Here is a 342,967-nt window from a genome sequence, read left to right on the forward strand (position 1 = left end):
TTCTGCTATCCGGGCACCGCGCCGAAAGGCGGCGACTATCCGCCGCCGACACGCTGTGCGGAACTGTGGCGACCGCAGTTGCTGGACGCCCTGCCGCAGATGGAACTGACCCTGCTGGTCGGCGGCTATGCCCAGGCGTGGGCGCTGGGCGACAGGGCCAAGCGGACCATGACCGAAACGGTGCGGGCGTGGCGGGAGTATGCGCCGGATCTGCTGGTGTTGCCGCATCCGTCTTGGCGCAATACGGCCTGGCTGAAGAAGAATCCGTGGTTTGAGGCGGAGGTGCTTCCCTATCTGCGGGAACGCGTTCGGCGCATTCTGACTTCTGCAAATCCGGCGGCCGTTCGCTCCAGCGAGAAGGACTTGCCGGTGGTATCGTGAGCGCTGCTTGGGACACATGGCCTTGATCGCCTCCAGACTTATGCCGCTGGCCGCCGCGCTCGTTCTCTCAGCCTGCGCCGCACCCCACATTCAGCCGCCGTTGACGCCGCCCCCGGGCTTTGTCGGCGCCCATGTCGAGGAACGCGCCCTGGTCATGTCGGACGGCGCGCGCCTGCCGTATCTGCATTGGGGGCCAAAGGATGGGGCGCCTTGGGCGGTGATCGTGGCCCTGCATGGGATGAACGATCACGACGCCAGCTTCCGCTTGGCCGGCCCCTGGTGGGCCGAGCAGGGTATCGAGACCTGGTCCTACGACCAGCGTGGCTTCGGCGGGGCGCCGGGGCGGGGCGAATGGGCCGGGCAGCAGCGGATGACGGATGATCTGCGCGAGATCACCGCGATGGCGCGGGCCCGCTATCCCAATGCCGTCATCGCTGTGGTGGGCGAGAGTATGGGAGGGTCGGTGACGGCGGCGGCGTTCGGCTCCGACAATCCGCCGGATGCGGACCGGATCGTGCTGCTGGCGCCCGGCGTATGGGGCTGGTCGACGCAAGGACCGTTGAACAGCACGGCGCTGAACATCGCAGCTCGAGCGCTGGGCGACGTGGCGCTGGAGCCGCCGGAATTCATCACGCGCGACATCCACGCCTCTTCGAATACATTGGAGCTGATCCGCAACGGGCGCGATCCGATGAGCATCCTCGCGACGCGGTTCGACACCGTCTATGGGCTGGTCGATCTGATGGAGGCCTCATCGCGCAGCCTGGGCCGCATTCGGGGCGACGCCATCCTGATGTACGGCGCCCACGACGAGGTGGTGAAGAAGGGGCCGATGAAGGCAGCGCTTGAGCGGGCCGAGCGGGAGGGCGGAACGCTGCGGACCGCCTGGTATCCGAACGGCTGGCATCTGCTGAACCGCGATCTGGACGCCGAGATCGTCTATCGCGACGTGGTCTCGTGGTTGAGAGATCCGACAGCCCCCTTGCCGTCCGGTGCGCCGGCGGTTTTGCCGCAGCTTCAGGCGGGCGGGGCGCGCCCTTAAGCGGGTCTTAACGCGACGTTTACCATCCAGGCGGCATTTTCTGCCTAGCGGGGCGTTCGTGTCTCCCGCGAGTAGGGGGCGGGGACGCGTGGGCGGCTTCACAGCGGCGTTGCAGAAGTTCGGGATCGGCCGTCTGGCTGCGGTCCTCGGCGTCGCCGCAGGCGTGGCCGCCGTGCTGGTCGCCGTCATGCTGCGCATGGGCCAAGCGCCGGACGCCCTGCTTTATTCCAACCTGGATCTGCGCGAGGCCAGCGAGATCAGCGCCGCCCTGGACCAAGCCGGCATCAAATATTCGTCCAAGGGCGACGGTTCGACCATCATGGTCAACCGCGACGAGGTCGGCACGGCGCGGATGCTGGTCGCGGGCAAGGGCTTGGTCACGTCGGGATCGGTTGGTTACGAGCTGTTCGACAGCCAGTCGGTGCTAGGCCAGACCGAGTTCCAGCAGCAGTTGAACGAACAGCGCGCCCTGCAGGGCGAACTGTCGCGCACCATCATGTCCATGCGCGGCATCACGGCCGCCCGCGTCCACATCACCATGCCGCGCCGCGAGATGTTCACCTCGGCCGCCGGCGAGCCGACCGCCGCCGTTCTGGTGGGCCTGGGCGGGCGTGACCTGACCAGCGACCAAGTGCGGGCGATCCGCAACCTGGTGGCCTCGTCCGTGCCGAACCTGAAGCCTGACCGCGTCACCGTCGCGGACCAGACGAACCGCACCCTGGCGGCCGGCAGCGACGACGGAACCTTTACCTCGGCGTCCGCCGCCGAGGCCAAGGGCAATACCGAGAGCCAGCTTCAGGCGCGCATCAAGGACATCGTCGAAGGCGTCGTGGGCGCCGGCGCCGCCCGTGTTCAGGTCACGGCCGACATCGATCAGAGCCGCGCCACGACCCAGGAAGAGAAGTTCGATCCCGACGGTCAGGTCGTCCGCTCGACGACGACCAACGGCTCGCAATCCGCAGACAACAGCGCCCAGCCTGACGGCGGCGTGACCGCGACGAACAACATCCCCGGCGGGGCTGCGCCCGGCGCGACGCCGGCCGGTTCGACCAACTCGGAAAACGCCGAGACGACCAACTACGAAATCTCCAAGACCACCACGACCACGACCAAGGAGCCGGGCGAGGTCAAGAAGCTGGCCGTCGCCGTCGCGGTCGATGGCAAGTGGACGCCCGCCAAGGACGGCAAGGGCGAGCCGACCTATGCGCCCCGCACGGCCGAGGAGATCGCCCAGATCAAGTCGCTGGTCGCCGCCGCCGCCGGCATCGACGAGACACGCGGCGACAAGATCGAAGTGATCAACGTCCGCTTCAACCACGACACGGGCATTGAGGGCGGTCTGGACGGAAAGTCGTCGCTGCTGGACTTCTCCAAGAACGACATCATGCGTTTCGTCGAGCTGGGCATTCTGACGGTCGTCGCCTTGCTGCTGATCTTCTTCGTGCTGCGTCCTCTGCTGAAGACGGCGGCGGGCGGCGGGGCCAATCTGCCGGCGCTGGCGGGCGCCAACGGCGTGCCGGTCACGACCGTGGCGACCACGGTGATCGGCCCGGACGGCCAGCCTCAGCTGGTTCAGCTGCCGGCGCCCAGCGAGATGGAACAGAAGATCGACATCGCCCGCATCGAGGGTCAGGTGAAGGCGTCGTCGGTCAAGAAGGTCGCCGACTTCGTTCAGTCGCATCCCGATGACGCGGCCGGCATCCTGCGGACCTGGGTGGCCGAAGGCTGATGGCGAAGCTGGTCAACAAGAAAGCCTCGATCGACGATCCCAACAAGCTGTCGGGGCCGGAGAAGGCCGCCGTCATCCTGTTGGCGCTGGGCGAAGAGCACACCGCCCTGTGGGAGCGGCTGGACGACGACGAGGTTAAGGAAATCTCCCAGGCCATGGCGACCTTGGGCAACGTCAGCGCCGAGGCCGTCGAGGCCCTGATGATCGAGTTCGTCTCGGGCCTGTCCGGCTCCGGGGCCGTGATGGGCAGCTATGAGCAGACGCAAAAGCTGCTGGCCGCCTTCCTGCCCAAGGATCGTGTCGACGGCCTGATGGAGGAAATCCGGGGTCCGGCCGGCCGCACCATGTGGGACAAGCTGGGCAATGTGAACGAGGCCGTTCTCGCCAACTATCTGAAAAACGAGTACCCCCAGACCGTCGCCGTGATCCTGTCCAAGGTGCGCTCGGACCACGCCGCCCGCGTCCTGACCAGCCTACCGGAAGACTTCGCCCTGGAATGCGTCCAGCGGATGCTGCGCATGGAGCCGGTGCAGCGCGAGATCTTGGACAAGATTGAGGCCACGCTGCGCACCGAGTTCATGTCGAACCTGGCGCGCACCTCCAAGCGCGACAGCCACGAAATGATGGCCGACATCTTCAACAGTTTCGATCGCCAGACCGAGGCCCGCTTCATCGGGGCTCTGGAAGAGCGCAATCGTGAATCGGCCGAACGCATCCGCGCCCTGATGTTCGTCTTCGAGGATCTGTCTAAGCTGGACCCGGGCGGGGTGCAGACCCTGCTGCGCGCCGTGGACAAGGATTCACTGGGTCTTGCGATGAAGGGCGCGTCCGAAGGTCTGCGCGAGATGTTCTTCTCCAACATGTCCGAACGCGCGTCCAAGATCATGCGCGAAGACATGGAGTCGATGGGGCCGGTGCGTCTGAAGGACGTGGACGCCGCTCAGATGGCCATGGTCCAGGTCGCCAAGGATCTGGCCGCCAAGGGCGACATCATGCTGGCCGGTCAGGGCGCCGACGACGAGTTGATCTACTGACATGACCCAGTCCCCTGAAATCCGGCGCCTCTTCGCCTTCGACACTGAGTTTGACGCGGACGGCACGGTCGTGCGCCCTGGCGCCTGGACGCCGGCCAAGCGCTCCTATCTGCCGGCCGAGGTCGAGGCCCTGGTCGCCCAAGGGCGTCTGGAAGCGCGCGAACAGGCCCTTAGCGAGGTCGAGAACATCCGCGCCATGGCCCTGAGCAATATCGCCCAGGCCGTCGCATCGGCCATGCCGACCCTGAAGGCTGTGGCCCAGGCGCACCGGGAACAGGCCGCTGACCTGGCCCTGGCTGCTGCGCGCACCATCGCAGGGGCCGCTCTGGACCGGTTTCCGCATGCGCCGCTGAAAGCCGCTTTGGAACTGTTGGCGCAGGAGATCGACGCCTCGCCGCGCCTGGTCGTTCGCTCCTCGGGCCTGGATGACGAGGCGCGCGGCCTGATTGAGCGGGCGTGCGCCGACAGCGGCTTCACCGGTACGGTCGCCTTCCGCGATGAACCGGGCATGGCCCAGGCCGCCTTCCAGCTGGAATGGGCCGACGGCCGCGCTGATCACGATCCGCAGGGTTCGGCCGACCGCGTCGCTGAGGCCCTGACCGCCGCCTTGGCCGCCGAGGCCGGACACGCCGAAACCCTTCCCGTCGATAGGAGCATGTTCTGATGGCATCCGACGACCTGGCGCTGGAGGAATTCTCTGGCCTTTCGGGCCTGCCGCCCCTGGACGACAGCGGCGAAAAGAGCGCCGCCGACCTGGCGACCGTCTTCGACGTGCCGGTCAACATCTCGGCGGTTCTGGGCAAGTCGCACATGTCGGTGGCCCAGCTGCTGAAGCTGAACAAGGGCTCGGTGCTGGAGCTGGACCGCAAGGTCGGCGAGGCGATCGACATCTTCGTCAACAACCGCCTGATCGCGCGCGGCGAGGTCGTCGTCGTCGACGACCGGCTGGGCGTGACCATGACGGAAATCATCAAGACCGAGGATTCGGGCGCCTGATTGGCGACCGGCTTTAGAGATTAGAGGAGAAGAACGATGCGTCTTCTGGTGGTAGGCAGACTGAGCGGCCAGCTCGCTTCGGCGGTGAAGATGGCCATGGCGCACGGCGCCAAGGTCAATCACGTCGAGCGCGCCGACCAGGCGACCGAACAACTGCGCCGGGGGCAGGGCGCCGACTTGCTGATGGTCGACTATCAGCTGGACATCGCCGCCCTGATCGCCGCCAACGACGCCGAGCGGATCACCATTCCGGTCGTGGCCTTCGGCGTCGACGCCGATGCGCGAGAGGCGGCCGCCGCCATTAAGGCCGGCGCCAAGGAATTCATTCCGCTTCCGCCCGACGCCGAACTGATCGCCGCCGTCCTGTCGGCCGTCGCCGACGACGAAAAGCCGATGATCTCGGCCGACCCGTCGATGAAGGCGGTGCTGCAACTGGCCGACCAGGTCGCGCGCTCGGAAGCCTCGATCCTGATCACCGGCGAAAGCGGCGTCGGCAAGGAGGTGATGGCGCGGTATCTGCACGAGCATTCGCGCCGGTCCGAGCGCCCCTTCATCAGCGTCAACTGCGCCGCTATTCCCGACAATCTGCTGGAATCCGAACTGTTCGGCCACGAGAAGGGCGCCTTCACCGGCGCCGTCGCGCGCCGCATCGGCAAGTTCGAAGAGGCCGACGGCGGCACCCTGCTGCTGGACGAAATCTCCGAGATGGACGCCCGGCTTCAGGCCAAGCTGCTGCGCGCCATCCAGGAGCGCGTCATCGATCGCGTGGGCGGCTCCAAGCCGGTCTCGGTCAACATCCGCATCATCGCGACCTCGAACCGCGATCTGGCCAAGGCCGTGGCGGAAGGCACCTTCCGTGAGGACCTGCTGTATCGCCTGAACGTGGTGAACCTGCGCCTGCCGTCCTTGCGCGAGCGCCCCGGCGACATCGTGGTTCTGGCCGACCATTTCATCAAGAAATACGCCGCCGCCAACGGCGTGCCGGTGCGTCCGATCTCGGCCGCAGCGCGTCAGGCCATTTCGGCCCATCGCTGGCCGGGCAACGTCCGCGAGCTGGAAAACGCCATGCACCGCGCGGTGCTGTTGGCGACCGGGCCCGAGATCGATGTCGACGCCATCCGTCTGCCGGACGGTCAGCCGCTGGGCGGCCTGAGCGCAGGCATGATGGCGGGACAGGCCTATGAGGCGCCGCAAGCCGGAGTGGCTGCGCGTGCCGCCCAGGCAGCCGACGCCGTGACCCGCAGCTTCGTGGGTCAGACTGTGGCGGCGATGGAAAAGACGTTGATCCTGGACACCCTGACCCACTGCCTGGGCAATCGCACCCACGCGGCCAACATCCTGGGCATCTCGATCCGCACCCTGCGCAACAAGCTGAACGAATATGCCGATGAGGGCACGGCCATTCCGGCGCCGATGAGCGGCGTCTCCGCCTCGGGCTACGCGGCCTGAACCCATGGGCGCACCCGTGGAGCGCCGATGCGTCCTGACGGGGCTGGCCGCCTTGAGCGCGGTCGGCTGTTCGCCGCGCGCGGAATCACACCCTGCAGCGCCCGCCCCTCTGTCAGAAGAGATCATTGATCTGTCCGACCTGGAAGCGCGCAATGGCGGCCGTCTGGGCTTCGTCGTTCAGGACGCGGCGACAGGGCGGAAGCTGGTTTGGCGCGGCGACGAACGCTTCGTCTATTGCTCCACCTTCAAGATGTATCTGGCCGCCGCGACCCTGTTGCGGGTGCAGGCCGGGCAGGAGCGACTGGATCGCCGCATCCCCATCGCTGCGGCGGACATGATCAACCACGCTCCGGTGACCGAGCCCGCCGTTGGCGCCAGCCTGACGGTCGAGCAGTTGATGAAGGGCGCGGTGGAGGTCAGCGACAACCCTGCCGCCAATCTGCTGCTGAAGGCCATGGGCGGCCCGTCGGCGATGCAGACCTTCTATCGCGGCATCGGCGACGGCAGCACCCGCTCGGACCGTTTCGAGCCGGAGATGAATCGTCTGGACGGCGATAAGGATACGATCCTTCCCAACCAGTCGGTCGCCAATCTCAAGCGTCTTTTCCTCGATCCGGCCTCGCCTCTGACCGGGGCGTCGCGCGCCCTGTTGCTGCAGTGGATGACCGATACGCCCACGGGTCAGAATCGTCTTAGGGCTGGGACGCCAGCGGATTGGCGGGTGGCGCACAAGACGGGGACAGGGGGCTATGGGCCGACCAATGACATCGGCCTGTTGTATCCGCCGAACGGCCAACCTGTGATCGTCGCCGCCTATTACCACGCCACCCGGGCGACGTCGGACGACGCCAATGCGGCCGTCGTCGCTGTGGCGACGCGTCGCGCGCTGAAGGCGTTGGGCCGTGACTGATACGCCGGTGATGATGAAGGACGGCATGGCGCGTCCGACGGGCCGCGACGTCCTGGGCTGGGTCAATCGCGGCGAAGTGCTGATGGCGGTCGGCGTGATCGGCGTGATCATGCTGCTGATCTTGCCGGTGCCCAAGTTCCTGTTGGATCTGCTGCTGGCCTTTTCGCTGGTGTCCAGCGTGCTGATCCTGATGACCGCCGTGATGATGAAGCGGCCGCTGGATTTCGCCATCTTTCCGACGGTGCTGCTGGTCTCGACCCTGTTTCGTCTCGGTCTGAACCTGGCGTCCACGCGCCTGATCCTGACCCACGGCCAGGAAGGTCACGATGCGGCGGGTCAGGTCATCAACGCCTTCGGTCAGCTGATGATGGGCGGCAACTTCATCATCGGGGTGATCATCTTTGCGATCATTCTGGTGGTGAACTTCGTCGTCATCACCAAGGGCTCGACCCGGATCGCCGAAGTGTCCGCCCGCTTCACCCTGGACTCCATGCCGGGCAAGCAGATGGCCATCGACGCCGATCTGTCGTCGGGCCTGATCACCGAGGACCAGGCCAAGCTGCGCCGCAAGGAGCTGGAGCAGGAATCGACCTTCTTCGGCGCCATGGACGGCGCCTCCAAGTTCGTGCGCGGCGACGCGGTCGCCGGTCTGATCATCACCTTCATCAACGCCATCGGCGGCATACTGATCGGCACGCTGCAACACGGGATGCCGGCGATGGAGGCGGCCAACACCTATGTCCAACTGACGATCGGCGATGGTCTGGTGACGCAGGTGCCGGCCATCATCATCTCGATCGCCGCCGGCTTCCTGGTGTCAAAGGCCGGCGTCGAAGGCACGGCGGACAAGGCCATGGTCACTCAGCTGGCGACCAATCCCGTGTCGCTGGGCGTGGTCTCGGGCGCCGCCGGTCTGATCGGTCTGATCCCTGGTATGCCGCTGATCCCGTTCGCGGCCCTGGCCATCGGCTCGGGCTTCATGGCCTGGCGGCTGGGCCGCAATCGCTTGAAGCCTCAGCCGACAGAGGCGGAAATTGCGGCGGCGGCAGCGGCCGCAAAACCCAAGGAAGACGTCGAAGAGCCGATCGCCAATGTGCTCACCATCGACGAGGTGAAGATCGAACTGGGCTACTCGCTTCTCAGCCTGATCAACGACCTTGAAGGGCGGCGCCTGACCGATCAGATTCGCGCTCTGCGGCGGTCGCTGGCCCAGGAATACGGTTTCGTCATTCCCCAGGTGCGCATCCTCGACAACATGCGCCTGCCGACCCAAGGCTACGCCATCCGCATCAAGGAAATGGAGACGGGCGCGGGCGAAGTGCGGCTGGGCCACCTGATGGCGATGGATCCGGCGGGGCGCCAGGTCGAGCTTCCGGGCGAGCATATGCGCGAACCGGCCTTCGGCCTGCCGGCGACCTGGATCGAGGAAGGTCTGCGCGAGGAGGCGACGTTCCGGGGCTATACGCTGGTCGATCCGTCGACGGTCCTGACGACGCACCTGACCGAGATCCTGAAAGACAACATGGCCGATCTGCTGTCCTATGCGGAGGTGCAGAAGCTGCTGAAGGAACTGGGCGCCGAAGAGAAGAAGCTGGTCGAAGAACTAGTGCCCAGCGTGGTCACCGTCACGACGCTGCAGCGGGTGTTGCAATCGCTTCTGCGTGAGAAGGTGTCGATTCGCGACCTGCCGGCCATTCTGGAAGGCCTTGCCGAGGCTGCGCCGCACAGTTCCAGCGTCACCACCCTGGTCGAACACGTACGTGCGCGCCTGGGCCGCCAACTGTGCTGGCAGAACAAGGACGGCGAGGGCGCCCTGCCCATCGTCACCCTTTCGCCGGAATGGGAAAACGCCTTCGCCGAAAGCCTGATCGGTCAGGGCGAAGACAAGCAGCTGGCGATGGCGCCGTCGCGCCTTCAGGACTTCATCCGCGCCGTGCGCGACACCTTCGAGCGGATCGCCATGACGGGCGAAAACCCGGTGCTGCTCACCGGCCCGATGACGCGGCCCTATGTGCGATCGATCATCGAACGCTTCCGCGGCCAGACCGTCGTGATGAGCCAGAACGAGATCCATCCCAAGGCCCGTCTGCGGACCTTGGGCCAAGTCTGATCCCGCCGACTTGGCAGTTTGACGTTTGACGCGGCGACGCACCCCGCTAAAGCTCCGCCGTCATGAGTCCGAACCCCCGATCCCAATGGTCGCGCCTGCGCGACTTCATGCGTACGCCGTCGTTGGCCCGGTCCATGTCGGCGATGCTGGTCCTGGTGTTCGGGCTGCTGATTCTGGTCAATGCGACGACGTTCGTGATGATCCAGCGCACGGCGTCAGTGAACCGGACCATCGAACACGCCCAGCAGATGCGCCGGGCGGCGCGTACGACCTTGATCGCCATGCTGAACGCCGAGACGGCCCAACGCGGTTTCCTGTTGACCGGGCGCAGCGACTTCCTCGATCCCTATCGCAAGGCGCAGGCGGACATGGCGCCGGCCTTGGCCTTCCTGGACGAGGGGGCGGCGCTCGACCCGACCCTGAAGGCTACCGTCGATCCCATTCATCGCCTCGCCGATCGCAAATGGGCGGAGATGGAGCGCACCGTGTCGCTGGCTCAGCAGGGACGGATCGGTCAGTCGATCCAGTCCGTGCGCTCGGGCGAGGGCAAGCGCTACATGGACGAACTGCGCGCGGCCGTGGACACGTTCGATGCCTTGAAATCCAAGCGGATCGAGGACCGACGGATCGCGTCGGAACGGTCTGGCGTTTTGACGGTGGTCATGAACGCCATCGCGGGGCTTCTGGTCATCGTTCTGGCCCTGCTGTCGGCCTGGCTGGTGCGGCGATACGTGGCCGAGATCCAGTCCGCCCGTGCGACGCTCGACGCCGCCAACGCCAGCCTGGAGGACAAGGTCCGCGAGCGCACCGGCGACCTGATGCGCGCGAACGAGGAGATCCAGCGCTTCGCCTATATCGTCAGCCACGACCTGCGCGCGCCGCTGGTCAACGTGATGGGCTACACCTCCGAACTGGAGCAGGCGGGCAAGATCGTCGACAAGGCGATCTACGAGGCGGAAAAGACGCGCGTGGTCGATCCCGAGATCGTCACAGCCGTCCGCGAGGAAATGCCCGAGGCCATCGGCTTTATCCGCGCCTCGACCGAGAAGATGGACCGGCTGATCAACGCCATCCTGAAGCTGTCGCGCGAAGGTCGCCGCAACCTGCTTCCAGAACCGCTGGACATGACGACGATGGCTCAGAACATCGCCAACAGCGTCCATCACCAGACCGAAGCCTCGGGCGCGCGCATCGATGTGCAGTCGCTGCCTGAAATCGAAAGCGACCGTATTTCGATGGAGCAGATCGTCGGCAATCTGATCGACAACGCCGTCAAATATCTGGATCACGACCGGCCGGGCGAAATCGTCGTGTCGGGCGAGGACGTACCGGGCGGCTGGGTCGTTTACCGGGTCGCCGACAACGGCCGGGGCATCGCCCCACGCGACCACGAGCGGATCTTCGAGCTGTTCCGTCGCTCGGGAAAACAAGACCGTTCCGGCGAAGGTCTGGGGCTGGCGTTCGTCAGAAACAGCGTGCGCCGCCTGGGCGGCACCATCGACGTCGAGTCCGAACTGGGCAAAGGCTCGACTTTCCTGCTGAAATTCCCCAAACGACTGATCCTGTCTGAACCCGGAGGCGCGCTGTGACGCAACCCGTCAAAATCATTATGGTCGAAGACGACCACGGCCACGCCAAACTGATCGAAAAGAACATCCGCCGGGCCAACATCAACAACGAGATCAAGCATTTCGACGACGGCGGATCGGCGCTGGACTATCTGTTCAGCGACGAAATCCTGGCCAACGGTCCGCTCCTGATCCTGCTCGACCTCAATCTGCCGGATATGTCGGGCACGGACATTCTGGAAAAGGTGAAGGGCAACGATCGTCTGAAGCGGGCGCCGGTCGTCGTGTTGACCACAACAGACGACAAGGTCGAGATCCAGCGTTGCTACGATCTGGGCTGCAACGTCTACATCACCAAGCCGGTGGATTATGAATCCTTCGCCGGCGCCATCCGTCAGCTGGGCCTGTTCCTGTCGGTGATTCAGGCGCCGGAGATCTGACGATCAACGCGTCCCAGCCCATTCGCCTGCTCTACATCGACGATGATCGGGGTCTGTCCCGGCTGGTCGAGAAGGAGCTGGGGCGTCACGGCTATGCCGTCACCTGCGCGCCGGACGGCGATGCGGGGTTGGAGCTGTTGCAGCAGCATGACTACGACGTCTGCGCGCTGGACCACTATATGCCGACGCGAGACGGGCTGGACGTCCTGCCGGACATTCTGGCCCTGACGGCGCCGCCGCCCGTCGTCTATGTGACGGGTGCGCAGGATGGTCGGATCGCCGTCGCGGCCCTGCGCGCCGGCGCGGCGGACTATGTGATCAAGGACGTGTCGGAGGACTTCACCTCCCTGTTGCGCTCGGCGCTCGAGGACGCCCTGTCGCGTCGTCGGCTGGAGCGCGAGAACCAACTGGCGCAGGAAGAAATCCGCCGGGCGCGCGATCGGGCCGAGGCCATGCTGCGCGAGGTCAACCACCGCGTCGGCAACTCGCTGCAACTGGTGTCCAGCTTCATGTCGTTGCAGATGCGCCACGTCACCGATCAGGGGGCGAAGGACGCGTTGCGCGAATCGCAGGCGCGGATCGAGGCCGTCGCCCATGTTCACCGCCGCCTCTACACGTCCGGCGACATGAGCCACGTGGCGATGGACGAATATCTGGTCGGGCTGATGGACGAACTGTCCAAGTCCATCGGACCGGACGAAGGATCACCCAAACTGACGCTCGACGCCGAGCCTCTGTCGGTCACCACCGATCAGGCCGTCTCCATCGGCGTCATCGTCACCGAACTGGTGACCAACGCCGTCAAATACGCCTATGCGCCGGGGCAGGGCGGCGAGATACGCATCCATCTGCGTCGCGAAAACGAACATCGCGTGATGCTGACGGTCGAGGACGACGGCCCCGGCATGGGCGACGGCACGCCAAAGGGCACTGGTCTGGGCGCCAAGATCATTTCCGCCATGGCATCGGGTCTGCGGTCGGCGGTCGAGTTCGACGGCACCCACAAGGGTGTGCGCGCCAGGTTGTCGTTCGACCTCTAGGGTCGGTTTTCATCATGTTGCAGTTCGGCGTTCGCAAACCCGCTTCGGATTATCGTCACCGCGCCACCGCGTTCGGCATCGTCGAGCGTGAGGGCCTGATCGCCTGCGTGCGCGTCGAGCGCGAGGCCGGTCCTTATTTCGACCTTCCCGGCGGCGGCGTGGATATGGAAGAAACCGAGGTCCAGGCCCTGATCCGCGAATTCGTCGAGGAAACCGGCCTGACGGTTACGCCGCTGAACCGCATCGCCGAGGCCAGCCAGTATTTCGTGCGGTCCACGCGCGAGCCGGTGAACAACGTCGGCGGCTTCTGGACAGCGACCGTGGCGGCGGAAAATCCCGATGCGAAATGCGAGGACGATCATACGCTGGTGTGGCTGGATCCGACCTTCGCCATCTCGCGCTTGCGTCACGATTCCCACGCCTGGGCTGTCGCCGTCTGGCTCCGCCGCCCAAGCTGAGCTTTACGGAACAGGCCCTCAGCGAAGTCGTTTATTTTTCGAACCGCAACGCCACGTCGCGGCGATGAAAACAGGAGATTTCCATGGCTGATCATGACCGTATCGAAGGCGCCGCCAAAAACATCGGCGGCAAGATCAAGGAAGGCGTCGGCAAGCTGACCGGCGACACCAAGATGCAAGCCGAAGGCAAGGCCGATCAGGTCGAAGGCAAGGTCCAGAACGCCGTTGGCGGCGCCAAGGACAGCCTGCGCGACAAGGCCTAAGCCTTGCTAGAAATGCGCGAAAATGCGAAGCGCCGTCCGGGAAAGCGGGCGGCGCTTTTCTGTGTCGATCAATCCTTGTCGCCCCACAGCGTCAGCGACAGACCCTTCTTGTCCGCTGCATCGACTGGGCGGCACTCGGAGCTGAACCCGCCCTCGACCGGACGCGGACGACAATCCATTTCGCGCAGACTCGAGGGCGCGGCTGCCGTGCGCGACTGCGGGCCGCACTGGACCGCATAGTCCGAGCCCGCGGCGCTGGCCCGGATCATCTGGCAGTCGCCGGCCATGCCGCTCGGGCGCAGAGCCTCGGGCAGGTCGGACCCCATGGCGATGGCGAGTTGTTCGCGCACCTCGGTCTGGCATTCGGCCATGGACTTCTGGCCGCGCACCAGCGGACTGCACCGTGCGCGCTCGAAGCCGAACGGATCGGCAAGGCCCCAGGCAGGTATGTTGTGCTCGGGCGGCGGCGCGGGCGCTTCAACGACCGCCTCCGGCGCGGGCGCATCCCACACGACGGTCGGCGCAGTCTGTTGGAGGATCAACAAGGCGAAGGCGGCGGCGATCATGGCCGGACCCTTCGTGAAGTTTCAGGCGGTCGCCTGAACGTCCCCTACCTTGTCAGGGCGCGCATCGCCTTGTCGAGGCCTTCGAGCGTCAGCGGGAACATCCTCTGCTCCATCACCTCGCGCAACAGGCCGACGGAAGCGGTATAGTCCCAGTACCGCTCCTGGACGGGATTGAGCCAGACCGACTTCTCCCACTGCTGGCACGCCCGCTTCATCCAGACGGCGCCGGCCTCTTCGTTCCAGTGCTCGACGGAGCCGCCGGGCATGGTGATCTCATAGGGGCTCATCGTCGCGTCGCCGACGAAGATGGCGCGCCAATCGCCGGGGTATTTGTGCAGCAGATCCCACGTCGGGATCCGCTCGGTGTGGCGCCGGCGATTGTCCTTCCAGACGCCTTCGTAGAGGCAGTTGTGGAAGTAGAAGAACTCCAGGTTCTTGAACTCGGTCTTGGCAGCCGAGAACAGCTCCTCAACCAGCTTGATGTGACCGTCCATCGAACCGCCGATGTCGAGGAACAGCAGCACCTTGATGGTGTTGCGCCGCTCGGGCCGCATCTGGATGTCCAGCCAGCCCTGGCGCGCCGTGCCGTCGATGGTGCCGTCGATGTCCAGTTCCTCGGCCGCCCCCTCGCGCGCGAAACGGCGCAGGCGGCGCAAGGCCACCTTGATATTGCGCGTGCCCAGTTCGACCGTATCGTCCAGGTTCCTGAACTCGCGCTTCTCCCAGACCTTGACCGCCCGGCCGTGTTTGCCCGGCCCGCCGATGCGCACGCCTTCGGGATTGTAACCGCCGTGGCCGAAGGGGCTGGTGCCGCCCGTGCCGATCCATTTGGAGCCGCCGGAATGGCGTTCGTGCTGTTCCTCAAGCCGCTGCTTTAGCGTCTCCATCAGCTTGTCGAACCCGCCCAGCGCCTCGATCTGGGCCTTCTCCTCGTCGGTCAGATATTTTTCGTTCAGCAGCCGCAGCCAGTCCTCGGGAATGTCGGTGGTCAGGTCCTCGCCCGCCCCTACCGACTCGATCCCTTTGAACACCGTCCCGAACACCTGATCGAACCGGTCATAGTGTTTCTCGTCCTTAACCAGGACGGCGCGCGACAGGTGATAAAAGGCCTCGACCTCGCGCCCCGCCACGTCGCGATCCATGGCCTCCATCAGATGGAGCCATTCCTTCATCGACACCGGAACCTTGGCGTCACGCAGGGCAGTGAAGAAGGGCAGGAGCATGAGAGGGATGTGAACCCGGATCAGCCGCGCCGCAAGATGAACTCGTGGTCGCGCCAGGCGCCGACGGGATAGTCGTATTCTCCCGCCTTCTCGAAACCATAGGCGGCATAGAGGCGCTGGGCCTTGTCGTTGCCGCTCCAGACGCCGATCCACAGCGGTCCGTCCGTGTGGGTTTCCATCCAGTCCAGAGACAGCTTCAGCAGTCGGGTTCCAAGGCCCAGACCTTGCGCCGCCTTCGACACATAGAGCCGGCGCAATTCCATGTGCGACGGTCTGGCCTCGGGGTGGGGGAGGCCATTGGGCCCAGCGTTGGCGAAGGCCAGCAGCTCGCCGTCGCGGTCGGCCACCCACCAGGCGCAGTCGGGCTCCACCAACTTCTTCAGCGTCGGTTCCAGATCGAAATTGGCGTCCAGAAACGCGTTCAGGTCGGCTTTCGGGTAGGGGATGCCGAACCCCTCGACGAAGGTGTCGATAAAGGTCTGGCGCCCCAGGGCGCCCAGCGCGGCGGCGTCTTCGGGGCGGGCATGGCGGATCACGATTTCGGTCATGCGCCGGCTCTAGCGCGCGCCTTGGTGCGCGTCACGGGCGACAAGTCCGAAAGCCCGTCGTATCGTCGCTTCAATGTCTCTGCCGATCTTCACCCATCCGTCCATGCTGTCCCACACGCCTGGCGCGGGCCATCCCGAAAGTCCCGAGCGGCTGAAGGCGGTGCTGGATGCTCTGGATGACGCAGGCCTGGCCCGCGACCGGCGCGCCGCGACCCAGGCCGAGGTTGCGGATCTGGAGCGGGTGCATCCCGCCGCCTATGTCGCACGCCTGCTGGACGCCTCGCCGGTCGCCGGCATGATCCAGCTGGATGCCGACACCGTCCTTTCACCTGGCAGCGTGCCGGCGGCGCGGCTGGCGGCCGGGGCGGCGATCGATGCGGTGCGAGCCGTGGCGCGGGGCGAGATGGATCGCGCCTTCGCCGCCGTGCGTCCGCCGGGCCACCACGCCGAGCCGGACCGCGCGATGGGGTTCTGCCTGTTCTCCTCCGTCGCCGTCGCGGCGCGCGCGGCCCAGGCCGAAGGGATGGCGCGGGTGGCGGTGGTCGATTTCGACGTTCACCACGGCAATGGCACCCAGGCGGCGTTCGAAGACGACGACAGCCTGTTCCTGGCCTCCATCCACCAGATGCCGCTCTATCCCGGTACGGGCGCCGCGTCAGAGACGGGCGTCGGCAATATCGTCAACGCCCCCGTCGCGCCCCATGCGGCGCGCGAGAACTGGCGCGCGACCTTCGCTGGCGGGTTGATGCCGGCGCTGGAATCGTTCCGGCCGGACCTGATCCTGATCTCGGCCGGTTTCGACGCCCACCGGCGCGATCCGCTGGCGCATCAGTCGCTGGAGGCGGAGGATTTCGCCTGGGCGACGCGTGCGATTCTGGAGGTCGCGCGTCGGACCTGTTCGGGCAAGGTTGTGTCGGCGCTTGAGGGCGGTTACGACCTTGAAGGACTAGGCCGCTCTGCGGTCGCCCACGTCGCTGCGCTCGGGGAGGACTGAGGACGCTTAACGCCTTGAAACCAAAGGCCCGTCCGTTTGTCATGTCAGCCCCCGCCCTGTCCCTCGATTCGACCGAACCGTCCGTGTCTCCGCCTGACGCCGCGCCATCCGTTGGCGCGCTTGTCGCTGTCCGTCCTGGCGCCATCATTCTGACGCGTCACGGCGAGCCGGCCCTGTCGCGCAAATGCCTGATCTCGGCGCGCCAGTACGGCGACTGGTGGGCGAAGTATGAGATCGGCGGCCTGCTGGCCGGCCAGACCCCGCCGCCCGAACTCGTTGCGGCCGCCCAAGGGGCCGGGGCCATCTACGCCTCGACCCGTCAGCGCGCCCAGGAAACCGCCGCTGCTGTCGCGGCGGGGCGCGAGGTCATGGCTGATGTCATGTTCATCGAGGCGCCCTTGCCGCCGCCGCCGATTCCGGAATGGATCAAGCTGTCGCCCAAATGGTGGGGCGTGGTGTCGCGTTTCTGGTGGCATGCTTTCGATCATCACGGCGGCCAGGAAACCCGCGCCCAGGCCGAGGCGCGCGCCGATCAGGCGGCGCAAAAGTTGATCGCGCGAGCCGAGAGCGGTCAGGACGTGCTGGTCTTCGCCCATGGCTATTTCAACCATATGGTCGGGCGCGCGCTGAAGGCCGACGGCTGGAAGCTGGTTCAGAACCAGGGCTTCAAATACTGGTCGCAGCGTCGCTACGAGAAACGATAGCCGCTTCTGACGTTGATGCGCCCCGCGCGCGCCTCTAGGGTCCGCGCCATGACCGATACCGCCGCCGCCATCCCCGCCGATCTCAGCTTCGAAGACGCCCTGAAGCGCCTGGAGACCATCGTGTCTCGCCTGGAATCCGGCCAGGCGCCGCTGGAAGAATCGATCGCCCTCTATGAAGAGGGCGCCAAGCTGAAGGCGCATTGCGAGGCGCGGCTGAAGGCGGCTCAACTGCGTGTGGAAAAGATCGTGGTCGGCCCGGACGGTCAGGCCAAGGGCGTCGAGGCGGCGTCGTTCGAATGATCCCTATGTCGTCTTCGAGCCTGGTCTGGAGCCGGTTCTCGTGAACCGGGTCATCGCCGCGAACTCGCCGGAACAGGCGGTGATCGATCGCGTGGCTGAGGTCGCCGATCTGGTCACGGTCGCGCTGGATGAACTGCTGCCGCGCGCCGAGGGACCGGAATCCCGCCTGACCGAAGCGATGCGCTACGCGGCGCTGGGTCCCGGCAAACGCTTGCGGCCGTTCTTCGCGTTGGAGGCCGCACGCCTTTTCGACATCGATGAGCGATCGGTATTGCGCGCCGCCTGCGCGCTGGAATGCGTGCACGCCTACAGCCTGGTTCACGACGACCTGCCGTGCATGGACGACGACGATGTGCGCCGGGGCCGGCCGACCGTTCACCGGGCCTATGACGAGGCGACGGCAGTGCTGGCCGGCGATGCGCTGCAGACGGCCGCCTTTGACATCATCCTGCACGACGACACCCATGAGGATGCGGCCGTGCGCTGTGAACTGGCGGCGCGGCTGTCGCTGGCGTCCGGCGCGCGGGGCATGGCGGGCGGTCAGATGATCGATCTGCTGGGCGTGCGCGATGACCTCGGCGGCGTGGCGCGAATGCAGCGCCTGAAGACCGGCGCCCTGTTCGCCTATGCCTTCGAAATTCCCCTGATCATCGCCGACGCCTCGGCCCAACACCGTCATGCCCTGATCAGCTTCGCCCACGATGTCGGCCTGGCCTATCAGATCGTCGACGACCTGCTGGATGCCGAAGGCTCGGCCGAGGAAATGGGCAAGGCGGCCGGGGGCAAGGACGCGGCTCTCGGCAAGACCAACTTCGTCACCCTGCTGGGTCTGGAGGCGGCGCGGCAAAGGGTCGCGCATCTCGCAAACCAAGCCCGTTCGCATCTGGAGCCGTTCGGCGACGAGGCCGAAATCCTCAGGGCCAGCGTGGACTTTGTGCTAAAGCGCCGGTCCTGATACGAAACGTTGAAACGACCTGCGGGTTGATCGACCAGACTTTCCAAGGTTTTACGGCTGATGCCCGACACCCCGCTACTCGACACCGTCAAGACGCCCGCCGACACGCGGGACTTCGATATCGCCCAGTTGAAACAGCTGGCGCAGGAGGTGCGGGCCGAAACGATCGACGCCGTGTCCGTCACCGGCGGCCATCTCGGCGCGGGGCTGGGCGTGGTCGAACTGACCACGGCGCTGCACCATGTGTTCGAGACGCCCAAGGACATCCTGATCTGGGACGTCGGGCATCAGTGCTATCCGCATAAGATCCTGACCGGGCGGCGCGACCGCATCCGCACCCTGCGCCAGGGCGGCGGCCTGTCGGGCTTCACCAAGCGCAGCGAGAGCGAATACGATCCGTTCGGCGCCGCCCACGCCTCGACCTCGATCAGCGCCGCCCTGGGCTTCGCCGCCGCGCGCGACCAGAAGGGCGAGAAGAATCGCGTCGTGGCCGTCATCGGCGACGGCTCCATGTCAGCCGGCATGGCCTATGAGGCGATGAACAACGCCGCCGAGGCGACCAGCGGCCAACTGATGGTCATCTTGAACGACAACGACATGTCGATCGCGCCGCCGGTTGGCGGGATGAGCGCCTATCTGGCCGGCCTGGTGTCGGGCGGCGCCTATCAGAACGTCCGCCGCTTGGGCAAGACGGTGGCCCAGCACCTGCCGCGCCCCTTCCGCAAGGCGGCCAAGAAGGCCGAGGAATACGCCCGCGGCATGGTCACCGGCGGCACCTTCTTTGAGGAGTTGGGCTTCTATTACGTCGGTCCGATCGACGGCCACGACATGGACAATCTGGTGCCGATCCTGAAGAAGGCGGCCGCCATCGAGGACCGCCCGGTGCTCGTCCACGTCGTGACTCAGAAGGGCAAGGGCTACGCCCCCGCCGAAAGCAGCGCCGACAAGCTCCACGCGGTCGTCAAGTTCGACGTGGTCTCGGGCAAGCAGGCCAAGGCCATCTCCAATGCGCCCAGCTACACCAAGGTGTTCGGAACCGAGCTGATCAAACACGCCAAGGTCGATCCGTCGATTGTGGCGATCACGGCGGCCATGCCGTCGGGCACGGGTCTGGACCTGTTCGGCCAGGCCTTCCCTGAGCGGACCTATGACGTGGGCATCGCCGAACAGCACGCGGTGACCTTCGCGGCCGGTCTCGCGGCGGACGGCATGAAGCCGGTCTGCGCGATCTATTCGACCTTCCTTCAGCGCGGCTACGACCAAGTGGTCCACGACGTGGCGATCCAGTCGCTGCCGGTGCGCTTCGCCATGGACCGGGCGGGCCTGGTCGGGTCGGACGGCGCCACGCACGCCGGATCGTTCGACATCGGCTTCATGGGCGCGCTGCCCGGCATGGTGCTGATGGCCGCCGCCGACGAGGGCGAACTGGCGGCGATGATCTCGACCAGTCTGGCCATCGACGACCGGCCCAGCGCCTTCCGCTATCCGCGCGGCGACGGCGTGGGCGTGGAGATCCCTGATCTGGCCGCCCCGCTGGAGATCGGCAAAGGTCGGATCGTGCGCGAGGGGACCTCGGTCGCCATCCTCAGCCTGGGCACCCGTCTGCAGGAATCGCTGAAGGCGGCGGATATGCTGGCCGCCAAGGGTGTCTCGGCCACCGTCGCCGACGCCCGCTTCGCCAAGCCGCTGGACGCCGATCTGATCCTGCGTCTGGCGCGCGAGCACGAGGCCCTGATCACGGTTGAAGAAGGCGCCATGGGCGGCTTCGGCGCCTTCGTGCTGCAACTGCTGGCCGAAAAGGGCGCGCTGGACGGCGGGCTCAAGATCCGCACCCTGAACCTGCCCGACGTCTTCCAGGACCAGGATGCGCCCATGGCGATGTACGCCCAGGCCGGCCTGAACGCCGAACACATCACCGCCGCCGCGCTTCAGGCCCTCGGCGTTTCCGCGAGCCAAGCCGTCCGCGCGTAAACGCGTCAGGCGCGGTCGCGAATTCGCATCGCGCCGCGTTCGCCGGTCTCGACCTCGAACCGGCCGGTGGCGCGGATCAGGTCTGACAGCTTGGCGTAGCCATAGGTGCGCTGATCGAAGTCGGGATGGGCGTTGCGCAGCCGATTGCCGATGCCGCCCACCGCCACCCAGCCGTCGCCGTCCTCGTCCATGTCGGCGATGATGGCCGCGATCAGTCGCGCCGCTTCGGATGGCTTGCGCTTGGTCGCCGGCGCCTCGGCCACGGGCGACTTGGCCCCGGCGTCGACTGTAACCGGCGCGATCAGGTTCTCGGTATAGATGAAGCGGGTGCAGGCCTGACGGAAGCTTTCGGGCGTCTTCTGCTCGCCGAAACCATAGACATCGACGCCTTCCTCGCGGATGCGCGCCGCCAGTCGGGTGAAGTCAGCGTCCGACGACACCAGGCAGAAACCGTCGAATCGCCCTGAATGCAGCAGGTCCATCGCATCAATGACCAAGGCGATGTCGCCCGAGTTCTTGCCCTTGGTGTTGGCGAAGTTCTGCTGCGGCTGGATGGCGAAACGGGCCAAAACCCGCGTCCAGCCGGCGATCTGCGGGCTGGCGAAGTCGCCATAGATGCGTCGCGCCGAGGCCTCGCCCAAGGTGGCGATTTCGCTGAAGAGCGCCTCTGCGATGCGGGCGGAAGCGTTCTCCGCATCGATCAGGACCGCGAGGCGAGGGGCCTTGTCGTCAGCCATGGCGGATGTCCTTTTCCTGCGCCGCCAATCTGCGGTGCAACGAACCCTACAACTGACCCATCGTATTGTCGTGATCCACGGCCTGTTTCTTCAGCCAGCCGACAAAAGCGGTCGCGCTGGGCGAGGGCGGCCGGTCGCGGGGCTGGACGACGTAGTAGGCGAAGCCGACCGCCTCGGACCCGTCAGGGAAGGGCGCGACCAGTCGCCCTGACGCCAAGTCCGCCTGGGCCAGGGTGCGTTTGGCCAGGGCCACGCCGCGCCCCGATATGGCGGCCTCGATCAACAGACCTGACTGGTTGAAGCGCGAGCCGCGTCGCGGGTCGGGGTGACGGATGCCCCGCGCCTTCAACCACATGGCCCAGTCCGGGCGGCTGGGATCGCCATCGTTGGACATGTCGTGCAACAGGGTGTGTCCGATCAGGTCGGCCGGTTTGCGGATCGGCTTTTCGCCATCCATCAGCGATGGGGCGCAGACAGGCAGAACCGTCTCGGTCATCAGCCGATCAACCGTAAGGCCGGGATAGTCGCCGGGACCGTAGCGCACCGCCAGATCGACCTTGCCCTCGCTCAGGTCCGCCGGCTCCATGTCTGCCGAGATCCACAGTTCGATCTCGGGATGGGCGGTATGGAAGTCGTCCATGCGCGGCATCAGCCATTTGGAAGCGAAGCCGGGCGCTACGCTAATCGACACCTGTTTGCGACGCGGGGGTTCGCGCAACAGGGCCGAGGCGTCCATCAGCCGCTCGAACCCCTCGCGCAGCAGCGGCACGGACGAGCGGCCCAGATCGGTCAGTTGCAGGCCCCGCGCCTCGCGCACGAACAGCGGCCCGCCGACGATGTCTTCCAAGAGGCGGATTTGCTGGCTGACCGCGCCCGGCGTCACTGACAGTTCGTCGGCGGCGCGCGAGAAGTTCAGATGCCGCGCGGCGGCCTCGAAGGCGCGCAGGGCGTTGAGCGGGAGCAGGGGACGGGCCATCGCGGATAGAAATCCTATCAGCGAGACAAAGGCAATCTGGTTTGCGGCTCTGGACGGGGAAGACGAAGGTTCGCGCCCTGCCGTCGTCCCTGTTTCCTCTCCCGACGGCCCAGAAAGCAAGACGATGCGTGTATTTCTCGCCTCCATTCCCCTGGAGGCCGCAAAGATCGTGATCATCGGCGGCGGTGAACCCGCCCTGGCCAAGCTGCGACTGTTTCTGAACACGCCGGCGCAGCTGCTGTGGTTCGCACCGGACGGGGCGCCGCCCCGGATGGAAATCCCGCTGAGCGCGCCGGAGCCGGTGCTGCGTGCGCCAGAGGCTGAAGATCTGGCCGGTGCACGGCTCGTGTTCATGGCGCTGGACGACGCGGATGAACTCGTGCGGCTGGGCCATCTCGCGCGGGCGGCGGGGGCCCAGGTCAATGTGGTGGACAAGCCGCATCTGAGCGATTTCCAGACCCCGGCCCTGATCGATCGCGACGAGGTCGTGATCGGCGTGGCGACCGGCGGATCGGCGCCCATCCTGGCGCGTGACATCCGCACGGCCATCGAGGGCGTACTGCCCGCCGGACTGGCGAATGTGGCGCGGCTGGCGCGCGAGTTGCGCGACACGGTCAAGGCCAGCGTGCCAGACTTCATGGCGCGCCGGCGCTTCTGGGAAAAAGCCTTCCGGGGTCCGGCCGCGACGCTGGCGGCGGAAGGTCGGACGGCCGAGGCGCGGCGCGAGATACTGCGCCTGTTGAACTCGGCTGCACCCGAACAGGGCGTGGTCCATATCGTCGGCGCCGGGCCGGGCGATCCCGAACTGCTGACTCTGAAGGCGCTGCGCGTGTTGCAGGACGCCGACGTCATCATCCACGACCGTCTGGTGCCCGAGGCGGTGCTGGAACGGGCGCGACGCGACGCCAAGCGGCTTTATGTCGGCAAGGCGCGCGGCGAACATTCGGTGCCCCAGGACCAGATCGAGGCCCTGATGATCGAGGAGGCCAAGGCCGGCCACCGCGTCGTGCGGCTAAAGGGCGGCGATCCCTTCGTCTTCGGTCGCGGCGGCGAGGAGCTGGAGGCCATGCGGGCGGCCGGTGTTCCCGTCTTCGTGGTGCCGGGCGTCACGGCGGCCCTGGCCTGCGCGGCCTCGGCGGGGATTCCGCTGACCCATCGCGACCACGCCCAAGCGGTGACGTTCGTGACGGCCCAGGCCAAGCCGGGCGGCGTCGAGGCCGACTGGACGCGGTTGGCGGGCCCCAACCACACCTTGGCCATCTATATGGGCACGGACCGAGCCGAGGAGACGGCTGCGCGCCTGATTGCGGCGGGGCGCTCGCCCTCGACACCCGTCGCCATTGTCGAGAACGGCAGCCGCCCGGACGAGCGGGTTCTGACCGGGCGTCTGGACGGGTTGGGCGCGATGGTGCGCGGCGCGAACCTCGCCGGCCCGGCTCTGTTGTTCGTCGGCGAGACGGCGGCCTTCTCGGCGTCGGTCGAGACGCGGACGGAGGCGGCGGCGTGAAGATCGTGACCGCAAACCGCCTGTCGGACGGTCGCGTCATCTATGCAGGCGTCGAGAACCAGCCGGTCGAGCACATCGACCAGGCTTCGATGCTGGACGAGACGGCGGCCGAGGTCGTGCTGGCTGATGTCGCCGGGCGGCCGGACGTCTTCGTGAATCCCTATCTGTTCGACGTTCAGGACCGCACGCCGTCAGGGCGTGACCGACTCAAGGAGCGCATCCGCTCGGCCGGGCCGACCGTCGGTCACAGCGTCGTCGGAGGCGTGGGCTGATGTATCGCTATGACGAGTTCGACCACGCCTTGGTGCGTGAACGGGTTGAGGAATTCTCAGACCAGGTGGCGCGGCGCGCATCCGGCGCCCTGACCGAGGACGAGTTCAAGCCGCTGCGGCTGATGAACGGCGTCTATCTGCAACTGCACGCCTATATGCTGCGCGTCGCCATTCCCTATGGGGTGATGAGCAGTCGTCAAATGCGTCGGCTGGGCCATATCGCGCGGACCTATGACAAGGGCTACGGTCACTTCACCACCCGCTGCAACATCCAGTACAACTGGCCGGCCCTGACCGACCTGCCGGCGATCCTCAGCGACCTGGCCGATGTCGAGATGCACGCCATCCAGACCAGCGGCAACTGCATCCGCAACACCGCGACAGACGTCTTCGCCGGCGCCGCCGACGACGAGATCGAGGATCCGCGTCCTTGGTGCGAGATCATCCGCCAGTGGTCGACGATCCACCCGGAATTCAGCTTCCTGCCGCGCAAGTTCAAGATCGCGGTTATCGGGGCCGAGAAGGACCGGGCGGCGATCCGCACCCACGATGTCGGCCTGCAGATCGTGAAGGGCGACGATGGTGGAACGGCCTTCCGCGTCTTCGTCGGCGGCGGACAGGGACGTTTGCCCCATATCGGTCAGGAGATCGCCCCGGCGGTCCCGGCGGCGGACCTGCTGGCCTATCTGACCGCCATTCTACGGGCTTGGAACCTGGAGGGTCGGCGTGACAACATCCACAAGGCGCGGATCAAGATCCTGGTCGCCTCGCTGGGCATCGAGGCCTTCCGCGAGGAGGTGGACAAGCATTACGCCACCTTGCGCCGTGAGGATCTGCGCATCCCCGAGGACGAGGCCGCGCGAATTCAGGCCTATTTCGCCTCGCCGCCGTTCGAGGCTCTGTCCAAGGTCAGCGGCCCGTTCGACCGCGCCCTGCTGGCCGATCCGGACTTCGCTCGATTTGCGAGGAACAACGTCCGTCGTCACCGTCAACCGGGTTACGCCTCGGTGGTGGTGTCGTTGAAGCCGGTCGGCGGGGTGCCGGGCGACATCACGGCGGACCAGATGGACGTGGTGGCGGACCTGGCCGAGCGCTATTCGTTCGACGAACTGCGCGCCGCCTATGAGCAGAATCTGGTCCTGCCGCATGTGAAGCTGGACGACGTGCCGACTCTGTGGCGAGCGCTGCGAGAGGCGGGGCTGGCGACGGCCAACGCCGATCTGGCGACCGACGTGATCGCCTGCCCGGGCCTGGACTATTGCAGCCTCGCCAACGCCCGCTCGATCCCGGTGGCCCAGGCCCTGTCGAAGCGGCTGGCGGACATGGACTATCAGGAGAAGCTGGGGCCGGTCCGCATCAATATGAGCGGCTGCATCAACGCCTGCGGCCACCACCACGTCGGCCACATCGGCGTCCTGGGCGTCGATCGCAAAGGCGAGGAATACTATCAGATCACCGTCGGCGGCTCCCCCGACGAACAGGCGGCGCTGGGCGACATTGTCGGCAAGAGCCTGCCGGCTGATGACGTCGCGCCCGCCATTCAGCGGACCCTCGACCGCTATCTGCAAATCCGCACGGACGGCGAGCGGTTCATCGACACGGTGCGCCGCGTCGGACCCGATCCCTTCCGCGACGCCATCTATGAGACGCTCGATGCAACGGCTTGAGGGCATACAGAACGGGCTGCGCCTGTCGGTGACGACCCCGCTGGAGGAGGTCGAGGCCGCCGCCGCAAGCGAAGATACGCTGGTGCTGGAGTTCGACGCCTTCCGCGACGGACGCGGCTTCTCGCTGGCGGCGGTGCTGCGAGAGCGCGGTTACGCCGGGCGGCTGATCGCGGCGGGCAAGGTGCTGCCGGATCAGGCGCGACACCTGCGGCGTTCGGGCTTCGATGCGGTGGAACTGGCCGAGGGCGCGGATGCGGCCGCCTGGGACCGCATGGATCAGGCGTTCAGCGCCGCCTACCAGCCCGCCGTGGATCCCGCACCGACGATCTGGCAGCGGCGGCTCGCGGCGTCCAACGACCGCGATCTGGACGCGCTGGCCGAACGGCTGAACCGCGAGACCGAGGGGCAAGACGCGTCCGAAATCCTGAAGGCGGCGTTGGATCCGGCGCTGGGCCTGCGGGTCGGCGCCATCTCGTCATTCGGCGCCGAGTCCGCCGCCCTTCTGGACATCATCGCCGGCGAGGACAAAACCGTGCCGGTGATCTTTCTGGAGACGGGCCAGCATTTCCTCCAGACCCTGTCCTATCGCACCCAGCTGACCAAGGCGCTGGGCCTGACTGATGTGCGGCTGGTCACGCCGGATGCGGGCGAGAAGGCTGCGCTGGATGCGCGCGATGACCTGTGGAAGACCGACGCCGACGCCTGCTGCGACCTGCGGAAGGTGCGGCCGCTGGCGCGTGCCACAGCGGAGTTCAATGCTCTGATCACCGGGCGGAAACGCTATCAGGCCGCGACGCGGGCAAAGCTGAAGCCGTTCGAGGTGTTGGACGGGGTGCTGCGGATCAATCCCCTGGCGAACTGGGACGCCGACGACGTGGAAGCCTGGCTGGAGGAGAACGATCTGCCGCGCCATCCGCTGGTCGAACAGGGCTACCGATCCATCGGCTGCTGGCCTTGCACCCACGCGGTTCAGGACAGCGAAGATGCGCGCGCCGGACGCTGGTCGGGCATGGACAAGGTCGAGTGCGGCATCCACTTAGGGCAACGCCAGGCCGCCGCCTGATCCGCCCTGTTTCGACCTTCGCCTGAAAGCCCAACTTTGTCCGCTACGTCATCCGTCATCGACCTGATCGGCAATACGCCGTTGGTGCGCCTGAACCGCCTGTCTGACGCGACCGGCTGCGAAATCCTGGGTAAGGCCGAGTTTCTGAATCCCGGCGGCTCGATCAAGGATCGCGCGGCCCTGTCGATCGTGCAGGGCGCGCGGGCGTCGGGCGCGCTGAAACCCGGCGGGACGATCGTCGAGGGCACGGCCGGCAACACCGGAATCGGCCTGGCCCTGGTCGGGGCCGCCTTGGGTCATCCGGTCGTCATCGTCATTCCACGCACCCAGTCGGAAGAGAAGAAGTCCGCCATCCGCTCGCTGGGCGCGCGCCTGGTCGAGGTGGACGCCGCGCCCTTTTCCAGCCCGAACCATTTCGTCCACTATTCCGGGCGTCTGGCCGCCGAACTGAACGACAGCGAAGAGGCCGGCGCCATCTGGGCCAATCAGTTCGACAACACCGCCAACCGCGAGGCCCACTACAACACGACCGGCCCCGAAATCTGGACGCAGACAAACGGTCAGGTCGACGCCTTCGTTTCGGCCGTCGGCTCAGGCGGGACCATCGCCGGCGTCGGCGCCTATCTGCGCGAGCAGAAGCCGGATGTGACCATCGCCCTGGCCGATCCAGCGGGCGCGGCCATGTTCAACTGGTTCACCAAGGGCGAGATGACGGGCGAGGGATCGTCGATCACCGAGGGGATCGGCGTGGCCCGCATCACCGGCAATCTGGAAGGCTTCAGACCCGACTACGCCTATCGGATCGAGGACGCGGAGTTTCTGCCGATCCTGTTCGACCTCGTGAAGCACGAAGGCCTGTCGCTGGGCGGATCGGCGGGGGTGAACATCGCCGGCGCGGTGCGGCTGGCGCGCGAGTTTGGGCCAGGCAAGACCATCGTGACCTGCCTGTGCGATCCCGGCTCGCGCTATGCGTCCAAGCTGTTCAACCCGGAATTCCTGCGGTCGAAAGGTTTGCCGGAGCCGGACTGGGCGTAAGCCCATCGTCTCCTCCCCACTTGTGGGGAGGGGGACCGCAAAGCGGTGGAGGGGCTCTTGAAGTCCCACAAGCGGCCTGTGATGCGGCTAAGAACCCCTCCGTCTCTCCGCTTCGCTCCGAGCCACCTCCCCACGAAGCGGGGAAGAGACGACGCTTCTGCTACTTCGCCTTCTGCTCCGCGATCCAGGCGTCCATCCGCTGGTCCAGCAGCGCCAGCGGCAGCGGGCCCTCGACCAGCAGGGCGTCGTGGAAGGTGCGGACGTTGAACTTCGACCCCAGCTCCCGCTCGGCCCGCGCGCGGATTTCGCGCAGGCGGATTTCGCCGATCTTGTAGGCCGTGGCCTGGCCGGGCCAGCCGATGTAGCGCTGAAGCTCGGTCTCGATGTTGTGGGGCGCAAGGGCCGAGTTGTCGCGGAAACAGGCGCGGGCCTGTTCCTCGGTCCAGCCCATCCAGTGCAGGCCGGTGTCCGCGACAAGTCGGCAGGCGCGCCACATCTCATAGGACAGGCGGCCGAACCGTTCGTAAGGCGTGCGGTAGAAGCCCATCTCCTCGCCCAGATATTCGGCATACAGGCCCCAGCCCTCGGTATAGGCGCTGACATTGGCCTGACGGCGGAAATAGGGTTGGCCGGGCGCCTCCTGTTGCAAGGCGATCTGGAGGTGATGGCCCGGAACGGCCTCATGCAGGGTCAGGGCGGGCAACTCGTACAGCGGACGCTGATCCAGCTTGGACGTGTTGACGATGTAATGGGCCGAAACGCCGTTCTGCATCGAACCGCCGTTGTAGCGGCCGGTGGTGTAGTTTTCCTCGATCTGCGGCGGCACGGGCTGCACGTCGTAGGTCAGGCGGGGCAGGGTGGCGAACAGAGGCGGCAGGCCGCCGTCCGCGCGCTTGGCCATCTCCGACGCCTGCTGCAACAGGGCCTCGCGGCTGGTCGCATAGAACTGAGGATCGGAGCGCAGGAAGTTCAGGAAGCCGGCGAAGTCGCCGGCCCAGCCCGACGCTTTCATTTCCACATCCATGCGGGCGCGGATGCGGGCGACCTCGTCCAGACCGATCTGGTGGATCTGGTCCGGCGTCAGGTCAGTCGTGGTGTGGCCGCGCACCAGATAGGCATAGAGGTCCTTGCCGCCGGGCCGATTGCCGATGCCCGGCTGTACCGGAGCCTTGGGCAGATAGTCGCTCTCGAGGAAGGTTCGCCAAGCTTGGCGTGCGGGAAGGATCGTTTCCGAAACCGCCGCGGTCGCCGCTGCGGTAAGACGAGCCTTATCCGCTTGAGACACGGTGGACGGCAGGGTGGCCAAGGGCTTCAGCAGCGGCTCGGCGTCCGGCTTGATCGCCACATCGTTTCGCGCCAGCGTCAGGGCGCTTTCGGTTACGGACCGAGCCTGGACCAGGCCGGTGTCCAGGCCGCGCCGGGCATTGGCGGTCGTCTGGGCGTAGATTTGGCCGAAGCCCCGGATACGCTTGATGTAGGCCTCGGCCTCCGCGACCGAGTTCAGGCGCGTGCTGCCGCCGACATAGAGCGCCCAGGTTCCAGGGCCGCCTTCGGAGTCGAACGCCAGGCGGCTGGTGTCGTAATCCAGCCCTTCGAGACTGCGGTTGAGCGTATAGAGCAGGAAGGCGTGGTTGATGCCGCCGCCGTGGGAAAGACTTGCCGGGTCGATGGCCGCCAACCGCCGCACGAACCCTTGCAGCGGCGCGCGCTGGGCCAGTTCGAACTCCCGCGACAGGTCAGGCACCCGCCCCATCGCCTCGACATCGCCCTCTCCGCCTGCCGAGATCGGATCGACCGACTTCAGATAGGTCTCGTAGTCAGCGATGACGGCGTTCAGCGCGGCGTCTGCCGGGGCGGTTGCGACGGCAGCGGGCGGCGTCTGCGCGACGGCCGCAACCGGCGAGCCAGCCGCAAGCATGGCTGCAACAGCCAGATAAGAAATCTTCATGACGCCCCTCCTGTCAGGAGGGGCACGCAAGCCGAGCAGCGCCGATGCGTCAACCGCAGACGGTGAAGAACCGCTCGATTTGCACCTTTGCGGCGGGATGGGCGGCGTAGACGTGACGTTCGTCGTCAGCCCAGGCGGCGATCCAGCCCAGACGTCGGAAGCGCTGGAAGACCGGATCCTTGGTCTTGGCCTGCGCCGTTAGCAGTTCGCCGTCATGCACAACGGCTGGTTCAGATGCGGCGCGATAGCGCTCGGTGTCGCCGCCGGATTCCAAATAGATTTCGCGGCCCGGCTTGTCGCTCGAGGCCGTCAGTTCCAGCGCGCTCGACCCCACCTGACAGGCGAGCCGAAGTTTGACTTCGTCGCTATTGGCGACGCCGTAGGCCAGCATGGCCTCCTGCCCATCGGTGTTCAGGAACCAGTCGTAACCGGGCGTGGGCGCGGGCGCTGATGCGGTCGCTGCCGAGCCGGCTGCGGGCATCGGGGCCTGGGTCGCGCAAGCGGCGAGCGCCGACACGGCGATCAAGGCTGATATCAAGCGAAGACGCATGCGTGAGTTCCTCAGCCGGCGCAGCGATCGGCGAAGCGACGCAGCTTGGCCATGTGCGGACGTTCGACGGTGATCGTGTTGGCGTCGTCGCCGACGGCGATTGTCATCCGGCCGTTCGCGACGAAGGCGGAAAAGGCGGGGTGATCGACGGGGATCGCCGTCTCCAGCTTGCCGCCACGCCCGATGCGCGCCTCGCTGGTCGCCGTCGACCCGCCTGAGGTGATACGCGCAAATCCGGCGGACGCATCCTCGCCATAGACCGCGACCGAAACCGCGCCCGAACCCGGTAGGCATTGCAACGTGGCGCGCAGGCTGGCGGTGTCGGGGATGTCGTTGGCCAGCACCATCGGTCCCTCGCCCTCGTACAGGCTCCAGGTCCAGCCTGCGCCGGGCGCAGTCTGTATCGCGGCCGCCATCAGGGCGGAGAGTATCAGCATCATGTGTCAGCCCCCGCCGACGACGCGCAGCGCCGCGTCGTCTTCAATGTCGTCAGACGCGGCTGGAACCGCAAGAGATCAGACGACCACATTCACTCTGAACGCGGTTATCCGTCCGCAGTTCAACCAGCAGGGTTAGCCCGCGTCAGAACGGGCTGAAGCGTTCAGCCAGCGCCTGACCCACGGGCGGGGCCTGGACGCGGCTGACGTCGCCGCGACCGCCGTAGGAGATGCGCGCCTCGGCGATCTGGGTGTGGTTGATGGCGTTGGCCGATGAGATGTCTTCGGGGCGGACGATGCCAGCGACGGTCAGTTCGCGGACCTCGCGGTTGGTGCGCACTTCCTGCCGACCCTGGATCACCAGATTGCCGTTGGCCAGGACGTCGGTGACGACGGCGGCGATGGTCAGCGACACCTTCTCGGCGCGGGTGACCGAACCATTGCCCGACGATTTAAGATCGCCTTCCATGCCGACCATCTTCGACGGATCGAAGCCGCCGGGGAAAGCCCGGCCCAGGCTGCTTTCCAGGCCGAACAGATTGCTGACGCCGGCATTGATCTCGTTGGAGCGCGAGCGCTGGGTCGAGTTCTGCGTCTGGGCGCGATCGTCGATGTCGATCTTGACCGTCAGGATGTCGCCGATGTGGCGCGCGCGCTGGTCGCCGAAGAAGGTGCGGGCGCCCGTGCGCCACAGGCTGTTGGCGCTGGCCGGCGCAGTCTCGCGCGCGGGCAGATAGGCCTGCTGCGCCGGGATCAGAGCGGCGGGATAGCCGATGGGGGCCAGTTCCGGACCGCGCACCGTTTCGGCGACGGTCGAGCAGGCGGCGAGCGGGGCGAAGGCGGCGAGGATCAGGACGGCTTTACGCATGACTTGGATTCCCTAGCGGGCGGCGAACTGTTGGGGATTGGCGCGGGCCATGTCGGCGCCGGGGCCGGCGATGGCTTGGCCGGGACCGGAGGCGACCGCATCGATGACGCGGTTGGAGGTGGTGTTCATGATGGCCACTGGTTCGCCCAGACCGGCGCTGCGCATGGCCTTGCCCATGACGGCCAGGTTCACGCCGCCGACCTGATAGGTGACGCGCACCATATCGTTGCGGGCGATGACCTGCGGCGCGGCGCCGGGACGATAGGCGGCGCGGGCGATAGGTTGGGCAGCCTGGATGGCGTCCGTCGGCGCGGCTTCGGCCACGGTCTGAACCGGTCCGGCCGAACGGCGCACGGCGACGCGGCGCAGGCCGTTGGGATTGCTCCAGTCAAGGCCCGCCTGACGCGCCTGGGCCTGAAGCTGACCGGCGTCCAGCACGACCGAGGGACCGACGCGTTCGGCGACGGCGACATTGGCCGCAGCGCCCGCGCCCTCGAAGATATCGCCCAGGGTGACGCGACCGTCGTCATCCACGGGGTTTGCGCGCAGCACGACCGGATTTGCGAGGGCGGCGCTGGCGAAGGCGCTGACGGCGGCGGCGAGCAGCAGGGAACGGATCATGGTCATGGCCCTAGCCCTTCACTTGCGAGGCGACGGACAGCATCTGGTCGGCGGTGCTGATGACCTTGGAGTTCATCTCATAGGCGCGCTGCGCCACGATCAGGGCGCTGATTTCAGCGACCGCATCGACGTTCGACGCCTCGGTGTAGGACTGCATGATCTGGCCGTAGCCCGCGTCGCCGGGCGTCCCGACGATCGCCGGCCCGGATGCGGCGGTTTCCAGCAACAGGTTGTCGCCGATGGCTTCCAGTCCGGCTTCATTGAAGAAGCTGGCCAGTTCGATCTGCCCGACCGTGGTTGGGGCGGGCTGTCCGGCCTGGGTCACCTGAACCAGACCGGTCTTGGAGATCGATACCTTGGTCGCGTCCTGCGGGATGGTGATCGCCGGCTCCAGCAGATAGCCGTCGTCGGTCACCATCTGGCCTTCTGGATTGACCTGCAGATTGCCGGCGCGGGTGTAGGCCTTTTCGCCAGAAGGCAGGCTGATCTGGAAATAGCCTTTGCCGTCGATAGCCATGTCGTACGGGTTGCCGGTCGCCTGGGGTGTGCCCTGTTCGGTGATCCGATAGACGGCCCCGGCCTTGACGCCTGCGCCGATCTGGATGCCGGTCGGAACGACGGTGCCTGAGGCCGAGGACTGGGCCCCCATGCGTTCGACGTTCTGGTACAGCAGGTCCTGGAACTCGGCGCGCTGCTTCTTGAAGCCCACCGTGTTCATGTTGGCGATGTTGTTGGAGATGACCTCCACGTTCAGCTGCTGGGCGGCCATGCCCGAGGCTGCGGTTCTCAGAGCGCGCATGTTCCGGCTCTCCCTTAAGCGGCCTTGCCGAGGCGCTCGACGGCGCGACGGCTCAGGTCTGTGGTGTTTTCGATCAGCTTGGAAATGCTCTCGTAGGCGCGGCTGATCTCGATGAGATTGGTGATTTCTATCAACGGATTGACGTTGGAGGACTCCAGCGAGCCCTGATGAACCTGGGCATCGGCGGCCTCGATCGGCTGGGCGTTGGACTTGTTTCGGTAGAGGCTGTCGCCGCCCTTTTCGAGCACGCCCAGCGTATCGAAACGCACGACCGACAGCCGGCCGGTGACCTGTCCGTTCTGGGTGATGGTGCCGTCGGCGCCGACGCTGGGCGCGCCAAGCGCGGGGTCCAGCACGATCTCCGCGCCGCCGCCAAGGACGGCCTGACCCTGTTTGATGGTCAGACGCCCTTCCGGGTCCAGGGTGAAGGCGCCGTCGCGGGTGTAGGCCTCGCCGTTGGCGCCATCACGCACGGTGAAGAAGGCGCCCTCGCCGGAAATGGCGAAGTCCAGCGAGCGGCCGGTCTGCTGCATCGAGCCTTGGCCGAAGTCGCGGCCGACCCCATTGTCCAGCACGAAGCTGGCCGACGGGCGGATCGAGTCGTTGCGCGCCCGCTGCCCGATCTCGGTTCCGAGCATCAGCTGCTCGACCTTGAAGCCGGTGGTGTTGGCGTTGGCGACGTTGTTGGCCACGATGTCCAGTTCGCGACGCAGCGTCATCTGGCGTGACAGTCCGATATAGGCGGCGTTTTCCACGAGAGGCGTGCTCCTTCGCCTCAGCCTCTCGCAACGGCCATGCCAACAGGGTTAATTCAGGCGGAATGCGGGTTTGAGCGGATCAGGTCGCTTCCGACCCGGCAAATCCTGCCCATTGTAAACGTCGCGTTAACCAAACCGGACGATCCTCGCCATGAGAGAGTCTCCGGGGCGCGCGCATGTTCAAGTTCGGCAAGAAGAAGGGTGCGCCTGCGGCCGACGCCGACGCCAACCTGCCGGCGGTGACCGAAGGCGAGGTCCCCGAGGGTGACGCCGCCGCGCCTAAGAAAAAGAAAATCCCGCTGCTGTTCATCATCGCGCCGGTCGCCTTGCTGGTGCTGGGCGGCGGAGGTGCGGCCGCTTTCTTCATGCTGAAGCCCAAGCCTGCCGAAGCGCACGGCGCCGAAGCCGAAGCCGGCCACGGAGAAGAGAAGGCCGACAAGAAGGCCGAGGGCAAGGAAGAGAAGAAGGAAGGCGGCGGTCACGGCGGAGGCGGCAAGGAAGGCGAGGCCGATCCTGCGCTGGGCGTCATCGCCGAGGGGCCGGATGGTGTCACCTTCTACACCCTGCCCGACATGGTGATGAACATCCAGTCGCCCGACGGCCGTCCGACCTTCCTGAAGCTGAAGCTGACGCTGGAGATGCAGGACGCTGAGGTGGCGACCCATCTGCAGGGAGAGATGCCGCGTCTGCAAGACATGTTCACCGGCTTCGTGCGCGAACTGCGCCCTGAGGACCTCAGCGGCTCGGCCGGCACCTATCAGCTGCGCGCGGAGATCCTGCGCCGCGTCAATCTGATCGCCGCTCCGGGCAAGGTCGACGCCGTGCTGATCGAAGAAATGCTGGTGCAATAGGCATGACCGACGCGGCGCAACTCGATCCGTTCGGCGGTCTGGGCGATCCTGGCGACGCCCTGTCCGAACGGGTCCTGAACCAGGATGAGATCGACAGCCTGCTGGGCTTCGATCTGGGCGACGACGACGGCTCTGAACGCTCGGGCATCCGGGCCATCATCAACTCCGCGCTCGTCAGCTACGAGCGTCTGCCGATGCTGGAGATCGTGTTCGACCGCTTGGTGCGGTTGATGACGACCAGCCTTCGCAACTTCACCTCCGACAACGTCGAAGTCAGCCTGGACAATATTTCGTCTATCCGGTTCGGCGACTATCTGAACTCAATCCCGCTGCCGGCCATCCTGGCGGTGTTTCGCGCCGAGGAGCTGGACAACTACGGCCTGCTGACGGTCGATTCCAACCTGATCTATTCGATCGTAGATGTGCTTCTGGGCGGTCGTCGCGGCACGGCGGCGCTGCGCATCGAAGGTCGGCCCTACACGACCATCGAGCGGGTGCTGGTGCAGCGGATGGTCGAGGTCGTGCTGAACGACGCCCGCCAGGCGTTCGAGCCCCTGACCCCGGTCCACTTCAACCTGGACCGGCTGGAGACCAACCCGCGCTTCGCCGCCATCGCGCGTCCCGCCAACGCCGCCATCCTGATCAAGCTGCGGATCGACATGGAGGACCGTGGCGGCCGCATCGAACTGCTGCTGCCCTATGCGACGCTGGAGCCGATCCGCAAGATGCTGCTGCAGCAGTTCATGGGTGAGAAGTTCGGCCGCGACAACATCTGGGAAGGCCACTTGGCCACCGAGATCTGGACGACCGAAACCGAAGTCCGCGCGGTCCTGGACGAACAGCAAATGCCTCTGTCCAGCGTGCTGAACCTCAAGGTCGGCGACACGATGATGCTGAACGCCACGCCGGATTCCGAGGTTTCGATCCGCGCCGGCTCCATTCCGCTGACCACCGGCCGCATGGGTCGCAAGGGACAGCACATCGCCATACGCGTCGAAGGGCCGGTCAATCCGGAAGTCGCCGCCCGCCTGGGAGTGAACATCTGATGGCCGGAATGATTATGGACGGCGTGCTGATGGTGCTGCTGATCGCGGCGGTCGGTTACGGCATCAAGCTGGAACGCAAGCTGGCCGCCCTGCGCGCCGGACAGCTGGCCTTCGCTCAGGCCGTCACCGAACTGAACGCCGCCGCCGGCCGCGCCGAAAATGCGCTCGCCACCCTTCGGGCCTCTGGTCAGGAAACGGATCTGCTGCACGACCGGATTATCAAGGCGCGTGAGGTCAAGGCCCAGCTGGAGACCCTGATCGCCCGCGCGCCGGCCATGGCGCCGGCGCGGATCGTCGAGGAAGAACCCGCCCGTCGCGCACCCCCGGCCGCCCTGGCTCCGGCGCCGGCCGCAACCGAAGACGAGGAGCGGGCTGAGCGCATGGCCGCTCTGGCGCAACGCATCCAGGGACTGGCCAGTCCCTCTTCGAACCGTCGCAATGAAGCGGCTGCGCCCGCCGGGCGCGACAATGTCGCCGCCATCGTTCAGGCCCTGACGGCCGGACGCTCCGCTAACCATTCCGCCAAACAAAGCCTCAACGCCGCGCGTCGTAATCTCGACGACGACCTGTTCGCCGCCTGAGTTCGGAACCCCATTTCATGGCCCGCCTTCCCCGCATCCTGCCCCTGATCGCCATCGCCATCGGCGGGGTCGTCGCCGTGCGCGCCGTCGGCGTCGCGCCGGGCCTGTTCGACGGGGCCAGGGCCTGGGCCGAGGAGGCGGTTCCCGCTTCGGCCGGCGCGCCGCCCAAGCCGGCTCTGCCCGGAACCTGTTCCGCCTTGTCTCCCGAACAGCTGGCCCAGCAGGCCGGGATTTCGCCGGCCGAGCTGAAGATCATTCAGTCGTTGTCGCAGCGCCGCGCAGCGCTGGATGCACGGGATCAGGACTTCGCCACCACCCTGCCGCTGATGGTCGCCGCCGAGCAGAAGCTGGACGCCAAGGTCAAGGCGCTGGAAGCCTTGAAGGCCGAGATGAAACAGATGCTCGGCCAGGTCGACGAGCGCGAGAAGGCCGAGATCGATCGTCTGGTTCAGGTCTATTCCGCCATGCGTCCCAAGGAGGCCGCCCCGGTCATGGCCGCGCTGGAGGACCGGGTGCGCCTGCCGGTCGCCGCCGCCATGCGTCCGCGCACCCTGGCCGCCATCATGGCCCAGATGAGCGCGCCGCAAGCCAAGGAACTGACCGAAAAGCTCGCCGCCCGGTTCCAGGCCCAGCAGATGGCCGCTCGCGCCGCCGCCGCCGAAGCCACGCCCCCTCCGGCTGCTACGCCTACCGCTGCTGCGCCAGCCGCCACGACCCCGCCCGCGACACCGACGGCTCAGCCCGCCGCCGCCCCGACGACCCGTCCGACGCCGCGCCCGGCCGCCAACCGTCCCGCTGCGCGACCGGCGGCTCGCCCGGCCGCGACTCCGGCGCGCCGTCCCGCCGCCACGCCTGCGGCGGCTCCCGCCGCGACAGGCCCGCAGGCCTATCAGCCGTCAGCGGCCCCCAACGCCCAGCCCCGGCAAACTGTGCAGTAACCTTAAGTGTAATCTCGACGCTGACGTTTCGTCTCGACAGCGGGCGCTGTCCGACCAATGATCTTCGAACGCTCCGTCAGAGAGCGATGACATCGAGGATCCGCGCCATGATCGGCGAACTGCTTTACGTGGCGCACCGCATGCGCCGGGCCATCATACTCGCCGTTCCGGCGGTCGGAACCGTGATGATGGCCGCCGTCGCCCAGCACTATCACCTGCTGCCGTAAGGTCTTCGAGCCCGCTTTCCGCCCGGTTTCGGATTGGCAGGGCGCGCCAGCGCGTCTATCACCGCGCCTTCCCGAGATCTGAGCCCGACCAACGCCATGTCCGACACGCCCCCCGATCGCCTTTCGGTCGACCCGTCCAGCCCGCATCACGACGCCGAGGTCCTGCAACGCGGCGTCGGCATTCGCTTCAAGGGCGAAGAGAAGACCAATGTCGAGGAATACTGCGTGTCCGAAGGCTGGGTGCGTCTGGCGCTCGGCAACCGCGTGGATCGCAAGGGCAAGGCCCTGACCGTGAAACTGCAGGGTCCGGTCGAACCCTATTTCCAGAACGACTGAACCTACCTAGGGTCCGGCTCTCATCTGAGTCCGGAGCCTGCTTATGTCCATCCGTCTGCTGACCGCCAGCGCCGTCGCCCTGGGTCTTGTCGCGTTTACCCCCGCGGCCCATGCTCAGGATGCGGCGACGGTGCAGCAGGCGATCGTGGTGCGCGACGCCGCGATGCGCTCGAACGTCGCCATGGACTATGTCACCCAGCTGACGACGCGGTTCGGCGCGCGCCCGGCGGGTTCGCGCTCCGAGCAGCAGGCCGCCGCTTGGGCAGCCGACTATCTGCGCGCCAACGGCTTCCAGAACGTCCGCATCGAAGAATTCCCACTGGTCGGCTGGGAGCGGGGCGAAAGCTCGGCCGCCATCGTCGGCGACAACGCCCAGGCCCTGGTCGCTGCGGCTCTGGGCCACTCGCCGGCCACGCCGAGGGGCGGCGTCGAGGCGGAGATCGTGCGCTTCTCGACCTTCGAAGACCTGCAGGCCGCGCCCGAGGCCGCCGTCCGCGGCAAGATCGTCTATGTCGATCTGGGCCAGATGCACCCGATGCAGGACGGCTCGGGCTATGGTCCCCAGACCCGCGTGCGCGGCGCCGGCCCCGGCGTGGCGGCGGCCAAGGGCGCGGCGGCCTTCGTCATGCGCTCGGTCGGCTCTGACGAGGACCGGATGCCGCACACCGGCACCACCCGCTATGTCGACGGCAAGCCGACCATTCCCGCCTTCGCCCTGGCCGCGCCCGACGCCGATCAGGTCAGCCGCCTGGTTGCCCTGGGCCAGCCGGTGCGCATGCGCCTGACCTCGACCGCCCGTACCTATCGCACCACCAGTCAGAATGTGATCGGCGATCTGCCGGGCGCCACGCGCCCCGACGAGATCATCGTGCTGGGCTCCCACATGGATAGCTGGGACCTGGGCACCGGCGCCATCGACGACGGGGCAGGGGGCGCCATCACCGTCGCCGCCGCCAAGGCCATCGCGGACAGCGGCCGCCGCCCGGCCCGCACCCTGCGCGTCATCTTCTACGGTTCGGAAGAAGTGGCCCAGCCGACCGCCCAGACCGGCAACGGCGGCGGCGTCTACGCGCGTGGCCAGGGCGTGGCGCTGGACAAGCACATCATCGCCGGCGAGAGCGATTTCGGCGCCGATCGCGTCTATGCCCTGCGCCTGCCCGCCGGCGCGCAAGGCTCGGACTTCCAGAAGGCCGCGACGCGAGTGCTGTATCCCATCGGCGTCCTGGCGTCGGATCGTGTCGAGACCGAAGGCGGCGTCGACGTCGGACCGATGGGCCCCCTGGGCGTGCCCTTCTTCGGCCTGGCCCAGGACGGAACCCGCTATTTCGATCTGCACCACACCGCCAACGACACGCTCGACAAGATCGACCCGGCGCAGCTGAACCAGAACGTCGCCGCCTGGGCGGGCCTGCTGTGGCTGATCGCCGATTCGGACGTGGACTTTCGGGCAATGAAGCCCGCGACCATGCCGGCGACCCCGACACGCTGACGACTTGGAGACCCGGCCCGGTTCCGTCTATAGGAGCCGAACCGGGCCAGACCGGGCTGCGGGCGTGGCGAAACTGGTAGACGCAGCAGACTTAAAATCTGCCGGACGAAAGTCCTTGCCGGTTCAAGCCCGGCCGCCCGCACCACTACGACTGCCACTCGATCAGAACGGGAAGAAGATCGGGATGGCGACCATGGCGGCGATCCAGGTGATCAGGTTCAAAGGCAGGCCGACGCGGACGAAGTCCATGTAGCTATAGCCGCCCATGTTGAAGACCAGCACATTGGTCTGATAGCCGAATGGGGTGGCGAAGGCGGCCGAGGCCGCCATCATGACGCACACCAAAAAGGGGCGGGGGTCCACGCCGAGACTTTCGGCCAGGGCCACGGCGATGGGGGTAATCAAAACCGCGACAGTGGCGTTGGACAGCAGTTCGGTGGCGAACAGCGTCACGCCGTAAAGTACGATTAAGGCGCCCAGCGGCCCCAGGGGCCGGATCACGCCGATCAGACGATCTGCGCCGGCGGACGCCAGCCCCGTGACCTCAATGGCCGTGCCGACCACGACCATGCCGGCGATCAGCAAAAGGATTTCAGGGCGCAGTCCGGCATAGGCCTCTTCGGGCGTAATGACGCGCAACAGGATCAAGCCGACGGCTCCGGCGAAGGCCGAGGCGGCGATCGGCGCCCACCCCAGCGCCGCCGACAAGATCACCAGGACAAACACGCCAAGCGAGATCGCAGCCGGCCTCAGCCGCAGCGGACGATCGGCGGCGCCATACAGTTCAACGTCGCCAAGATGCGCATCGCCCGATCCATCGACCTGGTTTCGTGATCCGCCCAGGCGCGGCAGGCCGAACGGCAGCAGGCGCTTGCGACGATTGATGGCCTCGGCCTCTGCGCGGCGACGCGCCTCTTCCATTTCCGCCAGGCGCGCGGTTTCCGCCTCATCCCTGGCGACCGATCGACCCAGCTGGCGCGCACCCACGAAATAGAGCCACAGGCCGCCGACGACCGCGATGGCCAGACCCACGGGGGTGATCTCGAACAGGCCGAAGACCGGCTGGCCGGCGTTGCGGGCCATGTCGTTGACGAGCAGGTTGGTCGAGGTGCCGATCAGCGTCAGCAGACCGCCCATGACCGTGACGTGGCTGAGCGGCATCAGAAAGCGTTTGGGCGACAGGCGCAGCGACTGGGCGACGTCGCGGATCACCGGCGCGGCCAAAACCACCACAGGGGTGTTGTTCAGAAAGCCGCCGACCGAACCGCACAGGCCGATGACGATCCAGATGCCCCGGGCGCCGATCCGGGCGGAAAGCTGCGTCGCCTGTCGGATCAACCAGCCCAAGAGGCCGGACAGTTCAATGGCGTAGGCGATGACGAACAGGCCTGCCAAAGCGATGACGGCGGGACTGGCGAAGGCGCCCTGCACCTCGACCGGCCGCACGACGCCCAACAGCAGAAGGACGGCGGCGCCGGTCAAGGCGACGACGTCGGCCCGCATCTTGCCATGGATCAGGACGCCCACGACGGCGACGAGCACGGCGAGGGCGGCGATCTGGTCGAAAGTCATGATGCTGTGCAGACCGTCCCCCATCGTTCGCGTCAACCTTTTCGGGTCAGCGCATCCCCCTCAGCGGTTCGCGTGTTAGAGTGGTTCCATGCTCGAAACGATTGCGTCGCCTCGGTCTTCGATAGTCGCGCTTGCGGCGTCCCTGCTGGCGCTCGCCGGCTGCCAGCGTGAGCCGCAGCCTGCGCCCGCTCCGGACAAAAAATCCGAAACGCCGCCGGTCGTGACGGTCGCGCCAGCGCCGGTCCTGGACCGCGCCGGCCTGCTTGAGGCCATGGACATCGCCGCCTCGGCCTTCGCCGCAGGGCGCGAGGTCGGGGGCGCGTCTCTGGCCGGGCGACGCTTTGTCGTCCGCCAGGCCTTTGGCTGCGGGGCGCCCAACGACGCCGCCGAAGCTGCGGCCGATGGGCAGGCGACAGTCTACTGGGCGAAGGATGGTCAGAGCCTGAAGTTCAGCCTGGCGCCGGCGGATTGGCTACGGTCCGGCCTGATCGGAAACGACGACAGCAGCCTGGAGGCGGCCGAAGGCTTCTGGTTGGCCCGGCCGTGGCTGCGCACCGAGGCCTGCCCGGCGATTGCGCCCGGCGCCTCGCCTTCAAGCCAGGCCTCGCCTCAAACTTCGGGGCTGGCCGCCGTATTCAAGCCGAACGGCGCGCGGACCGGCCGTCGAAACGGCCGTGCCTATGAGTTCACCCTGCGCGGCGAGGATGGCCAGCCGCCTGCGCCATCAGCACAGGGCTATCGTCTCGTGCTGGAAGGCCGGATGACCACCTTCGCCGACGGCCGCGCCATCCACTGTCGTACGGCAGCCCCTGATCAACGGCCGGTCTGCATCGGCGCGGCGCAATTCGATCGCGTCGCCTTCCAAGACGCCGACGGCCAGACGCTCAGCGAATGGCGCGACGGTTAGGGCTAGAACAGGCTGATCGGAAAGCCGATCAACCCTGATGACTGCAGGTGCTCGATGCCTTCCATCACGGGGAGGGCGGCGAGGAAGACCAGGCCGTCGCGCAGGGTGCGGACGAAGAAGGCGGGACGGATGGTCAGTTCCTCGGCGTCGCGCCAGCGGGCGGGATTGGGCAGGAAGCGCGGCGTGCGGGCGCAGTAGGCGGCATAGGGCGCGCCGAAATGTTCGGCCAGCCAGGCCTCTTCGCGACCGACCGTGCGCAGGAAGACCAGAAAGGTCGCCACGGCGAAGATGGCGCCGATCGTCACGCTGCCGGTCTGGGTGCCGACGCCGAAGGCGCCGGTGAAGCTGAAGACATACAACGGGTTGCGCGTGATGGAATAGGGGCCACGATCGACGATCTCGGCCTTCTTGCGTCCGCCGATATAGAGCGAGCACCAGGCGCGGCCGACGATGGCGACGATGATGGCGGCCAGGCCCAAGCCTTCGACGCCCTCATGCCATTCGCCGTCGAGGACGGCGACCGATCGGACGCTGGCGGTCAGGACGATGAGGGCCAACAGCACAAGACCGGCGAACCATTTGCGACGGCGTTGAACGACGTCGAGCGACAGGGCGGGGGGAACAGGGCTCATGATGGATCTGTTCAGTGATGCTGCTGGGCGCGGACGAGCAGGGCGCGGGCCTCGGCCTTGCGACCGCGGTCGGCGACGGCGCGACCGGGACGGGCGGGGGCGTCGATGGCCTTCTGTAGATAGCGGGCGGCGCCGTTCCAATCGTGTTCACGCACCAGCAGATCGCCCATGAAGAAGTTGGCGTCGACGTCGTTGGGCGCCATGGCCAGACCGCGCTGGAGGTAGTCGCGGGCGCGCTGACGGTTGCCGAAGCCGATCGGGGCGCCCGGCACCTGGGCGTAAAGCGAACCGAGGCTGACATAGACCGAGCCGTTCAGCGCGCGCGGATTGATCCGCTCGGCCTGTTCCAGTTCGGTGCGCGCCTCACGCACGAGGCCCAGGGCGCCGATGCCGCCCTTCAATCCCGCTTCCGAAGCGGTGATGATGGCGTCCCAGACCAGAGGTTCGGCGCGGTTGGGGCATTGGGCCACGACGGCGTCGGCCTGGGTGTTCAGTCGCGCCATTTCCGCCATTCGAACGCCTTGCGGGACCTCGAAATTCACATGGTCCCACGACTGCTGGAGACCGCGCGCGCGGTCGTCGCAGGCGTCGGCATCGGCGACGGAGGCGACCGTCAGGGGGGCGGCCATCAGGGCCAGGGCGAACAGGGCGGTCTTCATGGCGTGTCTCTCCTTTTGTTCTGTGGTTCAGCCGGCGAACAGGGCGCGGGCCTTCAGGTCGTTGGACTTCAGGGCCCCGTCGATCAGGCCGGGCGCCAGGGCGTTGAGGCGGACGAACAGGCTTTCGGGGAAGCCGAGATAGACGTCGCGGCGATCTGAGCGGATGGCGGCGACGATGCGGTCGGCGATCGGGTCCGGATCGTCCACGGCCATGCCGGTCAGACGCGCATATTCGTCGACCTTGGCGGAGTTGAACGGCGTAGCCACTGCGCGGGGCGCGACATAGGTGACGCCGACGCCCGTGCCGGCCAGTTCGCGACGCAACGATTGGCTGAGCGCCCGCATCCCGGCCTTGGCGCTGGAATAGCTGGCGAAGTGGGCGAAGTTGATCGAGCCGAAGATCGATCCGACGTTGGCGATCTGGCCGTGCTTGCGAGCCTTCATGCCGGGCAGGACGGCCTGGGCCAGACGCGCCGGCGCGACCAGATTGACCATATAGGTCGCCAGCAGATGCTCGGGCGTCTGCTGCTCCAGCGGGCCGAAATGCTGGATGCCGGCGATATTGATCAGAATGTCCCAGGCGCGGCCGCTGGCCTGTTCGGCGACGCTGTCGAGGCCCTGCGGAGTGGACAGGTCGCCCACCAGGGTGAGATGGCCCGCCACCGGCGCGCGGGCGACGATCGTGACCCGACCGCCCTCGCGCTCGATCCGCTCGACCACGCGACGTCCCAAGGCGCCGGAGCCGCCGGTGATCAGGATGTTGCGATCCTCAAACTGCATCGACCGTCTCCCGCGATGCGATGTGGGGGATGGAGGCGAAGACCCCGCCGAACAGGCCGAACATCACCTTGGCCATGTGGACGATGGCGGCGCGGTCGTCGGCGTCCGACACTCCGTCCAGCAGTTGCTTGAGGAACAGGATGTGATCCTGATCCAGAGCCCCGTGGGAAATCAGATAGGTGAAGGCGGCGGGCGGGAGGCCGAGGCTCTGTTGCACGGCCTCGGCGCCGACGCTGGCCAGCTGAATGCTGGTGCCCTCCAGCACATAGACCATGCCGAAAAAGGCCATCGGATTGATGCGCTGGATGGTGTCATAGGCATAGGCCACCATCAGTTCGGTCGCGACGTTCGGGCCGTGCTGCACGGTCTGATCGGGGTCGCCGCCGGCGGCGCGGATGTCGTTCAGGATCCACTGCTCGTGGCCGGTTTCCTCGGCGATGTAGTCGTCGAGCGCGGCCTTGAAGACGGCGTGGTCATCGTTCAGCCGCGCCCGGGCGGCCTGCATCAGCGGCACGGTGTGGCGGACGTGGTGATAGGCCTGGGCCAAATAGGCGACGTAGGTGTCGCGGCTGATGCGGCCGGCCAGACCATCCGTGATCTGAGGGATGGCGGCGAAGGCGGCCCGCTCGGTTGCGGTCGCGGCGACCAGGGATTCAAAAAACGACATGCGAACTCTCAGGCGGCTTGCGAGGGGGAGGGGGCGTAGGTGCGCAGCAGGGCCTCGCGACGCGGACGACCGTTGGCGGTGACCTGACCGGCGGCGGGATCGAAGGGCGGCACCAGACGCCAGTCGCCGATGCGGGCGTAGTCGGGCAGGCGGGCGTTGGCGCGCGCGACGGCGGCTTCGACCTGAGCCGGTTCGGCGTTGGGCGTCGCCACGATCAGGGCCGATAACGACGCCTGCGCCTCGCCCATCGCCATCGCCTGAAGGATGTGGGGCTCGGCCAGAAGCTCGCTCTCGACCCATTCAGGCGCGACGTTGCGGCCGAAGGCGGTGATCAGGGTGTTGGCCTTGCGGCCTTCGATGCTGAGCCGTCCATCGGCGTCGAAGCGGCCGATGTCGCCTGTGTGCAGACGCTCCGGCGCAGGCGCTTGGCCGACGTAGCCGAGGAAGGGATGGGGCGAGACCAGGATTTCGCCGTCGTCGGCCAGATGGACAGCAAGGTGAGGCAGCGGTCGGCCGACCGTGCCGGGGCGGGCGTCGTCCGGACTGTTGAGCGCCACGACCGAGGCGCATTCGCTGAGGCCATAGCCTTCGACCACGGGCAGGCCGGCCTTGGCGGCGGCCTCCAGCAGGGCCGGGGACACCCGGGCGCCGCCGACCGCGATCATCTCCAGCCGATGATCCAGCCGCATCGCGCCTTGGGCGGCGATCAGGCCGCGCAGCAGTTCCGGAACGAGGATCAAGGTCGTGGCGCCGGTCTGGACGACGGTGGTCAGCAGGCGCACAAAGTCGGGGCGGAAGGCTTCGCCCATCCCGACCTCGGCCAGGCTGGCGGCGTGATAGCGGCCGCCGGCCAGAAGCGTCGCATAGAGGCCGGCGACATTCTCCAGCAGCACCGCCAAGGGCAGCACTGGCAGATGCAGCCCGGCGCGATCCCGGCCCAGGACCTGAACCAGAGAGGCGGCGACCGCCTCCATCTGATCCTGAGACAGGCAGACGCCTTTGGGCGCGCCGGTCGAGCCGGAGGTGTAGGTGATCTTGGCCGTGCCGGGATGCAGATCGCGCACCGGCGGCTCTGTCGGCGTCAGCCGGATCGGCGCGCCGCCCGCCGTCAGTTCGCCCGGAGCGCCCGGCGTGATCAGCAGCCCCGCGCCGGCATCGGCCAGGGCGTGATCGCGTTGAGCAACCGTGAAGAAGGGCGGGATCGGCACGCTCGGCCGCCGGGCGAGGATCAACGCCAGATCCACGACGACCCAAGCCGGCCCATTATCGAGCAGGACGCCGACCGGAGACCGGTCGTCGGCCAGGGCGGTCGCCAGCTGACCGACCTGCGCCAGCAGTTCGGCCGCCGTCAGCGAACCCTCGGCCCACTGGATCACCACATCATCAGGCGTGGAGCTGGCGCGACGCGACAGGGCGTCCAGAACGGCGCTCATGAGCGATCCTCGTAGTGCAGGCGGGTGCGGACGGCCCGTCCGACCGGCGCCGTTTCGGAGAAGTGATCCAGCGGCGCGGTCGCCGCGTCGATCGAGCCGGCCAGCACCACCGGATCGGTCTGATAGTAGGCGCCCCAGCTGCCGCCGCCGTCGTCGAGGCGGCGCGGATCGGCGCGCGCAAGTTGAAGCGCGCCCAGACCGGCCTTGTGGAAGATGCGGCGCAGTTCGTCGGTCGCTGTGGCGACGGCGAACCTCAGACCTTCGGACTGCAGATGATGGGCCATGGCGGCGAACAGGAAGATGGTCGCGCCCTGTCCGCTGGAGGCCAGGCTGCCGATCTCGACCACCTGCGTGCGGTCGATGACGGCGCCGATGGCCCGGCTCAGCACCGTTTCCACGGATCCGTCCAGATATTGCTCCAGATACAGAGGCGCCTCGGCGGCGTGCCGAAAGCCGACGGCGGCGTAGATGACGCCCGCCTCGTCCTGAACGCTCATCAGGGTCGGGAAATGGGCCTGGATCTGGCCGCCATAGGCCTCGGCATAGGCCGCCTCGATGAACTGCTCCACGCGGCGACGTTCGCCTCGGCAGGGGTCGTCGAACCGGATGATGCGCGACGACAGCGTGCGGCGCGCGCGCGGCCGAATCGGATCGGCGTCTTCGGACAGGCGGAGTGGAAACATACGGGCCTCGGGCCAGGGGGACTTCGGGCCAGAGACGACGCGGTGCGGCGCCCCCCACAAAAAAATCTTTCGCCGTCGCAATCGCGGTTGCCGCAGAGGGCGCGGCAACCCACGATGGGGTGGTGAACGCCTCTTCCGGTCCCCCTCAGCACGACCCGAGCCGACCGGCGCGGCAAGCCTTGGCGGACGCGTGGCTGGACAGCCGCCCGGCCCTGGTGCGCTTTCTGACAGCGCGCACGGGATCGTCGGCTGCGGCCGAAGATCTGGCGCAGGATGTCTGGATGCGGCTGCAATCGATGACCGAGGAGGCCGCCGCCGAGGTCCGCCACCCGCAGGCCTTCCTCTATCGGATCGCCGCCAATCTGGCCCTGGACGCGTCCAAGGCGCAGCGTCGTGCCGGCGCGCGCGATCTGGAATGGCGACGCGCTTCCGCTATCGATGATGCGGCCGAAGCCCAGGATGCGCCGTCGGCCGAGGACGCTGTCTGGGCGCGGCTCAAGCTCGAAAAAGTGGTCGCCGCGATTGATCGGATGCCGCCCAAGGCCGCAGAGGCCTTCCGTCTGCACAAGATGGCCGGGCTCAGCCAGGCCGAGGTCGCCGAACGGATGGGCGTCTCGCGCAGCGCGGTCGAAAAATACGTTTCCGCCTCGCTGAAGGAACTGCTGCTGCGAGTCGGTTGGCCATGACGACCGGATTTCGCCATTTTTCATTGAGGATGCGGCGCGACCGCGTCGTCTCTCCCCCAAAGCCCGCTCGGGCCCGGACCGGATCATGACCCAGGACGACGTCATCAAGGACGAGGAGATCGCTGCCCAGGCCGCCGCCTGGGTCGTGCGTCTGCGCGCCGATGACGTGACGATTGCGGACATCGACGCGGCGACGGTATGGCTCGATCAAGACCCGGCCCATCGGCGCGCCTTTGACGAGGCCGAGGGGCTGTGGGCGGCGTCGGGCCACCTGTCCGACCTTCAGCCGGCGCCAGTCATCGACCTGTCGGCGCACCGCGAGCGGCCTAAGGAACTGGGGCGGCGATGGATGGTGGTGGTCCCGGCGATGGCTGCGGCCCTCGCTGCGGCGATCTTCCTGGGTCCGATGCTGCAAACCGCGCCGACCGTGATCTACAGCACCGCGCCCGGCGAAACGCGGTCGGTGACGCTGGACGACGGATCGCGGCTTCAGATCAACGGCGGCTCGACCCTGTCGGTGAAGATGGAGCGGGGACGGCGCCTGGTGCACATGGATCAGGCCGAGGCGACCTTCGACGTCGCGCATGACGCCAGCCGACCCTTCCTGATCGATGTCGGCGAAAGCCAGGTGCGCGTGGTCGGCACGGCCTTCAACATCCGCAGATCCGCCGCTGACACCCAGGTGGCGGTGCTGCGGGGCGTCGTCGAGGTCAGCGACCTAAAACAGCCCGCGCGGCGGGTGCGTCTGACGGTCGGTCAGTCGGTCCAGCGCGACGATGCCGACGACCGGATGACCGTGGCCCCCGTCGATGTCCGCACCGCCGCCGCCTGGACCCAGGGCCGACGGGCCTATGACGATCGGCCGCTGCGAGAGATCGCCGCCGACCTCAGCCGCGCCTTCGCCACGCCGGTGACCGTGGCGCCGAACGCGGCGAACCTGCGCTTCTCCGGCACGCTGGTGCTTGATGACGAAGCGGCTGTGATCGGCCGGCTGGAACGGTTCCTGCCGATCAAGGCCACTCGCGGGCCGCAAGGGGTTCGTCTAGAACGGCGCTGAACCTGCTTCGGACGTCGCCTTTTGGTACGAGCCTTCCTCTGCGCCCTGGTCTTCGTTTGCGGTGTGACCACGCCGTCGATCGGCATGGCCCAAGGGCGTTCCGCGCTTCAGGTGTCGGTTTCGCCGCAGCCGTTGCGGAGCGCCGTTCTCGATTTCGGTCTGCAGGCGGGCGTCAGCATCGACGCCGCCGGAACCGAGCGATGCGGCCCCACGCGCGGCGTGAGGGGCCGATTTTCAGTCGATGCCGCCCTGTCGAGGCTGATGCTGGGCACACACTGCGTTGCGACCCGCGTCGGCGACGGCGCCTACAGGATCGTGCGGGTCGCCGCCTCGCCGCCTGTCGTCGCGCGAACGATCGCAGCGCCGCCCGCGCCCGTCACCCCGACGACGCTAGATGAAGTCGTGGTGACGGCGTCACGCACGGACAATCTGCTGCTGTCGCGCGCCCCCTACGGCCTGTCGTCGCTGGACGGGGTGACGCTGGAACGGGCCGGGGTCAGCGACCTCGACGGCGTCGCTGCCCGCGTCTCCGGCCTGACGGTCACAAACCTGGGGCCGGGACGCGACAAGCTCTTCATTCGCGGCCTGGCGGACGGACCCGTTGCGGGACAGGCGCAAAGCCTGATCGGGCTCTATCTCGACGACGTGCGCCTGACCTATGACGCGCCTGACCCGGCGCTGCGTCTGGCCGACATCGAACGGGTCGAGGTTCTGCGCGGGCCGCAGGGGGCGCTGTACGGCGCCGGCTCGATGGGCGGCGTCGTTCAGATGGTCAGCCGCGCGCCGGACCTGGACGGCGTCTATGGGCGCGTGACGGCGGAGGGGGCTCTGACGGCCGGCGGCGCGCCGGGCGACGCCGTCGAGCTGATGATCAACGCCCCGATCCTTCGCGATCGCTTGGCGGTCCGGATCGTCGGCTATGACGAGACGGTCGGGGGCTACGTCGATGACGAGGCCCTTAGCCTGAGCAATACCGGCGGCATGCATCGGCAGGGGCTGAGGGCGGCGGCGCTGCTGCGTCTGAACCCCGGCTGGACTTTGAAGGCGGGCTTCCTGGCCCAGACCATCGACGTCGACGACAGCCAGTACGCCAACCTGGGCGCCGACGACCCCTATGCGCGTCGTCGCAGCCTGCTGGAGCCCAGCCGCAACGATTTCGACGGCGTCTGGGCCTCGGTGGACGGGGATCTGGGCTGGGCGCGGCTGCGGGCCTCATCCAGCGTTCAGTCGCACGGCCTCGATGCGCGCTACGATGCGACGCCTGCGGCCGGACTGTTCGGGCTTACGGGAACATCGGCGCTGGATCAGACCGACGACCTGTCGGCAGCGGTGCATGAGGTGCGGTTGAACGGCGACTTCGGCGGGCGGCTGAGATGGAGCGCCGGGCTGTTCTTTTCGGAATACACTCACACTCGCACCGTCGCGATCTCGGACGGGCAGGGCGGGCCGGAGGTCTATCGACAGCACAGGCGCGACCATGTGGACGAGGCGGCTCTGTTCGGCGACGCCGCCTATGCGCTCACCGACCGCCTGAAGATCACGGCCGGCGCTCGGCTGTTCCGCATCGGGGTCGAGCATCGCAGCGAAACCGACGGCGATCCGACGGAGGTGTCTGGAGACGACGCTCTGATCGATATCACCCCACGTCTGGTGATCGAATACGATCGCGGTCCCTTCGTCTTCTACGCCTTGGCGACCGAGGGTTATCGCGGGCCGGGCTTCAACGCCGGCGCCGTGCCGGCTGGCGATCAGCAACCCGCGCGGCGTGTGAAGCCGGACGAGATCGTCGCCGGCGAGGCGGGCGCGCGCTTCACCCTGTTCGAAGGGCGCCTGCGCGGGCGAAGCGCGGTCTTCGTCGCCGATTGGCGCAACATCCAGTCGGACCGGTTCGACGCCCGGGGTCTGCCTTTCACCGCCAATCTGGGCGACGGGCGCAATCGCGGCATCGAGGGCGAGGTCGAATGGCGCGAAGGCCCATGGACGCTGGATGCGCACGCCGTCGTCAATGATCCAGAGTTGACCCGACCCGATCCCGGTTTCGCGCTGGGCACCGACACACGCCTGCCGGCGGTCGCCGATTTCAGCGTGCAGGGCGGCGTCGTGCATGAGGCGCATCTGGCGCATGCGACGGTGCGTTCGGAGCTTCGCCTGGGCTATGTCGGCCCGACCGATATCGCCCTGTCGCCGACCTCCGCCGGCGCCTCGGCCGGCTATCTGACCAGTTCGCTGGGCGTCGGCGTGGAGATCGATCGCTGGGCGATCAGGGCGTCGGTGGACAATCTGTTCAACCGCAGCGACGACACCTTCACCTTCGGCAATCCCTTCTACGCCTCGGGCGACATCAGCACCCCGCAACGACCGGTCACCGCCCGCCTGGCCCTGACGGCGCGGTTCTGATCAGGCGGCGATGTGGAACAGGCGGCCCACGCCTGCGGTGATGGCCATGGCGAGCGCGCCCCAGAAGACGACGCGCAGGACCGATCGTCCGATCGGCGCGCCGCCCGCGCGTGCGCCCAGGGCGCCCAGCACAGCCAGGCCCAACAGGGCGGAAGCCGCGACCCAGATCGCCAGCGTGTCCAACGGCGCAACGGCGGCGACGACCAAAGGGAGGGCGGCCCCGGCCGAGAAGGTGATCGCCGAGGTCAGCGCCGCCTGGATCGGCCGCGCGGTGGTGATCTCCGAAATACCCAGCTCGTCGCGCGCATGGGCGCCCAGCGCGTCATGCGCCATCATCTGACGCGCCACCTCGGTCGCCAGATCCGGCGCGACGCCTCGCCCGACATAGATGCCGGCCAGTTCGCGCGTCTCGGCCTCGTGATCGCCGGCCAGTTCGACGGCCTCGCGCGCCAGATCGGCCTTTTCGGTGTCGGACTGCGAACTGACCGAGACATACTCGCCCGCCGCCATCGACATCGCGCCCGCCGCCAATCCGGCGACGCCCGCGATCAGAATGCCGCCATGACCGGTCGCCGCCGCTGCGACGCCAACGACCAGACTGGCCGTCGACACCAGCCCGTCATTAGCCCCCAAAACCGCCGCCCTGAGCCAGCCGATCCGATCGACCCGATGGGTTTCATTGTGGGGCACGCGCCTTCTCCATAGTCGTCGCACCGAGCATGGACCGGGCGTTGGCTTGAAGCTAGGCGCGGCGTTTATATCCCGACAATCCGGGCAACTTCGCGCGCCCCGCGACAGCCGCTATGATGCCGCGATGAGTCGGGCCGCGTCATGATCAAATATATCGGCTCCAAGCGCGCCCTGCTGGGGCATGTGACGGGTGCGGTGGCGGGGGTGCTGCCGCAGGGCGGGCGGGTGTGCGATCTGTTTTCGGGCACGGCGCGGGTCGGGCACGCCCTGAAGAAGCAGGGGTTTCAGGTGTGGTCGAACGACCTGAACGCCTATGCCCATGCTCTGGCGACGACCTATGTCCAGGCGGATCGAGAGCGGTGGGTCGAGCGGGCCGAGGTCGTGCTGGCCGAGCTGCGGACAGTGAAGCCCGAGGCGGGCTGGTTCACCCAGGCCTTCTGTCAGGATGCGCGGTATTTCCACCCGGACAACGGCGCGCGGATCGACGCCATGCGCGACCGGATCGAGGCCATGGGACTGGAACCGGAACTCAAGGCCATCGCCCTGGTCAGCCTGATGGAGGCGGCGGATCGGGTGGATTCCACCGCCGGGGTTCAGATGGCCTATATGAAGCAGTGGGCGCCGAGGGCGCTGAAGACGCTGGAGCTGCGCACGCCGGACCTCGTCCCGGCGGTGGACGGGCCGTGCCGCGCGACGCAGGGCGATGCGGTCGAGATCGCCGAACAGGTCGAGGCGGATCTGGTTTATCTGGATCCGCCCTACAACCAGCATTCCTATCTTGGGAACTACCATTGCTGGGAGAGCCTGGTGCTGTGGGACCGGCCCGAGACCTATGGGGTCGCCAACAAGCGGGTGGACGTGAGGACGCGCAAGAGCGCCTTCAACAGCCGGCCCGGCATCGGCCCGGCGCTGCGGACCGTGATCGAGCGGGTCAAGGCGCCGAACCTGATCGTCAGCTTCAACGACGAGGGGTATCTGAGCCGCGCCGAACTGGTCGAGATGCTTTCGGCGCGGGGTCATGTGCAGGTCCTTGAGGTGGCGCATCCGCGATACGTCGGCGCCCGGATCGGGATCCATAATCCCAAGGGAGAGAAGGTCGGGCAGGTCGGGCGGCTCAAGAATGTCGAGCACCTGTTCGTGGTGACAGAGCGGCCGGTCTCCTTGCCCGTGGCCGCATAGACACCAATAAAAACAACGGAGGGTAGGGCGGAACGCGAATCGCTGCGTGCCGTTGTGGGACTATGCAACCGCACCAGTATACCGCCCCCAAGACTGATCGCCCCGACGACTACCGTGTGCGTGCGGCGGCCGAGCCGCGCTCGTGGGCGCCGCGGACGGCGGATGCGACCTTCACCCACAACGCCGCGCGCTACACGCGGCCGGTCGAAGCTGCTCAACCCATCGAACAGATCGATGTCGAGCCCGAGGTGGCGCCGCCGCCGCGCTGGATGATGGCGATCGCCGGGGCGGCTGTTGCGGCCCTGATGGGCGCGCTGCTGGGCGGCTTCCTGCACATCTGAGACGGCGTCAGGCCTCCTGCAACAGCGCCTTGATCGGGGACCAACTGCGCCGATGGGCGGGGCAGGGGCCCAGGGTTTTCAAGGCGTTCTGGTGGATCGGGGCGTTGTAGCCCTTGTGGCTGGCGAAGCCGTAGCCGGGATATTGGGCATCCAGATCGATCATCAACCGGTCTCGCGCGGTTTTGGCCAGGATCGAGGCCGCCGCGATGGATAGCGACAGTCCATCGCCGCCGACGACCGTCTGGATTTCGCAGGGAAGCTTGAAGCGATAGTTGCCGTCGACCAGGGCGGCGACCGGCCGGACCTGCAAGGCCTCGATGGCGCGGCACATGGCCAGACCAGTGGCGTGCAGGATGTTCAGTTCCTCGATCTCGTCCACCGAGGCGAAGCCGACGCCCCAGGCGACGGCGCGGGCCTTGATCTCGGGCTCCAGGGCGGCGCGGCGCTTTTCGGTCAGGGCCTTGGAATCGTCGATGCCGGGCGGCAGGTCGTCGGGGTTCAGGATCACGGCCGCCGCCGAGACCGGCCCGGCCCAGGGACCACGCCCGGCCTCGTCCACGCCGCACACGTGACCGTTGACGCGCTGGATCAGAACCGTCTCGAGAGCGAGAGTGGGGAAGGCTTTCGAATTTGCGGGGGCTTTAGCCATGGCTCGCCATCGCACGAACCTGGGCGTGACGGAAGCAGGTCGTCTGGTGATCGTTGACCATGCCGACAGCCTGCATGAAGGCATAGACGATGACCGGGCCGCAGAAGTTGAATCCGCGCTTCTTCAGCGCCTTGGCCATGGCGATGGACTGTTCGGTCTGGGTCGGGGCCTGGCGATAGTCGGCGTGGGTCGTCTGGATCGGTTCGCCGCCGACGAAGGACCAGAGCCATTCTGAGAAGTCCTCGCCGTCATCGCGCATCTGAAGCCAGATCTGGGCGCCCTGGATGGCGGCGTTGATCTTGGCGCGCGAGCGAATGATGCGCGCGTCGCCCAGCAGGCGCTGGATGTCGTCCTCGCCATAGCGGGCGACGATCTGGGGGTCGAAGCCGTCGAAGGCGTCGCGGATGCCCTCGCGTTTTCTGAGGATGGTGATCCAGGCGAGGCCGGCCTGAAAGCCGTCGAGGACCAGCTTCTCCCACAGGGCGCGGGGATCGCGCTCGGGCACGCCCCATTCGGCGTCGTGATAGGCGACATAGAGCGGGTCGGTCCCGCACCAGCCGCATCGGCCTTCGGCATGTGAGTCGGTCATGGGGTGATGGTGGCCGGGCGGTCGATTTTGGGGGAAGGCGGGATTTGAGACGCAGGCGGCGGAAAAACACCGTCTAAAGTGTCTAATTGTCTGATCTTGGGGGAGCGGCGAAATTGCACTGCACCCTCCGAAACGCGTGCAAAGTGCAAGAAAGTGCAATTTGGCGGGGCGGCGTTGGACAGTGAAAAACAGTCCAGCGAGTCCAACGAGTCCAAGTTTTCGTCTCCTCCGGTCCTAAACCTGCGCATTATATGGGCGTTTGGAGGAGGGGTCGGTCGATTGACGCTGGTGGCGAGTAAGGCCCTGAAAACTGAAGAAATGTACTGAGCAAATAGGATGGAGACCGTCTCCTCCCCATGAAATGGGGAGGGGGACCGCGAAGCGGTGGAGGGGCTCTTAAAGTCCCACGGGCGCTTGTGATGTGGTGAAGAACCCCTCCGTCACGGCGCTAAGGAGCGCCGCGCCACCTCCCCACGAAGTGGGGAGGAGACGGTCGTCATTTCAGTCCCGCACCAATCCGCCGTCAACGACCAGGTTCTGACCCGTCACGGCGCGGCTCCAGGGGGAGGCGAAGAAGAGGACGGCGTCGGCGAATTCTTGCGGGGTCGTGACGCTGCGCAGCGGGGTCATGCCGGCGATCAGGTCGAAGACGGCCTCGGGCGTGGCGGCGCTGGCGTCGGTGGTGCGCAGGAGACCGCCCGAGACCATGTTGACGGTGATGCCGTCAGGGCCGAGGTCGCCGGCGGCGGTGCGGGTCAGGCTGAGCAGGGCGGCCTTCGCGGCGGTGTAGTCGTGGTAGGGGACGACCGGGTTCTGGAACAGGTTGGTTCCGATGTTGACGACGCGGCCGAACCGGGCCGCGGCCATGCCGGGCGCGGTCGCCTGGATCAGGTTCAGGGCGCCGCGCACGACGGTCGAGAACTGACGATCCATCTCGTCCCAGCCGATGGCGGTCATCTGGGACCGGGCGTCGCCATTGAAGCTGTAGTCTAGGGCGTTGTTGACGACGGTGGTGACGGGAGCGCCGAAGTGGCCTTGCGCGGCCGCGACCATGGCGTCCACCGCGGCGCGGTCGGTCACGTCGGCCTGGAGGGCGAGGGCGCGCTCGCCGATCTCGGCGGCCAGGGCGTTCGCGGCCTCGCCGCTGTTCCTCCAGTTGATGACGACGCGAGCGCCTTCATGGGCGAAGGCGCGGACGCAGGCGGCGCCGACGCCGCGCGCTCCGCCGGTGACAAGGACGATCTGATCGGCGATCTTCATGGGGGACTCACGCGTTGGAGGAGGGGAGAACGTCCTCGCCCATCCAGGCGGGATGACGCAAGCGCACGGGGCGGCCGTCCACGGTCAGGTCGCCGTCGATCCGGTCCACGCGCAGCAGGGCCATGACCGATCCGTCGCGACCGGACAGCACCTCGCCCGCGCGCAGTTCGCCCTTCAGCACCTCGGCGCCAAAGGCGGGGGTAGGGCCGTCGAAGTCCAGCGGCAGCATCCGGTTCTTGATCGTGCCCCGGCGCTTCATGCGCGAGGTCGTCTCCTGGCCGACGAAACAGCCCTTCTGGAAATCGATGCCGTTCAGCAGGTCGAAGTCGGCCTCGATCGGATAGGTCTTGTCTTGGGGCGCGTCGGCGGTGGGGTCGGGCAGGCCGATGGACAGGCGGTGAGCGTGGTAGTCGGCCTCGCTGGCGTCCGGCGTCGCCTCGCCATAGAGCCGGCCGCCGATCAGGGGGGTGCGGGGGTCGGAGATGAAGCCCTCGGCGGCTTGTGGCCAACTGGCGAAGACCGGGCGGTCGTCGGCGGCGACCTGAACCTTGGCGCGGAGTTTGTACATCGACAGGCGCTGGATCAGGGCGTCGCGACGCTCAGTCGCCACATCCAGCAGAACGCCGTCAGCCTGTCCCCAAAGGAACAGGTCGAACAGCAGCCGACCGGGCGGCGACAACAGGGCGCCAAACCGCAGTTCCCCGTCGACCAGCGTCTCCACATCCTGGGTCAGCAGATTGTGCAGGAAGGGTTTCGCCTCCTCGCCCGTTACCGAGATCAGAGCGCGACTGTCGAGACGGGCGATGGGCATGGGGCGAAGATAGGGCTGACGGCGTGGCTTCAGAAGACGCCGCGCCGAATTTAGGCGACAGCGGCCGCCGCGTCTTCAAGGCGGGGATCAAAGGTGCGCCAGTCGCTGGCGCCCCAGGCGGTGACGCGCATGACCAGATCGACGATGTTCATCGGCTTGGCGATGCAGTCGTCCATGCCGGCCTGTTCGTACTGGGTCAGCTGTTCCGGCAGGGTGTTGGCGGTCAGGGCCAGAATGGGGGTGCGGCCTGTCACGCCGGGCAGGGCGCGGATGGCGCGGGTCGCCTCGACGCCGTCCATTACGGGCATCTGGATATCCATCAGGATCACGTCCCAGTCGCCGGTGCGGGCGGCCTCGACGCCCTGTTCTCCGTCGTTGGCGGTGGCGCAGGCGATGCCCTGGGCCGTCAACACCGCCATGACCAGGGCGCGGTTACTGTCGTGATCGTCGACATAGAGGACGCGCAGGGCAGGGGCGTCCTCATTGGCTGGCGGGGCGGGCTCGGCCGGGGTGTCTGAGGGCGATAGGGGAACAACGTTGTCGGCCGACAGGTCGATCATATCGTTGACGACGGACAACAGGCGCTGGCCCGCGCCGTTGATGCGGGCGACCTGATCGGCCTGTTCGTCGGGCAGGCCGGCCTTGGACAACAGATCGGAGAAGCCGATGACCGCGTTCAGCGGCGTGCGCAGTTCGTGCGACATGTCCGTCAGGAACTTCTGCCGGGCCTCGGCCATCGATGTCTTCTGCTCGGCGGCGACGCGGGCCTGTTCGGCCTCGACGCGGTCGGTCACATCGATCTCGTTCAGCAAGACGCCGAGATGGCCCGTGACGGGGTCCGTCACGAGACGAACGTCGAGATGGTGCCAGCGCACGCCTTCTCGCGTGATGATCTCGCAGACGTCGGAAATCGCTGACCCCGACAGGGCGGTCGCCAGCATGGGCTGGGCGCGCTCGGGTTCGGCGAACCGGGCCTCGAAGGGGTGCGCGGTCGATCCGTAGGCGGCGAAGGCCGACGGATTGGAGAAGATCGGGCGGGCCTCGCTGTCGAACAGGGTGATCAGCGTCGAGGTGTGGCGCAACGCCTCCACCGCGCGACGCTCCTCGTTTTCGACCGCAATGGGCGCGGCCTCAAACAGCAGGACCGGCGTGCCGTCCGTCAAGCGATAGGTCGAGATCACCGCCGACACCGTCAGCGGTCGACCGTGGGGATAGAAGGTCCAGTCTTCGGTCAGGATCTCGCCATTGGCCGTCTCGCGCGCCAGACGCTCGGTCCGGGCCAGGACGGCGGGGGAGACATTGGTGAAGTCGCGCGCCAGAAGGGCGTCGAGATTGTCGGAGCCCCAGAGGTCGAGCGCGGCCGCATTGGCGTAGACGCCGCGCAGGGCGACCGGATCGAACATCCAGATCGGTCGTTTCAGCGCGTCCCAGGCCTGCATCGACGGCGTGCCCTTTCCAGCGACGGCGTTACGGATTCTATCGTAGCGCCAAGGGCTTAAGCTTCGGCTAAGCTTTCGGACGATCCTGGGTTGTCACTGCATATCGTGCGACGACGCCGTCCGGCTGGAAATCGTGTTCGGCCAAGGTGTCGAGGGACATCAGGACACGGGTCGTGAAGGCGTCAGTGTCGCCATCCTCGATGGCCGGACGCAGCCAATCGGTGACGACCGCGCGGGCCGGATAGGTTCCGACCGGGCCGGGGATGCTGAGCGCGACCTCAATCCCTTCCGCGACCCAGCCGGCGACGGTCACGAAGAAGTCGGGCGAGGCCAGGAAGTCGGAGCGGCGCAGGACATACAGGGTGATGACCCCATCCTCGACGCCGTCGGGGCGGACGATGACGCCGCTGCGATCCGGTCGCCAGTCGTCCGACAGCTCGACCACGCGCCACAGGCAGAACCAGATGCGGCAGGTGTTCGGCCGGATCTCATGGACCGAACAGCCGGCGCCGTCGACGCAATAGGCGCACAGTTCGCCCGTCGGCTTGGCCAGTTCCGGCAGATCCAGCGGAATGACCCGGCAGCATTCGACGCAACCGCCGCAGGTCCGGCCGGGGAGAAGGGGCAGGCTCACCCGGCTGAACGCTCCAGCCGGGCGATGCGGCGGTCCATGTCGGCGACGACCGCTTCCAGGCGGGCCTTTTCGGAGGCCATGTCGATCGGCGTGCCGTCCTCGTAGGAAATCGTCGCACCCTTGGCGATCAGGTCCAGTCGGTAGATGGCCGTTACGCGCTGGGCCTTGAAGCGTTCAAGGGCGGCGGCGGCTTCTGAATCCGCGGCGGCGTCGGGCGTCTGGCTCATGCGCGTCGCTGTAGCGCATGGGGGCTTCCTGTGGAAACACGCGTTTGGCGCTGAACCGCAGATAGAATCCCTGTATCCGTCGACGGATGATCGGGCGGTTTCCCATCCTGTACATCGCCGAGGCGGACGCCGAGGACGCCGTGCTGTCCTCAGGCGTGCTGGCGCATCTGGTCGAAAGCCTGCCGCACGCGACGTTCACCATCGTCGGATCGGCCGCCAGCGCGCCGCTGTTCGCCGATACGCCGCGCCTGACGAAATTGATCGTGCTGGAGCGCGAAGGCCATTTCGAATGGATCGCCCTGTGGAACCAGGTGCGGGCGACCAAATGGGGTCTGGTCGTGGACATGCGCGGCTCGGACCTGTCGGGCAAGCTGAGGCGGCACAAGCGCGCAGTGCGGGGCAAGGATCAGCCGGGCCTGCATGCGGTCGAGGCGGCGGCGGCGGTGCTGAAGCTGGAGCCGGACGAGATACCGGCGCCGAAACTGTACGTGTCAGACGAGACGCAGGGCCAGGTCGAGGCGCTGATCCCGGCGACGGGCGGAGAGGGGCCGATCCTGGCGGTCGGGCCGGGCGTGGAATGGATGGGCAAGCGCTGGCCGGCCGAACGCTACGCCAAGGTCGCGGCCAAGCTGCTGGCCGACGACGGGCCTCTGGCGGGCGGGCGGCTGATGATCGTGGGCGAGGAGATCGACCGCGAGGCGGCGCACACGATCCGCTACGCCGTGCCGCGCGCGCGGGTGATCGAGCTTCAAGGCAAGCTGACGCGGCTGCAGACGGTGGCGGCCTTGTCGACGTCGGTGCTGTACATCGGGGCGGACTCGATCTGGACCCAGCTGGCCGTGGCCTCGGGCACGCCGGTCGTCGCCGCCTTCGGGCCGTCGGACGAGACCGTGCGCGGACCCTGGAAGGGGGAGACCGTGCGCGGGCCGCGGACCTATGAAGAGTTCAAGAAGCTGGATCCGCGCCTGAACCAGGCGATCCAGCATATGATGGACCTGCCGTGGGAGCGGGTGCTGAAGGCGGCGCAGCGGATGTTGAAGGCGCGGGGTTAGCACCCCTTGCATCCGCTCATCCCCGCGAAAGCGGGGACCCAGATGTTTCGTTCGCAATATTGCCGCGAGAAGCCTTCGGCCATCGACAGCGCGCCCAAAGCGCTGGGTCCCCGCTTTCGCGGGGATGAGCGGAGATATAGTAAGAGCGCATCGCTCATCCCCCAGGAACCGCCCCATGACCCAGACCTATGACCTGATCGTCCGTGGCGGCGAGGTCGCGAACCATGCGGGACGGGGCATGGCGGATGTCGGGGTGATCGACGGCAAGATCGCCTTCATCGGCGACCTGAGCCAGGCCTCGGCGGGCGAGGTCTTCGATGCGACGGGCCTGACCGTCCTGCCCGGCGTGATCGACACCCAGGTCCATTTCCGCGAGCCGGGGCTGGAGTGGAAGGAAGATCTGGAGACCGGGTCGCGCGCGGCGGCCCTGGGCGGGGTCGTCGCCGTGTTCGAAATGCCGAACACCAATCCCAACACCACCGATCCCGACACCATGGCCGACAAGCTGGCGCGGGCGAAGGATCGGATGTGGACGGACCACGCCTTCTACGTCGGCGGCACGCATGAGAACGCGGACTATCTGGGCGAACTGGAGCGTCTGCCCGGCTGCTGCGGGGTCAAGGTCTTCATGGGCGCCTCGACCGGCGACCTGCTGATCGCCGACGACGAGGGGGTGCGCAAGGTCCTGTCGAACGTGCGCCGACGCGCCACCTTCCACTCCGAGGACGAATACCGCCTGGTCGAGCGGCGCGGCCTGGCCCGCACCGGCGATTGGACCAGCCACCCCGAGGTCCGCGACGCCGAAAGCGCCATCCGCTCGACCCGGCGCCTGGTCGGCCTGGCCAAGGAGACGGGCGCGCGCATCCATGTGCTGCACGTCACGACCAGGGACGAGATGGAATATCTGCGCTTCCACAAGGATGTCGCCACCGTCGAGATCACGCCCCAGCATCTGACCCTGGTCGGACCGGAAGCCTATGAGCGGCTGGGCAGCTATGCCCAGATGAACCCGCCGATCCGGTCGCAGGAGCATGTGGACGCGCTGTGGCTGTGGGGCATGCAGCAGGGCGTCGCCGACGTGCTGGGCTCCGACCATGCGCCGCACACCAAGGAAGAAAAGGCCAAACCCTATCCGGCCTCGCCGTCCGGCATGCCGGGGGTGCAGACGCTGGTGCCGCTGATGCTGACCCATGTCGCCAATGGGCGACTGTCGCTGGAGCGGTTCATCGACCTGACCTCGGCGGGCGCGCAGCGGGTGTTCGGTACGGCCAACAAGGGGCGGATGGCCGTCAGCTATGACGCCGACCTGACCATCGTCGATCTGAAGTCTAAGCGGACGATCACCCATGAACAGCAGGCGACGCGCTGCGGCTGGACTCCGTTCGATGGGGTGGAGGCGACAGGCTGGCCGATGGCGACGATCGTGCGCGGTCGGGTGGTGATGCAGGACGGCGAACTGATCGGATCGGCGCACGGGCGGCCGGTGCGGTTCATGGAGACGCTGTGAGGGAAGAGCTCGGCCTGATCGGCTTCGGCGCCTTCGGGCGGCTGACGGCGCGTCATCTGTCTGTCTGGTTCGATATCCTGGCGCATGATCCGGCGGCGAGCGATGGCGAAGGCCTCGCGTCCCTGACCGATCTGGCGACCGCCGCCGCCTGTCCGACGGTGGTGCTGGCCGTGCCGGTCGAGGCGTTGGAGACGACGCTGATCGCCATCGGCCCGCATCTGGCGCCCGACGCCCTGGTCGTCGACGTGGGCTCGGTGAAGGTGAAGCCGGCGCGGGCGATGGATGAACTCCTGCCGCCCGGCTTGCGGATCGTGGGAACCCACCCCCTGTTCGGTCCTCAGAGCGGCAAGGACGGTATCGCGGGCCTGCGCATCGCCGTAAGCGAGGTAAGGGGTGCAAAAGACGCCCGCCGCGTCGCCGCCTTCTGCCGCCGGGCGCTGAGGCTGAAGGTGTTTCAGGTCAGCCCCGAGGACCATGACCGCGAGGCCGCGACGGTCCAGGGTCTGACCCATCTGATCGCCCGCGTCCTGATGGCGATGGAGCCCCTGCCGACGCGCATGACCACCGCCAGTTTCGACCGGCTGATGCAGGCCGTCGACATGGTCCGCCACGACAGCCCCGCCGTCTTCCGCGCCATCGAACGCGACAACCCGTTCGCGGCCGAGGTTCGGGAGCGGTTCTTCGCCCTGGCGGATGCAGCGCGGGGTGGCTCAGAGCATCATCTCCGGCCGTCCGATCAATCACAGAACTAAAGCTGGTTGTGTTCGCCGTTCTCTGTTTGGAAGAATGGGATGATCGACATGAGGTGGCGAACATAGACATATGGCGTCCGGAGGATGCCGATGTCTTTAATCATAGCGCTCATGTTGCAGGCCTCCGTGGCGGCCCCGTCGACTGCGAACTGCACAGGGGCGAGACACGGTGAGGTGTGTACCGAAGAAGGGCGCGCCGCACTGAGGGCCGCATTGGACGTGAAGCCATTGCAGGCTGAGACAGCCGACGGCGTCGAGGTCTATCGCGCCTTCTACCTCGAGGGCGGGGGAGGCTTACCCGCCGTCGCCTTTGTCAGACGTCCCGGTCACAGCCCATCGGTGGAAGTGTCGTCTGGAGCCAACCGCAAGATGACTGCCGATGTACCGCAGGAGGCTTGGCGGCAAATCCAGCAGGCTGGCGACGAGTTGCTCGTTCCCGTGGAGGTCAGAACGCCTGCGCCCATCGATGTCTGTATGGATGGTGGAGCCATCTTCGCCGAGATCGGGCTGCCCTCTCCTGACAATCGATCGCGGGCGAGGATCAAGCAACTGTCGTCAAGCAGCTGTGAGAGCAATGCGATCGTTTCTTTCGCACGACTTGCAGCCAAGCTTGCTGAGCCGCTTTTCCCGGCTTGCGCTGCGATTTCAGGAGAGGTCGCGCCCGACGGCGTGTTCCGACTATCGAATTGTTTTCGATTTAGCGGCGACGAGATGGCGGCGGCTGAGGTCTTCAGTCGCGCGAGGCAGAATTTGCGAATCTTGGACGATGACTCGATTACTCGCAAACGACTGGAGTGGCGGCGAGTTACGGGGGTTGATCCTTGGACCCGTCTTCAGTGGGCAGGGCGCGACATTCCAAGAAACCGCGTCGGCCATGATGAAGGCGGTGCAACCGACTTCTTGATCGCCCGGGAAGGCGAATGTACTGGATTAAGTTTCGAGCCTGGCAGGGTCCATGGGGTCTCGTCGACGGTCGTCGAAGTCGATGGCTTTGCCTCCTGTCGACCTGCTGATCGCCAGGGGCAGAGCGTCTACGCCACCTATCGTCAGGTCTGGCGACGCGCGCCTCACAGCGACTGGCGTGTGATGGAATGGGTGGTCGGACCGTTCGCTCCTGTCACATGACGGTCGGCCAAATCATCGCGTTGAAGGCTTAGACCTAACGAGGGCTGTCTGTTTCTCGAATGAACATCGCCACATCCTGCGCCACGCCCGGCGCTAGCGGCAGCGTCGGATCGGCGTAGGTGGCCAGATTGGCGGTGCGGTCGGCGGGGGCGGTCTTGAGGAGGTGGTTGACGCCGTCCCAGAGTTTCAGCGTGGCCTTGGGGTCGGCGGCGGCGAGGGCCTGGGCGTCCGTGACGCCGATCTGAAGGTCGGTGGTCCCTTGGCCGATGAAGACCGGGCCGTCGTAGGCGGCGAGCAGGGCGGCGGGGTCCAGCGCGAACCAGGAAATCAGATAGGGCTGGACCGACGGGCGGAACAGGGCCGACAGAGCGGGCGGCGTGTCGGCGACGGTGCGGCCGGCCTCCAACTCGCTCAGGACGGCGAAGGCCTGGGGCTTCATCGGCTCGGGCAGACCGGCTTCCAGTTGTTCTCGAATGCTCGCGCCGGCCGGGCGACCCGCACCGGCCAGCAGGATCAGGCCGCAAATCTTGTCGTCTCCGCCCTCGACCGCCTTCAGAGCGACCAAAGCGCCTTCGCTGTGGCCGATCAGCCAGGCGCAATGCTTTCCGGCGCGCGAGGCGGCCTCGGCGGCCCAGGCGCGGGCGTCGGCGGCGTAGTCGTCGAAGCGCAGCTTGGTTTCGTCGAAGCCGGCGGCGGCGCTGGCCGCGACGCCGCGCTTGTCGATGCGGACGGTGGCGATGCCTTGCGCCGCCAGGTTTTCGGCCAGCAGGCGATAGGTCGAGGCCGAGACGCCCATCGGGCTGTTCCCATCCCGATCCGTCGGGCCGGAGCCGGGCAGGATGACGGCGACGGCCGTGGGCGCTTCGGGCGTCAACAGCTTGCCATGCAAGGGCGCAGGCTGGGCGGGCAGGGCGATGTCGGTCGAGACCGGGCCGGCGAGCAGGCTGGCGGCGAGAAGGGCGTGGGTCAGCGTCAGCATTGCAGTCTCCTTCAGAAGGGTTGGCGGTCGGGATCGGCGCGCCAGACGCGCCAGCTTTCGAAGATCGAAAGGCCTGCGACGATGATGACGGCGGCGGTCAGGCCCGTGACGCCGTAGGGCGGGGGCGCAATCGGCGCGGCGATCAGGCCGGCCAGACCGACCAGGCAGAACAGCCGGCCGGCCAGACGGTTCGAGCGGTCCCAGGCCAGGCGGCTTTTGTAGCTCCAGGGGGTGCGGACGCCGATCAGGGGATTGGGCGCGACCCGGCCGAGGAAGGCGCCGACGACCAGCAGGATCAGCGACAGGGCGCCGGTCATGACGGCGGGGCCGCTGTCCACGCTGGCGTGACCCAGGCTGGCCCAGGCGATCATCAGGCCAATGGCGGCGACGATGAACACGGTCAGCCCCTGACCGATCCGCATCGAGCGACGCCGTGAGGCGTCGCCTTGGGCCTCGGCGCGCAGGGCGGCCAGACCCAGGCCGGCGGCGGCGATGAAGCCGATCATGGCCATGCCGCCGGTGAAGGTCGCGAACTCGGCCCGGTCGCCCCAGCGATCGACCTGCCAGTCCGCGTTCCAATGCATCGGCATGGGCGTCGTCGGGCCGTTGACGCCGATGTAGAGGGCGAACGCCGCCTGAACGCCGAAGACGGCGACGGTCAGATAGTCCAGCAGGGACAGACGATCCTTCATCGGCGTGTTTCCTTTGAGGGCTGGGGCAGGGGGGCGGTCGCTTCGCCGGTCCCGACGATGTCCATCAGAAAGGCCATGGCCTCCTCGACCGCCGAGATTTCCAACCGATAGCGGATGGTCTGGCCCTCGCGCTCCGGGCTGACCAGGCCGGCCTCCTTCAGGGCGTTGAGGTGGCCAGTGATGGTGGGCCAACTCATGTCAAAGGCGGCGGCGATATCGCCGGAGGCCAGCGGACCGGCGCGCAGCATGGCGATGATGCGACGACGCACCGGATGCGACAGGGCCTTGAACAGGGTGTTCATAGCGACCTTCCTAATTAGGAAATCAGCTAAATGCAATATGTCGCGGGCGCAGCGGATTGCATTGCGCCCACCGATCGGGCTAGGGACGCGCAACTTGATTTTGAGAATGCGTATCAAAATGCCTTGCCTCCGCCGTGCCTCCATTCTTTTGACCGCAAGCGTCGTTGCGCTGACGCTCGCCTCGCCGGCCCTGGCGCAGCAGGCGACGGCTCCGGCGGAGCTGGGGGAGATCGTCGTGACGGGATCGCAGGTGCGGCTGACGGACCCGGCGGCGGGCGGTCAGGTGGCGCGCGGGGGACGCATCGGTCTGCTGGGCAATCTGGGCGTGATGGACACGCCCTTCTCGACCTCCAACTACACCGAAAAGCTGGTGCGTGATCAGCAGGCGCGCGGCATCGGCGACGTGCTGCAGAACGACCCGACAGTGCGTGTGTCCAAGGGGTTCGGCAACTTCCAGGAGCTGTATGTCGTTCGCGGCTTTCCGGTCTATTCGGACGACATGAGCTACAACGGCCTCTATGGCGTCTTGCCGCGCCAGTTCGTGGCGGCCGAACTGGTCGAGCGGGTCGAGGTGTTTCGCGGCGCCAGCACCTTCCTGAACGGCGCCGCGCCGGGCGGAACGGGGGTCGGCGGCGCCTTCAACCTGACGCCGAAGCGGGCGGGCGACGCCCCCCTGACGCGCCTGACCGGGGGCGTGTCGGGCCGTGACGAGATCTATGCCGCAGCCGACCTGGCTCGCCGTTTCGGCGCCGAAGGCGAATGGGGCGCGCGCTTGAACATCGCCAGCCGTGCGGGCGAAAGCGCCGTCGAGGACGAGACCGGCCAACTGCGGGTCGTCGGCCTTGGACTGGACCGCCGAGGCGATCGCGCCCGGTTTTCGGCCGATCTGGGCTGGCAGGATCACCGTATCGATGCGCCCCGTCCCAGCGTGACGCCGGGAACCGCCATCCCTGACGCGCCCTCGGCCGACAAGAACTTCGCCCAGCGCTGGACCTACACCGACGAGGAGCAGCTGTTCGGCGCCGTGCGCGGCGAGCTCGACCTGACCGACAGCATCAGCGCCTGGGCCGCTTTCGGCGGGCGTCAGGGCGAGGAAGACAACAGCCTGGCCAATCCGCGCGCCGACGCGGCGGGCGCGATCCGCGTCTATCGCTTCGACAATATCCGCGAGGACACGGTCTGGTCGGGCGACATCGGCGTACGCGCCGACCTGACGATCGGCCCGATTGAACATCGTCTAGTCGCCTCGGCCTCGCAGATTCAGTCCAAGTCCAAGAACGCCTGGGCGGCGTCGAGCTTCGCCGGCTATGCGATGGGGACGCTGACCAATCCGCTGCTGTCGCCGGCCCCGGCCATCGGCAGCGTCTCGGGCGATCTGGATGATCCCAACGTCACCGAGCGGGTCAAGAACACCAGTTTCGCCGTCGCCGATGTGCTGTCCTTCCTGGATGGACGGCTGCTGGCGACCGTCGGCGTCCGCTATCAGGAGATCGAAACCCGATCCTATGCCTATGCCGACGGCGCATTCACGTCGGGCTATTCCAGCGACGCGACGACGCCGGCCTTCGCCGTGGTCTACAAGCCCAGCAACACGATTTCACTGTACGCCAACTATGCCGAAGCCCTGGTTCCGGGCACGACCGCGCCCGTCTTGGCCAATGCTGTGGTGGAGGGCTGGGGGAACGCCGCAGTGCCGGTCAACGTCACTAATGGTGGCGATGTGCTCGAGCCCTTCCGCGCTAAGCAGGCCGAGATAGGGGCGAAGTATGACGCAGGATCGTTCGGCGGAACGCTCAGCGTCTTTCGCACAACCCTGCCCAGCGCGCTCGTTTCCATCACGTCCAACGGAAACCCTGCGTCGAATGTTCTGCCGGAAGGCGTCTACACAGACGGCGGCGAGCAGGAAAACAAGGGTGTCGAGCTGACCGTCTATGGCGAACCGGTCGCAGGCTTGCGTCTGATCGGCGGCGCGACATGGCTGGACGCCAAGATCAGTCGTTCGCTGACCGCCGCCAATGCGGGCAAGTCGGCGATCGGCGTGCCGGACTTTCAGGCCAATCTGAACGTCGAATGGGACGTGCCGATGGTCAGCGGCCTGACGGTCGAGGGCCGGGCGGTCCATACCGGCGCCCAGCCGGCCAATGCGACCAATACGCTGGAGCTGGAAAGCTGGACCCGGTTCGACGCCGGGGTGCGCTACGCCTTTGTGGCGGGCGACAAGCCGGTGACGCTGCGGGCGCGGGTCGAGAATGTCGCGGACGAGGATCAGTGGGTCGCGGTCGGCGGCTATCCGGGATCGAACTATCTGACGCTGGGCGCCCCGCGGACCTTGCGTCTGTCGGTCTCGACCGAGTTCTGATCCGCGTCGGCCGATGCACGCCCGGACGATCCGCGCCTGGACCTGGACACACAAGTGGTCGAGCCTGATCTCGACCCTGTTTCTGCTGATGCTGTGCGTCACGGGGCTGCCGCTGGTGTTCAGCCACGAGCTGAACGAGGCGCTGCTGCATGAGCCGTGGGCGCCGAAGAATCCGGACGGCCGACTGCTGACGCTCGACGAGGTGCTGGCCGCCGGTCTGGCCAAACATCCGGGCGAGGTTCCGGCCTTCATGAGCTTCGACGAGGATCGGCCGGTGGTGAACGTCACCAGCCGCGCCCCCGACGCCCCGGCCGGCAAATACAGTTTCGAGCCCATCGACCAGACCAGCGGCGAGGGCGCGCCGCTGGTCGCCGGTCATCCAGTGATGGAGTTCCTGCTTCAACTTCATACCGATATGTTCTTGGGTCTGCCGGGAATGCTGTTTCTAGGCGCGATGGGGCTGTTGCTGGTCGTGGCCGTGGTGTCGGGCGTGGTGCTGTATGCGCCCTTCATGCGTCGGCTGCCGTTCGGGACGGTGCGGGTCAAGAAGGCGGCGCGGACGCGGTGGCTGGACTATCACAATCTGCTGGGCGTGGTGACAGCGGCCTGGGTGCTGGTGGTAGGGCTGACGGGGGTGGTCAACACCCTGGCCACGCCCATCCTGGCCTATTGGAAAGAGACGGCGCTGAAGGAGTTGACGGTCGCCTATGATGCGCCGGCCCCCGCCCAGGGCCGGGCCTCGCTGGATGCGGCGGTGGAGCGGGCCAAGGCGGCGCTGCCGGGCATGAAGCTGCAGTTCGTGGCGTTTCCGGGAACCGACTATTCGACCGACCACCACTATGCCGTCTTCTTCCACGGCGACACGCCGCTGACGACGCATATGACGACGCCAGCCCTGATCGACGCGCGGACGGGCGAACTGGCGGCGGTGGCGCCGATGCCCTGGTATGTGAAAACCCTGTCGCTGTCGCAGCCGCTGCATTTCGGCGACTATGGCGGGCTGGCGCTGAAGATCCTGTGGGCGCTGTTGGACATCGCCACCATAGTGATTTTGGGGTCCGGTCTTTATCTGTGGCTGGGCAAGGGGAGACGGACGGCGTGAGCCGTCGCCGTCATAACCCGAGGGATCTGACCCTGTGGGCCATCTTCCGCGCGCCCATCCTCCTGTTCGCGCTCAGCCTGATTGGGCTGGTGGGCGCGCTGTTGCAGGATGGGGTGTGGGACTGGGCCTTTGCGGCCTTGCTGGCCACGCCGATCCTGGCGACCGGATGGGCCGTCGTCAGATCGAGAAGCTGACGCCGCAGCCGCAGCTAGAGGCGGCGTTCGGGTTCCTGACCACGAACTGGGCGCCGGCCAGTTCATCGACGTAGGCGATCTCGGAGTTCTTAAGGAAGGGAACCGAGACGGGGTCGATCAAGGCGGTCTGGCCGTCGGCCTGGATGCGCAGATCGTCGTCCTCGGCCGTCTCGACCAGTTCGAACCGATACTGGAAGCCCGAGCAGCCGCCGCCGTCCACCGCAACCCGCAGCATCAGCGTCTTGCCCTCGGCCGCCCCCAGCTTGGCCAGGCGCTTGGCGGCGCTGGCGGCCAGGACGATGCCTTCCGGCGCGCGAGTGGCGACGGTGAAGGTGGGTGTGGACGGTTCTGTGGATTGGACGGTGCTCACGGCTGTCTATATGAGGCGGGCACGGCCGTTCGCAAAGGCCCCCCCCCGCATCAAAGCAGCCTCAAAGTTGATGACTTGAGCCACACAGACCTCGCTTCCTACGCCGAGCGCGCCGACCTGACCCAGGGGCGCCGCGTTTTCGAGCCCGCCAGCCGCACGCGCACCGCCTTTGCGCGGGACCGTGACCGCATCATCCATGCGACGGCGTTCCGGCGGCTGAAGGAGAAGACCCAGGTCTTCGTGGCGCATGAGGGCGATCACTACCGCACCCGCCTGACCCATTCGCTGGAGGTGGCGCAGATCGCGCGGTCGCTGGCCCATGCGCTGAGGCTGGACGACGACCTGGCGGAAACCATCGCCCTGGCCCACGACCTGGGCCATCCGCCGTTCGCCCACGCCGGCGAGGACGAGCTGGTGGTGCAGATGCGCGACTATGGCGGGTTCGATCACAACGTCCAGAGCTTCCGCGTCGTGACCGAGCTGGAGAACCGCTATCCGCAGTTCGACGGGCTGAACCTGAGCTGGGAGACGGTCGAGGGCGTCATCAAGCACAACGGCCCGGTGTCGCACCGCCTGGACGAGCCGGCCTGGTCGGTCGTGCGCCCCTATGCGGCGGGCGGCGAGGCGGGGTGGGACCTGCGGCTGGGGACGTTCGCCTCGCTGGAGGCCCAGTGCGCGGCCATCGCCGACGACATCGCCTATAACAATCACGACGTGGACGACGGGGTGCAGGCGGGTCTGATCACCCTGCGCGATCTGGATCAGGTGCCGCTGATCGGGCCGATGTTGGCCGAGGTGCGCCGCGACTGGCCCACGATCGACGACCGGATGCTGCGGATCGAGGCCGTGCGGCGGATGATCGGCGTCATGGTCGAGGACGTGCTGGCCGAGACGGCGCGGCGGTTGGAGGAAGACCGGATCGTCACGACCGAGGACGTGCGGATGGCCAGGCGCACGATGGTGGATTTCTCGCACGCCATGCACGTCGATCTGGCGGTGCTGAGGAAGTTCCTCTTCGAGCGGATGTATCGCCACTACCGGGTCAACCGCACCCGCAGTCAGGCGCGGCGCGTGCTGTCGCAACTGTTCGAGCTGTTCATGGCCGAGCCCGAGGTGATGCCGCCGGAATGGGGAGAGCCGGCGATGACCCCGGACAAGACGCAGCGGGCCCGGGCCGTGTGCGACTACATCGCCGGCATGACCGACCGTTACGCCATAGAAGTGCACCAGAAGCTGTTCAGCCTCGACCTCGCCCTCGATCTGTGATTCGAAAGATGCACGCGGGGGCGTAGAGTGATCGTTCGGCGCGCCGATTCGCGCCGACAGACGGCGGAGCGCGACCATGTCCTTTGAAGACGACAACAAACCCGGCCGGGGCGCCTATACGCCGCCGACCGACGACGACCTGCCGTTCCGCCGCAACAGCTATGACCCGCGCAGCGGCCGCAATGTCGGCTCGGGCGGGGGCAAGGCGCCGCCGGTGACGCTGATCATCAGCGTCGTCGTTTTGATCTTGATTGCAGTCGCCGTTGCCTGGCTTTACGGGCGGTCAGGGCTTCGCGCCTCGACCGACGCGCCGCCGGCCGTGGGTCAGCCGGTCGGCGAGATGAAGACCGCCGCGCCTATCGACGCCCAGCCGATCGACCCGGCCGAGGGCGTGCGCGTCTATCGCGACGAGACCGAAACGACCGATGCGCCGGTGACCTTCACCCCGCCGCCCGAGGCGCCCCAGCCGCGTCCGGCCGCGCCGCCGACCGCCGCACCGACCGGACAGGGCCTGCCGCCCGCCAATACGGCGACGCCGGCCGCGCCTGCGCCGCGTCCGACGACCCCCGCGCCCGCGCCCGTCGCTGCGCCGGCGACCAAGGCTCCGGCCGCGACCGGCGGATCGGCCTCGGTCCAGATCGGCGCCTTCTCCTCGACCGAGATCGCGGACCGTGAATACGCCGCCGTCGCCGGCCGCTTCGGCGCGTACGCCTCGGGCGCTGAAAAGCGGGTGACCGAAGTGACCTCGTCCAGCGGATCGACCCTGTACCGCACGGCCTTCTCGGGCCTGTCGCGCGAACGGGCGGTGGCCTTCTGCAATGCGCTGAAGGCGGCGGGCCGGGACTGCATCGTCCGGTGACGTCCGCCGCCATCTATGGCTGCCTGGGACATCGGCTGACGGAGGCCGAAAAGGCCTTCTTCGCCGAAGTTCGACCCTGGGGCTTCATCCTGTTCCGGCGCAATATCGACACGCCGGAACAGGTGCGGGCCCTGACCGACGAACTGCGGGCTGCCATCGGCGATCCCGAGGCGCCGATCCTGATCGACCAGGAAGGCGGTCGGGTTCAGCGGATGGGGCCGCCGCACTGGCCCAAATATCCGCCGGGCGCCGCCTATCTGAAGGCGACGAACGAGCTGGTTCAGGCGCGTGAGCTGACGCGGCTCGGGGCACGTCTGATGGCGCACGATCTACGCGAGGTCGGCGTGACCGTCGATCTGTTGCCGGTGCTGGACGTGCCGGCGCCCGGCGCCCACGACATCATCGGCGACAGGGCCTATGGCGTCGATCCGGAAACGGTCGCGGTGCTGGGGCGGGCCGCAGCGGAAGGGCTGCTGGCGGGCGGGGTTCTGCCCTGCATCAAACATATTCCGGGGCATGGTCGAGCCTTCGCCGATAGCCACAAAGACCTGCCGACGGTCCATGCCGATTTTGAGACCCTGGACAGCTGGGACTTCGCGCCGTTCAAGGCGATGTCGGACATGCCATTGGCGATGACGGCGCACATCGTTTTCACTGCTTTGGACAAGAAGCGGCCGGCGACCCAGTCGAAGAAGGCCGTAAAAACGATGCGTGAACATCTTGGCTTCTCCGGCCTGATCATGACCGACGACCTGTCGATGCAGGCGCTGAGCGGATCTCTGAGCGAGCGGGCGCATCAGTCGCTGAAGGCTGGGTGCGACGTGGTCCTCCACTGCAATGGCGACATGGCCGAAATGAAGGACGTGGCCGAGGCGACCGGCAAGCTGAAGGGCGGGGCGCGCCGCCGGGCGGAAGCCGCGCTGGCCCGGATTGTGCGGACGCCCGAGCCGCTGGATCCCGTCGCGGGCCACGATCGCTTCTTCAAGGCCATGGGCGGTCGGATGGACGTCGCCAAGGGGCCGGACGTGGGTGAGGCGCAGGCCTAAAGACCTATGACGGAGTCTTTCCAGCCCAATCTGGATTTCAACGCCGAGGAGGTCGAGGAGCGCGAGGCCTTCGTCGTCGATCTGGAGGGCTATGAGGGACCGCTGCACGTCCTGCTGGCCCTGGCGCGAAACCAGAAGGTCGATCTGCTGAAACTGTCGATCACCCAGCTGGCGGAACAGTATCTGGCCTTCGTGCACGAGGCGCGCAGGCGCAACTTCGCCCTGGCGGCGGACTATCTGGTGATGGCGTCGTGGCTGGCTTATCTGAAGTCGCGCCTGCTGCTGCCGCGCACCGACAAGGGCAAGGCCGAAGAGCCGCCGGCTGAGGAAATGGCCGCCGCCCTGGCGTTCCGGCTGCAGAAGCTGGAGGCGATGCGGAAGGCCGTTGAACAGCTGATGGCCCGGCCCCAGCTGAAGCGCGACGTCTTCACACGTGGCGATCCCGAGGCGACGGTAATCGTGCCGTCGGATCGTATCGACGCCAGCCTGTACGAACTGATGAGCGCCTATGTGGTGCAGCGCCGGCGTGAGGAGGCCCGGCGCTACGCCCCCGGCCAGCGGGTCGAGGCCTTTCCATTGGAAGCCGCCCGCGACTGGCTGCGCGAGATCATGCCGAAGCTGGCCGACTGGACGCCGCTGGAACAGGTGGCGCCCCATCGTGAGGACGAGGAGGGGCCCAGCCAGGCCAGCTTTACGGCCTCGACCCTGTCGGCCAGTCTGGAACTGGTGAAGGAGGGGGCAATGGACATCCGGCAGAGCGAGGCGTTCGCGGACCTGTATCTGAAACGGCGTGGACCCGCCCAGCCGCTGGAGCTGGCGCCGTGAGCGACCTGTCGTTCCAGCCCGACGAGGCGGAGATCGAACGGCGGGTCGAAGCCGTGCTGTTCGCCGCCGCCGGGCCGCTGACGGCGGCCGAGATCGCCGCGCGCCTGCCCGAGAACTGCAATGTCGCCCGCGCCATATCGGGTCTGCGCGCCCGCTATGAGGGGCGGGGGGTCGAGCTGGAGTGTGTCGCCGACCGCTGGCGCTTCCGCACCGCGCCGGACCTGGCCTTCATGATGACGCAGGAGCGCGAGGAGCCGCGCCGTCTGTCCAAGGCCGCGCTGGAGACCCTGGCCATCATTGCCTATCACCAGCCCGTCACCCGCGCCGAGATCGAGAGCGTGCGCGGCGTCAGCATCTCCAAGGGCACGCTGGACCTGTTGCTGGAGATGGGGTTCGTGCGGTTGCGCGGACGCAGGCGCACTCCGGGACGGCCCGTCACCTATGCTACCACCGACCGCTTCCTAGAGCATTTCGGCCTGGCAACCCTGTACGATCTGCCGGGCGTGCAGGAGATGAAGGCGGCGGGCCTGTTGGATCTGTCGCTGCCGGTCGGATTCGAGGTGCCGGATCCCAGCCGCGCCTCCGAGGCGGACGACGAGGACGGCACTCTGCCGTTGGACGACGAGGCGCCCGAGTTTGCCCAAGATTTCGTCGGCGAACGCGGCTGAGCTGGATGATGTTCACGACGTCTTAGTCTGCGCACCCTAAGCCAGACCGTATGAGTGGCGTGACATCGAAGACGGGTTGGCGGGCGTGGAGCACGTTCAGGATCGCGTTGATCCTGATGCTGTCGTCCATCATCGGCATGGCTGGGGTTCTGGCGATCGTCAGTCGCGGCATTGACGCCCACCAGGCGCGCAAAGAAGAAGGTCTGGTGCGGCTGCGTCTGACGCGCGCGCTGGAAACCATCGGCGAAAACTTGACCACCGCCTCGGTCTGGGACGAGGCCGTCGATCGGATGACGGCGGGCGATGTAGCCTGGTACGACCGGAACTTCGGCGCCTTCTACGCCGCGCAGCATAAGCATCAGTTTACACTGGGTTATGACGGGACCGGGCGGCTGTTTCGCATCAGCACGCTGGGCCGACCGGCCGAGACGCAGGTCGGCGAGCCATTCGGCCAGGCGGCCCGGCCGCTGATCGACGCGCTCCGGGCCGAGGCCGCCGGCCGCGACCGATCGGTCACGGCGGATGCCGGGGTGCGGCTGAAGGCGGCGTTCGTTCGCGTCGGCGACGACGTCTATGTGCTGGGGGCGTCCACCGTCGTGCGGCATACGGCGGGCGGATCGACGCCGGCGTCCGATCCGGTCGTCGCGTCGTTCAAACCGTTCGCCGGCGAGCTCAATCTCTTGCGAACGCGCTTGGCGCTGGACCGGATCCACTTCCAGCCCGGCGATGCAGAGCCGCCCAAGGGCATGATCGGCGTCGATGTGCGCGATGTCGGCGGCGCCCTGTTGGGTCGTGTCGTCTGGGCGCCGGAGCAGCCCGGCTATCAGATCCTGACCAAGGCCGGGCCGCTGCTGCTGCTGCTCTTCATCGTGCTGCTGATCGGCACGGGGTCGCTGCTGTGGAACACGACGGCCGACGTGCGGCGCCTCAAAGCCTCGGAGGTCGCCCTGTCCGCGGCGCTGGAGCGGGCCGAGGCTGCGAACCGGGCCAAGACGCGGTTCCTGTCCAACGTCAGTCACGAACTGCGCACGCCCCTGAACGGGGTTCTGGGCATGGCCGAGATCATCGGGGCCGATCTGGTGACGCCGCAGCAGCGCGAGCGACTGGAAATCCTGAAGGCGTCGGGACGTCAGCAACTGAGGCTGGTCGAGGAGCTGCTAGACGTGGTGCGGCTGCGCGACGGGGCCGTAGCGCTGGAAACCCGACCGTTCCGGCCCGACAACCTGCTGCAGCGGGTCGCCAACGACTTCCGGGGCGCCGCCGAGGCCAAGGGGCTGAAGATTTCGGTCGAGGCCGCCGAAGGCGAGTGGCTGGGCGACCCGGTCCACGTCGAAAAGCTGATGGCGGCGCTGACGGACAATGCGGTGCGGTTTACACGCACCGGCGGCGTGATGCTGCGCGCCGTTGCGGGCGCGGGCCTGGCCTTGGAGGTCGAGGACACCGGGCCGGGCATGGAGCCGGCGGAAGCGGCGCGCCTGTTCGAGGCTTTCACCCAGGGCGATGAAAGCGCGACGCGCACCGCCGAAGGGCTGGGACTGGGATTGACGGCGGCGCACGGTCTGGCGGCTCTAATGGGCGGCAAGATCGAAATCGTCACAGCGCCCGGCGCCGGCAGCACCTTCCGCGTCGTCTTGCCGTTGAAGGCGGTCGCCTAGGCTGTCAGCAGGCGCGGCAGTTTGAAGGTGACGGTTTCGCGCGCGCCGTCGTCTTCGGTCACCGTGGCGTCGAAGCGCGCCCGGATGGCGTCGACCAGTGCCTCGATCAGCGGCTCGGGGGCCGAGGCGCCGGCGGTGACGCCGACGGTGTTCACGCCGTCGAACCAGGACCAGTCCACCTGGGACGCATCGTCCACCAGATAGGCGGCCGGAGCGCCGGCGCGCATCGCGACCTCGACCAGGCGCACCGAATTGGATGAGTTCTTGGACCCCACGACCAGTACGAGGTCGCAGCCCTCGCCCAGCGCCTTGACGGCGTCCTGGCGATTGGTCGTGGCGTAGCAGATGTCTTCCTTGTGCGGATCGGGCAGTTCGGGAAAGCGGCGCTTCAGCACCTTCAGGATGCCCGCCGTGTCGTCCACCGACAGGGTGGTCTGGGTGGCGTAGGCGAGGGGCGCGTCGCCGGGGCGTTCGAACGATTCGGCGTCGGCCTCGGTCTCGACCAGGGTGATGGCGCCGGGCGGCAACTGGCCCAGGGTGCCGACGACCTCGGGGTGGCCTGCGTGGCCGATCAAGATGATGTGGCGGCCGGCCGCATGATGACGCTCGGCTTCGACGTGGACCTTGGACACCAGGGGGCAGGTCGCGTCCAGAAAGACCAGTTCGCGCGCCCGCGCCGTCGCCGGCACGGACTTCGGCACCCCGTGGGCCGAGAAGACGACCGGCCGGTCGTCGGGGCATTCGTCCAGTTCCTTGACGAAGACGGCACCCATGGCCTTCAGCCGCTCGACCACATGTTTGTTGTGGACGATCTCGTGGCGCACATAGACGGGGGCGCCGAACTTTTCGATCGCGCGCTCGACGATCTGGATCGCGCGATCGACCCCGGCGCAAAAGCCCCTCGGAGTGGCCAACCGCACCGAAAGCGGGCGAAGCGGAGCATTGGGGACGGGAACATGCGCATTCATGGCGGCGAACCTAGTCGTTTGCGGCGCTGACCGCCATCGGAGCCGAAGGGCGGATGCGACGGATTCTGTCGCCCGCAGCAGCGGCGCATCGTCACGGCGGGCGGGCGCGAATGGAAAGCCGATATTCTACAATGCCTTAGGCTATAATCACGACGCCTTGACCTGTAGGCCGCTCACGATTAGTTTCCGCGCCGAATTCAGACCCGTCCGGACGCACCGTCTGGACGCCGAACGCACAGGTCCTATCCCCCATGTCGGAATCGCGCGAAGAGGCGATCAAACGCCTCCAAGACAGCGCATCCGCATTGGAGGCGCGGACCACGGCGGAGAAATCCGCCGAACTGACCGGCCATCAGGTGTCGGGTCAGGCCTACAAGATCATCGCCGAGCTTCTCGGCGGCGTCTTCGTGGGGCTGGCGTTCGGAGCGATCGCAGACTGGGCCCTCGGGACCCGTCCGTGGGGTTTGATCGGCGGGGTCCTTCTGGGCTTCGCCTTGTCGATTTACATGGCGCGTCGCACAGCCAACCGGCTGATGGCGCAGGCCAAGGCGCAAGGGACGACGGCTCCGGCCGAGCCCTACGTCGAGGCCGACGAAGACGGGGAACGATAGGGCTTCATGGCCGATCCGATTCATCAGTTTGCGATTCAGAAGGTCGTCGACCTTGGCGACGTCACCCTGCCTGTGCTGGGGACGGTCGATCTGGCGATCACCAACTCGCACATCGCCATGACGGTCGCCTTCGTGCTGATCGTCGGCTTCCTGGCCGCCGTGACCGCGAACGCCCAGGTCGTGCCCGGCCGGCTGCAAGCCGCCGGCGAGGGCCTGTTCGGCCTGATCGACAATCTGGCCGATTCCATCATCGGTCACGAAGGCCGCAAATATTTCCCGTTCATCTTCACCCTGTTCATCCTGATCCTGGGCATGAACATCCTGGGTCTGTTCCTGACCTTCACGGCGACCTCGCAGCTGGCGATCACCGCCACCTTCGCCCTGATCACCTTCGGTCTGGTGCTGGTCGTCGGCTTCGCAAAGAACGGTCTGGGCTTCTTCAAGCTGTTCTGGCCTATGGGCGCGCCGCTGGCGCTTCGCCCGGTGGTCGGCCTGATCGAGTTCGTGTCCTTCCTGCTTCGCCCGGTCACCCTGGCGCTGCGTCTGTTCGGCAACATGCTGGGCGGCCACGTCGCGCTGAAGATCTTCGCCGGCTTCGTCGTGTCGCTGGGTCTTCTGGGCCTGGGCGGCGGCATCGGTCTGCTGGCCTTCCCGGTCGCGGCCCTGTCGCTGGGCATGGTCGTCGCCCTGACCGCTCTGGAGTTCCTGGTGGCCTTCCTCCAGGCCTTCGTCTTCGCCGTTCTGGCCTGCATCTATCTGAACGATGTGGTCAACCTGGACCACGCCCACTAAAGGGCCGGACCAGTCTCTTCACCCCAACCACCAACGACTTTAATCTAGGAATACAATCATGGACGCTGAAGCCGCGAAGTACATCGGCGCTGGTCTCGCCACCCTGGGCATGATCGGTTCGGCCCTGGGCGTGGGCAACATCTTCGGCAACTTCCTTGCCGGCGCCCTGCGCAACCCGTCGGCCGCCGCCGGCCAAGTCGGCAACCTGTTTGTCGGCGCCGCTCTGGCCGAAGCCCTGGGCATCCTGGCCTTCGTGCTCGGCATTCTGATGATCTTCGGCTGATTTCAGTCGATCACGGCGCGCGGGGTTCGCCCGCGCGCCGCTTCATCTGATCCTGCAGTAGACGGTTCATGGCCAGCACCCACACCATCGACGCGGTCCCGCCTTCGGTCGAAGCGGACCTGCACGCCGAGACGGCGACCCCCGCCGAGCACGGCTCGGGCGGCCTGCCGCAATTCCAGTTCGAGCACTGGGCGGGCCAGATCGGCTATCTGCTGATCCTGTTCGTCATCCTGTATGTTCTGGTTTCCAAGGTCTTCGCGCCACGCCTTCGCAAGGTGATGGACGAACGGGCCGACACCATTTCCACCGCCGTTGCGACCGCGCGTCAGGTTCAGGCCGAAGCCGCCGACCAGGCCGCCCAAGCTCAGGCGGAAGTCGCCAAGGCTCGCGCTGACGCCCGCGCCACGGCCGCCGCCGCTAAGGCGCGCGTGACCGAAGAAGCGAACGCCCGTCAGGCCGCGGAAGAAGCCGTGGTCAACGCGCGCATCGCCGAGGCGGAAGCCTCGATCGGCAAGACGCGCGACGCCGCCATGGCCAATGTCTCCACCATCGCCTCCGACACGACCGCCGCCATGGTCGAACGTCTGACCGGCAAGGCCGCGACCGCCGCCGAGCTGGCCGCCGTCAAGGGAGCCGCCTGATGAACCTGATCTTCGAACACGGCATCTGGAGCTTCGCCAATGCGGAGATCTGGGTCGGCATCGGCCTGATCATCTTCTTCGGCATCCTGGTCGCCGCCGGCGTGCCCAAGATGGCCGGCAAGGCGCTGGACGCCAAGGCCGTCAAGATCCAGGCCGACCTGGACGAGGCCGCGCGCCTGCGCGCCGAGGCCGAAGCCCTGCTGGCCCAGATCCGCAAGGAGAAGGCCGAGGCTGAAGCCCAAGCCGCCGAGATGATGGCTCAGGCCGAAGCCGACGCCCGTCGCCTGGAAGTCGAGACTAAGGCCAAGTTGGAAGAGACCCTGGCCCGTCGCCAGAAGATGGCTGAAACCCGCATCGCCCAAGCCGAAGCCCAGGCCTCGGCCGAGGTGAAGGCCGCCGCCGCCGATCTGGCCGCCAAGTCGGCGGAACAGGTTCTGGCCGCGCGCCTCGCCAGCGGCGCCAAGGATCCGCTGCTGGACAGCGCCATCGCCCAGATCGGCGATCGCCTGAATTGATCAGGGCTGATCCTGAATGAAATAAGGCCTCCGACGTCGCCGTCGGGGGCCTTTTTCTTGAGCGATCAAGCCGTGATCAGTGAGCGTGGGCGCCGCCGATGATGGTCGCGCCCATCCGCTTGTCGCGCGCCACCAGCCGGGCATAGACGTTGCCCAGCACAATGCCGAAGACCGCGTGGGTGATCAGCAGCCAGGCGAAGGTCCCGAACCCCGCGCCGGCCGTGAATGTCCGATAGTTCCCGAACATCACGATGGCCGCCATCATGAGGATCCAGGCGCCGACGGCGAAGACGATGCCCTTGGTCTCGGGCGTGTCCGTCGGCAGGCGGGGACACAGGATGGCGAACAGCGGCCCCAGGATAAAGACGCCGCTGATGACATGGACGACCCAGCCGACGGCCAGATTGCCGGGCATGCCCATCATGCTGGCGATGACCCCCTGGAAGGGATCGAACCAGTTCAGGAACAGATTGGGTATTTCGAGCAGTGAGACGGCCACGGTCGCCGCAACGCCGGCGATCAGACCTTTTTGTACGCGTGACATCATGACCTTAGCGCCTCCCAACGCCTAAGTGGTTCTCTGATAACGCGCAGACAGAATACGCCTGACTTGGGAGAGCGGTGTTCACGATCCTGTGGTTAGCGGTTGCAGCAACGCAACCGCGAAATCAGGCGCAAACTAGCGGAACAGTTTGCGGAAATAGCGCCGAACGCTCTTTCGGCCGCGCGAGAGGCGACGGCTGGACCGCTTGGTCACGATCTTTTCGGCCCGCAGCGCCTGTTGCCAGAAGACCGGTGCGAACTCGGGCTTCTTCCGCATCAGGCGACGGAAGGGATAGACCCATTTCGGCCGCGCATATTGGGCGCGAATGAACTGGCGCTTGGCCCAGAACGAGCTTTTCAGAATCAGCATCAGGCCGACGGCGATGACGGGAATGCCGCCCGGGCCGGGCAGGGGGGCGATCAGAATGCCCAGCAGCACGACGAACAGACCGCCGATCATCAGCGCCCAGCGCTTGACGACCCGCAGCGTCGAGGCTCGCGGCTTGTCTGGGCGGACGAAGGGAACGGGGAGTGAGGTCACGAATACGCCGGATGGGGAGGAGGATCATCATGACAACGGTCGCCACGGACGCGCGATCCCTCGTCGGGAAAGGAAAAGGCGACCGTGACGACCTTGCCACAAGACCCCTTAACGCCCTGCGTCCATGGCGGATGGATGTCCGGCGGGTGAAGCTTTGGTCATGAAGAGACGATCTCTCCGCGCCGTGTCGCGACGGACACGCTCCGCGCCGTCAGCCGTAGGTCACGCCCGTCAGACGCTCTGATTCCGCCCAGAGACCCCTGGCCACATCAGCGTCCTTGGCCTGGCGCTTGATCGCCGCAACGCCGGGCGGGCCTTTCATCTCCTGAAAGCCGGTGGGGCCGTAATAGCCGCCGGGCGTCGGGTCCGGCAGGGTCGCGGCCATCAGGATCGGCAGGGCGCCGTCCGCGGCCGAATGGCTGAGCACCGCCTCCAGCAGCCGGGCGCCGCGCGCGAACAGGCCGGGCTTGCCGGCATGGCCGTTGGCGATCAGGTCGGTGCGGGCGAAGCCGGGGTGGGCCGCCACGCTGATCAGGCCCCAGCCGTTGGCGTCGCTGCGGCGCTGAAGCTCCTGGGCGAACATCAGCATGGCCAGCTTGGACTGCTGATAGACCGGCCAGGGACGGTAGTGGGTCTGATAGTTCAGGTCGTCCAGGCGGATATGGCCGCTGCGGTGGGCGACGCTGGACAGCTGGATCACGCGGGCCCCTCCTCTGTTGGAATGGGCAGCCGTCAGCAGGGGCAGCAGACGGCCGACCAGGGCGAAGTGGGAGAGGTAGTTGGTCCCGAACTGCATCTCGAACCCATCGACGGTCGTCTGGCGCGTCGGCAGGGCCATGACGCCCGCATTGTCGATCAGGATGTCGATGGGGCGTCCCGTCGCCAGATGGCGCTCGGCGAAGGCCCGGACGGAGGCCAGGCTGGCCAGGTCCAGCAGTTCGAACCGAACGGCCGCATCCGGATGACGAGACCGGATCAGCCGTTCGGCCTCGGCCCCCTTGGCGGGATTGCGGGCCGCCAGCACGACCTCGGCGCCTTTGCCGGCCAGCACCAGGGCGGTTTCCAGCCCCAGCCCGCCGGTCGCTCCGGTGATGATGGCCAGTCGGCCGGAAAGGTCGGGGATGTCGTTCGTCGTCCAGGTCATGGCCATGACCTAGCGATGGATCAGCCCCGCGTCAGCCCCTTCCCGCAGGAAGGGGCGACTAAGGGGTCAGGCCGCCTTGTTGGAGCCTTCCGGCGCGGTCCAGCGCAGAACCGGCGAGCGGGCCGCGCGGGTCTCGTCCAGGCGTTTCAGCGGTGCGTGGAAGGGCGCACCCTTGAACCGATCGACGTCGCCGGCCTTGGCCGCTCCGGCCAGGGCGCGCATCGCCTCGATGAAGCGGTCCAGTTCGGCCTTGGACTCGGTCTCCGTCGGCTCGATCAGCATGGCGCCGTGGACGACCAGCGGGAAATACATGGTCATCGGGTGGAAGCCCTCGTCGATCATCGCCTTGGCGAAGTCGAGCGTGGTGATGTCTGTGCCCTTCAGCCATTCGTCGTCAAACAGGGCCTCGTGCATGCAGGGGCCGTCGGGGAAGGCCGCGCTCATCAGGTCCGACAGGCGGGCCTTGATGTAGTTGGCGTTCAGCACCGCATCCTCGGCGACCTGACGCAGGCCGTCGGCGCCGTGCGACATCATGTAGGACAGGGCGCGGGTGTACATGCCCATCTGGCCCTGGAAGGCGCACAGACGGCCGAAGGCTTGCTCGGCCTCGTCCTCCTCGCGCTCGATCAGGCGATAGCCGCCGTCGTCATGCACGACCCAGGGGGCGGGGGCGAAGGGAGCCAGGGCTTCGGACAGGACCACCGGACCCGCGCCCGGCCCGCCGCCGCCGTGGGGCGTCGAGAATGTCTTGTGCAGGTTGATGTGCATCGCATCCACGCCCAGGTCGCCGGGACGAACGCGACCGACGATGGCGTTGAAGTTGGCGCCGTCGCAGTAGAAATAGGCGCCGGCCTCGTGCGTCAGGCGGCTGATCTCCAGGATGTCGCGCTCGAACAGGCCGCAGGTGTTGGGGTTGGTCACCATGATGGCGGCGACGTCGTCACCCAGCTTGGACGCCAGATCGGCGACGTCCACGCGGCCGTCTTCGGTCTGGGCGACTTCGACAACCGAATAGCCGACGAAGGCGGCTGTGGCGGGGTTGGTGCCGTGGGCGCTGGTGGGAACCAGAACCTTACGCCGCTTCTCATGTTGGCCCGAGGCCTCGTGGGCGGCGCGGATGGCCATCAGGCCGCACAGTTCGCCGTGGGCGCCGGCCTTGGGCGACAGAGCGACGGCGGGCATGCCGGTCAGGGTCTTCAGCCAATGGGCCAGGGTGTCCATCAGTTCCAGCGCGCCCTGAACCGTCGATATCGGCTGAAGCGGGTGGATGTCGGAGAAGCCGGGCAGGCGCGCCATCTTCTCGTTCAGGCGCGGGTTGTGCTTCATCGTGCACGATCCCAGCGGATAGATGGCCAGGTCGATGGCGTGGTTCTTCTGGCTCAGGCGCACATAGTGGCGCATGGTTTCCGGCTCGGACAGGCCGGGCAGGCCGATCGGATCCTTGCGGACCAGGTCGCCCAGGTCGGAGCCGTCCGTCTTGGGTTCCGGCAGATCGACGCCGGTCTTGCCCCAGCCGTCGCCCTCGAAGATCAGGGCTTCGTTCTGCAACAGGCCGCGGCCGCCGGTCAGGGTGGCGGGCTTGGTCTGGACCTGGTTCGGGGCGGTCGGACGGCCGACGGTGTTCATGGTGCTCATGGTCAGTATCCCTTACGCGCCGAGGACTTTGGAGAGCGACTTGGCGAGGATCTGGATGTCGGCATCCAGGGTCGTCTCGGTCGCGGCGACCAGCAGGACGTCGTCCATGCCGGCGCCGGGGGCCAGGCGGCTGTAGGGCACGCCGGCCAGGACGTGATGGGCGGCCAACTGATCCACGACCTCGGCCGCGTTCTTGGGCAGGCGCACCGCGAACTCGTTGAAGAAGCGGTCGGTCAGGATTTCGACGCCCGGAATGGCGGCCAGGGCGTCGCGCGTGGCGACGGCCTTTTCGTGGTTCAGCAGGGCCAGCTTGCGCAGACCCGTCTCGCCCAGCAGGCTCATGTGGATGGTGAAGGCCAGGGTGCACAGGCCCGAGTTGGTGCAGATGTTCGACGTCGCCTTGTCGCGGCGGATGTGCTGCTCGCGGGTCGACAGGGTCAGGACGAAGCCGCGCTCGCCGTCGGCGTCCACGGTCTCGCCGGTCAGGCGGCCGGGCATCTGGCGGATCAGCTTCTCGCGCGTGGCGAACAGGCCGACGTAGGGGCCGCCGAAGTTCAGGGCGTTGCCGATCGACTGGCCTTCGGCCGCGACGATGTCGGCGCCCATCTCGCCGGGCGACTTCAGCAGGCCCATCGATACGGCCTCGGTGACCACGACGATCAGCAGGGCGCCGGCGGCGTGGGCGGCCTCGGCGATCTTGCTCACGTCGGTGGCCGTGCCGAAGACGTTGGGGGTCTGGACGACGACGCAGGCGGTGTCGGGACCGATCTGGTCGATCACGGCGTCCTCGGCGTCCACGGCGGCGGGCAGGGCCAGGGTCTCGACGCCGACGGCGTGAACCACAGTCTCGGTCGCCTTGATGTAGTGCGGGTGCACGCCGCCCGAGATCACCGCCTTGTTGCGGCGGGTCACGCGGGTCGCCATCAGCACGCCCTCGGCCATGGCGGTCGAACCGTCGTACAGGCTGGCGTTGGCGACCGGCATCCCGGTCAGGTTCGCGACCTGGGTCTGGAACTCGTACAGATACTGCAGCGTGCCCTGCGCGATTTCCGGCTGGTAGGGGGTGTAGCTGGTCAGGAACTCCGAGCGCTGGATCACGTGATCCACCGTCGCCGGGACGTGGTGCTTGTAGGCCCCTGCGCCGCAGAAGAAGGGCACGGCGCCGGCCGTGGCGTTCTTGGCCGCCATGGCGGACAGGGCGCGCTCGACCTCCAGTTCGCCTGCGACGCGCGGCAGATCGACGGGGCCGTCGAGACGGGCGGCCTGAGGCACGTCCACGAACAGATCATCGATGGATTTCGCGCCGATGGCGGCGAGCATCGCGGTGCGGTCGTCGGGCGTCAGGGGGAGGTAACGCATGGTCGTGTCCTGGGCCATGAAAGGCCGAAGACCCTCTGACTTTTAATCAGAGGGCCCGATGGGGCTTAGAGGGTGGCGAGGAAGGCGTCGTAGGCGGCCTGGTCCATCAGGGCGTCCAGTTGCGAGGCGTCTGAGACCTTGATCTTGGCGAACCATCCGTCGGCCTCGGCGCCCGAGTTGACGGTTTCCGGGGCGGTCGACAGGGCGTCATTCGCCTCGACCACTTCGCCCGAGACGGGGGCGTAGACGTCCGACGCCGCCTTGACGCTCTCGACCACGGCGAAGCTGTCGCCCTTGGAGACGGTCTTGCCGACTTCAGGCACTTCGACGAACACCACGTCGCCCAGGGCGTCGGCGGCGTGTTTGGAGATGCCGACGGTGGCGATGTCGCCGTCCAGGCTGACCCACTCGTGATCCTTGGTGAACTTCATGGTCTGATCTCTCAGGCTTTGGGTTTGCGATAGTAGCGTTGAGCCACGAAGGGCATGGCGACGACTTCGGCGGCGGCGGTCTTGCCGCGCACGATGACCTTCAGCTCCGTGCCCAGGGCGGCATGGGCCGGCGGGACGTAGCCCATGGCGATGTTCTTGCCCAAGGTGGGGGAGGGGCCGCCCGAGGTGACCTTGCCGATCACGGCGCCGTCGGCGTCGGCGATCTCGGCGCCTTCACGGGCCGGCGCGCCTTCCTTGACGATCAGACCAACGCGAACGCGCGAGGGGCCGTCGGCCAGTTCCTGCAGGACCCGGTCGGCGCCGGCGAAGTCCCCGCGTTCCTTGCGTGACTTGGACAGGGCGAAGGTCAGGGCGCCTTCGACCGGCGAGGTGGTCGGGTCGATGTCGTGGCCGTGCAGCGGCAGGCCGGCTTCCAGACGCAAGCTGTCGCGGGCGCCCAAGCCGATCGGCTTGACGCGGGCGTCTTCCAGAATGGTGTTCCAGATGCGCTCGGCCTGGTCTGCCGGGACCGAAATCTCATAGCCGTCCTCGCCGGTGTAGCCCGAGCGAGACACATAGCAATCAGCGCCGAACAGCATCAGGCGGGCGCATTCCATGAAGCCCATTTCGGCCAGGATCGGCTCGTGCGCGGCCATGACCTCGGCGGCTTCCGGCCCCTGGATGGCGATCAGCGCCCGGTCCAGCACCGTCAGCTTGGCGTCGTCTTCTAGATTGGCTTCCCAGAAGGCGAAGTCCTCGTCCTTGTTGCCGGCGTTGACGACGACGAACAGGCCGTCGTGATCCGGCCGTCCGGCCATCAGGTCGTCGATGATCCCGCCGTCCTTGTTGAGCAGCAGCGAATATTTCTGTTTGCCGGCCTTCAGGATCGCATAGTCGCCGGGCACGAAACGCTCGAACTGAGCGGTCGCGTCCTCGCCGGTGATCTTGCACTGGCCCATGTGGGAGACGTCGAACAGACCGGCGTGTTCCCGCGTCCAGCGATGCTCGGCCAGAACGCCTTCATACTGGACCGGCATGTCATAGCCGCCGAAGCCCACCATACGGGCCCCCAGCGCGCGGTGCGCGGCGTTCAGGGGCGTGGTCTTCAGGGTCTGATCGGTCATGGTTCAGGCTTTCACGGTCGCGTGTTGTGGCGGAGCTCCGCCGTCCTCGCGCCCCCGCTGTCCTGAAGCCTGAGAGATTCCGGCGGTCAGACCACCTTGCTCCGTCGGCGCGCCATAAGGCGACTTTCCAGCGTCCGTATGCTGTCGCGGTCCGTTTGCCTGAGCGTTTCCGGGGCGGTTGCGCCTTCGGCGTCGCGGCCTGTCTCCAGACCCCGATCTCTCCCGCGAGAGCGCCCGACCTAAGCCATCGACTCTGACCGCAAGTCAAGCGGCGGCGGAACAAGCCTGCGTGGGGCGGGTTGTCGTCCCGAGCCCCCATTCGAAACCCAGGAAGACGAAAATGTCGATTATAGACAAGCTGTTCGGCGACAACGACAAGCGGCGCGACACGCCTGCCAAGGCCGATGGTCCGATGCAGAAGGTGCTGGACGAACTGGCGACCCTCGGCGGCAAGCCGATCGAGACCCTGTCGCCCGAGGAGGCTCGCCAGCAACCGACCCCGACCGACGCGGTGAAATCGCTGTTGCGCAAGGACGGCAAGGACCCCAGCGACGACATGGGCGTCAAGACCAGCGACATCACCATCCCCGGCGCCGCCGGCCCGATCCAGGCGCGCATCTACAAGCCGCACGACCATTCCGAAGACAAGCTGCATCCGGTCGTCGTCTATTTCCACGGCGGCGGCTTCGTGATCGCGGATCTGGACGTCTATGACGGCGGCCCGCGCGGCGTGTCCAAGATGGCCGATGTGATCGTGGTCTCGGTCCATTATCGCCAAGCCCCGGAACATCATTTCCCCGCCGCCCACGACGACGCCCTGGCCGCTTATCGCTGGGTGCTGGAGAATGCGCAGACCTTCCGCGGAGACCCGCAGAAGGTGGCGGTGATGGGCGAAAGCGCAGGCGGCAACCTGGCCATAGGCGTGTCGATGATGGCGCGCGACGCCGGCCTGGCCGCGCCCAAACATCAGGTGCTGGTCTATCCGGTCGCCGGCGTGGACATGGACAATGAGTCCTACGTCGAGAACGCCGACGCCAAGCCGCTGAACAAGCCGATGATGAAGTGGTTCGTGAAACACATCTTCGCCAACGAGGCCGATGCTCAGGACCCGCGCATCAATATGGTCGAGAAGGCGAACCTGTCGGGCCTGCCCTCGACGACGGTGATCTGCGCCGAGATCGATCCGCTGCGCACCGAGGGCGAGCTGCTGGCCGAGAAGCTGGAGCAGGCGGGCGTCGATGTGCGTCACAAGACCTTCCACGGCTCGACGCACGAGTTCTTCGGCATGGCGGCGGTCGTGCCGGATGCGGCGGCGGCCCAGACCTTCGCCGCCCACGAACTGAAGCGGGCGTTCGGTACGGCGATCCTGCCGATCTGATCGACAACACTGATGGATAAGGAAGCGCCCCGGTTTCGCCGGGGCGTTTTCGTTGTCGCCTCGCCCTGCCGCCTTGCCCTGGGGCCTGTCCCCCGCCAAAACGGCGCAACGCCCAGAACCGGACTGCTCGCATGACCTGCACACGCCTTGACCCCCATATCGCCGCCCTGGATGCGCCCGAGGGGCTGAAGACGGTTCTGACCGTGGTCGCCGCCACCTGCGCGGACATCAGCAAGGTCGTCGCGGGCGGCGCCCTGGCCGGGGCGCTGGGCGCATCGGGACAGATCAATGTGCAGGACGAGGAGCAGAAGAAGCTCGACGTCATGACCAACGACATGCTGACCGAGGCCCTGCTGGCCAGTCCCGCCGTCGCCGGCGTCGCGTCGGAAGAGATGGACGAGGTCCAGCCGGCCTCCAATCCGGCCGGCGACTATCTGGTGCTGTTCGACCCGTTGGACGGCTCGTCCAACATCGACATCAATGCGCCCGTCGGCACCATCGTCTCGGTGCTGAAGTCCGCGACGGCGAAGCCGACCGAGGCCGACTTCCTGCAGCCCGGCCGCAATCAGGTCGCCGCCCTCTATGCCGTTTATGGGCCGCAGACCATGCTGGTGCTGACGACGGGCGCAGGCGTGAAAGGGTTCACCCTGTCGAACGACGGCGACTGGATCCTGACGCACGACGACATCGCCATTTCGCCGGACACCAAGGAGTTCGCCATCAACATGTCGAACCTGCGCCATTGGGCCGAGCCGGTGCAGACCTATGTCGGCGATCTGCTGAAGGGCGAAGAGGGGCCTCGGGCCAAGAACTTCAACATGCGCTGGGTCGCGGCCATGGTCGCGGATGTTCACCGTATCCTGATGCGCGGCGGGGTCTTCCTCTATCCCTGGGACCGGCGCGAGCCGAACAAGCCGGGCAAGCTGCGCCTGATGTACGAAGGCAATCCGATGGCCTTCCTGGTCGAACAAGCCGGCGGCAAGGCGACGACGGACGGACGCCAAGCCATTCTGGACGTGCAGCCCGAGCATCTGCACCAGCGCATCCCCGTCGCGCTCGGTTCGGCCAACGAGATCGACGCCTACGCAGGCGTCTGATGAGCGACGCCCTTCTGGTCATCGATCCGCAGAACGACTTCTGTGAAGGCGGCCGTCTGGCGGTGGCCGGCGGCGCGGGGATCATGCCGCTGATCAACCGGCTGTCGGCCCGGTTCGACCGCGTGATCGTGACCCAGGACTGGCATACGCCGGACCAGGTCTCTTTCGCCTCCAACCACCCCGGCGCCGCGCCCTTCACCGAGATCGAGGTCGCCTACGGTCGCCAGATGCTGTGGCCGGATCATTGTCTTCAGGGCACGCCCGGCGCCGACTTTCATCCCGATGCAGCGCCGACGGTCGACAAGGCCATGGCCGTGATCCGCAAGGGCTATAATCCGGCGGTCGACAGCTATTCCGGGTTTTTCGAGAACGATCACCGCACCCCGACGGGGCTGGCCGGCCTGTTGCGTGAACTGGGCGTGACGCGCGTTTTTCTGTGCGGTCTGGCCTTCGACTACTGCGTCCGTTTCACGGCCCAGGACGCGGTTCGCGAGGGGTTCGAAGCAATGGTGATCGCCGACGCCAGCCGGGCCATCGCGCCGCAAACCGAGGCGGCGGCCCAAGACAGTTTCCGGGCCTTGGGCGTGGCTGAGATCGCGGCCGCGTCCCTGCTGAGCTAGGTGTGCCTCACTCCCAGAAATCCTCGGCCTCGGGGATGCGGGTGAAGGCGATCTTGGCGCCGATATAGTCGGGCAGGCCGGCCTTGGGGCCGATGCTGACGGTATCCTTGCCGTAGCGGCGGTTCAGCGCATCCAGCGCCTGGGAAAGGCGAAGAGACGGAGCCTCGCCATCCTGATCCGGGCCGGCGGCGAACAGGTCGGTCTCGAACGCGTCGCGGGCTTTCAGGCCGTGCACCCCGACCCCGACATAGCTCAGCCGTCCCGCCTCCAGTTCGGGCTCGACCTTGCGCCACAGACTGTCGAGCGCGGCCAGAAGGGCGAAGGTGTCCTGCGTCGGCGCGATGGGACAACTCATCGCCGCCGTTTCCCAGCCGCGTCGACCGCTTCGGGGCGTCGCCTTCGGCCCCATGTCCAGATGCAGGGTCAAGCTGGCGCCGGTCAGGCCCATGCGCCGCAGGCGGGCTCCGCACTTGACCACCAGCCGCCGCGCCACGGCCCGCGCCTTGTCCGGTGTCCGCATGGCTTGGGCCAGGACGTGGCTGTGGCTGATGGAGGCGGGCGGTTTTTCCGGCGTCGGCTCGCTGTCCAGACCATGCAGGCCCCGCCAGATGCGTTCGCCCTCGATGCTGTTCCAGAGCGCGCGGGCCTGTTTTGCGCTCATGTTCCAAAGGCCGGCCGTGTCGGTGACCCCCGCCGCCTGCAACCGGATTTGCATGCGCGAGCCGATGCCCGGATATTTCGACAGCGGCAGGTCCAGCAGGGGGCCGGGCAGCTCGTTGGCGCGCAGCACCGTCAGCCCGGCAGGCTTCTGCATGCCGCAGGCCGTCTTGGCCAGGAACCGCGACGGCGCCAGCCCGACGGACGACCGCAGGCAGTCGCCGACGTTTTGCAGGATGCCCGCCTGAATCCGTCGGGCCAGGGCGACGGCGTTCGCCTCCAGCCGTTCCGGACCCAGCAGTTCACACGAACATTCGTCGATGGAGCCGACCTTCCACACCGGCACATGGCGGTCGATCTCGGCCATGATCTGCTGATGGATTTTGACGTAGAGGTCGGGGCGCGCCTCGGCGACGATCAGGTCAGGGCACAGTTTGCGCGCCTCGGACACCCGCATCCCGGTGTGAACGCCCCAGGCCTTGCTCTCATAGCTGGCGGCGATGGCGCCGGTGTATTCGCTCTCCGCCGGCCGAACGATGACCGGCTTGCCCCGCCAGTCCGGATTCATCTGCTGTTCGACGCTGGCGAAAAAAGCGTTCAGATCGACGAACAGCCAGCGGAGGTTCGCGCTGTCTTCAGCCTGTGCGTCCGCCTGGTCCATGCGCGGAACATAACAGGAACATTTGGCGGCTGGAAGCGATGACCGCTCCCTTTCGTCATTCCGGGCGAAGCGTAGCGAAGACCCGGAACCCAGGGCCGCATTTCCTCTGCACGATGCAGCGCAGGCCGGATGTAAGCCTTCTGGGTTCCGGGTTCGTCCTTCGGACGCCCCGCAATGACGAGAGGAGAGGGATCATCCCTGCGCGTAGGCCTCGACCTCCGCCAAGAACGCCGCCTTCTCCGCCTCGCCCAGGAACGACCCCTCGAAGCTGTTCTTCGCCAATTGCGTCACCTGATCGCGTGTCAGGCCGACGGCCGCCGCCAGTTGGCGATAGTTCTCGTTCACATATCCCCCGAAATAGGATGGGTCGTCCGAGTTCAGGGTGACGTGCAGGCCCCGGCGCAGCATCTCAGGCACGGGATGGTCCTTCAGGTCATCGACCACGCACAGCTTCAGGTTCGACAGAGGGCAGACGGTCAGGGTCATCTGCTCGGCGGCCAGCCGCTGCACCAGCGCCTCGTCCTCCATGGAACGATTGCCGTGGTCCATCCGGTCGATGTTCAGCAGGTCCAGCGCCTCATGGACATAGGCGGGCGGGCCTTCCTCACCCGCGTGGGCGCACAGTTTCAGGCCCAACTCACGCGCCGCAGCGAAGACGCGCTGGAACTTGGACGGCGGATGGCCGACCTCCGACGAATCCAGACCCACGCCGATGAAGTGATGCAGATAGGGTTTGGCCATCTCCAAGGTAGCAAACGCCTCTTCTTCGGTCAGGTGACGCAGGAAGCTGAGGATCAGGCCGCTGCTCACGCCCAGCTCCGCCTTGGCCCGGTCCATGCCCGCGATCAGCCCCTCGACCACCACGCCGAACGGCACGCCCCGGTCGGTGTGGGTCTGGGGATCGAAGAAGATTTCGGCGTGGCGCACATTGTCCGCCGCCGCGCGCTGGAAATAGGCGAAGGCCAGATCCTCGAAATCCTGCCGCGTCAGCAGGACGGCGGCACCCGCATAATAGATGTCCAGGAAGTCCTGCAGGTTCGAGAAATCATAGGCCGCCCTGACCGCCTCGACGCTGTCGTAGGGAATGGACACGCCATTGCGCTGCGCCAGTTCGAACATCAGCTCGGGCTCCAGCGAGCCCTCGATGTGCAGGTGCAGTTCGGCCTTGGGCAGGCCGGCGATATAGGCGTCGAGCGACATGGGCGATCTCCGGGAGGATGTCGCCCCGTCTATACCCTACATCCGCTCAGGCGTGTCGATCCCCAGCAGATTCAACGCGATTTCCAGCTGGCGCAGCGCCGCAGCCGACAGGGCCAGACGCGAGCGTTTGGTCGCTTCGTCCGGCGCGATCAGCACGGGGCAGGCGGCGTAGAATTTCGAGAAGGACTGGGCCACCCGATAGGCGTGTTCGGCGACCAGATGCGGCATCCGCTTGTCGTAGGCGTCCGACACGGCGGTCGAGAAGGCGTCCAGCGTCAGGGCCAGATCGCGCTCCGCCGGTTCGGCGATGACGATGGCGCCGGGCGTCAGTCCCTGTTCGGCGCCCTTGCGCAGCAGGGATTTGATGCGCACCGACTGATACAGAAGATACGGACCGGTCTTGCCCTCGAAGCTCATGAAGCGATCGAGATCAAAGACGTAGCTGGTCGTGCGCGCGTTCGACAGGTCGGCGAACTTCAGTGCCGCGATGGCGACCTTGTGCGCGATGGCCTCGAACTCTTCCGGCGACAGGTCGTCGCCCAGCTTAGCCTCGTGCAGGCGCTCGCGCGCCTTTTCGGTCGCCTGATCGATCAGGTCGCGCAGTTTCAGAACCCCGCCCGCGCGGGTTTTGAAAGGCTTGCCGTCCTGTCCGTTCATCGTGCCGAAGCCGAGATGCTCCAGCGCGCCCTCCTTGGCGTAACCGGCCAGATAGGCGGCGCGGAAGACCTGTTCGAAATGCTCGGCCTGACGTTCGTCGACGACGTAGAGGGCCAGGTCGGGCGACAGGGCCTTCTTGCGGTCCAGGATCGTGGCCAGGTCGGTCGTGCCGTACATGGCCGAACCTTCCGAGCTGATGACCAGCAGGGGCGGGGGCGACGGGGCCTCGATCACCGAGCCGTCGGCCAGCTTTTTCTTGCGCGTCTCGCCGGGCTTGGCGACGTGAACCACCTGGGCGCCGTCGTCCTCGACCAGCAGGCCGGTCTCTTTCAGGTGCGCCAGCATTTCCGGCATCTGCGGATCGGCGTCGCTTTCGCCGTTCCACAGGTCGAAATCGACCGACAGGTCGCCGTATTCGCGCTTCAGCGCCTCGCGGCTGACCGCCACGAAATGCTGCCACAGCGCGCGATAGCCGGGACGTCCGTTCTGGAGTTCCGCCGTCGCCTTGCGGGCGCGGTCGCGGAAGGCCGGATCCTCCTTGGCCTTGCCTGCCGCCTGCGGATAAAGGCGGTCCAGGTCGGCCAGGCTGACGGGGCTTTCGGTCGGGAAGGGGCCGTCACCTTCGGCCATAAAGGCCTCGGCCAGACCCTCGTCGCCGCACGCGACGATCAGCAGGCCCATCTGGAAGCCCCAATCGCCGAAGTGGGCGTCGCCGGTGACGTGGTCGCCGCGGAAGCGGAACAATCGCTTCAGGCTTTCGCCGATGATGGCGCTGCGCAAATGGCCGACGTGCATCGGCTTGGCGACGTTGGGACCGCCGTAGTCGATGACCACCCGGCGCGGTGCGGCCACAGTCGCGGCACCCGCGTGGTCTGCGTCGTTCGCCACCTCAATCGCGCGTTCGGCCAGCAGCGCGTCGGAAAGCTTCAGATTGATGAAGCCAGGTCCCGCCACCTCGACCGAGGCGAAGCGGGCATCGGCGCTTAGGCGCTCGGCGATCTTGCCGGCCAGTTCGCGTGGATTGGCCTTCAGCGCCTTGGCGGCGGCGAGCGCGCCATTGGACTGGAAATCGGCCAGATCGGGGCGGTCCGACGGGGTGACGCGGGCCAGGGCCGGGTCCACGCCTTCGGCGGCGAAGGCGGCGGCGACCGCTTCGCTGAGGACGGTCTTCAGATCAGACATTATTGGCTCGGTGCGGAGGCAGGCGAGGGCGTGGCCGGCGTGGTGCCGGCGTTAACGCGGAAGCGGCTGCCGGAGCGGTTGAACTCGGCCATTTCCGGCGTCACGTCGAAACCGACCAGGATTTCGAAGTTGCTGCCGCTGGTCTCGATGCCGGCGCGCGGAATGACGATGGTGCGCTTTTCGGTGACCGAGGCGGTGCGCTGGCCCTCGAAGTTCACCGGCAGATCGAAATATTCTTTGGACAGGATGGCGTTGTTCCGCTCGGTCACCGCGATCCAGTAGCGATAGGTGCGCTGCTCGCCCGTCGCCTGCGGGCCCCGGCCCAGGTTGAACAGCACGTCCATGTCGACGCGAATCGGATCGGCCTCGCGATATTCGCAGTCCGAAGAGACGCCTTCGATCTCGCCGGTGTAGCCGACGTTGGCCACGGCGGCGCGGCCGCCTTCCAGTTCGACGTAACGGGCGGCGTCGTAGAGGATCTTCACATAGGGACAGGGGCCGGCGTTGGCGCGGCGACGCAGGGGTGCGATGCGCGGCGCGCGCGACGGCGCGGCGTCTTCACCCGAGGCCTGCTGCTGTTGCCCGCCGCGCTCGCGTTGACGCTGGGAGGTCTGGGCCTCGGCGGCGACGGGCAGGACGGAGGCCGCGATGGAGAGGGCGGCCAGGGCGGTGAACACGCGACGCATCAGCTTATTTTTCCGACAGCGAGAGAGGGCGCACGACGATCGGCGGCCGATCATCAACGCTCGCCGCTGATAGCGGCTAAAGCGAGGCGCGGCAAACGCTTGCTGCCCTCAGCGCTCCATCACCAGGCAGGTCGAGGTCGCGGTCGCATAGAGCTTGCCGTCCAGGCCGCGCAGATCGGCCTCCGAGAAGGCCGCGCGGCGACCGGCCTGAACGATCCGGCCCTCGGCACGAACCGGCGTGCCGGCCGTCAGCGCCTTGTGAAAAACCGTCTTCAGTTCCAGCGTCGTATAGGTCTGACCCGGCCGGAGCGTCGAATGGACGACGCAGCCGCAGGCCGAGTCGAGCACCGTCGCGATCCAGCCGCCATGGACCGTGCCCAGCGGATTATAGACGGCGGTGGTGGGGATGGCCTCGAACACCACCCGGCCTTCTTCCACTTCGGTCAGTTCGAAGCCGACGGTGCGGGCGATGGGCGCGATGAAGCCGCCCGTCATGCCCAGACGCAGTTGGTCGATCCCGGACAGGGCGGCGATATCGGCGGTTTCGGTCATGCAAACGGCTCCTGATCAGGTCCGTTTACAATAAGGACGGACGCTGCCGTGGCAAGCGCCCGTCGTATCGGTCCTTACAGGCCCGGCAGTTTGAAGCCGCTGCTGCGACGCGGCTGGATCGTGATGGCCTGCTGGCCGCCGGTCAGAGCCTGAAGGCGGGCGGCCTCGGTCGAGGCGTCGATGGTCTTCTGGCCTTCGGCGGTCTGGCGGACCGTCGGGGCCTGTGTCGAAGCGTCGTCCTTGCGCCAGAACATCAGGCGGTTTGCGAAGCTTTCGTCCTTGTGCGCCAGATCGCCGAACTCGTCATCGACGACATAGCGGGCCAGCGGGTCGGCCTGTTCGCCGCCGGCCTGGGCCACCAGGACCTGTTCGCCCGGCGTGCGGGTGACGGCCTGACGCTGACCCAGAAGGATCTGACGCGCGGCGCTTTCGGGAGCCAGTTCCTGCGGGCGCGGCTGGCCGGGCGCGGGCGGACGCAGGCCGTATTCCGGCGGAATGCTGAGCGGTGCGGTGGAGACGGTGACGAACTCGTCGGGCACCACCTTGGTCAGGCCGATGCCCTGTTTGATGCTTCCGCAGGCCGAGACGGCGAGCGCGGAGGAGGCGACGAGGGTCAGGACGGCGACACTGCGGATACGCATGGTTTCAGGCTCTGGTCGGCTGATGCAGGAAGCGCCGCGATGGCGCAGTCGGCATAGTGAAGACGGGGTGATTACGACTTTTCGTGGGCCGCGCCAACCTCGGAGCCTGATCGGTCGAGGGGGCGATCCCGCCAAGGCCGTGAATCAGGCTCGAAAGCGTCGAAAGCCGTCAGGCTTTCACGGGTTTGTCAGACACCAGACTGTCGATGATCAGCAGCACGACGCCGATGGTAATGGCGCTGTCGGCGACGTTGAACACCCAGGGAAAGACGCCGGTGCCCGAGAAGTCGATAAAATCGACCACATAGCCGAAGCGGATCCGGTCGATCACATTGCCCAGCGCTCCGCCCATGACGAAGCCGATCGCGGTGATCAGCAGGCGACGGTTCGACTGCGTCGCCCACCACGCCAGGCCGGCCGAGACGACGATGGAGAAGATGGCCAGCCCCCAGCGCGCTTCGCCGCCGCCGAACAGGCCGAAGCTGACGCCGGTGTTCTCGACCCAACTAAAGTTCAGGATCGGCGGGAAGACGGGGATGCGACCGACTTCCTGCAGCGACAGGCCGCTGATGATCCAGGCCTTGGTCAGCTGATCCAGGACGATGATCAGGAGGGCGAACACATAGGCGGTGACGGCGAGGCGCGTGATCTTCATGCGGCGCCGTTAGCAGGAAGCGGCGCCGGGGCGAAGCGGAAAACGCGGATCATATCCGCCGCCGTCAGAACAGGCTGCCCTGATCGGCGGCGGACGGCTTCGGCTTGACCGCCGGACGCGGCGGCGACGGGCGGGGTTCGCCGCCGTCGATCGTCGCGGGCTGAACGCCATCGCCGAATACCAGCCGGACCGCCTGACCCGCCTCCAGCGCCTTGGCCGAGGTGATCCAGGCGCCGTCTGAATCTTCCACGCGGGCGAAGCCGGGTTTGGGACGGCCGGGGTCCAGGGTCGTCAGCGCGCGCGACAGCGCCGCCAGGCGATCGTTTTCGCGCTCCAGTCGGCGCGGCATGACCCCGTCCAGCCGCGCCCCGACGGCTTCAAGCCGGGCCTGACGCTGGTCCAGCCGCCGATGCAGCGGTTCGGGCGACAGCCGCGCCGAGACCTGCAACAGCCGCCGTTCGCCGCGCGCCACGCCGGCCTGAAGCGCGGCACCCAGGCGGTCACCCGCGCCGCGCAGCCGATCCTGACCTCGCTCGATCCGCGTGCGCAGCAGGGCCGGGCTCAGCTTGCCGCCGGTCACCGCCAGATGCCGCTCGTGCAGGGCCACATTGCGTTGCAGGCCCGATCCCAGCCGGCTCGACACATGGTCCAGCCTTTGCTGCGCCAGAGCCAGCAGGTCCTCCGGCCGCGCCGGCAGGCCGCGCGCCACGGCCCGCAGGCGCGTGCGTCGATCCTCGATCAGCCGCCCGCCCGCCTGCACCATGCGCCGGTCCATGTCCGCGACGGCGTAGCGCAGGTCCGCCAGCACCGGCGTCGCCATTTCGGCGGCGCCCGTCGGGGTCGGCGCCCGGCGATCCGAGACGAAGTCGATCAGGGTGGTGTCGGTCTCGTGCCCCACGGCCGAGATGATCGGAATGCGCGCCGCCGCCACGGTTCGCGCCAGGCCTTCGTCGTTGAAGCACCACAGGTCCTCGACCGACCCGCCGCCGCGCGCGACGATCAGCAGGTCCGGGCGGGGGATCGGCCCGTCGGCGGTCATCGCATCAAAGCCGCGAATGGCGTTCGACACCTGCCCGCAGGCCGAATCGCCCTGAACGACCACAGGCCAGACCATGACGCGACAGGGCCAGCGTTCGGCAATCCGGTGCAGCACGTCGCGGATCACCGCGCCGGTCGGGCTGGTGATCACGCCAATGGTCGCGGGAAAGGCGGGCAGGGGCTTCTTGCGACCCGGCTCGAACAGCCCTTCCTCACGCAGGCGGATCTTCAGCCGCTCCAACTGGGCCAGCAAGGCGCCGGCGCCGGCCGCCTCCATGCTCTCGATCACGATCTGATAGGACGACCGCGCCGGATAGGAGGTGATCTTGCCGGTGACGATGACCTCAAGCCCGGCCTCGGGCTGGACGCCCAGGCCGCGCACCGACCCCTTCCACACCACGCCGTCGATGGCCGACTTGTCATCCTTCAGCGTCAGATAGATGTGGCCCGAGGCGTGGCGGTTGACCTTGGAGACCTCGCCGCGCAGCCGCACGTGGCCGAACCGGTCTTCCAGCGTGCGCTTCAGCGCGAACGACAGTTCCGAGATCGACAGGGGCGGATTGTTGTCGCGCGGGGCGGGGACCTCGGCCGGGCCTTCGAATACGTAGGAGTCGTCGCTCATGGGACCCACCCTAGCCTGCGTCGATCCGTCCGGGAACGCTGCGCGCGCCCTGTCGTTCGACTTTCATGGCCGCCGACCCGCCCGGAACCGATCCTTCTGACCGCGACCCACATGAGCGCGATCTGTCGCGCCGCGCCGGGGGCGGCGGGGCCATGAGCCCGTGGCTGATCATCGGCTGCATCATTCTGCTGGGGCTGGGCGTCTATGTCGTCTCGGCGCTGCTCTAATGCCCAAGGAGGCCGTATGAACCGCTTCGTCCCGCTCGCCGCCGTTCTTTGCATGACCGGCGGCGTCGTCGCCTGCTCGGATCGCGACGACGATGTGGTCCAGGCCCCTGCGCCGGGCGCGCCGCCCGTGGCCTTGCCGGACCAGCAGGCCGATGCCGCCGCCTCGAACGCCGCCCTGGCCTTCAACATGACCCGCGATCAGCTGGAGGATGCGGACCTGTATTCGCGTGACAACGTCGATCTGGGCGATGTCGAAACCCTGGTGCTGGACGCTTCGGGCGCCCTGACCCATCTGGTGATCGAGCTGAACGGGCCTGGCGACATGAAGGTGCGGGTTCCGGTCGCGGATGTGTCTCCGATCGACCGCAACGGCGACCGGGATCTGGTCACCGATCTGACGCCCGGTCAGCTTCAGGCCCTGCCGGCCTGGACCCCGCCCGTTCGCTGATTGGACGCTGAATGCGGCGTTAAGTCTGACGGGCGCTTGACCGGCCGGCGCCGGCCGGTCATTGCCCGATCTCATGAACATTCTTCTCGTCGGATCGGGCGGCCGCGAACACGCCCTGGCCTGGAAGATCGCCCAGTCTCCGCTGGTCACGCGCCTGGTCGCCGCACCGGGCAACCCTGGCATCGAGAAGCTGTGCGAGCTGCGCGTCGTCAAGGCGGACGACGCCGAAGGCCTGGCCGCCTTGGCCAGAGAGATCAAGGCCGATCTGGTCGTTGTTGGTCCAGAGGTAGCGCTGGCCGCTGGTCTCGCCGACCGTCTCGCCTCGGCCGGCATTCCCTGCTTCGGGCCGACCGCCAAGGCGGCGCAGCTGGAAACCTCGAAGGCCTTTTCGAAGGGCTTCCTTGAACGGCACGAAATCCCCACCGCCGGCTACGGCGTCTATGACACGGTCAAGGACGCCAAGGCGGCGCTGGACGTGTTCCGGCCGCCCTATGTCATCAAGGCCGATGGCCTGGCCGCCGGCAAGGGCGTGGCCATCAGCCCCGACCGCCCCGACGCCGAGGCCGAAATTGAACGGATGCTGGGCGGCCGGTTCGGCGCGGCCGGCGCCCGCGTCGTGATCGAGGAGTTCATGGACGGCGAGGAAGGCTCGCTGTTCGCCCTGTGCGACGGTCGCCGCGCCCTGCTGTTCGGCGGCGCCCAGGACCACAAGCGCGCCTTCGACGGCGACCTTGGCCCCAACACCGGCGGCATGGGCGCCTACTCGCCCGCGCCCGTCTTCACGCCCGAGCTGGTGCAGCAGGCCGACGCGCTGATCGTCCAGCCGACGATCCGTAAGATGGCCGAAGAGGGCGCGCCCTATCGCGGCGTCCTCTACGCCGGCCTGATAGCGACCGAGGACGGCCCCAAGGTGGTCGAGTTCAACGCCCGTTTCGGCGACCCGGAATGCCAGGTGCTGATGATGCGGATGGCGGGCGACATCGTGCCCTATCTGCTGGGCTGCGCGCGCGGCGACGTCTCAGGACTGGCCTCGCCCGCCTTCAAGCCTCAGACGGTGATCTGCGTGGTCATGGCGGCCAAGGGCTATCCCGACAGCCCGCTGGAAGGCTCGATCATCCGCGGCGCCGACCAGGACTTCGGCCCTCATGTCCAGGTCTTCCATGCCGGGACCAAGCGCCGCGACGACGGCTTGCTGGCCGCTTCGGGCGGGCGCGTCCTGAACGTCTGCGCCGAGGGCGACGACATCGCCCAAGCCCGCGAACGCGCCTATGCCGCCATCCGCAAGATCGACTGGCCGGGCGGTTTCAACCGCTCCGACATCGGCTGGCGGGCGCTGGACCGGGGTTGAAGCCGAAATCAGGGAGGAGGCGCTTCGTCCGCATCGCTTGTTGAACGCAATCTCTCGTGGGTGCGCTCTATTGATGCCGCGATTTCTGTCTTTCCCGCTCTACCGTTTTGGCGCGTTCTTTCGGCGTCATACAAGCCTTTTAGATAAGCCACGTCCCAATCGGTCAGGCCTTCAGCTATGTCTGGCGTGTCGAAGACATTAAGCACAGACACGTAAGGTCGCGTATTAGCGTCAGGATCAATCTGAGCAAACGAAATCATGGCTATGTAGTCAGCCAACTGCTGACCGGAGACATTCATTGTTTGATTGACATCGACTACTACAATCGTTCGGAAAATATTGTCCACGATTTGAGACGAAATGCGCGATGCGGAAAAAACGCTGATTGTAGGGGCAAAGTCTTTCACGCTTGTACAAGAGTTGCGACACTCGCCCGGAATACGTACCGCGCGCTGCCCCGTTTCAGAGTCTACGGGCATTGCCTGTTGCCACCATCGGACAGGTTTGTCAGACGACTGAAAGGCACGAAGAGCAGCGCCGCCTCGGTCCATACCGGACCCACCCATTCGAAAAGCTCTCGAGCGCCGCTGCACAAGCTCGGTCGCCAAGGCTGACGGCTGGTCAGTGGCGATCACCAATATATTCGGTTTACATCCCGGCGCGCCAGGCGAAAGACCAATGTCTTCCGCTACTGTCGACACCCTGTCGGCGATGTATTGCGCCGTCTCTCGTTCAAGATTGGCAACGCCTACGCAGACCGCATTATCCCATCGTGCGATGCCGCGACCCGAGTTCGGAGCAGCGACTTCGCCGACGAAGTCATCGATCATCGATCTTAGGCTTCTTCCGACCACGTCGATGTCTTCCAGCCGCGTGGGCTGATCGACCGCACCCGCTGATGGCTCTTGAATGAGCATCAGAGCGGCCAAAGCGGCGACGAGAGACATCGGGGTGCTCCTGTGAGGAGCAAACCCTATGCACCTTTCACGAGGCCGTCAAACCACTTGAGCGAGCGGGCGACGTTGCAGTTTAGGCCGCCGCGAACAGCAGTCGGCCTTCGCCCATGCGCTCGCGCAAGGCCGGCAGGTCGGTATGTGCGACCGAGAAACAGCCGTAGCTGCGGCCCAGCTTGCCTTCGCGCGCCAGGAAGTCGGGATCGGCGTAGTCGGCGCCGTGGATGATGATGGCCCGCTCGCGCGCCTTGTCGTTGGTGTATTCCAGCCCGTCGAGCAGCACGTTCGGCCCCTGCTGCGCGCCCCAGTTGGCGCCGGCCGTCGCATAGGCGCCGATCGAGGACATGTTGGAATCCGGCGTGTTGGAAAAGCGCTGGGCATAGCCGGTGTGGCTGGGGTCCGATCCCCGACCGTGGCAGGTGCGCAGCACCTTCACTTCACCCGCGATCAGGTCGACTTCGTACAGCCGCTCCTCGCCCGAGAACTTCTGGAAATCGACCAGATACATCCGGTCACGCAGCGGCAGGCGGTGATGATGGGTGTCCAGCGCGGTCATGGCGCGCTCCATCAGTTCCTTGCGAACGTGACCGCGGGGATCCAGCGGCGGAGGCGTCAGGGCGGAGGTTTGGACCGTGGGCAGACCGACCTGCGGCATGGCGATCGGAGTTCCGTTCTGAGCCGTCGTCAGCGGCGCCGTAGCGCTCGCGCTGGCGCATCCCGCCAGCATGGCCGATCCACCCAGAATAAGTCCTCGTCTCGATAGCCGCATGCGACGCCCTCGTTGCGGTTGGTCTTGAGGCGTGTTTGTTTCAGTTGGTTACGGGCGAGGCAACCTGAGCCTTGTGGGGCATTTTTGCGGCCGACGCGTCGCGGGGAGAGATCGATGAAGCGTTTTGGAATCGCGCTGGCGGCGCTGATGGCGTCGGCGCTAGGCGCTCACGCGCAGCAAACCCCCGTTGCCACAGGCGTTTCGACCCAACCAAACACAACGTTCGTTGAAGCCGGAAGGTTGCTTGCGGATCCGTCGAACGGCGTTGTGCAACGCGATAAAACTCTCGTGATCAGAGGGAACCAGCTCGTTGAAGTGCGCGACGGCTTCGTCGGCGATGCGTCGCAAGGCAAGGTCGTGGACCTTCGCCAAGCCTTTGTCCTGCCCGGCCTGATCGACAGCCACGTCCATTTGACGAGCCAGCAAAACCCGAACGCACGCCTTGAAGAGGTGACGCTTTCGGATGCGGATCAGGCGATGGTCGGCGTCCGCTACGCGCGTCGCACCCTGATGGCCGGCTTTACGACGGTGGCGGATCTGGGCGCCTCGAACCAAGCCATCTTCGCCCTGCGAAACGCCGTTCGGAACGGCGACGTGCCGGGACCGCGCATCATTGCGGCGGGGTCGTCGGTGTCGATCCACGGCGGGCATGGCGACATCAACGGCTATCGCGAGGACGTCATGCACCTGCTGTCGTCCGAGAGCATCTGCTCGGGACCTGAGGACTGCATGCGGGCCGTGCGCACCCAGGTTCGCGCCGGCGCCGACATCATCAAGATCACGGCCACCGGCGGCGTGCTGTCCAACACCGCCGCCGGCCTGAACCAGCAGTTCAGCGACGACGAACTGGCCGCCATCGTCGGCAGCGCCCACCGCATGGGCCGCCAGGTGACGGCGCACGCCCACGGTGTGGACGGCATCAACGCCTTCCTGCGGGCCGGAGGCGATTCCATCGAACATGGCACCTATCTGGACGATCAGTCGATCCGCCTGTTCAAGTCGAACGGCGCTTGGCTGATCCCGACCCTGCTGGCTGGGGATTTTGTGGCGCGCATCGCCTCGGGACCCGACAACTTCTTCACCCCCGCCCAGACGGCCAAGGCGCTGGAAGCCGGGCCCAAGATGCTGGACATGGCGCGCCGCGCGCACGAGGGCGGGGTCAGGATCGCCTTCGGCACCGACTCGGGCGTTTCGGCCCACGGCGACAACGCCCAGGAGTTCGCGCTTCTGGTCCGCGCCGGCATGAGCCCGCTCGAGGCCATCCAGACCGCCACCGTCGGCGCCGCCGAACACCTGCGCATCGCCAATGAGGCCGGCAAGATCGCCGTCGGCATGCCCGCCGACATCGTCGCCGTCTCGGGCGATCCGCTGACGGACGTGACCGAGTTGGAGCGGATGAAGTTCGTGATGAAGTCCGGCGTCATCTATCGCGCCGATTGAATCCTGGAGGTCAGGAAGGCGGCGAAAGCCGCCACATCCTCGAACCTGGCGACGACCGGCCAGGCCGTGACATGCGCGCGCTGGTCGGGCGTCAGCCTGACCCAGTCCTTTTCCGTGGTCACCAGCCCGGCGTCGAACACCGCCGCCCGATCCGTCAGGAACGCCATGGTCTCGGCGCTATAGGCCGCATGATCAGGGAAGGGGACGAAGTCCGCCAGGTCACAGCCCGCCGCCTTAAGCGACCGTTCGACCTTCCACGGCTTGGCGATGCCGGCGAACCCGACCTGAGGCCCCGACGGCGGCGGCCCCTCTGGCGTCAGGCGCGCGACAAAGACGGGCAGGGCGCCGAACACCGCCAGCAGTTCGGGATCGGCGTCCTCAACATCGGTCGGCAGCATGACCACCACGGCGTCGGCGCGCGCCAGCCCGGCCTTCAACGGCTCGCGCATCGGGCCTGAGGGAAAGACCGATCCGTCCCCGAACGGCCATTCGTCGCCGCGCGTCTCGCCGTCAACGACGATCAGGCTGACGGTTTTTTTCAGGGCCGGGTTCTGATGGCCGTCGTCCAGCACCAAAGCCTGCGCGCCCTCCGCGACGGCGGCCTTGGCGCCCGCGACGCGATCGCGCGCGATCCAGACCGGCGACCCCTGCGCCAGCATCAGCGGCTCGTCCCCGACATCGTCGGCCGTATGGATTTGAGGATCGACCCGAACCGGCCCTTCCAGCCGCCCCCCGTAGCCGCGCGACAAGCCTTGCGCCTCGACGCCCACCGCCCGCAGCAGCCGCAGCGTCTCGCGCGCCACAGGCGTCTTGCCCGATCCGCCCACCGTCAGATTGCCGACCGAGATCACCGCACAGCCGGGATCGAACGGCGCGGTCCGGGCGATCCGACGCGCGGTCACGGCGGCCCAGATCCAGCCCAGCGGTTTCAACGCCGTGCGCGTCATCCGGGCGTGGTTGCTGTCGCGCACATACCACCAGCGCGGCGTGTTCAGCTTCATCGCCGGCCCTGCCTCTGCGGCATCAGCGGCGACAGCAGCGCCCACAGTCGCTCCAGCCCGCCTCCAGCCTCGACCGCCGCGCGGCGTCCGCGTTCGCCCATGGCCCTGGCCGCGTTCAGGTCTTCCAGCAGGGGCTCGATCACGCCGGGTAGGTCGGAGGGCGCCTGAACCAGGGCCAGGCCTCCCGCCTCGACCAGGGCCGCCGTGACCGGCGCCCAGTTGGATGCATCTGGTCCCGTGATCGTCGGCTTGCCCAGCCGCGCCGGCTCCAGCGGATTATGCCCGCCGACCGGCGGCAGGCCGATGGCGGGCGCGAATGAGCCGCCCATGACCACCACGTCGGCGAGGCGCAGGAACAGGCCCATTTCGTTCAGGGTGTCGGCCAGATAGATGTCGGTGTCCGGCCCGATCGTCTCGCCGCGCGAACGCATGGCGAAGGCGTAGCCGTCGCGTTGCAGGGCCTGGGCGATGTGCGCCCCCCGCTCGGGATGGCGTGGCGTCAGGATCAGGCAGACACGCTCGCTCAAATGGTCCAGCGCGCGCACGATGGCGATCTCTTCGCCCTCATGGGTGCTGGCGGCGACGATCACCGGCCGGTCGCCGATGGCGGCGCTTAGACGGCTGAAGGCGGCGGGATCGTGCGGTAGGGCCTCTCCCGACAGTTTCAGGTTCACTAGCCCGTCGATCCGCGCGCCCATGCCCTCCAGCCGTTGGGCCGAAACCGCATCCTGCGGCAGGACCAGATCAAAGGCGCCGGTCAGCGCCCGCGCCGAGGCCGGAAACCGCGCCCAGCCCTCGACCGTCTTCTCGGTGATGCGCGCGCTGACCAGGGCCAGTTTCACCCCTCGCCGTTTCGCCTCAAGCAGCAGGTTCGGCCACAGTTCGCTTTCGACGAAGACCGCAAGGGCTGGCCGCCAATGGTCCAGGAACCGCTCGACCACGCCCGGCGCATCGACCGGCGCATATTGGTGGATCACGCCTGTCGGCAGCCGTTCGGCCAGAATATGCGCCGAGGTCACGGTGCTGGAGGTGACCAGAACGGTCAGGTCGGGACGCGCCTTCGTCAGCCGCTCGACCACGGGCAGCAGCGACAGGCTCTCGCCGACACTGACGCCGTGCAGCCAGACCAGATCGCCCGCGGGGCGCGCGGTGCGGGTGAAGCCCATCCGCTCGTCCACCCGCACCGGGTCTTCCTTGCCCCGCCTGGCGCGCCCATCCAGCAGGCGCGGGGCCAGCGGCTCCAGCGCGCGCGTCGCCAGCCGATAGGCGATCAGCGGCAGCGGCGTCACGGCTGCAGCCTCACGGTTTCAGGCCCGTGATCGCATCGGCTCGCGCCTCGACGGCGTTCAGCCGCGCGGCCCAGTCCTGGCGGACGTGATCCAGGTCGTCGCCGGTCGGATAATCGGCGATGTCCCAGACGATGGCGCCTTTGGCGAAGGGCAGAGGCAGGATCGCGCGGTCCCAGCTGTTCAGCCGGATGGCCGGATTGCACGACATGCCGATGAACAGCGTCGGCGCCTTTGAGATATTGGCCATCATCGGCAGACCCTCGGCCATCTGGCGCGCCGGGCCGCGCGGACCGTCCGGCGTGATGGCCAGGGCGCCGATCTTCAACTGACGCAGGCCCGCCCGCAGCGCCTGCGATCCGCCCTTGTCCCGGTCCGCCTTGTCCTTGTTGGACGACGAACCGCGAATGGCGGGAAAGCCTTGGCGAGCCACGGCCTTGGCGATGAACTGACCGTCCGCCGACAGGGAAATCAACGCCTTGGCCGGCTGCGCGCGGTTCAGCGGCCAGCACGCCGGCGACAGGCCGATACGCGAATGCCAGAAGGCGCACAGCACCCCGCCGCCCTGGGCCCAAACACCCTCGGCCACCGCCTGGTTTTCGTGGGTCCAGCGCATGGTGGCGAAGCAGAACTGCATCCAGTGCGCCAGGATGAAAGACAGGCTGGCCTGGACGGCCGGAATGCGCAGCGGCCTCACGCGACAGTCTCGACCGTGGGCGCGGCGCCGTCCAGCGACTGCTGGCGGGCCAGGCGCGAATAGAGGCCGCCTCTGGCGACCAAGGTGTCGTGCGAGCCTTCCTCGACCACCCGGCCGGCCTCGATCACATAGATGCGGTCGGCGTTTCTGACGGTGGACAGGCGGTGCGCGATCATCAGGGTGGCGCGCCCCTGCATCAGCCGCTCCAGCGCCGCCTGCACCAGGGCCTCGCTCTCGGTGTCCAGGGCGCTGGTCGCCTCGTCCAGCAACAGGATCGGCGCATCCTTGACGAAGGCGCGGGCGATGGCGATCCGCTGGCGCTGGCCGCCCGACAGCCGCAGGCCCGCCTCTCCGGCGCGGGTGTCGTAGCCCTGCGGCAAGGCTGTGATGAAGTCGTGGGCGGCGGCGGACCGCGCGGCGTCCTCGATCTGCGCCTGCGTCGCGCCCGGCCGGCCATAGGCGATGTTGGCGGCGATGGTGTCGTCGAACAGGAAGGGTTCCTGCGTCACCAGGGCGATGTGGTCGCGCAGGTCATGGATGCGAAGCGCCCGCACGTCCGCGCCGTTGATCGTCACCGCCCCGCCGGTCACGTCGTAGAAGCGCGGCAGCAGGCTCAGGATCGTGCTCTTGCCGCCGCCCGACGGCCCGACCAGCGCCACCGTCTCGCCCGGCGCGACCCGCAGGGACACCCCGTCCAGCGTCGGCGCATCGGTCCCGGCGTAGGCGAAGGACACAGTGTCCAGCACGACCTCCACCGGCCCGGCGGCCAGGGGCGCGGCGTCGGCCGCCTCGCGAATTTCAGGCTGGATGTCCAGGGCGCCGAACAGGCGGCGCGCGGCGGTGAAACCCTCGCTCATCACCGTGGCCAGGTTGGTCACCTGACGCAGGGCCTGCCCGGCGGCCAGCAGCATGCCGATGAAGGCGGCGAAACCGCCCACGGTCATGTCGCCCGACTGCGCCCGCCATCCGGCGTAGGCCATGACGGCGGCGACGACGATATAGGCGACCAGATCGCTGGACGGGCCGGCGAAGGCGCGGGCGTTGGCGCCCTTGATGACGTGGCGTTGGCGACGGGCGACCACCTCGGCGACGCGGTCCTGTTCGGCGGCCTCGCGGTTCTCGATCTTGATCAGGCGAACCCCGTCCAGATTCTCCATCAGGGCGGTGGACAGGTTCTCGGTCTCGGCCATGGCGCCGACGGCGGCCTTGCGCGTCTTGCGCCCGAACCGGCGCAGCACCAGCGCCACCAGCGGCACACCCAGCAGCACGACGATCGTCAGCTGCCAGTCGATGAACCCCATGTAGATCAGGACCGCGATCAGGGTCAGCAGGTTCTGGGTATAGTTGACCACGCCCGAGGTGAAGGCCTCGCGCACCATATTGGCGTCGAACAGCACCGACGAGACGAAGCCGCCCGAGTGCTGGCTGCGTAAGCGCGCCAGATCGGCGCGGATCATGGCCCCGAACAGGCGAATCTGGATGTCGCCGACGATGGTGTGGCCCAGCCGGTTAACCAGAGCCGCCTGACCCAGCGCCGCCAGGGTCCGCGCAATGGCGACGGTCAGGATGGCGACCGGGATCCAGACGACGGCTTTGTCCGCCGGAAAGGTCACCAGGCCGAACAGGCTGATCGGCCTGGTCCCGCCAAGGAACAGACCGTTGACGGCCGGCTCCAGCAGCTTCAGCAGCGCCGCCGTCAGCAGACCCGTCGTCGCCGCGCACAAGACCGACAGGATCAGCGATCCCTTGTGCTTGGACAGATAGTCGCGCCAAATCCGCGCCAGCAAGGCGCGCAGCGGCATGGTTTCGGAGGCGGCGACGGTCATCGGCTCTCGGTCGTCCGAGCCGCCGTTCAAGTCAAGGCTTGTCCGGCGAAGGTTCCAGCGCACGGCCCGGCTCGTCGGCGCGGATCAGGGTTTCGCCGGGCGCTTCCTGGATCCTTACGGCGGGCGGAACCGTCGGATTGGACGCGTATCGACGCCCGTCGAACGGCACGGCGACCTCATAGCCTTCGGTGATTCCGCCGCCCGCGACATAGACGCCCAGATCCCGTCGGCCATGGGTCTGTCGCTCCAGCAGCCGGATCGGCGCGCGCGCGACGCTGATCTCGCCGACCGAGCGATATGTCGCGCCGGTGCGGTCCAGCACCAGCAGCCGACATCCGCCCGAGCCGCACCAATTGGGGCCGGTCAGATACACCAGGGTCATCGCCCCGTCCGGTGTGATCGCGGCCGTATAGCGGGTGGTGTCCAGCGCCTTCTTGGCCCGGTCGCGCAGATAGGCGATCAGGGCGGGGTCTTCGGGCGGTGGTGTTTGTGCGGCGGCCGCGCCGGCCCACAGGCTGGCGGCGAAGACAACGGTTGCGGCGAGGGTTCTCATCGGGGTGTTCTCCGGTCTCGACGAACATTCCAACGCATCAGGATCGAGATCGGATGACGCGGCGGCGTCGGATCGCTATCTGGCGGGCATGGCGCGCTTCGACCTCTCGACCGCGATGGGCCGTTTTCGGGCGCATTGGCATTATTTCTGGGCCGACCACGCGTTTCTGCGCGTGGTCTTTTCCAACGCCCACTGGCTGGGCCCGGATCTGGTGCGCACCAACCAGCCGTCGCCGCGCCAGCTGGCCTATTGGAAAAAGAAGGGCGTCAAGACGGTCATCAACCTGCGCGGTGAACGCGACGAGGGCTATTACTGGCTTGAGAAGGACGCTTGCGAGCGGCTGGGCCTGACCCTGATCGACGCGCCGCTGGACTCGCGCGATCCGCCCGAGACGGTGCGGATCCACCGCGCGCGCGAGCTGTTCAGGACGATCCAGTATCCGGTGCTGATCCACTGCAAGTCCGGCGCGGATCGGGCGGGCATGATGGCGGTCTTCTATCGCCACTTCCACCTGGGCGAGCCGATCGCGGTCGCCATGAAGCAGCTCTCCAAGAAATATCTGCATTCCCGCGAAGGGCTGACCGGCGTGCTGGACTATACGCTGGAAAAATACGTCAACGAGATCGAGCCGAAGGGCGTCAGCTTTATCGACTGGGTCGACAGCCCCGACTATGACCCCAAGGCCATCCGCGCCGAGTTCAAAGCCGGCTGGTGGGGCACGCTGCTGACCGACAAGCTGCTGCGGCGGGAGTAGGGGCTTCAGCCCCAGGGGCCGGTTTTCGGCTCGTCGCCGGCCTCGCCGTTTGCGCGGGCCTCGGCGGCCAGTTCGGCGTCGCGACGGGCCTTGCGGTCGGCCTCCCACCGTTTGAACCAGCGGGCGTAGTTGATGTGGCCGCGCAGCGAAAAGCTGAACAGCGCCAGCACGGCCAGCAGGCTGACCAGTTGGAAGATCTGTTGCGGTTCCAGGTTCATCGTCGTCCTCGCCTACAGATCGAAACGTCGGATCGAGGAGCCGGTTCGGCTCCTCGATGTCGCACTCAGTCCTCGGCTCAGGCCACGTCGCCGCGCGGATCGATCAGCTTGTGGGCGTGCAGGATGAAATAGCGCATGTGGGCGTTGTCCACGGTCGCCTGGGCGCGCGCCTTCCAGGCCTTCTTGGCTTCGTCATAGCTGCCGAAGGCGCCGACGAACTCGACCTGCGACAGGTCGCGGAAAGTCGGCTCGCCCAGGTGACGAAGCTCGCCGCCGATCACGATGTGCAGAAGTTGCGGCGAGACGGCGTTCTGATCGGTCATCGGAAATCCTGAAGGCTGGGCCAGAAGGCTTTGGGGGAGGAGGTTTGCGCGCGGCATAGGCCGAGAACGCCCTCGGATCAATGTGGGCCGGGGTTTTTCCGCCCTCGCCTCAGGTCGAAAGCGGCACGTTTTTACAGCGCCGCACGATCATCGGCTGGATGATCGGCGCCGCGCAGACCAGGCTGGCCTGACGCGGATCGGGCCGGTTGAAGGCCCACGGCCGCCCGTGGTGATCGCTGACCCTCGCGCCGGCTTCGGTCGCGATCAGCCAGCCCGCAGCGACGTCCCAATCCCATTTCGGCGTCAGGGCCAGGGCGGCGTCAAAGGCGCCGGCGGCGACCAGCGCCATCCGATAGGCCAGGGCGTTGCGTTTCTCGAACCGCATCGACGGCCAGGGTTCTTCGTCGAAATAGGGCGCTTCGATCAGTCGCGCATCGCCCAGGATCGAGGCGTCCTCCAGCGTATCGACATCCGAGGCGTGGATGGGTTTGCCGTTACGTCGCGCCCCGCCGCCGCGCGTCGCCACATAGGTCTCGTCCACCTCGGGCGCATGGATGACGGCGGCGACGACCTCGCCGTCCTCGACCACGGCGATGGGCACGCACCACCACGGCGTCCGCTTCATATAGGCGACGGTGCCGTCGATGGGATCGACCACGAAGATGCGGCGTTTCGACAGACGCTCGGCCGTGTCCGCCGTCTCTTCCGACAGCCAGCCATAGTCGGGCCGCGCCGACAGCAGCCTGTCCTTCAGCATGGCGTCGACCTTCAGGTCGCCGCTGGTGACGGGCGAACCGCCGACCTTGGCCTCGATCTTCAGCCCCGCCTCACGCTCAGCGATGGCCAGCGCCCCGGCGTCGATGGCCGCCTGGCGGATCAGGTCGAGGTCGGCGTGCAAGTCGATCATTTGCCCGCGATGGCCACCGCATCGAACATCAGGCTGGGCACGTTGAACCCGCCCCGGAACTCCAGATCCGAACCGCGCTGGATGCGTAGATAGAGGTCGGTCAGCTTTCCCGCGACTGTGACCTCGCTGACCGGATAGGCGATCACGCCGTTCTCGAACCAGAAGCCCGACACCCCGGCGGACCAGTCGCCTGTATTGCCGTTCAGCGACGGGCCGAACATCGACGTCACCAACAGGCCGGTGTCGGCATCCGCCATCAGGGCCGCCAGATCCCGCTCGCCCGGCTCCATATGCAGATTGTGGGTCGAGACGCCGGATGGCCCGGCCAAACCCCGCGATGCATGGCCGGTGGTTTCCAGGCCCAGTTGTCGGGCCGATGCGCTGTTCAGCAACCAGGTGGTCAGGACGCCGTCGTTGAACAGGGCGCGCTTCTGAACCGCCACGCCTTCGTCGTCGAACGGGGTCGATCCCATGCCGCGCGGGCGGAACGGATCGTCGATCAAGGTGACGCCCTCGGCGAAGACGCGCTGCCCCATGCGGTCCTTCAGGAACGAGGTGCCGCGCGCGATCGAGGGGCCGGAAATGGCGCCGATGGCCGGCGACACGATCTGGCCCGCCATCCGGTTGTCGAAGATCACGGGCGCGGTGGTCGAGGCGATCTTGCGCGGCCCCACGCGAGCCACGGCGCGCTCGCCGGCGGTGCGGCCGATCAGGTCGGCGCCCGGCAGGTCGGACAGGTGGCGGGTCGAACGGCTCTCGCCGCCGCGCTCCATCGCCCCATCCTTTTCGGCGATGACGCCGACGCCCAGCGAGAAGGCCGAACCCTCATAGGCGCCGTCGAACCCGTGAGAGGTCACCAGTCGCCAGCGGCTGGACGACCAGCCGGCGTGTCCGCCTTCGGATCGCGCCACGCCCGGGACCGCCAGGGCCGCCGCCTCGGCCTCGGCCGAGACCTGTTCCAGAGTTTGGGCGCTGCGTTCGCTGGGATCGAACAGGTCCAGATCGACGAACGGCCGGCGCGCCAGCCGATCTTCGGGCGCGAAACCGGCGTGGGGGTCTTCCGGCGCCAACCGCGCCATGGCCACGGCCCGCTCGACCAGCCGCGCCTGGGTCGCGGGCGAAAGGTCCGAGGCCGAAACGGACGCCTGCCGTTGGCCTACGAACACGCGCAGGCCCAGGTCGCGCGATTCCTCGCGTTCGACGTCTTCCAGCTTGCCGTTACGCACCCCGACCGACAGGGATCGGCGATCAGCGCTGACCGCCTCTGCGGCGTCGGCGCCGGCCTTCAGCGCGGCCTTGACGATGTCGTTGAGAAGATCGGTGGAAACGGGCGCAGCCAGGGTTTCAGTCATGCCCCGATATGGCGGACGCCCCGCTGCACCGCAACCGCGTCAGACGACGGCGAAGGCGATCAGGCCCACAGCCGCCGTCAGCAGCGCCACCCAGGTCAGCAGCATGCCGACGACGCGACCCAGCGACGGCCCGGTCTGCAGCAAAAGGCCCACGGCATGGGCGACACGACCGACGAACAGCGTCGCGCCGACCCCATGGACCATCCAGGCCGGTGCTCCGACGGCGGCCAGCAGCAGCATCGCGATCATGCCCGGCGTCGCATATTCCACCAGATTTCCGAAGGCCCGGCTGGCGGCCATCAGATCCGCGTTTCCGCCGTCGCCGAACGACACCATGTGTTTGCGGCGCCCGCTGACCACGACGCCCGACAGCACCAGCATCATCAGGATCAGCAGGCCGCTCCACAGGGCGGCGGCCTGGACGGCGTACATCAGCGGGGTGGTCATCGATCAGTCCTCGCGCCCGACGGGATAGAGCAGATAGTGGTCGTCATAGAAGGGCGTGCGTTCGTAGAACCAGGCCAGGCGCGCCTGCGGATCGGCGGCGAACGTCGCATCGGCCGCCAGCCTGGCTTCGAACTCGGCCTTCAGCGCGGGGTCCGCCGCCATCATCTTGTCCGCTAGCGGCGCGATGGCGTAGGCCTCGATATATTCGACCCGGCTCATGACCTCTGGGAACATGCCCCAGGCGAAGAAGCTCTCGCTGGATTGCGGCTCCAGCAGCAGCACGACGATGTCGCCCAGCGGCTGATCGGTCGGCACCCGCACCGACCCGACGGGATACGTCCAGTCGCGCTTCTCCACCTCGACCGTCTTCACTGAGGCCTGGACGTGACCCTCGTTGGCCCGCGTCGCCAGCTTGGGTTCGACCAGGCGCAGCATCGACAGGTTGACGGTGCGCGCAGCCTCGACCGTCTCCATTTCGATCCCGTGCGTCTTCAGCCGCTCGATGATGTCGGTGCGATAGCCCGGCACCCAATAGGCGGTCGGTCGCGTCAGGGTCAGCGTCGGCTTGGAGCCATAGAAGGGCATCTCCCACAGATCGGGATCGGGCCGGCCCAGCCAGCGGATTTCCTTCCGACCCGAGGCGGGACTGTCATACGTCTCGTACAGCATGCCCTTGAAGGGCCGGGTGGACGACGGCGTCTCGTCGGCCTCGAAGTTGGCGGGGATCTGCGCCGGGCGCAGCGCCTTGTCCTGCTCGGTCGCGGCCCTCAGACCCGCGCCCTGATCGGCCAGCAGACGCATCGCCTCCTCGATGAAGACATAGGTGCCCAGCACCCGCTGTTCGTGCGGTTTCAGGCTGTGGTTTTCGATCAGGATGGTCGGCACATGGGCGGCCGAGCCCCAGCCGTTGGAAAACCGCTCGCCCAGACCGCCGTCCGACAGGCCCTTCTTGGGTTCATCGTCGTCGATGCCGAACACCAGTTCGCCAGGGATGTGACCCTCGCGTTCCAGCGCGGCGTTCATCGCCGGCTTGAAGATCGAATCCAGCCAGGCCGAGCCGTTCGGCGAGCGGCTGAAGGTCCCGTCCTCGCCGTTGAAGCCGTAGGTGACATCGTACTGGTAATCCATGCCGTCGGTGACGTGGACGTCCACATACAGGTCCGGCCGGTATTTCAGGATCAGGCCCCGCACCGCGCGCATCTCGGGCTGGTCCAGCTTCAGATAGTCGCGGTTCAGGTTCTGGTTGGTCGCCGTATTGCGCCAGCCCTGGATGCGCGGGCCCCGCTGGTTGGGGCGGGAATAGGGGCCGGAACGCTCATGGCCGTCCACGCTCAGGATCGGGATCAGGATCAGGTTGACCCGGTCCAGCAGGGCGTCTTTCCCATAGAAGGCGATGTCGCGCAGCAGCATCATGCCCGCGTCCTTGCCGTCGATCTCGCCGGGGTGGATGCCGGCCTGGATCATCAGGACGGGCTTGGCCGGATCGAAGGCGGCCCCATCCTTGGACGCGATCACCGCATAGATGGGTCGGCCCTCGGGCGAGACGCCGAACTGCTCAATGCGGATCAGATCGCTGGCGGCGTCCAGACGATCAAACCAGGCGCGGGTGTCGACATAGTTGGGGCTGAAGTCATGGCCCGGATCGGCCTCGAACGCCGTGACCCAGGGATCAGACGCATCGCGCAGCAGCGCCTTGGACGCACCGTCCCAGGCGGGGGCGGGCGGCAAGAAGGCCTGATCCCAAGGTGCGGTGTTGGGAAGCGTCTGGGACATGGCGGGGCTCACGCTACAGGCAAGGGCGGCGACCAGCGCCGAAACCAGAAGAGGGGACTGCATGGCCTTTCGTGAGCCGATTGCGCCGCCCTGACAAGGTTTCAACCGCCGCCGCCCAGGACGGGCGCCCAGCCGCCGGCCTTGAGCAACAGCGTCGCCGCGTTGCCCATCTGCCAGAGACTGTACAGCAGCACGACGACCAGGGCGCCGACCGCAACCCGGCGCGATGGCGCAAACGCCGCCGTCGCCGTGCCGATCACGAAGATGGCGACCCCGACCCATAAACGCACCGAGCCGGCGATCTGGGCGAAGCCGGGATTGAGCTGGGCCAGGATGATCACGATCACCGCGACGATCAGATTGGCCGCCAGGATGCAGCTGAACACCAGTCGCCGATGCGACCAGAAATGCGCGTCCAGATCGATCTTTTGGTCGCTGCCCTCGGCCGAAACGCGGGGGAAGGTCACGCTGGCGGCGACGTAGAAGGTCGCGGCGATGGCCAGCGAAATCAGCAGCACGAAGGTGTTGAACGGCGCGCCGCGGAAGATGACCCAGGCCTGGTTCCAGAAGGTGGCGATGTCGATCGTCACGAACAAGGCCAGCATCGGCGTCAGCCAGCCGAACCGGATCCGCTGCTTCTCATGCAGCACCCGCGCGAACCCGCCGACCAGCTCGGCCACCGACAGGCCCAGCAGCAGGCCGTAAAAGCTGAAGAAGAACTCGAATGCGCTCACATCGCCCCCCGGCGTGACCAAAAGCCAAGCTTATTTCCAGATCGGCGTTCCGTCACCCGGCAGGCCGAGACGATCCCACAGGTCGTTGACCCGTTCGACGACCGCCTCGTCCATGCGAATTTCCTCGCCCCATTCGCGCTTGGTCTCGGGCGGCCATTTGTCGGTGGCGTCCAGGCCGATCTTGGAGCCCAGGCCGCTCTCGGGGCTGGCGAAGTCCAGATAGTCGATGGGCGTCGACTCGATCACGGTGATGTCGCGCGCCGGGTCCATCTTGGTCGAGATGGCCCACATGACGTCCTTCCAGTCGCGGGCGTCGATGTCGTCGTCCACGACGATGACCCATTTGGTGTACATGAACTGGCGTAGATAGCTCCAGACGCCCAGCATCACCCGCTTGGCGTGGCCCGGATAGGCCTTCTTCATCGACACCACGGCGATGCGGTAACTGCACCCCTCGGGCGGCAGCCAGAAGTCCGTGATCTCGGGGAACTGCTGGCGCAGCAGGGGAATGAAGACCTCGTTCAGCGCCTCGCCCAGCACGCTCGGTTCGTCCGGCGGCCGCCCTGTGAAGGTGGTCAGATAGATGGGGTCGCGGCGCATGGTGATGGCGCTGACCTTGAAGACCGGGAACTTCTCGACCGAGTTGTAATAGCCGGTGTGGTCGCCGTACGGGCCCTCGTCCTCGAACTCGTCCAGCAGGACGTGGCCCTCCAGCACGATTTCGGCCTGGGCCGGCACCATCAGCGGCACGGTCTTGCACGGGACCAACTCGGCCTTGGCGCCCCGCATCAGGCCCGCGAACTGATATTCCGACAGGGTGTCCGGCACTGGCGTCACCGCCGCCAGGATCGTGCCAGGATCGGCGCCCAGCACCACGGCGCAGGGCAGGGGCTCCTTGGGCCGGGCCTTCTTGTGCCGGGCGTAGTGTTGCGCCCCGCCCCGGTGGGCGAGCCAACGCATGATGGCCTTGTCCTTGCCGAGCACCTGCATCCGGTAAATGCCCAGGTTGAAGTCGTCCTCGCGGTCGTCCGACGGCCCCTTGGTCACGACCAGGCCCCAGGTGATCAGGGGCGCCGGTTCGCCGGGCCAGCACGACTGGACGGGCAGGGCGGTCAGGTCGATCTGATCGCCTTTCAGCACCACCTCCTGCACCGGCGCCTTCTTCACCGTCTTGGGCCGCATCGACAGGACGGTCTGCATCAGCGGCAGCATCTCCATCGCGTCGCCCAGCCCGCGCGGCAGCGTCGGGTTTCTCAGGAAGGCCAGCAGTTCGCCGACCTCGCGCAGTTCGCCCGCCGTGGTTCGGTCCTTGCCCTCCAGCGTCACCCCCATGGCGACCCGTTTCACCGTGCCGAACAGATTGGCCAGGCAGGGGATGGGACTGATCGTGCCGTCCGGCATCACCGATTTTTCGAACAGCACCGCCGGTCCGCCGTTCCTCAGCAGCCGGGTCTGAATCTCGGTCATCTCCAGCACGGTGGAGACGGGTTCGGACACCCGCACCAGCTCGCCCTGAGCTTCCAGCTGGTCGATGAAGTCACGCAGGGATTTGTAGGCCATGCCGCGACGCTTAGGCGGGAGTGGCCCCTCTGTCACGCGTCGCGCGACCGAACAGCCGATCCAGCCCGACGAGGCCGAGCCCGACGATCAGGAAAAACACCAGCAGCACGCCGAAGATCACCACGACCCGGACCAGTCCCAGCTGATCCACATTGACGAACCCATAGGGCCACCAGCGCGTCGCCAGGCCGTGGATCAGCGTCCACCCGCCATAGATCAAGGGAAAGGCCAGCCATTTCGCCGGGTCGATCCAGCGCAAACGGCCCTTTGGCGTGAACCACACCCAGTCCAGCACGAGGGCGGCGGGCATGACGTAGTGCAGCACCAGATTGACCACCAATGACCAGCCTGTCGGGTTCCAGTAGGGATGCAGCAGGAAGTGGTACACCACCCCGACCACAACGATGTACATGGCGACGGCGGCCCTGACGCCTTCGCTGGCGGACCAGCGGGCCAGCCGGGATCCTTCACCCAGCAGCGGCCCGGTAAAGGCCAGGGCGACCAAGATGTTGGTCAGGATGGTGAAGAAGCTGAAGTAGTTGATCGTCCGTTCCAGCACGGTCCAGCCCTGGGCCGGCGCGATCATCAGCAGATACTGAAGCGCCAGCGCGGTCCAGCCCACGACGGCGAACGTCGCACGCCACAGCCTGGGCTGGTCCCGCTTGCGAAACACCGGCGCCTCCCTTGTCGGTCAGGCGGCAGTCTTGTCCCATTCGAACGCCGGGTCCAGCCAGTCGCCCAGTCGCTCGCCCCGGTCCAGCGCATCCATCCGCTGCATCTCTTCGTCCGTCAGGGCGAAGTCGAAGATGTCGAAGTTCTCGCGCGCGCGGCTCTCTTTGGTCGTGCGCGGGATGGCGATAATCCCGTGCTGGATCAGCCAGCGCAGGGTGATCTGGCCGTTGGTCTTGCCATGCGCCTTGGCCAGCTCGCTGATCGTGGCGTCGTCAGCGATTTTGCCCTGCGCCAGCGGCGACCAGGCGGTGATCGACGACCCCAGCTCGGCCGCCGTCGCCACCAGCTGATCGACGCCCAGATAGGGGTGATGTTCGACCTGATCGGTCAGCAGCCGCGCCTTGGATAGGCCCTGCGCCTGGCGGAATTCCTTGGAGGGGAAGTTGGACAGGCCGATCGACTTGGTCAGGCCCTGCTCCTTGGCCACGTTCAGGGCGCCCAGCGTTTCTTCGAACGTCGGCGTCGTCTTGGGCCAGTGCAGCAGCAGCAGGTCGGGCGTCGTGCCCAGGCTGTCGGCCGATTCCCTGGCCTGTTTCAGCAGGGCGTCGTGGGTGAAATGTTCGACCCAGATCTTGGTGGTCAGGAAGATGTTCTCGCGCGCCACGCCGGAGTCCCGGATGCCTTCCCCGACAGCCTTCTCGTTCTTGTAGATCCAGGCCGTATCGATGTGACGGTATCCGATCCGCAGGGCCTCGGCGACCATGCGCCGCGCATCGTCCGGCTCCAGCTGCCAGGTGCCGAAACCGAGCAGGGGGATTTCGATACCGTCGACGGTGATCGTGGGTTGGTCGCCATAGGCCATGGGGCGCTCCTTGGGCTGGGTCCGCTTGAGGGGCGTAGTTAGGCGCCCGACCCCGCTCCGATAAGGTCTGGATGCGCCTTGGACAGCTTTTTCGGCGCGATCCGACGCCATCGTTTCTCAAGCGCCGCCCTAAGCCAGACGGGATCGACGCTGGCGATGCGCGCCAGGACGATGGGATGGTCGCGATAGTGGTCGGTGAAATGAAAGGTCGCCGGGTCCATTTCGATCAGCAGTTCGCGCTCATCCCGATTGTCCAGATGCACCACGATGCTGTCGTCCAGCGCCGGGCGCATCCAGGTGAAGAACTTGCCCGCCACCTTGAACGACGGCTCGCCATAGGACACGCCGTCCTCCACGCCGGGAAACGAGAGCAGAAGGGCGCGGAGGTCGTCGTGGGTCATCGCTCGGTCAACCTCAGGCCACTTCAATAAGCCAGCGCGATCCCGTCCTTGCGCATCTCGGTCGCCGCGCCATAGGTCCAGCGTCCGCCGGGGTTCATCTGTCTCATGACGTTCTGATAGCCGCCGAAGCCGCCGTCGGGTTCGCCCAGCGTCCATCCCATCGCGCGCAGCTGGGCCTTGGTCGTCTCGGGCACGCCGCTTTCCAGATGCAGCACGCCGGTTCCTTCCTGCGGCTGGCCCGTCGGTTCGGACGAGCCATAGTGTTGCCAGCGCGGGGCGTCGCCCGCCGCCTGGGGCTCCAGCCCGTAATCGACCATGTTGATGATGATCTGGGCCTGGCCCTGGGGCTGCATGGCGCCGCCCATGACGCCGAACGCCATCCACGGCTCGCCGTCCTTGACCGCAAAGCCGGGAATGATCGTCTGGAACGGACGCTTGCCGGGCGCATAGATGTTGGGGTGGCCGTCGCTCAGGGCAAACAGCTCGCCCCGGTCCTGGAACATGAAGCCCAGCGGTTCGGAGCCGTTGTCGGGCGCCAAGCCCGAGCCCATGCCGCGATAGTTGGACTGAATCCAGCTGACCATCATCCCGTCCGCGTCGGCGACGCTGAAATAGGTGGTGTCGCCGTGGTGCGGCGCATCGCCCGGCATGACGCGGTCCATGACCCGATCGGGCCGGATCAGTTTGGCCCGCTCGGCCGCATAGGCCTTTGAGTTCAGCCATTCGACCGGCGTTTTGGAGAATCGGTCGTCGGCGAACCAGCGCGCCCGGTCCTCGAACGCCAGCCGCTTGGCCTCGGCCTGAACGTGCAGCGAGGCGGCGGACTGGAAGCCCATGGATTTCAGGTCGAACTGTTCGCAGATGTTCAGGATCTGGTTGGTGCTAAGCCCCTGGGTGTTCGGACCCAGGCCGAACACGTCCACGCCGCGATAGTTGGTTCGGATCGGCTCGACCCATTCGGTATGATGGGCGGCCAGATCGGCGCGGGTCATCCAGCCGCCGATCCGCTTGAAATAGGCCTCGATCTGATCGGCGATGGGACCGTTGTAGAAGGCGTCGCGCCCGCCCTCTGCGATCATCCGCAGAGTCTTGCCCAGATAGGGGTTGGCGAAGATCTCGCCTACCTTCGGCGTCGCGCCGCTGGCGGCCCAGACGCGCTTTCGGTTTTCGTTTTCCTCGATCGGGATCTGGCCCCGATCAAACGAAGCCATGTTGCGTTCCAGATAGTAGGCGATGACCTGGGGCACGGGCACGCCCTGTTCGCACAGTTCGGCGACGGGCAGCAGCACCTCTTTCCACGGCAGTTTCCCATAGCGCTGATGCGCGCTCCACCAGGCGTCCACCGTGCCCGGCACATTGACCGTCACCGCGCCATAGCGGGGCAGATAGCCGTCGATGGCCTTGGATCGCGCGATCTCCAGGCTGAGGCCCCGCGGACTGGCGCCCGATCCATTCAGCCCGACGACCTTCTTCTGTTTCGGGTCCCAGAGCATGCAATAGGCGTCGCCGCCGATGCCGTTGGCCACCGGTTCAAGAAAACCCAGGGCCGCATTGATGGCGATGGCCGCATCGATGGCCGATCCGCCGCGCCGCAAGGTGTCGATGCCGATCAGACTGGCCGCCGGGTGCGCCGTGGCCGCCGCTCCGTTCGCGCCCCAAACGGTCGAGCGCCCCATGAACTTCGGTCCCGAGATCCGGTCGCCTATGCCGACGCCGGCATAGGGGTCGGCCGGGCGAGCCGGCGCTGGGGCCGCCTCGGTCGGCTTGGCAGCGGGAGAAGCCTGCCGGGCCTGGGCTGCGGTCGCCGCCAGCGCGCCGGCGGGCAGGGCGGACAGGAAAGTGCGACGACGCATGGGCGGACTCCTCGAATAACCGATGCGGCATCAAGGGTGCAGTCGATCGATCCGGCAAGCCTTGCGGCAAAGAAAAAGGCCGCGTCCCTTTCGGAACGCGGCCCAAATCCTAGAAGGACGAAGGTCCTATTCGATGTCTTCGTTCAGCAGGCCGACCTTGAAGAAGCCGTTCTCTTGCATCTTGTTCATGACTTCCATGAACTGCGAATATTTCACTTCGGGCTGGGCGCGGACGAAGACGCGCTCTTCCTGGCAGGCGCCGCCGCCCAGGGCGGTGCAGACGTCGGTAGCCAGGTTGTCGATCGAGGTTTGCTTGTCCGACAGGAACAGCTGACCGTTTTCCTGGATGGTGATGTACACCGGCTCCTTCTCTTCGGTCGGATTGGTGGGCGGCTGTGCGGGCGGCAGGTCCAGACGGATCGAGACGGTCGCCATAGGCGCGGCGACCATGAAAATGATCATGAGCACCAGCAGAATGTCGATGAACGGCGTGATGTTGATATCCGCCGTCTGTTCGATCGTGTGCTTGTCCCCACCGGAACCGCCGATCTTCGCAGCCATGCTCGTCTCCGTTACTCGCCGGCTGCGTTCCGCGCCGACATTTCCCTATGGATCGCCCGAAGGCTTGATCGGTTCTTGGCGTCCCGATGCGGGCTTGTAAAGCGGTTCTAAACGATCTGCCGTTCGCGAACGTCAATTATACACGACAGAGGGACGACGGTTCGGCCTTCAGGCCTTGGCCAGCTTCAAAAAACGGTCCGCCAGGGCAGGATCGTCCTTGAAGGCGCCGGTGAAGCGGGTCGTAATGGTCGAAACGTGCCGATGATGCACGCCGCGCGTGGTCATGCACTGATGCTCTGCGTCGACCAGCACCGCCACGCCGCGCGGTTGCAGGTGCGATTCGATGGCGTCGATGATGTCGTTGGTCAGGGTTTCCTGGTTCTGCAGGCGTCGCGCATAGATCTCGACCACCCGCGCCAGCTTGGAGATGCCGACCACCTTCTCGCCGGGCAGATAGGCGACGTAGGCCTTGCCCAGGAACGGGGCCAGGTGGTGCTCGCAGTGGCTCTCGACTTCGATGTCGCGCAGGATGACCATATCGTCATAGCCGGTCACATCCTCGAAGGTGCGGCTCAGCTCCTTGCCCGCATCGGCGTCATAGCCGTCGAACCATTCGCCATAGGCGTCGACCACCCGCTTGGGCGTGTCGATCAGGCCGGGACGGTTCGGATTGTCGCCAGCCCAGGCGATCAGGGTCCGCACGGCCTCCAGCGCCTGTTCGCGCGACGGGCGCGCAACTTCAGCGGACTTGGGGGTATCGTCGCTGACGAGGACGGGCTTGGCGGGGGTGACGCTCATGAACTCGATTTCCGGCCGGGGCGGGCGGGTCGCCCGGTTTACCTTCTACAATCCGTCGGGACTGTATATCAGGCCGCTATATGGGACAGACCGTCCGTCCCGCAAGAAAACCCGCTGAAGACTGATCCATGCCGCTGCACATCCACGACACCCTGCGCCGTGAAAAGCGCCTGTTCGAGCCTCGGAACAAGGATCGTGTGACCCTCTATGTCTGCGGCCCCACGGTGTATGACTACGCCCATATCGGCAATGCGCGCCCGCCGGTGGTGTTCGATGTCCTGGTGCGTCTGCTGCGCCGGACCTATGGCTCGGACCATGTGATCTACGCCCGCAACGTCACCGACGTGGACGACAAGATCAATCAGAAGGCCGCGCGCGAAGGCGTGGCGATCGGAGAGGTCACGGCCCGCTATGAGGCCGCCTACCTCGCCGACATGGGCCTGCTGAATGTCTCGCCGCCCGATATCGCGCCCCACGTCACCGACTACATCCCGGCCATCGTCGATCAGATCCAGGCCATCGTCGACGGCGGCTGCGCCTATGCGGCCGAAGGCCACGTGCTGTTCGATGTCTCGTCCTACAAGGCCTACGGCGCCCTGTCGGGTCGGAACCTGGACGACATGATCGCCGGCGCCCGCGTCGAGGTCGCGCCCTATAAGAAGAACCCGCACGACTTCGTCCTGTGGAAGCCGTCCAAGGCGGACGAGCCGTCCTGGCCGTCGCCGTGGGGCGAGGGGCGCCCCGGCTGGCACATCGAATGCTCGGCCATGATCGAAAAGACCCTGGGCCTGCCCATCGACATTCACGGCGGCGGCATCGACCTGGTCTTCCCCCACCATGAGAACGAGATCGCGCAAGGCGTCTGCGCCCATGGCCACGCCCATGGCGACAACGCCCACGACGAATATGCCCGCTACTGGATGCACAACGGCTTTCTGACCGTGGACGCCGAGAAGATGTCCAAGTCGATCGGCAACGTCCTGCTGCTGCACGACCTGGTCCAAGCCATGCCGGGCGAGGTCGTCCGCTGGGCCCTGCTCAGCGCCCACTACCGCCAGCCGCTGGACTGGAACCAGGGGTTGTTGGATCAGAGCCGCAAGAACCTGGACCGGCTGTATGGCGTCCTGCGCGACGCCGATGCGGCCCTGGGCGACTTCAACGAGGCCACGCTGGACGAGGCTGAGAGGGAGCTGGCCGAGAACGAACTGGATCCTGTGCTGGACACGCTTGAAGACGATCTCAATACGCCGGGCGCGATCGCCCAGCTGTTCGGGCTGGGGAACGCCCTGCGCGAGCTGCTGAACGATGCCGAGGCCGATATCAACGATGTCGCCATGGCCCGCTGGAGCCTGAAAGAAGCGGCCGGTCTGCTCGGCGTCCTGGCGCTGACGCCGGACGCCTGGTTCGAGGGCGGCGATCCCGCGCTGAAGGCCGAGGTCGAGGCCCTGCTGGACCAACGCGCCAGCGCCCGGGCCGCAAAGGACTGGCCCGAGGCCGACCGCATCCGCGACCGCCTGAACGCCCTGAACGTCGTCGTCATGGACGGCCCCGACGGCGCCACCTGGCGCGTGAAGGGGTAAAACCAACGTTTCCTCCCCGCTTGGCGGGGAGGGGGACCGCGAAGCGGTGGAGGGGTTTCCTCTTTCGTCATCCTCCGGCGCGAAGCGACCGAGGGACCCAGCGGCGCGCGTGAGCGCGAACCTGTCGCGGATTCGCTGATTACCGTGGGGCGGCCGCATCGCCTTCGGCGCGGCTGGGTCCCCCGGTCTTCGCCGCGAAGGCGCGGCTTGCCGGAGGATGACGAAAGTAAGAGCTGTCGGCCCCAGCCATCGCAATGCCGCTGGTTCATTCCCTGCGACTTCAAACGCTTGCCGATTTATGTCCCGCTTCTCCCATCCACGGGGTCAAACGGCCGCATAATAGCCCCGTCTCGTCGCATGGAGGGCTCGCCTGGCCTGCGACCTTGCGGCGGCGAGAGCGGATGGAACGGGAGCGGGTCTGAAACGGCCCGCGCCGACATCGACTCATGGAGCGGTGTCGGAGGGTCGAGGGGGATACTCGATCGCACTCGGGATGGTCCTCGCAGGGACCGCCGACCCGTCGCAGGCTTATGGGGTTAGGCGATAAGACCGCCACCGCTCGGCGCCCCGAGCTTGCAGGCCAACCCCCCGCGCGGAGCGTCATACCCTTCGTCGAAACGGTAATCTCTAATCACACTCCGGGCGAAGGCCCGGCGCTCCGCCCAGCCCTCCATCCCCTCCGCCCGTGAAAGGCAGGAGCGTCGAACCATGCCCGAATTTACAGCCTCAGTTCGTCCGGCGGATCAGTTCGTCCGCCAGCGCCGGCGTCAGATAGCCGTCGGCGATCCGGTTGTTGGCGATTTGCCAGCGACGCAGGGCCGCGCGGGTGTTGGTGCCGATCACGCCGTCGACGCCCTGGGTGTCGTAACCCAGCTGCGTCAGGGCGCGCTGCGCCCCGATACGCTGATCGCGCGTCATCGACGGATCGTTGGGCCAGGTCTTTGTCAGCCCCGGCTTGCCCATGATCCCGTCCGCCGTCAGGCCGATGGCCAGGGCGTAGGACACCGAGTTGTTGTAGCGGCGGATCACATAGTGGTTCGGCAGGGCCAGGAAGGCCGGACCGTTCGCCCCCTGGGGCAGCAGGATGGTCGCCTCTTCCAGGGCCTCGGCCCCGTTCGGTGTGCCGCCTTGCGCCAGGCGCACGCCCTTGGCCGCCCAATAGGCCCAGTTGTGCTTCGGGCCTTCCGCCTCGGCATAGTCGAAGCCGGAGGGCAGGGTGACTTCATAGCCCCAGCCCTGACCGCGCTTCCACCCGGCCTGGGCCAGCAGGTTGGCAGCGGACGCCAGGGCGTCGGCGTCGTCGCGCCAGATATCGACCTTGCCGTCGCCGTCCTGGTCCACGCCCAGGCGCAGATAGTTGTCGGGCATGAACTGGGTCTGGCCCATGGCCCCGGCCCAGCTGCCCTTCAGGCCGGCGCGCTCGCGCCGGCCGTCCACGACGATGTCCAGCGCGTCCTTCAGCTGGCCCTCGGCCCAATCGCGTCTGCGACCGTCATAGGCCAGGGTCGCCAGCGAGCGGATCACGTCATAGTCGCCCTGCACCTGACCGAAAGCGCTCTCCTGGGCCCAGACGCCGACCAGGATTTCGCTGGGCACGCCGAATCGTTGAACCACCGACCACGGCACCCGGTCGATGCGCTGTTTGGCCTGGGCGATTCGCACCGGGGTCACTGCATTCTGAACATAGGCGCCGGCGGGTTTGGAGAATTCAGGCTGGTTGCGATCCAGGCGGATCACCGTTGGATCGGGCGTCAGACCCTCCAGTTCCCGGGCGTAGTCCGCGCGGCGGGCGCCGCCCTTGCGCGCCAGAAATCCCTGTTTCCAGCCCTCGAAACCCTGCTGGTCATAGGCGGCCAACGGCGGCGTCTGGGGGGCGGGGGCCGGCGTCGTGACCGGCGCGCCCGCCTGGGGCTGAGGCTGGGGCGTCGGCAGATTCACCTGCGGCTCGGGCAGCATGGGCGCGCATGCCGAGACGCAGCCGATCAGGAGAAGGCGATAGGAAAAGCGCATGAGATTCAAACTAAAGCCCCCGGGGTCAGACACGAAATGACATCCGCGCGAACGGCCATTTCGACGCCCTAAAGCGCGCACCGCGCGAATGCGTTGCCTCGCCGTTCCCCGCTCGGATGTAAGGCGCGCTGTTAACCACCTTTGTATTGGACGCCTTATACGTGTGTGTCGTAATGACGCACCAGCTCTGACGGCCTGATGGCGGAGCGGCGACGCGGCGGGCGTGCAACCCCGTAAACCCTCCGTTCGACTCGGAGGTCAGGCCTCCATAGTTTTTTGTCGTGCTATCGCGCTTTGCGCGACTTGGGCACGAGAGGCCGGTGCGGCCTTCGGGCAGACAGAGACTGGGTTTTCTGCGGTTTCGGCCTTTGGCGGCTTGACCTTCCGAACCCCTCTCTCTATACGACCGCCTCCGCCGCGATCCGACCGGGTCAGCGGCTTTCTTATTGGTTTCTTTCAGGACGTCCGACCATGAAGGTCCGTAGCTCGCTCAAGTCGCTGAAGACCCGCCACCGCGACTGCAAGGTCGTGCGTCGCAAGGGCGTCGTCTTCGTCATCAACAAGACCGACCCGCGCTTCAAGGCGAAGCAGGGCTAAGCAGCGTTCGCTGCGCGCCGCTTCGGCGGCGTGCGCACGGTGGATCGCGCTCAAGCAGCCCGAAGGGCGATAGCGCGCTTGAAAGATGACGATCCACAGGCTGCGGATTTCTGTCCGCGGCCTTTTTCGTGTTCGCGGTTGTCGCGCGCCTGTCCGCATGGTTAGCGTCCGCGCCTGATTTCTGGAGTATTCCCTATGGCTGACGACGCCTCGTTCGACGGTGGTTCCGATGTTCTCACCGCCACGGCTCAGGGCCGCCTTCGCACCATCATCGAGCGCCTGGAACGCCTCGAAGAGGACAAGCAGGCCGTCATGACCGACATGAAAGAGGTCTTCGCCGAGGCCAAGGGCGAGGGCTACGACGTCAAGATCCTGCGCAAGGTCATCCGCATCAGAAAGCAGGACAAGGCCAAGCGTCAGGAAGAGGACGCCATCCTGGACCTCTACCTGTCGGCCCTCGGCGAGATCTGAGGCTGACCCGGCTTGAAGCGCACCCCCTTCAAGCCAGGAGGCGGGCTGTCGCGATCAGGCGGCTTGAAGGGCGATGGCGCCAACAAGAAGCCGATGCCCAGCCCCTTCGAGATGCAGCGCGAGGCGGCTAAACGCGCTGCGTTGAATGCCTTGAAGCGCGCTCGCCGCGCGGCGGACAAGGCGGGCGTTTCCCTGTCCGAATGGGAAGGCGAGTTCATCGATTCTGTCAGCGAGCGCGTGAAGACCCACGGCCGCGCCTTCGCCGACCCCGAAAAGGGTGCCCCGGGGCAAGCCCTGTCGGCGATGCAGGGCCGCAAGCTGAAAGAGATCACCGCCAAGGCCAATGGCGAAGAGCCGAAACGGCGGTGGGGCAGGAAACCAAAAGAGCCATAACCGTTCGTCATCCTCGGGCTTGACCCGAGGATCGGCCTGTCCACAACTCAGCGTTTATGAGCGAGCGCCGCCCTTTCATCGCCACCTATATCCAAGCCAGCCGACCGCACGGTGTCATTTACATCGGCATGACGTCGAATCTCTATGATCGCGGCCATCAGCACCGGACCGGGGCTTTCGAAGGGTTCGCCAGTCGTTACGGGTGCGGAATGTTGGTTTGGTACGAGCAGTTCGAACTGGTCACGAACGCAATCCGGCAGGAGAAGGCGATGAAACGTTGGAATCGCGTCTGGAAGCTGGAGCTGATCGAACGGACGAACCCTGAGTGGGTCGATCTCTACCCAAGTCTATGCGGCTGGGCGCCTGATCCTCGGGTCAAGCCCGAGGATGACGGAGAGGGGAGTGTGGCTGCGTTTCTCAAAAGCTTGGAGTCAGGCGCGTAACCCTCAACCCTCAACCCGCTTCCTTCAGCTGACCTTCCAGCCCCTGTTCCCGGACCTTGCGATACAGGGTCGAACGGCCGATGCCGAGGCGGCGCGCGATCTCGCTCATGTGCCCGGCATAGACCTCGATGGCGTGCTGGATCAGGTCGCGTTCGATGTCCTCGAGCGTGCGCAGATGGCCGCGCTCGTCCAAGATCCGGATCGGCTGATCGACCTGCGCGGCGGCGTTGGTCTGAGCGCCGGCGGCTGTGGCGGCATGAAGAGGCTGGGCGTCGGGCATTGGCGCGGCGACGCCCGAAATCGCGGGGAAATCGTGCGGCTGAAGGAAGGGCGCATCGGCCAGCACGATGGCGCGGAACACTGCATTTTCCAGCTGTCGCACGTTTCCGGGCCAGTCGAACCCTTGCAGCAAAGCTAGGGTCTCGGGCGCGCATCCGGCGATCCGCTTGCCCTCCTCGGCATTGAAGCGGGCGATGAAGTGATCGACCAGGGGCGCGATGTCCTCGCGGCGGTCACGCAGGGATGGGGCCTCGATCGGGAAGACGTTCAGGCGATAGAACAGGTCCTCGCGGAAGGCGCCGTCCTTGACCTGCTGGGCCGGGTCGCGATTGGTCGCCGAGACGATGCGCACGTCGATCTTCACCGGGCGTTTGCCTCCCACGGGATCGATCTCGCCCTCTTGCAGCGCGCGCAGCAGCTTGACCTGCATGTCCAGCGGCAGTTCGCCGATCTCGTCCAGGAACAGGGTGCCGCCGTCCGCCTCGCGGAACTTGCCCAGCGTCTTGTCCACGGCACCGGTGAAGGCGCCCTTCTCGTGACCGAACAGGATGGATTCGATCAGATTGGCGGGCAGGGCCCCGCAGTTGACGGCGACGAAGGGCTTGCCTGCCCGGTCGCTGGCGCCGTGCAGGGCGCGGGCGATGACCTCCTTGCCGACGCCGCTCTCGCCCGTGATCAGGACGGGAATTGAGGATTTGGCGGCCCGGGCGCCCAACGCCTTGACCATGCGCATCGGCGGGCTGTCGCCCACGATATCGTCGAAGCTGGTGCGGCCTTGGACGCGCTTGGTCAGGCGCCCGACCTCGGCGGTGAGGCGCTTCATCTGCATGGCGTTGCGCACGCCGACCAGCAGGCGTTCTGGGCCCACCGGTTTGACGAAGAAGTCCTGGGCGCCGGCCTGCATGGCCTTGACCACCATGTCGATGCCGCCGTTGGCCGTCAGGACGATCACCGGCTCATTGATCCCGGCGCTGCGTAGTTCGGCTAGGCATTCCAGCCCCGACATCTCGGGCATCACCATGTCCAGCAGGATCAGGTCGGCCCCGCCGCCGCGCGTCATCCTGTCGATGGCCTCGCCGCCGCTGGCGGCATGGACCACGGCGTTGCCGTCCCGCTCCAGCACGGCCTGGATCAGCCGGCGCTGGGTCGGATCGTCGTCAACGACCAGGATGGTCTTGGCCATGAAAATCCCTTGTACTGTCGCCCAACCCGTCAAGGATGGATCGTTTCGGGACGATTCCTAGGGCGGCGAGGTGAAAATCGGGTGACACGGCGTGGTGAGCGTCCCGTTAACGTGGCTCCGTCGCGTCGCATCGCACCTCGGGGCTGGCGCGCAATCTCTGGCCGTCGACAACCAGGTCGGGAAGGGCGGCCGGCGCCGTCGCGACGCCCTTCGACAGGCCCTCGTTCATCCGCTCAGCATTGCGCCCGCAGGTGAAGGCGTATCGACCCGTCACGCGCCACTGGCCCTGGCTATCCTGATCGAAGGCGACGATTTCGCGAGCCGTGGCGACCAGCAGATCGGTTCGTGCGTCGCCATTCAGACCCGTCGATCGCACGACGCAGGGCGTTTCCGCATTGCAACTGAACAGTACGTCGACCTGTGCGTCCAACTGATCGACGAAGCTGGCGGGCACGGATTGGCCATCGGCGGCCTTCAGGCGGATGGCGGCCTTGCGCTCTTGCAGTCCTTGCGCCGTATCGCCGGATGGCCACGGGCGTGCCTGGGCGGCGCGGGCGTTTCGCGCGATGCGTGGATCGGTTGAGGCGGCCAGACGTCTCAGCGCCGTCTCGCCGGCCTTGCCGCTCTCAAACCGCAGGAAGTCATAGTCGAATGTGTCAGCGGACACCGTGCCACGCTGCAACCGTGCGACCTGATCCTGAACCGAGAGGCGGGCGGGATCCGCCAGCGGGCTGAACAGCGCCAAGATGACCAGAACCGACAGGACCGCCGCGACGACGTTGGTCCGCTCCAGCGGCTTCATCCAGCCGCTTGGTTTTACGGCCGCCAGCAGATAGCCCGCGCCATAGACCGCGCCGACCAGGTTGCAGGCGACGGCGATGATCCGATCGGGCGTCAGGCCGTGCTGGCCGATCCGCAAGCCCAGGCCCCAGGCGGCCAGAACGATCAGCGGCGCGATCAGGACGGACGCGGCCCGCACGCCGTATCGCAGAACGACCGGCGGCAGATTGTCTGCGCGCCCATCCTGATAGCCCGTGTTGATCAGCACGATCAGGGCGGCGGCGGCCGACAGCACCAGCGCCGTCGCGCTGCGCGTCTCCCACAGGCCGTCCAATCCGGTGAAGGGCAGGGCGAGAAGGAAGCCGCCGACCAGGACCGTGATCACCAGCAGCAGCCAGGACAGCAGCATCAGGGCCACGGTCCGCACGCCCCGGATCAGGCCGTCGCGCACATCGGTCAGCTGGACAGCGATGGCGAAGACCAGGGCTGTGACCGGAATGGCGAACCAGGCGTCGCTCAGCAGGTGCCGCAGAAAGCCGAGGCCGATCATCTTGAACAGTGCCGCGCCCAGATGCAGCAGGATCCAGAAGGCGCCGGTGAACCCCAGCGACAGGGCCAGTTGCACCCCCGCCTTCCAGGCGATGTCGAAATAATCGGGATAATCGACGATCCAGCGTCGTTCGCGGATCGCGGGCACGATCAGGTGGTGGGCGATGAACAGGGCCGCAGCGCTAAAGGCCAGCACGGGGAAACTCAGAAAGGGCGGCTCCTCGTAAGGCTTCAGCACCTGGCGAGCGACATCGTGGGCGCCCAACAGAGCCAGCACGCCGGCTGCGCTGGCCGCCCACAGGATCAGGGCCAGCGCTTTGACCCGACCTACACCGGCGAGAACCACCACCGGCACATAGCCGGCCGCCAGGGCCAGGGCACCGAACACCACCGGCTGGGTTTCGGGCCAGACGCGGCTGTCAGCCGCCAGATACAGCAGATAGAGCGCCAGGCCCTGAACCAGACCCGTCGCCAGCCGAATTGCAAACAGGCCCGAAGCCCCGCCAAGGCCTGTCCGGCCGGTGTCATGCTGCAGGGTTTCGGTCATTCACGCGTCTCCGAAAGGCAGGATTGCACGGGCCGTGACGCCGAGAAAGCGCAAGGGGCGGTTGCGGCCGTCGCCGTGCATCCCCAGAACAGGGGCATGAACGCTCCCTTCAAGACGCCCAACACCGAAGCCCCGCTGTGGGACCTGACCGACCTCTATGCGTCGCGCGACGACGCCAAGGTGGCCGCCGATCTGGAAAAGGCGCGGGACCTGGTCGAGGCGCTGAACGGGCTGAAGGGGCGGCTGGCGGCGGATAAGGACGCGCAGGCGCTGGGTGAGACGCTGGACCGCGCGATCCAGTTTTATGAGCAGGCGTCCGATGTGCTGGGCGCGCTGGGCGCCTACGCCTTTCTGTCCGCCTCGACCGCGCGCGACGATGCGACGGCGCAAGGGTTCGAGGCCGATGTGCGCGAGAAGATCACCGCCATTGCCACCCCGACCGTCTGGCTGACGCTGGAGATCAATCAGATTGACGATGCGGCGCTGGAAGCGGCGCTGATCGCCCATGCGGGCGCGGCGCGCTGGCGGCCTTGGCTGCGGCGGGTGCGGGCGATGAAGCCGCATGAGCTGTCGGCCGAACTGGAGACCTTCATCGCCGAGCGCGGCCCGATCACGGCCCAATGGCCGCGCCTGTTCGATGAGCAGTTGGCCGCCCTGCGTGCAAAGGCGGGCCACGAGGAACTGACGCTGGCCGAGGCGCTGAACCGCCTGTCGGACGCCAAGCCCGCGCGCCGCAAGGCCGCCGCCGAGGGTCTGTCAGAGGCGCTGGCCGCCCGCGCCCCTACCTTGGCCCTGGTGCTGAACACCGTCGCCGCCGACAAGGCGATGGAGGATCGCTGGCGTGGTTTCAAACGTCCCGCCGACAGCCGTCACCTGGGCAACGAGGTGGATGGCGAGGCCGTGGATGCGATGGCCGAGGCCGTCGCCGCCGCCTATCCGCGCCTGTCGCACCGCTATTATGCGCTGAAGGCCAAGGCTATGGGCAAGGCGCGCCTAGACCATTGGGACCGCAACGCGCCTATCGAAACCACGACGCCGCGCGCCTTCACCTGGACCCAGGGGCGCGAGATCGTGTTGGACAGTTTCTCTGACCTGGGCGGCGATTTCGCCGACCGAGCCGGCGGCTTCTTTGATAAGCCGTGGATCGACGGCCGGGCGCGGCCGGGCAAGCAGTCGGGCGCCTATGCCCACCCCGTCACCGCCGACCGCCACCCCTATGTCTTCCTGAACTGGATGGGCGAGCGGCGCGACGTCCTGACCCTGGCGCACGAGCTGGGTCATGGCGTTCACCAGACCCTGGCGGCCGACCAGGGCACGCTTCTGGCCGATACGCCTCTGACCCTGGCAGAGACGGCGTCGATCTTCGCCGAGGGGCTGACCTTCGACCGCCTCCTGGCGACTGCGCCTAAGGCCGAGCAGCGCGGCCTGCTGGCCGGTCGGATCGAGGATGGTCTGAACACCGTCGTGCGCCAGATCGCCTTCCACCGCTTCGAGACCCGTTTCCACGACGAGCGCCTGCAGGGCGAGGTGTCGCAACAGCGGATCAACCAACTGTGGCTTGAGGAAATGGGCGCCTCGCTAGGGCCGTCGGTCAAGCTGAACCCGGGCTATGAACACTGGTGGGCCTATGTCAGCCACTTCGTTCATTCGCCCTTCTATGTTTACGCCTACGCGTTCGGCGACCTGCTGGTGGCGGCGCTGATGGAGGCGCGTCGCAGCGATCCGGCCGGGTTCACGCCCCTTTATCGCGAGCTTCTGGCCGGCGGCGGATCGCGAACCTACGTCGAGGCGTTGAAGCCGTTCGGTCTGGACCCGCGCGACCCGGCTTTCTGGAGCGTCGGCTGTCAGAGGCTGGAGCGGCTGGTCGATCAGTTCGAGGCGCTGGCCTGACCAAGGCATGACTGCGGGCTTGAGCGGGGCGGTCGCCTCGGTGTAAGTCCGCGATAACGACGAGGGGATTCCACAATGGCCGACCTGCACGACACCGCCAACGCACCTGCCGACGCCGATGCGCAAGCCTATCTGCACGGCCATATGGAAGTGCGCGAACAGGTCTCGACCTATCGCCTGTTCCTGAACCTGGCCAAGTGGGGCAGTCTGGCCATCGCCGTGCTGCTGCTGTTCCTGACCCTGTGGTTCCACCCGGGTGGCAGCTTCATGGCCGCCGTGATCGGCGCGGTCGTTCTGGGCGGCGTCGGCTTCGTGGCGCTGAAGTCCAAGCCCGGCGCCGCGCACTGAGCCTTGCATCGGATCGCCTTGCGGCGGTGTGAAATCACGCGCCCTCGCCAAGCTTTGGCATAACCGTGCTTTGACGGCTTGCGCCGGAACGGCCTAACCTTCGTTCAACGAAAAGAACGAGGGGATTCGCTTGGCCGTCGCTATCGCCGTCACCCGTGAACGTCGCGAAGGCGAGACGCGCTGCGCCGTCACGCCCGAGACGGTCAAGAAGCTGATCGCCCTGGGCGCGACCGTCACGGTCGAGGCCGGGACCGGTCTTGGTTCCTCCATTCCCGACGCCGACTATGCCGCCGCGGGTGCCGTTGTGAAGCCGGACACCCGCGCCGTGCTGGACGGCGCGGACATCGTGCTGAAGGTGCGCGGCCCCACGGCCCAGGAAACCAGCGCGCTGAAGCCCGGCGCCATCGTGGTCGCCATGCTGGACGCTTATCGGGACAAGGCGACCGTCGACGCCCTGGCCGGGGCCAACGCCACCGCCTTCGCCATGGAGTTCGTGCCCCGCATCACCCGCGCCCAGGTCATGGACGTCCTGTCGTCCCAGGCGAACCTTGCGGGATACCGCGCGGTGATCGAGGCGGCTTACGCCTATGGCAAGGGCTTCCCGATGATGATGACGGCGGCCGGCACGGTCGCCGCCGCAAAGGTCTTCATCATGGGGGTGGGCGTCGCCGGGCTTCAGGCCATCGCTACCGCGCGTCGCCTGGGCGCCGTCGTCACCGCCACCGACGTCCGCCCCGCGACCAAGGAACAGGTCGAAAGCCTGGGCGCCAAGTTCCTGGCCGTCGAGGATGAGGAGTTCAAGAACGCCCAGACCGCCGGCGGCTACGCCAAGCCCATGTCGGCCGAATATCAGGCCAAACAGGCCGAGCTTACCGCCAGTCATGTGGTCAAGCAGGACATCGTCATCACCACGGCCCTGATCCCCGGCCGCGCCGCGCCGGTGCTGCTGACTGCCGCCCATGTCGCCTCGATGAAGCCCGGCTCGGTCATCATCGATCTGGCGGTCGAGGCAGGCGGCAATGTCGAGGGCTCCAAGCTCAACGAGGTCGTGACCACCGCGAACGGCGTCACCATCGTCGGCTGGTCGAACCTGCCTGGCCGCATCGCCGCCGACGCCAGCGCCCTATACGCCCGCAACCTGACCGCCTTCGTCGGCCTGTTGATCAAGGACGGCGGTCTGGCGGTCGATCTCGAAGACGAGATCCTGAAGGCGGCGGTGGTCACCCATGCCGGCGCCGTGGTGCATGAGGGTCTGAAGGGAACACATTGATGGAACACGTCGATCCCACCGTCTTCCGCCTGGCCATCTTCGTGCTGGCGATCTTCGTCGGCTACTACGTCGTCTGGAGCGTGACGCCGGCCCTGCATACGCCGCTGATGGCCGTGACCAACGCCATTTCCAGCGTCATCATCGTCGGCGGCCTGATCGCGGCGGCGGCCGTGTCCGGTGACGCGACCGGCCCCAGCGCCTGGATCGCCAAGGGGGCCGGCGTCGTCGCCGTCACCCTGGCGAGCGTCAACATCTTCGGCGGCTTCATGGTCACGCGGCGAATGCTGGCCATGTACAAGAAGAAGGAGCGGCCCGTCGCTCCGAAGGGGGCGAAGTGAACGGTTTGCCGATGGACGCGGTCGTGACGGCGATCGGGGCCGTCGCCATAGCTTTAGTGATCGTGTTGGTGATTTTCAGCGGTCGCATGTCGAAAGCCGTGCGATCCACCGTGGAGATGGTCGTCGGCATTCTCTTGTTTCCGACCGTAACCGGGCTTTGGGCCTGGCGGGCGATCGAAGGCGTGAGAGATCGCGATTGGCTCTACGCAGGCCTGATGGCCGTCGCTGCCGCGGTATTTGCTGTAACTGGCTTCTACGCCATTCGACGCCGTACCTTGGCGCCTTTTGCCAAGCGTCCGAAATGACCGACGCTGCGCAGATCGCCATCACCGGGTCCTGGGTCGCGACTGGCATCGGTTTCGGCCTGTGGCTGTACGGCTGGTTCGGGGCCAAGACTCCGATCAAGCGTCAGCGGCTGCACGACTGCGGCATCGCCCTGGTCTTTTCGGCCATTCTGGTTCGCGTGGTGACGCAGGACCGGCCGCTGGGCGTCTTCGAATGGGCCCTGTTCTTCATCGGCCCGCTGTTCATCGCCGCCGCCCTGTGGCGGCTGGCCCGCACGTCTTGAGGGGAGGGGCGTGATGAACGCATCGCTTGCCGCACTGGCCTATCTGGTTTCGGGCGTCCTGTTCATCCTGTCGCTGCGGGGGCTGTCCAGCCCGGAGACCAGCCGTCAGGGCAATACCTTCGGCATGGTCGGCATGGCGCTGGCCATCGGCGTGACCCTGCTGACGCTGGGCGCAACGGGGGCGCTGGATACCGTGACCCTGGCCCTGATCGCGGGCGGCGTCATCGTCGGCGGCGGAGCGGGCGCCCTGATCGCCAAGCGGGTCGCCATGACCGACATGCCGCAGCTGGTCGCGGCCTTCCACAGCCTGGTCGGCATGGCCGCCTGCCTGGTCGCCATCGGCGCCATCTATGCGCCCGAGGCCTTTGGAATCCTGTCCGACGACGGAAACGGCATCAAGACGCTGTCGATCATCGAACTCAGCCTCGGCGTCGCCATCGGGGCCATCACCTTCACCGGTTCGGTCATCGCCTTCGCCAAGCTGAACGGCAACATGAGCGGCGCACCGATCATCCTGCCGGCGCGGCATCTGATTAACGTCGGCCTGGCGCTGGGTCTGGTCTTCCTGATCGGCATCCTGATCGGCACGAACGGCGCGGCGACCTGGGCCTTCTGGGGCGTCTTCCTGATCGCGCTGGTGCTGGGCGCGACCCTGATCATTCCCATCGGCGGGGCCGACATGCCGGTCGTGGTGTCGATGCTGAACTCCTATTCCGGCTGGGCGGCGGCGGCGCTGGGCTTCACGCTGGAGAACATCGCCCTGATCATCACCGGCGCCCTGGTCGGATCGTCGGGCGCGATCCTCAGCTACATCATGTGCAAGGGCATGAACCGCAGCTTCGTCTCGGTGATCCTGGGCGGCTTCGGCGGCGGCGATGCGGCGGCCGGGTCCGGCGGCGCCAAGGAGACGCGCCCGGTCAAACAGGGCTCGGCTGAGGACGCCGCCTTCATCATGAAGAATGCGTCCAAGGTCATCATCGTGCCCGGCTACGGCATGGCGGTGGCGCAGGCCCAGCACGCCCTGCGCGAAATGGCCGACAAGCTGAAGGAGGAGGGGGTCGAGGTGAAATACGCCATCCACCCCGTCGCCGGTCGGATGCCGGGCCATATGAACGTCCTGCTGGCCGAGGCCAACGTTCCCTATGACGAGGTGTTCGAGCTGGAGGACATCAACGCCGAGTTCGCCACCGCCGACGTCGCCTTCGTCATCGGCGCCAATGATGTGACCAATCCTGCGGCTAAAACCGACCCGACCAGCGCCATTTACGGCATGCCGATCCTGGATGTGGAAAAGGCCGGCACGGTGCTGTTCATCAAGCGCGGCATGGGTTCGGGCTACGCCGGGGTCGAGAACGAACTCTTCTTCCGCGACAATACCATGATGCTGTTCGCCGACGCCAAGAAGATGGTCGAAGGGATCGTGAAGGGGCTTTGAGCCATGGCCAGCACGCCCAAGACCAGCCCCACAGACGCCTCTGTCGACGCCTTCTTGTCTGCGATCGACGATCCACGCCGACGGTCTGACGCTCACGCCGTCGCTGCGCTGATGTCGGACATCACCGGTGAACCAGCCGTGCTCTGGGGATCGTCCATCGTCGGGTTCGGCAACGACGGCGGCCCCGAGGGCGGCTGGCCGGTGATCAGCTTCTCCCCGCGAAAAGCCAATCTGGTGCTTTATGTCGCTGGGAATTTCTCTGAACGAGCCGAGCTTATCGCCCGCCTGGGCAAGGTGAAGACCGGCGTGGGCTGCCTCTATGTTTCGCGTTTGGAAGATGTCGATCAGGCGGTTCTGCGCGATCTTTGCGGCCGCGCTGTTCGCGCGGTCAAGGCCGGCTTGCCCTGAAGCCTCTTCAGACCCCTATCGCGCAACCTTGACCGGCGCTATCACGCGTCCGTGAACACGCTGTCCGGACCTCTTCCTGCCGCCCATCGCCGTTTTGAGGCTCTGGATTCCCTGCGGGGTGTGTGCGCCATCCTTGTGGTGATGTTCCACATGCCAGTCGCAAGTCATTGGCGCGACTGGGGTTTCATTCAGCATTCCTATCTGTTCGTCGATTATTTCTTTGTTCTGTCGGGCTTCGTCATCGCTCATGCCTATGCGAACCGACTGAAGTCGGGACGCGACGCCGGGCGGTTCATGGTGCGGCGCTTCGGGCGGATCTGGCCGCTGCATCTGCTGATGCTGGCGGCCTTCATCGGGCTGGAGCTGGCGCGGCTTGTCTTCAATTTCGACAGTGCGCCGCCGTTTACGCGGGATCGGTCGATCGAGGCGATCTTCACCAATCTGGCGCTGATCCAGGCCTGGCATGTGCATCCCTATCTGACCTGGAACGGGCCGTCGTGGACGCTCAGCGCCGAATGGGCCTGCTATCTGATCTTCGCGGGTCTGGTGCTGATTGCGCCCAAGCGTTTCCGCTGGATCGGGTTGGTGCTGGCGATCATCGGCGGCGTGCTGGTGCTCAGCTACGCCCGGCGCTGGATGAACACGACCTATGACTTCGCCGTGCCGCGTGCGGTCTATGGCTTCTTCCTGGGCTGCCTGCTGCAGGGGCTCTGGATCCGCATTTCGCGGCTTAAGGGCGGCGCCGCGACGCTGTTGGAGATCGCGGCCATCGTCGCGGCCTGTGTCTTCATCGGCTACGCTCAGGGGCCGATCACTGTGGCCGTCACCCTGATCTTCGTGGCGCTGATCTGGGTCTTCGCCGGCGAGGAGGGGGCGCTGTCACGCGTGCTGGACCATCCGGCTCTGGTCACCCTGGGGCGCTGGTCGTTCGCCATCTACATGGTCCATATGTTTATCCTGACCGTGATGATGATTGTGGCCAGGAAGCTCGACCTCGTACCGGTGCGACGCATCGACTTCGGCTCTGTCTGGCTGAACGACCTGTTCGCCGTCGCCATGTTCGGCTTCATCGTCGCCGTCGCCGTCGTGGCGCACCGACTGGTCGAGCAGCCGGCCCAGCGCATGATTGACCGCTGGACCAAGCCGAAGGCGGCCTGAGTTCAGGCGGCCATCCGCCATTCCGGGGCCACGTCGCCGGCGCGGCCTTCGTCCCACAGCATGTCCTCGTCCGAATAGCGGCTGCTGGCGGCCGCCGAGATGACGTCGACCACCTGTTCCTCCAGCCGGTCCCAAATCACGGCGAGGTCGGACGACCCATCGGCCTCGCACGGGACGATGATGTAGCGGCTGGCGTTGACGGTCTGGGCGGGTTGGAAATGCGCCATCTGATGATCTCCTGAAGCGGGGGCCTCTTGTCGATGATGTCGTTATGAAGCAGTGTTGCGTCAGAAACGGACGTAGGGATCGGCGAAGGCAGTGAGACACGACAAGGCGGCGATGGTGATCGATCTGGCGCGCCGCATGGCCGCCAGCGCCGAAGGGCTTAGCCTGGACGAGATCGCGCGCGACATGCGCGTCGGCCGCCGCACCGCCGAACGGATGCGCGACGCGGTTCTGATGCTGTTTCCCCAGGTGGACGAGGTCTCGGACCCGCCGTCCAAACGCTGGCGCATCCGGGGCGGCCTGTCGGCCTTCGAACAGGCCCCGACGGCGACCGAAATGCTGGAACTGTCCAAGGCCGCGACCGCCCTGCGTGCCGCCGGCGAACCGGCGCGCGCCATGGCGCTGGAGGGGCTGGAGCGCAAGCTGAAGGCGGCGATGCGTTCGACCACTCTGAACCGGATGGCGCCCGATCTGGAGGCGTTGGTCCGGGCAGAGACCATTGCGGTCCAGGCCGGCCCTCGACCCTCCGCCGACGAGGCGATGCTGACCGCCATCCGCGCGGCGGTGCTGGCGCAGCAGCCGCTGGGCTTCACCTATTCCCGTCCGGGGGCCGAGCCGCGTCGGCGCAGCGTGGCGCCGTGCGGCGTCATGTTCGGCCGGGCCAACTATCTGGTCGCCGCCGACCGCGAGACCGGCCGCATCCAGACCTTCCGCCTGGACCGAATGAGCCACGTCGCCCCGCAGGAGGGGATGGCCGGGCCGCCCGCCGATTTCGACCTCGGCGTCTTCGCCAGCCAGTCCTTCGGTATCTATCAGGACGAGATCGAGGACGTCGTGCTGCGCATTACGCCCGAGGGCGCGGCCGAGGCCAAGAGCTGGCGCTGGCACCCCACCCAATCGTTCGAGGATCAGCCGGACGGCGGCGTGATCGTGCGGTTCCGCGCCTCGGGCATGCGCGAGCTGGCCTGGCATCTGTTCACTTGGGGCGAACAGGTGCAGATCCTGGCGCCGGAGCGGCTGAAGGCCGTGATGGCCGGCGAACTGGCGGCGGCGGGCCGTGCCTTGGAACGGGCCCCAGCCTGACGAAACCGTAAGCTGACGCGGCGCGTTGACGACCGCTAGGCTTCGCGCCGAGCGCCCTTCAGGAGATCGCCCTTGCGCGTCCACGCCTTCGCCTTGTCCGCCATGCTGGCCCTCGCCCTTATGAGCGGCGCCTGCGCCGCCGGGCCCATGACGGCGCCGGCGACCTTTCAAGAGGAAGGCGGACCCCAGGTGACGGTGACCCGTGACGGCGATCACCTCAACATCGACTATCGCTTTGGGCGCGACGTGCCGGTCTGGGCCTTCCAGGATTCTGCGCTGGAACAGGATTCGCGCCAGCCCTGGCGACCGCGCCAATGGACGGTCGAGACGCCCGGCGTCGTCATGGAGCGACGCGGCCATTACGACATCATCCGCAGCGCGGACGGCGGTCCCGTGCCGCGCGAGGTCCGCTTCCGCGTTCGACCGCAGGCGGTGGATCTTGAGGCCGAATATCCGACCCTGCTGTTCTCCAATGGCGCGGTGGCCCTGCCGACGCGACAACTGGATGTCTTCGCTTTGCGGTCGGCCCAGGCGGCTGAACAGGTGCCGGACGACCTGAACCGGATCCGGCTGGATGGCGGTCCCTCGCGCGTGACGTGGCGGGACGAGAACGGACCCGTCCTGTTCAACGGGCGCCGCCGCGACGAACTGACCACGACGGACGAGCGCAGCTATGTCCTGCTGGGTGAGGCGACGGTGACGCCGGGGGATGGCCTGTCGACCGTCATGGACCCCAACCTGCCGCCGTGGATCGGCGAGGAGATCCGGGGCTTTGCGCCGCGTGTCGGTCACTACTACCGCGATCGCCTCGGCGCGCCGGGCTCCGGCGGCGATACGCCCATCGTCATGGTGGCCTGGAACGGGCCGACCGAAAGCATGACCAGCATGGGCGGCAGCGTCCTGCCGGGCCTGATCGTCATGTCGTTCGAGGGGCGGGGCGTGACCTCGCCTCAGCCGGAAATCGTGGAGCGCTCGCGCTGGTTCATCGGCCATGAGGGGGCGCATTTCTGGCTGGGACAGACGGTGCGATACGCCTTCGCCGACGAGGCCTGGATCACCGAGGGCGGGGCCGACCTGATGGCCGTGCGCGCCCTGAAGGCCCTCGACGCAAACTATGACGACCGGGCCGAGCTTCAGTCCGAGGTGGACGACTGCGTCAACCTGGCCCGCCAGCCGGTCGCCCAGGCTGGCGCCCGGGGCGAACACCGCGCCTACTACGCCTGCGGGGCTGTCTTCGCCCTGGCCGCGGAGGGCGCGCAACGCCTGCGGACCGGCGGCGACTGGTTCGACTATCTCAGACCTCTGCTGCGCCAGCCGGATAGTGTGCTCAGCCGCGAGGAATGGCTGACGGCCCTGACTCGGACATCGCGCGACCCGTCGCTGCGCGGCGATGTCGAGCGGCTGCTGGATCAGGGCGCGGCCGATCCGTCCGCCGTCATCGCGCGCCTGTTCCAGCGCACCGGCGTGGCCTTCCGCATGATCGACGGCCGCGTGGTTCTGAGCTGAGTCCGATCTCAGGCGCTGTCGCTGATTGTCGGATTGAACCCGAACCTTGGCCGTGGCGTTGTGGCGGGATGAAAACAGCCTTGATCCCGATGGCGGGTGCGATCGCCCTTCTGGCCGCCTGCGGCGATCACGAGGTCAATCCGCCGAACGAACCGGCGGCGCCCCTGCGCACGCCCGAGGCCATGCAGCCGGTCGAACCGCCGGGCCCGTCGTCTCTGGCCGGGCGGGGGCCGCGCAGTTTCGTGGGCGTTTGGGCGGCGAACCCGCAATGGTGCGCCCGGCCCCAGGGCGAACGCAGCCCGATCATCCTGACGCCGCTGCGCTTCAACGCCTATGGCCGTAACTGCGACATCGCCAGCATCGACGAGACGGGTTCCGGCTATGTCGCAGTGCTGCGATGTGCGGGCCGGCCTCAGACCGAGCGGGTGCACATGGGCACGAGCGGCGACGTGATGAACCTGACCTATGTCGATCAGGACATGAAGACGGTGAAACTGGCGCGCTGCCCCGGTTCGCCGCGCGCGCCCGATCCCGCCAATCCGCTGGAAAAGATGATGAAGAAGGACGGGGCCGAAACCCCGCCGGCCGCGCCGCCTAGTTGAACAGGAAGTTCATCACGTCGCCGTCCTTGACGACATAGGTCTTGCCTTCGGCGCGAAGCTTGCCGGCCTCGCGCGCCTTGGCCTCGCCGCGCAGGGAGACGAAGTCGTCATAGGCGATGGTTTCGGCGCGGATGAAGCCCTTCTCGAAGTCGGTATGGATCACGCCGGCCGCCTGGGGCGCGGTGTCGCCGACATTGATGGTCCAGGCGCGGGCTTCCTTGGGCCCGACCGTGAAATAGGTCTGCAGGCCCAGCAGCTTATAGGCCTCGCGGATCAGACGGTTCAGGCCGGGCTCTTCCAGACCCAGGGTCTCCAGGAACTCCTTCTGTTCCTCGTCGTCCAGCACGGCGATCTCGGACTCGATCTGGGCCGAGATGACGACCGAGTTGGCGTTGTCCTGGGCGGCGCGGGCTGCGACCTTGTCGGACAGGTCGTTGCCCTTGTCGGCCGAGCCTTCCTCGACGTTCGAGACATAGAGGGCGGGAAGCGCCGTCAGCAGTTGCAGCATGTGCCAGGCCTTGATGTCCTCCTTGGACACTTCGGCGGTGCGCGCGGGCTTGCCGGCGTTCAGCTGGGCCAGAGCCAGATCGACCAGCTTCAGCGTCAGGACGGATTCCTTGTCGCCGCCCTTGGCGCGCTTCTCCAGCTGCGGGCGGCGGCGCTCCAGGCTCTCCATGTCGGCCAGCATCAGTTCGGTTTCGATGATCTCAAGATCGGCGATCGGATCGATGCGGTCCTCGACGTGGGTGATGTCGTCATCGACGAAGCAGCGCGCGACGAAGGCCACGGCGTCGCAGTCGCGGATGTTGGCCAGGAACTGATTGCCCAGGCCTTCGCCCTTGGACGCGCCGCGCACCAGGCCGGCGACGTCGACGAACGTGATGCGGGCTGGGATGATCTCTTTCGATCCGGCGATCTCGGCCAGGGCGTTCAGACGCGCCTCGGGCACCGCCACGTCGCCGGTGTTCGGCTCGATGGTGCAGAACGGATAGTTGGCCGCCTGGGCCGCCGCCGTCTTGGTCAGGGCGTTGAACAGGGTGGACTTGCCGACGTTGGGCAGGCCGACGATCGCGACTTTAAGAGCCATGGTATTCCTCGTGAGGCGCGAGCCTTTAGCGGGTTCAGAGCCGTTTGTCAGGCTCGCGCTTCAACTGAGGTCAGTGGGCGGCGTGATCCATGCCGTCCATGGCCGGTTGGCGAACCTGCGCCTGAACCGTGATCGCCGGCGCCGACGCGAACTGGAACGTCAGCGGCACAGTCTCGCCGGCAACCAGAGGCGCGGTCAGGCCGATCAGCATCAGGTGGTTGCCGCCCGGCGCCAAGGCCACGGCCTGACCGGCGGGCAGGGGCAGGCCCGCCGTCAGCTCGGCCATCTTCATCATGCCGTTCTCGGTCTTCATCTCGTGGACCTGAAGCGATGCGGCGCGCGGGGTCGATCCTCCCGTCAGCCTGTCGTCGGTCGTGGCGGTCAGGGTGACATAGCAGCCGCCGGCCTTGGCCCCGTTCGGCGACGGGCGGCACCAGGCGTCGGTCGCGGTCACGGCGGCGGTCTCCGCGGGCGTCTCAGCGGCGGGGGCCTTGGCCGGCTCGGACGGATTGCAGGCCGTCAGCGACAGGGCGGCGGCGGCAAGGGCGAGTTTGATCTTCATGGCGTCAGGTCTTTCACGAGGCGGCGGGACGGCGCCGGATCATCGGACGTAGGGCTCGGTCGAGCAACACGGCCGCGATCAGGCTTAGTCCCGTCAGGGGATAGAGGATGGCGAGGGGCAGGACGATGCCGAGGACAGCGGCGCGCGCTCGCGGTCCCGGCGGGGCGGGCGGCGCGCCCAGGCGCCGGCGCGACAGATTGGGCGGGCGGCGCTTCCACCACATGACCAGGCCGCTGATCGCCAATAGCCACACGCCGATACAGCCCATCAGCATGACGATGCGGTTCGCCTGTCCGAACTGCGTGCCCTGGTGCGTATAGATGCCTAACTCGATGGCCTTGGCGCCGACGCCGAACTGGTCATAGCCAATGTCGCCCAGCAGCCGCCCGGAGGCCGCATCGACATAGAGCGACCGGCTGTCCTGAACCCGCGTCGCCTGGGTCGTCAGCGTATAGGCGGTGGCGTCGGCCTTGGGGATGTTCACCGTATAGGGGCGCGCCAGGCGGGCCTGATCCGCGACCCGCAGAACCTGCGCCAGGCCGCCATGGCCGGCGTGGTCGTGGGTCATCACCACGCCCTCCATGGTCCAGCCGGCCCCGACCGGCGCATCGTGGTGCTGCGCCCTCTGCCAGGCGCCGGCGACGGGTGCGGGCGGCCGCCCCAGCCCTGTCTCCTTGACCGCCCCCATGACCTTGTCGCCCCAGACCGCGGACCACGGCATGCCGGTCACGGCCAGAAACAGCACCACTCCGCCGACATAGAAACCCGTCAGTGCGTGCAGGTCGCGCCAGAACGATCGTCGGCGGCTGTCTGTCGTCTGCGGTGCAAAGGTCGCCACGCCCCGCCCCCGCGGCCACCACAGGTAAAGCCCCGTGGCGAACAGGATGATCGTCCAGCCGGCGACGACCTCGACCAGAATGTTGAACGGCCGCCCCAGCAGGGTCAGGCTGTGCGTCTTCTTGACCTGCTCCATGAACCCGCCGGCCGGAATGACGCCGGTAGCCCGGCCGGTGTGCGGATCGACGAAGACCGTCTTCTGCACCCCATCGGGCCGATCGACCCTGATCCGAATCGCCTGATCGTCACGCGCGGGCATGACCAGATTGGCGACCCGACCGCCCCCTGCGGCCTGGGCGGCCGAAGCCACCCACGCATCCGGCGCCGCCCGCATCTGAACTGCCGGCACGCGGATCATGTCGCGATACAGAAGGCCGTCAATCTCGTCCTTGAATAGATAAAGCCCCCCCGTCAGGGCCAGCAGCATCAGCACCGGCATGACGAAGACGCCGGCATAGAAGTGCCAGCGCCAGACCACGCGATAGGCGCCGGACAGATCGTCCGGCGTCGTCTTGTCGAGATTGCGCGCCATCAGTAGCTCATCCTGACGCCGACATAGGCCGAACGGCCGTCGCCGGGGAAGAAGACGGCCTTGGACACGGTAGCCACCCGGGCGTCCGTGACCGCGCCGAAATTCGACACATAGGCTTCGTCGAACAGGTTGCGGACATCGGCGAACACAGTCAGTCGGCGATTGACGGTCCAGCCCATATTCAGGTTCGCGACGGCGTAGGACGGCGACTTCAAAGTGTTGGCGTAGTCGACCCAGGCATCCTTGATCGACCATTCCACGCTGGGCGCGATGAACCAGCCGGCCGGATCGTCGTACCGAAGCTCTGCGCGATACAGGTGCGGCGGCACGACCGGCAGATGGCCGTCACCATAGACCTTGTCCCCGTCGAAATAGAAGTCGGAGAAGGCGTAGGTCTGGCGCAGCCGCCATTGCGGCGCGATCCGCCAATCCAGCCCTGCCTCGATCCCCTGGTGGATGGTCGGTCCCGCGTTGAAGGTCGCGGCCGGTATGCCCAGGGCGGCGTTTACAGCAAAGTTCAGCAGTTCGTGCTTCAGATCGGCGCGATAGGCGGTCACGTCCCACGTCAGCGGTCCCCGCCGACCCCGCGTGCCGACTTCCCAGGTCACGGCCTCTTGCGGAACGAGGGGCTGATAACCGCCGGCGGTCGGCGACAAGGCCGAGAAGTTGGGCGGCTCGATCGAGCGGGTAACGTTGGCAAAGACCTGGGCGCCGTCCTCGCTCTCCCACAACAGGCCGGCGCGAGGCGCGAACCAGTCGAAGGTCTTGTCGGTGGTCAGGTCAACCGTACCGACGACGCCCGGGACGACATAGCTTTGATAGTCCCGCTCGGCGCGCCCCCAGGTTCCTCCCGCGACCAGCGCCAGACGATCGGTCAGGAACAACCGCCCCTCGCCGAAGACATCCAGCCCCTTGCCGTTCTGGAAGTTGCGGGCGCGTAAACCGTTCTGCTGTCCGCCGACATTGACCCACTGTTTGGCGTCCAGATCACCCTGTCGATACCAGGCGCCATAGAAGGCGTCGGCGCGCATCCCGCCGATCCGGCCCTGCCAATCGAACCGACCAAAGGCGCCGTAGTTGCGGCTCTGCTGGTCGATGACTTGGAAGATGGGATGGTCCAGGTCTTTCCACGTCCCATAGAGGGCCCCCTCGAACACCGTTGCGTCGTCCAGCCTCCAGCGGGTCTGCAAAGTGGTGCGAAGCGAGCGCATATTGCGCTGATAGTTGAGGGCGATATTGGCAGGATTGGCCGCCTCGGGATTTGTCAGGGCGTCGGACGGACTGACGCTACCCGGAATTTCCTGATGGATGTCGCCCCACGAGGCCAACAGGCGAACTTCGCGATCCTGCCCAAAGCTGCGCCCAATGTTGCCCGACAGGTTCAGCGCCTTGCCTTCGCTCTGTTGGCGCCAGCCATCGACGCTCTGACCCGTGACGGCGGCGAAACCGTCCCAGTCGCCGCGAACGCCCGCGACCTCGGCATGGGCGCGCACGGTTCCGTAAGAGCCGCCGTCCAGGCGCAGGTTCAGGTTGGACGAGGCCATGCGCCCCGTCGGCGTAACCAGATTGACCGCCCCGCCTAGCAGGGCTCCGCCGAACCGCAGCGCATTCCCGCCCTTGTAGACCTCGGTGTAGCGGGCGATCAGCGGGTCGATAAGCTGGAAGTCACCGAACCCGTCGGCCTCGTTGAACGGCACGCCGTCCTGAGCCAGCAGAACGCCGCGATTGTGAACCGCATTGCCTATGCCCGATCCGCGAATCGACAGGCGAATGTCGCCGCCCCACTTCTTTTGGGCATAGACGCCGGGCGCATCGCGCAGCACGTCGGCGAGATTGGTCGCATACCGGTCGGCATAGGATTCGGCTGAAATGACAGCGACGGCGCCCGGCGTGCGCGACAGCCGCTGTCGCGCGTCTGCGACGATGGGCGGATCCTCGGCGTTGCGGCGGCCGGTGACGATGACGCTGTCCAGCAAAGCCGGTTCGGGCGTCTGCTGGGCCAGGACGGGGCTCGTCCAACCGGCGTTGGAGAGGGCGGCGAGCAGCAGCGCGCAGGGCGCTGCGGTAGTCTTGAAGGACATGGGATGAACCTGAAATCAGAACGAGACGGCGCGCAGGCGTTGAGGACGGCGCGGGCTTGGGTCTGGTTCAGGCTTGGGGTGGGGCGGTGGACGGCGGACGCGGCGGCGCGCGCGCGGGCGGCGGCGGGCTGACGCTGGCGGCGACATAGACGACACGCTCGACGGTGCGGACCACCGGCGCCGGCTCGGGCGCAGGCGGGCAGGGCAGGGCGGCGGCCAACGGCATGACGCAGGCGGCGCATTTGGCCCCGACGTGCTTGTTGACCGGGCCGTCCATACCGCCGGACTGGATCGTCTGGGGGCCTTCCGCCGAACAGATGACCAGCGGGTGGCCCGGCTGGACCGCCGCCAGGGCCGCGAACGGCAACAGGGTTCCGAGCACGAGCGCAAACACCGCCGCCAGGAAGGCGAGCGATTGCGAGATCGACCAATTGTCGGCCTGGGCGCGGGTCACGTCTGGCCTCTACGGCGTTTTGCGACGGCGCGATAGGCGGGGGTTTGTCCTAAAGCTCGCCGCGCGCGGCCTGGCGGGGGCTGAACTTGGGCGCGGGGGCCAGGCGCATGACCTCGCCCTGATAGCGTTCGTCGTCGCCGGCGATCGCGAAAGGCAGGGCGTCGGCGCAGGCCTGAAGCATGGCGTCCAGCCAGGGCTGTTCCGCCTTGTGGAAGTCGCCCAAAACGTGGGGCATGACCAGTTCCTTCTCGCCCGGATGGCCGATGCCCATGCGCGCACGTCGGAAGTCGGCGCCGAGATGACTGATCAGGGAGCGGATGCCGTTCTGGCCGGCCGCGCCACCGCCGGTCTTCATACGGAACCGCCCAGGGGCCAGGTCGATCTCGTCGTGGAAGACGATGATTTCGCTCGGCTTGATCTTGTAGAATCGCGCCGCCTCGCCGACCGCCCGACCGCTTTCGTTCATATAGGTCTGGGGTTTCATCAGCAGGACCTTGGTCCCATCGACCAGACCCTCGCTGACGATCGACTGGAACTTGGCGCGCTCAGGACCGAACCGCCACCGGCGCGCGATCTCGTCGGCGGCCATGAAGCCGATGTTGTGCCGGTTCTTTTCGTATTTCCCGCCCGGATTGCCGAGCCCCGCGATGATGATCATGGCGTCCTCTTGCCGTTTGCGTCAGGCAAAGAAAAGCCCCGCACGGCGAACCGGGCGGGGCGTGATCTTGTCGAAGCGACGAAGGATCAGTCTTCGGTCTTCTCGGCCGGGGCGGCCTCGGCGTCAGCGGCTTCGTCAGCAGCTTCCGACAGGGCGGCCGACGAGATCTTGACCGTGGCGATCACGAAGTCGCGGTCGGTGATGGTGGCTTCCGCGCCCTTGGGCAGCTTGATGTCCGAGATGCGGATGGTGTCGCCGATTTCGGCCTTAGCCAGATCGACAACCAGTTCTTCCGGGATCTGGTCGGCGCGGACCAGGATCTCGACGGCGTGACGGACGATCTCCAGCGAGCCGCCCTGACGCGAGTAGGGCGCTTCATCGGCGTTCAGGAAGTGCACCGGCACTTCGATCTTGACCGGAGCCTTCTCGTCGACGCGCATCAGGTCGAAGTGAAGGGGGCGGTCCGAAACGGGGTCGAACTGCACGTCCTTGGCGATGACCGGCTGGGTCTCGTCGCCGTACTTCAGGGTCACCAGGTGGCCCAGCAGCTTGCCGGTGTAGAGCGACTTGCGGAAGTCCTTCTCGTTCACCGAAATGGCGACGGGGGCTTGCTCGCCGCCGTAAAGGACGCCCGGCACGAAACCGGCGCGACGCGCAGCGCGAGCGCCGCCGGTGCCGACGCCATCGCGGACGTCCACGTTCAGAATGATCTCGGCCATGTGGCTCGCCTCAACAACAACGGAAACGCCGCGCCAACCCGGGGCTCTCGCGGCGGGGGTGATGAACCCTCGAATTCAAGAGCGCGGGCTATTACACGCATCAGGTCCAAGGCGCAACCGTCAAAGGTTCCGCTTCACGCCGCCTGCGCGCGATCCTTCAGCAGCGACGTCGGCGCCGCGACGATGCCCAGCAGTTCGGCGGCGTTGAACGGCTTGGCCAGGTGGTGGTCGGCCCCGGCCGCGCGTCCGGCGGCGACGTGCTCTGGCATGGCGTTGGCGGTCAGCATGACGATCGGCGTACGATCCAGGCCCATCGTCGCCTCGTGCAGGCGAATCTCCTGCGTCGCGGTCAGCCCGTCCATGATGGGCATCTGCATGTCCATCAGCACCAAGTCGAAAGTGTCGGCCCGGAAACTTTCCAGCGCCTGGGCGCCGTTCTCGGCGATCACGATCTGCGTGGGCGTCTGCGCCAGAATCAGTTCGATGACACGGCGGTTGGTCGGATGGTCGTCGGCGACCAGCACGCGGATCGTCCGCGCCTGCTCCACGACGGCCGGTTGGGCCGGCGCCGGTTCTTTGCGCGACGGGGCCTGGGTCTGTCTCAGCGGCAAAGTCAGGATGAAGGCCGCGCCGCCGCCGGGTTCGCTCTCGCAGCCTAGGTCGCCGCCCATCATCTCGGCCAGCTGACGACAGATGGACAGGCCAAGACCCGAGCCGCCGAACTTGCGGGTGATGCCGCCGTCGGCCTGTTCGAACCGGCTGAACAGGCGCGCCCGCGTCGCGGCGTCGAAGCCGATGCCGCTGTCCTCGACGGTGAAGCGCAGCACGGGCGAGCCCTCGCGGTCCGCGCCACGCTGCACGATCAGGCCGACGAATCCCTTGCTGGTGAACTTGACGGCGTTCGAGATCAGATTGGTCAGCACCTGCTTCAGGCGCACCGCGTCGCCCAGGATCCAGACGTCGTCCTCCAGATCGATATCGACGTGGAAGTCGAGATGCTTCTCACGCGCGTTCTCGGCGTAGAGCTGAGCAGCCTCGCGCACGACCATCGCCAGTTCGAAGGCGTCTTCGGTCAGCTCCAGCTTGCCCGATTCGACGCGCGCCAAATCCAGGATGTCGCTGAGCAGCGTCTGCAGCGTCTTTCCCGACGCCTGCATCAAATCCAGCATCTCACGCTGTTCAGCCGTCAGATCGGTCTTGGCCAGGGCCTGGGACAGGCCGATCACACCGTTCAACGGCGTGCGGATCTCATGGCTCATGTTCGCCAGAAACTGGCTCTTGGCGACATTGGCGGCCTCGGCCGCGTCACGCGCTTCGGACAGGGCCTCGGCGTCGCGCTTCAGATCGGTGATGTCGTTGCAGACCGTGACCGTCCCGCCCTCGGACGTACGGCGGTCCTGAATACGCAGCCATCGCCCGCCGGCGACCTGTTGCTCGCTGTTCGATGATAGCTGACGACGCGCCTGCATGCGCTCGTTCAGCCATTCTTCTTCGCGGCCGGCCGCCTCCTGGTAGCGGCCTTCGTCGATGCCGATCCGCAGGGCCTCTCGGAAGGTCAGGCCGACGACCAGATGCGGCTCAAGCTCGGGGTTCACCTCGGCATAGCGCGCATTCCAAAGCACCAGCCGATCCTTGGAATCATAGAAGCCTAGACCATCGGGCATGGCGTCCACCGCCTCGCGGATACGGCGCAGTGCGGTGGCGCGCGAAATATAGGCCATCATCCCTAGGACGGCGGCGGCCGTGCAGATCATCAGAAGAATGGCGGCCAGCAGCAGCCTCATCGCCTCGCTGGACAGCCCCTGGTCGGCGGTGACGGTCGGGTCCGGCGTCACCGTGATGGCCGCCATGCCGATGAAATGGAGAACGATGACGGTCGCGGACAGTCCCGTCGTCGTCGCCAGCAGGCGCAGCAGGCCGCCTCGACGATAGAAGAAGGCCGTCGCACCGCCGATCGCCAGGGCCGCGATGATGGACAGGGCGACAAGGCCGGGGTCCCAGCTAATGTGCGCCGGCGCCTTGATGGCGGCCATACCGAGGTAATGCATGGCTCCGACGCCGGCGACGGCGATCACGGCGGCCAGCACGCGCCACATGCGGCCCTTGCCCATCAACGTCGAGCTGATCGTCAGGCCGATCATGGCCAGCGCGATCCCCAGGGAGGCGACCGTCAGGAAGGGATTGTAACGCACGGGCACGCCGGCGACGAACCCCTGCATGGCCACGAAATGGGTCGCCCAGATCGACAGGGCCCCGATCATGACGGCCAGCAGGACCGAGCGGCGTCGTCGATCGGGGTCGCGCCGGCCCATCTTCTGCATGACATGGGTCGACACGCCCAGACCGGCCATGCAGATCAGCGCAGCGAACACCGTAATCCGCCAGTCGTGATCGTGCGCAATGCAATGGATGATGCGGTCCACGAGGCCTCCCCTTGGGTGTATGATAGGCGACAATCCTAAAGAAACCGTGCGGCGAAGCTTATGGGCGCCTCAGGCTGTCGGCACGCCGTCACAGAATCCGTGCAAGGATCGGAATCGTTCTTCAGTTCGAGGTCGCCCGGACCCATGCCTTACGAAGTCTCGCCATCGCCTGTCGCGCCGGTCTCCACCTCGCGGCTGTGGACGGTCGGCGCCAGCATCGGCATCGCCATCGTGACCCTGCTGGTGCTGGCGATCCTGCATCCCGAACTCGCGAACTGGCTGGTCGGCGGGGCGGTGATCGTGGCGGCCTCGGCCTGGCTGTTGAACATGAACGAGGCGACCAGGGCTGAGCCGGCGGCCAGTCAAGGCGCTGCGACCGAGCCCGCCATCGACATGGTGACGGGCGATCTTCTCGACCGCGTGTTCGAGGCGCTGGACGATCCGGTGCTGGTGGTCAGCGGCGGCGAGCCGGACGACATCGCCGGGCGACGCATTGTCATGGCGAACGCGGCTGCGCGCGAGCTTCTGCGCATCCAGCGCCAAGGCGCTTTGCTGGTTCAGGTGATCCGTGAACCGGGCGTGCTTGAGGCGGTTGACGAGGCCCTGTTCGGCGGGACGGCGCGAACCACGGATTATGCGACGGGCGGTCAGCGCGACCGACGCTGGCGCGCCTGGACCCGTCCGCTCTCACTCGAAGCGTCAGGCAAGGCCGGGTCGGAGCTGGCCCTGCTGATCCTGCGCGACGAAACGGACTCGCGCCGCATCGAGATGATGCGCGTGGACTTCCTGGCCAACGCCAGCCACGAACTGCGCACGCCCCTGGCCTCGCTCAGCGGTTTCATCGAGACCCTGAAAGGCCACGCACGTGAGGATGTGGTCGCGCGCGACCGCTTCCTGGACATCATGTCGGCCCAGGCGGACCGAATGGGGCGGCTGGTCGCGGATCTGCTGTCGCTGAGCCGGATCGAGCTGAATGAGCATATTCCGCCGTCCGGCCGTGTCGATCTGGACCGCGCCGCCTCTGACGTGGTCGACGCCATCAGCGTTCTGACGCGCGAAAAGGAGATCGCCATCGCCCTAGATCAAGGGGAGGCGAGGGCGTCGATCAGCGGCGATCGCGACGAGATTCTGCAAGTGGTTCAGAACCTGCTCGACAACGCCGTCAAATATTCATCACGCAACGGCACGGTCGAAATCTCGGTCCGTTCGGACCTGTCGTTTGACGAGGCCTGGGCCTCGCGCATGCCTGGCGCCACACGACTGCCGCTGGTCACGCCGGATCGCACAGCAGGCGTCTCCTATGCTGCGGTCACGGTGCGCGATCATGGGCCCGGCATGGCGCGCGAACATCTGCCCCGCCTGACCGAGCGCTTCTATCGGGTCGAGGGTCAAAAGAGCGGCGAGCGGCAGGGGACGGGCCTGGGTCTTGCCATCGTCAAACACATCATCAATCGCCATCAGGGCGGTCTGGTGGTCGAAAGCGCGCCCGGCATGGGCGCGGCCTTCACCGCCTGGTTCCCGCAACCGATCGAGCGACGCTGAGGCCGCGACGGACGGTCGCTGTCACCCAACTGTCATCGACCCGTCGTAATCCGCTGACCATTCGCAGGCAGTAGTCGCGCCGCGTTGGTCCCGATGTTCAGGACCGTCGTCGATTCGCGCACGGCGCTTCGGACTTCTGAATGATCTGGATTTATTTGCTGATCCTCGTCGCCTTGAGTGCGGCCGCCTTCTTGGGCGGACGCACGTTGGCGCGTCGTCGTGCGATCGGCGCAAAGCCCCATTCCCGCCCCGGCCAGCACGGCGCCTATGCCCTGATCTGGGTCGCCGCGCCGGCTCTTCTGGTTCTGATCCTGGCCTCGGTTTTCGCCGCCCCGCTTCAGCGTCAGCTGACCGCTGTCGGCACGCCTGATGCGGTCGCAGCGCTGGAGCCGTTCCGTCGCGACGCCTTCTTCGCCGACGCCCACCGCGTGGGTCGCGGAGAGGCAGCGCTCCAGATCTGGGAACGCCCGCTGGCCGAACAGCTGCCGGTCGAGGCGCGCCACATGGTTCGTATCGAACGCACCCTGTCGTGGGGCGGCGGTGTCGCCGCCATCCTGGCCGCCATCCTGGGCGGCCTGTTCGCCCTGACGCAGATCAAGCCTCAGACGCGCGCTCGCAACCGGGTCGAGGGCTGGATCTACGGCGCCCTGTTCGTCTGCTCGGCCATCGCCGTCCTGACGACCTTGGGCATCATCGCCTCCCTGGCCTTCGACAGCTTTCGCTTCTTCCAGAAGGTGCCGGTTCTCGACTTCCTGTTTGGCACCCAATGGAGCCCGCAGATCGCCATCCGCGCCGATCAGGTCGGGTCCTCGGGCGCCTTCGGGGCCGTGCCGCTGTTCGCCGGCACCCTGCTGATCATGGTCATCGCCATGTGCGTCGCTGCGCCCATCGGCCTGCTGTCGGCTATCTATCTGTCGGAATACGCCGGCCGCACGACCCGCGCGGTGATCAAGCCGCTCCTGGAGATTCTCGCCGGCGTGCCGACCGTCGTTTACGGCTTCTTCGCCGCCCTGACCGTCGGGCCGTTGCTGAGGGTCTTCTTCAACGAGATCGGCCTCTTCCTGATCGGCGGACCGCTGGACGGGCTCGGCCAATACCTGGCTCTGGTTCAGAACCAGATGGCCCTGACGGCGGGCGCGGTGATGGGCATCATGCTGATCCCGTTCGTGTCGTCCCTGTCCGACGACATTCTGAACGCCGTGCCTCAGTCGCTGCGTGACGGCTCGTTCGCCATGGGCGCGACCAAGTCCGAGACGGTGAAGCGGGTTCTTCTGCCCGCCGCGTTGCCGGGCATCGCCGGCGCCCTGCTGCTGGCGGTGTCGCGCGCCATCGGCGAGACCATGATCGTGACCATGGCCGCCGGCCTTGCCGCCAACCTGACCTTCAATCCGCTGGACACCGTCACCACCGTCACCGTGCAGATCGTGACCCTGCTGACCGGCGACCAGGAGTTCAACAGCGCTAAGACCCTGTCCGCCTTCGGCCTGGGCCTGACCCTGTTCCTTGTGACCCTGATGCTGAACATCATCGCCCACCGGATCGTGCAGACCTATCGGGAACAATATGACTGACGCGACCCCCGATCAGATCGACGGCGCGGCCGCCAAAGGACGTCTCGACCGCCTGCGGGCCGGTCTGAAGCGTCGCCACGCCAAGGAAACGCGTTTCAAATGGTATGGCCGCCTGGCCATCGCCGCCGCCATGCTGTTCCTGGCCGTGCTGCTAGTGCGCATCGTCGAGCAGGGCCACACCGCCTTCTATACCCATACCGTCACCGTGCCAGTCTTCATGGACCCGGCGCGCGTGGACCGCGCCTATCCGCAGGGCTCCAACTTCGAGCAACTGGCCGCCGAGCAGCAGCTGGCCCGCATGGGCATTGCGGACGACGCGGCCGGGACCAAAGCCGCGCAGATGAAGCGGTTGTTCTCGTCGGAGCTGAAGTTCGTCGCCGCCGATCTAGTGGCCAAGCGCAGCGAAGTCATCGGCGAGACTGTGCCCCTGGCCGTGCCGCTGTCCGACGACGCCGATCTGTATCTGAAAGGCGAAATCTCCAGGGACACGCCCGAGGATCAGCGCCGCCTGACCGACCAGCAGATCGCCTGGCTGGATCGGATGCAGACCGAAGGCGTGATCGGCTCGCACTTCAACACCGCCCTGTTCACCAACGGCGATTCGACGCAGCCGGAACTGGCGGGCGTCCTGGGCGCCGTGGTCGGTTCGGCCCTGATGCTGATGGTCACGGCCCTGATCGCCATTCCGCTGGGCGTCGGCGCGGCCATCTGGCTGGAAGAGTTCGCGCCCAAGAACAAGCTGACCGACATCATCGAGGTCAACATCAACAACCTCGCGGCCGTGCCGTCGATCGTCTACGGCCTCTTGGGTCTGGCCCTGTTCATCAACTGGATGCATCTGCCGCGCGCCAGTCCCATCGTCGGCGGTCTGGTCCTGGCGCTGATGGCCCTGCCGACCCTGGTCATCGCCACCCGTTCGGCGCTGAAAGCCGTGCCCCCGTCGATTCGCGAGGCCGCCCTGGCCATGGGCGCATCCAAGACCCAAACGGTGTTCAGCCACGTCCTGCCGCTGGCCATGCCTGGCGTCATGACCGGCGCCATCATCTCGATGGCCCACGCCCTGGGCGAGACCGCGCCGCTGCTGCTGATCGGCATGGTCAGCTTCGTGCCGGGCGTGCCGCACGCCATCGACCAGCCTGTCGGCGCGCTGCCCTCGCTGATCTACATCTGGGAGAACGCCTCGGAGCGGGCCTTCCACGAACGCACCGCTGCGGCGATCATCGTCCTGCTGGTCTTCATGATCATCATGAACGCGGCGGCCATTATCCTGAGGCGGCGCTTCGAGCGTCGGTGGTAAGAGAATGAAATTCCGTATTTTCCGCTCCGCCGAGGACCAGACCGGCGCCGGCTCCGTCGATCCGACCGAAGCACCGCGCATGGGCGGTCAGGTCCTGCCCGAAATCGGCCCGTCCAAGAGCGCAGCCGCCGAACCGCGTGTCGAGGAGGCTACGCCCCGGTCGGGCCCCGCCGTGGTCGACAGCCCGCCCGTCGGTCCGATCAAGATCGCCGCACGCGACGTCTCGGTCTTCTATGAGGGCAAACAGGCGCTCTACGACGTCTCGTTGGACATCCCTGACAAGACCGTCACGGCCCTGATCGGCCCGTCGGGCTGCGGCAAGTCCACATTCCTGCGGACCATGAACCGCATGAACGACACTATCGCCGGGGCCAAGGTCACGGGCCGTATCGCCATGGACGGCGAGGACATTAACGACCGCTCCATCGACCCGGTGCTGCTGCGCGCCCGCGTCGGCATGGTGTTCCAGCGTCCGAACCCCTTCCCGAAATCGATCTACGAAAACGTCGCCTACGGACCCAAGATCCACGGCCTGGTGTCGTCCAAGGCCGAGATGGACGAGGTCGTTGAAAAGGCGCTGAAGCGCGCCGGCCTGTGGGAAGAGGTCGCTGACCGCCTGCAATCGTCGGCCATGGGACTTTCGGGCGGTCAGCAGCAGCGTCTGGTCATCGCCCGCGCCATCGCCGTGAACCCCGAAGTCATCCTGATGGACGAGCCTTGTTCGGCGCTGGACCCCATCGCCACGGCGCGGATCGAGGAGCTGATCGACGAACTGCGCGAGCGGTTCTGCATCGTCATCGTCACCCACTCGATGGCCCAGGCCGCGCGCGTGTCGCAGCGCACCGCCTTCTTCCACATGGGCCGTCTGGTCGAGACCGGGGACACGGAAGACATCTTCCAGAATCCGCGCGAACGGCGCACGCTCGACTACATCACGGGACGCTTCGGCTAATCCGATGAACCAGCACACCGTCAAAGCCTATGGCGACGAACTGAACCAGATCACGGCCGAGATCGCCCGCATGGGCGGTTTGGCCGAGGCCCAGGTTGCGGACGCCATCGATTCCGTCGCCCGGCGCGACATCGCCCTGGCCCGCGCCGTGGTCGAACGCGATCTGAAACTGGACGCCCTGCACCGCGACATCGAGAAGAAGGCGATCCGCCTGATCGCCCTGCGCCAGCCGGTCGCCAGCGACCTGCGCCGCACCCTGGGCGCCATGAAGATCGCCACCGATTTGGAGCGCACAGGCGACCTGGCCAAGAACATCGCCAAGCGCGCGCTGATCCTGGCCGAAGCCCAGCCGATGCAGCCCCTGACCCGTTCGATCGAGCGGATGGGACGGCTGGTCTCGACCCGCCTGCGCGATGTGCTGGACGCCTATACGGCCTCGGAACTCGATCGCGCCGTCGCTGTCTGGCAGACCGACGACGAGGTCGACGAGCACTACAACGCCCTGTTCCGCGAACTGCTGACCTACATGATGGGCGATCCGCGCACGATCGGCGCCTGCACCCATCTGCTCTTCATGGCCAAGAACCTGGAGAGGATCGGCGACCACGCGACCAATATCGCCGAGACCGTCCACTACGAGATCACGGGCGAGGACATCGTGGGCGAACGCCCGCGCGCCCAACCCACGGCTGAGGATTCCGATCCGACGCCGAACCTTTCGACGCACTGACCCGAGACCGGAGACCCGACGTGCAGCCCTATATCCTTGTGATGGAAGACGAGGACGCGCTGGCGACCCTTCTTCAGTACAATCTCGAAAAGGAAGGCTACGACGTCGCCGTCGCCGCCGACGGCGAGGAGGGCATGCTCCAGATCGACGAGCGTCTGCCCGATCTGGTGCTGCTGGACTGGATGCTGCCCAAGCTGTCGGGTATCGAGGTCTGCCGCCGCATTCGCGGCAAGGCCGAGACCCGCAACCTGCCGATCATCATGCTGACGGCGCGCGGCGAGGAGAGCGACCGGGTTCGCGGTCTGGACACCGGCGCGGACGACTATCTGACCAAGCCGTTTTCGATGGTCGAGCTGATCGCGCGCATCCGCGCCGTCCTGCGCCGCATCCGTCCGGGTCTGGCCGACGACCGCCTGAACCACGGCGACATCGTCGTGGATCGCGTCTCGCACCGGGTGAAGCGCAACGGCAAGGAGGTCCATCTGGGCCCGACCGAGTTCCGCCTTCTGGACCACTTCATGCAGCACCCCGGACGGGTGTTCAGCCGCGAGCAGCTGCTGGACGCGGTCTGGGGCTCGGACGTCTATGTCGAGGCCCGCACCGTCGACGTGCACGTCGGTCGCCTGCGCAAGGCCCTCGCCATCGCCGATGAAAGCGCCAACCCCATCCGCACGGTCCGCTCGGCGGGCTATTCGCTGGATCTGGAAGGCTGAGATCAAAAAGAGGGCGGCTCTCGGAGCCGCCCTCTTTACATTAGATCTGCTCTGCGACCACGTCGTCGGGATCCAGCGCATAGACCGTGGCGCAGTATTCGCAGGTGACGCGGATCTTGCCGTCGTCTTCCAGCATCTCGGCGCGCTCGGCCGGATCGAACGAGGCCAGGACCGAGGTGATCCGTTCGCGTGAGCAACGGCAGACGGCCGTCAGTTCTCGCGCGCCCTCCAGCCGCACGCCGTCCTCGTGGAACAGGCGGAACAGCAGCGTCTCGGGCGAGATCGTCGGATCGACCAGCTCGTCATCGCCCAGCGTGCCGAACAGGGCTCGCGTGCGGTCCCAAACCTCTTCGGTCGAGCCGCGGGCCTCGTCGCCGGCGATGATCTGGATCATCGCGCCGCCGGCGCGCCATTGCGATCCGGCCTCGGTCTGAACCTGGCCGACGGCCAGACGCACCTTGGTCGGCACCTGTTCCGACTGCTGGAAATAGTGTTCGGCGGCCAGCGACAGGCTCTCGCCCTCGATCGGCGTGATCCCTTGGGTGCGCTCGAAGTCTGGACCGCGATCCAGCGTCATGATGAAGACGCCCTGGCCCAGCAGCGATCGGGCGCCGGGACGTGCGAAGCCCTGCGACGCCTCGGCCACCTCGGCCTCGTCGTAGCGACAATAGCCGCGCAGCGACCCGTCGGTGCCGTAGTCGGCGACGACATAGCGCACGGGGCCGTCGCCCTGAGCCTGGACCAGCAGGCGGCCCTCGAACTTCAGGCTGGAGCCGATCAGGGCGGCCAAAGCGCAAGCTTCGCCCAACAGGGCGGCGACCGGCTCGGGATAGGCGTGGGCGGCCAGGATCTTGTCGATGGTCGCGCCCAGGCGAACCAGGCGACCGCGCACGGGCCAGCCTTCAATCTGGAAGGCGGCGGCCAGATCGTCGGAAACGGGAATGTTGGGCGCGTGATCGGTCACGGCGAGGTCCTTTGGGGCGTCATTTCGGGATCGCGGCTATGTAGGCGCCCGCGGGCGGCTTGATAAGGGGGCTAATCCGCCCGCTCTGGGGAGGGCGACGGAACCGATTTCAGCGCGGATCGCTCTTTTGGCTCAAGCGGAGCCGTCGCTCCGTTCATGACGCCAATAACTGAAGAGGTTCCGCCGATGATCCGCGACATCGATCCGATCGAAGAGATTCGCAAACACCCCGGCATCACCGCCGGCAGCCTCCTCGCGGTCGCGCTCGGCGCCGTCGCCGTCGTCTATCTGACGCAACGCAGCGGCCCCACCCGTTACCAGCGCATCAAGTCGCGTATCGATCCGCGCGGCTGGGTCGATACGTCCGAACTGCGCGACCGTTTCCATGACGCTGTGGACGCCTTCCGCCACCGCGCCGAGGATGTCGGCGAACGCGCCGGCGCGCTTTCGCGCGACGCCCGCCACCGTGCCGCAGACACCGCCTATGACGTGCGCGACCGCGCCGACGACTGGTTCCGTTCGGCCCGCAAGGATGGCAAGAAGGCGCTGAAGAAGCACGGCAAGACGGCGCGCCGTTATGCTGACGACGCCGGTCAATATGCGCGTGACCACGCCCGTGAAGGCGGCGCGTTGCTGGCGGTAGCGACCATCGCCGCAGCCGTCGGCGCAGCGGTTCTCGAAAGCCGTCGTCCCGACAGCCACGTGCGTCGCATCGCCCGCTTCTGACATTTTCGTGCCGTCCGCCCGATAAAAATCGCGGCGGGCGGCAAACTTTTAGCGCATCTGCCCACAGTGAGAAGCATCGCTCGGCTTTGCCGCAGGCGCGAAGGCCGCTAAGACGCCGCCCATGAGCGCGCGCCCGACCCTGATCTTCGACTTCGATTCGACCCTGGTCGATTTCGAGACCCTTGAGGCCTTGGCCGACATCGCCCTGGCGGAAGCGCCGGGCGCATCCGAAGTGCGCGCCCAGATAGCCGCCCTGACAGATCAGGCCATGGCCGGAGAGATCGAATTCGGCGACGCTTTGCGCCGCCGGCTGGCTCTGCTTCCGCTGACCCGCGCCCATGTCGCCGCCCTTGCCCAGAGCGCGTCGGACCACCTGACGGCGTCGGTGCGACGCAACCTGAACTTCTTCCAGCAGAACAAGGGCAAGGTCGTCATCCTCTCCGGCGGCTTCCGCGAGGTGATTGCGCCCGTCGCCGAAGAGCTGGGCGTCTCTGCTGATCGCGTGTTGTGCAATGACCTGATCTATGACGCCGACGACCGCGTGGTGGGCGTGGACGACGCCAACCCCTTGTCGCACGCCAACGGCAAGCCGACCGCCATTCATGGCCTGAACCTGTCCGGTCGCGTCGTCATGGTGGGCGACGGCTGGAACGACGCCGAGGTCAAGATCGCGGGCGCCGCCGACGCTTTCTACGCCTTCACCGAGGTCGTGCGCCGCCCGCCGGTGGTCCAGGTCGCCGACGCCGAGGCCGCGTCGCTCGACGAGGTGCTCCATGCCGAAGGCCTGGTCGGCCGCTGGTCCTTCCCGCGCAGCCGCATGAAGATGTTGCTCCTGGAAAACATACACCCCGCCGCCGTCGAGCGGCTGGAGGAGGCGGGCTATTCCGTCGAGACCCAGAAGGGCGCGCTGGACGAGGACGATCTGATCGCGGCCATCAAGGGCGTCCATGTCCTGGGCATCCGCTCCAAGACCACGGTCAGCCGCCGCGTGCTAGAAGAGGCCGATCGCCTGATGGCCGTTGCGGCCTTCTGCATCGGCACCAACCAGATCGACCTGGACGCGGCCTCGGATCACGGGGTGGCGGTGTTCAACGCCCCCTATTCGAACACTCGCTCGGTGGTCGAACTGGCCATCGGCCTGATGATCGTCCTGATGCGCGACGTGGCGGACAAGTCCTCGGCCATGCACGTCGGCAAGTGGAACAAGTCGGCCACCGGCTCAAAGGAGCTGCGCGGCAAGACCCTGGGCATCGTCGGCTACGGCGCGATCGGCAGCCAGTTGTCGGTCCTGGCCGAAAACCTGGGCATGCGGGTGCTGTTCTATGACCTGTCCGAGCGCCTGGCCTTGGGCAATGCGCGCCGCATGCGCTCGCTGGACGCGCTGCTGGCCGAAAGCGACGTGGTCACCCTGCATGTCGATGGCCGCAAGGAGAATGCCAACATCTTTGGTGCGGCCCAGTTCGGCCGGATGAAGGAAGGCGCGTTGTTCCTGAACCTGGCGCGCGGCCATGTGGTCGATGTCGGCGCGCTATCCCAGGCGATCGGCTCTGGCCGGGTCGCCGGCGCCGCCGTCGATGTCTTCCCCGAAGAACCGCGCACCAACGCCGACCCGTTCGAGAGCCCGCTTCAGGGCCTGCCCAACATGATCCTGACGCCGCACATCGGCGGCTCGACCGAAGAGGCGCAGGAGGCCATCGCCGAGTTCGCGGCCGAGCGCCTGCTGGGCTATCTGAACCGGGGCGACACGACCTTCAGCGTCAACCTGCCCAACGTCCAGCTCTCCGAAGTTTCGGGCGCGCACCGCATTCTGCACATCCACAGAAACCAGCCGGGCGTGCTGGCCGAACTGAACCGCGCCCTGGCGTCGGCGGGCCTGAACATCCTGGGTCAGCACCTGAAAACGGACGAGCGCACGGGCTATGTCATCACCGACGTGGACCGCGACTACGATCCAGAGGCGCTGCGCGAACTCAAGACAGTGCCGGGCACGCTGAAGTTCCGCACGTTGCAGTGATACGTCGCTCGCAAATATCTTCTCAAAGCTGACCTCGCGGCATCTTGCGCTCTGCGCGAACTGGCGCATCCTCACGTCGAACGGCCGCGCAACGACGGCTGCGGGAGGAATTTCATGTCACGCTTCATCACCGGCGGCGCCGTCGCCGCTCTGGCGCTCGCCGCCTGCGCCTTTGCCGGCTCGGCCTCGGCCCAGACCTACAACCGTCTCGTCGTCTTCGGCGACAGCCTCAGCGACAACGGCAACCTGTTTCTGATCTCGGGCGGGACCCAGCCGCCGTCGCCGCCCTATGCGCGCCGCTTCTCGAACGGTCCGACCTTCGTCGAACTGCTGGGCTTCACCGCCGCCAACTTCAACGGTTCGGTCACGGGCAGCATCAACTACGCCTTCGGCGGCTCGCGCACTGACGCCTCGGCGGGCGTGCCGTTCGGCATGCTGAACCAGCTGTCGCGCTACACCGCCGCGGGCGGCCGGTTCAGCTCGACCGACTTGGTCAGCGTCCTGGGCGGCGCCAACGACATCTTCCAGGGCCTACCCGCCGCCGGCGCTTCCGCCAGCCCGGTCGCCGCCATCACCCCGGTCGCAACCACGGCCGCCGCCAACATCAACAGCCTGGTCAACACCGTGGCGGGCGCGGGGGCCGGGACCATCCTGGTCACCAACCTGCCCAAGCTCAGCCTGACGCCTCAGTTCCGCGGCACGACCGCCGCGCCCCTGGCCGACTTCGCCGTCACCACCTTCAACACGGCGCTTCAGACCAATCTGACCGCCACGGCCGCCGGCCGCCCAGGCAGCAACATCATCATGATGGACCTGTTCAAGATCGGTGACACACTGGCCGGCAATCCGGGCCTATTCGGCATCACCAACATCACCCAGCCCTGCTTCAACGGCGTGACGGTCTGCACGAACCCGGACAGCTACTTCTATTTCGACGGCGTCCACCCGACCGCGGCGGGCCATCGGATCATCGCCCAACTGGCGACCGACTACCTCTACTATGGCGACATCGGCGCTCAATCGACCTTGCAGGGCGAGACGGCCTATCGTCACCGCGAGGATGCTTTGGACGCCGCCGGCGAGGCCCTGTCGGGTCGCCAGCCGTGGGAGGCCGGCGTGTCCGTCACAACTTCGGCCCTGATCGACAGCGTCGACACCGACGCGCGCGGCTCGGTCACCAGCTCGTCCAGCGACGGTTGGGGCGCCCGTATCGCGCTTGAGGCCGGCCCCTCGGCCAACTGGCGCTTCGGTCTGGCCGGTACCGCGCGCAACACCGGCGTCGAAAGCCAGGCGCTGCAGTTCAACGTCGAAAGCTTCGGCCTGGACGTCTATGGCGGCTGGCGCTCGGGCGATGTTTTCGTCAACGCCGCCGTCGGCGTGGCGCGCGACAACATCGACGACATCGAACGCACCACCAGCCTGGCGCCGATCGTCCACACCGCCGAAACCCGCGCGCTCAGCAGCGGCGCGCGTCTGCAAGGCGGCATGTGGTTCGACATGGGCGGCGTCGCCCTGTCGCCCCGCGCGGCCCTGGCCTACGTGTCCAGCGACGTGGACGGCTATTACGAACAGGGCGTCGGCGCCCAGTATCAGTACGGCGATCGCACCGTGAAGGCCCTGACCGGCGAGGTCGCCCTGCGCGCCGAGACGGAAATGGGCGGGTTCGGCCTGTTCGCCGAGGGCGGCTACCGCGACGCCCTGGACGACAGCTCCGATCCGGTGCGCGTCGGCCTTTACAACAACCCGGCGCGGGTGCTGTCGCGCGAGATCGACGATCCGTTCGGCGGTCAGTTCCTGGCCTCGGCCGGCGTCGAGGGGTCGGTCGGCCCGGTCAAGGTGACGGTCGGCTATCGCGGCCGCTTCGGCGATCACGCCGACAGCCACATGGGCGGCATTCAGCTGAAACTGCCGCTTTAAGCGGCAGGGGCGGGAAGGGGCCTCAGCGCCCCTTCTTCCTCACCCACATGGCGGCGTCGGCCTCGGTCAGCCAGACCTCGGCGTCGGTATGGCCGTCCCAGGCGCGCACCCCGAACGAGCCGCCCAGTTCAGTCTTCTGGCCGTCCCAGACGAAGCCTTCGGTCTTCAGCGCCTCGGCCAGCTGACGCGCCTTGGCCCGGCCCTCTTCATAGCCCGCGTGCAACATCAGCAGGGCGAACTCGTCGCCGCCCAGCCGGCCGACTGCGTCCGACTCACGCAGATTGGCCAGGAACAACTCCGCCACCGCGACCAGGGCCGCATCGCCGGCCGCATGGCCCAGGCTGTCGTTGACGCTCTTGAACCCGTCCATGTCCAGATACAGCAGCACCGCCGGCACTCCGTGCCGCTGGCAATAGGCCATGGTTCGCTGCATCGCCGTGATGAAGCCGCGCCGGTTCAAAGCGGGGGTCAGCACATCGTGGTCGGCGGCGGCCTCGGCGGCCGCGGCGCGCGTCTTCCACGCTTCCAGCTCGACGCGCAGGCGCGCGATCTCGGCGGTCAGGTCGTGTTCGGCCACGTCGGTCACGGCGCAGGGTTGGCTCCGAAGGCGCGACTCAGTCTGCGTCGCGCGGTCGAACGATGGTAGAGCGTGATCCGCCGACATTGAAGGCCGACATTACGGGCCGACACGGCTGAAATCACGGTGTTGCGGTTGCGGGCGTCACCCGCGTGCTGTAACCGGCGCCTTTCCGCGAGGGGCCTTGCAGACATGGCGACTTCCGAAACCCCGGTGGCGATCATCATGGGCAGCCGGTCCGACTGGCCGACCATGAAGCTGGCCGCCGATCGCCTGGATCAACTGGGCGTCGCCTGGGACGCCAAGGTCGTCAGCGCCCACCGCACGCCCCAACGCCTGGTCGATTTCGCCACGGGCGCCAAGGCCGCCGGATATAAGGTCATCATCGCCGGGGCAGGGGGCGCCGCCCATCTGCCGGGCATGGCCGCCTCCATGACCGAACTGCCGGTGCTGGGCGTGCCGGTCCAGTCCAAGGCGCTGAAGGGCATGGATAGTCTGCTGTCGATCGTTCAGATGCCGGCGGGCGTTCCGGTCGCCACCCTGGCCATAGGCGAGGCGGGCGCCGCCAACGCCGGCATCCTGGCCGCCCAGATCCTGGCCCTGTCGGACGCGGGGCTGGCCGGACGCCTGGCCGCTTTCCGCGCCGCCCAGACCGAATCCGTCGCAGAAACCGTCGAGGACTGAGTGCCTGATCTTCCGCTTCCCCCCGGTTCGACCCTCGGCATCATCGGCGGAGGCCAGCTGGGCCGGATGCTGAGCCAGGCCGCATCGCGCCTGGGCTTCGACGTCGTGATCCTGGACCCCGAGGCCGACAGCCCGGCCGGCCGGGTTTCGGCGCGCCAGATCGTCGCCGCCTATGACGACCCCAAGGCCCTGTCGGCGCTGGGCCGCGCCGCAGACGTCGTCACCTTCGAGTTCGAGAACGTGCCGGCCGAATCCATCGAGCGTCTGGCTGAGGCCGGCGCCCTCGTCGCGCCGGGACCGACTGCGTTACGGGTGTCGCAGGACCGGGTGGACGAAAAGGCCTTCCTGAACGCCGTGGGCGCCCCGACGGTCGCCTTCGCCGTCATCGACACGCTGGACGACCTGGTTGTCGGCCTGACCGAGCTGGGCCTGCCCGCCCTGCTGAAGACCCGCCGCGAAGGCTATGACGGCAAGGGGCAGGTCTGGATTCACGCCATCGAGGATGCGCCCGCCGCCCTGGAAAGCCTGGGCGGTCGTCCGGCCATCCTGGAGGCCAAGGCGACCTTCGTGCGCGAACTGTCGGTCATCGCCGCCCGCGACTGGGACGGCCACATGGCCGTCTATCCGCTGGGCGAGAACCGGCACGAGGGCGGCGTCCTGCGCACCACCCTGGCCCCCGCCGCCGTGGACGAAAAAACGCAAGTTCGAGCCCGCGCCATCGCCGAGGCGATTCTGGACGGGCTGGACTATGTCGGCGTGGTGGGCGTCGAACTGTTCGACCTGGGAGACGACGTCCTGCTGGTCAACGAGATCGCCCCGCGCGTTCACAACACCGGCCACTGGACCCAGGACGGCTGTGTCTGCGACCAGTTCGAACAGCATATCCGCGCCGTCGCCGGCTGGCCGCTCGGCCCTGTGACGGCCCACGCCCGCATCGAAATGACCAATCTGCTGGGCGACGAGGTCGAGGACTGGCGCAAACTGTCGGCCAAGTCCGACGAACGCCTTCACCTCTACGGCAAGGCCGAGGCCCGCCCCGGCCGCAAGATGGCGCATGTGAATCGGGTGCTGAGTGCGATCTGATATTTGAGTTGCGTTGAACGCAACTTGCGTCATGGTCGACCCATGTCGCTGTCGCTCACCGTGTCACTCGCGCTTCTGCTGGTCTCGACCTCTGCTGTTGGAGTGATCAGCGCACTGAATGGCCGCCAATCGTCGCGGGTTGGCGCGCTCGGCGTGTCTTTAGCCGCGGCTGCTCTGGCCTTGATTGTCGCCGGCGTGGACCTCGGTGGGCGCCTGGGAAAAGACGCCGCTGAACGTGACAATCGATCTGCAATCACCAAGAGCGTCGGAATATGAACACCCCGATGGTTCTGTTCCTAATGGCGATGGCAATGGCCCTGATCGGTTCATCGGTCTCTGCCGATGGCCCGCGCGCAGACCAAAGAACTTCAGACGGAGCTGGCCGCTCACGCGTGCTGGCAGGCGCCATACTTGGCGTTGCAGTTCTGATCCTAGGCGTCGGGGTATACCAACTTGGACACCAATCTGGTCGCGATCAGGCGCTGCGCGACAATCGCGCCGAGCTTCGCTCCGCCGAGGTCTAGGCTTTCGCCCCATACCGTATGCGGCTCAGCGCATCGCTGACCTTTCGGAACGGCGCGTCGAAGTCCTTGCCCGCCTTCCACTTCTCGAAGGCCATGACGTTTTCGATCCGGCGGGCGACGAAGGCCTCCGCCGCTTCACGGCCGTCGAACCAGCGCATCGTCAGGGCGGGAATCAGGATGCCCGAGAGGATCGTCCGCTTCGAATAGTGATTCCAGTCGGTCGCCTCGTCCCCGGCCCAGCGCCACAGATGATCCGCGCTCTCCCAGGCCAGTTTCAGCCCCAGATCGGCGTTGACGGGCAGGGCGAGGAAGGCGGCGCAGCGACACGTGGCCTCCAGATCGGCGGCGCCCGCCTCCATCCGCTCGGACACGGCGCGGGCGATTCGCTCGCGAATCTTCAGCGATCTGGCGTCGATTTCACCCAGAGCCGCCAGCGCCCTCGCATCATGGCGGCGCGATAGCAGGGCCGCCAGATCGCGCGCGCCGTTGGGCAGCAGCAATTCCTCGTCGCCCTGTGACAGCCCGCACGCCTCGCAGGCCTCGCGCACCAGACGCGCGTTCCAACCCAGCGCGGGCGCGCGGGCGATGGCGGCGTCCAGCACGGTCTGTTCGGTCCGGTCGGCCCAGTCTGTCGTCTCGGTCATAAGGGCGATCATACGCCGGTCGTCATGGCGTTTCGAGCCTTGAAGAATGGTCGCGACGATCTGGACAGAAGGAGGCGGCTCGTGTATCAGCGCGCCTTCATCCGAGAGCCCGGCTGTCGGAAGACGATTTTATTTTGTTCGCCCGTCTCCCTCACAGGACGCGGCGGGCGGCCAAAGGAGAGTTTAACCTGGTTCAGATTTTCGTTCGCGACAACAACGTCGACCAAGCGCTCAAAGCCCTGAAGAAGAAGATGCAGCGCGAGGGCAGCTTCCGTGAAATGAAGCGCCACGTGCACTTCGAGAAGCCCTCGGAAAAGCGCGCCCGTCAAAAGGCCGAAGCCATCCGTCGCGCCCGCAAGCTGGCGCGCAAGCGCATGCAGCGCGAGGGCCTGCTGCCCGCGCCGAAGCCGCGCGTTCCCGGCGGTCGTTAAGACCCCTGCGAAAGCCGAAAGATTAAAGGCCGCTTCCTCTGGGAAGCGGCCTTTTTCTTTGCGTTTCGTTTCTGCGGAGCGTTGTGGAGGACTCTTGAAGTTCCACAGAAGAAGCGCCGTGCCACCTCCCCATCGCGACGCGACAGGGAGGAGACAACCGTGCCGCCTACGCCCGTCCGGTAATCGCCCGGCCGAAGCTCTTCCAGCTCAGCTTCACGTCTGACAGCGCGCCGGCGCGGAACGCCCGCCCGGCGATCCACACCATGAAGGCGGCGGTCGCGAACATGCCGATCAGCGTCAGAATCACCTCCACCAACGGCGGATCGCTGGGCGCGCGCGCGCTCATCAGGAAGGGGGTGAAGAAGGGGATCCAGGACAGAACCTTGACCACCGGCGCATCCGGACTGGTCAGGGCCATCTGCATCACCAGGATCGGCACGACCAGGATCATCATGATCGGCCCCATCAGGGTCTGGGCGTCGCGCGGCGTCTCGCAGAAGGCGCCGATGGCCGCGAACAGCACCGCATACATCAGGTAGCCGCCGACCATGTAGGCGATGAAATAGAAGATCAGGCCGTCGTGCAGCAGCACCTGTCCGACCGTCGCCGCCGTCTCGGGGGAGGCCGAAATCAGGGTGAAGGCCCCGATCCCGCCCCAGACCCCCATGACCGTCAGGGTCAGCAGCGCCACGCCCAGCACCTTGCCCGTCAGGATTTCGGTCGCCGAGGCCGAGGACAGCAGCACCTCTAGGATCTTGTTCGACTTCTCCTCCATCACGCTGTTCAGCAGGATGGAGGCCCCTGTGATGACCAGCGACCACAGCAGGAAGCCGACGCCCAGGCCGATGAAGGACGGGATTCGGTCACGCATCGACACCTCGCCCCCGCTGGCGGCGCTGGGCGAGAAGGACTTCACCTCCGGTCGGAAGGTCTGAACCTCCTGCGCCACGGCCGGGGCGACCCCGGCGGCGGTCAAAAGCTCGGTGCGTCGGGCATCACGCAGGGCATTTCGGATGAAGCCGGAGACGTCGTTGTCAGTGGCGCGCGCGGTCCAGACCTGGGCGGCGGGCTTGCCATCCGTGCGGCTCAGGAAGACCACGGCGTCGAGGCGCCTGGCGTTCGAGGTCTGCTTGTCCAGCGCCTTGCGGATCGCCTCATCACGGGCCGGGCCGACGGCGTCGGCGATGGCGGGCGGCGTGTCAACCAGACGGATCTTGGGGCCGGTGATGGAGGCGACGGCGCGCCCGGCGCCCGCCTGTCCCTTTTCAGCGGCTTCGCGCAAGCGCTCGTTCTGACGATCCACGTCGGCTTGCAGAGAGGCGCGAACGGCGGCGGCCAGACCTGTCGCATTGGGGCCTTCCTCGATCACCGCCACCGACTTGATCGGCTCGGAGGCCTTGATCAGCGCCGGAATGCCGCCGCCCAGCACGGCGAACAGCGGGAAGGCCAGAAGCGACAGCCAGAAGCCGACGGTCTTGGCGTAGGCGACATATTCGCGTCGCGCGATCAGCAAGGTGCGGTTCATCGGACAGCCTCCACGGATGCGACGGGTTGGTCGGGATGGTCGCCGGTCAGGCCGATGAAGGCGTCGTGCAGCGTCGGCTCCTTCAGCGCGAAGCCGCGCACGTCCAGGCCGTTCAGGAAGGCCGTCTTCAACGTATCCTGGCCCCCGGCGCCGGCCGCCAAGGCGATCTTCAGCCGACGCACGCCATCCACGTCGGACAGGGTCTCGACACCTGCCACGCCGGGCAGGGCGGCGGCGGCGTCCGCGCTGATCGCACCATCCAGATCCAGGAAGCGCGGCGAGGTGGCCTTGGCCTCATCCACCGTCCCCTCGAACGCCTTCTTGCCACGCGCCAGCAGCACGACCTTGTCGCACAGCCGCTCGGCATGCTGCATCACATGGGTGGAGAACAGCACCGTGGCGCCGTTCGCGGCCAGCCCTCGAATCATCGCCTCCAGGCCCTGCTGGTTCATCGGGTCCAGACCGGAGAAGGGCTCGTCCAGGATGACGAACTCGGGCTGGTGCACGACCGAGGCGATCAGCTGCACCTTCTGCGCCATCCCCTTGGACAGCTCCTTCATCTTCTTTTTCTGCGCCTCGCCGAGCCCCTGCTGCTCCAGCAGGGTCTTGGCGCGCTTGCGGCCTTCGGCGACCGGCAGGCCTTTCAGCGCGCCGAAGAAGGCGATGGCCTCGACCGGCGTCATCTTTTTATAGAGGCCGCGTTCCTCGGGCAGGAAACCGATCCGGTCGCGCACCTTGCGCCCGTCGTCGGCGCCCAGGATTTCGATCCGTCCCGACGTCGCCGGCTGCAACCCCAGGATCATTCGCAGGGTCGAGGTCTTGCCCGCCCCGTTCGGTCCCAGAAAGCCGCAGATCGACCCCTTCTCGACCTGAAAACTCAGATCGCGCACGGCGTGAAAATCGCCGTATCGCTTGTTCACCCCATCCAGCGTCAACGCCGCCATGTCGCCTCCCAAATCCCTGTCGTCAGCCTAGAATCCGACGACAGGGGACGCCAGCGACTTCGGCGCAGGGGCGCCTATTTCACCACAGGCAGATCGATGTAGGACGCGTCGTCACCCGCGTGATGGACGGTGTTGTCGGCGACCACGCCCTGGCTCTCGGTCTCGTTCGGTCCGCCTGTGTTCAGGTTGCGCACGAACTTGGGGAAGTTGGAGCTGGTGACTTCGACCCGGATGCGGTGACCGGGCTGGAAGGTGTTGCTGATGGTCAGCGGCGTGGGCTGCACGGTCGCCACCTGGCCCGGCGTCAGGGGCGCGGGACGGTCATAGCCGTTGCGATAGCGCGCCCGCATGATGGTGTCGCCCAGGATATAGGCCGTGCCGTCCGGCGCCACATCCACCAGCTTGACCGCGAAATCGGTGTCGGGCGCAGAGGACGACACCTTCAGCACCGCATCGATGAAGCCGGTGACCTGCATCGGCTCGGTCAGCGCCTCCGACGTATAGACCAGCACGTCGTTGCGCGCTTCGATCGGTCGCTGATCGAAGGCCCCGGCCGTGACCAGCCCACCGTTGCAGCAATCGCCGCCGCCGATGGTCTGGACCGGGTTCATCGGATCATAGCGATAGCGGTCGGCCGGCTCGCCGGCGGGCGGTGCCTGAAGGCTCAGCAGGCCGTCGCCATTCAAGCTGTTGGCCCCGCCGCCTGAGCGCAGATACATCCGCACCGTCTTGACCCCGGCCGGCGGCCACTGCGCGGCCGTGCGCCAGGCGTTTTCGCCCATATTGAAATACTGCACGTGCGGCGTGCTCTCGGGGAAGGCGCGGCGTTCGCCCTTCAGCCAGCGATCGAACCAGGCGTGCACCAGGGCGTCGCTGTCGAAGGTGGCGTCGCCCAGCGGCCGGTCGCCCGACTTGTAGTTCGGCCCCAGGCCGCCGAAGGCGCAGTGGTTGTTGGGGCCGACCACGACATACTGGTTCTCGGCAGCCTCGCGATCCTGGGTCGTGGACCGGGCGTGGTTGAACAGCTCCATGTTCGGCCCGATGGAGACGTCATACCAGCTGTTGAACCAAAGGGACGGCACGCCCCAGCCCATGTCGTCGTGATACAGGCCGCCCTGACGCCAGGCCGGATCGGATGGGGTGCGCGCGATCAGTTCCTCGAACGTGCCGGCCGGCTCGCCCAGGTCCTTCAGCATGTCATTGACCGGCAGATGCCGGATCTGGCTGGGCCAATTCACATCCGGTTTCTTGGCGTCCAGGTCGTTGTAGCGGACGATCCGGGCGCGGGTTTCCTGGTCGATGTCCATCGGGATCTGGGCGCGCTGTGGATTGTCTACGCCGTACAGCCACACGAAGAACAGGTTGCGCGGCACGCCCCCGGTGTACCAGTTGCCCTGTTCCTGGAACCGTCCGACCTTGCCGATGCCGGCGCCCGAGGCCTGGGGCACCATGGCGGCGTGGGCCGGGTGGTTCTGGGCCGCCAGGGCCAACTGCCATTCGGCGGAGGACGAACAGCCCAGCGTGCCGACCTTGCCGTTCGACCAGGGCTGGGCCGCGATCCACGTCAGGGCGTCATAGCCGTCGGTCTGGGGATAGCCCAGGATCTGATAGTCGCCGCCCGAGAAATACCGCCCCCGCTCGTTCTGGATGACGAAGGCATAGCCCTTGCTGACCCAGCTCAGAGCCGAGCGGGTGGTGCGGGCGTTGTAGGCCAACTCGTTATAAGGCGTGCGGACGAAAACGGTCGGCAAGGGGCCGGACGCGTTCTTGGGGCGATAGACATTGGTGGCCAGTCCCACGCCGTCGCGCATCGGCACCATGACCGCCATCTGCACATCCGCCACGCGCGACAACTCGGTCTGTGCGGCGGCGTCGCTGTAGCGCCCATAGTCCTGCGCCGAGGCGGCGATGGGCGTGGCGGCTAAAAGGCCCGCGACGACGGCGGCGACGATCTTGTTCATGTCCATCCCTCCCAGAACGTGAGGGGACACTAGGACGTTTGCGGCGCGCGTCGCAACGCAATGCGCGTCAGGCCTTGGCCTTCACCGTCACTTCGAAATGGCGATCGACCACCTTGGTCGGATTCACCTGCGCGCCGCCGCGACGGACCTCGAAATGCAGGTGCGGCCCAGTGGAATAGCCGGTGGAGCCGACCAGACCGATCCGCTGACCGGGCGCGACCGCATCGCCGTTTGCGACATCGATCCGGCTGAGGTGGCCGTACAGGGTGCTCATGCCGTTGGGGTGGCGCACCTCGATGAAGTTGCCATAGCCCTCGGGGTCGTAGCCCGTGCGGATGACTTCGCCCTCGGCGGCGGTGAAGACGGTCGTGCCTTTCGGCGCGGCGATGTCGACGCCCTTGTGCGCGCGCGCCTTGGCTTCAATGGCGAGTTTGCGCAGGCCGAACGGCGAGTTGATCGCATAGCCGCGCACCGGGGCGGTGAAAGCGATCTGGCGCGTGATCGGACCCGCCTTCTCGACCTCGGCCTTCAGCGGCGGCGAGACCGGCGCGGCGATCTGGGTCGGCGGCGGCAAGGCGGCCTCGCGCGCAGCATTTGGCGCGGCGGCGGCGGCGAAAACGGCCACGGCGGCGAAGGCGGCCGTCTGGCCGGAGTGGATCAACAGGGTCTTGCACCGCGCCATCGGCGCGTTGGATAGCAGGCGTCGCATTCGGCGGCCTCTCCAGCGTCTCTACGCTCTGGAATGAAGGAAGCGGCGCCCCGACAGCGCACGGCGTTCCGTGGGAGGGCGGCTTTTGCCTGCTGGCTTTGGCGACTTTGGGGCTAGGGCAGGGCGGCGGATGGTCGCAGGGCGGAACCTGCCGCCCGGCCGGCCAGATCAGGCGATGATATCGGGCAGGATGCGGTCTTCCAGCTTCACGATCTCGTCCTTCAGCGCCAGCTTCTTGCGCTTCAGCCGGGCGATCATCAGCTGATCGGGAATGGCGGCCTGACCCAGGGCCTCGATCGAGGCGTCAAGGTCGGCGTGTTCCTGGCGCAGATGGTTCACCCGCGCCTGAAGTTCGGCCATTTCCTCGGTGATCGCAGGCGTGTCGTCGTTCATCGTGTCATCTCCACGCCGCTCGTCTCAGGCCGCTTATAGCCACGCTGATCTCAGGCCGGAAGGGCGTCTGCGAGCCGGATCAGGGCCGGGCGCGGTGTCACGTCGGCCCACATCCGGGCGGTGGCTGCCAGGCTGTCGATGATCGGGCGGGCCGGTCCGCTGGGTTCGGGCGCCAGCGCCTCCAGCGCATCCAGCAAATGCCGTTCCGCCTCCAGCTCCAGCGCCTTGATGCGGTTGCGCACGCTCTCGCGCGGGCCGTCGTCGATATCGGGCACCGGCGCTTTCAGTATCCGCCGCACCGAACGCAGCGGGGCGACCACGACGCTGTCCCAGGCCCGGGCGGTGTCGCAGGCGGCCTCGATCGTCTCTTTGTCGGGCTTTCGGCCCGTCGCGGCGACCCAGGCGGACCACAGCAGCACGGGCACGTTCTGGTCGTGGTTGTCCTGCAGCGCCAGACATGCCTCGCCGACCCCCGACGCGCCATAGGCGGCGACCGCCCAGTCCCACAGCCTCATGACTTCAGGCCTTCCCAGCGCCGCACCGCGCCCCAATCCAGGCCGAACAGGTCCAGCGTCCGCCCCACCGACTGATCGACCATCTCCATGATCGAGCTCGGCCTGGCGTAAAGCGCGGGCAGGGGCGGGGCGATGATCGCGCCCATTTCGGCTAAGGACGTCATGGTGCGCAGATGGCCCAGGTGGAACGGCGTTTCGCGCACCATCAGCACCAGCGGTCGCCGCTCTTTCAGCGTCACGTCGGCCGCCCGCGTCAGCAGGGTCGAAGTTACGCCCGTCGCGATCTCGCTCATCGTCTTGATCGAGCAGGGCGCCACGATCATGCCCAGGGTGCGGAACGAGCCGGAGGCGATCGTCGCCCCCACGTCGCCCAGCTTGTGGACCACCGACGCCTTGGTCGTCAGTTCGTCGGGCGACAGATCGGTCTCCTGCGACAATGTGAGCAGGGCGGCCTTGGTCACGACCAGATGGCTTTCGACGCCCAGATCGTTCAGCGCATCCAGCACCCGGGCGCCATAGACGGCGCCGGAAGCCCCTGAAATTCCGACCACCAATCTGGCAGGCGGGTTCCGTATGGCTCCGTTCACATCATCGTCCATTTTGGGGGTCAGCCTCCTTCGGGTCCGGGGCGACGGGCTGTCACTGGAAAGTGATTACACAGCGCGCCAAACCGGGCGCTCACTCTACTGGTCCCTAACCAAAGGAGGCGCAAGCCATGACCATCGAGGCTCGTATTCGCGAACTGGGTAATCGTCATCGCACCCTGGATGAGACCATCCAGAAGGAGCTTACCCGCCCGTCCACGGATCCGTTGCAGGTCAGGGCGCTGAAGCAGAAGAAGCTTCGGCTGAAGGAAGAAATCACCAGTCTGGAGGCACGCGCGACCTAGCGCCGACCTCCTGAAAACGACGACGGCCCCAGAGATCGCTCTCCGGGGCCGTTTTCATTGCGCGAAGGCGGATCAGTCCTTGGTGCCGAACACCGATTCCGCTGTCGGCTCGGCGCCGGGACGTTGGCGGGCTTCCGGCACGAACTCGGGCTCGGCCTCGACCTGTTCGACGGGCTGGATCGTGCCGCCGCCGTTCTTCAGGTCGTCCTTGGCCTTCTTGTCGGCGGCCTTCTTGACGATCTCGTCCAGCGCCAGCTGGCCGACCAGGCCGAGAGTCACCGGGTCGACCGGCTTGATGTTGGCGCTGTTCCAGTGCGTGCGGTTGCGCACACTCTCGATGGTGGACTTGGTCGTGCCCAGCATCTTGGCGATCTGGGCGTCCGTCACCTCGGGGTGGTTACGCACGAACCAGGCGATGGCGTCGGGGCGGTCCTGGCGACGCGACACCGGCGTGTATTTCGGCGCTGGCTTTGCCGACTTCAGCAGTTCGGCGTGGCGGCTGACGATCGCCTTCATGCGATAGTTTTCGTCGCCCTGTGCCTTGTCCAGTTCTTCGCGCGTCAGCTGGCCGCCGGTGACGGGATCGACGCCACGGATGTCGCGCGCCACGTCGCCGTCGGCGATGCCGCGAACTTCCAGCGGGTGCAGGCCGCAGAAGTCGGCGATCTGCTCGAAGCTGAGAGAGGTGTTGTCGACCAGCCAGACCGCAGTGGCCTTGGGCATCAGAATGTCGCTCATGGGGCGTTCGTCCCGGTGTTGTTGAGCCGCCGAATGAGGCTTCGGCTGGCGTTGGATACGACGGCGCCCGGCCTTTCGACCGGGCGCGTATGATGCCGATATAGGCCTATTCGACACAAAAGAAAACGCTGACCGACAATCCCATACAGCAACGGTTCATCCGCCCTGACGCAACCTTCGCGGTAATGAAGCTTTTCAGCTTCGGGAGAGGAGAACCACCATGTCCATTCTGCTTGGCGCGGCTCTGGCCGCAGCGATGGCCTCGGGCCAGGACTATGCACAACAACGCGTCGCCCCGCGCGGCGGCTATACCCAGTCGTGCTCGGAAGCCTATGTGAATCGCGGTCGTCTCTATGCCGATTGCCGCGACATGCGTGGCCGGATGCGCGGCACGTCGATCGAGCTGAACCGCTGCGGCGGCGAGGAGATCAACAACGACAACGGCCTGCTAGTCTGCGGGCGTTTCCGTGGCGACTATGAAGACAGCCAGCCCGGTCGCCCCGGCGGCGGCTGGGGACCCGGCAACGGCGGCCCCGGCTGGGGCGGCGGCAATGGCGGTGGCTGGGGTCGGTCCTCGATCACCGTCTATGAGAACGCCAACTTCCGCGGCGCTTCGCGTGAGTTCACCAGCGAAGACCGCAACCTGGGCCGCACCCCATTCAATGACCGCATCAGCTCGATGCGCGTTGAAGGCCGCTGGGAAGTCTGCACCGACGCCGAGTTCCGGGGACGCTGCCGCATCGTCGAAGGCGACGTCCGCTTCCTGAACGGCGGGTTCAACGACAACATTTCGTCGCTGCGCCCCGTGCGTGGCGGGCGCTACTAGACGCTCAGCACGATCTTACCGATGTGCCCGCCGGCTTCCAGTTCGGCGTGCGCATCGGCAGCCTGCTCCAACGCGAAGACCGCCTGAACCGGCGGTTTGACCTTGCCGGATGCGACCCACGGCCAGGCGGTCGCCTCGACAGCCGCGGTCAGACGCGCCTTTTCGTCCGCCGGGCGGCTGCGTAAGGTCGATCCCGTCAGGGTCAATCGCTTCAGCATGATCCGCTGCAGATCCATCTCGACCTTGGGGCCGGTCAGGGAGGCGATGACCACCCAACGCCCGCCCACATTCAGACTGTTCAGGTTCAGGGCGGCGTAGTCGCGCCCCACCATGTCCAGAACCACATCCGCGCCGCCCGCCTCGCGGATCCGCGCCTCCAGATCATCGGTCTTGGCGTCCAGGCTGATGTCCGCGCCCAGCGCATTGGCGGCTGCGGCCTTGTCCGCCCCGCGCGAGGTGGCGATCACCCGGGTGCCTGCCGCCTTGGCCATCTGGATCGCCGTCACGCCGATGCCGCTGGTCGCCCCGTGGATCAGCAACGTCTCGCCGGCCTTCAACGCGCCGCCCTCGAACACATTGGCGAAGACGGTGAAGACGGTTTCCGGCAGCACGGCCGCCTGCACGTAATCCAGCCCCTCGGGGATCGGCAGGACGTGACGGGCGTCGACCACGGCCAACTCCGCATAGCCGCCGCCGCCCAGCAAAGCGCAGACCCGGTCGCCGACCGTCCAGCGCGTCACGCCCTCTCCGACGGCCTCGATCTCGCCGGCGATCTCAAGCCCCAGAACGTCGGACGCCCCGGGGGGAGGGGGGTAGGCGCCGGTGCGTTGCAGCAGGTCCGGCCGGTTCACACCCGCAGCCCGCACCCGGATCAGCACCTGACCCGGCCCCGCCACGGGATCGGGCCGTTCGGCGATCTTCAGGGCCTCGGCCGGTCCGGAACCGCCTTCGATTTCGATCACGCGCATCGCACTCGCCTTGCATTCGTCCGTATCCGGGCGTTCAGATAGGGACCGTGGACCGCCTTGGCCATGACAGCGCGAAAGGAAGGCGACGATGTTCGAAGATCTTGAACCCCGCCCGCAGCGCGGCGAACCGCTGCGGGCCCTGTCACGCGAAGACCTGGATGTTTACGCCGTCGAGGATTTGCAGGAGCGGATCGCCGCGCTGGAGGCCGAGATCGCGCGCTCGCGCGCCGCGATCGAGACGAAACGCTCCAAGAAAAACGCCGCCGACGCCCTGTTCAACTTCGGTTCGTGATCGCGAATGATCCGCTGGCATGGCATGAGCGTTGCATCTTTCGTGCGAACGGCGCCGCCAGGGGCCGATTGCAGGACGGACCCGACCTTCTCTGATGATCAATGCTCAAATGACCTCCGCTCCGTCCCCCGCTGACCGCAGCCGCACCGTTCGCGATTTCGCCCGGTCCGAGCTGTTCGATCGCACCTTCCGCGAAGGCATGGAACTGGTCGAAGAAACCGCCGCCTATTTGGACGGCGAGGGCCGTCGCGATTCCAAGATGCTGTCGCGCGCCGCCGCCCTGGCCTATGCGGCCGAGAGCATGAAGCTGACCACCCGCCTGATGCAGATCGCCTCCTGGCTCCTGGTCCAGCGCGCCGTGCGCGAAGACGACATGTCGCCGGAAACCGCCTGCGAGCCGCGCTATCGCCTGAACGAGCGCCGCATCGACGCCGAGCCCAGCCACGCCGAGTTGCCGATCGCCCTGATCGAATACCTCGTGCGATCGGAAAAGCTGTTCGACCGCACCCTGTATCTGGATCGCCGCATGTATGCCGACGATCAGGATCAGGCCCCGGAAAACCCGGTGCTCAGCCAGATGGGCATGCTTGAGGCGGCCTTCAGGGGCTGATCGCCCCCTTTACGGCCCGACGTCGTTGGCGTCCGCCCGACCGTCGTCGATGGGCTTGGGCAGATTGACGCCGATGCCCAGCGCCTGCGCCAGCTTGTCGTCGCGGCCATAGACGTCCTCGCGGAACGCCACGCGGCCCTGACCGTCCACGAAGGCGGTCCAGTACAGCAGACGCACCGAGATTTCCCGGCCGGTGGTCACGCGCGTCGTCTCGCGCGTGTCCTGGGCCGTGTCGAACTGGGCCAGCTTCGTCGGATCGGGCGACAGCAACAGGCGCGCGAACTCCACCGCATTCTGCACCCGCACGCAGCCGTGGCTGCGCTGACGCGTGGACAGGTTGAAGGCGGCCTTAGACGGCGTGTCGTGCAGGAAGATGGCGTAGCTGTCGCGCAGCTCGAACTTGACATAGCCCAGGGCCGAGCGCGGACCGGCGCGCTGGATGACCGTGCCGTCCTTCACATACATATCGTTGGCGGCCAGATACCCCGGCCCCTTGGGCAGGATTTCGCGGCGCGCGATGCCGGCCGGCACATACCAGGGCGGATTGGCCACGACCGAGGCGAACGGCTTCTCCAGACTGGGCGTCTGGTTCTCGGCCGAGCCGACCACGACGCGGTTGGAGTGAACCGGCTTGCCGTCCTTCCAATAGACCATAATGGCGGCGGCGGTGTTGACCTCGATCCGCTCGGGCGCGACCTCGCGCTTCAGCCAGCGACGGCGCTCCAGGTTCAGCGCGATCTGACGCGCACGGTCCTCGGCCGAGGCGCCCAGCGAGCGCTGGGTGCCCGCGCCGATCCGCCCGTCTGCGCCCAGGCCATGGCGGTTCTGGAAGCTTTGCACCGCACGTTGCAGTTCGGCGTTGTAAACCAGGCCCTGCGACTTCAGCCGCGCGCCGTCGGCGGCCGACAGGTCGCCCTCGGCCGTCAGGCGGTCGATCAGGGCGGGGATGCGGCGATCGCTATTGCCCGGCTCGATGGTCGCGCCCTGGGTGAAGCGGGGCCAGCCGCCCTGCGCCGCCAGACGGCGATAGCGGACATAGCCGGCCGACAGGTTCTGATAGCCGATGTCGGTGGGCGCCAGGCCGTCGTACCATTGGCCCAGCACATTGCGGGTCAGGGCGTCGCTGAGACCGCGCGGCAGGTCCACGCGGTTCTTCTGCATTTCCCACAGGTCTTCGACCGTCTCGGGCCGCACCTTGCCCTCGGCCAGGACGCGGGCATAGGCCAGCGCCGCCGCCGTGGTCCGCAGGTCCGCGCTCGCCGGATCGGCGGCCAGTCCCACAAAGTCGAAATAGTCAGAGCCCGCCAGACCATGGCGATTGGCGCCGGCCGCGACGGTGTTTAGGGCCCGAACCCGGTCGGCGTTCCACACCGGCCGCCAGCCGTTCATCTCATAGAAGGCGCGCACATCCGCCTGCTGCGTCTCGGGCAGACGCGAAATCTGATCGTTGAAGCTGTTGTAGAAGGCGGTCGCCTCCGGTCCGCGCTGCACGAAGACCTGCTGCGCGCGCGCCGCCGAGCCAAGGGTCATGGCCGCCGTCGCGACGCCCAGACCCAGTTGCCGTCTATTCATAGTCTTCCGCTTCTTCGATCGCTTCGGCCAGCGTGGCCGACGCCCCTGGTACCCGAACGCCCCCACATTATCGGTGTTCCGACCAAACAAAAAGCGCCGGCCTTGCGACCGACGCTCTTGGTGTTCCGATTGCTGCGAGATGTCGCAGCCAGGACGCGCTTACTTCTTGATGAAGCCGGCGAACTTGTTGTTGAAGCGCGAGACGCGACCGCCGCGGTCCATCAGCTGGGCGTTGCCGCCCGTCCAGGCCGGGTGCGTCGACGGATCGATGTCGAGGGCCAGCTTGTCGCCTTCCTTCCCGTAGGTCGAACGGGTCTGGTAGGTGCTGCCGTCGGTCATCACCACGGTGATGAAGTGGTAGTCGGGATGGGTATCCGCCTTCATGGTCGTCGTCCGGTCTCTGCGCGGTGACGATGCCGACCGTCCGTGCGCGTGAAATGAGAAACCCGCCACCAAATCCTTTTTAAGGGAAAGGCCCGGCGGAATGAGGGGCGGCGTTTACACCGGGGGGCGTTCCGGGGCAAGAGGCGGGCGAAATGACCGATCAAGCCGCCGCCTCCGCCCCTTCCGCCAACCGCGCCTCGGGCATGGCGTCGCTGGAAGGACGGCCCAGCGCCGGCGCCCTTCTGGCCGACCAGATGTCCGAAGCGGGCGCCAAGCGCGCCAAGCGCCGCGACATCCGCCCGCTGGCGCGACTGATTCCCTTCGCCATGCGCCACAAGGGTCATGCCCTGATGGCGGTGTTCTGGCTGCTGCTGTCCACCGCCGCCTCGCTGGGCCTGACCGCCCTGGCGCGCGGGGCCATCGACCATGGGTTCGAGGCCGGTGGCGCCAATCTGAACATCTGGTTCCTGCTGCTGGGGGCCAACGCCCTGTTCCTGGGGCTGGCGACCGCCGCCCGCTACTATTTCGTCACCCGCACGGGCGAGCGTGTCATCGCCGATGTGCGGAAGGGCTTGTTCGGCCGCATCCTGACGCTGGACCCGTCCTTCTACGCCCATATGCGCACGGGCGAGGTGCTGTCGCGCCTGACCACGGACATCGCCCTGGTCGAGACGTTGATGACGACGTCGATCTCTTACGCGCTACGCAACTTCCTGACGCTGATCGGCGGCGTGGCCCTGCTGTTCTTCGTCAGCCCCAAACTGACTGGCTTCGTCCTGCTGATCGTGCCCTTCCTGCTGGGGCCGATCTTCATCTTCGGCCGCAAGGTGCGCAAACTGACCGTCGCGTCCCAGGACCGCTTCGCCAACGCCGTCGGCTTCGCCGGCGAAAGCGTGGACGCCATCGAGACGGTCCAGGCCTTCGGCCGTGAACAGAGCGCCATCAGCCGCTTCGGCGCGGCGGTCGAGGACGCCTTCAACGCTTCCTTGACGCGGATGCAGGCCCGCGCCTGGATGACCGCCCTGATCATCGTTGTCATGTTCGGCGGCGTGACCCTGGTGCTGTGGCTGGGCGCCCAGGACGTGGTGAAGGGCGCCATGACGCCCGGCGCCCTGCTTCAGTTCGTTCTGCTGTCCGTTTTCGCCGCAGGCGCCGTTGGCGCGCTCGGCGAAAGCTGGGGCGACGTGCAAAAGGCCGCCGGCGCCATGGAGCGGATCGAGGAGCTGATGCGCGCCGTCGCCGGCATCGCCCCGCCGCCTCAGGCCACCGCCCTGCCGACGCCCCCGCGCGGCGAGGTGTCGATGTCGGCCGTGGGCTTCGCCTATCCGGGCCGCCCGGATCTGCCGGCCTTGAAGGGCTTCAGCCTGACCGTGCGCCCTGGTGAGACGGTCGCCCTGGTCGGCCCGTCTGGCGCCGGCAAGTCCACGGTCTTCCGCCTGCTGCTGCGCTTCTATGATCCGCAGACCGGCATGGTCTCGGTCGACGGCGTCGATGTGCGCCAGGCCGATCCCGTCGCCGTGCGCGACCGCTTCGCCTGGGTGTCTCAGGAAACGCCGCTGTTCTCGGGCTCGGCCTTGGAGAACATCCGCTTCGGCCGCGAGAACACGACTTTGGAAGAGGCCCGCGCCGTCGCCGAAAAGGCCCAGGCGCTCGGCTTCATCGACGCCCTCCCGGAAGGGTTCGACACCCCGCTCGGTGAGCGCGGCAAGAGCCTGTCGGGCGGCCAGCGCCAGCGCTTGGCCATCTCTCGCGCCCTGGTCCGCGACGCCCCCATCCTGCTGCTGGACGAGGCCACCAGCGCCCTCGACGCCGAAAGCGAACGCCTGGTCCAGGTCGCCCTCGATCAGGCCATGCAGGAGCGCACCACACTGGTCATCGCCCACCGCCTCGCCACCGTCCTGCGCGCCGACCGCATCGTCGTCATGGACGACGGCCGCGTGGTCGAAGAGGGCACCCACGAGCAACTCGTCGCCCAGGGCGGCCTCTACGCCCGCCTCGCCGAACTTCAGTTCCGCAACTAGGCCGCCGTGGTCCGCGCCAGGGCCGGGAAGTCGCTGAACAGCGCATCGACCCCTGCTGCGGCGAAGGCTGAGGCATAGCCGGCCATGTCGCCGTGCCCGGCCGGGTCGTCGCCTCTGCGTCGCTCGACCGGCAGGAAGGCGTTCTCGGCCCGCAGGGTCCAGACCACGACCTTGAGGCCCGCCGCATGGGCGTCGGTGACCAGGGTGCTCGGCGCTGTCGTGCGGCCGTCAGCGGCGCGCGGCAGGACCAGGGTCATTTCCGGCGCTACCCAGGCGGCGTAGGCGGCGATGGCCTTTAGCCCCTCGGGCGCGATCATTTGCGTATAGGTCACGTCCGCCCGGTCCGCCGGTCCGCCCTGGGCCGCAATCAGTTGGGCCAGCGGCGCATCGATGCGATGCGCCAACCGCTCCAGCGGCCCGACCTCGAAACACTGGATGATGATCGGGGCGTCGGCGCCCGTCAGACCCAGCCGCTCCAGTTCCGCGACGAAGCCGTCCTCCATCGGCAAGCCGATCCCGGCGAAGTAGGTCGGGTGTTTCAGCTCCGGCGCCACGGCGATTGCCCGCCCGGTCCGCGCCGAGGCCTCGCGCGCGATGGCGACGACTTCATCAAAGGTCAGGATCGGCTCTTGACCGTCATAGGCGGCGCTCCCTGGTCGAAACGCGGGCAACCGCTCCCTGGCCCGCAGGGTCTTCAACTCGGCCAGGGTGAAGTCTTCGGTGAACCAGCCGGTGGTCTCGACCCCGTCGATGGTCTTGGTCGTCCGACGGCTTGCGAACTCGGGCCGGTCGCCCACGTCCGTCGTGCCGCCGATCTCGTTCTCATGCCGATCGACGAAGACGCCATCTCTGGTCAGCACCAGATCCGGCTCGATCACGTCTGCGCCCTGTTCGATCGCCAGCTCATAGGCCGCGCGCGTATGCTCGGGCCGTTCGCCGGACGCGCCGCGATGGGCGATGATCAGGAGATGGGCCAGGGCGGGCGTTCCGGTCAGAAGGACGAGGCCGCACAGGATGAAACGGATCATCCGCCTTGGATAGGGCAGGGGCGCGACAGGCCGATGACCGTCTCCTCCCCACATGTGGGGAGGGGACCGCGAAGCGGTGGAGGGGTTCTTGACGCCCCCGCCGGCCGCTGGCGATCAGGCAAGAGCCCCTTCGTCACGGCGCTGAAGAAGCGCCGCGCCACTTCCCCGCAAGCGGGGAAGAGACAGAAGCGAGCCTCAGGAGCCCTGAAGCACCTTGCGCAAGTGCGGATGCAGTTCGGTGTTCGACGCCAGGATCGACTTGCCCGTCTTGGGATCGCCGTCGTTCTCGATGGTCGTGACGCGGCCGCCGGCCTCGGTGACGAACAGGATGCCCGCCGCCACGTCCCAAGGCTTCAGATTGCGCTCATAATAGGCGTCGTAGCGGCCTGCGGCGACCCAGGCGAAGTCCAGGGCGGCCGAGCCCAGGCGGCGTATGCCGGCGACCCGTTGGCCCACAGCGTGCAGATCCTTGATCGACTGGGCGTGACCCGACTTGCCGATGAAGGGCAGTCCGGTGGCGATCAGGCTTTCGGACAGATCGCGACGGCCGGCGACGCGGATGCGCTGGTCGTTAAGATAGCAGCCCTTGCCCTTTTCGGCCCAGAACAGCTCGTTCATGACGGGGTTGTAGGTCACGCCGGCGACGATCTCGCTCGACCCGTCCGGCGCGCGGCGCTCCAGCCCTACCGTGATGGCGAAGTGAGGCATGGCGTGCATGAAGTTGGTGGTGCCGTCGATCGGATCGACGATCCAGGTGTGGGACTTGTCCGTCCCCTCGATCATGCCGCGTTCCTCGCCCAGGAAGCCGTAGCCAGGGCGAGCCTTCATCAGCAGTTCGTAGAGCGTGTCTTCGGCCTTCAGGTCGGCGGCCGTGACGAAATCGCCGGGGCCCTTCCTCGACACCTGAAGCTGGGAGACTTCGCCGAAGTCGCGCAGCATCGGGCGGGCGGTCTTGCGCACCGCATCGGTCATGACTTGGAGCAGGGCGGAGGCGAGGGCCATCGGGGAATCTCCTGGTCCGAAAGTCCTTCAAAGCCGCAGCCGGACAGTCGGAGAAGTTCAGAAAGGAACGGCCCCGCGAGGGGCCGCTTTAGCGTGGTGGTCTGTTAGTCCGCGCGGCGGACGTATTCGCCGCTGGTCGTGTCGACGACGATACGCTCGCCGGCCGACATATAGGGCGGGATCATGATGCGCACACCGTTGGACGCCAGCGCGGGCTTGTAGGACGACGAGGCGGTCTGGCCCTTCACGGTCGGCTCGGTCTCGGCGACTTCCAGCACGACCTGATCGGGCAGTTCCAGGCCGATCGGACGCTCTTCGTGCATCTCGATGACGACCTTCATGCCTTCTTGCAGATAGGGGATGCGCTCTTCGCCGACCCAGTCCTTTTGCAGTTCGATCTGCTCGTAGGTGGTGTCGTCCATGAAGACCAGGCTGTCGCCGTTGTCGAACAGATAGGAGAAGTCCTTCTGTTCCAGCGTCACGCGCTCGACCTTGTCTTCCGACCGGAAGCGTTCGTTCAGCTTGTTGCCGGTCTCCAGGTTCTTGGCCTCGACGTTGGCAAAGGCGCCGCCCTTGCCGGGCTTAACGTGGCTGGCCTTGGTGACGACCCACAGGCCGCCATTGTGCTGCAGGACCATGCCGGGCTTGATGGTGTTGCCGTTGATCTTCATGGGGTCACATCGGAAATGGAGTTGCGCCCTCGCACCGTTCGGGGCGAGGCGAATAGGGCGCGATCCCTAGAGGAAGCCCCGATAAAGGGCAAGGCGACGCAACCTAATGCAGGGTGCGTCCGCCCGAGGCGTCGTCGGCCTTGCGGTGCAGGAAGTTTCCGAACCGCACGCCTGATCCTAGCGGCGCCGCCATCTTGCCGGCCCCTTCGTCCAGCTTGCGCGCCTCGTGGGCGAAGGCGGCGGCCAGACCGGCCGACGACATGGCGGCGACCACCTGACGCGCCATTGAGGACGGGCGCAGGCCAAGCCAGACGGCGTTCACCGTCTGGGCCGCGACCCATAGGCCCATGGCGCGGGTCCGTTCCTTTTGCGGAGGCGCATTCCAGACGCGCACGGCCGACAGGGTCGTCGCCGAGAACACGGCCGGCAGGATCAGGCTGAAGGCCCCCTTGGGCTTTTCGGTGATCGGCAGGTCCTTGTCGCGCACCTGTTTCAGGTTGCGACGGGGCTTCAACGCGCCCGAGGCGATGGTGTGGGCCAACAGGGCGAAGCCGACGGTCAGGGCGATCCCGGCGACCACATGGCCGGCGCTGCGGCCCTCGCTGTTCAGCAAGTCCATGGCGGCGTCGCGCACGTCGTCGATGGCGTCGTCGATATCGGTCATGGTCCGCTCCAGCTTGGCCCTGACAGGCTAATGGCCGGAGCGGATTGGAGTTCCGTCAGAAGGCAGAGCTTAGTTGCCGGTTGCCGCGCCGTCGGTGACGATCTCTTTCATCGCCGATTGCAGATAGTTCTGCGCGCCCATCAGCTCGATCAGCTTGTGCTGGTTTTCCAGGAAGTCGATGTGCTCTTCGGTGTCGGCCAGGATCTTCATCAGCAGGTCACGGCTGACGTAATCGCGGGTTTCCTCGCACTGGGTCACGGCGGCGGCGGTCGTCGCGCGGCTGTCCAGTTCCAGTTGCAGATCGGCGCCCAGGCATTCGATCGGATCTTCGCCGACCTTCAGCTTGTGCAGGTCTTGCAGGTTGGGCAGGCCATCCAGGAAGAGGATGCGTTTGATCAACATGTCGGCGTGTTTCATCTCGCCGATCGATTCTTCGTAGATCACGTTGCCCAGGTGCGCGAGGCCCCAGCTTTCGAACATGCGGGCATGCAGGAAATATTGATTTACGGCCGTCAGCTCGTTGGTCAGCACTGCGTTCAGCGTGCGCAGGATTGCGGGGTCGCCCTTCATGGCCATGGTCCTTGGTCTCGCCACGGCGCTATCGCCGTCTGTCGAGCGCAGCCATAACACAGTAAAACGGGCTTTGTTTATTTGCGAGGTTTTATCACTGCATTGAGAGTGCGAGTGACTGTCGGCCGCAGGCGAAGCAAACTATTCGGCTGCGAGTGCGAACGCTTCGCGGCTTTCCTGAATCATCTGACGCATCTCGCAGACGCATTTGGCGCACTGGGCCTGGCACTGGTTGCGCGCAAAGATGTCACGCGGACGGCAGGCACCGGCCTCGATGGCCTGGGCGACATCACGCTGGCGAAGACCGTTACAGTTGCAGACGTACACGAGGCGCCACACGTTTTACTGACTGAGAATGGTTCGCTATAGCAGTCCTTAAGGCGATTGCAAGTCGTTCGCACGGTTTCGCCCGGCCTTGGGCCGTTGACGGATCGTCGCGGGGGCAGGCAATGACGGACATGGCCCGAACACCCACCGTCCCCGAGCGTCCGCCCTGCCGGCTGTATCTGATCACGCCGCCCGCGATCGCCGACCTGAACGCCTTTGCGCAAACCCTCGATCAGGCCTTGGCCGCCGGCGACGTCGCGGCCTTGCAGATCCGGCTGAAGCCCGCCGACGACGCCGCTATCCGCACGGCGGTCGAGGTGTTGGCTCCTATTGCGCGGCGTCATGATGTCGCGATCCTGCTGAACGACCGGCCCGATCTGGCGCGGAACACCGGCTGCGACGGCGTTCACATCGGTCAGGAAGACAGCTCGCTGGCCGAGGCGCGCCGTATCATGGGGCCTGACGCCATGATCGGCGTCACTTGCCACGACGACCGCGATCTGGCCTGGGACGCCGCAGAGGGTGGCGCCGACTACGTCGCCTTCGGCGCCTTCTATCCCACCGATACAAAGGAAACGGTGCATCGCCCGCCGTTGGACATCCTGACGGTGTGGCAAGAGACGGTCGAGACGCCCTGCGTCGCCATTGGCGGGATCACGGTCGATAACGCAGCAGAGCTTGCCCAAGCCGGCGCTGACTTCGTGGCGGTCAGCGGCGGGGTCTGGAACCATCCCGACGGCGCAGCCGAGGCCGTCAGGCGTTTCAATGAAAAAATGCGGGCCTGACTTCAGGGGATATTAGGAACCGTGTCGTCCTATTCCGACCTCTGATTGGTCGGAACCTGTCCATGATCCTGAGCCGCGCGCTCAATATCGACGCCCCCCACAGCGCCCCCGTCAAGGGCGTGATGGCGGCTGGCCATCGGCCCGGCCCCGTCGGCGCCGAAGGTCCGGACGGCCCCAATCCCCTTATTCCGGTGTTGACGGGCGTCGTCGTCGCCATCCTGGTCGCTCTGGCCATCGCCTATGCCCGTTCGGCCGGACTGGTGGCGGGCCTGTGGGGCGCCAGCGGCGTCGCCGTCGCCGTCTGGCTGCGCACCAGCCGCGGCCGCACCAGCGACCTCACCTTCGCCGGCGTCCTGACCGTCAGCATCCTGATTGGCGAGATCATCGCCGGCAATAAACCGCCGCTGGCGCTGGCCTTCACGATCGCCAACATGATCGAGATCGTCGGGGCTGTCCTGCTGGCCCGCCGGTTCTCTCCTACGCTCAACCTTTCCAGCCTGAACGGCGCGGTCAGCTTCCTGTTCTTCGCGGCTGTCCTGGCGCCGATCCCCGCCGCCCTGTGCAGCACCCTGATCCTGTCGCTGATGGGCCAGGCCGACATCGTTTGGCAGGGGTTCCAGACCTGGTGGCTGGGTCATGCCCTGGGCATCGCTGTACTGGGTTCGCTTGGCATGTCGCTGACGCCTGCGATGTTCGCGCGTCTGCTGAAACCCAGGAAACTGGCCGAGGCCGTCGTTCTGATCGGCCTTGTCCCCGTCTTCTACTTTGTCGCCTTCACGGGCGACGTGCCGATGGGCTTCGTGCTGCTGCCGCTTCTGCTGGCCATCGCGGTACGGCTCGGCGTCGCGGGCGCCGCCTTCACCCTGGTCGTTATGAGCGTGCTGCTGGTCGGCAGCGCCATGATTGGAAACGGCCCCTATGCTCAGGGCGACCTGACCCATCAGGTTCTGATGGCCCAGATGCTCGTGTTGATCGGCTATATGCCCGTCCTGCTGGTGGCCTCGCTGCTGGAAGAGCGCGATCTTCTGGCGGAGCGCGCGCGCGTCGGTCGCGAACGCGCCGAAAAGGCCTCGGAGGCCAAGTCCCGCCTGCTCGCCAACGTCGCCCACGAGATCAAGAGCCCGGTCGCCGGCATCATCGGCATTGGCGACCTGTGGCGGCAGGGCCATCTGGGGCCGGTCTCGGCCCAGCAGGCCGAGATGTCCGACATGCTGGTCAAGACCGCGCGTCAGGTCGAAACCCTGGCCCACGATCTGCTGGATGTGGCCCGCGCCGAATCCGGAGCCGTCCGGGTCGATCTGCGGCCGACCGACATTCCGGGTCTGCTGGAAGACGTGCGTCGCACCTGTCTGCTGTGGCCCGACGCCGACCGGGTCGCCGTCGAGGTGGTGTGCGAGGGCGATGGCTTGATCGCGGTCGCGGACTCTCAGCGTCTGGCCCAGATCATCACCAACCTGACCAGCAATGCGCTGAAATACGGCGGGTCCGGCGGTCGTGTCGTCCTGCGTGCGCTTCGTCAGGACGACTGCGTCCGCATCGAGGTCAGCGATTTCGGCCCCGGCCTGTCGCTTCAGAAGCAGGCGCAGCTGTTCGAGCCCTTCAACCGCCTGGGCCTTGAGCGTTCGACGGTCGAGGGGCACGGCGTCGGCCTGGCCCTGGCCAAGCGATTGGTCGAGTTGCAGGGTGGTTCGATCGGCGTGATCTCGGCGCCGGGCGAGGGCGCCACCTTCTGGGTCGCGCTGCCCAAGGCGTGAGGTCGCGCTTGCGGTCGCGCCCCGGCCGCGCGATGGTCGGCCCATGCCCATGATCGCCCTTGCCGCCGCCCTCGTGATTTCCGGACAGGCGACGACGCCTCCGCCGCAGCGCGCCGGTTCCAACCTGACGCGGGACCTGAACAGCGCCCCGCCTTCCGCGACCCCGCCCGCCGCCTCCACCGCAGCTCCGCCCCAGGCCCCTACCCAGGCCCCGGCCCGGGCGACGAGCCAGGCCTTGCCTCCAATCGGCCAGACCCCCGCGGCATCGCCGCGTCCGGCGCCCGCCGCGTCATCCGCAACGCGCACGACCCAGGCCCAGCCGCCCATCGGCCAAAGCCCGGCGGCCACGACGCGCCCGCAAACGCCAGCCCCGACCACAGCGGCGCCTCAGGCGACCACGCCTCAACCGACAACGACCGCGCCTGCCGCAACCCCGCCGGCCGCCGCACCCGCCCCGGCGGCCTTAAACGCCGCCGCCATCGCCGCTCTGCCGTTCAGCATCCAGCTGCCTACCGGCCTGACCGTCACCCCGGCGCGCGCCGGCGCGAACGCCAACATCTATCGCGTCCAGCGCGGCGACCAGACCCTGCTGATGATCTACGCCGGTCCGTCGTCGCAGTTTCCGATCTATGACGGCGAGACGGTCCGCGCCGGCGGCCGCGCCTCGGTCGTCGTGACCGAAGGCAGCCGCCGTCTGGCGATGGAGCACCTGTTCCAGCGCGCCACGGACCCCAAGGAGATCCACGTCTGGATCGCCAGCGTCGAGGGTGCGGACCGGGACCTGGCCGAACGGATCGGCCAGTCCATCGACGTCAAATAGGGTTCAGCCCTCGGACCAGACGGCCATTTCGGTGCCGGCCGGATCGGCGAAGTGGAAGCGGCGACCGCCGGGGAAACTGTAGGTCGGTTTCAAGATCCGGCCGCCGGCCGCCTCGACCTTGGCCAGCATGGCTTCCAGGTCATGGGCGTACAGGATGGGCAGGGGGATCTTGGTCTGATCCGCCTGATCGGCGTCGAACCCGCCGTCCAGACCCTGATCGAAGGCGGCATAGGTCGGGCCGTAATCCACGAAGGTCCAGCCGAACGCCTGGCTGTAGAATTCCTTGGTCGCGGGCAGGTTGGCGGCGGGCAGTTCGAGGTAGTCCAGCTTTCCGTCTTCACGCACGGTTGATCTCCTGAAAATGGGCGCCACCGGTCCCTTGTCTTGCACGCGCCCTCGACATGCGCAAACCTGCAAACGGTTCGCAGTTGCAGGAATCGAGCGATGATCGTGATGACGACAGGCCTGTCGGCCCTGATGGCCTTGATGCGGTGCGAGGCGCGTCCGATCCAGTCGCCGCAGAGGCTCGACACCGATCGCGCGGACCCGCGCCCGGCCCGACCAAGACCCTGATCAGCCGACCTGGGCGCGGTGCCTCAGATAGGCGTCGGCCAGCACGCAGGCGGCCATCGCCTCGACCACCGGCACGGCGCGCAGGGCGACGCACGGGTCGTGACGACCCTTGGTGCGCAGGTCCGTCTCTTCGCCGTCGCGCGTGATCGTCTGGCGCAGGGTCAGGATGGAGGAGGTCGGCTTGAACGCCACCCGCGCCGTCACCGGCTGGCCCGTCGAAATGCCGCCCAGCACGCCGCCCGCCTTGTTCGACAGGAAGACCGGCTGCTTGTTCAGGTCCAGGCGCATCTCGTCGGCGTTCTGTTCCCCGGTCAGTTCGGCGGCCTCGAAGCCAGCGCCGATCTCGACCCCCTTGGCCGCATTGATCGACATCAGGGCCGCCGCCAGCTCACCGTCCAGCTTGCCGTACAGGGGCGCGCCCCAGCCCGCGGGAACGCCCGTCACCACCAGCGCGACGACCGCCCCGACCGACGATCCCGCCTTGCGGATGCCGTCCAGATAGGCCTCCCACTCGCTCACGACCTCGGCCGAGGCGGCGAACAGCGGATTGGTGTGGACGGCGTCGAAATCGATCTGGTCCGGTGCGACTCGGTGCGAGCCGATCTGGACCACGCCGGCGCGGATCCTGATCCCGTCGCCCAGCACCTTGCGCGCCACGGCCCCGGCCGCCACGCGGCTGGCCGTCTCGCGCGCCGAGGATCGACCGCCGCCCCGGTGGTCGCGCACCCCGTATTTGGCCTGATAGGCATAGTCGGCGTGCCCCGGCCGATAGGCGCGGGCGATCTCGCCATAGTCCTTTGACCGCTGGTCCTCGTTCTCGATCAGGATCGAGATCGGCGTGCCCGTCGTCACCGGTCCGTCGCCGTCGTCGAACACGCCCGACAGGATGCGCGCCGTGTCGCTTTCCTTGCGCTGGGTCACGAAACGGCTGCGGCCCGGCTTTCTCTGGTCCAGCCAGGGCTGAAGGTCCGCCTCGGTCAGCGGGATCATCGGCGGGCATCCGTCAACGACGCAGCCGATCGCCGGCCCGTGGCTCTCGCCCCAGGTGGTCACGCGAAACAGATGGCCGAAGGTATTGTGCGACATGGCCCCGACTTAGGCCGCCAGACGCTCCTGCGTCCAGACCCGCGTGAACCGCACCAGCAGGTCCTCGGCCGCCGAGGGAACATCGGACGACGGCTCCAGTGTCACGAACAGATGCCCGGCCGGCCGCGATCCGCGCGCAGGCAGGCCCAGGTCCTTCAGCCGCACCCGCACCGGCGCGGCCATGTCGGCGGTGATCCAGGCCGAGCGCGTGCCGACAGGGGTCTCGATCTCGACCCGCCCGCCGTCGGCCATCAGGCGGCGCTCGACGGCCCAGGTCATGAACAGGTCGTCGCCGACGACCGACAGCCCGTCCTCGGGTCGGATCAACACCGACAGATAGAGATCGCTCCCGTCCGCCGCCCCGCGTCTCAGCCGCAGATGATCGCCGCTGCGCAGGCCCTTGGGCGCCGTGACCCGCACGGTGCGCGCGCCCAGCCGCACCTCGACCTGACCCCCGGCCAGGGCCTGCATCGGCGACAGCACCAGAACCGGCGCCGGCGCGGGTCGCGCGGCGGGCGCCGACAGGGCGGGGCGAGGGGGCTGATGCGCCTGGATCAGCCGATAGGCCGCGATCACGCGCCGGAACCGCTCGGCGTCGCCGCCCGCCTGATCCGGCCGCGCCGCCTTCACCGCCGTGCGGAACGCGGCCTTCAGCGTCGACGCATCGACATCGCCGCGCACATCCGTTTCCAGGCCCAGGATCGACAAGGCCTCTCGGACGCCGGACACATCTGAAATCGAAACAGGTGCGCTCATGCCGTCACCGTTCGCGCATCAGGGTCAATGGGCGGTTAACCCTGACGGCGATACGCCCGTTTTTGACCTCGATCATTCCCAGCCGCGCCTGCACCGACTACATCATTCGCATGACCGCATCCGTGATCCCGCCCAGCCCGTCGCGTGAGGAATACGCCCGCGACTATGCCGCCGCCCTGGCCGCCAATGGTGACGAGACCATCTTCGACCGGCCCGAACCCATCGGCCTGTTCGTCGAATGGCTGGCGGACGCGAGGGCGCACGAGCCGAATGATCCCAACGCCATGACCCTGTCGACCATCGACGCCGACGGCCTGCCCGATGCGCGGATCGTCCTGCTGAAGGACGTCGATGCGCGGGGCTTCACCTTCTATTCGAACAGCGAGAGCGCCAAGGGCGTCGAACTGGCCGGTTGCGCGGCCGCCGCTTTGACCTTCCACTGGAAATCCCTGCGCCGCCAGGTGCGGGTGCGCGGCGCGGTCGAGCCGGTCACGCCGGCCGAGGCCGACGCCTATTTCGCCAGCCGCGCGCGCGAAAGCCGCATCGGCGCCTGGGCCTCGGACCAGTCCCGCCCCCTGTCGGATCGCACCGTGCTGGAAGAGGCCGTGGGTCGTGAAACCGCGCGCTTCGATGGTCAGGAGGTGCCGCGCCCATCCCACTGGACCGGCTGGCGCGTCGTGCCGCGCTCGGTCGAGTTCTGGCGCGATCGCCCGTTCCGCCTGCACGACCGACTGCGGTTCGACCGCGACGGCGAGGCCTGGCGCTCGGGCCGCCTCTGGCCCTGACCCGCGATCAGTCGCGGAACAGCAGCGACCCGTCGCCGTAGGAATAGAAGCGATAGCCGTCGGCGACCGCATGGGCATAGGCCGCCTTCATCGTCGCCGTGCCCGCAAAAGCGCTGACCAGCATGAACAGCGTCGATTTCGGCAGGTGGAAGTTGGTCATCAGCACATCGACCGCCCGGAACCGATAGCCCGGCGTGATGAAGATGGCCGTGTCGCCGTGGAAGGGTTTGATCTCGCCGTCCTCGGACGTCGCGCTTTCCAGCAGCCGTAGGGAGGTGGTGCCGACGCAGACGATGCGCCCGCCCTTTGCATGGACGGCGTTCAGGGCGGCGGCGGTTTCAGGCGACACCTCGCCCCATTCGCTGTGCATCTTGTGGTCGGCTAGGTCGTCGGCCTTGACCGGCAGGAAGGTGCCGGCCCCGACATGCAGCGTCACCGCATGGGTCGAGACACCCTTGGCGCGGATGGCGTCCAGCAGGGCAGGGGTGAAATGCAGCCCCGCCGTCGGCGCCGCAACCGAACCGTCATGCTCGGCGAACACGGTCTGATAGTCTGACCGGTCGCGGTCGTCCTCGGGCCGTTTGGCGGCGATATAGGGCGGCAGGGGCATGACCCCGACATCACGGATCGCGTCGTCCAGCGGCGGTCCCGCCAGGTCGAAGGTCAGGGTGATCAGCCCGTCTTCCCCCTTGGCCGTCACCGTCGCGTCCAAACGACCAAGGTCGCAGGCGGCGTCGCTCGCGTTTCCGAACCGGATCCGATCCCCCGGCTTGATCCGCTTGCCCGGCTTCATGAAGGCGGACCAGACGTCGGGCGCGTCGCGATGATGCAGCGTCGCCTCCACCTCGACCGTCAGGGTTTCGCCCTCGGCCCCGATCCGCTGACGCACGCCCGACAGACGGGCGGGAATGACCCGCGTATCGTTAAACACCAGGGCGTCGCCCGGCTGCAGGAAGTCCGGCAGATCGCGAATGACCCGGTCTTCCAGCGCGCCGCCTTTCACCACCAGCAGCCGTGCGGAATCGCGCGGATCGGCCGGGCGCAACGCAATCCGGTCTTCGGGCAGGTCGAAATCGAAATCGGCGGTCTTCATCGCGCGCTCTATAGGGGGCTCCGACGCGCCGCGCCACGCTGCGGCGTGGTGCCAGCGCATCGTCGGCGCGCCGCTGTCTGATTCACAACGGGTTTTCGCGCCCGAACGGCGTTTAACCGACCGCGCCCCGGCCGCGTGCTAGACTGGCTTTGGATCTTTGACAGCGTAAGTTCAGGCGGAAGGGACGGCGAAATCCCGCCTGCGCCTCACCCGGATGATGGCGCCAGATTGGACGAATTAGACACTTTAGACGGTGAATTGCCGTCCGCAGCCGAAGGCCCCGCCGCCGCGCGATTAGACGAATTAGTCTCTTTAGACGGTAAAATTTCCCGCCGACGTCTGATCTCAGCTGTAGCCAGGCGCGAACGCCCCGGCCCAGGCGCCATAGCGGTTCAGCGACAGGTCGCGGGTCTCGATCTCGGGCGCCTTGCCGTCGACCATGTCGGCCAGAACCCGCGCCGAGCCGCACGCCATGGTCCAACCCAGGGTGCCGTGGCCGGTGTTCAGATAAAGCCCCGGAACCTTGGTCGCGCCGATCACCGGCGTGCCGTCCGGCGTCATCGGACGCAGGCCCGACCAATAGCTGGCCCCCGCCAGATCGCCGCCGCCCGGAAACAGGCTGCCGACCGAATGGGCCAGGGTCTCGCGACGGACGGCGGGCAGGGTGTTGTTGTATCCCGACAGTTCCGCCATGCCGCCCACGCGGATGCGGTCGCCCAGGCGCGTGATCGCCACCTTGTAGCTCTCGTCCATCACGGTGGAGACGGGCGCCCGGTCTTCGTTCACGATTTTCGCCGTGATCGAATAGCCCTTCACCGGATAGACGGGCAGATCGAGGCCCAACGGCTTGGCCATCATCGGCGAATAGGAGCCGAGCGCCAGGATCACCAGATCGGCCGTCATGGCGCCCTTGCTGGTCATGGCGCCGGTCGCGCGACCGTCCGTCATCGTGATCGACTGGATCTCGGTCCCGGTGTGGAAAACCACGCCGCGCTCCGCCGCCAGCTTCGCCAGGGCGTTGGTGAACAGGAAGCAGTCGCCGGTCTCGTCATGCGGCAGACGCAGACCTCCTACGAAATCGACGTCTGAGGCGGCCAGGCCCGGCTCGGCCGCGATACAGCCCGCGCGGTCCAGAACCTCGCACGGCACGCCGGCGGCCTTCAGCACATCGACGTCCTTGTGCACGTCGGCCAGCTGCTTTTCAGTGCGGAACAGCTGCAGCGTGCCCTGCTGGCGACCATCATAGGTGATGCCGGTTTCGCGGCGCAGCAGGTCGATCTGGTCGCGGCTGTATTCGGCCAGACGCACCATCCGGCTCTTGTTCAGCGCATAGCGGTCATGGGTGCAGTTGCGCAGCATGGCGATGGTCCAGCGCACCATAGCCATGTCCAGACGCGGGCGCACGATCAGCGGGGCGTGGCGCATCAGCAGCCACTTCATCGCCTTGACCGGGATCGACGGCGCAGCCCAGGGCGCGGAATAACCCGGCGAAATCTGCGCGGCGTTGGCGAAGCTGGTTTCCAGCGCCGGACCGGCCTGCCGATCCACCACCGTGACCTCATGCCCGGCCTGGCTGAGATACCAGGCGGTGGTGACGCCGATGACGCCCGACCCAAGCACCAGAACCCGCATGTGACGTTCCCAAGCCCAATGTTGTTATTCGTCGCAAGCTAGCGCCGCATGGATCGACGATCCTGCCTGTTTGCGCAAGGATCGGTCGCTGATAGAAGTCTTACGCAATAATCTGCGGCTGAATGGTGGAAACTTGTGTCCCTGCTCGATCCCCTCGACCAGCGTCTCCTTCAACGGCTCCGCGCCGACGGGCGTATCAGCAATGCGGACCTGGCCTCCGTCGTCGGTCTGTCGCCTTCCGCCTGCCTGCGGCGCGTGCGGCGGCTGGAAGAGCGCGGGGTGATCCGGGGCTATGCCGCCGTCCTGGCCAACGACAGCGACGACGGCGTCGTCGCCTATGTTGAGATCACGCTGGAGAAGCAGACTGACGACCACATGCGCCGGTTTGAGGCGGCCGTCCGCAACCACCCGGAAATCCGCGACTGCTATCTGATGGCGGGCGAGGCCGACTACATCGTCCGCGCGGTCGCGCCCGACATCGCCGCCTATGAGGTGATCCACAAGGACGTCCTGTCGCGTCTGCCGGGGGTGTCGCGCATCCACTCCAGCCTGGCGATCCGCAATGTCCTGGCGGCGCGCGGGTGAAGCGGGCTGAACCTTCCGGCCCGGTCGAGTGTTGTGGCGGCATGAAAGCCCTCGACCTCCTCCCGTCCGCCCTCATCGGCGCTGTCGCCAGCGCCCGTTCCATGACCCCGATGGCGGCCCTCGCCACCGCCGAACTGGCGCACAAGCCCTTGCCCGGCCGCGTCTTCCTGCTGAACCGGCCGCTGTTCAAGTTCGGCGCCCTGGCCATGGGTGTCGGCGAACTGCTGGGCGACAAGATGAAGACCGCGCCCGATCGCACCGACTTCCTGGGCCTATTGGCGCGGGTCATGAGCGCGGGCATCGCCGGCGCAGCCCTGGCTCCGCGTGGCAAGGAGAAGCTGGGCGCCGGCCTGGCGGTCGGCACGGCCGTGCCGCTGGCCTATCTGACCCTTTCGGGGCGCAAGAAGGCCATGGCCCGCATCGGCCAGACCAAGAGCGGCCTGATCGAGGACGCCTTGATCGTCGGCGCCGGCGCATTGGTCGTCGGCCTGACCGTCTCGCGGTTCAACCGCCGCTAGCCGCTCGACAGCCGGGCCCCGGCGGCGATAGGTGAGGGACGTTTTCGAAGGACCCTAGCCCATGATCACCCGCATCCAGCCCGGCGCCCGCATGAGCGAGGCCGTCGTCCACGGCGACACCATCTATCTGTCGGGCCAGGTCGGCGAACCCGGCGACGACGTGGCGACGCAGACCCGAACGGCGCTGGCGGAGATCGAGGCCCTGCTGGCCGAAGCCGGCAGCGACAAGTCCAAGATCCTGATGGCCCAGATTTGGCTGGCGGATATCGCCGACTTCGAGGCGATGAACGGCGTCTGGGACGCCTGGGTCGACACCGCCAACCCGCCGGCCCGCGCCACGGGCGAAAGCCGGCTCGCGTCGCCCGACTACAAGGTCGAGATCATCGTAATCGCCGCCAAAGCCTGATCGCGGTTGACCGGGCGGGATGCAGACTGCAAACCGCCGCCATGCTTCAGAACCTCGAAACCCTCGCCCGCGAGGCCAAGTCCTGGCCCTTCGAACAAGCCCGCAACCTGCTGGCCCATGTTCTGAAGAAACGGCTGGGCGAGGCCGAACGAGCCGAAGCGCGCGCCCTGATCGACGCCGGCAAGGCGGATGAAGCCCTGGCGGCCTTTCCCGCCTTGCAGCGCCCGGTGATCCTGGAGACCGGCTATGGCCCGTCGGGCCTGCCGCACATGGGCACCTTCGGCGAGGTCGCCCGCACCACCATGGTGCGCAACGCCTTTCGCGCCCTGACGGGCGACCACTGGCCCACGCGCCTGATCGCCTTCTCCGACGACATGGACGGCCTGCGCAAGGTGCCGGAGGGCGTCCCGAACCCGGAGATGCTGCGCGAGGACCTGCATCTATCCCTGACGCGGGTGCGCGATCCCTTCGGCACCCACGACAGCTTCGGCGCGCACAACAATGCCCGCCTGCGCGCCTTCCTCGACAGCTTCGGCTTCGACTATGAATTCATGTCATCGACCGAGACCTACAAGTCGGGCCGGTTTGACGCGACGCTGCTGACGCTTCTGGAACGGTTCGACGCGGTCCAGGCCATCATGCTGCCGACGCTGGGCGAGGAGCGCCGCGCCACCTATTCGCCCTTCCTGCCCGTCAGCCCGATCACCGGCCATGTGCTGCAGGTCCCGACCCTGGCGCGCAACGTCGAGAAGGGCACGATCACCTTCGAAGACCCCGCCGGCGAACCGGGCAACCGCACCGAGGTGCCGGTCACGGGCGGTCATGTGAAGCTGCAATGGAAGCCCGACTGGGCCATGCGCTGGGTCGCGCTGGACATCGACTACGAGATGTCGGGCAAGGACCTGATCGAGAGCGTGCGCGAAAGCTCCAAGGTCTGCCGCGCGTTGGGCGGCACACCGCCTGAGGGTTTCAACTACGAGCTCTTCCTCGACATCGAGGGCAAGAAAATCTCCAAGTCCAAGGGCAACGGCCTGACGATGGACGAGTGGCTGCGCTATGGCACGCCCGAGAGCCTGTCGTGGTACATGTTCCAGTCGCCGAAGTCGGCCAAGAGCCTGCACTTCAATGTCATTCCGCGCGCCATCGACGACTATCTGGCCTTCATCGAAAGCTACAAGACCCAGGAGCCGGCCAAGCGGATCGACAACGCCGTCTGGTCGATCCATGCGGGCGATCCGCCGACCCACACGTCGCCGGTGTCCTTCGCCCTGCTTCTGAACCTGGTCGGCGTGGCCAACGCCTCGACCAAGGATCAGCTGTGGGCCTATTTCGCCAAATACCTGCCTGAAGCCACGCCGCAGAACGAGCCCCTGCTGGACCGGCTGATGGACCACGCGCTGAACTACTACGAGGACTTCGTGAAGCCCTCGAAGTCATATCGCCTGCCGGACGACAAGGAGAAGGCGGCGCTGCTGGACCTGGCCGAACGGCTGAAGGCGCTGCCGGCCGACACTACCGATGGCGAACTGATCCAGAACGACGTCTATGCGGTCGGCAAAGCGCATGAATTCGAGCCGCTGCGGGCATGGTTCGGCGCGCTCTACGAGGTGCTGCTGGGCGCCAGCCAAGGGCCGCGCTTCGGTTCGTTCGCAGCCATCTACGGTCTGCCGCAGACGATCGCCCTGATCGAAGCGGGCGCAGACGGAGAACTGGCGCAACCTTGACCTTGCGTCAGGGTTGTTGCGTGATGCTCTCCTAAAGGGACGTAGCCGGGGGAGGCGAGGTTGCGTTACGAGATCGACGAGGCGAACAGGGTCCTGATGCTCGACCTGGTCTCGGCCGGGTCAGCCGACCGCGTGCTGAAAGCGACGGTCGATCTGATCACGCAAAGGCCTGAGCTCTGCAGCTGGGACTGGATCGTCGAATGCGAACCCATGACCGAAGACGCCACAGTCCAGCATCTGGCGAAGCTGGCTGAGGCTTGGGGGACGCCGCCGCCGGTCGAGGCGGTGACGGTTTTCGTGACAAACGACCGCATGCTCCATCTGTGGGCCCGCGTGCTGGACTTCCAGTTCGTGCGCCGCAAACATTTCATCGAACGCGACATCGATATCGCCAGACGATTTGTCGCCCGCCGCCAGTCTGCGCGCATGGCCAAGATGAACGGAAAATAACGGCGAAGCTCCGGGAGCCTTCAGGTTCGCCCGTGCATTCTCCCCTCATCGGCAAACGCGCTGACAGGAGAAGAGTTATGTCGAACAAGATTTTCAAGACCGGTCTGGCCACCGCTGCCGCCTTGGCCGCCATGGTGACCGCCGCCCCGATGTCCGCCCAGGCTCAGGCCAACGGCGTGACCAACTGTGACGCACCTGGCGGTCGCCAGCGTGCGGGCGCCCTGATCGGCGCCGTCGTCGGCGGCGTGGTGGGCTCGAACCTCGCCCGCAACGAGCGCACGGCCGGCACCATCGTCGGCGCCGGCGCCGGCGCCGCAGCCGGTTCCTATATCGGCTGCAACCAGCAACGCGCCCGTGCTGCATCGGCTTCTAGCGGCGCCCAGTATCGCGCTTCGTCGAACCTGCGCATCCGCAGCGGTCCCGGCACCAACTATCGCCAAGCCGGCACGCTGTCGGCCGGTCAGCCCTTCACCGCCATTGGTTCACAGGGTGAATGGGTGCAGATCGCAGGCGGCGGTTGGGTGAACGCCCACTACGTCACGGCCAACTGAGTTCAGTTCGCCATTGTTCGAAAGCCTCGTCCGGTTCGCCGGGCGGGGTTTTTGCTGCGCGTCACTGGCTGACCCAAAGGATGCGGGCTATCCATTCGATCTCACGCCGGGGCACGATCCTTGGCGGGTAATCGGGATTGATCGAGGCCAGGGTGACGGCGCGGCTGGTCAGGCTGGTGACCTCCTTGGCCACGGTTTCTCCGCTGGTCAGGCGGGCGACGACACGGTCGCCCCGCCGCACCTGCGTCGCTTCCTGATCGACGATGACGCGATCGCCTTCGCGATAGAGAGGCGACATCGAATCGCCGGTGATCTGGAGGCTGAACAGGGTGTCCTTGGCGCGCGGCAGGTCGGTCTGATCCCAACCTTCACCGACCGGCAGGCCTGCATCGTCGAAGAAACCGTCCTGACCCGCCTTGGCCAGACCCAGCAATGGCACGCTGGTCGGCGCCTCCGGTGCGTCTTCGGCCAACACCGCAAATTCCGACAGCGACAGGCCCGTCGCCTGAAGCACCAGCGTCATGCTCTCAGTCGAGGGCCAGCGTGGACGCGGCGGATCACCGGGCCCAAAGCGTTTTGACGGATTGAAGCTCGTTGCATCCAGACCGGCCCGCCGCGCCAAGCCCGACGGTGTCAGACCCTCACGCCGCGCTAGGGCGTCGACGGCCTTCCAAAGCTTGGCGTGGGATAGCGGCATGGTGTTCCGGCGATCGATTCGCCGCGAGAATACGATTAGATGCTAGGAATTTCTACCTATCAACGCCGCCGCGCGGCGCTCTTGCCAAGCATAGAATGTGCCGATGATGATGCAGCCGATGATCAGATAACCAATCATGTTCACGACCGTATAAAGCGATCCGACCATCACGCGTTGTCCGGTCAGGCTCATGACATGGGACATCACTGCGATCAGTTGCAGTCCGCTGGCCCACACGGGCCACGACTGTCGATAACGCCAGCTGATGCCTACGAAGACGATCAGAAGTACAAGATCGACCAAGAACATGCCCAGCGGCACACCGCGAAATCCGCTGTTCTCCTGCATCACAATGGTTGCAAACCACGCGAACAGATAGGCGCCCGCGCCGATCCGCTCGGCTGAGTTGCCCTTCAAAAAGGCGAACAGCGCCATGCCGACCATGAATACGGCGCCGACGATGGCATAAGCGATGTTGAGCATGACAAATCGCCCCCGCGCAGAAATGCACGGGGGCGATAATGACCGAAGTCAGTTCAAACTGAAATCTCGGTAAGCCAAGCTTACCAAGAATTCACGCGACGCGATGCAGGTGCGTCGGCGTCAGGGCCGATTTCGGGTCCAGCCAATCGTCGGGCTTGGCGACCGGGCCGGCGGCGTAGGTGCCGAAGCCGAGGCGGCGGTGATCTTTTTGCAGCTCGGCGTGGCAGGCCACGATGGATTCACGGGCGGCCGAGAGGGCGGCGATCGTTTCCATGGCCTTGGCTTGCGACATCGTGCCGGAGACCGGCGACAGCGACAGGGCGGCGCGAGCGCCGATGAAGGATTGAACCAGCGTGGTCGCCTGGGTGATCGCGGCGTCGATCGCGAGTTCGGTAGCATGCAGATCGCCAGCAACGCTGGTGACGACTTCAGTGCGGTCCATGAAAGCCCCTCAAAGACAGGTTTACAAGAACCGTATGGTTATCACGTCTTAACCCTGTTTGGTAGAGCAATCTTTACCATATCGACAATCGCGCGTTGAAGCGCCGCCTTAAGCACGGCGTTGAAAGCCAGTCATAGCAAGAAGTCGGCGCGAATCAGCGCGCTAGGGCGCGGTGATCAGTCCTGGTTGTCCAGCAGGAAGTGTGCGGTAAGGGACGCAATAGGCTGTTGACGTTCTTCCTGCCAGGCCTCCGCGTGCACATGGGCGACGCGACGACCCGCCCGGCTGATGCGAGCACGCGCGAAGACGTCGATCGGTCTGCCGGTGCGCAGATAGGCGACCGTGACATTGATCGGGCGGGGCAGTCGCGGACCAGGAAAGCTGAGCGCAACCTGAGCCATCGCCGTCATTTCCAGAAGGGCGGCTGTAGACCCGCCGTGCAGGGCGGGCAGCATAGGATTGCCGATCAACTTGTCGTCGAAGGGCATGATGACGGTAACTTCGTCGCCGCTGACCAAGGTCTGAAGGCCAAGAAAGCGAGCGTAGGGCATGCGGTTCAGGATGTCGGTCATGCCGCCGCTCCTTTTGCATGGGGCGCCCGCTCGCGGGTCTGGTTGAGGATATAGGCGGCTTGCGCTGCGGCGACCGGATCGGCGGGATCGTCCTCGAAGGCCCAGGCGCGCACGAAGGCGATGCTGGGCGTCAGCCGGTAGCATAGGCCTTGGGCCAGCAGGTCCTGACGCGGTCTTGCGGCGCGCATGTAGTCGACGCGCAGATCCAGGGTGGCGATGGGCTGGAAGGCGTCCATCGCGGTCCACACGGCCAGGCCGCCGATATGATCCAGCAAGGTCGTCACCAGCCCGCCCGCGAAGACGCCGCTATCGGGATCGCCGACCAAGTCCTCGCGCCACGGCACGCGAATACGGGGCTCGCCATCGTGCAGGCCGTCGAAGGTGAAGCCCAAGGCGCCGGTGTGGGCGGCGCCGGCGGCCAGTTGCGGCAGGATTGTGGTCAGGAAACTCTCGTGCATCGTGCGGACTGAACCTGTTGTGCCGATTTTCGGGGTCATCCTCTATGGGGTGGCGACCCGACGGCGTCGAGAGCGTTACCGCAAGATGATCCGCCCCGAAGACCTGCTGCATCCCACGCCCGCCGGCCTCTACTGCCCGCCGGGAGATTTCTACATCGACCCGGTTCGGCCGGTGGATCGCGCCGTCATCACGCACGGCCATGCCGACCACGCGCGCGCCGGTCACGGGGCGGTGCTCGCGACGCGCCAGACCCTGGCGATCATGGCTGAACGTTATGGCGCGGATTTCACGCTGCAGCCCCAATCGGTGGAATACGGCGAGGCGACCGCGATCAATGGGGTCGATCTCAGATTGGCGCCTGCCGGCCATGTGTTGGGCTCGGCCCAGGTCGAGGTGCGCTGGAAGGGGCTGATCATGGTCGTGTCCGGCGACTATAAGCGCCGCCGCGATCCGACCTGTGCGCCGTTCGAGCCTGTGCCCTGCCACGTCTTCATCTCGGAGGCGACGTTCGGCCTGCCGGTCTTCAGCCATCCGCCGGCGGAGGAGGAGGTCGGGCGGCTGGTGCGTTCGCTGGGACAGTTTCCCGAGCGGGCGCATCTGGTCGGCGCCTATGCGCTGGGCAAGGCGCAGCGGATCATCCGTCTGCTGCGCGAAGCCGGATGGGACCGCACCATCTATGTCCACGGGGCGCTGGAGCGGCTGAACGCTCTATACGAAAGAGAAGGAGTCGATCTGGGCCCGCTGGCGCCGACCCGTGACCTGCCCAAGAATGCGCTGGGCGGAGAGGTCGCCATCGCACCGCCGTCCGCCATCCAGGATCGATGGGCGCGTCGGTTCGCCGATCCGGTCACGGGCTTTGCGTCAGGCTGGATGGGGGTGAAGGCGCGGGCGCGCCAGCGCGGCGTGGAACTGCCGTTGGTCGTGTCGGATCATGCCGACTGGAACGAGCTGACCGCGACCTTTACCGAGATCAGGCCAGAGGAAATCTGGATCACTCACGGCCGCGAGGAGGGTTTGCTGCGCTGGGCCGAGATCAACGGGCAAAAGGCGAGGGCCCTGCGTCTGGTCGGCTACGACGAAGAGGACGAAGAGGCGCTGGACGTTCGTCCGGACTGACGATCAGGCGACGGCGCGACCGGACTGGTCCTGCTCTTGTGCGGCTTCGTGAGCGGCGGAGATGGCGGCGTTCATCGCCATCCGCAGGCGTTCGGGCTTGATCGGCTTTTCAACCACGGCGGCCATGCCGATCGAGAGATAGTGTTTGGCGTCTTCGGGGTCCGCATTCGCAGTCAGGGCCACGATCGGCACGCGGCCGACGGCGCCGGGCAGGGCGCGAATAGCTTGTGTCGCCTGAACCCCGTCCATCCGCGGCATCTTGATGTCCATCAGGACCAGGTCGTAGCGGCTTTCCTGAACGGCCTGAAGCGCCTCGAGGCCGTCTTCGGCCAGTTCGGAACTGCAGCCGAACATCTCGCACAGCGCTTGGGCGACGACGCGGTTGGTAGCGTTGTCGTCGACGATCAGGATGTGCGGCGCGGATTTCAGGTCCAGGCCCGACAGATCCGACACGTTCGATTGCGCTTCCGCCTCGACCACAGCGCGGGGCGCGGTCAGGTCGAAGGCGAAGGTGGCGCCGCGTCCCTTGTTGTTTTCGGCCCAAATCCGGCCGTCCATCCGGTCGATGACCTGACGACAGATCGAAAGGCCCAAGCCGGCGCCGTCGGGGCCGGAGCCGTGAACGAAGGGCTCGAAGATGGAATCGACGCGTTCCGGCTCGACGCCCGGGCCGTCGTCGCGAATGCGGGCTTCCATACGGATGCGATCGCCCTCGACCCAGGCCTTGAGGCCCGCCTCGACCACGCCGTTGCGGGCGAACTTCAGCGCATTGCCGATCAGGTTGTTGAACACCTGCTTCAGGCGCATGCCGTCGATGACGGCCGCCAGTTCGGTGTCGCCTTCGTAGCCGACGAGCAGGGTCACGCCGTCCTGAGAGGCGCGCGGCTCCCACATCGACTGAATGTCGTCCATGATGGCGCGCAGGGCGGTCGGCTCGGTCTTCAGTTCCAGTTCGCCGGCCTCGGCCTTGGACAGGTCCACCGCATCCTGGAGGATGCGCAGCAGGGTCTCGGACGAGTCGACGATGGTCTGGACGTGCGCCTGAGCCGCCGTATTCAACGGCTGGCGGCGCAGCAGTTCGGCGACGGCCAGCACGCCGTTCATGGGCGTGCGCAGTTCGTGGCTCATGATGGCCAAGAACTGGCTCTTGGCGCGGGCGGCGGCGATGGCCTGGGCGCGGGTGTCGCTGAGGATCGCAGCCTGTTCGGCCAGTTCCGCATTTTGCTCGCGCTGACGCGTGTTGACGGCCTGCAACAGGGTGGCGGCGGTGCCCACGCCCCAATAGGCGCCGTTCTTGGTGACGATGAAGCCGCGCAGCAGGGCGGCCGGACCGCCCTTCAGCATGATGTCGCAAAAAGCGTCGATGCGGACGCCGGCCTCGACCACGGCCGGTTCGGCATCCATGGCGAAGGTGATGGGGCGCAGATCGTAAAGGGCGTGGCCGAAGCGGGCGGCGATTTTCTGAAGGAAGGCGGTGCGTTCGACCAGGCCGACGGGGCGGTCGCCATCGACCACGGGAATGACCAGCGTATCCGGCTCGCATTCAAAACGCGCCAGAACCTCGCAGCCGAGAGTCGTCGGCGCAACCGGCTTTGGACGCTCGGAAAGGGTCTCGATGGTCGGCATACTGCCTGGAACTCCTACTCATTGTGAGTAAAAGCCCAAATCGCTTGCGGATTAGTTAAGCCGTATCTTCCAAGACGCAAATCCGCCTTTTTTGCTCACGGGCGGGGTCTGGTGTATGAGGCCCGCCCGACCCATCTGGGTCTCCATCTCTTTGTGCATGCGCGCGGCTAAACGGCCGACCGCAGATTCGTCATGAGCGTCATCCTGGAAAAGACCTCCCCCACCGCTAGCAAGACGGCCCTGGTTCTGTTCTCCGGCGGGCAGGACAGCGCGACCTGCCTGGCCTGGGCGCTGGAGCGGTTCGAGCGGGTGGAGACGGTCGGGTTCGACTATGGCCAGCGCCATCTGGTGGAGATGCAGGCGCGTCAGGCGGTGCGCGACGGAATGAAGGCGGCCCTGCCGCAGTGGGCCGATCGCCTGGGCGATGACCATGTGGTGGACCTGACCGGATACGGCCGGATCGCCGAGAGCGCCCTGACCGCCGACCGCAAGATCGAAATGGACGCGCGGGGCCTGCCGACCACGTTCGTGCCGGGTCGCAATCTGATCTTCTTGGTCGCAGCGGCGGCGCTGGCGGATCGGCGAGGGCTGGAAGTCCTGGTCGGCGGCATGTGCGAGACGGACTACTCGGGTTATCCGGACTGTCGTCACGAGACGATGGAGGCGATGGCGCAGGCGCTGTCGCTGGGGCTGGATAAGCCGGTCGTCATCGACACGCCCCTGATGTGGTTGACCAAGGCCCAAACCTGGGACCTTGCGGACAGGATCGGCGGCGACAGGCTGATCGATCTGATCATCGAGGATAGCCATACCTGCTATCTGGGCGACCGGACGCATCGGCACGCCTGGGGCTATGGCTGCGGGTCTTGCCCGGCCTGCGAACTGCGCGCGGCCGGCTATGACGAATGGGCGTCGGGGCGATGACCTATTCGGCCAAGGAAGTGTTCCTGACGGTTCAGGGCGAGGGCGGACAGGCGGGGCGGCCGGCGGTCTTCCTGCGATTCGCCGGCTGCAATCTGTGGAGCGGGCGCGAGCAGGATCGGGCCAGCGCCGTCTGTACCTTCTGCGACACCGACTTTGTGGGCGTCGACGGCGACGGAGGCGGCAAGTTCGCCACGCCGGACCTGCTGGCCAATCACGTCGCGGCGATGTGGCGCGGGCGCGAAGGTGATCCGAAACTGGTGGTCTGCACCGGCGGAGAGCCCTTGCTGCAACTAGATGCGCCGCTGATCGACGCGCTGCATGCGCGCGGTTTCGAGATCGCCATCGAATCGAACGGCACCATTGCAGCGCCGGACGGCGTCGACTGGATCTGCATCAGTCCCAAGGCCGATGCGGATGTGGTGCAGACGCGCGGGGCCGAGCTGAAACTGGTCTTTCCCCAGCCCAAGGCCATGCCCGATCGGTTCGAGCATCTGGATTTCGAACGGTTCTGGCTTCAGCCGATGGACGGTCCGGACCAAGTGCAAAACACCGCCGCCGCCATCGAATACTGCCTGACCCACCCGCAGTGGCGCCTGAGCGTCCAGACCCACAAATACATCGGCGTCCGCTAATGCCCGTCTTCGAGATCACCAAACAGGCGACCTTCGACGCCGCCCACCACTTCCCGAACGAGCCCGAGGGCAGCATCTATCGCCGCGTTCACGGCCATTCCTTCACGGTCGAGGCGACGGTGCGGTCCGAGGTGCTGGATGTCGAACACGGCTGGGTCGCGGACTTGGGCGCGCTGGACCGGGCGCTGAAGGCGGCGGCCGAGACGCTGGATCATGGCATGCTGAACGAGCACGAAGGGCTGGAACTGCCCAGTCTGGAGAACCTGTGCCTGTGGTTCGCCAAGACCCTTGAGCCCCAGTGGCCGGGCCTTTGCCGAATTCAGGTGGCGCGGCCCACGATCAACGAGCGGTGCGTGCTGAGTCTCTAATCAGCAGCGTTTGCCCTGACGCTGGCGCTGTTCGCAGCGACGTTGCTCGCGCTCATAGTCGCGCTGTTCGCGTTCGCGGCGCAATTTGGTTTCCTCGTCCGAGGTGGTGACGGCGTCGAAGCCGGCGCCGACCACCGCGCCGGTGGCCTTGGCTGTGCCGCCGACGACCGCAGCGGTCCCGCCGACGACCGCGCCGACCAGACAGCCCTGAAGCATCAGACAGCCGCCCAGAACGACGACGATTTGAGAGACGGAAACGAGGCGATTTCGACGACGCATGAGGGACGGCTCCAGAGATTTGGAATAGTCGCCGATAATCATGAATGAGGGCTGACTTCAGGCCGGACGTTGCGGCAGCAGTTTGCGACGCTGGCGCGACAGGGCCAGCGGGCTTCCATCGGCGCCCCAGGCGGTCGCCTCGTCCACGGTCCAGCCCAGGCCGAGGTCCAGCATCCTGAACTCGAAGAAGGCCCAGCCGTCCGGCGCGGTCTGTGGCGTTGGATCGGTCAGGATGTCGATGCGCAGATCGACGGTGGTCATGGCGGCTGGCGTCTTGGACGCGGTCCAGGCGGGCGGGTACAGCGCGTCCAGCAGGTAGCACAGGCCGACCTCATCCAAGGGCCGGCCGTCGGCCATCCGCATCCAGGTGCGCTCGATCACCGGCTTGCCCTCATTGCCGCCCAGGATGTTGGGGCCGCCGTCGAAGCGGTATTCGACGTGCTGGGCGAAGTGCGGCGACATCGGCCCTCGTATGGTGGCCTTGGGGTCCAGCCTATCCAGCGGCGGCGGCGACGCGTGCAACGGCGTCAGCGGTGCCGGCGCGGCGTCCAGCCCATAGGTGCCGGTGGCGTGGTGGGTCATGCGCCCGTCCTGCTCGGCCTCGACCGCGGCATACAGAACATTGCGGCCGCCGCGCAGCAGGCGAGGGCGAAAGGCGACCTGTTCGCCGAACCTTGCCGCTGACAGATATTGGACCGACAGGGTTCGAAGGGGCGCGGTCAGCGCCAGTCCCTGTCGCATCGACTGAGCGCACAGGGCCGCCAGCAGCCCGCCGAACGGAAAGCCCTTCTCCGGCGTCATGCTCGATGGGCCATTTGAAAAATGACCCGGCACGGGCGCGGACAAACCGCCGTCGTCGAGGATTTGGAACGCAAGGGCGGCGTCGAGGGAAATGGGCGGCGTCATTGCGCAATCCTGCGTCAGGCGAAGAAGCGGCGGAAGACCTGATGAAGATCTCCCGCCGAAGTCCAAGGAACAAGGCGGCGAACCGGGAGGCTCGCACGTCCGTTGCGAAACAAGACTGACTTGGAGCGTTCGGATTTGCAACCCTTGCCAAATGCCTGACGCGGCGTCACTTTCGCGCCTATGGGACGCACCGCCGACTACAGCCGCCAAAGCTGCTCCATCGCCGCCACGCTTGAGGTGATCGGCGATCCCTGGACCCTGCTGGTCATTCGCGACGCCTTCAACGGCGTCAGCCGGTTCGAGCAGTGGCAGGACAATCTGGGCGTGGCGCGCAACGTCCTGGCCGCCCGGCTCAAAAGCCTGGTCCAGCACGGCGTGCTGGAGCCGCGCCTGTATTCCGAACGCCCACCGCGCAACGAATATGTCCTGACCCCCAAGGGCAAGGATCTGTGCGGCGTTCTGGTGACCTTGCACGGCTGGGGCAACAAGCACGTCTATGGCGACGCCGACAGCGGCATCGACATGGTCCACAAGACCTGCGGCCATTCTCTGACCCCGCGCATCGCGTGCGGCTGCTGCGGCGAAATCGTCAAACCCAGAGATATCGCCCTGACCCGCGCGGAGAACCGGCCGACAGTCGGCGATGTGATGCCCAAGGAAGCGGCCTAGGTCTGTTCCTGCTGACGCTTTCTGGCAGCAGGGCTGCTAGGATCGCGGGGTGTCACGCTCCGAACGCCTTCTCGATCTGCTGAACGTCCTGCGGCGGCATCGTCGGCCTGTGAGCGGGCAGATGTTGGCCGAGGAGATGGGCGTCAGTCTGCGGACGCTTTACCGCGACATCGCCAGCCTGCAGGCGCAAGGGGCGACGATCGAAGGGGAGGCGGGTGTCGGCTATGTGCTGAAGCCGGGCTTCATGCTGCCGCCGCTGATGTTCACACCGGAGGAGATCGAGGCCCTGGTGCTGGGGTCGCGCTGGGTGGCGGACCGCGCCGATCCGCGGATGCGCGATGCGGCGCTGGCGGCGCTGGGACGGATTTCGGCGGTGTTGCCGCCCGATCTGCGCGACGAGATGGACACGTCGGCCCTGCTTGTCGTGCCGGGAGAGCCGTTCCCGGCGGATTGGGTCGATCCGGCCTTGCTCAGGAAGGCGATCCGCACCGAGCGGCGGCTGAAGCTGTGTTACCGCGACGAGGCGGGGTCGGCGTCCGAGCGTGTCGTCTGGCCGTTCGCCCTGGCCTTCTTCGATCGGGTGCGATTGCTGATCGCCTGGTGCGAACTGCGCGGTGATTTCCGCAGTTTCCGCACCGATCGCATCGTCGAGGCGGAGGTAATGGAGGCGCGCTATCCGACGCGTCGCCAGGCGCTGATGAAGACCTGGCGCGAGGCGCATGAAAGATCGCGGTCGGGCGACGGATGCTGACGGAAACTGGCAGCAGCGAAGGCTAGGGTTCGAAGTGTTGGAAACACAAGGGGCCGGGCTGATGAGCGAGATCGAGGACATTCTTCTGGCCGTCGCGGATCCGGAAATCAGCGCGCGCTTTTATGCCAGCCTGCTGGGTTGTCGGCCGGTGATGGCGGGACCGGACCGGGCCTTGTTCAAGCTGACGTCGGGGCGGGCGCTGGGGCTGCTGCGGCGTGCCGGCGATCGGCGCGAGGTGTGCGAGGTCGACTTTCCGCTGGAGGGCGCCGAGGCGGTGGATCAGGCGCATATCGACTGGTGGGATCGTGGCGCGCGCATTCTGACGCCGCCGACGGACGCCGCGCCGGGCCGCAGCTTCGTAGCGGGCGATCCGGACGGCCATCGGCTTAGGGTCTATGCCGTCGCGGCGTGAGCGCGGTCAGACCTCGGCTTCGAGCCGGTATCCGACCCCGCGCACATTGGTCAGCAGGCCGGCGGCGTCTGCGGCGTCCAGCTTGCGGCGCAGGTGGCTGACGTGGCTGTCGATCGTGCGTTCCAGCACCGCCTGATTGGGGAAGCAGGCCTGCATGATCTCGCTGCGGCTGAAGACGCGCAGGGGCGTGCGGGCCATGTGGGCCAAAATGCGGAACTCCGTCAGGGTCAGGTCGAGACGGCGCTTGCCCGACGGCGTCAGGATCGCCGCCAGATAGTTTTCCAACTGCACCTCCAGCGGACCGACGTGCAGGGTCTTGGCGGTCCGGCCGCCGCCGCTTCGTCGCAGGATGGTCTGGATCGAGGCCGTGACCTCGGCCGGCTTGAACGGCTTGCCGATATAGTCGTCCGCCCCGATCCGCAGCGCCTGCAGTTTGTCTGTGGCCTCGTCCCGCTCGCCGACCATGATGACGGGCGTTTCGCCGCGCCGACGCAGTTCGCCCAGCACATCCCAGCCGTCGCGCACAGGCAGGCGGACGCTGAGCAGGGCAAGATCGGGTTTGAGCGATGCATGCAGGTCGGCCGCCTGCTGGCCGTCGGCGGCGACGACGGTGCGAAAGCCGTCCCGACGCAGGGCGGCGTCCAGGATTTCGACGCCCTCGGCGGCGTCATCGGCGATCAGGATCAGGCTGCTCATGGCGTCTCCGAAAGCCGCCATCGCGCCAGATCGTCGCGTCGTCCAGCAAAACCGGACGGCTGCGGTGAAGTTTCATATCGCCGTCGCAAAGCCTTCACGCAGACGAAGAAAAACCCCCTCCCGCCAAGGCGGAAGGGGGCAGTCGGTCGTTCGGGAGGAACGCTTAGTAGGAGGCGCGCAGCTCGATGCCGAAGGTGCGCGGATTGTTGAAGTTGCCGTAGTCGCCCAGGGTGTTCCGGTTCGACGGATCGCGGCGATAGACGTAGGTCTCGTCCAGCAGGTTGCGCGACCACAGGGCCACTTCCAGCAGCGGACCGCCGTCGCGGGTCGTGATGTCGGCGATGGCGACGCGGGCGTTCACGACGAAGGACGAGTCGGCCTTGATCGCGAACTGCTCGAAGCTGTGGGCCGCATCGGCGTAGTTGGCGTCGATGTGCGCCTTCAGGGTCGCGCCCATGAAGGGCGAGTTCCAGTCGGCGGCGACGCTGCCGGCGTTCTCAGGCGTATAGGCGATGAAGACCTGCTGCACCTGGCCGTTGAACGGGTTGATCGTGTCCGGAACCTTGGCGTCCGTATAGGCGTAGGAGGCCGACAGGGTCAGGTTGTCGCTCGCCCGGAACTGCCCTTCCAGTTCGACGCCGCGGATTTTCGTAGTGCCCGGCGCGTTGATCGTTTCCAGGGTGTTGCGGGTCGAAGCGCCTTGGACGGTGACCAGGCTGAAGTCGATCTGGCTGTCCGTGCGGTCCATGGCGTAGACGGCGGCGTTCAGGCGGACGCGACGATCGAACAGATCGCTCTTGACGCCGACTTCGTAGGCCTTGACCTCTTCGGGATCGAACGAGCGGTAGGTCAGCGAGCGCGAGGAGGCGCCGCCGGCGCGGTAGCCGGTCGAATACTTGCCGTAGACGTTGATGTTGCTGCTGACGTCATAAGCCAGGGTGACCAGCGGGTCGAAGCGATCGACCTTGGAGCTGAAGGTCAGGTTGGTGGCGGCGTTGTTGACGACCTCCAGCTTGCCGTCCTTGTCGTCCCAGGTGTAGCGGCCGCCGACCGTCAGGTGCAGGGCGTCCATGCTGGCCGGGGTCCAGGTCGCCTGGCCGTAGATGGCCTTGGATTCCGAATGGGCCGTCGAGGCGCGGTCCAGCGAGCGGAAGCCACGGATCGTCGGGGTGGGGTCCAGGATGGTGTAGCCCGTGCCGTCGGCATTCCATTGGTTGGTCGAGGGCGTGGCGGCGTCGTCGGACACCGTTTCCTTGAAGTAGAAGACGCCGCCGACATAGTCGATGCTGTCGCCCAGCGAACCGACGGCCTGCAGTTCCTGGCTGAACTGATGCTGCCAGAAGCCGGCCAGCGAATAGCGGCTGAAGCGGCCGTTCGGGCCGACGACCGGCGGACGGTGGGCGCCGGCGATGTTGTCGTACTGTTCGACGTCCAGATCGCGGTAGGCCGTGATCGAGCGAATTTCAAGCGAGTCGGTCGGGCGATACGACAGGTGCAGGTCCATGCCGCGCGTGTCGTCGACGCTGAACTGCTGAGGCACGCCGATGTCGGCCTGCGTCATGCGGTTGGAGCCCTCGACCTGCACCAGGGGCGACAGGGCGCGGATGCTGCCCGAGGGAACCGTAGCCGAGGTGAACGGCACGACGGTCAGGCCGTTCGGGTTGAAGTTCAGCAGCTGGCTGTAGAACGGGGTGTTCTTATCCTTGCTGATGTCCGCCGCCAGGGTGGCGGTGAAGTTTTCGGCGGGCGTCCAGCGCGTCTGGAAGCGAAGGCCGCGACGGTCATATTCGCCAAACCCTGTCTGTCCCGGCAAGATGTTCTCAGTCACCGGACCCTGGACCGAAATGATGCCGTCGACCTTGAAGGCGAAGTCGCCGAGGGCCGGGAAATCAACGTGCAGTTCGGAGTTGTAGGACTCCAGATTGCCGACACCGGCGATGGCGCGCATGCCGAACACGCCCGTGGGCTTCTTGGTCACCAGCGACAGGGCGCCGCCTTCAGTGTTGCGGCCGAACAGGGTGCCTTGCGGCCCCTTCAGGACTTCGACGCGCTCGATGTCGAGCAGGGCGGCGGCGAGGCCGTGCTGGCGGGCCAGATAGACGCCATCGACATAGACGCCGACGCCCTGCTCACGCGCGGGCTGGTTGGCGTCGTTCGGCACGATGCCGCGGATGCCGATGGTCAGGGCGGACTGACGGGCCTCGAAGGTGGCGATGCGCAGGCTGGGGACGCTGCCGTCGGCCAGGTCCATCAGGCTCTGCACGTGGCGATCGGCCAGGGCTTCGGCGTTGACGACCGAGATCGAGATCGGCGTGTCCTGCAGGTTGGTTTCCCGCTTGGTGGCGGTCACGACGATGTCGTCAAGACCGGCCGGCTCGGCGCTGGCGGCCGTCGGCGCGGTCTGAACCGGAGCGGTCTGGACCGGCGCGGTTTGGGCGAAGGCGGAAACGGGCGCGGCGAGAAGGGCGGTCCCCAGCAGCAGCTGAAGGCGCAGTTTGGTCTGACGATGCATTTTTATCCCCTGCTTAGTCGGGGCGGGGATTACGCCGTCATTGCGATGCGCAGTTTACAGCCGTGCAACAGCCCGGTGCATCTTTGATGTCCGAGGACGCGTCAAATCTTCGATGCAGGTCCACGATAATTCCACATCGTCTCCACAATCGAACAGACGGAGCACGTCGGGTAACGCGCTCCGTCCTCGTGAAAGCTATTTCTTCACGTATTTGTCGAGGAAGGTCAGATAGGCGTCCTGGGCTGTGATGCGGTTGTCGCGGCGGGTGAAGCCGTGCCCTTCGTTCGGGAAGACGACATAGTCGATTGGCACGCCATTGGCGCGGACGGCGGCGACCAGTTCGTCGCTTTCGACCTTCAGCACGCGCGGGTCGTTCTCACCCTGCACGACCAAGAGGGGCTTGTTGATCCCTTCGGTGTGGAACAGGGGCGAGATGCGGCGGTGGCGCTCGGCGTCGGTGGCTGGATCACCCATCTCGTCATAAAGGGCGATGCGCTGGGCGCCCCACCACGGCGGAATGGACTCAAGCGTCCGAACCCAGTTGGTTACGCCGAAGATGTCCACCCCGGCCGCAAAGGCGTCGGGATGGAAGGCGAGGGCGGCGGCGGTGATGTATCCGCCATAGGATCCGCCCATCACTGCGACCTGATCGTCGGCGACCCAATCCTGCTGCCTCAACCAGTCGCCGCCGGCGACGATGTCGCGCAGATCGGCCTCGCCATGCTTCTTATCGTCCAGATGGAAGAAGGTCTTGCCGTAGCCGGACGAGCCCCGGTTGTTGGCGCCCAACACAGCATAGCCATGGTTCACCAGGTGCTGGACCATCGCCGAATAGCCGCGTCGGGTCTGGCCGCCGGGACCGCCGTGGACCAGCACGATGGCCGGGGCCGGATTGGCCGCGGACGCGCCCTTGGGCCTGTATAGCACGGCGGGGATCATGACGCCACCCTCGCCGGGGTATCGGACGATGGTCGCCTCGACCAGGGCATTTTCGTCAATGGCGGGGTTCAGGGCGTGTGTCAGGCGCTTCGCCTCGCCGGTGGTCAGGTCGGCGACGAACACATCGGCCGGCGAGGTGTCGGACGAGACGGTGAAGGCGATGGTCTTCTCGTCCTCGCTGAACCGGACATTGCCGATATCGCCGTCAGGCAGGCCGGTCATGGCGACAGGCTGACTGGTCGTCGCGTCCAGCAGGGTCAGTTCGGTCTTGGCGTCGGCGTTCAGGCCGGAGACGCGGTATCGGCCGCTCGGCGAATAGAAGACGAAGCTGACATCCCAATCCGCCTGGATAAGCGGCGTGTTCGCGCCGCTCGCCAGATCGTGGCGGATGGCCTGCTGGAACTCGCCGTTCTGGTCCGTGCCGATCAGCACGGCCTTGGAGTCCGGCGTGAAGTCGAAGGCGGTATAGGCGACATTGCCTTCGTGCGGGGTCAGCAGCTTGGGCTCGCCCGGTGCAGTCAGATCGACCAGATAAAGGTCGTTGTTGGCGCTGGTCAGCGCCTTGTCCAGCACCAGCCACCGGCCATCCGGCGACAGGGCGGCGGGCGAGAAGCCGCCGGTGTTCTCGAACACCGTCCGATGCGCATAGGTGGTCGCATCATAGGCGATGACATCGAAGGCCGAGGCGTCGCGTGCGTTCGACGTGACGAAGAATGTCTTGCCGTCCTGGCTCCAGCTCAGGAAGTCCGCCTTGACCTTGTCGCCGGGTGTGAGGTCCGTGACAGCGCCGTCCGGCGTCCGCACGAACAGATGGCTCAGCTCGTCCCCGCCGCCGTCCTGGGTGAACAGGATGCGCGCATCAGCGGGGAAATAGCTGACGGGATTGACGGCGCTCGTGGTCGAGGTGGTCAGCGGAATCGGATCGCCGCCGGCGACGGGCAGGGCGTAGGCATTGAAAACGCCCGTCTGGTCCGACCGGATCAGCACGGACTTGCCGTCCGGCGAGAACGACTTGGCCCCGCCATAGCCCAGACCATACGAGACGGTGTCGAAAAACTGGGCCGCCGTATAGGTCGGCGTCGCCGGGCTTGTCGCCGCGGGCGCGGCGGCCTGCGCCATTGCTGCGGCGGGAAGGGCGGCCATTAGGGCCAGTACGGATACCAGGCAGGCGGTGGTGCGCATCGGAGCCTCTCGTCGGTGGGATGACCGTAGGAGGCGACAGAACACCACGTCGGATGCAAACTGTCTTCGATTTAATGGATCGTCGTTAGACGACGACCGCTGTCGTGTCGCGGATGAAGCCGCCGCCCAGGACGCGTTCGGTGTCCACGGGATGATACAGGGCGCAAGCCTGGCCGGGGGCCACGCCTTCCTCGCCTTCGTCGAAGACGATGCGGATGTCGCCGTCGATCATCGCGAGGCGCGCTGGCGAGGGCTGGCGCGTCGAGCGGACGCGGGCCAGGACGGGGATGTTGGTCTCGGCCGCCTCGACGATGGTGGCCTCGTCGCCCAGCCAGTTGGTTTCTTCCAAAGTCAGAGAGGCGGTCAGCAGGGCTTCACGCGGGCCGACGATGACGCGACGGGTTTCGGGCTCCAGCCTGGTCACGAACAGCGGTTCGCCCACGGCAACGTTCAAGCCGCGGCGCTGCCCGATCGTGTAGTCCGTGATGCCCGCATGCTGTCCCAGCACACGGCCGTCCATATGCACGATCTCACCGGCCTCACGCCCTTGCGGACGCAGGCGGTCGATCAGGGTGCGATAGTCGCCGGAAGGCACGAAACAGATGTCCTGGCTGTCCGGCTTGGCGGCGATCTTCAGACCCAGTTCGGCGGCGACGCCGCGCACCTGTCGCTTTTCCAGATCGGCCAGGGGGAAGCGCAGATAGTCCAACTGGTCTTGGGTCGTGGCGAACAGGAAGTAGGATTGGTCGCGCGAATGGTCGATCGCCTTGCGCATCTGCGAGCGGTTGCCGGCGACGGCGCGGCGGACGTAGTGACCCGTCGCCATCGCCTCGGCGCCCAGGTCGCGGGCCACGTCCAGCAGGTCGCGGAACTTGACGGTCTGATTGCAGCGGATGCAGGGGACCGGCGTCTGGCCTTTCAGATAGGAGTCGGCGAACTGGTCGATCACCGCATCCTTGAATCGGCTCTCATAGTCCAAGACATAGTGTGGAATGCCGATCATGTCGGCGGCCAGACGCGCGTCGTGAATGTCTTGACCCGCGCAGCAGGCGCCCTTTTTCTTCAACGCCGCGCCGTGGTCGTAGAGCTGCAGCGTCACGCCGACGACGTCATAGCCGGCCTTGTGCAGCAGGGCCGCGACAACGGTGGAATCCACACCGCCTGACATGGCTGCCACCACGCGCGCGCCGATCGGCAAGCCGACCGCCGCCCGCGCGCTCTCCACCGCCGCATCCATGTCGGTGCGGGCGATGTCGGGAACGGGGCAGAAATCTTCGACCAGGGTCATCGCGGCCATTTAGTGCGGAACCGGCGCGATTTCGAGGCCCGCAAACGAAAAGGGCCGCACCCGTCGCCGGATGCGGCCCTTAACGTCTTCGGGGAAACCCTCAGGAGCGGTAGCTCTGGATCCGCGTCGTGCGCAGGCCCTGCATGCCCCATTTGTCGATGGCCTTCTGCCAGGCCAGGAACTCTTCGGCCGTCAGACGATATTTCGCCAGGGCGTCGTCGAGGCTGAGCAGGCCGCCGCGAACGGCGGCGACGACCTCGGCCTTGCGCCGGATCACCCACCGGTCCGTGTTGGACGGCGGCAGGTCGTTGAGGGTCAGGGGCGTGCCAGTCGGTCCGACCACGTATTGTTCGCCTTTGCTATTAAGGCGTCGCTCTTGCAACATGGGCTTATGCCTCTTTCACCAACACCGTAGTGTCATGAAGGTAGGCGTCCCCGACTAAGGTCCGTTTAAGGGTCGTGGTGAAGGAACGGATAACTTCCGCCCCTCCCCGAACGACTCTGTAAACCTTGCTTGCGCGACGATTCATCGAGACTAACGCTTACTTACTCGCCGATCAGCGTTTGATGTTGATCAGCTCGGCCAGCATTTCATCGGCCGTGGTGATGATTTTGGACGAGGCGGAATAGGCGCGCTGGGTGGTGATCAGGCCGGTGAACTCGGCCGACAGATCGACGGTTGAGGACTCCAGCTGCTTGGCCGCGATCTCGCCCGCGCCGCCCGTTCCCGCCGCCTTCAGGTTGAAGGTGCCCGACTGGAGGCTGACGGCGTAGGCGTTGCCCGACACTTCACGCAAGCTGTCGGGGCTGGGGAAGGTGGCGACCGCGACCTGGGCGATGCGGCGCATGACGCCATTGTCGAAGATGGCGGTGACGAAGCCGCCCTCGTCGATCTTGATCTCGCTCAGATTGCCGAACGCCGTGCCGTTGGTGACCGTCGACTGGACGACCGAGGCCGTGTTCAGCTGGCTGAGACCGCCGGCCGAGGTGTTGAGGTCCAGCGTGACGGCTTGGGCGGCGATGCCCAGACCGTCGGCCCAGGCCACCTGGCCGGCCGGCATAGTCAGATTGTTTGGATCGGACTTGCCGAAGTCCAACGTCGCCATGGTCGGGTCGTCGAACAGACCCGTGCCCGCAGGCCAGGCCTTCATCGTATCGACGTCCAGCCGACCCGACGGTGTGAAGGCGATCTTGCCGGTCTTGATTTGGCCGTTGGCGTAGGGTGCGCCCGCGATCACGTCGCTGGCCGGCACGGACACGATTTCCGCATACCAGATGTTCGGTTCGTCGCTCTTCAGGAAGCGAAGTTCCAGGTTGCGCTGGCCGCCCTTGGAGTCCGAAACTGGGATGTTCATCTTGAAGTCGGGCTTCACGCCGACAGGGTTGTCGTCGTCGGCGTTGTACATCGCCATCGAGTTGACCGATGGGTCGTACTTCGTCTTGGCGACGTTTTCGTTGCCCAGGCCGACGTCCGAAAGGTTGAGCGTATAGGCAGGGCCGCTGGCCGGCGTGAACTGGATCTGGGTCGGCGGCGTGCCGATCGCGGTCGCCGAGCCGGCGTTCGCGCCGTTGATCGTCAGCCCGGTGATGGCGCCGGTGGTCGGGTCGAAGGTCGCCGAGGCATCGACTTTCTGCGAACCGGACTTGATCACCAGATCATGGCTGTTGGCGCCGGTGCGGGTGTAGCGGACCGACACGTCGTGGGTCACGGCAGGCGTCGCCGTATCGGACACACCCTTGTAGGACTGGGCGCTGGCCGCGGAGGACGATTCCTGGCTCGAACGCAGGTTGGCGTTGATCTGAACGCGAGTGGTCGGTTCGGCGGTGCCGCCGACCGAGCCGATGTTGATCGAGCGCAGGCGCGACAGGTCGGACGGATCGGTCGAGATCTCGCCGTTGGAGTCCACTGGCCAGCCTTGAAGATACAGGCCGGCGCTGTTCTTCAGATAGCCCTGCTTATCGACGGTGAAGGCGCCGGCGCGGGTGAACAGGCGGGTGTCGGTTGCGCCAACGTTCTCGGCCTGGGTCGTCGTGACGAAGAAGCCCTGACCGTTGACAGCGAGGTCGGTGCTGGAGGTCGTGCGCTGAAGCTGACCTTCCTGGCTGACGTAGGAGCGGGTGTTGGTGGTGACGCCGCCGGCCGAATAGCTGCCGCCCGATGCGGTCTGGCTGTTGACCAGGGTCTGGAACTCGCTGGCCGTGCGCTTGTAGCCGACGGTGTTCACGTTGGCGATGTTTTGAGAGATCGCCGCCAGGGCGGCGGAGTTGGCGGCCAGGCCGGACACGCCGGCCAGCATTGCACTGTTGAGGCTCATGGAAGAACGCTCCTTAAATAGAGGTCATCGGGAAGGCGGCGGATCGCATCATGCGGCCGCCTCCTCGGTGGGGACGTTCGGATTCTCCGTATCGTCGGTATCGTTGGCCGCCTGGGCCTTGATCTCGTTCAGCGAGATCACGGTCGAAAGCGGAAGGATGGAGTCGCCGATCACCAGGTATGGCGCGCCGTTGTACATCTCGACGCCGGTGACCCGGCCTTGGATCAGGGCTTGGGCGTCAACCTTGGCGCCGGCAGCGTCGGTAGCGGCGACCTTCAGCGTATAGACGCCGCCGTCCTCTGCCGTGCCGCCGTCCTTCAGCTTCCCGTCCCAGGAGAAGGTGTGCAGGCCGGACGTCTTGTCGGGCGCGGCGCCTTCCCAGACCACGACGCCCTTGCTGTCGACGACCTGCAAGGTGGCCTTGTCCGCGTCGGCTCCCAACTCGTAGGCCCAGGTGGCATTGCCGTCGTTGAACTCGGTGGCGGTCCAGGCGGCGGTGACGCTCTTGCCGATGTAGTTGGCGGCGTTGTCCAGACCGCCGCCGGCCTGGGCGGCCAGCAGGCTGGTCAGCAGGTCGTTCGTCAGCAGTTGCTGCTCTACGCCGGCCATCTGGGTCAGCTGGGCCGTGAACTGGTTAGAGTCCAGCGGCGACAGCGGATCCTGGTTCTTCATCTGCGTGGTCAGCAGGGTCAGGAAGGTCTCGAAGTTCGAGGCCAGGGCCTTGGTGCCGCCGGTGATGCGGCCCGCTGCGGCGGAGGTTGTGACGGCGTCGACCATGGGGTCAGACCTTCAGATCGACGCGGTCAGGCGTCAGGGAATGGTTGATCCAGGCGCCGGGCGCCGGGACGATGGGAGCGTCGGCCTGGGCCGCCAGGCGAGAGCCGCCGGCGAACAGGGCGTTGCGTTGCTGTTGGCGCTCGAAAGCGCCGCCGCCCGCGGACGGATCACGTTGCGAGAAGTCGAGCGCATCGCCTGCGACCTGGAAGCCGGCGTCCTGAAGCTGGCGACGCAGTTCGTCGGCGCGACCCTTCAGGTCGGCGGCGGCGGCGGGATTGTCGAAGGCCAGGCGAGCGGACAGCTGGCCGTCCTTGCCGATCTCCAGGCTGACATCGACGCGGCCCAAATCTTCGGGCGTCAGCACCATGTCGAACCGGGTCGAACGGCCCTCGAGCTTGCGGGCCATCTGCGCGGCGAGTTTGGCGGTGGTCTCGACGGTGGCGCGTGACAGGGTGGACAGGCTCTGAGCATGGCTGGACACGGCGGCTTGTTGCGCAGGCTGCGCATCGGCCGGCGCGGGGCTTGCGGTCGGCGCATCAGGCGACGCTGAATCGGGCGCGGCGACGGCGGCGGTCGCGGGCTCGACTGCCTTGGCGGAGGAGGGCGTCGGCTTGGGGGCGACTTCGATTGCGGCGCTGGAGGGGGTAGCGTCTTCGGTCGTCGCGTTCTGAACCGCAGGAGCGGCGGTGTCGCCGGTTTGGTCCGTCACCGCATGGAGGTTGCCGCGCAAGGGCGTGGCGGGTTGAAGCACGGTCGATGACTTCGGCGTATCGGTCGAAGCCGCCTCTGTTGGCTGATCGGACGTGTCGGCCGTTTCGGCTGTCAAAGATGACGCCGGTTCGGTTATCGCAGCGGAGACCGTGGCGGGGACAATGATCGACGGCTTGGGCGTCGTTGACGTGACGGCGATCTGGACTTGGGCGGTCGGGATCTGAGCGGCTGCAAGGGATTGAGTGATTGGCGACGGTGCGGCCGGTTTGTCGGGTTTAGCGACAGCGGTCTGGATCGTGCCGGCCGCAGCGTCGAAATTCACAGGTGCCGGCAGTGCTGCGTCGGTCGGACGAGGCGCTGCGTCGCCCTTGACCGTAACGGCAGGCTTGGGCGCGACTGTCGGCTTCGGACCGTCGGTCGTCGTCGGCTGAGTGGGCGTGACCGAGGTCTCGGCGGCCTCGACTTCAGCCGGCTTCGCCGCGGCGGGAGAGGAGGCCAACGCTTCGGTCGTCAGGATTTCGGAGAGTTCCGAAAGGACTGCTTGAGCGGTCGCGGCCGCCAGGGCGGTCTTCGCTTCAAGGTCCTGGTCGGCAGGCGCCGACGCAGTCTTGGCCGCCGTATCAGTTGCAGCACGAGGATTTGTAGCGACCGTCGTCGTGATCGCCTCGGGCGCAACGAATGCGACTGACGCAACATCTTTGGGCGCTTGTGAATCGACAGGGATTTCCGCCGCGTGCTCGGAGACGGCTGGCGAGCCCGCGACATTAAACGATTGAGCGACCGGAACGGCCGGCGTCGGTTGCGCGGCCGTAAGCGGCATTGCGGCGACGAGGCCAGAGCTATCGTCGTCATTCGCAGCCGTGTCCGTGCCGATCTGCTGCTCGTCGGTTAGGAAAAGCTGAGCTTCGGAGGCTGCGATCTCGCCCGAGAGTGTGAGTACGGTGTCGGTCGTCGGGGTCGGTGTATCGACGTCAGGCTCGGCCGCCACGGGCTGGGCCATGATGACGCCCAGCGACCGAGCGCCCGTTAGACGGCCGGGCGTCATCCGTTCGATCGGCGCGCCGTGGACGCCCGCACTCAGCGCGTCGGCGACTTTACTGGAGAACAGGCCCGCATCGACTGACTCTGCGCCGGTGGCAGCAGCCGACGTTCCGGTCGAGACCGGAGCGGCAGGCGCGAGCAGGGCGGAGGCGGTGGACATGGAAGCGCGGCGGCTTTCGTAAGGAGCGACGGCGGCGCCTGCTGCGCCCAAGAGTTCGCCACCCTCGACGCAAGGGCCGGGCCAAGAAAATAAGCCAGCAAAAACAGTGCAAATGCAGCCTCGGGGGGCTACGGGTTCGAAAGGCGGCGGTCGTTATTGCCGCGCTCTCGCCACTTTTTGCCCGGCTTCGCGGCGCTGTTGATCAGTGACAAGCGGGATACCCACAATCTGATTGGCCCGACCTTTGCGCGTCTTTCCCATCATGACGGCCGCCCGATCAACGATCCTGTGGAAAAACAACGCTTTGTGCGAGCGGGCGTGGCGCGTGGCTGGGCAAGAACTGCGCGTCGCGATGCAGTGGTTGCCGGGTAGGGCTGGGGAGACGCGTCAATGTCGCTGAACTCGATCATGAACATTGCGACGTCGGGGCTGAGGACCGCCCAGTCGCAGTTGCGTGTCACCGCCGACAATATCGCCAACGTCGATACGCCCGGATACATCCGCAAGGTCGCCGATCAGTCGGCCGCCGTCACCAATGGCTATGGTTCGGGGGTCGATGTCACGCGGGTGCGTCTGGCGACAGACCGTTTTCTGCAGGCCGCCAGCCTCAGCGCCGGGTCGGACGCCGCGCGCCAGACCGTGCGCTATGAACTGTACGACCAGATCCAGAACCAGTTCGGCGATCCCAGCAGCGACACCAACTTCTTCGCTCAGGTCGATAAGCTGTTCGCCACCTATGCGACCCTGGCCGAAAGCCCGACGTCCTCGGCTGGGCGTCAGGACACGATCTACAAGACCCAGGCGATCTTCAATCAGGCCGCCGGCATCGCGTCCCAGATCCAGTCAGCGCGTCAGGAGGCGGACGGCCGGCTGCTGAGCGCGGTCGAGACGGTCAATCCTCTGCTGGAACAGATCGCCAAGCTGAACAAGACCATCGCCGCCGGCACGGTGACGAACGAGGATGTGACCGGCGCCCAGAACGCCCAGCTCGGCCTGATCAACGAACTATCCAAATATATGGATGTGAAGGTCGAGGCGCGCTCGAACGGCGGCGTGACGCTTCGCACCAACACAGGCACGACCCTGGTGGGCGAGGGTGCGGCGACGCTGTCGTATCAGGCGGCCGGCACCGTGGACGCCATGACGGCCTTCTCGGACATCATGATCACCGAGCCCAGCGGCACGCGCTGGCCGCTGCTGGACGGCGTGTCGTCCGGTCAGATCCGGGGTCTGGTCGAGATGCGCGATGTCGATGCGCCAGCTGCCGCCGCGCGCCTGGGTGAGTTGACGGCCAAACTCGCGGACGAACTGAACCGCGCCCATAACGCAAACAGCAGCGTTCCTGCACCGACCACCTTGACGGGGCGCAACACCGGCCAGTCGCTGGAGAACGCCCTGACCGGCTTCACCGGCACGACGACTATCTCGGCGGTCAATGCGTCGGGCGTGGTGCAGGCCTCGGCCCGGATCGTCTTTTCCGGCGGCACGATGACGATCAACGGCGCCGCCGCGGATCCGACCACCTTCCTCAGCGTGCTGAACGCCCAACTGGGCGGCACAGCGACGGCGAGCTTCTCGGACGGCCAACTGCGCCTGGACGGGGCGGGCGGAAACGGTGTGGCCATCGCCGACGACGCAACCTCGCCCAGCACGAAGGGCGGGCGTGGATTTTCGCACTGGTTCGGCCTGAACGACTTGGTGACCACGAACACGCCGACCTTCTACGAGACGGGCCTGACCCTGACGTCTCAGCATGGGTTCGATCCGGGCGAGAGCCTGACCTTGCGCTTTGCCGGTCCGTCCGGTGCGCGCCTTCGCGACATCACCGTGTCCGTACCCGCCGGGACGGGCACGATGGGCGAGATGCTGGGCGCGCTGAACGACCCCATCACGGGCGTCGGCCGCTATGGCGCCTTCAGCCTGGATGCAGCGGGCAAGCTGTCCTTCAAAGCCTACGACCCGTCTGCGACGTCGATGAGCGTCGTGAAGGACAATACGACCCAAGATCCGTCCGGCGTTTCAATGTCGCAACTGTTCGGCCTGGGCGCGACCGGGTCGACGCGGGCGGGCGCCTATACGGTGCGCAGCGACATCCAGCAGGACCCCGGAAAGCTCGCCCTGGCGCAACTGAACCTGTCGGCCGCGGCGGGGACGCCGGCGCTGAGCAAGAACGATGGGCGCGGCGGCCTGGCGCTGGGGGATGTGGGCAAGACGAACATCGCCTTCGCCGCAGCCGGCGGAAATGCCGGCGGGACCAAGACCCTGTCGTCCTATGCGGCGGACTTCGCCGGCGAGATCGGCGGCAAGGCCTCGGCCGCCAAGACCCGCAGCGAAACGGCAAGCGCCCTGGCCAAGGAGGCGGACAGTCGCCGCACCTCGGCCGAAGGCGTGAACATGGACGAGGAACTGGTCAATATGACAACGTTCCAGCAAGCCTATAACGCCTCTGCGCGCCTGATCCAGGCGAGCAAGGATATGTACGACGTACTGATCGGAATCCTGCAATGACGCGCGTCGCGACCCACGGGAACTACCAGTCGGCCTTGCTCAGTTTGATGAACGCGCAAGGCCGCGCGCAGCAGGCGCAGGAGCGGATCGATAGCGAGAAGATCGCCACCGACATGTCCGGCTACGGCCGAGGCGCAGAGCAGCTGACAAGCCTGACGTCGACCCAGGCGCGACTGGAGGGCTTCATCTCCACTGGCGAGGCCGTGAAGGCGCGGCTGAGCGCCCAGGATCTGGCCATGAGCCGCATTTACGAAGGTGGCAATGCGGCGCGCGAGGCCATTGCAAATAGCTTGGCCGCCGGGCGGATCGACAATCTGATGGTCGAGCTCGGTCTGAACTATCAGACGGTTCAGGGGGGATTGAACGCGGAACACCAGGGCTCGTACCTGTTTGCGGGCGGCCAAAGCGACATCGCTCCCGCCACGGCTGCAACCATGGCCGATTTGACGGCGGCGGCGTCCACCGCCGCGACCTTCGCCAACGACACCTTGAAGCAGAAGTCGCGCATCGACGAGAAGACCACGGTTGAGACCGGGTTTCTGGCCAGCGAGATCGGCGGGCCGCTGACTGAGGTGTTTCGCAACATTCAGGCCTTCCAGAACGGCACGGCGGTGACCGTCGGCGGCGTGACCTATACGCCAGCCGGCTCGGGCACGCTGACGGGACAGCCGGACGCCAACGTCACCGCTTTTTTGAAGGCGCAGATGGGCGAACTGGACAAGGCGAATGCGGGACTGACGAACCAGACGGCCAAAAACGGTCTGATCCAGAACCACGTCGAGACGGCGCTGGACGCCCAGGAAAATCAGAAGACGGCCCTGCAGAAGATGATGCAGGACAAGTCCGGCTATGATCCGGCACGGGCGATCACCGATCTGCAGATGGCGCAAGTGGCGATCGAGGCTTCGGCCCAGATCATCAACTCGCTAAAGAGCACGTCGCTGCTCAATCTGCTGCGTTAAGTTGTCGTTTCGAAAAAGAAAACGGCAACGCTGGACCAAACATCGTTCTGGAACGTATCATGAACAATGGCCCGTCTCGATCTGCGTCGAAAACTCTCCATTCTGGCTGACGCCGCCAAGTATGACGCCTCGTGTTCGTCGTCGGGAACGTCGAAACGAAACTCCGTCGGCGGCAAGGGGATCGGCTCGACCGAAGGCATGGGCATCTGTCACGCCTATACGCCGGACGGTCGATGCATCAGTCTGCTCAAGATCTTGCTGACCAACTTCTGCATCTACGACTGCGCCTATTGCATCAATCGCGTGTCGTCGAACGTGGAGCGCGCGCGCTTCGATGTCGACGAGGTGGTCGATCTGACGCTCAACTTCTACAAGCGCAACTATATCGAGGGCCTCTTTCTGTCGTCGGGCATCATTCGATCCGGCGACTATACGATGGAGCAGCTGGTCCTGGTGGCCAAGACGCTGCGGGAAGTCCACGATTTCCGGGGCTACATTCATCTGAAGCTGATTCCGGAGGCGGATCCGAAGCTGGTGGAGATGGCGGGACTGTATGCCGACCGCCTGTCAGCCAATATCGAGCTTCCACGCGACGAGGCGCTGGCGCGACTTGCGCCGCAAAAGGATGTCGGGGTCATTAAAAAGGCGATGAGCCAGGTGCGCCTGGGCGTCGAGGCGGCCAAGCCGGCCAAACGTGAAAAGATCAAGCCGCCGAAGTTCGCGCCGGGCGGCCAGAGCACCCAGCTGATCATCGGCGCCGACGGCGCGCCGGATACGGAAATCCTGGATCGCAGCGCCTCGCTCTACGGTGGTTACGGCCTGCGCCGCGTCTATTATTCGGCGTTCAGCCCGATACCGGACTCCAGTTCGATCCTGCCGCTGTCTAAGCCGCCGCTGATGCGTGAGCATCGGCTGTATCAGGCCGATTGGCTGATGCGGTTCTATGGCTTCTCCGCGCCGGAGATCGGCGAGGGGGCATCGAATGGCATGCTCGATCTGGCGGTCGACCCCAAACTGGCTTGGGCTCTGAACAAGCGCGAGCAATTTCCCGTCGATGTGAACCGCGCGCCGCGCGAGATGCTGCTTCGGGTGCCGGGGCTGGGCGTGAAAGCTGTGGACCGGATTGTCTCGGTGCGCCGCTATCGGACCCTGCGGTTAGAGGATGTCGGACGGCTAACGCGATCGGTGGCGAAAATCCGCCCCTTCATTACGGCGCTGGACTGGACGCCAGGCGGCTTGACGGATGCGGCGGACCTCAAGGCGCGCGTGACCAGCCGCACGCCCGAGCAGTTGAGCCTGTTCTGATGGCGGTGGCGACGCTGGACGGTGAGACGGACTTCGACGGCTGGCGGAAGGCGGCGCGCGCGTTTCGATTGGCGGGTGTGGAACCCGCGGCGGCGCGGTTCGTCGTGGCGGGGGCGGTGGAACAGGGCGGGCTGTTCGATCAGCCGATTGCCGAAGAAAGGTCGCCGACGCCGGATGACCGCAGAGCTTTCAACGTCCCGAAAGAGTTCGTGGATCTGGCCCAGAACCTGATCCTGCATCGATCCGCTGACCGTTTCGATTTGATGTATCGGCTGCTGTGGCGGCTGAAGGATGAGCCGGACCTGATCAAGGTCATTTCGGACCGGGACGTCGCCGACGCGCTGGAGCGGGTCAAGAACGTCAGCCGGGCTTCGCACAAGATGAAGGCCTTCGTTCGCTTTCGCCAAGTGCATGACGATTTGGGCGAAGCTTGGGTGGCGTGGTTCGAGCCGCCGCATCGGGTTTTGGAAAAGACCGCGCCCTTCTTCCAGCGGCGGTTCACGACCATGCGCTGGTCGATCCTGACGCCGGATGGTTCGGCCTTTTGGGATGGAGAAGCCTTGCGGTTCGGCCCGCCAGCCACCCGCGACATGGCGCCGGCCGAAGACGAGATCGAGGATTTCTGGAAGACCTACTACGCCTCGACCTTCAATCCCGCGCGGCTGAAGGTGAAGACGATGCAGGGAGAGATGGCCAAGTCCTACTGGAAGAACCTGCCGGAAGCCGCCCTGATCCCGGAACTGGTCGCGGCCTCGTCGGTTCGAACCGAGACCATGGTCGCCACGCCGTCTCCTCAGCCCAATCCGCGTTTCGCGCGCGCCGTCGCGCCTGACCTCCATTTGGCGCGTCCCGACGCCGAGGCCGTGCCCGAAAACCTAGACGATGTCGCCAGCGGCGTTCAGGCCTGTCGCCGTTGCCCGCTTTACCGCGACGCGACGCAAGGCGTGTGCGGGGAGGGGCCGAAGTCGGCGCGTCTGATGATCGTCGGCGAACAGCCGGGCGATCAGGAGGATCTGGCAGGCCGCGCCTTCATCGGGCCGGCGGGACAGGTGCTGAACGCCGCCTTGGCCGAGGCCGGCATTGATCGATCCGACGTCTATGTCACCAACGCGGTCAAACATTTCAAACACGAGCCGCGCGGCAAACGTCGCCTGCACAAGACGCCGAATGCGGGCGAGGTTCAGGCCTGCCGCTGGTGGCTGGACTCGGAGCGAAGGTTGATCAAGCCGCAGGTCGTGCTGGCCCTGGGGGCGACGGCGGGTCTGGCGTTGCTGGGTCGCAAGCCGGCTGTGATGCAGGAACGCGGCGCGCCGATCGACCTGAGCGACGGATCGACCGCCGTACTGACGGTCCACCCCTCCTATCTGCTGCGTCTGCCGGACGAGGCGGCGAAGTCCGAGGCGAGACGGTTGTTCATTGAGGATCTGACGGCCGTGCAGCGTCGTATGAGGTGACGCGAGAACGAATCCCGTTCGGCCGCGTTTGGCATCAGCGCCAGCGTGACCGTTGGACGTTTCATCGGGGGAGGCGATCTCGACACGGTCGATCGACAAACATCCGCGCGAATGTCATCGCGCGTTGACATCGAATGCCGGCTTGACCATTAGCGCGGCAGGGATTTCGGCTGTCTGTTCAGAGCGTCAGGGGAAAATCGCGATGTCAGATCGGTCTTCAGGGGCGCGATGAACACGGCTGCATATGAAATCGTCGATAGTGATGGCGAGGCCCGTCTGCGCTTGACCGGCGACTGGACGACCACGGCGCTCGGTCGTCTGCCGACGGAGCTGAGCCGCGATCTGGAAGGCCGCGATATCGCCAGCATCGACACCTCCGATCTCGGTCGCTTCGATACCGCCGGCGCACTGGCTCTGGTGCAGGCCTCAAGCGGCCGCCTGTCCAAGAGCCAGTGGAAGGATCGACCGGAGGCCGGTCGCATCTATCACATGATCGAGCTGCTGGAGCGCGAGAGCGCCCCGGCGCCGAAACGCCCCAGCGCCTTCGTTCGCACCTTCGCCAAGATCGGCCGTGGCGTGTACGATTTCGGCGGCGAGGCCATGTTGTCGCTGGCCTTCCTGGGTCGGCTGATGGCTGCTGTCGTGGAAGCCGCCAAACATCCCGGCGGCATCCGCTGGCCGGCCTGGGTCAGTCAGGCCGAGCGGGCTGGGCTGGACGCCATTCCGATCGTCATGATCACCAACTTCTTCATCGGCGCCGTCATCGCCTTCATCGGCGTGGATTTGTTGACAGACTTCGGCGCCCAAGTGTTTGCGGTTCAGCTGATCGGCGTCGCAATGTTCCGCGAGTTCGCCGTGGTGATCGCCTCGGTCTTGTTGGCTGGACGTTCGGCTTCGGCTTTTGCGGCCGAGATCGGATCGATGCGGATGAACCAGGAGGTCGACGCCATGCAGGTCATGGGCGTCAATCCGTTCCAGGCCTTGGTGATCCCGCGCGTCGCGTCTCTGGTGCTGATGCTGCCGCTGCTGACCTTTATGGGCATGATCGGCGGTCTAGTCGGCGGTCTGGTCGTGTGCTGGAGCTCGCTGAATCTCGGTCCGTCCTTCTTCTTCCAGCGTCTGGTCGAGGATGGCACCATGGCCCAGCATCTGATGGTCGGTCTGGTGAAGGCGCCGGTCTTCGCCCTGGTGATCGCCGCCATCGGCTGCCGTCAGGGCATGTCGGTCGCCGGCGATGTCGAAAGCCTCGGCCGGCGCGTGACGGCCGCCGTGGTGCAGGCCATCTTCGCCATCATCTTTCTGGACGCCGTGTTCGCCCTGGTCTTCCTGGAGCTGAACATATGACCGAAGCACCAGAAAACCTGATCGAGGTGCGCGGCCTGTTGAGCCAGTTCGGCGAGCGCACCATCCACGAAAACCTCGACCTCGACCTGGTGCGCGGCGAAGTCTTGGGCGTCGTCGGCGGATCGGGCGCGGGCAAGACCGTCCTGCTGAACACCATCATCGGACTGAAAGAGCCCGAGGGCGGGTCGGTGAAGGTGCTGGGCTACGACCGTGCGACCCTGACCGACGATCAGTCGGCGGACATCGAGCGCCGCACCGGCATCCTGTTTCAGCAGGGCGCGCTGTTCTCGTCGCTGAGCGTGCTGGAGAACGTTGCCTCGCCCTTGGTCGAGCACACCAAACTGCCCAAAGCGATCATCTATGAATTGGCCGAACTCAAGATCGCCATGGTGGGCCTCAAGCCCGAGCACCACCACCTGAAGCCCGCCGAACTGTCGGGCGGCATGAAGAAGCGCGCCGGCCTGGCGCGTGCGCTGGCGCTGGACCCGGAACTGGTGTTTCTGGACGAGCCGACGGCGGGTCTGGACCCCATCGGCGCGGCCGCGTTCGACGATCTTATCCGGCAACTGGCGGACGACCTGGGTCTGTCCGTCTTCATGATCACCCATGACCTCGATACGCTCTACGCCATCTGTGACAAGGTGGCGGTGCTGGCGGACAAGCGGGTCGTGGAAAAGGCCACGGTGCAGGAGCTGGAAGGCTCCGACCATCCGTGGATCAAGGAATATTTCCTGGGGCCGCGCGGACGCGCAGCCACCAAGTCTGCCGCCTGAGGAGAGCGGATCATGGAAAGAGACGCACATTACGCCGCCGTCGGCATCGCCACCGTCGCCCTTCTGGCGGCCCTGGCGGTGTTCACCATCTGGCTGGCCCGGCTGCAGTTCAACAGCGACTACGACATGTACGACATCGTCTTCTATGGGCCGGTGAACGGCCTGTCCGAAGGCGGCGAGGTGCATTTCAACGGCATCCGCGTCGGCGAGGTCACTGACCTGAACATCGACACCAAGCGCGGCGACCAGGTCATCGCCCGTGTCCGCGTGGACGGCACGACGCCGGTGCGCGTGACCTCGCGCGCTCAGCTGGAACCGCAAGGCATCACCGGCCTGAACTACATCCAGATCACCGCCGGCTCACCCAACAGCGCCCTGCTGAAAGAGCAGTATCCGGATAATGTCGTGCCCGTGCTGCAAAGCCAGCCGTCGCCGATCGCCGAACTCTTAAGTGGTTCGGGCACGGTTCTGGCCCAGACCGTGGATGCGCTGAACCGGATCAACCGCGTCATGTCCGACGACAATATCCGCAGCTTCTCCACCAGTGTGAAGAACGTCGAGGCCCTGACGACGGAATTGGAAGCCCGCAAGGCCATCTTCCAGCAGTTGGAAGAGGCCGTGACTAACGCCAACGCCGCGGTGAAGGAATATCAGGCCCTGGCCGTCGATACGCGTCAGATCATCAATACGGACGGTCGCCAAGCCATCGCTAATATCAACTCGGCGACGGCGGAGGCCCGCACGGCGATCGCCTCGGCCAACCGTTCGATCACGGGTCTGGAGCGTCCGCTGGGTGACTTTGCGACGACCAGCCTCCCGCAACTGACCGGCACGATTGAAGAGCTGCAAGACGCCACCCGGTCTCTGCAATCCCTGATCGACGACGTCCGCGCCAGCCCGCGCGACTTTATCGGTCGTCCCAAATCCAAAGAGCTGGAGGTGCAGCCGTGATCCCTCGTCCTGTCCTTCGACTGGCGGCGTCCGCCGCTGTCCTGACCGCGCTGAGCGGGTGCGCGCTGCTATCGTCGCCGGACCCGGTCCAGAATTACCGGTTCGGCCTGCCGATGGCCGCGCCGTCGGCTGTGGGCGACACGCCTGCGCCTCTCACGGTCTCGATCCGCCGCATCGAGTTCCCGCAGGCGACCGGCGACGACAAAATCCTGGGCGTCACGGGTCTAGAAACGGCCTATATCGGCGGCGCACGCTGGGTTTCGCCGGCCTCGACCCTGTTCGACGACAGCCTCAAGGCGGCCTTCGCCAACCGAGCCGATCGCATTCGCGTGCTGGGTCGCCGCGAGCCGGGGACGCCGCCGCTGATCCTGCAGGTCACGGTCACGACCTTCGAGGCGCGCTACGCCGCGCTGGGCGCCGTGCCGGATGTCGTCGTGACCGCGCGGGCGCAGCTGCGCTCCACCCCGGAACGGCGCGCTGGCGGCGGGACCATTCGTCCCGAGGAAGGCCGCTCGGTCGAGCGGGTGTTCACCGTAACCCAACCCGCCGGCGACAATCGCGTGTCCGCCATCGTTGCGGCCTTCGACACCGCGACGCGCGACATCAACACCCAGATCGCCGACTGGACGATCGCCTCCGCGAACTGAGGCGGTCGAACGCATGACGCCGTGACGGCGGCGGTGCGGGACGTAGGCTTGCGGATGCGCTAGGGTGCGCCGCGAATCTGCTCCCGGAGTTGTCATGAGTTTTTCCGCCACCGACGCGGCCTTCGAAGGCTTCCGAGTCGTTCGCCGGCATCCGATCGTCGCGGTCGCCTGGGGCCTAGTCTATCTGGCCGTCTATGTCGCCATGTTCGGCCTGGGCGCAGACAAGTGGGCTAGCCTGATGGCGGCGGGTGAAGCGCTGGAACAGTCGGCCAACCCATCGATGGCTGAGTTTCAGGCCCTGGGCCAGACCTATGCCGGAGCCCTGATCTGGGCCGCGCCCATTGGCCTGCTGGTCGGCGCGGTGCTGAGCGCGGCGGTGGCGCGCTCGGTCTTGCGGCCGGACGAGTCGTCGTGGGGCTATCTGCGCCTCGGCATGGATGAGGTCCGTGTTCTGGCGGTCAGCCTGATCGTCAGCCTGGCTGTCGGCTTGGCGTCGGGCGTCGGCATGATGGTGGTCGGTGCGGCCATCGGTTTCGGCGCCGCGTCGGGTCAGGCGCTGCTGATTTTGGCCGGCGTGCTCCTGATCTTCGCCGTCTTCGCCTTGATCGTCTGGCTGGCGATCAAGTTCAGCCTTGCGGTGCCGATGACGATCGATCGCCGCAAGATCACCATCGTGGAATCGTTCGCCGCCACCAAGGGGCATTTCTGGTCGCTGCTGGGCATGGCCGTGATCGCCATCATCATGTCCCTGATCGTCAGCATCCTGGGCATGATCATCGGCGCAGCCGCAGACCTCGCCACCGGCGGCATCCAGACGCTGGCGCGCTTCGACGGCGAGGGACTGGGTCAGATCCTGATGCAGGCCTGGCCGGCGATCTTGGTGTCGTCTATCGTCAACGCCTTCCTCGCCGCGCTGCAACTCGCGGTGCTGTATGCCCCGTTCGCAGCGGCCTGGAATGGGCTTCGAGGCGGTCAGCCGACCGACGTCTTTTCCTAACGATCAGGCCGACGCCTTCACCCTTTTCTTTTTAGCCGGAGTATCGACGGAACCGCCCAGGGCCGCAACGCGCGCCTTGCGGCGGTCCTCGTGCCGATCCAGCACCTCCTTGAGGTATTTGCCGGTCCAACTGGCCTTGTTGTCCGCGACCTGTTCGGGCGTGCCGACCGCAACGATCTCGCCGCCGCCGTCACCGCCCTCAGGTCCGAAGTCGAGCAGATAGTCGGCGACCTTGATGACATCGAGGTTGTGTTCGATCACCACAATGGTGTTCCCGGCCTCGACCAGTTCCTGCAGCACTTCCAGCAGCTTGCGGGTGTCCTCGAAGTGCAGGCCGGTGGTCGGCTCGTCGAGGATGTACAGGGTGCGGCCGGTGGCGCGCTTGGACAGTTCCTTGGACAGTTTGACCCGCTGGGCCTCGCCGCCCGACAGGGTGGTCGCCGGCTGGCCGACCTTGACGTAGGCCAGGCCGACCCGTTCCAGCGTCAGCATCTTGTCGCGGATCGGCGGCACGGCCTTGAAGAAGCTGGCGGCCTCCTCGACGGTCATGTCCAGCACGTCCGAAATGGACTTGCCCTTGAACACAATCTCCAGCGTCTCGCGGTTGTAGCGTTTGCCCTTGCAGACGTCGCAGGTGACATAGACGTCGGGCAGGAAGTGCATCTCGATCTTGATGACGCCGTCGCCTTGGCAGGCTTCGCAACGCCCGCCCTTGACGTTGAAGCTGAATCGGCCGGGGCCGTAGCCGCGCGCCTTGGATTCCGGCAGGCCGGCGTACCAGTCGCGGATGGGCCCGAAGGCGCCGGTATAGGTCGCGGGGTTCGAGCGCGGGGTGCGGCCGATGGGCGACTGGTCGATGTCGATGACCTTGTCGAAATGCTCCAGGCCTTCGATCCGGTCGAAGGGGGCGGGGGCCTCGGAGGCATTGTTCAGGCGACGCGCGGCGGCCTTGTACAGGGTCTCGATGGTGAAGGTGGACTTGCCGCCGCCAGAGACGCCGGTGATGCAGGTGAAGACGCCGACGGGGATCTCGCCGGTGACGCTCTTGAGGTTGTTGCCGCTGGCGCCGCTGATTTTCAGCATCCGCTTGCGGTCGATGGGACGACGGCCGTCGACGGGAATTTCGATCTCGCGCTCGCCGGTCAGGTATTTGCCGGTCAGGGACTTGGGGTTGGCCATGACCTGGGCCGGCGTACCCTCGGCGCAGACCTGTCCCCCGTGAACACCGGCGGCCGGGCCCATGTCGATGACGTAGTCGGCTGTCAGGATGGCTTCTTCGTCATGCTCGACCACGAGGACCGAGTTGCCGAGATCGCGCAGGCCCTTCAGGCTTTCCAGCAACCGGGTGTTGTCGCGCTGGTGCAGGCCGATGGACGGCTCGTCCAGCACATAGAGGACGCCGGTAAGGCCCGAGCCGATCTGCGACGCCAGGCGGATGCGCTGGCTCTCGCCGCCCGACAGGGTGCCTGAGGACCGCGACAGGTTCAGATAGTCCAGGCCGACGTTATTCAGGAACCGCAGCCGGTCGCAGATTTCCTTCAGGATGCGCCGGGCGATCTCCATCTGCTTTTCGGTCATATTCTCTTCCAGCGTCGAGAACCACAGATAGGCCTTGGAGATCGACAGGGTGGAGATGTCGGCGATGTCCTCGCCGCCGACCTTGACCGCCAGGGCCTCGGGCTTCAGCCGCTTGCCGTGGCAGGCGTCGCAGGGCGTCTCGGATTGATAGCGGGCCAGTTCCTCGCGCACCCAGGCGCTGTCGGTCTCGCGCCAGCGGCGCTCCAGGTTCGGCAGCACGCCCTCGAACGGCTTGGAGACCTCGTATTTGCGGGCATTGTCGTCATAGACGAACTTGATCTTCTCGGACCCCGTGCCGTGCAGGATGGCCTTGTGCGCCTGGGCGGGCAGGTCGCGCCACGGCTTGTCCATCGAGAAGCCGTAGTGGAGGCTGAGCGACTGCAGCGTCTGGGTGTAGAGCGGCGACGGCCCACGCGCCCACGGCGCGACGGCGCCCTTGTGCAGGGTCTTGTCGCGGTCCGGGATCACCAGATCGGCATCAAAGGCCAGCTTGACCCCCAGGCCGTCGCAGACCGGGCAGGCGCCGAAGGGGTTGTTGAACGAGAACAGCCGCGGTTCGATCTCGCTGATCGTGAAACCCGACACCGGACAGGCGAACCGTTCAGAAAACAGGATGGAGCGCGGCGCGGTCTCGCCTTCCGCCGTCGAGGCCCATTCCGCGTTGGCGATGCCGTCGGCCAGACCCAGCGCTGTCTGCAGGCTGTCGGCGTAGCGGGCTTCCTGATCAGGCTTGGTGACGATCCGGTCCACGACGATGTCGATGTCGTGTTTGAACTTCTTGTCCAGCGTCGGGGCTTCATCGATCGGATAGAATTGCCCGTCGATCTTCAGCCGCTGGAAGCCCTGGCGCTGCCACTCGGCGATTTCCTTCCTGTACTCGCCTTTGCGGCCGCGAACGACGGGGGCGAGCAGCAGGATTCGTTCGCCATCGGGCAGGGCGACCAGCTTGTCGACCATCTGGCTGACGGTCTGGCTCTCGATAGGCAGGCCAGTCGCCGGGGAATAGGGCACCCCGACGCGCGCCCATAGCAGGCGCATATAGTCGTGGATTTCCGTCACCGTGCCGACGGTTGAGCGCGGGTTCTTGGACGTTGTCTTCTGTTCAATGGAGATGGCCGGGGACAGGCCTTCGATCAAATCCACGTCCGGCTTGCCCATCAGCTCCAGAAACTGGCGCGCGTAGGCCGACAGGCTCTCGACATAGCGCCGCTGGCCTTCGGCATAGATGGTGTCGAACGCCAGCGAGGATTTACCCGACCCCGACAGGCCGGTCATCACCACCAGCTGTTCACGCGGAATGTCGAGATCCACGCCCTTGAGGTTATGCTCGCGGGCGCCGCGAACGCGGATGAAGTTATGCTTTTCGGTCATGCTGTCCGGAGAACGCGGAGGAGGGCCGGCGGGTCCGGCGCGTTATCGCTATATGGGGACGAAAATAGGCGATCAGCAAGAACGTTATGGGAACATTTTTGTCTGTGTCTTTGGGTTGTGCGCCCGCTGATCGAAGCTAGACTAGCGTCACCAAAGTGGGGGTTGGATTTGAAACAGTTTGCGGGCCTTTTGGCGGCGGTAGCCTTAGCCAGTTGCAACTTCAATGCGACGCTTCCTAAATCCGATCCTGCCTTGAATGCTGAAGCCAAGGCGACCTTTGCAGACCTTGTAGCGGGCCGAGAAGCCGCCATTTTGGCGCGCTTGTCGTCCGCAAATAAAACTGCAGACGTGAGGGCGCAAATCCCCATGCTCCGCAACATGATCGGTCACGACACGGCTCCCGAACCGACGGTGACCGGCTACCAAAGCATGACAAGCACGAGCGGCCGCTTTTATGTCGTGGGTCAAGATTATACCTATCCCGACCGAGTGGCTCACGTTCAGACAAACTTCGTCAAAGAGGGTGACGCATGGAAAGTCGCGGGATTCAATGTGAACGTGACGATGACTGGAGCCCCAGCTAAAGCGCCTGCCGCCTAAATTTTATTCCGGCATCCACGCCTGCGTGGGCCGCATAAAACGCCCGCCCTTGGCCAGAAGCACGCCACTGGCGTTGGCGACACCCAGTTCAAGGCTTTCGGCGATGCGGCGGGCGCGTTCAATGAAGTGGTCGGCGGCGATGGGCGGGCACAGGGCGCGCGCAGTTTCGGCGAACAACTCCAGCCAGCGATCGAAATGCCGCGCATCGATGGGAAGGGGCAGGTGTTTCGGCATCGGCCGGCCCTGATAGACGCCGGTGCACAGGGCGACCGACGACCAGAACAGCTTCATCTGCGCCAAGTGTGGCGCCCAGTCGGTGATCCGGTCCGCGAAGATCGGGCCGATCAGCGCATCGTCGCGGACGCGGGCGTAGAAGTCTTCGACCAAGGCGTCGATCATGGCTTCGTCTATGCCCGTTTCGTCCCGCAGGCGCTGGACGGCGGCCTCGCGCCTCGCGGCGGCGCCGGCGGGGTCTTCGATGCGGAGACGGGTTTGCATGACGGCTGGTCTAGCCGCCGCCATCCTATTGGTCGAGGAAGTCGCCGGCGTTGAACGACAGGATGCAGATGGCGTCCCCACCCGTCGCATCGGTCGAGCAGGAATCGACGCCGAACAGGTCGGCCTCGACCTTTGCGGTCGAGCGGAACGAGCGACCGTCACGCTGGAATGTCGATCCGATCTTCTCGCTCCAGGGGATCAAGGCTGTGGCGAAGGCGGCGGCCGGCGCACCCGTGCAGGTAAATAAGATATATTCTGCGCCGTCCCCGTTGTCCGCGCGACGATAGGCGTCGGCTGCGGCGGCCTGCTCCAGGCAGGCGGCATAGAGCCGCGCGTTGGGCGTCGGCGCCTGGGTCGGAACGGCGCTGTAATCCGGGGCTGACGGCGGCCGGTCCGGCGCAGTCGCGCATGCGGCGCAAGCCAGTGTGGAGACGATGGCGAGGGTGATGACGGTCTTCATGATTGTCTCCTCAACGCCAAGCTTCTCACGCGGCCGTGTTCGACGCCAGACTTGCGCATTGCGGGATTACGACCCATCCTCCCTGTTCTGACGCGTTTTGCAGAAGGTTTGACGATCATGATCATCGCATTGGCCACCGGTTCCGCCCTGTCCGCCATGCTGCTCGTGATCCTCAATGCCAATCAGCCCAAGCCGAAACGCGTCCCCGTCCGCACTCGCGACACTCGACAAGGTCGCCGCTAGGACGCCGGACGGCGCCACCCTTTTCGACAATCTGAGCCTGACGTTCGGGCCTGAGCGAACCGGCATCGTCGGTCGCAATGGCGCGGGCAAGAGCACGCTTCTGCGCCTGATCTCGGGCGAAGCCGCGCCTGCCGAGGGTGCAGTCGCGCGAGCCGGAACGATCGGCGTACTGGATCAGCGCTATGAGCCAAACCCCGGTGAGACCGTCGCTCAAACCCTGGGCGTTGGAGCGGCGCTGGCTGTTGTGGCGCGGGTTTTGGCGGGGCAGGGAACGGCTGACGATCTGGCCGAGGCGGACTGGACGCTGGAGACGCGTCTGGACGAGGCCTTAAGAGACGTCGGGTTGCCGGAACTGGATTGTGAACGCCTGACGTCCAGTCTCAGCGGGGGCGAGCAGACGCGGTTGCGGCTGGCGGGTTTGAGGCTGGCCCAGCCCGATCTAATCCTGCTGGACGAGCCGACCAATCATCTGGACGCGCAGGCGCGGGCGCTGGTCGCCGATGTCATCGCGCGTTGGGACGGCGGGGTCGTGGTGGTCAGCCATGATCGCAACCTGTTGCGCCGCATGGAACGAATCCTTGAGGTGTCGAGCTTGGGCGTCGCCAGCTACGGCGGCGGCTATGACGCCTATGTCGAGCGAAAAGCGCTGGAACGCGAGGCGGCGACGCGGGATCTGGCCGAAGCCGAGCGCGACCTCGCGCGTGCTGGCGCCGAGGCTCAGCAGCGCGCGGAGGCTCAGTCGCGCCGCGACGCCGCCGGCCGCCGCAAGGCCGCCAAGGGCGACATGCCGAAAATCCTGCTGGGCGCCCGGGCCGAGCGCGCCGAAAACACGGGCGGACGCAGCCGGTTGCTGGCCGAACGACAGGCCGAGGCCGCGCAGGACGCCTTGGCCTCAGCCCAGGCGCGCGTAGAGCGAACGCGGACGCTGGCGATCCCGATGCCGACGACCGGCCTGCCGACGGGACGGACGGTGCTGACGATGGACCAGGCCGGCTGGGCGACACCCGAGGGGCGGACGATCGTCTGGCCGATCGACCTGAAGCTGATCGGGCCGGAACGGGTCGCGATCACGGGACCGAACGGCGCGGGCAAGACGACCCTGCTGCGGCTGATCACCGGCGATCTTTCACCGACGACGGGCGCCGTCGATCAGCCTGTGCGTGCGGTGTTGCTGGACCAGGAGGTCAAGATCCTGCATCCGGCCGAAACCTTGGTGGAAGCGTGGCGGCGATTGAACCCGCAAGGGTCGGTCAATGACGCCCAGGCGGCGCTGGCGCGGTTCCTGTTTCGCAATACGGCGGCGCAGCGCCGGGTCGGCGAGCTGTCTGGCGGGGAGCGGCTGAGGGCGGGTCTGGCCTGCGTCATGACAGGCGCGACGCCGCCGCAGTTGCTGGTGTTGGACGAGCCGACGAACCATCTCGACTTGGACGCCATGGCGGCGGTCGAAGAGGCGCTGAACGCCTATGACGGCGCGTTGATCGTGGTGAGCCACGACGTGGATTTCCTTGAGGCGCTGAAGATCACGCGCACGATCAAACTCTGAAGTCGGTCAGCCCCAGGCCTCGACGGCGCCCTTGCGACGGACCATCGACGGGCTGGACAGTTGGGTTCGCGGCTCGGCTTCGGCGCGACCGAACAGCCAGCCTTGGCCGTATTCAACACCCGCCGCCTTGAGCTCGGCGGCGACGCCGTCGGTCTCGATCATCTCGGCGATGGTTTCCAGCCTCATCGAGCGGCACATTTCGACGATGCTGTGCAGCATGGCCTTGGAGCGTTGGTCGGTCTGGATATCGCGAACGATGGCCCCGTCGATCTTGACCGAGTCCACAGACAGTTTGCGCAGATAGTCGAAAGCGGCGGCCCCTGCGCCGAAATCGTCGATGCAGACCTTTATGCCGGCCTCGCGCAGTGCGGCCAGGCGACGGTCGGCGGCCTCAATGTCCGCGACGGCGGAAGTTTCCGTCACCTCGACCATCAGGCGGCGGCGTTCCTCGGGCGCGCCGGCGGTCATGCGCAGCAACTGCTCGACATAGGTGTCGTCGCCCAGCGAGGCGCCCGAAACATTGATCGCCATCTTCAGAAGGCCAGCGCCGGGCTGGCGCATCCGCTTCAGCACCTTCTCCGCCACGGCGAGGTCGAACGACTCGATCATGTCCAACTCCTCGGCCATGCGAATGGCCTCGGCGGGTCCATTGTTGCCGTTGAAGCGGGTCAGGGCCTCGAAGTGGTGGACCGCGCGGGAGTCCAGATGGACGATGGGCTGATAATGGACCTGGAACTCGCGCGACTTGACCAGGCTGCGGAACGTTTCAGCGTCGCGGAAGGTGCGCTTTAGCGAGTCCGCGAAGGCGATCTGTGGATTGGCGAGGCCGTCGCCCTTCAGGCAGCCTTCAATGGCGAACCGCATGGCGCGCAGGACGCACAGGGAATCCGATCCGGGCGGCACGGGCGAGCTGAACGCCTCGGCGCCCAGCGACAGGCCTTCGGCGCGACCGGCCTCCACGATTTCGGCGGCGATGTCGCGACGGTCGTTGGCGGGGCGGAGAAGGGCATAACGGACGCCGGTGACCTGCGACGCGCTCGATCCCTCGACGGCGGCGGACTGAAGCGTGGCCTCGATGCGGCGGTTCAGACGGTCGGCGGCTTCGCCGGTGACATTCTCCAACCCGGTAATGTCGAGGAAGGATAGGGCCAGGTCGGGGTTGGACTCCAGCACGCGCCCTGCGTCGGCCAAGAAATCCTCCGGTTCCAGAAGCGGGCGTGTTTCCAGATCCTCCAGCGCAAAGGCCGGGCCTTCGTAGGATATGGCGCAGGAGACGGCCGGCGCCATCTGCGGCAGGACGAAGGCGCGGAACGATGCACGACGCACGCGGTCAGGTCCGGCCGCCACCAAGATCGATGTCGTGGGAATACGCACGCCGACCTTCATGCCTTGCAGGGCGGTCAGGGTGGAGGCGCCATCGTGCAGCAGATCGAGCAGGGGACGGCCCGTCCAGGTCGCGCCTGCGTCCTCGCCGGCCACGGCGCCCGCGCCGATCGCAAAGGCGACCACGCCCTTCGGATCCACCTCCACCAAGGTGTCGGCGGAAGCGAATGCCAGGCCTAGGAGGCGAGTGGTCAGCGTCATGAGGCCATGCTGGCACACAGTCGCTTAAAAAATAGGCAATGACCCTTAGGACGCGAACCGTGATTTGCGAACGGCGAAGGGGCGTTCCGTTCAGGCCATGCGGTTCAGGCCATTCGGTTCAGGGCGACAGCGCGTCCGTCGCCCAGCGAGGCGCGGCCGTCGGCGGCATAGGCGCAGGCGGGTGTGCGAGCAGCGGTGACCTCCGCCGCGATGGCGCGGACCAGGCCCTCGGAAATTTGACGCGCGGCGTCGACGGCGCGGCTGTGACGAGTCAGGACGGCGTCGAACTCACGCGTGGCGTCGACCAGTGTCCTGCGGTCTACGAGTGGAGCGCCACTCAGCAGCGCCGGATTGGCCTTCACATGGGCGGAATCGCGACGGTAGAGATTGGCCATCTCCTGGGTTTCCGACAGACCGGCCGCCACATCCTGAGGACGGCCATCGGCGAAAGCGGCTGTTTCGGCCTTCAGTCGCTCGGTGAGACGCAAGGTCAAGGTCGTCAACTGACGAACGCGCGCCTGGGCCAGTTCGGTGTCGCTCATTGCCGGCCCTCCTGCATCTTCAGCATTTCGGCCATGACGGTGTTGCTCAGGCCGATGCCGCCGGCCTTCACCGTAGACTTGGCCATTTCGTCCAGCATGAAGCTGCGCCATGTCGCCTCGCCCTGGCCGCCGCCGAACAGGCCGTCGGTCGACAGGCCTTCGAACATCGGCTTCAGCATTTGCGAGATGAAGGTGGCCTCGAAGGCCTTGGCGGTTTCCGCGATCTTGTCTCGGTTAGCCGCCGTGGGCGCGGCCGCGGTGGGGCGCAGCAGGTCGGCGGAGACGGTCAGGTCGGTCATGCTCACATCACCTCGATGTCGGCCTGCAGGGCGCCGGCGGCCTTGATGGCCTGCAGGATGCTGATCATGTCACGCGGGCTGACGCCCAGGGCGTTCAGACCGTTGACCAGGGTGGACAGGTTGGCCCCGCCGCCGACCAGCCGCATCTGGGTGCCCAGATCCTCTTCGACGTTCACCTGAGTCGAGGGCACGACGGCGGTCTGGCCCCGGCTGAACGGCGCCGGCTGACTGACCTGCGGCTGCTCGTCCACCGATATGGTTAGGTTGCCCTGGGCGATGGCCACGCGAGAGATGCGCACGGCGTCGCCCATGACGATGACGCCGTTGACCTCGTCGATGATGACCTTAGCGGGCGTATCGACGCTGACGGCCAGGTTTTCGATCCGGCTGATGAAGCCCGCCATGCCCAGTTCACCAGGCGCGCGCAGAGACACGACCGTACCGTTCTCGGCCAGGGCCGACCCCGGATAGGCGGCGTTGACGACGGCGGCGACGCGCTGGGCGGTGGTGAAGTCGGGGTTGCGCAGGTTCAGGCGCACCTCGTTCATATTGGCCATCTGGAAGCCGGTCTCGCGCTCGACCAGGGCGCCCGAGGCGATGCGGCCCGCGGTCGGCACGCCGCGTGTCACCGACGACCCCGACCCGCCCGACGCCGAGACGGCGCCGGTCTGGACCGAGCCTTGCGCCACCGCATAGACCTGACCGTCCGCGCCTTGCAGGCTGGTGACGACCAGCGAACCGCCCAGCAGGCTCTTGGCGTCGCACATGGAGGCCACCGACACGTCGATGCGCGAGCCGGGCGTGGCGAAGGCGGGCAGGTCGGCCGTGACCATGACGGCGGCCATATTCTTGGTGTTGGCGTTGGCCCCACGAATGTTGACGCCCAGTCGCTCGGTCATGCCTTCCAGCGATTGGCGGGTGAAAGGGCAGTTGCGCAGGCTGTCGCCCGTGCCGTTCAGACCCATGACCATGCCGTAGCCGACCAACTGGTTTCCGCGCACGCCCTCGACGGCGGCGATGTCCTTGATGCGTGACTGCGACTGGGCCAGCGCCGAGGTCGCGCCGCCGACGACGACGAGCGTCGCGGCGACGGAGGCGATCAGGCGGGCAAGCAGATTTTGCATCGGTCAGGCGTCCACGCAACGTTACGATGCCGTCTGTGCGAAGATCGTGCCGCGGAATTAACGACGTGAATTCAATGTCAGTCGGTCTTTGGCGGGCAAAGAAGCGGCAGGATTTGCCGAGGCGTTAACCAAACAGTCATCGCCGCCCGTCATCCATGGTTTTATGACGCGGAGCACCTGCACATGAAGGTTGTCGGCCCCAACGGCGTCAGCACGCCTGCCAGCACACGTCCAACGCGATCCGCCAGCGGTTTTTCGCTGGGCCAGACTGCGCCTGCGTCCGCGCCCGCCGCAACGACTGCCAGCGCCGCGACAGGCGGGGTCTCTGACGTCTCGGCCCTGATGGCTCTACAAGGTGTCGAGGGACCGCTGGAAAAGCGACGTCGCGCGATCCGGCGCGGCAGCGGTCTTCTGGATCGCCTTGATGAAATCAAGCTGGCCCTGCTGAACGGCGACGCCGACGAGGGGGCTCTGGATCGACTGGCGCGAAGCCTGCGCGAGGAGCGCGCCGATGACGACGACAAGGACCTGGGCGCCCTGCTGGATCAGATCGACCTGCGCGCATCGGTCGAACTGGCGAAGGCGGAAATGCGCCGCAACCGCCCCTGATACGAAATAATCGTCTGACATCAGGCGGCTAAGCTTTGACAGTGAGTGACTTTTGCCACTGTCAGGCGGTTAGTCGCCCTATTTTCATCACGGAATCGAGAACCGCGTTGCCGCGACTCGACGGGCTGATTATACGGCCATCTACGCCACAGGGGGGCGTGTTAGAGAGCGTGAGATCGATGAGCGCCTTGGCGTCCGTTGTGTCCGACGAAACCGGCCCGTATCGGCCGTCTGACAGCGAGCCGTTCATGAACGAACGGCAGCAAGCCTATTTCAAGAAGAAGCTGCTGGCCTGGAAGGATGAGATCCTTCGCGAGTCCAAGGGCACGGTCGTCAATCTGAAGGCCGAAACCGAAAACCACCCCGATCTGGTGGACCGGGCGTCTTCGGAATCCGATCGCGCGCTGGAGTTGCGCACCCGCGACCGCCAACGCAAGTTGATCTCCAAGATCGACGACGCGCTGCGCCGGATCGAGGACGGCTCCTACGGCTACTGCGAGGACACGGGCGAACCCATCAGCCTGGGTCGTCTGGAAGCCCGTCCGACGGCGACCCTGTCGGTCGAAGCCCAGGAACGCCACGAACGCCGCGAACGCGTTCACCGCGACGACTGAGGTTTAAGCCTTCCGCGCCTTGACTTCGCCGGGTTGCGGGGCGACCTAGCCGCCTCGCTTTCGAGGTCGTCTATCCATGTCCGTCAAGGTTCGTTTCGCCCCGTCGCCCACGGGTAAGCTGCACGTCGGCAATGTTCGCACTGCCTTGGTGAACTGGATGTTCGCCAAGGGGCAGGGCGGATCGTTCGTCCTGCGCATCGACGACACCGACCTGGCGCGCTCCACGCCCGAGTTCGAACAGGGGATCGAAGACGACCTGACCTGGCTGGGGATGCCGTGGGACGAGCGTTACAACCAGTCCAAGCGGTTCGATCGCTACGAAGAAGCGGCCGCCAGGCTGAAGGCGTCGGGGCGGCTTTATCCCGCCTATGAGACCGCCGACGAACTAGACCGTCGGCGCAAGGTGCAACTGTCGCGCGGCCTGCCGCCGATCTACGACCGCGCGGCGCTGGAACTGACCGAAGAGCAGAAGGCCGCTTACGAAGCTGAAGGACGCCGCCCCCATTGGCGCTTCAAGCTGGATGGCAAGCGCGTCGCCTGGGAAGACCTGGCGCGCGGTCATGCGGAGGTGGACACCGCCTCGATGTCGGACCCGGTTCTGATCCGCGAGGACGGCCTGTTCCTCTACACCCTGCCGTCGGTCGTTGACGACATCGACATGGCCATCACGCACATCATCCGGGGCGAGGATCACGTCACCAACACTGGCGCGCAGATCGAAATCTTCGAAGCGCTGGGCGCGACGGTTCCGGGCTTCGCCCACATGCCGTTGCTGGTCGGCGCCGACGGCGCTGCCTTGTCCAAGCGTCTGGGATCGCTGTCGATCAGCGACATGCGCGACCAAGGCTATGAGCCGATCGCCATCACCAGCCACCTCGGCCGGATCGGGACTTCTGATCCCTTGGAAGTCGGCGCCTCGGTCGAGGCTCTGGGTCAGAGCTTCGCCTTCTCCAAGATGGGCCGTTCGCCGGCGCGTTACGATACGGCGGATCTGGACCGGCTGAACGCCCAGGCGCTGCACGTCATGGATTATGCGACAGCGCAGCCGCGTCTTCAGGCTCTCGGCGCCGATCTGGGCGAAGCCTTCTGGAATACGGTTCGGGGCAATCTGACGAAGTTCGCCGACGTCGCGGACATGGCGCAGATCGTCCGTGGTCCGATACAACCGGTGATCGAAGATGCGACCTTCATTGAAACAGCGCTGCGTCTGCTGCCGGAAGTGATCGACGAGAACGCCTGGTCGGCGTGGACCTCGGCCGTCAAGGCCGAGACGGGCGCCAAGGGCAAGGCGCTGTTCATGCCGCTGCGTCTGGCGCTGACGGGGCAGCAGCACGGGCCGGACATGGCGGCCATGGCGCCGCTGATCGGTCGCGAAACCATCCAGCGGCGTCTGAGAGGCGAGGCGGCCTAAGCCGCCTCACGCATTCTAGGCGTTGCAGACAGCCAGTTCGTCGGCGCTCAGGGCGACGCCCTTGTACGAGAAGGCGGTCACGGGACCGAACTTCTGAACCACGCGACGGCAGGCGCGCGTCGCGGGCTGTTCCGTGCCGCCTGCAGCGGTGCAGGTCGCGCCTTCGCAGGACCAACGAGCGCCGTCGATGATGGTGGCGCGTGCGGGCGCCTTGGCGGCGTCGGCCAGCGTCAGGCTGGTGGCTGTGGGGGCTTGGGCGACCGCAGGGGCGGCGGCGAACAGGGCGGCGGCGATCAGCAAAGCGCGCATCGAAAACTCTCCGAAATGAAGAACGGCGTCATGCCGCTCCGCTCCCATGTCAGTTTTCCATAAAAACTGTCAAGACGCGCGCAGCGGATTATGAGCGATGATCACTTATCGATGATCATGTTTCAATTGCGGCGCATCGCCGCCGGCCTGAACCTGCGCCATCGCCTCTTCGACGGTTTCGGCGACGGTCCAGGCGTCCAGGAATGACGGCGGCGTCATTCCTTCTGCGACGCTGTGCTTCATCAGCTCGAAGAAGCCGTTCCAGAAGCCGTTCAGGTTCAGGAAGACGACCGGCTTGTGGTGCAGGTCCAGCCGCTTCCAGGACAGCAGCTCCACAACCTCTTCCAGAGTGCCGATGCCGCCGGGGGCGACCACGAAGGCGTCGGACTGGTCGTACATCAGCTGCTTACGCTCGTGCATCGAAGTGACGACGACGGTTTCGACCTCGTCGAACAGGCGTTCGCGGCTGCGCAGGAAGGCCGGCATGATGCCGACGACCCGGCCGCCCGCCTCGTGCGCGCCACGCGCGGAGGCCCCCATCAGGCCAACGCCGCCGCCGCCATAGACCAGCCGCCAGCCGGCCTCGGCCGCCGCCTTGCCGAACGCGTAGGCCGCCTCGGTATAGGAAGGGTCGGCGGTCTCGGAGGCGCCGCAGAACAGGCAGACGGAAGAGCCGTCGAACGGCAGGAACGAAACGGGGGGCAGGGACATGGAGCCTCGAAGAAAACGAATAGACGGCCTGGCCATGGCCAAACCGACGGCGCTCAAGCTAACACAGGCTCGAGCCGCTGGGTCGCCAGTCCTATATCGTAGAGGCGCAGGATGAAACGTCAGATGATGGTCGCGTGTGTCGCGGTCCTGGCTGCCGCAGCCTGTTCCGATCAGCAGGGCGGCGTGGCGGGGCCGACGGGGGCCGACGAGGCCTCGCCTTGGGTCCGCCCGCCTCAGATCGATGGTGTGACGCGCGACGGCGGCGTCCTGGTGCTGCGCGGCGGGGCGGGGCCCAATGCGCGCGTCGTGCTGCGTGCGCCGGATACTGCGGCCGTGGCGACGACGGCGGACGGCGCGGGGCGGTTCGAACTGCGACTGCCGCCTTTGAGCGGCGATGTGCGCTTCACGCCTGAGGTGCAGGTGGGCGAGGACGCCGCCGTCTCGCCCGAGACCCTGGTGGTGATCCAGGGCGGGGCCGGTCCCGTCGCCCTGATTGCAGCAGGCCAGCCGACTGTCCGGCTCGATGGCGGCGAGGGGTTGGATGCGGTGGATTCGGACGGTGCGACGCTGATGGCGTCAGGCCGTACGAATGGGGCGGCTCCCTCGGTCAATATCAACGGCGCAGATATGGCGCCGACGGCGATCGGACGCGGCCGCTGGCGAGCCGTCATCGGACAGTCGGGTCCGGCGACGATCACGGTGAACGGAAAGAGCTTCGACTATCCGGGCGCGGGGGCGACTGCGGGCTTCGTCGTCGAGCGGGCGGGGGCGGGTTGGCGGATCACTTGGCCTGTCGAGCCATCTGGGCGTCAGACGACCTGGCTGCCGGACTGAAGGCGCTTAACGATCTGGAAACCATTTCGGTTAATGAATGGGTTGTCCCCAGGGACACCATCACCGAACCTGCTTGCAGCCCGGCGCCCCCGTCGGGCTTCTTTTTTCCCGGACGATCAGCCCTTCCTCGGCGTGTCTCCGACCCCCTCGGTACGATCGCGGAACAGGGCGGCGCGGGCGAGCAGGATCAGGGTGACCGGCGTCGTCACCGTCAGGAACAGACCGATCAGGATTTCGCGCGGCATGAAACGCCGCTCGACGGTCGTGAACCAGACGATCGACGCCAGCAGGACCAGGGCCATGCCCAGCGTGGCCCCGAGCGTCGGGGCGTGGACGCGCTCATAGAAGGTCTTCAGCCGAACCAGCCCAACCGCGCCCAGTAGCGAAAGGGCTGAGCCGATGACGGCCAGGGCGACGACGATGATCGCGGCCCATGCGGGAACGTCAGCTTGGGTCATTCAATCACCTCGCCACGCATCAGGAACTTGGCCAGGGCCACGGTGGCTGCGAAGCCCAACATGCCGATCACCAGCGCGGCCTCGAAATAGAGCTGGCTGTTGGTGCGGATGCCGAACACCACCAGCAGCAGCATGCCGTTCAAATAGAGGGTGTCCATGCCCAGAACGCGATCCTGGGCGCGCGGACCGTGAATGATCCGCCATGCCGCCAGGCCCATGGCGCAGATCAGCATCAGCTGGGCCAGACCCAGGCCCCAGGTCAGCACCGCCGCCGTCATTCGAAAATCTCCATCAGCCGGCGCTCGTAGCGATCCTTGATCAGCCGCACCCAGGTCTCTTCATCCACCAGATCCAGCACGTGCAGCAGCAGACGGCCGGTGGCGGACTCGTACTCGACCCACAAGGTGCCGGGCGTCGAGGTGATGATGATGGCCAGGACCGCCAGACCATACCGGTCGCGCAGGTCCAGCGGGATATGGATGAAGCCGGATGTGCGCTCATGCCGTCGCCGCCCCAGAATGATGTGCGACACCGCCCAGTTGGAGCGCACGATGTCGCCGACGACGTCGATGGCGAGGCGCACTATGGCCATCGGCGACTTCACCCGCACGCGATCAACGCCCAGCGCCAGCATGATGATCGGCGCCAGCAGGGCCAGCAGCACCGCGAGAGCCAGAGACGGTGGCGCGACCGAGGCGCTGAGCAGGATTGAGGCGACGAACAGGCCTAGTGAAAGGATGGGGTAGGGGAGGATGCGTCTCATCGACCGCCCCCGCCCAGCACCGCGTGAATGTAGCCTTGCGGGTCAGCCAGCCAGGCCGCCGTGTGGTCAGTGTAGATCAACGCGGAGCCAGCGAAGATGGCCAGGAACACGCAGGCGCCGAGCAGGACTGCGACCGCCGTCAGCTCGGCCGCACCCACCACAAATGCCGGCGCATCCTCGTCGCGCGTCCAGATCGCGCCGACGCCGAGACGCGTCAGGCCGATCAAGGCGCCGAGGCTGGACACGGAAAGCACGGCTGCCAGCGTCCAGGCCGCCGCATCGCCAACGCCGACCAGGGCGCTGATCATCGACAGTTTTCCGACGAAGCCGGCCAAAGGCGGCAGGCCGGCGACCATCAGAGTGCAGATAAGAAAGGCCCCGCCCAAGGCCGCGACGGCCGCCGGGATGACCAGGCCCGGCTCGTTGCGCTCTTCGTCGTCAAACGGATCACGATATTCGTCATCGAAAACAGCGCGCGCTTCGCCGACGTCGGCCTCACGTCCACGCTGGAGGATTTCGGCCAGCAGAAACAGGGCTGCGCAAGCCAGGGTGGAGCCGATCAGATAAAAGAGCGCGCCGCTGAGGGTCGCCGCATCGCCGACGCCCAGGCTCGCCAGAACGGTGCCGGAAGAAATCATCACGCCGAACCCGGCGGCGCGCGACAGATCGCGAGAGGCGATCAGGCCGAAGGTGCCGAACGCTATGGTCGCCAGTCCGCCGACGAACAGCCAGGTCAGGCCAAATCCGGCGGAGGCGCCCGCGTCGGCGCCGAACAGCAGCAGACTGAGGCGGATGACCACGTAGACCCCGACCTTGGACAGGATGGCGAAGACCGCCGCCGCCGGCGCGCTGGCTGCCGAATAGGTCGGGGTCAGCCAGAAGCCCAAGGGCCACATGGCGCACTTGATCAGAAAGGCCGTACCCAGCACCGCCGCTCCGATATGAAACAGTCCCAGGTCATCCGCTGAGATGGTCGCAACCCGCGTTGAAACATCCGCCATGTTCAGCGTGCCGGACACCCCGTAGATCAGGCTGACGCCGATTAGGAACAGCAAGGACGCGGTCAGATTGACGGCGATATAGATCACGCCTGCCCGCACACGCGCTTCGCCCGACCCATGCAGGGCCAGTCCGTACGAGGCGGCGAGCATGATCTCGAAAAAGACGAACAGGTTGAACAGGTCGCCGGTCAGCAGGGCGCCGTTCACCCCCATGATGAGAAGCAGGAACAGGGCGTGGAAGCGCGGCCCCGCCCGGTCCCATCGCGCCAGGGCGAAGATCAGGGCGCATCCGCCCAAAACGCTGGTCAGCGCGACCATCATCGTCGACAGCCGGTCGGCCACCAGGACGATGCCGTAGGGCGCAGCCCACGATCCCAGGCGATAGACCCGCGCAGTATCGCCGCCGCCCACGGCGCCGTTTGCGCTTTCGTGCAGAAGAACCAGGGCCATGATCAGAATGGCGGCCATAGCGCTCAAGCTGAGCGCCGCCTTCAGCGTTCGGCGACGTTCGTCAAGCAGCAGCATGGCGGAGGCGATGATCATCGGCAGGACGATGGGGCCGATGATCAGATGGGCGTTCCAGTCGATCATGCGTCCGGCTCCTTGCCATCGACATGGTCGCTGCCGGTGATGCCGCGCGCGGCCAGAATGACAACCAGGAACAGCGCGGTCAGGGCGAAGCTGATGACGATCGCGGTCAGGACCAGCGCCTGCGGCGTCGGGTCGGTGTAGCGCGCCGGGTCGGAGACCTCGCCCGCCAGCACCGGCGGCGCGCCCGACCTCAGCCGTCCCATGGCGAAGATGAAGATGTTGACCGCATAGGACAGCAGCGACAGCCCCATGATCACCTGAAAGGTGCGCGGGCGCAGCAGCAGCCAGACACCCGAGGCCGACAGCACGCCGATGGCGAGGGCGAGAACCAGCTCCATCATGACAGCTCTCCTTCTTCGGCGTCTCTTTGCTTGGGCTTGCGCAGCGACTGGTGCGCCAAGGCGACGAGGGTCAGGACCGTGGCGCCCACGACCAGAACGACCACGCCCAGGTCGAACAGCACGGCGCTGGCCAAGGGCACGCGGCCTAGGATCGGCAGATCGGCATACTGGAACCAGGAGGTCAGGAAGGGATAGCCGAAGAGCCACGAGCCGATCCCGCTGAGGGCGGCGATGACTAGGCCGGCGCCGATCCAGAAGATGGGCCGAATGGCCAGCCGCTCTTCGACCCACCGAGCGCCCGAGGCCATATATTGCAGGATGAAGGCGATCGACAGGGCCACGCCCGCCGCGAAACCGCCGCCCGGCAGATCATGCCCGCGCAGGAACAGGTGAACGGCGAGCAGGATGATGAAGGGGAATATCCAGCGCATCACCACGCGGGGGATCAGCATGGTCTCCTTCAGCGTGTCGCCCTCCGATCGCGTCTCATGATCGCGGTCTGAGGCATCCTGCACGCTCTGCTGGCTGGGATTGGACAGGGTGTCGTCGGCGGGACGGAAGCGGCGCAGCAGGGCGAAGATCGTCAGGCCGACAATGCCCAGAACCGTAATCTCGCCGAAGGTGTCGAAGGCGCGGAAGTCGACCAGGATGACGTTGACGATGTTGCGCCCGCCCGCGTCCTTGTAGGCGTGCTCGACGAAGAAGCGCGAAATCCCCTCGATCGATGGACGCGTCATGACGGCGTAGGATATGGCCGCCAGGGACGCGCCGACGGCGGCGGCGATGATCAGGTCGATGCGGCGACGGCGGCGAGACCGCTTCTCCATGGCCTGTGGCAGGCGAATGGTCTCGAGCCGCTTCGGCAGCCAACGCAGACCCAACAGCAGCAGGACTGTGGTCACGACCTCGACCAGCAATTGGGTCACGGCCAGATCCGGCGCCGACAGCCAGACGAAGGACAGGCAGCTGGCCAGACCTGCGCCGCCCATCAGAACCACGGCGGCCAGTCGGTGATATTTGGCCTGCCATGCCGCCGCGACTGCACAGCTGGCGCCGAGCAGCCACAGACCGGCGAAGGCCCAGTTGGACAGTGTCAATGTCGGCATGATCGGGCGGATCACCAATCCGGCGCCGATCGCCGCCAGCCCGCCTACCAGCAGGGCGACCAAGACGATGGCCCGCAGCTGTGGCTGTTGTCGTGTCGCCCCGAACAAGCGAACCATCACCTCCGACCCCTTGAAAAGGCCGGTCATGGTGCGCTCGAACAACCAGCCGCCGTTCAGACGCTTCCAGCCCCACGGTCCGCCGCGCGGATTGGCGTTGATGCGTTTGCCGAAGACGACATAGAGACCCACGCCGCCCGCGAGGGCGATAAGGCTCAGCACCAGCGGCAGGTTGAATCCGTGCCACAGGGCCAGACTGTAATAGGGCAGGTCAAAGCCCAGCACCGAAACGGCGGCGCTCTTCAGGAACGGCCCCACCGTTACAGCCGGGAAGATGCCGACGACCAAGCACAGGGCGACCAGCACCTCGACGGGGCGCCGCATCCAGGCGGGCGGCTCGTGCGGGATGCGATCCAGCTCTGTCGGAGGCGGGCCGAAGAAAGTCGCGTGGATGAAACGCAGTGAATACAGAACGCTGAATGCGCTGGCCAAGGTGGCCAGGGCGGGCAGCAGCATGTTCAGGCCGTGCGTATGGGCGCTGGCCACCGCCTCGGCCAGGAACATTTCCTTGGACAGGAAGCCGTTCAATAGGGGCACGCCTGCCATCGCCGCCGCAGCCACCATGGCGAGGGTCGCGGTAAAAGGCATGAAGCGGAACAGACCGCTCAGCTTGCGCATATCCCGCGTGCCCGCCTCGTGATCGATGATGCCGGCGGCCATGAAGAGCGACGCCTTGAAGGTGGCGTGGTTCACCGTGTGGAAGATGGCCGCAATACAGGCCAGCGGACTGCCCAATCCCAGCAGCAGCACGATCAGGCCCAGATGGCTGATCGTCGAATAGGCCAGCAGGCCTTTGAGATCATGCTGGAAGATGGCGCACCAGGCGCCGAGCAGCAGCGTCGCCAGACCCATGCCGCCGACGATCAGATACCAACTCTCGGACCCCGCCAGGACGGGCCAGAAGCGGATCAGCAGGAAGATCCCAGCCTTCACCATGGTGGCGGAGTGCAGATAGGCGCTGACCGGCGTCGGCGCGGCCATGGCGCGCGGCAGCCAGAAGTGGAACGGAAACTGCGCGCTCTTGGTCATCGCGCCGAGCAGCAGCAGAATAAGCGCCGGGAGATACAGCGGGCTGGTCTGAATCGCCTCACGTGACGCCAAGACGACATCGAGGTCGTAACTGCCGACGATCCGTCCGATCAGAATCATGCCGACCAGCAGGGCGATGCCGCCAGTGGCCGTCACGGTCAGCGCCATGCGCGACCCTTCGCGCGCGGCGGGGTTCTGGTGCCAATAGCCGATCAGCAGGAAGGAAAAGAGGCTGGTCAGCTCCCAGAAGACCACCAACTGGATCAGATTGCCGGACAGCACCACCCCCTGCATCGCGCCCATGAAGGCCAGCAGGAAGGAGAAGAACCGCGGCACCGGATCATTCGGAGACATGTAGTAGCGGGCGTAAAGCACCACCAAGGCGCCGATCCCCAAAATCAGGGCGCTGAATAGCCACGACAGTCCGTCCAGTCGCAACACGAGATTGACGCCCAGCGACGGCAGCCACGGGATTTCGTAGCGCAGCGTCTCACCGTCCTGGAACATTGGCCATAGCGCGGCCAGACACCCCAGGCTGACCAAGGCCACGACCCACGACAGGATGGCGGCGGAGGTGCGTGCGTGACGCGGCAAGCCGGACGCGACGATGGCGCCAAGGAACGGCAGGACCAGGATGACGACGAGAAGGAAGCTGATGGACATCGAGGCGGGGCGTCTCTCCTGGATCGTGAGGAATAGCTTTGCCAACGCTCAAGGTTGGCCAAGGTTCGCTTTGATCTACGGACAGGGGCGGTGTGCGTCAAAGCGACACCAGATCGCGGCACGTCCGCGCCCAGCAGCTCGGTCGTCGTGCGAGAAGGATCAGGTATTATGGAAAGTTTTTGACCTAACGCCTTGTCTGGCCTCAGTCTTTACCCCGAGTGGCTCCGCAGGTAGGATTCGAACCTACGACCAGCCGATTAACAGTCGGCTGCTCTACCACTGAGCTACTGCGGAACATCTGCTCGGGAGGCGGGCGTATAGCAGCGGCTGTTCCGATCTTGCAATGGGAAAACGAGCCAATCGAAACGATATTTATCGACGATCCCGCAGACCCGCGTGTTGCGGCCTATCGCGATATCCGAGAGCGCGATCTGACGGGTCGTCAAGGACTGTTCATCGCGGAAGGGGAGGTGGTGGTGCGTGGACTGGCGTCGGCGGCGTCGCGCTGCCGGCCCCTGTCGCTGCTGCTGGCGGAAAAGCGCGTTGCGGCCTTGGGCGATGTCATCACGTCTCTGCCGCCCGCGACGCCCGTCTATGTTGCGGGCCAAGCCGTGCTGGACCAAATCGCGGGTTTCGAACTGCACCGGGGCATTCTGGCCTTGGGCCAAAAGCCCGAGCCGCTGTCGCTGGACAAAATGCTGGCGGATATCAGGCCGCAGGACGTGTTCGTTGTGGCCAGCGGGATCGGCAACCACGACAATGTCGGCGGCTTGTTCAGGAACGCCGCCGCGTTCGGCGCCACGGCGGTGCTGCTTGATCCGACCTGCTGCGACCCCTTTTACCGCAAGGCGATTCGCGTTTCGGTCGGCGCGGTGCTGCGCACGCCGTTCGTCGTGGCCGGCGCGACAGACATTATCGAGGCCCTGCAGCGGGCCGGCGTCGAGGTGTTGGCGCTGACGCCTTCGGCGACCGAGCGGCTTTCGGACTACAGGCGCGCCGGACCGGTCGCTCTGATGCTGGGGTCAGAAGGGCCGGGGCTACCCAAGGATTTGATCGACCGTTGCCGGCCGATCGGCATCGCCATGGCGGGCGGGTTCGATTCGCTGAATGTCGCGGCGACCAGTGCGGTTGCGCTTCATCACCTCACGACGACGGCGCTCACTGAAAGCTGAAAACGCGAAGGCCGCCCCTCGGGGCGGCCTTCGTCCGTATCGTCGCGATGGAGGCCTGACCGGGAATCGAACCCGGGTGCAAGGATTTGCAGTCCTCTGCGTCACCACTCCGCCATCAGGCCGCTTTTTGTCCCCGATTTCTCGGGGGCGGTCATCGCGAGGGGCGTTCGCTATCAGATCGGATTGTCCGCTGCAACGCACGGACCTATAAGCGCGCGAGTTTTCCTCCCGGATTATCGTTGAAGGCTGCCTACAGATGGATTTCACCGCAGAGCGCAAGGCCATGGTCGACTCGCAGGTGCGAGTGAACGACGTGACGGATCGCGCGATTCACCTGGCCATGATGGCCGTGCCGCGTGAAAAGTTCTGCGCGCCTGATCGCGCCTTCGCCGCCTATTCCGAAGAATCGGTCGTGATCGCGGGCGAGCGCCGCCTGATGCCGGCGCGCGACGTCGCCAAGCTGCTGCAAGCCGCGGATGCACGCGAAGACGAGAAGGCCCTGGCGATCGCCGCGCCCTATGCCGCCGCCGTGCTGGCCCGTATGGGTGTCAGTGTTACGGCTCAGGAGTCGGACGACGCCGTTTTCGCCGTGGTCGGCGAGGCCCTGTCCGAAGCGGGCGTGACCACGGTCGTCGCGCCCTTGGCTCAGCCGACCGGCGAAGGATGGGATCTGATCATTTCCGAAGGCGGCGTCGAGAGCCTGCCCGAATCGTGGGGCGCGGCCCTGCGTCCTGGCGGCCGGATCGTCGTGGTCGAACGCCGCGGCGCCATCGGCAAGGCGGCCCTATATGTTCAGACGCGCGAAGGCCTGTCGCGCCGCGAACTGTTCGATTCGTCGCCTGCGGTCCTTGCCGAGCTGACGCCGGCCCCCACTTTCGCGCTGTAAGATCAAAGAGACGCGCGGTTGCGACGGAAATCCCGTTCGCAACCGTGAAGAAAACTTAACTGGCGTGTGGTTCGGTCAGGCCGCAGTTACGCTTGAGAAAACATTCGGGCGTTCTTCGGAGCGTCACGCAAGGACGGACAATGTTGAAACGCTCGCGTGTGCTGGCTTCGGCCGCTGTGGTCGCCGTGATGACCGGTCTGGGCGCGCCGGCCTGGGCCGAGACGCTGCAGGACGCCATCGCCCTGGCCTATCGGACCAACCCCAACCTGCTGGCCCAGCGCGCCAACCAGCGTGCGCTGGACGAGACGGTGGTTCAGGCGCGGTCGGGCCTGCGCCCGACCATCGGCGCTTCGGCCGGTGTGGACTACACCCGCAGCGACTTCCCTGCCGTGACGCAGTTTGTCGACACGAACGGAGACGGCATACCCGACACCCAGGTCACGACCTCGTCGTCCGAAACCGAAGGCGCCAATGTTGGCGTCAGCGTCAGCCAGAATGTCTGGACCGCCGGTCGCACCTCGCGCGCCATCGACCAGGCGCGCGCCAGCGTCCTGGCCGGCCGCGAGAACCTGCGTGAGATCGAACAGTCGGTCATGCTGTCAGTAATTCAGGCCTATGTGAACGTCACCCGCGACATGGAAATCCTGCGTATCCGCCAGGAGAACCTGACGGTGCTGCAACGCCAGCTGGAAGAAACCAGCGCCCGTTTTGAAGTCGGTGAGATCACCCGCACCGACGTGGCCCAGGCCGAAGCCTCGCAGGCGCAGTCCGAAGCCGACCTGGCGAACGCCCAGGCCCAGTTGTCCACGTCGCGCGCCGCCTATGCCGCCGTCGTCGGCCAGTCGCCGGCCGATCTGGAAGCCGCGCCGGTCCTGCCGGAAGTGCCCAGCGACTTCGACGTCGCCATCGAGACCGCGTTGCAGCGCAATCCCGCTGTCCTGGCCGCGACCTATCAACTGCAAAGCGCCGAGGCCGCCGTTGCGGCCGCCCGTTCGGAATATCTGCCGTCGGTGCGCGCTACCGCCTCCTATGGCGGATCGACCAACGATCTGGGCGACCTCGGTGAACTGGCCGATCGCCGCAGCTTCACGGCCGGCGCCACTCTGTCCGTGCCGCTGTTCACCGGCGGCCTGAACCGCTCGCGCGTCGCCCAGGCTTTGGAGCGCGCCAACGCGGCCCAGATTGGCATCGAGGGCGAGCGCCGCACCGTGCTTCAGAACGTCAGCTCGGCCTATGCCCAGGTGCTCTCGACCCGCGCCACGGTCGCCGCCGGCACAGAAGCGGTTCGCGCCGCATCGGTCGCGGCCGAAGGCGTGCGCCAGGAAGCCCAGGTCGGCCTGCGCACCACGCTGGACGTGCTGAACCAGGAGTTGGCGCTGCGGAACGCCCAAACTTCGGTCGCCAGCGCCCGCGCCGCCGAATACGTCGCCCGCGCTTCGCTGCTGGCCGCCATGGGCCAGTTGGAAGGCCCGGCGCTCAACCCGACGATCGAGGCCTATGATCCGGCTGCGAACTACGACCAGGTCAAGGGACGCGGCGGCCTGCCGTGGGACGGCGTGATCGAGACGCTGGACCGCGTGGCCTCGCCGCCGATCGTGACCACGCCGGACACCGCCGACGCGCCGATCGACGCTCAGCTCAAAGGCGAGGTCGTGCGCACGGTGCCGCAGAACTGACCGCGTCGAATACGGACGGAAACCGCCCGTTGATTCCGACGGGCGAAGATGCGACGACAAGGCACAGGTTTCGAGCGGTCCGTCGTTCGGCGCCCATCCCTTCTACCCAGGCCTCGCCCAAGGTTGCGCCATGACCGATCAGTCCGCCCAGGAACCGACCATGGAAGAGATTCTGGCGTCGATTCGCCGGATCATCTCCGAAGACGAGGCCCCGGCCGAGACGCCGGCGGCCGCGATGCCGGAAGCCACGCCTGAGCCGGTTCCCGAACCGATCGCGGCCGAAACCGTCTTCGCCGCCCCGGTCGAGCCGACGCCGGAACCCGCCGCCGTCGAAGACGACGTGCTGGAACTGACCGACCGCTATGAAGCGCCGGCCGAGACCATCGGCGACCTGGACGTGGTCGAGCATTCGCCCGCGCCCTATCAGCCCGAGCCTGAACCCGCGCCGGCTTACGAATCGGCTCCCGAGCCGGCCCCGGCCTATGACACTCTGGTCGGCGACAGCGCCGCCGCCAGCGCGGCCTCGGCCTTTGCGGGCCTGGCCGCCAGCTTCAAGAAGCCTGAGCCGGCTCCGTCGGCCTCGGGCGACCTGCCCTTCGTCAGCGGCAACACGGTCGAGGCCATGGTCGCCGAGATGCTGCGCCCGCTTTTGAAGGACTGGCTGGACGCCAACCTGCCCGGCATTGTCCAGGCGGCGGTACAAAAGGAAGTCGAACGCATCGCGCGCAGCGCCTAGCTCTTCGCTTCAGCCCAGACTATCCGAGGGGCGGCTCCTGAAGGGGCCGCCCTTTCGCATTTTGCAAAAGACCAGACGCCAATGCTTGAGAAGACTTTCGAACCCCAGGCCGCCGAGCCCCGCCTTTACGCCCAGTGGGAAGAGAGCGGCCTGTTCGCGCCCCGCACCGACGGCGCCGCAGAGGCCTATTCGATCGTCATTCCGCCGCCCAACGTGACCGGCAGCCTGCATATCGGCCATGCCCTGAACAACACGCTGCAGGACATCCTGGCCCGCTATCACCGGATGAAGGGCAAGGCGGTTCTGTGGCTGCCCGGCACGGACCACGCCGGCATCGCCACCCAGATGGTGGTCGAGCGTCAGCTGGCCGCCGCCGGCAATGTGGGTCGTCGCGACATGGGCCGCGACGCCTTCATCGAGAAAATCTGGGAGTGGAAGGCCGAAAGCGGCGGGACCATCGTGCGCCAACTGCGCCGCCTCGGCGCATCTTGCGACTGGTCGCGCGAGCGGTTCACCTTGGACGAGGGGCTAAACGCCGCCGTCCGCAAGGTCTTCGTGCAACTGCATAAAGAAGGCCTGATCTATCGCGACAAGCGGCTGGTGAACTGGGACCCGCATTTCCAGACCGCCATTTCGGACCTGGAGGTCGAGCAGCGCGAAGTCGACGGCGCCTACTGGCATTTCGCCTATCCGCTGGCCGACGGCGTCACCTATGAACATCCCATCGCCTTCGACGAGGACGGCAAGGCGACCGAGTTCGAGACGCGCGACTTCATCGTCGTCGCCACGACCCGGCCCGAGACCATGCTGGGCGACACGGGCGTGGCGGTGCATCCGGATGATGAACGCTATGCCGGCTTAGTCGGCAAGTTCGTGACCCTGCCGATCACCGGCCGTCGCATCCCCATCGTCGGCGACGACTATGCCGATCCGACAAAGGGTTCGGGCGCGGTGAAGATCACGCCGGCGCATGATTTCAACGATTTCGGCGTGGGCAAGCGGGCGGGCCTGCCGTCGCTGAATATCCTCGACGCTTTCGGACGCATCACTGACGTCGATACGGCCGACGTGCCTGGGGATTACGTCGGGCAAGACCGTTTCGCCGCGCGCAAGGCCATCGTCGCCCGCGCCGAGGAAGAGGGCTGGCTGCGCGAGATCGAGAAGACCAAACACGTCGTGCCGCACGGCGACCGCTCCGGCGTGGTCATCGAGCCGTGGCTGACGGACCAGTGGTACGTCGACGCCAAGGTCCTGGCCCAACCCGCGCTGAAGGCGGTGGAGCAGGGCGACACGGTGTTTGAGCCCAAGTCGTACGAAAAGATCTATTTTGAATGGCTGCGCAACATCGAGCCCTGGTGCATCTCGCGTCAGCTCTGGTGGGGGCATCGCATTCCGGCCTGGTATGGCCCGAACGGCGAAATCTATGTCGCCGAAACGGAAGAGGACGCCCGCGAGCAGGCGATGGCGGACTATGATTCCGAGGTCGCCCTGACCCAGGACGAGGACGTTCTGGACACTTGGTTTTCCTCGGCCCTGTGGCCCTTCTCGACCATGGGTTGGCCCGAAAAAACCGAGGATCTGGAGCGGTTCTATCCGACCAGCGATCTGGTCACGGCGGCGGACATCATCTTCTTCTGGGTCGCCCGGATGATGATGATGGGCCAGCACTTCATGGGCGAGGCGCCGTTCAAGCGTGTCATCATCAATGGCCTCGTCCGCGACGAGAAGGGCCAGAAGATGAGCAAGTCCAAGGGGAACGTCATCGATCCCTTGGGCATCATCGACGAGCTGGGCGCCGATCCCTTGCGTTTCACCATGGCGATCCTGTCGGGCACGCGGGACATCAAACTGTCGAAGCAGCGGATCGAGGGCTATCGCAACTTCGGCACCAAGTTGTGGAACGCCGCGCGCTTCAGCCAGATGAACGAGGCGCGCCGGGTGGCGGGCTTCGATCCCGCGAGCGTTGACCAGACAATCAACCGCTGGATCCGAGGCGAGCTGGCCAAGGCCGAACGCGCGGTGTCCGAGGCCATCGAAGGCGGACGCTTCGACGATGCGGCCGGCGCCCTGTATCGCTTCGTGTGGAACGTCTTCTGCGACTGGTATCTGGAGCTGGCCAAGCCCGTCTTCCAGGGATCGGACGAGGCCGCCAAGGCCGAGACGCGCGCGATGACCGCATGGACGCTGGATCAGACGCTGAAGCTGCTGCATCCGGTCATGCCCTTCATCACCGAGGAACTGTGGGCCGAACTCGGCAAGGAAGGCCCCACGCGCGACGGCTTGCTGATCGGCGCCGAGTGGCCGGTGCTGCCGGACGCCTTCATCGACGCCTCGGCCGAAGCTGAGATCGGCTGGCTGGTCGATCTGGTCAGCGAGATTCGCGGCCTGCGCGCTGAGATGAACGTGCCGCCGTCGGCCAAGCCGCCGCTGGCCTTCGTCTCGCCCGATGACGTGACGGCCGAGCGGATCGCCCGCCATCGCGATCTGATCCTGACCCTGGGCCGGGTGTCCGAGGTCGGCTCGGCGGATGCGGCGCCGACAGGGGCCGTGACCTTCGTGTCCGGCGGTTCGACCATCGCCCTGTCCTTGGCGGGAATCATCGATCTGACCGCCGAACGGACGCGTCTGGAGAAGGAAATCGCCGCCTTCGACAGCGACATCGGCCATGTGAACAAGAAGCTGGGAAATCCCAACTTCGTGTCCCGCGCCGCGCCGGAAGTCGTCGACGAACAGCGCGCCAAGCTGGCCGAGGCCGAGGCAGGCAAGGTCAAGCTACAGGCGGCGCTGGCGCGTCTGGCGTCGCTCTGACGCTTTGATGAAAGCAAGGCCGTGAAGACGCGGATTGATCAGCTTCTGGTTGCGCGCGGCCTGTTCGACAGCCGATCGCAGGCGCGCGCCGCGATCGAGGCAGGGCTGGTTCTGGCCGACGGCGTGCTCGTGCGGAAGGCGTCCGAACAGTTCGCGGACGACATCGCGCTGGAGGCCCAACCCGCCCACCCTTGGGTCGGGCGTGGCGCGCTGAAGCTGGACCACGCCCTTACCCTGTGGCCCATCCTCGTCGAGGGCAGGGTGGCGCTGGATGTCGGCGCATCGACCGGCGGCTTTACCGAGGTTTTGCTGACCCGTGGTGCGGCGAAGGTGTTCGCCGTCGATGTCGGCTTCGGGCAGATGCACGCACGGGTGTCGTCCGATCCACGCGTAATCAATCTGGAGCGCACCGATGCGCGGGACCTTACGGAAAATCTGATCCCGCAGACGCCCTCACTGGTCGTCTGCGACGCCAGTTTCATTAGCCTGATCAAAGTGCTTCCAGTCGCGCTCGATCTTGCAACCCCTGGCGCGGACCTGGTCACCCTGGTCAAGCCGCAGTTCGAGGCCGATGGCCCGGGCGGCGGCAAGAAGGGCGTGATCAAGGATGCGAGGGCGCATGCGGCGGCCGTGGAGCGCGTGCGCGACTGGCTGGAAGCGTTGGGTTGGGCGGTTCAGGCGACAACCGAAAGTCCGATCACCGGTGGCGACGGCAATCTTGAGTTCCTGCTCTGGGCAAAGAAGCCGGGCTAGGGCCGTAACCCCCAAAACGGGCTCAAGTAGGCCAACGGCCGATAGCCCCTGAAACAAAGAGAAACCGCCGGAGGATTACTCCTCCGGCGGCTCCGTCACGTCGTCGATCGACAGGGGGGCTGAAAATTAATCGACGACGCGATAGCGGCCGTACTGGTCGGGGCAGGTGCGGACGTAGCGGGTGTCCGTGCGACCATCCGGCAGACGAATCTGGCTTTCGGCCAGACGGCATCCGTCTGAATTCTGATAAGATTCGACCGGGCGTGAGCGGTCGTCGTAATAGCCGCCACGGCTGTAGGCATAGTCATCGCGACGATCATAGTCGTCGTAGCGATAGCCTTGGTCGCCGGTGTAACGATCGTCGTAATAGCCGTAGCTCGGTTGGCTATAGCCCTGGGCGTAATAGCCGTTCGAGCCATAGCTGCTCTGATAGCTGCGGCAGGCGTCCGAGCTGGATCGACCGACCTGCGACCCGACGACAGCGCCGAGCACGCCGCCCAGGATGCTGCCTTCCGTGCGTCGACCGCGTGCGGCCAGTTGCGAGCCGATGACGGCGCCCGCGCCGCCGCCGATCACCGCGCCGGCGCCGGTGCGGCCTTGGCGCTCACGCGCGCAAGGATCGTAATAGCGGCCGCTGTTGTAATCATACGAGCGGCTGTAGGCGCCCGTGCCGTAGTTCTGGCTATAGCCGCTGCCGTAATAGTTCTGGGCCGACGCCGTGAGCGGGGCAGCCGTGACGCCGAACGCCAGGGCGGCGACGGCGGCGATCGATGTTTTCGTGAGACGCATTTTCCAACCCTCTGAGGACCGAACGGTTTTCCGTCACACGTTAACGGCAAAGCCTCGTGTCTCGTTGCACTAGGATTTACGACGGCGAAGCTGAACGGCAATTGATCGGTTTGTTCATCTTCGTTCATGTTTAGCGAACCTGCCGCGATGGCCCTGCGGCTTGAGCGAAGGGAGACCTGCGGCTAGAAGCCCGCCGATGGATATCCTCACCATCGACCGCGTCGGCGGCCAAGGCGACGGCGTCGCCCAGACGCCATCCGGCCCGGTGTTCGCCGGCCTGACCTTGCCCGGCGAAACGGTGCGCGGCGTCGTCGTGGACGGTCGGTTGGAAGAGGTCGAGATCATCACGCCCAGCCCTGACCGGATCGCACCGGTCTCGCCACAGTATGGCGACTGTGGCGGCTGCTCGCTCCAGCATTGGTCCGAGGTGCCGTATCTGGAATGGAAACGAGAACAGGTGCGTCTGGCATTGGCGCGCGAGCGGATCGAGACCGAGATCGAGGCGACGGTGGCGACCCCGCCGGCCAGCCGTCGCCGCCTGGCTCTTCATGCCCGTCGCACCCAGGATGGACGGGTGGTGCTGGGTTTCAAGGCGCGCCGCTCCTGGCGGCTGGTCGAAGTGAAGACCTGTCCGGTCGCCGATCCCCGGATCGTGGCGGCCATTCCGGCGCTGACCCAGGTCGCGGTTGCGTTTTTCGAACATCCGAAATCGGCGCCGACCCTGCACGTCACCTGGACCCTGTCGGGGCTGGACGTTGACGTGACCGGGGTCGAAAGGCGCTCGGGCGGCGGCCTGTCGGCTGACGCCCAGATGAAGGCCATCCAGGCGGCGCACCGGGCCGATCTGGCGCGCCTCAGCCTGGCGGGCGACACCCTGGTGATGGCGCGCCAGCCCAAGGTGGCGTTCGGTCCTGCGACCGTGTCCCTGCCGGCGGGCGGTTTCCTGCAGGCGGTCCCTCAGGCCGAGGCGGCGATGGTTTCTCGCGCGCTGACGGCGGTGAAGGGCGCCAAGAAGATCGCCGATCTATTCTGCGGCGCGGGGACTTTCACCTTCCCGTTGGCCACGGTCGCGCCGGTGATCGCAGCGGACGCATCCAAGCCGGGCATCAATGCGCTGAAGGCCGCCGTCGGGTCTGCCAAAGGGATGAAGGCCATCACGGCCGAGGCGCGCGATCTGTTTCGTCGGCCAATGAATCCCTATGACCTGAAGGGATGCGACGCCATCGTGTTCGATCCGCCGCGGGCCGGCGCGATCGACCAGACGGCTCAGATCGCGGACACCAAGGCCGGCGTCGTCGTGGGCGTGTCGTGCAATCCTCAGACCTTTGCGCGTGATGCGCGGGTGTTGATCGATGCCGGTTTCCGGCTGGAGGCGGTGACGCCCGTGGATCAGTTCCTGTGGTCGTCGCACGTCGAACTGGTGGGGGTTTTCAAACGATGACCTTGGACGACACGAGCGAAGAGGACGGCGGCGGCTTCGACGCCGACGACTGGATGCGGCTAAAGCCGTTCACGGGCGCCGTGGCGACGCTGGACGACGTTCAGGCGAGACGTGCGGTGTTCGCCTTGGGCGAAACCGACGATCCGCGTCCCATCGTCATGGACCTGCCCCAGCCTGTCATCTGGTGGGAAGAGGACGGTGAACAGGCGGCGGTGGCCGTTCAGGCCGAAAGCCATCTCGGCGCCGATGGCGAGGAGATGGAAATCCTCGGGCTGATCCTGCCGGACGGGGAGGGCGCGGTGGCCCTGATGGAGGACGTCGATCTGGTCGATGACACCGACCCCACCTGGCGCGATCTGGTCACGCGGGCCATCGATCCTTCGGCGGCGGACAACTAACCGAACAACTCCAGCTGCGGCCGAGCGTCTGCGGGCACGCGGAACTGGGTTTCGTCCGACAGGTGGTGTGGCGTGTCGAGGCCGTAGCGTTTGACGGCGGCCTTGAACCGGGTTCCGATCAGTTCGGCGACAGGGCCTGTTCCCTTCATCCGCTGAGACCAGTCGGCGTCATAATCCTTGCCCCCGCGTGTCTGGCGGATCAGGGACATGACGCGGGCGGCGCGATCCGGGCGGGCGTCGGCCAGCCATTCCCGAAACAGATCCTTGATCTCAAGCGGCAGACGCAGGGTGACATACATGGCCCGCGTGGCCCCCGCCTTGGCGGCGGCTTCCAGTATAGCTTCCAGTTCGTGGTCGTTCAGACCGGGAATGACGGGGGCGAACCCGACCCCGACCGGACAACCGGCGTCCGCGAGGCGGCTGATCGCCTCCAGCCGCTTGGCGGGGGTCGAGGCGCGCGGCTCCATCGCCCGCGCCAGCCCACGATCCAGGGTGGTGATGGAGACGAAGGCCGAGGCCAGCCCCGCCTTGCCCATCGGGCCCAGAATGTCGGCATCGCGCGCGATCAACACCGACTTGGTGATGATGCTGAACGGATGCCTGAATCTTTGCATGACCTCCAGGATCGAGCGCGTCGACTTCAGATCACGTTCAACCGGCTGATAGGGGTCGGTGTTGCCGCCTATGTGGATGCGCTTGCATCGGTATCGGGGTGCGAGGAACGCCTGTTCCAGCAGACTTGCGGCCTGGGGCTTGAAGAAGATCCGGCTCTCGAAATCCAGGCCCGGGGATAGGCCCATCCAGGCATGGGACGGACGGGCGTAGCAGTAGATGCAGCCATGTTCGCAACCTTTGTACGGGTTGATGGAGCGGTCGAAGCCGATGTCCGGACTGTCGTTCCGGGCGATGATGGTGCGGGCGTGTTCAGGGGTGAGGGTGGTGCGCAGCGGCGCGGCCTCGGCGTCGTCTTGCGTCCAGCCGTCATCGAACGACTGGTGCTGCTCAGGCTCGTAGCGGCCGCTGGCATTCGAACGCGCGCCTCTTCCCTTGGCGGTTTCCATGGGAAGTACGATGCGACATCATCTGGAACAAAGCAAGAACATTTGTTCTCGCGATTTTGGTCTCAGTCGGGGCCGATGACCATGCAGGTCACGCGACGCGCGGCCAGCGCCTCGCAGGCGGACTTTGCGCCGGTTTCGGTCAGGCCGACGAAGCGCGAGCGATACCAGTCGCCGGCGGTCTGGACGTTGCGTTCGGCGGTGGCGAACTGATCGCGGAAGCGGCGGTTGACCTCGGTCAGCCAGTCGGTCGCCACCTTCTCTTCGCGGAAGGCGCCGACCTGCACTGCCCAGCGACCGGCCGGCGTTCTGGGCGCGGCTCGGGCGGGTTCCCGCGTTGTGGACGACGCCGAGCGACGGGGCGTGGTGGACGGCGCGACAGCAGCATTGGCCGGCGCGCCGTTCAGCGAAGCGGTGACATTGCGGGGCGCACGCGGAGCGGCGGAGGCGGCCGGCGCCGAACCAATGGGCGGCAGCGTCGCGGCGGCCCGCTGGCTGGCTGCGCGCTCCGACGGGGCAGGGGCGACGCGGGTCGGCAGGGCGGCGGGCGCCGGTGCGGCCGTATAGGCGACAGCGGTGGATTCCGCGCCGACGCCGTCCTCGTCGTCATTGACCGAAGCATAGGCGATCGGGGCGTCGGCGATTGCCGACCCGACGCCGAACCCGCGCTGCTCGAAGAAGGTCTGCGCCACCTGGATCCGCTCGCCCTGGGCGCGGCGGCGCTCGACCTCGAACCCGGTGTCCATGAGTTCGGCGACGTGGGCGTTGCGGCTGGCTGTCGAACGGCCGCCCAGGACCACGGTGATCAGGCGTCGTCCGTCACGCACGGCCGAGGCGGCGAGGTTGTAGCCCGAGGCGTTAGTGTAGCCGGTCTTCATCCCGTCATAGCCGCGCCCGGTCGGCAGCAGGCCGTTGGTGTTGCGATAGTTGCGGCCGTTGTAGGCCCAGTCGTGAAGGCCGAAATAACTGTAGTACTGAGGGAAATCGCGCATGATCGCGCGCGCCAGAATGGCTTGGTCGCGCGCGGAGGTCACCTGACGTGCGTCCGGCAGGCCGTTTGCGGTGTAGTAGCGCGTCTGGGTCATGCCTAGCTGCGCGGCCTTCTGCGTCATCATATTGGTGAAGCGGGCTTCCGATCCGCCGATGTGCTCGCCAATGGCCAGGGCCATGTCGTTGGCGGACCGCACGGCGGTGGCGCGCATGGCGTCGTCCAGGGTGATGGTCTGGCCAGCAGCCAGGCCCAGTTTCGATGGCGGCTGGGACGCGGCGCGCGGCGAGATCGTCAGCACGTCGTTCACATTGGCCTTGCCCTGAGACAGCGCTTCGAACGTCAGATACAGCGTCATCATCTTGGTCAGGGACGCTGGATAGCGGCGGCTGTCGGCGTTTCGCGCGAACAGGACCTCGCCCGTGGCGGCGTCGATCACGATGGCGGCGTAGCGGCTGTTCTCCTGGGCCGAGTAGGCGGTCTGGGCCTCGATCGGCCTGACGTTTGCGCCCAGAACCAGCGAAAGCGCGAGGACGGCGAACAGGCCACGGCGGAGAAAAGCAATCATGGGCGGGACAACCCCTCGGTGAGCAGGGTGCGACAGGCCCCCCGGCCGTCACGAACAAACAGCTAGCATAGGAAGCGCGGGTTTCGTGGTGGTTAACCGCGCGTCAACGCAAATTTGACCGGCCGATCAAGGTTATCGCCGATCATATTGTGCATTGCACAAAACGCTTGAAAAACCTTCGCACGTGCAGCATATTGCGGGTCTGCGAGATCCTCTCGCGTCATTATTTCCGCCCTCAGGCCCGTCCCCAAGGGCCTTCTACCGGAGAGACGATCATGGCCGACGCCGCTGAAACCGTGAAGAAAACCGCCGACCAAGCCACCGCCGCCGCAACTTCGGCTGCCGCCAAGGTCAAGGCGCAAGCCGAAACCATGCAAGCCGCTGGCACCCAGGCCTTCCGTGAAGGCATCGACAAGTCGACGGCCTCGATGGCCGAGTTGAACGCGCACAGCAAGAAGACCCTGGAAGCCATGGTCGAGTCGGTCACCGTCGCCCAGAAAGGCGCCGAGGCCCTGTCGCAACAGGCGCTGGGCTTCGCCAAGTCTTCGTGGGAAGACGGCGTCGCCGCCTCCAAGGAACTGTCGACCGCCCGTTCGGTGCAGGAGTTCTTCGAGCTCCAGACCGCCTGGGCCAAGAAGTCGATGGAGCGCTATGTCGCCGAGCTGACCAAGACGAACGAGATCGTCACCGCCACGGTCAAGGACAGCATCAAGCCGATCAACGAGCGCGTAACCGCCTCAGTCGAAACCTTCCAGGCCGCTCGCTAATCCCGCGAACGGCCTGAAGAATCGAGAAGGCCCCGGAGTTCGCTCCGGGGCTTTTTTGCTGTCAGGGCAGGGCGGAATGGTCGTAGCTGAAGACCCGCGCCAGCTTCCACTCGGCCCCCTCCTGTTTCCACATCTGCGTGAAGCGGGCGCGTCCGACGCGGGTTTCGGGTCCGTCGCCCTGGCGCTCGTAGAAGACGTGCTCGCCCGTTTCGACCGCGCCGTAGTTGTTGATGGGATAGACGGCCAGACCGTCCCGCAGAGCCTCGCGCCGAGTCCGCCAAGCGTCGGGCGCGCTGCGGTCCTGACAGCGCGAGGCGTATTGCGCCACGAAGCTGTCGGCGTCGGTCGCCACACGCCCGCCTCGGTCGTCGAAGAATTCGAAATCGTCGGTCAGCATGGCCCGAAGTCCGGCCGGGTCGCAGCCTTCGAAGAAGACAGCGAAAAGTTTGGCGTCGGCCGCCATGACGGCGGTTTCCAGCGGCGTAGGCTGGGCGAAGGCGGCGAGCGAAAGGGCGGCGACGAGGGCGGCGGGCATGGCGATCGGGAGCTGTTCAACTGAGGCGCTCAACCTGAGCCGTTGACCTGCTGTGATCACGTGAAATCTTTGTCAGACGCCCTTCACGAAAGCCGTGACTGGACGCCGCTTCAATTCAGGCCATCATTCCCTATCTGAGAGCCAAGACGACTCCCCGATTACGGAACACGAATGCCCATACAAAGGCCCGGTGAGACCGGCGGCGGTCAAGGAACCGCCGTCGTCACCGAAACAAAGCCGAAGCTGCAAAAGCCCTCGCTCTATCGAGTGCTGATTCTGAACGACGATTATTCGCCGATGGAATTCGTCGTCTATGTGCTGGAGCGGTTCTTCCAAAAGAGCCGGGAAGAGGCCACCCGCATCATGCTGCATGTGCATCAGCATGGCGTCGGCGTCTGCGGCGTCTTCACCTACGAAGTCGCCGAGACCAAGGTCGCGCAGGTCATCGAGACGGCGCGCCGCCACCAGCACCCTTTGCAATGCACGATGGAAAAGGACTGAGAGGAGCCTCCCTATGCCTTCATTTTCCCGTCCTCTCGAAGAAACCCTGCACCGCGCGGTGGGATACGCCAATGCGCGCAGGCATGAGTATGCGACGCTCGAGCACCTGCTGCTCGCGCTGATCGACGATCCCGATGCGACCGGCGTCATGCAGGCCTGCAACGTCGATCTGTCGGCGTTGAAAGCGGCGCTGACCCTCTATGTCGACAACGACCTGGCCGCCCTGGCCACCAGCGACGGCGAGGACGCCAAGCCGACCGCCGGCTTCCAGCGCGTGATCCAGCGCGCGGTGATCCACGTCCAGTCGTCCGGCCGCGAGGAAGTGTCCGGCGCCAACGTCCTGGTCGCCATCTTCTCCGAGCGCGAGAGCCACGCCGCCTACTTCCTGCAAGAGCAGGACATGACGCGCTATGACGCGGTCAACTTTATCGCCCACGGCATCGCCAAGAAGGCGGGCGCCAACGAGGCCCGTCCGGCCAAAGGCGCTTCGCCCGAAGAGGCCGAGGATGCTTCCGCCGTCAAACAGGGCGGCGAGGCGCTGGAAGCCTATTGCGTCGACCTCAACGAGAAGTCGCGCCAGGGCAAGGTCGATCCCCTGATCGGTCGGCAGGCCGAGGTGGATCGCTCGATCCAGATCCTGTGCCGTCGGACCAAGAACAACCCGCTTCTGGTGGGCGACCCCGGCGTCGGCAAGACCGCCATCGCCGAAGGTCTGGCCCGCAAGATCGTTAACGGCGAAGTGCCCGACGTCCTGAAGGACGCCACCATCTATTCGCTCGATATGGGCGCGTTGCTGGCCGGCACCCGCTATCGTGGCGACTTCGAGGAACGCTTGAAGCAGGTAGTCAAGGAGTTGGAGAACCACGACAACGCCGTGCTCTTCATCGACGAGATCCACACGGTGATCGGCGCGGGCGCCACCTCGGGCGGGGCGATGGATGCGTCGAACCTGCTGAAACCGGCCCTGGCGTCCGGCACGCTGCGCTGCATGGGATCGACGACCTACAAGGAATATCGCCAGCACTTCGAGAAGGACCGCGCCCTGGTGCGTCGCTTCCAGAAGATCGACGTCAACGAGCCGACGGTCGAGGATACGGTGAAGATCCTGAAGGGCTTGAAGACCTACTACGAGCAGCACCACAAGGTCCGCTACACCGACAGCGCCGTGCGCACGGCGGTGGAGCTGTCTGCGCGCTACATGACCGACCGCAAGCTGCCGGACAAGGCGATCGACGTGATCGACGAGGCCGGGGCGTCGCAGATGCTGCTGACCGAATCCAAGAGGAAGAAGGTCATCGGTCAGAAGGAAGTCGAGGCCGTCATCGCCAAGATGGCCCGTATCCCGGCCAAGTCGGTGTCCAAGTCTGACACGGAAAGCCTGCGCGAGCTGGAAACCGATCTGAAGCGCGCAGTCTTTGGTCAGGAACAGGCCATTGAACAGGTGTCGGCGGCCATGAAGCTGGCGCGGGCGGGTTTGCGCGATCCGAACAAGCCGATCGGCAGCTTCCTGTTCAGCGGCCCCACCGGTGTCGGCAAGACCGAGGTCGCCAAGCAGCTCGCCGCGACCCTGGGCATCGAGATGCAGCGCTTCGACATGTCGGAATATATGGAGCGCCACACCGTCAGCCGTCTGATCGGCGCGCCTCCCGGCTATGTCGGTCACGACCAGGGCGGGCTGTTGACCGACGCCGTCGATCAGCATCCGCACGCGGTCGTGCTGCTGGACGAGATCGAGAAGGCGCACCCGGATGTCTACAACATCCTGCTGCAGGTGATGGACAACGGCATGCTGACCGACGCGGTCGGCAAGAAGGTCGATTTCAGGAACGTCATCCTGATCATGACCACCAACGCCGGGGCCGCCGACAACGCGCGTGCCTCCATCGGCTTCGGCCGGGGCAAGGTCGAGGGCGAGGATGACAAGGCCATCCAGCGCCTGTTCGCGCCGGAGTTCCGCAATCGCCTGGACGCCATCGTGGCCTTCAAGCCGTTGCAGGCCGACACGATCCGCTCGGTGGTGACCAAGTTCGTTCTCCAGCTGGAAGCCCAGCTCGCGGACCGCAACATCACCATCGAACTGACCGACGAAGCCGCCGACTGGCTGGCCAAGAACGGCTTCGACGAACTGTATGGCGCGCGTCCGCTGGCGCGGGTCATCCAGGACTCGATCAAGAAGCCGCTGGCCGACGACATCCTGTTCGGACGCCTGACGCGCGGTGGACACGTCAGGGTCCAGCTGAAGGACGGCAAGATCGACTTCGACATCACGAGCGCCAGCGCGCCCGCGAAGGCCGAGGAAGAAGAGACCGCCTGATTTCCGGAAAGGTGATGGCGAAAGGCCCGGCTGGCAGCAGCCGGGCCTTTTTCTATGTCTGCTTGTAGGGCGACAGTTCTTCCGTCATCGCCCGCATCTCCGCCGCGACGGCTGGCCGTTCGCCGTCCAGATAGCGGGCGACGGGATCGCGCAGGGCGGGGTCGGCGATGAAATGGGCGGAATAGACGGGGGAGGGCAGGTAGCCGCGCGCGATCTTATGGTCGCCTTGGGCCCCGGCTTCGACGCGGGACAGGCCACGCGAAATGGCGAACTCGATGGCCTGATAATAGCAAAGCTCGAAATGCAGGAACGGCACGTCTTCCAGCGTGCCCCACTGACGACCGTAAAGGGCGTCGCGGCCGATGAAGTTCAGGGCGCCGGCGATGGGCGTCTCATCCCGAAACGCCATGACCAAGGCGATCCGGTCGGCCAAGGTGGCCCCGACGCGGCTGAAGAAGTCGCGCGTCAGATAGGGCCGACCCCACTTGCGCGAGCCTGTGTCCATGTAGAAGGCGAAGAAGGCGTCCCAGTGGGCCTCGGTGATGTCGGCGCCGGTCAGGACGCGGATATCCAGATTGGCCTGGGCGTCGCGGCGCTCGCGCTTGATGGTCTTGCGACGGTTGGCCGACAGGGCGGCCAGGAAATCGTCGAAGGTCCGGTAGCCGTTATTGCGCCAGATGAACTGGATGTCCTGGCGTGGCAGCAGGTCCGCCTCGGTCATGACTGACCAGTCGGCTTCGGTCGGGAAGTTGACGTGCAGGGAGGAGACGCCAAGCCGTTCGGCCAGTGTTACCGCCCCTTGGATCAGGGCCTGACGCACGGTGGCGGCGTCGGCGTCGGGATGGTTCAGGAAGCGGGGGCCGGTCGCAGGCGTGAAGGGCACGGCGCCCAGCAGCTTGGGATAATAACGCCCGCCGGCCCGTTCATAGGCATCGGCCCAGCTGTGGTCGAAGACATATTCGCCTTGGCTGTTGCCCTTCAGATAAAGGGGCATGGTGCCCAGCACCGCGTTGTCTTCACCCCTCAGGGCCAGGTGGCGTGGGGCCCAGCCCTGGCGAGGCGCGGCGCTGCCCGAGGCCTCGCACGCGTGCAAAAAATCAAAGGAGACAAAGGGATCGCCGGTGGGCAGCGCGCACGCGTCCCAGGCCTCACGGCCGATGTCGGCGATCCCTTCGTGAACCGAGATCTCAAAGATCAGCGGATCTCCACGATCGCATCGATCTCGACGGCGAAACCGAGCGGCAGCTTGTACACGCCGACGGCCGAGCGGGCGTGCTTGCCTGCGTCGCCAAAGACCTCGACCATCATGTCCGAGCAGCCGTTGATGACGGCGGGAATGGCGGTGAAGTCGGGACCGGCCTGAACGAAGCCGCCCAGCTTCACGATGCGGACCACCCGGTCCAGATCGCCATCGCAGGCCGCCTTGATCTGAGCGATCAGGTTCAAACCGCACAGACGCGCGGCTTCCAACGCCTGCTCCGGCGTTACGTCCACGCCGACCGTGCCCTTGATCCCGCCGTTCGCGTCGTTCGACAGCTGGCCCGAGATAGTGACCTGATTGCCCGAGCGGACATAGGAGACATAGCTGGCCACCGGCTTGGCGGGTTCCGGCAGGGTGAGGCCGAGTTCGGCGATGCGGGCTTCGATGCTCATGGGGGCTCCTGTTTATCTGGGCGCGGTTTAGCGCGGGGCAAGGCCGGCGTCACCCGTCCGGCACTCTTTAAAGGTTCGCCAACCGCGCCGTGTCATGGTGCGATCATGGATATGCATCTGACCCCCGACGTCGCCGCCTTCCATGCCGTGCTGGCGCGGTTGTCTCCCGGCGACCGCGCGCGTGTGGACGCCGCCGTAATCCCGGCCGCGCAAAAGGCTGCCGAGACCGCGCCGCATTGGGACTTCGAAATGCCGGCCAAGGCGGTGGATGCGCTGTTGGGCGCTGATGCATCGGACAATGTGCGTCGGGGTTTGGTCGCCGCCTGGGCGCTGCAACTGCCCGACCGTGCGGCGGCGATGAGCCTGCCGGCCGAGGTCATTGCCCTCTATCCCTACTGGATCGAACAACTGGCGGGGTTTCTGGAAAAGGCCGAGGGCGACTACGTTTTCGACCATTGGTCCAAGGACGTGCGCTTCACCCTGGCGCTCAGCGTGCCGGGCGCGAAAAGTCAGGTGATCGACCTGTCGTCGCCGGTCGGGCCGGGCCAGATCGTCAAACACGTTCGCGACGGCTGGGGCCTCAAGCCGCTGTTCCGCTATCTGGCGGCGGGCGCCAAGCGCGAGCCTTGGCTGGAGGTTCACACCGAGAGCCGCTGGCTGCGCGGCTTCAACGAGGACGGCTGGAACGAGGCCTGGGCGACGGCGGCGGAGCTGTGCCGCGCACGGCCGGAACTGGCCGGCATGATCGGCTCCAGCTGGTTCTACGATCCGCCCTTGACCGAGATCAGCCCCCGCCTGGCTCACCTGCGCCTGAACCCGCTGAGGGGCGGGGCCTTCATGGTCCATCAGGGACCGGGCGAGATCCACACCGAACGGGCGGCGACGGCGTCGGCGTCGCGCAAGGCGCTGATCGACAGCGGGGAATATACTGCCCGGTCATGGCTGATGATCTGGCCCCGCAAGGAGCTGATCGCCTGGGCTGATCGGCGCAAGGCCGCCTGATCCCTCAGGCTGTCGCCATCCGCCACGCCGCCGCGACCGGCTGGATGTCCAAGTCGGCCGCCCTGGCCAGTCGGATCAACCGATCGATATCCACTGGACGGCAGCCATACGGCGTCGGCGCGTCGCTGACATCGTGGCCATAGGCGATCAGCCAGCCGTTCGAGGCCGCCGTCTCCGAAACCAGCGTCTCTAGGTCGTAGCCGGGCAGACGACGGCTCTCCAGGCCGATGGCCTGCAGCAGATTGCGATCCGAACGCCCGGCGTTGATCCCGTCGCGGACGCCGCGCCCGCACAGGAAACGTTTGTCGATCACGGCTTTCGATCCGAGGGCGCAATCGCCGAAGGGATAGGCGAAGGTCCGCATTTCGTATCCGTCCAACCGCTCGGCCACCCAGGCGGCGTTGCGGGCCAGGCTGGCGTCTAGCCGGGCCGGCGACAGGGTCAGGGTCGAGACATGTTCATAGGTGTGGCAACCGACTTCGTGCCCGGCCTCATGGAGCGCTTGCAGATGCTCCACCTCAAACTGGGGCAGGTCCAGATTGCGACCGCCCGACAGTCCGCCGCAGACATAGTAGGTTGCCTTGACCCCGTGTTGAGCCAGGATCGGTCCGGCCTCGGTCCAGGCCGATGCCGGGATGTCGTCGAACGACAGGCTGAGGACGCCGCGCGCGGGCCGCACGTCGGCAGGACGGACATCGAGATAGCGGCCGGCGCGGCGACGCATCTTGTCGAGAAAGGCGCTCATTCCCGCCTTGTCGCACGGCGGGCTTAAGGCCGGGTTTCAGACCGTGACGGGTTGGGCGGTCAGACCGCGCACGCCGAAGACACGGCGATAGCGTTCGATCTCGCCGGGATCGCCGACCGCTTTCGCGGGATTGTCCGACAGTTTGATGGCGGGGCGACCGCCGGCCTCGACCACCTTGCACACCAGGGAGATCGGCTCCAGTTCAGGCGCGAAGGCGGGCGAACAGTCGCGGAAATCATTGGTCAGATTGGTGCCCCAGCCGAAGCTGAGACGCGCGCGACTGTGGAAATGAGCGTGGGTCGCCTCGATCCCGTCGATGTCCATCCCGTCCGAGAAGATCAGCAGCTTCTCTTTCGGGTCGCGCCCATGCGCGCGCCACCAGTCGATCAGGCGGTCGCCGGCCGGGATGGGCGGGGCAGAGTCGGGCCGGAAACCGGTCCAGTCCGCCACCCAATCGGGCGCCTGCTCCAGAAACGCCTCGGTGCCGAAGGCGTCGGGCAGAACGATCAGCAAATTGCCCGCATAGTGTCTGCGCCATTCGTCCAGCACCGCATACGGCACCTGGGCCAAAGCCGCGTCGTCGGGCGCCAAAGCCGCCAGAACCATCGGCAGTTCGTGTCCGTTGGTGCCGATGGCTTCCAGATCGTTCTCCATGGCGTGCAAGACGTTGGACGTGCCGATAAAGGATTTGCCTAGCCCCTCCTTCAACGCCTGAATGCACCAGCGTTGCCACAGGAAGCCGTGCCGCCGCCGCGTGCCGAAGTCGGACAGGGCGAGGTCGGGCAAGAGCCGCAGCCGCTCGACCTTGGACCACAGCCGCGTCTTGGCGCGCGAATACAGGATGTCCAGCTCGAACCGGCCCAGCCGTCGCATTCCGACGCGGCAGCGCAGCTCGTTCAGGATCGCCAGCGCCGGGATTTCCCACAGCGTCACCTCGGCCCAGGCGCCCGAGAAGGTCAGCACATACTGCCCGTCCTGAACCGAAAGGTCATAGTCCGGCAGGCGATAATCAGTCAGCCAGGCGATGAAGTCGGGCGAGAAGATCTGCTTCACGCCATAAAAGCTGTTGCCCGCCAGCCAGACCAGTTCCTTGTTGGTGAACCGCAAGGTGCGGGCGTGATCCAGCTGTTCGCGCAGCGCGTAGATATCGATCTCGTCGGCCAGACGCACAGCCTTGGTGCGGTTGATGACCTGGAAGACGACCGGAACGTCGCGATGCTCGCGCCAGATCATCTGAAGCATCAGCAGCTTGTAGAAATCCGTGTCCAGCAGGCTGCGGACGATCGGGTCCAGGCGAAAGCCGTGGTCATAGGCGCGTTTAGCGAGATCCATGCCCCGTCCTACGGCTTCAGCGCACGGCCCGCCACCACCGCGTCCTTGCCGAACTTTTCGCGCAGCACATCGATGGCGCGTTCGGTCTTCAGGGCCCGGGTCTCACTGGTCTGGAACAGGCCGGCGGGTGCGTCCTCGGCGTCCTGGACGTCTGCCATGCCGATGCCGATCAGGCGGTAGGACTGGCCAAGTTCCGGTCTCAGCAAATCCCGCCCGGCGGCGAACAGGGCGCGGGCCGTCTGAACCGGTTCGGGCAGGGTGATGCGGCGGGTGATGATCTTGAAGTCGGTGCGGCGCAGCTTAAGCACCAGCACCCGGCTAGCGACCCCGTCGCGCCGAGCCTTGGCCGCCAGCTTCTCGCACAGGGGCCATAGCTCGGCCTCCAGCGCCTCGGCCGACGTCAGGTCTTCGTTGAAGGTGGTTTCGGCGCTCATTCCCTTGCGGTCGCGCTCGGGGTTCACGGCGCGCGCGTCGCGGGCGTGGGCCAAATCGTGCAGGCGCAGACCGGATTCGCCGTAGCGTTTGACCAAGTCGCGCAAGTCGGCCCGCGCCAGATCACCGATGGTCGAATAGCCGTCGCTGCGTAGCGCCTTGCCGAATACCGGCCCGACGCCGGGCAGGGCGGTGACGGGGCGCGGCGCCAGCAGGGCCTGGGCGTTGGCGGCGCCAACGACGGAGAAGCCGCGCGGCTTGTCCATCTCCGACGCCATCTTGGCCAGGAAGCGGTTGGGGGCCAGGCCGATGGAGACGGTCAGGCCGGTTTCCTCCTCGATCTGTTTCTGGAAGCGGATCAGCTGCAGCGCCGGCGGGCCGCCGTTCAGCCGCTCTGTGCCCGACAGATCAACCCAGGCCTCATCCAGCGACAGCGGCTGGATCAAGGGTGTCAGCTGTCCCAACGCCCCCAGAATGCGCTGCGATTCGAAGACGTATTTGGTGAAGTCCGGCCTGATCACAACGGCTTCGGGACAGGCCTTCAGCGCCTTGAACATGGGCATGGCGGAGCCGACGCCGTACTGGCGCGCGACATAGCAGGCGGTGGAGACCACGCCGCGCTTTCCGCCGCCGACGATCACCGGCTTGTCACGCAACTCTGGCCGGTCGCGCTTCTCCACCGAAGCGTAGAAGGCGTCGCAGTCCATGTGCGCGATCGACAATTGGTCCAGTTCGGCGTCTGCGACCACGCGCCGCGATCCGCACGCCGGACAGCGGTTCTCGCGCGGCCCGGCGGGATCTTCGCCGGTCCACAGGCAGTCGCGACAGATGGCCTTGATGGCCACGCTTAAGGTCTCCGTAAGGTTGGCTTCACCCCAACTTAAGACTGGGCGCCTACGAATGCGACCAACGAGGCGTCCCGCGTTCGAGGGGCGCGCAGGTCAGGTGATGATGTCCAAGAAAGTCCTCATCGTCGAGGATAACGAGCTGAACATGAAGCTTTTTCATGATCTGCTCGATTCCCAGGGCTATGAGACCCTGCAGACCCGCGAGGGCTTGCAGGCGCTCGCCTTGGCGCGCGCCCATCATCCCGACCTGATCCTGATGGATATCCAGTTGCCTGAAATCTCGGGCCTGGAGGTCACCAAATGGCTGAAGGACGACGACGAGCTGAACCACATCCCCGTCATCGCCGTCACCGCCTTCGCCATGAAGGGCGATGAGGAGCGGATCCGTCAGGGCGGGTGCGAGGCCTATATCTCCAAGCCGATCTCGGTCATGCATTTCCTCGAAACCATCCGGCAGCACCTCGGATGAGCGCCCGTATCCTCGTCGTCGACGATGTGGACGTGAACGTCCGCCTGCTCGAAGCCAAGCTGACCATCGAATATTACGATGTGCTGACCTGCAACGACGGCGCGTCGGCCCTGACCATCGCCGCCGAGCACCAGCCGGACCTGATCCTGCTGGACGTCATGATGCCCGGCATGGACGGGTTCGAGACGTGCCGACGGCTGAAGGCCCAGGCCGAGACGCGCCATATCCCCGTCGTGCTGGTCACGGCGCTGGACGGGCGCGAGGATCGGATCAAGGGGCTGGAGGCCGGAGCCGACGACTTCCTGACCAAGCCCATCGACGACGTCATCCTGTTCGCGCGGGTCAAGTCGCTGACGCGGCTGAAGCACGTCATGGACGAGCTGCGCGAGCGCGAGGAAAGCGGCCGTCGCCTGGGCGTCGATTCGGACAATGCTGCGCGGCTGCGTAGCGAGGGCGGGCGCGTTCTGATCGTCGATGACGACCAGCGTCAGGCCGAGAAGATCGCCCAGGAACTGGGCGGCGAACATCGCGTCGCCATCGAAACCGATCCCGAGGCGGCGCTGGTCGCGGCCAAGGGGGCGCTGGACCTGATCATCGTCAACGTCGCCGCCGCGAGCTTCGACGGGCTTCGGATCGTCGCTCAGGCCAAGTCGGGCGATGCCCGCCGCGCGCCGATCCTGGCGATCGTGGAGCCGACCGAACGGCCGCGCATGATCAAGGCGCTGGAACTGGGCGCCGCCGACATCCTGCCGCGCCCAGTCGATACCGAAGAACTCTCGGCGCGGGTTCGCACCCAGATCCGACGCAAACGCTACACCGACTTCCTGCGCCAGAAGCTGGACAGCAGCATGGAAATGGCCGTCACCGACGCCCTGACCGGTCTGCACAATCGGCGCTACATGACCGGCCAGTTGCAGGCGCTGGTGGGTCGTGCGGCCCAAGGCGGGGCCCAGGTGGCCGTGCTGGTTCTGGACATCGACCACTTCAAGTCGGTCAACGACAGCTTCGGCCACGACGCTGGCGATGAGGTGCTGGTGGAGTTCGCCGTGCGCCTGGCCACCAATGTCCGGGCCGTGGACCTGCCATGCCGCATGGGCGGGGAGGAGTTCGTGGTGGTCATGCCGGGCGCCAGTCTGGAAGACGCCGGCCGTGTCGCCGAACGGATTCGCCGCGACGTCGCCTCCGCGCCGTTCCGCGTCATGGGTGGCAAAGAGCAGATCACCATCACCATCTCGATCGGCGTGGCCGCCACGACCGGCGACGGCGATACGCCCGAGGGCTTGCTGAAGCGCGCCGACGAAGGGGTCTATGAGGCTAAGGCCGCCGGCCGCAACCGGGTCATCGCCAAGGCGGCGTAACAAGGGCGTCCAGACAACGAAAAACGCCCGGCTGGAGACCAGCCGGGCGTTTTCAATTCTCAGCGGATCAAGGACTTACTTGATCTTGCCTTCCTTGAACTCGACGTGCTTGCGCACGACGGGATCGTACTTCTTGACGACCATTTTCTCGGTCATGGTGCGGGCGTTCTTCTTGGTGACATAGAAGAAGCCGGTGTCGGCCGTGGAGTTCAGGCGGATCTTGATGGAAGCCGGTTTGGCCATCGGAATTACCTCTGCGACGGCGAAAGCCGCTTAAAATAAGAGGCGCGGAACATACTCAGGATCGCCCCAAAGTCAACGGGCGCGATGCCACGTTGATGAGGCGGAACGCACATATAGTCTGACCGCATGAAAATCGCATCCCTGCTGGCCGCTGCGGCCCTGATGTCCTTGTCATGCGTCGGCGTCGCAACGGCCGATCCGGCTCAGTCCCAGGACGATTTCATGGCGCGGTTGAACGCCCTGTGCGGCCAACGATTCGAAGGCAATGTCGTCACCACCGACGCCGCCGACGCCAGGTTCGCCAGCGAGCGGCTGGTCATGCATGTTCGCGACTGTTCGCCGGACGAGGTGCGTATTCCCTTCGCCGTGGGGTCGGATCGTTCGCGGACTTGGGTCGTCACGAAAACGGACGCTGGCCTTCGGCTGAAGCACGATCACCGCCACGCGGATGGGACGACCGACATGCTGCACTGGTATGGCGGCGATACGATCAACGCGGGCACGGCCGAGCGTCAGCAATTCCCGGTCGATGCCGAATCGACCGCCCTGTTCAACGCCAATGACGCGGCGGTCTCGACCACCAATATCTGGGCGATGGAGGTTCACCCCGACCGGATGTTCGCCTACGAACTGCGTCGTCCCAACCGGTATTTCCGCGTCGAGTTCGACCTGACCAAGCCGATCGCCGACTAAGGATCAAACGACGCGCCAGGCCTGGATCGGCCGCACGGTGGCGCAGGCGGGGCCGCCGTCCTTGGCGCGGCCGGGCAAAACGACTTCCAGCACCTCGCCTTGGCGCGCCTGGGCCAGCAGATCGGGCGGAATGTCGTGGACGTCGATCTTGGCGCGTCGGCTCCATTCGCTGGCGTGCTGGCCTGCCGACGTGCCGATCGCGACATAGACGAACCGCCGCGTAGCGCCCTCGCGCCGCACGAAGGGGCCGGTCAGGCGGCCATCCTCGGACAGGGTGACGGGCGCGTCGAAGCTGATCGGGCCGTCTGCGGCGATGCGCAGCTCGACCGGCATGTTCGCCTTGTCCTGCAGGCTGTAGGCGACGCCCGCGACCGGATCGGCGATCGTCAGGCGCAGGGTGATCGTCGTTCCAGCCACGTCAGTCCCTGTGCTCGACCGTGTGCCGACCCCGCACCATCCGCACGAAGGGCAGGGGGCGGTTTGGGTGTTCCAACCGCTCGGCCAGTTCACCCAGCACAAACCGGGTGATGGCGGGCAGGTCCAGTGCGCGCGCCTCGTCCAACGGCAGCCAGGCGATCTCGTCCAGTTCGCCCGACCCGGCGGTCGGTTCGGGTGTCAGCAGGGCCTCGGCCGGGGCCATGAAGAACCGCGCGTCGAACCGCCGCGTGCGGCCCGGCGGCGTGATGGCGCGGGCGATGTAGGACAGGACCGACAAATCGGGCAGGGCGCCCGCCTGACGATACTCGCGCCACGGTCCGGCGACGGAGGCGCGGGGCGCCGGCCGCCCCAGAATCAGCCCTGTCTCCTCGAACGTCTCGCGCACCGCTGTCAGGGCCAGGGCGCGCGCACGGCGAGCGGGCAGTTCGCCTTCCAATCGCCGCGCAACCTCGCCCGACAACTCACCCGTCGCGGCGGCGGTGAAGTCGCTGCGATCGATCCGCCCGCCCGGAAACACCCATTTCGACGCCATGAACACATGCCCCGGCGCGCGCCGCCCCATCAGCACCTCGGGCCGATCGCGGCCGCGCGTCAAGATCAGCGTCGCCGCATCCTTCGGCCGCTGAGCCCCGCCGACACGCGGGGTGTCGGCCAGATCCTGAGCGGCGTCGAAAGGGGTCACTTGCGCTTGCCCTTCCTCACGCCCTTCAGGCCGCCGGAGGGTTTGGAGCCGTTGCGGGGCTTGGGGCCGCCAGGGCGGTTCTTGCCGCGCATCGGCGGGCCGTCACCCCCGCGTCCGCGAATGCCATAGCGGGGCGCGGGGGCGTTGGGATCGCGGGGTTCGGGCTCGCTGAGCATTTCGAACACCAGGCCGCCGGTAACGGGCGTGGCTTCGCGCAGCGTGACCTCGACCATCCGGCCCAGGGTGAAGCGTTTGCCGGTGCGTTCGCCGACCAGGGCGTGGGCGCGGTCGTCGTGGGTGAAGTATTCGCTGCCGAGCGTGGAGACGGGCACCAGGCCGTCCGCGCCCGTGTCCTCCAGACGAATGAACAGGCCGAACCGCGTCACGCCGGTGATCCGCCCGGCGAAGGTCGCGCCGACGTGCTCTTCCAGATAGGCGGCGATATAGCGGTCCATGGCATCGCGCTCGGCGGCCATCGACCGGCGCTCGGTCATGGTCACGCCCTCGGCGATGGCCGGCAGTTCGGCGATCTCGCGGTCGGTCAGTCCGTCCTTACCCAAGCCCAGAGCCCGGATCAGGCCGCGGTGGACGATCAGGTCGGAATAGCGCCGGATCGGCGAGGTGAAGTGGGCATAGCGATCCAGGTTCAGGCCGAAGTGGCCGATGTTCTCGGGGGAGTAGATCGCCTGCATCTGGCTGCGCAGGACCACCTCGTTGACGACATCGGCGTGTTCGGTGTCGCGGGTCTCGTCCAGCAGTTTGTTGAACCGCTTGGTCGTGCCGGGCTCGCCCTTGTTCCAAGGCTTGCCGATGGTCGACAGGAAGTCGGCCAGGTTGAAGATCTTCTCCTGGCTGGGCGCGTCGTGCACGCGATAGATCAGCGGCGTCTTCTTCTGCTCCAGCGTTTCGGCGGCGCAGACGTTGGCCTGGATCATCATCTCTTCGATCAGCCGGTGCGCCTCCAGCGAAGCGCGCTTTTCGATGGAGGCGATGCCGCCCCCTCCTTGTTCATTGGCGGGCGCCATGCGGATGCGGCGTTCAGCCGATTCGATCTGCAGCGGGCTGCGCTTCAGCCGGCCCTTCAGCATGGCGTGATAGGCGTTCCACAGCGGATAGAGGATCGCCTCCATGATCGGGCCGGTCGTGTCGTCAGTTTGCCCATCAATGGCGGCCTGCGCCTGCTCGTAGCTGAGCTTGGCGTGCGACCGCATCAGGCCGCGCACGAACCGGTGGCCGGTCTTTCGTCCGTCCTTGTCGAAGACCATCCGCACGGCGAGACAGGCGCGGTTCTCGCCCTCCTTCAGGCTGCACAGACCGTTCGACAGCACTTCCGGCAGCATCGGCTCGACGCGATCGGGGAAATAGGTCGAGTTGCCCTTGTCGCGCGCCTCGCGGTCCAGCTGGCTGCCGGGGCGGACGTAGGCGGCGACGTCGGCGATGGCGACCCAGACGATCCAGCCGCCCTCATTCTTCGGATCCTCATCGCGCGCCGCATAGACGGCGTCGTCGTGGTCGCGCGCATCGGCGGGGTCGATGGTGATGAAGGGGACCTCGCGCAGGTCCTCGCGGCCCTTCAGCGTCGGCAGGGTCTGATCCTCGGCCTCGCGTTCGACCGCTTCGGAGAAGCCGGTCGGGACGCCGTGGGCGTGAATGGCGATCAGGGAGGCGGCGCGGGGATCATCCTCCTTGCCGATGTGCTCCAGGATCTTGCCGCGCTTGGGACCATAGCGCTGGTCGCCCTTCTCAATGGCGGCCAGAACCAGATCGCCGTCACGCAGGTCGCCGGACTGGGCCTGGGGCACCAGCAGTACGTCCTTGGAGCGGCGATCGACCGGCTCGACGCGGGTTTCGCGCGCCGACTTGCGGATCACGCCCAGGACGCGGTTGGAGCCGACATCCAGCTTCTTGATCAGCCGGGCTTCCCAGCCCTCGTCGCCGCGCTGGAATTTCACCAGCACGCGATCGCCCAGGCCAGGGGCGGCCTTGGACTTGTCGGGCATCAGAATGGCGCGCGGGGCGTCGGGACTGGCCTCGACCAGGCGCACATACAGTTCGCCATCGCCGTCGCGTTCGATCACATCGGCGACGCCGACGGGGGGCAGGGCGCCAGCTTCAGAAAAGCCCTTGCGGCCGCGTTTGCCCAGTCGCCCTTCGGCTTCCAGTTCGCGGATCATTTCGCGCAGGGCCCGGCGGTCGCCGCCCTTCAGGCCGAAATGGCGCGCGATGTCGGTCTTCTCGGCCGATCCGGCCTCGCGCAGAAAGGCGACGAGGGCAGCTTTGTCGGGGAGGCCGGCAGGCGGCCTCTTGGATGATTTGGTCATTATGTCTTTCGTAGCGCGTAACCGCGCCCTTGAGTAAATCTTGAGGGGTCAAATCTTGCGTGAGTTGACCATGTGAAGGCGGGGCTTCAGCTTCCGCCCGCCCCGAATGGAGTTTTCGATGTCCCTGACCGCCCCCGCCCTGAGCGCGACCGTCTCGTCGCCGCTGGATCTGATCGGCAAGACGCCGATGGTGGAGGTGACGAAGATCGACACCGGCCCGTGCCGCCTGCTGCTGAAGCTGGAGTCCCAGAACCCCGGCGGTTCGATCAAGGACCGGATCGCCATCTCGATGCTGGACGCCGCCGAGCGCGAAGGCTTCCTGAAGGAAGGTGGCACCATCGTGGAGGCGACGGCGGGCAACACCGGCCTGGCGCTGACGCTGGTCGGTCGGGCCCGGGGGTATAAGGTGCTTCTGGTCATCCCGGACAAGATGTCCAAGGAAAAGATCCAGCATCTCAGGGCGATGGGCGCCGATGTTCGTCTGACGCGTTCGGACGTCCCGCATGGCCATCCGGAATATTACACCGACATGGCCGAGCGTCTGGCCCAAGGCATTCCCGGCGGCTTCTACGTCAACCAGTTCGCCAACGCCGCCAACGCCGAGGCCCATGTGAATACGACGGGCCCCGAAATCTGGGAGCAGACGGGCGGCGACATCGACGCCTTCGTCGCCGGCATCGGCTCGGGCGGCACGATCACCGGCGTGGCGCAGTTTCTGAAGAGCGTTGGCTCGAAGGCCCAGATCATCCTGGCCGATCCCGTCGGCTCGACCCTCGCCGGCATCGTCAACGACGGCGTGCCGGGGCCGGAAGGCAGCTACACCGTCGAGGGAATCGGCCAGAACTTCGTGCCCGATACGGCGGACATGAGCCTGATCGACAAGGCCTATTCGATCCCCGACGCCGAGGCGATCGCCACGGCGCGCGAACTGCTGCTGAAGGAAGGCATCCTGGCCGGCTCGTCGTCCGGCACCCTGATCGCCTCGGCCCTGCGCTGGTGCCGCGAGCAGACCGAGCCCAAGACTTGCGTGACCTTCGTCTGCGACACCGGGGCCAAATATCTGTCCAAGGTCTATAACGACGCCTGGCTGGCGGATCAGGGCCTGGGAGAGCGCGAGCTGCACGGCGACTTGTCGGACCTGATCAACCGCAAATACGAGAAGGGCGACGTCGTCGTCGCCGGGCCGGGCGATACCCTGGACACCGCCTTCAAGCGGATGAAGGGCGCCGACGTATCGCAACTGCCGATCATCGAAGACGGCCGGCTAGTCGGGATCCTGGACGAAAGCGACCTGATCCGCATCATGAACACCGACGAGATCACGCGAAAGGAACGGTTCGCCAAGCCGGTGGCCTCAGCCATGACGCGCGATCTGGACACGCTTCAGGTCAATGAGCCGCTGGACGCCCTGATCCCTGTCTTCGACCGCGACCGCGTGGCCATCGTGCTGGACGGAGAGCGGTTCGTCGGCCTGATCACCCGCACCGACCTGATCAACCACCTCAGCCTGAACCGGTAAGTCCATGAGCGACAAGAAGAACAGCCAGGGCTTTTCGACCCGCGCCATCCATGCGGGCCAAAATCCTGACCCGACCACGGGCGCGGTGATGACGCCAATCTACGCCACCTCGACCTACGCCCAGGAGAGCCCGGGCTTGAACAAGGGTTATGAGTATGCGCGGGGCAAGAACCCGACGCGCGAGGCGTTCGAGGCCTGTATTGCGGACCTGGAGGGCGGCACGCACGGGTTCGGCTTCGGCTCGGGCATGGCGGCGACCTCGACCGCGCTGGAGCTGCTGGATGCGGGCGATCACATCGTCACTGGCGACGACTTGTACGGCGGCTCATGGCGACTGTTCGAGCGGGTGCGCAGGCGAACCATGGGGCTGGACTTCGCCTATGTGGACCTGAGCGACATCGCGGCGGTCGAGGCGGCGATCACGCCCAAGACCAAGATGCTGTGGGTCGAGACGCCCACCAATCCCCTGATGAAGCTGGCCGATATCGCCGCCCTGTCGAAGGTGGCCAAGGCGCATGGGTTGCTGCTGGTCGTGGACAACACCTTCGCGACCCCGTTCTGCCAGCAGCCGCTGAGCCTGGGGGCGGACGTGGTGATGCACTCGGCGACCAAATACCTGAACGGCCATTCGGACATCATCGGCGGGGTGCTGGTAACGGGCGATCCCGACCTGGCGACGCGGATCAAGTTCCTGCAGAACTCGGTCGGCGGGATCATGGGGCCGTTCGACGCCTTCCTGGCCAACCGGGGGCTGAAGACTCTGGCGCTGAGGATGAAGGCGCACTGCGAGAACGCGCTGACCATCGCACGCTGGCTGGAGACGCGCGCGGGGATCGCCAAGGTGATCTATCCCGGCCTGATCGCCCACCCGCAGCATGAGCTGGCCGCGCGCCAGATGAGCGGCGGCTTCGGCGGGATGGTGACGGTGATCCTGGAGGGCGATCTGGAGCGCACGAAGCGGGTGCTGGAACGGGTTCAGGTCTTCACCCTGGCGGAGTCGCTGGGCGGGGTCGAAAGCCTGGTGAACCACCCGGCCATCATGACCCACGCCAGCGTGCCCAAGGAGGTGCGCGAGGCGGGCGGCGTGACCGACAACCTGATCCGGCTGTCGGTCGGGGTCGAGAACGTCGAGGACCTGGTCGCGGATCTGAATCAGGCCCTGGGCTGATCTCAGCTGGAGGGAAGGGCTGTCTGGTGGCCGGTGACCGGCGGCAGCTTCTTCTTGGGGGCGGCGCGCTTGACCGGGGCCTTTGCGGGCTTGGGCAGGGCCGCGCGGCGGGCCATTTCGGTGTCGATGACCGGGATGATGTCGCTGGCGGCCATGACCTGGGTCGAGGCGCCGTGTTCGACCAGGCGGGCGGCGTTGGCGCGCAGCGTCGTCAGGTCGGCGTCGGTCATCGCGGGGATCATGTCGGCGAGCGGGGTCATGTCGGCATCCGTATGCAGAAGCCTCAGGGCTGGCGCGACAGGCGCCAGCCCTTCAGCTGATTGAAGGCTATTTCCACCGTCACGCGGTCGCCCAGCAGCGAGACGCCCGTCTGGGCGCCCAGCGAGGGCAGGACCGTGATCAGGTGGCCATTGTCCAGGCGAACGCGACGGCCGCCGAGCGGCATCAGTTTGATGACCTCGCCGTCGAAGGCGATCACGCCGGCCCTGGTCGGGGCTGGCTCGTTCGTGTTGGACGCTTGGAGCGTGTCCTACTCCGCCGCCGTAAGGCGACCGGCGGACTCTTTGCCGGAGCGCGAATCGCGCTCGATTTCGTAGGAAATCTTCTGGCCTTCGTTCAGCGAGCCGACGCTCGACGTTTCGACGGCCGAGGCGTGGACGAAGACATCCTTGCCGCCGTCATCGGGCGCGATGAAGCCGTAGCCTTTGGTGGGGTTGTACCATTTTACAGTGCCGGTAGCCATTTGGAGACCTCCGTCTGGCGTTGACCGCAGGGAGGGATCCCTGGTCGGCCTGTCGGGTCTGAATGGGATCGGCTTTTGGACCTCGGTGCGTGATGCAAAGGGAGCAGCGGCGTTACGCAGAGAGATCGACCAGACCTAGATGGGCGCCCGACAACCGTTACGCAAGGGGCTGGCGATCAGAAGGCGTAGGCGACCTTGGCGACCAGGGCGTCCTCATACTGTTCGCCGAAGGTGTGGGCGTCGGTGTCGTAGTAGCGCAGGTCCAGTTCCAGGGCGTCGGTGAGGGCGTAGGTCACGCCGGCGTTCCAGCCGGTGTAATCGGGCGCGCCGTTCTGCTCGCGACGACCGACGGCGACTGTGCCGTTCAGCTGGGGCGTGAAGTCCCAGCCCAGGCGGCCCTCGACCCAGGTGAAGCTGTCGGTCGAGCCGGCGGCGTCGGGCGAATACTGGACTTGCAGTCGTGCGCTGGCCGGGCCGATCGAGCGGCTGGCGTTGCCGGTGATCTCCCAGGCGTCCTGATCATAGCCGGCTTCGGCGTCGAGGCGGTTCTTGTAGGCGACGTTGAAGTCGAACCGATAGCCGAAGGCCTCGGGCTGATAGCCGACCACGAACTCGGCCTCGACGTTAGAGCCGCCGGCCTGGATCGTCTGGAAGCCGGGGCCGACGTAGAACAGGCCGTCCGCGCTTTCCCAGGTCGCCGAGCCGAAGGCGTAGCCGTCGTTGCCGGACTTGGACGCATCCTTGGAGCGGTTGTCCGTGCCCGCGCCCAGTTCGAAGGACCAGGCGTCGCGCGTGGACGTCGGGGCGGACCCAGACGCCGACTGGGCGGCGGCCGGCAGCGCAACGGCGAGCGCGGAGACGGAGAGGGCGGCGAGGATGGTCGTGCGGATCATGGGGGCTCCAGCGCGAGAGAAGCGGATTGGCGCCGCCTTTAGCGTGCTCCGGCCTTGATGGCGAATTCCTCCGTGGCCTGAGCGAACTCTTGTCGCAGGCGCGCGACCAGTTCGGCGGTCGGCAGGACGTCGTGGATGGCGCCCGCGCCTTGGCCGGCGGACCAGACGGTCTTCCAGGCCTTGGCCTCGTCGCCCATGTCCAGCTTGTGCTCTGGCAAGGTCTTCGGATCGATGCCGTTTTCGATCAGCGACTTGCTCATGAAGTTGGCAGGGATGCCGGACACGGCGGGCGTGTGGACGATGTCGGTCGCGCCGCTGTCGATGACCATCTGCTTGTAGGCGTCGGCGGCCATGGCCTCGGTCGTGTTGATGAAGCGCGTGCCCATATAGGCGAAGTCGGCGCCCAGCATCAGGGCGGCCGCAACGTCCTGACCCGTCGAGAGCGCGCCCGACAGGATGATGGTCCCCTTGAAGAAGCTTCGGACCTCATTGACCAGGGCGAAGGGGTTGATGATGCCCGCATGGCCGCCCGCGCCATTGGCGACCAGGATCAGACCATCGACGCCCGCCTCGGCCGCCTTTCGCGCATGGCGAATGTTGGCGATGTCGTGGAAGACCTGACCGCCGTAGCCGTGGACCGCATCGACCACATCGCGCACGGCGCCCAGGGAGGTGATGATCAGCGGCACCTTCTCCTCGACCGACACCATCATGTCGGCCATCAGCCGGGGGTTGGTCGGATGAACGATGTGATTGACGCCGAAAGCCGCAGCCTCGGGCTTCAGCCGGCTTTTGATCTCATGAATCCACTCGCGATAGCCCTCGGTCGTGCGCTGGTTCAGCGACGGGAAGGTGCCGATCACGCCCGCATTGCAGGCCTCGACCACCAGATCCGGTCCGGACACCAGGAACATCGGCGCCGAAATGATCGGCAGGATCAGACCTTTTTGCAGCGAAGCGGGAATGGCCACGGGCGTCTCCTTTGGTTGTCTTTCGCTACGCTTAGCGGGCTGTCGCCGGGGAAGGCAATCGCGGGGATTTCAGACGGTGGCGCGAAAAAATGAGTCTAATTCGTCTAATCTCGGGTCGGGGGCGGGGTGAAAGCGGGCAGGCGGCGACGGCGGGTGAAAACCGGCCATCATACGACGGTCCGGATCGAGGATCGGTCGATTGACGCTGCCCGGCGCGAAGGCGTTGAAAGGGTAGGGGTAGTTGTCCGGGATTAGGATGGCTGGCTGATCGTCTTCCTTCTCCCGTTGGGAGAAGGTGGCCCGGAGAGCCGGATGAGGATCGGTCGATTGGCCAGATCACGCCGTTCGACCCTCATCCTTTCGCGCAATGACGCCGGCTGACGCCGCCGTGCGCTCAAGCCCTCTCCCAATGGGAGAAGGAAGTGGAGCGGAGGAGGATTTTCATACGCGTCGCAAGCGCCTAAATGCCCGGCATGACCCACTACACCGACAACCTCAGCCAGCTCGGCGCCCAGACCGCCGCTCCGACCAGTCCCGAGACGGCGGTGCTGGAGCGGGTGCCGAACCCGCATGCGGACACGCTGTATCTGGCCCGTTTCACGGCGCCGGAGTTCACCAGCCTGTGCCCGGTGACGGGCCAGCCGGATTTCGCCCACATCGTCATCGACTATGCGCCGGGCGACTGGCTGGTCGAGTCCAAGAGCCTGAAGCTGTATCTGACCAGTTTCCGCAATCACGGCGCCTTCCACGAGGACTGCACCGTCGCGATCGGCCGCAAGCTGGCCGACCTGCTGGAACCCAAGTGGCTGAGGATCGGCGGATACTGGTATCCGCGCGGCGGCATCCCGATCGACGTCTTCTGGCAGACCGGTGCGCCGCCCGAAGGGCTGTGGCTGCCGGACCAAGGCGTGCCGACCTATCGCGGGCGGGGATAGTCAGAGGTCGCGCGGCCGCCGTTCAGCGGCGGGCGCTTCGCGATCAGGCCATTAGGGCCACAGGCGCAGCCTGGTCAGGCCAGGCGACAGGAGACAAGGCTTCCAGCGCCGGCTTCGCCAGCAGATAGCCCTGCATCAGATCGACGCCGAGGTCGCGCAGGACATCGTGTTCGGCCAGGGTTTCGATGCCCTCGCAGACCGGCTGGATGGCCAGGTCCCGCAGCATGTTCAGCGTGTTGCGCACGATGGTGCGCTTGACCGTGTTGGTGTCGATGTCGCGAACCAGGGCCATGTCCAGTTTGACGATGTCGGGCTGGAACAGGCTGAGCAGGCCAAGACCCGCATAGCCGGCGCCGAAGTCGTCGATGGCGGTCTTGAAGCCCATGGCGCGATAGGATCGCAGGATGTTGAGGATGTGGTCGGTGTCCATCACCTCGCTCTCGGTGAACTCGAAGATGATCCGATCCACCGGGAAGTTGGTGCGCATCGCCGCCGCCAGGGTGGCGCGGATGCAGGCGCGCGGCTCATAGACGGCGTTGGGCAGGAAGTTGATCGACAGGCTGGCGCCGCCCGCCGTCATATCCAGACCGGCGGCGAGATCGATGGCGGTCGTGCGGCACAGCTGATCGAAGGCATAGCGGTTGTCGTGGGAGATATGCGACAGAACCTGGCCTGCGCCCCGGCCGTCCTTGCCCCGCACCAGAGCCTCGTAGGCGAAGACCGTCTGGGTCGTCACATCGACGATCGGCTGGAACGCCATGGTGATCGGCAGGTCAAACCCCGCCCCATCCTTACAGCCTGCGCAAGACATAAGCTTCTCCTACTGGCCGGCAAGTCTACGGCGGCAGGCGTTAAAGACTGATGTCGAAAAGGAAATTCGTTCTCGGGTTCCTTTCGTGCGGTTGAGACGCCGCGGCGTGGGAGCCGTCCGCTCTTGAAGTTTCGCGCTGGGCCGTCACGGGTAGTGCGATGAACCACGCACTTCCGCTCGAAGCCTGGGGGCGCCGTCTGATGACGCGGGCGGAGGCGTGGGCGGATGGGACCAGACCGCGTCGATACGCCTATGAGTTCCTGTGGTTCGGGCTGAAGCAGGGGTGGGCGTGTCTGTTCGGGGGGCTGATGCTGGCCCTGATCCTGGGAACGTTTCTGCTTTGGCCGGAGGGGGCGCCGGTGTCCCGTTACGATTTCCTGGCCGTCGGGGCGGTGGTGATCCAGGCGGCGATGCTGATCTTCCGGCTGGAGAGCTGGGAAGAGGCGCGGGTGATCTTCCTGTTCCATGTGGCGGGGACGATCATGGAGCTGTTCAAGACCGCGCACGGGTCGTGGGTCTATCCCGAGGACAGTCTTCTGCGGATCGGGGCGGTGCCGCTGTTCTCCGGCTTCATGTATGCGGCGGTCGGCAGCTATATCGCGCGGGTGCAGCGCATCTTCCATATTCGGGTGCGGAGGTATCCGCCGCTGTGGACGACCTGGGTGCTGGCGGCGGCGATCTACATCAACTTCTTCGCCCATCATTGGCTTCCGGATTTTCGAAAAGTCCTATTTGTGCTGACGATCCTCTTGTTCTGCCGAGGCTGGTTCTTCTTCACCGTCGATCGGATGCGATTGAAGATGCCGTTGCTGTTGGGCTTCGGCTTGGTGGCCCTATTCATCTGGTTCGCCGAGAACCTGGGCACGCTGGGGCGGGCCTGGGTCTATCCCGGGCAGGCCGACGGGTGGGAGATGGTGTCCCTGGCCAAGCTGGGCAGCTGGTTCCTGCTGATGATCATTTCGGTGGTGCTGGTCTCGTTGGTGCACCGACCGGAAGAGGAACTTAGCGGCCCTGTAACGCCCCGCGCATGATGGCGGACTTGCGGCTCATGCGGGCCTTCACCAGGCGATAGGCCACGGCGACAATCAGGATGGTCACGGCGAGGGCGCCGATCAGAAGGGTGGGGCCGTGGGCCTCGCTGAGGACTTCCATCTTCGCCAGGCCCTGGGCGGCGAGATAGCCCGGCGCCAGCATGGCCAGCACCCAGACGATCCCGGATGTGACATTGCCGAACTGGAAGGCGCGCTGACGCATCCTGAGCATGCCCAGGGTCAGGGGCACGAAGGCGCGCAAGGGCCCGAAGAAGCGGCCGACGAAGATCGACATGACGCCGTAGCGACGGCAGTACAACCGCGTCCAGGCGATGCGGCGGCGGTGCGCCGTGAACATCGGGCGCTGGAGGAAGCGCACGCCCAGTCGACGTCCGGCCCAGTAGGAGATGGCGTCGCCGATCACCGCGCCGATGACGCAGCCGACGATGACATTGACGGGGTCCAGCACGCCGGCCGCGATCAGACCGCCCGCCGCGACCAGCAGGCCGGTGGCGGGCACGAAGGCGCCGACGACCGCCAGCGACTCGACGAACACGACCAGGCCCAACATGACGCCGGCCCACATATGGTTGCGGGCGACGAAATCGCCCACGGCTTGCAACAGGGAATCCATACGAAGGCCTTGGGGGAGGAAGGCGGGGTCGGTCGAGGTCAAACCGACGTAGGGCGACCTTATGTCACCCGCTTACGGCAGGCGTGTGACCTTGGCGGCCATGTCGGGACGCGGGCGTTCCAGCGCCGGTTCGTTCAGCGTGCCGATGTGGATGAAGCCGGCGACGCTCTCGCCCTCGGTCAGGCCGAACAGGGCGACGCCTTGCGGATCGTAGCTGTACCAGTCGGTGATCCAGCTGGACGAATAGCCGAAGCCGGATGCCGCGTGTTCCAGGTTCATGCAGACCGCGCCCGCCGACAGCTGTTGCTCCCAGATCGGCTTGGACCCTTCGACCGGCGTCGAGACGACCAGGATAGTGACGGGCGCGGCGGTGAGCTTGGCCAGCACGGCCTGATCCTTGGCCGGGCCGTTCCTGAGTTCGACCAGCACGGCGAGGCGGGCGGCGATGTCGGCGCGCGATTGGGGGCCCAGGACCACGAACCGCCACGGGAACAGCTTGCCGTGGTCGGGCGTGCGGGCGCCCAGGGTTAGAATCTCGTCCAGTTCCGCCTCGGACGGGCCGGGCGCGACCAGGGCCTGGGCCGGGGCGGAGCGCCGCTGGGCCAGGCGGTCCCGAAAATCTTTCGAGGGAACGGGCGGGGGCAGGGGTTCGTTGAGCGCGACCATGCCGTCTAGCTAGGCTTTCATCCGCGTCTTCGCCATAGGTGGCCCATGCGCAAATCCGACGAACCGAAATGGGCCGAGGGGATGGCGAAACCGCCGGCGTGGCGCAGCGACGGAACCGAGACGGTGTTCGATAGCCCTTGGATGGCGCTGACCCGGCATCCGGCGACGGCGCCGACCGGGATGAAGGCCGACTATGCCGTCGTGCGGTTCAAGAATGTTGGGACCGGCGTCCTGCCCGTCCACGACGACGGAACGGTGACTTTGGTGGGCCAGCAGCGGTTCGCCCACGCCAACTACAGCTGGGAAATGCCCGAAGGCGGTGCGCCGCTGGACGAGAATCCGTTCGACGGCATCCGGCGCGAACTGGCCGAAGAGGCGGGATTGCAGGCCGAGCATTGGCTGCCGGCGCTGAAGGTCGAGATGTCGAACTCCATCACCGACGAGATCGGCATGACCTGGATCGCCTGGGGCCTGTCGCCTGCGCCGACCGATCCCGATCCCACCGAGATCATCGCCGTGGTCCGCGTGCCGTTTGTCGATCTGCTGGACGAGATCGGGCGGGGAACGGTGCGCGACAGCCTGACGGTGGCGACGGCCTACAAGGCCTATCATATGGCGATGAACGGCGAACTTCCCGAGGCGCTGGCGCGCGCCTTGCTGGGGCGCGTATGATGTCGCCGAAGGAGCCGGTCATGGCCAAGCTGGAAGTCGTCGCAGAACTCGAAATGGACACCGTGTGGCGTCAGCTGCGCGCCTCCGCCGAGGCGGCGTCGCGCGAGGAGCCGCAACTGGGCTCGCAGATGAATGCGGTGATCCTGTCGCACGACGACCTGGCGGGCGCGTTGAGCTTCCAGATCGCGCGCAAGCTGGCGGACGGCGAGATGAGCGCCATGTCGGTGCGCGAGGTCTGCCTCTCGGCGTTCAAGGCCGATCCGTCGATGGTCGAGGCGGCGGAGGCCGATCTGCAGGCCGTGGCCGAACGCGACCCGGCGATCCGCAACCTGTTGCAGCCCTTCCTGTATTTCAAAGGCTTCCAGGCCTTGCAGGGCTGGCGCGTAGCGCACTGGCTGTGGGGACAAGGGCGCGAGACGCTGGCCTTCCACTTCCAGAGCCGGATTTCCGAACTGTTCCAGCTGGACATCCATCCGGCCGCGCAGATGGGCAAAGGGCTGTTTCTGGATCACGGCACGGGCATCGTGATCGGCGAGACGGCGGTGGTCGGCGACGACGTGTCGATGCTGCATGGGGTGACCCTGGGCGGGACGGGCGCCGAGCGCGGCGACCGCCATCCCAAGATCGGCAAGGGCGTTCTGCTGGGCGCCGGGGCCAAGGTGCTGGGCAATATCCATGTCGGCGACTACGCCAAGGTGGCGTCCGGCTCGGTGGTGCTGAAGGCTGTGCCGTCCGGCTGCACCGTGGCGGGGGTGCCGGCCCGGCTGGTCAACTGCCCGACCAATGCCGAACCGGCCCGGACCATGGATCACACCCTGGCCGATGTGGTGTACGACTTCGTCATCTGACCCGATCTCACAGAGCGATCCTGAGCGAGGCGCGGACGCTGCGCGGGGCGCCGGGGTAGATCCACAAGGCGCTGTAGGAGCTGGCGGCGTAACGCTCGTCAAACAGGTTGTCGACCTCGACGCGGGCGGTGACCTGGGGCGTCAGTCCGTAGTCCAGCGCCGCTTTGGCCTTCCAATAGGCAGGCAGTTCTGGCGCGCCGAGCGCCAGGCCGCCGGCCCGGTCGCCGACGTAGGCCGCGCCGGTCATGAATGACCAGGTCGTGCCGTGGAAAGTGGGGAAGCGACCGATCACGAACAGCGAGCCGGAATGTTCGGGCACGTTCAGCACGGCGTCGGTGGCGAAGGCGCTGTCGTCGGCCTTGGCGTCGGTCCAGCCGTAGTTGGCCACCACCTGCCAGGCGTCGTCGATCTTCAAGGCGCCGTCCAGTTCGATCCCGCGCGTCGTCAGCTTGCCGACCGGGGCCAGGAAGTTAGGATCGACGGGATCGGTCGTCAGAATGTTCGACTTCTCGATGTCGAAGACGGTGGCGGCCAAATCCAGTCCGTCCCAGGCCCCGGCCAGGCCGATCTCATAGCCCTTGCCATTCTCGGGCGCGAAGCCGGAGCCGTCGCGGCCCGTGCCCGAGTTCAGCACGAACGACTGACCATAGCTGGCGTGGGCGGTCAGGTTGTCGGTCAGGCGATAGCGGGCGGCGAGGCGGTACTTCAGGGGCGTGTCGCTGGCCTCGCCGACGGCGCCGGTGCGGTTGTTTCGGATGGTCTGGTCGTAGTCGTCGAAACGCAGGCCGGCCAGCAGGCTGAGACGGTCGTTCACCTCCCACAGATCCTGGGCGTACAAGGTGACGACGTCGCGCCTTTCCAGATTGTCGGTGAAGGGCCGGGGTGTTGGCGGCGTGACCGCGCCATAGACGGGATTGAGGACGTTGATCGGATAGGGATTGGCGGCGGTCGGATTGATGCGCAGCCACTTCTCGCCATAGGTCAGCTGATAGGCCTTCACCCCGAAACCGAGGTTGTGAACGCCCAGCCCCGTCTCGACCACGCCGTTCAGCTCGAGCCGGGCCGACAGGTCCTCGACCGAGAAGTCGCGTCCGCGACGCTGACGCCACAGCTGGTCGCCGACCAGGCGCGACTGATCGCTGGACAGGCCCTTCAGCGAGCCGCCGCGCCAGGCGACGCCGCCGTTCAGGCTCCAGTCGTCATTGATCCGGTATTCGCCGGTGATCTGATGCCGTTCGTTGCGGAAGCGGGTCACGCCGTCGCCGGGCTCGCCGTAGTAGTTCGAGGGCGGCAGGAACAGGGCGTCGCCGTTGATCGCCGGCATCCCCCGGTCGAACAGGGTCGTGAAGGTGGTGAACTCGCCCACATAGGTCAGCCGCAGATCATCGTTGGGACGCCAGGTCAGGGACGGCGCCACCACGGTGCGGTCCAGGCCGACATAGTCGCGCCAGCCGTTCGAGGTCTCGCCCGCCACCACAAGCCGTCCGGCCAGGGAGTCGTTGATCGGGCCGGTCAGGTCCAGTTCGCCGCGGCGCAGGCCAAATGATCCCACCGTGGCGGTGAAAGCGGCGGCGGCGGCGAAGCGCGGGGTCTTGGAAACGATATTGATGCGTCCGGCCGGGTCGATGTCGCCGAACAGGGCGCCGGACGGCCCCTTCAGCACCTCGATCCGCTCGGACGTCGCTGGGTCGCGAGGCGGGGCCATGCCGCGATTGGCCAGAAAGCCGTCGACGTAATATTCCGCCCCGCCGTCGGGCGTGCCCAGGAAGCCGCGGATGGCGAAGTTGTCCATGACGCCGCCGCGATTGTTCTGCTGGCTGACGCCGCTGACCAGTTCCAGCGCATCGGCAAGGCGCGTCGCGCCCACGGCCTTGATCAGATCGTTCTCGATGGCGCGGCTGGACGGCGACATGGCCTCGGTGACCGATCCTGCGCCCAGGGTCAGATCACGCGGCGCCAAGCGGCGTCCCAGAACGACGATCTCCCCCACCGTCTCAGGCTCGACCGCCTCGACAGCGAGGGGGGCGGGGGCGTTGGCGGCGACCAGCAGGCACGCGCTGGCGCAGCTCAGAAGGAGGGACAAGGCAGGCTCCGTTTGAAATGTTATACTGTATCGGCTATCCGCTTCCGCCTGATGATGTCAACCGCTGCAACGCTTGTTCCCGCCTCCGCTTCTTCGACTGCCGCGCCAAGTCGTGCGGTCGGTCGGATCCGATCCATCGACGCCCTGCGCGGGCTGGTCATCCTGCTGATGCTGGTCGATCACGCGCGGGAGTTCTTCTTCATCCACGCCCAGGTCTCGGACCCGATGAATGTGGAGACGACCTCGCCGGCGTTGTTCTTCACCCGGCTGACGGCCCATCTGTGCGCGCCGGTGTTCGTGGCCCTGACGGGATTGGGGGCCTGGCTGTACGGAACCAAGCAGGCGGGCGGCGGGAACGGAGCCGGCGCGGCATCTGCCTTCCTGCTGAAACGCGGTCTGTTTCTGGTCGTGCTGGAGCTGACGGTGGTCAACTTCGCCTGGACCTTCTCGATTACGCCCGAGTTGATCTATCTGCAGGTGATCTGGGCCATCGGCCTGTCGATGATCGCGCTGGCGGCCCTGGTGCATCTGCCGCGCGCGGTGCTGATCGGCGTGGGGTTGGTCATTGTGCTGGGTCACAATCTGCTGGACCCGATCAGCGTCGCGGCAGGGCAGCCAGGCCATGCGATCTGGGCTGTGCTGCATGATCGCGGTTTCATCGATTTGCCGTGGAGCGGTCAGGCGAGGACCTCCTATCCGCTTCTGCCGTGGATCGGGGTGGCGGCTTTGGGCTACGCCATCGGGCCGTGGTTCGCAGGCGAGCAGCGGGCGCGGCTGAGGCGGCTGATGCTGACGGGGCTGGGCGCGCTCGCTCTGTTCGTCGTGCTGCGGGCGATCAATGTCTATGGCGATGCGCCGTGGGCCGTGCAGGCGACGCCGATCCAGACGGTGATGAGCGTGCTCAACCTGACCAAATATCCGCCGTCGGCCGATTTTCTGCTGCTGACGCTGGGGATAGGCGCGCTGATCCTGGCGGGGCTGGAAAAGGCGCCGGTTCGGTTGGTCGGCGTGCTGGCGGTCTTTGGCGGAGCGCCGCTGTTCTTCTATCTGATCCACCTCTACGGGCTGCATCTGCTGAACCTGGCGGCCCTGATGTTGTTCGGCGCCAATCAGGGCGAGGGCTTCGGCGTGCCCGGCGTCGGCTGGGTGTGGTTGCTGGCGGGCCTGGTCGCCGTGCCTTGCTGGTTCGCCTGCCGGTGGTTCGGCGGGGTCAAGCGGCGCAGTTCGCAATGGTGGATGAAGTATCTCTGAAGCGGGAAAATGCGCGGCGCCGGTTTCCCTGAACCGCCGATGTCTCTAGGGTCCGCCGCCAACGTCCAGACCATGAGGCCCCCCGTGAAAGACACCGACCTGAAGCGCATCGAGGCCCACCTCAAGCGCACCTTCAACACCGGCGGCATCATCGTGAAGGCCCGCCCCAAGCAGAATGACTCGGCCGAGGTCTATGTCGGCGACGAGTTCATCGGCATCGTCTTCGAGGATGAGGACGAGGAAGGTTCATTCATGTTCGAAATGGCGATCTTGGCCGAAGACCTTCCGGCCTAAAACGCCGACCGATCCGACCGCTCGGCGTGAATGCGCCGGGCGGTTTTCGTTTGGGCCGACCCGTTCAGCGATACGGGCCGGTCAGCGCGTCGGGGCCGCGCGTTCGAGGCCGTACAGCGCCTCGACGATGTCCTCGGCCTTCTGCTGGACCAGTTGTTGGGCGTCGTGGACGCCGCGATTGTAGAAGGCGCCGCCGATCTCCTTCCCGATGAAGTCCAGCAGCATCTCGGCCGGAAGCTGGCCGAATTCCTGATCCAGTTCTCGGGCGAAGTAGTCGCGCAGTTTGGCGGTGATCGCCGCGCGTTCTTCCTTGGAGAATTCGATCGGTTTCATGCGACTTCGGCGAGCGCTTCTTCGGCGGCGACCCAGGCGGCTTCGGCGGCGGCCAGATCGGCCTCGGTCTTGGCGCGGGCGCGGGTCAGGCCTTCGAGGGCCTTGGGATTGCTGACGGAGGCGGTGGCCATGTCGTCGTCGATGCGGGCGATCTCGGCCGTCAGGCGGGTCATGGTCTCCTCGGCCTTCTTGACCGCATGGCGCAGGGTCGAGGGCGAGGGGCCGGATCGCTTCTTGTTGCCCCTATCGTTCGCGCCGCGGGCGCTCTCTGCTTGAGGGGCACCTGAGTTCGCCTTGGCCTCTTCCTTCTTGATCTGGCTAGGCTTGGCGATGGCCTGTTTCGCGCGGTCCAAGACGAACTTGGCGTAGTCGTCCATGTCGCCGTCAAAGGGTTTCACCGTGCCGTCGGCGGCCAGCCACAGGCGATCCGCCACCATTTCCATCAGCGAGCGGTCGTGGGTGATCAGGATGACGGCGCCGTTGTAGTCGTTCAGCGCGTCCAGCAGCGCGCGACGGCTGTCGATATCCAGGTGGTTGGTCGGTTCGTCCAGGATCAGGACGTGGGGCGCGTCCATCGCCACCATGTTCAGCAGCAGCCGCGCGCGCTCGCCGCCCGACAGGCTGTCGACCGTGGTTTCCTGCTTCTCATAACCCAGGCCGAACTGGGCCAGTTTGGAGCGGCGGGCGCTTTCGGGCGCGTCCGGCATGGCGCGGCGGATGATCTCCAGCGGCGTGTCGGTCGGGTCCATCGCCTCGATCTGGTGCTGGTGGAACCAGCCCACGCGCATCTTCCTGTCGCGGTGAAGCTCGCCCTCGGACACGTCCAGGGCTCCGGCGATCATCTTGGCGAAGGTGGACTTGCCGGCGCCGTTGACGCCCAGCAGGCCGATGCGGTCGTCCAGGTCCATGCGCAGGTTCAGATTGCGCAGGATCGGCTTGCCCGGCTCATAGCCGACATTGGCCCGCTCCAGCCGGATCAACGGCGGCGCCAGCGGACGCGGCGGCGAGGGCAGGGTGAAGGGGGCGACGCGCTCCTCGATCGTGGTGGCGACCGGCTGCATCTTCTCCAGCCGCTTCATGCGCGACTGCGCCTGGGCGGCCTTGGAGGCCTTGGCCTTGAAGCGATCGACGAAGGCCTGAAGGTGGGCGCGTTCGGCGTCCTGCTTGGCCTTGGCCGACAGCTGCAGCCGGGCCTTTTCGGCGCGGGCCTTTTCGAAGGCGTCGTAGTTGCCGGTGTAGAGGGTCAGGGTGTGGTTCGCGAGGTGCAGGATGTGCGTGCAAACCTCGTTCAGCATCTCGCGGTCGTGGGAGATGATAAGGGCGGTGTGCGGGTATTTCTTTAGCCGCGCCTCCAGCCACAGGGCGCCTTCCAGGTCGAGGTAGTTGGTCGGTTCGTCCAGCAGCAGCATGTCCGGCTCGGCGAACAGGGCGGCGGCCAGGGCGACGCGCATCCGCCAACCGCCCGAGAACTCGGACATCGGTCGGGCCTGGTTTTCCTGGTCGAAGCCCAGACCGACCAGGATTTCGGCGGCGCGCGCGGGCGCGGCGTCGGCGTCGATCTCGATCAGGCGCGACCAGATCTCGCCCATTTCTTCCGGTTCGGCGGTCTCAAGCCGGCCCAGCAGGGTGTGGCGTTCGACGTCGGCCTCAAGGATGGTGTCGATGACGCTGACGGGGGTCGCCGGATGCTCTTGATCCACCGAGCCGATACGGGCGGTCTTGGGCAGGCTGATCTCGTCGCCGGCGGCGTGAAGCTCGCCCAGGATCAACTTGAACAGGGTCGATTTGCCGATGCCGTTGCGGCCGACCAGACCGACCTTTGAGCCGGGCGGCAGGCTGACGGAGGCGTCCACGAGAAACTTGCGGCCCCAGGCGTTGAAGGTCAGGTCGGTGATCTGGAGCATTGCGGCGAAGGTTCTTCGGTTGGTCGGCGTCCCTCAATCGGCAGGTCGCCATGCGGCGTGCGTCAGGGATGCAAAAAGGGACGGTTGGAAACGCGGGAGGTGGTCGCTATAAGCCCGCGACACTCAATCTCCCAACAAGAAGTCAATTCCCATGACCGAACGTACCTTCTCGATCATCAAGCCCGACGCCACGCGCCGCAACCTGACCGGCGCGATCAACGCCGTGATCGAGGGCGCCGGCCTGCGCATCGTGGCCCAGCGCCGCGTCAAGCTGACGACCGAACAAGCCAAGAAATTTTACGAAGTGCACGCCGAGCGCCCGTTCTACGGCGAGCTGGTCGAGCAGATGACGGCCGAGCCGGTCGTCGTTCAGGTGCTGGAAGGCGACAACGCCGTCGCCGCCTATCGTGAAGTCATGGGCGCCACCAACCCGGAACAGGCCGCCGAAGGCACCATCCGCAAGCAGTTCGCCCTGTCGATCGGTGAAAACTCGGTCCACGGTTCGGACAGCCAGGACAACGCCAAGATCGAGATCGCCCAGTTCTTCACCGACGACCAGATCGTCGGCTAAGCGCTCAAGTTGCGAGGAACCGCGTTCCGAGCGTAGCGCGAGCACAAGGCGCTCAAGCCGCGAGGGACCGCGTCCCGAGCGTAGCGCCGAAACAAAGCGATGCGAGAGCGACGCCTCTCGCATAGCGTGACTATATAGGCCCGCGCCCGGAACCGGACGCGGGCCTTATCGTTTGGTGGTCATTATCTCGTTCGTCTCCCGGAGAAGACCCATGAAGACCATGATCAAACTGGCCCCCGTCATCGGCGTCGTGGCCCTGCTGGCCGCCTGCGGCCAGACGATGGAACAACGCGCCGCCACCGGCGCCCTGGGCGGCGCCGTCGCCGGTCAGGTCATCGGCGGAAACACGGGTTCGACCGTGGCCGGCGCCGCCATCGGCGCCGTCGCCGGCGCGGCGACCAAGCCCCGCTAAATCAGGCTCAGTCTCTGGGGCGAAAGCCCGGATGACAAAAAGGCCCGGAGCGTTCGCTCCGGGCCTTTTCCACGTCTGACGTCCGGCGCCCTTACCAGATGCGGGCGCGGGCCTCGGGCGCAATATATTCCTTCTGGTCCGGCGAGACGCCGAAGGCCGCATACCAGGCGTCGATATTGCGCGGCGAGGTCGCAGCGCGCACCGGGCCGGGCGAGTGCGGATCGGTGGTCAACTGCTCCTTCAGCGCCGCCTCGCGCGACTTCTCGCGCCAGACCTGCGCCCAGCCCAGGAAGACGCGCTGATCGCCCGTCAGGCCATCGATGACCGGCGCCGGCTGGCCGTTCAGAGACTTGTGATAAGCGTCCAGGGCCAGCAGCAGGCCGCCCAGGTCGGCGATGTTCTCGCCCATCGTCAGGTCGCCGTTGACGTGCACGCCGGGGATCGGCTCCAGCTTGTCGTAGATGTCGCCCAGCACCTTGGCGCGCGCCTCGAAGCGGGCGGCGTCTTCCGGCGTCCACCAGTCGCGCAGCACGCCGTCGCCGTCCGACTTGCGGCCCTGATCGTCGAAGCCGTGGGTGATCTCGTGGCCGATGACCGCGCCGATGCCGCCGTAGTTGACGGCCGGGTCCGCGTTCGGATCGAAGAAGGGCGCCTGCAGGATGGCGGCCGGGAAGACGATCTCGTTGCGCGGCGGGTTATAGTAGGCGTTCACCGTCTGAGGCGTCATGCCCCATTCCAGCGGATCGACCGGCTTGCCGATCTTGCCGCGCTTGTACGCCCATTCGAAGGCCGATGAGCGTTCGACGTTGCCGTACAGGTCGTCGGCCTTCAGCTCCAGGCCGTCATACGAGCGCCACTTGTCGGGATAGCCGATCTTCACCCCGAACTTGGACATCTTGTACAGGGCCTGCTCCCGCGTGGGCTCGCTCATCCAGTCCAGGGTCTTCAGCCGCTCCGTCATGGCGTCGCGGATGTTGCCGACCAGGGCCTCCATCTGGGCCTTGGACGAGGCGGGGAAGTGCAGGCGGACGTATTCCTGGGCCAGGACCTCGCCCAGCTGGCCGTCGACCAAAGCCACGCCCCGGTTCCAACGCGGACGATTTTCGGGTTGGCCGCGCAGCGTCTTGCCGCGGAAGTCGAAGCGAGCGTCGACGAAGGCCTTGGACAGATAGGGGCTGGCCTGATCGACGACGTTGAACGCCTGCCAGGCCTTCAGCGTCTCGATGGGGGTGTCGGCGAACACCTGGGCGATGGCGGGGATGGCGGTGTTTTCCATCAGCACCAGGGTGTCGACGTCCGACACCTGGGCGCCGGCCAGGAAGCCGGCCCAGTCGAAGCCGGGAGCCAGGGTCGTCAGGTCCGAGGCCTTGGCCGGGTTGTACAGCTTGTCGATCTGGCGACGCTCGACGGTCGTCCACTGCTTGTCGGCGACCTTGGTTTCGAAGGCGAGGATGTCGGCGGCGGTCTTGGCCGGATCGGCCCAGCCGATGGCGGTCAGGGTGGTTGTCAGATAAGCCAGATAGGCCTCGCGCTGGGCGGCGAAGTCGGGCTTCAGATAGTAGTCGCGGTCCGGCAGGCCCAGCGACCCCTGACCCAGATAGGCCGAGTTCAGATTGGGGTTCTTCAGATCCTCGAACACGTCGATGCCGAACAGGGAGCCGCCGAAGCCCGAATGGCTCTCGCCCATCAGGCGCGCCATGCCGGCGTGGTCGGTGACCGCATTGACGGCGGCGAGGTCGGCGGCCAGCGGCGTTGCGCCCAGCTGCTCGATCTTCGCCTCGTCCATGAAGCTGGCGTACAGGGCGCCGACCTTGCGGGCGTTTTCGTTGGCGGGATTGGCGGCGCTGGTCTCGATGATCGACTTCAGCTGGGACTGGGCGTTCTCATACAGAACGTCGAACGGGCCGAAGCGCGACTTGTCGGCCGGAATCTCGGTCGTGCGCAGATAGGTTCCGTTGGCGTATTCGTTGAAGTCGTCGCCGGGCTTCACCGAGGTGTCGCGACCGGCCAGATCAAAGCCCCAGGCGCCGAAGGGGCTGTGGGCCGCGCCGGCTGTGCCGTGCGAATGCTGGGCCGAAGCGTCCTGGGCCGAGGCCGCGCCGCCGGTGAGAGCGACGACGATACAGGCCGAGCAGGCGGCCATCAGACGAATGCGAGTCATGGATACAGAGGGTCCCGATTGAGGTCGGGCGCACCATTGCGCCGGTGCGGCGGTCTGTCGCATGACGTTTTTGTAATCTTCGCGCCGCTAAGGGCGGGGCAGGTCTCGGCAGAAATCGGACAGCACCTGCGGGTAAAGCTGATGCTCCGCCGTCTTGACCCGTTCGGCCAGGGCCTCGGCCGTGTCGCCCTCGACGATCGGCACCCGCGCCTGGCCCAGGATCGGGCCCTCGTCCACGCCCTCGGTCACCAGATGGACCGTGCAGCCAGCCTCGGCGTCGCCGGCGGCGATCGCACGGGCGTGGGTGTCCAATCCGGGATAGAGGGGCAGCAGACTGGGATGAATATTCAGCATCCGCTCGCGCCAGCCGCCGACGAGCCAAGGCGTCAGAACACGCATATAGCCGGCCAGCGCCACGACCTCGACGCCGGCGTCGCGCAGGACGGCGTCCACCGCCCGCTCATGCGCCTCGCGATCCTTGCCGAACGATTTATGCGCCACGGTCGCCGTCGCCACGCCCTTGGCCGCCGCGATCGCCAGGCCGCCCGCGCCTTCGACGTTCGACAGCACCAGCACGACCTCATAGCCGCTGTCCGGCGCCTGACCGGCGTCGATCAGAGCCGCCATGTTGGAGCCCGCCCCCGAGATCAGGACGGCGACGCGCGTCGTCACGGGATCAGGCCGCTTCCAGTTGTCCGCAGACGAAGGCGACTTCGCCGGCGTTGAGAAGGGCGGCCAGCACCGGCTCGGCGTTTTCGGGCGAGACGATCAGAATGAAGCCGACGCCGCAGTTGAAGGTGCGGCGCATCTCGTGGTCGCTGATGCCGCCGGTCTCCGCCAGCCACTGGAAGACGGCCGGCATGGGCCAGGCGTTCCAGTCGAAGCGAGCCTGAAGACCCTCGGCGATGCAGCGAGGCGGGTTTTCGATCAGGCCGCCGCCGGTGATGTGGGCCGCGCCCTTGACCAGGCCCGCCTTCATGATCGGCAGCACCGGCTTCACATAGATGCGGGTGGGCTCCATCAGGGCCTGGGCCAGCGAGCGGTCCTTAGCGAAGGGGGCGTCGTCGCCCCAGGCCAGGCCGGACTTCTCGACCACCTTGCGCACCAGCGAATAGCCGTTGGAATGCGGGCCGGTGGAGGCCAGGCCGATGATGACGTCGCCGGCCGCCTGGCGATCCAGATAGGGCAGGGCGTGGCCGCGCTCGACGGCGCCCAGGCTGAAGCCGGCCAGATCGTAGTCGCCCTCGGTGTACATGCCCGGCATTTCGGCGGTCTCGCCCCCGACAAGGGCGCAGCCGGCCTGGCGACAGCCCTCGGCGATGCCGGCGACGACGCGGCGGGCGGCGTCGATCTCAAGCCGGCCGGTGGCGTAATAGTCGAGGAACAGCAGGGGTTCGGCGCCCTGGGCCAACAGGTCGTTGACGCACATGGCGACCAGGTCGACGCCGACGCCGTCATGACGGCCGGTCTCGATGGCGATCTTCAGCTTGGTGCCGACGCCGTCCGTGGTGGTGACGATCAGCGGATCTTCGAAGCCGGCGGCCTTGAGGTCGAACAGGGCGCCGAAACCGCCCAGCGAAGGCTCCGATCCGGGCCGCGCCGTCGATTTCGCCAGCGGCTTGATATGTTCGACCAGCATTTCACCCGCGTCGATGTCCACGCCCGCATCGGCGTAGGTCAGACCGTTTTCGAGAGGCTTTTGGGTGTCGCTCATGGGATCTCGGGCCTGAATCGGGGCGGAAATGCAGCGCGGCTCTTGCCACAGGTAGGATGCGCGGGGCTATAGCATCGGAATGACGCCGATCACCACCACCGAGGCGCTGGCCGATTTTTGCGCCCGCGTAGCCACAGCCCCCTTCATCACGGTCGACACCGAGTTCATGCGGGAAACGACCTACTGGCCGAAGCTCTGCCTGATCCAGGCGGCCTCGGCCGATCACGCCGCCATCATCGACCCGATGGCGGAGGGGCTGGATCTGGAGCCGTTCCTGGACCTGCTGCGCGACGAGAAGATCGTCAAGGTCTTCCACGCCTGCCGACAGGACGTGGAAATCTTCGTGCGCCTGGGGGCCATGCCCAAGCCGATGTTCGACACCCAGGTCGCGGCCATGGCGGCGGGCTTCGGCGAGCAAGTGGCCTATGATTCGCTGGTGCGGCAGATGCTGCGGATCGAGGTGGACAAGGGCAGCCGCTTTACCGACTGGGCGCGCCGGCCGTTGTCGGAGAACCAACTGGTGTATGCGCTTGGCGACGTGACCCACCTTGCGGCGCTTTACCCCAAACTGCGCGACCGGCTGCAGAAGGAAGGCCGGCTGGAGTGGGTGATGTCGGAGATGGAGAGCCTGACCGATCCGGCCCTTTACGACACAAATCCCGAAAACGCCTGGAAGCGGCTGAAGCCCAAGAAGTTTTCGGCCAAATATCTGGCGGCGTTCAAGGCCGTCGCCGTCTGGCGCGAGCGGGCGGCGCAGGAGCGCGACCAGCCGCGCGGCCGCATCCTGAAGGACGAGGGCATCGACGAGATCGCCCAGCAGACCCCGACGGATGTCGAGGCTTTCAATCGCCTGCGCTCGGTGCCCAAGGGTTTCGGTGGTTCACGGCTGGGTCTGGAACTGGCTGAGGAGCTGAAGCGGGTTCTGGCCGATCCCGAGTCGCATGCGCCCGAGATGGAGCGCCCCGCCCACCGCCAGCCGGCTCCGCCGTCGGTGGTGGAGCTGTTGAAGGTGCTGCTCAAGGCCAAGAGCGACAACGCCGGCGTGGCCTCCAAGCTGATCGCCACCGTGTCGGATCTGGAAAAGATCGCCATCAGCGACGACGCCGACATCGACGCCATGAAGGGCTGGCGCCGCCAGATTTTCGGCGAGGACGCGCTGAAGCTGAAGCGTGGCGAGATCGCCTTGGTGCTGAACGGCGCGCGGGTGGAAGTCGTCGAGATCGAATAGGGGCGAGCGTCTCCTTCCCATGCAATGGGGAGGGGGACCGCGAAGCGGTGGAGGGGCTCTTGAAGTCCCGCGGGCGCCTATGATGCGTTGGAGAACCCCTCCGTCCCGGCGCAGAGGGCGCGCCGCGCCACCTCCCCATAAGATGGGGAGGAGACGGGCTGATCGCCTTAGATCTTCAGACCCAGGTCCATCGCCTCGGCGAGGGCCTTGGCGCGCTTCTTGGTCTGTTCGCCCAAGAGGACGTCGGCGTAGCCTTCGGTCGCGGTCAGACGCAGGTCGCCGCCTTTGACCTTGGCGGTGGCGTTGGCCATCAGCTGGGGTGAGCGCCCGGACAGGTCGCAGGCCAGACGGATCGCCAGGCCGATGGCGCGGGCGCGTTTGGCGGCGGCGGCGTCGAGCAGGCGGTCGATGACCTCGGGCTGCGGCGTGGCGGGCGCGCCGCCGTACCGGGCGTTCATCGCGCTGGCCAGAAAGGCGCGTTCGGTATGGCTGATGCCGGCGACGGGCGCGCGCAGCACCTGGTCGAAGACAAGCTCCAGCCTGTGATCCGGGTGCAGCCGCGCGCCCAGGTCCGCCAGACGGCAGGCGGCGCTGACCAGAACGGCGTCGCGTTTTTCGCCGAAAACCTCGGGAAGGGCGGCGACGATTTCGGAAATCCAGCCGTTCAGCGCGCCGGGCAGGGCGGGGGCCACACCCTGGCGACCGCCCAGGGCGGTGCAGCCGGCCAGAAGCGGATCGGCCGTGCGCGTCGCCTCGTCCAGCGTCTCGAACAGCAGTCCCTCGCGCACGCCCCAGGCCGACATCTCAATCTGTTTGAGACCCAGATGTTTGATCAACGCCTCAAGCACTAGGCCGGCGTAGGGCAGGGTCTCGGCGCGCTTCTTCGACACGCCGGGCAGTTTGGCCAGGCTGGCCGCCGACTGTTGCGCGACCAAACGCGCGGTCTCCAGCGCCTCCTCGGCCGACATCTGATACTGATGCACGACCTTCAGCGGATAGGATTTCAAGCCCATGTGCACCTGGGCCAGGGTCCGCCAGGCGCCGCCCACGGCGTAGAGACGCTCGCTCTTGAACTGGCCTGCGATCGGCTTCAGGGCCTGATCGATACGGGCCTTGATGCGCTCGGCGTCGAAGGCCTTGCCGTCAGCCAGAGCAAACGGACCCAGCGGCAGGGTCAGGCCGTTCTCGACGCCGTCTCCGTTCAGCCGGGTCAGCTCAAGACTGGCGCCGCCCATGTCGGCCGAGACGCCGTGGGCCAGAGGGGCGCCGGCCAATACGCCCATGGCCGCGTATTTGGCCTCCTCCTCACCCGACAGGACGCGGATTTGGAGGCCGGTCTCGGCGGCGACCCGCTCACAGAACTCCGGCCCGTCCAAGGCTTCGCGCACGGCAGCGGTGGCGGCGATCAGGGTTGCGTCAGGCCGCACGCCTTCGAGCACGGCGGCGAAACGGCGCAGCGCCGTCATCGCCATGACCACGCCCTCGGGCGACAGCTTGCGCGTCGTCGGCAGGTCGCGGCCCAGGCCGGCCAGAACCTTTTCATTATAGACGGTCCAGATCGCGCGGCCTTCCAGCCGGTACAGGACCAGTCGAACCGAGTTTGAACCGATGTCGATCGCGGCGATGTCGCGGTCGGTAAGCGTGATGTCGGGCATCAGCGGCCTGGACGCTCGTAGCGCAGGACGGCGGGCAGGCTCTTGGCCTTGCGGCCGCGCCCGGACAGGCTGGGATTTGTCATGAAGTATTTGTGGGCCGAGAAGGGCCGCTCAGGATCGGCGGGGGTGACGCGTGTATAGCGCCCTTCGGCGTCCAGCACCCAGCTTTGTGCGTCGTCCTTCAGATTGGCGACCATGATCTGGTCCAGCACCTGATCGTGGACGGTGGCGTTGCGGATCGGCGTCATCAACTCGACCCGGCGATCCAGGTTGCGCGTCATCCAGTCGGCCGAGGAGATGAAGACCTTGGCCTTGTCATGCGGCAGGTCCTTGCCGTTGGCGAAACAGACGATGCGGCTGTGTTCCAGGAAGCGGCCGACGATCGACTTGACCCGGATGTTCTCCGACAGACCCGGCACGCCCGGCCGCAGGCAGCAGATGCCGCGCACCACAAGGTCGATCCTCACGCCCCACTGGCTGGCCCGGTAAAGGGCGTCGATGATCTCGACATCGACTAGGGCGTTCAGCTTGACCCAGATGGCGGCGGGCTTGCCCATGGCGGCGGCCGACATCTCCTTGCCGATCAGCTCGATCAGCTTGGCCTTCATGTTCAGCGGCGAGACGACCAGCGCCTCCAGATGGTCCGGCGTCGCATAGCCGGTGATGTAGTTGAACACCTTGGTCGCATCGCGCCCCAGCACCGGGTCGCAGGAGAACAGCGACAGGTCGGTGTAAACCTTGGCCGTGACGGGGTGATAGTTGCCAGTGCCGAAGTGGCAGTAGGTGCGCAGGCCCTCGCCCTCGCGCCGGACGACGACACTGACCTTGGCGTGGGTCTTGTATTCGACGAAGCCGAAGACGACGTGGACGCCGGCCCGCTCCATCGCCCGCGCCCAGCGCAGATTGGCCTCTTCGTCGAAGCGGGCCTTCAGTTCGACCAGGGCGGTGACGTTCTTGCCGTTTTCGGCCGCCTCGATCAGGGCGGCGACGATGGGGCTGTCCTTGGAGGTGCGATACAGCGTCTGTTTGATGGCGATGACGTTGGGATCGCGCGCGGCCTGGCGCAGGAATTGAACCACCACGTCGAAGCTCTCGAACGGGTGGTGAATCAGCAGATCCTTTTCGCGAATGGCCGCGAAGACGTCGCCGCCATTGTCGCGGACGCGTTCGGGATAGCGCGGCTCATAGCCCTTGAACTTCAGGTCCGGGTGACCGCCGGGGATCAGGTCCGACAGTTGGGCCAGACCCAGCATGCCGTCCACCAGAACCACGTCCTGGGGCGCGGCTTCCAGCTCGCCGACGATGAAGTCGCGCAGATCGGTGGGCATGGACGCCTCGATCTTGACCCGCACCACCGAGCCCAGACGACGCTGCTTCAGCGCTTCCTCGAACTCCAGGACCAGGTCCTCGGCCTCTTCCTCAATCTCGATGTCCGAGTCGCGGATCAGGCGCAGAACGCCCTTTTCCTGAACCTCGCAGCCGGGGAACAGGTGGTCGATGAACAGCAGCAGCACGTTTTCCAGCGTGATGAACCGCTTATGCCCCGGCGTGGAGCGGCCGTCGGTCGGCAGTTCCCAGAACCGGCGCACCTGGGTTGGCACCGGCACCAGGGCGTAGAAGGTCTTGGTCTCGCCCTTGCGCTTCAGCTTCAGCGCCAGGGAGAAGCCGAGGTTGGGCAGGAAGGGGAAGGGGTGCGCCGGGTCGATGGCGAGCGGCGTCAGGACGGCGAAGAGCTGGTTCAGGAACTCGGGTTCCAGACGCTCCTTCTCGGTCTTGGTGATCTTCTGGCGATCGACGATCTCGATGCCGGCGACCGTCAGTTCCTTCTTGAGCTGACGCCAGCGCAGCTGCTGTTCGGCCATGAGCTCGCCGGCAGCGATGTTGATCTGCTCCAGCTGTTCGGCGGGGGTCAGGCCGTCGGCGGACAGGACGCGCAGCCGTTCGCGCAACTGACCCTTCAGGCCGGCGACGCGGGTCATGAAGAACTCGTCCAGGTTATTGGCCGAGATGGACAGGAACCGCAGCCGCTCCAGCAGGGGGTGGTTCGGGTTGGCCGCTTCTTCCAGAACCCGTTCGTTGAACGCCAGCCACGAGGTTTCCCGATTGAAGAACCGGCGGGGCGAGGCCATCAGCTCTTCGCTCAGCGCCAGTTGAGGGGCGCGAGAGGCGGGAACCTCTTCGCCTCGGGTGTCGTCATGGATCGCGGCGTCGGTCATGAACCGGTTCTCGCGCGCGTGTGTGACGGCCGCAAGCGGGCGCCGAGAAAATGTCGCGGTTCAGTCGGCCGCGGCGTCCATGGCGTCCAGCACCTGACGCGCCAGAACGCGCGTGACCGGGCGGTGGAGGGCGTCCAGACGTTCGACCACCGCAGCGGCGGTCTCGGCTGAGCGGTCCAGGCGTCGAACCAGATAGTCGATCACGTCGTCGGATGGGGTGATGCTGCGTTCGGCGAAGCGGGCGCGCAGGATGGCCGACAGGACCGCGTCGTCGGGCGCGGCGATGGCGACGGCCCGCACGGCGTCCAGCCGCGATCGCAGATCGGGCAGATCGACTGACCATTGGCGCGGGGCCGAACGCGACACCAGCAGCAGAGCGCCGCCGCCGGAGTTGGCCAGGTTGATCAGATGAAACAGGCTTTCGTCGTCGGCGTCCGCCGCGCGGTCCAGCAAGACCGGCCGGCCTTCCAGCTCCAGCGGATCGATCAGCGCAGCCTCGGCGCCGTTCAGCGGCACGGCGCCGACTCTCTCGGCCCAGTCGGCGGCGAGGCGGCTCTTGCCCGACCCTGGCGGGCCGTGCAGCGCCAGCACCGCGCCCACGCCGTCGGGCCAGCGGGCCAGAACGCGCACGGCCTCGGCATTGCTGTCGGACGTCACGAAGGCTTCGCCCGCAACCGGCCGCTCCAGCGGCAGACGCAGCTGTTCGGTCGTGGTCGGGGGCAGGGCGCTCAGCGCGGACATGCGCCTGTCATAGCAGAGGCCGGCGTTAACCGCGTCAGGCCCGCGCTGTTGGTTGCGGGGAGCGAACCGCGCCCCTGTGGATGAAATCAGGCGAATTCGGCCAGGGCGGGGTTCAGCTTGCCGGCCTTGAACTCCGTCACCGTATAATCGGCCAGGCCGTGAACCTGGAACGGATCGTCCTTCAGCAGGGTCTCCAACTCTTGCTTGGTTCCGCCGCTGCGCACCACCAGAATGCCGCCGGTGCGCGGGACCATCGGCCCGGCGGCGATGATCAGGCCGCTGGCGACATGCTGATCCAGCCACGCGCGATGCTCGACCGTCCGCGCCTCGATGGCTTCGATGGGCTGGGTGTAGGTGATGGTGACGATGAACATGGCGGCCTCGGACGGGATGGAAGCGTCAGATATCATGCGCGGCGGCGGGCTTTGCAACGGCTGAAACCTTGACTTTCCGGGGCGATGATGCGCCCTACGCCGCTTCGATTTCGGGCGCCGACGGCGTCGGATTCCACCGCCCAGAGACTCCAGACGGTTCGTTTCATGCACGCCTATCGCTCTCACACCTGCGGCGCCCTGCGCGCCTCCGACGCCGGTTCCGCTGTTCGCCTGTCCGGCTGGGTTCACCGCAAGCGCGACCACGGCGGCCTGCTGTTCATCGACCTGCGCGACCATTACGGCCTGACGCAGCTGGTTCTGCACCCCGAGACGCCGGGCTTCGCCGCGGTCGAGCGTCTGCGCGCCGAGAGCGTGATCAAGGTTGATGGCGAGGTGGTCGCCCGCGACGCCTCGGTGGTGAACCCCAACCTGCCGACCGGCGAGGTCGAAGTGCGTGTCCAGGGCGTCGAGGTGCTGTCCGAAGCCGCCGAACTGCCGATGCCGGTCTTCGGCGATCAGGAATATCCTGAGGATATCCGTCTGGCGAACCGCTTCCTGGATCTGCGCCGCGAGCGACTGCACAAGAACATCGTGCTGCGCTCCAAGGTGATTTCCTCGATCCGCCGTCGCATGGTTGATCAGGGCTTCCTGGAGTATCAGACGCCGATCCTGACGGCCTCGTCGCCGGAAGGCGCGCGCGACTTCCTGGTGCCGTCGCGACTGCACCCGGGCAAGTTCTATGCGCTGCCCCAGGCGCCGCAGCAGTTCAAACAGCTGCTGATGGTGTCGGGCTTCGATCGCTACTTCCAGATCGCGCCGTGCTTCCGCGACGAAGACCTGCGCGCCGACCGTTCGCTGGAGTTCTATCAGCTCGACGTCGAGATGAGCTTCGTGACGCAGGAAGACGTCTTCGCCGCCATCGAGCCGCTGATGCACGGCGTGTTCGAGGAGTTCGGCGAAGGCAAGACGGTCTCGCCCATCGACGGCGTCCATACCTTCACCAACGACTTCGGCGAGACGTTCGAGCACAAGGGTTTCGAGCGCCTGACCTATGCCCAATCGATGGCCTGGTATGGCTCGGACAAGCCGGACCTGCGCAACCCGATCAAGATGCAGGTGGTGTCGGATCATTTCCGCGACGGCGGCTTCGGCCTGTTCGCCAAGATTCTGGGCGCGGACGACAAGAACGCCGTCTGGGCCATCCCGGCGCCGACCGGCGGCAGCCGCGCCTTCTGCGACCGCATGAACAGCTGGGCGCAGGGCGAGGGCCAGCCGGGCCTGGGCTATATCTTCTGGTCCGAAGACCAGGGCGCTTGGGGCGGCCCGATCGCCAAGAACCTGGGTCAGGAACCAACCGAGGCCCTGATGTCGTCGCTGGGTCTGGGTCAAGGCGACGCCGCCTTCTTCGTCGCCGGCCTGCCTGCGACCTTCGCCAAGTTCGCCGGCCTGGCCCGCACCCGCGTGGGCGCCGAGCTGAAGCTGGTGGACGAAGAGCAGTTCAAATTCTGCTGGATCGTCGACTTCCCCATGTTCGAATGGTCGGAAGAAGAGAAGAAGGTCGACTTCAGCCACAACCCCTTCTCTATGCCGCAGGGCGGGCTGGAGGCCCTGGAGAACCAGGATCCGCTGACCATCCGCGCCTATCAGTACGACATCGTCTGCAACGGCTATGAGCTGTGCTCGGGCGCGATCCGGAACCACAAGGCCGAGATCATGCTGAAGGCGTTCGAGATCGCCGGCTATGACGCCTCGGTGGTCGAGGAGCAGTTCGGCGGCATGCTGAACGCCTTCCGCTTCGGCGCCCCGCCGCACGGCGGCCTGGCCCCCGGCATCGATCGGATCGTCATGCTGCTGGCCGGCGAGACGGCCATCCGCGAGGTCATCGCCTTCCCGCTGAACCAGCAGGGCGAGGATCTGCTGATGAACGCCCCGACCGAGGCCGAGGAGCGCCAGCTGAAGGATGTCCACATCCGCACGGCCCTGCCGATCAAGGTGTGATCGGCGAGATCCGATCAAGGACGAGAAAAAGGGGGGGATGCTTTGCGGCATCCCCCCCTTTTTTGTGCTCGCGCCCAAGGCGAGCACGATTGCCTGCAACCGCTGACCGGGATTTACGTTCGCATCGGACGTTAATCTTTCGGTAACCAAATGCGACGCGCCATTCGACTAGGTATCTTCATCGGCACCGTGCTGGGCATGAGCGCCTGTGCGACCCAGTATGACGCCGATGGCCGGCCGGTTTCGGGCGCTTACGGCTCGGTCGAAGCTGGGCGGACGGGTTGAGCGCAAAGGAAAACGTGGCGCTGGTCGCGATCCTGCCCTAATGTAGCGCTGCGGACGCCGTCTGTCGCGCCGCGTCGGTCCCCAAAACCCCCTAGATGTTACTCATCGCTATTGCTGTCGTTCTGCTCCTGGTGGTGCTCAACGGCTTGTTCGCCATGACTGAATTGGCGGTCGTCTCCTCGCGGAAATCCAAACTACAGGCGAGGGCGGAACGGGGCGACCGGGGGGCCAGGGCGGCGCTGAAGCTGTCGGAAGAACCGACTCAGTTCCTGTCCGCGGTTCAGGTGGGCATCACCCTGATCGGCATTCTGGCGGGCGCCTATGGTCAGGCGACCATCGCGGGCGAACTGGATCGCATTCTGGAAGTCGCTTTCCCGGCGCTGGCTCAATATACCGAATTCTTCGCCACGGCCCTGGTGGTCGTGTGCATCACCTATGTCTCGCTGATCATCGGCGAACTGGTGCCCAAGCGCCTTGCGCTGATCTTCCCCGAAACGGTAGCATCCAAGATGGCCGGGCCGATCTCCAAGCTGGCGATCGTGTTGAAGCCGTTCGTCCTGCTGCTGACCGCCTCCACCTCGGGCATACTGAAGCTGTTGGGCGTCAAGGATCGCGATGGCTCCGACGTGACCCAGGAAGAGGTTGCGACCATCCTGGCCGAAGGCACCTCGGCCGGCCTGATCGAGCCTGAAGAGCAGGTGATGATCGAGGAAATCCTGCGTCTGGGCGACCGTCCGGTGCGGGTGGCGATGACCCCGCGCCACGACGTGTTCTGGATCGCCCTGGACGACCCCGAAGAGATGCTGCGCGAAGAGATTCGCACCTGCCCCTATTCGCGGATCGTGGTTGCGCGCGAGAGCGACGTGGATAATCCGCTAGGCGTGGTTCACAAGAAGGATCTGCTGGACAGCCTGCTGACCAACGGCAAGTTCGACATCGAACCGCTGGTCGCCGAACCGGCCTTCATTCCTCAGTCGACTTCGGTGTTGAAGGCGCTGGAGATCCTGAAGGGCTCGCGGGTCCACATGGCCTTTATCGTCGACGAGTACGGCGCCTTTGAAGGCGTGGTAACGGCGACCGACATCCTGGAAATGATCGCCGGCGACTTCAATGAAGGCCATGACGAAGAGCAGGCCTGGATCCATCAGCGCGCCGACGGCAGCTGGCTTGTCGATGGTCAGACGGACCTGGACGAATTGGCCGACAAGCTGGGCGAGGACTTTGGCGAGCATGAAGGCTTCCACACCGTCGCTGGCCTGATTCTGCACCAGATCTCGCGCGTCCCGGACGAAGGTGAAGTGCTCCAGGTCGGCCGATTCGAGGTCGAGGTCGTGGATATGGACGACCGCCGCATCGACAAGCTGATCTTCAAGGAACTGGTGAAGGCACAGGACGAGCGGGACGCCATCGCCGCGCATCTGGAAGACTGATCGCAAGTGTCACATCGCCCTTGAAATGGCGGGCGGTGTCGGGCATACGCCCCCCTCTGGCGAACGCACGGACCTTTTGGGTTTGCGCGGTTGTCTAGGAGTTTAGCTCAGCTGGTAGAGCACCGGTCTCCAAAACCGGGGGTCGTGGGTTCGAGTCCCCCAACTCCTGCCAATCCCCCCTGTCGCTTCCTGATGGGACTTCCCATCTGGGGCGACAGGAACAATTGTGTGAAGAGCAACTGATGGCCAAGGCCAAAACTCCCGGCAAGCGGCCTCAAGGCAGCGCGAAGCCCCAGATGGGCGCCAAGCCTCAGGCGGCCGGCGCCGCCGCCATCACGGTCGATTCGCCCGAGCCCAAGAAGCCCCGCACCAGCCCCGGCCAGTTTCTGAGCCAGGTGCGCGCCGAAGGCCGCAAAATCGTCTGGCCCAGCCGCAAGGAGACCTGGATCACCTCAGTGATGGTCTTCATCATGGTCATCATCGCCTCGATCTTCTTCTGGATCGTGGACACTGGCCTGGGCTACGCCTTCCGCTACATCATCGCTCTCGGATCCTGAGAAAGACGCGCCCATGACCGATGCAGCGCCCGCAAAGCCCGCCAATCCGCGCCACAAGTGGTACATCGTCAACGCCTACTCGAACTTCGAGAAGAAGGTCGCCGAGCAGCTGCGTGATCAGGCCAAGCAACAGGGCCTGGAAGACGCCTTCTCCGAAATCTTGGTTCCGACCGAAGACGTCGTCGAGATCCGTCGCGGCCGCAAGGTGAACTCCGAACGCAAGTTCTTCCCCGGCTATGTTCTGGTGAAGATGGAAATGACCGACCAGGCCTATCACCTGGTCAAGAACACGCCGAAGGTCACGGGCTTCCTGGGCGCCGCGGGCGGCACCAAGCCCCTGCCGGTTTCCGAGCGTGAAGTTCAGAACATCATCGGCGCCGTGGAAGAGGGCGTCGAGCGTCCGAAGCCCACCATCCGCTTCGACATTGGCGAGAAGGTCAAGGTCATCGACGGCCCGTTCGCCAGCTTCGACGGTTCGGTCGAGAGCGTGGACGAAGAACACGCCCGCCTGCGCGTCGCCGTGTCCATTTTCGGCCGCGCCACGCCGGTCGAACTGGAATACGCCCAGGTGGAGAAGGTCGCGGGCTGAGGCTCACGCCCCTGTCGAGATATCAAGCCGCGTCCGAAAGGGCGCGGCTTTTTCGTTTCTGGGGCGAGGGCAGGGCGGTGCGTTGCCTTTCCATCCCCCCTCTGTTACACGCGCGCCTTCGCTCGGCGGGCCTTCGGTTCGTGGAGCGTCAAATCCGTGGGAGGCAGCCATGCCGCACCACGGCTCACCGGCCCTGCGTTCGCGCCGGGTCATTCATAGGAGAGACCAATGGCCAAGAAGATTCTCGGCTATATCAAGCTGCAAGTGCCGGCCGGTTCGGCCACGCCTTCGCCCCCGATCGGCCCGGCTCTGGGTCAGCGCGGCGTGAACATCATGGGCTTCTGCAAGGAGTTCAACGCGCGCACCGAGAAGGAAGCCAAGGGCACCCCGCTTCCGACCGTGATCACCGTCTATCAGGACAAGTCGTTCACCTTCATCACCAAGACGCCGCCGGCGACCTGGTACCTGAAACAGGCCACGGGCCTGAAGTCGGGTTCGAAGCTGGTCGGCCGTGAAGTCGCCGGCAAGATCACGCAGGCGCAACTGCGCGAGATCGCCGAAAAGAAGATGAAGGATCTGAACGCCAACGATATCGACGCGGCGGCCAAGATCATCGAAGGCTCCGCCCGCGCGATGGGCCTCGAAGTGGTGGAGGGCTAAACCATGGCCAAGCAAACCAAGGCCTTCAAGGCCCGCACCGGCGTGACCCAAGACCTGCTGCCGTTCTCCGACGCCATCAAGCTGGCCAAGGAAAACGCCAAGGCCAAGTTCGACGAGTCGCTGGAAATCTCGGTCAACCTGGGCGTCGACCCGCGTCACGCCGACCAACAGGTCCGTGGCGTCGTCAACCTGCCGTCGGGCACCGGCCGTGACGTTCGCGTCGCCGTCTTCGCCAAGGACGCCAAGGCCGCCGAAGCCACCGCAGCCGGCGCCGAACACGTTGGCGCCGAAGATCTGTACGAAAAGATCGCCGGCGGCTTCATGGAGTTCGACCGCGTGATCGCGTCGCCGGACATGATGGCCCTGGTCGGCCGTCTGGGTAAGGTGCTGGGCCCGCGCGGCTTGATGCCGAACCCCAAGGTCGGCACCGTGACCCCCAACGTGGCCCAGGCCGTCAAGGACGCCAAGGGCGGCGCCGTCGAGTTCCGCGTCGAGAAGGCGGGCATCGTCCACGCCGGCATCGGCAAGGTCTCGTTCACCCAGGACGCTCTGGAAGCCAACGTGAAGGCCATCGTGGACGCCCTGGTGCGTTCCAAGCCGTCGGGCGCCAAGGGCACCTATGTGAAGCGCATCAGCCTGTCCTCGACGATGGGCCCGGGCTTCAAGGTCGATCCGGCCTCGCTGGGCGCCTAAGTCGGAAGACAAGCCATACGGAAGAACGGCGGGGAGCGATCCCCGCCGTTTTTTTCTTGCCCGGATCAGTAGGCGGCGGTGAAGCGGGCGCGGCTGTGCTTGGGGTTCTCCAGTTCGTCGACCATGGCGATGGCGTAGTCGGAGAAGCCGATCTTGCTGTCGCCGTTGGCGTCCACGACCAGTTGGTCGGTCCCGGTCCGGTAGCGGCCCAGGCGCGGCGTCTCTTCGATCAGGGCGGCGGGCGAGAAGAAGGTCCAGTCGATGTCCGTTTCCTGACGCAGGTCGTCCAGGAAGGTCAGGCCGCCCTTGGCGATGGGCTTCCATTCGGCTGGGAACTGTGGCGTGTCGAACAATAGGACACCGGGCGCGACCTCCAGGCTGGCGGCGCCGCCGGTGACGAGCAGGCGCGGGACGCCGGCGGTCTTCAGCGCGCCGAGGATCGTCGCGGCGGGAATATCGAAGTGCAGGGCGCTGATGACCGCGTCCGAACCCTCGATCAGATCGGCGAGCGCGGCGACATCCGAGGCGTCGCCGGCGACAGGTGTGACGCCGGTGGCGCTCGGAATCGCTTCCGGCTTGCGGGCGATGGCGGTGACCGTGTGACCGCGCGCGGCCAGTTCCTTGGTGATTTCCGAGCCGGCGCGACCGCTGGCGCCGAGAACTACGACGTTCATGAAAGGCTCCTGTAGGTATCCAATGGATACCAGGTGCGCTATGGGGTGCGGCCATGCAAGACGGCACCTCTCAGACACCTGGTTACCTTCAAGAAACCTGGCTGCGCGGCGACGTGCTCGCAGCGAACTGTCCGACGCGGCAACTGCTCGACCGCATCGCCGACAAATGGAGCACCCTGATCCTGATCGTGCTGGGAGAGGGGCCGATCCGCTTCAACGCCCTGAAGCAGCGGGTCGATGGGGTGTCGCAGAAGATGCTGAGCCAGACGCTGAAGTCGCTGGAGCGCGACGGGCTGGTGTCACGCTCCGTCGTGGCCACCGTGCCGGTGTCGGTGACCTATGCGGTCACGCCGCTGGGCCGGACCCTGATGGCGGCGATGCAGTCGATGATCGACTGGGCCGAGACCCGGATGCCGGAAGTCGCGGCCGCGCAAATGGCCTACGATCAGCGATCCTCCGACGCCCACTGACTTTTTTATCGCCTGCGGCGAACGGCCACGCTCGACCCGCGTTCCTGTCGCGACCTTGAAGGGGGCGATATGTTCGGACTGGGAAAACTGATGGGCGACAAGCCCGATGTCGGCGGCCATGACCCGTGGAAGGGCCGCCTTGCGTTCGGCGCCATCGTGCTGGTCGCGGCCTATTTTGCGGTCCAACTGATCGTGACGCTGCAGACGCTGTGGCTGCTGATCTTCGGGGCTATCGTGGTGTCGGTGATCCTGCGCGCCTTGGCCGATCCCATCGTGCGCTGGCTGAAGGCGCCGGACCCGCTGGCCGTCTTCCTGTCGCTGCTGATCGTGGTCGCGGTGCTGGCGGGGATACTGACGCTGTTCGGAACCCAGATCACCGAACAGGTCGTGGCCCTGTCCGCCGTGGTGCCGCAAGGGTGGGAGCAGGTTCAGTCGTGGATCCAGGCCCAACCCTATGCCGCGCAGCTGCTGGAGCAGTTGCAGGGGCTGGGCGGCCGCGCCGGTCAGGCGTTGCAGGTCGCTCAGAAGTTCGCCCTGGGCTTCGCATCGGGTGTCACCACACTGGTTCTCGTCGTGGTCGCGGGCGTCTTCCTGGCGATCGAGCCCGCCAAGTCGCGCGAGGGGCTGCTGTCCATGCTGCCCATGGATCGCCGCCCGCGAATGCGCGAAGTGCTGAACAGCTGTGGCAAGGCGCTGAAAGGCTGGCTGAAGGCGCAGCTGTTCTCGATGGTTCTGGTCGGGACGCTGACAGGGGTCGGCTTGGCCATCATCGGCGTGCCGTCGGCGCTGGGGCTGGGTCTGCTGACGGGATTGGCGCAGTTCGTGCCGATCGTGGGGCCCATCGTCTCCACCGTGCCGGCCGTGCTGGTCGGCGCCACGCAAGGGTGGCAGACGGCCCTGATGACGCTGGCGCTGTATGTCGTTGTGTCCCAGCTGGAGAGCAACTTCATCACGCCGATGGTGCAGAAGAATGTCGCGAACTTGCCCGTGGTGTTGGGCATCTTCGCCGTGGTGGGCATCGGCACCCTGTTCGGGCCGCTGGGCGTGCTGTTCGCCACGCCGCTGGCGCTGGTGCTGCACACCCTGATCACCATGCTGTATCGTCAGGACGTGCTGGGCGATCCAAAGGCCAAGGCGCCCGGCGAGAATTAAATGGGACCGTCCGTGGTCTGACAACTTGACGCAGCCGTCGCGATCCCGTTTCGAGGGCGGCCGCGACCGGCAGACCTGGAACCAGACGTGAAGATTGGGCGAGCGCCAGCACGAATCGTCAGGACCGCTCAAGCGATGGGCGAGGGCTGAGGCGTGCCGCAGGCCCGGTCGAAACGCACCACCCGCTCCGAGACCCGGCAGGTCGCGGCTCTGCCGTGGCGGCTGGAAGACGGCGAGCGTCGCATCCTGATGATCACCTCGCGCGAAACGCGACGCTGGGTGATCCCCAAGGGCGGGCGGATGGTCGGCAAGAGCGATCCCGAGGCCGCCGCCCAAGAGGCGATGGAGGAGGCGGGGGTCAAGGGCGACATCGACACTCAGTCCATCGGCGTCTTTCGATACGCCAAGGGTCTGAAAGACGGCGGCGTGCGCCAGTGCGTGGTTTCGGTCTATCCGCTCGAAGTGCTGATCCAGATGGGCGCCTGGCCCGAAGCGCATCAGCGCGAGCGCCGCTGGATGAGCCTGAGCGAGGCGGCGGATCTGGTTCATGAGCCCGACCTGGCCGCGCTGATCCGCGACTTCGACGCCACGCCGCTCGAAGATTGAGCAACCGTCGGTCGAATTCTACTGGCCTGCGGACCTGAGCCTTCCGATAAGTGGGCGGGGAGGCCATCATGATCATCACACGCAAACAGGCGCTGGCTGCGTCGCTGGGTCTGGCGCTGGGTCTGAGCGCGACAGGCGCGCACGCGCAGGCGGCGGCTCAATCGGAAACGGTCGTCGTCACGCGCGTCGAGCCTGCGCCGCAGGATGCCGGCTTGGCCCGCCGCAGCGCCCTGGCGCGCGAACTGATCGATCTGTCCGTCGGACCGAACTTCATGAAGGAGTTCGAGCGCGTCATGGTCGCGCAGATGGGCGAACTGGATAAGAAGGGCGGCGAAGAAGCGATTTGGGTCCGCACCAACATGCCGTCTATGGCTAGCAGAATGATCGAGCGGTTCATGGATGACTTGGCCCCAATCTACGGCTCCGTCTTCACTGAAGAAGAACTCGTCGCTCAGATCGCATTCTATCGCACGTCTGTCGGGCGCTCTGTCGCAGCCAAGACGATATCCTTGAGCATGGCCTCACAGGAGGTCGAGACCGCAGCGATGACGAACCTTCTGGAGGAGTTTGAGAGCAAATATTGCGCCCGGTTCGACTGCGGCGAGGCCGAACAGACCGGCGCCAAGCCCAGCGGGCGTTAAGCCGGGTTGATTTCCAACGGCGGCGCCTGTAAGAGCGCCGCTTCCCGTCGGAGGTTCATCTTCTGACGGTCCTGTCCGAGAACTTCGGGGCGTGGGGGTCACCCAGGCCATAACTGTCAGAGGGCCCTCTGACGCCGTGGGGAGATGGGGACGCGACCTTGCGCTGTCAGCCCGCATTCCGGGACGGACGCCGTCAGACGCATCCTTCGGACAATACGACCGGCTTTAACGCTTCGCAGCGATGCGACGCGCTTTGGCCAATCCGTCGTCGGGAATAAGCCCGGCGGCGAATACCAAGACTGGAGACCGCAATGGATCGCGCTCAAAAAGCCGAGTCTATCGAATCGCTCAAGGGCGTTTTCGCCGACGCCGGCAGCGTGGTCGTGACCCACAACCTGGGTCTGACCGTTGCGGAAATGGAAGATCTGCGTGGCCGTCTTCGTAAAGAAGGCGGCGCGTTCAAGGTGGTCAAGAACCGCCTGGCGCTGAAGGCGCTCGAAGCCGAGGAAGGCAGCGACTACCACAACCTGTTCAAGGGTCCCGTGGGCATCGCCTATTCCGAGAACCCCGGTACGGCCGCCAAGGTCGCCACCGAGTTCGCCAAGGCCAACGATCGCTTCAAGATCGTCGGCGGCTTCATGGGCTCGACCATCGTCGACCAAAAGGGCGTGGACGCACTGTCCAAGCTCCCGACGCTCGACGAGGTTCGCGGTCAACTCATCGGCCTGCTTAACGCGCCTGCGACCCGTATCGCCGGCGTGCTGCAAGCACCCGCCGGTCAGCTGGCTCGCGTGTTCAACGCCTACGCCACCAAGGAAGCCGCGTAAGCGGCCCAGCCTTTCATCTCTGCATCACTCTCTAAAACCAATCCTCCGAAGGAAAACTGACAATGGCTGACCTCGCCAAGATCGTCGAAGACCTGTCCGCTCTGACCGTCCTCGAAGCTGCTGAACTCTCCAAGCTGCTGGAAGAAAAGTGGGGCGTCAGCGCCGCTGCTCCGGTCGCCATGGCTGCTCCGGCCGCCGGCGGCGGCGCTCCGGCTGAAGCTGCCGAAGAGCAAACCGAATTCACCGTCGTCCTGGTCGACGGCGGCGACAAGAAGATCAACGTGATCAAGGAAGTCCGCGGCGTCCGTTCGGACCTGGGTCTGAAGGAAGCCAAGGACCTGGTCGAAGGCGCTCCGCAGAACGTCGTCGAGAACGTCTCCAAGCAAGCTGCCGACGAAGTCGCCAAGAAGTTGACGGAAGCCGGCGCCAAGGTCCAGATCAAGTAATCTGGGTCTCAGCTCTGCTGATATCGGAAAGGCCCGGCGGGAAACCGCCGGGTCTTTTTCTTTTGGGGGGCTACCGCGCGGAGCGCTACTTGAGGCCCATGGGCGGCACTAGGGCTAGGGCTTGGTGTGCATCAGTTCTGCGGGCGTGTTCGCGCGGCGAAGAAGGCCCACAGGGCGTCGTTGTCGGCGACCCAGCTGTGGCCGCCGCCTGAGGTGATGCGGCCCACCACGTCCGCGCCGTCGCGGCAGGCGGCGTAGCCCTCTTCATAGATATTGTCGGCGATCCAGCGGGTGTCGCGCACCTGGGTGCAGCCGTTCAGCTGGGCCCAGCGCTGTTCGGCGGCATGCATGGTGTAGCTCCAATAGCCTGCGCCGCCGCCCTGGATCGGATTGGTGGTGTCGGCGTCGCCGGCGAAGGCGATGATCGGCATGGGGCGCGAGGGACGGCAGGTGGCGGGATCCGGCTCCTGCGGGCGGTCCTTTCTGGGATTGCCGGCGCGCAAGCCGACGACCGGGGCGATGGCGGCGAAACGGTCGGCGGCGACGCAACCCAGCCAGGACGCCATCCGCCCGCCGCCCGACAAGCCCGTCGCATAGATGCGGCTGTCATCGACGCAGCCCTGGTCAGCCAGATAATCGATGGCTCCCGTCAGATAGGCGACGTCGTCGGCATCGCCGGGACCGGGGACTGCGCCGGTGACGGTCGGCACGCCGGGGATGTTCCAGACGAAACCTTGATCGATCGGAATGCCGGCGTCGGGCGCGGCGACGATGAAGCCGTGCCGATCCGCCGCTTCAGCCAAGCCGGAAGACGCCAGCATCTTCTCTCCGGTGCCGCCGCTGCCATGCAGCAGGAAGACCAGAGGCGCCGGCCTTGCGGGGTCAAAACCCATGGGCAGGTGGATCCGCATCGTGCGTCCGCTGCGGCCGATGGCGACGGCCTGGGTCGCGCCCGCCTGTCCGATGTTGCAGGGGCCGGCTGCCTGCGCCGACGGGCTGAAGATCATCAGGCCCATCAGGGCGGCGAACAGACCGAACCAAGGCTTCATGCGACGTCGTCTCCGCTGATCGAGGCCGGCAGGGTGGGATGTTTTCGGCATCGAGGCCAGTCTTGAGCGGCGCCGTGCGGCTTCCCATCTGTGGACACCCCAAGACGGAGCCATCCCCTATGAAAATTCTGTTGGTGCTGACGTCGCACGACCAACTCGGCGACACGGGCAAGAAGACCGGCTTCTGGCTGGAAGAACTGGCGGCGCCCTATTACGCGCTGAAGGATGCGGGCGCGGAGATCGTGCTGGCCTCGCCCAAGGGCGGTCAGCCGCCGCTGGACCCCAAGAGCGACGACCCCGACGCCCAGACCGACGATACGCGCCGGTTCAAGGCCGACCCCGAAGCCCAGGCCGCCTTGGCCTCGACCGTCGTCCTGTCGTCGGTGAAGGCCGAGGATTTCGACGCCGTCTTCTATCCCGGCGGACACGGACCGCTGTGGGACCTGGCGAACGACGCCGACTCCATCGCCCTGATCGAGGCCTTCGCCAAGGCGGACAAGCCGACCGGCTTCGTCTGCCATGCGCCCGGCGTGCTGAAGTCGGTGAACGGGCCGGACGGCAAGCCGCTGGTCAACGGCCGCAAGGTGACCGGCTTCACCAACTCCGAAGAGGAGGCCGTGGGCCTGACCGATGTGGTGCCGTTCCTGGTCGAGAACGTGCTGACCGCCAACGGCGGCGACTACTCCAAGGGGCCGGACTGGGGCTCCTATGTGCTGACCGACGGCAAGCTGGTGACCGGGCAGAACCCCGGCTCGTCGCACGCGGCGGCCGAGGCGTTGCTGAAGCTGTTGAAGTAAGGGGCGTGTCTCCTTCCCGCGAGGCGGGGAGGAGACGCCTTCAGCGCCGGCGGGGCGCGAGGATTTCGGACAGGCGGTCCGGCGCGCCCTCGATCCGCTCCAGGCGGGGGTAGCGCAGACCGTCGTGATAGGCGAAGGCCACCGTGCGGAAGCGATCGCCGGATTTCAGCAACAGTTCGATTGGGGCGTCGGTCCCTTTCGCCGCCGTGACGGCGTCGCGCAACACCTCGGCCGAGCCGGCCTTGCCGTTGACGGCGACCAGGCTCCAGCCGGCGCCGAGGCCTCGCTCAAAGGCGGGCCCGCCCCAGCGGATGTTGGTCAGCTTGTCGCCCGACAGGGTGAAGCCCAGCGAGTACTGGAAGTCGTTGGCCCAGCCGCTCTGAACCGACTTCTCCGCCGCCGAGGGTGTGTCTGTGTAGGTCAGTCGCCAGCCGCCACGCTCGATCCCGGCCAGCGGCGCGCGGGCGTCGGGACCGACGGCGTCCAGACGGGTGCGCAGGAAGGCGGCCCAGTCGTGGGGATAGACCGCATTCAGGGCTGCGACCACATCCTCGAACCTGTAGCCTTGCGGCGCCCATTCGCCGTCGTCGTGACCGAAGAAGCCCTTGGCGAAATCATCCAGCGACTTGCGGCCATTCGTGCCCTCGCGGATCAGGGTGTCGGCGTCCAGCCAGACCAGCAGGCTTTCGCGGTAGTAGTCGCCGGTGCCGCGCATCCACGAGGTGAACTGGCCCGGCACGCGATAGCCCAGCAGATTGTGGTTGTTGGTGTCCTGTAAGGCGCGCCACTGGCGGCCCGGCTGCTGGTCGTAGAAGGCGGCGACGCTGGCCAGGGTCGCCAGGGCCACGTCCTTGGAATGCAGGCCCGAACGGGCGGCCAGCACATCGCCCCAGTATTCGGTCTGGCCCTCATAGACCCATAACAGTGTGTTCTGGGTCGGGACGTTGTGGTTGGCGGTCAGCTCGTCCGCCGGACGCATGAACTTGCCGTTCCAGGAGTGGGTGTATTCGTGCGGCAGCAGGCCCCGGTCGCCGGCGCTCTTGGTCCAGTTGGTGAAGAAGTCGGGCGCGCCGGTGTTCTCGGACGAGCGATGATGCTCCAGCCCGATGCCGCCCATCTGATCGGTCAGGGCGAACAGGAATTCGTAGTTGTCGAAGTGACGGGCGCCGAACAGGCGGTCGGCCTGCTGAACCATGTTCTCGAACAGTTTCAGCTGGTCGTCGGTAGCGGCCAGACCCTTGGCCTCGTCAGCCAGGATGTTCAGGTGGACGCGCTCGCCGCTGGGGTCGATGTCGACGCGGCGGTAGTGCGCGCCCGCGAAGATGGGGCTGTCGATCAGGGTGTAGAGGTCGGTCGGGGCGAAGGTCGCCACGTCGCCGTCCTGAGACGCCGTGGTCAGGGCGGTGCCGTATTTCCAGCCGGCGGGCAGGACCATCGAGGGGGCGACCTGGATCTGGCGGCTGAAATAGCCGGCCGGATAGAAGATGGCCTTCTCCCACTGCAGATTGACCATGCCCGGGGTCATCAGCACGCGCCAGTTGGAACTGTCGGACTGGGTCAGCTGCTGGAACTGCACCTCGATGCTGGTCACGCCCGCTGGGATGTCGAGGTGGAAGGCGTAAGGGTCCAGCGTGTCGCGCAGCCACTCGATCCGCTGGCCATTGGCGGTGACGGTCAGGCCGGACAACAGCTGGATCGGGCCGGTGGCGGCGTGGTTGCCGGGCAGGAACTTCGGATAGAGCAGGGTCAGCGGGCCCGGGCTGGCGACCGGGATGGTCTGGCTGACGTTGATGATGCGACGGTCCAGGTCGGTGATGTCGGCGCGGTACTGGATCACGCCCGGATAGGGCTTGTCTTGCGGCGCCGGGATGGCCGGCTGGGCGCGGGGCAGGGCCAGCGGCGCCTGGGTCGCATCGATGACGACCGGAGTGGACTGGAAACTCTGGGCCAGAACTGGCGAAGCGGCGGCCGTCATCAGAACGGCGAGGCAGGCGGCGGTCAGGCGGGTACGCAGCATTCGGTCATCCGGTTCGGCGAGGAAGCCGCACCGTCGGGGGCGAGGGGCGATGCGTCAAGCGTGGCGTTGTGTCTCCTCCCCATGAAATGGGGAGGGGGACCGCGAAGCGGTGGAGGGGCTCTTGAAGTCCCACAGGCACCTGTGAGGCGGTGAAGAGCCCCTCCGTCACGGCGCTGAAGAAGCGCCGCGCCACCTCCCCACGCAATGGGGAGGAGACGTATGTGTTCGACGTTTTAGCGCCGGCGGGGCGTCAGGATGTCGCCAAGGCGGTCAGGCGTGCCCGGGATGCGTTCAAGGCGGGGGTAGCGCAGGCCGTCGTGGTAGTCGAAGACGACGGTGCGGTATTGCTCGTCGTCCTTGACGATCAGGGTGATGGGCGTCGACGGATCCTTGGCTGCGGTGACGGCCTCGGTCAGGCGTTCGGCGCTGGCGGCCTGCCCGTTGACGGCGACGATCTCCATCCCGGCGGCCAGGCCCGACTTGAAGGCCAGGCCGTTCCACTGGACGCTACGGATTTTGTTGCCTTCGCCGGTCTGGAAGCCCAGCGAATAGGTGAAATCGTTGCGTTTCAGCTCGGCGTACAGGGTCTTCATGTAATCGGTGGGCTTGTCCGAATAGGCCAGCCGCCAGCCGCCGCGCGCCAGACCGTCCAGCGGGGCGCGGGCCTCGGGGCCATCGGCGTCCAGTCGGGTGCGCAGGAAGGTCGCCCAGTCATTGGCGACGACGCCGTTCAGGGCCGCGACCACATCCTCGAACGTATAGGGAGCGGGCGTATAGCTGCCGTCCTGGACGCCGTAGAAGGCGCGGGCGAAGTCGTCGAGCGACTTCCGGCCGCCGGTCTTTTCGCGGATCGTGGTGTCGACGTCGAGCCAGATCAACTGGCCCTCCGAATAGTAGTCCTCGTCGCGCTGCCACGACAGCCAGCCCTTGGGCTGGCGCTGGCTGATGATGGGGTCGTTGGTCGTGTCCTGCATCGCGCGCCATTCGCGGCCGACGCGCGTGTCGAACGTCGCGGCGGTCATGGCCAGGGCGTCCATCGCCTGTTGCTTGCTGAGCAGGCCCGAGCGGGCGGCGATCACCTGGCCATAGTACTGAGTCTGGCCTTCGTAGACCCACAGCAGGCTGTTTTGCAGGGGTGAGTTGAAGTTGGGCACATACTGGTCGGCGGGGCGACGCCATTTGCCGTCCCAGGAGTGGTTCATCTCGTGGCTCAGCAGGTCGCGGTCGGACAGATGGGTGTCCCAGCCGGTGAAGAAGGCGGGATCGACCGAGTTTTCCGAACTGCGGTGATGCTCCAGCCCGATGCCGCCCAGCTTGTCCGTCATGGCGATCAGGAAGTCGTAGTGGTCGAAGTGGCGCGCGCCATACAGCCGGTCCATCTGGGCGACCAGATTGCGCAGGATCTGAATCTGCTCGTCGGTGGCGTTCAGGCTGTCGGCCTTGTCCGCGACGATGTTGGCGCGAACGGGCGAGCGGCCGCCGGGATCGAGGTCGATCTGGCGATAGTGGACGCCGGCGAAGACCGGGCTGTCGATCAGCACTTCCAGATTGACGGGCTTGAACGTCTGGACGTCGCCGGCCTTGGTTTCGGGCTCCAGCGCCGTGCCGAACTGCCAGCCCGCGGGGAACTTGACCGTGGGCTGGACCGTGATGTTCCGCGACCAATGGCCGGCGGGATAGAGCAGCATCTTCTCCCATTGGATGTTCAGCATCTCGGGCGTCATCGTGATGCGGCCCTGATTTCCGGTCGTCGGCGACAGGTGCTGCAGGGTGATGTCCAGCGCCGTCGCACCGGCCGGGACGACCACGTGGTAGGCGAAGGGATGCAGGGTGTCGCGAACCCACTGCACCCGCTGGCCGTTCGCGGTGATCTCGATGCCGGCCAGCTGCGCGATGGGGCCGACAGGGCCGTGGTTGCCCGGCAGCCACTCGGGGAAGAACAGGGTCATCGGTCCCGCCTGGGTGACCGGGATCGTTTCCTTCAGCGCAAAGATGTGTTGGGCCAGGTTGGTGGCGTCGACGTCCAGAGTGATGACGCCGGGATAGGCGACGTCCCGCGCTTCAGGAATCGGGGGCAGGGGCGCGGGCAGGGCGGGCGGGGTGGTCGAGGCCTGCTGCGCCAGGGCGGCCGGGGCGGTCGAGGCCAATAGGAGGGCGAGGCCGAGCGGGGCGGCGCGCAGGCAAGAACGGATCATCGAGGACTCTTCAGGCGACTGGGGAGCCGCGACAGTCCGACGCAGGGGGCAGGGCGTCAAGCGTCAGCGCTGATCCGAAATTGCACTGCACCCAGAAAACGCGTGCAAAATGCAAGGAGGTGTAATTTGGATCAGTCCTCCTCCATCGGACGCAGGGGCGGCGTGGTGGGCAGATTGTGCTGTCGTTTCGGGTCGTTGGCCATGCCCCGGTAGTAGCGCACGGCATGGTCGTCGATCTTGGCGATGGCCTCCAGATCCTTGTGCAGCCGGGACCAGCCCCGCGCCTCGATCAGCTTGCCGTCGATCATCGCCCGTGAAGCATTGGCCCAGGCCAGACGCGCCATGTCGGCGGCGTTGCAGGGCAGGCGCTGGTCTATGGCGTCCAACTCATAGGCGTCGAGCGGTTCGAAGACCGCGCCGTGCGGCTGGTCCGAACGGCGCCAGCCCTCCGTGCGGGCGCGCCAACGGAAGGTCGACAGGCTGAGACCGTGGCGCGCGCAGACCTCCCGGGCGAACCCCCCGGCGAGATAGTCTTTGCGGGCGGCGGCCCAGGTTGCGGCGGACCGTCGGGTCCAGTCGGGCGAATTCGGATTGGGATCGGAGATGTCATCGGCCATGCCGCCCATGATGCGGGCGGCGTCGGCTATGGCCGGAACAATGACGCTTCGAGCGCCTAAGTCGTTGAATAGGCTGCGATCAGGGTGTCGAAATAGGATGGAGCGCGGTCGCCAGCCATCCTGTTTCGGTCTTCAGCCCGGCTTGACGTCCAGCAGTTCGACCGAGAAGCGCAGGGTGGAGTTGGGGGGCAGTTCGTCGCCGCCGACCCAGCGCGAGCCGTAGCCCAGCGAGGCGGGGATGACGAACTCGTAGATTTCCCCGACGCGCATCAGTGCTACGCCCTCGGTCCAGCCCTTGATGACGCGGTTCAGCGGGAATTCGGCCGGCTCGTTGCGGGCGTAGGAGCTGTCGAACTCGCGTCCGTCGATGAAGGTGCCGCGATAGTGGACCTTGACCGTGTCGGTCGCCTTGGGCTGAGCGCCCTCGGGGTGGGCCTTGCCGACGCGGCGATATTGCAGGCCGCTTTCGGTGGTGGTCCAGCCGCGCCGGGCGCCGTTCCAGGCGAGGTAGGCGGTATTGCCGGCGTCCCAGGCCTGCTGCGGCGTCAGGGCCCCCTGGCCATTGACCTGATCGGCGGCGCGCGCGGCGGCCGAAGCCGTCTCGGCATAGGTCACCGGCTCGCGATGGGTGGCGCAGGCGGAAAGGGCCAGAGCGGCAAGCAGGGGCAGGGCGATCCGTGTCATAAGGCGACGCTAGATCAGGCCGTCGTCGCTCGCAACGAGATTGGTCGGCTCTGTCGAAAAGGTTCCCTGGGGCCTTTATTTCGTCGCGAATGCGCGTATATGTGCGCGCTCCGCAACACTCCATATGAGTCTGCGCGCAAGCGCCGAGGCCCGGTCCGTCGCCCTCCGACCGAGCGAAGGCGCGGCTCCTTCCCAGGGAGCCGGTACATTTCAGGCGTCCTGGCCCGGCAGCGGGCCGAGGGTGGATGCCGAAACCCTGGCTGCGGACGCGGAGACGCGCGCCGTGGCTGCTGCATTTCACGCACGCCTTCCCCGGGGCGTGCGCCATGGGAAACACTGAATGACTGACGTCGCCCACGATCTCGCCATCAACGGTCAGATCGCTTCCGCCACCTCGTTCACCGGCAAGAAGCGCATCCGCAAATCCTTCGGGCGTATCCCTGAAGCGATCGCGATGCCGAACCTGATCGAGGTTCAGCGCGCTTCCTACGAACAGTTCCTGCAGCGCGAAGTCCGTCCGGGCGTCCGCAAGGAGCAGGGCATCGAGGCGGTCTTCAAGTCGGTGTTCCCGATCAAGGACTTCAACGAACGCGCCATCCTGGAATACGTCTCGTACGAGTTCGAAGAGCCGAAGTACGACGTCGAGGAGTGCATTCAGCGCGACATGACCTATGCGGCGCCGCTGAAGGTCAAGCTGCGCCTGATCGTGTTCGAAACCGACGAGGAAACGGGAGCCCGTTCGGTCAAGGATATCAAGGAGCAGGACGTCTACATGGGCGACATCCCGCTCATGACGGATAAGGGCACCTTCATCGTCAACGGCACCGAGCGCGTGATCGTCTCGCAGATGCACCGTTCGCCGGGCGTCTTTTTCGACCACGACAAGGGCAAGACGCACTCGTCGGGCAAGCTGCTGTTCGCCGCCCGCGTGATCCCGTACCGCGGCTCGTGGCTCGACTTCGAGTTCGACGCCAAGGACGTGGTCTATGTCCGCATCGACCGCCGCCGCAAGCTGCCCGCCACGACCTTCCTGATGGGTCTGGGCATGGACGGCGAAGAAATCCTGAAGACTTTCTACGAGACCGTGCCTTACGAGAAGCGCGGTGAAGGCTGGGTCACGCCTTACAAGGCCGAGCGCTGGCGCGGTGTTAAGCCGGAGTTCGACCTGATCGACGCCGACACCGGCGAAGTGGTCGCCCAGGCCGGTCAGAAGATCAGCGCCCGCGCCGCCAAGAAGCTTGGCGAGACGACGACCTCGCTGTCGCTGGCCGCCGACGCCCTGGTCACCAAGTATCTGGCCAATGACGCCGTCAACTTCGAGACCGGCGAAATCTTCGCCGAGGCCGGCGACGAACTGGACGCCCCGACCATCGAAGTGCTGGAGCAGAACGGCTTCACCACCATCGAAGTGCTGGACATCGACCACGTCACGGTCGGCGCCTACATGCGCAACACCCTGCGCGTGGACAAGAACGACAACCGCGAGGACGCCCTGTTCGACGTCTATCGCGTGATGCGTCCGGGCGAGCCGCCCACTCCGGAAGCCGCCGAGGCCATGTTCAACTCGTTGTTCTTCGACAGCGAACGCTACGACCTGTCGGCCGTCGGCCGGGTCAAGATGAACATGCGTCTGGAAAGCCCCGAGGTCTCCGACGAGATCCGCGTCCTGCGCAAGGAAGACGTGCTGAAGGTGCTGCAGATCCTGGTCGGCCTGAAGGACGGCCGCGGCGAGATCGATGACATCGACAACCTGGGCAACCGTCGGGTCCGTTCGGTCGGCGAGCTGCTGGAAAACCAGTACCGCGTCGGTCTGCTGCGCATGGAGCGCGCCATCAAGGAGCGCATGTCCTCGGTCGATATCGACACGGTCATGCCGCACGACCTGATCAACGCCAAGCCGGCCGCCGCCGCGGTTCGCGAGTTCTTCGGTTCGTCGCAGCTGTCGCAGTTCATGGACCAGACGAACCCGCTGTCGGAAATCACCCACAAGCGTCGTCTGTCGGCGCTTGGCCCGGGCGGTCTGACGCGTGAGCGCGCGGGCTTCGAAGTCCGCGACGTGCACCCGACCCACTACGGCCGCATCTGCCCGATCGAAACGCCGGAAGGCCCGAACATCGGCCTGATCAACTCGCTGGCCACCCACGCGCGCGTCAACAAGTACGGCTTCATCGAGAGCCCGTACCGTCGCGTGAAGGACGGCCAGGCGCAGGGCGAGGTGGTCTACATCTCGGCCATGGAAGAGTCGAAATACACGATCGCTCAGGCCAACATCGAACTGAAGAACGGTCAGATCGTCGAGGACCTGGTCCCCGGCCGGATCAACGGTGAATCCCAGCTCCTGAACAAGGACGCCGTGGACATGATGGACGTGTCGCCGAAACAGGTCGTTTCGGTCGCCGCCGCCCTGATCCCGTTCCTGGAAAACGACGACGCCAACCGCGCGCTGATGGGCGCCAACATGCAACGTCAGGCCGTGCCTCTGGTGCAGTCGGACGCGCCGCTGGTCGGCACCGGCATGGAAGCGGTCGTGGCCGTGGACTCCGGCGCCGTCGTGGTCGCCCGTCGTGACGGCGTCGTCGAACAGATCGACGGCACCCGGATCGTCGTGCGCGCCACCGGCGACGTGGACGCCGCCCGCTCGGGCGTCGATATCTACCGCCTGTCGAAGTTCCAGCGTTCGAACCAGTCGACCTGCATCAACCAGCGCCCGATCGTGCGCGTGGGCGATCAGGTGAAGGGCGGCGACGTCATCGCCGACGGTCCGTCGACGGACCTGGGCGAACTGGCTCTGGGCCGCAACGCCCTGGTCGCCTTCATGCCCTGGAACGGCTACAATTTCGAAGACTCCATCCTGATTTCCGAACGCATCGTGCGCGACGACGTCTTCACCTCGATCCACCTGGAAGAGTTCGAAGTCGCCGCCCGCGATACGAAGCTTGGCCCTGAGGAAATCACGCGCGACATCCCCAACGTCGGCGAGGAAGCCCTGCGCAACCTCGACGAAGCGGGCATCGTGGCCATCGGCGCCGAGGTCCAGCCGGGCGACATCCTGGTCGGCAAGGTCACGCCGAAGGGCGAAAGCCCGATGACGCCGGAAGAGAAGCTGCTGCGCGCCATCTTCGGCGAGAAGGCTTCGGATGTGCGCGACACCTCCCTGCGCCTGCCGCCCGGCGTCGCCGGCACGATCGTCGACGTTCGCGTCTTCAACCGTCACGGCGTCGACAAGGACGAGCGCGCCATGGCGATCGAACGCGCTGAGATCGAACGTCTGGGCAAGGACCGCGACGACGAGCTCAAAATCCTCGAGCGCAACGTCTACGGCCGCCTGAAGCCGCTGATCGTGGGCAAGAACGCCGTGTCGGGGCCCAAGGGCATCGGCCGTGGCGAACTGACCGACGAGAAGCTGGCCGAGGTCAGCCGTGGTCTGTGGTGGCAGATCGCCCTGGACGACGAAAAGGCCATGGGCGAGCTGGAAGCGATGAAGCGCCAGTTCGAGGACGCTCGCAAGCAACTGGACCGTCGTTTCGAAGACAAGGTCGAGAAGCTGCAGCGCGGCGACGAACTGCCCCCCGGCGTGATGAAGATGGTCAAGGTCTTCGTGGCCGTGAAGCGCAAGCTTCAGCCCGGCGACAAGATGGCCGGCCGTCACGGCAACAAGGGCGTCATCTCCAAGATCCTGCCGATCGAGGACATGCCGCACCTGGAAGACGGCACGCACGTCGACGTCGTTCTGAACCCGCTGGGCGTGCCTTCGCGCATGAACATCGGCCAGATCTTCGAAACCCACCTAGGTTGGGCCGCCGCCGGTCTGGGCAAGCAGATCTCCGGTCTGCTGGAAGCCTGGCAGGCTGGTGGTCAGAAGCAGGCGCTGATCGATCGTCTGACGCATATCTATGGCGAAGAGACCCCGCTGCCGCAGGATGAGGAAGAACTGATCGAACTGGCGAAGAACCTGTCCAAGGGCGTGCCCTTCGCGACCCCCGTCTTCGACGGTGCGCACATCGGCGACATCGAGCGTCTGCTGGAAGAGGCGGGGCTGAACAAGTCGGCCCAGTCGATCCTGTACGACGGTCAGACCGGCGAGCAGTTCAAGCGTCCGGTCACGGTCGGCTACATCTACATGCTGAAGCTGCACCACCTGGTCGACGACAAGATCCACGCCCGCTCCATCGGCCCGTACTCGCTGGTCACCCAGCAGCCTTTGGGCGGCAAGGCGCAGTTCGGCGGTCAGCGCTTCGGGGAAATGGAGGTCTGGGCTCTGGAAGCTTACGGCGCCGCCTACACCCTGCAGGAGATGCTGACGGTGAAGTCCGACGACGTGGCCGGCCGGACCAAGGTCTACGAGGCCATCGTCCGTGGCGACGACAGCTTCGAGGCCGGCATTCCCGAGAGCTTCAACGTGCTCATCAAGGAAATGCGTTCGCTGGGTCTGAACGTGGAGCTGGGGAACAGCTGATTCGGATCACGAGCCCTCTCTCGCCACGGCGGGGGAGGGCGATCCCTCCGCTTTTCTCCGTTCTGAATAATTTTCGCGGGTCAGCCCCGCAGAAGGAATCAAGATGAACCAGGAAGTCCTGAACATCTTCAACCCGGTCCCGGTCACCCCGACCTTCGACCAGATCAAGATCGCCCTGGCCTCGCCCGAGAAGATCCGTTCGTGGTCGTTCGGCGAGATCAAGAAGCCGGAAACCATCAACTACCGTACGTTCAAGCCCGAGCGTGACGGCCTGTTCTGCGCGCGTATCTTTGGCCCGACCAAGGACTACGAATGCCTGTGCGGCAAGTACAAGCGCATGAAGTACAAGGGCATCATCTGCGAGAAGTGCGGCGTCGAAGTCACCCTGGCCCGCGTTCGCCGCGAGCGCATGGGTCACATCGACCTGGCTGCGCCGGTCGCCCACATCTGGTTCCTGAAGTCGCTGCCCAGCCGCATCTCGCTGATGCTGGACATGGCGCTGAAGGACGTCGAGCGCGTCCTGTACTTTGAAAACTACATCGTCACCGAGCCGGGCCTGACCCCGCTGAAGCAGAACCAACTGCTGACGGAAGACGAGTTCTATCGCTACCAGGAAGAGTTCGGCGATGACGGCTTCACCGCCGAGATCGGCGCCGAGGCCGTCCGCAACCTGCTGATGGGCATCGACCTGAACGCGGAAGCTGAAAAGCACCGCGCCGAGCTGGCCGACAATCCCTCGGAAATGAAGGCCAAGAAGGCGTCCAAGCGCCTGAAGCTGATCGAGGCCTTCCTGGAATCGGGCAACAAGCCCGAGTGGATGATTCTGACGATCGTGCCGGTCATTCCGCCGGAACTGCGTCCGCTGGTGCCGCTGGACGGCGGTCGTTTCGCGACCTCCGACCTGAACGACCTGTATCGCCGCGTCATCAACCGCAACAACCGCCTGAAGCGCCTGATGGAACTGCGCGCGCCGGACATCATCATCCGTAACGAAAAGCGGATGCTGCAGGAGTCCGTCGACGCCCTGTTCGACAACGGCCGACGCGGTCGCGTGATCACGGGCGCCAACAAGCGTCCGCTGAAGTCGCTGGCCGACATGCTGAAGGGCAAGCAAGGTCGCTTCCGTCAGAACCTGCTGGGCAAGCGCGTCGACTATTCGGGTCGTTCGGTCATCACCGTGGGTCCGGAACTGAAGCTGCACGAGTGCGGCCTGCCCAAGAAGATGGCGCTGGAGCTGTTCAAGCCGTTCATCTATGCGCGCCTGGACGCCAAGGGCCTGTCGGGCACCGTCAAGCAATCCAAGCGCATGGTCGAGCGTGAGCAGCCCGCCGTTTGGGACATCCTGGACGAGGTCATCCGCGAGCACCCGGTTCTACTGAACCGCGCGCCGACGCTTCACCGTCTGGGCATCCAGGCGTTCGAGCCCAAGCTGATCGAGGGCAAGGCCATCCGCCTGCACCCGCTGGTCTGCACCGCCTTCAACGCCGACTTCGACGGCGACCAGATGGCCGTTCACGTCCCGCTGAGCCTCGAGGCCCAGCTGGAAGCGCGCGTCCTGATGATGTCGACCAACAACATCCTGTCGCCCGCCAACGGCAAGCCGATCATCGTGCCGTCGCAGGACATCGTCTTGGGGCTGTACTATCTGTCGCTGGTCAAGGACGGCGAGCCGGGTGAAGGCAAGCTGTTCGCCAACATCGGCGAGATCGATGCGGCGCTGGACGCCAAGGTCGTCACCCTGCACACGCGCATCAAGGCGCGCTGGACGGAACAGGACGCCGAAGGCAATGAGGTGACCAAGGTCATCGACACGACGCCGGGTCGCATGAAGCTGGCGGCTCTGCTGCCGCGCAACCCGAACGTCGGCTATCGCCTGCTCGAGAAGAACCTGACCAAGAAGGAAATCGGCAATCTGATCGACGTGGTCTATCGCCACTGCGGTCAGAAGGCGACGGTCATCTTCGCCGACCAGATGATGGGCCTGGGCTTCCGCGAAGCCGCCAAGGCCGGCATTTCGTTCGGCAAGGACGACATCGTGATCCCGGCCAAGAAGGTCGAGCTGGTCGCCGAAACGCGCACCCAGGTCGAGGAGTACGAGCAACAGTACGCCGACGGCCTGATCACGCGCGGCGAGAAGTACAACAAGGTGGTGGACGCCTGGTCCAAGGCCACGGACCGGATCGCCGACGCCATGATGGGCGAGATCGCGCAACCGCGCGTGCTGATCGAGGGTGAAAACCCCGACATCAACTCGGTCTTCATGATGGCCAACTCCGGCGCCCGTGGTTCGCAGGCCCAGATGAAGCAACTGGGCGGCATGCGCGGCCTGATGGCCAAGCCGTCCGGCGAGATCATCGAGACGCCGATCACCTCGAACTTCAAGGAAGGCCTGACCGTCCTTGAATACTTCAACTCCACCCACGGCGCCCGTAAGGGTCTGGCCGACACCGCGCTGAAGACCGCCAACTCGGGTTACCTGACCCGCCGTCTGGTGGACGTGGCGCAGGACTCCATCGTCACCGAGCAGGATTGCGGCTCGACGCGCGGCATCACCCTGCGTGCGGTGATGGAAGGCGGCGACGTGCTGGTCTCGCTGGGTCAGCGCATCCTGGGTCGCTATGCAGCCGAGGACATCAAGGAGCCGGGCACCGATACCGTCCTGTTCCCCGCCGACACCTATCTGGTGGAAGAAGTCGCCGAGGCCGTCGAGGCCGCGGGCGTCCAGTCGGTCAAGGTCCGTTCGGCCCTGACCTGCGAGGCAGAAGCCGGCATCTGCGCCCACTGCTACGGCCGTGACCTGGCGCGCGGCACCAACGTCAACATCGGCGAAGCGGTCGGCGTCATCGCCGCCCAGTCGATCGGCGAGCCGGGCACCCAGCTGACGATGCGGACCTTCCACATCGGCGGTACGGCCCAGGTGGCGGAAACCTCCTTCATGGAGGCGACCAACGCCGGTACGGCCAAGGTCACCGGCCCGACCGTCGTCGCGGCCCACGGCGACCTGGTGGCCATGAGCCGCAACGTCATCGTGACCGTGGTCGTGGACGGCAAGGACCGCGAGACGCACAAGGCTCCTTACGGCGCCCGCATCCGCGTCAAGGACGGCGACGAGGTCAAGAAGAACCAACGCCTGGCGGAGTGGGACCCCTACACCACCCCGATCCTGACGGAAGTCGGCGGCGTCGTGCGCTTTGAGGACTTGGTCGAAGGCCTGTCGGTCAAGGAAGAAACCGACGAAGCGACGGGCATCGCCCAGCGTGTCGTCAGCGACTGGCGCGCCAGCCCGCGCGGTTCGGACCTGCGTCCGGCCATGGGCGTCACCCTGGGTGACGCCTACGCCAAGCTGTCGTCCGGTTCGGACGCCCGCTATCTGCTGCCCGTGGGCGCGGTTCTGTCTGTGTCGAACGGCGATGAGGTCAAGCCGGGCGAGATCATCGCCCGCGTTCCGACCGAAGGCGCCAAGACCCGCGACATCACCGGCGGTCTGCCGCGCGTCGCCGAACTGTTCGAAGCTCGCCGTCCGAAGGACTGCGCGGTCATCGCCGAGATGGATGGTCGCGTTGAATTCGGCCGCGACTACAAGAACAAGCGTCGCATCAAGATCACGCCCGAGCCCAACGCCGACGGCGTGCAGGGCGAACCGGTCGAGTTCCTGATCCCGAAGGGCAAGCACATCTCCGTCCACGACGGCGATCTGATCCAGAAGGGCGACTACATCATCGACGGCAACCCGGATCCGCACGATCTGCTGCGCATCCAGGGCGTTGAGGCGCTGGCCGAGTATCTGGTGAACGAAGTGCAGGAGGTCTATCGACTGCAGGGCGTGCCGATCAACGACAAGCACATCGAAGTCATCGTGCGTCAGATGCTGCAGAAGGTGGAAGTGCTAGATTCGGGTGAAACCACCCTGATCCGCGGCGACACCGTCGAAGTCGCCGAAGCCGTTCTGGAAAACGCCAAGGTCGAGAAGCGTGGCGGCCGCCTGGCCACCACCCAGCCCGTCCTGCTGGGCATCACCAAGGCGTCGCTGCAAACCCGCAGCTTCATCTCAGCGGCGTCCTTCCAGGAGACCACTCGCGTCCTCACCGACGCCTCGGTCCACGGCAAGAAGGATATGCTGGAAGGTCTGAAGGAAAACGTCATCGTCGGCCGCCTGATCCCGGCCGGCACCGGCGCCTACCTGCGCAGCCTGCAGAAGATCGCCAACGAGCGAGATGCAGAACTGACCTCGGCTCTGGAAGAGGCGATCGAGCCGCTGCCGGCCGATCTGCAACTGGAGCTGGAGAGCAGCGAGAGCTGATCTTTCGTTTCAAAAGCGAAGACATGAAGGGGGCGGCGCCGGCGACGGCGCCGCCCTTTTTCTATGAGCCGTTGACCGCGCCTTGATTGTGGTCAGAGCTTTCCTTCTGATTGTGAGGGGGGAGGATGCGTCATGACCAAGAAACGGGCTTCGCCCGTCGTGATGGCCTTTAATATCGTCCTCTGGTGCGGTGTGGGTTACGTCGGTCTAGCCATAGCCGCGATACATCTTGGCGAGGTTATGCACGACATCCACTGCCTGGATCATCGCTGACCTCATTGTCAGTCTTTACCGCCGATTCGTACTCCGCCGATGCTGGCTGAGAAGCCCTGGCGGCGGCGTTCGCCTCGATTGATTGTCGTCTCAGCGCCTTGACGCATGTCAACGCTGGGAACGTCGGGCAATAGGGCGCCGGCGCAGCCTGTGCCGAAGTTCGAGCCGACGCAGTCCGCCGGGCCCACCACGCCGACGCCGCCGGACAGAGGACGACGGCGCGCCTCCCATTCAGCCAGACGCCGCGCGCCTTCGCGCGCAAAGGCGGCGTCACGTTCGGGGTTGCCCGTGCCGGTGATCGGAGCGGCGTTCATTCCGCGTCGCATGGCATCCTCGCGGCAATGGGCGCGCTCGGCGGCGTTGAGCTGTTGCGGCGTGGTGCAGCCGATCAGGCCCTGACGCAGAACGCGGGACATGGCCCCGGCGCGGTCGTTCGGATTGACCGTCCAGGCGTCCTGTGGAGCGGGAGAGCTCTCAGGCGCGGGCGCAGCGATGCGGGGACGGATTGGGGTAGGGCGACTGTCCGGTGCGGACGCGACCCTGTCTGTGGGAGCGACGTCGATGCCGCCAGCGTCACGCGATGCGGACATGACGACGGGCTCGGGCGTCTGCATCGCAGGGCGGGGCCGCTCATTCGGCAGGAGAGGGCGTGGGCTGATGTCGATGTAGAGGGGGCGTGAATCGGGCGCGCTCGGCGGAGCGTCAATCCCCAGCGCGGTGAGAGAGAGGGTGGCGATCAGCCCTGCGTTGATGGCGACCGAGGCTGTGGCCAAGGCGACCTTGCGCCAGTCCGGACGAGTTCGTCGCGGCCATGGGCCAGGGGAGGGCGCGGAGGCTGCGGTCATTCGCGACGCTTTCTGAGATTGGGCAGGAAGCCATCTCGCGAGGAGAAGAGTTCGACCTGAATGTTCACGCGCTCGCATCCTGCCATCGGATGTGGCGTTACGCACTGAGGATCTCCGCGTGGCGGATCGGCGCGCTGAGCTTCCCAGGCCGCCAGACGACGCGCCCCCTGTCGCGCGAAGGCGGCGTCGCGCTCGGCGTTCCCCGTTCCCCGAATGACAGGGGTGGCTTCGCCGCCGCTCCAGGGCTCCTCGCAGCGGCGTCGGTCGTCGGGCGCGAGGCGGTGCGGGGCTTTGCACGAAAGGGAAGGCAATCTCGGCCCCGCAAGAGCGCCGCCGACCCGCCAGCGGGCGTCGATCATGTCGTCTGCTTTCGCTTGGCTTATGGGCGAGGGCGGGGGCGCCGACGTCGCCGGATCGCCTCTGATCGGCGCATCCCCTTGCGACGCCTGCGCGCCTTGGGGCGCGGCCATGGCGTCCTCAGAGGACGTGACAGACGGAGCTCTTGGCGCGCGGACCAAGGACGGCCAGGCGTCCTCAAGATAGACGATCATCGGCGTAGGCCGCAGCGAACGAGCGCGCAGCCCCGGATCCGTCATGGATAGAAGCACGACGGCGCCCGCATTCAGCCCGAGTGCTGCAACCGTAAAGCCCGCCTTGCGCCAGCCAAGACAGCGGGGCGCTTTCGTCGGTGTCGTCGTCCCAGGTGAGAGGTCAACTGCAGCCATCCTCAGTTCATGCCAAACAGCGACCGCAGCCCGGGGTAGGCGCCGTCGCCCTCGCGGTAGTCGCGCCAGCGTTTCTTGACGGCGGCTTCCGTGGCGAAGGCCGCCGTCCTTTCCTCGTCGCCGGAGCGCACCATCGGCGGCGATGATTCATCGGCCGCGATCGCCCGCGCACGGCAAGCGTGCCGGTCCTGCGTGGACCGTGCGCTTTCGGGCCGGCAGTCCGGTCCGCCATTGCGCGCCGCGTTCCCCGTCGGCCAGGCGGCGTCGGGTAAGTGGCTTGGTCGGACTGTCCAGCGCGGGTCATAGGATGGCGCGGCCGGACGATCCGATGTCGGCGTCACGGTCGGCTCCGATCCCGCAGCCTCGGAATCGCGCGAACGGACTCGCGCCCGGCGTTGGTCCTGCGCTTGCGGCGCAGCCACCGGCGCTTTCCGGGCCTTGGCCCCTATGATCACAGGCTCGATCTCGATGTAGATAGGCGAGTGTCCCGAAATACGACGCGGCGCCGGGCGGCGGTCCTCCACCGCGAGCAGCGTCAGCAGGACTGCGTTCACCACAAGCGAGAGCGCAATCGCCCCTGTTCTGGCCAGCCCCGCCATGACCCATCCCCGGTTGGTCGTGTCGTCAAGCTGAGCGCGAAGCGTGGCGGGTTTCGGGCGAAAGGTCGCTCTATTGAAGACCGCTAGGCTTCATCGAAGCGGCTGCATGCTGGAGTGTTAACGTCTCCGCCTTGACCTTCGCGCCCATCGCGCGTAGAAGCCGCCCACTTTCGAGGCGTGACCGGTTCGCCGGTCGCTGAGATCGTGACAATCCAACGGACGGGCTGTGCCCGCCGGAACGCCCAAAGCGCGCGTTCCGGTTTTTCTGTTTGGGTGGTCGCGCGATCAGTCTCGATGACACCCGGGCGAGGGGATGGTCCCCCGTTCACAAGAAGGCGAGAGGCGCTTCGGTCGAAAGACACACGCCTCCATCAGAAGTCGAGACGAGTTTCGAATGCCTACGATCAACCAGCTGATCCGCAAGCCGCGCAAGCCCAAGCCCACCCGCAACAAGGTGCCGGCTCTGGAGGGTTCGCCCCAGCGTCGCGGCGTCTGCACCCGCGTTTACACCACGACCCCGAAGAAGCCGAACTCGGCTCTGCGTAAGGTCGCCAAGGTCCGTCTGGCCAAGAACGGCTACGAAGCCGTGTGCTATATCCCCGGCGAAGGCCACAACCTGCAAGAACACTCGGTTGTTCTGATCCGCGGCGGCCGCGTGAAGGACTTGCCCGGCGTTCGCTACCACATCCTGCGCGGCGTTCTGGATACCCAAGGCGTCAAGGACCGTAAGCAGCGTCGTTCGCACTACGGTGCCAAGCGTCCGAAGTAAGCCATTCTTCTCCGGGCCGTCGCGCCCGGAGGCCTTTTCGAGATCTTCCCGGCGTTGGTCGGGCACTGCAAGGAATACCCCATGTCGCGTCGTCACCGCGCCCAGAAACGTGAAGTTCTGCCGGATCCCAAGTTCGGGGACTTGGTCGTCACCAAGTTCATGAACTACGTCATGTACGAAGGTAAGAAGGCCGTCGCCGAAAACATCGTGTACGGCGCCTTCGACATCCTGGCCGAGAAGAAGAAGGACCAGGAGCCGGTCGCGACCTTCCACGCCGCCCTGGACAACGTCTCCCCGTCGGTCGAAGTGCGCTCGCGTCGCGTCGGCGGCGCCACCTATCAGGTGCCCGTCGAAGTCCGTCCGGACCGTCGCCGCGCCCTGGCCATCCGCTGGCTGGTGAACGCTGCGCGCAAGCGTGGCGAGAACACCATGACCGAGAAGCTGGCCGCCGAGCTGCTGGACGCCTCGAACAACCGCGGCACCGCGGTCAAGAAGCGTGAAGACACCCACAAGATGGCCGAAGCCAACCGCGCCTTCAGCCACTATCGCTGGTAACGCCTTCAAAGCGTCATCTGCGCTGACTATCTAAGGGTTTCCGGCGCGGGCGGTTTAAGTTAAATCGCCCGCGCTCGCTTATCCGAACACCGACATCCTTCCGAGGGCGCACCTGAGCGTCCTGAAATTTTCAAGGCACGCTTTCATGGCCCGCACTCACAAGCTCGAGGACTACCGCAACTTCGGCATCATGGCCCACATCGACGCGGGCAAGACGACGACGACCGAGCGGATCCTGTATTACACTGGTAAATCCCACAAGATCGGCGAAGTCCACGACGGCGCTGCGACCATGGACTGGATGGACCAGGAGCAGGAGCGCGGCATCACCATCACGTCCGCCGCGACGACCGCCTTCTGGCAGGGCAAGCGCCTGAACATCATCGACACCCCCGGCCACGTGGACTTCACCATTGAGGTCGAACGTTCGCTGCGCGTCCTCGACGGCGCCGTGACCGTGCTGGACGGCAACGCCGGCGTCGAGCCGCAGACGGAAACCGTCTGGCGCCAGGCCGACAAGTACAAGGTGCCGCGCATCGTCTACGTCAACAAGATGGACAAGATCGGCGCCGACTTCGACGCCTCGGTCGAGTCGATCCGCGACCGTCTGGGCGCCAAGGCCGTGCCGATCCAGTTCCCGATCGGCGCTGAATCCTCGCTGTCGGGTCTGGTCGACCTGGTCCGTATGACCGGCGTGGTCTGGGACAACGACGGCTTGGGCGCCTCCTATAAGGACGTGCCGATCCCCGACGACCTGATGGACAAAGCGATCGCCGCGCGTCAGTACCTGATCGACAACGCCGTCGAGCTGGACGACGAGGCGATGGAAGCCTACCTCGAGGGCAACGAGCCCGACGAAGCCACCATCAAGAAGTGCATCCGTAAGGCCGTTCTGACCGGCGCCTTCTATCCGATCCTGTGCGGCTCGGCCTTCAAGAACAAGGGCGTGCAGACGCTGCTGGACGCCGTCGTCGACTACCTGCCGTCGCCGCTGGACATCCCGCCGACCCCGGGCATCGACTTCAAGACCGAAGAGCCCGTCGTGCGTAAGGCTTCGGACGAAGAGCCGCTGTCGGTCCTGGCCTTCAAGATCATGGACGACCCCTTCGTCGGCTCGCTGACCTTCTGCCGCCTGTACTCGGGCAAGATGGAAACCGGTCAGTCGCTGCTGAACTCCAGCCGCGACAAGAAAGAGCGCGTCGGCCGGATGCTGCAGATGCACTCCAACAACCGTGAAGACGTCAAGGAAGCCTATGCCGGCGACATCGTCGCCCTGGCCGGCCTGAAGGAAACCCGCACGGGCGACACCCTGTGCGACCCGATCAAGTCGCCCGTCATCCTGGAGAAGATGGAGTTCCCGGCGCCGGTCATCGAGATCTCGGTCGAGCCCAAGACCAAGGGCGACCAGGAGAAGCTGGGCGTCGCCCTGGCCAAGCTGGCCTCGGAAGATCCCTCCTTCACCGTCTCGACCGACCACGAGTCGGGCCAGACGATCCTGAAGGGAATGGGCGAGCTGCACCTAGACATCAAGATCGACATCCTGAAGCGCACCTACAAGGTCGAGGCCAACATCGGCGCGCCGCAGGTCGCCTATCGTGAATCGCTGGGCCGCAAGGTCGACATCGACTACACGCACAAGAAGCAGACCGGCGGTACGGGCCAGTTCGCCCGCGTCATGATCACCTTCGAACCCGGCGAGCCGGGCTCGGGCTTCGTGTTCGAGAACTCGATCGTCGGCGGCGCGGTGCCGAAGGAATACATCCCCGGCGTCGAAAAGGGCCTGAACTCGGCCAAGGACAATGGCCTGCTGGCCGGCTTCCCGCTGATCGACTTCAAGGCGACGCTGACGGACGGCAAGTTCCACGACGTCGACTCCAGCGTGCTGGCGTTCGAAATCGCTTCGCGCGCCGCCTTCCGTGAACTGAAGGAGAAGGGTTCGCCCAAGCTGCTCGAGCCGATCATGGCGGTGGAAGTCGTGACCCCCGAGGAATACCTCGGCTCGGTCATCGGCGACCTGAACGGCCGTCGCGGCATGATCCAGGGTCAGGACATGCGCGGCAACGCCACCGTCGTGAACGCCTTCGTGCCGCTGGCCAACATGTTCGGCTATGTGAACACGCTGCGCGGCATGTCGCAGGGCCGCGCCCAGTTCACCATGCAATACGATCACTACGAGCCGGTGCCGCAACACGTCGCCGACGAAGTGATCAAGAAGTACGCCTAAGCTTTCCCTTTTCGGAAAGCCCGCCTATATGCGCCCGGACCGTAAGGACCGGGCGTCCTTAACCCCCAAACTGCAGGAACCCCGGTTCGGGGACCTTAGGAGCTAGAAAATGGCCAAGGAAAAGTTCGAACGGACGAAGCCGCACTGCAACATCGGCACGATTG

Annotated in this window: 349 protein-coding genes, 4 tRNA genes, 1 pseudogene and 2 riboswitches (1 of these 356 cut by a window edge); of the genes and pseudogenes, 177 read left to right on the forward strand and 177 right to left on the reverse strand. The window is 66.4% G+C overall.

Annotation, left to right across the window (positions count from 1 at the left end):
* The 14 genes from QRN13_RS10190 to QRN13_RS10255 all read left to right on the forward strand — a co-directional run.
* On the forward strand, window positions 1-381 hold the 3' portion of the coding sequence (locus QRN13_RS10190) for a uracil-DNA glycosylase family protein (protein WP_284877834.1). 261 nt of this gene lie to the left of the window's left edge; only the last 381 of its 642 coding nucleotides appear in the window; its start codon lies off the left edge, out of view; the stop codon is at window positions 379-381.
* Between the two features lie 16 nt (window positions 382-397).
* The gene (locus tag QRN13_RS10195; RefSeq protein ID WP_284877835.1) at window positions 398-1,423 is read left to right on the forward strand and encodes an alpha/beta fold hydrolase; all 1,026 of its coding nucleotides are present in this window, start codon (window positions 398-400) and stop codon (window positions 1,421-1,423) included.
* Between the two features lie 88 nt (window positions 1,424-1,511).
* A complete protein-coding gene (gene fliF / locus QRN13_RS10200; RefSeq protein ID WP_199060198.1) occupies window positions 1,512-3,152 on the forward strand; it encodes a flagellar basal-body MS-ring/collar protein FliF in 1,641 nt (546 codons plus the stop codon).
* The gene (fliG, locus tag QRN13_RS10205) at window positions 3,152-4,186 is read left to right on the forward strand and encodes a flagellar motor switch protein FliG (protein WP_055754108.1); all 1,035 of its coding nucleotides are present in this window, start codon (window positions 3,152-3,154) and stop codon (window positions 4,184-4,186) included. Before fliF ends, fliG begins: the two co-directional genes overlap by 1 nt.
* A 1-nt stretch (window position 4,187) precedes the next feature.
* Window positions 4,188-4,850, forward strand: coding sequence for a FliH/SctL family protein (locus tag QRN13_RS10210; protein WP_284877836.1), 663 nt, complete (start codon window positions 4,188-4,190; stop codon window positions 4,848-4,850).
* On the forward strand, window positions 4,850-5,182 hold the full coding sequence (fliN, locus tag QRN13_RS10215) for a flagellar motor switch protein FliN (protein WP_039246916.1): 333 nt from the start codon (window positions 4,850-4,852) through the stop codon (window positions 5,180-5,182). Before QRN13_RS10210 ends, fliN begins: the two co-directional genes overlap by 1 nt.
* A gap of 36 nt (window positions 5,183-5,218) precedes the next feature.
* A complete protein-coding gene (gene flbD / locus QRN13_RS10220; RefSeq protein WP_284877837.1) occupies window positions 5,219-6,631 on the forward strand; it encodes a sigma-54-dependent transcriptional regulator FlbD in 1,413 nt (470 codons plus the stop codon).
* Between the two features lie 4 nt (window positions 6,632-6,635).
* The gene (gene bla / locus QRN13_RS10225; protein ID WP_284877839.1) at window positions 6,636-7,541 is read left to right on the forward strand and encodes a class A beta-lactamase; all 906 of its coding nucleotides are present in this window, start codon (window positions 6,636-6,638) and stop codon (window positions 7,539-7,541) included.
* Between the two features lie 10 nt (window positions 7,542-7,551).
* On the forward strand, window positions 7,552-9,651 hold the full coding sequence (flhA, locus tag QRN13_RS10230) for a flagellar biosynthesis protein FlhA (protein WP_055754112.1): 2,100 nt from the start codon (window positions 7,552-7,554) through the stop codon (window positions 9,649-9,651).
* A gap of 62 nt (window positions 9,652-9,713) precedes the next feature.
* Window positions 9,714-11,240, forward strand: coding sequence for a sensor histidine kinase (locus QRN13_RS10235; RefSeq protein ID WP_284877840.1), 1,527 nt, complete (start codon window positions 9,714-9,716; stop codon window positions 11,238-11,240).
* On the forward strand, window positions 11,237-11,659 hold the full coding sequence (locus QRN13_RS10240; RefSeq protein WP_235551281.1) for a response regulator: 423 nt from the start codon (window positions 11,237-11,239) through the stop codon (window positions 11,657-11,659). The genes QRN13_RS10235 and QRN13_RS10240 overlap by 4 nt, the downstream gene beginning before the upstream one ends.
* A gap of 35 nt (window positions 11,660-11,694) precedes the next feature.
* On the forward strand, window positions 11,695-12,699 hold the full coding sequence (locus QRN13_RS10245; RefSeq protein WP_284878067.1) for a histidine kinase dimerization/phosphoacceptor domain -containing protein: 1,005 nt from the start codon (window positions 11,695-11,697) through the stop codon (window positions 12,697-12,699).
* 14 nt (window positions 12,700-12,713) lie between these two features.
* Window positions 12,714-13,157, forward strand: a complete 444-nt coding sequence (locus QRN13_RS10250) for an NUDIX domain-containing protein (RefSeq protein ID WP_055754116.1) — start codon at window positions 12,714-12,716, stop codon at window positions 13,155-13,157.
* Between the two features lie 83 nt (window positions 13,158-13,240).
* The gene (locus tag QRN13_RS10255) at window positions 13,241-13,420 is read left to right on the forward strand and encodes a CsbD family protein (protein WP_055754117.1); all 180 of its coding nucleotides are present in this window, start codon (window positions 13,241-13,243) and stop codon (window positions 13,418-13,420) included.
* A gap of 68 nt (window positions 13,421-13,488) precedes the next feature.
* Here the strand turns inward: QRN13_RS10255 and QRN13_RS10260 are convergent, their stop codons facing one another.
* The 3 genes from QRN13_RS10260 to QRN13_RS10270 are packed head-to-tail and all read right to left on the reverse strand — an operon-like array spanning window position 13,489 to window position 15,757.
* Window positions 13,489-13,986, reverse strand: coding sequence for a hypothetical protein (locus QRN13_RS10260; RefSeq protein WP_284877841.1), 498 nt, complete (start codon window positions 13,984-13,986; stop codon window positions 13,489-13,491).
* A gap of 44 nt (window positions 13,987-14,030) precedes the next feature.
* Window positions 14,031-15,209, reverse strand: coding sequence for a vWA domain-containing protein (locus QRN13_RS10265; protein WP_284877842.1), 1,179 nt, complete (start codon window positions 15,207-15,209; stop codon window positions 14,031-14,033).
* Between the two features lie 20 nt (window positions 15,210-15,229).
* On the reverse strand, window positions 15,230-15,757 hold the full coding sequence (locus QRN13_RS10270) for a GNAT family N-acetyltransferase (RefSeq protein WP_284877843.1): 528 nt from the start codon (window positions 15,755-15,757) through the stop codon (window positions 15,230-15,232).
* Window positions 15,758-15,830: 73 nt separating this feature from the next.
* On the opposite strand from QRN13_RS10270, the gene QRN13_RS10275 reads away from it, so the two are divergent.
* From QRN13_RS10275 to dxs, 5 genes are all read left to right on the forward strand, one after another.
* The gene (locus QRN13_RS10275; RefSeq protein WP_284877844.1) at window positions 15,831-16,751 is read left to right on the forward strand and encodes a histone deacetylase family protein; all 921 of its coding nucleotides are present in this window, start codon (window positions 15,831-15,833) and stop codon (window positions 16,749-16,751) included.
* A gap of 41 nt (window positions 16,752-16,792) precedes the next feature.
* Entirely contained in the window at window positions 16,793-17,455 is a 663-nt protein-coding gene (locus QRN13_RS10280; RefSeq protein ID WP_052247765.1) for a histidine phosphatase family protein, read from the forward strand.
* 48 nt (window positions 17,456-17,503) lie between these two features.
* Window positions 17,504-17,755, forward strand: a complete 252-nt coding sequence (locus tag QRN13_RS10285; protein ID WP_017504472.1) for an exodeoxyribonuclease VII small subunit — start codon at window positions 17,504-17,506, stop codon at window positions 17,753-17,755.
* Window positions 17,756-17,834: 79 nt separating this feature from the next.
* Complete coding sequence (locus tag QRN13_RS10290; RefSeq protein ID WP_066555007.1) at window positions 17,835-18,710, forward strand: polyprenyl synthetase family protein; 876 nt, start codon at window positions 17,835-17,837, stop codon at window positions 18,708-18,710.
* Window positions 18,711-18,767: 57 nt separating this feature from the next.
* Window positions 18,768-20,681: a 1-deoxy-D-xylulose-5-phosphate synthase gene (gene dxs / locus QRN13_RS10295; protein ID WP_284878068.1), complete on the forward strand. Its 1,914-nt coding sequence runs from the start codon at window positions 18,768-18,770 to the stop codon at window positions 20,679-20,681.
* Window positions 20,682-20,686: 5 nt separating this feature from the next.
* Here dxs and QRN13_RS10300 read toward each other — a convergent pair whose 3' ends face one another.
* Both QRN13_RS10300 and gcvA read right to left on the reverse strand, forming a co-directional pair.
* Window positions 20,687-21,418, reverse strand: a complete 732-nt coding sequence (locus tag QRN13_RS10300; RefSeq protein WP_284877846.1) for an NYN domain-containing protein — start codon at window positions 21,416-21,418, stop codon at window positions 20,687-20,689.
* A 46-nt stretch (window positions 21,419-21,464) separates the two neighbouring features.
* On the reverse strand, window positions 21,465-22,394 hold the full coding sequence (gcvA, locus tag QRN13_RS10305) for a transcriptional regulator GcvA (RefSeq protein ID WP_066626336.1): 930 nt from the start codon (window positions 22,392-22,394) through the stop codon (window positions 21,465-21,467).
* Window positions 22,395-22,518: 124 nt separating this feature from the next.
* Between gcvA and cysG the strand changes: the two genes are divergently transcribed.
* The 5 genes from cysG to QRN13_RS10330 are packed head-to-tail and all read left to right on the forward strand — an operon-like array spanning window position 22,519 to window position 27,938.
* A complete protein-coding gene (gene cysG, locus QRN13_RS10310) occupies window positions 22,519-23,901 on the forward strand; it encodes a siroheme synthase CysG (RefSeq protein ID WP_284877847.1) in 1,383 nt (460 codons plus the stop codon).
* Window positions 23,898-24,173: a DUF2849 domain-containing protein gene (locus QRN13_RS10315; RefSeq protein WP_284877848.1), complete on the forward strand. Its 276-nt coding sequence runs from the start codon at window positions 23,898-23,900 to the stop codon at window positions 24,171-24,173. Before cysG ends, QRN13_RS10315 begins: the two co-directional genes overlap by 4 nt.
* On the forward strand, window positions 24,173-25,840 hold the full coding sequence (locus QRN13_RS10320; protein WP_284877849.1) for a nitrite/sulfite reductase: 1,668 nt from the start codon (window positions 24,173-24,175) through the stop codon (window positions 25,838-25,840). Before QRN13_RS10315 ends, QRN13_RS10320 begins: the two co-directional genes overlap by 1 nt.
* Window positions 25,827-26,903 (forward strand): phosphoadenylyl-sulfate reductase, encoded by a 1,077-nt coding sequence (locus tag QRN13_RS10325; protein WP_284877850.1) that lies wholly within the window; start codon window positions 25,827-25,829, stop codon window positions 26,901-26,903. The genes QRN13_RS10320 and QRN13_RS10325 overlap by 14 nt, the downstream gene beginning before the upstream one ends.
* A gap of 36 nt (window positions 26,904-26,939) precedes the next feature.
* Window positions 26,940-27,938 (forward strand): cysteine synthase A, encoded by a 999-nt coding sequence (locus QRN13_RS10330; RefSeq protein WP_174085933.1) that lies wholly within the window; start codon window positions 26,940-26,942, stop codon window positions 27,936-27,938.
* A gap of 160 nt (window positions 27,939-28,098) precedes the next feature.
* On the opposite strand, the gene QRN13_RS10335 is transcribed toward QRN13_RS10330, so the two are convergent.
* The 7 genes from QRN13_RS10335 to flgF form a co-directional block, all read right to left on the reverse strand.
* The gene (locus tag QRN13_RS10335) at window positions 28,099-29,886 is read right to left on the reverse strand and encodes a DUF885 domain-containing protein (RefSeq protein ID WP_284877851.1); all 1,788 of its coding nucleotides are present in this window, start codon (window positions 29,884-29,886) and stop codon (window positions 28,099-28,101) included.
* Between the two features lie 49 nt (window positions 29,887-29,935).
* Window positions 29,936-30,436: a hypothetical protein gene (locus tag QRN13_RS10340; protein ID WP_284877852.1), complete on the reverse strand. Its 501-nt coding sequence runs from the start codon at window positions 30,434-30,436 to the stop codon at window positions 29,936-29,938.
* An 11-nt stretch (window positions 30,437-30,447) separates the two neighbouring features.
* Window positions 30,448-30,873, reverse strand: coding sequence for a hypothetical protein (locus QRN13_RS10345; protein WP_284877853.1), 426 nt, complete (start codon window positions 30,871-30,873; stop codon window positions 30,448-30,450).
* Window positions 30,874-31,018: 145 nt separating this feature from the next.
* Entirely contained in the window at window positions 31,019-31,741 is a 723-nt protein-coding gene (gene flgH, locus QRN13_RS10350) for a flagellar basal body L-ring protein FlgH (RefSeq protein WP_153922591.1), read from the reverse strand.
* 12 nt (window positions 31,742-31,753) lie between these two features.
* The gene (locus QRN13_RS10355; protein WP_502868591.1) at window positions 31,754-32,368 is read right to left on the reverse strand and encodes a flagella basal body P-ring formation protein FlgA; all 615 of its coding nucleotides are present in this window, start codon (window positions 32,366-32,368) and stop codon (window positions 31,754-31,756) included.
* Between the two features lie 4 nt (window positions 32,369-32,372).
* Window positions 32,373-33,161, reverse strand: coding sequence for a flagellar basal-body rod protein FlgG (flgG, locus tag QRN13_RS10360; RefSeq protein WP_055754135.1), 789 nt, complete (start codon window positions 33,159-33,161; stop codon window positions 32,373-32,375).
* 14 nt (window positions 33,162-33,175) lie between these two features.
* Window positions 33,176-33,916, reverse strand: a complete 741-nt coding sequence (flgF, locus tag QRN13_RS10365; protein ID WP_284877854.1) for a flagellar basal-body rod protein FlgF — start codon at window positions 33,914-33,916, stop codon at window positions 33,176-33,178.
* A gap of 179 nt (window positions 33,917-34,095) precedes the next feature.
* Here flgF and QRN13_RS10370 point away from each other — a divergent pair, with 179 nt between their 5' ends.
* From QRN13_RS10370 to QRN13_RS10405, 8 genes are all read left to right on the forward strand, one after another.
* Window positions 34,096-34,770: a flagellar basal body-associated FliL family protein gene (locus QRN13_RS10370; RefSeq protein WP_284877855.1), complete on the forward strand. Its 675-nt coding sequence runs from the start codon at window positions 34,096-34,098 to the stop codon at window positions 34,768-34,770.
* A gap of 2 nt (window positions 34,771-34,772) precedes the next feature.
* Window positions 34,773-35,816, forward strand: a complete 1,044-nt coding sequence (gene fliM / locus QRN13_RS10375) for a flagellar motor switch protein FliM (RefSeq protein ID WP_055803902.1) — start codon at window positions 34,773-34,775, stop codon at window positions 35,814-35,816.
* Complete coding sequence (locus tag QRN13_RS10380) at window positions 35,816-36,397, forward strand: DUF6468 domain-containing protein (protein WP_066552248.1); 582 nt, start codon at window positions 35,816-35,818, stop codon at window positions 36,395-36,397. The genes fliM and QRN13_RS10380 overlap by 1 nt, the downstream gene beginning before the upstream one ends.
* Window positions 36,398-36,414: 17 nt before the next feature.
* Window positions 36,415-37,335 (forward strand): MotE family protein, encoded by a 921-nt coding sequence (locus QRN13_RS10385; RefSeq protein WP_284877856.1) that lies wholly within the window; start codon window positions 36,415-36,417, stop codon window positions 37,333-37,335.
* A gap of 86 nt (window positions 37,336-37,421) precedes the next feature.
* Window positions 37,422-37,562, forward strand: coding sequence for a hypothetical protein (locus QRN13_RS10390; RefSeq protein ID WP_155965911.1), 141 nt, complete (start codon window positions 37,422-37,424; stop codon window positions 37,560-37,562).
* Between the two features lie 96 nt (window positions 37,563-37,658).
* The gene (locus QRN13_RS10395) at window positions 37,659-37,898 is read left to right on the forward strand and encodes a DUF3297 family protein (RefSeq protein WP_045810378.1); all 240 of its coding nucleotides are present in this window, start codon (window positions 37,659-37,661) and stop codon (window positions 37,896-37,898) included.
* Window positions 37,899-37,941: 43 nt separating this feature from the next.
* Window positions 37,942-39,387, forward strand: a complete 1,446-nt coding sequence (locus QRN13_RS10400) for a M20/M25/M40 family metallo-hydrolase (RefSeq protein ID WP_284877857.1) — start codon at window positions 37,942-37,944, stop codon at window positions 39,385-39,387.
* 58 nt (window positions 39,388-39,445) lie between these two features.
* Window positions 39,446-39,532, forward strand: a tRNA-Leu gene (locus QRN13_RS10405).
* Window positions 39,533-39,549: 17 nt separating this feature from the next.
* On the opposite strand, the gene QRN13_RS10410 is transcribed toward QRN13_RS10405, so the two are convergent.
* Window positions 39,550-40,959, reverse strand: coding sequence for an SLC13 family permease (locus QRN13_RS10410; RefSeq protein ID WP_284878070.1), 1,410 nt, complete (start codon window positions 40,957-40,959; stop codon window positions 39,550-39,552).
* A gap of 88 nt (window positions 40,960-41,047) precedes the next feature.
* On the opposite strand from QRN13_RS10410, the gene QRN13_RS10415 reads away from it, so the two are divergent.
* Window positions 41,048-41,866 carry a hypothetical protein gene (locus QRN13_RS10415; protein WP_284877858.1) on the forward strand — a complete coding sequence of 273 codons (819 nt, stop codon included), beginning with the start codon at window positions 41,048-41,050 and terminating at the stop codon, window positions 41,864-41,866.
* A gap of 2 nt (window positions 41,867-41,868) precedes the next feature.
* Here the strand turns inward: QRN13_RS10415 and QRN13_RS10420 are convergent, their stop codons facing one another.
* The 6 genes from QRN13_RS10420 to QRN13_RS10445 are packed head-to-tail and all read right to left on the reverse strand — an operon-like array spanning window position 41,869 to window position 46,720.
* A complete protein-coding gene (locus QRN13_RS10420) occupies window positions 41,869-42,498 on the reverse strand; it encodes a methyltransferase family protein (protein ID WP_284877859.1) in 630 nt (209 codons plus the stop codon).
* An 11-nt stretch (window positions 42,499-42,509) separates the two neighbouring features.
* Complete coding sequence (locus QRN13_RS10425) at window positions 42,510-43,157, reverse strand: tetratricopeptide repeat protein (protein WP_284877860.1); 648 nt, start codon at window positions 43,155-43,157, stop codon at window positions 42,510-42,512.
* Between the two features lie 27 nt (window positions 43,158-43,184).
* Window positions 43,185-43,937 carry an SDR family NAD(P)-dependent oxidoreductase gene (locus QRN13_RS10430; RefSeq protein WP_284877862.1) on the reverse strand — a complete coding sequence of 251 codons (753 nt, stop codon included), beginning with the start codon at window positions 43,935-43,937 and terminating at the stop codon, window positions 43,185-43,187.
* Window positions 43,927-44,604 carry an iron-containing redox enzyme family protein gene (locus QRN13_RS10435; protein ID WP_284877863.1) on the reverse strand — a complete coding sequence of 226 codons (678 nt, stop codon included), beginning with the start codon at window positions 44,602-44,604 and terminating at the stop codon, window positions 43,927-43,929. Before QRN13_RS10435 ends, QRN13_RS10430 begins: the two co-directional genes overlap by 11 nt.
* Window positions 44,605-44,612: 8 nt before the next feature.
* Window positions 44,613-46,037, reverse strand: a complete 1,425-nt coding sequence (locus tag QRN13_RS10440; RefSeq protein ID WP_284877864.1) for an AMP-binding protein — start codon at window positions 46,035-46,037, stop codon at window positions 44,613-44,615.
* Complete coding sequence (locus tag QRN13_RS10445; protein ID WP_284877865.1) at window positions 46,034-46,720, reverse strand: thermostable hemolysin; 687 nt, start codon at window positions 46,718-46,720, stop codon at window positions 46,034-46,036. The genes QRN13_RS10440 and QRN13_RS10445 overlap by 4 nt, the downstream gene beginning before the upstream one ends.
* A 122-nt stretch (window positions 46,721-46,842) precedes the next feature.
* Between QRN13_RS10445 and QRN13_RS10450 the strand changes: the two genes are divergently transcribed.
* From QRN13_RS10450 to QRN13_RS10460, 3 genes are all read left to right on the forward strand, one after another.
* Complete coding sequence (locus QRN13_RS10450; RefSeq protein ID WP_284877866.1) at window positions 46,843-47,406, forward strand: RNA polymerase sigma factor; 564 nt, start codon at window positions 46,843-46,845, stop codon at window positions 47,404-47,406.
* A gap of 85 nt (window positions 47,407-47,491) precedes the next feature.
* Window positions 47,492-48,463, forward strand: coding sequence for a FecR family protein (locus QRN13_RS10455; RefSeq protein ID WP_284877867.1), 972 nt, complete (start codon window positions 47,492-47,494; stop codon window positions 48,461-48,463).
* A 63-nt stretch (window positions 48,464-48,526) separates the two neighbouring features.
* Window positions 48,527-50,860, forward strand: coding sequence for a TonB-dependent receptor (locus QRN13_RS10460; protein WP_284877869.1), 2,334 nt, complete (start codon window positions 48,527-48,529; stop codon window positions 50,858-50,860).
* Here QRN13_RS10460 and QRN13_RS10465 read toward each other — a convergent pair whose 3' ends face one another.
* Window positions 50,861-51,550, reverse strand: a complete 690-nt coding sequence (locus tag QRN13_RS10465) for a VIT1/CCC1 transporter family protein (protein WP_284877870.1) — start codon at window positions 51,548-51,550, stop codon at window positions 50,861-50,863.
* Between the two features lie 141 nt (window positions 51,551-51,691).
* Here QRN13_RS10465 and QRN13_RS10470 point away from each other — a divergent pair, with 141 nt between their 5' ends.
* The gene (locus QRN13_RS10470; RefSeq protein ID WP_284877871.1) at window positions 51,692-52,729 is read left to right on the forward strand and encodes a DNA adenine methylase; all 1,038 of its coding nucleotides are present in this window, start codon (window positions 51,692-51,694) and stop codon (window positions 52,727-52,729) included.
* Window positions 52,730-52,791: 62 nt separating this feature from the next.
* Window positions 52,792-53,070, forward strand: coding sequence for a hypothetical protein (locus tag QRN13_RS10475; protein WP_284877872.1), 279 nt, complete (start codon window positions 52,792-52,794; stop codon window positions 53,068-53,070).
* Between the two features lie 7 nt (window positions 53,071-53,077).
* Here the strand turns inward: QRN13_RS10475 and rnhB are convergent, their stop codons facing one another.
* From rnhB to QRN13_RS10510, 7 genes are all read right to left on the reverse strand, one after another.
* Window positions 53,078-53,719: a ribonuclease HII gene (rnhB, locus tag QRN13_RS10480; protein ID WP_284877873.1), complete on the reverse strand. Its 642-nt coding sequence runs from the start codon at window positions 53,717-53,719 to the stop codon at window positions 53,078-53,080.
* Window positions 53,712-54,308, reverse strand: coding sequence for a DNA-3-methyladenine glycosylase I (locus QRN13_RS10485; protein ID WP_284877874.1), 597 nt, complete (start codon window positions 54,306-54,308; stop codon window positions 53,712-53,714). The genes rnhB and QRN13_RS10485 overlap by 8 nt, the downstream gene beginning before the upstream one ends.
* A gap of 501 nt (window positions 54,309-54,809) precedes the next feature.
* Window positions 54,810-55,568: a 3-oxoacyl-ACP reductase gene (locus tag QRN13_RS10490; RefSeq protein ID WP_055753254.1), complete on the reverse strand. Its 759-nt coding sequence runs from the start codon at window positions 55,566-55,568 to the stop codon at window positions 54,810-54,812.
* Window positions 55,569-55,575: 7 nt separating this feature from the next.
* A complete protein-coding gene (ygfZ, locus tag QRN13_RS10495; RefSeq protein WP_284877875.1) occupies window positions 55,576-56,379 on the reverse strand; it encodes a CAF17-like 4Fe-4S cluster assembly/insertion protein YgfZ in 804 nt (267 codons plus the stop codon).
* Window positions 56,380-56,429: 50 nt separating this feature from the next.
* Complete coding sequence (locus QRN13_RS10500) at window positions 56,430-57,818, reverse strand: response regulator (protein ID WP_284877876.1); 1,389 nt, start codon at window positions 57,816-57,818, stop codon at window positions 56,430-56,432.
* Window positions 57,819-57,885: 67 nt separating this feature from the next.
* Window positions 57,886-58,452, reverse strand: a complete 567-nt coding sequence (locus tag QRN13_RS10505; RefSeq protein ID WP_284877877.1) for a hypothetical protein — start codon at window positions 58,450-58,452, stop codon at window positions 57,886-57,888.
* Window positions 58,449-58,679, reverse strand: coding sequence for a hypothetical protein (locus QRN13_RS10510; protein ID WP_284877878.1), 231 nt, complete (start codon window positions 58,677-58,679; stop codon window positions 58,449-58,451). The genes QRN13_RS10505 and QRN13_RS10510 overlap by 4 nt, the downstream gene beginning before the upstream one ends.
* An 86-nt stretch (window positions 58,680-58,765) precedes the next feature.
* Here QRN13_RS10510 and QRN13_RS10515 point away from each other — a divergent pair, with 86 nt between their 5' ends.
* From QRN13_RS10515 to QRN13_RS10530, 4 genes are all read left to right on the forward strand, one after another.
* Window positions 58,766-59,731 (forward strand): glycosyltransferase family 9 protein, encoded by a 966-nt coding sequence (locus QRN13_RS10515; RefSeq protein ID WP_284877879.1) that lies wholly within the window; start codon window positions 58,766-58,768, stop codon window positions 59,729-59,731.
* A gap of 175 nt (window positions 59,732-59,906) precedes the next feature.
* Window positions 59,907-61,238, forward strand: a complete 1,332-nt coding sequence (locus QRN13_RS10520) for a dihydroorotase (RefSeq protein WP_284877880.1) — start codon at window positions 59,907-59,909, stop codon at window positions 61,236-61,238.
* Complete coding sequence (locus tag QRN13_RS10525) at window positions 61,235-61,990, forward strand: prephenate dehydrogenase/arogenate dehydrogenase family protein (RefSeq protein WP_284877881.1); 756 nt, start codon at window positions 61,235-61,237, stop codon at window positions 61,988-61,990. Before QRN13_RS10520 ends, QRN13_RS10525 begins: the two co-directional genes overlap by 4 nt.
* 174 nt (window positions 61,991-62,164) lie before the next feature.
* The gene (locus QRN13_RS10530; protein WP_284877882.1) at window positions 62,165-63,115 is read left to right on the forward strand and encodes a hypothetical protein; all 951 of its coding nucleotides are present in this window, start codon (window positions 62,165-62,167) and stop codon (window positions 63,113-63,115) included.
* 34 nt (window positions 63,116-63,149) lie between these two features.
* Here QRN13_RS10530 and QRN13_RS10535 read toward each other — a convergent pair whose 3' ends face one another.
* From QRN13_RS10535 to QRN13_RS10545, 3 genes are read right to left on the reverse strand one after another with little or no spacing between them, the layout of a single operon-like run.
* Entirely contained in the window at window positions 63,150-64,094 is a 945-nt protein-coding gene (locus QRN13_RS10535; protein WP_284877883.1) for an alpha/beta hydrolase, read from the reverse strand.
* Window positions 64,095-64,105: 11 nt separating this feature from the next.
* Complete coding sequence (locus tag QRN13_RS10540) at window positions 64,106-64,786, reverse strand: SdpI family protein (protein ID WP_284877884.1); 681 nt, start codon at window positions 64,784-64,786, stop codon at window positions 64,106-64,108.
* Window positions 64,783-65,088, reverse strand: coding sequence for a metalloregulator ArsR/SmtB family transcription factor (locus QRN13_RS10545; protein WP_284877885.1), 306 nt, complete (start codon window positions 65,086-65,088; stop codon window positions 64,783-64,785). The genes QRN13_RS10540 and QRN13_RS10545 overlap by 4 nt, the downstream gene beginning before the upstream one ends.
* A 148-nt stretch (window positions 65,089-65,236) precedes the next feature.
* On the opposite strand from QRN13_RS10545, the gene QRN13_RS10550 reads away from it, so the two are divergent.
* The 3 genes and pseudogenes from QRN13_RS10550 (at window position 65,237) to QRN13_RS10560 (ending at window position 68,743) form a co-directional block, all read left to right on the forward strand.
* Entirely contained in the window at window positions 65,237-67,447 is a 2,211-nt protein-coding gene (locus QRN13_RS10550) for a TonB-dependent receptor (RefSeq protein ID WP_502868592.1), read from the forward strand.
* Window positions 67,357-68,549 (forward strand): annotated as a pseudogene (locus QRN13_RS10555) (PepSY-associated TM helix domain-containing protein). The gene QRN13_RS10550 and the pseudogene QRN13_RS10555 overlap by 91 nt, the downstream one beginning before the upstream one ends.
* The gene (locus tag QRN13_RS10560) at window positions 68,546-68,743 is read left to right on the forward strand and encodes a hypothetical protein (RefSeq protein WP_284877886.1); all 198 of its coding nucleotides are present in this window, start codon (window positions 68,546-68,548) and stop codon (window positions 68,741-68,743) included. Before QRN13_RS10555 ends, QRN13_RS10560 begins: the two are co-directional and overlap by 4 nt.
* Here QRN13_RS10560 and erpA read toward each other — a convergent pair.
* Window positions 68,727-69,044, reverse strand: coding sequence for an iron-sulfur cluster insertion protein ErpA (gene erpA, locus QRN13_RS10565; protein ID WP_039245694.1), 318 nt, complete (start codon window positions 69,042-69,044; stop codon window positions 68,727-68,729). The two genes, QRN13_RS10560 and erpA, sit on opposite strands and share 17 nt — an antisense overlap.
* Window positions 69,045-69,188: 144 nt before the next feature.
* Between erpA and QRN13_RS10570 the strand changes: the two genes are divergently transcribed.
* The 6 genes from QRN13_RS10570 (at window position 69,189) to QRN13_RS10595 (ending at window position 75,432) form a co-directional block, all read left to right on the forward strand.
* Complete coding sequence (locus QRN13_RS10570; protein ID WP_205681446.1) at window positions 69,189-70,379, forward strand: deoxyguanosinetriphosphate triphosphohydrolase; 1,191 nt, start codon at window positions 69,189-69,191, stop codon at window positions 70,377-70,379.
* Between the two features lie 76 nt (window positions 70,380-70,455).
* Window positions 70,456-71,238 (forward strand): SPOR domain-containing protein, encoded by a 783-nt coding sequence (locus tag QRN13_RS10575; protein WP_284877887.1) that lies wholly within the window; start codon window positions 70,456-70,458, stop codon window positions 71,236-71,238.
* Window positions 71,235-72,284 (forward strand): beta-N-acetylhexosaminidase, encoded by a 1,050-nt coding sequence (nagZ, locus tag QRN13_RS10580; protein ID WP_284877888.1) that lies wholly within the window; start codon window positions 71,235-71,237, stop codon window positions 72,282-72,284. Before QRN13_RS10575 ends, nagZ begins: the two co-directional genes overlap by 4 nt.
* Before the next feature lie 6 nt (window positions 72,285-72,290).
* A complete protein-coding gene (locus tag QRN13_RS10585; RefSeq protein WP_284877890.1) occupies window positions 72,291-73,109 on the forward strand; it encodes a segregation and condensation protein A in 819 nt (272 codons plus the stop codon).
* Complete coding sequence (scpB, locus tag QRN13_RS10590) at window positions 73,106-73,777, forward strand: SMC-Scp complex subunit ScpB (RefSeq protein WP_284877891.1); 672 nt, start codon at window positions 73,106-73,108, stop codon at window positions 73,775-73,777. The genes QRN13_RS10585 and scpB overlap by 4 nt, the downstream gene beginning before the upstream one ends.
* Before the next feature lie 116 nt (window positions 73,778-73,893).
* Window positions 73,894-75,432, forward strand: coding sequence for a sensor histidine kinase (locus QRN13_RS10595; protein ID WP_284877892.1), 1,539 nt, complete (start codon window positions 73,894-73,896; stop codon window positions 75,430-75,432).
* Here QRN13_RS10595 and ispH read toward each other — a convergent pair.
* Window positions 75,429-76,400 (reverse strand): 4-hydroxy-3-methylbut-2-enyl diphosphate reductase, encoded by a 972-nt coding sequence (gene ispH, locus QRN13_RS10600; RefSeq protein WP_091748150.1) that lies wholly within the window; start codon window positions 76,398-76,400, stop codon window positions 75,429-75,431. The genes QRN13_RS10595 and ispH overlap by 4 nt on opposite strands.
* A 251-nt stretch (window positions 76,401-76,651) precedes the next feature.
* On the opposite strand from ispH, the gene QRN13_RS10605 reads away from it, so the two are divergent.
* The 5 genes from QRN13_RS10605 to QRN13_RS10625 all read left to right on the forward strand — a co-directional run bounded on the left by QRN13_RS10605 (window position 76,652) and on the right by QRN13_RS10625 (window position 79,242).
* On the forward strand, window positions 76,652-77,011 hold the full coding sequence (locus QRN13_RS10605; protein WP_017505296.1) for an AtpZ/AtpI family protein: 360 nt from the start codon (window positions 76,652-76,654) through the stop codon (window positions 77,009-77,011).
* A 6-nt stretch (window positions 77,012-77,017) separates the two neighbouring features.
* Window positions 77,018-77,803: a F0F1 ATP synthase subunit A gene (locus QRN13_RS10610; RefSeq protein WP_017505297.1), complete on the forward strand. Its 786-nt coding sequence runs from the start codon at window positions 77,018-77,020 to the stop codon at window positions 77,801-77,803.
* Between the two features lie 58 nt (window positions 77,804-77,861).
* Window positions 77,862-78,086 carry a F0F1 ATP synthase subunit C gene (locus QRN13_RS10615; protein WP_017505298.1) on the forward strand — a complete coding sequence of 75 codons (225 nt, stop codon included), beginning with the start codon at window positions 77,862-77,864 and terminating at the stop codon, window positions 78,084-78,086.
* Between the two features lie 68 nt (window positions 78,087-78,154).
* Complete coding sequence (locus tag QRN13_RS10620; protein ID WP_112861543.1) at window positions 78,155-78,727, forward strand: F0F1 ATP synthase subunit B family protein; 573 nt, start codon at window positions 78,155-78,157, stop codon at window positions 78,725-78,727.
* Entirely contained in the window at window positions 78,727-79,242 is a 516-nt protein-coding gene (locus tag QRN13_RS10625; protein WP_112861544.1) for a F0F1 ATP synthase subunit B, read from the forward strand. Before QRN13_RS10620 ends, QRN13_RS10625 begins: the two co-directional genes overlap by 1 nt.
* Window positions 79,243-79,318: 76 nt before the next feature.
* On the opposite strand, the gene QRN13_RS10630 is transcribed toward QRN13_RS10625, so the two are convergent.
* From QRN13_RS10630 to gcvT, 7 genes are all read right to left on the reverse strand, one after another.
* Window positions 79,319-79,789: a DUF6789 family protein gene (locus QRN13_RS10630; protein WP_165115819.1), complete on the reverse strand. Its 471-nt coding sequence runs from the start codon at window positions 79,787-79,789 to the stop codon at window positions 79,319-79,321.
* 132 nt (window positions 79,790-79,921) lie between these two features.
* Window positions 79,922-80,326, reverse strand: coding sequence for a PGPGW domain-containing protein (locus QRN13_RS10635; RefSeq protein ID WP_156355841.1), 405 nt, complete (start codon window positions 80,324-80,326; stop codon window positions 79,922-79,924).
* Window positions 80,327-80,537: 211 nt separating this feature from the next.
* Complete coding sequence (locus tag QRN13_RS10640; protein WP_284877893.1) at window positions 80,538-81,470, reverse strand: SDR family oxidoreductase; 933 nt, start codon at window positions 81,468-81,470, stop codon at window positions 80,538-80,540.
* A gap of 66 nt (window positions 81,471-81,536) precedes the next feature.
* Window positions 81,537-83,105: an aminomethyl-transferring glycine dehydrogenase subunit GcvPB gene (gcvPB, locus tag QRN13_RS10645; RefSeq protein WP_055804032.1), complete on the reverse strand. Its 1,569-nt coding sequence runs from the start codon at window positions 83,103-83,105 to the stop codon at window positions 81,537-81,539.
* A gap of 12 nt (window positions 83,106-83,117) precedes the next feature.
* Window positions 83,118-84,464: an aminomethyl-transferring glycine dehydrogenase subunit GcvPA gene (gene gcvPA / locus QRN13_RS10650; RefSeq protein WP_284877894.1), complete on the reverse strand. Its 1,347-nt coding sequence runs from the start codon at window positions 84,462-84,464 to the stop codon at window positions 83,118-83,120.
* Between the two features lie 65 nt (window positions 84,465-84,529).
* On the reverse strand, window positions 84,530-84,895 hold the full coding sequence (gene gcvH / locus QRN13_RS10655) for a glycine cleavage system protein GcvH (RefSeq protein WP_045810337.1): 366 nt from the start codon (window positions 84,893-84,895) through the stop codon (window positions 84,530-84,532).
* A gap of 11 nt (window positions 84,896-84,906) precedes the next feature.
* Window positions 84,907-86,019 carry a glycine cleavage system aminomethyltransferase GcvT gene (gene gcvT / locus QRN13_RS10660; protein ID WP_284877895.1) on the reverse strand — a complete coding sequence of 371 codons (1,113 nt, stop codon included), beginning with the start codon at window positions 86,017-86,019 and terminating at the stop codon, window positions 84,907-84,909.
* Between the two features lie 55 nt (window positions 86,020-86,074).
* Window positions 86,075-86,152, reverse strand: a riboswitch (glycine riboswitch).
* 4 nt (window positions 86,153-86,156) lie between these two features.
* Window positions 86,157-86,254: riboswitch (glycine riboswitch) on the reverse strand.
* A gap of 105 nt (window positions 86,255-86,359) precedes the next feature.
* Between gcvT and QRN13_RS10665 the strand changes: the two genes are divergently transcribed.
* The 3 genes from QRN13_RS10665 to pncA all read left to right on the forward strand — a co-directional run bounded on the left by QRN13_RS10665 (window position 86,360) and on the right by pncA (window position 89,114).
* Window positions 86,360-87,397 (forward strand): alpha/beta hydrolase, encoded by a 1,038-nt coding sequence (locus QRN13_RS10665; RefSeq protein WP_284877896.1) that lies wholly within the window; start codon window positions 86,360-86,362, stop codon window positions 87,395-87,397.
* Window positions 87,398-87,528: 131 nt separating this feature from the next.
* Window positions 87,529-88,494, forward strand: a complete 966-nt coding sequence (locus QRN13_RS10670; RefSeq protein WP_284877897.1) for a class 1 fructose-bisphosphatase — start codon at window positions 87,529-87,531, stop codon at window positions 88,492-88,494.
* On the forward strand, window positions 88,494-89,114 hold the full coding sequence (gene pncA, locus QRN13_RS10675; RefSeq protein WP_284877898.1) for a bifunctional nicotinamidase/pyrazinamidase: 621 nt from the start codon (window positions 88,494-88,496) through the stop codon (window positions 89,112-89,114). The genes QRN13_RS10670 and pncA overlap by 1 nt, the downstream gene beginning before the upstream one ends.
* A gap of 7 nt (window positions 89,115-89,121) precedes the next feature.
* On the opposite strand, the gene QRN13_RS10680 is transcribed toward pncA, so the two are convergent.
* The 8 genes from QRN13_RS10680 to xseA all read right to left on the reverse strand — a co-directional run bounded on the left by QRN13_RS10680 (window position 89,122) and on the right by xseA (window position 97,665).
* Window positions 89,122-90,432 (reverse strand): Y-family DNA polymerase, encoded by a 1,311-nt coding sequence (locus QRN13_RS10680; protein ID WP_284877899.1) that lies wholly within the window; start codon window positions 90,430-90,432, stop codon window positions 89,122-89,124.
* A 192-nt stretch (window positions 90,433-90,624) separates the two neighbouring features.
* Window positions 90,625-91,632 carry an adenosine deaminase gene (locus tag QRN13_RS10685; protein WP_284877900.1) on the reverse strand — a complete coding sequence of 336 codons (1,008 nt, stop codon included), beginning with the start codon at window positions 91,630-91,632 and terminating at the stop codon, window positions 90,625-90,627.
* Between the two features lie 36 nt (window positions 91,633-91,668).
* Entirely contained in the window at window positions 91,669-93,471 is a 1,803-nt protein-coding gene (argS, locus tag QRN13_RS10690) for an arginine--tRNA ligase (RefSeq protein ID WP_284877901.1), read from the reverse strand.
* The gene (locus tag QRN13_RS10695) at window positions 93,471-94,157 is read right to left on the reverse strand and encodes a Tat pathway signal sequence domain protein (RefSeq protein ID WP_066552151.1); all 687 of its coding nucleotides are present in this window, start codon (window positions 94,155-94,157) and stop codon (window positions 93,471-93,473) included. The genes argS and QRN13_RS10695 overlap by 1 nt, the downstream gene beginning before the upstream one ends.
* Before the next feature lie 108 nt (window positions 94,158-94,265).
* Window positions 94,266-94,709: a PaaI family thioesterase gene (locus QRN13_RS10700; protein ID WP_284877902.1), complete on the reverse strand. Its 444-nt coding sequence runs from the start codon at window positions 94,707-94,709 to the stop codon at window positions 94,266-94,268.
* Between the two features lie 74 nt (window positions 94,710-94,783).
* Window positions 94,784-95,350 (reverse strand): DUF3035 domain-containing protein, encoded by a 567-nt coding sequence (locus QRN13_RS10705; RefSeq protein WP_055804068.1) that lies wholly within the window; start codon window positions 95,348-95,350, stop codon window positions 94,784-94,786.
* A 169-nt stretch (window positions 95,351-95,519) separates the two neighbouring features.
* Window positions 95,520-96,005, reverse strand: a complete 486-nt coding sequence (gene lspA / locus QRN13_RS10710; RefSeq protein WP_284877903.1) for a signal peptidase II — start codon at window positions 96,003-96,005, stop codon at window positions 95,520-95,522.
* A 64-nt stretch (window positions 96,006-96,069) separates the two neighbouring features.
* Window positions 96,070-97,665 (reverse strand): exodeoxyribonuclease VII large subunit, encoded by a 1,596-nt coding sequence (gene xseA / locus QRN13_RS10715; RefSeq protein ID WP_284877904.1) that lies wholly within the window; start codon window positions 97,663-97,665, stop codon window positions 96,070-96,072.
* 65 nt (window positions 97,666-97,730) lie between these two features.
* Between xseA and QRN13_RS10720 the strand changes: the two genes are divergently transcribed.
* The 3 genes from QRN13_RS10720 to purD all read left to right on the forward strand — a co-directional run bounded on the left by QRN13_RS10720 (window position 97,731) and on the right by purD (window position 99,688).
* Window positions 97,731-97,892, forward strand: a complete 162-nt coding sequence (locus tag QRN13_RS10720; protein WP_165115848.1) for a hypothetical protein — start codon at window positions 97,731-97,733, stop codon at window positions 97,890-97,892.
* Window positions 97,893-97,908: 16 nt separating this feature from the next.
* Window positions 97,909-98,340, forward strand: coding sequence for a PRC-barrel domain-containing protein (locus QRN13_RS10725; RefSeq protein ID WP_284877905.1), 432 nt, complete (start codon window positions 97,909-97,911; stop codon window positions 98,338-98,340).
* Window positions 98,341-98,413: 73 nt separating this feature from the next.
* On the forward strand, window positions 98,414-99,688 hold the full coding sequence (gene purD / locus QRN13_RS10730; protein ID WP_284877906.1) for a phosphoribosylamine--glycine ligase: 1,275 nt from the start codon (window positions 98,414-98,416) through the stop codon (window positions 99,686-99,688).
* Between the two features lie 8 nt (window positions 99,689-99,696).
* On the opposite strand, the gene QRN13_RS10735 is transcribed toward purD, so the two are convergent.
* Window positions 99,697-100,635, reverse strand: coding sequence for a hypothetical protein (locus QRN13_RS10735; protein WP_284877907.1), 939 nt, complete (start codon window positions 100,633-100,635; stop codon window positions 99,697-99,699).
* Window positions 100,636-100,717: 82 nt separating this feature from the next.
* The gene (locus QRN13_RS10740; protein ID WP_235551230.1) at window positions 100,718-101,368 is read right to left on the reverse strand and encodes a murein L,D-transpeptidase catalytic domain family protein; all 651 of its coding nucleotides are present in this window, start codon (window positions 101,366-101,368) and stop codon (window positions 100,718-100,720) included.
* A 156-nt stretch (window positions 101,369-101,524) separates the two neighbouring features.
* Between QRN13_RS10740 and QRN13_RS10745 the strand changes: the two genes are divergently transcribed.
* Window positions 101,525-102,850, forward strand: coding sequence for a metal-dependent hydrolase family protein (locus QRN13_RS10745; protein WP_284877908.1), 1,326 nt, complete (start codon window positions 101,525-101,527; stop codon window positions 102,848-102,850).
* On the opposite strand, the gene lpxK is transcribed toward QRN13_RS10745, so the two are convergent.
* Genes lpxK through QRN13_RS10770 form a run of 5 tightly spaced genes read right to left on the reverse strand, consistent with a single transcriptional unit; the run spans window position 102,835 to window position 108,213 of the window.
* A complete protein-coding gene (gene lpxK, locus QRN13_RS10750; protein WP_284878071.1) occupies window positions 102,835-103,851 on the reverse strand; it encodes a tetraacyldisaccharide 4'-kinase in 1,017 nt (338 codons plus the stop codon). The two genes, QRN13_RS10745 and lpxK, sit on opposite strands and share 16 nt — an antisense overlap.
* Window positions 103,848-105,140 carry a 3-deoxy-D-manno-octulosonic acid transferase gene (locus QRN13_RS10755; RefSeq protein WP_284877909.1) on the reverse strand — a complete coding sequence of 431 codons (1,293 nt, stop codon included), beginning with the start codon at window positions 105,138-105,140 and terminating at the stop codon, window positions 103,848-103,850. Before QRN13_RS10755 ends, lpxK begins: the two co-directional genes overlap by 4 nt.
* Window positions 105,141-105,150: 10 nt before the next feature.
* Window positions 105,151-105,834: a lysophospholipid acyltransferase family protein gene (locus QRN13_RS10760; RefSeq protein WP_284877910.1), complete on the reverse strand. Its 684-nt coding sequence runs from the start codon at window positions 105,832-105,834 to the stop codon at window positions 105,151-105,153.
* Window positions 105,831-107,660 carry an ABC transporter ATP-binding protein gene (locus tag QRN13_RS10765; protein WP_284877911.1) on the reverse strand — a complete coding sequence of 610 codons (1,830 nt, stop codon included), beginning with the start codon at window positions 107,658-107,660 and terminating at the stop codon, window positions 105,831-105,833. The genes QRN13_RS10760 and QRN13_RS10765 overlap by 4 nt, the downstream gene beginning before the upstream one ends.
* A 31-nt stretch (window positions 107,661-107,691) precedes the next feature.
* Window positions 107,692-108,213: a COG3650 family protein gene (locus QRN13_RS10770; RefSeq protein WP_284877912.1), complete on the reverse strand. Its 522-nt coding sequence runs from the start codon at window positions 108,211-108,213 to the stop codon at window positions 107,692-107,694.
* Window positions 108,214-108,301: 88 nt separating this feature from the next.
* Here QRN13_RS10770 and QRN13_RS10775 point away from each other — a divergent pair, with 88 nt between their 5' ends.
* Entirely contained in the window at window positions 108,302-108,967 is a 666-nt protein-coding gene (locus QRN13_RS10775; RefSeq protein WP_284878072.1) for a fused DSP-PTPase phosphatase/NAD kinase-like protein, read from the forward strand.
* 5 nt (window positions 108,968-108,972) lie between these two features.
* On the opposite strand, the gene QRN13_RS10780 is transcribed toward QRN13_RS10775, so the two are convergent.
* The 14 genes from QRN13_RS10780 to folE all read right to left on the reverse strand — a co-directional run bounded on the left by QRN13_RS10780 (window position 108,973) and on the right by folE (window position 121,428).
* Window positions 108,973-109,185 carry a hypothetical protein gene (locus QRN13_RS10780; protein WP_112861567.1) on the reverse strand — a complete coding sequence of 71 codons (213 nt, stop codon included), beginning with the start codon at window positions 109,183-109,185 and terminating at the stop codon, window positions 108,973-108,975.
* Window positions 109,186-109,262: 77 nt separating this feature from the next.
* Window positions 109,263-109,508, reverse strand: a complete 246-nt coding sequence (locus tag QRN13_RS10785) for a DUF4170 domain-containing protein (protein WP_284877913.1) — start codon at window positions 109,506-109,508, stop codon at window positions 109,263-109,265.
* A 109-nt stretch (window positions 109,509-109,617) separates the two neighbouring features.
* The gene (locus tag QRN13_RS10790; RefSeq protein ID WP_284877915.1) at window positions 109,618-110,415 is read right to left on the reverse strand and encodes a 3'(2'),5'-bisphosphate nucleotidase CysQ; all 798 of its coding nucleotides are present in this window, start codon (window positions 110,413-110,415) and stop codon (window positions 109,618-109,620) included.
* Window positions 110,412-111,767: a TldD/PmbA family protein gene (locus QRN13_RS10795; RefSeq protein ID WP_284877916.1), complete on the reverse strand. Its 1,356-nt coding sequence runs from the start codon at window positions 111,765-111,767 to the stop codon at window positions 110,412-110,414. The genes QRN13_RS10790 and QRN13_RS10795 overlap by 4 nt, the downstream gene beginning before the upstream one ends.
* Window positions 111,768-111,806: 39 nt before the next feature.
* Window positions 111,807-112,214, reverse strand: coding sequence for an MAPEG family protein (locus QRN13_RS10800; protein WP_284877917.1), 408 nt, complete (start codon window positions 112,212-112,214; stop codon window positions 111,807-111,809).
* A gap of 3 nt (window positions 112,215-112,217) precedes the next feature.
* Window positions 112,218-113,987 (reverse strand): M14 family metallopeptidase, encoded by a 1,770-nt coding sequence (locus QRN13_RS10805; protein WP_284877918.1) that lies wholly within the window; start codon window positions 113,985-113,987, stop codon window positions 112,218-112,220.
* Window positions 113,988-114,088: 101 nt separating this feature from the next.
* Window positions 114,089-114,721: a hypothetical protein gene (locus QRN13_RS10810; RefSeq protein WP_284877919.1), complete on the reverse strand. Its 633-nt coding sequence runs from the start codon at window positions 114,719-114,721 to the stop codon at window positions 114,089-114,091.
* 30 nt (window positions 114,722-114,751) lie between these two features.
* Window positions 114,752-116,281, reverse strand: coding sequence for a UbiD family decarboxylase (locus QRN13_RS10815; RefSeq protein WP_284877920.1), 1,530 nt, complete (start codon window positions 116,279-116,281; stop codon window positions 114,752-114,754).
* Between the two features lie 10 nt (window positions 116,282-116,291).
* Window positions 116,292-116,954 (reverse strand): Pr6Pr family membrane protein, encoded by a 663-nt coding sequence (locus QRN13_RS10820; protein ID WP_284877921.1) that lies wholly within the window; start codon window positions 116,952-116,954, stop codon window positions 116,292-116,294.
* 18 nt (window positions 116,955-116,972) lie between these two features.
* Complete coding sequence (locus QRN13_RS10825) at window positions 116,973-117,815, reverse strand: aldo/keto reductase (RefSeq protein WP_284877922.1); 843 nt, start codon at window positions 117,813-117,815, stop codon at window positions 116,973-116,975.
* Between the two features lie 38 nt (window positions 117,816-117,853).
* Window positions 117,854-118,216: an MmcQ/YjbR family DNA-binding protein gene (locus tag QRN13_RS10830; protein ID WP_284877923.1), complete on the reverse strand. Its 363-nt coding sequence runs from the start codon at window positions 118,214-118,216 to the stop codon at window positions 117,854-117,856.
* A gap of 23 nt (window positions 118,217-118,239) precedes the next feature.
* Window positions 118,240-120,069, reverse strand: a complete 1,830-nt coding sequence (locus QRN13_RS10835) for a gamma-glutamyltransferase family protein (protein WP_284877924.1) — start codon at window positions 120,067-120,069, stop codon at window positions 118,240-118,242.
* 126 nt (window positions 120,070-120,195) lie between these two features.
* On the reverse strand, window positions 120,196-120,630 hold the full coding sequence (locus QRN13_RS10840) for a biopolymer transporter ExbD (RefSeq protein WP_055753310.1): 435 nt from the start codon (window positions 120,628-120,630) through the stop codon (window positions 120,196-120,198).
* 168 nt (window positions 120,631-120,798) lie between these two features.
* The gene (gene folE, locus QRN13_RS10845; RefSeq protein ID WP_284877925.1) at window positions 120,799-121,428 is read right to left on the reverse strand and encodes a GTP cyclohydrolase I FolE; all 630 of its coding nucleotides are present in this window, start codon (window positions 121,426-121,428) and stop codon (window positions 120,799-120,801) included.
* A gap of 128 nt (window positions 121,429-121,556) precedes the next feature.
* Between folE and cysS the strand changes: the two genes are divergently transcribed.
* Window positions 121,557-123,008, forward strand: a complete 1,452-nt coding sequence (cysS, locus tag QRN13_RS10850; RefSeq protein ID WP_284877926.1) for a cysteine--tRNA ligase — start codon at window positions 121,557-121,559, stop codon at window positions 123,006-123,008.
* 726 nt (window positions 123,009-123,734) lie between these two features.
* Here the strand turns inward: cysS and QRN13_RS10855 are convergent.
* Window positions 123,735-125,018, reverse strand: coding sequence for a lytic murein transglycosylase (locus tag QRN13_RS10855; RefSeq protein ID WP_284877927.1), 1,284 nt, complete (start codon window positions 125,016-125,018; stop codon window positions 123,735-123,737).
* A 471-nt stretch (window positions 125,019-125,489) separates the two neighbouring features.
* On the opposite strand from QRN13_RS10855, the gene ykgO reads away from it, so the two are divergent.
* The 4 genes from ykgO to QRN13_RS10875 all read left to right on the forward strand — a co-directional run bounded on the left by ykgO (window position 125,490) and on the right by QRN13_RS10875 (window position 126,922).
* Complete coding sequence (gene ykgO, locus QRN13_RS10860; RefSeq protein ID WP_008263184.1) at window positions 125,490-125,615, forward strand: type B 50S ribosomal protein L36; 126 nt, start codon at window positions 125,490-125,492, stop codon at window positions 125,613-125,615.
* Window positions 125,616-125,810: 195 nt separating this feature from the next.
* A complete protein-coding gene (gene gapR / locus QRN13_RS10865) occupies window positions 125,811-126,086 on the forward strand; it encodes a nucleoid-associated protein GapR (RefSeq protein WP_017505946.1) in 276 nt (91 codons plus the stop codon).
* Window positions 126,087-126,179: 93 nt separating this feature from the next.
* Window positions 126,180-126,479: a hypothetical protein gene (locus QRN13_RS10870; protein WP_284878073.1), complete on the forward strand. Its 300-nt coding sequence runs from the start codon at window positions 126,180-126,182 to the stop codon at window positions 126,477-126,479.
* A 56-nt stretch (window positions 126,480-126,535) separates the two neighbouring features.
* Window positions 126,536-126,922 carry a GIY-YIG nuclease family protein gene (locus QRN13_RS10875; protein ID WP_284877928.1) on the forward strand — a complete coding sequence of 129 codons (387 nt, stop codon included), beginning with the start codon at window positions 126,536-126,538 and terminating at the stop codon, window positions 126,920-126,922.
* Between the two features lie 10 nt (window positions 126,923-126,932).
* Here QRN13_RS10875 and QRN13_RS10880 read toward each other — a convergent pair whose 3' ends face one another.
* Together QRN13_RS10880 and QRN13_RS10885 are read right to left on the reverse strand one after the other, a co-directional pair.
* Entirely contained in the window at window positions 126,933-128,384 is a 1,452-nt protein-coding gene (locus tag QRN13_RS10880) for a sigma-54-dependent transcriptional regulator (RefSeq protein WP_284877929.1), read from the reverse strand.
* A 106-nt stretch (window positions 128,385-128,490) separates the two neighbouring features.
* Window positions 128,491-130,260: a DUF4153 domain-containing protein gene (locus QRN13_RS10885; protein ID WP_284877930.1), complete on the reverse strand. Its 1,770-nt coding sequence runs from the start codon at window positions 130,258-130,260 to the stop codon at window positions 128,491-128,493.
* 96 nt (window positions 130,261-130,356) lie between these two features.
* On the opposite strand from QRN13_RS10885, the gene QRN13_RS10890 reads away from it, so the two are divergent.
* The 9 genes from QRN13_RS10890 to QRN13_RS10930 all read left to right on the forward strand — a co-directional run bounded on the left by QRN13_RS10890 (window position 130,357) and on the right by QRN13_RS10930 (window position 137,675).
* Window positions 130,357-132,150 carry a M3 family oligoendopeptidase gene (locus QRN13_RS10890; protein ID WP_284877931.1) on the forward strand — a complete coding sequence of 598 codons (1,794 nt, stop codon included), beginning with the start codon at window positions 130,357-130,359 and terminating at the stop codon, window positions 132,148-132,150.
* Between the two features lie 75 nt (window positions 132,151-132,225).
* Window positions 132,226-132,498, forward strand: coding sequence for an aa3-type cytochrome c oxidase subunit IV (locus QRN13_RS10895; protein WP_017505952.1), 273 nt, complete (start codon window positions 132,226-132,228; stop codon window positions 132,496-132,498).
* Between the two features lie 130 nt (window positions 132,499-132,628).
* Window positions 132,629-133,768, forward strand: a complete 1,140-nt coding sequence (locus QRN13_RS10900) for a Re/Si-specific NAD(P)(+) transhydrogenase subunit alpha (RefSeq protein ID WP_284877932.1) — start codon at window positions 132,629-132,631, stop codon at window positions 133,766-133,768.
* Window positions 133,768-134,106, forward strand: coding sequence for an NAD(P) transhydrogenase subunit alpha part 2 (locus tag QRN13_RS10905; protein ID WP_284877933.1), 339 nt, complete (start codon window positions 133,768-133,770; stop codon window positions 134,104-134,106). The genes QRN13_RS10900 and QRN13_RS10905 overlap by 1 nt, the downstream gene beginning before the upstream one ends.
* Complete coding sequence (locus QRN13_RS10910; protein ID WP_284877934.1) at window positions 134,103-134,411, forward strand: hypothetical protein; 309 nt, start codon at window positions 134,103-134,105, stop codon at window positions 134,409-134,411. The genes QRN13_RS10905 and QRN13_RS10910 overlap by 4 nt, the downstream gene beginning before the upstream one ends.
* On the forward strand, window positions 134,408-134,674 hold the full coding sequence (locus tag QRN13_RS10915; protein ID WP_055755025.1) for a hypothetical protein: 267 nt from the start codon (window positions 134,408-134,410) through the stop codon (window positions 134,672-134,674). Before QRN13_RS10910 ends, QRN13_RS10915 begins: the two co-directional genes overlap by 4 nt.
* A gap of 13 nt (window positions 134,675-134,687) precedes the next feature.
* Window positions 134,688-136,109, forward strand: a complete 1,422-nt coding sequence (locus tag QRN13_RS10920; protein WP_284877935.1) for an NAD(P)(+) transhydrogenase (Re/Si-specific) subunit beta — start codon at window positions 134,688-134,690, stop codon at window positions 136,107-136,109.
* A gap of 111 nt (window positions 136,110-136,220) precedes the next feature.
* The gene (locus tag QRN13_RS10925) at window positions 136,221-136,517 is read left to right on the forward strand and encodes a DUF1801 domain-containing protein (RefSeq protein ID WP_284877936.1); all 297 of its coding nucleotides are present in this window, start codon (window positions 136,221-136,223) and stop codon (window positions 136,515-136,517) included.
* A 51-nt stretch (window positions 136,518-136,568) separates the two neighbouring features.
* Window positions 136,569-137,675 carry an acyltransferase family protein gene (locus tag QRN13_RS10930; RefSeq protein ID WP_284877937.1) on the forward strand — a complete coding sequence of 369 codons (1,107 nt, stop codon included), beginning with the start codon at window positions 136,569-136,571 and terminating at the stop codon, window positions 137,673-137,675.
* Between the two features lie 2 nt (window positions 137,676-137,677).
* Here the strand turns inward: QRN13_RS10930 and QRN13_RS10935 are convergent, their stop codons facing one another.
* Window positions 137,678-137,902, reverse strand: coding sequence for a hypothetical protein (locus tag QRN13_RS10935; RefSeq protein ID WP_284877938.1), 225 nt, complete (start codon window positions 137,900-137,902; stop codon window positions 137,678-137,680).
* 91 nt (window positions 137,903-137,993) lie between these two features.
* On the opposite strand from QRN13_RS10935, the gene QRN13_RS10940 reads away from it, so the two are divergent.
* From QRN13_RS10940 to QRN13_RS10950, 3 genes are all read left to right on the forward strand, one after another.
* Window positions 137,994-138,983 carry a helix-turn-helix transcriptional regulator gene (locus QRN13_RS10940; protein WP_284877939.1) on the forward strand — a complete coding sequence of 330 codons (990 nt, stop codon included), beginning with the start codon at window positions 137,994-137,996 and terminating at the stop codon, window positions 138,981-138,983.
* Window positions 138,984-139,055: 72 nt separating this feature from the next.
* Complete coding sequence (locus QRN13_RS10945; RefSeq protein ID WP_284877940.1) at window positions 139,056-140,489, forward strand: hypothetical protein; 1,434 nt, start codon at window positions 139,056-139,058, stop codon at window positions 140,487-140,489.
* A gap of 68 nt (window positions 140,490-140,557) precedes the next feature.
* Window positions 140,558-141,091 carry a hypothetical protein gene (locus QRN13_RS10950; protein WP_174085681.1) on the forward strand — a complete coding sequence of 178 codons (534 nt, stop codon included), beginning with the start codon at window positions 140,558-140,560 and terminating at the stop codon, window positions 141,089-141,091.
* Here QRN13_RS10950 and ychF read toward each other — a convergent pair.
* From ychF to QRN13_RS10990, 8 genes are all read right to left on the reverse strand, one after another.
* Window positions 141,084-142,178 (reverse strand): redox-regulated ATPase YchF, encoded by a 1,095-nt coding sequence (gene ychF, locus QRN13_RS10955; protein ID WP_284877941.1) that lies wholly within the window; start codon window positions 142,176-142,178, stop codon window positions 141,084-141,086. The two genes, QRN13_RS10950 and ychF, sit on opposite strands and share 8 nt — an antisense overlap.
* Window positions 142,179-142,248: 70 nt before the next feature.
* The gene (locus QRN13_RS10960) at window positions 142,249-142,740 is read right to left on the reverse strand and encodes a copper chaperone PCu(A)C (RefSeq protein WP_284877942.1); all 492 of its coding nucleotides are present in this window, start codon (window positions 142,738-142,740) and stop codon (window positions 142,249-142,251) included.
* A 13-nt stretch (window positions 142,741-142,753) separates the two neighbouring features.
* Window positions 142,754-144,109, reverse strand: a complete 1,356-nt coding sequence (locus QRN13_RS10965; protein WP_284877943.1) for a PepSY-associated TM helix domain-containing protein — start codon at window positions 144,107-144,109, stop codon at window positions 142,754-142,756.
* Window positions 144,109-146,190, reverse strand: coding sequence for a TonB-dependent receptor family protein (locus QRN13_RS10970; protein ID WP_284877944.1), 2,082 nt, complete (start codon window positions 146,188-146,190; stop codon window positions 144,109-144,111). The genes QRN13_RS10965 and QRN13_RS10970 overlap by 1 nt, the downstream gene beginning before the upstream one ends.
* Window positions 146,191-146,257: 67 nt before the next feature.
* Complete coding sequence (locus tag QRN13_RS10975) at window positions 146,258-146,644, reverse strand: hypothetical protein (RefSeq protein WP_055804207.1); 387 nt, start codon at window positions 146,642-146,644, stop codon at window positions 146,258-146,260.
* 49 nt (window positions 146,645-146,693) lie between these two features.
* Window positions 146,694-147,302, reverse strand: coding sequence for an aminoacyl-tRNA hydrolase (pth, locus tag QRN13_RS10980; RefSeq protein WP_066552078.1), 609 nt, complete (start codon window positions 147,300-147,302; stop codon window positions 146,694-146,696).
* A gap of 86 nt (window positions 147,303-147,388) precedes the next feature.
* On the reverse strand, window positions 147,389-148,021 hold the full coding sequence (locus QRN13_RS10985; RefSeq protein ID WP_045810293.1) for a 50S ribosomal protein L25/general stress protein Ctc: 633 nt from the start codon (window positions 148,019-148,021) through the stop codon (window positions 147,389-147,391).
* Window positions 148,022-148,155: 134 nt separating this feature from the next.
* Window positions 148,156-150,444: an ATP-binding protein gene (locus QRN13_RS10990; RefSeq protein ID WP_284877945.1), complete on the reverse strand. Its 2,289-nt coding sequence runs from the start codon at window positions 150,442-150,444 to the stop codon at window positions 148,156-148,158.
* Between the two features lie 144 nt (window positions 150,445-150,588).
* Between QRN13_RS10990 and QRN13_RS10995 the strand changes: the two genes are divergently transcribed.
* The 6 genes from QRN13_RS10995 (at window position 150,589) to phoB (ending at window position 157,249) form a co-directional block, all read left to right on the forward strand.
* Window positions 150,589-151,986: an ATP-binding protein gene (locus QRN13_RS10995; RefSeq protein WP_284877946.1), complete on the forward strand. Its 1,398-nt coding sequence runs from the start codon at window positions 150,589-150,591 to the stop codon at window positions 151,984-151,986.
* Between the two features lie 140 nt (window positions 151,987-152,126).
* Window positions 152,127-153,557, forward strand: coding sequence for a phosphate ABC transporter permease subunit PstC (gene pstC / locus QRN13_RS11000; protein WP_284877947.1), 1,431 nt, complete (start codon window positions 152,127-152,129; stop codon window positions 153,555-153,557).
* The gene (gene pstA / locus QRN13_RS11005) at window positions 153,550-154,854 is read left to right on the forward strand and encodes a phosphate ABC transporter permease PstA (protein WP_284877948.1); all 1,305 of its coding nucleotides are present in this window, start codon (window positions 153,550-153,552) and stop codon (window positions 154,852-154,854) included. The genes pstC and pstA overlap by 8 nt, the downstream gene beginning before the upstream one ends.
* 4 nt (window positions 154,855-154,858) lie before the next feature.
* Window positions 154,859-155,806: a phosphate ABC transporter ATP-binding protein PstB gene (pstB, locus tag QRN13_RS11010; protein WP_284877949.1), complete on the forward strand. Its 948-nt coding sequence runs from the start codon at window positions 154,859-154,861 to the stop codon at window positions 155,804-155,806.
* 4 nt (window positions 155,807-155,810) lie between these two features.
* A complete protein-coding gene (gene phoU / locus QRN13_RS11015; protein WP_017505976.1) occupies window positions 155,811-156,536 on the forward strand; it encodes a phosphate signaling complex protein PhoU in 726 nt (241 codons plus the stop codon).
* Between the two features lie 20 nt (window positions 156,537-156,556).
* The gene (gene phoB, locus QRN13_RS11020) at window positions 156,557-157,249 is read left to right on the forward strand and encodes a phosphate regulon transcriptional regulator PhoB (protein ID WP_017505977.1); all 693 of its coding nucleotides are present in this window, start codon (window positions 156,557-156,559) and stop codon (window positions 157,247-157,249) included.
* 40 nt (window positions 157,250-157,289) lie between these two features.
* Here phoB and QRN13_RS11025 read toward each other — a convergent pair whose 3' ends face one another.
* The gene (locus QRN13_RS11025) at window positions 157,290-158,213 is read right to left on the reverse strand and encodes an Hsp33 family molecular chaperone (protein WP_284877950.1); all 924 of its coding nucleotides are present in this window, start codon (window positions 158,211-158,213) and stop codon (window positions 157,290-157,292) included.
* Between the two features lie 186 nt (window positions 158,214-158,399).
* On the opposite strand from QRN13_RS11025, the gene QRN13_RS11030 reads away from it, so the two are divergent.
* The 3 genes from QRN13_RS11030 to QRN13_RS11040 all read left to right on the forward strand — a co-directional run bounded on the left by QRN13_RS11030 (window position 158,400) and on the right by QRN13_RS11040 (window position 162,870).
* Entirely contained in the window at window positions 158,400-158,939 is a 540-nt protein-coding gene (locus QRN13_RS11030) for a hypothetical protein (protein ID WP_055755006.1), read from the forward strand.
* Between the two features lie 121 nt (window positions 158,940-159,060).
* Complete coding sequence (serA, locus tag QRN13_RS14700; RefSeq protein ID WP_284877951.1) at window positions 159,061-160,953, forward strand: phosphoglycerate dehydrogenase; 1,893 nt, start codon at window positions 159,061-159,063, stop codon at window positions 160,951-160,953.
* A 114-nt stretch (window positions 160,954-161,067) separates the two neighbouring features.
* Entirely contained in the window at window positions 161,068-162,870 is a 1,803-nt protein-coding gene (locus tag QRN13_RS11040) for an autotransporter domain-containing protein (protein ID WP_284877952.1), read from the forward strand.
* Window positions 162,871-162,892: 22 nt separating this feature from the next.
* On the opposite strand, the gene QRN13_RS11045 is transcribed toward QRN13_RS11040, so the two are convergent.
* Window positions 162,893-163,456: a GGDEF domain-containing protein gene (locus QRN13_RS11045; protein ID WP_055804230.1), complete on the reverse strand. Its 564-nt coding sequence runs from the start codon at window positions 163,454-163,456 to the stop codon at window positions 162,893-162,895.
* A 183-nt stretch (window positions 163,457-163,639) separates the two neighbouring features.
* Here QRN13_RS11045 and purE point away from each other — a divergent pair, with 183 nt between their 5' ends.
* Genes purE through QRN13_RS11060 form a run of 3 tightly spaced genes read left to right on the forward strand, consistent with a single transcriptional unit; the run spans window position 163,640 to window position 165,490 of the window.
* On the forward strand, window positions 163,640-164,131 hold the full coding sequence (purE, locus tag QRN13_RS11050) for a 5-(carboxyamino)imidazole ribonucleotide mutase (RefSeq protein ID WP_284877953.1): 492 nt from the start codon (window positions 163,640-163,642) through the stop codon (window positions 164,129-164,131).
* A complete protein-coding gene (locus QRN13_RS11055; RefSeq protein ID WP_284877954.1) occupies window positions 164,132-165,214 on the forward strand; it encodes a 5-(carboxyamino)imidazole ribonucleotide synthase in 1,083 nt (360 codons plus the stop codon). It begins immediately after the preceding gene.
* Window positions 165,215-165,256: 42 nt separating this feature from the next.
* Window positions 165,257-165,490, forward strand: a complete 234-nt coding sequence (locus QRN13_RS11060; RefSeq protein ID WP_156363112.1) for a hypothetical protein — start codon at window positions 165,257-165,259, stop codon at window positions 165,488-165,490.
* A gap of 244 nt (window positions 165,491-165,734) precedes the next feature.
* Here the strand turns inward: QRN13_RS11060 and QRN13_RS11065 are convergent, their stop codons facing one another.
* The gene (locus tag QRN13_RS11065; RefSeq protein ID WP_284877955.1) at window positions 165,735-166,382 is read right to left on the reverse strand and encodes a COQ9 family protein; all 648 of its coding nucleotides are present in this window, start codon (window positions 166,380-166,382) and stop codon (window positions 165,735-165,737) included.
* A gap of 188 nt (window positions 166,383-166,570) precedes the next feature.
* On the opposite strand from QRN13_RS11065, the gene rpsU reads away from it, so the two are divergent.
* Window positions 166,571-166,813 (forward strand): 30S ribosomal protein S21, encoded by a 243-nt coding sequence (gene rpsU / locus QRN13_RS11070; RefSeq protein WP_026108547.1) that lies wholly within the window; start codon window positions 166,571-166,573, stop codon window positions 166,811-166,813.
* A 166-nt stretch (window positions 166,814-166,979) separates the two neighbouring features.
* Here the strand turns inward: rpsU and QRN13_RS11075 are convergent, their stop codons facing one another.
* The 7 genes from QRN13_RS11075 to QRN13_RS11105 all read right to left on the reverse strand — a co-directional run bounded on the left by QRN13_RS11075 (window position 166,980) and on the right by QRN13_RS11105 (window position 173,459).
* Window positions 166,980-168,338 (reverse strand): ABC transporter permease, encoded by a 1,359-nt coding sequence (locus tag QRN13_RS11075; RefSeq protein WP_284877956.1) that lies wholly within the window; start codon window positions 168,336-168,338, stop codon window positions 166,980-166,982.
* Window positions 168,335-169,282 (reverse strand): ABC transporter ATP-binding protein, encoded by a 948-nt coding sequence (locus tag QRN13_RS11080; protein ID WP_284877957.1) that lies wholly within the window; start codon window positions 169,280-169,282, stop codon window positions 168,335-168,337. Before QRN13_RS11080 ends, QRN13_RS11075 begins: the two co-directional genes overlap by 4 nt.
* A 74-nt stretch (window positions 169,283-169,356) precedes the next feature.
* The gene (locus QRN13_RS11085; protein WP_284877958.1) at window positions 169,357-171,243 is read right to left on the reverse strand and encodes a CocE/NonD family hydrolase; all 1,887 of its coding nucleotides are present in this window, start codon (window positions 171,241-171,243) and stop codon (window positions 169,357-169,359) included.
* Between the two features lie 67 nt (window positions 171,244-171,310).
* Window positions 171,311-171,952, reverse strand: coding sequence for a M23 family metallopeptidase (locus QRN13_RS11090; protein ID WP_045810279.1), 642 nt, complete (start codon window positions 171,950-171,952; stop codon window positions 171,311-171,313).
* A gap of 168 nt (window positions 171,953-172,120) precedes the next feature.
* Window positions 172,121-172,345 (reverse strand): YdcH family protein, encoded by a 225-nt coding sequence (locus tag QRN13_RS11095; RefSeq protein WP_017505991.1) that lies wholly within the window; start codon window positions 172,343-172,345, stop codon window positions 172,121-172,123.
* A 50-nt stretch (window positions 172,346-172,395) separates the two neighbouring features.
* Window positions 172,396-172,860 carry a TIGR02444 family protein gene (locus QRN13_RS11100; RefSeq protein WP_284877959.1) on the reverse strand — a complete coding sequence of 155 codons (465 nt, stop codon included), beginning with the start codon at window positions 172,858-172,860 and terminating at the stop codon, window positions 172,396-172,398.
* Entirely contained in the window at window positions 172,857-173,459 is a 603-nt protein-coding gene (locus QRN13_RS11105; RefSeq protein ID WP_284877960.1) for a UbiX family flavin prenyltransferase, read from the reverse strand. Before QRN13_RS11105 ends, QRN13_RS11100 begins: the two co-directional genes overlap by 4 nt.
* Window positions 173,460-173,575: 116 nt before the next feature.
* Here QRN13_RS11105 and QRN13_RS11110 point away from each other — a divergent pair, with 116 nt between their 5' ends.
* Complete coding sequence (locus tag QRN13_RS11110) at window positions 173,576-173,749, forward strand: YdcH family protein (RefSeq protein WP_017505994.1); 174 nt, start codon at window positions 173,576-173,578, stop codon at window positions 173,747-173,749.
* Between the two features lie 72 nt (window positions 173,750-173,821).
* Here QRN13_RS11110 and QRN13_RS11115 read toward each other — a convergent pair whose 3' ends face one another.
* Window positions 173,822-174,487 carry a DUF1013 domain-containing protein gene (locus QRN13_RS11115; RefSeq protein WP_039245300.1) on the reverse strand — a complete coding sequence of 222 codons (666 nt, stop codon included), beginning with the start codon at window positions 174,485-174,487 and terminating at the stop codon, window positions 173,822-173,824.
* A gap of 220 nt (window positions 174,488-174,707) precedes the next feature.
* On the opposite strand from QRN13_RS11115, the gene QRN13_RS11120 reads away from it, so the two are divergent.
* A complete protein-coding gene (locus QRN13_RS11120) occupies window positions 174,708-175,313 on the forward strand; it encodes a beta/gamma crystallin-related protein (RefSeq protein ID WP_091747930.1) in 606 nt (201 codons plus the stop codon).
* Here QRN13_RS11120 and QRN13_RS11125 read toward each other — a convergent pair.
* Window positions 175,310-176,281 (reverse strand): NAD(P)H-quinone oxidoreductase, encoded by a 972-nt coding sequence (locus tag QRN13_RS11125; protein WP_284877961.1) that lies wholly within the window; start codon window positions 176,279-176,281, stop codon window positions 175,310-175,312. The genes QRN13_RS11120 and QRN13_RS11125 overlap by 4 nt on opposite strands.
* An 88-nt stretch (window positions 176,282-176,369) precedes the next feature.
* Between QRN13_RS11125 and QRN13_RS11130 the strand changes: the two genes are divergently transcribed.
* Entirely contained in the window at window positions 176,370-176,573 is a 204-nt protein-coding gene (locus tag QRN13_RS11130) for a DUF1192 domain-containing protein (RefSeq protein ID WP_055754990.1), read from the forward strand.
* Window positions 176,574-176,682: 109 nt separating this feature from the next.
* A complete protein-coding gene (rcdA, locus tag QRN13_RS11135; RefSeq protein ID WP_055754989.1) occupies window positions 176,683-177,183 on the forward strand; it encodes a protease adaptor protein RcdA in 501 nt (166 codons plus the stop codon).
* 9 nt (window positions 177,184-177,192) lie between these two features.
* On the opposite strand, the gene QRN13_RS11140 is transcribed toward rcdA, so the two are convergent.
* Both QRN13_RS11140 and rpmE read right to left on the reverse strand, forming a co-directional pair.
* Window positions 177,193-178,755 carry a L,D-transpeptidase family protein gene (locus tag QRN13_RS11140; protein ID WP_017506000.1) on the reverse strand — a complete coding sequence of 521 codons (1,563 nt, stop codon included), beginning with the start codon at window positions 178,753-178,755 and terminating at the stop codon, window positions 177,193-177,195.
* 159 nt (window positions 178,756-178,914) lie between these two features.
* The gene (rpmE, locus tag QRN13_RS11145) at window positions 178,915-179,139 is read right to left on the reverse strand and encodes a 50S ribosomal protein L31 (protein WP_017506001.1); all 225 of its coding nucleotides are present in this window, start codon (window positions 179,137-179,139) and stop codon (window positions 178,915-178,917) included.
* A gap of 152 nt (window positions 179,140-179,291) precedes the next feature.
* On the opposite strand from rpmE, the gene QRN13_RS11150 reads away from it, so the two are divergent.
* Complete coding sequence (locus QRN13_RS11150) at window positions 179,292-181,160, forward strand: ABC transporter transmembrane domain-containing protein (RefSeq protein WP_284877962.1); 1,869 nt, start codon at window positions 179,292-179,294, stop codon at window positions 181,158-181,160.
* Here the strand turns inward: QRN13_RS11150 and QRN13_RS11155 are convergent.
* From QRN13_RS11155 to QRN13_RS11180, 6 genes are all read right to left on the reverse strand, one after another.
* Entirely contained in the window at window positions 181,157-182,188 is a 1,032-nt protein-coding gene (locus QRN13_RS11155; RefSeq protein ID WP_284877963.1) for a glycerophosphodiester phosphodiesterase family protein, read from the reverse strand. The two genes, QRN13_RS11150 and QRN13_RS11155, sit on opposite strands and share 4 nt — an antisense overlap.
* A 195-nt stretch (window positions 182,189-182,383) precedes the next feature.
* A complete protein-coding gene (locus QRN13_RS11160) occupies window positions 182,384-183,190 on the reverse strand; it encodes an inositol monophosphatase family protein (RefSeq protein WP_017504555.1) in 807 nt (268 codons plus the stop codon).
* 104 nt (window positions 183,191-183,294) lie between these two features.
* On the reverse strand, window positions 183,295-183,861 hold the full coding sequence (gene efp / locus QRN13_RS11165; protein ID WP_055754985.1) for an elongation factor P: 567 nt from the start codon (window positions 183,859-183,861) through the stop codon (window positions 183,295-183,297).
* Between the two features lie 103 nt (window positions 183,862-183,964).
* A complete protein-coding gene (locus QRN13_RS11170; RefSeq protein ID WP_055754984.1) occupies window positions 183,965-184,525 on the reverse strand; it encodes a tryptophan-rich sensory protein in 561 nt (186 codons plus the stop codon).
* Window positions 184,526-184,594: 69 nt separating this feature from the next.
* On the reverse strand, window positions 184,595-185,095 hold the full coding sequence (gene bfr, locus QRN13_RS11175; protein WP_026108332.1) for a bacterioferritin: 501 nt from the start codon (window positions 185,093-185,095) through the stop codon (window positions 184,595-184,597).
* Between the two features lie 141 nt (window positions 185,096-185,236).
* Window positions 185,237-185,422, reverse strand: coding sequence for a (2Fe-2S)-binding protein (locus tag QRN13_RS11180; RefSeq protein WP_017504559.1), 186 nt, complete (start codon window positions 185,420-185,422; stop codon window positions 185,237-185,239).
* A gap of 131 nt (window positions 185,423-185,553) precedes the next feature.
* Between QRN13_RS11180 and thiE the strand changes: the two genes are divergently transcribed.
* The 3 genes from thiE (at window position 185,554) to QRN13_RS11195 (ending at window position 188,781) form a co-directional block, all read left to right on the forward strand.
* Window positions 185,554-186,207: a thiamine phosphate synthase gene (gene thiE / locus QRN13_RS11185; RefSeq protein WP_284877964.1), complete on the forward strand. Its 654-nt coding sequence runs from the start codon at window positions 185,554-185,556 to the stop codon at window positions 186,205-186,207.
* Window positions 186,208-186,269: 62 nt separating this feature from the next.
* A complete protein-coding gene (locus QRN13_RS11190; protein ID WP_284877965.1) occupies window positions 186,270-187,961 on the forward strand; it encodes a sensor histidine kinase in 1,692 nt (563 codons plus the stop codon).
* A 43-nt stretch (window positions 187,962-188,004) separates the two neighbouring features.
* Window positions 188,005-188,781 carry a hypothetical protein gene (locus QRN13_RS11195; protein WP_284877966.1) on the forward strand — a complete coding sequence of 259 codons (777 nt, stop codon included), beginning with the start codon at window positions 188,005-188,007 and terminating at the stop codon, window positions 188,779-188,781.
* Window positions 188,782-188,784: 3 nt separating this feature from the next.
* On the opposite strand, the gene QRN13_RS11200 is transcribed toward QRN13_RS11195, so the two are convergent.
* From QRN13_RS11200 to QRN13_RS11210, 3 genes are all read right to left on the reverse strand, one after another.
* Entirely contained in the window at window positions 188,785-189,126 is a 342-nt protein-coding gene (locus QRN13_RS11200; RefSeq protein WP_284877967.1) for a VOC family protein, read from the reverse strand.
* 228 nt (window positions 189,127-189,354) lie between these two features.
* On the reverse strand, window positions 189,355-190,440 hold the full coding sequence (gene aroC, locus QRN13_RS11205) for a chorismate synthase (protein ID WP_284877968.1): 1,086 nt from the start codon (window positions 190,438-190,440) through the stop codon (window positions 189,355-189,357).
* A 9-nt stretch (window positions 190,441-190,449) separates the two neighbouring features.
* A complete protein-coding gene (locus tag QRN13_RS11210) occupies window positions 190,450-191,196 on the reverse strand; it encodes a J domain-containing protein (protein ID WP_284877969.1) in 747 nt (248 codons plus the stop codon).
* A gap of 110 nt (window positions 191,197-191,306) precedes the next feature.
* Here QRN13_RS11210 and pdxH point away from each other — a divergent pair, with 110 nt between their 5' ends.
* Window positions 191,307-191,981 carry a pyridoxamine 5'-phosphate oxidase gene (gene pdxH, locus QRN13_RS11215; protein WP_153923602.1) on the forward strand — a complete coding sequence of 225 codons (675 nt, stop codon included), beginning with the start codon at window positions 191,307-191,309 and terminating at the stop codon, window positions 191,979-191,981.
* A gap of 7 nt (window positions 191,982-191,988) precedes the next feature.
* On the opposite strand, the gene queA is transcribed toward pdxH, so the two are convergent.
* Both queA and QRN13_RS11225 read right to left on the reverse strand, forming a co-directional pair.
* On the reverse strand, window positions 191,989-193,074 hold the full coding sequence (queA, locus tag QRN13_RS11220; protein WP_284877970.1) for a tRNA preQ1(34) S-adenosylmethionine ribosyltransferase-isomerase QueA: 1,086 nt from the start codon (window positions 193,072-193,074) through the stop codon (window positions 191,989-191,991).
* Between the two features lie 345 nt (window positions 193,075-193,419).
* Window positions 193,420-194,706, reverse strand: a complete 1,287-nt coding sequence (locus QRN13_RS11225; protein ID WP_284877971.1) for a D-amino acid dehydrogenase — start codon at window positions 194,704-194,706, stop codon at window positions 193,420-193,422.
* 135 nt (window positions 194,707-194,841) lie between these two features.
* On the opposite strand from QRN13_RS11225, the gene QRN13_RS11230 reads away from it, so the two are divergent.
* The 6 genes from QRN13_RS11230 (at window position 194,842) to QRN13_RS11255 (ending at window position 198,940) form a co-directional block, all read left to right on the forward strand.
* A complete protein-coding gene (locus QRN13_RS11230; protein ID WP_284877972.1) occupies window positions 194,842-195,291 on the forward strand; it encodes an Lrp/AsnC family transcriptional regulator in 450 nt (149 codons plus the stop codon).
* Window positions 195,292-195,332: 41 nt separating this feature from the next.
* Entirely contained in the window at window positions 195,333-195,809 is a 477-nt protein-coding gene (locus QRN13_RS11235; protein WP_284877973.1) for a hypothetical protein, read from the forward strand.
* Between the two features lie 61 nt (window positions 195,810-195,870).
* The gene (locus tag QRN13_RS11240; protein ID WP_017504571.1) at window positions 195,871-196,215 is read left to right on the forward strand and encodes a RidA family protein; all 345 of its coding nucleotides are present in this window, start codon (window positions 195,871-195,873) and stop codon (window positions 196,213-196,215) included.
* A gap of 41 nt (window positions 196,216-196,256) precedes the next feature.
* Window positions 196,257-197,939 carry a lysine--tRNA ligase gene (locus tag QRN13_RS11245; protein ID WP_284877974.1) on the forward strand — a complete coding sequence of 561 codons (1,683 nt, stop codon included), beginning with the start codon at window positions 196,257-196,259 and terminating at the stop codon, window positions 197,937-197,939.
* A 60-nt stretch (window positions 197,940-197,999) separates the two neighbouring features.
* Window positions 198,000-198,389, forward strand: a complete 390-nt coding sequence (locus QRN13_RS11250) for a hypothetical protein (protein ID WP_284877975.1) — start codon at window positions 198,000-198,002, stop codon at window positions 198,387-198,389.
* A 77-nt stretch (window positions 198,390-198,466) separates the two neighbouring features.
* Window positions 198,467-198,940, forward strand: coding sequence for an SH3 domain-containing protein (locus QRN13_RS11255; protein WP_039246408.1), 474 nt, complete (start codon window positions 198,467-198,469; stop codon window positions 198,938-198,940).
* 61 nt (window positions 198,941-199,001) lie between these two features.
* On the opposite strand, the gene QRN13_RS11260 is transcribed toward QRN13_RS11255, so the two are convergent.
* The 5 genes from QRN13_RS11260 to QRN13_RS11280 form a co-directional block, all read right to left on the reverse strand.
* Window positions 199,002-199,637 carry a S24 family peptidase gene (locus QRN13_RS11260; protein ID WP_284877976.1) on the reverse strand — a complete coding sequence of 212 codons (636 nt, stop codon included), beginning with the start codon at window positions 199,635-199,637 and terminating at the stop codon, window positions 199,002-199,004.
* Window positions 199,638-199,679: 42 nt separating this feature from the next.
* Window positions 199,680-200,120: a hypothetical protein gene (locus tag QRN13_RS11265; RefSeq protein WP_137721253.1), complete on the reverse strand. Its 441-nt coding sequence runs from the start codon at window positions 200,118-200,120 to the stop codon at window positions 199,680-199,682.
* 91 nt (window positions 200,121-200,211) lie between these two features.
* Window positions 200,212-200,562, reverse strand: a complete 351-nt coding sequence (locus tag QRN13_RS11270; RefSeq protein ID WP_039246411.1) for a hypothetical protein — start codon at window positions 200,560-200,562, stop codon at window positions 200,212-200,214.
* Window positions 200,563-200,738: 176 nt separating this feature from the next.
* Complete coding sequence (locus QRN13_RS11275) at window positions 200,739-201,134, reverse strand: PaaI family thioesterase (protein WP_153923570.1); 396 nt, start codon at window positions 201,132-201,134, stop codon at window positions 200,739-200,741.
* Window positions 201,131-201,631, reverse strand: coding sequence for a PaaI family thioesterase (locus QRN13_RS11280; RefSeq protein WP_284877977.1), 501 nt, complete (start codon window positions 201,629-201,631; stop codon window positions 201,131-201,133). The genes QRN13_RS11275 and QRN13_RS11280 overlap by 4 nt, the downstream gene beginning before the upstream one ends.
* 46 nt (window positions 201,632-201,677) lie before the next feature.
* On the opposite strand from QRN13_RS11280, the gene QRN13_RS11285 reads away from it, so the two are divergent.
* On the forward strand, window positions 201,678-202,709 hold the full coding sequence (locus tag QRN13_RS11285; protein ID WP_284877978.1) for a ligase-associated DNA damage response exonuclease: 1,032 nt from the start codon (window positions 201,678-201,680) through the stop codon (window positions 202,707-202,709).
* A 3-nt stretch (window positions 202,710-202,712) separates the two neighbouring features.
* Here the strand turns inward: QRN13_RS11285 and QRN13_RS11290 are convergent, their stop codons facing one another.
* Window positions 202,713-204,335, reverse strand: a complete 1,623-nt coding sequence (locus QRN13_RS11290) for a response regulator (protein ID WP_284877979.1) — start codon at window positions 204,333-204,335, stop codon at window positions 202,713-202,715.
* A gap of 192 nt (window positions 204,336-204,527) precedes the next feature.
* Between QRN13_RS11290 and queC the strand changes: the two genes are divergently transcribed.
* Genes queC through QRN13_RS11305 form a run of 3 tightly spaced genes read left to right on the forward strand, consistent with a single transcriptional unit; the run spans window position 204,528 to window position 206,259 of the window.
* Entirely contained in the window at window positions 204,528-205,259 is a 732-nt protein-coding gene (gene queC, locus QRN13_RS11295) for a 7-cyano-7-deazaguanine synthase QueC (protein WP_284877980.1), read from the forward strand.
* A complete protein-coding gene (queE, locus tag QRN13_RS11300) occupies window positions 205,256-205,891 on the forward strand; it encodes a 7-carboxy-7-deazaguanine synthase (RefSeq protein ID WP_284877981.1) in 636 nt (211 codons plus the stop codon). Before queC ends, queE begins: the two co-directional genes overlap by 4 nt.
* The gene (locus tag QRN13_RS11305; RefSeq protein ID WP_284877982.1) at window positions 205,891-206,259 is read left to right on the forward strand and encodes a 6-pyruvoyl trahydropterin synthase family protein; all 369 of its coding nucleotides are present in this window, start codon (window positions 205,891-205,893) and stop codon (window positions 206,257-206,259) included. The genes queE and QRN13_RS11305 overlap by 1 nt, the downstream gene beginning before the upstream one ends.
* Here QRN13_RS11305 and QRN13_RS11310 read toward each other — a convergent pair whose 3' ends face one another.
* Window positions 206,260-206,538 (reverse strand): hypothetical protein, encoded by a 279-nt coding sequence (locus tag QRN13_RS11310; RefSeq protein ID WP_284877983.1) that lies wholly within the window; start codon window positions 206,536-206,538, stop codon window positions 206,260-206,262.
* A gap of 57 nt (window positions 206,539-206,595) precedes the next feature.
* Window positions 206,596-207,444 (reverse strand): thioesterase family protein, encoded by an 849-nt coding sequence (locus QRN13_RS11315; RefSeq protein ID WP_284877984.1) that lies wholly within the window; start codon window positions 207,442-207,444, stop codon window positions 206,596-206,598.
* A gap of 180 nt (window positions 207,445-207,624) precedes the next feature.
* Here QRN13_RS11315 and QRN13_RS11320 point away from each other — a divergent pair, with 180 nt between their 5' ends.
* From QRN13_RS11320 to QRN13_RS11330, 3 genes are all read left to right on the forward strand, one after another.
* Window positions 207,625-208,113 carry a winged helix-turn-helix transcriptional regulator gene (locus QRN13_RS11320; protein WP_284877985.1) on the forward strand — a complete coding sequence of 163 codons (489 nt, stop codon included), beginning with the start codon at window positions 207,625-207,627 and terminating at the stop codon, window positions 208,111-208,113.
* A gap of 49 nt (window positions 208,114-208,162) precedes the next feature.
* On the forward strand, window positions 208,163-208,864 hold the full coding sequence (locus QRN13_RS11325) for a helix-turn-helix transcriptional regulator (protein ID WP_284877986.1): 702 nt from the start codon (window positions 208,163-208,165) through the stop codon (window positions 208,862-208,864).
* A 61-nt stretch (window positions 208,865-208,925) separates the two neighbouring features.
* Window positions 208,926-209,276, forward strand: a complete 351-nt coding sequence (locus QRN13_RS11330; RefSeq protein ID WP_174085630.1) for a VOC family protein — start codon at window positions 208,926-208,928, stop codon at window positions 209,274-209,276.
* 6 nt (window positions 209,277-209,282) lie between these two features.
* Here the strand turns inward: QRN13_RS11330 and QRN13_RS11335 are convergent, their stop codons facing one another.
* The 8 genes from QRN13_RS11335 to QRN13_RS11370 form a co-directional block, all read right to left on the reverse strand.
* Window positions 209,283-209,972: a response regulator gene (locus QRN13_RS11335; RefSeq protein WP_284877987.1), complete on the reverse strand. Its 690-nt coding sequence runs from the start codon at window positions 209,970-209,972 to the stop codon at window positions 209,283-209,285.
* Window positions 209,973-210,135: 163 nt separating this feature from the next.
* Window positions 210,136-212,484 (reverse strand): TonB-dependent receptor, encoded by a 2,349-nt coding sequence (locus QRN13_RS11340; RefSeq protein ID WP_284877988.1) that lies wholly within the window; start codon window positions 212,482-212,484, stop codon window positions 210,136-210,138.
* 195 nt (window positions 212,485-212,679) lie between these two features.
* Complete coding sequence (locus tag QRN13_RS11345) at window positions 212,680-214,605, reverse strand: S9 family peptidase (RefSeq protein WP_284877989.1); 1,926 nt, start codon at window positions 214,603-214,605, stop codon at window positions 212,680-212,682.
* 85 nt (window positions 214,606-214,690) lie between these two features.
* On the reverse strand, window positions 214,691-215,902 hold the full coding sequence (gene mnmA / locus QRN13_RS11350) for a tRNA 2-thiouridine(34) synthase MnmA (protein WP_284877990.1): 1,212 nt from the start codon (window positions 215,900-215,902) through the stop codon (window positions 214,691-214,693).
* Between the two features lie 91 nt (window positions 215,903-215,993).
* Window positions 215,994-216,278 carry a CtrA inhibitor SciP gene (sciP, locus tag QRN13_RS11355; protein ID WP_026108337.1) on the reverse strand — a complete coding sequence of 95 codons (285 nt, stop codon included), beginning with the start codon at window positions 216,276-216,278 and terminating at the stop codon, window positions 215,994-215,996.
* A 172-nt stretch (window positions 216,279-216,450) separates the two neighbouring features.
* A complete protein-coding gene (gene flgE, locus QRN13_RS11360; RefSeq protein ID WP_055754753.1) occupies window positions 216,451-218,208 on the reverse strand; it encodes a flagellar hook protein FlgE in 1,758 nt (585 codons plus the stop codon).
* A gap of 48 nt (window positions 218,209-218,256) precedes the next feature.
* Window positions 218,257-218,985, reverse strand: coding sequence for a flagellar hook assembly protein FlgD (locus tag QRN13_RS11365; protein ID WP_284877991.1), 729 nt, complete (start codon window positions 218,983-218,985; stop codon window positions 218,257-218,259).
* A 4-nt stretch (window positions 218,986-218,989) separates the two neighbouring features.
* On the reverse strand, window positions 218,990-220,897 hold the full coding sequence (locus QRN13_RS11370) for a flagellar hook-length control protein FliK (RefSeq protein ID WP_284877992.1): 1,908 nt from the start codon (window positions 220,895-220,897) through the stop codon (window positions 218,990-218,992).
* 408 nt (window positions 220,898-221,305) lie between these two features.
* Between QRN13_RS11370 and flgK the strand changes: the two genes are divergently transcribed.
* From flgK to QRN13_RS11415, 9 genes are all read left to right on the forward strand, one after another.
* Window positions 221,306-223,405 carry a flagellar hook-associated protein FlgK gene (gene flgK, locus QRN13_RS11375; RefSeq protein WP_284877993.1) on the forward strand — a complete coding sequence of 700 codons (2,100 nt, stop codon included), beginning with the start codon at window positions 221,306-221,308 and terminating at the stop codon, window positions 223,403-223,405.
* Window positions 223,402-224,367: a flagellin gene (locus QRN13_RS11380; protein WP_284877994.1), complete on the forward strand. Its 966-nt coding sequence runs from the start codon at window positions 223,402-223,404 to the stop codon at window positions 224,365-224,367. The genes flgK and QRN13_RS11380 overlap by 4 nt, the downstream gene beginning before the upstream one ends.
* A gap of 66 nt (window positions 224,368-224,433) precedes the next feature.
* Entirely contained in the window at window positions 224,434-225,672 is a 1,239-nt protein-coding gene (locus QRN13_RS11385) for a putative DNA modification/repair radical SAM protein (protein ID WP_284877995.1), read from the forward strand.
* Window positions 225,672-227,126, forward strand: coding sequence for a UdgX family uracil-DNA binding protein (locus tag QRN13_RS11390; RefSeq protein ID WP_284877996.1), 1,455 nt, complete (start codon window positions 225,672-225,674; stop codon window positions 227,124-227,126). The genes QRN13_RS11385 and QRN13_RS11390 overlap by 1 nt, the downstream gene beginning before the upstream one ends.
* A gap of 228 nt (window positions 227,127-227,354) precedes the next feature.
* On the forward strand, window positions 227,355-228,470 hold the full coding sequence (locus tag QRN13_RS11395; protein ID WP_284877997.1) for an MlaE family ABC transporter permease: 1,116 nt from the start codon (window positions 227,355-227,357) through the stop codon (window positions 228,468-228,470).
* Window positions 228,467-229,243: an ABC transporter ATP-binding protein gene (locus QRN13_RS11400; RefSeq protein WP_055804373.1), complete on the forward strand. Its 777-nt coding sequence runs from the start codon at window positions 228,467-228,469 to the stop codon at window positions 229,241-229,243. The genes QRN13_RS11395 and QRN13_RS11400 overlap by 4 nt, the downstream gene beginning before the upstream one ends.
* A 12-nt stretch (window positions 229,244-229,255) precedes the next feature.
* Entirely contained in the window at window positions 229,256-230,194 is a 939-nt protein-coding gene (locus QRN13_RS11405; protein WP_039246448.1) for an MlaD family protein, read from the forward strand.
* Entirely contained in the window at window positions 230,191-230,841 is a 651-nt protein-coding gene (locus tag QRN13_RS11410) for an ABC-type transport auxiliary lipoprotein family protein (protein ID WP_284877998.1), read from the forward strand. The genes QRN13_RS11405 and QRN13_RS11410 overlap by 4 nt, the downstream gene beginning before the upstream one ends.
* A gap of 94 nt (window positions 230,842-230,935) precedes the next feature.
* Entirely contained in the window at window positions 230,936-231,838 is a 903-nt protein-coding gene (locus tag QRN13_RS11415) for a hypothetical protein (RefSeq protein ID WP_284877999.1), read from the forward strand.
* Between the two features lie 3 nt (window positions 231,839-231,841).
* On the opposite strand, the gene uvrA is transcribed toward QRN13_RS11415, so the two are convergent.
* Window positions 231,842-234,787 (reverse strand): excinuclease ABC subunit UvrA, encoded by a 2,946-nt coding sequence (uvrA, locus tag QRN13_RS11420; protein WP_284878000.1) that lies wholly within the window; start codon window positions 234,785-234,787, stop codon window positions 231,842-231,844.
* 162 nt (window positions 234,788-234,949) lie between these two features.
* Between uvrA and QRN13_RS11425 the strand changes: the two genes are divergently transcribed.
* Window positions 234,950-235,387, forward strand: coding sequence for a hypothetical protein (locus tag QRN13_RS11425; protein ID WP_284878001.1), 438 nt, complete (start codon window positions 234,950-234,952; stop codon window positions 235,385-235,387).
* A 3-nt stretch (window positions 235,388-235,390) separates the two neighbouring features.
* Here QRN13_RS11425 and QRN13_RS11430 read toward each other — a convergent pair whose 3' ends face one another.
* Together QRN13_RS11430 and QRN13_RS11435 are read right to left on the reverse strand one after the other, a co-directional pair.
* Window positions 235,391-235,885: a group III truncated hemoglobin gene (locus QRN13_RS11430; protein WP_284878002.1), complete on the reverse strand. Its 495-nt coding sequence runs from the start codon at window positions 235,883-235,885 to the stop codon at window positions 235,391-235,393.
* A gap of 25 nt (window positions 235,886-235,910) precedes the next feature.
* Window positions 235,911-236,345, reverse strand: coding sequence for a hypothetical protein (locus tag QRN13_RS11435; protein ID WP_284878003.1), 435 nt, complete (start codon window positions 236,343-236,345; stop codon window positions 235,911-235,913).
* Between the two features lie 175 nt (window positions 236,346-236,520).
* On the opposite strand from QRN13_RS11435, the gene QRN13_RS11440 reads away from it, so the two are divergent.
* Window positions 236,521-238,131, forward strand: a complete 1,611-nt coding sequence (locus QRN13_RS11440; protein WP_284878004.1) for an ABC-F family ATP-binding cassette domain-containing protein — start codon at window positions 236,521-236,523, stop codon at window positions 238,129-238,131.
* Window positions 238,132-238,137: 6 nt separating this feature from the next.
* On the opposite strand, the gene QRN13_RS11445 is transcribed toward QRN13_RS11440, so the two are convergent.
* The 4 genes from QRN13_RS11445 to QRN13_RS11460 form a co-directional block, all read right to left on the reverse strand.
* Entirely contained in the window at window positions 238,138-239,715 is a 1,578-nt protein-coding gene (locus QRN13_RS11445; protein WP_284878006.1) for an EAL domain-containing protein, read from the reverse strand.
* Between the two features lie 104 nt (window positions 239,716-239,819).
* Window positions 239,820-240,257: a flagellar basal-body protein FlbY gene (locus QRN13_RS11450; RefSeq protein WP_284878007.1), complete on the reverse strand. Its 438-nt coding sequence runs from the start codon at window positions 240,255-240,257 to the stop codon at window positions 239,820-239,822.
* Complete coding sequence (locus tag QRN13_RS11455; protein ID WP_284878008.1) at window positions 240,254-240,556, reverse strand: rod-binding protein; 303 nt, start codon at window positions 240,554-240,556, stop codon at window positions 240,254-240,256. Before QRN13_RS11455 ends, QRN13_RS11450 begins: the two co-directional genes overlap by 4 nt.
* 2 nt (window positions 240,557-240,558) lie before the next feature.
* Window positions 240,559-241,680: a flagellar basal body P-ring protein FlgI gene (locus tag QRN13_RS11460; RefSeq protein ID WP_284878010.1), complete on the reverse strand. Its 1,122-nt coding sequence runs from the start codon at window positions 241,678-241,680 to the stop codon at window positions 240,559-240,561.
* A gap of 183 nt (window positions 241,681-241,863) precedes the next feature.
* Between QRN13_RS11460 and QRN13_RS11465 the strand changes: the two genes are divergently transcribed.
* The 3 genes from QRN13_RS11465 (at window position 241,864) to gltX (ending at window position 244,314) form a co-directional block, all read left to right on the forward strand.
* On the forward strand, window positions 241,864-242,289 hold the full coding sequence (locus QRN13_RS11465; protein ID WP_284878012.1) for a flagellar assembly protein FliX: 426 nt from the start codon (window positions 241,864-241,866) through the stop codon (window positions 242,287-242,289).
* Window positions 242,290-242,468: 179 nt separating this feature from the next.
* Entirely contained in the window at window positions 242,469-242,903 is a 435-nt protein-coding gene (gene dksA, locus QRN13_RS11470) for an RNA polymerase-binding protein DksA (RefSeq protein ID WP_017504616.1), read from the forward strand.
* 76 nt (window positions 242,904-242,979) lie between these two features.
* Window positions 242,980-244,314, forward strand: a complete 1,335-nt coding sequence (gene gltX / locus QRN13_RS11475; RefSeq protein WP_137721280.1) for a glutamate--tRNA ligase — start codon at window positions 242,980-242,982, stop codon at window positions 244,312-244,314.
* A gap of 15 nt (window positions 244,315-244,329) precedes the next feature.
* Here the strand turns inward: gltX and QRN13_RS11480 are convergent, their stop codons facing one another.
* Together QRN13_RS11480 and QRN13_RS11485 are read right to left on the reverse strand one after the other, a co-directional pair.
* Window positions 244,330-244,623 (reverse strand): DUF8200 family protein, encoded by a 294-nt coding sequence (locus QRN13_RS11480; protein WP_284878014.1) that lies wholly within the window; start codon window positions 244,621-244,623, stop codon window positions 244,330-244,332.
* A 105-nt stretch (window positions 244,624-244,728) separates the two neighbouring features.
* Window positions 244,729-245,334, reverse strand: a complete 606-nt coding sequence (locus tag QRN13_RS11485; protein ID WP_284878015.1) for an LOG family protein — start codon at window positions 245,332-245,334, stop codon at window positions 244,729-244,731.
* A 111-nt stretch (window positions 245,335-245,445) separates the two neighbouring features.
* Between QRN13_RS11485 and QRN13_RS11490 the strand changes: the two genes are divergently transcribed.
* On the forward strand, window positions 245,446-246,168 hold the full coding sequence (locus QRN13_RS11490) for a hypothetical protein (RefSeq protein ID WP_284878016.1): 723 nt from the start codon (window positions 245,446-245,448) through the stop codon (window positions 246,166-246,168).
* A 116-nt stretch (window positions 246,169-246,284) separates the two neighbouring features.
* On the opposite strand, the gene mnhG is transcribed toward QRN13_RS11490, so the two are convergent.
* From mnhG to QRN13_RS11525, 7 genes are all read right to left on the reverse strand, one after another.
* Window positions 246,285-246,626, reverse strand: a complete 342-nt coding sequence (gene mnhG / locus QRN13_RS11495) for a monovalent cation/H(+) antiporter subunit G (protein WP_284878017.1) — start codon at window positions 246,624-246,626, stop codon at window positions 246,285-246,287.
* The gene (locus QRN13_RS11500; RefSeq protein WP_284878018.1) at window positions 246,623-246,904 is read right to left on the reverse strand and encodes a K+/H+ antiporter subunit F; all 282 of its coding nucleotides are present in this window, start codon (window positions 246,902-246,904) and stop codon (window positions 246,623-246,625) included. Before QRN13_RS11500 ends, mnhG begins: the two co-directional genes overlap by 4 nt.
* A complete protein-coding gene (locus QRN13_RS11505; protein ID WP_091747777.1) occupies window positions 246,901-247,389 on the reverse strand; it encodes a Na+/H+ antiporter subunit E in 489 nt (162 codons plus the stop codon). The genes QRN13_RS11500 and QRN13_RS11505 overlap by 4 nt, the downstream gene beginning before the upstream one ends.
* Window positions 247,386-248,981, reverse strand: a complete 1,596-nt coding sequence (locus QRN13_RS11510; RefSeq protein ID WP_284878019.1) for a monovalent cation/H+ antiporter subunit D — start codon at window positions 248,979-248,981, stop codon at window positions 247,386-247,388. Before QRN13_RS11510 ends, QRN13_RS11505 begins: the two co-directional genes overlap by 4 nt.
* Window positions 248,978-249,322, reverse strand: a complete 345-nt coding sequence (locus tag QRN13_RS11515; protein WP_210416180.1) for a Na+/H+ antiporter subunit C — start codon at window positions 249,320-249,322, stop codon at window positions 248,978-248,980. The genes QRN13_RS11510 and QRN13_RS11515 overlap by 4 nt, the downstream gene beginning before the upstream one ends.
* Window positions 249,319-252,237, reverse strand: coding sequence for a monovalent cation/H+ antiporter subunit A (locus QRN13_RS11520; protein WP_284878020.1), 2,919 nt, complete (start codon window positions 252,235-252,237; stop codon window positions 249,319-249,321). The genes QRN13_RS11515 and QRN13_RS11520 overlap by 4 nt, the downstream gene beginning before the upstream one ends.
* A 219-nt stretch (window positions 252,238-252,456) precedes the next feature.
* Window positions 252,457-252,531 (reverse strand) — tRNA-Asn (locus QRN13_RS11525).
* Window positions 252,532-252,575: 44 nt separating this feature from the next.
* On the opposite strand from QRN13_RS11525, the gene QRN13_RS11530 reads away from it, so the two are divergent.
* Window positions 252,576-253,409, forward strand: a complete 834-nt coding sequence (locus tag QRN13_RS11530; RefSeq protein ID WP_284878021.1) for a TrmH family RNA methyltransferase — start codon at window positions 252,576-252,578, stop codon at window positions 253,407-253,409.
* A 48-nt stretch (window positions 253,410-253,457) separates the two neighbouring features.
* Here the strand turns inward: QRN13_RS11530 and QRN13_RS11535 are convergent.
* A tRNA-Cys gene (locus QRN13_RS11535) sits at window positions 253,458-253,531 on the reverse strand.
* Window positions 253,532-253,665: 134 nt separating this feature from the next.
* Between QRN13_RS11535 and QRN13_RS11540 the strand changes: the two genes are divergently transcribed.
* The 5 genes from QRN13_RS11540 (at window position 253,666) to QRN13_RS11560 (ending at window position 260,268) form a co-directional block, all read left to right on the forward strand.
* Window positions 253,666-254,295: a protein-L-isoaspartate O-methyltransferase family protein gene (locus QRN13_RS11540; protein ID WP_284878022.1), complete on the forward strand. Its 630-nt coding sequence runs from the start codon at window positions 253,666-253,668 to the stop codon at window positions 254,293-254,295.
* A gap of 140 nt (window positions 254,296-254,435) precedes the next feature.
* Window positions 254,436-255,971, forward strand: a complete 1,536-nt coding sequence (locus tag QRN13_RS11545) for a TolC family outer membrane protein (protein ID WP_284878023.1) — start codon at window positions 254,436-254,438, stop codon at window positions 255,969-255,971.
* Between the two features lie 130 nt (window positions 255,972-256,101).
* A complete protein-coding gene (locus QRN13_RS11550) occupies window positions 256,102-256,707 on the forward strand; it encodes a DUF2497 domain-containing protein (RefSeq protein ID WP_055804430.1) in 606 nt (201 codons plus the stop codon).
* Window positions 256,708-256,788: 81 nt separating this feature from the next.
* Window positions 256,789-259,515, forward strand: a complete 2,727-nt coding sequence (locus QRN13_RS11555) for a valine--tRNA ligase (protein ID WP_284878024.1) — start codon at window positions 256,789-256,791, stop codon at window positions 259,513-259,515.
* A 21-nt stretch (window positions 259,516-259,536) separates the two neighbouring features.
* Window positions 259,537-260,268, forward strand: a complete 732-nt coding sequence (locus tag QRN13_RS11560; RefSeq protein ID WP_284878025.1) for a TlyA family RNA methyltransferase — start codon at window positions 259,537-259,539, stop codon at window positions 260,266-260,268.
* Window positions 260,269-260,394: 126 nt separating this feature from the next.
* Here QRN13_RS11560 and QRN13_RS11565 read toward each other — a convergent pair whose 3' ends face one another.
* A complete protein-coding gene (locus QRN13_RS11565) occupies window positions 260,395-261,057 on the reverse strand; it encodes a YMGG-like glycine zipper-containing protein (protein WP_205681307.1) in 663 nt (220 codons plus the stop codon).
* Window positions 261,058-261,253: 196 nt separating this feature from the next.
* On the opposite strand from QRN13_RS11565, the gene QRN13_RS11570 reads away from it, so the two are divergent.
* A complete protein-coding gene (locus QRN13_RS11570; protein WP_284878026.1) occupies window positions 261,254-262,498 on the forward strand; it encodes a class I SAM-dependent RNA methyltransferase in 1,245 nt (414 codons plus the stop codon).
* Between the two features lie 2 nt (window positions 262,499-262,500).
* Window positions 262,501-262,896, forward strand: coding sequence for a hypothetical protein (locus QRN13_RS11575; RefSeq protein ID WP_284878027.1), 396 nt, complete (start codon window positions 262,501-262,503; stop codon window positions 262,894-262,896).
* Here QRN13_RS11575 and QRN13_RS11580 read toward each other — a convergent pair.
* Both QRN13_RS11580 and QRN13_RS11585 read right to left on the reverse strand, forming a co-directional pair.
* A complete protein-coding gene (locus QRN13_RS11580; protein ID WP_284878028.1) occupies window positions 262,893-263,957 on the reverse strand; it encodes a PA0069 family radical SAM protein in 1,065 nt (354 codons plus the stop codon). The genes QRN13_RS11575 and QRN13_RS11580 overlap by 4 nt on opposite strands.
* 62 nt (window positions 263,958-264,019) lie before the next feature.
* Window positions 264,020-265,510: a serine hydrolase gene (locus tag QRN13_RS11585; protein ID WP_284878029.1), complete on the reverse strand. Its 1,491-nt coding sequence runs from the start codon at window positions 265,508-265,510 to the stop codon at window positions 264,020-264,022.
* Window positions 265,511-265,785: 275 nt separating this feature from the next.
* On the opposite strand from QRN13_RS11585, the gene QRN13_RS11590 reads away from it, so the two are divergent.
* Entirely contained in the window at window positions 265,786-266,277 is a 492-nt protein-coding gene (locus QRN13_RS11590; protein ID WP_082465129.1) for a phasin family protein, read from the forward strand.
* Between the two features lie 61 nt (window positions 266,278-266,338).
* Here the strand turns inward: QRN13_RS11590 and QRN13_RS11595 are convergent, their stop codons facing one another.
* Window positions 266,339-266,812 carry a nuclear transport factor 2 family protein gene (locus QRN13_RS11595; protein ID WP_284878030.1) on the reverse strand — a complete coding sequence of 158 codons (474 nt, stop codon included), beginning with the start codon at window positions 266,810-266,812 and terminating at the stop codon, window positions 266,339-266,341.
* Window positions 266,813-266,983: 171 nt separating this feature from the next.
* Between QRN13_RS11595 and clpS the strand changes: the two genes are divergently transcribed.
* Window positions 266,984-267,313: an ATP-dependent Clp protease adapter ClpS gene (gene clpS / locus QRN13_RS11600; RefSeq protein ID WP_017504641.1), complete on the forward strand. Its 330-nt coding sequence runs from the start codon at window positions 266,984-266,986 to the stop codon at window positions 267,311-267,313.
* 13 nt (window positions 267,314-267,326) lie between these two features.
* Window positions 267,327-269,627: an ATP-dependent Clp protease ATP-binding subunit ClpA gene (clpA, locus tag QRN13_RS11605; RefSeq protein WP_066623019.1), complete on the forward strand. Its 2,301-nt coding sequence runs from the start codon at window positions 267,327-267,329 to the stop codon at window positions 269,625-269,627.
* Between the two features lie 52 nt (window positions 269,628-269,679).
* Here the strand turns inward: clpA and QRN13_RS11610 are convergent, their stop codons facing one another.
* Together QRN13_RS11610 and QRN13_RS11615 are read right to left on the reverse strand one after the other, a co-directional pair.
* Window positions 269,680-270,825, reverse strand: a complete 1,146-nt coding sequence (locus QRN13_RS11610; RefSeq protein ID WP_284878074.1) for a GNAT family N-acetyltransferase — start codon at window positions 270,823-270,825, stop codon at window positions 269,680-269,682.
* A complete protein-coding gene (locus tag QRN13_RS11615; RefSeq protein WP_017504644.1) occupies window positions 270,822-271,280 on the reverse strand; it encodes a RidA family protein in 459 nt (152 codons plus the stop codon). The genes QRN13_RS11610 and QRN13_RS11615 overlap by 4 nt, the downstream gene beginning before the upstream one ends.
* Before the next feature lie 105 nt (window positions 271,281-271,385).
* On the opposite strand from QRN13_RS11615, the gene QRN13_RS11620 reads away from it, so the two are divergent.
* On the forward strand, window positions 271,386-272,282 hold the full coding sequence (locus tag QRN13_RS11620; RefSeq protein ID WP_199059777.1) for a hypothetical protein: 897 nt from the start codon (window positions 271,386-271,388) through the stop codon (window positions 272,280-272,282).
* A 4-nt stretch (window positions 272,283-272,286) separates the two neighbouring features.
* Here the strand turns inward: QRN13_RS11620 and QRN13_RS11625 are convergent, their stop codons facing one another.
* The 3 genes from QRN13_RS11625 to QRN13_RS11635 are packed head-to-tail and all read right to left on the reverse strand — an operon-like array spanning window position 272,287 to window position 275,636.
* On the reverse strand, window positions 272,287-273,027 hold the full coding sequence (locus tag QRN13_RS11625) for a polysaccharide deacetylase family protein (protein ID WP_284878031.1): 741 nt from the start codon (window positions 273,025-273,027) through the stop codon (window positions 272,287-272,289).
* Between the two features lie 36 nt (window positions 273,028-273,063).
* The gene (locus tag QRN13_RS11630) at window positions 273,064-274,359 is read right to left on the reverse strand and encodes a nicotinate phosphoribosyltransferase (protein WP_199059779.1); all 1,296 of its coding nucleotides are present in this window, start codon (window positions 274,357-274,359) and stop codon (window positions 273,064-273,066) included.
* Between the two features lie 8 nt (window positions 274,360-274,367).
* Window positions 274,368-275,636 carry a DNA polymerase IV gene (locus tag QRN13_RS11635; RefSeq protein WP_284878032.1) on the reverse strand — a complete coding sequence of 423 codons (1,269 nt, stop codon included), beginning with the start codon at window positions 275,634-275,636 and terminating at the stop codon, window positions 274,368-274,370.
* 106 nt (window positions 275,637-275,742) lie between these two features.
* On the opposite strand from QRN13_RS11635, the gene QRN13_RS11640 reads away from it, so the two are divergent.
* Both QRN13_RS11640 and QRN13_RS11645 read left to right on the forward strand, forming a co-directional pair.
* Window positions 275,743-276,108 carry a response regulator gene (locus tag QRN13_RS11640; protein WP_165118614.1) on the forward strand — a complete coding sequence of 122 codons (366 nt, stop codon included), beginning with the start codon at window positions 275,743-275,745 and terminating at the stop codon, window positions 276,106-276,108.
* Complete coding sequence (locus tag QRN13_RS11645) at window positions 276,105-277,466, forward strand: PleD family two-component system response regulator (protein WP_055804472.1); 1,362 nt, start codon at window positions 276,105-276,107, stop codon at window positions 277,464-277,466. Before QRN13_RS11640 ends, QRN13_RS11645 begins: the two co-directional genes overlap by 4 nt.
* Before the next feature lie 75 nt (window positions 277,467-277,541).
* Here the strand turns inward: QRN13_RS11645 and rpmG are convergent, their stop codons facing one another.
* A complete protein-coding gene (rpmG, locus tag QRN13_RS11650; protein WP_003164451.1) occupies window positions 277,542-277,709 on the reverse strand; it encodes a 50S ribosomal protein L33 in 168 nt (55 codons plus the stop codon).
* A 126-nt stretch (window positions 277,710-277,835) separates the two neighbouring features.
* Here rpmG and QRN13_RS11655 point away from each other — a divergent pair, with 126 nt between their 5' ends.
* The gene (locus QRN13_RS11655) at window positions 277,836-278,402 is read left to right on the forward strand and encodes a hypothetical protein (RefSeq protein ID WP_284878033.1); all 567 of its coding nucleotides are present in this window, start codon (window positions 277,836-277,838) and stop codon (window positions 278,400-278,402) included.
* Window positions 278,403-278,405: 3 nt separating this feature from the next.
* Here the strand turns inward: QRN13_RS11655 and QRN13_RS11660 are convergent, their stop codons facing one another.
* Genes QRN13_RS11660 through rnr form a run of 3 tightly spaced genes read right to left on the reverse strand, consistent with a single transcriptional unit; the run spans window position 278,406 to window position 281,843 of the window.
* On the reverse strand, window positions 278,406-278,819 hold the full coding sequence (locus QRN13_RS11660; protein WP_284878034.1) for a DUF5990 family protein: 414 nt from the start codon (window positions 278,817-278,819) through the stop codon (window positions 278,406-278,408).
* A 1-nt stretch (window position 278,820) separates the two neighbouring features.
* Complete coding sequence (locus QRN13_RS11665) at window positions 278,821-279,522, reverse strand: NUDIX hydrolase (protein WP_284878035.1); 702 nt, start codon at window positions 279,520-279,522, stop codon at window positions 278,821-278,823.
* Entirely contained in the window at window positions 279,519-281,843 is a 2,325-nt protein-coding gene (rnr, locus tag QRN13_RS11670) for a ribonuclease R (RefSeq protein ID WP_284878036.1), read from the reverse strand. The genes QRN13_RS11665 and rnr overlap by 4 nt, the downstream gene beginning before the upstream one ends.
* A 118-nt stretch (window positions 281,844-281,961) precedes the next feature.
* Between rnr and QRN13_RS11675 the strand changes: the two genes are divergently transcribed.
* Both QRN13_RS11675 and QRN13_RS11680 read left to right on the forward strand, forming a co-directional pair.
* Window positions 281,962-283,362 carry a pyridoxal-phosphate dependent enzyme gene (locus QRN13_RS11675; RefSeq protein ID WP_165116099.1) on the forward strand — a complete coding sequence of 467 codons (1,401 nt, stop codon included), beginning with the start codon at window positions 281,962-281,964 and terminating at the stop codon, window positions 283,360-283,362.
* Between the two features lie 4 nt (window positions 283,363-283,366).
* On the forward strand, window positions 283,367-284,530 hold the full coding sequence (locus QRN13_RS11680; protein ID WP_284878037.1) for a cystathionine gamma-synthase: 1,164 nt from the start codon (window positions 283,367-283,369) through the stop codon (window positions 284,528-284,530).
* Window positions 284,531-284,532: 2 nt separating this feature from the next.
* Here the strand turns inward: QRN13_RS11680 and QRN13_RS11685 are convergent, their stop codons facing one another.
* The 5 genes from QRN13_RS11685 to QRN13_RS11705 all read right to left on the reverse strand — a co-directional run bounded on the left by QRN13_RS11685 (window position 284,533) and on the right by QRN13_RS11705 (window position 287,136).
* Window positions 284,533-284,790, reverse strand: coding sequence for a hypothetical protein (locus tag QRN13_RS11685; protein ID WP_055754797.1), 258 nt, complete (start codon window positions 284,788-284,790; stop codon window positions 284,533-284,535).
* A 23-nt stretch (window positions 284,791-284,813) separates the two neighbouring features.
* A complete protein-coding gene (locus tag QRN13_RS11690; protein ID WP_055754798.1) occupies window positions 284,814-285,008 on the reverse strand; it encodes a S1 domain-containing protein in 195 nt (64 codons plus the stop codon).
* A 51-nt stretch (window positions 285,009-285,059) separates the two neighbouring features.
* Window positions 285,060-285,272 (reverse strand): cold-shock protein, encoded by a 213-nt coding sequence (locus QRN13_RS11695; protein ID WP_008260450.1) that lies wholly within the window; start codon window positions 285,270-285,272, stop codon window positions 285,060-285,062.
* A gap of 176 nt (window positions 285,273-285,448) precedes the next feature.
* Window positions 285,449-286,165, reverse strand: coding sequence for a TorF family putative porin (locus tag QRN13_RS11700; RefSeq protein ID WP_284878039.1), 717 nt, complete (start codon window positions 286,163-286,165; stop codon window positions 285,449-285,451).
* Between the two features lie 38 nt (window positions 286,166-286,203).
* The gene (locus QRN13_RS11705) at window positions 286,204-287,136 is read right to left on the reverse strand and encodes an NAD(P)H-dependent flavin oxidoreductase (RefSeq protein ID WP_017504659.1); all 933 of its coding nucleotides are present in this window, start codon (window positions 287,134-287,136) and stop codon (window positions 286,204-286,206) included.
* 473 nt (window positions 287,137-287,609) lie between these two features.
* On the opposite strand from QRN13_RS11705, the gene queF reads away from it, so the two are divergent.
* On the forward strand, window positions 287,610-288,071 hold the full coding sequence (queF, locus tag QRN13_RS11710; protein WP_055805377.1) for a preQ(1) synthase: 462 nt from the start codon (window positions 287,610-287,612) through the stop codon (window positions 288,069-288,071).
* Between the two features lie 43 nt (window positions 288,072-288,114).
* Here the strand turns inward: queF and QRN13_RS11715 are convergent, their stop codons facing one another.
* On the reverse strand, window positions 288,115-288,882 hold the full coding sequence (locus QRN13_RS11715) for an EAL domain-containing protein (protein WP_284878040.1): 768 nt from the start codon (window positions 288,880-288,882) through the stop codon (window positions 288,115-288,117).
* Window positions 288,883-289,040: 158 nt separating this feature from the next.
* Here QRN13_RS11715 and QRN13_RS11720 point away from each other — a divergent pair, with 158 nt between their 5' ends.
* Window positions 289,041-289,913 (forward strand): DUF817 domain-containing protein, encoded by an 873-nt coding sequence (locus tag QRN13_RS11720; protein WP_492304118.1) that lies wholly within the window; start codon window positions 289,041-289,043, stop codon window positions 289,911-289,913.
* Here QRN13_RS11720 and QRN13_RS11725 read toward each other — a convergent pair.
* The gene (locus tag QRN13_RS11725; RefSeq protein WP_284878041.1) at window positions 289,885-290,547 is read right to left on the reverse strand and encodes a DedA family protein; all 663 of its coding nucleotides are present in this window, start codon (window positions 290,545-290,547) and stop codon (window positions 289,885-289,887) included. The two genes, QRN13_RS11720 and QRN13_RS11725, sit on opposite strands and share 29 nt — an antisense overlap.
* 72 nt (window positions 290,548-290,619) lie before the next feature.
* On the reverse strand, window positions 290,620-291,213 hold the full coding sequence (locus QRN13_RS11730; RefSeq protein WP_284878042.1) for a nitroreductase family protein: 594 nt from the start codon (window positions 291,211-291,213) through the stop codon (window positions 290,620-290,622).
* 45 nt (window positions 291,214-291,258) lie between these two features.
* Here QRN13_RS11730 and QRN13_RS11735 point away from each other — a divergent pair, with 45 nt between their 5' ends.
* A complete protein-coding gene (locus QRN13_RS11735) occupies window positions 291,259-291,885 on the forward strand; it encodes an NUDIX domain-containing protein (protein WP_284878043.1) in 627 nt (208 codons plus the stop codon).
* Between the two features lie 20 nt (window positions 291,886-291,905).
* The gene (gene cysE, locus QRN13_RS11740; protein WP_284878044.1) at window positions 291,906-292,733 is read left to right on the forward strand and encodes a serine O-acetyltransferase; all 828 of its coding nucleotides are present in this window, start codon (window positions 291,906-291,908) and stop codon (window positions 292,731-292,733) included.
* Between the two features lie 7 nt (window positions 292,734-292,740).
* Here the strand turns inward: cysE and QRN13_RS11745 are convergent, their stop codons facing one another.
* Complete coding sequence (locus QRN13_RS11745; RefSeq protein ID WP_284878046.1) at window positions 292,741-294,816, reverse strand: TonB-dependent receptor; 2,076 nt, start codon at window positions 294,814-294,816, stop codon at window positions 292,741-292,743.
* Window positions 294,817-294,867: 51 nt separating this feature from the next.
* Here QRN13_RS11745 and QRN13_RS11750 point away from each other — a divergent pair, with 51 nt between their 5' ends.
* A complete protein-coding gene (locus tag QRN13_RS11750; protein WP_284878047.1) occupies window positions 294,868-296,067 on the forward strand; it encodes an acetyltransferase domain-containing protein in 1,200 nt (399 codons plus the stop codon).
* 72 nt (window positions 296,068-296,139) lie between these two features.
* Window positions 296,140-296,361 carry a DUF3126 family protein gene (locus tag QRN13_RS11755; RefSeq protein ID WP_039243756.1) on the forward strand — a complete coding sequence of 74 codons (222 nt, stop codon included), beginning with the start codon at window positions 296,140-296,142 and terminating at the stop codon, window positions 296,359-296,361.
* An 81-nt stretch (window positions 296,362-296,442) separates the two neighbouring features.
* On the opposite strand, the gene QRN13_RS11760 is transcribed toward QRN13_RS11755, so the two are convergent.
* Together QRN13_RS11760 and QRN13_RS11765 are read right to left on the reverse strand one after the other, a co-directional pair.
* Window positions 296,443-296,694, reverse strand: a complete 252-nt coding sequence (locus QRN13_RS11760; RefSeq protein ID WP_284878049.1) for a DUF2164 domain-containing protein — start codon at window positions 296,692-296,694, stop codon at window positions 296,443-296,445.
* Window positions 296,691-298,598: an ABC-F family ATP-binding cassette domain-containing protein gene (locus tag QRN13_RS11765; protein ID WP_055754807.1), complete on the reverse strand. Its 1,908-nt coding sequence runs from the start codon at window positions 298,596-298,598 to the stop codon at window positions 296,691-296,693. The genes QRN13_RS11760 and QRN13_RS11765 overlap by 4 nt, the downstream gene beginning before the upstream one ends.
* Before the next feature lie 151 nt (window positions 298,599-298,749).
* On the opposite strand from QRN13_RS11765, the gene ndk reads away from it, so the two are divergent.
* Together ndk and QRN13_RS11775 are read left to right on the forward strand one after the other, a co-directional pair.
* The gene (ndk, locus tag QRN13_RS11770; protein WP_017504672.1) at window positions 298,750-299,169 is read left to right on the forward strand and encodes a nucleoside-diphosphate kinase; all 420 of its coding nucleotides are present in this window, start codon (window positions 298,750-298,752) and stop codon (window positions 299,167-299,169) included.
* Between the two features lie 211 nt (window positions 299,170-299,380).
* A complete protein-coding gene (locus QRN13_RS11775; RefSeq protein ID WP_017504673.1) occupies window positions 299,381-299,581 on the forward strand; it encodes a YMGG-like glycine zipper-containing protein in 201 nt (66 codons plus the stop codon).
* A 91-nt stretch (window positions 299,582-299,672) separates the two neighbouring features.
* Here QRN13_RS11775 and QRN13_RS11780 read toward each other — a convergent pair whose 3' ends face one another.
* The 3 genes from QRN13_RS11780 to purM form a co-directional block, all read right to left on the reverse strand.
* Entirely contained in the window at window positions 299,673-301,742 is a 2,070-nt protein-coding gene (locus QRN13_RS11780) for a M13 family metallopeptidase (protein ID WP_284878051.1), read from the reverse strand.
* A gap of 87 nt (window positions 301,743-301,829) precedes the next feature.
* Window positions 301,830-302,414, reverse strand: a complete 585-nt coding sequence (gene purN / locus QRN13_RS11785; protein WP_284878052.1) for a phosphoribosylglycinamide formyltransferase — start codon at window positions 302,412-302,414, stop codon at window positions 301,830-301,832.
* Window positions 302,415-302,418: 4 nt separating this feature from the next.
* Window positions 302,419-303,456 (reverse strand): phosphoribosylformylglycinamidine cyclo-ligase, encoded by a 1,038-nt coding sequence (purM, locus tag QRN13_RS11790; RefSeq protein WP_091747642.1) that lies wholly within the window; start codon window positions 303,454-303,456, stop codon window positions 302,419-302,421.
* A gap of 79 nt (window positions 303,457-303,535) precedes the next feature.
* On the opposite strand from purM, the gene rnd reads away from it, so the two are divergent.
* Window positions 303,536-304,684 (forward strand): ribonuclease D, encoded by a 1,149-nt coding sequence (gene rnd / locus QRN13_RS11795; protein WP_174086177.1) that lies wholly within the window; start codon window positions 303,536-303,538, stop codon window positions 304,682-304,684.
* 167 nt (window positions 304,685-304,851) lie between these two features.
* On the opposite strand, the gene QRN13_RS11800 is transcribed toward rnd, so the two are convergent.
* The 4 genes from QRN13_RS11800 to QRN13_RS11815 all read right to left on the reverse strand — a co-directional run bounded on the left by QRN13_RS11800 (window position 304,852) and on the right by QRN13_RS11815 (window position 309,706).
* The gene (locus tag QRN13_RS11800) at window positions 304,852-306,339 is read right to left on the reverse strand and encodes a Ppx/GppA phosphatase family protein (RefSeq protein WP_284878053.1); all 1,488 of its coding nucleotides are present in this window, start codon (window positions 306,337-306,339) and stop codon (window positions 304,852-304,854) included.
* Window positions 306,339-308,555 (reverse strand): RNA degradosome polyphosphate kinase, encoded by a 2,217-nt coding sequence (locus QRN13_RS11805; RefSeq protein ID WP_284878054.1) that lies wholly within the window; start codon window positions 308,553-308,555, stop codon window positions 306,339-306,341. The genes QRN13_RS11800 and QRN13_RS11805 overlap by 1 nt, the downstream gene beginning before the upstream one ends.
* A 60-nt stretch (window positions 308,556-308,615) precedes the next feature.
* Complete coding sequence (locus QRN13_RS11810) at window positions 308,616-309,296, reverse strand: P-loop NTPase family protein (RefSeq protein ID WP_185223950.1); 681 nt, start codon at window positions 309,294-309,296, stop codon at window positions 308,616-308,618.
* A gap of 86 nt (window positions 309,297-309,382) precedes the next feature.
* Complete coding sequence (locus QRN13_RS11815; protein ID WP_258522486.1) at window positions 309,383-309,706, reverse strand: YciI family protein; 324 nt, start codon at window positions 309,704-309,706, stop codon at window positions 309,383-309,385.
* A gap of 129 nt (window positions 309,707-309,835) precedes the next feature.
* Between QRN13_RS11815 and aspS the strand changes: the two genes are divergently transcribed.
* The 8 genes from aspS (at window position 309,836) to rplA (ending at window position 315,882) form a co-directional block, all read left to right on the forward strand.
* Window positions 309,836-311,668, forward strand: coding sequence for an aspartate--tRNA ligase (gene aspS, locus QRN13_RS11820; RefSeq protein WP_284878055.1), 1,833 nt, complete (start codon window positions 309,836-309,838; stop codon window positions 311,666-311,668).
* A 150-nt stretch (window positions 311,669-311,818) separates the two neighbouring features.
* Window positions 311,819-311,953, forward strand: coding sequence for a hypothetical protein (locus tag QRN13_RS11825; RefSeq protein ID WP_258522487.1), 135 nt, complete (start codon window positions 311,819-311,821; stop codon window positions 311,951-311,953).
* Window positions 311,954-312,048: 95 nt separating this feature from the next.
* Window positions 312,049-313,383 carry a hemolysin family protein gene (locus QRN13_RS11830; protein ID WP_153923662.1) on the forward strand — a complete coding sequence of 445 codons (1,335 nt, stop codon included), beginning with the start codon at window positions 312,049-312,051 and terminating at the stop codon, window positions 313,381-313,383.
* 96 nt (window positions 313,384-313,479) lie between these two features.
* Window positions 313,480-313,555, forward strand: a tRNA-Trp gene (locus QRN13_RS11835).
* A 70-nt stretch (window positions 313,556-313,625) separates the two neighbouring features.
* Window positions 313,626-313,940: a preprotein translocase subunit SecE gene (gene secE / locus QRN13_RS11840; protein ID WP_017506693.1), complete on the forward strand. Its 315-nt coding sequence runs from the start codon at window positions 313,626-313,628 to the stop codon at window positions 313,938-313,940.
* Window positions 313,941-313,953: 13 nt separating this feature from the next.
* On the forward strand, window positions 313,954-314,529 hold the full coding sequence (gene nusG, locus QRN13_RS11845; protein ID WP_017506694.1) for a transcription termination/antitermination protein NusG: 576 nt from the start codon (window positions 313,954-313,956) through the stop codon (window positions 314,527-314,529).
* A 228-nt stretch (window positions 314,530-314,757) separates the two neighbouring features.
* Window positions 314,758-315,189, forward strand: coding sequence for a 50S ribosomal protein L11 (gene rplK / locus QRN13_RS11850; RefSeq protein WP_055754816.1), 432 nt, complete (start codon window positions 314,758-314,760; stop codon window positions 315,187-315,189).
* Between the two features lie 3 nt (window positions 315,190-315,192).
* Window positions 315,193-315,882 (forward strand): 50S ribosomal protein L1, encoded by a 690-nt coding sequence (rplA, locus tag QRN13_RS11855; RefSeq protein ID WP_017506695.1) that lies wholly within the window; start codon window positions 315,193-315,195, stop codon window positions 315,880-315,882.
* 65 nt (window positions 315,883-315,947) lie between these two features.
* Here the strand turns inward: rplA and QRN13_RS11860 are convergent, their stop codons facing one another.
* Entirely contained in the window at window positions 315,948-316,556 is a 609-nt protein-coding gene (locus QRN13_RS11860) for an NAD(P)-dependent oxidoreductase (RefSeq protein WP_284878056.1), read from the reverse strand.
* Between the two features lie 53 nt (window positions 316,557-316,609).
* Here QRN13_RS11860 and QRN13_RS11865 point away from each other — a divergent pair, with 53 nt between their 5' ends.
* The 6 genes from QRN13_RS11865 to rplL all read left to right on the forward strand — a co-directional run bounded on the left by QRN13_RS11865 (window position 316,610) and on the right by rplL (window position 320,698).
* The gene (locus tag QRN13_RS11865) at window positions 316,610-317,026 is read left to right on the forward strand and encodes a winged helix-turn-helix transcriptional regulator (protein WP_199059510.1); all 417 of its coding nucleotides are present in this window, start codon (window positions 316,610-316,612) and stop codon (window positions 317,024-317,026) included.
* A gap of 69 nt (window positions 317,027-317,095) precedes the next feature.
* A complete protein-coding gene (locus tag QRN13_RS11870; RefSeq protein ID WP_284878057.1) occupies window positions 317,096-318,178 on the forward strand; it encodes an AI-2E family transporter in 1,083 nt (360 codons plus the stop codon).
* 153 nt (window positions 318,179-318,331) lie between these two features.
* Window positions 318,332-318,784 carry an NUDIX hydrolase gene (locus QRN13_RS11875; RefSeq protein WP_284878058.1) on the forward strand — a complete coding sequence of 151 codons (453 nt, stop codon included), beginning with the start codon at window positions 318,332-318,334 and terminating at the stop codon, window positions 318,782-318,784.
* Window positions 318,785-318,852: 68 nt separating this feature from the next.
* Entirely contained in the window at window positions 318,853-319,425 is a 573-nt protein-coding gene (locus QRN13_RS11880) for a DUF2059 domain-containing protein (protein WP_284878059.1), read from the forward strand.
* A 311-nt stretch (window positions 319,426-319,736) separates the two neighbouring features.
* The gene (rplJ, locus tag QRN13_RS11885) at window positions 319,737-320,252 is read left to right on the forward strand and encodes a 50S ribosomal protein L10 (protein WP_055754822.1); all 516 of its coding nucleotides are present in this window, start codon (window positions 319,737-319,739) and stop codon (window positions 320,250-320,252) included.
* 62 nt (window positions 320,253-320,314) lie between these two features.
* Window positions 320,315-320,698: a 50S ribosomal protein L7/L12 gene (gene rplL / locus QRN13_RS11890; protein ID WP_055754823.1), complete on the forward strand. Its 384-nt coding sequence runs from the start codon at window positions 320,315-320,317 to the stop codon at window positions 320,696-320,698.
* Between the two features lie 131 nt (window positions 320,699-320,829).
* On the opposite strand, the gene QRN13_RS11895 is transcribed toward rplL, so the two are convergent.
* Window positions 320,830-321,747, reverse strand: a complete 918-nt coding sequence (locus tag QRN13_RS11895) for a CE1 family esterase (RefSeq protein ID WP_284878060.1) — start codon at window positions 321,745-321,747, stop codon at window positions 320,830-320,832.
* 119 nt (window positions 321,748-321,866) lie between these two features.
* Here QRN13_RS11895 and QRN13_RS11900 point away from each other — a divergent pair, with 119 nt between their 5' ends.
* Window positions 321,867-322,544, forward strand: coding sequence for a type 1 glutamine amidotransferase domain-containing protein (locus tag QRN13_RS11900; RefSeq protein WP_055804574.1), 678 nt, complete (start codon window positions 321,867-321,869; stop codon window positions 322,542-322,544).
* A 40-nt stretch (window positions 322,545-322,584) separates the two neighbouring features.
* On the opposite strand, the gene QRN13_RS11905 is transcribed toward QRN13_RS11900, so the two are convergent.
* From QRN13_RS11905 to QRN13_RS11920, 4 genes are all read right to left on the reverse strand, one after another.
* Entirely contained in the window at window positions 322,585-324,561 is a 1,977-nt protein-coding gene (locus tag QRN13_RS11905; RefSeq protein WP_284878061.1) for a M61 family metallopeptidase, read from the reverse strand.
* A 233-nt stretch (window positions 324,562-324,794) separates the two neighbouring features.
* Window positions 324,795-326,756, reverse strand: a complete 1,962-nt coding sequence (locus QRN13_RS11910) for a M61 family metallopeptidase (RefSeq protein ID WP_284878062.1) — start codon at window positions 326,754-326,756, stop codon at window positions 324,795-324,797.
* 131 nt (window positions 326,757-326,887) lie between these two features.
* A complete protein-coding gene (locus tag QRN13_RS11915) occupies window positions 326,888-327,373 on the reverse strand; it encodes a hypothetical protein (RefSeq protein WP_284878063.1) in 486 nt (161 codons plus the stop codon).
* 132 nt (window positions 327,374-327,505) lie between these two features.
* The gene (locus QRN13_RS11920; protein WP_017506749.1) at window positions 327,506-328,057 is read right to left on the reverse strand and encodes an FKBP-type peptidyl-prolyl cis-trans isomerase; all 552 of its coding nucleotides are present in this window, start codon (window positions 328,055-328,057) and stop codon (window positions 327,506-327,508) included.
* A gap of 340 nt (window positions 328,058-328,397) precedes the next feature.
* Between QRN13_RS11920 and rpoB the strand changes: the two genes are divergently transcribed.
* A complete protein-coding gene (gene rpoB / locus QRN13_RS11925) occupies window positions 328,398-332,513 on the forward strand; it encodes a DNA-directed RNA polymerase subunit beta (RefSeq protein ID WP_066551888.1) in 4,116 nt (1,371 codons plus the stop codon).
* A 103-nt stretch (window positions 332,514-332,616) separates the two neighbouring features.
* Window positions 332,617-336,813, forward strand: coding sequence for a DNA-directed RNA polymerase subunit beta' (gene rpoC, locus QRN13_RS11930; protein WP_055754901.1), 4,197 nt, complete (start codon window positions 332,617-332,619; stop codon window positions 336,811-336,813).
* Window positions 336,814-337,094: 281 nt separating this feature from the next.
* On the opposite strand, the gene QRN13_RS11935 is transcribed toward rpoC, so the two are convergent.
* Entirely contained in the window at window positions 337,095-337,931 is an 837-nt protein-coding gene (locus tag QRN13_RS11935; RefSeq protein ID WP_284878064.1) for a hypothetical protein, read from the reverse strand.
* 727 nt (window positions 337,932-338,658) lie between these two features.
* Window positions 338,659-339,255 (reverse strand): hypothetical protein, encoded by a 597-nt coding sequence (locus QRN13_RS11940; RefSeq protein ID WP_284878065.1) that lies wholly within the window; start codon window positions 339,253-339,255, stop codon window positions 338,659-338,661.
* 394 nt (window positions 339,256-339,649) lie between these two features.
* Between QRN13_RS11940 and rpsL the strand changes: the two genes are divergently transcribed.
* The 3 genes from rpsL (at window position 339,650) to fusA (ending at window position 342,803) form a co-directional block, all read left to right on the forward strand.
* Window positions 339,650-340,024, forward strand: coding sequence for a 30S ribosomal protein S12 (gene rpsL, locus QRN13_RS11945; protein WP_008260482.1), 375 nt, complete (start codon window positions 339,650-339,652; stop codon window positions 340,022-340,024).
* An 81-nt stretch (window positions 340,025-340,105) separates the two neighbouring features.
* A complete protein-coding gene (gene rpsG / locus QRN13_RS11950; protein WP_184278599.1) occupies window positions 340,106-340,579 on the forward strand; it encodes a 30S ribosomal protein S7 in 474 nt (157 codons plus the stop codon).
* 145 nt (window positions 340,580-340,724) lie between these two features.
* Window positions 340,725-342,803, forward strand: a complete 2,079-nt coding sequence (fusA, locus tag QRN13_RS11955; RefSeq protein ID WP_066622735.1) for an elongation factor G — start codon at window positions 340,725-340,727, stop codon at window positions 342,801-342,803.
* Window positions 342,804-342,967 lie beyond the last annotated feature (164 nt).

It is taken from the genome of Brevundimonas sp. MEB006b (assembly GCF_030209705.1).
Taxonomy (GTDB): Bacteria; Pseudomonadota; Alphaproteobacteria; order Caulobacterales; family Caulobacteraceae; genus Brevundimonas.

Coding starts and splice junctions, on each gene's coding strand:
- QRN13_RS10195 (WP_284877835.1), top strand. CDS start 398: ATGGCCTTGATCGCCTCCAGACTTATGCCGCTGGCCGCCGCGCTCGTT.
- fliG (WP_055754108.1), top strand. CDS start 3,152: ATGGCGAAGCTGGTCAACAAGAAAGCCTCGATCGACGATCCCAACAAG.
- QRN13_RS10210 (WP_284877836.1), top strand. CDS start 4,188: ATGACCCAGTCCCCTGAAATCCGGCGCCTCTTCGCCTTCGACACTGAG.
- fliN (WP_039246916.1), top strand. CDS start 4,850: ATGGCATCCGACGACCTGGCGCTGGAGGAATTCTCTGGCCTTTCGGGC.
- flbD (WP_284877837.1), top strand. CDS start 5,219: ATGCGTCTTCTGGTGGTAGGCAGACTGAGCGGCCAGCTCGCTTCGGCG.
- bla (WP_284877839.1), top strand. CDS start 6,636: ATGGGCGCACCCGTGGAGCGCCGATGCGTCCTGACGGGGCTGGCCGCC.
- flhA (WP_055754112.1), top strand. CDS start 7,552: ATGATGAAGGACGGCATGGCGCGTCCGACGGGCCGCGACGTCCTGGGC.
- QRN13_RS10235 (WP_284877840.1), top strand. CDS start 9,714: ATGAGTCCGAACCCCCGATCCCAATGGTCGCGCCTGCGCGACTTCATG.
- QRN13_RS10250 (WP_055754116.1), top strand. CDS start 12,714: ATGTTGCAGTTCGGCGTTCGCAAACCCGCTTCGGATTATCGTCACCGC.
- QRN13_RS10255 (WP_055754117.1), top strand. CDS start 13,241: ATGGCTGATCATGACCGTATCGAAGGCGCCGCCAAAAACATCGGCGGC.
- QRN13_RS10260 (WP_284877841.1), bottom strand. CDS start 13,986: ATGATCGCCGCCGCCTTCGCCTTGTTGATCCTCCAACAGACTGCGCCG.
- QRN13_RS10265 (WP_284877842.1), bottom strand. CDS start 15,209: ATGCTCCTGCCCTTCTTCACTGCCCTGCGTGACGCCAAGGTTCCGGTG.
- QRN13_RS10270 (WP_284877843.1), bottom strand. CDS start 15,757: ATGACCGAAATCGTGATCCGCCATGCCCGCCCCGAAGACGCCGCCGCG.
- QRN13_RS10275 (WP_284877844.1), top strand. CDS start 15,831: ATGTCTCTGCCGATCTTCACCCATCCGTCCATGCTGTCCCACACGCCT.
- QRN13_RS10280 (WP_052247765.1), top strand. CDS start 16,793: ATGTCAGCCCCCGCCCTGTCCCTCGATTCGACCGAACCGTCCGTGTCT.
- QRN13_RS10285 (WP_017504472.1), top strand. CDS start 17,504: ATGACCGATACCGCCGCCGCCATCCCCGCCGATCTCAGCTTCGAAGAC.
- QRN13_RS10300 (WP_284877846.1), bottom strand. CDS start 21,418: ATGGCTGACGACAAGGCCCCTCGCCTCGCGGTCCTGATCGATGCGGAG.
- gcvA (WP_066626336.1), bottom strand. CDS start 22,394: ATGGCCCGTCCCCTGCTCCCGCTCAACGCCCTGCGCGCCTTCGAGGCC.
- cysG (WP_284877847.1), top strand. CDS start 22,519: ATGCGTGTATTTCTCGCCTCCATTCCCCTGGAGGCCGCAAAGATCGTG.
- QRN13_RS10320 (WP_284877849.1), top strand. CDS start 24,173: ATGTATCGCTATGACGAGTTCGACCACGCCTTGGTGCGTGAACGGGTT.
- QRN13_RS10325 (WP_284877850.1), top strand. CDS start 25,827: ATGCAACGGCTTGAGGGCATACAGAACGGGCTGCGCCTGTCGGTGACG.
- QRN13_RS10335 (WP_284877851.1), bottom strand. CDS start 29,886: ATGAAGATTTCTTATCTGGCTGTTGCAGCCATGCTTGCGGCTGGCTCG.
- QRN13_RS10340 (WP_284877852.1), bottom strand. CDS start 30,436: ATGCGTCTTCGCTTGATATCAGCCTTGATCGCCGTGTCGGCGCTCGCC.
- QRN13_RS10345 (WP_284877853.1), bottom strand. CDS start 30,873: ATGCTGATACTCTCCGCCCTGATGGCGGCCGCGATACAGACTGCGCCC.
- flgH (WP_153922591.1), bottom strand. CDS start 31,741: ATGCGTAAAGCCGTCCTGATCCTCGCCGCCTTCGCCCCGCTCGCCGCC.
- QRN13_RS10355 (WP_502868591.1), bottom strand. CDS start 32,368: ATGACCATGATCCGTTCCCTGCTGCTCGCCGCCGCCGTCAGCGCCTTC.
- flgG (WP_055754135.1), bottom strand. CDS start 33,161: ATGCGCGCTCTGAGAACCGCAGCCTCGGGCATGGCCGCCCAGCAGCTG.
- QRN13_RS10370 (WP_284877855.1), top strand. CDS start 34,096: ATGTTCAAGTTCGGCAAGAAGAAGGGTGCGCCTGCGGCCGACGCCGAC.
- fliM (WP_055803902.1), top strand. CDS start 34,773: ATGACCGACGCGGCGCAACTCGATCCGTTCGGCGGTCTGGGCGATCCT.
- QRN13_RS10380 (WP_066552248.1), top strand. CDS start 35,816: ATGGCCGGAATGATTATGGACGGCGTGCTGATGGTGCTGCTGATCGCG.
- QRN13_RS10385 (WP_284877856.1), top strand. CDS start 36,415: ATGGCCCGCCTTCCCCGCATCCTGCCCCTGATCGCCATCGCCATCGGC.
- QRN13_RS10390 (WP_155965911.1), top strand. CDS start 37,422: ATGACATCGAGGATCCGCGCCATGATCGGCGAACTGCTTTACGTGGCG.
- QRN13_RS10395 (WP_045810378.1), top strand. CDS start 37,659: ATGTCCGACACGCCCCCCGATCGCCTTTCGGTCGACCCGTCCAGCCCG.
- QRN13_RS10400 (WP_284877857.1), top strand. CDS start 37,942: ATGTCCATCCGTCTGCTGACCGCCAGCGCCGTCGCCCTGGGTCTTGTC.
- QRN13_RS10410 (WP_284878070.1), bottom strand. CDS start 40,959: ATGACTTTCGACCAGATCGCCGCCCTCGCCGTGCTCGTCGCCGTCGTG.
- QRN13_RS10415 (WP_284877858.1), top strand. CDS start 41,048: ATGCTCGAAACGATTGCGTCGCCTCGGTCTTCGATAGTCGCGCTTGCG.
- QRN13_RS10420 (WP_284877859.1), bottom strand. CDS start 42,498: ATGAGCCCTGTTCCCCCCGCCCTGTCGCTCGACGTCGTTCAACGCCGT.
- QRN13_RS10425 (WP_284877860.1), bottom strand. CDS start 43,157: ATGAAGACCGCCCTGTTCGCCCTGGCCCTGATGGCCGCCCCCCTGACG.
- QRN13_RS10430 (WP_284877862.1), bottom strand. CDS start 43,937: ATGCAGTTTGAGGATCGCAACATCCTGATCACCGGCGGCTCCGGCGCC.
- QRN13_RS10435 (WP_284877863.1), bottom strand. CDS start 44,604: ATGTCGTTTTTTGAATCCCTGGTCGCCGCGACCGCAACCGAGCGGGCC.
- QRN13_RS10440 (WP_284877864.1), bottom strand. CDS start 46,037: ATGAGCGCCGTTCTGGACGCCCTGTCGCGTCGCGCCAGCTCCACGCCT.
- QRN13_RS10445 (WP_284877865.1), bottom strand. CDS start 46,720: ATGTTTCCACTCCGCCTGTCCGAAGACGCCGATCCGATTCGGCCGCGC.
- QRN13_RS10455 (WP_284877867.1), top strand. CDS start 47,492: ATGACCCAGGACGACGTCATCAAGGACGAGGAGATCGCTGCCCAGGCC.
- QRN13_RS10470 (WP_284877871.1), top strand. CDS start 51,692: ATGATCAAATATATCGGCTCCAAGCGCGCCCTGCTGGGGCATGTGACG.
- QRN13_RS10475 (WP_284877872.1), top strand. CDS start 52,792: ATGCAACCGCACCAGTATACCGCCCCCAAGACTGATCGCCCCGACGAC.
- rnhB (WP_284877873.1), bottom strand. CDS start 53,719: ATGGCTAAAGCCCCCGCAAATTCGAAAGCCTTCCCCACTCTCGCTCTC.
- QRN13_RS10485 (WP_284877874.1), bottom strand. CDS start 54,308: ATGACCGACTCACATGCCGAAGGCCGATGCGGCTGGTGCGGGACCGAC.
- QRN13_RS10490 (WP_055753254.1), bottom strand. CDS start 55,568: ATGAAGATCGCCGATCAGATCGTCCTTGTCACCGGCGGAGCGCGCGGC.
- ygfZ (WP_284877875.1), bottom strand. CDS start 56,379: ATGCCCATCGCCCGTCTCGACAGTCGCGCTCTGATCTCGGTAACGGGC.
- QRN13_RS10500 (WP_284877876.1), bottom strand. CDS start 57,818: ATGCAGGCCTGGGACGCGCTGAAACGACCGATCTGGATGTTCGATCCG.
- QRN13_RS10510 (WP_284877878.1), bottom strand. CDS start 58,679: ATGAGCCAGACGCCCGACGCCGCCGCGGATTCAGAAGCCGCCGCCGCC.
- QRN13_RS10515 (WP_284877879.1), top strand. CDS start 58,766: ATGATCGGGCGGTTTCCCATCCTGTACATCGCCGAGGCGGACGCCGAG.
- QRN13_RS10520 (WP_284877880.1), top strand. CDS start 59,907: ATGACCCAGACCTATGACCTGATCGTCCGTGGCGGCGAGGTCGCGAAC.
- QRN13_RS10535 (WP_284877883.1), bottom strand. CDS start 64,094: ATGCTGACGCTGACCCACGCCCTTCTCGCCGCCAGCCTGCTCGCCGGC.
- QRN13_RS10540 (WP_284877884.1), bottom strand. CDS start 64,786: ATGAAGGATCGTCTGTCCCTGCTGGACTATCTGACCGTCGCCGTCTTC.
- QRN13_RS10545 (WP_284877885.1), bottom strand. CDS start 65,088: ATGAACACCCTGTTCAAGGCCCTGTCGCATCCGGTGCGTCGTCGCATC.
- QRN13_RS10575 (WP_284877887.1), top strand. CDS start 70,456: ATGTCCTTTGAAGACGACAACAAACCCGGCCGGGGCGCCTATACGCCG.
- QRN13_RS10585 (WP_284877890.1), top strand. CDS start 72,291: ATGACGGAGTCTTTCCAGCCCAATCTGGATTTCAACGCCGAGGAGGTC.
- QRN13_RS10595 (WP_284877892.1), top strand. CDS start 73,894: ATGCTGTCGTCCATCATCGGCATGGCTGGGGTTCTGGCGATCGTCAGT.
- ispH (WP_091748150.1), bottom strand. CDS start 76,400: ATGAATGCGCATGTTCCCGTCCCCAATGCTCCGCTTCGCCCGCTTTCG.
- QRN13_RS10605 (WP_017505296.1), top strand. CDS start 76,652: ATGTCGGAATCGCGCGAAGAGGCGATCAAACGCCTCCAAGACAGCGCA.
- QRN13_RS10610 (WP_017505297.1), top strand. CDS start 77,018: ATGGCCGATCCGATTCATCAGTTTGCGATTCAGAAGGTCGTCGACCTT.
- QRN13_RS10615 (WP_017505298.1), top strand. CDS start 77,862: ATGGACGCTGAAGCCGCGAAGTACATCGGCGCTGGTCTCGCCACCCTG.
- QRN13_RS10620 (WP_112861543.1), top strand. CDS start 78,155: ATGGCCAGCACCCACACCATCGACGCGGTCCCGCCTTCGGTCGAAGCG.
- QRN13_RS10625 (WP_112861544.1), top strand. CDS start 78,727: ATGAACCTGATCTTCGAACACGGCATCTGGAGCTTCGCCAATGCGGAG.
- QRN13_RS10630 (WP_165115819.1), bottom strand. CDS start 79,789: ATGATGTCACGCGTACAAAAAGGTCTGATCGCCGGCGTTGCGGCGACC.
- QRN13_RS10640 (WP_284877893.1), bottom strand. CDS start 81,470: ATGACCTGGACGACGAACGACATCCCCGACCTTTCCGGCCGACTGGCC.
- gcvPB (WP_055804032.1), bottom strand. CDS start 83,105: ATGAGCACCATGAACACCGTCGGCCGTCCGACCGCCCCGAACCAGGTC.
- gcvPA (WP_284877894.1), bottom strand. CDS start 84,464: ATGCGTTACCTCCCCCTGACGCCCGACGACCGCACCGCGATGCTCGCC.
- gcvH (WP_045810337.1), bottom strand. CDS start 84,895: ATGAAGTTCACCAAGGATCACGAGTGGGTCAGCCTGGACGGCGACATC.
- gcvT (WP_284877895.1), bottom strand. CDS start 86,019: ATGACCGATCAGACCCTGAAGACCACGCCCCTGAACGCCGCGCACCGC.
- QRN13_RS10665 (WP_284877896.1), top strand. CDS start 86,360: ATGTCGATTATAGACAAGCTGTTCGGCGACAACGACAAGCGGCGCGAC.
- QRN13_RS10670 (WP_284877897.1), top strand. CDS start 87,529: ATGACCTGCACACGCCTTGACCCCCATATCGCCGCCCTGGATGCGCCC.
- pncA (WP_284877898.1), top strand. CDS start 88,494: ATGAGCGACGCCCTTCTGGTCATCGATCCGCAGAACGACTTCTGTGAA.
- QRN13_RS10680 (WP_284877899.1), bottom strand. CDS start 90,432: ATGGACCAGGCGGACGCACAGGCTGAAGACAGCGCGAACCTCCGCTGG.
- QRN13_RS10685 (WP_284877900.1), bottom strand. CDS start 91,632: ATGTCGCTCGACGCCTATATCGCCGGCCTGCCCAAGGCCGAACTGCAC.
- argS (WP_284877901.1), bottom strand. CDS start 93,471: ATGTCTGATCTGAAGACCGTCCTCAGCGAAGCGGTCGCCGCCGCCTTC.
- QRN13_RS10695 (WP_066552151.1), bottom strand. CDS start 94,157: ATGCGTCGCGTGTTCACCGCCCTGGCCGCCCTCTCCATCGCGGCCTCC.
- QRN13_RS10700 (WP_284877902.1), bottom strand. CDS start 94,709: ATGACCGAAACCGCCGATATCGCCGCCCTGTCCGGGATCGACCAACTG.
- QRN13_RS10705 (WP_055804068.1), bottom strand. CDS start 95,350: ATGCGTATCCGCAGTGTCGCCGTCCTGACCCTCGTCGCCTCCTCCGCG.
- lspA (WP_284877903.1), bottom strand. CDS start 96,005: ATGAAGATCACGCGCCTCGCCGTCACCGCCTATGTGTTCGCCCTCCTG.
- xseA (WP_284877904.1), bottom strand. CDS start 97,665: ATGAGCGACGACTCCTACGTATTCGAAGGCCCGGCCGAGGTCCCCGCC.
- QRN13_RS10720 (WP_165115848.1), top strand. CDS start 97,731: ATGGCCGCCGACCCGCCCGGAACCGATCCTTCTGACCGCGACCCACAT.
- QRN13_RS10725 (WP_284877905.1), top strand. CDS start 97,909: ATGAACCGCTTCGTCCCGCTCGCCGCCGTTCTTTGCATGACCGGCGGC.
- purD (WP_284877906.1), top strand. CDS start 98,414: ATGAACATTCTTCTCGTCGGATCGGGCGGCCGCGAACACGCCCTGGCC.
- QRN13_RS10735 (WP_284877907.1), bottom strand. CDS start 100,635: ATGTCTCTCGTCGCCGCTTTGGCCGCTCTGATGCTCATTCAAGAGCCA.
- QRN13_RS10740 (WP_235551230.1), bottom strand. CDS start 101,368: ATGCTGGCGGGATGCGCCAGCGCGAGCGCTACGGCGCCGCTGACGACG.
- QRN13_RS10745 (WP_284877908.1), top strand. CDS start 101,525: ATGAAGCGTTTTGGAATCGCGCTGGCGGCGCTGATGGCGTCGGCGCTA.
- lpxK (WP_284878071.1), bottom strand. CDS start 103,851: ATGAAGCTGAACACGCCGCGCTGGTGGTATGTGCGCGACAGCAACCAC.
- QRN13_RS10765 (WP_284877911.1), bottom strand. CDS start 107,660: ATGACCGTCGCCGCCTCCGAAACCATGCCGCTGCGCGCCTTGCTGGCG.
- QRN13_RS10770 (WP_284877912.1), bottom strand. CDS start 108,213: ATGAGAACCCTCGCCGCAACCGTTGTCTTCGCCGCCAGCCTGTGGGCC.
- QRN13_RS10775 (WP_284878072.1), top strand. CDS start 108,302: ATGGCGCGCTTCGACCTCTCGACCGCGATGGGCCGTTTTCGGGCGCAT.
- QRN13_RS10780 (WP_112861567.1), bottom strand. CDS start 109,185: ATGAACCTGGAACCGCAACAGATCTTCCAACTGGTCAGCCTGCTGGCC.
- QRN13_RS10785 (WP_284877913.1), bottom strand. CDS start 109,508: ATGACCGATCAGAACGCCGTCTCGCCGCAACTTCTGCACATCGTGATC.
- QRN13_RS10790 (WP_284877915.1), bottom strand. CDS start 110,415: ATGATCGACTTGCACGCCGACCTCGACCTGATCCGCCAGGCGGCCATC.
- QRN13_RS10795 (WP_284877916.1), bottom strand. CDS start 111,767: ATGACTGAAACCCTGGCTGCGCCCGTTTCCACCGATCTTCTCAACGAC.
- QRN13_RS10800 (WP_284877917.1), bottom strand. CDS start 112,214: ATGACCACCCCGCTGATGTACGCCGTCCAGGCCGCCGCCCTGTGGAGC.
- QRN13_RS10805 (WP_284877918.1), bottom strand. CDS start 113,987: ATGTCCCAGACGCTTCCCAACACCGCACCTTGGGATCAGGCCTTCTTG.
- QRN13_RS10815 (WP_284877920.1), bottom strand. CDS start 116,281: ATGGCCTACAAATCCCTGCGTGACTTCATCGACCAGCTGGAAGCTCAG.
- QRN13_RS10825 (WP_284877922.1), bottom strand. CDS start 117,815: ATGGCCTATGGCGACCAACCCACGATCACCGTCGACGGTATCGAAATC.
- QRN13_RS10830 (WP_284877923.1), bottom strand. CDS start 118,216: ATGACCCACGACGACCTCCGCGCCCTTCTGCTCTCGTTTCCCGGCGTG.
- QRN13_RS10835 (WP_284877924.1), bottom strand. CDS start 120,069: ATGCGTCGTCGCACTTTCCTGTCCGCCCTGCCCGCCGGCGCGCTGGCG.
- QRN13_RS10840 (WP_055753310.1), bottom strand. CDS start 120,630: ATGGCTGCGAAGATCGGCGGTTCCGGTGGGGACAAGCACACGATCGAA.
- folE (WP_284877925.1), bottom strand. CDS start 121,428: ATGAGCGTCACCCCCGCCAAGCCCGTCCTCGTCAGCGACGATACCCCC.
- cysS (WP_284877926.1), top strand. CDS start 121,557: ATGCCGCTGCACATCCACGACACCCTGCGCCGTGAAAAGCGCCTGTTC.
- QRN13_RS10855 (WP_284877927.1), bottom strand. CDS start 125,018: ATGCGCTTTTCCTATCGCCTTCTCCTGATCGGCTGCGTCTCGGCATGC.
- ykgO (WP_008263184.1), top strand. CDS start 125,490: ATGAAGGTCCGTAGCTCGCTCAAGTCGCTGAAGACCCGCCACCGCGAC.
- gapR (WP_017505946.1), top strand. CDS start 125,811: ATGGCTGACGACGCCTCGTTCGACGGTGGTTCCGATGTTCTCACCGCC.
- QRN13_RS10870 (WP_284878073.1), top strand. CDS start 126,180: ATGCCCAGCCCCTTCGAGATGCAGCGCGAGGCGGCTAAACGCGCTGCG.
- QRN13_RS10875 (WP_284877928.1), top strand. CDS start 126,536: ATGAGCGAGCGCCGCCCTTTCATCGCCACCTATATCCAAGCCAGCCGA.
- QRN13_RS10880 (WP_284877929.1), bottom strand. CDS start 128,384: ATGGCCAAGACCATCCTGGTCGTTGACGACGATCCGACCCAGCGCCGG.
- QRN13_RS10885 (WP_284877930.1), bottom strand. CDS start 130,260: ATGACCGAAACCCTGCAGCATGACACCGGCCGGACAGGCCTTGGCGGG.
- QRN13_RS10890 (WP_284877931.1), top strand. CDS start 130,357: ATGAACGCTCCCTTCAAGACGCCCAACACCGAAGCCCCGCTGTGGGAC.
- QRN13_RS10895 (WP_017505952.1), top strand. CDS start 132,226: ATGGCCGACCTGCACGACACCGCCAACGCACCTGCCGACGCCGATGCG.
- QRN13_RS10905 (WP_284877933.1), top strand. CDS start 133,768: ATGGAACACGTCGATCCCACCGTCTTCCGCCTGGCCATCTTCGTGCTG.
- QRN13_RS10915 (WP_055755025.1), top strand. CDS start 134,408: ATGACCGACGCTGCGCAGATCGCCATCACCGGGTCCTGGGTCGCGACT.
- QRN13_RS10920 (WP_284877935.1), top strand. CDS start 134,688: ATGAACGCATCGCTTGCCGCACTGGCCTATCTGGTTTCGGGCGTCCTG.
- QRN13_RS10925 (WP_284877936.1), top strand. CDS start 136,221: ATGTCGGACATCACCGGTGAACCAGCCGTGCTCTGGGGATCGTCCATC.
- QRN13_RS10935 (WP_284877938.1), bottom strand. CDS start 137,902: ATGGCGCATTTCCAACCCGCCCAGACCGTCAACGCCAGCCGCTACATC.
- QRN13_RS10950 (WP_174085681.1), top strand. CDS start 140,558: ATGAAAACAGCCTTGATCCCGATGGCGGGTGCGATCGCCCTTCTGGCC.
- ychF (WP_284877941.1), bottom strand. CDS start 142,178: ATGGCTCTTAAAGTCGCGATCGTCGGCCTGCCCAACGTCGGCAAGTCC.
- QRN13_RS10960 (WP_284877942.1), bottom strand. CDS start 142,740: ATGAAGATCAAACTCGCCCTTGCCGCCGCCGCCCTGTCGCTGACGGCC.
- QRN13_RS10965 (WP_284877943.1), bottom strand. CDS start 144,109: ATGGCGCGCAATCTCGACAAGACGACGCCGGACGATCTGTCCGGCGCC.
- QRN13_RS10970 (WP_284877944.1), bottom strand. CDS start 146,190: ATGTCCTTCAAGACTACCGCAGCGCCCTGCGCGCTGCTGCTCGCCGCC.
- pth (WP_066552078.1), bottom strand. CDS start 147,302: ATGATCATCATCGCGGGGCTCGGCAATCCGGGCGGGAAATACGAAAAG.
- QRN13_RS10985 (WP_045810293.1), bottom strand. CDS start 148,021: ATGGCCGAGATCATTCTGAACGTGGACGTCCGCGATGGCGTCGGCACC.
- QRN13_RS10995 (WP_284877946.1), top strand. CDS start 150,589: ATGCCTTACGAAGTCTCGCCATCGCCTGTCGCGCCGGTCTCCACCTCG.
- pstC (WP_284877947.1), top strand. CDS start 152,127: ATGATCTGGATTTATTTGCTGATCCTCGTCGCCTTGAGTGCGGCCGCC.
- pstA (WP_284877948.1), top strand. CDS start 153,550: ATGACTGACGCGACCCCCGATCAGATCGACGGCGCGGCCGCCAAAGGA.
- pstB (WP_284877949.1), top strand. CDS start 154,859: ATGAAATTCCGTATTTTCCGCTCCGCCGAGGACCAGACCGGCGCCGGC.
- phoU (WP_017505976.1), top strand. CDS start 155,811: ATGAACCAGCACACCGTCAAAGCCTATGGCGACGAACTGAACCAGATC.
- QRN13_RS11030 (WP_055755006.1), top strand. CDS start 158,400: ATGATCCGCGACATCGATCCGATCGAAGAGATTCGCAAACACCCCGGC.
- serA (WP_284877951.1), top strand. CDS start 159,061: ATGAGCGCGCGCCCGACCCTGATCTTCGACTTCGATTCGACCCTGGTC.
- QRN13_RS11040 (WP_284877952.1), top strand. CDS start 161,068: ATGTCACGCTTCATCACCGGCGGCGCCGTCGCCGCTCTGGCGCTCGCC.
- purE (WP_284877953.1), top strand. CDS start 163,640: ATGGCGACTTCCGAAACCCCGGTGGCGATCATCATGGGCAGCCGGTCC.
- QRN13_RS11060 (WP_156363112.1), top strand. CDS start 165,257: ATGTCGCTGTCGCTCACCGTGTCACTCGCGCTTCTGCTGGTCTCGACC.
- QRN13_RS11065 (WP_284877955.1), bottom strand. CDS start 166,382: ATGACCGAGACGACAGACTGGGCCGACCGGACCGAACAGACCGTGCTG.
- QRN13_RS11075 (WP_284877956.1), bottom strand. CDS start 168,338: ATGAACCGCACCTTGCTGATCGCGCGACGCGAATATGTCGCCTACGCC.
- QRN13_RS11080 (WP_284877957.1), bottom strand. CDS start 169,282: ATGGCGGCGTTGACGCTGGATGGGGTGAACAAGCGATACGGCGATTTT.
- QRN13_RS11085 (WP_284877958.1), bottom strand. CDS start 171,243: ATGAACAAGATCGTCGCCGCCGTCGTCGCGGGCCTTTTAGCCGCCACG.
- QRN13_RS11090 (WP_045810279.1), bottom strand. CDS start 171,952: ATGCGACGCCTGCTATCCAACGCGCCGATGGCGCGGTGCAAGACCCTG.
- QRN13_RS11095 (WP_017505991.1), bottom strand. CDS start 172,345: ATGAACGACGACACGCCTGCGATCACCGAGGAAATGGCCGAACTTCAG.
- QRN13_RS11100 (WP_284877959.1), bottom strand. CDS start 172,860: ATGAGGCTGTGGGACTGGGCGGTCGCCGCCTATGGCGCGTCGGGGGTC.
- QRN13_RS11105 (WP_284877960.1), bottom strand. CDS start 173,459: ATGGACGATGATGTGAACGGAGCCATACGGAACCCGCCTGCCAGATTG.
- QRN13_RS11110 (WP_017505994.1), top strand. CDS start 173,576: ATGACCATCGAGGCTCGTATTCGCGAACTGGGTAATCGTCATCGCACC.
- QRN13_RS11115 (WP_039245300.1), bottom strand. CDS start 174,487: ATGAGCGACATTCTGATGCCCAAGGCCACTGCGGTCTGGCTGGTCGAC.
- QRN13_RS11120 (WP_091747930.1), top strand. CDS start 174,708: ATGTCCATTCTGCTTGGCGCGGCTCTGGCCGCAGCGATGGCCTCGGGC.
- QRN13_RS11125 (WP_284877961.1), bottom strand. CDS start 176,281: ATGCGCGTGATCGAAATCGAAGGCGGTTCCGGACCGGCCGAGGCCCTG.
- QRN13_RS11130 (WP_055754990.1), top strand. CDS start 176,370: ATGTTCGAAGATCTTGAACCCCGCCCGCAGCGCGGCGAACCGCTGCGG.
- rcdA (WP_055754989.1), top strand. CDS start 176,683: ATGACCTCCGCTCCGTCCCCCGCTGACCGCAGCCGCACCGTTCGCGAT.
- QRN13_RS11140 (WP_017506000.1), bottom strand. CDS start 178,755: ATGAATAGACGGCAACTGGGTCTGGGCGTCGCGACGGCGGCCATGACC.
- rpmE (WP_017506001.1), bottom strand. CDS start 179,139: ATGAAGGCGGATACCCATCCCGACTACCACTTCATCACCGTGGTGATG.
- QRN13_RS11150 (WP_284877962.1), top strand. CDS start 179,292: ATGACCGATCAAGCCGCCGCCTCCGCCCCTTCCGCCAACCGCGCCTCG.
- QRN13_RS11155 (WP_284877963.1), bottom strand. CDS start 182,188: ATGATCCGTTTCATCCTGTGCGGCCTCGTCCTTCTGACCGGAACGCCC.
- QRN13_RS11160 (WP_017504555.1), bottom strand. CDS start 183,190: ATGGCCCTCGCCTCCGCCCTGCTCCAAGTCATGACCGATGCGGTGCGC.
- efp (WP_055754985.1), bottom strand. CDS start 183,861: ATGAAGATCAACGGCAACACCATCAAGCCCGGCATGGTCCTGCAGCAC.
- QRN13_RS11170 (WP_055754984.1), bottom strand. CDS start 184,525: ATGACCGATATCGACGACGCCATCGACGACGTGCGCGACGCCGCCATG.
- bfr (WP_026108332.1), bottom strand. CDS start 185,095: ATGAAGGGCGACCCCGCAATCCTGCGCACGCTGAACGCAGTGCTGACC.
- thiE (WP_284877964.1), top strand. CDS start 185,554: ATGGCCCGAACACCCACCGTCCCCGAGCGTCCGCCCTGCCGGCTGTAT.
- QRN13_RS11190 (WP_284877965.1), top strand. CDS start 186,270: ATGATCCTGAGCCGCGCGCTCAATATCGACGCCCCCCACAGCGCCCCC.
- QRN13_RS11195 (WP_284877966.1), top strand. CDS start 188,005: ATGCCCATGATCGCCCTTGCCGCCGCCCTCGTGATTTCCGGACAGGCG.
- aroC (WP_284877968.1), bottom strand. CDS start 190,440: ATGTCGCACAATACCTTCGGCCATCTGTTTCGCGTGACCACCTGGGGC.
- QRN13_RS11210 (WP_284877969.1), bottom strand. CDS start 191,196: ATGAGCGCACCTGTTTCGATTTCAGATGTGTCCGGCGTCCGAGAGGCC.
- pdxH (WP_153923602.1), top strand. CDS start 191,307: ATGACCGCATCCGTGATCCCGCCCAGCCCGTCGCGTGAGGAATACGCC.
- queA (WP_284877970.1), bottom strand. CDS start 193,074: ATGAAGACCGCCGATTTCGATTTCGACCTGCCCGAAGACCGGATTGCG.
- QRN13_RS11225 (WP_284877971.1), bottom strand. CDS start 194,706: ATGCGGGTTCTGGTGCTTGGGTCGGGCGTCATCGGCGTCACCACCGCC.
- QRN13_RS11235 (WP_284877973.1), top strand. CDS start 195,333: ATGAAAGCCCTCGACCTCCTCCCGTCCGCCCTCATCGGCGCTGTCGCC.
- QRN13_RS11240 (WP_017504571.1), top strand. CDS start 195,871: ATGATCACCCGCATCCAGCCCGGCGCCCGCATGAGCGAGGCCGTCGTC.
- QRN13_RS11245 (WP_284877974.1), top strand. CDS start 196,257: ATGCTTCAGAACCTCGAAACCCTCGCCCGCGAGGCCAAGTCCTGGCCC.
- QRN13_RS11255 (WP_039246408.1), top strand. CDS start 198,467: ATGTCGAACAAGATTTTCAAGACCGGTCTGGCCACCGCTGCCGCCTTG.
- QRN13_RS11260 (WP_284877976.1), bottom strand. CDS start 199,637: ATGCCGCTATCCCACGCCAAGCTTTGGAAGGCCGTCGACGCCCTAGCG.
- QRN13_RS11265 (WP_137721253.1), bottom strand. CDS start 200,120: ATGCTCAACATCGCTTATGCCATCGTCGGCGCCGTATTCATGGTCGGC.
- QRN13_RS11270 (WP_039246411.1), bottom strand. CDS start 200,562: ATGGACCGCACTGAAGTCGTCACCAGCGTTGCTGGCGATCTGCATGCT.
- QRN13_RS11275 (WP_153923570.1), bottom strand. CDS start 201,134: ATGACCGACATCCTGAACCGCATGCCCTACGCTCGCTTTCTTGGCCTT.
- QRN13_RS11280 (WP_284877977.1), bottom strand. CDS start 201,631: ATGACCCCGAAAATCGGCACAACAGGTTCAGTCCGCACGATGCACGAG.
- QRN13_RS11285 (WP_284877978.1), top strand. CDS start 201,678: ATGATCCGCCCCGAAGACCTGCTGCATCCCACGCCCGCCGGCCTCTAC.
- QRN13_RS11290 (WP_284877979.1), bottom strand. CDS start 204,335: ATGCCGACCATCGAGACCCTTTCCGAGCGTCCAAAGCCGGTTGCGCCG.
- queC (WP_284877980.1), top strand. CDS start 204,528: ATGAGCGTCATCCTGGAAAAGACCTCCCCCACCGCTAGCAAGACGGCC.
- queE (WP_284877981.1), top strand. CDS start 205,256: ATGACCTATTCGGCCAAGGAAGTGTTCCTGACGGTTCAGGGCGAGGGC.
- QRN13_RS11305 (WP_284877982.1), top strand. CDS start 205,891: ATGCCCGTCTTCGAGATCACCAAACAGGCGACCTTCGACGCCGCCCAC.
- QRN13_RS11310 (WP_284877983.1), bottom strand. CDS start 206,538: ATGCGTCGTCGAAATCGCCTCGTTTCCGTCTCTCAAATCGTCGTCGTT.
- QRN13_RS11315 (WP_284877984.1), bottom strand. CDS start 207,444: ATGACGCCGCCCATTTCCCTCGACGCCGCCCTTGCGTTCCAAATCCTC.
- QRN13_RS11320 (WP_284877985.1), top strand. CDS start 207,625: ATGGGACGCACCGCCGACTACAGCCGCCAAAGCTGCTCCATCGCCGCC.
- QRN13_RS11330 (WP_174085630.1), top strand. CDS start 208,926: ATGAGCGAGATCGAGGACATTCTTCTGGCCGTCGCGGATCCGGAAATC.
- QRN13_RS11335 (WP_284877987.1), bottom strand. CDS start 209,972: ATGAGCAGCCTGATCCTGATCGCCGATGACGCCGCCGAGGGCGTCGAA.
- QRN13_RS11340 (WP_284877988.1), bottom strand. CDS start 212,484: ATGCATCGTCAGACCAAACTGCGCCTTCAGCTGCTGCTGGGGACCGCC.
- QRN13_RS11345 (WP_284877989.1), bottom strand. CDS start 214,605: ATGCGCACCACCGCCTGCCTGGTATCCGTACTGGCCCTAATGGCCGCC.
- mnmA (WP_284877990.1), bottom strand. CDS start 215,902: ATGGCCGCGATGACCCTGGTCGAAGATTTCTGCCCCGTTCCCGACATC.
- sciP (WP_026108337.1), bottom strand. CDS start 216,278: ATGTTGCAAGAGCGACGCCTTAATAGCAAAGGCGAACAATACGTGGTC.
- flgE (WP_055754753.1), bottom strand. CDS start 218,208: ATGAGCCTCAACAGTGCAATGCTGGCCGGCGTGTCCGGCCTGGCCGCC.
- QRN13_RS11365 (WP_284877991.1), bottom strand. CDS start 218,985: ATGGTCGACGCCGTCACAACCTCCGCCGCAGCGGGCCGCATCACCGGC.
- QRN13_RS11370 (WP_284877992.1), bottom strand. CDS start 220,897: ATGTCCACCGCCTCCGCCCTGCTCGCGCCTGCCGCTCCGGTCTCGACC.
- flgK (WP_284877993.1), top strand. CDS start 221,306: ATGAACATTGCGACGTCGGGGCTGAGGACCGCCCAGTCGCAGTTGCGT.
- QRN13_RS11380 (WP_284877994.1), top strand. CDS start 223,402: ATGACGCGCGTCGCGACCCACGGGAACTACCAGTCGGCCTTGCTCAGT.
- QRN13_RS11385 (WP_284877995.1), top strand. CDS start 224,434: ATGGCCCGTCTCGATCTGCGTCGAAAACTCTCCATTCTGGCTGACGCC.
- QRN13_RS11390 (WP_284877996.1), top strand. CDS start 225,672: ATGGCGGTGGCGACGCTGGACGGTGAGACGGACTTCGACGGCTGGCGG.
- QRN13_RS11395 (WP_284877997.1), top strand. CDS start 227,355: ATGAACACGGCTGCATATGAAATCGTCGATAGTGATGGCGAGGCCCGT.
- QRN13_RS11400 (WP_055804373.1), top strand. CDS start 228,467: ATGACCGAAGCACCAGAAAACCTGATCGAGGTGCGCGGCCTGTTGAGC.
- QRN13_RS11405 (WP_039246448.1), top strand. CDS start 229,256: ATGGAAAGAGACGCACATTACGCCGCCGTCGGCATCGCCACCGTCGCC.
- QRN13_RS11415 (WP_284877999.1), top strand. CDS start 230,936: ATGAGTTTTTCCGCCACCGACGCGGCCTTCGAAGGCTTCCGAGTCGTT.
- uvrA (WP_284878000.1), bottom strand. CDS start 234,787: ATGACCGAAAAGCATAACTTCATCCGCGTTCGCGGCGCCCGCGAGCAT.
- QRN13_RS11430 (WP_284878002.1), bottom strand. CDS start 235,885: ATGCAAACCCGTCTCCGCATCGAAGACCCCGCCGGCGCCGCCGCGAGG.
- QRN13_RS11435 (WP_284878003.1), bottom strand. CDS start 236,345: ATGAAGACCGTCATCACCCTCGCCATCGTCTCCACACTGGCTTGCGCC.
- QRN13_RS11440 (WP_284878004.1), top strand. CDS start 236,521: ATGCCAATCAGCCCAAGCCGAAACGCGTCCCCGTCCGCACTCGCGACA.
- QRN13_RS11445 (WP_284878006.1), bottom strand. CDS start 239,715: ATGACGCTGACCACTCGCCTCCTAGGCCTGGCATTCGCTTCCGCCGAC.
- QRN13_RS11450 (WP_284878007.1), bottom strand. CDS start 240,257: ATGAGCGACACCGAACTGGCCCAGGCGCGCGTTCGTCAGTTGACGACC.
- QRN13_RS11455 (WP_284878008.1), bottom strand. CDS start 240,556: ATGACCGACCTGACCGTCTCCGCCGACCTGCTGCGCCCCACCGCGGCC.
- QRN13_RS11460 (WP_284878010.1), bottom strand. CDS start 241,680: ATGCAAAATCTGCTTGCCCGCCTGATCGCCTCCGTCGCCGCGACGCTC.
- QRN13_RS11465 (WP_284878012.1), top strand. CDS start 241,864: ATGAAGGTTGTCGGCCCCAACGGCGTCAGCACGCCTGCCAGCACACGT.
- dksA (WP_017504616.1), top strand. CDS start 242,469: ATGAGCGCCTTGGCGTCCGTTGTGTCCGACGAAACCGGCCCGTATCGG.
- gltX (WP_137721280.1), top strand. CDS start 242,980: ATGTCCGTCAAGGTTCGTTTCGCCCCGTCGCCCACGGGTAAGCTGCAC.
- QRN13_RS11480 (WP_284878014.1), bottom strand. CDS start 244,623: ATGCGCGCTTTGCTGATCGCCGCCGCCCTGTTCGCCGCCGCCCCTGCG.
- QRN13_RS11485 (WP_284878015.1), bottom strand. CDS start 245,334: ATGTCCCTGCCCCCCGTTTCGTTCCTGCCGTTCGACGGCTCTTCCGTC.
- QRN13_RS11490 (WP_284878016.1), top strand. CDS start 245,446: ATGAAACGTCAGATGATGGTCGCGTGTGTCGCGGTCCTGGCTGCCGCA.
- mnhG (WP_284878017.1), bottom strand. CDS start 246,626: ATGACCCAAGCTGACGTTCCCGCATGGGCCGCGATCATCGTCGTCGCC.
- QRN13_RS11500 (WP_284878018.1), bottom strand. CDS start 246,904: ATGACGGCGGCGGTGCTGACCTGGGGCCTGGGTCTGGCCCAGCTGATG.
- QRN13_RS11505 (WP_091747777.1), bottom strand. CDS start 247,389: ATGAGACGCATCCTCCCCTACCCCATCCTTTCACTAGGCCTGTTCGTC.
- QRN13_RS11510 (WP_284878019.1), bottom strand. CDS start 248,981: ATGATCGACTGGAACGCCCATCTGATCATCGGCCCCATCGTCCTGCCG.
- QRN13_RS11515 (WP_210416180.1), bottom strand. CDS start 249,322: ATGATGGAGCTGGTTCTCGCCCTCGCCATCGGCGTGCTGTCGGCCTCG.
- QRN13_RS11520 (WP_284878020.1), bottom strand. CDS start 252,237: ATGTCCATCAGCTTCCTTCTCGTCGTCATCCTGGTCCTGCCGTTCCTT.
- QRN13_RS11540 (WP_284878022.1), top strand. CDS start 253,666: ATGGATTTCACCGCAGAGCGCAAGGCCATGGTCGACTCGCAGGTGCGA.
- QRN13_RS11545 (WP_284878023.1), top strand. CDS start 254,436: ATGTTGAAACGCTCGCGTGTGCTGGCTTCGGCCGCTGTGGTCGCCGTG.
- QRN13_RS11550 (WP_055804430.1), top strand. CDS start 256,102: ATGACCGATCAGTCCGCCCAGGAACCGACCATGGAAGAGATTCTGGCG.
- QRN13_RS11555 (WP_284878024.1), top strand. CDS start 256,789: ATGCTTGAGAAGACTTTCGAACCCCAGGCCGCCGAGCCCCGCCTTTAC.
- QRN13_RS11565 (WP_205681307.1), bottom strand. CDS start 261,057: ATGCGTCTCACGAAAACATCGATCGCCGCCGTCGCCGCCCTGGCGTTC.
- QRN13_RS11570 (WP_284878026.1), top strand. CDS start 261,254: ATGGATATCCTCACCATCGACCGCGTCGGCGGCCAAGGCGACGGCGTC.
- QRN13_RS11580 (WP_284878028.1), bottom strand. CDS start 263,957: ATGGAAACCGCCAAGGGAAGAGGCGCGCGTTCGAATGCCAGCGGCCGC.
- QRN13_RS11585 (WP_284878029.1), bottom strand. CDS start 265,510: ATGATTGCTTTTCTCCGCCGTGGCCTGTTCGCCGTCCTCGCGCTTTCG.
- QRN13_RS11590 (WP_082465129.1), top strand. CDS start 265,786: ATGGCCGACGCCGCTGAAACCGTGAAGAAAACCGCCGACCAAGCCACC.
- QRN13_RS11595 (WP_284878030.1), bottom strand. CDS start 266,812: ATGCCCGCCGCCCTCGTCGCCGCCCTTTCGCTCGCCGCCTTCGCCCAG.
- clpS (WP_017504641.1), top strand. CDS start 266,984: ATGCCCATACAAAGGCCCGGTGAGACCGGCGGCGGTCAAGGAACCGCC.
- clpA (WP_066623019.1), top strand. CDS start 267,327: ATGCCTTCATTTTCCCGTCCTCTCGAAGAAACCCTGCACCGCGCGGTG.
- QRN13_RS11615 (WP_017504644.1), bottom strand. CDS start 271,280: ATGAGCATCGAAGCCCGCATCGCCGAACTCGGCCTCACCCTGCCGGAA.
- QRN13_RS11620 (WP_199059777.1), top strand. CDS start 271,386: ATGGATATGCATCTGACCCCCGACGTCGCCGCCTTCCATGCCGTGCTG.
- QRN13_RS11625 (WP_284878031.1), bottom strand. CDS start 273,027: ATGAGCGCCTTTCTCGACAAGATGCGTCGCCGCGCCGGCCGCTATCTC.
- QRN13_RS11630 (WP_199059779.1), bottom strand. CDS start 274,359: ATGGATCTCGCTAAACGCGCCTATGACCACGGCTTTCGCCTGGACCCG.
- QRN13_RS11640 (WP_165118614.1), top strand. CDS start 275,743: ATGTCCAAGAAAGTCCTCATCGTCGAGGATAACGAGCTGAACATGAAG.
- QRN13_RS11645 (WP_055804472.1), top strand. CDS start 276,105: ATGAGCGCCCGTATCCTCGTCGTCGACGATGTGGACGTGAACGTCCGC.
- rpmG (WP_003164451.1), bottom strand. CDS start 277,709: ATGGCCAAACCGGCTTCCATCAAGATCCGCCTGAACTCCACGGCCGAC.
- QRN13_RS11655 (WP_284878033.1), top strand. CDS start 277,836: ATGAAAATCGCATCCCTGCTGGCCGCTGCGGCCCTGATGTCCTTGTCA.
- rnr (WP_284878036.1), bottom strand. CDS start 281,843: ATGACCAAATCATCCAAGAGGCCGCCTGCCGGCCTCCCCGACAAAGCT.
- QRN13_RS11675 (WP_165116099.1), top strand. CDS start 281,962: ATGTCCCTGACCGCCCCCGCCCTGAGCGCGACCGTCTCGTCGCCGCTG.
- QRN13_RS11680 (WP_284878037.1), top strand. CDS start 283,367: ATGAGCGACAAGAAGAACAGCCAGGGCTTTTCGACCCGCGCCATCCAT.
- QRN13_RS11685 (WP_055754797.1), bottom strand. CDS start 284,790: ATGACCCCGCTCGCCGACATGATCCCCGCGATGACCGACGCCGACCTG.
- QRN13_RS11695 (WP_008260450.1), bottom strand. CDS start 285,272: ATGGCTACCGGCACTGTAAAATGGTACAACCCCACCAAAGGCTACGGC.
- QRN13_RS11700 (WP_284878039.1), bottom strand. CDS start 286,165: ATGATCCGCACGACCATCCTCGCCGCCCTCTCCGTCTCCGCGCTCGCC.
- queF (WP_055805377.1), top strand. CDS start 287,610: ATGACCCACTACACCGACAACCTCAGCCAGCTCGGCGCCCAGACCGCC.
- QRN13_RS11715 (WP_284878040.1), bottom strand. CDS start 288,882: ATGTCTTGCGCAGGCTGTAAGGATGGGGCGGGGTTTGACCTGCCGATC.
- QRN13_RS11720 (WP_492304118.1), top strand. CDS start 289,041: ATGAACCACGCACTTCCGCTCGAAGCCTGGGGGCGCCGTCTGATGACG.
- QRN13_RS11725 (WP_284878041.1), bottom strand. CDS start 290,547: ATGGATTCCCTGTTGCAAGCCGTGGGCGATTTCGTCGCCCGCAACCAT.
- QRN13_RS11730 (WP_284878042.1), bottom strand. CDS start 291,213: ATGGTCGCGCTCAACGAACCCCTGCCCCCGCCCGTTCCCTCGAAAGAT.
- QRN13_RS11735 (WP_284878043.1), top strand. CDS start 291,259: ATGCGCAAATCCGACGAACCGAAATGGGCCGAGGGGATGGCGAAACCG.
- cysE (WP_284878044.1), top strand. CDS start 291,906: ATGGCCAAGCTGGAAGTCGTCGCAGAACTCGAAATGGACACCGTGTGG.
- QRN13_RS11750 (WP_284878047.1), top strand. CDS start 294,868: ATGATGTCAACCGCTGCAACGCTTGTTCCCGCCTCCGCTTCTTCGACT.
- QRN13_RS11755 (WP_039243756.1), top strand. CDS start 296,140: ATGAGGCCCCCCGTGAAAGACACCGACCTGAAGCGCATCGAGGCCCAC.
- QRN13_RS11760 (WP_284878049.1), bottom strand. CDS start 296,694: ATGAAACCGATCGAATTCTCCAAGGAAGAACGCGCGGCGATCACCGCC.
- QRN13_RS11765 (WP_055754807.1), bottom strand. CDS start 298,598: ATGCTCCAGATCACCGACCTGACCTTCAACGCCTGGGGCCGCAAGTTT.
- ndk (WP_017504672.1), top strand. CDS start 298,750: ATGACCGAACGTACCTTCTCGATCATCAAGCCCGACGCCACGCGCCGC.
- QRN13_RS11775 (WP_017504673.1), top strand. CDS start 299,381: ATGAAGACCATGATCAAACTGGCCCCCGTCATCGGCGTCGTGGCCCTG.
- QRN13_RS11780 (WP_284878051.1), bottom strand. CDS start 301,742: ATGACTCGCATTCGTCTGATGGCCGCCTGCTCGGCCTGTATCGTCGTC.
- purM (WP_091747642.1), bottom strand. CDS start 303,456: ATGAGCGACACCCAAAAGCCTCTCGAAAACGGTCTGACCTACGCCGAT.
- rnd (WP_174086177.1), top strand. CDS start 303,536: ATGACGCCGATCACCACCACCGAGGCGCTGGCCGATTTTTGCGCCCGC.
- QRN13_RS11800 (WP_284878053.1), bottom strand. CDS start 306,339: ATGCCCGACATCACGCTTACCGACCGCGACATCGCCGCGATCGACATC.
- QRN13_RS11805 (WP_284878054.1), bottom strand. CDS start 308,555: ATGACCGACGCCGCGATCCATGACGACACCCGAGGCGAAGAGGTTCCC.
- QRN13_RS11810 (WP_185223950.1), bottom strand. CDS start 309,296: ATGTCCGCGCTGAGCGCCCTGCCCCCGACCACGACCGAACAGCTGCGT.
- QRN13_RS11815 (WP_258522486.1), bottom strand. CDS start 309,706: ATGATATCTGACGCTTCCATCCCGTCCGAGGCCGCCATGTTCATCGTC.
- aspS (WP_284878055.1), top strand. CDS start 309,836: ATGCACGCCTATCGCTCTCACACCTGCGGCGCCCTGCGCGCCTCCGAC.
- QRN13_RS11825 (WP_258522487.1), top strand. CDS start 311,819: ATGCGACGCGCCATTCGACTAGGTATCTTCATCGGCACCGTGCTGGGC.
- QRN13_RS11830 (WP_153923662.1), top strand. CDS start 312,049: ATGTTACTCATCGCTATTGCTGTCGTTCTGCTCCTGGTGGTGCTCAAC.
- secE (WP_017506693.1), top strand. CDS start 313,626: ATGGCCAAGGCCAAAACTCCCGGCAAGCGGCCTCAAGGCAGCGCGAAG.
- nusG (WP_017506694.1), top strand. CDS start 313,954: ATGACCGATGCAGCGCCCGCAAAGCCCGCCAATCCGCGCCACAAGTGG.
- rplK (WP_055754816.1), top strand. CDS start 314,758: ATGGCCAAGAAGATTCTCGGCTATATCAAGCTGCAAGTGCCGGCCGGT.
- rplA (WP_017506695.1), top strand. CDS start 315,193: ATGGCCAAGCAAACCAAGGCCTTCAAGGCCCGCACCGGCGTGACCCAA.
- QRN13_RS11860 (WP_284878056.1), bottom strand. CDS start 316,556: ATGAACGTCGTAGTTCTCGGCGCCAGCGGTCGCGCCGGCTCGGAAATC.
- QRN13_RS11865 (WP_199059510.1), top strand. CDS start 316,610: ATGCAAGACGGCACCTCTCAGACACCTGGTTACCTTCAAGAAACCTGG.
- QRN13_RS11870 (WP_284878057.1), top strand. CDS start 317,096: ATGTTCGGACTGGGAAAACTGATGGGCGACAAGCCCGATGTCGGCGGC.
- QRN13_RS11880 (WP_284878059.1), top strand. CDS start 318,853: ATGATCATCACACGCAAACAGGCGCTGGCTGCGTCGCTGGGTCTGGCG.
- rplJ (WP_055754822.1), top strand. CDS start 319,737: ATGGATCGCGCTCAAAAAGCCGAGTCTATCGAATCGCTCAAGGGCGTT.
- rplL (WP_055754823.1), top strand. CDS start 320,315: ATGGCTGACCTCGCCAAGATCGTCGAAGACCTGTCCGCTCTGACCGTC.
- QRN13_RS11895 (WP_284878060.1), bottom strand. CDS start 321,747: ATGAAGCCTTGGTTCGGTCTGTTCGCCGCCCTGATGGGCCTGATGATC.
- QRN13_RS11900 (WP_055804574.1), top strand. CDS start 321,867: ATGAAAATTCTGTTGGTGCTGACGTCGCACGACCAACTCGGCGACACG.
- QRN13_RS11905 (WP_284878061.1), bottom strand. CDS start 324,561: ATGCTGCGTACCCGCCTGACCGCCGCCTGCCTCGCCGTTCTGATGACG.
- QRN13_RS11910 (WP_284878062.1), bottom strand. CDS start 326,756: ATGATCCGTTCTTGCCTGCGCGCCGCCCCGCTCGGCCTCGCCCTCCTA.
- QRN13_RS11915 (WP_284878063.1), bottom strand. CDS start 327,373: ATGGCCGATGACATCTCCGATCCCAATCCGAATTCGCCCGACTGGACC.
- QRN13_RS11920 (WP_017506749.1), bottom strand. CDS start 328,057: ATGACACGGATCGCCCTGCCCCTGCTTGCCGCTCTGGCCCTTTCCGCC.
- rpoB (WP_066551888.1), top strand. CDS start 328,398: ATGACTGACGTCGCCCACGATCTCGCCATCAACGGTCAGATCGCTTCC.
- rpoC (WP_055754901.1), top strand. CDS start 332,617: ATGAACCAGGAAGTCCTGAACATCTTCAACCCGGTCCCGGTCACCCCG.
- QRN13_RS11935 (WP_284878064.1), bottom strand. CDS start 337,931: ATGACCGCAGCCTCCGCGCCCTCCCCTGGCCCATGGCCGCGACGAACT.
- QRN13_RS11940 (WP_284878065.1), bottom strand. CDS start 339,255: ATGGCGGGGCTGGCCAGAACAGGGGCGATTGCGCTCTCGCTTGTGGTG.
- rpsL (WP_008260482.1), top strand. CDS start 339,650: ATGCCTACGATCAACCAGCTGATCCGCAAGCCGCGCAAGCCCAAGCCC.
- rpsG (WP_184278599.1), top strand. CDS start 340,106: ATGTCGCGTCGTCACCGCGCCCAGAAACGTGAAGTTCTGCCGGATCCC.
- fusA (WP_066622735.1), top strand. CDS start 340,725: ATGGCCCGCACTCACAAGCTCGAGGACTACCGCAACTTCGGCATCATG.